The organism is Thermodesulfovibrio sp. Kuro-1 (assembly GCF_006538445.1).
In the GTDB taxonomy this organism is placed as follows: domain Bacteria; phylum Nitrospirota; class Thermodesulfovibrionia; order Thermodesulfovibrionales; family Thermodesulfovibrionaceae; genus Thermodesulfovibrio; species Thermodesulfovibrio yellowstonii.
This window is the reverse complement of record NZ_BJKS01000003.1, coordinates 1-363159: the sequence shown is the minus strand read 5'-3', so window position 1 is coordinate 363159 and position 363159 is coordinate 1. Positions and strand designations below refer to the sequence as shown.

General features: G+C 33.4%; 345 protein-coding genes, 18 tRNA genes, 3 other RNA genes, 1 pseudogene and 1 riboswitch. Of the genes and pseudogenes, 219 read left to right on the top strand and 148 right to left on the bottom strand.

Annotated features, from left to right (window positions below; genetic code table 11):
- From FLY87_RS05875 to FLY87_RS05820, 12 genes are all read left to right on the top strand, one after another.
- Positions 1 to 590 (top strand): EF-Tu/IF-2/RF-3 family GTPase (locus tag FLY87_RS05875; RefSeq protein ID WP_255446971.1); only part of this gene is annotated, 590 nt, incomplete at its 5' end.
- Between the two features lie 3 nt (positions 591 to 593).
- Positions 594 to 746 (top strand): 50S ribosomal protein L33, encoded by a 153-nt coding sequence (gene rpmG, locus FLY87_RS05870; protein ID WP_084205613.1) that lies wholly within the window; start codon positions 594 to 596, stop codon positions 744 to 746.
- A 4-nt stretch (positions 747 to 750) separates the two neighbouring features.
- A tRNA-Trp gene (locus tag FLY87_RS05865) sits at positions 751 to 824 on the top strand.
- Positions 825 to 850: 26 nt separating this feature from the next.
- On the top strand, positions 851 to 1036 hold the full coding sequence (secE, locus tag FLY87_RS05860; protein ID WP_141266567.1) for a preprotein translocase subunit SecE: 186 nt from the start codon (positions 851 to 853) through the stop codon (positions 1034 to 1036).
- Positions 1037 to 1041: 5 nt separating this feature from the next.
- Complete coding sequence (gene nusG, locus FLY87_RS05855) at positions 1042 to 1566, top strand: transcription termination/antitermination protein NusG (RefSeq protein WP_012546677.1); 525 nt, start codon at positions 1042 to 1044, stop codon at positions 1564 to 1566.
- Between the two features lie 14 nt (positions 1567 to 1580).
- The gene (gene rplK, locus FLY87_RS05850) at positions 1581 to 2009 is read left to right on the top strand and encodes a 50S ribosomal protein L11 (protein WP_012546433.1); all 429 of its coding nucleotides are present in this window, start codon (positions 1581 to 1583) and stop codon (positions 2007 to 2009) included.
- 5 nt (positions 2010 to 2014) lie between these two features.
- Positions 2015 to 2701 carry a 50S ribosomal protein L1 gene (gene rplA, locus FLY87_RS05845; protein ID WP_141266565.1) on the top strand — a complete coding sequence of 229 codons (687 nt, stop codon included), beginning with the start codon at positions 2015 to 2017 and terminating at the stop codon, positions 2699 to 2701.
- Between the two features lie 73 nt (positions 2702 to 2774).
- Positions 2775 to 3362 carry a 50S ribosomal protein L10 gene (gene rplJ, locus FLY87_RS05840; protein ID WP_181406000.1) on the top strand — a complete coding sequence of 196 codons (588 nt, stop codon included), beginning with the start codon at positions 2775 to 2777 and terminating at the stop codon, positions 3360 to 3362.
- Between the two features lie 17 nt (positions 3363 to 3379).
- On the top strand, positions 3380 to 3766 hold the full coding sequence (gene rplL, locus FLY87_RS05835; RefSeq protein WP_012546672.1) for a 50S ribosomal protein L7/L12: 387 nt from the start codon (positions 3380 to 3382) through the stop codon (positions 3764 to 3766).
- A gap of 32 nt (positions 3767 to 3798) precedes the next feature.
- Positions 3799 to 7737, top strand: a complete 3939-nt coding sequence (gene rpoB, locus FLY87_RS05830) for a DNA-directed RNA polymerase subunit beta (RefSeq protein WP_141266561.1) — start codon at positions 3799 to 3801, stop codon at positions 7735 to 7737.
- Between the two features lie 31 nt (positions 7738 to 7768).
- On the top strand, positions 7769 to 11884 hold the full coding sequence (gene rpoC / locus FLY87_RS05825; RefSeq protein ID WP_141266559.1) for a DNA-directed RNA polymerase subunit beta': 4116 nt from the start codon (positions 7769 to 7771) through the stop codon (positions 11882 to 11884).
- Complete coding sequence (locus FLY87_RS05820) at positions 11871 to 12356, top strand: Mut7-C RNAse domain-containing protein (RefSeq protein WP_181405996.1); 486 nt, start codon at positions 11871 to 11873, stop codon at positions 12354 to 12356. Before rpoC ends, FLY87_RS05820 begins: the two co-directional genes overlap by 14 nt.
- Here FLY87_RS05820 and FLY87_RS05815 read toward each other — a convergent pair.
- On the bottom strand, positions 12348 to 14687 hold the full coding sequence (locus FLY87_RS05815) for a DNA-directed DNA polymerase (RefSeq protein ID WP_028842407.1): 2340 nt from the start codon (positions 14685 to 14687) through the stop codon (positions 12348 to 12350). The two genes, FLY87_RS05820 and FLY87_RS05815, sit on opposite strands and share 9 nt — an antisense overlap.
- A gap of 85 nt (positions 14688 to 14772) precedes the next feature.
- On the opposite strand from FLY87_RS05815, the gene ssrS reads away from it, so the two are divergent.
- From ssrS to FLY87_RS05775, 8 genes are all read left to right on the top strand, one after another.
- A non-coding RNA gene (ssrS, locus tag FLY87_RS05810) (6S RNA) lies at positions 14773 to 14949 on the top strand.
- Between the two features lie 146 nt (positions 14950 to 15095).
- Entirely contained in the window at positions 15096 to 16655 is a 1560-nt protein-coding gene (rny, locus tag FLY87_RS05805; protein ID WP_012546866.1) for a ribonuclease Y, read from the top strand.
- Positions 16645 to 17445 (top strand): TIGR00282 family metallophosphoesterase, encoded by an 801-nt coding sequence (locus FLY87_RS05800; RefSeq protein ID WP_141266557.1) that lies wholly within the window; start codon positions 16645 to 16647, stop codon positions 17443 to 17445. The genes rny and FLY87_RS05800 overlap by 11 nt, the downstream gene beginning before the upstream one ends.
- An 83-nt stretch (positions 17446 to 17528) precedes the next feature.
- The gene (locus FLY87_RS05795; protein WP_012545087.1) at positions 17529 to 17966 is read left to right on the top strand and encodes a cytochrome c family protein; all 438 of its coding nucleotides are present in this window, start codon (positions 17529 to 17531) and stop codon (positions 17964 to 17966) included.
- The gene (locus FLY87_RS05790) at positions 17966 to 20638 is read left to right on the top strand and encodes a response regulator (RefSeq protein WP_141266555.1); all 2673 of its coding nucleotides are present in this window, start codon (positions 17966 to 17968) and stop codon (positions 20636 to 20638) included. Before FLY87_RS05795 ends, FLY87_RS05790 begins: the two co-directional genes overlap by 1 nt.
- Positions 20639 to 20640: 2 nt before the next feature.
- Positions 20641 to 21009, top strand: coding sequence for a response regulator (locus tag FLY87_RS05785; RefSeq protein WP_012544974.1), 369 nt, complete (start codon positions 20641 to 20643; stop codon positions 21007 to 21009).
- Positions 21006 to 22076, top strand: coding sequence for a response regulator (locus tag FLY87_RS05780; RefSeq protein ID WP_141266553.1), 1071 nt, complete (start codon positions 21006 to 21008; stop codon positions 22074 to 22076). Before FLY87_RS05785 ends, FLY87_RS05780 begins: the two co-directional genes overlap by 4 nt.
- A gap of 307 nt (positions 22077 to 22383) precedes the next feature.
- Entirely contained in the window at positions 22384 to 23196 is an 813-nt protein-coding gene (locus FLY87_RS05775) for a C-GCAxxG-C-C family (seleno)protein (protein WP_141266551.1), read from the top strand.
- 100 nt (positions 23197 to 23296) lie between these two features.
- Here FLY87_RS05775 and FLY87_RS05770 read toward each other — a convergent pair whose 3' ends face one another.
- The 3 genes from FLY87_RS05770 to bioF form a co-directional block, all read right to left on the bottom strand.
- The gene (locus FLY87_RS05770; RefSeq protein ID WP_141266549.1) at positions 23297 to 24508 is read right to left on the bottom strand and encodes an MFS transporter; all 1212 of its coding nucleotides are present in this window, start codon (positions 24506 to 24508) and stop codon (positions 23297 to 23299) included.
- Entirely contained in the window at positions 24501 to 25922 is a 1422-nt protein-coding gene (locus FLY87_RS05765) for a glycoside hydrolase family 3 protein (RefSeq protein ID WP_181405995.1), read from the bottom strand. The genes FLY87_RS05770 and FLY87_RS05765 overlap by 8 nt, the downstream gene beginning before the upstream one ends.
- 145 nt (positions 25923 to 26067) lie before the next feature.
- Positions 26068 to 27234, bottom strand: a complete 1167-nt coding sequence (bioF, locus tag FLY87_RS05760) for an 8-amino-7-oxononanoate synthase (RefSeq protein ID WP_141266545.1) — start codon at positions 27232 to 27234, stop codon at positions 26068 to 26070.
- Between the two features lie 70 nt (positions 27235 to 27304).
- On the opposite strand from bioF, the gene mraZ reads away from it, so the two are divergent.
- Genes mraZ through FLY87_RS05670 form a run of 18 tightly spaced genes read left to right on the top strand, consistent with a single transcriptional unit; the run spans position 27305 to position 47506 of the window.
- On the top strand, positions 27305 to 27760 hold the full coding sequence (gene mraZ / locus FLY87_RS05755; RefSeq protein ID WP_141266543.1) for a division/cell wall cluster transcriptional repressor MraZ: 456 nt from the start codon (positions 27305 to 27307) through the stop codon (positions 27758 to 27760).
- The gene (gene rsmH / locus FLY87_RS05750; RefSeq protein ID WP_141266541.1) at positions 27750 to 28628 is read left to right on the top strand and encodes a 16S rRNA (cytosine(1402)-N(4))-methyltransferase RsmH; all 879 of its coding nucleotides are present in this window, start codon (positions 27750 to 27752) and stop codon (positions 28626 to 28628) included. Before mraZ ends, rsmH begins: the two co-directional genes overlap by 11 nt.
- Positions 28625 to 28918: a hypothetical protein gene (locus FLY87_RS05745; RefSeq protein WP_141266539.1), complete on the top strand. Its 294-nt coding sequence runs from the start codon at positions 28625 to 28627 to the stop codon at positions 28916 to 28918. Before rsmH ends, FLY87_RS05745 begins: the two co-directional genes overlap by 4 nt.
- A 1-nt stretch (position 28919) precedes the next feature.
- On the top strand, positions 28920 to 30650 hold the full coding sequence (locus tag FLY87_RS05740) for a penicillin-binding protein 2 (protein WP_141266537.1): 1731 nt from the start codon (positions 28920 to 28922) through the stop codon (positions 30648 to 30650).
- Entirely contained in the window at positions 30647 to 32125 is a 1479-nt protein-coding gene (locus FLY87_RS05735) for a UDP-N-acetylmuramoyl-L-alanyl-D-glutamate--2,6-diaminopimelate ligase (protein WP_141266535.1), read from the top strand. Before FLY87_RS05740 ends, FLY87_RS05735 begins: the two co-directional genes overlap by 4 nt.
- 6 nt (positions 32126 to 32131) lie before the next feature.
- Positions 32132 to 33466, top strand: coding sequence for a UDP-N-acetylmuramoyl-tripeptide--D-alanyl-D-alanine ligase (gene murF / locus FLY87_RS05730; protein WP_012545266.1), 1335 nt, complete (start codon positions 32132 to 32134; stop codon positions 33464 to 33466).
- A 2-nt stretch (positions 33467 to 33468) separates the two neighbouring features.
- On the top strand, positions 33469 to 34554 hold the full coding sequence (gene mraY, locus FLY87_RS05725; RefSeq protein WP_028842415.1) for a phospho-N-acetylmuramoyl-pentapeptide-transferase: 1086 nt from the start codon (positions 33469 to 33471) through the stop codon (positions 34552 to 34554).
- 4 nt (positions 34555 to 34558) lie between these two features.
- Entirely contained in the window at positions 34559 to 35587 is a 1029-nt protein-coding gene (locus FLY87_RS05720) for a D-alanyl-D-alanine carboxypeptidase family protein (protein ID WP_012546749.1), read from the top strand.
- Positions 35559 to 37007 (top strand): UDP-N-acetylmuramoyl-L-alanine--D-glutamate ligase, encoded by a 1449-nt coding sequence (murD, locus tag FLY87_RS05715; protein WP_038059087.1) that lies wholly within the window; start codon positions 35559 to 35561, stop codon positions 37005 to 37007. Before FLY87_RS05720 ends, murD begins: the two co-directional genes overlap by 29 nt.
- Positions 37004 to 38182: a putative lipid II flippase FtsW gene (gene ftsW / locus FLY87_RS05710; RefSeq protein WP_038059089.1), complete on the top strand. Its 1179-nt coding sequence runs from the start codon at positions 37004 to 37006 to the stop codon at positions 38180 to 38182. Before murD ends, ftsW begins: the two co-directional genes overlap by 4 nt.
- The gene (gene murG / locus FLY87_RS05705) at positions 38179 to 39279 is read left to right on the top strand and encodes an undecaprenyldiphospho-muramoylpentapeptide beta-N-acetylglucosaminyltransferase (RefSeq protein ID WP_038059091.1); all 1101 of its coding nucleotides are present in this window, start codon (positions 38179 to 38181) and stop codon (positions 39277 to 39279) included. Before ftsW ends, murG begins: the two co-directional genes overlap by 4 nt.
- Positions 39280 to 40650 (top strand): UDP-N-acetylmuramate--L-alanine ligase, encoded by a 1371-nt coding sequence (murC, locus tag FLY87_RS05700; RefSeq protein WP_012546590.1) that lies wholly within the window; start codon positions 39280 to 39282, stop codon positions 40648 to 40650.
- On the top strand, positions 40647 to 41534 hold the full coding sequence (gene murB, locus FLY87_RS05695; protein ID WP_141266533.1) for a UDP-N-acetylmuramate dehydrogenase: 888 nt from the start codon (positions 40647 to 40649) through the stop codon (positions 41532 to 41534). The genes murC and murB overlap by 4 nt, the downstream gene beginning before the upstream one ends.
- Position 41535: 1 nt before the next feature.
- Positions 41536 to 42450, top strand: coding sequence for a D-alanine--D-alanine ligase (locus tag FLY87_RS05690; RefSeq protein WP_028842419.1), 915 nt, complete (start codon positions 41536 to 41538; stop codon positions 42448 to 42450).
- Positions 42440 to 43174 (top strand): cell division protein FtsQ/DivIB, encoded by a 735-nt coding sequence (locus FLY87_RS05685; RefSeq protein WP_012545598.1) that lies wholly within the window; start codon positions 42440 to 42442, stop codon positions 43172 to 43174. The genes FLY87_RS05690 and FLY87_RS05685 overlap by 11 nt, the downstream gene beginning before the upstream one ends.
- 12 nt (positions 43175 to 43186) lie before the next feature.
- Positions 43187 to 44473 (top strand): cell division protein FtsA, encoded by a 1287-nt coding sequence (ftsA, locus tag FLY87_RS05680; RefSeq protein WP_141266531.1) that lies wholly within the window; start codon positions 43187 to 43189, stop codon positions 44471 to 44473.
- Positions 44474 to 44496: 23 nt separating this feature from the next.
- Positions 44497 to 45879 (top strand): cell division protein FtsZ, encoded by a 1383-nt coding sequence (gene ftsZ / locus FLY87_RS05675; RefSeq protein ID WP_141266529.1) that lies wholly within the window; start codon positions 44497 to 44499, stop codon positions 45877 to 45879.
- Complete coding sequence (locus FLY87_RS05670; RefSeq protein WP_141266528.1) at positions 45863 to 47506, top strand: radical SAM protein; 1644 nt, start codon at positions 45863 to 45865, stop codon at positions 47504 to 47506. The genes ftsZ and FLY87_RS05670 overlap by 17 nt, the downstream gene beginning before the upstream one ends.
- On the opposite strand, the gene FLY87_RS05665 is transcribed toward FLY87_RS05670, so the two are convergent.
- Both FLY87_RS05665 and FLY87_RS05660 read right to left on the bottom strand, forming a co-directional pair.
- Positions 47478 to 48695 carry a radical SAM/SPASM domain-containing protein gene (locus FLY87_RS05665; protein WP_012546061.1) on the bottom strand — a complete coding sequence of 406 codons (1218 nt, stop codon included), beginning with the start codon at positions 48693 to 48695 and terminating at the stop codon, positions 47478 to 47480. The genes FLY87_RS05670 and FLY87_RS05665 overlap by 29 nt on opposite strands.
- Complete coding sequence (locus FLY87_RS05660) at positions 48682 to 50010, bottom strand: MBL fold metallo-hydrolase RNA specificity domain-containing protein (protein ID WP_028842422.1); 1329 nt, start codon at positions 50008 to 50010, stop codon at positions 48682 to 48684. Before FLY87_RS05660 ends, FLY87_RS05665 begins: the two co-directional genes overlap by 14 nt.
- A gap of 49 nt (positions 50011 to 50059) precedes the next feature.
- On the opposite strand from FLY87_RS05660, the gene FLY87_RS05655 reads away from it, so the two are divergent.
- The 3 genes from FLY87_RS05655 to FLY87_RS05645 all read left to right on the top strand — a co-directional run bounded on the left by FLY87_RS05655 (position 50060) and on the right by FLY87_RS05645 (position 53015).
- Complete coding sequence (locus FLY87_RS05655; RefSeq protein ID WP_028842423.1) at positions 50060 to 51166, top strand: cysteine desulfurase family protein; 1107 nt, start codon at positions 50060 to 50062, stop codon at positions 51164 to 51166.
- 100 nt (positions 51167 to 51266) lie between these two features.
- The gene (locus FLY87_RS05650) at positions 51267 to 52457 is read left to right on the top strand and encodes an MFS transporter (protein ID WP_181405994.1); all 1191 of its coding nucleotides are present in this window, start codon (positions 51267 to 51269) and stop codon (positions 52455 to 52457) included.
- 12 nt (positions 52458 to 52469) lie between these two features.
- Positions 52470 to 53015: an HD domain-containing protein gene (locus FLY87_RS05645; protein WP_028842425.1), complete on the top strand. Its 546-nt coding sequence runs from the start codon at positions 52470 to 52472 to the stop codon at positions 53013 to 53015.
- On the opposite strand, the gene FLY87_RS05640 is transcribed toward FLY87_RS05645, so the two are convergent.
- The 3 genes from FLY87_RS05640 to FLY87_RS05630 are packed head-to-tail and all read right to left on the bottom strand — an operon-like array spanning position 53010 to position 55751.
- Positions 53010 to 53504, bottom strand: a complete 495-nt coding sequence (locus FLY87_RS05640) for an Rrf2 family transcriptional regulator (protein WP_012544996.1) — start codon at positions 53502 to 53504, stop codon at positions 53010 to 53012. The genes FLY87_RS05645 and FLY87_RS05640 overlap by 6 nt on opposite strands.
- Complete coding sequence (cydB, locus tag FLY87_RS05635; RefSeq protein WP_028842426.1) at positions 53422 to 54444, bottom strand: cytochrome d ubiquinol oxidase subunit II; 1023 nt, start codon at positions 54442 to 54444, stop codon at positions 53422 to 53424. The genes FLY87_RS05640 and cydB overlap by 83 nt, the downstream gene beginning before the upstream one ends.
- Positions 54445 to 54446: 2 nt before the next feature.
- Positions 54447 to 55751: a cytochrome ubiquinol oxidase subunit I gene (locus FLY87_RS05630; RefSeq protein WP_012545853.1), complete on the bottom strand. Its 1305-nt coding sequence runs from the start codon at positions 55749 to 55751 to the stop codon at positions 54447 to 54449.
- Between the two features lie 121 nt (positions 55752 to 55872).
- Between FLY87_RS05630 and FLY87_RS05625 the strand changes: the two genes are divergently transcribed.
- From FLY87_RS05625 to FLY87_RS05605, 6 genes are all read left to right on the top strand, one after another.
- A tRNA-Arg gene (locus tag FLY87_RS05625) sits at positions 55873 to 55946 on the top strand.
- A gap of 90 nt (positions 55947 to 56036) precedes the next feature.
- Positions 56037 to 56198: a hypothetical protein gene (locus FLY87_RS10150; RefSeq protein ID WP_169720705.1), complete on the top strand. Its 162-nt coding sequence runs from the start codon at positions 56037 to 56039 to the stop codon at positions 56196 to 56198.
- 9 nt (positions 56199 to 56207) lie between these two features.
- The gene (locus tag FLY87_RS05620; RefSeq protein WP_169720706.1) at positions 56208 to 56639 is read left to right on the top strand and encodes a thioredoxin domain-containing protein; all 432 of its coding nucleotides are present in this window, start codon (positions 56208 to 56210) and stop codon (positions 56637 to 56639) included.
- Positions 56623 to 57702 (top strand): cytochrome-c peroxidase, encoded by a 1080-nt coding sequence (locus FLY87_RS05615; RefSeq protein WP_141266524.1) that lies wholly within the window; start codon positions 56623 to 56625, stop codon positions 57700 to 57702. The genes FLY87_RS05620 and FLY87_RS05615 overlap by 17 nt, the downstream gene beginning before the upstream one ends.
- A gap of 22 nt (positions 57703 to 57724) precedes the next feature.
- Positions 57725 to 58462 carry a formate dehydrogenase accessory protein FdhE gene (fdhE, locus tag FLY87_RS05610; protein WP_012544950.1) on the top strand — a complete coding sequence of 246 codons (738 nt, stop codon included), beginning with the start codon at positions 57725 to 57727 and terminating at the stop codon, positions 58460 to 58462.
- Positions 58462 to 60393 carry a molybdopterin biosynthesis protein gene (locus FLY87_RS05605; RefSeq protein ID WP_141266522.1) on the top strand — a complete coding sequence of 644 codons (1932 nt, stop codon included), beginning with the start codon at positions 58462 to 58464 and terminating at the stop codon, positions 60391 to 60393. Before fdhE ends, FLY87_RS05605 begins: the two co-directional genes overlap by 1 nt.
- On the opposite strand, the gene FLY87_RS05600 is transcribed toward FLY87_RS05605, so the two are convergent.
- Together FLY87_RS05600 and scpB are read right to left on the bottom strand one after the other, a co-directional pair.
- On the bottom strand, positions 60390 to 61328 hold the full coding sequence (locus FLY87_RS05600; RefSeq protein ID WP_012546752.1) for a C40 family peptidase: 939 nt from the start codon (positions 61326 to 61328) through the stop codon (positions 60390 to 60392). The genes FLY87_RS05605 and FLY87_RS05600 overlap by 4 nt on opposite strands.
- A gap of 13 nt (positions 61329 to 61341) precedes the next feature.
- Positions 61342 to 61884: an SMC-Scp complex subunit ScpB gene (gene scpB / locus FLY87_RS05595; protein WP_200855655.1), complete on the bottom strand. Its 543-nt coding sequence runs from the start codon at positions 61882 to 61884 to the stop codon at positions 61342 to 61344.
- 136 nt (positions 61885 to 62020) lie between these two features.
- Between scpB and ribD the strand changes: the two genes are divergently transcribed.
- Positions 62021 to 63100 carry a bifunctional diaminohydroxyphosphoribosylaminopyrimidine deaminase/5-amino-6-(5-phosphoribosylamino)uracil reductase RibD gene (gene ribD, locus FLY87_RS05590; protein WP_038059103.1) on the top strand — a complete coding sequence of 360 codons (1080 nt, stop codon included), beginning with the start codon at positions 62021 to 62023 and terminating at the stop codon, positions 63098 to 63100.
- A gap of 55 nt (positions 63101 to 63155) precedes the next feature.
- Positions 63156 to 63464, top strand: coding sequence for an Lpp/OprI family alanine-zipper lipoprotein (locus tag FLY87_RS05585; protein ID WP_012545357.1), 309 nt, complete (start codon positions 63156 to 63158; stop codon positions 63462 to 63464).
- A gap of 11 nt (positions 63465 to 63475) precedes the next feature.
- On the opposite strand, the gene FLY87_RS05580 is transcribed toward FLY87_RS05585, so the two are convergent.
- The 3 genes from FLY87_RS05580 to FLY87_RS05570 all read right to left on the bottom strand — a co-directional run bounded on the left by FLY87_RS05580 (position 63476) and on the right by FLY87_RS05570 (position 64588).
- Positions 63476 to 64366, bottom strand: a complete 891-nt coding sequence (locus FLY87_RS05580; RefSeq protein ID WP_164924847.1) for a L,D-transpeptidase family protein — start codon at positions 64364 to 64366, stop codon at positions 63476 to 63478.
- Positions 64367 to 64432: 66 nt separating this feature from the next.
- A tRNA-Glu gene (locus FLY87_RS05575) sits at positions 64433 to 64507 on the bottom strand.
- A gap of 10 nt (positions 64508 to 64517) precedes the next feature.
- Positions 64518 to 64588 (bottom strand) — tRNA-Gln (locus FLY87_RS05570).
- Positions 64589 to 64682: 94 nt separating this feature from the next.
- On the opposite strand from FLY87_RS05570, the gene amrA reads away from it, so the two are divergent.
- Complete coding sequence (gene amrA, locus FLY87_RS05565) at positions 64683 to 65192, top strand: AmmeMemoRadiSam system protein A (protein ID WP_012546745.1); 510 nt, start codon at positions 64683 to 64685, stop codon at positions 65190 to 65192.
- Here the strand turns inward: amrA and hflX are convergent.
- The 3 genes from hflX to FLY87_RS05550 all read right to left on the bottom strand — a co-directional run bounded on the left by hflX (position 65170) and on the right by FLY87_RS05550 (position 68993).
- Positions 65170 to 66699, bottom strand: a complete 1530-nt coding sequence (hflX, locus tag FLY87_RS05560; protein ID WP_012545622.1) for a GTPase HflX — start codon at positions 66697 to 66699, stop codon at positions 65170 to 65172. The genes amrA and hflX overlap by 23 nt on opposite strands.
- A gap of 156 nt (positions 66700 to 66855) precedes the next feature.
- Complete coding sequence (feoB, locus tag FLY87_RS05555; protein ID WP_141266520.1) at positions 66856 to 68766, bottom strand: ferrous iron transport protein B; 1911 nt, start codon at positions 68764 to 68766, stop codon at positions 66856 to 66858.
- Entirely contained in the window at positions 68763 to 68993 is a 231-nt protein-coding gene (locus FLY87_RS05550; protein WP_012546008.1) for a FeoA domain-containing protein, read from the bottom strand. Before FLY87_RS05550 ends, feoB (FLY87_RS05555) begins: the two co-directional genes overlap by 4 nt.
- A 163-nt stretch (positions 68994 to 69156) precedes the next feature.
- Between FLY87_RS05550 and tmcD the strand changes: the two genes are divergently transcribed.
- The 6 genes from tmcD (at position 69157) to nrfD (FLY87_RS05515) (ending at position 76245) form a co-directional block, all read left to right on the top strand.
- On the top strand, positions 69157 to 70410 hold the full coding sequence (gene tmcD / locus FLY87_RS05545; RefSeq protein ID WP_038059110.1) for an electron transfer complex subunit TmcD: 1254 nt from the start codon (positions 69157 to 69159) through the stop codon (positions 70408 to 70410).
- Complete coding sequence (gene tmcC, locus FLY87_RS05540) at positions 70410 to 71087, top strand: TmcC family electron transfer complex membrane anchor subunit (protein ID WP_012546704.1); 678 nt, start codon at positions 70410 to 70412, stop codon at positions 71085 to 71087. The genes tmcD and tmcC overlap by 1 nt, the downstream gene beginning before the upstream one ends.
- 1 nt (position 71088) lies before the next feature.
- Positions 71089 to 72429 (top strand): (Fe-S)-binding protein, encoded by a 1341-nt coding sequence (locus FLY87_RS05535; RefSeq protein ID WP_141266518.1) that lies wholly within the window; start codon positions 71089 to 71091, stop codon positions 72427 to 72429.
- Positions 72426 to 73997 carry a sulfate respiration complex hexadecaheme cytochrome HmcA gene (gene hmcA / locus FLY87_RS05530; RefSeq protein WP_141266516.1) on the top strand — a complete coding sequence of 524 codons (1572 nt, stop codon included), beginning with the start codon at positions 72426 to 72428 and terminating at the stop codon, positions 73995 to 73997. Before FLY87_RS05535 ends, hmcA begins: the two co-directional genes overlap by 4 nt.
- Positions 73998 to 74108: 111 nt before the next feature.
- A complete protein-coding gene (locus tag FLY87_RS05520) occupies positions 74109 to 75077 on the top strand; it encodes a 4Fe-4S dicluster domain-containing protein (RefSeq protein ID WP_141266514.1) in 969 nt (322 codons plus the stop codon).
- Positions 75064 to 76245 (top strand): NrfD/PsrC family molybdoenzyme membrane anchor subunit, encoded by a 1182-nt coding sequence (gene nrfD, locus FLY87_RS05515; RefSeq protein ID WP_141266512.1) that lies wholly within the window; start codon positions 75064 to 75066, stop codon positions 76243 to 76245. Before FLY87_RS05520 ends, nrfD (FLY87_RS05515) begins: the two co-directional genes overlap by 14 nt.
- Here the strand turns inward: nrfD (FLY87_RS05515) and FLY87_RS05510 are convergent.
- From FLY87_RS05510 to FLY87_RS05480, 7 genes are all read right to left on the bottom strand, one after another.
- The gene (locus FLY87_RS05510) at positions 76232 to 77530 is read right to left on the bottom strand and encodes a hemolysin family protein (protein ID WP_141266510.1); all 1299 of its coding nucleotides are present in this window, start codon (positions 77528 to 77530) and stop codon (positions 76232 to 76234) included. The genes nrfD (FLY87_RS05515) and FLY87_RS05510 overlap by 14 nt on opposite strands.
- Before the next feature lie 126 nt (positions 77531 to 77656).
- The gene (locus tag FLY87_RS05505) at positions 77657 to 78739 is read right to left on the bottom strand and encodes an isocitrate/isopropylmalate dehydrogenase family protein (RefSeq protein WP_012546683.1); all 1083 of its coding nucleotides are present in this window, start codon (positions 78737 to 78739) and stop codon (positions 77657 to 77659) included.
- 14 nt (positions 78740 to 78753) lie between these two features.
- A complete protein-coding gene (locus tag FLY87_RS05500; protein WP_012545541.1) occupies positions 78754 to 79995 on the bottom strand; it encodes a LeuA family protein in 1242 nt (413 codons plus the stop codon).
- 23 nt (positions 79996 to 80018) lie between these two features.
- Entirely contained in the window at positions 80019 to 80510 is a 492-nt protein-coding gene (ilvN, locus tag FLY87_RS05495; RefSeq protein WP_012545180.1) for an acetolactate synthase small subunit, read from the bottom strand.
- A gap of 9 nt (positions 80511 to 80519) precedes the next feature.
- Entirely contained in the window at positions 80520 to 82250 is a 1731-nt protein-coding gene (gene ilvB, locus FLY87_RS05490) for a biosynthetic-type acetolactate synthase large subunit (protein WP_012545836.1), read from the bottom strand.
- 51 nt (positions 82251 to 82301) lie between these two features.
- On the bottom strand, positions 82302 to 83060 hold the full coding sequence (locus tag FLY87_RS05485) for a sugar phosphate isomerase/epimerase (protein WP_012546451.1): 759 nt from the start codon (positions 83058 to 83060) through the stop codon (positions 82302 to 82304).
- Positions 83061 to 83309, bottom strand: a complete 249-nt coding sequence (locus FLY87_RS05480) for an FmdB family zinc ribbon protein (protein WP_012545694.1) — start codon at positions 83307 to 83309, stop codon at positions 83061 to 83063. It lies immediately after the preceding gene.
- A 106-nt stretch (positions 83310 to 83415) separates the two neighbouring features.
- Here FLY87_RS05480 and FLY87_RS05475 point away from each other — a divergent pair, with 106 nt between their 5' ends.
- Both FLY87_RS05475 and FLY87_RS05470 read left to right on the top strand, forming a co-directional pair.
- Positions 83416 to 84408 carry a dTDP-glucose 4,6-dehydratase gene (locus FLY87_RS05475; RefSeq protein ID WP_012546066.1) on the top strand — a complete coding sequence of 331 codons (993 nt, stop codon included), beginning with the start codon at positions 83416 to 83418 and terminating at the stop codon, positions 84406 to 84408.
- The gene (locus FLY87_RS05470; protein WP_028842441.1) at positions 84381 to 85139 is read left to right on the top strand and encodes a DUF72 domain-containing protein; all 759 of its coding nucleotides are present in this window, start codon (positions 84381 to 84383) and stop codon (positions 85137 to 85139) included. The genes FLY87_RS05475 and FLY87_RS05470 overlap by 28 nt, the downstream gene beginning before the upstream one ends.
- Here FLY87_RS05470 and FLY87_RS05465 read toward each other — a convergent pair.
- A complete protein-coding gene (locus FLY87_RS05465; protein ID WP_012545025.1) occupies positions 85111 to 85884 on the bottom strand; it encodes a vitamin K epoxide reductase family protein in 774 nt (257 codons plus the stop codon). The genes FLY87_RS05470 and FLY87_RS05465 overlap by 29 nt on opposite strands.
- Positions 85885 to 85987: 103 nt before the next feature.
- Between FLY87_RS05465 and FLY87_RS05460 the strand changes: the two genes are divergently transcribed.
- The 4 genes from FLY87_RS05460 to FLY87_RS05445 all read left to right on the top strand — a co-directional run bounded on the left by FLY87_RS05460 (position 85988) and on the right by FLY87_RS05445 (position 87414).
- Positions 85988 to 86251 carry a hypothetical protein gene (locus FLY87_RS05460; protein WP_028842443.1) on the top strand — a complete coding sequence of 88 codons (264 nt, stop codon included), beginning with the start codon at positions 85988 to 85990 and terminating at the stop codon, positions 86249 to 86251.
- Position 86252: 1 nt separating this feature from the next.
- Positions 86253 to 86325, top strand: a tRNA-Gly gene (locus FLY87_RS05455).
- Between the two features lie 8 nt (positions 86326 to 86333).
- Positions 86334 to 86406, top strand: a tRNA-Cys gene (locus FLY87_RS05450).
- Between the two features lie 165 nt (positions 86407 to 86571).
- Positions 86572 to 87414, top strand: coding sequence for a deoxyribonuclease IV (locus FLY87_RS05445; RefSeq protein WP_141266508.1), 843 nt, complete (start codon positions 86572 to 86574; stop codon positions 87412 to 87414).
- On the opposite strand, the gene FLY87_RS05440 is transcribed toward FLY87_RS05445, so the two are convergent.
- Genes FLY87_RS05440 through FLY87_RS05425 form a run of 4 tightly spaced genes read right to left on the bottom strand, consistent with a single transcriptional unit; the run spans position 87395 to position 90629 of the window.
- Positions 87395 to 88273, bottom strand: a complete 879-nt coding sequence (locus FLY87_RS05440; protein WP_012545457.1) for a phosphoribosylaminoimidazolesuccinocarboxamide synthase — start codon at positions 88271 to 88273, stop codon at positions 87395 to 87397. The genes FLY87_RS05445 and FLY87_RS05440 overlap by 20 nt on opposite strands.
- A 12-nt stretch (positions 88274 to 88285) precedes the next feature.
- Positions 88286 to 89050, bottom strand: a complete 765-nt coding sequence (thiD, locus tag FLY87_RS05435; RefSeq protein WP_012546315.1) for a bifunctional hydroxymethylpyrimidine kinase/phosphomethylpyrimidine kinase — start codon at positions 89048 to 89050, stop codon at positions 88286 to 88288.
- Entirely contained in the window at positions 89047 to 89844 is a 798-nt protein-coding gene (locus FLY87_RS05430) for a YihY/virulence factor BrkB family protein (protein WP_012546621.1), read from the bottom strand. The genes thiD and FLY87_RS05430 overlap by 4 nt, the downstream gene beginning before the upstream one ends.
- Entirely contained in the window at positions 89835 to 90629 is a 795-nt protein-coding gene (locus FLY87_RS05425; RefSeq protein WP_012545351.1) for an amidohydrolase family protein, read from the bottom strand. The genes FLY87_RS05430 and FLY87_RS05425 overlap by 10 nt, the downstream gene beginning before the upstream one ends.
- A 118-nt stretch (positions 90630 to 90747) precedes the next feature.
- Between FLY87_RS05425 and FLY87_RS05420 the strand changes: the two genes are divergently transcribed.
- The 4 genes from FLY87_RS05420 to FLY87_RS05405 are packed head-to-tail and all read left to right on the top strand — an operon-like array spanning position 90748 to position 94348.
- Entirely contained in the window at positions 90748 to 91950 is a 1203-nt protein-coding gene (locus FLY87_RS05420; RefSeq protein WP_141266506.1) for a 2,3-bisphosphoglycerate-independent phosphoglycerate mutase, read from the top strand.
- Positions 91947 to 93296, top strand: a complete 1350-nt coding sequence (locus FLY87_RS05415; RefSeq protein WP_141266504.1) for a TatD family hydrolase — start codon at positions 91947 to 91949, stop codon at positions 93294 to 93296. Before FLY87_RS05420 ends, FLY87_RS05415 begins: the two co-directional genes overlap by 4 nt.
- Entirely contained in the window at positions 93297 to 93617 is a 321-nt protein-coding gene (locus FLY87_RS05410; RefSeq protein WP_141266502.1) for a hypothetical protein, read from the top strand.
- On the top strand, positions 93605 to 94348 hold the full coding sequence (locus tag FLY87_RS05405) for an A24 family peptidase (protein WP_141266500.1): 744 nt from the start codon (positions 93605 to 93607) through the stop codon (positions 94346 to 94348). Before FLY87_RS05410 ends, FLY87_RS05405 begins: the two co-directional genes overlap by 13 nt.
- Before the next feature lie 3 nt (positions 94349 to 94351).
- On the opposite strand, the gene glgP is transcribed toward FLY87_RS05405, so the two are convergent.
- Positions 94352 to 96046, bottom strand: a complete 1695-nt coding sequence (gene glgP, locus FLY87_RS05400) for an alpha-glucan family phosphorylase (protein WP_141266498.1) — start codon at positions 96044 to 96046, stop codon at positions 94352 to 94354.
- The gene (locus FLY87_RS05395) at positions 96037 to 96843 is read right to left on the bottom strand and encodes a 1,4-dihydroxy-6-naphthoate synthase (RefSeq protein WP_012546231.1); all 807 of its coding nucleotides are present in this window, start codon (positions 96841 to 96843) and stop codon (positions 96037 to 96039) included. Before FLY87_RS05395 ends, glgP begins: the two co-directional genes overlap by 10 nt.
- 182 nt (positions 96844 to 97025) lie before the next feature.
- On the opposite strand from FLY87_RS05395, the gene rpsT reads away from it, so the two are divergent.
- The 4 genes from rpsT (at position 97026) to moaC (ending at position 100210) form a co-directional block, all read left to right on the top strand.
- Entirely contained in the window at positions 97026 to 97334 is a 309-nt protein-coding gene (gene rpsT, locus FLY87_RS05390; protein ID WP_012545489.1) for a 30S ribosomal protein S20, read from the top strand.
- A 128-nt stretch (positions 97335 to 97462) separates the two neighbouring features.
- Entirely contained in the window at positions 97463 to 98989 is a 1527-nt protein-coding gene (locus tag FLY87_RS05385) for a DHA2 family efflux MFS transporter permease subunit (RefSeq protein ID WP_012546639.1), read from the top strand.
- Positions 98970 to 99710, top strand: coding sequence for an SDR family oxidoreductase (locus FLY87_RS05380; RefSeq protein ID WP_164924846.1), 741 nt, complete (start codon positions 98970 to 98972; stop codon positions 99708 to 99710). Before FLY87_RS05385 ends, FLY87_RS05380 begins: the two co-directional genes overlap by 20 nt.
- Positions 99711 to 99739: 29 nt before the next feature.
- On the top strand, positions 99740 to 100210 hold the full coding sequence (moaC, locus tag FLY87_RS05375; RefSeq protein WP_012545678.1) for a cyclic pyranopterin monophosphate synthase MoaC: 471 nt from the start codon (positions 99740 to 99742) through the stop codon (positions 100208 to 100210).
- Here the strand turns inward: moaC and FLY87_RS05370 are convergent.
- Positions 100207 to 100713: a hypothetical protein gene (locus FLY87_RS05370; protein WP_164924845.1), complete on the bottom strand. Its 507-nt coding sequence runs from the start codon at positions 100711 to 100713 to the stop codon at positions 100207 to 100209. The two genes, moaC and FLY87_RS05370, sit on opposite strands and share 4 nt — an antisense overlap.
- A gap of 22 nt (positions 100714 to 100735) precedes the next feature.
- Between FLY87_RS05370 and FLY87_RS05365 the strand changes: the two genes are divergently transcribed.
- The 3 genes from FLY87_RS05365 to FLY87_RS10145 all read left to right on the top strand — a co-directional run bounded on the left by FLY87_RS05365 (position 100736) and on the right by FLY87_RS10145 (position 103633).
- The gene (locus FLY87_RS05365; protein ID WP_012546224.1) at positions 100736 to 101458 is read left to right on the top strand and encodes an ABC transporter ATP-binding protein; all 723 of its coding nucleotides are present in this window, start codon (positions 100736 to 100738) and stop codon (positions 101456 to 101458) included.
- Position 101459: 1 nt separating this feature from the next.
- Positions 101460 to 102218, top strand: a complete 759-nt coding sequence (locus tag FLY87_RS05360) for an ABC transporter permease (RefSeq protein ID WP_012545091.1) — start codon at positions 101460 to 101462, stop codon at positions 102216 to 102218.
- Between the two features lie 74 nt (positions 102219 to 102292).
- On the top strand, positions 102293 to 103633 hold the full coding sequence (locus tag FLY87_RS10145) for a nitrogen regulation protein NR(II) (RefSeq protein ID WP_181405993.1): 1341 nt from the start codon (positions 102293 to 102295) through the stop codon (positions 103631 to 103633).
- On the opposite strand, the gene FLY87_RS05350 is transcribed toward FLY87_RS10145, so the two are convergent.
- The 10 genes from FLY87_RS05350 to pyrR form a co-directional block, all read right to left on the bottom strand.
- Positions 103615 to 103695, bottom strand: a tRNA-Leu gene (locus tag FLY87_RS05350). The two genes, FLY87_RS10145 and FLY87_RS05350, sit on opposite strands and share 19 nt — an antisense overlap.
- 22 nt (positions 103696 to 103717) lie before the next feature.
- A complete protein-coding gene (gene purD / locus FLY87_RS05345) occupies positions 103718 to 104983 on the bottom strand; it encodes a phosphoribosylamine--glycine ligase (RefSeq protein WP_141266496.1) in 1266 nt (421 codons plus the stop codon).
- Entirely contained in the window at positions 104980 to 105870 is an 891-nt protein-coding gene (locus FLY87_RS05340; protein WP_012546656.1) for a protoglobin domain-containing protein, read from the bottom strand. The genes purD and FLY87_RS05340 overlap by 4 nt, the downstream gene beginning before the upstream one ends.
- A 1-nt stretch (position 105871) precedes the next feature.
- Positions 105872 to 107440 (bottom strand): bifunctional phosphoribosylaminoimidazolecarboxamide formyltransferase/IMP cyclohydrolase, encoded by a 1569-nt coding sequence (gene purH, locus FLY87_RS05335; protein WP_012545749.1) that lies wholly within the window; start codon positions 107438 to 107440, stop codon positions 105872 to 105874.
- Positions 107437 to 110754 carry a carbamoyl-phosphate synthase large subunit gene (gene carB / locus FLY87_RS05330; protein WP_141266494.1) on the bottom strand — a complete coding sequence of 1106 codons (3318 nt, stop codon included), beginning with the start codon at positions 110752 to 110754 and terminating at the stop codon, positions 107437 to 107439. The genes purH and carB overlap by 4 nt, the downstream gene beginning before the upstream one ends.
- Before the next feature lies 1 nt (position 110755).
- Entirely contained in the window at positions 110756 to 110995 is a 240-nt protein-coding gene (locus FLY87_RS05325) for a hypothetical protein (protein WP_012544959.1), read from the bottom strand.
- Between the two features lie 52 nt (positions 110996 to 111047).
- Positions 111048 to 112139 carry a glutamine-hydrolyzing carbamoyl-phosphate synthase small subunit gene (gene carA / locus FLY87_RS05320; RefSeq protein WP_012545700.1) on the bottom strand — a complete coding sequence of 364 codons (1092 nt, stop codon included), beginning with the start codon at positions 112137 to 112139 and terminating at the stop codon, positions 111048 to 111050.
- A complete protein-coding gene (locus FLY87_RS05315; protein WP_012545202.1) occupies positions 112139 to 113446 on the bottom strand; it encodes a dihydroorotase in 1308 nt (435 codons plus the stop codon). Before FLY87_RS05315 ends, carA begins: the two co-directional genes overlap by 1 nt.
- Positions 113447 to 114355 carry an aspartate carbamoyltransferase catalytic subunit gene (locus FLY87_RS05310; protein WP_012545982.1) on the bottom strand — a complete coding sequence of 303 codons (909 nt, stop codon included), beginning with the start codon at positions 114353 to 114355 and terminating at the stop codon, positions 113447 to 113449. It lies immediately after the preceding gene.
- Positions 114352 to 114882, bottom strand: a complete 531-nt coding sequence (pyrR, locus tag FLY87_RS05305) for a bifunctional pyr operon transcriptional regulator/uracil phosphoribosyltransferase PyrR (protein WP_012546581.1) — start codon at positions 114880 to 114882, stop codon at positions 114352 to 114354. Before pyrR ends, FLY87_RS05310 begins: the two co-directional genes overlap by 4 nt.
- 221 nt (positions 114883 to 115103) lie before the next feature.
- Between pyrR and FLY87_RS05300 the strand changes: the two genes are divergently transcribed.
- The 14 genes from FLY87_RS05300 (at position 115104) to mnmE (ending at position 125474) form a co-directional block, all read left to right on the top strand.
- On the top strand, positions 115104 to 115388 hold the full coding sequence (locus FLY87_RS05300) for an integration host factor subunit alpha (RefSeq protein ID WP_012545173.1): 285 nt from the start codon (positions 115104 to 115106) through the stop codon (positions 115386 to 115388).
- A gap of 1 nt (position 115389) precedes the next feature.
- Positions 115390 to 115731: a MerR family transcriptional regulator gene (locus FLY87_RS05295; RefSeq protein ID WP_012546816.1), complete on the top strand. Its 342-nt coding sequence runs from the start codon at positions 115390 to 115392 to the stop codon at positions 115729 to 115731.
- Positions 115732 to 115733: 2 nt separating this feature from the next.
- Positions 115734 to 115808 (top strand) — tRNA-Pro (locus tag FLY87_RS05290).
- A 43-nt stretch (positions 115809 to 115851) separates the two neighbouring features.
- Entirely contained in the window at positions 115852 to 117336 is a 1485-nt protein-coding gene (lysS, locus tag FLY87_RS05285) for a lysine--tRNA ligase (protein WP_012545717.1), read from the top strand.
- Positions 117333 to 118538, top strand: coding sequence for a lipoprotein-releasing ABC transporter permease subunit (locus FLY87_RS05280; protein ID WP_141266492.1), 1206 nt, complete (start codon positions 117333 to 117335; stop codon positions 118536 to 118538). Before lysS ends, FLY87_RS05280 begins: the two co-directional genes overlap by 4 nt.
- Positions 118539 to 118790, top strand: coding sequence for a hypothetical protein (locus FLY87_RS05275; RefSeq protein WP_012545980.1), 252 nt, complete (start codon positions 118539 to 118541; stop codon positions 118788 to 118790).
- Complete coding sequence (locus tag FLY87_RS05270; protein ID WP_012546122.1) at positions 118756 to 119457, top strand: ABC transporter ATP-binding protein; 702 nt, start codon at positions 118756 to 118758, stop codon at positions 119455 to 119457. Before FLY87_RS05275 ends, FLY87_RS05270 begins: the two co-directional genes overlap by 35 nt.
- A 97-nt stretch (positions 119458 to 119554) precedes the next feature.
- Positions 119555 to 121408 carry a threonine--tRNA ligase gene (gene thrS / locus FLY87_RS05265; RefSeq protein WP_012545243.1) on the top strand — a complete coding sequence of 618 codons (1854 nt, stop codon included), beginning with the start codon at positions 119555 to 119557 and terminating at the stop codon, positions 121406 to 121408.
- Positions 121405 to 121932 (top strand): translation initiation factor IF-3, encoded by a 528-nt coding sequence (gene infC / locus FLY87_RS05260; protein WP_200855693.1) that lies wholly within the window; start codon positions 121405 to 121407, stop codon positions 121930 to 121932. The genes thrS and infC overlap by 4 nt, the downstream gene beginning before the upstream one ends.
- Positions 121933 to 121988: 56 nt before the next feature.
- A complete protein-coding gene (gene rpmI, locus FLY87_RS05255) occupies positions 121989 to 122189 on the top strand; it encodes a 50S ribosomal protein L35 (protein WP_012545453.1) in 201 nt (66 codons plus the stop codon).
- Positions 122190 to 122202: 13 nt separating this feature from the next.
- Positions 122203 to 122343 carry a 50S ribosomal protein L34 gene (gene rpmH, locus FLY87_RS05250; RefSeq protein WP_012545609.1) on the top strand — a complete coding sequence of 47 codons (141 nt, stop codon included), beginning with the start codon at positions 122203 to 122205 and terminating at the stop codon, positions 122341 to 122343.
- Positions 122325 to 122549 (top strand): membrane protein insertion efficiency factor YidD, encoded by a 225-nt coding sequence (gene yidD, locus FLY87_RS05245; protein ID WP_012546583.1) that lies wholly within the window; start codon positions 122325 to 122327, stop codon positions 122547 to 122549. The genes rpmH and yidD overlap by 19 nt, the downstream gene beginning before the upstream one ends.
- 4 nt (positions 122550 to 122553) lie before the next feature.
- On the top strand, positions 122554 to 124095 hold the full coding sequence (gene yidC / locus FLY87_RS05240) for a membrane protein insertase YidC (RefSeq protein WP_012545913.1): 1542 nt from the start codon (positions 122554 to 122556) through the stop codon (positions 124093 to 124095).
- Positions 124092 to 125474: a tRNA uridine-5-carboxymethylaminomethyl(34) synthesis GTPase MnmE gene (gene mnmE / locus FLY87_RS05235; protein WP_012546495.1), complete on the top strand. Its 1383-nt coding sequence runs from the start codon at positions 124092 to 124094 to the stop codon at positions 125472 to 125474. Before yidC ends, mnmE begins: the two co-directional genes overlap by 4 nt.
- Here the strand turns inward: mnmE and FLY87_RS05230 are convergent, their stop codons facing one another.
- Together FLY87_RS05230 and FLY87_RS05225 are read right to left on the bottom strand one after the other, a co-directional pair.
- Positions 125475 to 126353: a peptidyl-prolyl cis-trans isomerase gene (locus tag FLY87_RS05230; protein WP_012545595.1), complete on the bottom strand. Its 879-nt coding sequence runs from the start codon at positions 126351 to 126353 to the stop codon at positions 125475 to 125477. It abuts the gene before it with no gap.
- Positions 126354 to 126731: 378 nt separating this feature from the next.
- Positions 126732 to 126803: transfer RNA gene (locus FLY87_RS05225), tRNA-Val, on the bottom strand.
- A gap of 160 nt (positions 126804 to 126963) precedes the next feature.
- Between FLY87_RS05225 and FLY87_RS10140 the strand changes: the two genes are divergently transcribed.
- Entirely contained in the window at positions 126964 to 127254 is a 291-nt protein-coding gene (locus FLY87_RS10140; protein WP_181405992.1) for a helix-turn-helix domain-containing protein, read from the top strand.
- A 234-nt stretch (positions 127255 to 127488) separates the two neighbouring features.
- Here the strand turns inward: FLY87_RS10140 and FLY87_RS05215 are convergent, their stop codons facing one another.
- Positions 127489 to 128988: an alginate export family protein gene (locus tag FLY87_RS05215; protein WP_141266490.1), complete on the bottom strand. Its 1500-nt coding sequence runs from the start codon at positions 128986 to 128988 to the stop codon at positions 127489 to 127491.
- An 852-nt stretch (positions 128989 to 129840) separates the two neighbouring features.
- Between FLY87_RS05215 and FLY87_RS05205 the strand changes: the two genes are divergently transcribed.
- Positions 129841 to 130704, top strand: a complete 864-nt coding sequence (locus FLY87_RS05205) for a UbiA-like polyprenyltransferase (RefSeq protein WP_255446969.1) — start codon at positions 129841 to 129843, stop codon at positions 130702 to 130704.
- 9 nt (positions 130705 to 130713) lie between these two features.
- Positions 130714 to 132033: an amidohydrolase family protein gene (locus FLY87_RS05200; protein ID WP_141266486.1), complete on the top strand. Its 1320-nt coding sequence runs from the start codon at positions 130714 to 130716 to the stop codon at positions 132031 to 132033.
- 368 nt (positions 132034 to 132401) lie between these two features.
- On the opposite strand, the gene FLY87_RS05190 is transcribed toward FLY87_RS05200, so the two are convergent.
- The 15 genes from FLY87_RS05190 to FLY87_RS05120 are packed head-to-tail and all read right to left on the bottom strand — an operon-like array spanning position 132402 to position 146343.
- Positions 132402 to 132794 carry a nucleotidyltransferase domain-containing protein gene (locus tag FLY87_RS05190; RefSeq protein ID WP_141266484.1) on the bottom strand — a complete coding sequence of 131 codons (393 nt, stop codon included), beginning with the start codon at positions 132792 to 132794 and terminating at the stop codon, positions 132402 to 132404.
- Positions 132795 to 132814: 20 nt separating this feature from the next.
- The gene (gene holA / locus FLY87_RS05185) at positions 132815 to 133666 is read right to left on the bottom strand and encodes a DNA polymerase III subunit delta (RefSeq protein ID WP_012545757.1); all 852 of its coding nucleotides are present in this window, start codon (positions 133664 to 133666) and stop codon (positions 132815 to 132817) included.
- Between the two features lie 5 nt (positions 133667 to 133671).
- Positions 133672 to 134202 carry an LPS assembly lipoprotein LptE gene (lptE, locus tag FLY87_RS05180; RefSeq protein ID WP_012545934.1) on the bottom strand — a complete coding sequence of 177 codons (531 nt, stop codon included), beginning with the start codon at positions 134200 to 134202 and terminating at the stop codon, positions 133672 to 133674.
- Positions 134199 to 134651, bottom strand: coding sequence for a DUF86 domain-containing protein (locus FLY87_RS05175; protein ID WP_012545150.1), 453 nt, complete (start codon positions 134649 to 134651; stop codon positions 134199 to 134201). Before FLY87_RS05175 ends, lptE begins: the two co-directional genes overlap by 4 nt.
- Positions 134614 to 135060 carry a nucleotidyltransferase domain-containing protein gene (locus FLY87_RS05170; RefSeq protein WP_012546607.1) on the bottom strand — a complete coding sequence of 149 codons (447 nt, stop codon included), beginning with the start codon at positions 135058 to 135060 and terminating at the stop codon, positions 134614 to 134616. Before FLY87_RS05170 ends, FLY87_RS05175 begins: the two co-directional genes overlap by 38 nt.
- 4 nt (positions 135061 to 135064) lie before the next feature.
- Entirely contained in the window at positions 135065 to 135298 is a 234-nt protein-coding gene (locus FLY87_RS05165) for a DUF2283 domain-containing protein (RefSeq protein WP_012545314.1), read from the bottom strand.
- Positions 135283 to 135567 (bottom strand): DUF4258 domain-containing protein, encoded by a 285-nt coding sequence (locus FLY87_RS05160; protein ID WP_012545735.1) that lies wholly within the window; start codon positions 135565 to 135567, stop codon positions 135283 to 135285. The genes FLY87_RS05165 and FLY87_RS05160 overlap by 16 nt, the downstream gene beginning before the upstream one ends.
- Positions 135564 to 138170 (bottom strand): leucine--tRNA ligase, encoded by a 2607-nt coding sequence (gene leuS, locus FLY87_RS05155; RefSeq protein WP_141266482.1) that lies wholly within the window; start codon positions 138168 to 138170, stop codon positions 135564 to 135566. The genes FLY87_RS05160 and leuS overlap by 4 nt, the downstream gene beginning before the upstream one ends.
- A 55-nt stretch (positions 138171 to 138225) precedes the next feature.
- Positions 138226 to 138903, bottom strand: a complete 678-nt coding sequence (locus FLY87_RS05150; protein WP_012546387.1) for a cytochrome c biogenesis CcdA family protein — start codon at positions 138901 to 138903, stop codon at positions 138226 to 138228.
- Positions 138900 to 139382: a molybdenum cofactor biosynthesis protein B gene (locus tag FLY87_RS05145; RefSeq protein WP_012545311.1), complete on the bottom strand. Its 483-nt coding sequence runs from the start codon at positions 139380 to 139382 to the stop codon at positions 138900 to 138902. The genes FLY87_RS05150 and FLY87_RS05145 overlap by 4 nt, the downstream gene beginning before the upstream one ends.
- Positions 139379 to 139813 carry an MOSC domain-containing protein gene (locus FLY87_RS05140; protein WP_012545911.1) on the bottom strand — a complete coding sequence of 145 codons (435 nt, stop codon included), beginning with the start codon at positions 139811 to 139813 and terminating at the stop codon, positions 139379 to 139381. Before FLY87_RS05140 ends, FLY87_RS05145 begins: the two co-directional genes overlap by 4 nt.
- 21 nt (positions 139814 to 139834) lie before the next feature.
- Positions 139835 to 140671, bottom strand: coding sequence for a universal stress protein (locus tag FLY87_RS05135; RefSeq protein WP_012545028.1), 837 nt, complete (start codon positions 140669 to 140671; stop codon positions 139835 to 139837).
- Positions 140668 to 140973 (bottom strand): MTH1187 family thiamine-binding protein, encoded by a 306-nt coding sequence (locus FLY87_RS05130; protein WP_012545454.1) that lies wholly within the window; start codon positions 140971 to 140973, stop codon positions 140668 to 140670. Before FLY87_RS05130 ends, FLY87_RS05135 begins: the two co-directional genes overlap by 4 nt.
- A 31-nt stretch (positions 140974 to 141004) precedes the next feature.
- Positions 141005 to 142231: a type I glyceraldehyde-3-phosphate dehydrogenase gene (locus tag FLY87_RS05125; protein WP_141266480.1), complete on the bottom strand. Its 1227-nt coding sequence runs from the start codon at positions 142229 to 142231 to the stop codon at positions 141005 to 141007.
- A gap of 20 nt (positions 142232 to 142251) precedes the next feature.
- A complete protein-coding gene (locus FLY87_RS05120; protein WP_141266478.1) occupies positions 142252 to 146343 on the bottom strand; it encodes a PEP/pyruvate-binding domain-containing protein in 4092 nt (1363 codons plus the stop codon).
- 72 nt (positions 146344 to 146415) lie between these two features.
- Here FLY87_RS05120 and purF point away from each other — a divergent pair, with 72 nt between their 5' ends.
- The 5 genes from purF to ssrA all read left to right on the top strand — a co-directional run bounded on the left by purF (position 146416) and on the right by ssrA (position 149995).
- Positions 146416 to 147828: an amidophosphoribosyltransferase gene (purF, locus tag FLY87_RS05115; protein WP_012546301.1), complete on the top strand. Its 1413-nt coding sequence runs from the start codon at positions 146416 to 146418 to the stop codon at positions 147826 to 147828.
- A complete protein-coding gene (locus tag FLY87_RS05110) occupies positions 147825 to 148952 on the top strand; it encodes an aminopeptidase (RefSeq protein ID WP_141266476.1) in 1128 nt (375 codons plus the stop codon). Before purF ends, FLY87_RS05110 begins: the two co-directional genes overlap by 4 nt.
- 8 nt (positions 148953 to 148960) lie before the next feature.
- Positions 148961 to 149146: a hypothetical protein gene (locus FLY87_RS05105; RefSeq protein ID WP_012546234.1), complete on the top strand. Its 186-nt coding sequence runs from the start codon at positions 148961 to 148963 to the stop codon at positions 149144 to 149146.
- A 7-nt stretch (positions 149147 to 149153) separates the two neighbouring features.
- Complete coding sequence (gene smpB / locus FLY87_RS05100; protein ID WP_255446974.1) at positions 149154 to 149633, top strand: SsrA-binding protein SmpB; 480 nt, start codon at positions 149154 to 149156, stop codon at positions 149631 to 149633.
- 10 nt (positions 149634 to 149643) lie between these two features.
- Positions 149644 to 149995, top strand: a transfer-messenger RNA (tmRNA) gene (ssrA, locus tag FLY87_RS05095).
- Positions 149996 to 150001: 6 nt separating this feature from the next.
- Here the strand turns inward: ssrA and FLY87_RS05090 are convergent.
- The 9 genes from FLY87_RS05090 to FLY87_RS05055 form a co-directional block, all read right to left on the bottom strand.
- Positions 150002 to 152581: a DEAD/DEAH box helicase gene (locus FLY87_RS05090; RefSeq protein WP_141266472.1), complete on the bottom strand. Its 2580-nt coding sequence runs from the start codon at positions 152579 to 152581 to the stop codon at positions 150002 to 150004.
- A 2-nt stretch (positions 152582 to 152583) separates the two neighbouring features.
- Positions 152584 to 154473, bottom strand: coding sequence for a DNA methyltransferase (locus FLY87_RS05085; RefSeq protein WP_255446973.1), 1890 nt, complete (start codon positions 154471 to 154473; stop codon positions 152584 to 152586).
- A gap of 28 nt (positions 154474 to 154501) precedes the next feature.
- Positions 154502 to 154825: a hypothetical protein gene (locus FLY87_RS10135; RefSeq protein ID WP_181405991.1), complete on the bottom strand. Its 324-nt coding sequence runs from the start codon at positions 154823 to 154825 to the stop codon at positions 154502 to 154504.
- A 42-nt stretch (positions 154826 to 154867) separates the two neighbouring features.
- Complete coding sequence (locus FLY87_RS05080) at positions 154868 to 155074, bottom strand: hypothetical protein (protein ID WP_012546436.1); 207 nt, start codon at positions 155072 to 155074, stop codon at positions 154868 to 154870.
- Position 155075: 1 nt separating this feature from the next.
- Positions 155076 to 155519, bottom strand: coding sequence for a PIN domain-containing protein (locus FLY87_RS05075; RefSeq protein ID WP_021013196.1), 444 nt, complete (start codon positions 155517 to 155519; stop codon positions 155076 to 155078).
- Between the two features lie 41 nt (positions 155520 to 155560).
- Complete coding sequence (gene radC / locus FLY87_RS05070; RefSeq protein ID WP_012546157.1) at positions 155561 to 156229, bottom strand: DNA repair protein RadC; 669 nt, start codon at positions 156227 to 156229, stop codon at positions 155561 to 155563.
- 362 nt (positions 156230 to 156591) lie between these two features.
- Positions 156592 to 156804, bottom strand: coding sequence for a DUF2283 domain-containing protein (locus FLY87_RS05065; RefSeq protein WP_141266470.1), 213 nt, complete (start codon positions 156802 to 156804; stop codon positions 156592 to 156594).
- A 203-nt stretch (positions 156805 to 157007) separates the two neighbouring features.
- Positions 157008 to 157358: a DUF86 domain-containing protein gene (locus FLY87_RS05060; protein ID WP_141266468.1), complete on the bottom strand. Its 351-nt coding sequence runs from the start codon at positions 157356 to 157358 to the stop codon at positions 157008 to 157010.
- Positions 157355 to 157666: a nucleotidyltransferase family protein gene (locus FLY87_RS05055; protein ID WP_141266466.1), complete on the bottom strand. Its 312-nt coding sequence runs from the start codon at positions 157664 to 157666 to the stop codon at positions 157355 to 157357. Before FLY87_RS05055 ends, FLY87_RS05060 begins: the two co-directional genes overlap by 4 nt.
- A gap of 453 nt (positions 157667 to 158119) precedes the next feature.
- A riboswitch (cobalamin riboswitch) is annotated at positions 158120 to 158365 on the top strand.
- A gap of 27 nt (positions 158366 to 158392) precedes the next feature.
- Here FLY87_RS05055 and FLY87_RS05050 point away from each other — a divergent pair.
- The 10 genes from FLY87_RS05050 to FLY87_RS05005 all read left to right on the top strand — a co-directional run bounded on the left by FLY87_RS05050 (position 158393) and on the right by FLY87_RS05005 (position 168368).
- Positions 158393 to 160357 (top strand): TonB-dependent receptor, encoded by a 1965-nt coding sequence (locus FLY87_RS05050; RefSeq protein WP_141266464.1) that lies wholly within the window; start codon positions 158393 to 158395, stop codon positions 160355 to 160357.
- Complete coding sequence (locus FLY87_RS05045; protein ID WP_012546873.1) at positions 160345 to 161004, top strand: diphthine--ammonia ligase; 660 nt, start codon at positions 160345 to 160347, stop codon at positions 161002 to 161004. Before FLY87_RS05050 ends, FLY87_RS05045 begins: the two co-directional genes overlap by 13 nt.
- A 376-nt stretch (positions 161005 to 161380) precedes the next feature.
- On the top strand, positions 161381 to 162424 hold the full coding sequence (cobT, locus tag FLY87_RS05040; RefSeq protein WP_141266462.1) for a nicotinate-nucleotide--dimethylbenzimidazole phosphoribosyltransferase: 1044 nt from the start codon (positions 161381 to 161383) through the stop codon (positions 162422 to 162424).
- The gene (gene cobS / locus FLY87_RS05035; protein WP_141266460.1) at positions 162414 to 163196 is read left to right on the top strand and encodes an adenosylcobinamide-GDP ribazoletransferase; all 783 of its coding nucleotides are present in this window, start codon (positions 162414 to 162416) and stop codon (positions 163194 to 163196) included. The genes cobT and cobS overlap by 11 nt, the downstream gene beginning before the upstream one ends.
- Positions 163181 to 164662 (top strand): cobyric acid synthase, encoded by a 1482-nt coding sequence (locus FLY87_RS05030; RefSeq protein ID WP_141266458.1) that lies wholly within the window; start codon positions 163181 to 163183, stop codon positions 164660 to 164662. The genes cobS and FLY87_RS05030 overlap by 16 nt, the downstream gene beginning before the upstream one ends.
- Complete coding sequence (cbiB, locus tag FLY87_RS05025; RefSeq protein ID WP_141266456.1) at positions 164659 to 165636, top strand: adenosylcobinamide-phosphate synthase CbiB; 978 nt, start codon at positions 164659 to 164661, stop codon at positions 165634 to 165636. Before FLY87_RS05030 ends, cbiB begins: the two co-directional genes overlap by 4 nt.
- A 27-nt stretch (positions 165637 to 165663) precedes the next feature.
- Positions 165664 to 166704: a threonine-phosphate decarboxylase CobD gene (gene cobD / locus FLY87_RS05020; protein ID WP_141266454.1), complete on the top strand. Its 1041-nt coding sequence runs from the start codon at positions 165664 to 165666 to the stop codon at positions 166702 to 166704.
- Position 166705: 1 nt separating this feature from the next.
- Positions 166706 to 167215: a bifunctional adenosylcobinamide kinase/adenosylcobinamide-phosphate guanylyltransferase gene (gene cobU / locus FLY87_RS05015; RefSeq protein ID WP_141266452.1), complete on the top strand. Its 510-nt coding sequence runs from the start codon at positions 166706 to 166708 to the stop codon at positions 167213 to 167215.
- Positions 167212 to 168003, top strand: a complete 792-nt coding sequence (locus FLY87_RS05010; RefSeq protein ID WP_141266450.1) for an ABC transporter substrate-binding protein — start codon at positions 167212 to 167214, stop codon at positions 168001 to 168003. The genes cobU and FLY87_RS05010 overlap by 4 nt, the downstream gene beginning before the upstream one ends.
- Positions 167991 to 168368, top strand: coding sequence for a sirohydrochlorin chelatase (locus FLY87_RS05005; RefSeq protein WP_012546612.1), 378 nt, complete (start codon positions 167991 to 167993; stop codon positions 168366 to 168368). The genes FLY87_RS05010 and FLY87_RS05005 overlap by 13 nt, the downstream gene beginning before the upstream one ends.
- Positions 168369 to 168393: 25 nt before the next feature.
- On the opposite strand, the gene FLY87_RS05000 is transcribed toward FLY87_RS05005, so the two are convergent.
- The 4 genes from FLY87_RS05000 to FLY87_RS04985 form a co-directional block, all read right to left on the bottom strand.
- Positions 168394 to 168466: transfer RNA gene (locus tag FLY87_RS05000), tRNA-Ala, on the bottom strand.
- Positions 168467 to 168476: 10 nt separating this feature from the next.
- A tRNA-Ile gene (locus FLY87_RS04995) sits at positions 168477 to 168551 on the bottom strand.
- Positions 168552 to 168672: 121 nt separating this feature from the next.
- On the bottom strand, positions 168673 to 169143 hold the full coding sequence (locus FLY87_RS04990; protein WP_012545460.1) for a rhodanese-like domain-containing protein: 471 nt from the start codon (positions 169141 to 169143) through the stop codon (positions 168673 to 168675).
- Between the two features lie 12 nt (positions 169144 to 169155).
- Positions 169156 to 169620 (bottom strand): rhodanese-like domain-containing protein, encoded by a 465-nt coding sequence (locus FLY87_RS04985; protein ID WP_012546528.1) that lies wholly within the window; start codon positions 169618 to 169620, stop codon positions 169156 to 169158.
- A 175-nt stretch (positions 169621 to 169795) separates the two neighbouring features.
- On the opposite strand from FLY87_RS04985, the gene FLY87_RS10130 reads away from it, so the two are divergent.
- The 4 genes from FLY87_RS10130 (at position 169796) to wrbA (ending at position 173743) form a co-directional block, all read left to right on the top strand.
- The gene (locus tag FLY87_RS10130) at positions 169796 to 170377 is read left to right on the top strand and encodes a rhodanese-like domain-containing protein (RefSeq protein ID WP_181405990.1); all 582 of its coding nucleotides are present in this window, start codon (positions 169796 to 169798) and stop codon (positions 170375 to 170377) included.
- 159 nt (positions 170378 to 170536) lie between these two features.
- The gene (locus FLY87_RS10420; RefSeq protein WP_164924842.1) at positions 170537 to 171148 is read left to right on the top strand and encodes a rhodanese-like domain-containing protein; all 612 of its coding nucleotides are present in this window, start codon (positions 170537 to 170539) and stop codon (positions 171146 to 171148) included.
- Positions 171149 to 171199: 51 nt separating this feature from the next.
- Entirely contained in the window at positions 171200 to 173086 is a 1887-nt protein-coding gene (locus tag FLY87_RS04975) for a cytochrome c3 family protein (protein ID WP_012546624.1), read from the top strand.
- A 48-nt stretch (positions 173087 to 173134) separates the two neighbouring features.
- On the top strand, positions 173135 to 173743 hold the full coding sequence (gene wrbA / locus FLY87_RS04970) for an NAD(P)H:quinone oxidoreductase (RefSeq protein WP_012545384.1): 609 nt from the start codon (positions 173135 to 173137) through the stop codon (positions 173741 to 173743).
- Here wrbA and FLY87_RS04965 read toward each other — a convergent pair whose 3' ends face one another.
- The gene (locus tag FLY87_RS04965; RefSeq protein WP_012546694.1) at positions 173744 to 174559 is read right to left on the bottom strand and encodes a ZIP family metal transporter; all 816 of its coding nucleotides are present in this window, start codon (positions 174557 to 174559) and stop codon (positions 173744 to 173746) included.
- Positions 174560 to 174582: 23 nt separating this feature from the next.
- Between FLY87_RS04965 and FLY87_RS04960 the strand changes: the two genes are divergently transcribed.
- On the top strand, positions 174583 to 175497 hold the full coding sequence (locus FLY87_RS04960) for a DUF523 and DUF1722 domain-containing protein (protein WP_012545560.1): 915 nt from the start codon (positions 174583 to 174585) through the stop codon (positions 175495 to 175497).
- The gene (locus tag FLY87_RS04955; protein ID WP_012546848.1) at positions 175490 to 176803 is read left to right on the top strand and encodes a deoxyribodipyrimidine photo-lyase; all 1314 of its coding nucleotides are present in this window, start codon (positions 175490 to 175492) and stop codon (positions 176801 to 176803) included. The genes FLY87_RS04960 and FLY87_RS04955 overlap by 8 nt, the downstream gene beginning before the upstream one ends.
- Positions 176804 to 176908: 105 nt before the next feature.
- Here the strand turns inward: FLY87_RS04955 and FLY87_RS10415 are convergent, their stop codons facing one another.
- From FLY87_RS10415 to FLY87_RS04935, 4 genes are all read right to left on the bottom strand, one after another.
- Entirely contained in the window at positions 176909 to 177154 is a 246-nt protein-coding gene (locus tag FLY87_RS10415) for a hypothetical protein (protein WP_373920410.1), read from the bottom strand.
- A gap of 110 nt (positions 177155 to 177264) precedes the next feature.
- Complete coding sequence (locus tag FLY87_RS04945) at positions 177265 to 177624, bottom strand: hypothetical protein (protein WP_012545895.1); 360 nt, start codon at positions 177622 to 177624, stop codon at positions 177265 to 177267.
- Entirely contained in the window at positions 177621 to 178265 is a 645-nt protein-coding gene (locus tag FLY87_RS04940) for a cytochrome b N-terminal domain-containing protein (protein WP_012546179.1), read from the bottom strand. The genes FLY87_RS04945 and FLY87_RS04940 overlap by 4 nt, the downstream gene beginning before the upstream one ends.
- Positions 178262 to 178726: a ubiquinol-cytochrome c reductase iron-sulfur subunit gene (locus tag FLY87_RS04935; protein ID WP_051345883.1), complete on the bottom strand. Its 465-nt coding sequence runs from the start codon at positions 178724 to 178726 to the stop codon at positions 178262 to 178264. The genes FLY87_RS04940 and FLY87_RS04935 overlap by 4 nt, the downstream gene beginning before the upstream one ends.
- 103 nt (positions 178727 to 178829) lie before the next feature.
- On the opposite strand from FLY87_RS04935, the gene FLY87_RS04930 reads away from it, so the two are divergent.
- From FLY87_RS04930 to FLY87_RS04910, 5 genes are all read left to right on the top strand, one after another.
- Positions 178830 to 181022: a molybdopterin-dependent oxidoreductase gene (locus FLY87_RS04930; protein WP_012546592.1), complete on the top strand. Its 2193-nt coding sequence runs from the start codon at positions 178830 to 178832 to the stop codon at positions 181020 to 181022.
- A gap of 1 nt (position 181023) precedes the next feature.
- Positions 181024 to 181581, top strand: a complete 558-nt coding sequence (locus FLY87_RS04925; RefSeq protein ID WP_012545481.1) for a 4Fe-4S dicluster domain-containing protein — start codon at positions 181024 to 181026, stop codon at positions 181579 to 181581.
- Positions 181581 to 182567: an NrfD/PsrC family molybdoenzyme membrane anchor subunit gene (nrfD, locus tag FLY87_RS04920; protein WP_012544981.1), complete on the top strand. Its 987-nt coding sequence runs from the start codon at positions 181581 to 181583 to the stop codon at positions 182565 to 182567. Before FLY87_RS04925 ends, nrfD (FLY87_RS04920) begins: the two co-directional genes overlap by 1 nt.
- A gap of 254 nt (positions 182568 to 182821) precedes the next feature.
- A complete protein-coding gene (extJ, locus tag FLY87_RS04915) occupies positions 182822 to 183118 on the top strand; it encodes a selenite/tellurite reduction operon protein ExtJ (RefSeq protein WP_028842722.1) in 297 nt (98 codons plus the stop codon).
- A 145-nt stretch (positions 183119 to 183263) separates the two neighbouring features.
- Entirely contained in the window at positions 183264 to 184178 is a 915-nt protein-coding gene (locus FLY87_RS04910) for a branched-chain amino acid transaminase (RefSeq protein ID WP_141266446.1), read from the top strand.
- Between the two features lie 4 nt (positions 184179 to 184182).
- Here FLY87_RS04910 and FLY87_RS04905 read toward each other — a convergent pair whose 3' ends face one another.
- The 12 genes from FLY87_RS04905 to FLY87_RS04850 form a co-directional block, all read right to left on the bottom strand.
- A complete protein-coding gene (locus FLY87_RS04905) occupies positions 184183 to 184422 on the bottom strand; it encodes a hypothetical protein (RefSeq protein WP_012546051.1) in 240 nt (79 codons plus the stop codon).
- A gap of 4 nt (positions 184423 to 184426) precedes the next feature.
- Positions 184427 to 185854 carry an Asp-tRNA(Asn)/Glu-tRNA(Gln) amidotransferase subunit GatB gene (gene gatB / locus FLY87_RS04900; RefSeq protein WP_012545415.1) on the bottom strand — a complete coding sequence of 476 codons (1428 nt, stop codon included), beginning with the start codon at positions 185852 to 185854 and terminating at the stop codon, positions 184427 to 184429.
- A 10-nt stretch (positions 185855 to 185864) separates the two neighbouring features.
- Positions 185865 to 187319, bottom strand: coding sequence for an Asp-tRNA(Asn)/Glu-tRNA(Gln) amidotransferase subunit GatA (gatA, locus tag FLY87_RS04895; RefSeq protein WP_141266444.1), 1455 nt, complete (start codon positions 187317 to 187319; stop codon positions 185865 to 185867).
- A gap of 519 nt (positions 187320 to 187838) precedes the next feature.
- Positions 187839 to 188939, bottom strand: coding sequence for a tRNA-dihydrouridine synthase (locus FLY87_RS04890; protein ID WP_141266442.1), 1101 nt, complete (start codon positions 188937 to 188939; stop codon positions 187839 to 187841).
- The gene (gene pdxA, locus FLY87_RS04885; RefSeq protein ID WP_012545509.1) at positions 188939 to 189889 is read right to left on the bottom strand and encodes a 4-hydroxythreonine-4-phosphate dehydrogenase PdxA; all 951 of its coding nucleotides are present in this window, start codon (positions 189887 to 189889) and stop codon (positions 188939 to 188941) included. Before pdxA ends, FLY87_RS04890 begins: the two co-directional genes overlap by 1 nt.
- 28 nt (positions 189890 to 189917) lie before the next feature.
- Positions 189918 to 190529, bottom strand: a complete 612-nt coding sequence (locus FLY87_RS04880; RefSeq protein ID WP_012546180.1) for an outer membrane lipoprotein carrier protein LolA — start codon at positions 190527 to 190529, stop codon at positions 189918 to 189920.
- A 4-nt stretch (positions 190530 to 190533) separates the two neighbouring features.
- The gene (locus tag FLY87_RS04875) at positions 190534 to 192120 is read right to left on the bottom strand and encodes a peptide-binding protein (protein ID WP_141266439.1); all 1587 of its coding nucleotides are present in this window, start codon (positions 192118 to 192120) and stop codon (positions 190534 to 190536) included.
- The gene (secG, locus tag FLY87_RS04870) at positions 192121 to 192444 is read right to left on the bottom strand and encodes a preprotein translocase subunit SecG (protein WP_012546661.1); all 324 of its coding nucleotides are present in this window, start codon (positions 192442 to 192444) and stop codon (positions 192121 to 192123) included.
- Between the two features lie 21 nt (positions 192445 to 192465).
- On the bottom strand, positions 192466 to 193206 hold the full coding sequence (tpiA, locus tag FLY87_RS04865) for a triose-phosphate isomerase (RefSeq protein ID WP_141266437.1): 741 nt from the start codon (positions 193204 to 193206) through the stop codon (positions 192466 to 192468).
- 108 nt (positions 193207 to 193314) lie between these two features.
- Positions 193315 to 194079, bottom strand: a complete 765-nt coding sequence (locus FLY87_RS04860) for an acyl-CoA dehydratase activase (protein WP_141266435.1) — start codon at positions 194077 to 194079, stop codon at positions 193315 to 193317.
- Positions 194076 to 195344, bottom strand: coding sequence for a double-cubane-cluster-containing anaerobic reductase (locus FLY87_RS04855; RefSeq protein ID WP_141266433.1), 1269 nt, complete (start codon positions 195342 to 195344; stop codon positions 194076 to 194078). Before FLY87_RS04855 ends, FLY87_RS04860 begins: the two co-directional genes overlap by 4 nt.
- Before the next feature lie 164 nt (positions 195345 to 195508).
- On the bottom strand, positions 195509 to 196669 hold the full coding sequence (locus FLY87_RS04850) for a class I SAM-dependent rRNA methyltransferase (RefSeq protein ID WP_141266421.1): 1161 nt from the start codon (positions 196667 to 196669) through the stop codon (positions 195509 to 195511).
- Positions 196670 to 196851: 182 nt separating this feature from the next.
- Between FLY87_RS04850 and ppdK the strand changes: the two genes are divergently transcribed.
- The 3 genes from ppdK to FLY87_RS04835 are packed head-to-tail and all read left to right on the top strand — an operon-like array spanning position 196852 to position 205373.
- Positions 196852 to 199506 carry a pyruvate, phosphate dikinase gene (gene ppdK, locus FLY87_RS04845; RefSeq protein ID WP_028842726.1) on the top strand — a complete coding sequence of 885 codons (2655 nt, stop codon included), beginning with the start codon at positions 196852 to 196854 and terminating at the stop codon, positions 199504 to 199506.
- Positions 199507 to 199549: 43 nt separating this feature from the next.
- Positions 199550 to 202597 carry an exodeoxyribonuclease V subunit beta gene (locus FLY87_RS04840; protein ID WP_141266419.1) on the top strand — a complete coding sequence of 1016 codons (3048 nt, stop codon included), beginning with the start codon at positions 199550 to 199552 and terminating at the stop codon, positions 202595 to 202597.
- The gene (locus FLY87_RS04835; protein ID WP_181405989.1) at positions 202590 to 205373 is read left to right on the top strand and encodes a PD-(D/E)XK nuclease family protein; all 2784 of its coding nucleotides are present in this window, start codon (positions 202590 to 202592) and stop codon (positions 205371 to 205373) included. Before FLY87_RS04840 ends, FLY87_RS04835 begins: the two co-directional genes overlap by 8 nt.
- Here FLY87_RS04835 and dapF read toward each other — a convergent pair.
- The gene (gene dapF, locus FLY87_RS04830; RefSeq protein ID WP_028842728.1) at positions 205328 to 206158 is read right to left on the bottom strand and encodes a diaminopimelate epimerase; all 831 of its coding nucleotides are present in this window, start codon (positions 206156 to 206158) and stop codon (positions 205328 to 205330) included. The genes FLY87_RS04835 and dapF overlap by 46 nt on opposite strands.
- An 8-nt stretch (positions 206159 to 206166) precedes the next feature.
- Positions 206167 to 207423 (bottom strand): diaminopimelate decarboxylase, encoded by a 1257-nt coding sequence (lysA, locus tag FLY87_RS04825; protein WP_141266418.1) that lies wholly within the window; start codon positions 207421 to 207423, stop codon positions 206167 to 206169.
- A 198-nt stretch (positions 207424 to 207621) separates the two neighbouring features.
- On the opposite strand from lysA, the gene FLY87_RS04820 reads away from it, so the two are divergent.
- From FLY87_RS04820 to FLY87_RS04725, 20 genes are all read left to right on the top strand, one after another.
- Positions 207622 to 209565: an aconitate hydratase gene (locus FLY87_RS04820; RefSeq protein ID WP_141266416.1), complete on the top strand. Its 1944-nt coding sequence runs from the start codon at positions 207622 to 207624 to the stop codon at positions 209563 to 209565.
- A gap of 153 nt (positions 209566 to 209718) precedes the next feature.
- Positions 209719 to 210132 carry a universal stress protein gene (locus tag FLY87_RS04815; protein WP_141266414.1) on the top strand — a complete coding sequence of 138 codons (414 nt, stop codon included), beginning with the start codon at positions 209719 to 209721 and terminating at the stop codon, positions 210130 to 210132.
- Between the two features lie 15 nt (positions 210133 to 210147).
- Positions 210148 to 211407 (top strand): sulfite exporter TauE/SafE family protein, encoded by a 1260-nt coding sequence (locus FLY87_RS04810; RefSeq protein WP_141266412.1) that lies wholly within the window; start codon positions 210148 to 210150, stop codon positions 211405 to 211407.
- A gap of 2 nt (positions 211408 to 211409) precedes the next feature.
- On the top strand, positions 211410 to 211799 hold the full coding sequence (locus tag FLY87_RS04805; RefSeq protein ID WP_141266410.1) for a sulfite exporter TauE/SafE family protein: 390 nt from the start codon (positions 211410 to 211412) through the stop codon (positions 211797 to 211799).
- A gap of 12 nt (positions 211800 to 211811) precedes the next feature.
- Positions 211812 to 213899, top strand: a complete 2088-nt coding sequence (locus FLY87_RS04800) for a molybdopterin-dependent oxidoreductase (protein ID WP_141266408.1) — start codon at positions 211812 to 211814, stop codon at positions 213897 to 213899.
- Between the two features lie 12 nt (positions 213900 to 213911).
- Positions 213912 to 214418 (top strand): 4Fe-4S dicluster domain-containing protein, encoded by a 507-nt coding sequence (locus tag FLY87_RS04795; protein WP_012545501.1) that lies wholly within the window; start codon positions 213912 to 213914, stop codon positions 214416 to 214418.
- Positions 214402 to 214926, top strand: coding sequence for an NADH-quinone oxidoreductase subunit B (locus tag FLY87_RS04790; RefSeq protein WP_141266405.1), 525 nt, complete (start codon positions 214402 to 214404; stop codon positions 214924 to 214926). Before FLY87_RS04795 ends, FLY87_RS04790 begins: the two co-directional genes overlap by 17 nt.
- Positions 214908 to 216113 carry an NADH-quinone oxidoreductase subunit D gene (locus FLY87_RS04785; protein WP_141266403.1) on the top strand — a complete coding sequence of 402 codons (1206 nt, stop codon included), beginning with the start codon at positions 214908 to 214910 and terminating at the stop codon, positions 216111 to 216113. The genes FLY87_RS04790 and FLY87_RS04785 overlap by 19 nt, the downstream gene beginning before the upstream one ends.
- Positions 216110 to 216673: an NADH-quinone oxidoreductase subunit NuoI gene (nuoI, locus tag FLY87_RS04780; protein ID WP_141266401.1), complete on the top strand. Its 564-nt coding sequence runs from the start codon at positions 216110 to 216112 to the stop codon at positions 216671 to 216673. Before FLY87_RS04785 ends, nuoI begins: the two co-directional genes overlap by 4 nt.
- Entirely contained in the window at positions 216673 to 217053 is a 381-nt protein-coding gene (locus FLY87_RS04775) for an NADH-quinone oxidoreductase subunit A (protein WP_141266399.1), read from the top strand. The genes nuoI and FLY87_RS04775 overlap by 1 nt, the downstream gene beginning before the upstream one ends.
- On the top strand, positions 217038 to 217643 hold the full coding sequence (locus FLY87_RS04770; RefSeq protein WP_141266397.1) for an NADH-quinone oxidoreductase subunit C: 606 nt from the start codon (positions 217038 to 217040) through the stop codon (positions 217641 to 217643). Before FLY87_RS04775 ends, FLY87_RS04770 begins: the two co-directional genes overlap by 16 nt.
- A complete protein-coding gene (gene nuoH, locus FLY87_RS04765; RefSeq protein WP_012545198.1) occupies positions 217640 to 218635 on the top strand; it encodes an NADH-quinone oxidoreductase subunit NuoH in 996 nt (331 codons plus the stop codon). The genes FLY87_RS04770 and nuoH overlap by 4 nt, the downstream gene beginning before the upstream one ends.
- A complete protein-coding gene (locus FLY87_RS04760; RefSeq protein ID WP_012546215.1) occupies positions 218632 to 219147 on the top strand; it encodes an NADH-quinone oxidoreductase subunit J in 516 nt (171 codons plus the stop codon). The genes nuoH and FLY87_RS04760 overlap by 4 nt, the downstream gene beginning before the upstream one ends.
- A complete protein-coding gene (gene nuoK, locus FLY87_RS04755; RefSeq protein ID WP_012545269.1) occupies positions 219134 to 219439 on the top strand; it encodes an NADH-quinone oxidoreductase subunit NuoK in 306 nt (101 codons plus the stop codon). Before FLY87_RS04760 ends, nuoK begins: the two co-directional genes overlap by 14 nt.
- Before the next feature lie 3 nt (positions 219440 to 219442).
- The gene (locus tag FLY87_RS04750; RefSeq protein ID WP_012545971.1) at positions 219443 to 220909 is read left to right on the top strand and encodes a monovalent cation/H+ antiporter subunit D family protein; all 1467 of its coding nucleotides are present in this window, start codon (positions 219443 to 219445) and stop codon (positions 220907 to 220909) included.
- Positions 220906 to 221121 (top strand): hypothetical protein, encoded by a 216-nt coding sequence (locus FLY87_RS04745; RefSeq protein ID WP_141266395.1) that lies wholly within the window; start codon positions 220906 to 220908, stop codon positions 221119 to 221121. Before FLY87_RS04750 ends, FLY87_RS04745 begins: the two co-directional genes overlap by 4 nt.
- A complete protein-coding gene (locus tag FLY87_RS04740) occupies positions 221114 to 222883 on the top strand; it encodes a Na(+)/H(+) antiporter subunit D (protein ID WP_141266393.1) in 1770 nt (589 codons plus the stop codon). Before FLY87_RS04745 ends, FLY87_RS04740 begins: the two co-directional genes overlap by 8 nt.
- Positions 222884 to 222892: 9 nt before the next feature.
- The gene (locus tag FLY87_RS04735; RefSeq protein ID WP_012545513.1) at positions 222893 to 224332 is read left to right on the top strand and encodes a NuoM family protein; all 1440 of its coding nucleotides are present in this window, start codon (positions 222893 to 222895) and stop codon (positions 224330 to 224332) included.
- Positions 224329 to 225687 carry an NADH-quinone oxidoreductase subunit N gene (locus FLY87_RS04730; protein ID WP_141266391.1) on the top strand — a complete coding sequence of 453 codons (1359 nt, stop codon included), beginning with the start codon at positions 224329 to 224331 and terminating at the stop codon, positions 225685 to 225687. Before FLY87_RS04735 ends, FLY87_RS04730 begins: the two co-directional genes overlap by 4 nt.
- A 27-nt stretch (positions 225688 to 225714) precedes the next feature.
- Positions 225715 to 227298, top strand: a complete 1584-nt coding sequence (locus FLY87_RS04725; protein ID WP_141266389.1) for a methyl-accepting chemotaxis protein — start codon at positions 225715 to 225717, stop codon at positions 227296 to 227298.
- Positions 227299 to 227373: 75 nt separating this feature from the next.
- On the opposite strand, the gene FLY87_RS04720 is transcribed toward FLY87_RS04725, so the two are convergent.
- From FLY87_RS04720 to mfd, 7 genes are read right to left on the bottom strand one after another with little or no spacing between them, the layout of a single operon-like run.
- On the bottom strand, positions 227374 to 228714 hold the full coding sequence (locus FLY87_RS04720; protein WP_141266387.1) for a sigma-54 dependent transcriptional regulator: 1341 nt from the start codon (positions 228712 to 228714) through the stop codon (positions 227374 to 227376).
- Between the two features lie 2 nt (positions 228715 to 228716).
- On the bottom strand, positions 228717 to 230327 hold the full coding sequence (locus FLY87_RS04715) for an ATP-binding protein (protein ID WP_141266385.1): 1611 nt from the start codon (positions 230325 to 230327) through the stop codon (positions 228717 to 228719).
- A complete protein-coding gene (locus tag FLY87_RS04710) occupies positions 230290 to 231936 on the bottom strand; it encodes a phosphate/phosphite/phosphonate ABC transporter substrate-binding protein (RefSeq protein ID WP_141266383.1) in 1647 nt (548 codons plus the stop codon). Before FLY87_RS04710 ends, FLY87_RS04715 begins: the two co-directional genes overlap by 38 nt.
- The gene (locus tag FLY87_RS04705) at positions 231923 to 232552 is read right to left on the bottom strand and encodes an MBL fold metallo-hydrolase (protein ID WP_141266382.1); all 630 of its coding nucleotides are present in this window, start codon (positions 232550 to 232552) and stop codon (positions 231923 to 231925) included. Before FLY87_RS04705 ends, FLY87_RS04710 begins: the two co-directional genes overlap by 14 nt.
- A complete protein-coding gene (gene murJ / locus FLY87_RS04700) occupies positions 232549 to 234105 on the bottom strand; it encodes a murein biosynthesis integral membrane protein MurJ (protein WP_141266381.1) in 1557 nt (518 codons plus the stop codon). Before murJ ends, FLY87_RS04705 begins: the two co-directional genes overlap by 4 nt.
- Position 234106: 1 nt before the next feature.
- Complete coding sequence (locus FLY87_RS04695; RefSeq protein ID WP_181405988.1) at positions 234107 to 234817, bottom strand: tetratricopeptide repeat protein; 711 nt, start codon at positions 234815 to 234817, stop codon at positions 234107 to 234109.
- Positions 234818 to 234831: 14 nt separating this feature from the next.
- A complete protein-coding gene (mfd, locus tag FLY87_RS04690) occupies positions 234832 to 237960 on the bottom strand; it encodes a transcription-repair coupling factor (RefSeq protein ID WP_141266379.1) in 3129 nt (1042 codons plus the stop codon).
- Between the two features lie 339 nt (positions 237961 to 238299).
- Here mfd and tsaA point away from each other — a divergent pair, with 339 nt between their 5' ends.
- The 7 genes from tsaA (at position 238300) to FLY87_RS04655 (ending at position 244982) form a co-directional block, all read left to right on the top strand.
- Positions 238300 to 238686 carry a tRNA (N6-threonylcarbamoyladenosine(37)-N6)-methyltransferase TrmO gene (tsaA, locus tag FLY87_RS04685; RefSeq protein WP_181405997.1) on the top strand — a complete coding sequence of 129 codons (387 nt, stop codon included), beginning with the start codon at positions 238300 to 238302 and terminating at the stop codon, positions 238684 to 238686.
- 129 nt (positions 238687 to 238815) lie between these two features.
- Entirely contained in the window at positions 238816 to 239220 is a 405-nt protein-coding gene (locus FLY87_RS04680; RefSeq protein WP_012544930.1) for a nucleotidyltransferase domain-containing protein, read from the top strand.
- The gene (locus FLY87_RS04675) at positions 239213 to 239671 is read left to right on the top strand and encodes a DUF86 domain-containing protein (protein WP_012546056.1); all 459 of its coding nucleotides are present in this window, start codon (positions 239213 to 239215) and stop codon (positions 239669 to 239671) included. The genes FLY87_RS04680 and FLY87_RS04675 overlap by 8 nt, the downstream gene beginning before the upstream one ends.
- 278 nt (positions 239672 to 239949) lie before the next feature.
- Entirely contained in the window at positions 239950 to 242166 is a 2217-nt protein-coding gene (locus FLY87_RS04670) for a TonB-dependent siderophore receptor (protein WP_141266378.1), read from the top strand.
- Entirely contained in the window at positions 242136 to 243131 is a 996-nt protein-coding gene (locus FLY87_RS04665; protein WP_255446966.1) for an ABC transporter substrate-binding protein, read from the top strand. Before FLY87_RS04670 ends, FLY87_RS04665 begins: the two co-directional genes overlap by 31 nt.
- Complete coding sequence (locus FLY87_RS04660; RefSeq protein ID WP_028842735.1) at positions 243118 to 244119, top strand: iron ABC transporter permease; 1002 nt, start codon at positions 243118 to 243120, stop codon at positions 244117 to 244119. The genes FLY87_RS04665 and FLY87_RS04660 overlap by 14 nt, the downstream gene beginning before the upstream one ends.
- A 92-nt stretch (positions 244120 to 244211) precedes the next feature.
- Positions 244212 to 244982 (top strand): ABC transporter ATP-binding protein, encoded by a 771-nt coding sequence (locus FLY87_RS04655; RefSeq protein ID WP_028842736.1) that lies wholly within the window; start codon positions 244212 to 244214, stop codon positions 244980 to 244982.
- Positions 244983 to 244987: 5 nt separating this feature from the next.
- On the opposite strand, the gene FLY87_RS04650 is transcribed toward FLY87_RS04655, so the two are convergent.
- On the bottom strand, positions 244988 to 245230 hold the full coding sequence (locus FLY87_RS04650; RefSeq protein ID WP_028842737.1) for a type II toxin-antitoxin system HicA family toxin: 243 nt from the start codon (positions 245228 to 245230) through the stop codon (positions 244988 to 244990).
- Positions 245223 to 245444 (bottom strand): type II toxin-antitoxin system HicB family antitoxin, encoded by a 222-nt coding sequence (locus FLY87_RS04645; RefSeq protein WP_012546765.1) that lies wholly within the window; start codon positions 245442 to 245444, stop codon positions 245223 to 245225. The genes FLY87_RS04650 and FLY87_RS04645 overlap by 8 nt, the downstream gene beginning before the upstream one ends.
- 73 nt (positions 245445 to 245517) lie before the next feature.
- On the opposite strand from FLY87_RS04645, the gene FLY87_RS10230 reads away from it, so the two are divergent.
- The 7 genes from FLY87_RS10230 to FLY87_RS04615 are packed head-to-tail and all read left to right on the top strand — an operon-like array spanning position 245518 to position 253593.
- Positions 245518 to 247986 (top strand): cobaltochelatase subunit CobN, encoded by a 2469-nt coding sequence (locus FLY87_RS10230; protein WP_219995000.1) that lies wholly within the window; start codon positions 245518 to 245520, stop codon positions 247984 to 247986.
- Complete coding sequence (locus tag FLY87_RS10225) at positions 247983 to 249452, top strand: cobaltochelatase subunit CobN (RefSeq protein WP_219994999.1); 1470 nt, start codon at positions 247983 to 247985, stop codon at positions 249450 to 249452. Before FLY87_RS10230 ends, FLY87_RS10225 begins: the two co-directional genes overlap by 4 nt.
- Entirely contained in the window at positions 249449 to 249760 is a 312-nt protein-coding gene (locus FLY87_RS04635; protein ID WP_141266377.1) for a DUF4258 domain-containing protein, read from the top strand. The genes FLY87_RS10225 and FLY87_RS04635 overlap by 4 nt, the downstream gene beginning before the upstream one ends.
- On the top strand, positions 249745 to 249957 hold the full coding sequence (locus tag FLY87_RS04630; RefSeq protein ID WP_028842738.1) for a DUF2283 domain-containing protein: 213 nt from the start codon (positions 249745 to 249747) through the stop codon (positions 249955 to 249957). Before FLY87_RS04635 ends, FLY87_RS04630 begins: the two co-directional genes overlap by 16 nt.
- Positions 249958 to 249971: 14 nt before the next feature.
- A complete protein-coding gene (locus tag FLY87_RS04625; protein ID WP_141266376.1) occupies positions 249972 to 250982 on the top strand; it encodes an ATP-binding protein in 1011 nt (336 codons plus the stop codon).
- Complete coding sequence (locus FLY87_RS04620) at positions 250960 to 252804, top strand: VWA domain-containing protein (protein ID WP_141266375.1); 1845 nt, start codon at positions 250960 to 250962, stop codon at positions 252802 to 252804. The genes FLY87_RS04625 and FLY87_RS04620 overlap by 23 nt, the downstream gene beginning before the upstream one ends.
- Positions 252805 to 252822: 18 nt before the next feature.
- Positions 252823 to 253593, top strand: a complete 771-nt coding sequence (locus FLY87_RS04615) for a methyltransferase domain-containing protein (RefSeq protein WP_084205641.1) — start codon at positions 252823 to 252825, stop codon at positions 253591 to 253593.
- Here the strand turns inward: FLY87_RS04615 and rnr are convergent.
- The 13 genes and pseudogenes from rnr to FLY87_RS04550 form a co-directional block, all read right to left on the bottom strand.
- Positions 253553 to 255640 carry a ribonuclease R gene (gene rnr / locus FLY87_RS04610; RefSeq protein WP_012545022.1) on the bottom strand — a complete coding sequence of 696 codons (2088 nt, stop codon included), beginning with the start codon at positions 255638 to 255640 and terminating at the stop codon, positions 253553 to 253555. The genes FLY87_RS04615 and rnr overlap by 41 nt on opposite strands.
- On the bottom strand, positions 255637 to 256410 hold the full coding sequence (locus FLY87_RS04605) for a helix-turn-helix domain-containing protein (RefSeq protein WP_012545129.1): 774 nt from the start codon (positions 256408 to 256410) through the stop codon (positions 255637 to 255639). The genes rnr and FLY87_RS04605 overlap by 4 nt, the downstream gene beginning before the upstream one ends.
- Positions 256403 to 256996: a recombination mediator RecR gene (recR, locus tag FLY87_RS04600; protein WP_012545737.1), complete on the bottom strand. Its 594-nt coding sequence runs from the start codon at positions 256994 to 256996 to the stop codon at positions 256403 to 256405. Before recR ends, FLY87_RS04605 begins: the two co-directional genes overlap by 8 nt.
- Entirely contained in the window at positions 256993 to 257337 is a 345-nt protein-coding gene (locus FLY87_RS04595) for a YbaB/EbfC family nucleoid-associated protein (RefSeq protein WP_012546807.1), read from the bottom strand. Before FLY87_RS04595 ends, recR begins: the two co-directional genes overlap by 4 nt.
- Positions 257330 to 258868 carry a DNA polymerase III subunit gamma/tau gene (gene dnaX, locus FLY87_RS04590; protein WP_012546399.1) on the bottom strand — a complete coding sequence of 513 codons (1539 nt, stop codon included), beginning with the start codon at positions 258866 to 258868 and terminating at the stop codon, positions 257330 to 257332. The genes FLY87_RS04595 and dnaX overlap by 8 nt, the downstream gene beginning before the upstream one ends.
- 16 nt (positions 258869 to 258884) lie before the next feature.
- An RNA gene (gene ffs / locus FLY87_RS04585) (signal recognition particle sRNA small type) lies at positions 258885 to 258983 on the bottom strand.
- Between the two features lie 52 nt (positions 258984 to 259035).
- A pseudogene (gene topA, locus FLY87_RS10410) lies at positions 259036 to 261255 on the bottom strand (type I DNA topoisomerase); the annotation flags it as partial.
- Positions 261246 to 261521, bottom strand: a complete 276-nt coding sequence (locus tag FLY87_RS04575; RefSeq protein ID WP_012545446.1) for a serine/threonine protein kinase — start codon at positions 261519 to 261521, stop codon at positions 261246 to 261248. The gene FLY87_RS04575 and the pseudogene topA, both read right to left, overlap by 10 nt.
- Complete coding sequence (dprA, locus tag FLY87_RS04570) at positions 261522 to 262628, bottom strand: DNA-processing protein DprA (RefSeq protein WP_028842742.1); 1107 nt, start codon at positions 262626 to 262628, stop codon at positions 261522 to 261524.
- A complete protein-coding gene (locus tag FLY87_RS04565; RefSeq protein WP_141266374.1) occupies positions 262621 to 263808 on the bottom strand; it encodes an argininosuccinate synthase in 1188 nt (395 codons plus the stop codon). Before FLY87_RS04565 ends, dprA begins: the two co-directional genes overlap by 8 nt.
- A 260-nt stretch (positions 263809 to 264068) precedes the next feature.
- Complete coding sequence (gene tsaD / locus FLY87_RS04560) at positions 264069 to 265070, bottom strand: tRNA (adenosine(37)-N6)-threonylcarbamoyltransferase complex transferase subunit TsaD (protein WP_012546527.1); 1002 nt, start codon at positions 265068 to 265070, stop codon at positions 264069 to 264071.
- 4 nt (positions 265071 to 265074) lie between these two features.
- Complete coding sequence (ccsB, locus tag FLY87_RS04555) at positions 265075 to 266133, bottom strand: c-type cytochrome biogenesis protein CcsB (protein WP_012544936.1); 1059 nt, start codon at positions 266131 to 266133, stop codon at positions 265075 to 265077.
- The gene (locus FLY87_RS04550; RefSeq protein WP_012546737.1) at positions 266130 to 267536 is read right to left on the bottom strand and encodes a cytochrome c biogenesis protein ResB; all 1407 of its coding nucleotides are present in this window, start codon (positions 267534 to 267536) and stop codon (positions 266130 to 266132) included. Before FLY87_RS04550 ends, ccsB begins: the two co-directional genes overlap by 4 nt.
- 230 nt (positions 267537 to 267766) lie before the next feature.
- On the opposite strand from FLY87_RS04550, the gene FLY87_RS04545 reads away from it, so the two are divergent.
- The 6 genes from FLY87_RS04545 to FLY87_RS04520 all read left to right on the top strand — a co-directional run bounded on the left by FLY87_RS04545 (position 267767) and on the right by FLY87_RS04520 (position 271671).
- A complete protein-coding gene (locus FLY87_RS04545; protein WP_164924840.1) occupies positions 267767 to 268021 on the top strand; it encodes a hypothetical protein in 255 nt (84 codons plus the stop codon).
- A gap of 229 nt (positions 268022 to 268250) precedes the next feature.
- Entirely contained in the window at positions 268251 to 270137 is a 1887-nt protein-coding gene (locus tag FLY87_RS04540) for a multiheme c-type cytochrome (RefSeq protein WP_164924839.1), read from the top strand.
- Positions 270137 to 270769, top strand: coding sequence for a cytochrome b/b6 domain-containing protein (locus FLY87_RS04535; protein WP_012545712.1), 633 nt, complete (start codon positions 270137 to 270139; stop codon positions 270767 to 270769). Before FLY87_RS04540 ends, FLY87_RS04535 begins: the two co-directional genes overlap by 1 nt.
- Positions 270770 to 270801: 32 nt before the next feature.
- On the top strand, positions 270802 to 271173 hold the full coding sequence (locus tag FLY87_RS04530) for a class III cytochrome C family protein (protein WP_012546815.1): 372 nt from the start codon (positions 270802 to 270804) through the stop codon (positions 271171 to 271173).
- 67 nt (positions 271174 to 271240) lie between these two features.
- A complete protein-coding gene (locus FLY87_RS04525) occupies positions 271241 to 271558 on the top strand; it encodes a hypothetical protein (RefSeq protein WP_012545928.1) in 318 nt (105 codons plus the stop codon).
- A 22-nt stretch (positions 271559 to 271580) separates the two neighbouring features.
- Positions 271581 to 271671 (top strand) — tRNA-Ser (locus FLY87_RS04520).
- A gap of 91 nt (positions 271672 to 271762) precedes the next feature.
- Here FLY87_RS04520 and FLY87_RS04515 read toward each other — a convergent pair.
- Positions 271763 to 272404: a peroxiredoxin gene (locus FLY87_RS04515; protein WP_012545081.1), complete on the bottom strand. Its 642-nt coding sequence runs from the start codon at positions 272402 to 272404 to the stop codon at positions 271763 to 271765.
- Between the two features lie 154 nt (positions 272405 to 272558).
- On the opposite strand from FLY87_RS04515, the gene FLY87_RS04510 reads away from it, so the two are divergent.
- Positions 272559 to 273692 (top strand): metallophosphoesterase, encoded by a 1134-nt coding sequence (locus FLY87_RS04510; RefSeq protein WP_141266373.1) that lies wholly within the window; start codon positions 272559 to 272561, stop codon positions 273690 to 273692.
- A gap of 101 nt (positions 273693 to 273793) precedes the next feature.
- The gene (locus FLY87_RS04505) at positions 273794 to 274426 is read left to right on the top strand and encodes a flavodoxin family protein (protein ID WP_028842751.1); all 633 of its coding nucleotides are present in this window, start codon (positions 273794 to 273796) and stop codon (positions 274424 to 274426) included.
- A 15-nt stretch (positions 274427 to 274441) separates the two neighbouring features.
- Here FLY87_RS04505 and FLY87_RS04500 read toward each other — a convergent pair whose 3' ends face one another.
- A complete protein-coding gene (locus FLY87_RS04500) occupies positions 274442 to 276427 on the bottom strand; it encodes a monovalent cation:proton antiporter-2 (CPA2) family protein (RefSeq protein ID WP_028842752.1) in 1986 nt (661 codons plus the stop codon).
- An 83-nt stretch (positions 276428 to 276510) separates the two neighbouring features.
- On the opposite strand from FLY87_RS04500, the gene miaB reads away from it, so the two are divergent.
- The 7 genes from miaB (at position 276511) to FLY87_RS04465 (ending at position 283623) form a co-directional block, all read left to right on the top strand.
- Positions 276511 to 277806: a tRNA (N6-isopentenyl adenosine(37)-C2)-methylthiotransferase MiaB gene (miaB, locus tag FLY87_RS04495; protein WP_012545886.1), complete on the top strand. Its 1296-nt coding sequence runs from the start codon at positions 276511 to 276513 to the stop codon at positions 277804 to 277806.
- On the top strand, positions 277803 to 279026 hold the full coding sequence (mtaB, locus tag FLY87_RS04490) for a tRNA (N(6)-L-threonylcarbamoyladenosine(37)-C(2))-methylthiotransferase MtaB (protein WP_012545970.1): 1224 nt from the start codon (positions 277803 to 277805) through the stop codon (positions 279024 to 279026). The genes miaB and mtaB overlap by 4 nt, the downstream gene beginning before the upstream one ends.
- 244 nt (positions 279027 to 279270) lie before the next feature.
- Positions 279271 to 280986, top strand: a complete 1716-nt coding sequence (locus FLY87_RS04485) for a proline--tRNA ligase (protein ID WP_012545094.1) — start codon at positions 279271 to 279273, stop codon at positions 280984 to 280986.
- A complete protein-coding gene (locus FLY87_RS04480) occupies positions 280973 to 281908 on the top strand; it encodes a bifunctional 3-dehydroquinate synthase/phosphatase (protein WP_012545527.1) in 936 nt (311 codons plus the stop codon). The genes FLY87_RS04485 and FLY87_RS04480 overlap by 14 nt, the downstream gene beginning before the upstream one ends.
- Complete coding sequence (locus FLY87_RS04475; RefSeq protein WP_012546413.1) at positions 281905 to 282651, top strand: thiamine pyrophosphate-dependent enzyme; 747 nt, start codon at positions 281905 to 281907, stop codon at positions 282649 to 282651. Before FLY87_RS04480 ends, FLY87_RS04475 begins: the two co-directional genes overlap by 4 nt.
- Positions 282636 to 283175: a 2-oxoacid:acceptor oxidoreductase family protein gene (locus tag FLY87_RS04470; RefSeq protein ID WP_028842753.1), complete on the top strand. Its 540-nt coding sequence runs from the start codon at positions 282636 to 282638 to the stop codon at positions 283173 to 283175. The genes FLY87_RS04475 and FLY87_RS04470 overlap by 16 nt, the downstream gene beginning before the upstream one ends.
- Positions 283165 to 283623: an N-acetyltransferase gene (locus FLY87_RS04465; protein ID WP_012546022.1), complete on the top strand. Its 459-nt coding sequence runs from the start codon at positions 283165 to 283167 to the stop codon at positions 283621 to 283623. The genes FLY87_RS04470 and FLY87_RS04465 overlap by 11 nt, the downstream gene beginning before the upstream one ends.
- Here the strand turns inward: FLY87_RS04465 and FLY87_RS04460 are convergent.
- The 3 genes from FLY87_RS04460 to FLY87_RS04450 are packed head-to-tail and all read right to left on the bottom strand — an operon-like array spanning position 283613 to position 290601.
- A complete protein-coding gene (locus FLY87_RS04460) occupies positions 283613 to 284101 on the bottom strand; it encodes a hypothetical protein (RefSeq protein ID WP_012546023.1) in 489 nt (162 codons plus the stop codon). The genes FLY87_RS04465 and FLY87_RS04460 overlap by 11 nt on opposite strands.
- Positions 284064 to 286700 (bottom strand): outer membrane protein assembly factor, encoded by a 2637-nt coding sequence (locus FLY87_RS04455; protein WP_012546673.1) that lies wholly within the window; start codon positions 286698 to 286700, stop codon positions 284064 to 284066. Before FLY87_RS04455 ends, FLY87_RS04460 begins: the two co-directional genes overlap by 38 nt.
- Positions 286669 to 290601 carry a translocation/assembly module TamB domain-containing protein gene (locus tag FLY87_RS04450; protein ID WP_012545562.1) on the bottom strand — a complete coding sequence of 1311 codons (3933 nt, stop codon included), beginning with the start codon at positions 290599 to 290601 and terminating at the stop codon, positions 286669 to 286671. Before FLY87_RS04450 ends, FLY87_RS04455 begins: the two co-directional genes overlap by 32 nt.
- 76 nt (positions 290602 to 290677) lie before the next feature.
- Here FLY87_RS04450 and FLY87_RS04445 point away from each other — a divergent pair, with 76 nt between their 5' ends.
- Genes FLY87_RS04445 through FLY87_RS04430 form a run of 4 tightly spaced genes read left to right on the top strand, consistent with a single transcriptional unit; the run spans position 290678 to position 295461 of the window.
- Entirely contained in the window at positions 290678 to 291664 is a 987-nt protein-coding gene (locus FLY87_RS04445; RefSeq protein WP_012546441.1) for a DUF3108 domain-containing protein, read from the top strand.
- A gap of 2 nt (positions 291665 to 291666) precedes the next feature.
- On the top strand, positions 291667 to 294168 hold the full coding sequence (gene uvrA / locus FLY87_RS04440; RefSeq protein ID WP_012546498.1) for an excinuclease ABC subunit UvrA: 2502 nt from the start codon (positions 291667 to 291669) through the stop codon (positions 294166 to 294168).
- Positions 294165 to 295112, top strand: a complete 948-nt coding sequence (locus tag FLY87_RS04435; protein ID WP_012545382.1) for an RluA family pseudouridine synthase — start codon at positions 294165 to 294167, stop codon at positions 295110 to 295112. Before uvrA ends, FLY87_RS04435 begins: the two co-directional genes overlap by 4 nt.
- Entirely contained in the window at positions 295099 to 295461 is a 363-nt protein-coding gene (locus FLY87_RS04430) for a YkgJ family cysteine cluster protein (RefSeq protein WP_028842761.1), read from the top strand. The genes FLY87_RS04435 and FLY87_RS04430 overlap by 14 nt, the downstream gene beginning before the upstream one ends.
- Here the strand turns inward: FLY87_RS04430 and FLY87_RS04425 are convergent.
- The 10 genes from FLY87_RS04425 to rpsU all read right to left on the bottom strand — a co-directional run bounded on the left by FLY87_RS04425 (position 295454) and on the right by rpsU (position 303149).
- Positions 295454 to 296245, bottom strand: a complete 792-nt coding sequence (locus FLY87_RS04425) for an inositol monophosphatase family protein (protein ID WP_012546263.1) — start codon at positions 296243 to 296245, stop codon at positions 295454 to 295456. The genes FLY87_RS04430 and FLY87_RS04425 overlap by 8 nt on opposite strands.
- Positions 296242 to 296763 carry a nitroreductase family protein gene (locus tag FLY87_RS04420; protein ID WP_012545049.1) on the bottom strand — a complete coding sequence of 174 codons (522 nt, stop codon included), beginning with the start codon at positions 296761 to 296763 and terminating at the stop codon, positions 296242 to 296244. Before FLY87_RS04420 ends, FLY87_RS04425 begins: the two co-directional genes overlap by 4 nt.
- Positions 296756 to 297670, bottom strand: a complete 915-nt coding sequence (locus tag FLY87_RS04415; protein WP_051345888.1) for an ATP-binding protein — start codon at positions 297668 to 297670, stop codon at positions 296756 to 296758. Before FLY87_RS04415 ends, FLY87_RS04420 begins: the two co-directional genes overlap by 8 nt.
- Complete coding sequence (locus FLY87_RS04410; protein ID WP_012546858.1) at positions 297652 to 298050, bottom strand: ribonuclease HI family protein; 399 nt, start codon at positions 298048 to 298050, stop codon at positions 297652 to 297654. The genes FLY87_RS04415 and FLY87_RS04410 overlap by 19 nt, the downstream gene beginning before the upstream one ends.
- Entirely contained in the window at positions 298051 to 298788 is a 738-nt protein-coding gene (locus tag FLY87_RS04405) for a zinc ribbon domain-containing protein (RefSeq protein ID WP_012545753.1), read from the bottom strand.
- 23 nt (positions 298789 to 298811) lie between these two features.
- A tRNA-Ile gene (locus tag FLY87_RS04400) sits at positions 298812 to 298885 on the bottom strand.
- Positions 298886 to 298933: 48 nt separating this feature from the next.
- Entirely contained in the window at positions 298934 to 300217 is a 1284-nt protein-coding gene (locus FLY87_RS04395; RefSeq protein ID WP_012545571.1) for an RNA polymerase sigma factor RpoD/SigA, read from the bottom strand.
- Complete coding sequence (gene dnaG / locus FLY87_RS04390; RefSeq protein WP_051345889.1) at positions 300210 to 301910, bottom strand: DNA primase; 1701 nt, start codon at positions 301908 to 301910, stop codon at positions 300210 to 300212. The genes FLY87_RS04395 and dnaG overlap by 8 nt, the downstream gene beginning before the upstream one ends.
- Before the next feature lie 9 nt (positions 301911 to 301919).
- Entirely contained in the window at positions 301920 to 302876 is a 957-nt protein-coding gene (locus tag FLY87_RS04385; protein WP_028842764.1) for an NGG1p interacting factor 3 protein, NIF3, read from the bottom strand.
- Between the two features lie 75 nt (positions 302877 to 302951).
- A complete protein-coding gene (rpsU, locus tag FLY87_RS04380; RefSeq protein WP_012546110.1) occupies positions 302952 to 303149 on the bottom strand; it encodes a 30S ribosomal protein S21 in 198 nt (65 codons plus the stop codon).
- A gap of 105 nt (positions 303150 to 303254) precedes the next feature.
- Between rpsU and FLY87_RS04375 the strand changes: the two genes are divergently transcribed.
- Complete coding sequence (locus FLY87_RS04375) at positions 303255 to 304457, top strand: putative DNA modification/repair radical SAM protein (RefSeq protein WP_141266372.1); 1203 nt, start codon at positions 303255 to 303257, stop codon at positions 304455 to 304457.
- Positions 304458 to 304480: 23 nt separating this feature from the next.
- Here FLY87_RS04375 and FLY87_RS04370 read toward each other — a convergent pair whose 3' ends face one another.
- Together FLY87_RS04370 and FLY87_RS04365 are read right to left on the bottom strand one after the other, a co-directional pair.
- Positions 304481 to 305512 carry a zinc-dependent dehydrogenase gene (locus FLY87_RS04370; protein WP_141266371.1) on the bottom strand — a complete coding sequence of 344 codons (1032 nt, stop codon included), beginning with the start codon at positions 305510 to 305512 and terminating at the stop codon, positions 304481 to 304483.
- Positions 305513 to 307495 carry a methyl-accepting chemotaxis protein gene (locus FLY87_RS04365; RefSeq protein ID WP_141266370.1) on the bottom strand — a complete coding sequence of 661 codons (1983 nt, stop codon included), beginning with the start codon at positions 307493 to 307495 and terminating at the stop codon, positions 305513 to 305515.
- Positions 307496 to 307557: 62 nt separating this feature from the next.
- On the opposite strand from FLY87_RS04365, the gene FLY87_RS04360 reads away from it, so the two are divergent.
- Positions 307558 to 308001: a cupin domain-containing protein gene (locus FLY87_RS04360; protein WP_012546757.1), complete on the top strand. Its 444-nt coding sequence runs from the start codon at positions 307558 to 307560 to the stop codon at positions 307999 to 308001.
- On the opposite strand, the gene secA is transcribed toward FLY87_RS04360, so the two are convergent.
- The gene (secA, locus tag FLY87_RS04355; RefSeq protein ID WP_141266369.1) at positions 307998 to 310640 is read right to left on the bottom strand and encodes a preprotein translocase subunit SecA; all 2643 of its coding nucleotides are present in this window, start codon (positions 310638 to 310640) and stop codon (positions 307998 to 308000) included. The two genes, FLY87_RS04360 and secA, sit on opposite strands and share 4 nt — an antisense overlap.
- A 67-nt stretch (positions 310641 to 310707) precedes the next feature.
- Between secA and FLY87_RS04350 the strand changes: the two genes are divergently transcribed.
- Together FLY87_RS04350 and hypD are read left to right on the top strand one after the other, a co-directional pair.
- Positions 310708 to 311754 carry an Sfum_1244 family protein gene (locus FLY87_RS04350; RefSeq protein ID WP_028842769.1) on the top strand — a complete coding sequence of 349 codons (1047 nt, stop codon included), beginning with the start codon at positions 310708 to 310710 and terminating at the stop codon, positions 311752 to 311754.
- Entirely contained in the window at positions 311751 to 312809 is a 1059-nt protein-coding gene (hypD, locus tag FLY87_RS04345) for a hydrogenase formation protein HypD (RefSeq protein WP_012545661.1), read from the top strand. Before FLY87_RS04350 ends, hypD begins: the two co-directional genes overlap by 4 nt.
- Here hypD and FLY87_RS04340 read toward each other — a convergent pair.
- The 3 genes from FLY87_RS04340 to FLY87_RS04330 form a co-directional block, all read right to left on the bottom strand.
- Positions 312806 to 313228, bottom strand: a complete 423-nt coding sequence (locus FLY87_RS04340) for an OsmC family protein (RefSeq protein WP_012546540.1) — start codon at positions 313226 to 313228, stop codon at positions 312806 to 312808. The genes hypD and FLY87_RS04340 overlap by 4 nt on opposite strands.
- A 203-nt stretch (positions 313229 to 313431) precedes the next feature.
- The gene (locus tag FLY87_RS04335; protein ID WP_012546452.1) at positions 313432 to 313641 is read right to left on the bottom strand and encodes a DUF2283 domain-containing protein; all 210 of its coding nucleotides are present in this window, start codon (positions 313639 to 313641) and stop codon (positions 313432 to 313434) included.
- Entirely contained in the window at positions 313628 to 313891 is a 264-nt protein-coding gene (locus tag FLY87_RS04330) for a DUF4258 domain-containing protein (protein ID WP_012545476.1), read from the bottom strand. Before FLY87_RS04330 ends, FLY87_RS04335 begins: the two co-directional genes overlap by 14 nt.
- Positions 313892 to 313985: 94 nt before the next feature.
- Between FLY87_RS04330 and folK the strand changes: the two genes are divergently transcribed.
- From folK to FLY87_RS04300, 6 genes are all read left to right on the top strand, one after another.
- Positions 313986 to 314438 carry a 2-amino-4-hydroxy-6-hydroxymethyldihydropteridine diphosphokinase gene (gene folK / locus FLY87_RS04325; protein ID WP_012545434.1) on the top strand — a complete coding sequence of 151 codons (453 nt, stop codon included), beginning with the start codon at positions 313986 to 313988 and terminating at the stop codon, positions 314436 to 314438.
- Between the two features lie 99 nt (positions 314439 to 314537).
- On the top strand, positions 314538 to 315437 hold the full coding sequence (locus FLY87_RS04320) for a manganese-dependent inorganic pyrophosphatase (RefSeq protein WP_012546629.1): 900 nt from the start codon (positions 314538 to 314540) through the stop codon (positions 315435 to 315437).
- Positions 315438 to 315467: 30 nt separating this feature from the next.
- Positions 315468 to 316397 carry a MoxR family ATPase gene (locus tag FLY87_RS04315; protein WP_141266368.1) on the top strand — a complete coding sequence of 310 codons (930 nt, stop codon included), beginning with the start codon at positions 315468 to 315470 and terminating at the stop codon, positions 316395 to 316397.
- Between the two features lie 170 nt (positions 316398 to 316567).
- The gene (locus FLY87_RS04310; RefSeq protein ID WP_164924838.1) at positions 316568 to 317251 is read left to right on the top strand and encodes a DUF58 domain-containing protein; all 684 of its coding nucleotides are present in this window, start codon (positions 316568 to 316570) and stop codon (positions 317249 to 317251) included.
- Positions 317223 to 319076 carry a DUF3488 and transglutaminase-like domain-containing protein gene (locus FLY87_RS04305; RefSeq protein WP_141266367.1) on the top strand — a complete coding sequence of 618 codons (1854 nt, stop codon included), beginning with the start codon at positions 317223 to 317225 and terminating at the stop codon, positions 319074 to 319076. The genes FLY87_RS04310 and FLY87_RS04305 overlap by 29 nt, the downstream gene beginning before the upstream one ends.
- Entirely contained in the window at positions 319057 to 319656 is a 600-nt protein-coding gene (locus FLY87_RS04300; protein WP_051345890.1) for an L-threonylcarbamoyladenylate synthase, read from the top strand. Before FLY87_RS04305 ends, FLY87_RS04300 begins: the two co-directional genes overlap by 20 nt.
- On the opposite strand, the gene FLY87_RS04295 is transcribed toward FLY87_RS04300, so the two are convergent.
- Complete coding sequence (locus tag FLY87_RS04295) at positions 319642 to 321750, bottom strand: bifunctional (p)ppGpp synthetase/guanosine-3',5'-bis(diphosphate) 3'-pyrophosphohydrolase (RefSeq protein ID WP_141266366.1); 2109 nt, start codon at positions 321748 to 321750, stop codon at positions 319642 to 319644. The two genes, FLY87_RS04300 and FLY87_RS04295, sit on opposite strands and share 15 nt — an antisense overlap.
- A 38-nt stretch (positions 321751 to 321788) precedes the next feature.
- Here FLY87_RS04295 and murA point away from each other — a divergent pair, with 38 nt between their 5' ends.
- The 11 genes from murA (at position 321789) to FLY87_RS04245 (ending at position 330391) form a co-directional block, all read left to right on the top strand.
- Positions 321789 to 323039: a UDP-N-acetylglucosamine 1-carboxyvinyltransferase gene (gene murA, locus FLY87_RS04290; RefSeq protein WP_012546097.1), complete on the top strand. Its 1251-nt coding sequence runs from the start codon at positions 321789 to 321791 to the stop codon at positions 323037 to 323039.
- 119 nt (positions 323040 to 323158) lie between these two features.
- Positions 323159 to 323551 (top strand): glycine cleavage system protein GcvH, encoded by a 393-nt coding sequence (gcvH, locus tag FLY87_RS04285; protein ID WP_141266365.1) that lies wholly within the window; start codon positions 323159 to 323161, stop codon positions 323549 to 323551.
- The gene (gene lpdA, locus FLY87_RS04280) at positions 323548 to 324915 is read left to right on the top strand and encodes a dihydrolipoyl dehydrogenase (protein WP_012545965.1); all 1368 of its coding nucleotides are present in this window, start codon (positions 323548 to 323550) and stop codon (positions 324913 to 324915) included. The genes gcvH and lpdA overlap by 4 nt, the downstream gene beginning before the upstream one ends.
- Positions 324912 to 326111: a DUF401 family protein gene (locus FLY87_RS04275; RefSeq protein WP_141266364.1), complete on the top strand. Its 1200-nt coding sequence runs from the start codon at positions 324912 to 324914 to the stop codon at positions 326109 to 326111. The genes lpdA and FLY87_RS04275 overlap by 4 nt, the downstream gene beginning before the upstream one ends.
- A gap of 25 nt (positions 326112 to 326136) precedes the next feature.
- Positions 326137 to 327417 carry a phosphopyruvate hydratase gene (gene eno / locus FLY87_RS04270; RefSeq protein WP_141266363.1) on the top strand — a complete coding sequence of 427 codons (1281 nt, stop codon included), beginning with the start codon at positions 326137 to 326139 and terminating at the stop codon, positions 327415 to 327417.
- 1 nt (position 327418) lies between these two features.
- Positions 327419 to 327748 carry a septum formation initiator family protein gene (locus FLY87_RS04265; RefSeq protein WP_012546062.1) on the top strand — a complete coding sequence of 110 codons (330 nt, stop codon included), beginning with the start codon at positions 327419 to 327421 and terminating at the stop codon, positions 327746 to 327748.
- A complete protein-coding gene (locus tag FLY87_RS04260) occupies positions 327745 to 329877 on the top strand; it encodes a glycoside hydrolase family 57 protein (protein ID WP_012545008.1) in 2133 nt (710 codons plus the stop codon). Before FLY87_RS04265 ends, FLY87_RS04260 begins: the two co-directional genes overlap by 4 nt.
- Before the next feature lie 50 nt (positions 329878 to 329927).
- Positions 329928 to 330020 (top strand) — tRNA-OTHER (locus FLY87_RS10120).
- A 72-nt stretch (positions 330021 to 330092) separates the two neighbouring features.
- A tRNA-Phe gene (locus tag FLY87_RS04255) sits at positions 330093 to 330165 on the top strand.
- Positions 330166 to 330236: 71 nt separating this feature from the next.
- Positions 330237 to 330309, top strand: a tRNA-Lys gene (locus FLY87_RS04250).
- 7 nt (positions 330310 to 330316) lie between these two features.
- Positions 330317 to 330391: transfer RNA gene (locus FLY87_RS04245), tRNA-Glu, on the top strand.
- Between the two features lie 96 nt (positions 330392 to 330487).
- Here FLY87_RS04245 and FLY87_RS10405 read toward each other — a convergent pair.
- Positions 330488 to 330592, bottom strand: coding sequence for an RCKP-type rubredoxin-like domain-containing protein (locus FLY87_RS10405; protein ID WP_028842779.1), 105 nt, complete (start codon positions 330590 to 330592; stop codon positions 330488 to 330490).
- 236 nt (positions 330593 to 330828) lie between these two features.
- Here FLY87_RS10405 and FLY87_RS04235 point away from each other — a divergent pair, with 236 nt between their 5' ends.
- Positions 330829 to 332133, top strand: a complete 1305-nt coding sequence (locus FLY87_RS04235) for a UDP-glucose/GDP-mannose dehydrogenase family protein (protein WP_141266362.1) — start codon at positions 330829 to 330831, stop codon at positions 332131 to 332133.
- Here FLY87_RS04235 and FLY87_RS04230 read toward each other — a convergent pair.
- The gene (locus FLY87_RS04230) at positions 332130 to 332723 is read right to left on the bottom strand and encodes a tetratricopeptide repeat protein (protein ID WP_012546473.1); all 594 of its coding nucleotides are present in this window, start codon (positions 332721 to 332723) and stop codon (positions 332130 to 332132) included. The two genes, FLY87_RS04235 and FLY87_RS04230, sit on opposite strands and share 4 nt — an antisense overlap.
- A gap of 42 nt (positions 332724 to 332765) precedes the next feature.
- On the bottom strand, positions 332766 to 333350 hold the full coding sequence (gene yedF, locus FLY87_RS04225) for a sulfurtransferase-like selenium metabolism protein YedF (protein WP_012546665.1): 585 nt from the start codon (positions 333348 to 333350) through the stop codon (positions 332766 to 332768).
- A 375-nt stretch (positions 333351 to 333725) separates the two neighbouring features.
- Between yedF and FLY87_RS04220 the strand changes: the two genes are divergently transcribed.
- The 13 genes from FLY87_RS04220 to FLY87_RS04160 all read left to right on the top strand — a co-directional run bounded on the left by FLY87_RS04220 (position 333726) and on the right by FLY87_RS04160 (position 347374).
- The gene (locus FLY87_RS04220; RefSeq protein ID WP_012545774.1) at positions 333726 to 335351 is read left to right on the top strand and encodes an NADH-quinone oxidoreductase subunit C; all 1626 of its coding nucleotides are present in this window, start codon (positions 333726 to 333728) and stop codon (positions 335349 to 335351) included.
- Positions 335344 to 335832, top strand: coding sequence for a 4Fe-4S binding protein (locus tag FLY87_RS04215; protein ID WP_012546832.1), 489 nt, complete (start codon positions 335344 to 335346; stop codon positions 335830 to 335832). The genes FLY87_RS04220 and FLY87_RS04215 overlap by 8 nt, the downstream gene beginning before the upstream one ends.
- Positions 335833 to 335841: 9 nt before the next feature.
- Positions 335842 to 337293 carry a hydrogenase 4 subunit D gene (locus FLY87_RS04210; protein ID WP_012545947.1) on the top strand — a complete coding sequence of 484 codons (1452 nt, stop codon included), beginning with the start codon at positions 335842 to 335844 and terminating at the stop codon, positions 337291 to 337293.
- On the top strand, positions 337294 to 339354 hold the full coding sequence (locus FLY87_RS04205) for a complex I subunit 5 family protein (protein ID WP_012545958.1): 2061 nt from the start codon (positions 337294 to 337296) through the stop codon (positions 339352 to 339354).
- The gene (locus tag FLY87_RS04200; RefSeq protein WP_012545098.1) at positions 339354 to 340268 is read left to right on the top strand and encodes a respiratory chain complex I subunit 1 family protein; all 915 of its coding nucleotides are present in this window, start codon (positions 339354 to 339356) and stop codon (positions 340266 to 340268) included. Before FLY87_RS04205 ends, FLY87_RS04200 begins: the two co-directional genes overlap by 1 nt.
- Before the next feature lies 1 nt (position 340269).
- The gene (locus tag FLY87_RS04195; protein ID WP_141266361.1) at positions 340270 to 340914 is read left to right on the top strand and encodes a hypothetical protein; all 645 of its coding nucleotides are present in this window, start codon (positions 340270 to 340272) and stop codon (positions 340912 to 340914) included.
- Positions 340911 to 342368: a complex I subunit 5 family protein gene (locus tag FLY87_RS04190; protein ID WP_141266360.1), complete on the top strand. Its 1458-nt coding sequence runs from the start codon at positions 340911 to 340913 to the stop codon at positions 342366 to 342368. The genes FLY87_RS04195 and FLY87_RS04190 overlap by 4 nt, the downstream gene beginning before the upstream one ends.
- Before the next feature lie 10 nt (positions 342369 to 342378).
- Positions 342379 to 342849: an NADH-quinone oxidoreductase subunit B family protein gene (locus tag FLY87_RS04185; RefSeq protein WP_012546559.1), complete on the top strand. Its 471-nt coding sequence runs from the start codon at positions 342379 to 342381 to the stop codon at positions 342847 to 342849.
- Positions 342836 to 343303, top strand: coding sequence for a hydrogenase 3 maturation endopeptidase HyCI (locus FLY87_RS04180; RefSeq protein WP_141266359.1), 468 nt, complete (start codon positions 342836 to 342838; stop codon positions 343301 to 343303). The genes FLY87_RS04185 and FLY87_RS04180 overlap by 14 nt, the downstream gene beginning before the upstream one ends.
- Before the next feature lie 315 nt (positions 343304 to 343618).
- Positions 343619 to 344197 carry a superoxide dismutase gene (locus tag FLY87_RS04175; RefSeq protein WP_012545523.1) on the top strand — a complete coding sequence of 193 codons (579 nt, stop codon included), beginning with the start codon at positions 343619 to 343621 and terminating at the stop codon, positions 344195 to 344197.
- Positions 344198 to 344206: 9 nt separating this feature from the next.
- Complete coding sequence (locus tag FLY87_RS04170) at positions 344207 to 344830, top strand: TusE/DsrC/DsvC family sulfur relay protein (RefSeq protein ID WP_051345892.1); 624 nt, start codon at positions 344207 to 344209, stop codon at positions 344828 to 344830.
- Positions 344830 to 346545 carry a 2-oxoacid:acceptor oxidoreductase subunit alpha gene (locus FLY87_RS04165; protein ID WP_141266358.1) on the top strand — a complete coding sequence of 572 codons (1716 nt, stop codon included), beginning with the start codon at positions 344830 to 344832 and terminating at the stop codon, positions 346543 to 346545. Before FLY87_RS04170 ends, FLY87_RS04165 begins: the two co-directional genes overlap by 1 nt.
- Entirely contained in the window at positions 346523 to 347374 is an 852-nt protein-coding gene (locus tag FLY87_RS04160; protein ID WP_141266357.1) for a 2-oxoacid:ferredoxin oxidoreductase subunit beta, read from the top strand. The genes FLY87_RS04165 and FLY87_RS04160 overlap by 23 nt, the downstream gene beginning before the upstream one ends.
- A 12-nt stretch (positions 347375 to 347386) precedes the next feature.
- On the opposite strand, the gene FLY87_RS04155 is transcribed toward FLY87_RS04160, so the two are convergent.
- Positions 347387 to 348241, bottom strand: a complete 855-nt coding sequence (locus FLY87_RS04155) for an NAD(P)-dependent oxidoreductase (protein WP_181405987.1) — start codon at positions 348239 to 348241, stop codon at positions 347387 to 347389.
- Positions 348242 to 348320: 79 nt separating this feature from the next.
- Here FLY87_RS04155 and FLY87_RS04150 point away from each other — a divergent pair, with 79 nt between their 5' ends.
- The 7 genes from FLY87_RS04150 (at position 348321) to FLY87_RS04120 (ending at position 353105) form a co-directional block, all read left to right on the top strand.
- The gene (locus tag FLY87_RS04150) at positions 348321 to 348890 is read left to right on the top strand and encodes a UbiX family flavin prenyltransferase (protein WP_012545244.1); all 570 of its coding nucleotides are present in this window, start codon (positions 348321 to 348323) and stop codon (positions 348888 to 348890) included.
- Positions 348883 to 349806: a ferrochelatase gene (gene hemH, locus FLY87_RS04145; RefSeq protein ID WP_028842786.1), complete on the top strand. Its 924-nt coding sequence runs from the start codon at positions 348883 to 348885 to the stop codon at positions 349804 to 349806. The genes FLY87_RS04150 and hemH overlap by 8 nt, the downstream gene beginning before the upstream one ends.
- Before the next feature lie 12 nt (positions 349807 to 349818).
- On the top strand, positions 349819 to 350187 hold the full coding sequence (gene queF, locus FLY87_RS04140) for a preQ(1) synthase (protein WP_012546535.1): 369 nt from the start codon (positions 349819 to 349821) through the stop codon (positions 350185 to 350187).
- Between the two features lie 20 nt (positions 350188 to 350207).
- Positions 350208 to 350281: transfer RNA gene (locus tag FLY87_RS04135), tRNA-Arg, on the top strand.
- Positions 350282 to 350291: 10 nt separating this feature from the next.
- On the top strand, positions 350292 to 351089 hold the full coding sequence (gene mtnP / locus FLY87_RS04130; RefSeq protein WP_038059414.1) for an S-methyl-5'-thioadenosine phosphorylase: 798 nt from the start codon (positions 350292 to 350294) through the stop codon (positions 351087 to 351089).
- Complete coding sequence (locus FLY87_RS04125) at positions 351076 to 351558, top strand: murein L,D-transpeptidase family protein (protein WP_012545184.1); 483 nt, start codon at positions 351076 to 351078, stop codon at positions 351556 to 351558. Before mtnP ends, FLY87_RS04125 begins: the two co-directional genes overlap by 14 nt.
- Positions 351555 to 353105: an AAA family ATPase gene (locus FLY87_RS04120; RefSeq protein WP_012546127.1), complete on the top strand. Its 1551-nt coding sequence runs from the start codon at positions 351555 to 351557 to the stop codon at positions 353103 to 353105. The genes FLY87_RS04125 and FLY87_RS04120 overlap by 4 nt, the downstream gene beginning before the upstream one ends.
- 1 nt (position 353106) lies before the next feature.
- Here the strand turns inward: FLY87_RS04120 and FLY87_RS04115 are convergent, their stop codons facing one another.
- Positions 353107 to 353973, bottom strand: coding sequence for a lipopolysaccharide assembly protein LapB (locus FLY87_RS04115; protein WP_012546087.1), 867 nt, complete (start codon positions 353971 to 353973; stop codon positions 353107 to 353109).
- 56 nt (positions 353974 to 354029) lie between these two features.
- On the opposite strand from FLY87_RS04115, the gene FLY87_RS04110 reads away from it, so the two are divergent.
- Positions 354030 to 354551, top strand: a complete 522-nt coding sequence (locus FLY87_RS04110) for a hypothetical protein (protein ID WP_028842791.1) — start codon at positions 354030 to 354032, stop codon at positions 354549 to 354551.
- On the opposite strand, the gene FLY87_RS04105 is transcribed toward FLY87_RS04110, so the two are convergent.
- The gene (locus tag FLY87_RS04105) at positions 354487 to 355386 is read right to left on the bottom strand and encodes a cation diffusion facilitator family transporter (protein WP_012544946.1); all 900 of its coding nucleotides are present in this window, start codon (positions 355384 to 355386) and stop codon (positions 354487 to 354489) included. The genes FLY87_RS04110 and FLY87_RS04105 overlap by 65 nt on opposite strands.
- Positions 355387 to 355389: 3 nt before the next feature.
- Positions 355390 to 356178, bottom strand: coding sequence for an inositol monophosphatase family protein (locus tag FLY87_RS04100; protein WP_012546481.1), 789 nt, complete (start codon positions 356176 to 356178; stop codon positions 355390 to 355392).
- A gap of 68 nt (positions 356179 to 356246) precedes the next feature.
- Between FLY87_RS04100 and hisC the strand changes: the two genes are divergently transcribed.
- The 4 genes from hisC to FLY87_RS04080 are packed head-to-tail and all read left to right on the top strand — an operon-like array spanning position 356247 to position 359530.
- On the top strand, positions 356247 to 357305 hold the full coding sequence (gene hisC, locus FLY87_RS04095; RefSeq protein WP_012545615.1) for a histidinol-phosphate transaminase: 1059 nt from the start codon (positions 356247 to 356249) through the stop codon (positions 357303 to 357305).
- Positions 357306 to 357307: 2 nt separating this feature from the next.
- Positions 357308 to 357883: an imidazoleglycerol-phosphate dehydratase HisB gene (gene hisB, locus FLY87_RS04090; protein ID WP_012546516.1), complete on the top strand. Its 576-nt coding sequence runs from the start codon at positions 357308 to 357310 to the stop codon at positions 357881 to 357883.
- Entirely contained in the window at positions 357880 to 358608 is a 729-nt protein-coding gene (thyX, locus tag FLY87_RS04085; RefSeq protein WP_012546288.1) for an FAD-dependent thymidylate synthase, read from the top strand. Before hisB ends, thyX begins: the two co-directional genes overlap by 4 nt.
- 13 nt (positions 358609 to 358621) lie before the next feature.
- A complete protein-coding gene (locus FLY87_RS04080; protein WP_012546059.1) occupies positions 358622 to 359530 on the top strand; it encodes a PLP-dependent cysteine synthase family protein in 909 nt (302 codons plus the stop codon).
- A 28-nt stretch (positions 359531 to 359558) separates the two neighbouring features.
- Here FLY87_RS04080 and FLY87_RS04075 read toward each other — a convergent pair whose 3' ends face one another.
- The 5 genes from FLY87_RS04075 to FLY87_RS04055 form a co-directional block, all read right to left on the bottom strand.
- Complete coding sequence (locus tag FLY87_RS04075; RefSeq protein WP_012545915.1) at positions 359559 to 359957, bottom strand: metal-dependent transcriptional regulator; 399 nt, start codon at positions 359955 to 359957, stop codon at positions 359559 to 359561.
- Positions 359958 to 359963: 6 nt separating this feature from the next.
- The gene (locus tag FLY87_RS10400; RefSeq protein WP_141266355.1) at positions 359964 to 360107 is read right to left on the bottom strand and encodes a FeoB-associated Cys-rich membrane protein; all 144 of its coding nucleotides are present in this window, start codon (positions 360105 to 360107) and stop codon (positions 359964 to 359966) included.
- Between the two features lie 276 nt (positions 360108 to 360383).
- Complete coding sequence (gene feoB, locus FLY87_RS04065; protein WP_012546775.1) at positions 360384 to 362582, bottom strand: ferrous iron transport protein B; 2199 nt, start codon at positions 362580 to 362582, stop codon at positions 360384 to 360386.
- The gene (locus FLY87_RS04060) at positions 362579 to 362806 is read right to left on the bottom strand and encodes a ferrous iron transport protein A (protein WP_012545730.1); all 228 of its coding nucleotides are present in this window, start codon (positions 362804 to 362806) and stop codon (positions 362579 to 362581) included. The genes feoB (FLY87_RS04065) and FLY87_RS04060 overlap by 4 nt, the downstream gene beginning before the upstream one ends.
- Complete coding sequence (locus FLY87_RS04055; protein WP_164924837.1) at positions 362803 to 363033, bottom strand: FeoA family protein; 231 nt, start codon at positions 363031 to 363033, stop codon at positions 362803 to 362805. Before FLY87_RS04055 ends, FLY87_RS04060 begins: the two co-directional genes overlap by 4 nt.
- Between the last annotated feature and the right edge of the window lie 126 nt (positions 363034 to 363159).

The window sequence follows — 363159 nt, the reverse complement described above, 5'->3', positions numbered from 1 at the left end:
ACATACCAGAGCCTGAAAGGCCAATAGACAAGCCATTTTTAATGCCTATAGAAGATGTATTTACAATATCAGGTAGAGGAACAGTAGTAACAGGGAGAGTAGAAAGAGGAATAATCAAAGTAGGAGACGAAGTAGAGATAGTGGGATTAAGGGAGACCCGTAAGACAGTAGCGACAGGAGTAGAGATGTTTCGTAAGATACTGGATGAAGGAAGAGCAGGAGACAACATAGGAGTGTTATTAAGGGGAATAGGCAAAGATGAAGTAGAAAGAGGGATGGTATTAGCGAAGCCAGGGAGCATAACCCCGCATACGAAGTTTAAGGCAGAAGTTTACGTATTGACAAAGGAAGAGGGAGGTAGGCACACGCCCTTTTTCAATGGATACAGGCCTCAGTTTTATTTTAGGACAACGGATGTGACAGGAGTGATAAAGTTACCAGATGGAGTAGAGATGGTAATGCCAGGTGATAATGTGAATTTAAGTGTAGAGTTGATAGCACCGATAGCGATGGAAGAAGGATTAAGATTTGCGATAAGAGAAGGTGGAAGAACAGTAGGTGCAGGTGTTGTTACAGAGGTGCTGGAGTAAAAGATGAGAGATATAATACTGCTTCAGTGCACTGAGTGTAAAAGTAAGAATTATTCAACAACTAAGAATAAGAAAACTACGCCTGATAAATTACAGTTAAAAAAATATTGCAGGCACTGTAGAAGACATACATTACACAAAGAAACAAAGGCATAAGAATAGGCCAGTAGCTCTAACGGATAGAGCACCGGACTCCAAATCCGGGGGATGGGGGTTCAAATCCCTCCTGGCCTGTTCATTATGTTTTTTTGAGGTGAACAATGATAGCAAGGCTTAAAAATTTTTTTAATGAAGTAAAAATAGAAGCAAAAAAAGTTAACTATCCTAAAAAAGATGAAGTGATAGCTTCTACATGGGTGGTTATTGTTACAGTAGTTTTAATTTCATTCTTTCTCGGTTTAATAGATCTTATACTATCAAGAATTATAAGTGCATTTATTGGGTGAAAAATATGGCAAAACAATGGTATGTTGTGCATACGATGTCAGGTTTTGAAGAAAAAGTAAAGGCTTCAATTGAAGAAAGAGTTAAGACAAAAGGACTTGAAGATAAAATTTCAAGAATTTTAATTCCAACTGAAAAGATAATTGAAGTCAAAGGTAAAAAGAAAAAAGAACAGGAAAAGAAATTTTATCCTGGATATATTCTTGTAGAAATGGAACTTAATGACGATACATGGCATTTAATAAGCACGACTCAACGGGTGACAGGGTTTGTTGGCGGTAAAAAACCTGCACCTATCCCTCAAGAAGAGGTTGAGATGATCCTTCAGCAACTGGAAAAAGGAAGAGCTCCTCAAATAAAAGCTCATTTTGAAAAAGGAGAGACTGTTAGAATTACTGATGGTCCATTTACTAATTTTACAGGATATATTGACGAAGTAGACTCTGAACATGAAAGAGTTAAAGTTATGGTAAGTATCTTTGGTAGACAAACACCTGTAGAACTGGCTTTTTCACAGGTTGAAAAGGTTTAAAGGAGGAATAAAATATGGCAAAAAAAGAAGTAACAGCACAGGTAAAACTTGTTATACCAGCAGGTAAAGCAAATCCTGCACCACCTGTAGGTCCTGCACTTGGTCCGCACGGCATTAATATTATGGAATTTTGTAAGCAATTTAATGCCCAGACACAAAATATGGGCGATACTCTTATTCCTGTCGTATTAACTATCTATAAGGATAGGTCATTCACTTTTATACTTAAAACTCCTCCAGCATCTGAACTTATTAAAAAAGCTGCTGGAATAATAAAAGGTTCTGGTGCAACAGGCAAGGAAAAAGTAGGCTCTCTTACAATGAAACAGGTTGAAGAGATAGCAAAAACAAAATTGCCTGATTTAAATACAAAATCGCTGGAAGCTGCTATGAAAATGATAATTGGCACAGCAAAAAGTATGGGTGTGGAGATAAGGGGGTAAAACAAATGGGAAAGAAATTGGTTGCAGTAAAAGAAAAAATTGATCTTCAAAAAGAATATACCTTTGATGAGGCGATAGATATTTTAAAAGAAAATAGTTTCACAAAGTTTGATGAAACAGTAGAAATGGCAATAAATTTAGGAATTGATCCCAGAAAATCTGATCAGGTTGTGAGAAACACAGTTGTTCTGCCTCATGGAACAGGTAAAGAAGTGAGGGTTTTAGTTTTTGCTAAGGGTGAAAAAGAAAAAGAGGCAAGAGAGGCAGGAGCCGACTATGTTGGAGCTGAAGATCTGATTGAAAAAATTCAACAGGGTTGGCTTGAATTTGATAGAGCTATTGCAACTCCTGACATGATGGGACAAGTTGGTAAGCTTGGTAAAATCCTCGGTCCGAGAGGTTTAATGCCTAATCCCAAGCTTGGTACAGTGACTTTTGAAATAGGTAAAGCAGTTAAAGAAGCAAAAGCAGGGAAAATTGAATATAGAAACGATAAAGGTGGAGTTGTTCATGTTCCGATAGGTAAACTTTCTTTTGACAGAGAAAAGCTCATTGAAAATGCTATAGCAGTTCTTAAATCAGTTATAAAGGCAAAACCACCGACATCAAAAGGAAAATATATTAAGAAAGTATCTATATCTTCTACAATGGGACCTGGTTTGAAAATAGATATATCAAAGTTGAAGTTTTAAAACAGGCTTTGCCTGTTATTAATAATCTGAGACAGCAGGTGCCAGATGGCTTAATGATTGTTCGCCTGCCGAGATTGAATGGATTGAACAATATAAACTATCATATTGCACTGCTGTCCAAGAAAGGAGGTATAATCTGAGCACTACAAAAGAAACAAAGAAAAAAAGGGTTGAAGAACTTATTGAAAGGCTCTCTAAGTCCAAATCTTTTATTTTGACTAATTTTCAGGGGCTTACGGTAGCTGAAATTTCAGAGTTAAGACAAACAATGAAAGACTCTGGAGCAGAGTATAAGGTTTGTAAAAATACTCTTTTCAGGATAGCATTGGGAGATGCTGCTTTTAAAGAACAACTGGAAAGCTCTTTAAAAGGATGTACTGGTGTGGTTTTTGGTTATGATGACCCTGTTGTGACAGTTAAAAGGGCAATTGAGTATTCTGAAAAAAATGAAAAATTTAAATTAAAACAAGGTGTTGTTGAAGGCAAGGTTTATTCACCAGCAGAACTTAAAGAGATTTCAAAACTACCTTCAAAGCATGTTTTACTTGGAATGCTTGTTGGTGGCATGAGTTCTCCATTGTCAAAGATGGCATGTGCACTTCAGGCAGTAAATCTTAAACTTCTTTACGCATTAGAAGCATTAAAAAATAAAAAAGCTTAATAAAAGGAGGAAAAGTTATGGCAATTACAAAAGAAGAGGTTTTTCAGTTTTTTGATAATCTTACAATCTTAGAACTGAGTCAATTTATTAAAGAATTTGAAGAAAGATATGGTGTAACAGCAGCCGCTCCTGTAGCAGTTGCAGCAGCACCAGGAGCACCAGCAGCTCAGGCAGCACCAGCAGCAGAAGAGAAAACAAGTTTTGATGTAATCTTAAAGGCAGCAGGAGATAAGAAGATTCAGGTCATTAAAGTAGTAAGAGAACTCACAGGACTTGGACTTAAAGAGGCTAAAGACTTAGTTGATGGTGCGCCAAAACCAGTGAAGACAGGCGTGTCTAAAGAGGAAGCTGATACAATTAAGTCAAAACTTGAAGCAGAAGGTGCTACAGTAGAAATACAGTAAAAATAAAATAATTTTAATAGAGAAGGAGAACTATGATAAAGCCTTTAAGAGAGAGAATAAACTTTGGAAAGGTGCCTCCACTTGTGGAGGTGCCTTATCTTTTAGAGTTTCAGAGAAAATCTTTTGATAAGTTTCTTCAAAAAGATATTCCACCAGAGGAAAGAGCCGATGAGGGTCTTCAGTCTGCTTTAAACAGTGTTTTTCCTATAAGTGATTACAACGGAACAACTACAATAGAATTTATTTCATACTCAGTTGGAGAACCAAAATTAACTCCCTATGAATGCATGGTTAAGGGTCTTACTTATTCAGTCCCAATAAAAATGAAAGTTCGGTTAAATATATGGGACAAAGATGAAGAAGGGAGAAAGTTTCTTAAAGAATCCAGAGAACAAGAAGTTTTTCTTGGCGACCTTCCCATGATGACTGAGACAGGGAGCTTTATAATAAATGGAGTTGAAAGAGTTATTGTAAGTCAGTTGCACAGATCCCCTGGTGTTTATTTTGCACCTGATAGAAGTAAAAGCAGAATAAGTGGAAGATTTCTTTATTCAGCAAGGATTATACCTGTTAGAGGCTCATGGCTTGATTTTGAGTTTGATTCAAAAGACCTTCTTTATGTAAGAATTGATAAAAGGAAAAAACTTCCAGCCACAATTGTTCTTAAGGCACTTGGATATACAAATGAAGATTTATTAAGAATTTTCTATCCCATAGAAGAAATAAGAATTAAAGATGAAACCACCTATACAAGAGTTGTGAGTGATATATTGACAGGAGTTAGAACAAAAGTTGACATCTGCAGTGCTGATGGGAAAGATATCATAGTAAAAGAAGGAAGTAAGATTACAAGATACTCACTAAAGAAAATGAAAGAACTTGGAATTCAGGAAATACCAATTTCTAAAAGTGAAATAATAGGCAGGATAACTCTTTCAGATATTGTTGACCCTGAAACAGGTGAAGTAATAGTTGATAGTAATAAAGAGATTACAGAAGAATCCTTTCATAGAATTATATCTGCCAGAATTCAAAAATTAGAACTGCTTTTCATAGATAATATTAACTATCTTCCATCTTTACGTGAAACATTGCTAACTGACAAAGTTGAGAATAAAAAGCATGCCTTAAGAGAAATATATAAGAAATTGAGGCCTGGAGAACCAGCTACTGAAGAAGCAGCTGAAGAACTTTTTTATGGTTTGTTTTTTGATCCTAAAAGATATGACCTTTCTTCTGTAGGAAGACTTAAATTAAATCAAAAATTAGGACTTGATATTCCTCTTGATGTTAGGGTTCTTACTGACAAAGATATTATTGAAATTGTTAAATATTTACTCAATCTCAGAACAGGCAAGGGAGAGGTTGATGATATTGATCATCTTGGGAACAGAAGAGTAAGAGGAGTTGGTGAACTCTTAGAAAACCAGTTCCGCATCGGATTAGTAAGAATGGAAAGGGCAATCAGAGAGAAAATGACCATAACAGATGTTGAGACAGCAATGCCCCATGATGTAATAAATACAAAACCTGTAATGGCAGCTGTCAAAGAGTTTTTCAGCACCAGCCAGTTAAGTCAATTTATGGATCAGACTAATCCACTAAGCGAAATTACACACAAAAGAAGATTGAGTGCTCTTGGACCAGGAGGACTTACCCGCGAAAGAGCAGGATTTGAGGTCAGAGACGTTCATCCAACTCATTATGGAAGAATATGTCCTATTGAGACTCCAGAAGGACCCAATATCGGTCTAATAACTTCTCTTGCAACTTATGCAAGAATCAATGATTTTGGTTTTATAGAATCTCCTTACAGAAAAGTTGTTAATGGAAAAGTGACAAATGATGTGCATTTTTTAAGCGCTCTTGAAAGTGAAAACTATGTTATTGCAGAAGCAACAACTCCTGTTGATGAAGAGGGAAATATTATCGGAGAGACTGTTTCAGCACGGGTTAAGGGTGATTTTAAAATGGTATCCCGCGAGGAAGTAGAATACATGGATGTATCTCCGAAACAGATAGTTAGCTTATCTGCTTCTTTAATTCCATTTCTTGAAAACGATGATGCAAACAGAGCTTTAATGGGATCAAATATGCAGAGACAGGCTGTCCCTTTAATTCATACAGAAGCTCCTATAGTTGGAACAGGAATGGAATTGTATGCAGCAAGAGACTCAGGTTGGCTTGTGGTTGCAAAGAGAGCAGGAATAGTAGAAAATGTTGATTCAAGAAGAATTGTTATAAGAGTTACTGAAGAAGGTGGAGGAGTTGATATATACAATCTTGTGAAGTTTCATAAATCCAATCAAAGCACATGCATGACTCAAAAGCCTATTGTTAAAGTTGGACAGACAGTAGAAAGAGGAACAATCCTTGCTGATGGTCCTTGCATGGACAATGGTGAATTGGCTCTTGGCAGAAATGTTCTTGTTGCTTTTATGCCATGGGGTGGATATAACTTTGAGGATGCTATACTGGTCAGTGAGAGACTTGTCAAAGAGGATGTTTATACTTCCATTCACATAGACGAATTTGAGATTGAATGCAGAGATACAAAACTCGGTCCTGAGGAGATTACAAGAGAAATTCCAAATGTTAATGAAGAACTGTTAAAAAATCTTGATGAAGATGGAATTATAAGAATAGGTGCAAAGGTAAAAGCTGGAGATATTCTTGTTGGAAAAGTAACACCTAAAGGAGAAAGGGTTCTTACTCCTGAAGAAAAACTTTTATATGCAATATTTGGTGAGAAGGCAGAAGATGTTAAGGAAAGCTGTCTTTATGTTCCACCAGGTATTGAGGGAGTTGTTATTGATGTAAAAATTCTAACAAGAAAGGGTAAAGAAAAATCCAGAAGAGCAAATGCTATAGAAGAAGAAGAAATAAAAAGAATAGAAAGAGATAGAGAAGATGAAATCAGGATTCTTAAAGAGACAAAGGCAAGTAGAATCAGAAAAATTCTTAAAGGTAAGATTATACTTGAAGATGTAAAAAAAGGTGAAAAGATAATATGTCCTAAAGGAAAAGCACTTACAGAAAAAGTTGTTAATCTCCTTGATGTAAATCAACTGCTCAAACTTAAAGTAGAAGACCCTGATGTTAAAGCGGAAGTAAGCAGAGTTAACAAGGAGGTGGAACAGAATATAAAACAGATTTATGCAAAATACAATGAAAAAATTGAAAGAATTAAAAAAGGCGATGAACTTCCACCAGGTGTTAATCAAATAGTTAAAGTTTACATTGCTATGAAAAGAAAAATACAAGTTGGAGACAAAATGGCAGGCAGACACGGAAATAAGGGAGTTGTTTCCATGATTCTACCTGAAGAGGACATGCCGTATCTTGAAGATGGAACACCTGTTGATATAGTACTTAATCCTCTTGGAGTTCCTTCAAGAATGAATGTGGGACAGATTCTTGAGACTCATTTAGGTCTTGCTGCAAAGGCTCTTGGTCTTTATGTTGCAAGCCCTGTTTTTGAAGGTGCAAAAGAGGATGAAATAAAGGAAATGTTCAAAAAAGTTGGCTACCCAACAACAGGACAGGTAACGCTTTATGATGGAAAAACAGGAGAACCCTTTGAAAGACCTGTTACAGTCGGATATATGTATATGCTTAAGTTACATCATCTTGTGGCAGACAAAATTCATGCTCGTTCCATAGGTCCTTATTCCTTGGTAACCCAGCAACCTCTTGGAGGAAAGGCACAGTTTGGAGGACAGAGGCTTGGTGAGATGGAAGTATGGGCATTGGAAGCATATGGAGCAGCATATACGCTTCAGGAATTTTTAACTGTAAAAAGTGATGATATAACAGGTAGAACACGTATGTATGAAGCTATTGTTAAAGGACATCCTGTATTGGAGCCAGGAGTTCCTGAATCATTTAATGTTTTAATAAAAGAGCTCCAGAGTTTATGTCTTGATGTAGATCTTCTGGAGAAAAAGAAAAAAGTTGAACGGTTTCAATGATTTTAATATTTTAAAATAGGGGGTATAAGCCTTGACAGAAGATATTTATTCACTTTTTCAAAAACCTAAAAATCCGAGAGATTTTGATGCTATAAGAATAAAGCTTGCTTCGCCTGAAAAGATAAGGGAATGGTCATATGGAGAAGTAAAGAAGCCTGAAACAATCAATTATAGAACATTTAAGCCAGAACCAGAAGGGCTTTTTTGTGCTAAAATTTTTGGTCCTATAAAAGATTGGGAATGTTTGTGTGGTAAATATAAACGAATGAAGCATAAAGGTGTTATATGTGACAAATGCGGAGTTGAGGTAATTCAGAGTAAAGTAAGAAGAGAAAGAATGGGGCATATTGAACTTGCTGCACCGGTAGCACATATATGGTTTGTCAGAGGAGTCCCAAGTAAAATGGGATTACTGCTTGACCTTTCTGTTAGACAGCTTGAGAGAGTTATTTACTATGAAGACTATATTGTTATAGACCCAGGAGATACACCTTTAAAGGAAAAAGATATTCTCACAGAAGATGAATACAAGAAATGTATTTCTCAGTACGGAAACAAATTCAAAGCAGGCATGGGAGCAGAAGCTGTAAGAGAACTTCTTAAAAAAATTGATCTTGATATAGTTGCACAAGAACTTAAAGAAAAAATAGAAGCTGCAACTTCCACAGGTATTAAAAGAAAGCTTACAAAAAGACTTAAAGTTATTGAAGCATTTAAAAATTCAGGAAATCGTCCTGAATGGATGATTCTTGATATTGTTCCAGTTCTTCCACCAGAACTAAGACCTCTTGTTCCCCTTGATGGCGGAAGATTTGCTTCTTCGGATTTAAATGACCTTTACAGAAGAGTTATAAACAGAAATAACAGACTTAAAAGACTCATGGAACTTAAAGCTCCAAGTGTAATTATCAGAAATGAAAAAAGAATGCTTCAGGAATCAGTTGACACGCTTTTTGATAATACAAAACGTTCCAAAGCTTTAAAAGCAGGAACTCGCAGACCCCTTAAATCTTTAAGCGACATGATAAAGGGTAAGCAGGGAAGGTTCAGACAGAATCTTCTTGGTAAAAGGGTTGATTATTCTGGTAGGTCAGTTATTGTAGTTGGTCCTGAACTTGATATGCATCAATGTGGATTGCCTAAGTCTATGGCACTGGAACTATTTAAACCATTTGTTTTTAATAAGCTTGAAGAAAAAGGATATGCAACAACAATAAAACAGGCAAAAAGACTTGTTGAACAAGAACGTTCAGAAGTCTGGGATGCCCTTGAAGAAGTAATTCAGGAACATCCTGTTTTGCTTAACCGTGCACCAACTCTTCATAGGCTTGGAATTCAAGCTTTTGACCCTGTTCTTGTAGAAGGAAAAGCAATAAAACTTCATCCTCTTGTATGCACAGCCTTTAATGCAGATTTTGATGGTGATCAGATGGCGGTTCATGTTCCTCTTTCATATGAAGCTCAAGTTGAAGCAAGAGTATTGATGATGTCTGTTGGAAATCTTCTCTCTCCTGCTAATGGAAAACCGATAGTTGTTCCAACACAGGATATGGTTCTTGGAATTTACTATCTTACAAAAGAAAAGCAAGATGCAAAGGGAGCGGGCAAAGTTTTTTCAGACCCTGAAGAAGTTATTCTTGCCTATCAGTGCAAAGCTGTAGAAAAACATGCTCCTATAAAGGTCAAGCTGAACGGAGAGTTTGTAAATACTACAGTAGGAAGAATTTTATTCAGAGAAATTGTTCCAGAAGGTGTTCCATTTCAGATGATTAATAAAGAACTGACAAAAAAAGAACTTGGCAAACTGATTGAATATATTCATTATAATTTTGGAAAAAGAGATACAGTTTTATTTTTGAATAAACTTGAAAAGTTAGGTTTTGAAGTTGCTACCCAGTCAGGTATTTCCATATGTATTGATGATATGCATATACCTTCAAAGAAGACTGAATTGATTAAAGAAGCAGAAGCTCAAGTAATGGAAGTCCAGAGACAGTATGCTGAAGGATTGATTACACAGGGTGAAAGATACAATAAAGTCATAGATATCTGGGCAAATGTGACAGAAAGAGTTGCTGATGAGATGATGAAAGAACTTGGAGCAGAAAGAGGTAAAGAGTTTACTCCAGAAGAACTTGCAGAGAGAAGGTCTTTTAATAGCATATTTATGATGGCTGACTCTGGTGCTCGTGGTAGTATTGCACAGATTAGACAGCTTGCTGGTATGAGAGGACTTATGGCAAAGCCATCTGGCGAAATTATAGAAACCCCAATTACAGCTAATTTTAGAGAAGGACTTACTCCACTGCAATACTTTATATCCACACATGGTGCCCGAAAAGGTCTGGCAGATACAGCTTTAAAAACAGCAAATGCTGGATATCTAACAAGAAGACTTGTTGATGTTGCACAGGACATATTTCTTATAGAACATGATTGTGGAACAAAAGACGGGATATATATTACAGCCCTTATAGAAGGTGGAGAAATAGTAATGCCTCTTGAAGAAAGGATATATGGAAGAACACTGGCAGAAGACATAAAAGATCCACTTACAGGCGAAATAATCGCAAAAAGGGATACTGTAATAGACCAGGCACTTGCTAAGAAGATTGTAGATTCAGGAATTGATAGATTAAAAATTCGTTCAGTGCTTACATGTAGAACAAAATTTGGTGTTTGCTCAAAATGTTATGGAATGGATCTTGCCAGAAGTGAACCTGTTGAAATAGGAGAAGCAATTGGAGTTATTGCTGCGCAGTCTATTGGAGAACCAGGTACACAGCTCACAATGAGAACATTTCATATCGGAGGAGCAGCTACAAAGATAGTTGAACAGGCTGTGCTTGAGGCTAAGGGTTCAGGAACAGTAAGATTTAAAAATATCCATTATGTAGAAAGAAAAGATGGTTCTCTTGTTGTTCTTAATAGAAATGCTATGATTGTTATCACAGATTCTTCTGGAAGGGAGAGGGAAAAATATAATCTCGTATACGGAGCTAAAATTATTGTTAAAGAAGGACAGATTGTTGAATCAGGTCAGAGACTGGCTGAGTGGGATGCTTATACAACACCGATTATTACTGAAATAGGTGGTAAAATAGCTCTTGGTGATATGGTAGAAGGAGTAACATTTAAGGAAGAAACTGATCCAACAACGGGTCTTTCACACAAAATAATAATTGATTATCCAGCAACTTATAGACCCCGTGTTACGATAAAAGATAAGGATGGTAAAACAGCAAAACTTCCTTCAGGAACAGCTGCAAGATATCTTCTGCCAGCAGGTGCAATTTTGGTAATTGATAAAGGAGATATTGTAGAACCAGGAGATATTTTAGCAAAAATCCCAAGAGAAACAATTAAAACAAAGGATATAACAGGTGGACTTCCAAGAGTAGCAGAACTTTTTGAAGCAAGAAGACCCAGAGAAGCAGCTATTGTCAGTGAAATAGATGGAATAGTTGAGTTTAAAGGAAGCCAGAAGGGCTCAAGAGTTATAGTTGTTAGAGGAGCTGATGAAACAAGAGAGTATCTTATTCCAAAAGGTAAACATGTCATAGTTCATGATGGAGATTGGGTGAAAGCAGGCGAACCTTTGATAGATGGTTCTATTAATCCGCACAGTATACTTGAGATATTAGGTCCGACAGAACTACAAAGATATCTTGTGGATGAAATTCAGAAAGTTTACAGACTTCAGGGAGTTTCAATACATGATAAACATATTGAGGTTATTGTCAGACAAATGATGAAAAAAGTAAGAATAGAAGACCCTGGTGATACATCTTTTCTGATAGGTGATGAGGTTGATAGATTTATATTTATTGAGGAAAATGAGAAAGTTATAGCTCGTGGAGGTAGACCTGCTCAGGCAAGACCTCTTTTACTTGGAATTACTAAGGCAGCTCTTTCAACTGAATCTTGGGTATCGGCAGCTTCATTCCAGGAAACTACAAGGGTTCTTACTGATGCAGCAATTGAGGCAAGGATTGATGAATTGAGAGGATTAAAAGAAAATGTGATAATGGGAAGAATTATTCCTGCTGGAACAGGTTCTCCAGTATATAAAGATACATTGATAAAGGGTGAATTCTACAACATGCAGATAGAACATAGTAGTGAAGAGAGTATTGAAGAAAATTGAGAGTTTTCCACGTTTTGTAGCAGATGTAATGCTTGGAAGCCTGAGCCGATGGCTCAGGCTTTTTGGTTTTGATACCCTCTACAGGAATGATTTTACAGACAGGGAATTGATAAAAATCTCTCTACAGGAAGATAGAATAGTATTGACCAGAGATAATGCTCTTGCTATGTCAAGATTATTAAAAAAAGTTTTACTAATTCAATCCGAAACTATTAAGGAACAGATTAAAGAAGTGCTATCTACAATTCCGATTTCATTTGATTTATTGAGTCTTAGACCAAGATGTCCTGTTTGTAATGGAGAAACAGAAAGTATTATGAAAGAAAAACTTAAAGGAGAAATACCTGATTATGTTGCGTTTTCCAATCAGGAGTTTATGATTTGTAAAGCCTGTGGCAAAATTTACTGGCACGGAACTCATAAGGACAGAATAGACAAAATAAAAAAGGAAATTTTAAAAAAGCTAAAATAACGTATGTTCCTTTTTGAAAATTCTTAAAATTCTCATTGCAGTTGGAATTACCTGATTTTCAATATAATAATTAATATCAATTTTTGATGCATCAGCAAGTTCTACAGGATATGCTCTTTCACTTATAGAGCCAGAACCTTTTTGAATTATATAACCTATAACACTTCCTTCACCTACAGGAATTCCTTTTTCAATAAGTTTTTTAGCAGCTATCACATGGGGTGAGATTAATTTATACTCTGAAATAGGCTTTGAAAGCTGTTCATACACAACAAGGTCTTTAAAGTCGTAGTTGTTTTCCTGTAAAGCTTTAATTCTTTCATTAAGATGTTTAAAAGCTCCTTCAATGTTTTCATCAATTAGACAGAACTTCAGTATTTCTTGTTGTGTCTGTCTTGCATATCTGCATAAATCTCTTCTTACAATTTCAAGCCCTCTTATTTTAAGCCTTCCATTTTCATCAAGTAGAGCATATCTTTTTTTGGCAACTCCACCTGCTTCTCTTGGAACAAAAAGTCCTTTAACATAAAAATCTTCAAGGTCAAGCCTCATAAGACCTGGTAAACTCTGATTTATTTCTTTAATAAACTGTTTAATTTCTTCTTTCTTGTCTCCAATTTTCAAAAAGGCTGAATCTGTATCTCCATATATTGCATGAAATCCTTTTTGTTCAGCTTTTTTTAAGACTTCTTTAATCCAGTATCTTCCGAGTGCTGTAATTGACTCAGCACATTCCTTTGAATACCATCTGCTTGCAGGATATGCATAATAACCATAGGAAGCATTTATAATTGTTTTCAGAGCTCTTTGTTTTGTATCAAGAAGGATATATTCATGAGATAGTGGATCAAGTTTTTTTAACTCCTTTTTAAGTTTAAGTCTTTCAATTAAAAGTTCTTCAATTGCTTGAGATTCAAAACCTTTTTTATTTTTACAAAACCAGTAAGGAAATTCTGGAATTTTATATCCATTATCTTTACAGCAACTACAGTTGAGAGTCTCAATTGAGATGTTGTATGTTGCAATTATTGATGGATAAAGAGATGCGAAGTCAACAACAACAATTCCTTTATGAAGTCCTACCTCTGGTTCTTTTACAAATCCTCCTTCATATGTAGCTTTTTGCCGTTCTTTTATCTCATCAAACTTTGGTTGATTTGGAATCACCCTGTTTTGCTGTTTGGACTTTTTAATGTAATACCATTCAACAAGCTGACTGTAAGGCATCCTTGATGTATCAAAAAGTGATTGTCCTGTAATTTTTGTCAGTTCTTCAATATCTGGCAAAAGCATCTTCGTAAGTTCATAGACAAGTTCACTGTCTTTTAGACAGTATCTTGCAAGTTTGTCAAGTTCATGACCTTTATCCCATGCTTGAAGTATGTCTTCATATTCCATGTCAAGTTTTGTATCTCCAAGAAGTTCATGTGATACATTTTTCAATGTCAGTTGTTCACTCTGAAGCATAGGTGAAAGAATATTGAAGACAAAGTTAAATATATCAATATGAACTCTACCAATGAGTCTTGCAGTTGTAAATCTTGCTCTTTTTGAGAGAGTTATTCCAGAGTTATCCCTTGAAAGAATACTGATGTCAACTTTAAGTTGTTTTGCTCTTTCTCTCAAAATAGGCATATCATAGAGATCTGTGTTATAACCAGCAATTATATCAGGGTCATAGTCTTGAACAATCTCAAGAAAGCTTTTTATAAGTTCTTTTTCGTCATTGACAACATTAGAGTCAACAGTATATTTTGCTTCCTGATAAGTGATTACTTTTGATAATCCTTCTCCAAACACTGAAATCATGACAATTGAAGGAGTTCCTCTCTGAACCTCAAGAACTTCCATATCAAAGGCGAGAATTTTAAGTTTTGGTGGAGGTATTTCAACTTTTTTAATTGATTTAATTTGATTCCCTTTGGTTTCTATTTCAAACCAATTAAGACAGGACAGTCCCTTTTCTGCAAGATAGGTTCTATATGCAGAAATTTGATACTCAAACTCATCAATTATAGAACCAGAGCCTCCTCTTTTTTCTTCAAGAACTTTTATTGCATCTCTTATTTTCTGCATATCCTGATGTCTTTTTGCATAAATTTTTATAAACTCTTTCTCTTCGCCATGAAGTATGCGCCTGTCTTCTGTTATTTCAGTAACTGGAAGGGAATTTTTCTTTACAATTTCCTCAATTTCTTTGATAGCCTTTTTTTTATCTATGGGAAGCACCAAAAAATAAGGTCTATATGAAGAATCTATAAATTTTTCACATTTTCCATTTTCTAATATTCCGAAAAGAAGAATGCCTTCTTGAGAATCATCTATGTCCAATAGATAAAATAACATCTTTATATAATTATACATAAAAATAAAGATTGCATATCCATTCCTATTTTTGTTATAAAATAATTAGACAGGCTTCCTGCCCTGTCCGTGATGGAAGGGAAAGGGGATCCGGCAGTTAGGTCCGTTAGGGAGCCAGCGTAGGTAGCGGTGTGCATGCCTCTTCGGAGGAAGCCTAACCTGCCTACAAGGCACCCACCTGTCCGAGGGGGATCTAACTTTCCTTATCACACGGCAGGGCGGGGTTATGATGATGTTGTAGATTTTTGAGATAGATGTAAAAATAGTTTAATTTTTAAAATAGCACTTTCATAAACTTTTTTATAAAAAACTGTCTCTATCCACATCATCATAACCCCAGCAAGCCTTTTAAATAAATTTCTTGGAGGTATCTTAATGGAGTTTTTATATATTTTTATTGCAATTATCTTCGGTGCTGTTGCTGGATATGGAGTTTATCTTTTCCATAGGAGCAGGCTTAAAGAGGAAAAGATAAAAATTCATGAAGAAGCTCAAAAAATTCTTGAAGATGCAAAAAAGGAAGCAGAGACAGTAAAAAAAGAAGCACATCTTTCAGCAAAAGAAGTCATATACCAATTAAAATTTGAAGCAGAAAAAGAAATAAAGGAAAAAACAAAGGAGATTAATTATCAGGAAAAAAGGCTAAGACAGAAAGAAGAGCTTTTAGACCGTAAAATTGAGCAGGTAGAAAAAAGGGAGATTGAACTAAATAAAAGAGAAAAAGAGATAGTTTCAAAAGAAAGAATTTTACAGGAAAAAGAAAATCATTATAATAAGCTTATTTCGGAACAACAACAGCTTCTTGAAAAAATAGCAGGAATGAAAGAAGAAGAAGCAAAACAGGAACTTTTCAAAAAAGTAGAGCAGGAAACTCGTTTTGAGGCGGCCAGACTTATTAAAAGGATAGAAGATGAGGTTAAACAGGAAGCAGACAAAAAAGCGAAAGAAATACTAAGTTTGGCAGTACAGAGATATGCAAGTGATTATGTTGTTGATGCTACTGTTACAGCGGTAAGTCTTCCAAATGATGAAATGAAAGGAAGAATAATAGGCAGAGAGGGCAGAAACATAAGAGCTTTTGAATCACTAACAGGTGTTGACCTTGTTGTTGATGATACACCAGAACTTGTTATTCTTTCCTCTTTTGATCCAATAAAGAGAGAGATTGCAAGAATGGCACTGGAAAGATTAATTGTTGATGGAAGAATTCATCCAGCAAGAATAGAAGAAGTTGTGGAAAAGGCTCGTAGAGATGTAGATATTGCCATAAGGGATGAAGGAGAAAAAGCAGTATTTGAACTTGGACTGAGTGGAATTCACCCAGAGATTATAAAACTTATAGGCAGGTTAAAATATAGAACCTCTTACGGACAGAATGTTTTACAACACTCAAAAGAAGTAGCATGGCTTAGTGGAATTATGGCAGGTGAACTCAGAGTTAATGTAAAGCTTGCCAAGAGAGCAGGACTTCTGCATGATATAGGAAAAGCAGTTGACCATGAAATGGAAGGCTCTCATCAGGAAATAGGTGCTATGCTTGCAAAAAAATATGGTGAAGGCGAAGAAGTTATAAATGCAATTCTCAGTCATCATGAAGATGTGGAGTTTAGTTGTGTTGAGTCCGCATTGGTTGCGGCAGCAGATGCTCTTTCTGCAGCTCGTCCTGGGGTAAGAAGAGAAACCATAGAAAGTTATATTAAGAGACTTACAAAACTTGAAGAACTTGCCATGTCTTTTCAGGGAGTTCAAAACTGTTATGCAATTCAGGCAGGAAGAGAAGTTAGACTTATTGTAAGACCTGATATTGTAACTGATGAAGAATGTGCTTTTATTGCAAGAGAATTAAGTAGAAGGATAGAAAAGGAGTTAAGTTATCCTGGACAGATTAAAGTAACTGTAATAAGAGAGTCAAGATTCATAGAATATGCAAAGTAATGATACAGTTAATTTTCTCTTTATAGGAGATATTGTTGGTAAAGCAGGAAGACAGATTGTCAAATCACTTCTTCCAAAATTAATTGATCAATATAAAGTTGAGTTAGTCATAGCAAATGGAGAAAACGCAGCAGGAGGATTTGGAATAACAGAAAGAGTTGCAGAGGAACTTTTTTCTTATGGTATAGATATAATTACAACAGGTAATCATGTATGGGATAAAAAGGAAGCCATTCCTTATATTGCAAAAGAATCAAGAATACTGAGACCTGTAAATTATCCTGAGGGTGTTCCTGGAACAGGAAGTCTTTTAATGAAAACAAGAAAAAATAATCTTGTTGGTATAATCAATGTTTCTGGTAGAATTTTTATGAATATTCTTGATTGTCCCTTTAGAATCACAAAAAAAGAGGTTGAAAGAATCAAAAAGGAGACTAATGTAATTTTAATAGATTTTCACGCAGAGGCTACATCAGAAAAAATAGCATTTGCCATTTATTTAGATGGTCAGGTAAGTGCAATAATAGGAACTCATACCCATGTTCAGACAGCAGATGAAAAAATTTTACCAAAAGGCACTGCCTATATAACTGATGTAGGGATGACTGGTCCTGAACATTCTATTATTGGATTTAGAGAAGATGAAGTTATAGAAAAATTTCTTTATCAATTGCCCAAGAAATTTGATGTTCCTGCAAGACCTTCTATCCTATCAGCAGTTTATATTGAAGTGGAGTCTTCCACAGGACTGGCAAAAAAAATAGAAAGATTAATGCTTAGCCAAAGTTAGATTTAGAATTTTTTATAGTTTCCAAAAAATTTTTTATTCTTGTATCAGTTTACAAATATTCTTTTTTCTGATAATCTTTTAATATGAAATCTTTTTTTATAATTCTCCTGATATTATTTTATCCTTTCGTAGTTTTTTCTGAATATGTCGGAACAGAAACCTGTAAAAAATGCCATCCTAAACAATATGAGAATTTTATTAAATATTCAAGAATGTCTCGCTCTTTTGAGGCAGTGGAAAAGATGAAAAATAAAATAACTCCCGAGGAATTAAAAAGCTGTTACTACTGCCATACAACAGGGTATGGTAAAGCAGGTGGTTTTGTTTCTATAGAAAAAACACCATATTTGAAAAATACAGGATGCGAAGTTTGCCATGGTCCCGGGAAAAAACATGTAGAAACCATAGACAAAAAATATATCAAAAGAAAATTCACACTTCAAGTGTGTGAACCATGTCATACAGAAGAAAGAATAAAAGCATTCAGATTTAAACCTCTGCTTTACGGAGGTGCTCATTAATGTTTAAATTCATAACCAATAAAATTGGAAACAAGTTGATGCTTACATTTATTGGAATTATTTTGGTTGTGATGATTATTGAAATGACATTTAGAATTTATTTTGGAGTGCAGGACAGACTTAGAATTGCAGAAATGGGCAACAAAGAGGTAATGGATACTATCTATGCAACAATGAAACATCCTTTGACAGTTGGAGATAGTGATACAATTCATAGAGATTTAGACGAAATTGGGCAGAAATATAAAAATATAAGTGTTTATCTCTGCGATTTCAATAGAGATATCTCTTTTTCTACAGATAAAAAAGTGATAAATACAAAGATAGACCAGATAATAAATAATAAAGATTTTATTGATAATCTTAATGAAAGCTTTAAGGGGAATGGAGATGAGTATAAATCATTAGTTTTTAATATTAAAGAAAGGCGAAATCTTATCTCAGTTCTTCCTATAAAAAATGCACCTGAGTGTTTTCATTGTCATGGTTCATCAAGAAAAATTCTTGGTGCTTTGATTATGAAAACAGATGTTGAGGACGTTTATAAAACAGTGATTGCTCAAAGAAATAGGTCCCTTGCTTTGACAGCTTTTGCTTCATTACTCGCAATTTTTATAACAAATCTTGTTGTAAGCAGATTTATAAGAAAACCTTTAAGTAATCTTGTTGATGCTACACATAGATTTGCAAAAGGCGAGATGAGTACAATAATAAAATATCCTTCTGATGAGATAGGTACTCTTACAGAAACATTTAACTATATGGTTAATGAAGTTGCTAAGTCAAAAATGGAACTTGAAAAAGAACTTACCCGTAGAGCAAAACTTCTTGAAGAAAGAGACGAGCTTGTGGCATTGCTTCAGAAGGCAAATAAACAGTTAAAGGAACTTGATACTCTTAAATCTGCATTTATAGCAAATATGTCTCACGAATTAAGAACACCAATGAATGCAATAATTGGTTATACTGATTTATTACTTGATGAAGTTGATGGTCCTTTAAATGATGATCAGAAGACTTCATTAAAAAAAGTGGCTGCAAATGCAAGACATCTATTGCAATTAATAAATGATGTTCTTGATATATCTAAGATTGAATCAGGAAAGATTGAACTTCATCCAAGAGAAATAGATTTAAAAGAACTAATAGACGGAATAATGGTTACATTTGAGCCATTAATTGCTAAAAAGGGTTTAAGTTTTACTCTAAATATTGCAGCAGGCGCTGAAAAACTTTATGTTGATGAGGATAAAACAAAACAGATTTTAATAAATTTAATATCCAATGCTGTAAAATTTACACATCAGGGTGGAATAACAATAAAGGCAAAAGTTTCAGAAAGAGGTAAAGCCAAAGACGGAAGTCCTCAATTTATAGAAATTTCAGTAAGTGATACTGGAATAGGAATAAAGAGGGAAGACCTTGATAAGATTTTTGATAAATTTGCCCAAGCTGATGTATCTACCACAAGACAGTATGAAGGAACAGGTCTTGGTTTAAGCATTGTAAGAGGGCTTGTAGCTTTACACAAAGGCATGGTATGGGCTGAAAGTGAGGTAGGAAAAGGAAGCACTTTCTATGTTTTGTTACCTTTTAAAAAGGAAGTTTTTGAGCAGACAGGTCCTGTTATAGAAGAAGAGATGGCTGAAGCACTTGGAGAATATTTTGAAGTACCGAAGGAAGTTTTTTTACAAGACCCATCTTATGAAGGTAAATTGGTAAGATGCTGGGATTATACTCAGTGTGGTCATGTAAACTGCCCTGAGTATGGTTCTCCAGAGAAAAGATGCTGGCTTGTTGTAGGAACACATTGTAAAGGCATGAAAATAGGGTCTTATCCAGAAAAAGCAGATGCATGTAAACTATGCGAAGTTGTAAGAGACCTTGTTTTACATAAAGAACCTTTATCTCCAGATATATCAAAGATTTCTGAAAAGGAGAAAGTTGTTTTAGCAATTGATGATAATCCTGATGCTATTGATTTAATAAAAAAATATCTTGAAAAAGATTACAAGGTTATAGGAATACTTAGCAGTGAGGAGGCTGTTAAAAAAGCTAAGGAAATAAAACCGGTTGCAATAACACTTGATATAATGATGCCTAAGAAAGATGGTTGGCAGGTATTAAAAGAGCTTAAAGAAGATGAAGAAACCAAGAATATTCCTGTTATTATTGTTTCTATTATTGAAAATAAGACTTTAGCTTTTAGTCTTGGTGCAGCTGACTATTTTGTAAAGCCGCTTGATGGATCTTCTTTATTAAGAAGAATTAAAAATATAGGCATTCATCGTCCAATAAAAAAAGTGTTTTTGCTTGAAAGAGATGAAAGAACTAATTATGATATTTCAAAAATACTTAAAGAAAGCGGTTACGAAGTTTATGCAACTAATAGTAGTAAACAGGCAATGGAATTGGTCAAGAGTGAAAAACCAGATTTGCTAATTGTTAATATTACAGACCCAGACAGCAGCGCTTTTGATTTTATAGATTTTATTAAAACATCTGCTGAATTAAGGGATATTCCAATTATTGCTCTTACAAATAAAGAATTGAGTGAGCAAGAAAAGGAAGCATTAAATGGTAGAATAAAAGATATAATAAACAAGGCTCTCTTTTCAGAAGAAGAACTTATAACAGAACTTAAAAATAGTTTGAAGAAAATAGGAGGTTAAGTGTGAAAACAATCCTTGTTGTTGATGATAATGAAGATTCAAGAGAGCTTGTGAAAAAGATATTAAAAAAACACGGATATGAAGTAATAGAAGCAGTTGATGGAGAAGATGCTATAGCAAAGGCTTTAGCATATAGACCAGACTTAATTCTTATGGACATTTCAATCCCAAAGATTGATGGCTATGAAGCTACACGAAGATTAAAAGAGAGACCTGATTTCAAAGATACTCCTATAATAGCTTTTACTGCCCATGCTATGAGAGGAGATCAGGAAAAAGCTCTTCAGGCTGGATGCAATGGTTATATATCAAAACCAATTAATGTCAGAGAGTTCCCAGAACAGATAAAGATTTATTTAAAGGAAAAATGAATAACTCAAATCAGACAATTTTAATTGTTGATGATAACATAGATACAGTGGAACTTTTGAGAAAAAGACTGAAAGCTGAAGGCTACAATACAGAAGAAGCCTATGATGGTGAAGAAGCTTTAAAGAAAGTATATGAACTTTACCCAGACCTAATAATTCTTGATGTAATGATGCCTAAAATGGACGGCTATGAAGTTTGTCAAAGACTCAAAACAGATGATAGAACAAAATTTATTCCTATAATTATGCTTACAGCTAAATCTGATGTGGAAAGTAAAGTTAAAGGACTTGACATTGGCGCTGATGATTATGTCCCGAAACCTTTTGATTATAGAGAACTTTCAGCAAGAGTTCGTTCTCTGATTACAAGAAAAGAAACAGCAGAGAAAGTAATAGAAGAAGAGAAAACTGAGTCAGTAAGAAAACTTATTGACAGTCTTTCTCATGAAATAAGAAATCCCATTGTGAGTATCGCAGGATTTACAAAAAAAGTATATGACAATTTACCACCTGGTGATCCAAATAAACCATATCTAATGACCATACTTCAGGAGGCAGAAAGACTTGAGAGACTTTTAAAAGAAATTTTAAATCTTAAAATGATTGCCATAGGTTTTTTGGAAAATGTTAATCCTAAAATTGCCATAGAAGAGATTTTAGAAGAACTTGAAAAGGAGATAGAAGAAAAAGCAATAGAGGTGGAAACAGACTTTAAAGATGTGCCATCTTTTTATATAGATAAGGAACATTTTAAAATTGTTCTTCGCAATATTATTAAGAATGCAATAGAAGCAATGGAAAAATCCGAAAAACGTCTGTTAAAAATTTCTCTTGAACAAGTGAAAAATGAGATAGAGATAAGAATTTCTGATACAGGTAAAGGAATTCCAAAAGAACTGATTAAGAAAATATTTGATCCATTTTTTACCTCAAAGGTATACGGACCAGGGCTTGGGTTATCTGTAGCTCTTACAATTGTTCAGTATTATAAAGGTTTTATTTCAGTTGAAAGTGAACCCGGAAAAGGTAGCACATTTATAATAAGAATTCCTGTGAAAGGAAGATAAAATAAGACAAATAATCAGATTTTTCATATGAATTTTTAGTTGTTACGATTGGGTAACATATTTTTCAAAAATGTGAATGCCAAGTAACATTTTAAAATTCCTGATATAAAATTAAGTTGTTTTTCGTCTCCGATGTATTTTTTGAGCCTCTTTAAAAACTTCCTGCCATTCCTTGGCTGCATAAACAGTTGAGTGATCTCCTCTTTTTATAAATACTCAATTTCTCTGGCATAAACTTTGCTTTTTATTGATTTTAATTCTTAATAAGACAAGGTTTAAAAAAATTTTTTAAAGGAGGAAGAGATTTATGAAAAGAAGAGATGCATTAAAAATTTTTGGAGGAATCTTAGGTGGAGGTTTACTTTTGACGAGTAGTAGCTGGATAGCTGATAACTTAAATGCTTCTCAGCCCAATAAGCTTCCTCAACTTCCATGGACTTACAAATCTATTGATCCTAAAAAAGCTGCTGAAAGAGCTTACTTTGGTTTTTACAAAGGTAGGTGCTGTTACGGAGCATTTGATGCCATTATAGGAACTCTTCAAGATGAAGTTGGATTTCCTTTTACTGGAATTCCAACAGAACTTTTTGTTTTTGGTAGAAGCGGAATCGCTGAAACTGGTTCTACTTGTGGAACTCTAATAGGAGTTGCTGGTGCTATTTTTCTTCTTACAGGTGGGATAGACAAAGAAAAGCAGGATAGAGCCTATAAAATTATACAGGATGTGTTTCGTTTCTATGAACAAGAAGCACTCCCTAAGTATATTCCTGAAAAACCAAAATTAAACATGCAGATGAAAGCTACTGTTGCCAATTCACCAATTTGTCATATCTCTGTTTCAAAATGGTGTGCAGTAACTAAATTTAAAGCTGCTTCAAAGGAACGAGATGAGAGATGTGCAAGAATTACCGCTGATTGTGTTCTTTATGCTCTTAAGTTATTAGAAGCTGAATATAAGGGAAGTTTTAAAGGAGCTTATCCTATTAAGGCAAAAACTAAAACATGTATGGACTGTCATGATAAAAAGGATGCTCTCAATAATACCAAAGGGAATATGGAATGTGGAACTTGTCATTTTGATGGGAAAATTAATAAAACTACAAAACATCCACCATTTTAATTCAGAGGGGGACTATTCCCCCTCTTTTATTCTCAGATTTTTCAAAAACTTTGAATTTTTAAAAATTTAAGCAACACACTTACTTGAATAGCTTCAGATGTTACTTTTCAGAAACATCAAATATGATTTTCTTTAAACTAATGATTAAAAAAAGCCCTGGAATTGCTACAAGGAAAGTGAGAAAATAAAAAGCTGCCCAGCCAATGCTTTCAACAATAAAACCTGCTGTTGGACTTATAATTACTCTTCCAAGAGATGCTAATGATGAAAGCAGCGCATACTGAGTTGCAGCAAAACTACGGTTGCATAATCCCATTAAAAGAGCTAAAAATGCTGTGGTTCCCATTCCACCTGTTAGATTTTCAATGACTACGGTGGATACAAACAATGAAAAGTTTTTTCCTTCTATTGCTAAAACCATAAACATAATATTTGATACTGCCTGAAGTATGCCAAATGAAATTAATGCTTTATAAAGGCTTATTTTTCTGAGTAAAAATCCTCCTAATATTGAACCCGCAATTGCTGAAATAAGCCCGCCAATTTTATTAACTGTACCCACCTCAGTAAGGGAAAATCCTATGCCTCTAATAAAAAAGGCTGTACTGAGAGAGCTTGCATAGGCGTCGCCAATTTTATATAAAACAATAAATAATAGCAGAATAATGCTTTTTTCTCTTTTAAGTAAATCTCTAAAGGGTTCAATAAATGACTCTTTAAATGTAGTCGGTTTTTTTATTCCCTTTGGTTCATCTGCCCAGAAAGTGGTAATTATTCCTAAAACTAAAAGTGAAGTTATTATTGTTAAAGCAATTTGCCATCCAAGATAGTCTGCAAGCAAAAGACAAAGACCGCCTGCAACAATCAATGCAATTCTGTATGCAGTTACTGAAAATGCTGCTCCGATTCCTCTGTCTTCTGGTCTGAGTATTTCTGTTCTATAAGCATCAATTGAGATGTCCTGAGATGCTGAAAAAAAAGCAATCATTGCTGCTAATATACTGAAAATTAAAAGATGCTCAGGAGTAAATGTTATCATTAAAAAGGTGCCAAATAGAATTAAAATTTGACAAATGATAATCCAACCACGTCTTCTTCCAAGTCCTACAATATTGAATCTGTCAAATATAGCAGACCAGAGAAATTTAAAACTGTATGGAAAGGTAAGAACTGTGAAAATGCCTATTGTTTTTATATCAATTCCTTCAGTTGTAAGCCATGCCTGTAGTGTCCCACCTATAAGTGGAAAAGGCAATCCAGAAGCAAAACCAAGAACTGTTACAACTGCTATATCCTTTGTTCTTTTAGTCATCAAACCATTCTATTTTGATAGGGAGTCTGCCCGTATTTTTGAACCCTTCATTGAATGCATCCAGAAAAGCAAGCACAGCCTGTTCATGGGAATCATAAAGTGAAATTATAGCCTTTGCTTTCTTAAAAGGTTTTAAAACATAGGGATTACCGAAAGATACAACAATTGCATCTGTATTTGATATGATTTCTTTCATTATCATGTTTTGTTGCGATTTTAATACATATTCCTTTCCAGCAGCCTTAATATTTGTGAATGCTGCAATTAAAGGTATTGCATTTGATTTTCTATAATCCTGTAAATCATAGGCAGAACCAAAATAGTTCTGAAATACTTTTTTTATTTCCTCAGTATAGACTCCTGTAAGATAAGGGACGATTTTCTTGGAATTCAAATCATTTATTTCATTTTTTATAACAGTAACTGTTTTTTTAAATGCTTTATGGATTAAGGAAATATCTTCATTATTAATAATTGTTTTTTTTCTTTTGAACTTCTTTAACCTCTTAATTCTTCTGTAGGCTTCTTTTATTCTTCTGTCACTAATTAACCCCTGCATATAAGCTTTTTTTATCTCTTCTAAAGCAGTATAAGGTTGTTCTGGATGTAGAATTATATCTGCTCCTGCTATAAGAGCTAAAGCATGAGAATTTTCATAATCTATTAAAGCTCTCATATTCATCGCATCTGTAAGAACTGCTCCATTAAAACACATGTCCTGTTTTAGTAATTTATTGATTACGTTTTCCGAAAGAGACGCAGGTTCCATATCATTAGAAACTATATGACCGACCATAATTGAAGAAACCTTAGCTTTAATTGCTTCCTTAAATGGTTTTAGATGTATTTCAATTTCATATATAAGATAAGGAAGTTCCAGATGAGAGTCTATTTGTGTTCCACCATGACCTGGAAAATGTTTCCCGCATGTTGATAATCCGTAAGATTCAAAGAGTTTTATAACAAATTTGCCATATTCTGAAACAATTTCAGGATTATCTGAAAAAGCTCTTGTGCATATTATCGGATTTCGGGGTTCTGTATTGACATCAAGAACAGGAATAAGTGCAAGATTTATTCCCACATCCAATGCTTCTTTTATTACAATTGAATACAGAGATTCAAGTTCTTGTCTGTTTTTCTTCAAATCAAATCCTGCGGCAATTCCCATCTGTGAGGGGATTAAACTTCCGCCTTTTATCTGCTGTCCAACACCTCTTTCAATGTCTGAAGCAATTATTAATGGTTCTGATGCTATGCTTTGAAGATAGTCAATGAAATTCTTTATTTCATCATAGTCTCCACCAAAAACTATGAAACCTGCAATTCCTTCTCTGACAAGTTTTTCAATATAGTGTCTGTATAGGGAATCATGAATTTTTTCACCATCAAGCCTTGCTATGATTAAATTCATTAAATTTTCCATACAACTGCATATTATGAATTAAAGAGATTCAAAGATTCAACTTTTATGAGATTGTTCAAAGAATGCCTAATGATGGGTCTGACTTTGTAGGAGCATTTTGAGAGACAAAGTCTTAAAGAAATTCCCTTATAGTTCAAAAAATTGAATTCAATAAGGTTAATGCTACAGATAGTTTTTCAATATCATTATCAGAATGCCCTGCAGTTATTGTTATTCTGATTCTTGGAGTTTTTACAGTAGGAGGTCTGATAACAGGTGCATAAATACCTGAATCATATAGAATCCTTGAAGCCTTTATTGCTTGTTCAATGTTTTCAAAAAGAATGGGAATAATCGGAGTTTGTGTTTTTGTTGTTTTAAGTTCAAGATTTTTTATTATCTCCATAACTTTTTCAATATTCTCCCAGAGCCTTTTAATCAATTCTTTGTCTTCCATAATAATTTTTAAAGAAGCATAAGCAGAAGCAACAGTGCTTGGAGGTAAAGAGGTTGAAAAAATAAAACCTCTTGCAGAGTTTATAAACCAGTCAATAATGGATGAATCGCCGCAGACAAATGCTCCAAAAACTCCGATTGCTTTAGAAAGTGTTCCCATCTGAATTACAAAAGCCTCTGTCTGTAGCCCCAGATGTTTCAATATGCCGTAACCATTACCCAATACTCCAGTTCCATGAGCATCATCAATATAAAGTAAAGCCCCTTCAGCTTTGCATAATTCATAAAGTTCTCTGATTGGCGCTATGTCTCCATCCATACTGAAAACTGTGTCTGTTATGATTACTTTTTTGCCTTTGCAAGATATATTTCTAATTAATTTTTTTAAATCCTCAATATCGGCATGTTTGTAGATAATTTTTTCTGCTCTGCTTAGTCGGCAACCGTCTATTATGCTTGCATGATTAAGTTCATCGCTGAAAATAATATCATTATCTCCTGCTAATACAGGAATTAAAGAAGTATTAGCTGTATAGCCAGAATTAAGAACAAGGCAGCTTTCTGTGTTTTTAAATTCGGATAAAAGTTCTTCAAGTTTTCTATGTAAAATAGTGCCTCCACTTAAAAGTCTTGAAGCTCCTCCCCCAGCACCAAATATTTTGATTGCATCTATACCAGCTTCTTTGACCAGTGGATGTTGACTTAGCCCCAGATAGTCATTTGATGCAAAATTTATGTATTTTTTACCTTGAATTGTAATTTCCATTCCGTGCCTTGATTCCATATCTTTTACTGAACGGTAAAGATTTTGTTCTTTAAGTTTTTCAAGCTTTTTTTCAAAAATTTCAAAAAATTTTTCAGACATTCAAAATACCCCTTGACAAAATTTTCGTATTCGTATAATATTGGTGGTAAATAGTGGTAGAAAGTGGAATATGATATCTTTCATAGGAAAATATTACCATAATCTTGATCAAAAGGGAAGAGTTATAATGCCAGCCTCCCTGAGGGAGGTTCTGACAAATAAATATTCTTCGGGCAAACTCTATCTTACCAATGCTCCCTTTGATAAGGCATTGCATCTTTATCCTCTTGAGGAATGGTTGAAACTTGAAGAAAAAATAAGACAACTACCTAAATCTGATGAATCTGTAATGTATTTTTTAAGGAGAGTTATTGCTTCTGCAATACCATGTGAACTTGATAAACAAGGAAGGATATTGATTCCTTATGAACATAGACAAGATGCTGGTATTAACTCTGCAGTTGTTATTGTTGGTCAGATTGAAAGAATTGAAATATGGGATAAGGCTACTTGGGATAGCATTACTGATCCCACAAAAGTAGATATAAAGAGGATACAAGATGCTCTTGCTAAGTATGGATTATAAAAAAATACACATTCCTGTAATGGTTAAGGAAGTTATTCAACTTCTGAATCCTTACGGAGGTATATATGTTGATGCCACCTTAGGCTGTGGTGGGCATTCTTTAGCGATACTTAAAAGGCTTAGCCCAGATGGCAGATTAATCGGCATTGACAGGGATGAGTCTGCTATTTTTTATGCTAATAGAATTCTGGATGATTCAAGGGTGATTTTAAGAAAAGCAAGTTTTTCTCATCTTAAAGAAGTTTTGTCAGAGTTAAATATTGAAAAAATTGACGGAGTAATTTTCGATCTTGGTGTTTCAATGCTTCAACTTAAGGATTTTGAAAGAGGATTTAGTTTTCATTCTGAGGAAAGACTTGATATGAGAATGGATCAGACAGAACCATTGACAGCATGGGATGTTGTAAACAAATATCCTGAGCAAAAGTTAACTCAAATTTTTAGAGATTATGGTGATGAGCCTTTTGCAAGGAGAATATCAAGAGAAATTATAAGACAGAGAGGCAAAAAAACTATTGATACATGTAAAGAGCTTGCAGATTTAGTAAAAAAAACTGTTCCAAGACATGGAAGACTTCATCCAGCCACTCAGATTTTTCAAGCAATAAGAATTGAAGTAAACAGGGAATTTGAAGAACTTAGACAAGGATTGTTGCAGGCAGTTGAATTATTAAACTCTGGTGGAAGAATTTGTGTAATCTCTTATCATTCAGGTGAAGATAGAGTTGTAAAAAATTTTTTCAGAGAGGAAGAACAAAAAGGAAATCTGCGTATTCTTACTAAAAAACCTCTTTTACCATCTCTTGAAGAAGTTGCCAAAAATCCATCAGCAAGAAGCGCAAGGTTAAGAGGGGGTGAAAAAATATGAAGCAGATTATTTTAATAGTTTTCAGTTTATTTGCAATTTTTGCAATTTTATGGGTCAGGTCAAATGTAATTTCTGTAGAGTACAGATTAAGTAGTCTTGAAGAGAAAAAAAAGGAGATGCTTAATGAAAGAAGGCTTTTACTTGCTGAAAAGGCATCTTTAACTTCATTCGTAAGAATTAATAATGCTGATGGACATTTTCTCGTATTTCCTGATAGAAGAAAAATTGTTTATATATCTGGAAACCCTGAGAATTTAGTAAAAGCAGTAAGTTTCAATAAAAAGAATTAAAATGCAAAAGAGAGTTATTTTACTGAAAATAATGCTCTTAGTCTGCTTTGCTTCTATTATTTTTCGTCTTGGTTTAATTATGTTTGTTGAACACCAGGTTTATTTCTCAAGAGCAAAAATTCAACAAATAAAAAAGGAAGAAATCATTCCAAAAAGAGGGAATATATACGATAGAATGGGACGGGAATTAGCGGTTTCTTTAGAAAAAGAATCTTTATTCATTGACCCTTCATCTTTAAAGTCAGATGAAACAATAAATATTTTAAAAAGTTATATAAAAGTTAATGCTGAACAGATAAAAAGTCAATCAGAAAAAAATATAAGATTTCTATGGCTGGAAAGAAAAGTTGATCATGCTGTGGCAGAGAAAATTAAAGCTTTAAAGATTGAAGGAGTTGGTTCTGTTCCTGAAGGAGCAAGATTTTATCCTAATGGATTTTTAGCTTCTCATGTTATCGGTTTTGTCAATATTGATGAACAAGGCATGGAAGGATTAGAAAGGCAGTATGACAAATATCTCAAAGCAGAAAAATCCTCAAAAGTCGTTTCAGTAGATGCCAGAGGAAAGAAACTTTCTGATGGAAGCTTGAAAGATATAAAAGGAAATGACATTTTTGTAACTATTGATGAAGGATTGCAATACATTGTTGAAAAATATCTTGAAGAAGCAGTAAAAAAATGGCAAGCTTCTTCAGGAATTGCTATAATGATGGATCCGTTCACAGGAGAAATTCTTGCCTTAGCAAATAGACCAACATATGATCCGAATAATTTAAAATTCATAAAAAATATTGGTATAATAAGAAATCGGGCCTTAACAGATTTATATGAACCAGGTTCAACTTTTAAGATAGTTACAGCAACTGCAGCATTAGAAGAAGGTATTGTAAAGCCATACACTAAGTTTGATTGCTCTCAGGGATATATAGAAGTATGGGGTAAAAAAATAAAAGATGCCCACAGACATGGAGTTCTTACTTTTGAAGAAGTTATTCAAAAATCTTCAAATGTTGGTACAATAAAAATTGCGATGATGCTTGGTAAGGAAAAGCTTTATCAATATATAAAGAAATTCGGTTTTGGTGAAAAGACAGGGATAGACCTTCCCGGAGAAATGGCAGGTTATATAAGACCTACTCAGAAATGGTCAGGCACATCAATAGGAGCTATTCCAATTGGGCAGGAAGTGGCAGTTACAGCCATTCAGGTTTTGAGAGCTTACTCCGTTATTGCAAATGGTGGTTATCTTGTAAAGCCATTTGTAGTTTCTGAAATTCGTTCGTCAGAAGGAAATATTCTGTATAAGGCTGTTATACAGAGAGAAAAAATAGTATCTGAAAAAACAGCAAAGATAATGAGAGATATATTGAAAAAAGTTACAGAAGAAGGCGGAACAGCAACTCAAGCAAAGCTTGATGGTAATAATGTTGCAGGGAAAACAGGAACAGCTCAGAAGTATGACCCTAAAACAGGTAGATATTCAAAAGATAGATTTGTAAGCTCTTTTGTCGGATTTATTCCAGCAGATAATCCCCGTATAGCAATGATAGTTGTTATTCATGACCCTAAGGGAGCTCATTATGGAGGAGTTGTTGCTGCACCAGTATTTAAAGCAATTTCTGATGAAGCTATGGCTTATCTTAATATTCCAAGAGATGATGCTAAAGAAAAAGGACTTGTTGTTACATTTGAAAATGAAACCAATAGAAAGGTTGTGGTAGCAAAAGAATGATTTTAAAAGAACTTTTAAGGAGCGATTTTAATGTTAATGGAGATATAAACAAAAATATAGAGTATATAACCTATAATTCAAAGGATGTAAAAGAAGCAAGTCTTTTTTTTGCAGTCTCAGGACAGAAATCAGATGGGCATTTTTTTATTGAGGAAGCAATAAAAAAGGGAGCAAGAGCTGTTGTTTATGAGATAGGACACTTTATACCTTCCGAGTATACAGATGTTACATGGATAGGTGTTAATGCTTCAAGGGATGCCCTCGCCTGGATTAGTTCAAAATTTTATGGAAATCCATCTGAAAGACTTAAAATTATTGGAATAACAGGCACAAATGGAAAAACAACGACATCTTATCTTATAAGAGAAATACTCAAAAGATATGACAAAAAAACAGGAGTTATTGGAACAATAAAATATTTGATTGACAATGAGGAAAAAGTTGCTGTTCACACAACTCCAGAAGCTCCTGAGTTTCAAGAGCTTCTCCATGAAATGCTGGTCAAAGGCGTAGAATATGTCATTACAGAGGTTTCTTCTCATGCTCTTGCTTTAAAGAGAGTTGATTACACAAACTTTGATATTGCAGTATTTACCAATCTTTCAAGAGACCATCTTGATTTTCATAAAAATATGGAAGATTACTTTAATGCTAAAAAAAGGCTATTTACTGAGTTACTTAAAAACGAAGGAGTTGCAGTTATCAATTTTGATGATATCTATGGAAGAAGGCTGGCAGAACAGTTGAACACTAAAAAAATTACTTACTCAATAGAAAATCCTCAGGCAGATATTTATGTTAAAAACTACAGACTAAACTTTAAAGAGACAGAGATTAATCTTCATATTAAGAAGGAAAAGGAGTTAGTTGTAAAAACTCATCTTTTAGGTATTCCTAATATTTATAATGTTATTTCCGCAGTATCAGTTGCTGTAGCTTTGAATATTCCCTTTGATATTATTGAATCTGCGATTTCAGATACTCATTCTCCAGATGGAAGATTTGAGAGAGTTGATGAAGGACAGGATTTTCTTGTTTTTGTTGATTATGCTCATTCACCAGATGCTCTTGAAAGATTGCTTATAAGTGTAAGAAAACTTAAAGAAGAGATATCAAAAAACGGAAAGATAGTAACAGTTTTCGGTTGTGGTGGAAATCGGGATAGAGGAAAAAGACCCCAGATGGGTAAAATTGCTACTGAATTAAGTGATTATGTAATTCTTACCTCAGACAATCCGAGATGGGAAGAACCAAGAGAAATAATCAAAGAAATTGAAGAAGGTATTTTAAAAGACAACTACATTGTTGTTCCTGACAGAACCATGAGTTTATATATAGGAACAAAGATATGTAAAAAGGGAGACATTCTAATTGTTGCTGGCAAAGGACATGAAGATTATCAGGAAATAAAAGGGAAAAGATATCCTTTCAGCGATAGAGAAATTCTTGTAAAAGCCTTAAGAGAGTTGAGGTAATTCATTATGTTTACCCTTGACGATTTATTGATAGCTACAGGAGGAAAATTAGTTTCAAAAGGAAATGAGATATTTAAAGAAGCATCAATTGATACAAGAACAATTGGCAAGAATGATCTTTTTTTTGCATTGAAAGGTTCAAAAAAAGATGGACATGAATTTGTAGATGAAGCTTTGATTAAGGCTTCTGGTGCAGTAGTTTCAAAAAATGAAGGCATGGATTTTAAAAATAAAACAGTAGTTATAGTGGATGACACTCTTAAGTCTTTACAAAATTTAGCAGGATATTTAAGAAAAAAATTTAAGGGAAAGATTATCGCAGTTGTAGGAAGCAATGGTAAGACAACAACAAAGGAATTGATTGCCAGTTTTTTATCAAAAAAATACAAAATTCTTAAAACTGAGGGAAATTTTAATAATAACATCGGAGTTCCGCTCTGCATCAGCAGGATTGAAAACAATACTGAAATTATGGTTCTTGAGCTTGGAACAAATAGACCTGGTGATATAAAAGAGCTTTGCGATATAGTATATCCAGATTATGCATTGATTACAAATATTGGATATGAACATATTGAAGGCTTTGGTTCAATTCAAGGAGTAAGAGAGGGAGAATTAGAAATACTTCCTTATGTTAAAACAGTTTTTGCCAATGGAGATGATAAATTCCTAATGGATGGGCTTAAAAGATACAGCGGACAAATTTTGACATTCGGAATGAGCAAAGAATGTGATTTTAGAGCTGAAAACATTAATTTTTATAATGATCATGTTGAATTTGATTTTTATAGTGATATTGCAGCCTTTGCAGTTAAAACTCCTTTAGTGGGGATTTATAATATTTACAATCTTACAGGAGCGATTGCTGTTGCTACTTTTTTAGGTATATCTAAATGTTCTATACAACAGATTACAGAAAGTTTCACTTCTGTGAAGATGCGCGGAGAAATAATCAAAATTAATGGAGTTGAAATATTTTTTGATGCTTACAATGCCAATCCTTCTTCAATGAAAGTCGCGTTGCAGGAGCTTACAAGAAGGAAAAAAGGTAGACGGACAGTTGCTGTTTTAGGAGATATGCTGGAACTTGGAGAATTTACAGATTTAGCTCATGAAGAAGTTGGTAAATGGGTAAATGAGATGGGGATAGATATTTTTATTGGAGTGGGAAAGTTTATAAAAAATGCATTAAGATATGTTAATGGATATGTTTTTAACGATCCTATACAGGCGGCAGAGTTTTTAAAAAAAGAACTCAAGGGTTCTGAAATTGTTTTAATCAAAGGTTCAAGGGCTATGAAGCTGGAGAAGATTCTTGAGATTTTGAAAGAAGGGAGATAGTAATGCTTTATGAGATTCTTTACAGTTTAAGTGACTATATTTCTGGATTAAATGTTTTCAAATATATTACTTTCAGAACAATGCTTGCTATCCTTACATCTTTCTTTTTTACATTTATCATTGCTCCACCATGCATAAGATGGCTTAAAAAATTAAGTCTTACACAGCATATAAGAGATGATGGTCCTAAAACACATCTTAAAAAAGAAGGCACACCTACAATGGGCGGTATAATAATAACTGCTTCAGTCTTAGTTGCCGTGCTTATGTGGGGAAATTTAAAGAATCACTATATGTGGATTATGATAATTAGTTTCTTAGGTTTTGGCTTAATAGGATTTATAGATGATTATCTAAAAATTACAAGAAAAAATTACAAAGGATTACCAGGTAGATATAAATTGTTTGCTCAGTTCTTACTTGCTTCTTCTGTAACTCTTTTTCTTTATTTCAACCCAAAGGACCCTTATACAACTGTTTTAAGTATTCCATTTTTCAAACAGTGGCTTATTGATTTAGGAATATTTTATCTGCCTTTTGCTATTTTTGTGATTGTAGGTAGTTCAAATGCTGTAAATCTTACAGATGGAATGGATGGACTTGCAGCAGGTCTTGTAGGTATTGCATCTATTGTAAATGCTGTTCTTCTCTATATATCAGGGCATGCTGTATTTGCTAAATATCTTTATGTTCTTTATATCCCTGGAACAGGAGAATTAGCTGTTTTTTGCGGTGCAATGCTTGGTGCATGTCTTGGCTTTTTATGGTATAATTCCTATCCTGCTGAGGTTTTTATGGGAGATGTTGGTTCTTTAAGTCTTGGTGGAGCACTCGGTAGTCTTGCGGTTATTACAAAGCATGAAATAGTTTTAGCTCTTGTTGGAGGCATATTTGTTGTAGAGGCTCTTTCTGTTATCCTTCAAGTAGGATATTTCAAATTAACAAATGGAAAAAGAATTTTTAGAATGGCACCGCTTCACCATCATTTTGAATTAAAAAAATGGCCCGAACCTAAGGTTATTGTTAGATTTTGGATAATAGGAATTATACTTGCCCTTTTGAGTCTTTTAACATTAAAACTGAGGTGATATTATGACAGGATATTTTAACAGTTTCACTCGTTTTACATGTAAAGGAATGCGTTTTATGTGTTTTATTTTGTTTATTTATGTCTTAGTTTACTCTCCTGAAGCTTTAGCTCAGGAAACTAAAAAACAAGTTGATATTGATGCTCCAAGTGCTGTTGCAGTTGATGCTCAGACAGGGAAGGTTTTATACGGCAAGAATCCGCATATAAAACTTCCTCCAGCAAGCACAACAAAACTTGTAACAGTGATGGTTGCTCTTGAGAAACTTGATCCTGAACATAAAGTAACCATATCAAGAAAAGCAGCAAGAACTCCGAGTGTTTCACCAAAGTTGGTGGAAGGAGAAGTTTATAAAGTCCGTGACCTTGTTTATCTTGCATTAATGCGATCTGTAAATTCCGCAGCAGTTGCTCTTGCAGAAGCTACTGCAGGAAGGGAGGAGAATTTTGTAAAGCTTATGAACGATAAAGTGCAGAAAATTGGAGCAAAAGATACAAGATTTATAAATGCATCAGGTTTACCTGGAGCAGGTCAATATACAACAGTCTACGATTTAACAAAAATAATGTCTCATGCTCTTGCTTATCCATTAATAAAAGAGGCTGTGCATACTCGTGTTTATTTAATCAGGTCTGAAAATGGAAAAGAGCATTTTATTCAGAATACAAATCAGCTTTTATGGGCAGAAGATAATATGATAGGAGGCAAAACAGGATATACAAGGCGAGCAAGACATTGTTTTGTAAGTGCCTATAAAGTTAATGGAAGACTTGTTTATACAGCAATCTTAGGAGATACAAATAGAGAGCAACTTTGGAAAGATACTCAACAATTAGTAGAAAAGGCAGAATATGTTCTTACAGGCAAAGATGAACCTGTTGTTAAGCTTTCAGAAGAAAAATCAGTAATGCCTGTTTCCTATAAGAAAAATCAGAAATTGAATAAAAAAGTTAAAACAGATAAAAAGAAAGTAAAGAAAATCTCAAAAACAAAGAGGGCAGCGAATGCAAAAAATAATAAAAGAACTATTTGAACTGGAGAATAAAACAGTAGCAGTTGTTGGTCTTGGTAAAAGTGGTATAGCAGCATCTAAGTTACTTTGCAGTCTTGGCGCAAAATTGATAATAAATGATAAAAAAAGCAAAGAGGAAATTTTAAAGGATTTAATAACAGTAAACGGGAAAATAGAACGAATCATAGGAGAGGGGCATCCACCAGAAGCCCTTGAAAATGCTGATATTGTTGTTGTAAGTCCAGGAGTTCCATTAAGCACACCTTCAATTGTTTCAGCAGTTTATAAAGGCATACCAGTTATTGGTGAGATAGAACTTAGTTGGCAGATTCTGAGTTTAATAAAAGAGAATGTAAAAATAATAGGTATTACAGGTGCAAATGGAAAGTCTACTACTTCAACGCTTACATATGAATTTTTAAAAAGAGATGGTAAAAAGGTTCAACTTGCAGGAAATATTGGATATCCTATGGCAGAAGTTGTTTTAAAACTTTTAAATAAAGAAATTGATATGGAATATCTTGTGCTGGAACTTTCCAGCTTTCAACTTGAAGGAATCAAAACTTTTAAACCTGATTTTGCAGCAATTCTGAATATTACTCCAGACCATATGGATAGATATTCAGACATGAAAGAATATATTGAGGCAAAGGCAAAAATTTTTCAGAATCAAAACGGAGATGATTATTTAATTCTTAACATGGATGATGAAAATACTATATCAGCTATTGAATATTTAAGAAATGTATATTTAAAAAAAGGTAAACTTCCTCATGTTTTTTATTTTAGCAGGGTTCAAAATGTCTATGGCGCCTATTTAAAGAATGATTCTATTTATTTTAATGCCAGAGAAGAAGTCTCTGATGACATAAAGAAAGAGATGGAAAACACGGTTCTTTCTGTTTCCACATTTAAAATAAAGGGTATTCATAATGTTGAAAATATAATGGCAGCATCTTTACTTGCTTTATGTTCTGGATGCAAGGGGCAAAGTATAAAAGACGTTGTTCAGCAATTTCCAGGTCTTCCACATAGAATGGAGCCTGTCAGAGAAATAGATGGAGTAATCTATATAAATGACTCAAAGGGCACTAATGTTGACGCAGTTAAGAAATCTCTTGAAAGTTTTCCCGGTAATGTGATATTGATTGCTGGTGGAAGAGATAAAGATGGAGATTTTTCTGCTTTGAAAAGTATTGTAAAAGAAAAAGTAAAGGCTTTACTACTTATCGGTGAGGCAAAGCATAAGATAGCAGATGCTCTTGGAGATTTGGTTCCATGCTATTTAGAAAGTGATATGAAGTCTGCTGTGATTAAAGCAAAGGAAATTGCTCGTGCTGGTGATGTTGTGCTTCTTTCTCCTGGATGCGCAAGTTTTGATATGTTCAAAAACTTTGAACATAGAGGAGAAGTATTTAAAGATATTGTGAACTCTTTATGAAAAAAGGTTCTATTGATAAAACTCTTATAATAGCTGTAACTATTCTTGTAATAATTGGATTAATTGCAGTTTATAGTTCTACTTCTGTTTTAGCTTCTGTTAAGGCAAAATATGCTGATAAAGGTGGAATGATTTACTTACAGAAGCAACTATTTACATTGATTATAGGCTTTTTTTTCATAGTTGTATTTATATTTTTACCTGTTACAAAATTAAAAAAACTTGTTTTTCCTCTGCTTATTATTTCTTTTATAATGCTTATTGCTGTTTTTAGTCCATTAGGAGTAAGTGCAGGAGGTGCAAGAAGATGGCTCAGACTGTGGCCCAGTGTTTTTCAACCTTCTGAACTTGTAAAGCTTGCAATGGTTTTTTTCCTTGCATGGTATATGAGCAGAGAAAGTTATAATAAAGAAAGTATCAAGGATTTTGTAATTCCGATAAGTTTAATGGGAGTATTTCAGATAATTTTTCTTAAACAACCAGATTTTGGTGCAGTTATGACACTTGGAATAATCACCTTTGTGATGCTTTTTATCGGAGGTGTAAGTTTAAGATTTTTGGGACTTACTATTTTGCTTGCAATTCCTGTTTTATTTTATCTTGCAAAAGAACCTTATAGATGGAAAAGAATAACTTCATTTCTTGACCCTTGGTCAGATCCTCAGGGAAGCGGTTTTCAGCTTGTTCAGTCACTTATTGCACTTGGAAGCGGAGGACTTACAGGACAAGGTCTTGGCGAAGGAAAGCAGAAACTTGCTTTTTTACCTGAGATACACACAGATTTTATATTTGCTCACATTGGTGAAGAAATGGGATTTATTGGTGTCTGCGTAGTTGTTATTCTTTTCTTTTTCATATGTATGAGAGGACTAAATATTGCAGCAAAGCAGATTGACCCTTTTTGTTATTTTCTTGCTTCGGGAATTACAATTATGATTTCAATTCAGGCATTAATAAACTTTGCAGTTGTAACAGGTCTGGCTCCGACAAAAGGACTTCCCTTGCCTTTTATTAGCTACGGTGGTTCTTCCCTTGTTGTCAATCTTATAGCAGTAGGAGTTTTGCTTAATCTTTCAAGATTTGATTATAAGACAGATTTTACAGAATTAACATTACAGAAAAAAAATAAATTAAGAACATATAGATATTACTACAAAGGAAGAAAATTTTCATGAGAGTTATTATTGCAGGTGGAGGAACAGGGGGACATCTTTTCCCTGGCATTGCTCTTGCAGAGAGTTTGATAGGTAAATATCCAGAGGCTCAAATTATCTTTGTGGGAACTCCAAAAGGACTGGAGGCAAAGGTAATACCTAAAACAGGCTATGAGTTAAATTTTATTTCAATTCAGGGATTTGTTGGAAAGTCTTTTAGTGAAAAGGCAAAATCGCTGAAGAGTCTTTTAAAATCCATGTTTGAATCAAAAAATATTATAAATTCATTTGCTCCAGATATTGTTTTCGGAGTTGGAGGATATGCATCGTTTCCAGTTGTTTTAGCAGCTTTTTTGAAAAAAATTCCTACGATTATTCTTGAACAAAATACTGTTCCAGGGCTTGCGAATAAATTACTTGGCAAAATTGCTTCTGCTGTTGCGATAACATATCCAGAGACAATAGAGTATTTCTCAAGGGAGAAGACATATTTAACAGGAACTCCAATTAGAAGGAAAATTTTAGAAGGAAATAAGGAAAAGGCAAAAAAACTTTTTGATATTGAAGAAGGAAGAATTACAATACTGATTTTGGGAGGTAGTCTTGGAGCAAGAAAAATAAACAAGGCTATGACAGAAGGACTCTCATATTTGCTTCCTTTAAAAAACAGGATACAGATAATTCATCAAACAGGTGAGGCTGACTATAACTGGGTTTCCAATGAGTATAAAAACTTATCATTTAGAGCAACTGTATTGCCATTTATATATGATATGGTAGAAGCTTACTCAGTAGCAGATTTAGTTATTTCAAGGGCGGGTGCATCCACTGTTGCAGAGCTCACAGCTATTGGTAAGGCATCAATTCTTATTCCATATCCATATGCTGCATATAATCATCAGGAAATGAATGCAAGAAGACTTCTTAGCAGAGGTGCATGTGAACTTATTCTTGACAGGGAATTAAATGGGGAGGTTCTTGCAAAAAAGATTAATAAAATTTTAAATAAACCAGAAATTATGAAAGAGATGGAAATGGCATCACTTGCTTTTGGAAAACCTTATGCAGGAGAGAAAATTATAGAAATTGCAGAAAGTTTGCTCAGGAGGAAAAGATAAATGTATCAATACAAAAGAATTCATTTTGTTGGAATTGGCGGAATTGGAATGAGCGGTATAGCGGAAGTTCTTCATAACATGGGTTATACAGTTTCAGGCTCTGATATAAAAGAGTCTGACACTGTAAGAAGATTAAAAAAACTTGGGATAAAAGTATTCATAGGACATAGCAGTGATAATATTGATAACACAGAAGTGGTGGTTTTTTCTTCTGCGGTAAAGCCTGATAATCCTGAAATTATTAAAGCAAGATCACTTGGAATTCCGGTCATTCCAAGAGCTGAGATGCTTGCTGAACTTTGTAGACTTAAATATTCCATTTTAGTTGCAGGTGCACATGGTAAGACAACAACCACTTCATTTATTGCCACTATTTTAAGTGATGCTGGATTTGATCCTACAATTGTTATTGGAGGGAAACTTAAATCTATAGGAACAAATGCAAAATTAGGTCAGGGTGAATTTCTTGTGGCAGAGGCTGATGAAAGTGATGGAAGTTTTCTTAAACTTTCACCTGCTGTTTCTGTTATTACAAACATTGACAGAGAACATCTTGATTATTTCAAAAATCTTAAAAGAATTAAAAAAGCTTTTCTTGAGTTTGCAAATAAAGTTCCTTTTTATGGTGTTTCAGTTCTTTGCAGAGAGTGCAGACATATAAGAGATTTAATTCCTCATCTAACAAGAAGATATGTAACCTATGGTTTTGATGAGGCATCTGATTTTTGCGCGAAAAATATTGAATATTCATCCTCAAAAGTCTTATTTGACGCTTTTTTTAGAAATAAGTTTCTTGGAAGATTTGCAATTACTGTTCCGGGAAATCACAATGTATTAAATGCTCTTGCAACTATAGCTGTGGCAAAGGAGCTTTCCATACCTATTGAAAAAGTAAGAGAATCCCTTGAGAATTTTACAGGCATTAGCAGAAGATTTGAGTTTAAAGGTGAGAAAAATGGTGTAAAATTTTATGATGACTATGGACATCATCCAACAGAGATAAAGGCTGTAATAAAAACTGCTTTATGGCTAAAACCACAAAGGCTCTGCGTAATTTTTCAGCCTCACAGATATACAAGAACAAGAGATTTGATGGAACAGTTTATTCAGGTTTTTAAGACAACATTAAGAAAAAATGATGTTTTATTTCTCATGGATATATATGCCGCAAGTGAACCTCCTATTGAAGGAGTAAGTGCAGAGATTTTATATGAAAAATTGAAAAATGTAGGAGTTAATGTGATATTCAATCCTGACAAAGAAGATATAAAAATTGATATTTTAAGAGAATTAAAAGAAGGAGACCTTGTTTTTACGATTGGAGCAGGAGATGTATACAAAGTTGGGGAAAGCATTAAAGAGAAGTTATGAAAAATATTGAAATTTTCTTAAAAGAAAATAGGATACCTTATAAAAAATATGAGTCTTTGGCTAAATATACAACTCTTAGAATTGGAGGATATGCAGACTTTGTTGTATTTCCAGATGAAGACTCTGTTTTAAAATTGCTTGAAATTATAAGAAATGAAGGAACAGCATACTATGTTATAGGAGGAGGCAGTAATTTAGTTGTGCATGATGAAGGATTTAAGGGAGTGATAATCAATACAAAGCAAATGAAGAGAATAAATCTTGAAGGATTTACCATAAGGACTTCAGCTGGCGTAATGTTGCCAAGACTTCTTGCTTTTGTTTTAAAAAGAAAGCTTTCAGGAATAGAAGGTCTTATTGGTATACCAGGAACAGTTGGAGGTGCAATAAAAGGCAATGCAGGCTCTTTTGGATATGAAATTAGTGATTGCCTTGCAGAAGTTGAAATTATAACCGATAAACTGGAAACTAAAATTCTAAAAAAACAAGATATTACTTTTCAATATCGTAGCTCAAATTTGGTTGAAACATGGCTTATAAAATCTGCAACCTTTAGTTTAAAGGAAGATGATGGAGAGGCTTTTAACAGGATGAAACAGTTTCTCCAAAGAAAAAAACAGACTCAACCTTTAAGAGAGTATTCTGCAGGATGCGTATTTAAAAATCCAGAAGGACAATCAGCAGGTTATTTAATAGAAAAAGCAGGACTAAAAGGATTCAGAGTTGGAGATATACTTATAAGTCATCTCCATGCTAACTATTTCATTAATGTTGGTAAAGGTAAGGCAAATGATTTTTTAAAGTTAATGGATATTGTTAAGGAAAAGGTATTCAAGCTTTTTTCAATAGAATTGGTGCCTGAGATAAAAATTTTGGAGGCTTAATATGAAAGTTGGAGTAATCGCGGGAGGAATTTCCTCAGAGAGAGAAGTCTCTCTTAGGAGTGGACAGGCAGTCTTCAATGCCTTAAAAGAACTTGGATATAATGTGGTATTTATAGATGCAGGAATAGACCTTTGTGAGAAGATAAAAATAGAAAAAATTGATATAGCTTTTCTTGTTCTTCATGGTGGATGGGGAGAAAATGGAGCAGTTCAGGGGATGCTTGAAGTTATGGGTATTCCATATACTGGTTCAGGAGTTCTTGCTTCTGCTCTGGCAATGGATAAGGAAGCATCAAAGAAGATATTTCTTTATCACGGTATTCCTGTTCCTCCTTTTAAAGTGCTTAATAAAAAAGATTATATAAGTTCAGCCGTTAGTCTATCATCTTTTAGTTTTCCCTGTGTTGTAAAACCTGCAGAGGAAGGATCATCTATAGGAGTAAACATTGTTAAAAATGAGAGAGAGTTTAAGAATGCAATTAATGAAGCATTCCAATTTGGGAAACGAGTAATTATAGAGAAATTTATTGAAGGCAGAGAAATACATATTGGAGTATTAGGAGATAAAGCTCTTGGAGGAGTTGAAGTAAGACCTAAAAAAGGTTTTTACAGCTATGAAGCAAAGTATACAAAAGGTTTGACTGAATATATACTGCCTCCTGAGATAGATAATGCTCTTTATGAGAAACTCAAAGAACTTGGACTCAAAGCTCATAAGTCGCTAAATTGTAAAGGGGGTACAAGGGTTGATATGATAGTTGATCAACAAGGTAATCCTTATGTTCTTGAAGTAAATACAATTCCTGGCATGACAGAAACATCTCTTTTACCTAAAATAGCTTCACTTGCTGGTTATGATTTTAAAGGTTTAGTTAAAGAGATTCTGGAACTTTCACTTAAAAATAATGAAAAGTAAGAAATGGATAATTTTAATATGCGTTTTTTTTGTTGTATTAGTTGGTTTTTTGGCTTTTGAGGAATTTACTGTAAGGAATGTTGTTATTATTGGTAATAAACATCTAACTGATAAAGAAATCAGAGCAATCCTGTCAATAAAAGAAGGGAATTCTATCATTTATCCGTCATCAAAGACTTTATATGAAAGACTAAAAAAAACGCCATGGATAAAAGATGCAATTATAAGAAAAGATTTAAACGGAACAATGACAATTTATATAAAGGAATCCACTCCGGTTGCTATTGCTATGTTTAATGAAAATTATTATTTGGTTGATTACGAAGCTCAGGTTCTTGAGAATTTCACTGAAAAGATTCAAAAGGATAAGCATGTTTCTGAAGTAGACACCAAAGAAACAAACCCAACCATTTTTTTACCTATCATAAAAAATATTGATCCATTCAAAAACAAAGAAACTCTTAATGAAGCCGTCAAACTACTCAATTTCATTAATCATAAAGGTTTTGTAAAAGCTGATGATAAAATAATAATAACAGGCAATAATCCAGATGACCTGACTCTTTATATAAATAATTTCCCAATTATTGTAGGCAAAGGAGAGCTTGAAGCAAAATTTGCGAAATATCTTGTAGTTAATGGCGAGATTCAAAAAAGAGGTTTAAATGTTCAATACATTGACCTAAGAGTTCCCGATAGAGTGATAGTAAAACCTGTTGAATAGAGGATTTTAAAAATGAGTGAAATGATTAAAGTAATTGATATTGGAACAACAAAAATATCATTTGCAGGAGCAAAAATTGAAAGTGGAAAATTAGTAATTGATTTTTTAAAGAGTTATCCATCTGCTGGTTTAAAAAGAGGCAAAATAGTTGACATGGAAGCAATGATTTCATCTATTAAGAAATCTTTACAGGATATAGAGAGCACCTTAGGAATAAGATTGAAAAAAGCTTTTGTTTGTTCCTCTGGAAGTGATATTGAAGGTATATGTAGTAATGCAGCAGTAAAAGTAAAGAAGAGAGAAGTAACAGAACAGGATGTTGATTTAGCAATTGAAGCAGCAACTGCTATGCAGATTCCTTATGATAGACAGGCAGTTCATATTCTACCTGTTGAATTTGTTGTGGATGGAGTAAACGGGATAAAAGATCCTGTTGGAATGAAGGCATTAAGGCTTGAGTCTAAGGTTTATATTATAACTGCTTCATCGTCACATATTCAGAATCTTATTACATGTTGTAATAAAGCGGGCATTGAAGTTGAAGACATTGTGCTTCAGAGTGTGGCTTCTTCGGAGGCTACACTTTCAGAACATGATAAAGAAATGGGAACACTGGTTGTTGATATAGGTGGAGGAAGCATAGACATGGCAGTATTTTATGATGGTTATTTAAGACATGTTGCAACATATGGTATCGGAGGTAATCACATTACAAATGATTTAGCAATAGGATTAAAAATTCCATTCCATGAAGCAGAGAGAATAAAAACGCAATTCGGAGTTGCATTGCCTGATATCAGATTTGGTAGTTTGAAGTTCAAAGAAAATGAAAAAGATATAGAAATTGTTGGACTGGATAAGCATTCTATTAAAATTCCTCTTAATGTGATAAAAGAGATAATTTATGCAAGATGTGAAGAAATACTGGAAGTCTTAAAAAAGGAATTTACCTCTATCCCTCAGGATATTTCTATATCTTCAGTAGTTTTTACAGGTGGGACATCATTGATGCAGGGTTTTATCTCCTTAGCTGAAGGATTTTTATCAATACCTGCAAGAATAGGAAAACCAGATACAGGACTCATGACAGTTTGTTCCGAGTTTGGTTTAGATGAAAGTATAATGGAGCAGAAAGAGGAATTTGAAGAAATTTTTACTCCCGAATTTGCTTCAACCATAGGAACAATAATTTATGCAATTAAAACAAGAGGTTTTAGCGAGTCATATTCTGGTTTAGCAAAATTATTTAATAAAATTGGAACATGGATAATGGAAAAGACTTTAAGAAAGTTTAAATAAAAATAGAAGGGAGGAGGAGCAAAATGTTTGAAATTGAAGAAGTAGAGAGACCTGTAGCAAAGATAAAGGTGATAGGAGTTGGAGGAGCAGGCACAAATGCTGTAAATACAATGATTTCTTCTGGTATTTATGGAGTTGAATTTATAGCAGTAAATACAGATATACAACATCTTGAAATTTCCTTAGCTCCTGTTAAAGTGCAGATTGGAAAAGAGCTTACAAAAGGTCTTGGTGCAGGTTCTGATCCAGAACTTGGTAAAAAATCAGCATTTGAAGACAAGGATACACTTCTTTCTTGCATAGAAGGTTCTGATTTGATTTTTATAACTGCTGGAATGGGTGGAGGAACAGGAACTGGTGCTGCACCTGTGATTGCTTCTTTAGCAAAAGAACTTGGAATATTGACAGTAGCGGTTGTTACTAAGCCCTTTTATTTTGAGGGTAAAAAAAGGCTTCATAATGCAGTTGTTGGAATAAAAGAGCTTAAAAAATATGTAGACACTATAATTGTTATTCCTAATGATAGAATTTACATGGTAGTTGAAAAAGGAACTCCCCTTGTGAAATCTTTCGCAATTGCTAATGATATTTTAAGACAGGCTGTTCAGGGAATTTCAGATCTTATTTTAAGTCCAGGTTTTATAAATAGAGATTTTGCAGATGTAAGGACTATTATTGAAAATTCTGGTAAGGCTGTGATAGGACTTGGAACATGCACAAAACAGGAAGGAGCAACTGAGGCAGCTCGCCGGGCAATTAATAATCCACTGCTTGAAGAAACATCCATAGAAGGTGCTAAAAGAATTCTCATAAATATCACTGGAGGGTTTGATCTTACTCTTGATGAGGTTCAAGAAATTGCTGGGACTGTATATGATATTGCCCATGAAGACGCAAATATAATATTTGGGACTGTAATAAAATCGGAAATAGAAAATGAGATATTTGTCACAGTCATTGCAACAGGTTTTGAGGATAAATCTGAAGAGATAACTTTAAGCTCCACTGAGAAATGGATGCCTAAAAGTAGTAGTGTTTCTTTGAAAGAAACAAAAAGAATTATTTCAAAAGATATTCAATCTCTTTCTTCATTAAGCCTTGATTCAGTTTCAAATTCTTCCAGTAAACAATCAGATTTAGATATGACTGTATCAGAAACTTCTTTGAAAAAAGAAACAGATGAGCATTTATTATCTTCAGTCCCTTCTCAAGAAAATACTAAACATTCTGAAACAAAATTAGAGCCTGCTGATGAAAAACAAAAAACAGAGCCTGTAGAACATGAAAATTCAGTTATCTTTCTTAAAGAACCTTCCAAAGATATTCCTCCAGAGATTGAAGATGAAATTGATATTCCAGCTTATTTAAGAAAGAAACATAAAATACTGAATGAGAAAAATATTTGAAAAGATTAATGCTCTATTAGAGAAAGAAAAGGGCACAATTTTTAAAGAACATGGTGGCAGAATAAGAATATGTCTTATATATCCAAATTTATATCCTATTGGAATATCAAATTTAGGATTTCAAACTGTTTACAGGCTTTTTAATCAAAGAAAAGATATTGTCTGTGAGAGAGTTTTTCTTCCAAAAGATATAGAGGATTATAAAAAATATCCCCTTGTTTCATTTGAATCAAAAACTCCTATTTATGCATTTGATATATTGGCTTTCAGTCTTTGTTTTGAAAATGATTATCCATCTATTTTAAAAATCCTTGAACTCGGTAAGGTTCCTTACTATAGTTTCCAAAGGAATTTTAATCATCCTTTGGTAATAGCAGGTGGAGTTTTATGTTTTACTAATCCCGAACCTGTAGCTCAAATTTTTGATATTATTTTCATTGGTGAGGCTGAAGGACTTATTGATAAATTTATTGAAGTTTATAAGTTTGTTAAGAATAATTCCTATGAAGAGGATTTTAAAGAAAATCTTAAACGAGAAGTTTTAAAACTTGATGGATTTTATGTTCCAGAGGCTTATGAGGAAATACATGATGCACATGGAAAATTAATTGGAAGACAATCCATCTGGAATAATGCTTCTGAAAAGATAAAAAGAGTTTACTGTAAAGAATTTACAAAAAAATTTAGTTTTTCTCAAATAATAACACAAGAAGCTGTATTTTCTAATATGTTTCTTGTTGAAACCATGCGTGGATGTCCTTTTAGTTGCAGATTTTGTCTCGTAGGACATGTATATAAACCTGTCAGAAAGGCTAACATTGAAGATTTAAAATCAAAAATTGAGGAACTTAAACCTTTTCAGGCAGGTTTAATAGCTCCCTCAATTACAGCTTATAAGGAACTAAAAGAATTATTGAAAATTTCTGATGTTGAATTGTCTTTTACTTCCTTAAGGGCGGATAAATCTACTATTGAAATTTTAAAAACTCTCGCATTACGTAAAACCGTCACTTTAGCTCCTGAAGCAGGGACTGACAGACTCAGAAGGATAATAAAAAAGGAAATAAGTGAAAATGATTTATTGCTTATTGCTCAAGAGCTTAATGAAACAGAACTTGAAATTCTCAAGCTTTATTTCATGATAGGTCTTCCTTTTGAAAAGGACGAAGAGATTGATGAAATAGTTAATCTTATTAAAAAAATTCGGAGTGTTTTTCAACGCAAGATAACAGCAAGTGTCAGTATATTTGTTCCAAAGCCTTTTACTCCGTTTCAATGGCATAGAATGGAGAAATATGAAATAGTTAAAGAGAAACTGAAAAAACTAAAAAAAGACACATTGCAGATTAAAGGATTTAAACTTGTTCATGAAGTCCCGAAGTATTCTTACATGGAAGGTTATTTTGCAAAGGCTCCAAGAAAAGCAATTTCAGTGATTGAGAGACTTTCAAAGGGAGAAAATTTTTGGCATTTTTTTGATGAAATACAGGATAGCCTTTATGAAATAAAATCATTTAATGATTATCTCCCATGGGATTTTATTGAACATGAAGGATTAAGCAAAGAGGCTTTGTGGAAGGAGTACGAAAAAGCAATAGCTATAGCCTGCCAAACTGATAACATTTAAATAGGTCAGGAGATTTTTCATTTCCACTTAAAGTTCTGGCTCTAAATCTGCAACCGCCTCTACATTCCTGAAGAAATGCGCAGTTTATTTCAGAACATTCAAGTTCTTTTAAAATAATCTGTTTTTTCTTTTTCCATAGATTTTCTAACCCTTCATCAATTTGTCCAATAGGTTCATTTTCATAGAAAGAACAAAAAGCAACTGAACCTGTTGCAAGGATTGCCATAAGATGGGCACCACATCCATATCCTTCTGCTCTTGGATGGTCTTCTACGGAAAACCCATATTTCTGCATGATTGTGTAGGTTTTTTCTGGAGAAACCCAGAGTTCTTTATTTAATTTCAAATTTCCTGTAATTGTAAGGGCATCAATGGTCCATTCCCTTATTTTTAAAGTTTTGATAAGGTTTTCAAGTTCATCAAACTCTTCTATGTTTTCTTTATGAATAACTGTTGCGATACTTACTTGAAATCCGTAATCAATGGATTTTTTAATTGCTTTTAAAGTTTTATCAAATGTTCCCTGTCCTCTTAATATTTCGTGTCCTCTTTTCATTCCGTCAAGGCTTATCTGGATTTCTTCAAAATTTAGATTTTTTAATATGTTATCATTGAGTAATAGTCCATTTGTAAAAAGAATTTTCCTTATAGCGAGGTCTTTTATAAAATTATTAATTTTTTTAAATTCTGAATGTAATAAAGGTTCTCCACCTGTAATCAGAACTCTTAATCCTTGCATTTTTTCAAACTCTTTGAGAGTTTTTTTTATTTTTTCAAAAGAAAGTTCCTGAGACTTGTCTATATCTACAAAATGCGAAAATTTTTTCTTCTGACATGTACCTGAATTTACAAAGCAATGTTTGCATCTTAGATTGCAACGGTTTGTAATCTGAAGCTCAAGATATCTTAGAGATGGAATTGGTGATTGCTCTATTGCAGTTTTAATTCTTTTTTGAGGGATTTTAGTTAAAATTCCTTCATTTAAGCAGTATTCAATGAATTTTTTGTCATCTTTTTCCCCTTTATTGAGTGTATTGGGTAGAGCATTACTTTCTGATATGTCACTGAGTATTTTTAATGCCCTTTTATCAATACAGTAAATTTCATCTGTTTTTATATTATAAAGTGCAGGAAACTCAATTAGTTTTATAAAGATTTTTTCATTGAGATAATACTTACCCAATTTCATAAGTGGAAAGCCTTTCTGGACAATGACATCTAAAGTTGAATCTTTCTTCTATTGATTTTTTAAAAATATCAATGACTTCTGGTTCACCATGAACGATAAAAATTTCAGGCTTTGTTTTGATAGCTTTAAGCCATTCAAGAAGTTCATCTCTGTCAGCATGTGCTGAAAAACCTCCAATAGTGTAAATTTTAGCTTTTACTGGAAGCATTTTACCAAGTATCAAAACCTCTTTTTCTCCATCAACAATTTTTCTTCCAAGTGTGCCTTTAGCCTGAAATCCTGCGAAGATAATGCTACATTGTTCTCTGTAAATATTATGATAAAGGTGATATATTATTCTTCCACCCTGACACATTCCGCTTCCAGCAATAATAACAGCCTTTGAGTTAATTGTATTAAGTTTTTTTGATTCTTCAACACTTTTTATAAAATGAAGCTTTATGGATGAGCGATTCGGGTGTCTCATTTCTCTTAAGGCTTCATCATCAAAAAGTTCTGGATGTGAAAGATATATTCTTGTGGCTTCTTCTGCAAGAGGACTGTCAAGATAGACATCTATTGGTTCTAAAATTCCCTGCCTTACAGATTTATTGAGAATATAAAGCAAATCTTGGGTTCTTCCAACAGCAAAAGCTGGTATTATAACATTCCCTTCTTTTTTAAATGTATCTTTTATCGCTTGAATAAGCTCCTTAATACTTTCTTCAAGATTTTTATGAAGTCTGTTTCCATAGGTTGACTCTAAAACAAGGTAGTCTGCTTCAGTTGGAGGGATAGGATCCTTTAAAATCGGATTCCCTGTTCTTCCAATATCTCCTGAGAATACAATCGTTTTATTATTAATTTTTATTTCAACAGTTGCTGAGCCAAGAATATGTCCGGCATCAAGGAATCTTATGCTTATTCCATTAAAATTTAATGTTTTTTGATAGGATAAAGTTTCTATCTGTTTCAAAGCTTTGTATATATTTTCTTCATCATAAAGAAGTTGTTTATGATTCTCATTTTTTTGTACTTTTAATGCATCAAAGAGCATTATTTCAAGAAGGTCTTTTGTGGCAGGAGTTGTGATAATTCTGCATCTTAGTCCTTCTTTGACAAGCTTTGGAATAAGAGCAGAGTGATCGAGATGAGCATGAGTAAGAATAACGAGGTCTATTTTTCTTGGATTGAATGGGAAAGGTTCATAATTTAGGAATTCTTTATCATTTTCCTGAAAAAGTCCACACTCAATGAGAATATTTTGTTTTTCTATTTCAAGGAGGAAACATGAACCTGTGACAGTTTTTGTTGCTCCGAAAAACTGAATTTTCATGAAATAAATAATAGCATAAAAAATATATTTTTTGATAAATTTATATAACATGATTTACCTTGATTACAATGCAACAACTCCTTTAGAACCAAGAGTAAAAGAAGAAATAATAAGAACTTTTGAGGAGTTCGGAAATCCTTCAAGCTCTCATAGCTATGGTAAAAACGCAAGAAAAATCATTGAAACTGCAAGAAAGAAAGTAGCAGAACTTATTGAAGCAGAACCTGAAGAGATAATTTTTACTTCAGGAGGCACAGAGTCAAACAATCTTGCAATATTTGGAAGAGCTTTATGTTTTAGCAAAGGGCATATAATAACATCTTCAATTGAACATCCTTCAGTGCTTAATCCATGCAGACAACTTCTTCGCATGGGATATGATGTAACTTTTCTTCCTGTAAGTCCTGGAGGCATTGTTGATCCAGAAGATGTAAAGAAAGCAATAAAAAAGGATACGATTCTTGTAACTATAATGCACTCAAATAATGAAACAGGTATAATTCAGCCAATTAAAGAAATTGGAGAGATTCTTCTTGAAAAAGAAATACCTTTTCATACAGATTGCGCTCAGAGTATTGGAAAAGTTCCTGTTTCTGTAAATGAACTTCCTGTTACAATGCTTAGTTTAGCAGGGCATAAATTTTATGCACCTAAAGGAATTGGAGCGCTTTATATAAGAAAAAATTTTATTATAAAGCCTGTGCTTTTGGGCGCATCTCATGAAAAAGGCTTAAGACCAGGGACTGAAAATACTGCTTATATTGCAGGATTAGGAAAAGCAAGTGAAATAATCTCTCAAGAGTTTTCTCAAATAACCGAACATCTTCATCATGTTACAGAGCCATTACTTAACGGACTTTTTGAGATTCATAATGTTAAGTTTAACGGAAAGAAAGCTCCAAGACTTCCAAACACAATAAATATTTCAATCAAAGGTATATTGGCAGATGAATTCGTTGAGAGGTTATCTGGCAAAGTCGCAATTTCATCAGGTTCTGCTTGCCATGCAGGAACAAGGAAACCAAGCCATGTTTTGCTTGCAATGGGTGTTTCTCCTGAAGATGCTCTCTCCTCAATAAGAATAAGCACAGGAAAATTTACAACGGTTGATGAAGTCATGGAAACTATTGAAATAATTAAACAAGAACTTGAATAAAGCTCTCATAAATGTTTTTTAACTCAAAAATAAAAAGTTCTTCATACTATAAGGCAAGTCAAAAGAACATAAAATGATATAATAAAAGATGTCCCATCCATTGAAAATTAAGGAATTCAGAGCTTACTGGATAGGTCAGATAATTTCTTTAAGTGGCACATGGATGCAGCAAATAGCACAGAGTTGGCTTGTTTATGTTCTTACTAAATCCGCTTTTTATCTCGGATTGATTTCTTTTCTTGCTTCATTCCCTGCGCTTCTTTTCACATTATTTGGAGGTGTAATAGCTGACAGATATCCAAGGAGAAATATTTTAATTGTAACTCAGTGTTTATCATGTTTACCTGCTGTAATTCTTGGCATCCTTATTCACTTAAATGTTATAAATATCTGGCATATTGCCGCAGCATCTTTCATTCTTGGAGTAGCTACTGCTTTTGATATGCCGGCTCGGCAGGCTTTTATAACTGAAATAGTATCTCATGAGATGATTACTACTGCTGTAGCAATGCAATCAATATCTTTTAATATCGCAAGAATTGCAGGACCTGTTTTTGCAGGATTTATTGTGACTCATTTGAGTTTTTATATGTGTTTTTACCTTAATGCATTGAGTTTTATACCTCTTATTTTAATTCTTCTGAGCATTAAACCAGACTTTCCTTTAAGTGCTTCAGAAAATAGTTCTTTCAGAAAAAGTTTGAAAGAAGGATTTAGGTTTCTTCTTAAAAATGAACAAATTTTGTATACAATTTGTGCAGTGGGAATTTTTACATTATTTGGCCTTTCCTTTATGACAATACTGCCTATAATAGCTGGAGAGGTTTTAAATGTTGGAGCTAAGGGTTTTGGTATAATTGTCTCATCTATAGGAGCAGGTTCACTTTTAGCTGGCATTCTCATAGCATTAAAAAAAGATATTAAAGAAAAGCTAAATCACATTTTTAGAGCATCACTTTTATTTCCTGTTGCTATTTTCGGAATTGCATTTTTCAATGAATTTTACATTACAATTTCATTTGCTTTTATAATAGGTTTTGCCTTAGTTAATTTTTTTATTGTGAGTAACAGCTTTATTCAGCATCAGACAGAACAAAGACTCAGAGGAAGAATAATGAGTTTTTTTGCGTTTGTTTTTTTAGGATTTACTCCAATTGGGAATTTACTTGCGGGAATTCTTGTTGACAGATTTGGTGTTAAACCAGTGCTTGAACTTTATTCTTTAATATGTTTAGCTGGAGGAATTATTTTTCTTAAAATTTTACCTGCAACTCGTATTAGAATTTCATGATATAATGAAAAAATGGATCCATTAGAAGTCATAAAAAAATACTATAGTCCTCAAAGTTTGGCATTTATTATTCTTGTTAATCATTCACAGAAAGTTGCGGAAAAAGCAGTAAAAATAGCGGAAAATTTAAATGCAGATAAACAGTTTATCTATGAGGCAGCAATGTTGCATGACATAGGAATTTTTATGACAAATACTCCGAGATTTGATTGTCATGGCAAATATCCCTATTTAGCTCATGGTTATCTTGGAAAAGAAATACTTGAAAAGGAGGGATATCCTAATCATGCTCTTGTTTGCGAGAGACACACTGGCGTAGGAATAACAAAGGAAGAAATAGTTAAAAAAAATCTTCCTTTACCTCAAAGAGACATGATCCCCATTACATTAGAGGAAAAAATAATTGCCTATGCAGATAAATTTTTCTCAAAAGAATCTGATGGTTCAGTAAGAGTAAGAACAGTTGATGAGATTATCAAAGACCTTTCAAGATACGGTGAAGAAAAGGTCAGAATTTTTAAGGAATGGATTAATATGTTTGAAGGGACTGCCTTATGAAGCAGCCCCCTTAGCTAATTCTTGAAATTTAATTTCCTGTAAAGCCTGAATAAGCCTTTCTCTAACTTTAAACCAGACAGGATGTACAGGACAGTGAGAGATTAGTCCACAGATTTTGTCATTTATTACACATCTGTTTAAAGCTACTGCTTTTTCCATTGCAACTATTACATCAAACAGTGTTATCTCTACAGGCTCTCTTAAAAGTTTTATGCCACCGCTTACCCCTCTTTTAAGTTGAACTAATCCTACTTTTTCAAGCTGTTTCAGTATTTTCCTTAAAAAGCTTTTTGGAATTTGCATCTGTTGTGATATCTCCTCTGCCCGTGCAGAGTAATCTTTTTTACCTGAAAGATAAAGCACAGTTCTAATTGCATAATCTGTTTCCCTTGTAATCTGTAGTCCTTTAATAGCCTTCCTCCTTAAGCTCTTTTTCTGTAATTTTATACATAAATGTTTTATATGTCCATGCCTGATAAAAAAGAACAATCGGAACAGAAATTATAATAACAATTGTCATTATTTTCAAAGTGTAAGGGCTTGAGGAAGAGTTAAATAGCGTAAGACTGTATTTAGAGTCAATTGAAGAAGGAATAAGATTTGGATAAAGCCCTATGATACCGCTAAATACAAGAGATATAATGAACAAGGCTGATGAAATGAAAGCTCTACCTCTTTTGTTTTTCATTATATAAAAGCCTGTTACAAGTAGACATGTTACAGCCAATGCAGGCACAGCAAACCAAAAGGGAAGTTTGAGGAAGTTATCGTAAAGATTTGTAAATACTGCTGTAAGAATAAGAAATAAGACAGCGCATATAGCCTGTAGATACCAGAATTTTTTGGCTCTTGCCATTGCTTTTTCTGCTAAGGTATCTTGAACTTTGAGAGATATCCATAATCCTCCATGAACTATGAATGTGAAAAGAAATAACAAACCTACAAGTAATCCATAGGGATTAAGAAGGCTAAATAGTGTTCCATAGTAACCAGAATCATCAAATTTTAGCCCCATAAATATATTTCCAAAGGCAACACCGAAAAGTAAAGAGGGAATGAGACTTCCTAAGAAAATACCAATATCCCACAGTTTTTTTTGTGTGTCTGTTACGGCTTTTGGTCTGAACTCTACAGCAACACCCCGTAAAATTAAGGCAAAAAGGATTATAAGGAGCGGCGTATAAAGATAACTAAACATATAGGCATAGGTAGTAGGGAATGCAGCAAAAGTTGCACCTCCAGCAGTTATAAGCCATACTTCATTACCATTCCATACAGGTCCTATTGCATGAATTACTGCTTTTTTATCCATCTCATCTTTTGCAATAAATGGATAAAGAATACCTGCTCCAAAGTCAAATCCATCAAGAGCAAAATATACCGCCCAGAGCAATCCCCATAAAATAAACCATATAATTTGAAACTCCATGATTACACCTCCTTTGGTTCAGGACCTTTTCTTGCATATTTTGCAAGAAGGTATATATCAATTATGCCTAATGCACCATAAAAGACTGTAAAGCCAATTAAGGATGCTAAAACCTGTGAGGGCTCAACAGCTTTTGATACAGCATCAGTTGTTTTTAGAAGTCCATAAACAATCCATGGCTGTCTCCCTACTTCTGCCACAATCCAGCCAAGCTGACCTGCAATATAGGGAAGAGGAATTGACCAAAGAAGTAATTTTAAAAAAATTGTACTGTTTTCAATATATCTAAACTTTATCAAAACCAAAAGAGTAAGCAGAATAAAGAGAAAACCTAATCCAACCATTAGTCTAAAGCTCACAAAAGTAAGAGTAACAGGAGGTCTTTCAGAGGGTGAAAACTCTTTTAAGCCTTTGATTTCCTTTTTTCCAGCAAGTATACTTAACATTGAAGGTATTCCTATTGCCTCAACTGAGTTTTTTTCATTTTCAGGGTCTGGGATAAGGAGTAAATACATAGGTGCGTTCGTAGTGGTGTTCCAAAGAGATTCCATTGCTGCAAGCTTTGTTGGCTGAGTATGTGCTACTTCCTTTGCATGAAAATCACCAACTGCAGCAACCAATATGGAGCTTACAAGAGCGAATATAGCACCAATTTTTAGACACTTTTTGAAAAATTCGGTTTCATTTTTATTGAGCAGATGGTAGGCTGAGATTCCAAGCACAAAAAATCCTGCTACTACCCAGCCTGAAAGAACAGTGTGGGCAAATTTAAGAAGCCCGTAGGCATTTGTTACAACTGCCCAGAAATCAACCATCTCAGCACGGTTATTATTTATTACATATCCCACAGGATGCTGCATCCAGCCATTGGCAATCAAAATCCATAAAGCAGACAGATTGGTAGCTAAAGCCACAAGCCAGATGGAAAGGGCATGAAGTTTTGGAGATATTTTATTCCAGCCAAAAATCCAGACACCAAGGAAAGTGGACTCAAGAAAGAAGGCAACAGTTGCTTCAATCGCAAGTGGTGAACCAAAAATATCGCCTACATAGCGGGAGTATTCTGCCCAGTTCATTCCAAACTGAAACTCCATAGTAATTCCCGTAACAACCCCTAAGGCAAAATTAATAACAAAAAGCCTCCCCCAGAACTTTGCCATTCTTAAGTAGTCTTTGTCTCCAGTTCTTACATACTTTGTTTCCATGTAGGCTACAAGAATGGATAGTCCGAGAGTAAGAGGAACAAAGATAAAATGAAAGGCTGCAGTTGCAGCAAACTGTAGCCTGCTTAATAAAACTGTGTCCATACTTCCCTCCTAAATTTTATTGTTGACTAATTTTATCCACTTTTAAAAATTTTGTCAAGTGCTTATAAATACAAAGTATAGACTTGGCATTTTGATTTAATTTTTTGCTATAATTTTTTAAGCCCCCTTAGCTCAGTAGGATAGAGCACAGGTTTCCTAAACCTGGTGTCGCAGGTTCGATCCCTGCAGGGGGCATTTATTTTTAAATTTTTTTATTCTGTTCCTTTTTTATTTCATCTTAATTCTGTTATAATTGTTTCAAAATAACTTTAAAGGGAATAGATTATGAAAAAATTTAGAATTTTTGTGATGCTTTTTTTTATTTTCTATTTTTATTCTTTTGCTATAGCTGCTGACCAGAGATATAATCTATCTATTGAAAACTCTCCTGTCATTGGTAATGAGGATGCACCTGTTACAATTATAGAATTTATTGATTATCAGTGACCACACTGCGTGGAGGTCGGTCCGACCATAGATAGATTGGTAAAAGAACTGGAAGGCAAGGTTAAGCTTGTTATAAAATTTTTCCCTTATCGGTATAGAGATTATTCAAGAATTGCAGCTGAAGCAGCAGTAGAGGCTTGGAAACAGAGAAAGTTTACTGAAATGCATGAGTTATTAATAAAAAACTCTCCAAGACTTGACAGAGAATCACTCATAAATTACGCAAAGAAGCTGAATATGGATGTAGAAAAATTTATAAAAGCAATAGATAATCAGGAAGGTGCATCAATAATTGAGAAAGATTTAAAGCTTGCAAAAGAACTTGATCTTTATGTAACACCAGCCTTTTATATTAATGGTATAAAAGTGCTTGGTGTTAGAGACAGCGAATACTTTAAAGAGATAATTTTCAGGGAACTTGAAAATGTTAAGAAGAAATAGTATTTTAATTTTTTTATGCTTGATTGCCTTGTTTTTTAATATTGAAGGCTTTGCTTCTGAAAAAAAGAAAAAGAAAATTGAGCCTTTACCAGCGGTGTCTGTTCCTGAGAATAACCCAATGACTCAGGAAAAAATAGAACTTGGTAAAAAGCTGTTTTTTGATAGAAGACTTTCAGGTGATGGAACAACAAGTTGTGCAAGCTGTCATGATCCTGAAAAGGCATTTACAGATGCCTCTGAGATATCTCTAAGTTATCCCACCACAAGAAACTTCAGGAATGCTCCGACTCTTATGAATTCTGCTTATGCTAAACATCTTTTCTGGGATGGACGAGCTAAAACATTAGAAGAACAGGCAGAGTTTCCCATTATGTCACCTTTTGAAATGAATCAAAATCTTGATTTTGTAGAGGAAGAAATTAGAATAGTGCCTGAATACAGAGAAGCATTTAAGAGGATTTTTGGACAGGATGTAAATATTAAATTGATTGCAAAGGCTATTGCTGCTTTTGAAAGAACTTTAATTTCAAAAAATGCGCCTATTGACAGATATCTCAAAGGAGATAAAAACGCATTATCTTCTGAAGCTAAAAGGGGACTTGAGATATTTACAGGTAAAGGAAAATGCATAGATTGTCATTATGGTTATTACTTAAGTGATCAGGAATTTCATGCGCTTATGGTTCCTGAAAATCCAAAATATGCTAATGAAGACAAATTTATTGTTACAAGAAGATATGTAGCAAAGATAAATAAATATCCAGACTACATGAATATCAAGGAAGACCTCGGGAGATATTTCAAAACCAAAAAACAAAAAGATTATAAAGCGTTTAAAACACCTACATTGAGAGAGGTTGCAAAAACTGCTCCATATATGCATAATGGTATATTCAAGAGTCTTGATGAAGTTATAGACTTTTTTAATAAGGGTGGAGGAGAAGGTAATAAAGTTTTGAAACCTCTTAACTTGACTGAAGAAGAGAAAAAAGTTTTAAAAACATTTCTTGTTGAAGCCCTGAGTGGCGAAGATTTAAAAATAAAACCACCTGATATTCCATAAGTATTTCTATTGAGGAGGATTTATGAAAATTGAAGAAATAATAAAAGAGAAGCCTCATTTACAGAGCCCACTTGAGCTTTATGAAAAAATAAAAAATTTAACAGAGCAATGTAAACAAGAAAAAGAAAGAGTGAAACTTGACAATGATATTGCCTTGATTGATATTGTTCTTAAAAATTTTTCCTCTATTTTTAATATTCCTTTTGAATCCATATCTTTTCTAAAGGATGAAATTATAAAATCTGGCAAAGACATAATAAAAGAGCCTGATAGTCTCTGGTTTCTTCCCATACAAAGTGAGGAACTTTCAAAAGAAGAACTGGAAAGGATGCTTTTTATATTGAGTAAACCTTTTTTTGTATTTCTGAGGAAGGAAGGACAACAGGCATCATTTATGGATACAGGTAAATGTCCTGTTTGTGGAACAGATTCATCTCTTGCTATGATTACAGAGAATAATGAAAAAATAATGATTTGTCCACTTTGTGAACATGGTGGAAGCTTTTTCAGAATAGGATGTCCTTATTGCTTTAATAAGGATTCAAGTAAAATTGAAATACTTCTTGATGATGAAGAAATAAGAGCAGAAGTTTGTCTTGAATGTAACACTTATATAAAAAGTTTCAGAGAAAATCACTATATTAAATACAGAGATCCATTTTTGATTGACCTGATTAGTTTACCTCTTGACATAGTAGCTCAAAAAAAAGGATATATAAGAAGATCTCCTAATTTTATTGGGTTAAGAGTAATAAAGTAATGGGGAAAAAGGTTTTTCACGAGCTTATATCACTTGATGAAGCAAAGGAAAAACTTTTTAACAACTTAAAAAAAATAATACCTGTTCCTACTGAATCTGAAACTATTTTAGTTAAAAACGCATTAGGAAGAATTACAGCAGAGCCTGTTTTAGCAAAATTTTCTTCTCCTTATTTCCATTCAGCTGCAATGGATGGATATGCAGTTAAATCCCAAAAAACATTCTTAGCAACAGAACGAGAGCCTGTAAGACTTCAAATAGGTGTTGATGCTCAATGGATTGAAACAGGAGACCCTCTCCCTGAAGGCTTTGATGCTGTTATCCCTATTGAAGATGTAACGCTTAGAGATGGATTTATAGAGATTTATTCCTCTGTACCTCCCTATAATGATGTAAGACCAATTGGAGAAGATATTGTTGCAACAGAACTTATAATTCCAGAAAGCCATGTAGTCAGAGCTGTTGATATTGGAGCTATTTTAGCAAGTGGAATTACTGAAATAAAGGTGAGAAAGAAGCCTATTATAGGGATTATTCCTACAGGTTCAGAATTAATTCCCCCAGAAAAACTTAAAGAAAGAATGCCGCAACCACCAGAACTGATTGAATATAACTCAGCTGTTTTAGAAAATTTGATTAAAGAGGCTGTAGCAGAGCCGAAGGTTTATCCAATAGTTCCAGATGAAGAAAAGGAAATAAAGAATGCTATTTTAAATGCTATCAAAGAATGTGATATGGTGCTTTTAAATGCAGGTTCTGGATACGGAAAGGAAGATTTTACATATAAAGTCATTAATGAGCTTGGCAATGTCATTATAAATGGTGTAGCAATAAAACCTGGTAAACCTTTTATTGCAGGATTTATCAAAAATAAACCCATATTAGGAATTCCTGGATATCCCGTATCAGCATTTCTATGTTTTGACCTTTTTGTTAAACCCTTAATTGAACTTTTTTTGGGTATATCTGTAAAAAAGGAAGAAAAACTTAAAGCAATACTGTCAAGACAAATTTCTTCAAATATGGGAGTTGATGAGTTTGTTAGAGTAAAAGTAGGTAGGGTAGGGGGAAAATATATAGTAACGCCTATGGGAAGAGGAGCTGGACTTTTAATGTCTGTTGTAAGAGCTGATGGATATATTGTTATTCCCAAAGGTTCTGAGGGGTTTTCACAAGGGTCTGAAGTAACAGTTAACTTATGGCGAAATAAAGAGGAAATTAACAATACCGTGGTATGCATCGGCAGTCATGATAATACGCTTGATGTTTTATATAATTTTTTAAGAAAAAGTTATCCTGACGTTACTCTTTCCTCTGCTCATGTTGGTTCAATGGGTGGTCTTGTTGCAATTAAAAAAGGAGAAGCTCATATGGCAGGCACTCATCTTCTTGATGAAGTAACTGGTGAGTATAATATCCCATTTATAAAAAAACTTATGCCTGATAAAAAAGTTGTTCTTATAAATCTTGTTTATAGAATACAGGGATTTATTGTGAAAAAAGGAAATCCTAAAAACATTAGAGGATTTAATGACCTTACAAATGAAAATGTAGTTTTCATAAACAGGCAGGCAGGTTCAGGAACACGGCTATTACTTGATAAACATTTAAAAGAACTGGGAATATCACCATCTCAGATAAAAGGCTATGATACAGATGAATATACTCACATGGGAGTTGCTTCAGCGGTACTTACAGGTAGAGCTGATGTAGGACTGGGTATTCTTGCTGCTGCACAGGCACTTGATCTTGATTTTATACCAGTAGCTAAGGAAAGATACGATATTTTGATTCCCTATGAATTTCTTGAGCTTAAAATAATTCAAGCAGTTTTAAGGGTAATACAGGAAGACAAAGAATTTAGAAAAGCAGTTGAAAAACTTGGTGGTTATGATACTACAGATATGGGGAAAATATTTTATTCTAATTAGCTTTGATTATTTTTAAGCTCTTCAATAGCTTTTTCAATGGTTTCTTTATCAATACCCAGAATCCTTTTTGCACCAATAAATCTGCTCAGATAATAGGGAGCTTCTAAACTATCAATTGTTACTTTTTTTGATCTTGTTGATGCATGAATAAATAGATTGTCTCCAAGATAAATTCCTACATGCGATGGAAATTTTGCATAGGTTCTGAAAAATACAAGGTCACCTGGCTGAAGTTCGTCTTTCTTAACTGGAATTCCCATTGTAAACTGTTCTCTTGCACTTCTTGGCAGTTCTATACCAACCATTGAATATACTTTTTTGACAAAAAAGGAACAATCAAGTCCGTTAAAACTGTTTCCACCAAATCTATATGGGAGATGAAGCATTTTTTTTGCAAATAAAAGCAGCCTTTCTGTGAGACTCATTTGGGAAAGATCTTCTGATGCTTTAATCTCTTCTATTTCTTCTGCTTTTTCATCTATATCTAATTTTGCCGAAGCTAAAACAGGAACTTTTTCATTCTCTCTTATGGAGATATTTTCTTTAGGTTTCTCAGGAGCTTTTACAATAAGTTTTTGTCCTTTGCTAAGTTTATTACTATTTAAACCGTTAAGATTTTTCAGTTCTTCTACTGATATATTGTATTTCTTTGCAATTCTGAATAGTGTATCGCCTTTTTTGACAATGTGATATTCTGCTTCATTTGATTTTGATTGTTTTGTAATTTTTTCATTTTTTTGAGGGATTTCTAATTTCATACCTACTTGCAATTTATTATTTTTCAAATTATTTGCTTTTTTAATATCACTAATTGAAACATTAAATTTTTTTGAAATCTGCCAGATATTGTCACCTTTTTTTACTGTATATGTCTGAGCAAATACAAGACAGGGAAAAATCATTAAACTAATTAAAAAAATAAATATTTTACCCATATAAATCACCTCCTTATGCAGCATTTATCTTTTGAAAATCAGTCAACCCCGGTAATTCGTTTAAGCTTGAAATACCAAAAAGTTTTAAAAATTCCTTTGTTGTTCCATAAAGAAAAGGCCTACCAGGTAATTCTTTTTTACCTACAATTTTTATAAGTTTTTTTTCTATTAAGCTTTTTATTGCATAATCTGAGTTTATACCTCTTATTTTTTCTATTTCTGCCTTGGTAATAGGTTGTCTATAAGCTATGATAGCGAGTGTTTCAAGTGCCTGTTCAGAAAGTTTATTATGTGTATGTATTTTTTGAAATATTTTTATCCATTCAGCATATTCAGGATTTGTAACCATTTGATAAGAATCTTCAATTTTAATAATGATAATCCCTGAATTCCTTAATTTATATTCTTCCATAAGTTCAAAGATAATTTCTTTAAGATGCGATTCAGATATATTTAGTATTGTAAGCAGGATTTTTGTAGAAATAGGTTTTTCAGCAATGAACAATAAAGATTCTATAATTCCCTTTATTTGTTCTTTTTTATTGAAGAGATTCATAGCTTCCATATTATACAGAATCAGATTAAAAAAATCAATTTTTATTTATTAATTACCATACCTCTAATGCTTACAAATGGTTTAAATATGTTACAATTAAACAATGCAAAGCAATATATTAGACGATAAATTTTTTATGAAAAAAGCATTGCTTTTGGCAAAAAAGGCAAACTGGAGAACGTCTCCAAATCCAATGGTTGGTGCTGTGATTGTCAAAAATGGAAAAATTATTTCAGAAGGCTATCATAAAAAAGCAGGTTTACCCCATGCTGAAGCTGAAGCTATAAGGAATGCAAATGAATCTTTAAAAGGTGCAACTCTTTATGTGACTCTTGAGCCATGCTGTCATAAAGATAAAAAAACACCTCCATGCACAGACGCTATAATAAACTCAGGAATTAATAGAGTTGTTATTGGTATGAGGGACCCTAATCCGAAGGTATCAGGAAAGGGTGTAGAAATTTTAAATAATCATGGAATTAAAGTTATAGAAGGAGTGCTGGAAGAAGAAGTCAAGAAACTAAATGAGTTTTATATAAAATACATAACAACCAGCCGTCCTTTTGTAATTCTTAAAATAGCAATGACTCTTGATGGCAAAATTGCCACTCCCTTAGGTGAGTCTAAGTGGATTACATCAGAAAAATCAAGAAAATTTGTGCATTTGATACGTTCAAGAGTTGATGCTTTGCTTTCTGCTTACGGAACCGTGTTGAAAGACAATCCGATGTTTACATCAAGAATAAAAGGTGGAAAAAATCCTTTGAGAGTTATAATAGACCCAGAACTCAAGATTCCTCTCAATTATCATGTCTATAATCCTCCTCCAAATACCATAGCTGTAGTGCATGAGAAAAAATTAAATGATAAAAATATAAAACATCTTATACATAGAGGGATAGAAATTGTATCTTTTTCTTCAGAAAAAGTAGACCTTCAATGGCTTATGGAAGAATTAGGAAAAAGACAGATAACTTCTTTAATGATAGAAGGAGGTTCATCACTAAATAGTTATGCTTTATGGAGCGGGATAGTTGATAAACTGATGATTTTTATTGCACCAAAGATAATAGGCGGTGCACAATCTTATCCAAGCATTGGAGGTAATATTTATAAAAATCTTGATGAAGCTTTTGAAATCAAAGATTTAAAAATAAGAATGTTTGGAGGAGATATTTTTATAGAAGGATATTTAAAAGGGTTGAAAAAATTTTAATTTTGAGCTAAAGTTGTATTAATTGGAATTTTTTCAAGAAAGGAGGTGAGAAAGGATGAAGAAGTTTTTATTAGTTGTAGTATCTGCTATGTTTATTTTTGCTTTTGGTTGCGCAACAAAGGACTATGTTAAACAGGAAATTGACCCTCTGGTTGACAGAATAGGAAAACTTGAAAGCAAAGTAAATAATCTTGAATCAAAAGTTAACGCTATTGATAAGAAGGTTGATGACTGCTGCACAAAGGCTGATGAAGCAGCAAAGAAAGCAGAAGCTGCTGCTCAGAGAGCAGAGGATGCAGCAAAGAGAGCAGAAGCTGCTTCACAAAAAGCAGGAAAAGCATTTGAGCTTCAGCAGAAGAAGTAGTTTAGATTTTTTTAGAGCCACGAATCCGAAGGCAGGATTTGTGGCTCTTTATTTTTGATGCTTACAGAGGTGGGAATTCCACTTTTTTGTTTTATTACATAGTAAAGTTTGAAAGTATCCACATGTTTTAAAAGTCCTTTCTTAGCAAGCTGTTCTATTGCGTTTTTAAGATAATCATAGTCTTTTAATTGGTCATCTCTGTGGACTTCAATGTAAACCTCATTGCCGACTCTACCAACCTTTACAGGTTGTCTTACAATTATTACTTCTGTGCCAACAGGAACTATATCAAATAATTTTGGAATGTCTTCTGGATAAAGTCTTATACAACCATGAGTAACCTTTCTGCCAACAGCCCATGGTCTGTTTGTCCCATGAATCAGATAGCTTAAACCAGAAAGTCTCATTGCATGTGTTCCCAGTGGATTTTCCGGACCTGGTGGAACAACTGCTGGAAGTTCAGGTCTTTCCTGTTTTATTGACTCTGGAACATACCATGGAGGATTAACAATTTTATGAGATATTTTAAATTTACCCATTGGAGTTTCAACTCCATCATCACCTATACCAATTGGAAATGTTGTAACTAATTGTTCCTTGGATTTTTTATGAAAATAATAAAGTCTCATTTCAGAAAGATTTATGATAATTCCCTGAAAGTTGTTCACTCTATCAGGTAGAATCCAGAAAGTGGGAATTATTGCTTTGTTTCCATCTCCGGGCACAAAAGGATCCAAATTAGGATTGGCATCTACGATTTCATTATAACCTAAATCGTAATGTCTTGCGATTTCTATAAGTGATTCTTTGTTTTTTAATATATGAGTTTGGAGTTTTCCAATAATTGTTGTATCCTGCGAGACTGAAAATGTCTCACCAGAAGAGATATTAAAATTCAGCAATATGAAACATATAATTGTTAAATAAAAACATTTTTTCATATGTCAAATTTATTGTCTAAATTAAAACGGTCCCAACGGGATTCGAACCCGTGTTTTAGCCTTGAGAGGGCTACGTCCTAGACCTGGCTAGACGATGGGACCTTTAAAAATACTGGGGAGAGAGGATTCGAACCCCTACAAGCAGATCCAGAGTCTGCCGTCCTGCCGTTAGACGACTCCCCAATCTTTTAAAGATATATCACAAAAATGTTTAAATTGTCAAACTTTTCCAGATGTTTTATTGGATTTGTATGAATAATTTAGTGTATACTTTACTATGCATCCATTTGTAGAACTTGCTAAGAAGACTGTGGAAGAATATGTAAAAACCGGAAAAATACCCACAATCCCTGATAAGATTCCCCCTGAGATGAATAAAAAAGCAGGGGTATTTGTTTCAATTAAGAAAAAAGGTCAACTTCGTGGCTGTATAGGAACATTTGTTCCTACCACTGAAAATATATACACAGAAATAGTTAGAAATGCTATAGCTTCAGCAACAGAAGATCCTCGCTTTCCTCCTGTTCATCCTCAGGAACTTCAAGAATTGGAATATTCAGTTGATATACTCAGCCCACCTGAACCTGTTAAAAGTCTTGATGAACTTGACCCTAAAAAATACGGAGTAATTGTTGTAAAGGGATGGCAAAGGGGATTATTGCTTCCAGATATAGAAGGTGTTAATACAGTAGATGAACAACTAAGAATTGCTAAACTAAAAGCAGGTATTGACCCGTATGATTCTGATGTGGAAATTTACAGATTCAAAGTGGAGCGTTACAAGTAACTTTTTCTTCCCAGAGTCTATTTTTTATTTCATCTATTAGTGGGATAAGAGTTTTTTTATCTATTGCAGAGATTCCGATTGCATTGTATCTATTACAAATTTGCTTTGTTTCCAATGATGAGAGTTTATCAATTTTGTTAAATACCAGAATAACAGGTTTTATATCAAGCCCTAATTGACTTAAAATTCTATTTACAGACTCAATATGATTTTCAAATTGAGGATTAGAAATATCAACAAGATGAATAAGCAAAGATGCGTCTTGTAGTTCCTCCAATGTGGCTTTAAATGCTGCTACAAGGTCATCGGGGAGGTCTCTGATAAAACCTACTGTATCAGTAATTATAAGCTCTTTTTCTTCAGGAAATTTCAGTCTTCTTGAGGATGTATCAAGGGTTGCAAACATTTTATCCTCAACAAAGACTGAACTTTTTGTAAGAGCATTAAGAAGTGTGGATTTACCAGCATTTGTATATCCTATAATTGAGACAATAGGGATTGAAAGTTCTTTTCTGCGTTTTTTTCTTTCAATTCTTGCCAGCGTGAGTTTTTCAAGTTCGTTTTCAAGATGATGGATTCTTTTATTTATTCTTCTGCGATCTAATTCAAGCTTTGTTTCTCCAGGTCCTCTTCCTCCAATGCCTCCTGCAAGTCTTGACATAGCAGTTCCTTTACCTGTAAGTCTTGGAAGCATGTAACGGAGTTGAGCAAGTTCTACCTGAACTTTTCCATCCATTGTATGAGCTCTTTTAGCAAAAATATCAAGTATAAGCTGGCTACGGTCTATTACTTTTAACTCTGTCATATCAGTTATTGCTCTTATCTGAGATGGAGTTAAATTCTGGTCAAATACCAAAAGTGTTGCTCCCATATCCATTGCTTTAATAATTAATTCTCTGAGTTTTCCTTCACCAAGAAGATATTTTGGATTTATCTGTTTTACTCTTTGAATAATTTTATCTATTACAATCAGGTCTGCTGATTCTGCAAGGTCTTTTAATTCTTCCATATGTTCCTCAAGAATATATTTTGGAGCAGTAGATACACTGATAAGAATAGCTTTTTCTCGAGGGTCTTGCATATCAATAACTCTTGCTCTATCCATTTCTGCTTCAAGATTATCTATGAATTCTTTAAAATTGTGTTTAAGAGAATAAAGATTTGATGAAATGATTTCAAATTGGTTTTGTTTTCCATAAGGTAAAAGATGAACAATATGAACAGTTTCAGGTATTCCTTTCTCATGTGTTAAAACAGCAACAAGATCAAATCTGAGAAGTCTTAGGTCAGTTATATCTTCTCTGTCAGGCATCTCTTTGTTTAAGTGAGTATGGATGTATCTTAAACCTCTTAATTGCTTTTTTCCGATAGGAAAATCTTCCAGTGGAGGAATAAAAATTGAGTGAGCAGTTCCTATTATGACATGAGTTATATTGCCTGACCTATCAATTAATACTCCAATTTGCCTGTTGAGTTCGTAGGATATAGAGCATAAAGATTTTGCCAATTCTGGAGTTATAAAGAATTCAGAGGATTGTCTTTTTCTATAAAGTCTTTCTAATGTATTAATTATACTTTTTTTTAATCCTGTTGTATTACCGTAAACTTTAGCTATTTTGATTTGCCTCCTTAATTTAAGGATATCAAAATTTTAAACTTTTTCTCAAATGATAATAGACAGAGCTATTCTTGAAGTCAAAGCCAGTATTAATGCCAAAGCAATGGTTAAAATAGTTATTAAAATCATTCTTTTAAAGCCTAATTCTTTGAGCAATGCTCCCATTGTTCCAATGCAGGGTATATAAAATATCGTGAATATTGTATAAACAATCAATTGCAAATTTGACATAACAGTATTTAACTGAGTTGTGTGCATTGCCTGAAAAAGCATTATCATTGAGAGTTCTTTTCTGAGAATACCAAAAAGAAGCGTTATACCAGTTTGTTCTGGTAACCCAAGTAGCCAACTAACTACTGGAGAAAAAATTTTATTCAGAATTAGATCAAGCTCTAAATACTCAAGAAAACTTAGAATAATGCTGCTTATAATGAGCAGAGGCCAGGCAACAACCATAAAATCTTTTAATCTAAGCCATGTTTTCATAAAAACATTTTTTATTGCTGGAATTCTCAATGGTGGAATTTCCATTATTAATCCTGCTGTTTCTGGAATAAATTTTGTTAATATTGCACCTAAAATCATGATTACAAACATATTAAAAAGATAAAGCCCTGCTGCAGCAAATCCTCCGATATATGCTCCAATCAATCCGAATATTACTGTTGTTCGTGCTGCACATGGAATTAAAACAGAAAGTGTTGCAGTAATAAAACGGTCTCTTGGAGACTCAAGTATTCTTGTTGCCATAACTCCTGGAACATTGCATCCATAGGAAATAACAAAAGGAAGGATGCTTTTACCATGCAAACCAATTCTATGCATTACTGTATCCATTAAAAAAGCCATTCTTGGTAGATATCCTATGTCTTCAAGAATAGTTAGCCCTATAAAAAATGGGATTAAATAGGGAATAGCAACTCCTAAGCCTCCTGAGAAGCCTTCAAGCAATCCTTTAAAAATAAAAAATAGTAGAGAGTTTTCCTGAACAAATTCTGGAAGTCTTTTAATTAAAGAATTGAAGATTTCTGTGAGAGGTTCTTCTATAATTTTTCCAACTTCAAATACTATAAAAAATATTCCAAATAGAATTAAAAACAATAGAGGATAACCGAGATATTTATTTGTAAGAAGATCGTCAACCTTTTCTCTAAATGATTTCAAGGGCTCTCCAACCTTTGCTACATCTTCAAATAAATTCATTGCAAGGGCATGCCTTTCAGATGATATAACAGTATCAGCGTGTCTTCCATGTGTTGTTTTAATTTCTTCTCTCAAATCATTAATTTTTTTTAAGATTTCAGGATATTTTCCAATTATCTCAAAAAGTTCTTTATCTCCTTCTAATAATTTTATAGCTATATATCTTCTGGGAATGTTTTTTAAGAATTCATAAGGAATAATTTTTTCAATTTCTTCAATTTTTTCTTCTATATCTTTGTGAAAAAATTGAATTTTTGGAATAAGTTTTTCATAATATGCCTGTTTTGCAGAACTAAAAATTTTATCAAGACCAATTCCTTTATTTGCAACAGTTTCAATAACAGGCACTCCAAAAATTTGAGAAAGTTTTTCTTGGCTTATTTCAACGCCTTTTCTACGAGCCTCATCTATCATATTCAAACAGATAACCATTGGAACCTGTAGTTCCGCAAGTTGAAGCGTTAGTTCCAAACTTCTTGAAAGAGTAGAAGCATCAATTACATTTATAACAACATCTGCCTGTCCAGATAAAATGTATTTTCTTGATTCCAGTTCAGCCATGTCAATGGCTGTAAGGGAATAAATACCTGGTAAATCAACTATTTCAAAAGTTTCGTTTCCGACTTTTACTTTGCTTACTGTATAGTGGACTGTTTGTCCAGGAAAGTTGGCTGTTACTGTTTTGTATCCTGCAAGACCATTGAATATTGTGCTTTTACCAGCATTTGGTTGTCCTATAAAAGCAATTTTCATTCTACTTCTTCAACCTCTATCTTTGAAGCCACTCCTTTACCAATTGCTACATCATAGCCATTAACCTCTAAAAGCACAGGCCCGCCTAAAAAGGAGCTTTTTTTTAAAGTTACAATATCACCAACATGTAATCCAAGACATTGAAGATGTTGGCGAACACCTCTGCCTCCTGAAATTTTTAAAATTCTGACTTTTTTCCCATTATCTATATTAACTAATGTTTTCACTGCTACCTCCAAAATTAATTAAAAATCATTGTTAATAATAAAACATTTTAAGAATACCTTTCAACAACAGAGTTTGTTTGTATCTTCATAATGGTCTTTTTCAAGGAGGTATTAAAATACTTGACTTTTTTTTTAGTCTGTTATTTAATAGATAACGATTAACATGTTCAACTGGGATTGGGAAACTAAAGAAAAATTTATCTGTGATGTTAATGAATATAAAAAGAAGTTCTCTTTTGTTCATGAGTTGCTTGCAAGCCCAGATGGAGAAAAATTAGCTGCAACAGTTGAGATAGAAGATAAAAAGGTTACACCATGTATAAATGGAAAAACATGGAATAGTTCATATGAAAGGATTTGCTTTCTAAATTTTCTTCCTGACAATTCTATTGCTTGTCTTGTTTTACAAAACTATGAATGGACTTTGGCAGTAGAGGAAAACCTTTTAGAAGAAACTTTTGATTATGCATGGAATCTTCAGTTTAGTAAAGATGCTTCGACAATAGCATTCAACATAAAAAAAGGAGACTCTTACGGAGTTTGTATAAATGGTAAAGTATGGGAGAACTTATTTTTTGATACAAGAGATTTATTTATTTCTCCTGATGGTAAAAAAACCGCATCTTATGTCAGAACAAAGAATCCTCAGGTTCTTGATATATTCACTTTTAAAGAAGGTGTATGGACTGTAGCAGTTGATGGCGTTGCATGGGATAAAAATTTTATTTCAGTTTACGGATGCAATTTTAGTCCGGATAGTGAAAAAGTTTCAGCAACAGTAAGGCTTTCACAGCAGGAATTTTCTGTTGCTGTTAATGGTGAAATATGGAATGAAATTTTTCCTTATGCTTGGGAACCGTTGTTTGTAGATGAAAATCATATTTGTGTGCCAGTGAAAACTCAAAAAGGTTTTACACTTGCAATGAATGGTAAAACAATTTGGGATAAATACTTTGTTCAACTTTGGAATCAAAGAGTAAGTACAGATAAGAAAAAAATTGCTGCGGTAGTTGCCACGGATTTTGGAAAATGGACTATTGCAGTTGATGGGATACCGTGGAATAGGACATTTTCTCAGGCTGTTTTACCTCCTCAATTCAGTCCTGACGGGAAAAAAGTGGCTGCGGTTGTAAGGGAAAATAATCAGTGGACTGTAGCTGTTGATGGGATACCATGGAAACGAGGATTTGAGAGAGTCTGGTCACCTCAATTTAGTCCTGACAGTTCTCATATTATAACAAAGGCAGAGAAAGAAGGAGTCTATTTTATAGTTTTAGATGGAGAAATAGGAAAAGATACCTTTGATATACTGTGGGAACCTCAATTTAGCCCTGATGGTGAAAAAATTCTTGTAAGATGTATTAAAAATGGCAGGTATTACAGAAAAATTTTAACAATTGGAGAGATTTTAAGGTAATGGAACAGTTTTTTAAAGATCCTTCAATTTATACATTGGCAAGAGGACCTCTTGTATGGTTTGCTTTTGCAGTGTTTTTTATTGGAATGTTTTATCGGATATGGAAATTTCTCCAGCTTGCAAAAAAAGAAAGAGTTATTTATCCCTATCTAAGCTTAAAATACACCCTTCGTTCTGTTATTCACTGGCTTATGCCTTATGGAAGTATAAGCATGAAAAAACATCCATGGTTTACAATGATTACATTTATTTTTCATATATGCCTTATTATTACTCCGATTTTTTTAATAGGACATATTGAATTATGGTATGAGTCATGGAAAATTAGTTGGTGGAGTCTACCTCAAGGTTTAGCGGATGCGATGACAATCATTGTTATAGTTTGTGTGCTCTTACTCCTGATACGCAGAATGCTACAGCCAGATGTAAAATTTCTGTCAGGCAAAGCCGATTATCTATCTCTATTCATTGTTTCCTTGCCTTTTATAACAGGATTTCTTGCCCATTATGAGCTTTTATTTGAATATAAAGTTATGCTTGTAATTCATTTTATTGCTGGAGAGATTATGCTCATTTCAATTCCTTTCACAAGGTTAAGCCATATGTTTTTATTCTGGTTAACAAGAGCTCATACGGGCTCTGAATTTGGTGCTGTAAGACATTCAAAGGATTACTAATATGGCTGAAAAGATTTTTCCCTTTAATAGAAAGCCAGTTACAGATATAGGCATAGATAAAACATTAGAAAATATCTCTGAAGCAGAAATAAAGAAAGCTATTGATAAAGTTTTAAAAAATGAAGCATCTGCAAGACTTAAGATTTTTGTTGAAACCTGCATGAGATGCGGAATGTGCACAAATTCTTGTCATCACTATCTTGCTCATAATAATGATCCTACCTATGCTCCTGCAGCTAAAGTAAAACAGACAGTCTGGGATATGCTTAATAAAAATGGAAATGTTAGCAAGGATGATATTAAAAAGTATGCCAGAATTGCTTTTTCCGAATGTAATCTTTGTCGGAGATGTGTACAGTTTTGTCCTTTTGGCATAGACATTGCTTATTTAATCTCTCTTGTAAGAAGGATATGCTGCCTTATTGGAGCAGTGCCGCAGTATATACAGGATCAGGCATTGAGCCATATGCAAACAACAAACATGCTCTGGTTTAGACAGGATGAGTGGCTTGATACAGTCCAGTGGCTTGAAGATGAATTAAGAGCAGAGATTAAAAATGCGAGAATTCCTCTTGGTAAGAAAAATGCTGAAATTCTTTATCTTGCTCACGGACTTGAAGCAAAATATATGACAGGACTTCTTACAAACATGGCAAAAATAATGAATGTTGCAGGAGTTGACTGGACTATGCCGGATACTGATGGATGGGACTATACAAATAAAGCTTTTTATGCTCAGGATTCAGAAACAATGGGTATGGTTGTAAGAAGACATTATGAGCTTGCCTTTAAATTAAATGTGAAAAAGATTGTAATGGGTGAGTGTGGACATGCATTTAGAACTGGAGTTTATGAGGGAGTAAGATTTCTTGGCTGGAAAGATTCTCCCATTCCTTACATTCACGGTGTTGAGTTTTTCTATGAACTAATCAGATATGGAAAAATTAAAATCGCAAAAAAAATTGAAGAACCGGTTACAGTTCAGGATCCTTGTAATATCGTAAGATATAGAGGATTGGGAGATATGATTAGATATATAGTAAAAGCCACATGTGAAAACTTTATTGATATAAATCCTGGATATGAATATAACTACTGCTGTTCCGCAGGTGGAGGGATGATAGATGCAGGACCTCCATGGAAGATGGCAAGGATTGAAGGGGGAAAAATAAAAGCAGAACAGATAAAAGATACAGGTGCAAAAATAGTGATAGCTCCCTGTCATACCTGTCACAAAGGAATTGAAGATTTAAATGACTATTATAAACTTGGAGTGCATGTTAAATTTTTAACTGATATTATCACTGAAGTAATAGAGATTCCAGAAGAGATGAAACCATGAAAAAAATGTTTTTTATAGTTTTATCAGGGTTTATTTTTCTGGCTATGACAATTTATTCTAAAAGTCAAGTAGTGTTAAAAGAGCCTGAAAATCGTGTAGAAATAGCCCATAAAGAGGTGTTTGGCATTCTTCAGTATGGTAAAGTAATATTTGAACATCAAAAACATGTTGATTCTATAGCAAAGATAGTTAATAAACCTCAAGAATTAGTCTGTCAGGAATGTCACTTAAAGGATAAATATAATGATTTTGTTTTTTCTTTTCAAGAAAACATAAAAAATCCTGAAAAGCTTAAAAATGCCTATCATAGTAAGTGCCTTATCTGTCATCAAAAAATAAGTGCTCAAGGTAAAAAAACAGGTCCTGAAATTCTTTCCTGCAGGGATTGTCATAAAAAGGTAAATGAGAAATTTGAAGTAAAATATCCTATATTTGAGTTTGATTTTTACCTTCATGACAAGCATGTTAAAAAACATGAAAAAGACTGTAGCCTCTGTCATCATATCTATGACATGGAAGAAAAAAATAAGGAACTTGCACTTGTATATGAGAAAGGAACTGAGCAGTCATGTTATTACTGTCATGATTTTACTAAAAAAAGAGGACCTGAATTGTCAAAAATAGTCAAAGTAGCAAAAGAAAAGAATTTAAATATGGAAAATTCTTGCCATAAACTTTGTTTAAACTGTCATATGCAAAATAAACTACAGGGATTAGACGCAGGTCCTTTAGAGTGCTCAAAGTGTCATACAGGAAAATATAAAACAACTGAGGAACTTAAAGAAGTTTCAAGACCTGAAAGAGATCAACCAGATAAAGTATTCCTTAATGTTGAAGAAGGGAAAATGAAAGGTGTTGCTTTTAAACATAACTTTCATGAGAAAAATAATAAAACATGTAGAGTCTGTCACCATGAGACATTAAAGGCTTGTAGAGATTGCCATAGTTTACAAGGTAAAGAAGAAGGTGGATTTGTAAATACTCTTACAGCTTTCCATTCACTTAATTCAGAAATAAGTTGTCAGGGATGTCATAAACAGATGACTTCAAAAAAAGAGTGTTCAGGTTGCCATTACTTTATTGCACCAATTAAAACAGAAGTGGGTAACAGAGAAATTTGTAATCGTTGTCATACAGGGAAAAAAGAACCTGAAGAAATAAAATCATTTACTGTTTCATCAGATAAAGTAAAAGAAGAGGTAATAATCAAACATATTGAAAAGGAGTTTGAACCTGCAAAAATCCCTCATTATAAAATGGTTAAAAAGCTTACTGATATATCAAACAAAAGTTCTATGGCAACATACTTTCATAAAGATATACAGACTATGTGTAAGGGATGCCATCATAAAAGCAAAGAAGATGCTGAAGCTCAAAAAAACAAGCCTCCTCTATGTGCAAGTTGTCATAGCATTTCTTTTGATTCAAAGGCTTTGGGAAGACCGAGACTTCAATCAGCATATCACAGTATGTGCATAAAATGTCATGAAAATATGGGACTTGAAAAACCAAGAAAATGTCATGAATGTCATGAAAGAAAAGGGAGCAAAGGAAATGCCCATAATTGAGCAACTTTTTTCACATCATGGATATGAATATTTAGTTGCTATAATTTCAATATTTGCTTTTATAGTAATTTGTAACATGATTAGAGAAAAGAAAAAGTATTAGAGGATATTATGAATAGGAGAGAGTTCATAAAAAAAGCTTTTACGATTACAGGATTAACTCTTATAGGCAAAAATGCTTTTGGTACAGATTCTTCTACTTACTCTACAGGAAATCTGGCAAACAGAAAAAACTGGGAAAAGTATGAGGAAGTAAAAAAAGCAGGTGTATTACAAAAAGAACCCTATGCTGTTTTAGTTGACCTAACAAAATGTATTGGTTGTCGTAGATGCGAATGGGCATGCAACGAATGGAATAAAAATCCTAATAGCCCTATTAAAGAGTTTGAGGAATCAAAAGATAAAAAGCCTTCAGTTTTTGATAAAGTTCGGAGACCTACTGCTGGTTCATTTACAGTAGTTAATAGATTTTATGAAAACAATGCTCCTGTATACGTTAAAAAACAATGCATGCATTGTATTGATGCTGCCTGTCAGTCTGCCTGTTTTGTTGACGCATTTAAGAAAACTGAACAAGGTGCTGTTCTTTATAATCCATCACTTTGTGTAGGCTGTCGTTACTGCATGATTGCATGTCCCTTTGATATTCCAGCCTATGAATATTATGATCCTATTACTCCACAGATTACAAAATGCACAATGTGTTTTGATAGAATCACAGTGGGCAAACTCCCTGCCTGTATTGAAATATGTTCAGCTGATGTTATGAAATTCGGATTAAGGAGTGAAATGCTTAAACTTGCTTATGAAACAATAAATAATAATCCTCAGAGATACATTCCTCATGTTTATGGAGAACATGAAGCTGGAGGAACAAGCTGGCTTTATATTTCAGGAACATCCTTTGAAAAGCTTGGATTTCCAAAACTTGATAAAACTCCGATTCCAAAGGTTAGTAAAAGTTTTCTTTTCACTGTCAAAGTTTTTGAAATAGTTGCTGCTGCTCCACTTGTCTGGGGAGCTTACTATATGATTTCAAAAAGCAAAAAAAGTAAAGATAAAAGCCATGACAAAGAATAGCTGGTTCAGAAAAAAAATTCTTTTAGGTATGACATTTAAAGAATATATACTAAGCAGAACAACTTTCTGGAATATTATTGCTTTAATTGTGCTCATTGCATCTTTTTACTCAATGATATACAGGCTTATTTACGGACTCGGACCTGCAACAAATCTCTCAGATACCTATCCATGGGGATTATGGATTAGTTTTGACATCCTTGCAGGAATTGCTCTTGCTGCACCAGGACTTGCAGTAGGAACTGCGGTTTACCTTTTTGGAATAAAGGATTACAAACACTTTGCTAAACCAGCAATTCTTTCAAGCCTTCTTGGCTATGTATTTGCAGTCTTTGCTTTAATGTTTGACCTCGGTAGATACTATCGTGTTGTCTATGTAATTGGCTGGTCTTGGGGCTTAAATTCAATACTTTTTCTAATCGCATGGCATTTCTTTTTATATATTATTATTTGCTTTATTGAGATGTTTCCTTCATTTTTTGAATGGCTTGGTAGAGAAAAGTTAAGAGAATTTTTTTCAAAACTTGGTATATGGGCAACAGTTTTTGGAGTTATTATAGCTGGTGGACACCAATCGGCACTTGGAGGGCTTTTCCTTGTCGCTCCTACCAAAGTGCATCCACTTTGGTATTCAGCATTACTTCCACTGTTTTTCCTTATTTCTGCAATTTTTGCTGGTATATCAATGGTAATAATAGAAAGCACGATATCACATAAAGTTTTCAGAGACAGAATCAAAAACTTTGATCAAGAAGATTTTGATAGTAAAACTATAGGACTTGCTAAAGTGCTTGTTTTAGCCCTTTTTATATACTTAATTCTTAAAATTTTTGATCTTACTCATTATGACAACTGGCATTATTTAACTACTGATTATGGATTATGGTATCTTTTTGAAAATATTGGTTTTGTTTTTGCTCCTGCAATTATTTTAATTTATGCAATAAAAATAAAATTTGCTAAATTGGTGCGGATTATGGCTTTCTTTATAGCATTGGGAGTTATAATTAATAGATTCAATGTAAGTTTAATTGCATACAACTGGTATATTCCATTTTCAGAAAAGTATTATCCTACATGGATGGAAATTGCTCTCTCATTAGGAGTTGTAGTTTTGATAATACTATTTTACAGATTTATTGTAAGAAGAATGCCTATTCTTTCTTAACATCTATAGCTTCATACTTTATTTTTGATATCCTTTGTCCCACCATTTCTATTACTTTGAAAATTTTTCCATCCATATTTACAGTATCACCGACATGCGGTATTCTCTGAAGTGATGTAAGAATAAATCCTCCTAAAGTATCGTACTCTTCTGATTCTTCAATTTCTATTCCGTAGTCTTCCTTTAAATCTCTTATGGAGATTGTAGCATCAATTATCATTGAACCATCAGGAAGTGTAATTACAGGCATTTCAATGTCATACTCATCTCTGATTTCGCCTACAAGTTCCTCAAGAATATCTTCAAGGGTTACAAGTCCTGTTACAACACCATATTCATCAACAACTATTGCCATATGGACTCTTTTTTTCTGCATCTCTTTAAGAAGTATATTTATTTTCATTGTTTCAGGAACAAACATTGGAGGCTTAAGAAGTCTTTTTATATCCAATAAGTCAGGATTTTTAATGAGTGCATTATAGAAGTCTTTTGCATGAAGTATTCCTCTAATATCATTCAGGTCCTTGCCTAAGGCAGGATATCTTGAAAATTTTTCATCCATTATAATTTCTTTAATTTCATTAACACTCATATAAATGCTAACAGTAACCATTTGAGGTGCGGGCACCATTATTTCTTTAACGGTTATTTCAGCGAAACTGAATGCACTATGAATAAGTTGTCTTTCATCGGGTTCAAATATTCCTTTTTCTTCTCCCTCTTCAATTAAAAGTTTTAATTCCTCCTGAGAAATGAAACCTCTCTGTGAAAATGCTCTGAGTCCAAAAGGTTTAAGAAGAAAGTTTGTGCTAATAGTAAGAATTTTTACAAAAATGAAGGTTAATTTTGAAAATCTATCAATAAATTTTGCTGTTTTTAAGCTTATCCAGTCAGGATGAGACAGTGCAATGGATTTGGGAATTAGTTCACCAGCTACAACTGAAAAGTACGTTACCAATATTACAACTATTGCTATAGATATTACTTCCGCAGAAATTTTTAAAAAACTAAATGGCAAAATCTCAATCAAGGGTTTTATATTTTTTACTGCATATGCACCTGCTAATGCTGAAGCAAGACTTCCTATGAGAGTGATCCCAACCTGGATTGTTGCAAGAAATTTATCTGGGTTTTCCTTAAATTTCTGAACTATTTCAGCATTCGGTCTTTTTTCTTCTATTAGCTGTTTAAGTCTTGTTTTTCTTAATGTAACTACTCCAATTTCAGCTGCAGCAAAAAAACCATTTAAAATGATGAGAAAAATTATTAAAAAAATTTCATTCATATTAATAAAAAGAGGATAAAATTATAATCCCTCATCTCAGATGTTGTCATAGAATACCTAAAAATACTTTTCTTGTCAATTTGACATAGGAGATTTTGCAGAGGCTTATTTTGCACACTAAACATTTTAATAACTTTTTATCTTTTTTACCAATGCCTCTGCCACCTCTTGTGTTCCAACAGGAGGAACCGGGTTATCAGGTGATTTCATATCATAGGTAACAAATTTACCTTCTTCTATTATTTCAGCTACTGCCTTTTCTATTTTATTTGCAGCTTTTTCTTCTCCTACATGTTTTAGCATCATTACTGCACTTAATATTATTGCAAAAGGATTTACTTTATTCAATCCCTTATATTTTGGAGCGCTTCCATGAGTTGGTTCAAAAACTGCATATTCATCTCCTATATTTGCACCCGGTGCCAATCCGAGTCCACCAATAAGTCCTGCTGCAAGGTCACTGATGATATCTCCATAAAGATTTGGCAAAACTAAAACATCATATAATTCAGGCTTCTGAACAAGCTGCATACACATATTGTCAACAATTTTGTCTTCAAACTCAATATCAGGATAATGTGTGGCAACTTGTCTTGCAACTTCAAGGAAAAGTCCATCACTGTGTTTCATAATGTTTGCCTTATGAACTGCTGTAACTTTTTTTCTGCCATTTTTTCTTGCATACTCAAAAGCGAATCTGACAATCCTTTCGCTTCCAAAAACTGAAATTGGCTTAATACTTATTCCTGAATCCTCTCTAATTTTTTTGCCTGATTTTTCTTCAATAAATCTAATTAAATCAAGTGTTTCAGGCTCGTTCTTTTTGAACTCTATGCCTGCATATAGATCTTCTGTGTTTTCCCTTACAATGACTAAATCAATATTATCATATAATGTTCTTGCACCTTTAAAGCTCTTACATGGTCTGACACATGCATAAAGATCCAGAGCCTGTCTTAATGATACATTAACACTTCTGAACCCTGTTCCAACAGGAGTTGTTACAGGTCCTTTTATAGCAATTTTATTTTTCTTTATTGATTCAATAACTCTTTCAGGGAGAGGATTACCTTCTTTTAAATATACCTCTTCACCTGCGTTTTGAATTTCCCATTGAATTTGAACTCCTGTGGCTTCAACAACTTTTTTCATTGCTTCTGAAATTTCAGGACCTATTCCGTCTCCAGGAATTAGGGTAATATTATACATTAGTTATGTCCTCCTTAGGGTGTTACTGTTAGAATCTGCCTGACAATGTCAGGATAGGTTGCAATGAATTTTAATTCGTCATCGGTAAGAGGCTTCTGAGTGTGAAGGTTAGCATACTGAACAAGCTCAAGTATATTTCTTGCTTCATTATCATCGTGAAATTCTATTCCAAGTTTGCTGTATACATATCTGAAGCCTTTAATTCCACCATATTCTCCTGTTGTTATAATTCTGCCTGTCTCAAGAAGTTCAGGCTCACCACGTCCTACATCTTCAGGAGAATAAAGCTCATAGTTAGCTCTGTCTTTAAGAACCCCATCAGCATGAATTCCCGATTCATGAGCAAAAGCATTTGCACCAACACCTGGTTGATTTATAGGAATAGGAATATTGAAAGCATATGATGCATATTTTGCTATTTTCCATGCCATTTTTAGATTAACATGTTCGTCAAGAGGGCATTTTTCTTTTAAACCATGAGAAAATTTTAATGCCAGAATTGTTGAAACCAAATCAGCATTTCCTGCTCTTTCACCATATCCATTAACTGTTGTATTTATATAACTGTCAACTCCTGCTTCTATTGTTCCCTGTGCTCCTGCAACAGAAACTGCTTCTGCCATTCCAAGGTCATTATGGCAATGCATTTCAATCGGAAATCTTGTTGCCAGCGCAAGAGTATGGATTCTTTCATAAATGGTGATCGGGTCCTCACAGCCAAGTGTATCACAGTAACGGAATCTATCTCCCCCTGCTTCTTTTCCTGCTAAAATAAATTCAATTAATCTGCTTAATTCTGTGCGAGAAGCATCTTCTGCATTAAATCCAACTGTTTCCGCTCCCAGTTCTTTGGCAAGTTTTACAGCATTATACATTCCTTTTACAATATCATCCCAGGTTTTTCTTCCCTGAAATTTCCCCTGTATCATTATCTCAGAAGTAGAAACTGAAAGATTAAGATGTTTTATTTTTGGGCAATTTTTAAAAGCCAGTTCAACATCCTCAGGAATTGCTCTTGCCCATCCTTCAAGATGAATTCTTTTGAATGCACCAAGTTCAACAAGTTCTAAATTAGCATTGATGTAATTAACTTCATGCTTTAATGTTGGGAAACCAATTTCACTTTGATACACTCCCATTTCATCAAGGTATAGATTGAGTAGAGTTTTTGAAAGCTTTGGAAGTAATATTCTTGAAGTCTGAACGCCATCTCTATTTGTTACATCAATAAGATATACTTTACCTTTAGTTATCATTTATTCCTCCTACGAATAATTTTTTATTGTTTTTTTTGAGATATTTCTCGTGGAATAGCTACTTTGCCTGTTCTAACGAACTCTTTTATTCCCAAAGGCTTCATTAGTTCAATAAAAGCCTGAATTTTTTTCTCATCTCCTGTAACTTCTATTGTATAAGTTGTTGGACCTGAATCAACTACTCTACCTCTGAATATTTCTACTGTTTTCAATAGCTCCAATCTATTTTCTTTTCTTGGTGCAACCTTAATTAATACCATTTCTCTTTCCACATGGTCTATTTCAGTTAAATCAACAACTTTAATTACATCAACCAATCTATTGAGTTGCTTTGTAATTTGTTCAATAACCCTGTCATCGCCTGTTGTAACAATTGTCATTATTGAAATATTAGGGTCTATGGTTTCACCAACTGATAGACTTTCTATGTTATAGCCTCTACCACTGAATAAACCTGCTATTCTTGCTAAAACACCGAATTTATTTTCTACAAGCACAGAGATTGTATGTCTCACAGTTGCCTCCTATTTCACTGCTTTGAGTTTACGCTCTTTTTTCTTCTCTTCAAAAATCATCTGGTCAATAGGAGCTCCTGGTGGAACCATGGGATAGACTTTTTCTTTCCAGTCAACAACGAAATCCATAAATACTGGTTTTCTTATTGATAGAGCCTCCTTTATAACTGGTTCAACTTCACTCGGTTTTGTAGCTCTTAACCCAACTGCTCCGTAAGATTCTGCAACTTTTACAAAATCAGGAGCAGTGCTTAAGTAAGTATGTGAATATCTTTCCCCATAAAAGATTTCCTGCCACTGCCTTACCATTCCAAGATAACTGTTGTTAATTATAGCAACCTTTACTGGTAGGTTATAAATCACAGCAGTAGCGAGTTCTTGTATGTTCATTTGAATACTTCCATCTCCTGCAATATCAATAACAGTCATGTCAGGAAAAGCAAGCTGAGCACCAATTGCAGCAGGAAATCCATAACCCATTGTCCCAAGCCCTCCTGATGTTACTAATCTGCGGGGTTTGTCAAATTTATAAAACTGTGCTGCCCACATTTGATTTTGCCCAACTTCTGTTGTAATAATAGCATCACCTTTTGTAACTTCATATATTTTTTCAATAACATATTGCGGCTTGATTACCGCTTCGTCAAATTCATAAGTTAAAGGTCTTTCTTTTTTCCACTGATTTATCTGTTTTAGCCATGCTTGTCTTATTTCTTTCCATTGAGGTTTAACTTCTTCTTTTAAGATTTTATTTAAGACCTGTAAAACTCTACTTACATCACCAACTATAGGGATATCTACTCTCACATTTTTACGAATAGACGTAGGGTCAATATCAATATGAATAATTTTAGCATTAGGTGCAAAAGCATCTGTTTTGCCTGTAACTCTGTCATCAAATCTCATTCCAATTGCAACTATCAAATCTGAATTTTGAACTGCCATATTTGCATAGTATGTTCCATGCATACCGAGCATTCCAAGTGAAAGTTCATGTGTGCCTGGAAAACTTCCCAATCCCATGAGAGTATTTGCAACAGGAATCTGTGTAAACTCTGCAAGTTCTTTTAAATATTCATGAGCATTGGAGATAATGCAACCACCACCAGCAATAATAACAGGTTTTTTTGCTTTTGCTATTTCCTGTGCTGCTTTTTTTATCATATAAACATTGCCTTCATAAGTAGGATTATAGCTTCTTATATGAATTTTTTCAGGCCAAATGAACTCTGTTTTTCCCTGTGTAACATCCTTTGGAAGGTCTATAAGAACAGGTCCTGGTCTACCAGTAGTTGCAATATAAAAAGCTTCTCTTACTTGTTTTGCTAAGTCTTTAACATCTTTAACAAGAATATTATATTTAGTGCATGGTCTTGTAATTCCTACTATATCTGCCTCTTGGAAAGCATCATTTCCAATAAGAAATGTTGGAACCTGTCCTGTAAAGACAACCAGTGGAACAGAATCCATATATGCATTTGCGATTCCTGTTACAGTATTTGTTGCACCAGGTCCGCTTGTTACAAGAACAACACCTGGTTTGCCACTGACTCTTGCATATCCATCAGCTGCATGTGTTGCTCCTTGTTCATGTCTGGTGAGAATTAGTTTTATATCGGGGTCATCATAAAGAAGGTCAAAAATGTCAAGAATTACTCCACCGGGGTATCCGAAAATATGTTTTACCCCCTCCCTTTTTAAACACTCAATCAAAATTTCCGCACCTTTCATCTTTGCCATGGCTATACCCTTATATTATAAATTTTAAACAATAAAATACCATAATAATTTTTATTTAATCAATTTGTCCAACATTTTTAGGCTTTTAAATACGTTTTCAGGTGAATGAGCCTCAATTGTATAGATACAATTTTTATTTTTAAATAATTCAAAAAATTTTTCAAAATCAAAACAACCGCTTCCTATAGCAAGATGTTCATCAAAGTTTTTATTATTGTCATGTAGGTGAATTTCAACAATATAATCATTCAGACAGAACATCCATTCTTCAATGCTCTTTTTTGAGAAAAGATTAAAATGCCCTGTATCAAAACATATTCCAAAATATGGAGAGGAAATTTTTTCTACAAGCATTCTTAAACTTTCAGGTTCTTCCTCAAAAATATTTTCTATTGCGATTTTAATTTTCAACTGCTCAGCTCTTGGCAAAATTCTTTCCCATGTTTTAAGACTTGCTTCAAGCCATATATCTACTTTAAAAGCATATTTCCATTTTTCATAGCCTGAATGAAAAACTATTGATTTGGGATTTAATAAAGTAGCAATATCAAAAATTTGATTAAATCTTTCAATTGTTACTTCTCTTACTCTTGAATCAATTGCACCGGGGGATAAATCCATAAATGGTGCATGAAAAGATAAGGAAGTTTCATTGAAAAAAGCCTTCTTAAGTTTTTCTATGTCTTTTTTTGAGATATTATCAAGAGTTTGAGAGTTAAAATATATTTCAAGATTGAATCTCTCCCTTGTAATAATATCTATATAGTCATAGATTTTATCATATGGCACATGGATATGAGACTTTACCATCTATGTTGATTTTCCTTCTACTTTTTTAGATGTTTTGTTTGAGTTAGATGAACTATTGCCTGAGTTATTTTTTCTTGCATAGTCAGTTACATACCAACCACTGCCTTTTAAAATAAAGGAAGACTGAGAGATAAGTTTTTTAACCTCTCCCCCACAAACAGGGCAGTTTTTTAGGGGTTCTTCAGTGAATCTCTGAATAACTTCGTGAATTTTGTGACATTGCATACATTCATACTCATAAATTGGCATTTCTAATGCACCCCCTTAACCTAAATATATTAATAAATTTTATTTTAAAACATCATTCTTTATTTTTGGTATAATTAAGTAAAAAATTTTTTAGGAGGCTTCAAAAATGAAAGTTCTTGTTACAGGTGGAGCCGGTTTTATAGGAAGTGATTTTGTGAGATTAGCTGCAAGAAAAGGCTGGAAGGTTACAGTTGTTGATAAATTGACATATGCAGGCGATATGGAAAGACTTAAACCAATTCAAGACAGACTGGATTTTTATAATGTTGATATCCTTGATAAAGAAGAATTAAGAAAAATATTTGAAAAACAAAAACCAGAGGCTGTGTTACATTTCGCAGCTGAAACAAACATAGATAGGTCAGTTATAGAACCAAGCGTTTTTATGGAAACAAATATTATAGGAACAATATATCTTCTTGAACTTGCTAAGGAGCTTGGGGTGGAAAAGTTTATAAATATCACATCTTATGAAGAATATGGAGATATTAAAGAGGGAGAAAGAGACGAAGACTGTCCTTTAAATCCTCGCTCACCCTATGCTGTGAGCAAGGCTTCTGCTGATATGCTTGGGCAGGTTTATTGGAGAGCCCTAAAGCTTCCTGTTATTACTGTCAGGCTATGCAGTATTTATGGACCTTGGCAGAATCCTGAGAGACTTATTCCAATGACAATCCTGAAAGCTTTACGAAATGAAATGATTCCAATTCATGGAACAGGCGACATAATAAGAGAATGGCTTTATTTGTGCGACTGTATTAGAGCAGTTTTTGCTCTTCTTGAAAAAGGAAAACCAGGTGAGGTATACAATGTAGGTAGTGGAGAAAGATTTAAAGTAATTGATATTGTAAAACAAATATTGAAAATTCTTGATAAGCCTGAAAATCTGATAAAATTTGTTTCTGACCGTCCGGGGCATGAAAAAAGGTTTGCTATTAGTAGTGAAAAAATAAAAAGTACTACAGGCTGGTCACCTACAACAAAATTTGAATCAGGTTTAAAATCTACAATAGAGTGGAATTTGAATAATAGAACGTGGCTTTTTAAGAAGTTGTTTTATTATGAAGACTTATGGAGCAGGCTATACAAAGAGGATTAGATTATCATATTGGCACATCTGGATGGCAGTATGGGCATTGGAAAGGTATTTTTTATCCTGAAAAATTAAAATATTCAGAGTGGCTTTCTTATTACTGTAAACATTTTTCTACAGTTGAAATAAATGTAACTTTTTACAGAGATGTAAAACTTTCAACATTTCAAAAATGGTATAATCTAACACCAGAAGATTTTTTATTTTCAGTAAAACTTTCAAGACAGATAACACATTTTAAGAAACTCAAAATTGATAAAGCTACAATTGATTATTTTATTAATAAGTATTCAACTTTGAAAGGAAAACTCGGAGTTATACTAATTCAACTTCCACCAGGACTAAAATTTGACAAGGTGGTGGTTGATAATTTTATTTCCATGTTAGATAAAACATATAGATATACAGTTGAAGCGAGGAATAAAACATTCATTAATGATATTTTCTTTGAGATTCTGAAATTGAATAATATTGCTTTTTGCATAGCAGACTCTGCTGGAAGATTTCCTTATTACGAGGTAATTACAGCAGATTTTGTTTATGTGAGACTTCACGGTTCACAGAGGCTTTATGCTTCAGAGTATACAGATAAAGAACTCAGTGAATGGGTTCAAAAACTTAAAATATGGAATAAACCTGCATATATTTACTTTGACAACGACTATATGGGATATGCTGTAAAAAATGCATTAAAACTTAAAGAACTGCTCACTGACATTTCTCCTTCTCAAAAATAGGGCAAACCCCTTGTTCGGTATTTGTTGTTGAAGCTTTTGTGAGCAAATATTCTTTTATATTATCCTGACCGATAATAAATTTTTTTGTTTCACCTTCATCACAGACTAAAATTGGAACATGTTCTATTTTCAAAGACTTAAGAATACCTGCAAGTTTTTTTGCTTCAACAGTCTGAATTGAAATTGAATGACTTTTGCAAAATTGAATTACTTCCTCACAGTGAGGACATCCTTTAGAGTAAACAAGGACATACTGGTTAGAAGGTATTTGATTAATTTCAGGATTTATAATATAAGTCATGAAAAATACAGAGATAAAACCAGCAAATGCAAGAATTATTTCAAATCGCCTCTCAAAAATTCTAAATAAACTACTTAGAAAGAGGATTCCAAATACAGTAAAGCAAAAAACACAAAATTCTTTTATTATGAAAGTCTGGAATCCTAATAAATAACCTTCTATTGATAAAGCTATAATAAGAATGCCTGAATGAACTTTTTCAACAAAACTAATTAATGATTCAGAAAATTTATGAAATGAAATAAAAAACAGTGTTCCGAATAAAATTAAGCCTGCAATAAGAAGGACAAGATTTCCACCTTTGACGAAGCTTTCTACAACTTTGCATCCTTCGGTTGAGCAAACACTTTTCCCATAAATATGAAGAATGGTTTCAGCTAATATAAATAAGAAACCAGATAGATAAAACAAAGAGCTTATCTTTATTTTCTTAATTTTAGACATGTATTTAATATAACATCACTTCAATTGTTTTCTGAAGAGTTGAAAATTCCAAATCTCTAATGTAGCTCAATCTGTCTTGAATAGAAAAGGTCTAAAGATTGACATGTATAAAGCTTTTATGATAATTTTTTACATGTTGTCATTTTTAAGAAAATGGAGAAAGAAAAGACAATTAAAAAAATTTAATAAACTAATAAAAGATTTTGAAGAAATGCGTGAAAATTTATTAAAAAGGGCAGAGGTACTTGAGGAATTTGCAAATAGAAGGATAAAAGAGTTAGAATTAAAAATAAATTATATGGAAGAGCAATTGGCGGTCTTTGAGAAAGTTGTAGATTCACTTGATCCTAAGAAAAGAATCAATTAATGCGGGTGTAGCTCAGCTGGTAGAGCACAACCTTGCCAAGGTTGGGGTCGCGGGTTCAAATCCCGTCGCCCGCTTTTTTATTGGCGACGTACCCAAGTGGCTAAGGGAGCGGTCTGCAAAACCGCCATTCGCCGGTTCGAATCCGGCCGTCGCCTTTTGTAATAGGTTTATAGATATTTTCTCCCTTAACTTTTATCAAAATTCAAAGATTCTTTCTGTTAATTGAGTATCTTAGAACGATATATTCATAATAAAAATGAACAAATTTTTCGCATCGCTTTTCAGAATAATAAAAAAATCAAACTCAATCCGAGAGGAAAATGAGGCCATTAGGTGTTCATACTTCAATAAAAGAAAGTATTCTTAATGCAATTGAAGAGGCAAAAAATCTTCAATGTGAAACATTCCAAATTTTTCTTCATAGTCCAAGAATATGGAAGATTCCTGAATTTGAAGAAGAGATTATTGAAAAATTTAAAAAAAAGATTCAGGAAAACAACCTCAGTCCTTTTGTTGTTCATGCGTCTTATCTAATAAATCTTATTTCATCTAATCCAAAAACTATAAACTCCTCAAAATATCTTCTTAAAAGAGAAGTTTTGATGTCAGATTTGCTTGGTGCTGATTATTATGTAATCCACTTAAAGGATAATCAGGCAATGCAAAATGAGGAAATTTTTGACAAAGTCAGAGAAGCTTTCAGTAAAATTGGAAAACTTCAAAAATGTAAAATTCTTATTGAAAATACAGCAAAAAGCAAAATAACTGCCAGAATTTCAGATCTTTTTGACACATTTAAAAATATTAATACAGAAAATGTTAGTGGAGTTTGTATTGATACCTGTCACTTGTTTGCCGCGGGTTACGATATCTCTAATGAAAAGGTAATTTCAGAATTTATTGAAGAAGTTAAAAATTTTGGGGATTTTAATCTCATAAAACTCATTCATTTAAATGATTCAAAAGCATCTGTTGGTTCAGGAATAGACAGACATGAGCATATAGGGAGAGGAAGTATTGGCATTAAAGGATTTGAAAATTTTTTTAAAATAAAAGAGATATCCCATGTCCCATTAATTCTTGAGACTCCCAAAAAATCTCCTCAAGATGATATAAAAAATCTTACTGCTGTAAGAGAAATTCTTAAGAAGTTAGAATCCTGAAGATTTCTTTATATCTTTCAGCAGTTTTATTAACTATATCTTCAGGTAGTTGTGGTGCTGGTGGTTTTTTATCCCATTTTATTGAAAGGAGATAATCTCTTACAATCTGCTTATCATAGCTGTCTTGAGGATAGCCTATCCTATAATTTTCTAATGACCAGAAACGAGAAGAATCCGGCGTTAATAACTCATCAATAAGAATAAGTTTTCCATTGTAAAATCCAAATTCCATTTTTGTGTCAGCAATTATAATACCTTTTTTTTCAGCAATCTGAGCAGCTTTTTTGTAAATAGATAATGAAAGCTCTTTAACTTTTTGAGCAGTTTCTTCTCCGAGAATTTGAATAGTTTCTTCAAAACTTATATTTATGTCATGTCCTTGTTCTGCTTTTGTGCTTGGGGTGAAGACAGGTTCTGGCAGTTTGGCAGATTCAACAAGTCCTTCAGGAAGTTTTATTCCGCAAATCATCCCTGTTTTTTGATAATCTTTCCATCCTGAGCCACTTAGATATCCACGAACAATGCATTCAACAGGAAGAGGTTTAGCTTTTTTTACAAGCATACTTCTTCCTTCAAGAATTTCTTTATAAGCAGGTAAAGGCTCAGGAAATTCGTCTGCATTTGCTGAAACAAGATGGTTTTCAACAATATCTTTTACTTTATCAAACCAGAATAAAGATATCTGAGTTAGTATTTTTCCTTTTTCAGGAATTCCTGTTGGCAATACAACATCAAAAGCAGAAACTCTATCTGTTGCAACAATGAGTAAATAGTCTTCAATTTCATAGATATCTCTGACCTTACCTCTTCTGAGGAGTTTTACTCCTTTAAGATTTGTTTCAAGAACCACATTTTTCACGTGTCTCCTCCCTTAAATTATTAATAGATTTATTCCTTGCCCTAATTTTAAAGAATTTTCAATTGCTTTTCTTACAAAGTCCTTAGATGCCTTAAATGCCTCCAATGGATTATATCCTTTACATAAAAAACAAACAAAAGCTGATGAAAAAGCGCATCCTGTTCCATGAAATTGTCCAGGAATTTTTTTCCCATCTATTTTGTAAAAATTTTTCCCATCATAAAGTATATCAATTGCTTTTTTTTCAAAATGTCCACCTTTAATTATAGCAAACTTTGTTCCCATCTGATAGAGTTGCTTTGAAGCTTCATATAAGTCTTCAATTCTTTCAATCTTTAGTTCTGTGAGTGCTTCTGCTTCAGGAATATTTGCTGTAACAGCCATTGAAAGAGGAATAAGTTCTTCTTTTAGAGTTTTTAGGGCATTATTTTCTAATAATTTAGCTCCTAATGTAGAAGTCATTACAGGGTCAATCACAAGGTTTTTTATATTTAAGTTTTTAATATTGCTGATTACACACTGAAAAGCCTCTTTACTGTAAATCATACCTATTTTTGTTCCATGAGGTTTTAAATCTTTTAAGAGAGTTTCAAACTGACTATTTATAATTTCTTCTGGTAGAGGGAAAACAGAGGAAAATTCTATTGTACTTTGAGCAGTAACAGCAGTTAGAATACTTAATCCATAGACTTCTAAAGAATGAAAAACTTTTAAATCCATCTGGATTCCTGCTCCAGATGTTGGGTCTGAGGCTCCTATAGTTAAAGCTATTTTCATTTTTTTTCAATATTTTTTATTAATTCTGCTCCGTAAATAAAAACTGCCCAACCATAAAAAAGCCACATAAGAAGCGCAAGAAAGGTTGATAAAGAACCATAAAGAGTATTTATTTTGATTATTTTGACAACATAAAAAGCAAAAACATATTTGGCAATCTCAATTAGTACTGTTGTAATTAAAGCTCCTATTAAAATTGAACTAAGTTTAATTTTTTTGTTTGGTAAAATTTTATAAAGCAAGGTTGTAATAACAAACATCAATACAAAAGGCAGAAGATACTTCAGAAAAAAGCCTAATAGAATACTTAGTTCAGAAAATATCATGGGTTGAAAAATTCTTATAAGATAGGTAAAAGCAAATGAGGCTGCTACTGTAAATGTTATAAGAAGAATTATAAAAAATGACATCAGAAGTGACATTATAAAATGTCTCTTTTTTGCAGTTTTAAAAATTTTGTTAAGTGAAAATTCAATTGCTGTAAAAAGTTGTAAAGAAAAGACACCATAAAGAATTAATGAAATACTGCTTATTTCTTTTGATGCCAAAATTTTTCGGAGTTCTTTAATCATATGTAGTTCTATTGCAGGAAAAAATGTGATTAATTTTGAATATACAAATTTTACAACTCTTTCTTCTTGTAGTATATTCATCAGAATGTTAACAATAAACATGCTCAGGGGAATAATTGATAAAATTGAAAAAAAGGCAAGTGAAGAGCTTAAAAAAACTCCTTCATCATTATAAAAATCTTTTAAACTTATAATAAAAGCCTTCGGAAGCTTTATGAGCATCGGAGCAACTTTTCTGCATTACGATGAAATATTTTTTCCATAAAATCTCCTGAAAGACCAAGTTTTTTAAGGTTTTCTATTTCCTTGCCTTGGTCTGCCCATGGAGAGTCAGTTCCAAAAAGAATATAGTCTGATGGATGTTTAAGAATTAGTTCTTTAATTTTTTCATCGGGCATCCATCCAAATGAAAAAGATATTTCCATAAAAATATTTTTACCGATCATTAATTGTTCTACCTTATCCCACTCTTTCCATGCCCCAAGATGAGTTGCAATAAACTTGAGCTCTGGAAACCTATTTATGACATTTATTATTCTTTTGGGGGAAGCAATATCCCACTCAGGGAAGGCTATATCATAGCCACAGTGCATAACAATCAGCATATCATTTTCAATAAGTGCTTCATATATTGGGTAAATCTTTTCATCATCAATTGAAAAATCTTGATAGAATGGATGCATTTTTATCCCATAAAAACCTGATTTTTTAATCAATTTAATATGTTCTTTGGCCTCTTTATCATCAGGATGGACTGATGGTAAAGGAATAATTCTTTCAGAGCGGATTTTATCACTCCATTTAATAATTGAGTTAAACTGTTCTGGTTTTGTCGCAATATTGCATAATACAGACTTTGCAATCTGACTTTTGTCCATTGAACGAAGGAGATTATCAAGTGTTCCATTAAGACAAGCTTTGACCTGACTTTTTTCTTCCAGTTTCTTTATTGCTCTTTCTGCAATTTCATCTGGGAAAGCATGAGTATGAAAATCAATTATTTGCATAAATTATATTTTATCCATAAAAATTTCAATTTATCAATTATTGTTCTATTTTTAAATGTTTTTTTGTTATTATTTAATTGTTTATTATTCACTTATTCTGATTTTAAGAGGTGCATTTATGGATTTGTCTTCTTTGATTCAAAAAAATAATACAAAAATAATTTTTGTAATTCTTGATGGACTTGGTGGGCTTCCTATTAATGGAAAAACAGAGCTTGAGATGGCAAATAAACCAAATCTTGACAGTCTTGCAAGAGTATCAGCATGTGGATTGCATATTCCTGTAGATTATGGGATTACGCCAGGAAGCGGACCTGGTCATTTTGGAGTCTTTGGATATGATCCTCTTCAGTATGAGATTGGTAGAGGTGTTCTTGAGGCATTAGGGCTTGATATAGAACTTCAAAAAACTGATGTAGCTTTAAGGTGTAACTATGCCACTATTAAAAATGGTTTGATAGTTGATAGAAGAGCAGGAAGAATACCTACAGAAAAAAATATAGAGCTTACCAATATGCTTTCAGAAAATATAAAGGAGATTGACGGAGTAAAAATTATTCTAAAACCAGGGAAAGAACACAGGTTTTGTCTTGTAATGAGATTTTCAAAAAATATTACAGAAAAACAGGCGATGGTTACAGATACAGACCCTCAAAAAGAAGGAAAACCACCTGCTGAGCCCATTGCTTTAAATGATGACTCTATTGAGGTTGCAAAAATAGCTAAAAAATTTATTAAAAAAGCACAAGAAATTTTAAAAAGCGAAGAAAAGGCAAATTATGTCCTTTTAAGAGGTTTTTCTGCATTACCTGATATACCTTCTTTTGAGCAGAAATACGGTCTTAAAGCATGTTCCATAGCAGTATATCCAATGTATCGTGGTATTACAAAATTACTTGGTATGGATATATTGCCTGTAGAGGGTGATATTAAAGAAGAAGTGGAATTACTTAAAAAAGTTTACGGAAAGTATGATTTTGTTTTTATTCATATAAAAAAGATTGATTCTTTTGGTGAAGATGGGAATTTTGAAGGTAAAGTAAGAAAAATTGAAGAATTTGATAGTTTTATCCCAGAGATTCTTTCATTAAATCCTGATACATTGGTTATTACAGGAGATCACAGCACTCCATGTCTTCTTAAAACACATAGCTGGCATCCTGTTCCATTGCTTATTAAATCACCCTATGTTTTTGGTGCTACGGTTAATTCCTTCACAGAAAGGGAGTGTCTTAAGGGAGAACTTGGAATAATTCATGCTACATCAATTATGTCACTTGTTCTGGCAAATACTTTGAGATTAAGGAAGTTTGGAGCATGATTGATAGCCACTGTCATCTTGAAATGTTTGAAGAAGAAATTTCAGAAGTATTAAAACGTGCCTATGATGCAGGAATAAGTACTATTATCACAATCAGTTCAGATGTTGCAAGTATTGATGAAATCATAAAAATAACTGAGCAATATCCGATGGTTTATGCAACTGTTGGTATCCATCCGCATGATGCAAAGGAAATGAACAGCGAGGTATTAAAAAAAATTTTTGAACTAAGTAGACATCCAAAAGTAGTTGGTATAGGGGAGATAGGACTTGATTATCATTATGAACATTCACCGAAGGAAGTTCAGCGTGAAGTTTTTGCCTTACAACTTAAACTTGCCCGTGATATAAGACTGCCTGTGGTTATTCATTCAAGAGAAGCCTTTGATGATACAATAAAAATTTTAAAAGAACAAAATGTTGATAAAGGAGTTATGCATTGTTTCAGTGGAAACTTATCTCAGGCAAAGAAAGCTATAGAACTTGGATTTTTTATATCAATATCAGGCGTTGTTACATTTAAAAATGCAAAAACTATTAAAGAAGTTGCTCGGTTTGTTCCAGATGAATATTTGATGATTGAGACAGATGCTCCATATCTTGCACCTGAACCAATGCGGGGTAAAAGAAATGAGCCTTCTTTTTTAATTTACACAGCTAAGGCTTTAGCAGACTTAAGGGGGGTAACTATTGAAGACATTGATAGAATAACTACTGTAAATGTAAATAGGCTTTTTCGTATTGGGGACCTTCCAAAAGGTGAGATTGCTTATAAAATCAGGGATACTCTTTATTTAAATGTAACAAATAGATGCACAAATGTATGCAGATTCTGTGTTAGATTTCATACTGATTATGTTAAAGGACATAATTTAAGGCTTGAAAAAGAACCTTCGGCAGAGGATTTAATACAAACAATAGGCGATCCTAAAAATTATAAAGAGATTGTTTTTTGTGGTTATGGAGAACCCTTTCTAAGACTTAATTTAATTAAAGAAGTTGCAAAATGGATAAAAGAACAAGGTGGCAGAGTGAGAGTCAATACAAATGGACAGGGAAATTTAATTCATGGAAGGAAGATACTTCCAGAACTTGCTGGACTCATTGATTCAATCTCCATAAGTCTTAATGCACATAATAGCGAAATCTATAACAAAATTTGTAATCCTGTTAAACCAAATGCCTTTGAGGCAGTTATAGAATTTATCAAGGATGCTAAAAAATATGTTCCCTTCGTACAGATAACAGTTGTAGATCTTAAAGAAGTTGATATTAAAAAGTGTGAGGAGATTGCAAATTCGCTGGGTATAAGATTCAAAGTAAGACATCTTGATGAGGTTGGTTAAATGCTTGAAATAATTAAAAAAGATTTTTTGCAAGGGGTTAAAACTTTTAAATTCTGGGCAACGGTTATTTCTGAAAGAATCAAGATTGAGTTAAATGTTTTAAACCTTATCAGAGAAATGAATAAACTTAATCTAAAAAAAGATGAACTTCTTAAATACATTGGTAAAGAAATATATGATTCATGGGACAGGGATTTAGAAGTTAAAGAAAATGAAAAAATATCAAGTTTAGTAAGGCAGATAAGAGAGATTGAAGTAGAAATAGAAGACAAAAGAAAGAAATTTAGAGAACTTGAGGATATGAGCCAGTGGAAGTTTTGATATTTCTTGTTTTTGGTCTAATTGTTGGTTCATTTCTTAATGTATGTATTTATAGGATCCCAAGAAAAATCTCTATAATTAAACCTACATCATTTTGTCCTTCCTGTGAGAATTCAATTAAAATATGGCATAATATTCCAGTTTTAAGTTTTATATTGCTTAAAGGTAAATGCGATTACTGTGGCTCAAGAATTTCATTTAGATATCCATTGGTTGAGCTATTAAATGGTATTTTTTACGTTTTAGCATATTTAAGTTTTGGTTTAACAACTTATCTTGTATTCATTCTGATTTTTATTTCAGCTTTAATTGTGATTACATTTATTGATTTTGATTTTCAAATTATTCCTGATCAAATTTCAATTCCTTTAATTTTTCTTGGTTTTATTTTTTCTCTGTTTTCACATGATTATACAGGTTTGGTGTCAGATTTTAAAGAATCTCTGACTGGGATAGTTGTTGGTGGAGGGAGTCTTTTAATTGTTTCAATAATAAGCAAAGGAGGCATGGGAGGAGGAGATATAAAATTGAATGCAGCGGTTGGGGCATTTCTTGGATGGAAAGCAGCTTTGCTCACAATTTTTATAGGAAGTCTAATAGGCTCAATAGTTGGGATTATAATTTTTAAAAAAACAGGAAACAGAAAGATTCCATTTGGACCATTTCTTTCAATTGGTGCCTTAATATGTTTGTTTTTAGGCGAAAAAATATTGAATTGGTATTTTGGGTAGAAATTATCTTATATAAGCTTCAGTTACATAAAATCTGACCATTCTATGAGTATTGAAATAATAGGCATTCATTGCGATGGCATTTTTCATTATTTTTATCCATATATGACGGTTTTCATAAAATAAAGGTAAGATTTCACTTGAAAGTTTATAATAGAGGTCTTCCGCATCTTTCTTGGGATCTGAAGTTTCTTCAAGAGTGCCGATAGCCCAGCCTGTATAACCTTCAATCCATCCTTCAATCCACCACCCATCAAGAACACTTAGGTTAGGGACACCATTGTGAGCAGCTTTCATTCCAGATGTTCCTGATGCCTCATATGGTTTTAGAGGATTATTAAGCCATATATCAACTCCTGCAACAAGTTTCATTGCCATTGCCATGTCATAATTTGGTAAATAAACTATTTTTACCTTGTTTTTTAATTTTTCTTTGACTTCAAAAATTTTCTGAATAAGTTTTTTTCCACCTTCATCTCTTGGATGAGCCTTACCAGCATATATTATTTGAATTCTTCCTTCTCCAATCATTGCGAGTCTTTCAGGATCCGAAATCAACAAATCTGCTCTTTTATAAGGAGTTGCTCTCCTTGCAAAACCCATTGTGAAAGTGTCATAATTTAAATTAGCACCTGTTATTCTATTTACAAAGTCAATTAAATGTTTCTTTGCCTGAATATGAGCATCCCAGAGTTCATCTTCAGGGATCCTCCATGCTCTTACAAATATCTCAGGCTCATTTGCCCATCCTGGTAGATATTTGTTATAAAGATTTTTGAAAGGCTCTGATACCCATGTATAGGAGTGTATTCCATTTGTTATAGCATGTATTTCATAACCAGGAAACATTTTTTCAGAGACTTCCTCATGTTTTTTAGAGACTCCATTGATAAATTCGCTCAAATTAAATCCCAACAAAGTCATATTTAGCATCCCATCTCCTGCGAGCTTTTTTAAAAGCCATAGAGGAACTATTTCTCCAGCTATTTTTTGAATAAGTTCATATGGAAATCTGTCATGTCCTGCAGCAACTGGAGTATGAGTTGTGAAAACACATAAATTTTTTACCTTTTCAATATCCCATACAAGTTCTTCTGACCATACTTCTTCAATTGGTCTTTTGAATCTCTGAAGAAGTTCCAGGGTTAAAAAACTTGAATGTCCTTCATTCATATGATATTTTTTGATCTCAAAACCAAGTTCATTGAGAATTCTTATCCCTCCTATACCAAGAACAATCTCTTGTTTAATACGATACTCTAAGTCTCCACCATAAAGATAGTGTGTGATAGTTCTATCTTGAGGATCATTTTCCGGAATATCTGTATCAAGAAATAAAATAGGAAGTTTTCCACCAGTTGTGCTTTGTATAACATAAAGCCAGGCAGTTACATAAACAGGCTTATTTTCTATTTTTACTTCAACCATTACATCAAGTTTATTTAAATATTTTTCAATGTCCCATGGATCTGGATGTTCAATCTGTCTTCCAAATGGATCAAGTTCCTGTCTAAAGTATCCCATTCTATGAATTAGTGTAATACCAATCATTGGAATTCTTAAATCAGCTGCTGATTTTAAAGTATCTCCAGCTAAAATACCAAGTCCACCACTGTATGTGTGCATTTCTGGTATTATTCCTATTTCCATTGAAAAGTAAGCAATTCTTGGCTCTTTAATAAATTCATCTATGACCATATGGCATGCCTCTCTATCCTCTTGATTAATTCATCTATTGCCTGTATACCTTTTTCACCCATATCAAAAGTAAATTTATTTACATAGCATTGAATATGGGATTTTATAACATCTTCATCAAGTTCCTGAGAATATTTTTTAATAAACTTCATGGCTTCATCAAAGTGAGAATAGGCATAATTGAGACTTTCTTGGATAATTTTTTCAAGAGCTTTTTTTATATTCAATGATTTTTGGGATATGATTAAACCGAGAGGAATTGGCAATGAAGTTTCTTGTATCCAAAATTTCCCAAGATCTTCAACTAATTCAAGTCCTTTTAAGGAATATATAAACCTTCCCTCGTGAATAACGACTCCTATATCTGCCTCTTCTTTAATAATCTTATCAATAATTTTATAAAAAGGCATAAACTCAACTATATATTTTTTATTGGGGAAATTTTTTTGCCAGTAAAACCACATGAGAGCAGAAGCGGTTGTTAATCTGCCAGGTAGAGCAATTTTAATATTTGAAAGATTTTTAAGTTTTTCTAAGTTTTTTGTTATCACCACAGGTCCATATTCTGATAAAGCTCCACCTGAGGACAGCATAATATAATCATTTTGAAGATAATAAAAGGCATGAGCTGAAATTTTTGAGATATCAAGAGCCTTTTCCATGCACAGATTATTTAGAGTTTCTACATCTTCAATGACAAAATCAAAGTCCAATCCTTCAGTTTTTATCTTTTTTTCTATTATTCCAAAAAATATGAATATATCATTGGGACATGGAGATATTCCAAACTTTAACATAGAAATAATTTTACCAGATATTGAAACATTTATGGAAACTATGCTAATTTAAAAAACTAAGGTTTTGAGATATATTTGTAGTGATTGAAAATTAAATTAATTTGTAATTCATTGATTTTCAATAAATTGTAAGTTTTTGAGTAGGCTTAAAAATGAATACTTTTATATAGGAGGGAATAAAGTTGGCAACTAAAAGATCAACAGTAAAAAAAAGAAGTAAATCAGTATTAAAAAGAATAAGGCAGGATGCAAAAAGAAGATTAAGAAATCAGGCATGGAAAACAAAAATAAAGACATGTATAAAAAAAGTTGAAGAAACTATTGCCCAAAATAATAAAGATTCAATTCAAGCAGTATTAAATGAGGCAATAAAAGTGATCAGCAAAGCTGCATCAAAAGGGATTATTCATAAAAATACAGCATCCAGAAAAATATCAAGATTGACCAAAAAAGCTAATACTGTTTTAATTTCTTCAAGTTCTATGAACTAATTTAATCTGTTATCTGCTTCTTTTTAGCTAAAAAGAGTTCAGGACAATACCTGAACTCTTTTTTATTTTTAAGGCTCTATTAATAAAGTTATTGCTAACTTACACTTTATTTTTTATATAATATTTGAATGAAACGGTTCTGGATTGTTTTAACTGTAATGCTTCCTACTTTTATTGAGATTCTTGATACAACCATAAATAATGTTGCATTGAGACATATTCAGGGAAGTCTTTCAGCAGGAGTTGATGAATCAACATGGATTATTACTTCTTATCTTGTTTCAAATGCCATAGTAATTCCAATGGCTGGATGGTTGAGCAAGATTTTTGGGAGAAAAAATTATTTAATTTTTTCTATAACAGTTTTTACAATTTCTTCCTTTTTATGTGGTATGGCTTGGAGTCTTACATCTTTGATATTTTTCAGAGTTCTTCAAGGAATTGGGGGAGGAGGGTTACAGCCTTTAAGTCAGAGTATACTTCTTGAGACATTTCCAAAAGAAAAGTATGGCACAGCAATGGCAATTTATGGAATGGGTATAATTATGGCACCAATACTTGGTCCGATAGTTGGAGGATGGATTGCTGATAATTTCTCGTGGAGATGGATATACTACATAAATATCCCAGTTGGAATCATATCTATTTTAATGACTTATCTTATTATAGAGGACCCTCACTATTTAAAGAGAGAAAAACTACGCATTGATTATCCGGGAATAATTTTTTTAGCCTTAGGTATCGGATGTCTTCAAATAATGCTGGATAAGGGCGAGAGGGAAGATTGGTTTGAATCAAAGTTTATAATAACTCTTTTTGTCATAAGCATTTTAAGCCTTGCAACTCTTTTATGGTGGGAACTAAAGCGAGCAGAACATCCAATTGTTAATTTCAGGCTTTTTAAAGATAGAAATTTCTTTTTTGGTAATCTTGTGATGTTTTTTACTTTTGTTAATCTTTTTGGAAGTATTATTCTCTTACCAATCTATGTTCAGAATTTAATGGGATACACAGCATTTTTGGCAGGATTAGTTCTTGGTCCTGCTGGAATTGTTCAGTTTATAGCTTTTCCCATAAGTGGTAAAATAGTTGATAGGATAAATCCTAAAATACCTCTTGCATTCGGTATCATAATGTGTGCATATTCAACTCATCTTATGAGTTTATTTAATCTTCAAGCAGGATTCTGGGATTTTGTTTATCCGAGAGCAGTTTTAGCTCTTGGTATGGCTTTTGTTATAACTCCTTTAGCGGCAATGACAGTAGCGTATATTCCAAAAGAAAAAATGCAGGACGCTACTCCATTAAATGGTGTTATAAGAAACATTGGAGGCTCTGTTGGCACAGCGATAGTTACAACGATTGTATCGCAGAGAACACAGTTTCATCAGGCAAGACTTGTAGAAAATCTTACTCCCTATGACATTCCTTATCAGATTATAATTGAAAAATTAAATGAATATTTATCTATAAGGACATTTCTTCCACCAGAAAACCCGATATACAGAGAACTTATAAGGCAGGCTCAGACAATAGCTTTTAATGAAGCATTCTGGATTTTAAGTATTGCAATGATTTCAATGATTGTGACCATCATGTTTTTCCGTAAGCCGATTTATAAAAAGAAAGGAGGAAATGCTGGTGCAGTCCATTAAAGGAAAGATTGCACTTATAACAGGTGCATCAAAAGGTATAGGATTAGCAACTGCTCAGAAATTCGCAAATCAAGGAGCTCAACTTGCTCTTGTATCAAGGTCTGAAGAATTATTAAACAGCATTGCGGAGAAAATTAAAAAGCAGTTTGGCGTGAATGTTTTAAGTATACCTGCTGACATTTCCAAAACTGACGAAGTTGAAAGAGTATTTGAAACATTGAAATCTCATTTTGGTAAACTTGATATTTTAGTTAATAATGCAGGAAGAGGAATTTTTAACTATATTGAGAACGGTTCATCAAAAGAGTGGAAAGAGGTTATTGATTTAAATCTTACAGGACTTATTCACTGTACCCATTTAGCTGCAAAAATGATGATTTTGCAAAGAAGTGGTCATATTGTTAATATTTCTTCAGTAGCTGGAAGGGTTGGAATTCCAGGATGGTCAGTTTACTGTGCTACAAAATGGGCAGTTGTAGGATTTTCTGAATCAATTCGCAAAGAATTGATAAAATACAATATCCGTGTTACAGTAATAGAGCCAGGAGTCGTGGCAACACAGTGGGGCGAAAATATGCCTGAAGAATGGATAAAAAGTAGGGGTGCAATGAAAGCTTTAAAGGCTGAAGATGTTGCAGAGGCAATATACTATGTTGTAACTCAACCTGAGCATGTTTCTATAAATGAATTGCTTATAAGACCAACAGAACAGGAAAGATAATTTTGATGTCTAAGGAGGTTTTCAAGAAAATGTTTACTCATTTTGATGAAAAAGGACAGGCAAGGATGGTTGATGTTACAGGCAAACCTGTAACAGAAAGGATTGCTATTGCTGAAGGTATTGTAAAAATGAAACCAGAAACTTTGAAAATGATTTTAAACAAAAAAATTGTAAAGGGCGATGTTTTTCAGGTTGCCCGCCTTGCTGGAATTATGGCTGCAAAAATGACACCTCATCTTATTCCACTTTGCCATCCTCTTCCAATTACGTCTATTGAAATTGATTTTGAACCAGATGAAGATAACTCTCAGGTAAAAATAAAAACTACTGTAAAGACAACTGCTCAAACAGGAGTTGAAATGGAAGCAATGGTTGCAACATCTTTGGCATCTCTTACAGTATATGACATGTGCAAGGCTGTTGATAAAGAAATGATAATTGGAGATATAAAGCTTGTTTATAAAGCAGGAGGTAAAAGCGGTGAGTTTGTTAGAACCTAATCCTCTTTATTTGAATCTCCTCCAGAATTAAGCTGCCTTTCCACCATAGGATTAAGTCTTATAAAAATAATAATGGAATTGCCCTCTTTTTTATAAACAGTTTCAACAGGCTCTAAAATTCCAAATATCCATGGAAAATATAATGGTTTTAGCTCGTAACCCAGAATATTTTCTCCCTCATCTATCACAGAACATTTTATAGAACTAACAAATGAAGGGTTCCTTAAAATCTCATTTACAATTTTTAGTGCTTCTTTTTCATTCAAATTTTCAATTATTCTGTATTTAAAAGCTGGTGCATAGGGAACTATTTTGATTTTATCATCAACTTTATCAAGAATGATGAATGTTTCAGGATCATTTATAAATGAATTTGAGTAAATAATTAAGTTAAAGACTCCCTTTATATCTGCCTCATTGCATTGCTTAAGAGATACCTCTGCTTGCAGATTTATCGGCATAATAAGCAGTGTTAAAAATATTAATATTTTAGTCAACTTCATAAAAAATATTATACTAAAAATTGTGGATGTAGTTGTAGGAAAAAATTTAACAAAATATTACAAAAAATTTAAAGCCCTTGATTCAGCCAATTTTGAGATAAAAGAAGGTGAATGCTTCGGATTTCTTGGTCCAAATGGTGCTGGAAAAACAACAATAATGGGAATGATTTACGGGTTTATTACTCTGTCTGAAGGGGAGATAAAAATATTTGGTATAAAAATAGACGAAAAAACCCTTCCAAAACTTAAAAGAAGAATTGGAGTTATTCCTCAGGACAACAATCTTGACCCTGATCTCAATGTCCTTGAAAATCTGATCGTTTATGCAAGATACTTTGATATATCTAAGAACGAAGCTATTAGAAGAGCCAAGGAACTTCTTAAATTTGTAAAACTTGAGGAATGGAGCAAAATCAATGTTAGGAAACTTTCAGGAGGGATGCAAAGAAAGCTTATATTTGCAAGAGGTTTAATAAATGACCCAGACATAATAATTCTTGATGAACCCACAACAGGTCTTGACCCTCGTAGCAGAAGACAGATATGGGATAAAATTGAAGTTTTAAAGCATTCTGGTAAAACACTTATCCTTACAACTCATTACATGGAAGAAGCTGAAAAACTCTGTGACAGGCTTGCAATTATGGACAAAGGTAAAATATTGATTATTGATACTCCCCAGAACCTTTCAATTAAATTTGGTGGAAATCTTGAGCATGTTTATTTAAATATGACTGAGGGATAAAATGGACTTTAAAAGAGCATTTAGGGTATGGCAAAGGAATGCAACAGTTTATAAAAAACTTTATCGTTCAAGTCTTACACTTAATTTTTTTGAACCTATGCTTTATTTAATCGCTCTTGGTTACGGGCTTGGAGGATTTATAAAAGAGATAAATGGAATGACATATATTGAGTTTATTGCTCCTGGAATTATAATGTCTTCAGCCATGTTTGCTGCTTGTTATGAATGCACTTACGGAACTTATGTTAGAATGGTTTATCAAAAAACATTTGACGCAATCTTAGCAACTCCAATAACTTTTAATGAACTTATACTTGGAGAACTCCTATGGGGAGCAACAAAAAGCCTGATTTATGGTACTGTTATAATTCTTGTTATTTCATTGTTTGGACTGGTCAAATCTTCTTATGTAGTTTTTCTTATTCCATTAATTCTTATGTGTGGCTTAATATTTGCCAGTTTATCTTTAATTGCAACAGCTATAGTTCCAGGAATTGATTCGTTTAATTACTTTTATACTCTTATTCTGACTCCTCTTTTTTTATTTTCAGGAATTTTTTTCCCTCTTGAAGACATGCCTGAGATTGTAATTAAACTATCTCAGGCAAATCCCTTGATGCATCTTGTAAATATTTCAAGGGCATTTTGCTATGGGAAGATTCCATATAGTTTTATTTATGATTTAATAGTGATTGTTATTTATCTATTTGTTCTCGCTCCATTTCCGTTTATTTTGTTAAAGAAACGTTATGTTTTGTAAATTTTACTTAAAGTTTTCTGAAATTATAAAAAAATTTGAATGAGCGTGAATTTTTTTTGCTATAATTTATCAGCGTGATAATTAAAGGAATTTCAGGCATAGTTTTGATTTATCTGTTTATTGGAAGTATGTGGATACTATTTTCCGATACGATACTTTCATATTTTATCAAAGATGTTTCTGAATTGACCAAATTTCAGACCTATAAAGGATGGTTTTATGTTTCTATCACAGGATTATTACTTTATTTCTTGATAAAGGGATACACGTGGAAGTTAATAAACTCTCAGAGAAGAATAAAAGAACTTTATAGTGAGCTCAATTCCTTTATTCAATTAATACCAGATGGTATTGTTATTATTTCACAGGATTTTAAAATTTTATGGATGAATACAGTAGTTGAAAAACTGTTGGATAAAAAAATTCATGAAGGAATTAATATGCACTGTTATGAGATTTTTTATAAAAAAAATGTTATCTGCGAAGTATGTCCTGTAAAGAAAGCCTTTGAAAATGTTTGTCTTGTAGAGGAAACTATAACTTATCTTTCAGGATCAATTTTCAACATAAGAGTTGTGCCCATATTTGATGAATATCATAAGGTTTCAAAGGTTATGGTTTTAATCAGAGATGTTACAAAACAGAAAAAAACAGAGGAACAATTAATTCAAGCGCAGAAGATAGAAGCAGCAGCTTTGTTAGCCAATGGAATTGCTCATGACTTTAATAATTTATTGACTCCAATCTTAGGTTTTTCAGGATTAGTTGAATCTAAGCTTGGCGCAAATCATCCTTTGTATCCTTATGTTGAACATATCCATTCATCCGCAGAGAAAGCAAAAGAGCTTATAAAAAGACTTCTTTCTTTCAGTAGAAAAGATACTACTGAATTTAAACCTTTGTATTTGGATGATTTACTGAAAGATTTTTTAGAATTTATTCATCCTATTCTGCGAAAGGATATTAAAATAATAACAGATTTAAATGTTGGCACTATTCAAATTTTTGCTGATAAAAACTTGATTGAACAGGTAATAATGAATCTTGTAACTAATGCGAAAGACGCTATGCCAGAAGGTGGGATTTTAAAGATATCAACATCATTAATAGAAATTGATGAAACATTCGTTAATACACATGGCTATGGTAAACCAGGTAGGTATGTGCTACTTTCAATTAGTGATACAGGTCATGGTATGGATGAAGAGGTCAAACAGAGAATATTTGAACCATTTTTTACAACAAAGGGAGATAAAGGAACAGGACTTGGTTTATCGGTTGTATACAATATAGTCCAACAACATAATGGCTATATAAATGTCTATAGTGAACTGCAAAAAGGCACAACTTTTGAAATATATTTCCCTGTTTTTGAAATCCTGAAAGAAAACTCAAATGCGAGAGGAGGGATTTGAACCCTCACGGGTCTCCCCACTGGATTCTAAGTCCAGCGCGTCTGCCATTCCGCCACTCTCGCAATATTTTATTTTAAAAGAATTTTAAAGATTCAATCCAATGTCTTTTCTATATTGCATTCCTTCAAATTTTATAAACTCAACAGCAGAGTATGCTTTTTGCCTTGCTTCTTTTATATCTTTGCCCAAAGCCGTTATTCCTAAAACTCTTCCGCCGTTAGTTACAATTTTTCCATCATCATCAAATTTAGTGCCTGCATGAAATACTGTAATATCCTTTAATCCTTTGAACATTTCGAGTCCATAAATAGGTATCCCTTTTTTATACTTTCCTGGATATCCCTCTGATGCCAGAATAACACATAAAGAGGCTTCATTTTTCCATTTCACATCTACTTTATTTAATTTTTGTTCTGCTATTGCCATAAAGATGTCCATAATATCAGTTTCAAGTCTTGGAAGAATTACCTGAGTTTCAGGATCTCCAAATCTACAGTTAAATTCAAGCACATAGGGCTTGTTGTTAATAATCATAAGCCCTGCATAGAGAATTCCTTTGTAAACTATTCCTTCTTGCTTTAATCCTTTAATAGTTGGCTTTATTACAGTTTCAAGAATTTCATATTCAAGTTCTGGAGTAATTATTGGGTTAGGGCTGAATGTTCCCATGCCGCCAGTATTTGGACCTTCATCGTTATCTAAAAGTCTTTTATGATCCTTAGATGTAACCATTGGTATAATGGTTTTGCCATCAGTAAAAACAAGATAGGAAACTTCTTTACCTTGAAGACACTCTTCAATTACAACTCTGTCTCCAGCAGAGCCAAAAGCTTTTTCTTTCATAATTAGTTTTAGAGCATCAACCGCTTCGTCATAACTTTGGCACACAAAAACTCCTTTGCCTGCAGCAAGTCCATCTGCTTTGATTACAATGGGTGTTCCTTTTAACCTGATATATTCTTCTGCATGTGTATAAGATGTGAAAACTTTATATTCTGATGTCGGAATTTTATGTCTTTTCATGAAATCCTTTGCAAATACTTTACTGCTTTCAATTTGTGCCCCAGCTTTTGTAGGACCTATTATTTTTCTTCCCTCTTTCTGAAATATATCAGCAATTCCTTTAGCAAGAGGCTCTTCCGGTCCTACAACTGTGAGATCAATCCATTCGTATTTTACAAAGTCTAAAAGAGCAGAGAAATTCTTGCTTTCAACTTCTACACATTCAGCAATTTCAGAAATTCCTGCATTTCCAGGAGCACAATAAATTTTGTCTACCACTTTTGATTGAGCAAGTTTCCATACAATAGCATGTTCTCTTCCTCCTGAACCTATAACAAGAACTTTCATCTTTTTTCCTCCTCTGTTCTTTTAACCAACCAGTATACTATACCAATTATGAGAATGGCAGCTATAAGTGAGATTATAAAATCAATTGTTTCATGTTTTAGTGTTGCTATCATAGTCTCTCTTATTACAGTAACAAGAGCAACTCCAACAAAAACGCTTATTCTGAATTTTCCTCCCTTAAGATGGGCAATCTCAGTATTTAAAAGTTCAAGCATAACCCACAGAATAAGTACTGAACCAAGGGCAGTTACAATTGTCTGTTCAAGTTTACCTGATAATATTTCATATATATCTTTTCCGCAAAGATAAATTACAGCAAAAGTAAGAATGCTTAATCCAACTATAAGGACAAGGCTTACAAGCTGAGAAAATATTTCACCGTATCTTACAAGTTGGATTTTTATTCTATAGGCTGGGGAATAACCTTTTATTTCTTCCTCAAGATAGGAGGAGGTTATAATATCAAGATTTATATCAAGTATTTTATTTATGGAAATTATATATTTTTCTCTGTCTTTTTCTATTTCCTCGCAAAGTATGTCAACACAAGCATTTCTTATAATATTTATTGCTCTTGTCATAAAATGAGGGTCAACTCCGACTCTTTCATGTCTTTGCCCAATTCTAATAAGAAAATCATAAAAGTAGTTATCATATTTACCTGAAAAAAGAGCTATAAACCATGTTCTTACAAGTCTCATTACATGCTTTATTAATGATTCGTTCTTAAAAACTCTTTTTGCCGACTCTGTTTGAATGATCCATTGATAAAGAGCTCCTACTACTTTCTCAGCTCTTTTTTCCATAAGAGGTTTAAGCTCTATAAGTCTTGCTTCATCTTCTTTTGTAAAATAATAATTTGCCTTTATTTCTTTAAATGGTCTCATTTTAATGTCTGAAATGCCTTATTCCTGTAAATACCATAGCTATATTATACTGATTTGCCGCATCTATTACTTCCTGGTCCCTAACAGAACCACCTGGCTGAATAATAGAAGTCACTCCATTTTGAGCAAGAACATCAATGTTATCTCTGAATGGGAAAAATCCATCAGATGCTACAACAGTGCCCTTTAGCGAACTTAATGCATGCATTGCACCTATTTTTGCTGAAAATACTCTGCTTGTTTGACCAATGCCAAGTCCTACTGTTCTGTCTTCTTTAGCATAAACTACGGCATTTGATTTTATATGTTTGCAAACCTTCCATGCAAACTTCAAAGCCTTCCATTCCTCATCTGTTGGTTGTCTTTTGGTTACCACTTTTGCTTGAGAAAATTCATTATCAACCTTATCCCACTCCTGCACTATAAACCCTCCAAGAATTCTTTTCAGATCAAATCCTGACGGTTGAATTTTATCAGATAGAGAGGGGAATCTCAACAGTCTGAGATTTTTCTTTGTTTCAAAAACCTCAAGTGCATCTTTGTCAAAATCTGGTGCGACAATTACTTCATAAAAAGTATTGATAATCTCCGAAGCTGTTTCTTTATCAACAACTCTGTTAAATGCAATTATTCCACCGAATGCGCTTACAGGATCACATTCAAAGGCTTTTTTATAGGCAGTATGAATATTTTCTCCTATGGCAACCCCGCATGGATTATTGTGTTTTACAATTACGCATACAGGCTCGCTGAATTCAGTTGCCAGAAGAACAGCAGAGTGGGTATCAAGATAGTTGTTGAAGGACATCTCTTTTCCTTGAAGCACATCTGCATCTATTAAAGAAGGGCTTTCATTGAGAGCATAAAGTGCTGCTTTCTGATGAGGATTTTCTCCATATCTCAGTGTTCTTGTCATCTTTAAAGGCAATGTCCAATCTTTTTTAAAGCCTGAAGGACTGATTTTTTCAAAATAATCTGCAATTAATGCATCATATCTTGCGGTATGAGAAAAAACTTTTTTTGCGAGTTCAAATTTTTTTTCAATGGATACGCTACCTTTCTTAATATCTTCAATTATAGAAGAATAATCATCAGGATCAACAATTACAATTACATCTTTATAGTTTTTTGCCGAGGCTCTTAAAAGTGTAGGTCCACCAATATCAATGTTTTCAATAGCTTCTTCTAAGAAAGCCTGAAGGTTGAGGTCTGAAGGTTGAAGAATTTGAGATAAATGTTTTTTTGCAACAGACTCAAAGGGATAGAGATTAACTACCACCATGTCAATAGGTTTTATTCCAAGTCTTTCCATTGCCTCAATATCCTCTTTATTATCCCTTCTTGCAAGAATTCCTCCATGTATTAGAGGATGAAGAGTTTTTACTCTACCATCCATAATTTCAGGGAAACCCGTATACTGGGATACATCTATTACCTTAATTCCTGAATCTCTTAATGTTTTTGCAGTTCCACCTGTTGAAAGAATCTCAACACCCAATTTATCAAGCTCTTTTGCAAAATCCACCAAACCTCTTTTATCCGATACACTTATTAATGCTCTTTTTATCACCCTGACACCTCCCTATGGTATTCTTGAATAGATTTAATTTTTAAAGGTATTTCTTTTAGTCTTCTTATAGCCTTAACAATAGCATTTGCTCCTGAAATAGTTGTTGTGTAAGGAATTTTGTAATGCAATGCTCCTCTTCTTATGTACATGGAGTCTCTTTGCGCTCTTTTGCCAAATACTGTATTTATTATAAAGCTAACCTGTTTATTTTTGATTAAATCAAGGACATTTGGTCTTCCTTCCTGAAGTTTGTTAACTATTTCTACATTTAAGCCATGTTCTATTAAATATTTTGCAGTTCCACGTGTAGCTATAATCGTAAATCCAAGGTCTATAAACTCTTTTGCAATTGGAAACACATGGGCTTTGTCTTTATCTTTCACACTTATAAAAACCTTTCCACTTAATGGAATTTTACCCATTGCACTCATTTGTGCTTTAGCATAGGCAAGCCCAAAATCTTCATCTATGCCCATTACTTCACCTGTTGATTTCATTTCTGGACCAAGTATCACATCTACTTCAGGAAATTTATCAAACGGGAAGATGGCTTCTTTAACTGTAACATATGGTAGTTTTATGTTATTTGTTAATCCAAGTTCTTTTAAAGTTTTTCCTACCATAATCTTTGATGCCATCTGAGCTAAAGGTACTCCTATGCTTTTACTAACATAGGGAATGGTTCTTGATGCACGAGGATTTACCTCAAGAACATAAATCTCAGAGTCTTTTACAGCATATTGAACATTCATCAGTCCTTTAACTTTAAGCTCTTTCGCAATTGATATTGTTTCTTCCTTAATTTTTTGAATTATTTCCTGTGAAAGGGAATAGGGTGGTAAAGAACAAGCGGAGTCTCCTGAATGAATTCCTGCTTCCTCAATATGCTGCATGATACCCGCAACAACTACATCTGCACCATCAGAGATTGCATCAACATCAACTTCTATCGCATCCTCAAGATATCTGTCAATTAGCACAGGATGGTCTTCAGAGGCTTTGACTGCCTCTCTCATATATCTACGCAAAGATTCTTCATCGTAAACAATCTCCATAGCCCTTCCACCAAGAACATAGGAAGGTCTTACAAGAATTGGATAGCCAAGAGTATCAGCTATTTTCAATGCTTCTTCAAGTGATGTGGCTGTTTCGCTTGGAGGCTGTTTCAGGTTTAGCTTGTCTACTAATTCTTTGAATCGTTTTCTGTCTTCTGCTCTGTCAATAGCATCTGCACTGGTCCCAAGAATGTTTACTCCATGAGACTCCAAAGCTTTTGCAAGTTTTAGAGGTGTTTGTCCTCCAAACTGCAGTATCACTCCAAGAGGCTTTTCTCTTTCTACAATGTGTAAGACATCTTCAAGGGTAAGTGGTTCAAAATATAGTCTGTCTGATGTGTCATAATCTGTACTTACTGTTTCAGGATTACAGTTTATCATGATTGTTTCATAGCCAAGTTCTCTCAAACCAAAGACTGAATGCACACAACAATAATCAAACTCAATTCCTTGACCTATTCTGTTTGGTCCAGAGCCAAGAATAATAACCTTATTTTTATTTTCAGTAGGTGGAGCATCAGAGTCCCAACAGGGTTTAGGCTGAAGGCTTAAGGCTGAAGTTTTAATATCTGATTTTTCATTCTGAAACAAAGAAGAACCTTCCAACACATAGAATTCCCTTTCATAGCAAGAATACATATAAGGAGTGTAGGCAATAAATTCAGCTGCACATGTATCAACAAGTTTATAGACAGGCTTAATATTTAACTTGTTCCTTAGACTTCTTATTTCTTCCTCTTTTTTCTTAAGAAGAATACCAATTCTTCTGTCTGAAAAGCCATTCTGTTTTGCATTGAAAATAATTTCTTTAAGTTCTTTGTCTTTTAGTTTTAAGTTTTGTGCAAATCTGAGATTTTCCTCAATTTCAATAATTTCTTTTATATTATTTAAAAACCATGGGTCTATCCCGCTTAATTCATATATTTCTTCTATAGTGAAACCTTTACGGAACGCTTCCGCAATATACCAAAGTCTTTCAGCAGTTGGATTTTTAATATGCCATCTTATGTCATCTTCGCTTGCATTGATTTCTTCAAGTCCGTAAGAACCTATCTCAAGAGAACGAATTGCCTTACCAAGAGCTTCTTTGAAAGTTCTTCCTATAGCCATAACCTCTCCCACAGACTTCATTTGAGTGGTAAGAATTGGATTAGCTTCAGGAAATTTCTCAAAAGTGAAACGAGGAATTTTAATCACAACATAATCAAGAGTGGGTTCAAAACTTGCAGGTGTTACCTTTGTTATGTCATTAGGAATCTCTTCAAGGGTGTATCCAACAGCAAGTTTTGCAGCTATCTTTGCTATAGGAAATCCTGTAGCTTTACTTGCTAAAGCTGAACTTCTGGATACTCTTGGATTCATTTCTATTATAACCATACGTCCATTTTTAGGATTTACAGCAAACTGAATGTTACTTCCACCTGTATCAACACCAATTTCTCTGATTGCTTTGATTGCGTTATCACGCATAATTTGATATTCTCTGTCTGTAAGAGTTTGAACTGGTGCAACTGTAATAGAGTCTCCTGTATGAACACCCATAGGATCAAAATTTTCAATTGAACAAACAATAACAACATTGTCTGATTTATCTCTCATTACTTCAAGCTCAAACTCTTTCCATCCAAGAAGACTTTCTTCTATAAGAACTTGACTTACAGGGCTTAGTTTAAGTCCTCTTTCAAGAAGTTCTTTAAATTCTTCAATGTTATATGCTACACCCCCTCCTGTTCCTCCTAAGGTAAAGGCAGGTCTCAGAATCGCAGGAAAGCCAATATAATCAATTGCTTCAAGTCCTTCTTTTAGACTATGAACTGCAGCTGAACGAGGGACTTCAAGTCCTATTTTTGTCATTGCCTGTTTAAAAAGCTCTCTATCTTCCGCTTTTTTTATAGCGTGGAGGTTCGCTCCAATAAGTTCAACGGAGTACCTATCAAGAATACCTGCCTCACCGAGCTGGACAGCAAGATTTAAAGCAGTCTGTCCACCAAGTGTAGGAAGTAGCGCATCTGGTCTTTCTTTTTTTATGATAAGTTCAAGAATCTCTGCAGTTAGAGGTTCAATATAAGTACTATCTGCCATTGATGGATCTGTCATGATAGTGGCGGGATTAGAATTGACTAAAACAACCTGGTAACCTTCCTGTTTTAAAGCTTTACAAGCCTGTGCTCCTGAATAGTCAAACTCACAAGCCTGACCAATAATTATGGGTCCTGAGCCTATAATGAGTATTTTTTTAATATCAGTTCTCTTTGGCATACTATTTTAAAAGTTCCTCCAATCCTTTAAGTCTTTCTTGTTCTCTTTCAAGGGCAAGTTTAGTCTCATAAAGTTTTCTTATTTTTTTATCTTTCAACATATCCTCATTCAATTGAGAAGCCTTGATTCCAAGCTCCTTCTCAAGAGACAGAATCTTTTTTTCATAATTCCTAATGTAATCCTTGCAGATATTTATCTCTCTCATTGTAGATATCCATACTTCATCGTAAGTTATAGCCATTCAACTACCTCCAACCTTTTCGTTATTTCAGCGCTTTAAGTTAATAGAAAGATCAAACATTTTCATATTCCCTAACAATTTCTCTAAATCTCTCAAAAACATCTAAAGCATCATTAGGACCTGGTCCTGCCTCTGGATGATGTTGAACTGAAAAAATTGGATACTCTACATGTTCCATTCCTTCTTCTGTTCCATCATAAAGGTTTTTATGGGTAAGCCTTACTTGTCCTTTAAGAGATGAAATATCAACACAATAGTTATGGTTCTGTGCTGTAATTGAAATCCTTCCTGTTTTTAAGTCCTTAACAGGATGATTACCTCCGTGATGTCCAAATTTAAGTTTATATGTTTTTCCTCCTAAGGCAAGTCCTAAGAGTTGATGCCCAAGACATATTCCAAAAAGAGGTTTTTTACCAATAAGCTTTTTAATGTTTTTCACTGCATAATTTAAAATCTGAGGGTCACCAGGACCATTACTAAGCATTATACACGAAGGATTCATCTCAAGCAAACTCTCAGCGGGTGTTTTGCCAGGAACAACATAGACTGAAAATCCGACTCTTTTAAGATTTCTTAAAATGTTTAATTTAACACCATAGTCATAGACTATGCATAGTGGTAAATCTTTTCCATTGTGATACCAATAAGGCTCCTTACACATCATATCGCTCACATGATCTATCTCTGAAATATCTGGATGGGCAAGAACTTTTTTATGTAAACTTACAGGGTCATGGTTTAAGGTAGAAATAATTCCCATCTGAGCTCCCTTATCTCTTAAATGTTTTGTAAGTGCACGGGTGTCAATACCATGTATGCCAACAATTCCATAATTTTTTAGATAATCTCCGAGACTTCCTTTTGATCGCCAATTGCTTGGATAGTTTTTATATTCCTTTACAATGAATCCTTCTACCTTGGGTCCGCCGAAAGATTCAACATCTTCTTCATTTACTCCATAGTTTCCCATCTGTGTATAGGTCATAACAACAATTTGTCCCTTATATGAAGGGTCTGTCAATATTTCCTGATATCCAGTAATTGAGGTATTAAATACTACTTCTCCTATGGACTCTCCTTCTGCTCCAAAGGAAAAACCTTCAAAGACAGTTCCGTCTTTAAGAACTAAAATAGCTTTTTTCATTACTGATCCCTCATATCAAAAATTTTCTTACCTTTAACTGTAAATAAGACTTTTCCTTTTAGTTTCCAGCCATCAAAAGGTGTATTTTTACCAAGTGATACAAATTTATCTTTTTTTACTGTCCAATTTTTATTTATATCCACAAGAATTAAGTCACCCTGAGCACCTTCTTTTATTCCCTCTTTTTTGAGGTTTAGTATTTTTGAAGGATTAAGTGTTAATTTTTCAATGAGTTTCCTTAAATTTAAGATTTTATCATGCACAAGTTTAAGACTAATGGCAAAGGCTGTTTCAAGTCCTGAAATTCCATTTAGAGCTTCCTGAAACGGAACTTTTTTCTCATCAATGTGGTGGGGCGCGTGATCTGTCGCAATAACATCAATTATTCCATCGCTCAAAGCATTTTTGATAGCTTCACGGTCTTCTTCAGATCGCAAAGGAGGATTTACCTTCGCATTTGTGTTATAGCCTGAAACCGCTTCTTCTGTAAGTGTAAAATAGTGTGGACAAGTTTCAGCTGTGACAGATACTCCTTCTTCCTTTGCTTTTTTTATTATTTCTACTGAACCTTTTGTTGATACATGGGCAATATGAACGGATGTTTTAAAATGTTTACTCAGTATCACATCTCTTGAAACCATTACTTCTTCTGATGCTTTAGGAATTCCTTTTAAGCCAAGATAGAAAGAGAGCTTCCCTTCATTCATTACTCCATCTTCGCTTAATGAGAGATCTTCACAATGGGATATAATCGGTGCACCAACTGCTTTTGAATACTCAAGGGCTCTTCTCATAATTAGAGAATTCATAACTGGCATTCCATCATCTGAAAAGGCAACACATCCTGCTTCCCTTAACATTGCCATTTCTGAAAGTTCCTCACCTTTAAGCCCTTTTGTAATAGCTCCTATTGGATATACATCGCAACTACCTTCTTCTTTGGCTTTTGCAAGAATGTAATATGTGACCTCAGGGTTGTCATTTACAGGATTTGTATTTGCCATGCAACAAACTGAAGTAAATCCGCCTCTTACTGCAGCGAGTGTTCCTGTGCGAATAGTTTCTTTATATTCATATCCAGGTTCTCTCAAATGAGTATGCATATCTATAAGACCTGGGAACACATAGAGTCCAGACGCATCTATCTCTAAAATAGAGACTGAAGGTTGAAGACTTAAGGCAATAGGTGTGATTTTCCTTTTGAACTTAACTTTTGAAATAATGCCGTCATCAATAAATATGTCAGCAATGCCTTCTTTATTTGTAAAAGGGTCAATTATATATGCATTGTAAATTTTTATAAACAACTAAGCCTCCTTTGGTGTTAAAAGATAAATTACAGCCATTCTTGTAGCAATGCCATTTGTTACCTGTCTGAGGATTATTGAACGAGAACTATCTGCAACCTCTGTTGAAATTTCCACCCCTCTATTCATAGGTCCTGGATGCATTATAATTACATCATTTTTTAAATAGGAGAATGCTTCTTTCTTCAACCCCCAAACATGAAAATACTCTTTTAAGGAGGGAATAAAAGCACCTTTTTGCCTTTCAAGTTGAATTCTAAGAAGCATTACTACATCAGCATCTTTAATACCTTTTTTTAGGTCATAAAAAATTTTCACATTATCAGGTGCATCTTCTGGTAGAAGAGTAGGTGGACCTACAAATCTTATATCAGTATCAAATTTGCTTAAAAGATAGAGATTTGAACGAGCAACTCTACTATGAATTATATCTCCTACAATAGCTATTTTAAGCCCATCAAGTCTGCCCTTTACTTCAAGAATACTGAAAGCATCAAGCAAAGCTTGAGTTGGATGTTCATTTGTGCCATCTCCAGCATTTATGACAGAAGCAGGCGTATGTTCTGCAACAAACTTGGCTGCTCCTGAAGAGGAATGTCTAATTACAATATAGTCAACATTATATGCCTCAATGGTTTTCAGGGTATCATAAAGAGTTTCTCCTTTTACAACACTGCTTGTACTTATTGAGAAATTAAGCACATCAAGGCTAAGACGTTTTTCAGCAAGTTCAAAGGATGTTCTTGTTCTTGTTGATGGTTCAAAGAAAAGATTAATGGCTGTTTTTCCACGTAGTGTAGGAACTTTTTTGATATCTCTGCTAAGAACTTCTTTAAAAGCTTTAGCTGTATTGAGAATTTCCTCAATATTCTGCCTTGAAAGCTCTTTTATTCCAATAAGGTCTTTCATTGTGTAATCAAAACTACTGAATCCTTCCCCTTAATTTCTTTGAGATATACTTTAATTTTCTCATTTCTTGAGGTAGGTATGTATTTACCTGTATAGTTAGCCATTATTGGTAATTCTCTGTGCCCTCTGTCAATTAAAACAGCAAGTTGAATTTCGGCTGGTCTTCCAAAATCCATCAATGCATCCATTGCAGCTCTGGTTGACCTCCCTGTATAGAGAACATCATCTACAAGTATGACCTTCTTTTCATCAATACTAAAAGGAATATGAGTAGGTTTTATTGCCTTACGCTTTTTTGAAAGATTTATATCATCTCTGTAAAAAGATATATCAAGGCTTCCTAATGGAACATTCATACTTTCTATTTGTTCTATCTTTTTTTTGATTCTTTCAGCAAGATATACACCACCTGTTACAATACCTATCAAACATATATTTTCAGCTCCCTTGTTCCTTTCTAATATTTCGTGGGTAATCCTGTTAAGGATTCTTTCTATTTCCTGTTCATTGAGAAGTTCTTTTTCCATAGTGAGAGATTATAAACCTAAAATCATTAAATTATACACGATTTTGAAAAATTTTTCTATAAAACTTTTAAGCTCTTTTAAATAAATATAGCATTTCACTTTTGTTGGTTAATATAACAACTCTTTAGTTTTTTGATTTTCAGAAGAACCTATAATAACTTGACAATATTGCAATATAATAGGATAAAATTCAATGAATTACAAGTAGACAGGAGGCAGTAATGACCAAAGCAGACCTTGTTAATTTTATTTTTGAAAGAGTGGGATTGCCGAGAACAGAGATACACAAGATTGTGGAAACAGTGTTTGAGACAATGAAGGAGGCTTTACAGGAAGAAGAGGTAGTAAAAATATCAGGTTTTGGGGTTTTTACAGTAAGAAGGAAAGGAAGTAGGATAGGTAGAAATCCAAAAACTATGCAGATTGTTGAGATCAAGCCCAGAAAGGTAGTGACTTTTAGACCAAGTGAACAGTTGAAGCAGTCCATTCAGAAAAACATAAGCTGAAATGGGGGAAGCATTACAAAAAGAATTACCTTTTAAAATTTTTTATAAAATTGGCGAGACAAGTAGAATTGTTGGTGTAGAGCCTTATGTTTTAAGATATTGGGAAACAGAATTTCCTTTTTTAAAGCCTAAGAAGACAAAGACTGGACAAAGATTGTATACTAAAAAAGATATTGAAATTATTTTGTTAATAAAAAAGATGCTTTATGAAGATAGATACACAGTAGAAGGTGTAAGACAGAAATTGGGAAATAGATTAATTCCCTGTGAAAGATTTTCAAGGGAAGATATAATAGAAAAAATAAGATATAAGCTTAAAGAGATTTTGAGGATGCTTTCCTGAATCGGGGCGTAGCGCAGCCTGGTTAGCGCACTCGCTTGGGGTGCGAGTGGTCGGCCGTTCAAATCGGCTCGCCCCGATTTTTTAATGAAATAAAAATTGAAGGGGGTATAACTTATAACTATGCAGGAAACGCCGCTTTCAGAGTTGATTCAACAGAGGATTAAAAAACTTACCGCATTAAGAAGTCTTGGTATAGAGCCTTATAATGGAACATTTGAACCTTCAGATAGCACTGAAGATATTTTTAAAAAATTTGGAGAATTTGAGAAAGAACATTTAGAAAATGAAAATATAACCATATCAGTTGCTGGAAGAGTAATTCTGTTAAGAGATTTTGGTAAAGCAGCTTTTGCTCATGTTCAGGATTCAAAGGGGAAAATTCAGATTTATTTAAGAAAAGATATATTAGGAGAAAAGTTTTCATTAATTAAAAATCTTGATATTGGAGATATTGTAGGAGTTGAAGGAAGGCTTTTTAGAACAAAAACTAATGAATTAACCATAGAAGTTCATAATTTTGTATTTTTAAGCAAGTCTTTGAGACCTCTTCCAGAAAAATGGCATGGTCTTAAAGATATTGAGGCACGGTACAGGCAAAGATATGTTGACCTTATTGTAAATCCATCAGTAAAAGAAACATTTGTAAAGAGACAGCTAATTATAAAGTATTTAAGAGAGTTCCTTGAAAATGAGGGTTTTCTTGAGGTTGAAACTCCTATGATGCATACAATAGCTGGTGGAGCAAGAGCAAAGCCTTTTAAAACATATCATGAAGCTCTTGATATGGAGCTTTATTTAAGAATCGCTCCTGAACTTTATTTGAAGAGACTCTTGGTTGGAGGCTTTGAAAGAGTTTTTGAAATAGGAAAAAACTTTCGTAATGAGGGAATCTCAACAAAACATAATCCTGAATTCACAATGATAGAGTTTTATGTAGCCTATAAAGATTACAACTGGCTTATGGATTTTACAGAAAAACTTTTAAGTTACATTACTCAGAAAGTTTGTGGAAGTCTTCAGGTAAAATATGGAGATTATATAATTGATTTTACTCCGCCCTTTAAAAGAATTACCATGTTTGATGCATTGAAAAATAAAGGTGTACCTGAAGAAGTGATGAAAGATTGCAATCTTGCTTTTAAATGGGCTAAGGCAAAAGGTATAGAGATTCCTGAAGGAAGTAGTCTTAGTAAGGTGCTTGATGAGATATTTAAGGAAGTCGTTGAACCAGAGTTGATTCAACCAACATTTATTATTGATTATCCTGTTGAGCTTTCGCCATTGGCAAAGAGGAAAAAGGATAATCCAGAACTTGTTGAAAGATTTGAACTTTTTATCGCAGGCAGAGAAATGGCTAATGCCTTCTCAGAGTTGAATGATCCTCTTGACCAAAAAGAGAGATTTCTACGCCAACTTGAAGAAAGACTTAAGGGTGATGAAGAAGTTCCAGAAATGGATGAAGATTTTGTAAGAGCACTTGAAATTGGTATGCCTCCAGCAGCAGGTGAAGGCATTGGAATAGATAGACTTGTCATGATTTTGACTAACAATCAATCAATAAGAGATGTTATTCTCTTTCCTCTTTTAAGACCAGAGACAAAATGAGACTTCCCTTTTTTATTGCTTTAAGATATTTGAAAAGTAGAAAAAAAGGGCTTTCATTCGGGACAGTAATTTCTATAAGCGGGATTGCGCTTGGTGTTATGGCTCTGATAGTTGTTATATCTGTAGTAAGTGGATTCCATGAGGATTTACAGAAAAAAATTCTTGGCACCCAATCGCATGCTGTGCTTTTGAGTTACTCTGGAGGTATCAGTGATTATAAAACTATGATGGATTTTTTATCAAAAAAAAATGAAATTCAAGCATGCTCTCCCTTTATAATGGGACAGGTATTGATTTCATCAGGTAAAAGGGCTCATGGAGTTTATCTTAGGGGTATTATTCCAGAATATGATAGAAAGACTACAGAAATATTCAAATATATCAAATATAAATACGAAAATTATACAGAGTTACCATGGATAATAATAGGCAAAGAGCTTGCTAACATGCTCGGAGTATTGCCTGGCGATACAATTACAGTTATATCTCCAATGGGAACAATGGGTCCGCTTGGCATAATTCCTAAGGTTAAAAAATTTATTGTTACTGGGATTTTTGAGATAGGAATGTTTGAATATGATATGAATCTTGTTATAACAGACCTGAAGATAGCCCAAGATTTTTTTGAATATGGAAACAAAGTAACAGGTATTCAGCTTAGACTTAAAGATGTTTACAAAGCAAACTTTATCAGTCAGGCTATTACTAAGGAGCTTGATGGAGAGTTTTATGTTAAAGATTGGATGCAGATGAATAAAAATCTTTTTTCTGCTCTTAAACTTGAAAAGTTCGCAATGTTCATTATTCTAATATTGATTGTTCTTGTTGCTTCATTTAATATAATAAGCATGTTAATGGTAAATGTAACTGAAAAACAGAGAGATATTGCTATACTTAAATCAATGGGTGCAACCGACAGGTTGATAAAACTAATTTTCATGTGTCAGGGACTTATTATTGGGTTAATTGGAATTTTGGTGGGTTTAACAGGAGGTCTTATTTTATGCGAAATTGTTAGGTCTTATGATATTGTTAAACTTCCAGCAGATGTTTACTATCTGAGTAAATTACCTGTTAAGGTTAAGGTTCTTGATATTGTTTTGATATGTGCAAGTGCTTTATTTATCAGCCTTGTCTCCACTATATATCCTGCTCACAGAGCTTCAAAAATAAATCCTGTTGAGATTTTGAGGTATGAATAGGTGTTTAAATTCATAAGAAATATCGGATGTCTGAGTATAATTGTTTTTATTATTTTTTTTGTTGTAGCATTGTTTTTTGGTGGAGAAAAAATTAGACAAGCTGGAGATAAAACAACAGGAATTGTTAAAAAAGGATTTCACTATGCTGCAGATAAAGCAGACAGTATTCATCAATTTATATTGAAGAAAATAGAAGAGTTTGGAAAACCTTTTCGTGATGAAAAAAGAGATACTAATAACAAAAAACCTTAAAAAAACTTACTGGACAAAGGCTGGCTCAATAGAAGTATTAAAGGGAATTGATTTTATAGCCTATCATGGTGAAATTGTTGCAATTACAGGAGCAAGTGGAGTTGGCAAAAGCACATTTCTTCATGTAATTGGCACTCTTGATATTCCAACATCAGGTGAAATTTTGTATAAATTTGATGGTGAAATAAATCCTTTCAATCTTTCAAGAGATGCCCTTTCAGAGTTTCGTAATAGAAATATTGGTTTTGTATTTCAGTTTCACTATCTTTTACCTGAATTTAATGTTATTGAAAATATTGTAATGCCTGAATTAATTGCAAATGAACATAAAAGGGCGAGACAAACTTATGAATCACTCAAGGAAAAGGCTCTTGAAATACTAAAAAAATTAGGGATAGCAGAAAGAGCTTTTCATCGTCCAGGTGAACTCTCAGGAGGAGAGCAGCAAAGAGTTGCAATTGCAAGAGCTTTATTTAAAAATCCTCCTCTTATACTTACTGATGAGCCCACAGGAAATCTTGATTCAAGCTCTGCCAAGGAACTTTTTGAGCTTTTTAAAAAAATTAATTCAGAAATTGGCACAACTTTTATAATTGTTACTCATAATGAATCTCTTGCACAGCAATGCACAAGAAAACTGAGAATGATTGATGGAGTTTTAGTATAAGATATTGATTATTGTATTGCTTTTAGATTAATATAGATTTAAAATTTTAAGGAGGTTAGGCATAAAAGTAAAAATTAAAGACAATATTGTTGAGTTGATGCCTGAAGAACTAAAGAAACTATTGAAAGAAAATCAGGCAATAGCCCTCAAAATAAATAGAGAAATAAAAGATCTATCATTCATATCTTCTCTTAATGAAGATGAAGAAATTGAAATAATTACTCCTCAAAGCAAAGAAGGGCTTGAAATACTTAGACATTCGGTAGCTCACATAATGGCTCATGCTGTAAAAGATTTATTCCCAGATGTGAAAGTTACCATAGGACCAGCAATTGAAGATGGATTTTATTATGATTTTGATAGAGATACTCCTTTTACAGAAGAAGACCTTCAAAAAATAGAAAAAAGAATGCATGAAATAATTAAATCAAGGCAGCCATTTATAAGAAAAGAAATATCAAAAGATGAAGCAATAAAGCTTTTTGAAAGTCTTGGTGAATCTTATAAAATTGAAATAATAAATGAAATAGAGGATGAGAAAGTTTCCATATATGAAGAAGGTGGATTCATAGATTTATGTAGAGGTCCTCATATCCCTCATACAGGTATTGTTAAGGCATTCAAGCTTTTAAGTGTTGCTGGAGCTTACTGGAGAGGGGATGAAAGAAACAAGATGCTTCAGAGGATATATGGCACTGCTTTTCCCACTAAAGAAGAGTTACAGGACTATCTTAATTTTCTTGAGGAAGTTAAAAAGAGAGACCATAGAAGACTTGGTAAACAACTCAGACTTTTTGAAATAAGTGAAGAAGTTGGTCCTGGTCTTATAATCTGGCTTCCTAATGGAGCAATCGTTAGAAAGATAATAGAGGATTTCTGGAAGGACGAACATTTAAAAGCAGGATATCAACTTCTTTATACCCCACATATTGCAAGGCTTGATTTATGGAGAAAAAGTGGACATTTAGATTTTTATAGAGAAAACATGTATTCACCTATGGAAATTGACGAAATTGCGTATCAGCTTAAGCCTATGAATTGCCCATTTCATATTCAGGTTTATAAATCCGAACTTCGGAGTTATAGAGAACTTCCATTAAGATTTGCAGAACTTGGAACAGTTTACAGATATGAAAGGTCAGGAGTTCTTCATGGACTTTTAAGAGTGAGAGGTTTTACACAAGACGATGCTCATATATTCTGTACAGAAGAACAGCTGGAAGAAGAGATTCAAAAAGTTCTTGATTTTACTGTGTTCATTCTTTCAACATTTGGTTTCACTGCTTATGATATATATATTTCCACAAGACCTGAAAAATATGTTGGAAGCATTGAGAATTGGGAAAAAGCAACATTTGCTTTAGAAGAAGCACTTAAAACAAGAAATCTTCCATATCAGATTGACCCAGGTGAAGGAGTTTTTTATGGACCCAAAATTGATATAAAAATAAAAGATGTTCTTAATAGGTCATGGCAATGTAGCACAATTCAAGTTGATTTTAATATTCCAGAAAGATTTGACATCACATATAGAGGAAAAGATGGCAAAGAACACAGGCCAATTATGATACATAGAGCTCTGATGGGCTCACTTGAAAGATTTATGGGAGTGTTGATTGAGCACTATGCGGGTGCTTTCCCCCTATGGCTTGCTCCTGTGCAGATTGAAGTGATGTCTATTTCTGAAAAACATGCTGATTATGCAGCCAGAGTTTATAGACAACTGATAAATAATGATTTCAGAGTTAAGTTAAATATTGACAATGAAAAAATAGGATACAAGATAAGAAATGCAACCTTGAACAAAGTTCCTTATATGGTAATAATTGGCGATAAAGAAATTGAAAATAATGCTATAACTGTTCGTAAAAGAGATGGAGAAAATTTTGAACTTATAAAATTTGAAAAATTTATAGAGTTTCTTGTTAACGATATAAAAGATAAAAAATAATTCAAGGAGGTGGGAAAATAGCAACAAAGGATATCAGAGTAAATGAAGCAATTAAGGCAAAGGAAGTAAGACTTGTTGATGAAAATGGTAAGCAAATAGGAGTAGTAAATACAAAAGAAGCTATTCAAATAGCTCGTGAAAGAGGTTATGATCTTGTAGAAGTAGCACCAAATGTAAGTCCTCCAGTTTGCAGAATAATGGATTATGGAAAATATAAGTATCAACTTGAAAAAAAAGGTTCTTCTAAAAAGCCTTCTACTGTAAAGGAAATAAAAATAAGACCTCAGATTTCAGACCATGATCTTCAGCTTAAAGTCAAACATATTAAAAGATTTCTTGAAGATGGGGATAAAGCAAGGATAACTCTTTTTTTCAGAGGCAGAGAAATTGTTCACTCTGAAATGGGAATGAAAGTTTTTGATAAAATAAAAGCCCTTCTTGTAGGATTTGCACATAAAATTGAACAAGAGCCCCGTCTTGAAGGCAACAGTATGAGTATGATTATAGCTCCCGGTAAAGATTGATAATTTTGGATAAAATTTATTAAAATAGTTGTCTAAACTTGTGAAGGGGGTTATTTATGCCAAAACTTAAAACTCACAGAGGAGCAGCGAAAAGATTTAAAGTTACAGGAACAGGAAAAATTATGCGAAGAAGAGCCAATAAAAGTCACTTGCTTACAGGGAAGCCTTCAAAAAGAACAAGACATTTAAGACAGATTGCTCAAGTTGATGAGACTCAATATAAGGCAATAAGAATGCTTATTCCATATAAGTTTTAACAGGAGGTAAAAATTGGGAGCGTATACAACTTATCATCCACATAAGCTTAAAAAGAAAAGAACACATGGTTTTCTTAAAAGAATGAGCACTCCGGGTGGAAGAAGAGTTATAAAAAGAAGAAGAGCAAAGGGTAGATGGAGATTAACTCCATAATCTCTAAAATTTTATTAATTCTGATAAAAATATACAGGAGGTTTGTCTCTCCATTTATGCCTCCTACATGTAGATTTATTCCAACATGTTCAGATTATGCTGAACAAGCTATAAAAAAATATGGGATAAAGGGTATTTTTCTTGCAATAAAACGAATACTTAAATGTCATCCTTTTCATCCAGGAGGATATGATCCATTAAGGTGAGGTTATGGAAAAAACAGGATTAAGAGCATTTTTAGCAGTTATTTTAAGTATGGCTATTTTATTTGGTAGTCAGTATTTATATACAAAGTACTACAAACCTTCAGAAGTTCAACAACAACCTGTGGAAGTAAAAAAAGAAGATAAGAAACAAATTCCTCAATCAGTCCAACCTGAGCCTTTAAAAAAAGAAGAACCAAAGCAGATTTCTAAGGATATAAAATATAGAGAAGTTTCTATTGAAAATGATGTTTTTAAAGTAATTCTTTCAAATGAGGGCGCAACCATCAAATCTGTAGAACTTAAGAAATATAAAGACAACAGTGGTAAACCTATTATTTTAACTTCATCTGATATTCTTCCACTTTCAATTTCAAAAGATGGTAAGTTCAATTATTCAAAAGTCATGTTTAATATAGATGATTCAAATGTCTCTTTTAAAAACTCTAATCAGGCGGTTGTTGTATTCACCTATAATGACAGCAATATTTTTTTAAAAAGAACGTTCTTTTTTAACAAAACTGATTATGTAATAGACATAAAGGAGGAAGTTAAAGGCTTTGGCAGTTACTATGTGACACTTGGGAAAGATTTTGGAATTTTTGAAAAAGAAGACTCACCTCACTGGGGACCTGTAATTTTGAAAGAAGCTGACAGGATTGAGTTGAATCCTTCAAAAATAAAAGAAACTAACACATACAAAGAAGGTGTAAAATGGATTGCCCAAGAAGATAAATACTTCTTTTCAGCTATTGTGCCTGTAACCAAGGCAAATCAATTTGTTGTTTTGCCTTATAATGGCGATGCTCTTACAGGAGTAGAATTTAATGATGGTATTAATAGCTATAGAGTATTTGCCGCTCCAAAGGAGTACGATTATCTCAAAAAATTTAATGTAGGGCTTGAACATATAGTTGATTTTGGATTTTTTTCAATTATTGCTCGTCCTCTTTTCTGGTTTCTAAAACTTTTATATAGCTTGATAGGGAATTATGGTATAGCAATAATAATACTTACAATTCTTGTAAGAATTCCTTTTATACCTATAGTGAATCGTGGGCAGAAGTCAATGCAAAAACTTAGCGAACTTCAACCAAAATTAATGCAGTTAAAAGAACAATACAAGAATGACCCTCAGCGACTTCAAAAAGAGATGATGGAGCTTTATAAAAAATACAAAATTAATCCAATGAGCGGATGTCTCCCAATGCTTCTTCAGATTCCTGTATTTTTTGCTTTATATAAGATTCTCACAATAGCTATAGAATTAAGGCAAGCACCTTTTATGTTCTGGATACATGACCTTTCAGCAAAAGACCCTTATTATGTGCTTCCTATTATTATGGGTGCTACAATGTTGATTCAACAAAAAATGACTCCATCAACTGCAGATCCTACGCAGCAAAAGATAATGTTACTTTTGCCAGTAGTATTTACATTTTTATTCCTGAGCTTTCCTTCAGGACTTGTTCTTTACTGGCTTATAAATAACTTGTTTGGAATTGCTCAACAGTTTTACATTAATAAAAAAATCAAAAAATCCGTGTGATCTCATCTGAATTTGACACAATTGCTGCTATAAGCACTCCTTTAGGAGAAGGAGGTATTGGAATAATTCGCATAAGTGGCAGACAGGCTATTTCAATTGCAAGCAAAATTTTTCATTCTCCTAAAGGAATCAATTTGCAAAATGTAAAAACACATACAATTCATTACGGTTTCATAATTGATCCTTCTACCCAAGAAAGAGTTGATGAAGTACTGGTTACTGTTATGCGAGCCCCAAATACTTACACAAGAGAAGATATTGTAGAGATAAACTGTCATGCAGGATATATTACATTAAAAAGAATTCTTGACATAGTTTTATATGAAGGTGCAAGACTTGCTGAACCAGGTGAATTTACAAAACGAGCTTTTTTAAGAGGCAGAATAGATTTAAGTCAGGCTGAATCTGTGATTGACCTCATTAGAGCTAAAACTGAACAGGCACAAAAGATTGCACTGGAACATCTTAGTGGAAGACTTTCAATAAAAATAAATGAGTTGAGAGATGCTCTCATGAGAGTTTGTGCGCATATTGAAGCATACATTGATTTTCCGGAAGAAGATATTGATGGATTCACAGAAGAAGAAATTATAAAGGAAATAACCCATATAAAAGATGAGATAAAAAAACTTATTGAAGGATATGAAGAAGGTAAGATTTATAGAGAAGGACTTACAACTGCAATTGTTGGGAAACCCAATGTTGGTAAATCATCGCTTTTAAATGCTCTTTTAATGAAAGACAGAGCAATTGTGACAGAGGTTCCTGGAACAACGAGGGATATTATTGAAGAATATGTGAATATTAAAGGAATGCCGCTCAAGATTGTTGATACAGCAGGTATAAGGCAAGCTCATGACCTTGTAGAGGCTGAAGGAATTAAAAGAACATTAAGAGCCGTTGAGTTAGCTGAGCTTGTTTTGCTTGTTCTTGATGCAAGTAGACCTATTGATAGTCTTGATGAAGAGATAATAAGCAGGATTACTCAAAAAAGATTAATTGTTGTAATAAACAAAAAAGACATAAAAAACAAAGAGTTTCAATTGCCTGATTTTCTTAAAAATAAGCCAACTGTGGAAATTTCTGCTTTAAAAGGAGAAGGAATAGAAGAATTAAAAGAGCTTATTTTTAAGACAACCATTTCAGGCAAGTATGAGCAAGAGGGATTAGTGGTAACAAAACTAAGGCACAAATTAGCCCTTGATAGTGCATTGAATGCTTTAGAAAACGCATTTCAAAGTTTTAAAAATAAAGAGCCTCTTGAGATTACTGCTATGTTTCTCAGAGAGGCTCTTGGCTTTCTGGGTCAGATTATTGGAGTTGTTACTACTGAAGAAATTCTAAATTTAATTTTTAGTGAGTTTTGCATTGGAAAATAATTATTTATTTTGCTGTGGTTGTATAGATTTCCCTCCAATTAAGGACTGATTAAGTATTTCTTGTAAAGCTTTTTCATTAATCTCTACTTTATGTTTCTTTTTCAAATCATCAATATAAGTGTTAAACCAATCCTGCTGTTTTTTTGCTTTAAGTTGTTCAATGAGTTGTCCTTTTATTTGTTCAAAATCAATTGGATTACCCTTGACATCTGTAATTTTAAAAATATAAAGCTCTCCCTTGAAAGTAAGAGGCATGCTGACCTGTCCTTTTCTTAGGCTGAATGCAACATTTTCAATCTGGGGATTAAGTTGACCTTTTTTAAAAAATCCAATATCTCCACCAGATGCTTTTGTTTTCTCATCTCTTGAAAGTTCTTTTGCTATTTTGCTAAATTCTTCACCTTTATCTATTCTTTCATAAACTTTCTTAGCTTCATCTTCATTTTTTACTACAATTTGACTTAATCTGACTTCAACCGGCTTAATAAACATGTCTTTATTTTTTTCATAGTATTCCTTAGCATCCTGTTCAGTGACCTGCTGGAGTGTTTTAATTTCCTGCTCAAGTAACATATTGATTAATGTAATCTTTTTGAATTCTTCCATTCTTCTTTTAAATTCTTCTGATTTGGCCAGATTTTTTTTCTTTGCTTCTTCATATAAAACTTCTCTTTTAATCAGTTCGTCTTTCAGACGATTAACGCCTTCAGGTGAGGCAAGAAATGCTTTTGTCTGTGGTGGAAGACTTTTAATATCTTCCTGAAGTTCTTTTTTTGTAAGTTTTGATGAGCCTGCTTTTACAACTACTTCATCACTTTTACTGCATGCAAAAAAAAGTGAAAAAATTGTAAAGATAACAAAAATTTTTAAATACTTCATGCTTCTTCTCCTTTCAAAAATTTCTTTAATTTAACATTAAACAAAAATTTTAAGCAAATTCTTTTGTGGTTCAATATGCTAAAGGTGTGTTTAAAATTTTCAGGGGTGAATAGTTCAGAGAGCAGTGATATTGCTATGTAATACGGGGCGACGCCTTTCTTCTCATTCCAATATGCAGCGAGGAATTTACTCCTTTTAGTAGTCCCCCTTGCTATTGTTTTGGGTTACAGAAAGGGGGTGTCATTCCGAACAAAGTGAGGAATCTCATCCGATATACCATTGAAATTTCTCAATTTGTAAACTTGGAGAGGATTTCAATTTTTGCACATAAAAGCTGTTAAATTCTGAGAGAACAGAGAAAGCTTTTATTTTATTGAGTAGGCGCGGAGGGGATCGAACCCACGACCTCTTCCGCGTCAAGGAAGCGCTCTCCCACTGAGCTACGCGCCTAAAACTTTTGCAATATAACTGTTTTCTCTTTATTTTGTCAACCTTTTTCTCTGTCATTGTGGTTACAATAATAAAATGTCACACGTTATTACTAAATTAAAATGTCACATTAGTGTTATTCTTCCTCTTTTAGGATTTGACACTAAAGGAGGAAGAAAAAGTGAAAAAGTATTATTTAATCTCGGAGGAAGAGTTGAAAAGATATGAAGTTTTAACTCAAGCTCTAAGAGGCTGTATCACTCTTAGGCAAGCATCAGAGATTCTTGGACTTAGTTACAGACAATGTTTGAGATTGAAGGAGAGATTTCAGAATAAAGGATTTGAAGGACTATTTCGTAAGAGTACTCTTTTTTGTTACAACAGGCTTTATGTGCACAGTGCTTTAGGATATTTATCACCAGAGGAGTATGAGTTAAAATACTACAGGGAGCAGCAGAGAAATGTTGCATGAGGCTCTACAAATTGGAAGATTTAAAAGTGTCCTCAAAAATGGGGTGCAGTACAGGGCATTGAGCCCCTCGGAATGACAAAAAAATAAGTGACTGGAATGAAAAAGGAAAAAGAGCAAATAAAAAAGGCGGGGTGAATTCCCCGCCTTTATGATTGGCAAACACGGTGCAGTGTTTGAGATCCCTCGGCTTACGCCTCGGGATGACTTAAAGAGGGAAGCCCCTCTTTAAGTCAATTAGAAGTTGAGCTGGATGCCGTGTCTTACTGCCCAGGCATCATCAGCGTCTTTATCACCGCTGAGTTTATAAGCATCGCCTGGCCAGAAGTATCCACCTTCTACCCAGTATTTGAGACCTTTGTCAATCTGATAGGTTACCTTTGCATCAACTTCCCAGCCAAGGTCTTTGTCTGGAGAAGGTGCGGTTCCTGTTCCTACATTCTTATTGATTGCTACATCTTCAACTGCTCTTAACCAGTAACCATAAAGCTCTGCCTTGAGGTCCTTTGTAATGTCATAGGCACCGCCGAATTTTACGTACTGGGTGTTGCAGAGACCTGTTCTTGAGTTAGCACCAAAGTTACATGCAGAAGGTGCTAAGTATTCATACACAAATGTATAGTGCTGTTCCTGACCAAGTGCTGTGATGAATGCTTTAATATCCTCTGAATCGTCATTGCCACTACCGATTGCATACTCTGCGGTAAGTGTTAATGGTATTGTCTTGAATTTGTAGTCAAGTCCTGCAAGAGCTGCCCAGCCTTTGAACTTTGGATCATGTCCTGTTGGTGCATCTAATTTACCTGTCTGAAACTCTACATCAGCTCTAAAGTTCAAGCCTGTTCCAGCAATGTCATCAACATTTCCTCTTAAACCAAAGTTCCAGAGGTGGATAGAATAATCTGCAAGTCCAGGAGTAGAAGAAATGAAAAAGTTGTTTGAGTTTAAATCATATCCTCTCAAATTCTGATCATCAACATATGTTACATCTGCGCTTAAGCCAAAGCCTTTGCCTGCATAGGCTGCAAGAATTCCGTATGCTGTTGAGTCATCGTTAAGAGTTTCATTACCCTCTCTGAATTTGATTGTGTGAGCTGCAATGGTAAGCTCTTTCATTGGCTGAACAAATACAAGGATTGCATCATCACCAAAGTATGTGTGGTCAAAGAAGAGACCATACCCGAACTTAATGAGCTGGCGGCCTACTTTAAATCCTGCTGGAACACCGAGAAGTCCTGAACCCTGATACTGAATCCATGCTTGACGAATTGTTACATTGGACTCTTTTGTGTTACCAAAAGGATAATTACCTCTTGCACCACCTGTCTGAGAACCCCAAGTAACATTGTCTGTAGTAAATGTTCCACTTTGTAGTTCAACATATCCAGTTGTATTAGGAGATACCTTAGCTTCCATATTGAGTATTACACGATAGTCATAGTATGCTTTATTTCTGCTTCCATCTCCATCAAGAACTGTTCTGTTCTTTACAACTCCATCTTTAGGATCTAAATAATATTCAGTTTTAGTTTTTCCGTAAGAATCCTTATCCATCACGCCTAAGTTACTTCCATACATTCCTCTGAATCTCAGCTCACCGCCGAGGGTTATCTGGGTTTTTCCTTTTGCGATGACTGCTGTTGTGTCAGAGGGGATTTCTGCTGGTGCTGCATAGCTTAGTGCAGCAAGACCCAAGAGAAGAACCAATACTGCTAAAATACTTGCATATTTTTTCACTTCCTAACCTCCATCGGTTAGTTCAGTTACACCGTCAAAGACGGTGGTAAGACAAGAGATTCCTCGGGCTAAAGCCCTCGGAATGACAAACTGTCTAGCGTCTCACAAGGACGCTTAGGAGTTCCCTCGCTACCGCTCGGGATGACTCCTGCAGGAGATTCCTCGTCGCTATCGCTCCTCGGAATGACAGGATAGGTAACTCATTTCGGAATTACTCTATTTTCTGTCACTCTGAGGGACATCGTCCCGAAGAGTCTCCCTACTGTTTGCACCGTGTTTGCCTCTCACCTCCTTTTTGAGTAAGTTTTTGGATAGTTTACCACACTTCTCCTTCCCTGTCAAGGGGGTAAGAAGGAGATTCCTCGGCACTGTGTGCCTCGGAATGACAGTTAAAACTGTCGGATGACAGAAAAAACTATTAAAGAACAACATTAATTTTATTATGCAATTTTTTTGCCAGAAGTTAAGGGTTGAATTATAAGGATTTTTGTTCTGGTTGAATGTATCCTTTTGAATACACTTTGTTGAATTATAGAGACATAGAGGAGGAGATTCCTCACTCCGTTCGGAATGACAAGAAAAAACAATCCTTGGAATGACAGAAAAGGGAACGCTCTTTGCAATGACAGAAAAAGGCGTTCCTCTGAATAACAGGAACAGACGGAATGAGAGGAAAGTGGATGCACTCAGAATAACTCGCAGGAGGGGCACTAACAGGATGACAAAAGAAGACGGAAGGATTCTCTTTTTGTCATTCTGAGGGGTCTCAATGACCCCGAAGAATCTTTGAGTTGTTCCATTACTGGAAAAAGTGGGTGAGTGGTAAAAAATAAATCATGTTATAATTTATTTATGTCAATTCTAAATAAGGCTGTTTTATATCTAAGAATGATAAAAATTGAGCACAGTGTTTTTGCCCTTCCATTTGCTTTTGCAGGTGCGTTGCTTGCTGCAGGAGGAATTCCAGAACTTGAAAAAGTTCTCTGGATTACTGTGGCAATGGTTACAGCAAGGGCATCTGCCTTTGGATTTAACAGGATAATTGACAGAAAAATTGATGCCCTCAATCCAAGAACTGCTCAGAGAGAAATTCCAGCAGGAAAAATTAAACTCTGGGAGGCTTTTTTATTCACTGTTGTCAGTCTTGCAGTTTTTATATATTCTGCATGGATGCTTAATCCCCTGTGTTTTAAACTTTCACCTGTAGCAATCTTCATACTTTTCATTTATTCTTACACAAAAAGATTTACATGGGCATGCCATTTTGTTTTAGGCTTGGCTCTTGCACTTGCTCCTCTTGGAGCATGGATTGCCATAAAGGGAAGTTTTGACTGGGAAATTATTCCAATGGTGCTTACAGTAATATTCTGGCTTGCAGGATTTGATACTCTTTATGCACTCTGGGATGTGGAGTTTGATAAAAAATACGGGATATATTCAATTCCCCGAATTTTTGGTGTTAAAAAGGCGATATACTTTGCAAGGCTATTTCATTTTATTGCGTGGGGTTTTCTCGCTATAACAGGTTTAATTTTTAAGCTTAACATATTTTACTGGATTGGAATGGCTTTAGTTGCCCTTTTGTTTATTCGTGAGCATTCTCTTGTAAAGCCGCATGATATTTCAAAACTTGACATAGCCTTTTTTAACATGAATGGCTATATAAGCATAACTGTATTCATCTTTACTGCAATGGCTATTCTGATAAAAATTTAGGAGGTTGGTGTGGGAAAAACCTTTATAGTCAGAGCACAGTATCTGCTTACTATGAATAAGAAAGATGAAGTAATTGAAAATGGTGCTGTGGTTGTTGAAGATGGAAGAATTAAGGATGTTGGTGAGTTTATAGAAATTTTAAAGAAATATAAAGACCCTTCAATTCCTGTTTATGGCAATTCCTATTCAGCACTGATGCCAGGATTTATAAACACCCACACCCATGCTGCTATGGTTTTATTCAGAGGGATTGCTGATGACCTGCCTCTTAAGCAGTGGCTTACAGAGCATATATGGCCCAAGGAGGCAAAATTTCTAAGTCCTGAGTTTGTCTATGATGGAACATCGCTTGCCTGCCTTGAGATGCTAAAAAGTGGAACAACAACTTTCAATGATATGTATTTCTTCACTGAGGCAATTGCTCAGGCAGCAAAAAAGCTTGGAATAAGAGCTGTTGTAGGGCAGGGGGTTCTTGATTTTCCCACAGCCTCAGGCAAAGGTGCTGATGATTATCTTGCCAAGGCAAAGGAATTCATTGAAAAATACAAAAGTGATGAACTCATACTGCCAGCAGTTGCACCTCATGCCATTTATACGTGTAGCAGGGAAACACTTCTTAAATCAAAAGAACTTGCATTGAAAAATAATGTGCCCATTCATATTCATTTAAGTGAAACATTTCATGAAGTTGAAGAATGCCTTAAAAATAATGGTAAAAGACCTGTCAAATATCTGAAGAATATAGGATTTCTTGAAGGCAGAATAACCGCAGCCCATTCAGTGTGGCTTGATGATGAGGAGATTGACATTATGGCAGAGAGAAATATAGGAGTTTCCCACTGCATAGAAAGCAATCTTAAGCTTTCAAGTGGGATAGCACCTGTGGCAAAAATGATTAAAAAAGGTGTGAAAGTTAGCATGGGGACAGATGGTGCAGCAAGCAATAACAACCTTGACCTCCTTGAAGAAATCTCAATAGCTGCAAAGGTGCAAAAGGGAATAACAGCAGACCCGACTGTGCTTGATGTAAAAACCTGCATGAAAATGCTCACAATATGGGCAGCAGAATCACTGGGAGTTGAAAAAGAAATTGGAAGCATAGAAACTGGTAAAAGGGCGGATTTGGTGCTTATGAATCTTAGAAAACCTCATTTGCAGCCAGTTTATGATATATATTCCACAATAATTTACTCTGCAAAAGCTTCAGACATTGAAGATGTCTTTGTTAATGGTATTCCAGTAATCCTTAACGGAAGGCATCAGTTTATTGATGAGGATGAACTGATTGACAAAGCTATCTGGTGGGCTGAGAGAATCAGAAATTCATAAAGTCTTTAATATAAGTTAAATATTTATTTACATCAGGAAGCTTTTTAAGAATTTCTTCACAAATTCTTATTCCGAACGGAGCGCAAAATCCACATCGTTTCCAATGAGGAGACCCCTCTCTATCGCTGGGGGTGACAAGAGGGGGCATTCCTAATAGAGTGACCGCGGAAAGAGGAATCTCTCCTTTTTCCTAATCATTATGTTTTTTGGTCATTCCGAGGCACATCAGTGCCGAGGAATCTTTTCTTTTTTCTATAACGGAGTAAATCAGAGATTCTTCGGAGGCGTTGAGCCCCCTCAGAATGACAAAATGAAGTGTCATTTTGAAGAACGTTCTATTCTTTCAATCTTGACTCTGATTGATTCTCTCATCTTCCTGCAAAAACTTTTCTCTGGATTTTAAAATCAATTGAATTGTGAATAACTTTACATTCAAACATTTTTCGTAATTCTGAATTTCTGTCATAAATAACTTTACCCTTTCTTATAATTTCTTCAAGAAGAATCAAATTTTTTGTCCGATTTAATACTAAAAGGTCAATTTTGTCAGTTTTAAGCTGCTTTGTTAAAAAAACATGTAAGGAAAGCTCTTCATCCAAGGAAGGATTTGAAACAAAATAAACTGCCAGATCAATATCACTTGTTGGAGCATAATTACCTTCAGCGTAAGAGCCAAATAAATAGGCGAATTCTATTTGAAGTTTATCATGGTAGTTTTCTAAATTTATAAACGCTTTTTTTAGTTTTGCTTCTATTTCCATGTGTTAAAGTAGCATAAATCTTAATCTTTAAGCAACTCATATAAAAGCATCTCAAGGCTGCAAGAGCGAGCCTGCCTTAATGAAAGATTTGTTCTGTAAAGCAGATTATAAACACTTGGGTCTGCATTAACTCTGTTTGTATAATACCAGTTTAATGCACCCAAAATCATATCTGGCTCTGTATTTTGGAGTTTATCAATCAACCTGTATGCTCTTTCTTTGTCTTTTTTCTTTATTGCATCAATAAGATCAAAGGCTGTGAATTCACCAAGTTCTGTCAAAATATCTTTAATATCAAAAAGCCCAATGTGAGATTTATCTGTCAAAAGCGATATTTTTTCTATCTCAGACGAAATTAAACCCGGCTGCCCTCCTGTTATGTCTATCAAATAGTAAATTGCATCCTGCTTTAGCGTGATGCCATTCTGACTTGCCTTATACGCTATCCATGTTGGTAAATCTTCTTTCTTTAGATCAAGATTATAAAGGAGAGAGTTTTTATCTTTTTTTAAATAGGCTATCTCATCAGATATTTCTTTATATGAAGCATTACAAAGAAGAATAAGACTGATAGAGCTATGCACCTGTGATGTAATTTTTTTGAGCCATTCAATTCTTTTTTCAGTCTTTTTTATTTTTTCAAAGTTGTAAATTAGCAGAACTGTTTTTGAAGAAAATAAAGATGGTGAGGCGAAAGATGTGATATCAAGTTCTTCAGGAGATTCATAGGTCTCAATTACTACTGGGTCAAAGTTTTTACGGACAAGCCTTGTAACCTCAAACAGAAGAAAAGTATCCTGAGCATAGCAAAAATACATTCTTTTTGGGAGTTTTTCTTTTATTTCCTGTTCAAGTTTTTCTATTTCAAGCATAATTTTTATTGAATTTCTTGAAGATTTTCTTCTTTTTTGTTTTCCTCTGTCTCAAAAATAAGTTTTCTTACCATATCATCGCATATATCCCTTATTAAAGACTCAATTGCAAGGTCTCTGTCTGCAATGATGCTTTGTAAGTCTCTTGTTGTTCTGAAGAATGTTGTAAATGGTGAAGCCGGTGCAAATTCTTTCTTTATCTCCTTTCCTTCGTAAAGAATTGCTTTAACATCAATTATAATCTGATATTCAACTGTATTAAGCCCTATCTCTGAAAGAGTAACCAGACGATAATTTTTTATCTGGATGTCAAGCACTCTGTCAGCGGAAGAAGTGATTGTAAAACCATTGTCAACAAGTGCCTGATAAGCAATCTTTCTCATTTTATCCTGTAACCCTGGCTCAAGGGTGAGATTGTCAACTTTTCTCAGATATATTTCCTGAAAAGGCAGGTCAGCTTTTGTGTGAATGGTATATCCGCAACTTAGTGTTAAAAGATTTAAAAATAGTAATGCCGTGATAAAAATTTTTTTCATAATTTAATCTCCTTGCTGTATGACTCTATAAAATGTTTTATCTGTCTTATAAATTCTTCCACATCAGTTAAATTATTCCTTACAATATTAAACAGTTCAGATGGAGTAATCTCTCTATAAAAATGTACCATTCTATTACGATAACCTGCCATCAAGAAAAGTTTTTCTGACAGTTCCTGATTAACTACTCCTTTGTTGCCTAATTCTTTGGCGATTTTTTTGTATTCAAGCTCTTTATATCCATAAGTTTTAGCAAGGATATGTCTGCTAATGTCAAACATAGCCTCAAGGGTTCGCCTTAAATAGCTCTCTACATAAGCCGGGTTTCTTTTATCAGAGAGAAATTCCTCTTCTGAAATGCTTTGAAAAATTTTCAATTCATTAAGACATTCCTCTATAAAGCCAATTAAATCAACTATTCGCTTTATATTCAAACTGGAAATAACCATCTTCAATTGCCTCTAATACATCTTTTATGAATTCTTTTTGTTTAAAACTTAAATCAGAAGCCTTTTTCATTACAAGCTCCTCATACTCATCGGCAAAATCTTCATCTTTTGCATAGATGCGTACGCCCTTTATAATTTCATACTGAAAAAGTGAATCCTGTTCATGCATAAAAACAAGGTCTATCTCAAAGGGTTCAAAGACAAAGCAAAGGTCACGATAGAGTTCACCGTAGGTTTTTATAATGTTTTCAGGAATTTCTTCAAAAAGCACTGCTATGTCAAGGTCAGAATAAGGCTCAGGTTTTATATCTTCACCATGAAGATATCTCTCACCTAATTCAGCCTGTGAACCGAAAAGATAAATCAAGGAAATTTTATATTTTTCTGCGATTTCATTAATGAGCTTCATAAAATCAAACAGGATTTTCAGCTTTAATTATTATAATGTCTTTGAGATGTTTCGCAATAGAAGTTGCTAACATTCGTGAAATATTTAAAATTTCAATACCTATCATACTACCTTTCTCATCATACTCAATTCTGATATTTTCGGCTACTTCTTCAGAATCTATTGCAATTCCCTCTTTCAGGGATAAATAAAGAATATCCTCTTGTTCATCAAACCATATTTTTATATTCTTATCCATCTGTTTTTCTCCTTAGCTTTTATCTCTTTCTCTATGTTTTTACAAGGATAAACAGTAACTATTTTAAAATTCTCTTCACTTTTAGTATAAACTACTACAAGATTAGTTTCAAATTCCTGAATTTTAACCTTTGAGATGCCTACGAAAGTACGATTTACAATATCATAAAAGGTTAGCTCTGCATTAATCAAAACTCTCTCAATTAAAGTTTTATCAATTTTTCTCTCCTCTATTTTGGCAAGAGCGTGTTTGGAATATTGAATTTTCAATTTGCTACCACTATGTTTACAAGTTTGCCTTTAACAGGGATGACTTTGAGGATTTCTTTCCCATTTACCCACTGTTTTACCTTTTCGTCATCAAGGGCTATTTTCACTATTTCCTCATCGCTCATACCTTGAGGAATCATTATTTTTGAACGAACTTTGCCGTTTATCTGAACCACAAGCTCTATCATCTGTTCACGGGCAAGTGCTTCATCATATGTGGGCCAGGGTTCATTTAAAATAAAACCCTCCTCACCAATTTCTCTCCAGAGTTCCTCTGCAATATGAGGAGCGAAGGGACTTAAAAGTATAAGAAAGTTTCTTATGGCGAACTTGAATACTTTGCGTTCTTCCTCAGTTTTTGGTTCATATCCATAAACTTCATTTACAAATTCCATCAGACGAGCGATTGCTGTGTTGAATTGGTATTCCTTTTCTATGTCAAGAGTAACACGCTTAATTGTTCGGTGGATTAGGCTGATAATAGGTGAGGTAGGGGATTCCTCGCCCTCACTACGTTCGGGCTCGGAATGACAATAAAAAGCAGGTTCAGCATGACCTTCCTCTGTCATTCCGATGGAGCTTGCCTCTGACTCACTTATATGTATCTCTCTTATCCATTTATTGTGCTTGTAAATAAGAGCATACACTCTTTTTAAAAATCTGTGAGCACCTTCAACTCCCTGAGAAGACCATTCAAGGTCTTTTTCAGGAGGTGCTGCAAAGAGGGTAAAGACCCTTACTGTATCTGTTCCATACTGCTCAATCATTTCATCAGGGTCAATAATGTTTTTCTTTGATTTGGACATTTTCTCAACTCTTCCAACTGTGACAGAACTTCCACAATGAATGCATTTTCCATCTTTTACCTCTTTTGGAAAGAGATAATCATGCTCAGGACAACGGTAACTTTCCATGCAAACCATTCCCTGTGTAAGAAGTCTTTCAAATGGTTCATCAAAAGGAACAATACCAATGTCTCTGAGCACCTTTGTAAAAAATCTTGCATAAAGTAGATGAAGCACTGCATGCTCAATTCCACCAATGTATTGGTCAACAGGCATCCAGTATTTTATTTTTTCTTTGTGAAATGCATCTTCATTTTGCAGAGAGCAGTATCTTACAAAATACCATGAGGAATCAACAAATGTATCCATAGTGTCAGTTTCTCTTCTTGCCTCTTTACCACAACGGGGGCATTTAGTTTTATAAAACTCCTCAACATACTTAAGAGGAGACTCACCTTTACCTGTTAAGCTTATATTCTCTGGTAAAATCACTGGCAGGTCTTTTTCAGGCACTGGAACTATTCCGCATTTTTCGCAATAAATTATGGGGATAGGGGTACCCCAATATCGCTGTCTTGAAATTCCCCAGTCACGAAGTCTGTAATTAATAGTTTTTTTACCAAGCCCTTTTTTCTCAATGTAATCTGCAACTGCTTTTTTGCCTTCAGAAGATGTAAGCCCTGAAAACTCTCCTGAGTTAACCATTATGCCTTCATCTTCATAGGCTTCCTTAAGAGGCTCGGAAAGTTCAGAATCTTTAGGTTTTATGACAACTTTTATTGGAATTCCATATCTTACAGCAAACTCAAAGTCTCTCTGATCATGGGCTGGAACACTCATTATTGCTCCTGTTCCGTATTCCATAAGAACAAAATTGGCAATCCAGATGGGGACTCTCTCTCCATTTAGAGGATTTATAGCGTATTTACCTGTAAAAATTCCTTCTTTTATCTCTGGCTCGCGTTGAAGTTGTCTTATTCTTCTTAATGCCTCTTTATCCTCGCAAAGTCTTTCAGACATAGGATGCTCGGGAGAGATACACATAAAAGTAACACCAAAGATTGTGTCTGGTCTTGTTGTAAAGATTCTTAAAGCCTCATTCATGCCTTCAATTGGAAAATCAACTTCAACTCCCTCACTTTTCCCAATCCAGTTACGCTGCATGGTAAGCACCTTTTCGGGCCAACCAGTAAGTCTATCACAGTCTTTAAGAAGTTCTTCAGCATAGGCCGTGATTTTCAGAAACCACTGCTCAAGTTCCTTTTGCTCAACCTGAGTTTCACATCTCCAGCAAGCGCCATCAATCACTTGCTCATTAGCAAGCACAGTTGCACAAGAAGGACACCAGTTAACAAAGGATGATTTTCTATATGCAAGACCTCGTTCATAAAGTTTAAGGAATATCCATTGATTCCACTTATAGTATTCAGGACTGCAAGTAGTAACCTCACGCCTCCAGTCATAGCTTAAGCCAAGTTTTATGAGCTGGTTTTTCATATAATCTATGTTTTCATATGTCCACTTCGCAGGATGCACTCCATGTTTTATTGCAGCATTTTCTGCAGGAAGTCCGAAAGCATCCCATCCCATCGGATGAAGCACTTTTAAGCCTTTCATTCTCTTGTATCTTGCAATAACATCACCAATTGCATAGTTACGAACGTGTCCCATGTGAATTCTTCCTGATGGATAAGGAAACATCTCAAGGCAGTAGAATTTTTGTTTTGAGCTATCTTCATTTACTTCAAAAAGTTTATTTTTTAGCCATTCATTCTGCCATTTAGTCTCTATATTTTTGAAATCGTAATTCTGGTTCATCATACCTCCATAAATGTATTATTTGCAGTATTATATAGAGAAAAATCACAAAAATTCAAACAGTGAAGATACCTGAAATCATTAATAATCCAAGAATTATCAGAGAGACTCCTATGAGATAATTAATCCACCTAAAAATTTTCATGAATTTTCTTAGATATCGCATGACTGTATCAATTAATAATGAAGAAATCAGGAAAGGTATGGCTATTCCCATAGAGTAAGCTCCCAGCATTTTTATTCCTGACACAATACTGCCACTCATGCTTGAATAAATAAGAATGCTGCCAAGCACAGGACCAATGCAGGGAGACCAACCAGCGGCAAATCCTACTCCTATAAGAAATGCTCCTACGGGAGTACCAAATTTCTGCGCTTTAACATTTAATCTGAATTCTCTCACAAAAAAACCTGACTTTATTAGACCTATGAGAACTAATCCAAATAAAATAAGAAAAACTCCACCTATTATTCTTAAGTAATCCTGATAATCAAAAAAAAGTGTTCCAATGAAAGAACTTCCGACTCCAAGAGCAAGATAAACTGTAGAAAAACCAGCAATGAATATTAGAGTATAAATAAAAATACGCAAACGAGAATTGCCCACTGACAATTCAGCTGTAGAAAGTCCTGAAAAAAGTGAAATGTAAACAGGAAGTAATGGGAGAATACAGGGAGAAAAAAAGCTTATAATGCCACCTAAGAAAGCAGCTGTAAAAGTTACTTCATTCATCTACTACACTCAGATGGGTCTCCCTTAAGTTTGTCAATGGCATGGGGAAGGGCATCTATGATAACTTCAAGGCATTCTCTAACAGCCTTTGGACTACCCGGAAGATTTATTACCAAAGTTTTTCCTTTAATTCCTGCTACTGCTCTTGAAAGCATGGCAGTTTTTGTTTTAGCAAGCCCCACCAATCTCATTGCCTCAGCAATACCTGGAACTTCTTTCTCAATAATCTCAAGAGTTGCATCAGGTGTAACATCTCGTGGATGTAACCCTGTTCCACCATTAGTTAATATGAGGTCTACTTTATCAAGCTCATCAATTATTGCCTTTTTTATTAAATCTTTCTCATCAGGAACAATTTTGTAGGAAATAACTTCTGCCCATGATGAAACCATGTCTTCAATAACTTTCCCGCTTAAGTCTTCTCTTTGTCCTTTTGAACTTTTGTCAGAAACAGTTATAATTGCAACTTTGTATTTCATAGTTTTATTATTTCATCTCCCACTTTAATTTTCCCACCTTTTATTACTTTGGCAAATACTCCTTCTCTTGGCATAATGCAATCTCCCACTATTTTAAAAATCTCACATTTGCTGTGGCATTTTTTGCCATGCTGAGTTATCTCTAAAATTATCTCACCAATCTTGAGTTTTGTTCCCACTGGAAGAGTTGATAAATCAATACCTTCGGTGGTAATGTTTTCGGCAAAGTCTCCATAATTAAGATTTAAGCCCTTATCCTTCATTTTTTGGATACTTTCCTGAGATAAAAGGCTTATCTGTCTATGCCAGTGAGAGCCTGCATGGGCATCTTCCTTTATTCCATAGTTTTCAACAACTATGGCTTCTCCAATAGGCTTTTTTGTTGTGCCTTTTGTTTGGCTGATGTTTATTGAGACTACTTTTGCAGACATATCACAATTATAAAATATCAACTAATGAATAAGCAAAACAGGTTTTAGTGAATTCTTTATAACTGACTCAGCTACACTTCCGATTATAATTGCTTCAGTATAAGACCTTCCCTTTGAACCTATTACAACAAGGTCTACATCTTTGGATTTCTTGATTATTTCATCTGCAGGAATTCCTGAAAGAATTTCATAATTTAAAGTTTTGTTTACTTTTTTAAATTGTTCCTGAGCGTTTTCTTTTAAGTAATCAATATATTTTTCTATTTCTTCAGGTTCTTCAATAATGCCTTTAACTTTTTGTTCAGGCACAACATGTAAAACTCTCAATTCACTATGCCATTTTTTCGCTATAGTTTGAGCGATAGTTAAGGCTCTTAAAGAATGTTCAGAAAAATCAATAGGACATAGAATCTTTTTTATTTTGATATATTCTGGATTTATTTCTTTAAAATCTTCTCCTTTTACAATAAGAACAGGCACTTTAAGTCCTTTAAGAATTCTTTCAGAAGTAGAAGGTCTTGTAATATGTGTTTTAAACCCTATTACAGCAAAACTGTTTTCATTCTTTATGACTTCCTTAATGCTTTCAATTAGTCTGCCAAAAACAACTTTGACGTCAATATTAGTTATATATGGAACAAGTTGTTCTGCCAGTTTTTTTAATTTTTCTTCTATTTTTTTCTTTTCTTTATTAATGTAAGGTGTTAAATATGCTGGTGGAGTCAGTGTATATTCCATAATATGAAAAAGGCAGAGATTCCTGCAATCAAAAGTTTGAGAAAGCCATACTGCATGCGAAAGCACCAGAGGTGTAGCTGATTTAAAATCTATGGCAACATAAATTCTTTCTATATTCATGTTTTCAAAGGCTTCCCAAGCTTTTCTTCAACTGACTTAATTTTTGCTTCAATTCTTCCTTTAGCACCTTTTCTATCATCAATCTTTATATCAATAACCACTCTTTCCACTTCATTCATTAATATATCCCGACATTTTTTTATCAGTCCTATTACTTCATCCCATTCTCCCTCAATAATTGTTCCCATTGCATGAAGTCTGTAGGGAAGTCCGCTTTCATCAACTACTTTTATAACTTTTGCTACATATTGACTGACACTTACCCCAACTCCTAAAGGAATTATACTAAATTGTGCAATCATTTTTTACCTCCTTTAGAACTTTAACATATTCCTAATAAACATCTCCAGAAACTTTTACTGTTAAGTCCCCAAGCATGTTTGTATAACTACCAAGTTCATTGTCATACCAGCCATATATCACTGCCTGGGTTACAGGAATTTGTAATTTATCAGTAACAGGTGAGCCAATGTTACACATTTTTGATATATCAAGTGTAATCATGGCGGTTCTTGTGTGTGTTTCGCTACCTTCAATTATTGCTGCTGGTCCGAAAAATCCAATTATGTCCGTGGATACTTTCTGATCATCAGTGAAAAGCAGATATCCTCTTTTTTCTCTTTCAGCAGCCTCCTGATAGATTTTATTTATCAGGTCTCCATCAATAATATTGCTTTCTTCATCTCTAAAAGCTACAACGAGTATTATCAATGAACCTGTCACAACAGGAACTCTCACTGATTGAGCTATAAAACCAATATTTTTCATCTCAGGTAAAACAAGTGCAAGCGTTTTTGCTGCACCAGTGCTTGTAAGTATTATGTTGTTCATAGCAGAACGTATTTTTCTTAAATCCTTTGCATCAGTTTTAGGTACCCTATCAAGCACCTGCTGAGATGCTGTTACTGCATGAACTGTTGCCATTGAAACACTGAGAATTCTTTCTGCACCGAAATAGTCAAGAAGTGGTTTCATCATATGGGCAAGGCATGTTGTTGTACAAGAAGCACCTGAGATGATTAAATGTTTTTTACTTTCATACATTTCTTCATTTATTCCCATTATTACTGTTACTGCATCATCTGGAATTTCCTTAGCTTTATCTTTTATTTTAAAAGGTGCGCTAACCAATACTTTATATGCTCCTGACTCAAGATGTCCTCTTACAGAACCTTCCTTTAAATCCGATGGCAGCGTAGGATCAAGAAATTTTCCTGTTGTATCAACCACAAGTCTTACGCCGTATTTCCCCCATCCTATATCCTTTGGATTTCTATTCTCTGTAAGAATCTTTACTGGAACTCCATCAATAACAATTATGGAATTTGCTTCATCTACTTTTTCTATAACTGATTTTGAATGATAGCCATAAAGATAGTTATGAAGCCTGCCATATGTAGAGTCATGTTCAATATAGAAAGCAACATCCTGCAATGATTTCCCAACCTTTCTGCCAAGATTAACAACAATCTGAGAGAAATACTTTCTACCAATATGATGCCATAGGGTAAGTTTACCAATTCGTCCCAATCCATTAATGCCCAGAATAGATTCAGTCATTTTAAACCTCCTTGTTTAATTTAAAAATACTCAGATGAAAGATAAATGGTTTGTGTTAAATGTTTACCAAGATAAACCATACCATTTCTACCGTCAATACTTATAAAATCTCCCTTTTTAAGTATTCTCTTGCCAATTCTACACTTTTTATCACTCTGATATACTGTCATTTTTGAAAAACCAACCACACATGTTTTGCCAAGTTTTGTAGCTATTATAGACGCATGGGATGTAGAACCTCCTCTGGCTGTAAGTATTCCATCAGCAGAAGCAATATGCACTATATCATCAGGAACAGTATCTGCTCTTACAAGAATAACAGGAGTTTGCGCATCCTGTTGTTTAAACTCTTTTATATCATCCACATCAAAAACAATTCTTCCAGATGTTGCTCCACCACTTACGCCTATCCCTGTTCCAAGTCTGTTTTCATTCAGCGATTCTGTCGGAATAAACACTGTCATAAGCTCTCTTTTAGCATAACTCATCTCTCTTGTTTGAAGAATATATAAATCATTTTTACCTCTTCCCTCAAAGGTAAACTCTATTTCCTGATGATCCCATCTTTCTTTATAAATCAGTCTTTCCGCAATCTCTATTAAAGATTCATAAATTTCAGGGAAAGCTTCTTCAAGGGATTTTTCATTTATTCTTCCTTCAATTATTTTTTGTTCTATTGAAATCGGATAAGTTTTCACCAGTCCTGAAACAATATCTTCACCCTGAGCTCCTGTAGTATAATCTCCCCATAATACAAGTCTATCCATAGATTCTTTTGGATTTCTTGTAAACAAAACACCCGAACCTGCGTTTATATCAAGATTACCAAATACCATCTTTTGAACTACAACAGCTGTTCCCCAGTCTTCAGAAATCCCAAGAATCTCTCTATAAGCTTTAGCCTTATTTGAATACCATGAGTTAAAAACCTGAGAAATTGCTATTTCAAGCTGCATCCACGGGTCCTCCTCTATGTAGATGCCCTTAGATAAAATAAAGTCCCTATATGCCATGGCAACTTCTTTCATCTGTAAAGGAGCAAATTGAATTTTAAGTTCTGCTTTATATTTTTTCTTGAACTCATTGATTATACTGTCAAATTCATCTCTATCCAATCCAAAAGACATTCCCCAGCACTGCAAAAATCTTCTATAACTATCCCAGGCAAACCACGGTTTACCTGTTTGTTTTACAAGTCCTTCTATGATTTTTTCATTAATTCCAACATTTAAGAAAGAGTTCATCATTCCAGGCATTGATATTGCTCCACCACTTCTTACAGAGACCAATAATGGATTTGATGCTTCACCAAAAGTTTTTTTCGTAAATGCCTCCAGTCTTTTAATTGCTGAGTGAATTTCTTTATTTAAATGTTCTTTAACGGGTTCAAAATTATTTATTGCTTCCTTGCATCTGAAAACTTCTGTTGTTAGAATAAATCCTGGTGGCACAGAGATTCCCTTAGATGCAAGTTTAATTAAGTTATGTCCTTTGTTGCCGAGATGAATTCTATCATTAATTTCTTCTCTCGGATGATAAATGTCACACAGAATTTTTTTAGGGTCATAAGTCATTAAAAGGTCAAGGTCTTTGTATTCAAGTTTTTCTGCCTGATTGTATGAAGCTTTTATAATTCTACTGATAAGTCTGTCAAGCTGGCTTAAACCAGGATACTGGACCACCATTTCTCTTAAAAATTTTTCTGAAAGAGCATTTATTAGCTCAAACTCTTCAAGTTCAGTTTTTTTAATATTTTTTGAAATTTTTATCACTATTTTTTTAAGCCATTTTTTATAGGGCGCGGTGCAGTAAGTATTGACTATGTCGCTTACTGATTCTGTAAAATTTCTAAAAATGTCCATATATTGCGAAAATGTGAATCTCCTTATCTCCAGAGCTACGGAAAGCATTGAAAGAGTATTAATGTATTTTTGAGAAGAAATCCCATTAAGTTCAAGAATTTTTCCGAAAAGTTTAAGATATTTTTCTATTCTGAAAAGAGTCGCTCTTGTAATGAAGCTAAGGTCTATAGACTGTTCAAGCTCATCAAGGAGTGTATTAAGCAAGCTTTCAAGTCGTAAATAAACAGATAGAGCATTAAATTTTCTTTCGCTATATCTTCCTGATACAGAAGGGATTCCTGCAACTATATGTCTTTTGTGGGTTATGTCTTCAAAGGCTTCATATTTTTCAGGTGAAACTATAATATTTTTCAGGATTTCAAGATATGTTACAGTAGATTCCACTTTTTTGAATAAAGAATGTTCTGATAAAACTTCAATTAAAAAACTCGCATCAGGTAATCCATGATAAAAAGCTTCTTTTAAGAAACTTTCAACTTCTTTGCAGTCTGTTTTATATTTTGCATAAAGTAGCTGATATAGCCTTATCGCTAAAACTGCTTTAGTTTTAATGATATCTGTGACAGGATAAGATTCTATTTTATTGACTATTACATCTATTGAAGTTGAAAGAATTTTCTCTATAGACCCAAATTCTTTTGAATTCAAAAGCCTTTCAAATAAATGCTGAAGTTCCTTGAAATGCTCATCTATAAAATCAAGCTCTCTTAAAACTTCTTCTGGAATATAGTCTACCAAAATTTTTCTTTCACCTGTAATCCAGAATTCTATTATTTTTTCCATTACATCAACCAGCAAAGGACTGCTTTCTACATGAATTTGTTTTCTTATAAAATGCATAAGAGGATCTTTTCTTTTAAAAATTTCATCAACCTGTGTAGAAACTGTTCTTAAGTGTCCTTCTGCATTTATTTCATTAAAATAAACAGGAATTTTTTTTAAAAGTGGTTTGACTAAATAAAATATCTGAGAGATATCTGAATTAAGAAATTTTGTTATTTCTCTTTGGAAAAGATCTGTATCCTTTACATGAATACCTCCAAAAAATAAATAAATACACAGGGCTGATATGAGGTCTTTTGAGTCTACAGGATTTTTTGAAATTAAATTAAACCATAATTTTAAATTAATTAAATGATAACGATTAACATTTATCGTGTAATTGTTATAAAAGCCTTTAAATTGAGGAGCATGAAATCCGAGTAATATCAGATGTTCTATATAAGAATTTAGAATTTCTTTATTGTTTGATTTATAAACAGCATCGCCTATATCTTCAAGTGAAAACATTACAGCATCGGGAAATATATAGAAAAATTTATCAAATTGAGAAAAAACAACATCAAAAAAAGTAAGAAATTTTTTAATATCAAGTTTTTGTGACTGTAGTAAGAAATTTTTTATAATTCTTCCAAGTTCTCTAAGAGAAAACTCGTGAATTTCTCTTAACTGTTGATTTTCCATTATCCATAGTAAGTAATAGGCTGTAACTTTCAGATTAAGCCAAGAATTACCAGAATCTGAAAGTTTTTTAGGAATTTCTCTGAATTTGTTGAAAATTTCTTTATCAGAAGGAAGACTAAGAAGTCTATTAATGTCAGTAATTTTTGAAATTTCTTCAACTGTTGTTTTAATTTCCTTAAATAAAGACTCACAGAATGGCTTTATTAAATCTATTCCTTCAATAGAGAATTTTTTAAAATACTCATCAGGTGAAGGAATTGACAGACACAATGAATAAAATGTCTGAATATACTTTTGATAAAGTTTTATAAAGGAATTCATTAATTGAGAATCTTTGATTTCTTTTTTTATGATTTCTTTGCCTATATTTTTCAAAACTCCAAGTTGAGGGATATAATGGTAGAGTTCAATGGTGTTTAAATATTCAAAAATATCTGAAATAATTTTTCTGTAAGAGCAGTTTTTAACCACCTCTTCTTCTTCAAGAAGTTTCATGATAATTTTCAAAATAGCCTTTAAAAATGCTTGTTTTTCATCACTTTGTTGAAAACCCTGAATTAAATAATTAATTAATGTGCAAGTTGCCTCATATCCATGAGAATTTTTTAAATAAAAGCCTGCGTATTTTATATAATGATTTTCTATTTCCTGTGCTATTGTAAGAGAATAAGTTGAATGCTTTAATTTTTCAATTAAATTTACGGCATTTTTCAGAACTCCAGGATAGGAAGAAAAAATACTGCTTATTTTTTCAAGCTCTCTCCAGATGACTTGTTTCATTTCCATTTAATTATATCAAAAATTTATAGGAATCAAAAGTTCTTGTATGTTAAAATTTAATAAAAGGTTTTTTATAAAATGAATAACGATAACCTTTTTCACAATATCCATGAAGAATGTGGTGTATTTGGCATCTTTGGACATCCTGAAGCTGCCAATTTAACTTATCTTGGACTCTATGCGCTTCAGCACAGAGGACAAGAAGGAGCTGGCATATGCTCTTCTGATGGAACGAAGCTTTTTCTTGAAAAATCCTTAGGACTTGTTGCGGATATTTTTAATGAGAAGGTTATAAAAAAACTACCTGGACACATTGCAATAGGTCACAATAGATACTCTACAACAGGTTCAAGCACTATAGAAAATGTTCAGCCGCTAATGGCTACATATAGTCTTGGAAGTATTGCAATTGCCCATAATGGAAATTTGATTGATATTGACCCTCTGAAACAAAGGCTTGAACGAGACGGAGCTATATTCCAGAGCACATCTGATAGCGAGATAATTCTTCATCTTATTGCACGAGCTAAAAGCGGTGAGCCAAGAGAAAGGATTGCAAATGCAGTAAGACAAATATCAGGAGCTTTTTCCCTTTTGCTCATGACTGAAACAGAATTAATTGCTATTAGAGATCCTTATGGAATTAGACCTTTAGCCTTAGGGCAAATTAAAGATTCTTATGTGGTTGCTTCTGAAACTTGTGCTTTTGATTTAATTGGAGCAAATTATATAAGAGACATTAATCCAGGGGAGATGCTGATAATCAATGAAAATGGATTAAACTCAATCAAGATATTTAATTCTGTTAAACCAGCTCACTGTGTTTTTGAATTTATATATTTTGCCAGACCAGATAGTTATATTTTTGATCATATATGTGTAAACACAGTAAGAAAAGAACTTGGTAGGCAGCTTGCAAGAGAACATGCGGTTGAAGCTGATCTGGTTATTCCTGTTCCTGATTCAGGTGTACCGGCAGCTTTGGGATATGCTGAGGAAAGCGGAATTCCCTTTGAGTTTGGATTAATAAGAAATCACTATGTTGGAAGAACATTCATAGAGCCAAAACAAAGCATTAGACATTTTGGAGTTAAAGTAAAACTTAATCCAGTGAGAGATGCTTTGAGGGGTAAGAGAGTTATAGTTATAGATGACTCAATTGTTAGAGGAACAACTTCAAAAAAAATAGTAAAAATGCTTAGAGAACTCGGAGGTGCGAAAGAAGTTCATATGAGAATTAGCTCTCCTCCTACAATAGGTCCTTGTTTTTACGGAATAGATACTCCAACAAGACAGGAACTGATAGCTTCATCTCATAAAATTGAAGAAATAAGAAAATACACAACAGCGGACTCTCTTGGTTATCTAAGTATTGAAGGATTAAGAAAGGTAATTCCTAATTCTGATATTTACTGCATGGCCTGTTTTAACTGCAAATATCCAATTGAGTTCCAATCTAAAAAAGTCAGTCAACTGGAGCTTTTTGAATGAATCTTGAACCTCTTGAAAATATATTCAGGATAAATTTAAAAGTGAAATCCCATGAAAAAGTTCTTCTGTTTACAGACCTGATAAGATGCGATGAAACTCTTTCCGGATATGAAAAAGATAGAAGAAAAGCTCTCAGGGATATTGCTCTAAAGTTGAAAGATATAGGAAACAATTTCTGCAAAAAAATAGTTTATTTTGAGTATCCAGCCACAGGCTCTCATGGAATTGAACCACCTAAAGAGTTGTGGAGTCTTGCTTTTGGAAAGAAAATTATAGATAAACTTAATGATAAAGGGCTTTTTAATAAACTGATTTTAAAGAAGATATCAAAAAGGGAACTTTTTGAAGTTAAAAGAGTTATAAGGCAACATAAAGCCGATGCTGTAAATGCTGTAATCGCACTTTCTAATTTTTCCACAAGCCATACAAACTTTAGAGACCTTTTAACAAAATGTTGCGGAACAAGATATGCAAGCATGCCTCTTTTTGACCCTTCAATGCTTGATGGTGCTATGAAAGCAGACTGGAAAGAAGTTCATAAAAGATCTGAAGAAATAAAGAAATTTCTTGACAGAGTAAAAAAAATAAGGATACAAACTCCGAATGGAACGAATATAACCTTTAAAAAAGGAAATAGAAAAGTTCATGTGGATTCAGGAATTTTAACCCGTAAAGGCTCTTTTGGTAACCTCCCAGCAGGAGAGGTATTTCTTGCACCTATACAAAATACAGCTGAAGGGACACTTGTAGTAGAGTGGGCACCAACAAGAAAACTTGAAAGCCCTTTAATTATGAGGGTGAAAAAGGGAAAAGTTACCTCCATTGAAGGAACAGAGCCTTATAAAGAAGAGCTTGAAAAGAAACTTAATGAGAGAGAAGAAAATAAAAATATTGCCGAACTGGGAATAGGTACAAATGATAAAGCAAGCAAGCCAGACAACATACTTGAATCAGAAAAAATACTCGGCACAGTTCATATCGCTTTGGGAGATAATTCTTCTTTTGGAGGAAAGGTGAGAACTCCATTTCATCAGGATTTTATTTTCTTTGAACCAACAGTTTTTGGGCTCAATGACAAAAATGAAGAGATAAAAATTCTTGAAAAAGGTATTCTTCTGATATAATATTTTTTATGAAAGCAAAATTAGAAATAGAATTTAAAGAAATACCTGTAGAGAAAATACAGCAAACATTATTGGAAATACTTCATGCTCTAAAAGTCGTTGATATGATTGAGGATGGGAAGTTTGAGATATTTACTCCCAATGGTGTTGTAACTGAAAAGTGTATATTACAGCAAAGCAGAGTAATCGCCTGAAGAAGAAATCCTCTGCTGTAAGCAGAGTCAATCAAAAATGTCCATAAAAATAGTCTGTCAGAATAAAAAAGCTTATGCTGATTACTTCATTGATGAAACAATTGAAGCAGGAATAGTTCTTACAGGAACAGAGGTAAAATCTCTAAGACAGGGCAAAGCAAATCTTAAAGACAGTTATGTCATAATCAAAGACAATGAAGCGTGGTTACTTAACTGTCATATAAGTCCTTACAGTCATGGAAATATTTTCAATCATGACCCTTTAAGAACAAGAAAACTGCTTTTACATAAAAAAGAAATAGAAAGATTGAGAGGCAAAATTCAGCAGCAGGGCTATACTCTTATTCCGCTTAAGATATATTTCAAAGGACCATATGTTAAAGTTGAAGTAGCTCTTGCAAGGGGTAGAAAGAAATACGAAAAAAGAGATATAATTAAAAAGAAAGAAGCTCAAAGAGAAATTGAGCGTGCCCTAAAAAACAAATGATCTTTAACAAGGGGGCGAAAGGACTCGACGGAGGTAGTGAGGGCTAAGCTGCATGCCGTGGTTCCTGCCACCACGTAAAACAGGTAGGGAAAACACAACTGCCAACAACGAATTGGCACTCGCTGCTTAATTAAAAGCAGCCGTCTTCCCAAGTTCTGCTCTGAGGCTTGGGCAAGGCGTCATAAATCAGAGCTACTCTTAAGCATTTAACCCTGTGCTTAAGAGAAATCCTAAGGGTTGTAGGAGCTTAGAGAGCCTGTGGAAGGGCGAGCTAACTTCCGAATCCTAAAACTTCCACTAAGCATGTAGATGCTTAGAAGTAGCACCTTCGGACGCGGGTTCGATTCCCGCCGCCTCCACCAAAAAGGCTATTCATTCTGTCCATTCCTTTCAAATTTATCTTCAATATCACTCCTGAACATTCCTGCAATCAGTCTTCCATCTCTTAAATACTGGAAAAATTCTTCATAACTAATGGGACTTAAAAAATGAAATATATACTTTTGCCTAATATCTGCATTCTCTAACTCTTTGTTCAAATCTGAGAAGTGCTGTTTTGCCCATCTAAGTTTTGCCTTATTTTCAATGGAATCATCACCATCTGTTTTAACTTCAACAACAATAATATGTTCTGTGTCTTCCTTTTTAATTTTTATAAAAAAGTCTGGATTAAAAAACTGATTCTTCTGAGGATGTTCTCCTTTACGCCATGAGTATTCAATACTGTAAAAACCCTGGTCTCGCGATTTTATCCAAGCATCAATCTTTTCAGCATTTTCTCGTTTGACCAATTGTTCAACAAACTTTCTCTCAGGCTCCCCTTTGGTTAATACAAGATCAAGAGGCGTCTTGAACAAGAATTGATTAATCTCTTTTTCAGCACTCTTAGGAAGACTCTCATCTTTCTTAACTTCTATAAGAATATCTTTTACCTCACCACTAATTTCATTTTCAAAATTATCTGTGTAAAAAACTGTTGCTCCGTGTCTTAAATTACCTACAGCAAGAGACTCTCTGTCCATACTATCTGTATTAATTGGTATCGGCTCACTAACCTTTCTAACATTAACTACGGTTTTCCCTTTTTTCCTTAGTAATGTTCCAAATGCCTGAAGTATCCTTTGTCTATTCTTTTCAACAAGCCTATCGCCTTTAATCCCCCTTCTATCCATAGATTTTCTTATGATGCTTTTTATAATATCCTTAGGTGGAAGATTATTTTTGGTATATTCACCATCAGGTAGCTGGAGGATTCTGCCTTCCCAATCCCTTGTTTTGAATTCTTCATAAATCTTGTTTACAATTTCATCTACTGTATAAGTGTTATATTCAATTAGAGTGTTTTTAGAATAAACCTCACCGGCAAGACTTGCATATTCAGTGCCTTTTTCAATATCTTCTACCTGGGATATGAGTTCAATATATCCCTTTGTATAATCAAAAACTTCGGTCTCCTTTTTAGCTTCCTTTTCCTGAGGCTCTTTATCATAATTAATGTTATAAAGGGTAAAGTTATATTTTGCCCTCTCTCCTTCTTTTAAAACAGAGCTTACAAGCTTCATCTCTATTTCAAGAATCTCATCCACAAGCCCCTTTATACTTCTACTCCATGCATCATGGTTAAAAACCTTTACCCTCGGTTGAGGTGATTGATATTCAGGAGGTATTCTAAGTCCTCTTCCTAAAACCTGTGCAATAAGAAGCTTTGAATTAAAAGCTCTGTCTTCCCATGGAACAATCTGGAAGACATTTTTTACATCCCAGCCCTCTGTAAGCATTGATACAGATACAATCCATTCAGTAGGGTCTTCTTTGTCATCTACATCTTTAAGTCTTGCTACATTTGCCTTATGTTCCTGTGCAGAGGTTACTATTAAAACCTTTTTTTCTATTTCTTCTATAGGAAGACCTTCTTTTGTAGATAAGAACTCTTTAAGATTCTCTGTGAGCCTTTTTGCATTAGTTATATCCTTTGTAATGAGGATGGTAAGAGGTTTAATTCTTCTATATTTATTCTGATTTTCTACATGATTGTCATATATCTTCTGGAATTTTTCATACTGATCAATACTTTCGTCCTTACTTACATAATCAACCATCTTTACTACCTTATCATCAACTGCCTGTCTTAGAGAGTATCTATAGATAACATCATTAAAATACTCATCTTCAATGTAGGCTGTTCCAGTAAAACCAAGCATATATTTAAAGTTATAATCAGAACTTAAGAGAAAATCTTTCCACTTTTTTATTGATTGACTCTCTTTATCCCTTCCTGAGACTTTGTTATATGCATGATGGACTTCATCGTTTAAAACGAGCACTCTCTCACCATTACCCATCAAACTGTCTTTTATTGATGAACCTGTTTTTTCATAAACAGCATGGATATTTTCAATACAGATGTCACCATCTTTGATTGTGCTGTTTGCATCAATTATGCGAGGATTTTTAAAAACTGCATCAAGTGGCAGTGTCTGTTTGAGTTTGCTATCACCACTTAATGAGATAAATTTTTCCATTAAGCCCTTTTCAATAGTAAGTGATGGGCAAAGAACAAGCACCTTATCAACAAGTCCTAATCCAAGCATCATCTGGGCAATACCATAGATTACATAACTTTTTCCTGTGCCTGTGGCAAGGTCTATAGTTGCTGAAAGTTTGTGAGGCAATTGAATATGATGAAAATATTCATCAAGGCTTCTATATCTCGTATGTAGCTCAGGATTTTTTTCCCAGTTTTCTTCCACTAAGTCCTCAATTGATTTATACCTACCCGATGCAAGAAATACAATTGCATTCTCAATAGCCTCTTTTTGATACTGCCTATCACCGCAAAGCACATCAATAAACCTATCCCATATTGAAAGGTCAAGTTTTGTTGGGTCATAGGATTTGCTTACTTCTAATACAAGGTCTTTAGTCTTGTATGTCTTTATCTCAATCATGATTATTCCCTAAGCTGAAATACTTCTTTAAATTCATTACCGTAAATGTCAATGTAAATGACCATAACCTTGTCACCACACTCATCTTCCTTTATTGGAATAACTATTTTTTCCTGATGTGATAAATCCTCTTTTATTTCATCCTCTGTCTCGTTTTCTTTTTTATCTGGAATGAGATCTTCAGCAAAATAAAACTCATCCATTACAAATTCTTTGTCATTATAATCTTTATCAATAAGCACCATAGCAAGAGATTCAAAGTTTTTCAACTCATTTCCTGTTTCTTCTTCAAGATAGTTTGATAAGAATTTGGTTATGTGGATTTCAAGTTTGCCATTTTTCTTTATTACTTTTGATTCAACGTCTGGCTGTCTAATAAAATGAAACCCAATAGCATCATCAAGGTCATTGACATTTCTTTTACTCTGAGGTTGTCTGAATTTCTTAAACTGCACCTTGTGAAGTTCCTTTATAATTTGATAAGGCACCTTAAGAAAGTAATATCTTGTATTTTCTATCTCATGATAATCACTTATAAAGTCCACGTAATTTGCAGGTGCTATGATATAAAGCCTTCCACCAACCCTTTTACCAATATGTGAGTGAAGATCTTCAAGATACTCTTCATCTACTGCTGCATCCTTGAACTGCCAGTAGGGATATATTAGAACATAATAACCATCCTTTTTTTGACCATCTATCTTAATACCAGCAATTTTTTTCTCTATGGGTTCAACCTCAAAGAGATTCATAACAAATTTAATATAATCATCTTTTTTAAGTTCAAAGACTTTTTTGAGATCATAAAGTCCTGTGTTGACAGTTATAAAACTCCTTGCTTTCTTGCCGTACTTCTTCTTTGGATTCTCTAAATCTTTGCTATCCTGAATAGTAAGAATCCTTTTCTGCATAGTGTAAAATGCGAGCTTCCCAATATCACAGACAATCCACCGCCTGCCGAGTTTTTCTGCCACTGCAGCAGTTGTGCCAGAACCAGCAAAGAAATCAAGGACAAGATCGTTGGGTTGGGTTTGTGTTCTTATGATAAACGATAGTAACTCCTCGTGTTTTGCCGTAGGATATAGGGATTGATCTCCATATGCTTCAATATTAAAAGAAGCCCAATTATTTCCTACTACAGTAACTTCACTTTCATGTTTCCAATAGCAAGGCTTTCCAGTTGAAGGGTTAACCCACAAAAATTTTTTGTCTTGATGTTGTTTAGCATATTCTTCAAATAACTTATCCATCTCTTTAATTATTGGTTGATATTCCTTAAGCTCTTTCTTTGAGATGGGCTTTGGTAATCTTTCAATTATAAGATTATAAAATTCTTGGATTTGTTGATTTTGGCTATCAATAATAAATTTCTTAAAATTATCAACTGCCTTATAAGCATCTTCTTTGTTCCACATCCAATGACGGTTTTTCTTTATGTCTTTACAAAAAGAGCCGTATAACTCATAGTCATTAACATTTGCACCTTTACCTGTAAAATCATTTTTCCAATATCCTTTAGATCCACCACTAATCAAAAAATTTCCCATTTTCGAATTGACACTTTTAGAATAAACAAGTATAAAATTAGTAGATACTGGTATTCGCCATACAAATTCAGAATCGTCATTCTTTTCGTTTCTTTTAGATATAATTTCACCTCTAAAATTTTCTTTCCCAAATACTTCGTCCATCACAATCTTGATATAATGATTCATTTTTTGATCTAAATGAACAAAGATTAATCCATCTAATGAAAGTATTTCCTTTGCCAAAATCAATCTTCTTCTTAAAAATTCTATAAATTCAGATCCTTTTATTCTGTCAGTGTATGCTTTTTGTCCTTTTTGGAGTTGAAGATCACTTTCAGATGAAAAGGGTGGGTCAATGTAAATAAGCTTTACCTTACCTTTTACTTTATCCTTAATCAGAAATCAGAGGATCTTTATTTTCGTAGACGGTTTTCAAGAATTGAAGATTATCACCAAATACAATCATATTCCGCCATTCTTTATCACCTGCTGGATGCTCATCACTATTGAAGACCTTTTCAACCTGCAATGGAACTGGGAAAACACCATCCTCATTAGCAAGAACATCTTCCTTCCGCATCTTGCCAGCATATACAAGCTCATATTCCTTTTGCTTTATAGGAAAAAGCTTATACTTATAATCTTCAGGTATCGGTTCACCTTTTTGGAGTTTTTCTATGAGAAATTGAATGTCATAATCTGTCAAATTTGGCATGATTTTATCCTATAGTTTTTCTTCATTTACACTTGAGAAATTTTACTTTTTCTCAAAATGCTCTTTTGCTTTTTTATATATTTCTTCCACTGTCATTCCTGCAAACAATTCATCCTGAATTTTCAAATAATCTCTCTTTTCATAGGTAATCAGAGAAAGAAATCTCAAAGCATCTACCTCTCCAAGAGTCTTGAATAAAATACTCAATCCTTTCTTTCTTATTTCCAAATCACTTGCCATTTCAGCCATTTTATTTCACCTCCATCTCTTCAATAAATTTTAAAGGGTTTATTACCCTAAGATTTATTTTGAGTTCAGATGTCTTCTTTATTAGTTTATCATCACAAGTCAAAAAATAGTTAGCTCCACCTTTCAATGCACAGGCAAGATGAATAGCATCTCTTGGTTTTATACCAGTAGCTTCAAATTCCTTTGCCTTATTAAAAATAAAATCATCTGGTGAAATAAATTCTTCAGCAAGAAAAAAAAGCATTTCTATTTCTTCTCTAATATCATTATGAGGATTCAAACTATTTTCATAGTCAATCATAAAAGACCACAAAAGAGAATATTCTCTATTTTTGATACTCTGTAATATAGAAAAGATAGCTATCGTTTCCAGTCTAATTCTTACTTGTGCTTGATCATCAAAAGGACGATTATAAACGTTGGTATCAAGATAAATTTTGTGCATAGCTTACTCATGCCTTATTAATTATCTAATTTCCCTTTAAATCATTCCTTTTTTAACATCCCCTCAGCCTGAAAACTGTAGTAACCGTTCTTACTAATTATAATATGGTCAATTACTTCTATTCCTAACATTTTACCGATTTCAACCAATCTCTTTGTTATTTCAATATCCTGTTTGCTTGGCTCAGAGTCACCAGAGGGATGATTATGAACAAATATAATCCCTGCAGCCCTGTCGCTTATAGCATCAGCAAATATCTCTCTTGGGTGAACAATACTATGGTTTAATGTGCCTATAAAAACAGTCCTTTTCTGTATTAGATTAGATGCACCATCTAAAGTAAGACTGAGGAAATACTCCTGCTTTTTATCCTTTAATTCTTCAGTTATTTTAAGGACATCATCAACATTTTTAATCTTTATTCCCTCTTTTAGCAGAAATCTCTTTGAAAATTCTATGGCTGCCATAATCTGACATGCCTTTGCAAGTCCAACACCTTCTATATTTTTCAGATTATCTAAATTCAAGTTATTGAAGTCTTCCTGAGTCAACTTTAAAATATCCCTTGCTACTTCAAAGACATCCTTGCCTTTTATTCCACTCCCAAGCAAGACAGCCAGTAATTCAAGATCAGATAATGCCTTCGCACCTTTCTTTTCCATCTTTTCACGCGGTCTATCAAAATTTGGTATAGATTTAATCTTTTTCATAAAAATATTCTAAAATATCTCACACTCCAAAGAAAATAAAAATAATCTCGTAGAGAGAAAAAGATAATCAAAAAAATGGGAAAGAGTGCATAAAGTTTTCATTGATAGCAACACTCTTATTGCTAAGAAATTTTTGTTTCTTTTCGTAAGTTAAACACCATAACCCAACAGATTTACTTTGATTTCCATTGAAGCCAGAGCAACGATATCAGGCGCTAATTGCATTTTAAAAAGTGTTATTATATTTTATGAGAAAATTACTTTTTGCACTGGGGCTTTTAGGATTGGCTTTCAGATTCACTAAATCATTGGTAGATATCGTTAGATGGATTGCCAAGAAAAGATAAGATAAATCTAAATTTTTAGGCTACCACTACCTCAACAGGAATTGATTTACTGATGCCTAAAGTTTTACTTACATAGAGTTTTTCAATTCCGATTACTTTTCCTTCTTTATCTTTCTTAAAAATTATTTTTTCTCCTGCTTCTTCGCAGATTACCTCATCTTCATGATTTCCAAACCAGATGTCAAGTGTATCTGAATCTTTGTTGTAGTACACTACTACTTTACCCATATTACATCATCTTCCTTTACTTTATCTGTGGGGTAAGCTGTTATTAAAAATCCTTCATTTTTAAAATGCTTAGCCACTACGCAATATAGTCTATCAAATTTTTTGTTAATTCGAATAGATAATTGAATTTCAGAAAAATGTTGAAATTATCTTTATCAAACTAATCTACAAATGTGGTGGTTATTAAGTCCTATGCCCTTTTCCTATTTATTTTTCTTCATAACATCTAAAATTTCTTCAATTAAAGGTTTTACTTGAGGAATGTCTCTTTTAACTGTTTCCCACACTCTTTCATATATTACACCAAAATATTCATGAATTAGCTTATCTCTCATCCCAGCCATTTTTTGCCATGGAATTTGAGAATATTTTTTTCTTATATTTCCAGGGATTTTTTTAACAGCCTCCCCTATTATCTCAAGAGCCCTAATAACCGCATAAACAGTTCTTGTATCTTTGACAAAATCCTCATAATTCATTTCAGATGTGAAGGTTATTGACTTGTCCATTGCGTCCACAATGTCATTCAAATAATCTTTTATCTCTCTTTTCATAAATAGATTACTTCCCTTAATATATTCTTACCTATATAAGGTTTTAATGCTTTTTTTTCAACCAAATCCACTTTTATGCCCACTTTTTTTCTTAAATAATCCTCTATTTCAATAAAGTCAAAAAGGCTAATTCCTGCATTTTCCTCAAACTCAACAAGAATATCAATATCGCTATTTTTCTTTTGTTCTCCGCGAACCCAAGAGCCAAAAACTCCAATCTCTTTAATCTTGTATTTTTTAGCCAATTCAGGTTTAAGGTTTTCTAAGATAACCTTAATCTCTTTTAATGTTTTAACTTTTTTGCTCATTTTATCTAATATTTAGCTTTAAAGTATGAAATTTATCTTTTTTTATTTTATCTAATCGGAAAAACTTCTTCAATTTATTTTTTCTGTCATGTTTTTTCCCTTTCGCATTTTTAAGATTGAATTTATGCAATATTTTAGAAATTAAATTCTTGCAACTCTATCCGAACTCTATCCGACGCAAAAATAAAATCCAATAAATTCAATAAGTTATCCCCTCTTTCAGCGGGTTCGATTCCCGCTGCCTCCCAAAAAAACCTTGAAAATCAATTATTTTTCTTTCAAAAACTCTATCCTTAATTTTACAAAGTTCTAAAAAATACTGAATCTCTGATATAAACAGAAGCAAACTATAGGGAGATAAGAATCAAAATAGACAATATTAAAGCAGTTATATACCTGAGTTTTTTCTAAAAAATATTCACTACGGACAATTTCCTTGAAATCAAAGCAATAGTCATTTTGAAACCTCTGGATATAATTTGTTATACTTTAACCTAACTGGATTAAGGGAAGAGGGGTGAGAATCCCCCGCTGCCCCGCAGCCGTGTAGGGAACGAAAGCCCGAGCTTCAGATGTCTCAAAGCATTCGGAGAATTTGAAGCATAAGCCACTGTTATGGGTAAGATCATGATGGGAAGGCGGGCAAGTAGGTAAAGGAAGCCCAAAGCCGGAAGACCTATCCAGTTGGAAGTCTTAGACTTCCAGAAAACCTCGCGGGAGGGGAAAATGGTTTTCTTTATTCTATTTTTCTGTTTTATATTTCTTGTCAATTCAGCCTTAGCAGAAGAATCCCAACTTGAAGAAATCATTGTAACAGCAACAAGAGTTGAAGAACCGAAAAAAGATGTACCTTATTCTATTCAGGTTATAACCCAGGAAGATATTAAAAATTCCACCGCTAAAAATGCAGGGGATTTAATTGTGGAATCATCAATTGGTCATGTTCACAAATATCCCGGATTATCTACAAGCAGTATTGGATTGAGAGGATTTAGAACGGACCTTTTTGATGACCTTAAAAGCAGAGTTCTAATACTTATAAATGGGAACAGAGCTGGAACAGTAAATCTTGCAACAATTCCTGTGGATGATATTGAGCGAATTGAAATTGTCAAAGGACCAGCTTCAGTGCTTTATGGTTCTTCAGCAATGGGTGGTGTAATAAACATAATTACAAAGCAGGGGAAACAAGAGGGTATATATGGTTCAATTGGAAGTGAAGCAGGTTCATGGAAATACTGGAAAACAAAAGGTGACTTGAATGGTAAAAAAGGTGTGTTTGATTTTTATGTTTCAGCCAACAGGTCTTCAATGGATGAATATTCTACCAGAGATTATGGAAAAATAAAAAACACAGGATATAGTGATGAAACTGTGTCAGCTCGTTTTGGATACAGTTTTTTTAATAAGCAATATATATCTTTCGGATTTCAACACTGGAGAGGATGGGATATTGGTTCTCCCGGAGCAAGATACTCACCAGATCCTGATGATTACAAAGATATTGAAAGAAATAGATTTGATCTGGAGTATAAAACAGAGACTTTTAAAGGAGGATATTATTTCACGAAAATAAGTGATGAAGACCATGAAGGAAGTACAGGGAATTCGGAACTTACATTGAAAAAAACAACTACACAGGGTTTAAGCCTTCAGAAAATATTTTCAATGAATGAACAAAGAATTATTATTGGAGCGCAATGGGATAGAATAGAGGTTAAAAGCTCAAGAAGCACAGGTGCTCCTTATAATCCAAACTCGGAGTATGATAGTTATGGTTTGTTTTCTGAAGGAAGATTAAGTTTATTCAATAAAAAACTTTTAGTAAATGCGGGGGTTCGCTATGACTATTTTGAAGATAAAATACTGCCTACAGAGGGTATCACAAGCTTAAAGCCAAGAAAGGAGAATCTTGACCATGTCACTGTAAGAGGAGGCATTATATACAAACTTACAGATAATCTTTCCATAAAGAGCAATGCTGGAACTGCATTCAGAGCTCCTGCTCCTGATGAGCTTGCAACTGATTATGTTTCTTCATGGGGAACCCGTTACATAGGAAATTCAGATTTAAAACCGGAAAAAAGTAAATCATATGATGTAGGAGTTGCATATACAAAGGATTTATTCAAGAGTGAACTTACATTTTTTCACTCAATATTCAAAGATAAAATCTTGAGTTATTACGATAGCACCCTTAAAGCTCAGACTTTTAAAAATGTTGAAGGAGCTATAATTCAGGGTATAGAAGGAAATTTTTCATATGATATTGGGTTATTTGTTGGTTTAAATTTTTCTCTTGAACCTTTTTTAAACTTTACCTATCATACAAGATATTCAAGTAAAGATGAAAGTGAGATACAAAAGTATGGAAAAACTCTTCAATATATTCCAAAGTCCACTGCTGCTTTTGGAATAAAAGCAGGAAAAGATAAATGGGATTTAAGATTGATTGCAAATTATGCTGGAGATGAAAAAGTTGTTGACTGGAATCCTTCGTCTTCAAACTATGGGAAGGTGATTACTAAAAATGATTTTACTGTTGTAAACCTCAAAGGTTCATACAGACCATTAAAAAATTTTGAACTGACAATATCCATAGAAAATTTATTTGATAAAGGGTATGAGTATGTTCTGTATTATCCAATGCCAAGAAGAACAATCATAGGAGGACTTAAATGGATATTTTAAAGGCTTTTATCTCATGGAGTGGAGGGAAGGAAAGCTCGTTAGCCTGTTATAGAGCAATGACAAAGGGTGGGCAAGTTGTTTGTCTTGTCAATATGCTTTCAGAAGATGGGATTTATTCACGATCTCACGGAATAGGTTCAGAATTACTGAGATTACAGGCTGAAGCAATTGGAATCCCTATTATTCAAAGAAAAACCACATGGGAAAGCTATGAAAAAGAGTTTAAGAATACTATCTTGCAACTGAAAAAAGAAGATATTAAGGCAGGCGTATTTGGAGATATTGATCTTCAGGAGCACAGAGACTGGGTTGAGAGGGTATGCAGAGAGACAGGAATAAAAGCAATATTGCCATTATGGAATGAAGCAAGAGAAAAACTTCTCAAAGAATTTATTGATTTAGGTTTTAAAGCTATAGTCTGTTCAACAAATTCTGAATTTTTGGGTAAGGAATGGTTGGGCAGGCAGATAGATGATGATTTCATTAAAGATTTAAAAAACTTAGGTAACATAGATATCTGTGGTGAAAAAGGTGAGTATCATACCTTTGTCTATGATGGTCCTATTTTTAAGAAAGCAGTTAAGTTTCGTATAGTTGATAGGGTTATTAAGGATGGAAAATGGTTTCTCAAGATTGAAAGGGAGTAAAGAGATGAGATTCCTCGTCGCTAATGCTCCTCGGAATGACAGGGATGGGAGAAAGCGAATGGTATTGCTCGCAGACCTTTCGTCTACAGCTCAGGGCTCACTTCGCTTGATTTGGAATGATAGAATGGAGTGGAATTATAGAAAGGGATGGAATTACATCTTTTTCTGTCACCCTGAGGGCTTTGCCCGAAGGGTCTCCTCCTTTATTGTTATCCCAAGTGGCTTATCAAGCCCTCTGAGAAATCTCTATGATTTGAAAACGAGAAGATTTTTCAGTGCTAATGCTCCTCGGAATGACAGAATAGAGAAATCCTAGATGACTTATAAGGATAACTAAAGGAGTGCCAATAAATTTATAGAAGGAGGAATGTAGACTATGTTAAATCTTAAAATAGAGCCATTAAAAAAAGAATTTATTGATATTGCGTGGAAAAGGTTAAATAATCTAACAAAACCTCAGGGAAGTCTTGGAAGGCTTGAGGAAATTGCAGCGCGGGTTGTTGCTATCTATGAAGATGCTATGCCTGAAATAAAGAAAAAAGCTGTGCTTGTTTTTGCTTCTGACCATGGAGTTACAGAAGAGAATGTATCCGCCTATCCTAAGGAAGTTACTGCTCAGATGGTCTTTAATTTTTTAAGAGGTGGAGCAGGAATAAATGTTTTAGCAAGGCATGCAGGAGCAGATGTTTTAGTTGTTGATGTTGGTGTTGATTATGATTTTAGTGAGATTAATGGATTAATCAAAAAAAAAGTTGTAAAAGGTTCAGGAAATATTGCAAAAGGCTATGCACTTAGTCGTGATGATGCAATAAAATCTGTAGACATCGGAATTGAATTAGTCAAAGAATGCTACTCCAGAGGCTATAATCTCTTTGCTACAGGAGAGATGGGAATTGGAAATACAACTGTTTCATCTGCTGTTGTAAGCGTTCTTACAAATTCAGATGTTGAAGAAGTCACAGGTAGAGGAACAGGGATAGATGAAACGACTTTTAAAAGAAAAGTTGAAGTAATCAAAAGAGCAATTGAAATAAATAAACCTGATGCATCAGATCCCATTGATGTTTTAGCAAAGGTTGGAGGTCCTGAGATAGGTGCGATAGCAGGGGTTGTTTTAGGTTGTGCATCGTTGAGAGTTCCAGTTATAGTTGATGGTTTTATTTCTACTGCAGGAGCTCTGATTGCTTATTGCATAAATCCACTTGTTAAAGATTATATTTTTGCTTCCCATAATTCTGTTGAAAAAGGACATAAAAAAGCTCTTGATTTTATGGGACTTAAGCCTTTGCTTGATCTAAATCTCAGGCTCGGGGAGGGAACTGGCGCAACTCTTGCAATGACAGTTATTGAAGCAAGCCTTAAAATTTATCGTGAAATGTCAACTTTTGAGGAAGCGGGTGTATCTAAAAATGATAAATAGATTTTTGATAGCTCTTTCGTTTTTGACAGTTTTACCTCTGAAATTCAAAGAAATAAACGAAAAAGAGCTTATTCGCTCTATTATTTTTTTCCCTTTTATAGGTTTTTTAGAAGGAGTTTTTTGTATTTTTTTAGTGAACATCTTCAAACAAATTTTTTCATCTTCAGTTATTTCAATTATTTTACTGGTATTTTTATTTTCAGTGAGAGGAATATTTCACATTGACGGGCTTTCAGATACTTTTGATGCTCTTTTTTATAAAGGAACGGGACAGAAGGAAAAAGACCTCCAGCAAAGACTACAAATAATGAAAGACAGCACAGTAGGAGTTGCTGGAGCAGTTGTCTTAGTTTTAGATGTACTTTGTAGATTTGCTTTTGTAAAAGAACTTATTGATATTAATCAATTTTTGATATTTTTATTTATGTTTTGCTTTTCAAGATGGATAGTAATTCCATTAATGTATTCCGGAAAACCGGCAAGAACTACAGGACTTGGAGTTTTGTTTATAGGGAAAATTAGTTCATGGCAGGTTATTATTTCTACTGTTTTACCTGCTTTTTTGCTGGTTTATTTTACTATTGAAAAAAATTTTATTTTTTTGCCTTTAATTGCGCTTTTTCTCTTTTTTATTTCTTATATTTTGAAAAAATTTTTTGAAAGAAAGTTTAACGGAATAACAGGAGATCATCTTGGAGCAACCGTTGAAATAACAGAGATAGTTTTTCTCATTTGTTTTTTATTAGGTGAAAAATTATGGCTAAGTTATTAATGATACAAGGGACATCTTCAAACTGTGGGAAAAGTTTAATTGTTACTGCTTTGTGTAGAATCACTAAAAACAGGGGTATAAAAGTTGCGCCTTTTAAGGCTCAAAATATGAGCCTTCAGAGTTTTATTACAGAAGATGGAGGAGAAATAGGTCTGGCTCAGGCAATTCAGGCAGAGGCAGCGGGTGTAGTTCCTAATGTTCATATGAATCCTGTTTTGCTTAAACCTTCAGGGCAACAGGGTATTCAGATAGTTGTTCATGGGAAGATTTATAAGACCTTGAACTCAATGGATTTTTACTCTGAAAAAAAGAAACTCTGGGAAAATGTCACAGATTCATTGAATTATTTACTTAAAGAACATGATTTTTTAATAATTGAAGGAGCTGGAAGTCCTGCTGAGATAAATCTTCTTGAAAAAGACATAGTGAATATGGCTGTAGCAGAGTATCTGAAAGCACCAGTTATTCTTGTAGGTGATATTGACAGGGGAGGGGTTTTTGCCTCTCTTTATGGAACTGTGAAGCTTCTTGAAAAATATGACAGTCTTTTTAAAGGTTTCATAATTAATAAATTCAGAGGCTATGTGGATGTTCTTTCGCCTGGAATTAAAAAACTTGAAGAATTGATAAACAAGCCCTGTTTAGGAGTTGTTCCATATTTAGATGAAACAGGAATTTCTGATGAAGATGGAGTTTCTATGAGACTAATCAACTTTTTTGCCCAAAAAGTCAATGCACCAGTTAAGATTGTTGTTCTCAGACTAAGATATATTTCAAATTTCAATGATTTTGAGCCCTTAAGATTTGAGCCTGATACTGAGTTGATGTATTCATTAAAAAAAGAAGATCTGCTGAGTGCTGATATAATAATAATTCCTGGTTCAAAGAAAACATTTGAAGACTTAAAACTTTTGAGAGAGCTTAAGATTGATCAAACATTAAGAGAGCTTGCTAAGAACGGAGTTGAAATCATTGGAATATGTGGTGGATTTCAGATGCTTGGTGAAAAGTTAATAGATCCCTATATGGTTGAAAGTTCACTCAGAGAGTTTGATGGAATAGGTTTACTTCCTGTTGAAACATTATTTTATCCTGAAAAAATAACAACTCAGGTTGAAGGCTGCTTATGTTCAGAACCTTCAATAAAAATTACAGGTTATGAAATTCATAAAGGAATAACTTACGGACATCTCGGGCTTTTTAAAATAACAAGGACTTCAATGAATCAGACTTTATTTGATGGAATAGTCTGTGGGAATGTTTGGGGAACATATATTCATGGAATATTTGAGAGTGACAGTCTTAGAAGATGGCTTATAAATAGACACAGAGTTAAAAAGGGATTAAATCCAATTGATTATAGTTTTTCATGGAAGAAACTCAAAGAATCATTTATAGATACTCTTGCAAACACTATTGAAAAAAATCTGGATATAAATAGAGTATGGGAAATAGCTGGACTATGAAGATATTATTTGTTGACAGTTGGATAATAGTTTCAGCATTTTTAATTGATTTTTTGATTGGAGATCCCAAAAAATATCATCCTGTCAAGACAATAGGCAAACTTATTGAAAAAACTGAAAATTTTTTAAGAAAAAGAAAACTCAATGGTAGATTTGGTGGTTTTTTGCTCTTTTTATTCGTTGCAGTCTCTGTTTTTTTATTTTCCGTTATATTCGTATATTTTCTAAATAAGCTGAGCAGTCTATCAGAGATAACATGGTTATTTTCATGTATTCTTTTAGCAGTAGCTGGAAGCCTATTTATTGCCTTACGAGGACTAATTGAGGAGGCTAAAAGGATAAATAGGCTTTTAGATGAAGGAAGTTTGGAGCAAGCAAGAATTTCATTGAAAGCCCTTGTTGGAAGGGATACGGATAATCTTTCAGCAGACAAAATAAGAATCGCAATTATTGAAAGTCTTGCTGAGAATCTATCTGATGGAGTTATTGCACCGTTGTTTTATTTTTTAATAGGAGGCTTTCCATTTCTACTTCTCTATAAAACTGTAAATACTCTTGATTCAATGGTTGGTTATAAAAATGAAATATATAGGAAGTTTGGGTGGTTTTCAGCTAAAATGGATGATATTTTTAACTATATTCCGGCAAGAATAACAGGACTCCTGATTGTTTTAATCGCCTTTATAATGCTTGGTTTTTCATCTGGGAAGAGGGCATTGAAAATTATGCTGAGAGATGGAAAAAATCACAGCAGTCCAAACAGTGGAATACCTGAAGCAGCAATGTCAGGAGCTGTTGGAGTAAGAATAGGAGGTCCTAATTATTATGGAGGCGTACTTTTTAAAAAGCCCTATATTGGAGATGATTTAGAAATTGTGAAATCAAATCATGTTCATCTTTGCATTAAATTTGTGATTTTAAGTAGTTTTATCTTTGTTTTGTTATCAATCATAATTAGAGAGGCTATTATATGAGGTTATTTCGGTGGAGGAGGTAAATAGGTGAGACACGGAGGTGATATTTATACTGCTTCAGAAATTACAGGCAAAGCCATTGGCGAAATTATAGACATGAGTTCCTCTGTTAATCCTCTACCTTTACCAGAAAAAATAAAAAGAAAAGCCCTTGAAAGATTTCCACTTCTGCATAAATATCCTGATAGTGAAACAAGAGCTTTCATAAAAACTTTTTCAGAACTTTATAAAGTTCCACCTGAAAATATAGTTTGTGGAAATGGCTCAACAGAACTGATTTATCTAATAGTAAAGGCATTAAAACCAAACTCTGTATTGATTTTAGAACCCACATTTATTGAATATGAGAAAGCTTGCAGAGTAAATGATATAGATGATATAGAAAGGGTTTTTACTTTGAATAAAGAAGAAATTTTTGAAATGATTAATAAAAAAATTCAAGAAAGAAAATATGAGATGATTTTCATCTGCAATCCCAATAATCCAACAGGATGGTTAATAGATAAAAAAGAAATTATGGAACTGGCTAATCATCATGAAGATTCAACTTTTGTATTAGATGAAGCTTTTATAGATTTTGCTCCAAATGAAACTTTGCTCAGAGATTCAATATCATCAAATATTATTGTTTTACGCTCTCTCACAAAGTTTTACGGACTTGCAGGACTTAGATTCGGCTATGCTGTTGCTTCTTTTGAAACTATTGAAAGAATAAAGAGATATAGACAGCCATGGAGTATAAATAGTTTATCGCAGTGTATAGCAGAAGAAATAATCAAAGATGAAGAGTTTAAAAAGCAGAGCCATGATTTTTTCCTTATGGAAAAGGATTTTTTTGAATATTCATTGAATAAACTTAAACTCAGATATTTTCCATCTGTGGCGAATTTTTATCTTATAGAAATTCACAAAAAAGGTATTTTCCAATATATGTTAGCAAGAGGAATTCTTATTAGAGATTGTTCAAATTTCTATGGACTCAATGAAAATTTTATAAGGGTTTCAGTAAAAACCAGATTTGAAAATGAAATATTTTTCAAAGAACTAAAAAAGTTTTTGGAGAGTTGACATGATTACATTTATAATCGGTGGAATAAAAAGCGGAAAAAGCAATTTTGCACTCAAAGAGGGAGAAAAAACAGGAAACAGAAATTTTTATTATATTGCAACGGCAAGAGCTATTGATGAGGAGATGAAGGAACGCATAGAAAGGCATAAGAAAGAAAGAGGCAGTCACTGGATTACTGTAGAAGAGCCAATAAACTTAAATGAAGCTATTATGAAAATTACTCAGAACTCATCTGTGGTAATTGACTGCTTAACTACATGGCTTACAAATCTTATTGTTGAAGGCTATGATTTTTGTGAATTTGTAGAAGCATTTTTTGATTTATTGAGGAAATATAGAGATGAAATTCATTTATTTATTGTGGCAAATGAAGTTGGTTTGGGCATAATTCCCGAAAATCAGCTTGGAAGAAAATTTGTTGACCTTGCAGGGACTGTCAATCATAAAGTAATGGATATATGCGATAGAGCTTATTTAATGGTTGCTGGAGTGCCTTTGAGAATAAAGTGAAGATTCTGGTATTTTTTCTAATATTTTTATTCTTTTCCACATCATCTTTTGCTGAGGTTCAAAGAATTATTTCCCTTGCACCGTCAGTTACAGAAGCAATTTATTATCTAAATGCCACTGACAGATTGGTTGCTGTATCAAACTATTGTAAATGGCCCGAAGAAATTAAAAACAAAACGAAAGTAGGAGGTATGATCAATCCATCATATGAGAAAATACTATCTTTAAAACCAGATCTTGTAGTAATTTCAAAAGATGTTACTCCTAAGGAAGTTTACAACAGACTAATAGAACTCGGCATCAAGGTACATGTCTATGCTCCTAAAAGTCTTGAAGATATATCTAATGAATTAATAAGACTTGGAATTGTCATTGGCAAAGAAAAGGAAGCAAAAAGTATCGCCTATGAATTTCAAAAAAAACTAAGAAAAATAAGGAAGGTTTTTAAAGGGCAAAAGGCGTTATTTATAATATGGGCTGATCCACTCACTGTTGCAGGCAAGACATCTCATATAAATGAAGTCATGAATCTATTAGGGCTGACAAACATTGCCGAGTTTTCATCAATTAACATAGAAAGAATAATTAAAATGAATCCAGATATTATTTTTTTTGGTGTCGGACACAAATCCTCTGTATCAGAGAATTTGATTTTAAAACTAAAAGACACTAATGCAGTAAAAAATGGTAAAGTTTACTATATAAGTGATAAAATTTATCATTTAAGTCCAAGAATCATAGAAGGAATTGAAGAAATGACAAATAAGGCAAAAACATGGATAAAATAATTATCATAGCTCATGGAAGCCCTAAAAAAGAGATAAATAATTTAGACTCTATGGTTGAAGACTTAGCAATTGTTCTCGGCAAAAAGGTTGAAGATATCAAATATGCTTATCTTAAATATGGTAGCCCCTCAGTGGATGAGGCTATAACTAAATGCGTAGAAGAAGGCGCAAAAAGAATAATAATACATCCATTTTTTTTATCTTCAGGAAGTCATGTTTCTTTTGATATTCCTAAGATTATTGAAAATATAAAAAAACTTTATCCACAACTTGAAGTTTTATGCACAAACCCATTGGGAAAAAGTAAAAAATTAGTTTATGTAATTAAAGATTTAATTGAAGAGAATCTTGAAAGAATATCATAATTTTTAACAAATCTGAAAAATAAAGTGGAGGTGAAGGGATTCGAACCCACGACCTCCTGCGTGCAAAGCAGGCGCTCTCCCAACTGAGCTACACCCCCACATTTTACATGGGCCTAGTTGGAATCGAACCAACCACCTCACCCTTATCAGGGGTGCGCTCTAACCGAGCTGAGCTATAGGCCCATCAACAATTTAAATTAACTTAAAACATTATATTTTGTCAAGGAAAGATAAAAAAACTTAATGGTTTTTTATTAATCATATTGCGTGAGAGACAAAAGAGGGGACAGTGCCCCTCTTTTCTTTATTCTTTCACATATTCTGTTGCAAGCCTGCCTACTTCTTTAGCAAATTCAGCTATTCCACCTTTGAATTGGAAGGCATTGGAAAATCCAACTGCTCTTAAGGCAATTGTGGCAGCAGCAGCTCTATCCCCTGTGTGACATAGCACTGCAATTTTTTTGTTCTTTGGAAGTTTTGCAAGGTTTTCAGGTTTAAAAAGTTCATGCATTGGGATTAGAAGAGAGTCTTTCCATACAGGAGCTATAAGTTTTTGTTCTGCAGGTGTTCTTATGTCAAGAATTACAAAATCTTCTTTCTTTTTGATCATTTCAAGTATATCTTTTGTTGTTATCTGACAAGGTCTCATTGCGAGAACTTCTGGGGTCATCTGAGAAAACATGACATCAAATTTTTTTGCCATCTCTACATCATAAGCAAAAGCCGATAAGGTAAACAATAAGACAGTTACTAAAGTTGCTAATAAGACTTTCATTTTAACACCTTCCTATTTTTTTATACCTTTACCCATTCCTTGAGGCTCTCCTTTTTCTACAGGCTCTCCAGAATTTGACCAGGCATTAAATCCCCCTTTTAAATTGTAGACATTTTTATATCCAAGTTTTTTAAGATCACAACTTGAAACCGCTCCTCTTCCTCCTGTCTTACAATAAACTAAATATGTTTTTTCTTTATCTGGCAACCAATCATAAGCCTGAAAATCTAATAATCCTCTTGGAGCCCAAATTGCACCTGGAATATGACCTGCAACATACTCAGTATATTCCCTAACATCTAAAATCACTGCACCTTTTTTAATCAACTCTTTAGCGGAATTTACATCAACTTCCTGAATTCCACATTGTTTAGCTTCTTTAACTCTCTCATCGCTTAATGGGGTAGCTGCAAAAGTAAAGTTACTTAACATTAATACAAGGCTGATTACAATTAGAATCTTGCTCCATCTTTTCATGGGAACCCCCCCCATCTTACAGAATTATTTCCTGCAAAGCAGGATACTCTAAGGGAGTATAAACAATAAAGTGATTTAATGTCAAGTTAAATATAGTATAGCTTTAAGGGCTTATGGGTATATATTGACAAAATCTATAAATAAAGTTACACTTATAGAAAAAAGGAGGTGTTTTATGAGTAAAAAAGGGCGAACTTTGATTTTGGCTTGTTTGATTTTTGCTTTATGTTTAGCTTTTTTAGCCTCTCAGGGTATATCTCAACAAAAGCCTATCATAGCTAAGGGATGTTCTTTGCCTGGTTGTCACACTGCAAAGCAAGGAGAACTTTGGGGTAATTTGAAGACTGTCTCTGGAAAAGCTGCGATGATTCAAATTGATACAGGTGCTTTATGGACTGTCAAATTTGACGAAAATACCAAACTAAAGAATTGGAATCAACCCCTTAATAAATTACCAAAAGAAAAAGAGATTGCTATTACTTATGTAGAGAAAAATGGCGAATTCTACGCCACTTTAATTAATGTAAAACCGCCAGTTGCCGTGGATCCTTCAAAGGTTATAAAAGTTAATGAAATGAAAAAAATTTATGATGCAAAAAGTGCACTCATAATTGATTGTAGACCTGCTGGTAGATATAATGAGGGACATATACCTGGTTCAATTAACATCTGGTTTGCAGAGTTTGATAAACATATTGATAAATTACCGAAGGATAAAAATAGTTCAATTGTATACTACTGTCAAGGTCCTACTTGAGCTCTTACGCCTTCATCTGCTCGGAGAGCAGAAGCATTAGGTTACACCAATGTAAAGCAATTTGTAGATGGACTTCCTGAGTGGAAAAAACAAGGTTATCCTGTTGCCTCAACAGTCAAGTATTTACAAGAACTTATCAGTAAAGACATTCCTCATGTATTGGTTGATGTAAGACCAAGAGAGCAAGCAGAAAAGGAACATATAAAGGGTGCTATTAATATATCTCTCGCGGAACTTGACAAGGCAAAAAAATTATTCCCTAAACAGAAAAATGCACCGATTATAATTTATTGCACACAGGATAAACTTTCACTTAAAGCTTTTGACATTATAAGAAAATGGGGATATGTAAATACCTCTTATCTTGAAGGTGGGATAGAAGCATGGAAGAAAGCTGGTGGAGAGGTTTTATCTGGACAGTTAAAGAAAGAGATTGTATATATTCCAAAGCCAAAACACGGGACAATTGGCATAGAGGAATTCAAGAAGATTATAGGAAAAATTCCAGCCAATGTGATTATACTTGATGTAAGAGATCCTGAGGAAACACAGATGGGTATTATAAAAGGGGCTAAAAACATACCAGTAAACGAGCTTAAGGATAGGCTTAATGAACTACCAAAGGATAAAGAAATAGTTGTTCACTGTGCAACTGGAATGAGAGCAGAAATGGCTTACAACATACTTAAAGAAGCAGGATACAATGTAAAATTCCTTGATGCAACCATTCAGATTAAAAAAGGCGGCAAATATAAAATAACAGAAAACTAAAAATTACAAGAGGAGGGAGCAACCTGCTCCCTTTCTCTGCTATAATTTTAAATGTCCTTCAAACTTGGTAAAATAAGTGATCTCGCTACTCCTTTTACTGTAACAGTTTTTTTTCTTCAGTTTCTACTTATAGTTGGCTTTTTAGGCTATGGATACTACATGGATTCATCTGAAAGTTGTATAAATTGCCACAGTTCAAAGGAAAAAATGGCTGAGCTTGGATATCCTCAATTTTATGTTACACTTGGAGAAGTAAGAAAACAGACAGGACATAAAACAGTTCAATGTAGGGACTGTCACTTAGGTAACGGAAGAGCTCACGATAAAGATGAAGCACATAAGGGAATGTTAAAAGCAATCTTTGTCAATGAAAGTGCGGAACCAGTGGAGAGAAGCAAAGTTTACAGCAAGGAAGAGATAGAGCTAAACAAAATATTTCCAATGGGGGGAAATGCTCTTTTTGAGCTTCTTCCAAAAAAGAGAGAAAATGATGGAGTATCTCTTCATCCTGAGGTGCGAAATATTCTCTGGCATGATAGAAATCCTTATACTTTTAATTTTGATCCTAAAATAGCTGAAAAAACATGTGGAAAGAGAGGTTGTCACCAAGAAGAGTTAAAACAATTCAGAAGCACAACAATGGCGACAAACTATCGTCAAAGAACTATGCAGACATGGCTTGAACCCTATGGACCACACAACTGTGGTCCATCCTTTGCAGATTTACCTCCAGAGGAAATACTTAAAATCGCAGAGTTTGATTTCACAAATACTGAAAAGATAAGAAAGGAAATAAATGTTTCATTTACTACCGAACAAGCAATTGCAAAACAGAGACTTTGCAATGTATGCCATGCTGGATGTGTTGACTGCCACTATGCACCAAGCAGAGAAAGAGGCACTCATGCCTTCATAAAAGTTCCAGATTCATTGAGTTGCATGGGAAGAGGAAGAGGAAATTCAGTCTGCCATACCGGCTCAGGGCACTCAAGAAGAGGAGAAACCTATATAGGGAAGTTTTATTCAATTCCTCAAGGAAGAAAGCCAGATATTCATTTTACAAAGGGAATTCACTGTGTAGACTGTCACCAAACAGGTAAAAAAGGAATGGGTGATATGCAACGTAAGGCAACCTGTGGAGACTGTCATATTGAGATAGAGAAAGCCCTTACAAACTCAGTTCATAGGAATCTCACCTGTACAGCCTGTCATGTAACAGAGGCAGGTGGATATCAGATAACAGTCTGGGGTAAGGGATACATAGGTGAAAAGCCTAATCCGTTTAAAAAATACTCTCTCTATTACGGAATTCAAAAGCCTCTTATATTAATGAAAGACCAAAAAGGCATATGGTTTCCCGTTAAGATTTTTCCCCATAGTGTAAGTAATATTAAGAAAGATGTAGCACCAACAGAGATAAAATTTAGATGGTCCAATGGTGAAACAAGGGATATGTATGCAATTATCGGTACCTTTGATGGACTTCCTTCAGGAGATAAACATCTGCTTTGGTTACAAATTGAGGAAGTAGCACATCCATTTGGAAAAGCAAGGGACTGTAAAAGTTGCCACAGTAGCATTCAAACTTCTGTTTCAACATGGCAGTATGAAGACATTCAGGGAGCAGAACCATTTAAAGGAGGATATAAAATAGTTGCCGATGAAAAAGGGTTAAGATTAAAGGATTTCTGGCACAGTAAGATAAAGGTATTGAAGGGCTTTGAGCTATCTCAGTTTGCCTCATGGCTCTATCTAACTGATAAATGGTTTATCCCCGGAGATTTTAGTATTAGATTTGATAAGAAAAAGTATAAAGAGTATGAGAGGCTTTACAAAAAAAATCTTGTAAAACTTGAAAGACTTAAAGGCAGATTTAGTGATAAGGAATTGAAAACACTGAGACAGATTCTTTTGCATAATCCTGAGCATAAGTTTTAGCTTGATTTTGATATAATTTAGATAACTACTTTTAAACGAGGTGCAAAGATGAAAATTCTTATAGTTTATTACAGCACTTTTGGGAATACTTACAAGATGGCACAACTGATAGCAGATGGTGTTAAAGAAGCTGGTGGAGAGCCTATAATAAGAAGATGCCCAGAATTAATTCCTGAAAATATTATAGAGTCAAGGCCAGACATGAAAGCAGGGGCAGAGATGCAGAAAGATGTTCCTTTGGTAACTCTTGAAGATTTTAAACAAGCGGATGGATACGCCTTTGGAACGCCCACGAGGTTTGGAAATGTGTCTGCGCAACTTAAGAATGTTATTGATCAACTCGGTCCTTTATGGATACAGAGAGTTTTTGAAGGGAAGCCAGCAGGAGTTTTTGTTTCAACAGGTACACTTCATGGAGGTCAAGAAACTACAATTCTTACTTTTATGACTGTTTTGCTTCATCTTGGTTGTATCATTGTTGGAGTTCCTTATTCAGTTTCTGATTTATATCTAACAAAGGGAGGAGGATCTCCTTATGGACCAGGACATATTGCAGAGGCTGAAAATAAAAGAGAGATTGATCAGAATGAGGCAAATATTTGTAAAGCTTTTGGAAGAAGACTTACAGAGATAGCAAAAAGGCTTAAAAGCACCTAATCACTTAAAGGCAACATCAAGAATCATCATAAGTGTAAATCCTATAATGAGTCCTGCTGTTGCAATATCGGAATTTCCCTTTTTCTGTGATTCTGGAATCAACTCCTCTGCTGTGATAAAAATCATTGCTCCAGCAGCAAATCCCAAGGCATAGGGTAGGAGATTTTGCATGACTTCAACCATCAGAACTCCTACTACTGCAAATATTGGTTCAACTATTCCTGAGATTTGACCAACAGAGAAGCTTTTTAGTCTTGAAAAACCTTCAGCTCTTAATGGAATTGAAATGGCAAATCCCTCAGGAATATTTTGAATACCTATTCCAAAGGCAAGTACAACAGATGAGATTAAACTTACATCCTCTGGTTTTAATGCATGAGCTCCAAATGAAACACCGATAGCCAATCCTTCAGGAATATTATGTAGGGTAACTGCTAAAACCAAAAGAGTGCTTCTTCTTAAAGATACTTTTAGTCCCTCTGCTTCATGAATTGGTGATTGGAGATGAAGATGAGGAATAATCATATCAAATAATCTAAGGAAAATAGCACCCAGAATAAATCCTACAGCAGGTGGTAACCAAGAAACTATGTTTAATTTCTCAGACATTTCAATTGCAGGCTGAAGGAGTGACCAGAAACTTGCAGCAATCATAACTCCTGCTGCAAAACCCAGTGCTAAATCAAAAATCTTTTGATTCACTCTCTTTATCATCAGAACCATTGAAGCACCCAGAGCAGTCATAAACCAAGTAAAAATACCTGCAATTAGAGCAAGTATAATTGGAGATATTGCTTGAATTTTTTGTTCAAACATTTCCAATCATTATAATATAAATTATGCTAAAGCCAAAAATTCTATTCAGCAGATGTTTTTTTGAGCCTGTAAGATACAATAGTGGACTGGTTGTTGATGAGTTTGTTGAAAATTTAAAGAGATATGTTGACTGTGTATATTTATGTCCTGAGGTTGAGATAGGACTTGGTGTGCCAAGAGTTCCTGTAATCATTATACAAAATAACAATGAAAAGAGATTAATCCAACAGGAAACTGGATTAGATTTAACCGATAAAATGATTAGTTATGTTGAAAATGTAATTAAACAATTAAACAAAATAGATGGCGCTGTCCTGAAGGCAAAGTCTCCTTCCTGTGGAGTCTCATCAACAAAACTTTACAGAGATGGTGTAGTTATAGGTAAAACAGACGGATTTCTTGCTGAAAGCCTAAAAAAAGCCTTTCCATTACTTCCAATAGAGGATGAGGGAAGACTAAGAGATGAAAACATAAGAAATCATTTCTTAACAAGAATTTTTGCTCTCTGTGAATTTAAAGCTCTTAGTAAAAATCTTAAAGAGTCAGATTTGGTGAGATTTCATACGAAATACAAATATCTTCTTATGACATATAGCCAACAACATCTGAAAATTCTTGGAAGAATTGTTGCGGATGGAAAAATCAATATAACTGAAAAAATTTCTAAGTATGGTGAAGTATTTATTGAGGTTTTTAGAAAAAAGCCAACAAAAGCAAGACATATAAACACACTTACCCATATTTTTGGGCATATATCAAGATATCTAAGTCAGAGAGAACGTGCACACTTTTTAGAGCTTATGGAAAAATATAGAAAAAACATGATTAAACGAAGAGTTCTTATTGAGCTTCTCAGAAACTTTGCCTACAGATTTGAAAATGATTACATTCTACTTCAGAAATACCTTGAGCCTTTTCCAGAGGATTTAAGTGTATAGGAGAGTCATCTTCTGGTTTAAAAGAGACTTACGGATTGATGACAACAGAGCCCTCTTTGAAGCATGTCAGAACTCATTTGAGGTAATACCTGTATTTATTTTTATCCCGAGCATACTTGAAAGATTTAAAAGTTATGATAGAAGAACTGGATTTCTAATAGAATCCCTCAAACACTTAAGCAAAGAGATAGAGAAGAAGGGTGGAAGATTGTACTGCTTTCATGATGAACCACAAAGGGTTTTTCTTACTTTAATAAGAAAATATGGAATTCAGGCTATTTTTACAAATAGGGCTTTCTCCTGGAGTGGGGAAGAAGTAGAGGAAACAGTAAAAAAACTCTGTTTAAATGAAGGTGTTGATTTTGTAACCTTTAATGATAACTTTCTTGCTGAAATAGATAAGATTCCTTACAGGAAAATATATTCAAAATTTTACAGATACTGGGAACAGAATCTTAGGCTCACAGAGGTATCCTCTCCAGAAAGAATTAATACACCTAAGCTTAATGAACCAGAGATTGATATAGTAGCCTCTGAGATAAGCCATGAAAAAAACATAGTGTGGAAGCCAGATTTTGGGATAAGAAGACTTAAGGAATTTGATTTTAACAGATATGAAGAGTTGCGCGATAGATTGGATATTGATGGAACATCAAAGCTTTCACCCTATATAAGATTTGGATTAATCTCCTTAAGAAAAATCTACAGAGTAGCCTCAGAGGCTGCTGGGCAGGATTGTCAATTCATAAAGGAGCTGGCTTGGAGAGAGTTTTGGTATCATATAAAGCTAAATTTCCCTCAATTTAAAAACTTAGAGTTTCAGGAAAAAAGAAGAAAGATAAGATGGCAAAACGATGAAAAACTTTACAAAGCCTTTATTGAGGCAAAAACAGGTTATCCCTTGATTGATGCAGCAATTATTCAGCTAAAGCAGGAAAACTGGATGCATAACAGAGCAAGAATGATAGTCGCATCCTTCTTAACTAAGGATTTAATGATTGATTGGAGATGGGGAGAAAGCTTTTTTATGGAGCATCTCATTGATTATGATGAAGTGGTAAATGTAGGAAATTGGCAGTGGAATGCCTCTGTAGGTCCAGATCCTAAACCTTTAAGAATCTTTAATCCTATAATTCAAGCTAAAAAATTTGATCCTGACTGCAAATTTATAAAGAAGTATTTACCCTCACTAAAGAAACTACCAAGTTTTATGCTACATGATCCTTTAACCCACAGACTGCCTTACCATAAACCCATAGTGAATCACTTTGAAAGATTGATTCTCATTAAAAAACTTTACAGCTAAGACTCCTCTACACAAATCTCTCTCTTTGATATAGCATAAATTGTCCTAATGCTTACAACTCCAATTACTAAAGTTGTCAGTATCAAAGCTAAAGATGTTAAAAATTTATAGAAAAATAACCCTGTAAGTTAGAATTCTTATAAGAAAAACAAAGTATAAAATCACACCGACAATCCACATAGAGTATGCCACGCTTTGATTTATTGAAGCATATGCAATGGACAACAACAGAAGAGAGATAGATATTGTTGGAAAGAAGTTTGATTTAACGGGATGGTGGAATTCTGCTTTTACTTGATTCCAATATTTTACTGTTTTCGTAAGATAGATAACCAGAAAAAGGCCAAATATAAGAGTTGACAGATAGGTAAAACCTACTCCAACTAACTTTATTGTTTCTCCTAAAAAGGATGAGAGTCCTGTTAAATCCTTTACTAAATTTTTTATACCCCTTAGGGCTATTAGGAAATAGCTTCAATAATGGTGGTTATTAAAAATATCAACAAAAAAGCAAAAGCTATCAAAGCTGTCAATTTCCAGCCTATCTTTTTATCAATCCAGGGAATCAAGATTAAAAATGATAGTATGCCTAATGGTAATAAAACGCCACCTATAAAAACTGTATCAGTAGAGAAGAATCTTAATAGCCAGAAAAGCCATAGATAATACCATTCTGGTCTTGGCTGATAGGCAGCAATAAAATCAATCTCTCTACCTATTAGGGGTGTAAAAAGAAAAGTGAGAATCAGTATTAACTCAAAAGTCAGAATGGCAACAAACAAAATCTCAATCAAGTAATCGGGATAAAATTTCTTTTTCATAGAGGCTTTGATATTCCGAGTTTTTTAATCATATGAAAATGTGCCCAAAGCAGAAGAATGATGAGACCTGGAAACCACAGCACATGAAGACTATAAAATCTTGAAAGAGTAGCACCTGATACCTCATAATCTCCTCTTACAATCAGTAGCAAAGCTTGACCAACAAAAGGAATACTACCTACTATGTTTGTTCCAACCACTGTAGCCCAATATGCCTTTTGATCCCATGGTAGTAGATATCCTGTAAAGCCCTCAAGCATTACAATAACAAAGGTAATTAAACCCACAATCCAATTAAGCTCTCTTGGTGGACGATAGCTTTTAGTTACAAAAACCCTAATTGAATGAATAATTATGCTTACAATCAAGACATTGGCAGACCACTTGTGAATTCCTCTGAGAAGTTTTCCTAAGAAAACCTCTTCATGAATTCTTAAAATGCTTTGATAGGCTTCTTTTTCAGAAGGAATATAATGAAAGGAAAGGAATAACCCTGATACGAGACATATAAGAAAGGCAGTAAAGGCAATACCACCGAAACAGTAAAAATAATTGATTCCTTCAGGGATGTCTCTATCAAAAATGCCTCTATGAGTAGATTTAAGTCTGAATCTATCAAGAAACCAATCAATGAGGTTCATATTTTTATTCCCACAAAAATCTTTTTATTTTCTATTTTAACAGGAAGTCTTTGAAGAGGCTCTTTGGGTGGACCTTTCAAGACTTTCCCTTCACTGTCATATTTTCCACCATGGCATGGACATATAAATTCATTGGAATTTTTATCAAAATTTACAAAACAGCCGAGATGGGTGCATACAGGAGAAAGAGCAATTATTGAATCTCCGTCATTTACAAGATAGATTTTTAAGGATTTTTGCAAGTTTCCAATTTCTATATTAATTTTTTTTACTCCTTCTTTCGGAATCTTATCCTCTGGTATTTCATAGTAACTGTATTCCTTTTTTTTAGGATTTGCAGGTTTTAAGAGTGATAGCCCTAAAAAAGAAAATATTAATGCTACAAAAGTAAAAAATAGTTTTAGCATTTTCTTTAGAAAGAACCTTCTTTTTATATCCATTTTTTCTTTATCAATTATCACACTTATATTATACCCCCATAGCCTATTTGAAAAACTATTGACAAAATAAAAATTTTTATGTAGTATTTAACTATTAGTATAACAAATATAAGGGGGTGAGGGTATGAGTATTACCAGGAGAGATTTTCTCAAAATTGCAGCTGTAACAGGCGGTGTCGCGGCAGCAAGCACCCCAGTTGTAAAATCTGTATTAGCTCTTGGCAAAAAACCTGTTTCTTTGCCCCAGTATGTTCCTACTACCTGTGAAATGTGTTTTTGGCGCTGTGGCGTGATAGCCAAGGTTGTGGATGGCAAAGTTGTTAAACTTGATGGCAATCCTCTACATCCAAACTCTCGTGGAAAGCTTTGCGCAAGAGGACATGGCGGTATAGGACTTCTTTATGATTCTGACAGGCTAAAAACTCCGCTAATTAATACAGGCTCAAGAGGTGAGGCTAAATTTAAAAAAGCATCATGGGATGAAGCCTTAGGATATGTGGCTGACAGGATGCAGAAAATTAAAGAAAAATACGGAGCAGAATCAGTAGGATTACTAACTCATGGAACTGTATCAACATATTTTATGCATTTACTTCAGGCTTTTGGCTCACCAAATTTTGCCATGCCTTCATTTGCTCTCTGTAGAGGTGCAAGAGGTGTTGCTTTTGAACTTACCTTTGGAGAGGATGTAGGAAATCCGGAAAGACTTGACCTACAAAATAGCAAAGCAATTGTTCTCATAGGAAGTCATCTTGGTGAAAATGCCCACAATTCTCAATGTCAAGAATTTGCTGAAGCTGTAGGAAAAGGTGCTACAGTTATTGTTCTTGACCCAAGATTTTCAACTGCAGCAGGTAAGGCAAAATACTGGTTACCAATAAAACCTACAACTGATTTAGCAATTTTACTTGCATGGATTAATATAATCATAAATGAAGGACTCTATGATAAAGATTATGTAGCAAAATACACCACAGGCTTTAATGAAGTCTCGCAAGCAGTAAAGGAATATACTCCAGAATGGGCAGAAAAAGAGACAGAAATTCCTGCGGGACGTATTGTTGAGACCGCGAGAGTATTAGGTAAAAATAAACCCAATGTTTTAATACATCCGGGTAGACACACTGCTTGGTATTCTGATAATGTTCAGAGACAACGTGCTGTTGCTATTTTGACAGCAATTCTTGGAGCCTATGGAAGACCTGGAGGCATATATCTAAATCCAAAGAAAAAACTTGAACCTGTATTTCTTTCAGACAAAGATTATCCTGAGCCACAAAAACCAGCGATAAATAAGGGAAACTATCCTTTTGCAGGAGAAGAGGGAGTAACACATGCTATTGTAAAGGCAACTCTTACAGAGGATCCCTATCCAATAAAAGCATGGTTTATAACGGGAACAAACATAATGAAGGCTATGCCAAATCAAAGGGATACTCTGAATGCTGTCCAAAGGCTTGACTTGCTTGTGGCAGTTGACATGATGCCTTATGACGGAGTCATGCTTGCTGATGTGGTCCTTCCTGAGTGCACCTATCTGGAAAGACATGATGACTTTTTTACAGTGAAAGAAAGAAGTTTTGGAATATCTTTCCGTCAGCCTGTGGTTCAGCCAATGTATGATACAAAACCTGGCTGGTGGATAGCAAAAGAGCTTGGTAAAAGGCTTGGTCTTGAAGAATACTTTCCATGGAATACCTTTGATGACTTTTTGAAAGCAAAAGCTGAAGCTTGGGGAATTGATTACGCTGAACTTGGCCAAAAGGGATATATTGACTTCCCAGAGAGTGCTAAACCCTATCTTTCTCAAGGAGAGGATTATAAATTTAAAACGCCTTCAGGCAAAATTGAACTTTACAGTAATGAATTGAAAAAACATGGCTTTGATCCTATTCCAAAATATACAAAACATGAACAACCTTCTGAAGGGTGGTTTAGGCTCATATATGGAAGAGCACCAGTTCATACATTTTCACGAACAACAAATAATCCTTCACTTTGGGAACTTATGGAAGAAAATGTAGCTTGGATAAATGCAAAAGTTGCAAAAAGAATGGGACTGAAGCATGGAGATTACATTGTTTTGGTAAATCAGGATGGAGTAAAAAGTAACAAAGTTAGAGCAAAGGTGACAGAAAGAATTAGACCAGACTGCATTTATCTTGTTCATGGATTTTGTTCAACATCAAAACTTCTTCACAGAGCATATTTAAGAGGTGCTGATGATCAGCAGTTGATAACAAAATATGCAATTGACCCAATTTCTGGAAGTGTAGGTATGAGGGTGAACTTTGTGAAGATTACTAAGGAGGTCTAATATGCCAAGGTATGTCATGGTAATAGACGTGGAAAAATGTATTGGATGCATGGCTTGTGTAATTGCCTGTAAAAAAGAAAACAATGTGCCTGAAGAGCATTTCAGAACCCGCGTTGTAGAAGAAGTAAGAGGAGAATTCCCGAGTCTTAGAATGGAATTAAGAAGTGAACTCTGTAATCATTGTGAAGAAGCTCCATGCATAGATGCTTGTCCAACGAGAGCATCTCACAGGGCAAAGGATGGAACAGTTCAGATAGACAGAAAAAAATGTATAGGCTGTAAAGCCTGTATTTTAGCGTGTCCTTATGATGCAAGATATTCTCATCCTAAGGGATATGCAGATAAATGCTCCTTCTGTGAACATAGACTTAAGGAAGGCAAAAAACCTGCCTGTGTTGAAACATGTCTTGGAAAGTCAAGAATATTTGGAGATCTTGAAGACTCAAACAGTGAAGTAGCGGAATTGTTAAGAAAATATGATTCATCTGTGAGACTTGAGTTTGCTGGAACGCGCCCCAGAGTTTTTTACATTAAAAAGAAATTTGCAGGAGGTCTATGATGATAGAACTAAGTATAACTGGAACAAATGCAATAACCTTTCCCCATTTAGAGGTTTGGGATTGGAGAATAGTAATATATTTATTTCTTGGTGGACTTTCTGCAGGAATGCTTGTTATGTGTTCAATTGCTAACTTAAGAATTCCAAAACAACCTGTGGAAGAGCTTGCCCAGTGTGTGAGAGCTCCTCTTATTGCTTTTATAACTCTTGCTATTGGTGCTCAGTTCATAATGATAGACCTCGGTAAACCTCAAAGTCTTATCTGGGGTTTTTTAACGTTTCAACCTCTTTCTCTCATGTCTTGGGGTACATGGGGAGTTCCGGCTGTTTTATTAGGAAATGCACTTTATATCTTAGCTGTAATTCCTAAGGAACAAAGGCATCGCTTAAAATTACCATTTTTAATAAAACTTGCAGAAAAGTTTGCTCCAAAAATGAGGACAATTGCAAAATTGAATTTTGCTCTTGGAATATTTCTTGGAATTTATACAGGTGTGCTTTTAAGCTCTTTTGCAGCGATCCCTCTTTGGAATAATGCAACACTACCAATTCTCTTTTTAGTCTCTGCTCTTTCTTCTGGTGCAGCTATGATAGTTATTATTGCAAAAAAGCCAGAAATAAAGTTTCTTTTTACAAAGATTGATATATGGTTAATCGTTGCAGAGCTTGTGGTTATACTTCTTTTCTTTTATGGACTTTATACATCAACAGCACCATACAAGAAAGCAATTGAGCCTTTCTTTTCACTAACAAGTGAACATTTTATTTTTAGCATAGCGCTGATAGCTATATTTCTACTATTACCTCTTGCATTAAGAATCAAACTTGGTGAACTAAAAGAGTTTGAAGACGGATTTCATGGAGAGTTTACTAAGGCTCAGATTTTTAGAATGAATTTTGCAGCAGTGCTTGTTCTTGCCGGAACACTGATTTTAAGAGCAGCAATAGTTTATGCAGGACAGTTAACAAAACTGTCACCATATTGATATAATTGTAAACAATTGACTAACTATCATTCCGAAGGGTCTCAATGAGCCTGAGGAATCTGACTCAAAGAGTCATTGCCCGAGGGTTCTCTTAAAAACAGAGGAGATTCCTCACTTCGTTCGGAATGACAATTTTTGCTGTAACCCTTCGGGACAGTTAGGGGTATAGAAAAATAGCAGGCCTTGTAGTTTATTGATTTTCAATAAACTACAAGTTTTTGAACAGTCTCTCATAAGAGAAAGGAGGTGATATGATGAAGAAGGCTATTGCATTAATTGTTGTATTGACATTTCTTTTAGGAGTTGCTTTTGTTTCCTTTGCTGCTGAGGCTAAAAAAGCATCTGAAGTAAAAGGAACGGTTACAAAGATTGAAGGTAAAAAACTTACCATCAAACAGGCTGATGGTAAAGAAGTTACAGTTGAGGTAAAAGATGTAAAAGGGATTAAGGTTGGAGACAAAGTTACAGTTAAGGATGGTGTTGTAACAAAAGATAAGGGCAAAGAAGGAACTTCTGGCTCAAAGAAAAAGAAAGCTGTTGAAGGTTGTTAATGAATAAAAAGGGAGGGAAATTTGCCCTCCCTTTAAAATTTTCTATTTACAAAATACTTTAATTTCTTGATATTTCTAAAATCGTTTAAGCTTAACTTAATTTAAAACTTGACTTATAAATTTAAAATGAGGTTTAATATAACCTATGTTTCCTAAGACAGAAAAAATATGGATGGATGGCAAGTTTGTAAATTGGGATGATGCAAAGGTTCATGTTCTAACCCATTCACTTCATTACGGCTTAGCAGTGTTTGAAGGAATAAGGTGTTACAATACTGAACAGGGACCTGCAGTTTTTAGATTAAAAGATCATATTGAAAGACTTTTTAAGTCTGCCCATATTTTTACTCTTAAGATTCCATTTACAGAAGAAGAAATTTTTGAAGCTGTTAAGGAAACTATTAGAGTTAACAAAATTAACTCTTGTTATATCAGACCAATAGTTTTTGTTGGTTACGGTAATATGGGGGTTTATCCTAAAAATAATCCTATTCAGGTTGCGATAGCTGTTTGGAGTTGGGGCGCTTATCTTGGTGAAGAAGGACTTCAAAAGGGGATCAGAGTAAAAACCTCATCTTTTATCAGAAACCATGTTAATTCCAATCTGTCAAGAGGTAAGGTGGCAGGTTACTATGTTAACAGTCAACTTGCAAAAATTGAAGCAATTTCATGTGGATATGATGAGGCTGTATTGCTTGATACAGAAGGATATGTATCTGAAGGAAGTGGTGAAAACATTTTCATTGTTAGAAAAGGGATTTTAAAAACAACACCTTTGACTTCAATTCTTGAAGGAATAACAAGAGATACAGTTCTAACTATTGCTAAAGATTTAAGTATAGAGACAAAAGAGGAAAGATTTACAAGAGATGAACTTTATATTTCAGATGAGGCATTTTTTACAGGGACTGCTGCTGAAATTACTCCAATCAGAGAGGTTGATGATAGAACAATAGGAATTGGAAGTCGGGGACCAATAACTGAAAAAATTCAAAATTTATTTTTTGATATCGTTAAAGGTAAAAATTCTAAATATCAACGCTGGCTGGATTTTGTTTAAAAATCTATTTTAGATTTAACTGTTTTCCTGCTTCTTCAATATCTTCATTTGTTAAGTTTTTATGGAGTTTTGCTTTGGGACCATTACGTAATGTGTTTATTAATTCCTGTTTTGTTTTGATACCACGTTGATTCAACATATTTTCAATAGATTTGTCATCCTTATGACATTTATCACACTTTAATGCAAAGGCATTATTTGATAAAATCAAGGTTGTAATTAAAATCGCTATAATAGTTTTCATTATTTTATTCTTTTAAAATTTTAAAAATAAGTTCATTAACAAGTTTCGGGTTTGCTTTCCCCTTGGTAATTTTCATCACTTGTCCTACAAAAAATCCTATCAATTTTTCCTCTCCATTTCTGAATCTTTCAACTTCTTTAGGATTTTTATTCATAACTTCTTTTATAGCCTCAATTATAACACTATCATCTGATATTTGAGTAAGTCCTTTTTCCCTGACAATGGCTTCAGCTGTTTTACCTGTTTTATACATTTCTTCAAAAACTTCTTTAGCAGTATTTCTGTTTATTGTGCCTTTATTAATTAACTCAATTAATTCAACAAGTTGTATAGGTTTTAATGAACATTCGTTTATATCTTTTCCTTCTTCATTGAGTAATCTTAACAGTTCAACCATTATCCAGTTAGCTACTTCCTTAGGCTTTCCACCAAGTTTTACTGCTTCTTCAAACCATTCGGAAAGTGCTTTTTCCTCGGTTAATATCTCTGAATCATATTGAGGTAATCCGTATTCCTTAATGAATCTTTCAATTTTTTGGTCTGGAAGTTCAGGCATATCTTTTTTTATTTTTTCAATCCAATCTTCTGAAACTACAACAGGAACAAGGTCTGGTTCAGGGAAATATCTATAATCATGTGCTTCCTCTTTTGAACGCATAGACTGAGTTGTGCCTGTTTGAGAATCCCAAAGTCTTGTTTCCTGTATGATTTTTTCACCATTTTCTATAAGCTTTATCTGCCTTTTAATCTCATACTCAAGCGCTTTTTCAACAAATCTAAAGGAATTAATGTTTTTAATCTCTGTTTTTACTCCAAACTCAGTTGAGCCAACGGGTCTGACAGAGACATTTGCATCGCAACGAAGAGAGCCCTGTTCAAGATTTCCATCACAGACTCCGAGATATCTAAGTATTGCTCTTAATTTTTTCATATACAAAGCAGCTTCCTTAGGTGAACGAATATCTGGCTCAGAAACTATTTCCATCAAAGGCACTCCTGTTCTATTGAAATCAACAAAACTGTACCCAGATGGGTCATGTATATTTTTACCAGCATCTTCTTCAAGATGGATTCTTTTTATGCGAATTTTTCTTTTTGTACCATTAAGCATTATTTCAAGATATCCATCTTCGCAAAGAGGTAACTCATACTGACTTATCTGATAACCTTTTGGAAGGTCAGGATAAAAGTAGTTTTTTCTTGCAAATCTGCTGTAAGGAGCAATTTTGCAGTTCATAGCCAGTCCTGTTTTCACCGTGTATTCTACAGCTTTTTTATTAAGCACAGGAAGCACCCCTGGCATTCCCAGACATACAGGGCATACCTGTGTATTTGGTTCTGCTCCAAACTGGGTGGAGCAACCACAGAATATTTTACTTTCAGTTAAAAGTTGAGCATGGACTTCTAATCCAATCACTGCTTCGTATTGCATTTTCTCTCCTTTATAAAAGAGGTTTCATTTTATGCCATGGTGTTGATTGTTCATAGGCATAGGCTAATTGTAAAATTCCTGCTTCATCAAATGGTTTTCCTATTATTTGTAGTCCTACCGGTAATCCCTTTTCACTAAATCCACAGGGTATGGATATTGCAGGCACTCCTGCAAGATTTACAGAAATTGTAAAAATATCAGAAAGATACATCTGAAGTGGATCATCTATTTTTTCACCAATTTTAAATGCAGGAGATGGTGCTGTTGGAGTTACAATAAAATCAACTTTTTCAAAGGCTTTCTCAAAATCATTTTTGATTAGAGTCCTTACTTGCTGGGCTTTTTTATAGTATGCTTCATAATATCCAGCTGAAAGAGAATAAGTTCCAAGCATAATTCTTCTTTTAACCTCTGCTCCAAAACCTCTACTACGAGTTTTCATATACATTTCAAGTAAATCTTTACCCTGTACTCTTAGCCCATATTTTACACCATCATATCTGGCGAGATTAGAGGAAGCTTCAGATGTAGCTATAATGTAATAGGTTGCTACAGCATATTCTGTATGAGGCAATGAAATCTCAACAGGTATGCAACCAAGAGATTCAAGTTCCTTAATTGCATCTTTTATCCTTTCTTCAACCTCTTTATCCATCCCTTCTATAAAATATTCCTTAGGAATTCCTATTTTGATTCCTTTTACTTCTTTGCCAAGATATTCTGTAAAATCAGATGATTCAATAGGAACAGATGTTGAATCCATAGGGTCATGTCCTGATATCACATTCATTAACAAAGCAGCATCAGCTACACATTTTGTAATTGGTCCTATTTGGTCAAGTGATGATGCAAACGCAACAAGTCCAAATCTGGAAACTCTTCCGTATGTTGGTTTTAATCCCACAACTCCGCAGAATGAAGCAGGTTGCCTTATTGAGCCACCTGTATCCGAGCCAAGTGCAGCAATACATTCATCAGCTGCTACTGCAGCAGCACTACCACCAGAACTTCCACCAGGGACCCTTTCTAAATCCCAGGGATTTTTTGTAACATGAAATCCTGAATTTTCGGTGGAAGAACCCATGGCAAATTCATCCATGTTAGTTTTGCCTATAAGGATATATTTATTATTCAAAAGTTTTGAGGTTACAGTGCTTTCATAGGGAGGATAGAAATTGTAAAGTATTTTTGAGGCACAGGTAGTAAGGATACCTTTTGTGCAGATATTGTCTTTAACTGCTATGGGAATTCCTGTTAGTAAACTTTTTTTTCCAGAAAAAATTGCATTTTCAGCCTCTCTTGCCATATCATAGGCTTTTTCAACATTAAGAGTGATATAAGCTTTAACTTTACCTTCAACTTCCTGAACTCTTTTGAAAACATCTATTATTATTTCGTGTGGTCTCACTTCTCCCTTGGAGATTAACGGGACAAGCTCTGTCAATTTCAATTTGTTCAGTTCCAAAATTTACCTCCTTCTTCTTTTATGAGATACCATCCAAAAACTTAAAATTTATTGAAAATCAATAAACTACAAGTCCTCTTATTTTTCAATTACCTTTATCTGCCACTTTGCCTTACGTGGTGTCATTTCTTGCTTTTCCTGTTATCATTCAAAACCTTTCTTTGTCTTTCAATGCTCTTCTATTGTTCCGAGAAGCGTTTCTCTTCTGTCATTCTACTTTCTTTCTGTCATTCCGAACGAAGTGAGGAATCCCCTCCTTTTTTACAGGAGACCCCTCGCTAAAGCTCGGGGTGACAGTAAAAGTGTCATTCCGAGGCTGCATAATCAGCCGAAGAATCCCATCTATTTTTTTCTGTTGAACAAAAGCGAAATTCCTTGCACATATTGAGGGTGCTTGGAATGACAAAAAAATAAGGAAACCCTTCGCTTTTGCTCAATATATCCCTTTTAGCACAGATTTCTCTGGACTTCCTCCCTCAAAATGACAATTGCTAAATTTAACAACTAAATTAAAGCATTTTATCTCTTTTTTTCAAGTTGGGTGCATTTTACATAGTCTAATTTTATAAATCGCATGCATTCATTACAAGAAATACAATCAGATTTTTCTTTACCCTTCATCCATTTATTTGGCAAATCAGGTTCACGGATTAATGGTCTTGAAAGAGATATTAAATCCGCGTCATTTTTCTGCAAAATATCTTCTGCTACTTGACGAGAGCGTATCCCTCCTACAAGCATTATAGGAACCTTTAGATTTTTTTTGAATTCTTTTGAGAACTCTCTGAAGTAAGCTTCTTTTTCAGGTGAGTCAATCTTCATTCTCACAGGTCTTTCTTCTATTTTTGATTCTACAATTCCTCCACTTACTTCAATTGCGTCAATTCCCATATTTTCAAGACGTTTTGCTATTCTTAGGCTTTCTTCGAGAGTGAGTCCATTTTTTACAAAATCACAGGCATTGAGTTTTATCATGACAGGATAGTCATATCCAACGTTGTCTCTTATGCTATTGTATACTTCTTCAAGAAAGTGAAATCTCCTTTCTTCATCTCCTCCCCAGTAGTCATTTCTTCTGTTTGTGTATGGAGAAAGAAACTGATTAATAAGATATCCATGAGCTCCATGAATTTGAACTCCGTCAAATCCTGCCTCTTTTGCTCTTCTTGCAGCTTTACCAAAAGATTCAATTATTTCCCATATTTCTTCTTGAGTAAGCTCTCTCGGCATCACTTTATACACAGGTTCATAGACTGCTGATGGTGCTACAGGAGGATTTCCATAGAGAAAAATAGATGCACACTGTCTTCCACCGTGACTTAACTGAATTATAATTTTGCCACCTGCTTCATGAACTGAGGAAGTGAGTTTTTTTAAGCCATCAATATAAAAATCATTATGAATGCAGAGCATTTTAGGAGCACTTCTGCCAGATACATGTACAAGAGCATTCCCTGTAATTATGAGTCCAGCACCGCCTTTAGCAAGATTCACATAAAAATTTATCAACTGTTCAGTTACAAAACCATCTTCATCAGCCATTTTTTCATAGGTTGCTGAACGAACAATTCTGTTTTTCATTTTAATTGTTTTAATCTCAAAAGGAGAAAAAAGTTTCATTAAACCTCCATCCTTACTGCAAGTTTAATAGCCTCAAGGAGGCTTGTTGGCTCAGCCTTTCCCTGCCATGCTATATCATAAGCTGTTCCATGATCAGGAGATGTTCTGATAAATGGAAGACCTACTGTGAAATTTACTCCTTTGTCAAAGGCAACAAGTTTAAAAGGTGCAAGTGCTTGGTCATGATACATAGCAACAACCATATCAAACTCTCCTTTGTAAGCTCGCCAGAAAAGAGAGTCAGATGGATAAGGTCCTGAAACATTTATGCCTAAAGCTTTTGTTTCTTTTATTGCTGGAGTGATTTCTTCAATTTCTTCTCTTCCAATAATCCCTTCTTCTCCTGCATGGGGATTAAGTCCACATACTGCAATACGAGGATTTTCTATACGAAGCATATCGCAGGCTTTTTTTGCAAAACAGATTGATTTTATTACATTTTCTTTTTTTATTAAATAGGGAACTTCTTTCAGAGGCACATGAATTGTTACAAGAATTACTTTTAGATGTTCACTATAAAAAGCCATTGCATAATCTTCTGTATCTGTTAGTTCTGCAAGCATATCTGTATGCCCAAGCCATGGAAGTCCTGCCATTTTTAAAGCTACTTTTGTAATTGGACATGTTACAATTGCCTGTACTACTCCGAGTCTGTATAGTTCTACAGCTTTTCTTATATAAGAAAAACAAGCTCTTCCTGATTCTTCAGAAGGAGTCCCTTTTAATAATTTTGATGGATTTTTGATTTCATTTAGATTTAACATCTCAATGTTATCTAAATCAAAATCCATTCCAATTACCTTTATCAATTCTTTAATAACGGCTTTATCTCCTATTACAATAGGATTACAAATTTTATATATATCTTCCTGTGCAAATGCCTTAACAATTATTTCAGGTCCAACTCCTGCAGGGTCTCCCATTGTAATAGCAATTCTTTTTTTAGCCATTTTTACCTCCAAGAAATTGATAGAATTGTTAATATTTTAGAACTGTGTCATCTTTTTTGGGAACGAATTTAAAAATAGAATCTTTAAGATTGATATTTATTTTTACTGAATAAAAGTCTATCTTCACTGTATTTGATGCATTATCAGTAATTTTGAGAGATTTTATTGGAAAGTCTTCTTCATGAATGATAAGTTCAATTTTTTTGATATTCCCCATTTTAGTTTTAGGGATGAGGATTAAAGTGTTTTCTGATTTTTCTGTAATTTCAAAATCTTTTTCAATGTCAGCCATTCGTGATAAAAGAGCAAGAGGAAGTTGTCCATATTTTTCTTCTGAAAAACTGCTCTGTATTGCCTGTTTTCTTATTTTGTCGTATACAATGAGAGTTTCTTTATTAAGATAAATAATCTGAGGAAATTGTCCTTCATACTGCCATCTGATTCTATCAGCTTTTATAAAAAATTTCCCTTTAAATTTTTGAGTTTTATCTAAGTCTTTGATGTAGCTTGTTTGAATAAAAGTTCCACTTGCATCGTTTATATTTTTGTAAGCATTATTGAGCTTTGTAATTGCGTTATCCTGAGCAAAGACAAGATTAGCAAATAGAAAAATAAATAAATTTATCAATAGAATTTTCATATTTTTAATTATACCAGTCCAGACGATTTTTTGGCACATACCAGTGGATATAGTTATACCAGATTCCCGCAGGAGCTAATTCAATACCTTTTATTCTTTTATTAACAGCAATTATTGTATCTGGAACATAAAGGAATGTATAAGGCTGGTCTTCAGTAATAAGTTCATGAACTTTTCTGTAAAGTTTTTTTCTTTCTTCTCTACTAAGAATCTCTCTTGCTCTTTCAATAAGTCTATCCACCTGAGGATTACTATAACCTACAAAATTAAACTCTCCTGGCTTAGTTTTAGATGAATGGAAAATATCATATAAATCAGGATCACGAGAAAGTGACCATCCAAGCAAGACTGCCTGAAACTGCCTTTTTGTAACAAGTTCAAGAAAGCTTTGCCATTCAAGAACTCTTATATTAAGTTCAATTCCTATTTTTTTAAGCTGTTCCTTGATAATCTGGGCTGTTTTCAGCCTTGCCTCATTTCCCTGATTAACAAGCAAAATAAACGAAAATTTTCTGCCATCTTTTGTTAATATTCCATCTGTATCCTGTTTCCAGCCAAGTTCAAAAAGAATTTTTTTTGCTTTTTCAGGATTGTATTCAAAATCTCTTACATCAGGATTAAATGCCCATGAAGTTGGAGGAAAAGGACCTGTGCATGGAGTTCCATAACCAAGTAAAACTCCTTCAATTATTTCTTTTTTATTTATTGCATGAGCAATTGCCTGACGGATTTTTTTTTCAGAAAATAGAGGATTTTTCAGATTGTATCCAATATATGTATATCCAAAAGAAGGATATCTATAAACATTAAAATATTTTTTAAAATATGACTTTTCACCGTAATATTTATATTGAGCAGGATTAAGTCCCATAAAATCTATTCCACCAAATCTTAATTCAAGAAACATTGTGGAAGGATCCGGGATAATTCGTGAGATAAATTTTTCAAAAAAAGGCGCACCTTCATAATAATCCTCATTTTTTTGAAGAATAATCCTTTGTCCTGTAATCCATTCTTTCATTTTATATGGACCTGTTCCAATCGGATTTCTATTAAGAGGAGACGAGAATAACTCCCTGCCTTCAAGTAAATGTTTGGGTAGTATACCCATTCCCCATGACTCAAGAGCAGGAGCAAAAGGCTTATCATAAACTACCTTTATCGTATATTTATCAATTGTTTTTACTTCTTTTACAGGACCGTAATTGCTGCTGTAAGGTGTTGGATTTTTAGGGTCTGTGACTGCTTTATATGTGAAAACAACATCATCTGAGGTGAAATCAACACCATCATGCCATTTTATTCCTTTTCGTAAATGAAAAATTATTTCTTTACCATTCTTTGATATTGTCCAGCTTTCAGCAAGGTCACCAACTATGTTTAAATCTTTGTCATACTTTGTAAGTCCATTAAAAATTCTTCCACTAATATCAGCACTTGCGCTATCAGAAGCAAATAGTGGAAGAAGCCTTTTGGCATCAGCTGAGGAAGCTCCTGTCAGACAAAAGGGTTCTTTTACATCAGGAGCTTTTTCACATGAAACTGTAAATAATGTTAGAAGCAGAAAAAAGCCAACATATTTTCTTAACATTTATTTTTGTTGAGGCTGTTCTCCTACTGGTTGCTGTGCTGGTTGAACTGGCTGAGTTTGAACAGGAACATTTACATCGGATACGACTGATTTACTTCTTGTAGTGATGTAGGTCAGAAAGAATGATGAAAGCATAAATAAAACAGCCACTATGGTTGCAACCTTGTTAAGAAATGTGGCAGCACCTCTTGGTCCAAACAGTGTCTGTGAAGACCCTCCACCAAATGCAGGACCAAGTTCAGCTCCTTTACCTCTGTGAAGTAACACTACTGCAATCATTACAAAACAAAGTATTATGTGAAATATTAAAAGTAAGGTTTTCATCACATCCTCCTTAATTTATAATTAATACTTTACAATTTTTGCAAACTTTAAAGGATCTAAACTTGCACCACCAACCAGAACTCCTTCAACATTATCAATTGCCATAATAGACTTGATGTTTTCTGGAGTCACACTCCCCCCGTAAAGAATCCTAACCTCATTAGCTCTTTCACCATAGATTTCCTTAAGCTGATTCCTTATGAACAAGTGTGATTGTTTTATTTGCTCTTCAGTGGCTACAATGCCTGTTCCAATTGCCCATACAGGCTCATAGGCAATTGTAAGGGCTTCTGGAGAATTTATTTCCAACAGTCCATTTCTGATTTGAGTTTTTAAAATTTCCATTGTTTTATTGTTCTGTCTATCTTCAAGGGTTTCACCAATACAGAAAATCACTTTTAATCCTTCTTTAATACAAGCATGAATCTTTTTATTAATAATGTCATCATTTTCATAAAAATACTTTCTTCTTTCCGAATGTCCGATTATTACATATTCAACACCACAATCCTTTAGCATTGCCGGAGATACTTCACCTGTGTAGGCTCCTTTGTTTTCATAGAAAGCATTTTGTGCACAGAGTTTTATGCTGGTATTTATCAAAGCCTTGCCAACGCTCTCAATACAAATAAAAGTTGGTGCGATACCTATCTCTCTGCCGTTTAACCCCTTAGTAATTGGAATAAATTCGTCCAGAAATGCAAGAGCTTCTCTCACTGTTTTATGCATCTTCCAGTTGGCAACAATAAATTTCTTAGGCATAATTAAACAGTTTAATTAAAAAAAGAAGTTTTAGTCAAATTTTAGTATTTTTATTTCTTAAACTGTTCAAAAATCTGAAATTTACTGAAAATTAATAAATCACAGGTCTCATTTTCCTTGTTCTATAGAGCTTTTTTCTGCATAAATTGCAGCGCCTAAAGCACCGGCAAAATGATGTTTTTCATGAATTAGTATTCTCTTTCCGATATCAATTTCAATAAGTTTTTTAAGAAGTCTATTTCCTGCACATCCTCCCGCAAAGACAATATCTTCCTCTAAGGATATCTTTTTAAGCATTGATATGACCCTTTTTGCTATGGCTCTATGAATTGCTATGGCAATTTCTTCACGGGATATCCCCTTTGATATAAGAGAAATAACCTCTGATTCAGCAAAAACAGTGCACATACTGCTAATTTGTAAGGGACTTTCAATTTTTCCTTCTATTTTCCCAAATTCGTCAATTGAGTATGCCAATGCCGATGCCATTATCTCAAGAAATCTTCCTGTTCCCGCCGCACATCTATCGTTCATCTCAAATTTCTTTATATTTCCCCTTTCATCAAGACTTATTATTTTTGTATCCTGTCCTCCTATGTCAATAATGGTTCTGCAAGAAGGCATTAAAGCCCTTGCACCAATTGCAAAGGCTTTAATTTCTGTAATTGTTGGAATATTTCCATTGAAACTCAAAAGATGTCTCCCATAACCTGTGGCAACAGCTTTAATTGGACTGTATTTTTTTAAAATTTCTAAACTTCTGTTTAGAGGTTCATATGATGTTTCAATTTTAAACCAATCTATAACCGTCCCTTTTTCAATTAAAACAGCTTTTATGTATCTTGAACCAATGTCTATACCAAGAAAGCTCATCTGAGCGTCTCAATAAAAGCTTCAACTCTTGTTTTAAGTTGTCCAAAATCTTCCATGCTGTAATCTGTTTCAATACGCATGTAGGGAAAATCAATCTTTTTCTCAATTTTGAATGCTTCCATCATATAGGGAGTGCAGAACTGAAGGGCACAGTGAATCACACCATCTGCCTTGAGTTCTTTGAAGATACTTTTAACATTGTCAATTCTCTCTTTGTTTGGAGTAAAACAGGCACAATCAATTCCCATATATCTCATTGCAATTTTTCCTAATCCTTCATCAAGGGAGTTAAAGTTTTCATCGGTCAACTCTCTAAAATTTCTACTTCCCACACAGGACTCCTCACCGACAACAACAGCACCGCTGTTTTCAACTATTGCATGAAGTTTCCAGTTAGGTATTGCAAATGGACTACCTGATATAAGAATTCGCGGCGTTCCTTTTGGCGCGATACCATTACCTTTCCTGACCCTCTCTTCAAGTTCGTCGCAGAGTTCATTTACTTTCATAGTAAATCTTACAGGGTCATCGTAAAAGGCAATCTGATTTACAAGCAATGCATCAAGTCCTGAAATTGTAGAAGGGTCATATGCCCTTAGTTTGCTAAGCCTTTGCAGTGCAAGTCTTTTTTGGTTAACAATTTCTGTCGCTTTTTTAAGAAGGTTAAGCGTTATCTCTTTGCCTGAGATTTCTTCAATTTTATCTTTAAATTTTCTTACTTCCTCAAGCCAAAGTTTTCTATCAGAGTCATTTTTCATATTAGGGATTTCCATAACGTACATCTTTCTTGTAATTTCATCAAATATTTCATAGGCTTTCTTTTTTCCATCGCAGGTTGTCTCTCCCACAATTAAATCAGTTAGCTCCACATAGGGACAGAGTCCTGAAAGCTTAAATCCCATAAATGCCTTGATTAAAGCGCAGGTGTTTCTCGGAACATATTTTTCCGCCTCCTCAAATCCAACTTCTGCACCTGCACAAAGCCCTACAAAAACTCCATCTACTGCGAGCACAAGTTCTTCAGGGACATATACGCAAAATGTGCCGATTACTTTTCTTTTTTCTTTCTTTGCTTCATAGAGTTCTTCAATTCTTAATCCATGAACTTCAGATATGACAAAATCAAAATACTTCATTCCCTCAGGTCTGTTTTTCTGGGAGAGATAAATGTTTTTATAGGCATCGGAAAGAACTGAGAGAAGCCCGTCATGTTTACCTAAATTCAATCCTATTTCTTTCCATAATGTCGTGTAGTCTTTGGACATGGTTATTCCTCCAGTTTTTCGGAAATTTTAAAAAAGGAAAATTTAATATGTCCAATAGTTTTAATCTATATAAAATTTTTCAATTATAATTTTTTACTATTTCTAATGGGATACTGTTCAGAAATTGGTTTTCAGCGTTATAAATAAATGGTTCTGAGCCCCTTCTAAAATACTCTAAGCATTAAACACTTTAGGTAGGATGTCTCGGGCATTGTAAGAAGAATCGGGTGGTCTTTGCTTTGTGTTCCTTTATACAGAAGTATTCCTGTTTTTTTAGAAGCTTTAAACGTCTTTTTAATTATTTCTAAGAAATCAGTCTCAGAAATATGTTGAGAACAAGAAGAAGTCGCTAAAATACCGTTTTTTCTCAACAGCTTTAAAGCCATCCTGTTTAGATTAACATAACTTTCAATAGCATCTTTCTTTTCCTGTCTTGATTTAACAAAGGCAGGTGGGTCTACCACGATGAAATCATATTTTTTACCCTTTTTTGCTTCCCATCTGAGATAATCAAAGACATCAGCTTTTATGAATCTGCATTTATCTTGCACATTGTTCAGCATTGCATTCTGTTTTGCAATTTCAATTGCTTTTTCAGAACTGTCAATGCCTGTTATGTTTGCTCCCCTTTTAGCTAAATGTATACTCCATGCACCTACATAACAGAATAAATCAAGTCCTTCGCCTGAGCTTATGAGGCTTTTAAGATAGAGTCTATTTTCTCGCTGGTCAAGAAAAAAACCTGTTTTTTGCCCATGCAAAGGGTCAAAATAAAATTTTAAATCGTCTTCTTTGGTCATTATTAGGTTATCAACACAACCCTTTATAACCATTTTTTCAACCTTTAATCCTTCTTTGACTCTTGGTTGAGCGTCATTCCTTAAGATAATTACTTCAGGAACAAGCAATTTATCAAGTATTTCTACAATTAAATCCTTCAATCTTTCCATTCCTGCAGTTAATATCTGAATGACAAGGCATTTACCGTATTTATCAACTATTAATCCTGGTAAGAAGTCGGATTCACTAAAGATTAATCTATAGCTTTCCTTTAAACCCAAAAAGTCTTCTCTGTATTTATGGCTCTTTTGAATTCTTTCACGTAGAAAATTCTTATTAATTTGTTCATCTCCGAAGCTGAGAAGCCGTACTGCTATAACTGATTGAGGATTTATGTAACCTGTGCCTATGATTTTATTTGTTTTTTCTTCAAATACTTTTACCAAACTACCAGCATTGATATGTGTAATATCTGACAAAATTTCATTTTGATAGATCCATAAACTACCGTGTCTTTTTAAAGGCTTAACAAATATTTTTTCCATGAAGCTTAGTTTGAAAATAGTTTTTTAAAAAAGTCAAGATTTTCTTGAAAAAAATTTCTTTATCATTGTAATATGAATAGCTACATAAATAATTTTCACTTAGGAGGACTTTACAAATGGCATCAAAGACTAAAAAACAAACAAAGCCTCTAAAAAAAGTTTCAAAAACCAAACAATCAAAGATTAACAAAAAATATGTTTACTACTTCGGAGATGGGAAAGCAGAAGGAACAGCTCAGATGAAAGATTTATTAGGAGGTAAAGGAGCTGGACTTGCAGAGATGACCAATTTAGGCATTCCTGTTCCTTCAGGATTTACTATCACTACCGAAGCTTGTCGCGAATATTTCAAGCAGGGAAAAAGATTTCCCAATGGAATGTGGGAGGAGGTTTTAACTCATCTTAAAAGAGTTGAAAAATCTATGGGATGTAAATTTGGCGATCCCAAAAATCCTCTGCTTGTATCAGTAAGATCAGGTGCAAAATTTTCAATGCCTGGAATGATGGATACTGTCCTCAATCTTGGACTTAATGATGATACTTTAAAGGGGCTTATAGATAAAACCAATAATGAAAGATTTGCTTATGATACCTATAGACGATTTATAACAATGTTTGGAAGTATTGTTACTGATATAGATAGGAAGAAATTTGAAGATTTACTTGATAAAGTTAAAGAGAAAAAAGGTGTCAAATTAGATACAGAGCTTGATGCAAAAGATTTTAAAGCAATTGTAAAAAAATATAAAGAGTTGTATAAAAAGGAAACAGGCAAAGAATTTCCATCAGACCCCTATGAACAGCTTAAAATGGCAATTAAAGCAGTTTTTGATTCATGGTATGGTGACAGAGCTGTTACATATAGAAAACTTCATGGAATACCAGATGATCTTGGCACAGCCTGTAATATAGTTGCAATGGTTTATGGTAATATGGGTGAAAATTCTGGAACAGGTGTAGGTTTCACAAGAAATCCATCTACAGGTGAAAAGAGATTTTTTGCAGAGTTTCTACCTAATGCACAGGGTGAGGATGTTGTAGCAGGAATCAGAACGCCTCTTAAAATTGAAGAACTTAAGAAAAGAATGCCTAAAATTTATGCACAACTTGAAAAAATATGCGAGAAGCTTGAAAAACATTATAGGGATATGCTTGATATAGAGTTTACTATTCAAGAAGGAAAACTCTACATGCTTCAGACAAGAGTTGGAAAAAGAACAGCAGCAGCAGCTATAAAAATTGCTGTAGATATGGTTAATGAGAAACTTATTGATAAAAAAACAGCTCTTTTAAGAATTGAACCTGAACAGTTGAATCAACTTCTTCATCCTACAATTGATTCAACAGCAAATGTTAAAGTAATTGCTAAAGGTTTACCAGCAAGCCCTGGAGCAGCAGTTGGTAGGGTTGTTTTCTCTGCGCAGGATGCTGAAGAGTGGGCAGAAAAAGGAGAGAGAGTTATTCTTGTTAGAAATGAGACTTCCCCAGAAGATATTGGAGGAATGGCTGCAGCTCAAGGGATTTTAACAGCACGGGGAGGTATGACATCTCATGCAGCAGTTGTAGGAAGAGGAATGGGGAAATGCTGTGTTGTTGGTTGTGGAGCGATCAATATTAATGAAGAAGAAAAATATTTTACAGTTTCAGATATTAAAGTTAAAGAAGGTGATTATATAACATTAAACGGAACAACAGGAGAGGTTATTCTTGGTGAAGCACCTCTTGTAATGCCTAAACTTCCACAGGAGTTTTATACAATCATGAAATGGTCTGAAGAAATTAGCAGACTTCAGGTAAGGGCAAATGCTGATACTCCAAAGGATGCTCGTGTTGCAAGAGATTTTGGTGCTACAGGAATAGGGCTTTGTAGAACTGAACATATGTTTTTTGATGCAGAAAGAATTAAAGCATTCAGAGAGATGATTGTTTCAGATACTGTTGAACAGAGAAGAAAAGCTCTTGATAAAATCAAACCTTATCAGAAAGAAGATTTCATTGGTATTTTCAAGGAGATGAAGGGATTGCCTGTAACAATAAGACTTCTTGATCCACCACTTCATGAATTTTTACCAAAAACAGAAGAAGAAATAGAAGGGCTTTCAAATGATATGGGAGTTTCTGTAAGAAGAATAAAAGCAAAGATTAAATCTCTTGAAGAATTCAATCCTATGCTTGGACATAGAGGCTGTCGTCTTGGAATAACTTATCCAGAAGTTTATGAAATGCAGGTAAGAGCAATAATGGAGGCAGCCTGCGAATTGGCAAAGAAAAAGATAAAAGTAATTCCAGAAATAATGATTCCTCTTGTTGCCCATGTCAATGAACTCAAAATAATGAAAGATTTAACAGTAAGAACAGCTGAAGAAGTTATGAAAGCTTATAATGTCAAAATCAAATATTCTGTAGGTACCATGATAGAACTTGCCCGTGCTGCTATAACAGCTGACCAGATTGCTCAGGAAGCGGAGTTTTTCTCTTTCGGAACGAATGACTTAACTCAGTCTGTTTATGGACTATCAAGAGATGATGCAGGTAAGTTTTTGCCTTTTTATATTGACCATAAAATAATTGATGAAGACCCATTTATATCAATAGATACTGAGGGTGTTGGTCAGATTATGGAAATTGCGGTTAAAAGGGGAAGGAAAACGAATAAAAATCTCAAGCTTGGTATTTGTGGAGAACATGGAGGAGACCCTGCATCAATTGAATTTTGTCATAAAATCGGTCTTAATTATGTGAGTTGCTCCCCTTATAGAGTTCCAATAGCTAAACTTGCAGCAGCACATGCAAAATTAAAAGAAAAAGGGAGGGAAGTTATAAGAGCTTCAGTTTAGTTCTTAATAGATTAAGGGATTTGTAATGTATTAAACTAAATTAATGACAAAGAGCTTAGAGCTCCAATTTCCACATTATATTATTCTGAAAGCATCTGCTGGTTCGGGAAAAACCACAGCCCTGACCGAAAGATTTGTATATTTTTTGCTTTCAGATGATATTCCAAATAATTCATTAAAAAATATTCTTGCCATAACTTTTTCTAACAATGCTTCCTATGAAATGAAAGATAGAATAATAGAATGGCTCAAGAATTTATATTGCAAAGAAGAAAATTCTTTAAATAGATTGTCAGAACTTCTAAGGCTATCTCCTGAAGAACTTTCCCTTAAAGCTGGACAAATACTTGATGAAATACTCAACAATTATTCAGATTTTCAAGTAAAAACTATTGATAGTTTTATGACTTCAGTTTTTAAAGCTTCAGCAATTGATTTTGATTATAATCCAGATTTTGAAATTCTTATGAATAATCAATCTCTCATGCAATACAGTTATGATTTGTTTTTAAAGGATATTGAAGAAAATTCTATTAAAGCCGATTTTTTTGAAAAGGTTATAAAAATTATAAGTTTAAACAGTAAAACATACCTCTGGAACCCAGCGGATGCAATTTTTAATGAAATTAAAGGATTACATTCCAAAATTTATAGTACTGACAAGGAGTTTATAGTTGCCGGGGAATATATAGAAATGAAAAATAATATTGAGGTTGAACTTACAAAAATGATGCAACTTCTGAAGAAAGAAATTAATGATTCAGGGCTTGAACTAACCCGTTCAACTAAGATTCTGGATGATTTTGATAGAATAATTGAAAATAAAAATTTTAGAGAACTTTTAGAAAGGGGGATTAAGAAAGCACCTGTAAATAAACCTAAAAATTCAACTCTATTACCGAAATATGAAAAAATCGTTAACTTGTGGAGCGATTTTATTGATATTCTAAATAAATATGCTTTTTATTATGCATTAACTTTTTATTTACCATATCTTGAAGTTTACAAAGGATTTGAAAATTTACTGAGTCAAATAAAACAAAAAGAGTTTAAGATTTTTATTGAAGATATCAATAAAATGCTTTCTAAATATCTTAATAACTTAATTGTTCCTGATATATATTTTAGACTCGGAGAAAAAATACATCATTTTTTTATAGATGAATATCAGGATACATCTCCATTGCAGTGGAATAACATAAAATTTTTAATTGAAAATGCACTTGCTGAAAATGGAAGTCTTTTTGTTGTTGGTGATACAAAGCAGGCTATATATAATTTTCGGGGTGCAGATTATAAAATAATGAAAACATTGGAGCAAAATGAAGTGTTCCCATCAGCAAACAAGATAGTTAAAACACTTGATAAAAATTATAGAAGCAAGAAAGTAATTATTGATTTTATAATGAAAATTTTTAAAGATAAAATTTCAAACCATCCTATTTATAGTGAACCTGCCAGATATACAGGACTTCATGAGTGTGAGCAGATTGCAGAAGAGAAATTTTTTGAAAAAGGCTATGTTGAGCTTAAAACATTCAGTGAAGATGAAGAGGAAGAAACCAATATAAAAAAATATCTTGTTGAAACCATATATGATGTCACTAATAGGGGTTATCTTTTCAAAGATATAGCAATTCTTGCTTTTAAAAATGAACAGGTTGTTAACATAACACAATGGTTAAATGATTTACAATTACCATTTATATCTTACAGCAGTCTTGATGTTAGAAAAAGAAAAGTTACTTCAGAGATTTTAAGCTTTCTTCAATTTCTTGATTCTCCGATAGATGATTTTTCTTTTTCAGCTTTTTTGTTGAGTGATATATTCAAAAATTTAATTAACAATGAAGGAATAGATTTCTGCCCTGATGAATTTCTCTTAAAATATAGGGATAAATCTCCACTTTATAAATTTTTTGAAAAAGATTTTCCTCATATTTGGGGCAGATATTTTAAAGACCTCTTTCGTTTTTCAGGATATTTGCCAGTTTATGATTTACTTTCTGTTGCGTTAAGTACTTTTAAAGTGTTTGAGACTATGCCAGATGAAGAGGCAACGTTTCTTAAATTACTTGAGCTTATCAAAAATTTTGAAGAAAAAGGATACAGCAATATTAAAGCATTGATAGACTTTTTTGAAAGTCCCGGGGATGACGAAACTATATGGAACATAAATCTTGGAACAGATATAAATGCTATACAGGTTATGACTATCCATAAAGCCAAAGGATTAGGCTTCCCCATTGTTTTTGTCTATTTAAAGAATGAACATACTCCAAAAAATAGATATGTTCTCCATGACGTAGAAGAGGGCATACATATTTTAAAAGTTACTGATAAGATGGCAGAGAAAAATGAATTTCTTTTACAGATAAAAGAGGATTTGAAAAAATCAGAACTTGCAGAGATGTTGAATACTCTTTATGTTGCATTTACAAGAGCAGAAGATGAATTATATATTTTATGCAGGACTGATAATGAAGATAAATTTCCATTTGATATTCTTTCAGAATACCTTAATAATAACATCGGTAATAAATTATTTAAAGATGAATCAGTAATACTACCTAAATCTTTAGAAATTCGGGCTAGTCATTATCCAGTATTATTTGATTTTTCCGTGTCAAATGAGATAGTTCATTTCGCTGAAAAGAATAGAGGCGAGTTTATACACAAAATTCTTGAACAAATAGAATATGCTAACGAAGAAGTTTTGGAAAAACTAAATAGTCAGATAGAAATATTGAATAAAGAGTTTTATGGTAATTTTTCAGCTTCAGAGATAAAGGAATTGATAATTGATATGATAAATCATCCTGATATAAAAAAATTTTTCAGTTTAATGCATGAAAAAGTCTTGAATGAATTTGAAATTATAGACAAAAACGGTGTCATTCACAGAGTTGACAGAGTTGTTGAGGATAAAGAAAGTGTTACTGTAATTGATTACAAAACAGGTCATCCTCAGAAGGAGCATTTTTTACAGGTAAAACTTTATATGAATATACTATCAGAAATTTTCAAAGATAAAAAAATCAATGGATATCTTTACTATCTTGATTTAAGAGAGGTTAAACAGATTGAGTAATACATTGAAACTAAGTTTCCTGAAAGATGAACAAATTGTTGTAGTTGGTCATTCTGATGATTTAATTCAAAAAGTTATAGAAATGCTTGAATTTCAAAACTATGACTATTCTAAAAATCTCGTTGTTTTCCCTGGTAAGAGACCTTCATATTATTTAAAAAAAGCCCTTGCTCAGAGACTAAACCACTCTTTTATTCCACCTTTGATTTTTTCAGCAGATGAATTTGTAAACTTTTTATTTAAGAAAATAAGCAATGCCTGTTTTATTGAAGCAGTTGAAGCTGTTGGAATTATTTACGAAATTTGTTTAAGACATGATTTATTGACAACATTTTTTAGAAAATTTGACAATTTTATTTCCTTTGGATTTAAGCTTTTTAATCTTTTTGAAGAACTATATATAGAGGGAATCTCTATACATCAACTTAAAGAAGTAGAAACGCTTATTGATATTCCAGCTAAATCTCAGGAAAAATTACGATTTCTATCTATTGTTTATGAAGACTTTTATAAGGAATTAATAGATAGAAATCTATGCACAAGAGCATTGAGATATAGAAAATTAGCAGATAGTGATGATTTAGAAAGTTATTTAAAATTTAACAATTTAATTTATGCTGGTTTTTTTGCTTTTACAGCTTCTGAAAAAAAAATATTACAAAAATTAGCGACTTTAAAAAATTTCTATTTTCTTTTCCAAGAAGAAGTGAAATTTGATAAAAAACTTTTTGATAAGATCAATTTATATAGCTGTCCTGATACTCATGCAGAAGTCAAAGTAGTTGGACACCTTATAGAAAACTTTCCAATTGATGAAAAAACAGTGATAGTTTTACCAAAATCTGATACACTTTTCCCCTTATTAAGACAGGGTATTACATTTTTAAAAGATGAGGATTATAACATATCAATGGGATATCCTTTATCAAGAACTCCAATTTATGGTTTTTTTAATAATCTTTTTGAAGCAGTAAACTCAATGGAAAATAATCAAATTTACGTTCCAGCTTATTTTAAGTTTGTACTCCATCCATATACAAAAAATGTTCTTGTGAAAAACAGCGCTGAACTAAGTAGAATAATTTTTCATCAAATAGAAGATTTATTCAGATCTGAAGAAATTCCTCCATTTGTTGAGCTTGAATGGTTAGAAAAAGAAGTGCCTGAAATAATATCAGCAAATTTGAAAGATTTTAATCTTACAGTTGATGATATAAAAGAGCATATCAAGCTAATTCATAACAATACAATAAAGAAATTTATAATAATTAGAAACATTGAAGAATTTATAAATAACTGCAAGGATGTTTTGCTTTTTATTTATGAGAAAACTACAGCAAGATTTCATTATTTATTTTATCCTTATGTTGAATTTTTTATTGCTCAATTTGAAAAAATAGCTAACTCTACAATAAAATCTTTTCAATTTGAACATATAGAGTCTTATTTCAATTTTTTTAAAAATCTTGTAATATTTGAAAATGTCCCTTTCCATGGAACACCATTAAAAGGGTTGCAAATATTAGGATTTCTTGAGACGAGGAATATCAAATTTAAAAAAGTTATTTTTCTTGATTTAAATGAAGGTGTTTTCCCAGATCTTTCTGAAGATTATCTACTACCTTATAGCGTAAGAAAAATTATTGACTTACCTGTCTATCAAGATAGAGAAAAGCTTATTTATTACTACTTTTCCCTTTTAGTTAATAATGCAGAAGAGGTGCATCTTTGTTACATAAAGAATGATAAAAATGAAAGGTCAAGATTTATTGAAAAAATTATATGGGAAATAGAAAAAAGTGTTTCCGAGAAACTTAATATACCAATAAAATCAATTTCATGGTCAGTAAATCTGGCAGCAAAAAGACCTTCAGAAATTTATAAAACAGAACAAATAATGACAATTATAAACAGTCTTTGTCTCTCACCATCAGCCATTGATGTCTATCTTGATTGCGGGTTAAAGTTTTACTATTTTTACATACTTAAGTTAATAAAGAAAAAAGATATTTCTACAGAGATTGAACATTCTGATATCGGCATAATTGTCCATGAATCACTTAAACAATATTTTAAATTAAGAAAAGGAAAAAAACTTCATCCAGGAGATTTTGGAAATGATATTGAACTAATTGTCAACGATATATTTTTGAAAAAGTATGGTAGTAAAATAACAGGCAATCTCTATTTAATAAAATTTCAGATACTTCAAAGACTATCTGAATTAATAGAATACTACAGAAAAATGGCTAAAGAACATCAATTGAAAATTCTTGAAGTGGAAGAACTTATAGAAGAAAGCCTATTTGACACAAGCTTTAAATACAGGATAGACTTGGTTGAAAACATTGATAGCTCTATTATAATTGTTGATTATAAAACATCAGGAAATGAAAATAACTATAAAATAAAATTTGATAAACTTGATATATCAGATAGACAAAGTTGGTCAAAATATATTGGCAGTCTTCAAATTCCTATATACATGCTTCTATATTCAAGAAAATATAGCATTAATCCTCTTAATTTGAAGGGGCATTATTTTTTACTTGGAAAATCTTTAATAAATGATGAAAAAGTTAGATTTGATCCGTTTACTCAGATAGATCAAGAAGAAGGTATAAAAATTGTTTCAATTATTTTGCAAACCTTGCTTAATGAGATTAAAGATAAAAATACACCTTTTGAACCAACCTCTGATTTTAAAAATAAATGTAAATTTTGTGATTTTCAGCCAATTTGTGGAACTTTTACAACTCCTTCAAAAACCTCCTGAGCTGGTCCTGTCATATAAACATGTCCATCAGCAGCCCATTCAATTAAAAGGTCTCCACCAAGCAGATGTACAGTGACTTTTTTGTTTGTAAATTCCTTAACCATAGCGGCTACTGCAGTAGCACAGGCTCCTGTCCCGCAGGCAAGAGTTTCTCCTGCTCCTCTTTCCCAGACACGCATCACAATCTCAGAAGAGTTTTTTACATAAGCAAATTCAACATTTGTTCTTTTGGGAAAAATTGGATGGTTTTCAATCAGTGGTCCGTATTTTGTAACAGCAAAGTTTTTAGGCTCTTCATCAAGGAATATCACAGCATGGGGGTTTCCCATACTTACACAGTTTATTCTTGCATGCCATCCAGATACTTCAAGCATTAAATCAAAGGCAGAGTCTCCTTCTACATCAACTGGAATTTTATTAGGATGAAACTCTGGCTTTCCCATATCAACCTGAACAAGTTCTCCAACTTTCTTTGGCTTAATAATTCCGGCAAGAGTTTCCACCTCAAGAACATCTTTATTTGATAATCCTCTGTCCCATATGTACTTTGCAAAACATCTTATACCATTTCCGCACATTTCAACTTCAGAGCCGTCGGCATTAAAAATTTTCATCTTAAAATCTGCTATCTGAGATGGATACAAAAGCAGGAGTTGATCTGCACCAATGCCAAAACGACGATTACAGTAATGAATTGCGAATTCTTGAGGTTTTGGCAAATCATTTTTAAGACAATCAATCAATATAAAGTCATTACCAAGTCCATGCATTTTTACAAAATTGATCTTTTCCATTAGAGTAACTCCTCCGGTACAATTTCATTCCTTATTAAATCTTTATAGGTTTCACGTTTTCTTATAAGTGCATATTGGTCACCTTTAACAAGAACTTCTGCAACTCTTGGACGACTATTATAGTTAGAGGACATACTGAATCCATAGGCACCTGCGCTCATAACTGCCAGATACTCTCCAGCAGATACTTTCTCAATTTCTCTGTCTTTTGCAAGAAAATCACCTGATTCACATATAGGTCCAACAATATCTGCTACTATTTTCTCTTTTTTCCCGGGAGTTACAGGTTGAATTTCATGATAAGAGCCATAAAGAGTTGGTCTTATGAGGTCATTCATACCTGCATCTACTATGATAAAGTTTTTCTGCTCTGTCTCTTTGGTATAAAGAACCTTTGTAACAAGGATTCCTGCATTTCCTACAATTGATCTTCCAGGCTCAATTATTAGTTTGCCTTTTTTATTTTTTACCAGAGGTATTAATACATCTGCCAGTTCCTTTGGATGAGGAGGTTCTTCGTCTCTGTAGGTTATTCCCAGTCCGCCTCCAATATCAATGTATTCAATTTCCATGTCATAGTTTGCGAGCTGGTCATAGAGAGAAAGAATTTTGTTCAAAGCCTCCACATATGCAGAAGTTTCTGTAATTTGAGAACCGATGTGTTTGTGAATTCCTATAACTTTTATATTTTTCATTGATTTAGCGAGTTTATAATAATCAAGAGCTTTTTCAATAGGGATTCCAAATTTGCTGCTTTTTAGTCCTGTAGCAATGTATTTGTGAGTTTTTGGGTCTATGTCAGGATTCACTCTTAAGGCAACTGAAGCTACTTTTTTAAGGTTTTTAGCTTTCTCATTAATTTTATGAAGTTCTGCTTCAGATTCTACATTGAACATAAGTATGTTATTTTTCAAAGCATATTCTATCTCTTCATCTGTTTTACCAACACCTGCAAAAACAATCTTGTATGGTTTTATTCCTGCTTTCAATGCTCTGAAAAGTTCTCCCCCCGATACAATATCTGCACCAATACCAAGTTCAGCAAAAATTCTCAAGATGGCAAGGTTAGAATTTGCCTTAACAGCATAGCATATAATATGCGGAACTTCACAGAAAGCTTCCTCATAGGCTCTTATGTGTCTTATTAAAGTGCCATAACTGTAAATATAAAGAGGAGTTCCAAATTTATTGATTAACTCCTTTACTGGCACATCTTCTGCATAAAGTTCTCCTTTTTTGTGGCTGAAAAAGTGCACAGTATCCTCCTTTTGAATTTTTATAAGATATAATATTATACTAATTTTTAATAAAGTAAGGAACAATCCTTTTTTGAGTTATCCTGAGGCATGGCTGAAGGCGATTCTTTATATTGGAAAGAGGCTGTTCTGTAGTTTATTGATTTTCAATAAATTACAAGTTTTTAAACAGTTTCTATTTATTACAAGGAGGAGTCAATGGGTAAGAATATTGTAGAGAAAATACTGGAAGCTCATATTGTATCTGGAAAAGTAAAAGAAGGAGAACTGATTGGCGTAAGAGTTGACCAAGTTTACACACAAGATGCAACTGGCACAATGGCATGGCTTGAATTCGAGGCTATTGGTTTGGATAAGGTAAGAGTGCCTCTTGCTGTCTCATATGTTGACCATAACATGCTTCAGAGCAATTTTATGAACGCCGATGACCATCTCTTTCTGAGAACCGCTGCAGCCCGCTTTGGAGCTTATTTTTCAAGGCCAGGCAATGGAATATGTCATCAAGTTCATCTTGAGAGATTTGCTGCACCTGGACTAATTGCCCTCGGAACAGACAGCCATACTCCTACGGGCGGAGGCATGGGAATGATTGCAATCGGAGTTGGTGGACTTGAAGCAGCCTCTGTTATGGCAGGAATGCCCTTTGAGTTTACCATGCCGAAAGTGGTAAGGATAAATCTCTCTGGAAAACTCAGAAGACCTTATGTTACAGCGATGGATGTTATACTTACTCTCCTTAAAATGCTCACTGTTAAGGGAGGTGTTGGAAAGATATTTGAATATGGTGGTGAGGGGGTGAAAGACCTCTCTGTCACTGACAGGGCAACAATTACAAACATGGGAGCAGAGCTTGGTGCAACAACATCAATTTTCCCAAGCGACGAAAACACACTAAAATTTCTCAAAGCTCAGGGAAGAGGACATCAATGGATTCCCCTTGAGGCCGATGGGGATGCTGAATATGCTGAGATAATCGAGCTTGACCTTTCAGAGATTGAACCAATGATAGCCCAACCTCATAGCCCTGACAATGTGGTTGCTGTAAGAGAACTTAAAGGTATGAAGGTTAATCAGGTCTGCATTGGTTCATGCACAAACTCTTCCTACAATATGATGAAAACAGTTGCATCTATTCTTAAAGGAAAGACTGTAAATGAGGAGGTTACTCTTTTTATAAATCCCGGCTCAAAGCAGGTATATCAGATGCTTGCTCGGGAAGGCGATATTGAGGCAATGATTGCAGCCGGCGCAAGAATACTTGAATCTGCCTGTGGTCCCTGTATTGGAATGGGCGGTGCTCCTGGAAGCGGTCAAGTTTCAATTCGCTCCTACAATCGTAATTTTAAGGGTCGTTCAGGAACAAAGGATGCCTTTGTATGTCTTGCATCACCGGTAGTATGTGCTCTTGCAGCCATAAATGGAGAGATAGTAAATCCCTTAGAGACAGACTTAGAAATAAATGAAGTTAACGACCCGGAGACATTTTTAATAAATGATAATATGCTTATTCCGCCCCGCAAAGAAAAGGAGGCAAAAATAATTAAGGGACCGAACATAAAAGAAGTCCCCGTAAAAGCCCCCCTTGAGGAGAGCATTGAAGCAGAAGTTTTGCTAAAACTTGGTGACAATATAACAACCGATGATATTTTGCCAGCAGGAACGCAGGTGCTGCCTTACAGGTCTAATATCCCTGAGATTTCCAAGTTTACATTCAAAAATCTCGACGAAACTTTTTATGAGAGAGCGATGAATGCGAAAAATAAAGGCGGTGGTATCATTGTAGGTGGTGAAAACTACGGACAGGGCTCATCCCGTGAACATGCAGCAATCGCACCAATGTATCTTGGAATAAAAGCTGTCATAGCAAAGTCTTTTGCGAGAATTCATCGAGCCAATCTAATCAACTTTGGAATCATGCCTCTAATTTTTACAAATCCAGAGGATTATGAAAAAGTAGAGCAGGGAGATATTTTAAAACTCAATGGCTTGATTGAATCAATTAAAGGTGAACAGCAATATGAAGTTATAAACTTATCGAAAAAGAACTCTTTTAAGGTTTATTCGAACTTAAATGAAAGAGAAAGAGACCTTCTCCTAAGTGGCGGACTTCTTCCTTATGTAAGAAAAAAAGTAACTCAATAAGCTGTCGCTACTGTCCCATTTGGGACAGTAGCTCTTCTTGCCTGTCCCTAATGGGACATCTCAAATCGGGCGTTTCCTAATATTTTCAATAACTTATCTTCTGGCAAGTCTTTTGCATTTTCTCTTTTTTGAGAAATTCTCAGGAGGTTTACCATGCAAAAAATTTTAGTATGTTTTGATGGCTCAGAATGGTCAAAAAAAGCTTTGAACGAAGCTATCAAGCTGGCACAAAAATTTGGCTCTCAGATAACAGTTATCTCAGTTATTCCGAAAGTTTGTTTTTTAGAGATTGGCGTAGACTGTGCAACAGTTGAGGGAATTTTTAAGGCCGAATTTGAGGGCAACCTCAAAAGAGCACAGGAAATTTTAAATGAAAAGGGGGTGAAAGGAGAGACAATAATTCTTGAAGGTTCGCCGGCTGATGTAATCATTGATTATGCCAGAAATGGCTATGACTTAATTGTTATTGGTTCAAAAGGTAAGGATGCAACAGAAAGAACACTCTTTGGAAGTGTCACACAAAAAGTGGCATCAAATGCTACTCAATCCGTTTTGATAATCAGATAATAGGAGGAGGAATTTATGAAGCGATTTTTAAATTTCTTTGTTGTATTTTTTGTTTTAACGGTTTTTGTCTCTACCGGAATGGCTCAGAAGCCTGCTGAACAGAAAGCCCAAGAACAGAAGCCTGTAGAAGCTCCGAAGGAAGCACAATCAGCAGAGACTGTTACAGTAAGCGTAGATAAAACAAATCTCTCAGGTGGAGGTAAACTTACAATCACCGGTAAAGCACCAGCTGGCAAAGATGTATACATTGAAGTCTGGGCTGAAAAAACTGTAAGAGCTGCAAGGTTTGACGCAGACCCAGATCCCAAAACTGGTAAGAGGCCATACATATTTTATATGACTGATGATATGCCCGCCTTTTACAGATTAATTGTTCCTGAAAAATATAAGCCCGTTTTAGAGGATGCTAAGGCAAAGGGTGGAAAGTGGAGTGTTTCTGAAGTTATAAAAAATGCCGGTGCCGATGCTGTTTACGGTTATCCTGCAAAGTTGAAAATTGATAGGTATCAGACGTCTTTGTGGGCAAGCATAATTGGTTCAAGAGGAACAAAGCTTGAACCAATGGATGAAAAAGAGAATAAGCGCAGGTCTATGCAGCTACTTAAAGCAAGATTTCGTAGCGTTGGTAACGTATTTTCTTCAAACTTAAAAATAGCAGAAGATGGCACATTTAAGGCTACAATTGAACTTCCAGCAAACACTGCTCCTGGAAAATATTTTGTCGTTGCAAAGGTTGACAAGGATATAAAGAGTGAACCGGTTGTAGTTGAAAACTCAGTTACATTTCCCAGTGTATATTTACCAAATGCTGGTAGGACTGTTAATGTAATATGGCCATTCCTTCTTACTGCGGCAATTACAACTTTTGGAGTTTTGATGGGTGCTGGTGGTGGATTTATTCTTAACCCGATACTTGTAATGTTTGGACTTCCTCATACAGTTGTAGCAGGAACAGTCATGCCAACAGTTCTTTTCTCCCAAGGCACAGGAATTTACAACTACTCAAAAATTAAATTTATCAACTGGAAGCTTGGAGTTACTCTCGGGCTTGCCATGCTTGCCGGAGGATTTATTGGTCCAAAACTGACGGAGCTTATAACCCTTGACCAGTATAAATTCCTTTTTGGATGGGTTCTTATAATTCTTGCTGCTCTAATGTTTTGGCAGACAACTCCAAGATACTTAGAGAAAAACAAGAAAGAACAGGCAATTCTTAAAGAGTTTAGAAAGAGAGCAGAAGAAGAAGCAAAGAAAAAGGCAGAAGGAGGTAAATAACTATGAAAATAGAATTTTGGGGACAGGAATTTAAAGTAAATCTTGCAATAGGTATTCCAGGTGCATTTCTTATAGCAATTGCATCATCTATGTTTGGCTTTGGTGGCGGGCCATTTATGGTTCCTCTCATGGCAGTTGGTTTAAGACTTCCCATGTATGTTATCGTGGGTAGCTCTTTGCTTGCCATATTCTTCAATACCCTTATGGGAACGTTTAGACATTATGGCTTTGGAAACTTTGACTTAATATTCTTCTTAATAATGTTTCCTGCGGCAATTCTTGGTGGTTATATAGGACCTAAGATTGCAAAGAAACTCAATCCTGTAATGGTAAAAAGGGTTGCTTGCGTCGGTCTCTTAATATTAGCCTTACAATTGCTTGGCATATTTTAAAAGGGGTTTAACATGAAGAACTCAGTATTCAGCAACTGTGGAATGTGCTCCGTAAGATGCCCCATTCGGGTTGAAGTAGAAGACGGTAGAGTTAAATGGATAGAGGGGAATCCTTACGTTCCTGGCATGGAGGGAAGCCTCTGTGCCAGGGGCTCTGCTGGAATTGCCCTTCTTTATGACTCCGAAAGGCTTCAGTATCCAATGATTAGAACTGGCGAAAGAGGCTCGGGCCAGTTTAAAAGGGTAAGCTGGGAAGAGGCCTTCAAATACGTGGCAGACAAAGTCAAGGATATACAGGCAAAGTATGGTAAAAGAACCGTAGCCCTTTTAGACAGAGGAGCTGGTCTTTTCGGAGAAATGCAGAGACTTATTGTAAGAGGAATGGGCTCTCCCAATTACTTTAGCCACGATGATTTCTGCAGAAAAAATGTTGACCTTGCCTATCAAACTCTGCTTGGCTACGGTAGACCCGAGGTAGGATATGACTTTGCCAATACTAAACACATGGTATTCTATGGCAGAAATGCCATTGAAGCCTTAGGTGTTAGAGAGGTTAACAATATTGTTAAGGCTCTTGAAAACGGAGCAGATCTCACATATTTAGATGTGAGAGTATCAAAGACTGCAACAAAGGCAACAAGGTTCTATCAGATAAGACCAGGCACTGACTATGCCTTCAATCTTGCTTTAATTCATGTAATTTTAAAAGAAAATCTTTACGACAAAGACTTTGTTGATAAATTCTTTGATGGAACTGTAGAACTTGAAAACTTTGTAAAAAACTGCACTCCTGAGTGGGCTGAAAAGGAAACAGGAATTCCTGCCTATGAAATAGTTAACTTAGCAAAGGCTTTGAGTGCTGCAAAACCAAGAGTAATACTCTATCCCGGTTGGTTTTCTGCAAGGTATATGGATGCCTTCTATTTTGCCCGTTCTGTAATTATTCTTAATGCACTACTTGGTAGCATAGAGCAGAAGGGTGGTTTGATTCTTGCAAAGACACCAAAGGAAGTGGGAGCAAAAGGATTAAATAGTCTCCTTGAGAAAATTCCTGCACCTGAGGAAAAAAGAGTTGAGGCTGAGGCAGGTAAAGGATTTCTCTACGATGGAGCAGGACACATTCTCCATCTTTACAGAGCAATTAAAAAGGGTGAGCCCTATCCTGTGAAGGCTCTCTTTGTAGTTCGTTACGATCCCTTTGCAGGAATTACCTTAAAAGATATTAAAGAAGTCCTTGATGGACTTGACCTTTTAGTGGCAATAGACACTAACTATTCAGCCACTGCCTGGTATGCCGATGTCATATTGCCAGAGTCAACCTATCTTGAAAGAGATGACATGATAGGGCTTCAGAGAGGAGCAAAGCCTGCATTCATAATGAGAAGACAGGCAATTAAGCCAATCTATGATACAAAGGGCAAGTGGGAGATAACAAAGGGACTTCTTCATGCCTATGGAGTTGGACAGTATATGCCCTTTGAGACAATAGAGGAACTCTGGAATTATCAGCTTGAAGGAACAGGAGTTAAGATTGAGGACTTCGATAAATCTGGACAGGTTGCTCTCTGTAAAGATGCTAAAATGTATTCAAGAGATGAGCTCAAATTCAAAACTCCTTCAGGTAAAGTAGAAATTCTCTCAAGCAAGATGGCTGAAAGAGAAGTTCCATTCTTCTATGAACATCAAACACCTGCAAAGCCTAACATTGAAGAGGGCGAGTTCAGACTTGTCTTTGGAAGAATGGCAGTGCACACCCATGTGCAGACCCATAACAACAGATATCTCAATGAGATTGTTCCTGAAAACGAACTCTGGATAAACGATAAAGCTGCAGCAAAACTTGGAATAAAGAATGGTGACTGGGTAGAGGTATCTTCTGGAGATTTTTCTGGGAAAATTAGAGCTAAAGTTACTCCGTTTATTCACCCAGAGGCTGTGTTTATGTATAGAGGATTTGAGAATGAAGTGCCCTGGAAGACCCGTTCCTTCGGTAAAGGACTAAATGAAGGTAGACTTCTTAGCGGAGCTTTTGACAAAATGGCACATGGAAGCCACACAGGTGCGCTTTTTGAAAACTTTGTAAGAGTGAAGAAGGCTTAAGGGAGGACAGATATGAGCATCTACTATATATATCAAGACCATGACCGTTGCATAGGTTGTTATGCCTGTGAGGTGCACTGTAAAACAAAAAATGAACTTCCCGTAGGACCGAGACTTTGTAGAATAATTGAAACAGATATAAAACTAATCGGAGGACTTCCAAGACAAAGATTTGTCTTTATGCCCTGTTTTCACTGTGAAGACCCCTGGTGTGTAAAAGCCTGTCCCACAGGTGCAATGCAGAAGCGTTCAAAGGATGGAATAGTTTTTGTTGAGCAGTCTCTTTGCGTTGGCTGTAAATCTTGCATTACGGCTTGCCCATGGGGAGTACCTCAGTGGAATCCTGAGACTGGTAAAGTTGTAAAGTGTGATTACTGTAAGGACAGGGTAGACCAGGGTTTAAAGCCTGCTTGTGTTACAAAGTGCACAACAAAGGCATTGAAGTTTGTCTCTGCTGATGAGGCTTCAAAACTCAAGAGAGAGAGGTTTGTGAAGGATACCTATGCTTCCCTCTACTAATGATAAACAGCTTATTGAGGTAGAAGAAGGAACAAAGATAATCAAGGGTAGCAATGTCATAATTACTACTCTTGACAAAGTCGTAAACTGGGGTAGGTCAAACTCTCTTTGGCCCCTCACTTTTGGTCTTGCCTGCTGCGCCATCGAGATGATGGCAGCAGGCGCATCCCATTTAGACCTTGACCGTTTTGGAATACTCTTTAGAGCCTCACCACGTCAGGCAGATGTAATAATCATAGCTGGAACAGTTACATACAAAATGGCACCTATTGTTAAAAGGGTTTATGACCAGATGCCAGAACCAAAGTATGTCATAGCTATGGGAAGCTGTGCTTGCACAGGAGGAATATTTAATACCTACAGCACTGTTCAAGGTGCTGACCAGTTTTTACCTGTAGATGTCTATGTTCCTGGTTGTCCACCAAGACCTGAAGCATTGATGTATGGTGTGCTTAAATTGAAAGAAAAAATTATGAGGGAAGAAGGAAGATGGGGCAGCTGGAAATAGAAAAAGTAAGTGACACAACCTTTGTTCTTCAGATGGGACCACATCATCCTGCTACTCATGGGGTGCTGAAACTTCTCTGTGAGTTTGAGGGTGAAAGGGTAATCAATATAAAGCCAGATGTTGGTTATTTACATAGAGGTGTGGAAAAACTCTCTGAAAGTAAGACCTATCCAGGTGCAATGACTCTTACAGACAGGCTTGATTACATCTCAAGTATGACCAACAATATTGGTTACTGTCTTGCCGTTGAGAGACTTATGGGAATAGAACCACCACCACGGGCAAAATTTATAAGAACAATGGTATCTGAAATGACCAGATTAAGTAGTCATCTTCTCTGGCTTGCTACCCATGCCTTAGACATTGGTGCAATGACAGTGTTTCTTTATGCATTCAGAGAGAGAGAGCAGATATTGCAGTTTTTTGAAAAAATATGTGGTGCCCGACTTACGGTTAGCTATCCAAGAATTGGAGGGGTAAGGGTTGATATAAAAGAGCATGTTCTTGATGAGATTTATAAGTTTATGGATTTAATGCTCATCAGAGTTGATGAATATGAAACACTTCTTACAGAAAACCGTATCTGGATTGCGAGAACTCGAGGGGTTGGAGTCATCGCACCAGAGGATGCAGTTCTATTAGGACTTACAGGTCCTGCTTTGAGAGGTTCTGGAGTTTACTACGATATAAGAAAACAAATACCATATGATGCATACAGCGAAATTGATTTTGAAGTACCTCTTGGAGAAAAAGGGGATACTTATGATAGGTATTTATGCAGAATAAGGGAAATGAGACAGTCTGTACTGATTGTAAAACAATGTATTGAAAAGATGCCAGAAGGAAAAATTTTATCAGATAAATCTCCTGATATTGATTTGCCCCATCAGGCAAAAAGAAAGATTGAATCAGGGGATTCTCTCTGGAATGGATTTATTGCATTTTCAGAGGAAAAACAGGAAATAATGCCCAAAGGAGAAATCTATTCAGCCATAGAAGCGCCAAAAGGTGAGCTTGGCTTTTATATAGTGAGTGACGGTTCAGGAAGACCTTACAGAATGAGAGTTAGAGCGCCTTCATTTATTCACATATCTGCAATTCCAAAGCTTTGTGAGGGACATCTTCTTGCAGATGTAATAGCAATAATTGGAACTCTGGACATAGTTATGGGAGAGGCTGACCGATGAACAATTTACTGAAAAAGATACTCTTCATTGACCTAATTAAGGGATTATTAATTACTTTCAAGACAATTTTCACAACACCTGTAACAATAAGATATCCAAAACAGAAAAGACCTCTTGAAGATGGTTTCAGGGGAAGGCATGCCTTTGTTCGTGATCCCGAAACAGGAAAGGAGCGCTGTGTTGCCTGTACAAAGTGTGCTCAGGTATGCCCAAGCCAGTGCATATACATTGACTATTCAATAAACCCTGAAACAGGAGCAAGAGTTTTAACGAAGTATGAAATAGATGCATTAAGATGTATCTTCTGCGGATACTGCGAAGAAGTCTGTCCTGTAAATGCAATAGTTCTTACTGAGTATTTTGAGTATGCCTCTTACACAAGAGAGGAAAACTACTTTAATAGAGATAGACTTCTCAATAACTGGGATGAATTTATTGGACAGTACGAAAGGAAGGAATATTTGAATAAATTCTGGTATTTGCCTGGAATTGGTAGAGATAGACTTTCCGTTGGAAAAAGACAGCCCAATCCAATCATTGGAAGGGAGGAAAGTCAATAATGGAGCCAGGTTCATATATACCTTACAAATATCTACCTGTTCTAATTGCCATGATATTTGTCACGGTCTTTGGCTTGGGAGGACTTATTGTTAATAAGATTGTAGCTCCAAGGAAATTTAATCCTATCAAGTTTATTGCCTACGAATCTGGAAACCTTCCAAGTGGAGAGCCAAAGGAGAGGTTTTATATTGGCTTTTTCCTTCTTGCCATTCTCTTTGTGGTCTTTGATGTGGAAGTCATTTTTCTCTATCCTTGGGCAGTTGCCTTTGACGCCATATCCCTTGAGGGATTTTGGATGATGATTATATTTATCTTGCTGATTTTTATTGGATATATCTATGAAATCTTTATGGGAGCACTCACATGGCACAGGAAATAGAGAGAGTCTTAGAAGAAGAGCCATTAATATCTGAGCCAACCACTTTTTCTTCACGTCATTCCGAGGAAGCGAAAGCGACCGAGGAATCTCTTAAGATTGCATATAAGTTGAAAGAGCAATTTCCAGAGGAAGTAATCGAAATAAAAGAGTTCAGGGGACAGGTTTCAGTAATTGTAAGACCCAGCAGAATTAAAGAGATTTTAAGATGGCTTAAAGAACAACAGGGATTCAATCATCTTCAAGACCTATGCGGTGTTGATTATTCTCCTGAAAAACCAAGGTTTGAAGTAGTCTACAATCTTTACAGCATCTGGAGAAGGCTTCATATAAGAGTTAGAGCAAAGGTTAACGAAGAGACTCCAGAATTAGATTCAGTTACAGATTTATGGGAAGGTGCAAACTGGCATGAAAGAGAATGCTTTGACATGTTCGGAACAAGATTTATTGGGCATCCAGACCTTAGAAGAATACTTATGCCTGAGGATTGGAATGGATATCCACTAAGGAAAGATTATCCCCTTAAGGGTAAAGAGCTTTGGAGAGGCTTTAGAGAGATTATTGAAAGTTCTTCAGTGGAGGAGAATAAATGATTGAGCTTCTCATAATGGTAATTAAAACAACAGTGGTCTTTGGAATAGTTCTTACCCATGTTGCTTACACAACCTATGCAGAAAGAAAGATAATCGGCAGAGCACAGGCAAGAATGGGACCTATGGAAGTAGGACCTCATGGACTGCTTCAGCCAATTGCCGACTTCATAAAAATATTCTTTAAAGAGGACATAGTTCCTATAAATGCTGAAAAGTTTATATTCCAAATTGCACCCCTTATTGTTTTAATCTTCACAATGATTAATCTTACAGTTATCCCTTTTACTTCTAACTTTATCCTTGCCGATTTAAATGTGGGCTTACTTTTTATATTAGCCTCTGCTTCAGTCTCTGTTTACGGAATAATACTTGCTGGATGGTCATCAAACAGCAAGTACTCCTTCCTTGGTGGACTTCGTTCGGCAAGTCAGGTTCTTTCTTATGAGATAGCTCTTGGACTAAGCCTTGCTGGAGTTGTTCTTGCCGCAGGCTCCCTCAATTTAAGAGATATAGTTATAGCCCAACACAATACAGCCTTAGGAGTCTATGCAATTCCGCAGATAATCGGCTTTGTTGTCTTCGTCATTGCTGCCTTTGCAGAAACAAACCGTGCACCTTTTGACCTACCTGAGGCAGAGACAGAGCTTGTAGCAGGATATCTTACGGAATACAGTGCCTTTAGATATGCTCTATTCTTCCTTGCTGAGTATGTTGCCATGTACATTATGGCTTCTCTATGTGCCCTCTGTTTCCTTGGTGGATGGACAATTCCAAAATTCATTACTGATATACTTCCATTCTTAGATAAAGTTCCAGGAATAATCTGGTTTGCTATAAAGGTGTATGCCTTCATATTCCTATACATCTGGGTTAGAGCAACATTTCCAAGATACAGGTTTGACCAGCTGTTAAATATTGGCTGGAAAGTGCTAATTCCAGCGGGAATTTTGAATATTATAATAATCGCTATATTCAAGAGGTTTGCATTATGATATATTTTATATTTGCATATTTTTGTCTTGCTACTTTAGGCATTTCCATAATGTCACTTACAAGAAAAAATCCTGTCCATGCAGTGCTCTGGCTTTTGCTTCTTTTTCTTCATGTGGCAGTTATATACTTGTTTCTTAATGCAGAATTTTTAGCTATGGTTCAGGTTATTGTTTATGCAGGTGCTATACTGGTTATGTTTCTTTTTACCTTGTTTTTACTTGGAGCGAGGCAACTTCCAAAGCATAAAAGATATACATCAATACTTGAAGGAAGATTACTTATTGGACTTTCTATAACTGCTACGCTATTAGCTGTTTTTTCATCTATTAAAGCTGAATACAGTGGAAAATATACAATAAAATACGTTCATGATGTGGGTAACACAAAAGCCATCGGTGCAATGCTTTTTAATGAATATTCTCTGGCTGTGCTCATTCTTGGAGTTATTTTACTCATTCCGATGATTGCGGTCTCGGTATTAGCATGGAGGAGAAAAGATGATACCTCTTGAAGCTTATCTCATACTTGCTGGATTAATTTTTAGTATGGGATTGATCAATCTCCTTATAAACAGAAATCTAATAATTGTTTTCGTATCGCTTGAAGTGATGCTTGCAGGAGTTAATCTTGCCTTGGTTGCACTCTCTCACTACATGAATGACATTAGAGGACAAGTGCTGGCAATATTTACAATAGCTGTTGCTGCAGGTTCTGTTGCTGTAGGACTTTCTCTCCTTATCGCTCACTTTAATCTGAAAAAAAGTGTGGACACAGAAGAAATAAGAGAACTTAAAGAGGAGTAAAGAATGATAGAGCTACTACCGCTTTTAGCTATATTAGTATCTGCTATAGGAGCTGTAATAATTGTTCTAATTGGAGAGAGGAATCCAAACCTGAGAGAAGCCACATCTGTAATAGCAGGAGTTTTAAAGTTTTCCTTTGTCTGTATGCTTATTCCTCCTTTTTTAAGAGGGGAAACTATAGGATTAAAAATTGCTACAATTTTACCTGGAATAGAGCTTTCCTTCAGGGTTGATGGATTGGGTTTACTTTTTGCCTTCGGCGCTTCATTCCTATGGATTTTAACAACTTTTTACTCAATCGGCTATATGCGAACTCTTAGAGAGCATGCTCAGACAAGATATTTTACCTGTTTTGCCCTTTCTCTAAGTTCTGCAATAGGTATTGCCTTTGCTGCAAATCTATTTACAATGTTTATCTTTTATGAAGCATTAACTATTGTAACCTATCCTCTTGTAGCCCATCACGAAGACAGAGAAGGACTTGAGGGTGGTAGACAGTATATTGTGTATCTCTTAGGTACAGCGAAAATTTTCCTATTTGCTGCCATAGTTATCACTTATATTCTTACAGGAACACTTGATTTTAGAAAAGGTGGAATCTTTGCGCCTGAAATCGTTGAAGAAAATAAACTTATTCTACAAATATTGCTTATACTTTTCATCTATGGGTTTAATAAATCTGCTGTGATGCCTCTTCATAGTTGGCTGCCTGCAGCAATGGTAGCTCCTACTCCTGTTAGTGCATTGCTTCACGCTGTTGCTGTTGTTAAAGCAGGTGTATTCACTGTTTCAAGAGTTTTGCTTAATATCTATGGAGAAGCAACGATAAAGGCAATCGGAATGCAGGATTTAATATTTTTCCTCACAGGCTTTACTATAATAATGGGCTCACTTATTGCTCTTACAAGAGATGATTTCAAAGCAAGACTTGCTTTTTCAACAGTGGCAAATCTTTCATACATAATTATCGGAGTTGCCATGTTTTCGCCTTTAGGAATAATGGGAGGACTTATTCATATAAGTATGCATGCTTTCTCTAAAATAACCATGTTCTTTGTGGCAGGCTCTGTTTATGTATCAACTCATGTAAAGAGAATAAGCGAACTTGATGGAATAGGTAAGGTTATGCCAATTACCATGTTTTCCTTTTTTCTTGCTACTTTGAGCATGATAGGAATACCTCTTTTTGCAGGCTTTATAAGCAAATATAATCTTGCGATGGGAGCTTTGCAGATAGGCAGACCCGAACTTCTTGGAATTTTTATTGCCAGTTCATTTCTTAATGCAGTCTATTTTCTTCCGATTTCCTATAAAGCTTTCTTTAGAAAACCATTACAGGAAAACAGATGGCAAAATGTTAAGGAAAACTACTTCTGTGCCATACCTTTGCTCATTACTGCTTTATTTACGATTATTCTTGGAGTATATCCAGATTTTCTCATGGAAATTATAAGGAGAGTGATGCAATGAATTATAAAAAAGCTCTCTATGTTGCATGTCTTGTTGTGGTTATTTTAGAGGTATTATTTCTAAAGGTGATGCATCTTGGACACGGCTATTTTGAATTTGAAGAACTTCCTGCCTTTGGTGCATTGGTAGGTCTTTTAGGGACTCTCTTTATCATCATTGTTGCTAAGTCATTAAGTAAAGTAGTAACAAAGAAGGAGGACTACTATGACTGATTTTATTCATCCGGGAGTGGTTCTGATCTTCGGAGCTCTTTTGTTGCCAGCATTACCCAAGAATATGAGAGGACCCTACAGTGTTCTCATCGCTACAGTAGGCTTTTTCCTTACATTAATAGCCGAGCAGGGATTTTATGGTTATATGAGTTTGTTTGGTATGGATATATCTCCTCTTGTTAGGGTGGACAAACTGAGCCTTCTTTTTGCCTATATATTTAGTTTTATTGGTTTGATTGGGATAATCTATTGCTATCATATAGATGATTGGATTCAACAGTTGGCTGGACTTCTCTATACAGGTGCATCAGTAGGCGTTAGCTTTGCAGCAGATATTTTAAGCTTCTATCTTTTCTGGGAGATGTTGTCTTTTTGCGCGGTTTTACTTATCTGGTCTCAGAGAACAAAAGAGGCAACAGAGGCAGGCTACAGATACATTCTTGTTCATGTAGCGGGTGGTCTTTCCCTTTTTGCAGGCATAATGATCTATATCTCTCAAACAGGAAGTTTTCAGTTTGACTCCTTTATGAGCTACTCTGGAGAGCTTTTCTGGTGGCTTACTCTTATTGGCTTTATACTTTGCGCTGCGGTACCACCCTTGCATGCGTGGCTACCAGATGCCTATCCATCTGCAACAATTTATGGAAGTGTTTTCCTTAATCCATTTACTACCAAAGCAGCAGTTTACGCTTTAATAAGAGGATTTCCTGGAGCAGAGATACTGATATACCTTGGCTCTGTTATGGCAGTTTATGGTGTCATATATGCGTTACTTGAGAATAATCTAAGAAGACTACTTTCATACCACATAGTAAGTCAGGTTGGCTATATGGTTGCTGGAGTAGGACTCGGTACCATTACTTTGGGGCTTAATGGTTCAGCTTCACATGCATTCAACCACATACTTTATAAATGCCTTCTTTTCATGTCTGCAGGAGCAGTAATTTATGCCACAGGAAAGGAAAAGATGACAGAACTTGGTGATTTTGGAAAATATGCACCACTTACTGCCATAAGCTTTTTTGTAGGTGCTTTTTCAATTGCTGGATTTCCGCTTACTAACGGATTTATTGGAAAATCACCAATCATCTCTGCTGCAGGTGAACTCAAAAATGCCTTTGCCTACATTATGCTCAATGTGGCAACATGCGGAACTATTATAAGCATTATCTGTAAAATGGGATACTATACTTTCTTTTCAGAGAAAAAGGCAGACTATCAGGTCAAAGAGATTCCTTTAAATATGAAGATTGCTATACTCACAACATCAGCACTATGTATATTAATTGGAATTTTCCCACAGTTCTTCTACAATTTCTTGCCATATCCAATAGATTATGAGCCTTATACAGTCCAGCATATTCTTGACACATTGGGAATATTCAGTTTTACAGGGCTTGTTTTTGCCATGTTTCTTAAGACACTTAAGCCAAAATCATATATCAATCTTGACATAGATTGGTTCTATAGGGTGGGGGCAAAATACTCATTAAAATCTCTAAATAAAACTGTTGTCCCTGCAGAGTATGGATTTATAAACAAAATATGGAGATGGTTAATAGACCGAATAATTTTACCTCTTTCATCCAAAATTATGGCTTATGAAGACAGAAAAATGAATGGGATACCTACTTTTATGTCCAATTTAGCAAAGACTATGAGTGATGGATTAGCAATTTTTCATACTGGTAAGATTCAGGACTATGCTTTTTATATGTTAAGTTTTATAGGGCTTGTGCTTTTGATATATCTTTTGTTTTAGGAGAGTAATATGGTAGGAATTGAATTAATACTAATATTTCCTTTGCTTGGTGCCTTTTTAATTTGGAAAATAGGTATCAGAAAAATTGTTAACTTAATTGCCCTAATGTCATCCTCGCTGTCGTTCATAATGGCTCTAATTTATTACCTTAATTTTGACAGAACAAAGAAAGGTTTTCAATTTTTAACTTCCTACGAATGGATATCTGCATGGCAACTTAATTTTACTCTTGGTTTTGACCATATAAATTCTCCCTTTGTTTTGCTTACTACCTTTATAACTTTGGCGATTATACTTTTAGCAACTAAGACAATAAAAGATAAAATTTCATCTTTTATGAGTCTTTTATTATTACTCTCTGTCTCAGTTAATGCTTTTTTCATGTCAACCAATTTCTTGCAGTTCTTTTTTTTCTATGAAGCTATGTTAATCCCGGCAGTTTTACTTATTCAGCGATGGGGTGGTGAGAATTCCTTTCAGGCTTCTATTAAATTTTTGATATATACTTTCGGTTTTAGTATATTTCTATTTCTTGCAATCATAGCTACTTACTATTACGGAGGAAGCTTCTCTTTTACATCTCTTGAAAATTTAAAAATAAGCGAGACTGCAAAACTATTGCTCCTTTTTGGTTTTATACTTGCCTTCTTTGTTAAAATTCCCATAGTTCCCCTTCATGGATGGCTAAAGGATGCCTACTATGAGGCAGCTATGCCAGTTACAATATTCTTGTCCGCAGTGCTTGGGAAAATGGGAATTTATGGAATCCTGAGGGTAATACCTTATTTTAATGATATTTTATCAGTCGTGAATCAGTGGATAATTCTTACTTGCCTTATTTCTTTTGTATACTCTGCTTTTCTTGCCTTAAACTCTAAAAACATTAAAGTTCTTTTTGCATATATGAGCCTCAGTCATGTGGGAATAATTACAGCAGGAGCTTTTACGGGTAATCTACAGGGATACCAGGGAGTTCTTCTTCAGAGTATAAATCATGGCATTCTTGCAGCAGCCCTTTTTTATGTAGCTGAACTTTTAAATAGAGAGACAAAAAGTTTTGATTTGGAAAAATTCGGAGCTCTTTCAAAAAGGGTTCCGGCTTTAACTTTTTTCACTTTTTCATTAATCATGGCAATGGGTGGATTTCCCGGACTTAATTACTTTAATGGAGAGTTATTACTCCTTAGTGGTATATTTAGGGAAAATTTATTTCTTGGTTTTATTGGTGTATTCGGTGTTGCTCTGGGAGTAGTTTATCTATCCTGGTTCTTTTATAGAGTATATCTTAGAAAGCCAGGAGCAGAGCTTTCTACCTATGTAAGGGATGTAATCTCCTGGGAATTATTTTTTTTGGCAATACTTCTACTTATATCCATCTACCTCGGATTAAATCCAGATTATGTGCTTTCTGGAGTAAATGAAATCGTAAGCTTTGGAGGTAAGGGATGATTCAGTACAAGGTTTTGATACCAGAAATAAGCCTGCTAATCTTAGCAATAATTTCCTTTTTTTATGGATTTATCAGTAGAAATTATAGAACAACCTATATTTTGAGTTTTTTAAGCATACTTACAGCTATAATATTATCAGTATTTAATTTTGGACAAAAGGAATTTACTTCGGAATTAATAAAAATTGACTTGTACAGACAGACCTTAAGGATTTTAGTCTTGTTTATAGGAGTTTTTATCCTTGGATTATCCTACAGTGACCTTAAATTAAAAAGTAGTAAATCGGTAGAATATGTTTTTCTGCTTCTTTTATCACTATTTGGAATGAATCTAATGATAGTTGCTAATGATCTTCTTATTCTTTATCTTGCTCTTGAGACTTTTTCCCTATCTCTTTATATTCTTGCAGGCTTTTACAGAAAGGAAAGTCTAAGTATTGAGGCTGGTATGAAATATTTTATTCTTGGAACTCTGTCTTCAATTATTCTTCTTGGTTCAATTGTTTTCTTTTATGCTCAAACAGGAAGCACATCTTATGAAACTTTTAAATTATTGAAGACAGAGAATTTAAATATCCTATTGGGTGTTGTTTTTTTAATCTCTGCATTTGCCTTTAAACTGTCTCTTGCACCTTTCCATGCATGGGCACCAGATGTATATCAAGGAGCACCCACTGCTGTAACAGCATTTTTATCAACAGCACCTAAAGTAGCAGTTTTTGGAGCTTTAATTAATATTTTTCTTTCAATTAATTTAAAACTTAACATTCAAGATTTGATAGTTATCATATCAGCTCTTTCAATGTTAGTTGGTAATGTTCTTGCTTTAAGGCAGAATAATTTAAAAAGAATGCTTGCGTATTCCTCAATTGCTCATGCTGGTTATATGTTTATGGCATTTTTACTTCCAGAGAAAGAACTTCTAATATCACTGATCCCCTATTTGATTGTATATGTTTTTATGAATCTCAGCGCTTTTGCTTTTATTATGAACATAAAAAATGGTGAAAGTATTCAGAATTATTTAGGAGTGGGAAGAAAAAATCCTCTTCTTTCTTTCTGCATTATAGTGATAATGTTTTCTCTTACAGGAGTACCTCCTACCGCAGGTTTTATTGTAAAATTTAATCTTTTTAAAAATCTTCTTTCTTATGGATACGGTTCATTAGTTTTTTTTGCATTACTAATGAGCATATTTTCCGCTTTTTACTATTTAAGACCAGTTTTTTATCTTTATAAAGATTCTTTAGTTATAGATATTTATAATCATCCTCTGAATAACAGCATGGCATTATCAGGAGCTTTATTGTTAATTTTTTTGGGACTTTTCCCAAATCTGTTATTAATTTTTTAAATAGTATAAAGAAATGGAGGGGATAAAATGAATGTAAAAAGATTGCTTCAATTTATTAATATTATGATTTTGCTTGTTCTTGCTGGACTTTTTATTCTGTCTTATTTTAATGAGAAGGGATTTCAGGAAAGAGTTGAAAAATTAACAAAAAAGGACATAATGCTCCTTGTTGCTTTAAATGATATGTATGCCCAGGGACTTCAGACAGGTCAGGCAACAAGAAATGTTTTTATTAATCCAAAGGATGAGCAGGCAAAGAAAAACTATCAAAAGGCGCATCAGGAATTTATGAAATCAAATGAAGCAGCTATAAAATTAACAAAAGGAGAAATGCAGGAACAATTGAAAACAATCCAACAAATGTGGCAGAAAGATCACTCTATGAAAATGGAAATTCAACAATTAGCAGAACAAGGTAAAAAGGATGAGGCAGTTAAGAAGATAGTTGAAGAGACAAAGGTATGGAGAGAAATAAAGGATATGATTTTCAAAATAACAGATACTCATCAGAAAGAATTTGAAAAAACTAACAAAGAAATTTCAGAGGTAAGAAAAAGAAATGCGATAATTTATTCAATTGTTCTTTTTATTTCTCTTGCAGGCTTGAGTGGAATGCTTTATTATTCATATAAATCCTATGAAAAAAATATGTCCTCAGCTTTAGGATGTTTTAATAGACTTGAACAGGGAGACCTTAGGGAGGAAAAAACACAAGCCTGTGATTTAATTGGAGATATATATCAGAGAATTACAAAAAGTTTAAGGGCAACAATAGGTAAAATCAGAGAAGTGGTAAAAAATACCAATACCATGGTTGCCTCTCTTTCAAAAGAGACAGATGATTTAGAGAAAAACTCTCGGGAACAGTTATCGCGTATAGACCAGATGGCATCTGCCTCTACAGAGATATCGCAGACAATAATTGATGTAGCTAAAAATGCAGCTCATGCTTCTGATTCAGCAAAACAGGCAAATGAAACTGCTGAAAAAGGCAAGACTGCAGTGGATAAAGCAGTAAAGGCTATGATAGATATAGCTAACTCAATCAAAGCAGCTGCTGGCACAATTGAAGAACTTGGACAAAGTTCACAGGAAATTGGCGAGATTGTGCTTACCATAAAGGACATTGCTGACCAGACAAATCTTCTTGCTTTAAATGCAGCAATTGAAGCAGCAAGAGCAGGTGAGCAGGGAAGGGGCTTTGCGGTTGTTGCCGATGAAGTTCGTAAACTTGCAGAGCGAACTGCAAAAGCAACAGAGGAGATTGCTGACAAGATTAGAAATATTCAGTCAAAGTCAGACGCTTCTGTAAATGCAATGAATACAAGCAGTTCTCAGGCAGAAGGAGGAGTCGCTTTAGCAAATGATGCAATGCGCGCTCTTGATGAGATTGTATCTGCTACAGAAAAGGCAATGGATATGATACAGAGAATTGCAGTTGCTACAGAAGAGTTGTCTGCAACAAGTGAGGAAATTGCACAAAATATGGATACTATAAGGGAAAACATTAATAATACAGTAAAAATGATTGAATTTGTAAGAGATATTACTACTAAATTGTCTGCTGAGACAAAAGCTCTTGATGAGAGCGTTGAATATTTTAAAGTTTGAGTAAACCTCTCATCCCACACCCCACCCTCCTTTAATAAGGGCTTGGATATAGGATTTCCAAGCCCTTATTAATTTTTATTCTTCTTCAGATTGTGTGAGAAATCCGTGATGTTTCATCTTAGTGCGAAGTTGTTTTCTTGAAATACCAAGTATTTCAGCAGCTTTTGTTTGATTCCATCCTGTGGAATTTAACGCTTTAAGAATCAAAGCCTTCTCAACTTCAAGAAGATTGAAGGTATTTTCTTTAATAATAGTCCACCCAGTATTTTCCTGTATTCTTCTTGGTAGATGTTTTATAGAAATTAATCCTGAAGGTGAGAGCACAACAGCTCTCTCTATGACATTTGCCAGTTCTCTTATGTTTCCAGGCCAATGATAGTTTATAAGAGCATCCATAACTTCTGGCTCAAGTTGAGGGATAGGTTTATTGTTTTCTTTTGAAAATTTATTTAAAAAATGATTCACAAGCAGAGGAATATCTTCCTTTCTTTCTCTTAGTGGAGGTAGATTTATTCTCACAACATTCAATCTCCAGTAAAGGTCTTCTCTGAATGAATCTTCCTTAATAGCTTTTTCAAGGTCTTTGTTTGTAGCTGAGATTACTCTTACATCCACTTTGATTCTTTGTGTGCTTCCAATTCTCTGTATCTCTTTTTCCTGAAGAAATCTTAAAAGTTTTTTTTGTAAAAGCATTGGTAATTCCCCGATCTCATCAAGAAAAACAGTGCCTTCATTGGCAAGTTCAATAAGTCCTGTTTTTCTCTCAGTAGCTCCTGTAAAAGCTCCCTTTTCGTGTCCAAAAAGCTCACTCTCAAGTAGATTTTCAGGTATTGTGGTACAGTCAACTATAATAAAGGGTTTAGATTTTCTAAGAGAATTTTTGTGTATTGCCCTTGCTACAAGTTCTTTACCTGTGCCTGATTCGCCTGTAATAAGTACATTGGCGTTACTTTCTGCAACCATCTGCATTATATAAAATATTTCCTGTATTGTTTTACTTTTACCAATTATTTCTGGAAAGGGGGTTTCTATTTTTTCTAATTTTTGAATTCCCTTTGATTTTTCAATGGCTTCTTTTATCACATTTAAAAGCAACTCTGTGTCTACTGGTTTTATCAAATAATGATAAGCACCAAGTTTCATTGCTTCTACTGCTTTTTCAATTGTTCCATAGGCTGTAAGCATTACAGTTGGAATTGACATTTCACAGTGTTTGAGCCATCTTAATAAATCTATTCCATCCATTCCGGGCAATCTGTAGTCAAGAAGAATACACTCAATAGTGGTAGTTTTAAGAACTTCCATTCCCTCTTCAGCAGTAGTTGAGGTGAAAACAGTATATCCTTCTTTCCTAAGAATTGCTGAAATAGCTTTCAAGGCACTTATCTCATCATCTATGTATAGAATATTTGCCATATTTAACCCTCTTTAATTGGCAACTCTATTGTAAATTCGGTTCCTTCATTAAGTTTACTCGTAACCTTTATATTGCCTTCATGGTCCTTTATTATTCTTTCAACACAGGCAAGTCCAAGACCTGAACCTGTAGTCTTTGTGGTAAAAAAGGGCTCAAATATTTTACCCATAAGTTCTTCAGGGATTCCAGTTCCTGAATCCTTTATTGTAATTTTTATCTTTCCATCAATTCTCTCTGTTTTGATCATTATTGTGTCTCCCTTTTCAGTGGCGTCTGTAGCATTTACTAAAAGATTCAGCACAGCTTGTTTTATTTGATGATGGTCAAAATAAAATTCAGGTATTGAGGGGTCAAAGTCAGTTTGAAGAATTTTATTCTCCTCTTTGATTTCTGTTTCTACGAGTTTTATCACATCTTTTAGTGCATTGTTGATGTTTCCCTTTTCATATTTAAGGGGTACAGGTCTTGCATAAGATAGAAAACTTGTTATCAATTCATTTAATCTCTCTGTTTCTTTATCAATAATTGAAAGAAACTCTTTTAAAACCTCTCCCTGAAAATTTGCCTTTAAATAAGAGGTAGAAGCCTTTATTGCATTAAGAGGATTTTTTATCTCATGGGCAACGGTCATTGCCATCTCTGCCATCGCAGAGGATTTTTCAAGTCTTAGTTTTTCTTTTGTTGTTCTATCAAGTTCTTCAAGGGAATGCTTAAGTTTTAATATCATCTCATTGAATGTTTCAATTAGATATCCGATTTCATCACCACAAGAAATTTTATAAACATAACAATCCTTGCAATCAATGTTATGGCATTTTTTACAGTTTTCCTTTGCTTCAGTTATAAACCAGCATCTTTCTTTGCCATAGGCAGGGCAGTCACTTTTTTCACAGTTAAAGATATCTTTACAAAAAACAGTTGATGGATTTTCACATATTTCAAGTTTATCTGCCTGAATACTTGACATTTTATTTTTAAGTCTTTGCAAAGGTTTTATAAGTGTTTTTGAAAGCATAAATGCCATAATAACAGTTAAAAGAAAAAATATTAAACTTAAAATATAAATATAATTTTTCAAATTTCTGGTGGACTGTTCAATGTAAGCATTTATTTTGTCTTCAGATATACCAGCCCTTAAGATTCCAAAATAGCTATCGCCAACAATAACTGGTAAATTTATATGATTGATTCCATCTGTGTCTGATTTTTGCCATCTTTTATAAATTGACGGTTCCATTTTTATGTAACTGCCAAGCTGACTTTTATCACTATGTCCAACAATTTTGCCATTTTTATCAGCAAGCATTATGTAATCAATTCCTGGATTGTTCATAACAATAGAGATTTTTTCATCAATAGCTAAGGGATCAAAAAAGACAAGATGGTCTATAACATCCTTTGAAACATTCTCAAGCAGGACCGTAATATTTGTGTTAATCTGATTTTTTAGAGAGCTTTTCTGATAGTTAAGAATTAACAGATTAATTGAAATCATAATGATTAAAAATAGAAGTAAAAATGATAGAAATATTTTTATTCCGATGCTTGTTCTTTGAAGTTTTTTGATAATTCTTTCAGTTACTAAGTATTTTAAGTATTTTAAAATCTTCATCTGTTGCCTCTTTGAATGCTTTAATCTTAGCTTTTTTAAGTATTAAAGGGTTATCTATGTTAGTAATTAATTTCTTGACCTTTTCTGTTAATTCTTTATTTTGATTATTCACAACAGCAAATGGCCAGTTTGGTAGATAGTCTCCGTAATCAAGAATTTTTATTTTTGAGATATCTACTTCATCGGACCAAACACTTAAAGCAGCTTCTCTTATGAATCCTACATCTGCTTCGCCTTTATAAACCCCTATAATAACTTTTTCCTGCCTTTTTGCATCTATAAGTTTAAAATCTCTTTGTAAATTAAAACCTTTTTTCTCAAGATAAAGCTTCTGAGACAAATATCCTCCTGCTGATGTAGGAGATACAATCATTATTTTTTTCCCTTTGAGGTCAGTGAGTTTATGTATATTGCTGTCTTTTCTTGTTATTATTAGACCTCTGAATTTTTCATTACCGCAAATACCTTCGTCTGTGGTGCAATCTTCGCCAACTGTGATTGCAAGAGGTCTTATTGAATACCTTTTAGAAACGATGGAAAATACATAGGGATTTTGATATGAAAAATGAACTTTACCTTGACTAACAATGTTTATAAATTCTTCAAAATTTTTAGGTATTACAAGTTTAAACTCATAACCCGTTTTTTCAGAAAGATATCTCATTAGAGGGTCATATCTTTTATAGATTGTAAGAGGACTGTATAAGGGTAATATGGCTACTTTTATTGTTTTTGATCCGTAATCAATATAATCTTTACCCGTGAGATTTTTAATTAGTACCCTGATATAATCAAAATCTCTATCTTCAGCCAGACTGAATTTTTCAACGCCTATGGCTTCAAGAAGTTCTCTATCTGCTCTGGTTAAGATGCTATTTTTAATAGTTTCCACTTCATCTTTTTTTAAATTATTAATGTATGCTATTAAAAATCTTGGAGTGGGTTCAGAATATCTTATTATTTTAAGTCCGTCTTTAAGATATTTGTTTGCAGTTATTTCGCTCATAGCTCCTATGTCATGGTTTCCGATTAATATGGAAAGGGCGATCCTTTGTTCCTTTTGTAACATATCAACGGATTTGAAATCTTTTATTGAAATATCAACATCTCTAAGCATTGACAGAGGAATAAGATAGCTAAATGAAGATTTTTCTTCACCAAGCGCAAGTTTTTTCCCAAGAGAATCAAAAATTTTTTCAATATTATTACCTTGCTTTGTTACAAAAACACTTCTTGTTTCAGCTATACCGCCTTCTGGTTTAATCAAAGGAAATATTTTATTTTTCATATTCCATTTAAGTTCACAGTAAGTAGCAGGGTCAACAATGATTAAATTAATTTTGTCTTCTTTTATTTTCTTTTCTAAATCTTTAAAATCTCTTGCAATATCAATTAAGACAGGTCTTTTAAAATTTTCACTTAGGAATTTTTTCAAAGGATAAAGTTTTTCATATATTACTTTTGGAGATTCTTCAGGTAAAACACCAATGATAATAGATGTCCCTTCTGAATATTGAGATGAAGTTTTTGGATTTTCATTTTTTGAACTTTTGCTACAAGATAAGGAGATTAAAAGAAATACAATTAATAAGAATTTAAATAACTTCATGATAAAAGGGATTTGTTTTCTTTTCAATTCCTATTTTAGTTTTAGGTCCGTGACCTGGAAAAACTATTGTTTCATCAGGTAAAGAAGCTATCTTTTTGAGTGAATTAAGCAGTTCATTCATACTGCCTCCAATAATGTCTGTCCTTCCAACAGAGCCCGCAAAAAGTGTATCTCCTGTGAATATATATCCGTCAGTATAAAAGCATACACTTCCAGGAGAATGTCCAGAGGTATGTATTACTGTTAGCTGGACATTTCCGGTATTTAATATTTCGCCATTTTTGATAAGAATATCTGGTTCAGGTTGAGGTTCTATTTCTATGCCAAAAAATTGCATGGCTATTTGAGGAGAATTCCTATATATTTCAATGTCTTTCTCATGTAAAACAACTTTTGCGCCTGTTTCATCCTTTAATTCTTTGACTGAGCCTATGTGGTCAAAATGTCCATGTGTGCAAAGTATATATTTAAGATTGAGATTTTCTTCTTTTATGAAATCAAGAATTAAATCAGGTTCATCGCCAGGGTCAATTACAACTGCTTCCTTTGTCCTTTCGTCATATATAATGTAACAGTTTACAAATAGTGGTCCAACTTCAAATTTTTTTATTTTCATCCTTGCCTCCGTATCTTTTTTAAAATATAACCCAGTTCTTCATGTTTGAGCAAATAGCATAGAACTAAATAGAAAAATGCAGCGACAGAAATTGCACAGGCAAGCCATATAAATTTTAGAAACATTTTTTCACTATGTAACCACAAGGAAGGGTTAATCTCACAAATAAGTTTAGCTATGCTTACACTAATAAACGCAGCTACAAAGCTTTTTAAAAAAGATGAAATTATTGAATTGAAGGAAATCTGAGGAATTTTTCTTTTTATAAAATATCCTAACATAAAAAACTGGACAGTAGCAGCCACTGAATAAGCAAGTGCCAGTCCCTTGTGCTGCATTGAATTCATAAGAGCAATAGAAACTATCACATTTGTCAACATTGCTGTAGCAGCGCATATTACAGGTGTTTTTGTATCTTGAATAGAATAAAAAGTAGCAGTGATTGTTCTTGACCCAACTGTACCAATGATTCCTATGCTATAAAATAGTAAAGCTTGAGCAGTATTTATTGTAGCTGTTATATCAAAAACACCTCTTTGAAAAAGAGTGTTTATTATTGGTTCTTTTAACATCATCAATCCTAATGTAGAAGGAATAGTTAAAAAGAATAAGAATTTAAGGGAAAATGTAAAGTCTTTTGTAAAGATATCTTTTTTACCTTCAGCTACATGTTGAGAAAGGGTTGGAAGTACAGCCATTCCAACAGCTACACCGAAAATACCAATTGGAAGTTGAATAAGTCTCATTGAATAATAAAGATATGTAACACTTCCTTCGGGAAGGAAACTCGCAATAATTGTGCTTACAAATATATTTATCTGGTTTACTGCCATTGCTATTGTTGTCGGAATTACAAGAATAGCAATTTTTTTCAAAGCAGAATGAAATGGCGCTATTCCAAATTTGAAGCCATTTTTATAAAAAGTAGGTGTTTGAACAAGCCATTGAAGAGCACCTCCTACAGTTACACCTACTGCAACAGATATTATTGGATTGAAAAATAATGAGCTAAATCCAACTATAAAAATAATTATTGCAATGTTTAAAAAACATGGAGCAAGAGATGGTATAAAAAAAATATTATTTGTATTGAGAGTACCCATTGTAAGTGCTGCAAGACTGATAAAGAGTAGAAATGGAAACATTATTCTTGTCAGTAACACTGTTAAGTCAAATTTTTGAGGATTTTCAACAAATCCTGGGGCAATTAGTTTTACAATAAGAGGGCTAAAAATTATTCCTAAAATAGTAATAATTCCTACAACTATCATTATGAATGTAAATAAACTCTTTACAATTTTTTGGGTTTCTTCTTGACCATTTTTTATCTGGGATTCTTTCAACACAGGAATAACAGCCGAAGACATTGAGCCTTCTGCAAAAAGTTCTCTTAACAGATTAGGAATACGAAAGGCAACGAAAAATACATCACTTATGCCAGTTGCACCAAAATATTTGGCAAGAATCATGTCTTTTATATATCCAAGAATTCTACTAAATGTAGTAGCTAATGAGATAGCTCCAGCAGCTTTAACTATTTTACTTTTTGCCATTTTAGTATTTTAGAATTTCAAGAAGGTCAAGAATGTCTTCCTTAGGCATGTTAGTCTGTCCTTTTTTCAAATCATCTACAAGATTTTTTATAAATTTATCTATATCTCCTTTAAAGGACTGATCAAGTTTAATGGAATTTTTCAATGTTTTTACTGCTTCTGAATATTGATTAAGCTTTTGATATGTGAGAGCAAGATAAAGATGGGCTGGAATAAGTAATACGTTTCTTTTTATTGCCTTGTCAAAGGCATTTTTAGCTTCTTCATATTGCCCAACTCTGTATAAAGAAAGTCCCTGCCCAAAATAAGCTTTATCTTGAGTAACAAATAAAGGATTATTCAATGCTTTTTGGAAAGCATCAATGGCTTCTTTATGCATATTGAGTTTTTGATAGCATACTCCGAGATTAAACCATGCATCAGCATAGTTGTTATCAAGAGAAAGTGTTCTTAAAAACAAATCTTTTGCCATCTCATATTCTTGAAATTCCATATGAACAAGAGCCAACCCATGAAGTGCGTCTTTATTATCAGGGTCAATTTGAAGAGCCTTATGAAACTCTGAGTATGCGAGCTGGTAGTTTTTTTCAATATAGTAAGCAAATCCAATTTCTTTATGAAAATCAGATTCGTTCATCTGTCTGATTCTTTCTTCAGATGTGCATGCAATAACAATAAAAGCAATCAAAACTCCCAGAAATTTGGTCCTCATAGTTTTATAGTATATCATTTTTTATCTTCAAGCTTTGCAATAAGTCTTTTAAGAAATAAAATTAAACCGTCAAGTTCTTCAATATTAACTTCAAAGCCATCTTGATAAAATTTCAGATTTTTTATTATGCCCCTGTTTTTAAATCCTGTTAATATATGTAATAAGCGGTTTACAAAACCTGTATCAAGATTTTCCTCCATTTTAAATTTAAATGTATTCTTTTTTTGTTTAACCTCTGAGGCTTTAATTTTTGAAACAAGGAGTCTTATGCGAGCGATTTTGAAGATATTTTCAACCTCCTTTGGAGGCATTCCAAATCTATCAATAATTTCATCATAAAGTTTTTCTATCTCAGAGTCTTCTGAAATTTGATTCAATTTTCTATAAATTCTTATTCTCATAGGAGTCTCTTTTATGTATTCTTCGGGGATAAAAGCTGGTATAGAAAATTTAATTTCTGGTAGTTTCAGTGCTGGCAAAACTTCGCCTTTTATTTCTTTGACAGCTTCATTTAACATTTCTATATAAAGATCAAAACCTAATCTGTTTACTCCTGATTGTTCAACACCAAGAAGCTCTCCTGCACCTCTTATTTCAAGGTCTTTTAAAGCAATATGAAAACCTGCTCCGAGATAGCTCATTTCCTGAATAGCTTTTATTCTTTTTTTTGCATCTTCACTAAGAATTTCTTCAGGAGGAATGACTAAATAAGCATTTGCCTGCCTGTATGACCTGCCAACTCTTCCTCTTATTTGATAAAGATCGCTTAATCCAAAAGTTTGAGCCTGATCAATAATAATTGTATTTACATTTGGAATATCAAGTCCTGAGGCTATAATAGATGTACATAGTAAGATATCAATTTTCCCATAAATAAAATCAAGCATTATTTTGTCAAGCATTTTTTCTTTCATTCTACCATGCGCAACTCCAATTCGTGCCATAGGAACAAGTTTTTGAATTTTTGATTTTACTAATTCTATATCGTGGATTCTATTATGAAGAAAATAAATCTGTCCTCCTCTTTGAATTTCTTTTTCAATTGCCTCTTTAATTATTAATTCATTTTCCTGAATGACAAATGTTTTAACAGCAAGTCTTTCCTTAGGTGGAGTCTGTATTACGAATATATCCCACAGTCCGCTTAATCCTATTTGAAGAGTTCTTGGTATAGGAGTAGCAGTTATTGTAATGAGATCAACTTTTGGATATTTTTCTTTTATTTTCTCTTTATGAATTACCCCGAACTTCTGTTCTTCATCAATAATCAAAAGCCCGAGGTCAAAAAAATCAACTTCTTTCAAAATAATTATATGAGTGCCAATGAGAATATCAACTTTCCCCAATTTTGTATCTTCAATAACTTTTTTAATTTCCTTTTCTGAACGAAATCGGCTTAAATATTCAATTTTTACAGGAAATGCTTCAAATCTTTTTTTAAATGTCCTGTAATGTTGTTCACATAAAAGAGTTGTTGGCACCAAAACTGCAACTTGTTTCCCATCATAAACCGCTCTGAATGAAGCTCTCATAGCAACTTCTGTCTTCCCATATCCAGCATCCCCACAAAGAAGCACCTCCATAGGGAAAGGTTCCCTCATTTTTTTTAGTATTGCATCAATAGCCTTTTGCTGGTCTTCAGTTTCTTCATAGGGGAAAAAGTCATCAAAATTTTTATGAATTTCAGTATCTTCTGAATAAATAAATCCTCGCTCAGTTTTTCTCTGAGCATAAAGCTTAATAAGTTTATCAGCTATATCATGTATTCTTTTTCTTTCTCTTTCTTTTGCTTTCTGCCACCTATTACTTCCCAGTTTATCAATCGGTGGAATAAAACCTTCTTTTGCAGAATATCTATAGATTTTTCCAATATTCCAAGTAGGGACGTAAAGAATATCTCCATCTTTATATTCCAAAACAAGCACATCTTCTTCAGTCCCTTCGTATTTCTGTCTTTTTATACCACGAAAAATCCCTATTCCATGCTCTTTATGAACTATATAATCACCTTCATTTATTTCAAGTCCATCAATAGGTAATTTCTGGATGGCAAGTTTTTTCTTCTTAAGGGTTTTCTCGCCAAATAGTTCAAAATCTGTAATTATCATAAGATTTTCTCTATAAAATCCCTCCTGAAGATCTGATATCGTTATTGCATATTTGCCTGAATATGTTCCAATCTCGTTTTTATGAATTAATGGAGCGATGATATCGTGGTTAAAAAGAACTTCTTTTATTGTTTCAGCTTTTCCCCGAGAACTTATAGAAAAGATTATAGGAATTCCCAGTTTTTTTAAATTTCTGGGAAAATCTAAAATAGAGCTTCTTTCATTTGGCAATATTCCCAATCCATAAAATGTTTTATCTCCTGCATCAACTGATTTGGTGGAAAATTTAACAGGTAAATGTGATATTTTCACTATATTGAACTTTTTGTTGGTGAAATTTTTGTCAACCGTAAAAATATTATCAAATTCAAATAATTCAAGTAACTCTATGTTGTTTATTTCTTTTTCTTCTGCCTGTATTATCCATATCTCATTTTTATCTTTAAATGAGCGTTGCGTATCTGGATAAAATAACTTTATCTCTTCTATTTCATCTCCAAAGAATTCAATTCTCGCAGGATATTCCTCTCCAATTCCCCATATATCAAATACCCATCCATGTTCAGAAAATTCTCCTTCCTGTGTGACTAATTCAACTTTACTGTATCCTAAGTTAATAAGATTTTTTGCCAGAAATTCTCTTTCAATAGTCCCTCCCTTTTTTATATTAATGGTTTCAATATGGGGAGGAATTTTAGCAGAATCAACTGTTGTTATTATTTTTTTATTTCTCTCATTCAGAATTTTAAATATTGCAATCATTCTTTCTGTGCCCTTAGATGGTAAGAAAACTATTTCATCAGTAGTATTGAAAAAAGATGAAAAAGTTTTAAAAGCCGCGTAAAGTTTAGCTGCTTGGTCTTCATTTTCTTCAAATACTATAAAGTTGTTTTTATAAAAACAAATAAATAATGAAAAGGAGGTTATAGAAAGGTTATAAATTTCATTGTTAGTTTTGATGAGGAAGGTGATTTTTTTTACTTCTTCTAATAAAGCAGTATTAATATTAAGTTTTTGATTTACAATAGAATTCATTAATTATTTTATCATACATTTAAAGCTGGTCAATTTATAATACTCATTACAAGGACTCTCAATGGGTCAAAGAATTTCTCTTTTAGTTTGAGGTGGAATTTCCTTCTTTGGAGAGGAGGATAATAGGTCATTTTTTCTTGCTCACATGGAGGATAAAGATGTATATTCATATTAAATAAAATGTCTGACAAGCTTGAAAATAAATTGAAAGAAATTGTTCAAAAACTTACAAAAATAGAATACTGCTCATTGAGTTTATCGGTTTTCTATAAAAGTTGGAATATCAAAAAACAATGCTTTTGTTTTTTAAAAAATTGAAGGAGTTTTGTGAAAAAAATTATGCAGTATAGATTTAAGCCAATTGGATATGTAAAAACCCCTGCTACCGAATTGCCCAGACACTGGAGCGTTTCTGATGTGGAAGGCGAGATTGTAATTAAGCCTGAATACAAGCTTGGAATAAGAGATATTAAGACAGGAGATAAAATTGTAGTGCTTTTTGTGTTTCATAAGTCTCCTCCTTTTACTTCTGATAAACTCATCCAGAAACCACCTCACTTAAATGAAACAAAAGGAGTCTTCAGCACCTGCTCACCTCATAGACCCAATCCTATCGGGCTATCAGTTCTTGAGGTATTGGATGTTATAGACAATGTAATTAAAGTTAAAAGGCTTGATATGTATGATGGAACACCTGTTCTTGATATAAAACCTTTCTGCTTTTAGTAAAAAGGAATAAATCCATAAGTTAAAGCTTTATATCAAGAAACATGATTTATCCTCTTAATATTTAATCTCAATTTGCTATCATAGAAGCATAAAAAAATAAAATCAGGCTATTTGTTATAATATGTTATGCATTTGAAGAAAAAACCAAAGTTTGATGAAGAAAAGCTCGAATCTCTTGGAGTGGTTGCCATACTAATTTTTGGCTCTGTAATAGATGGCACATTTCATAAAGGAAGTGATATTGATTTTGCTGTGTTATTTAAAGACAAAACTGTAATATTAAAAGATCCAGTCAAAATATATGGAGAAATTTATGATGAACTTTCGGAAAATTTTAAAGGCAAGATTGATATAGTCTATTTACATGAATCGCCTCTGAGTCTTCAATTTAATGCAGTTACAGAAGGAAAATTGCTTTTTTGTTCTGATATAGAATTTTTCTACGAATACAAAGACAAAATTGTAATGCAATATCTTGATTTCAAATACTTTGAAAACATATTTAATGAGGCTTTAATTGCAAATGATTAAAAAAAAGCCGATAAATATTTCTAAGATAAGAAGCATACTTTTCCAGATTGAAGAGGCATTAAAAGAAATGGAATCTTTTAAAACTATGGATATAGATGAATTTGTCAAGAATAAAAAAAATTACATTATTGCAGAATACTATCTAAGAAGAGCACTTGAAGGTATACTGACAGTAGGGAGTCACTTTCTTTCAAGATTGGGAGCAAGAACAAAAGATTATCAGGATATAATAGTAAGTCTTGGCAAACATGGACTTATTCCAGTAGATTTTGCTGAAAAAAATAAAAATCTTGCTGGATATCGTAACAGGCTTGTTCATATTTACTGGGAAGTAACTCCTGAAGAATTATACACAGTTATAAATCAACATTTTGAGGATATTTTAAAATTCTACATTTATTATCAGGAATTATTAAAGAATGCTGATAAGTACGGATTTGAAAGAGAATAGTTGACATAACCTACCATTTTTTGTTTTAATTTTTCTACCCACGAAGGGTAAAACTGGTCATGAAGGCCGTGGAAGGCGGAAGCCTTACCACGGCTTTTTTTATGAATTAGGCTCATGAAGGGTCTCAAACCTCTCTGAAGGGAGCAAAAACTGTCATCCTGAGGGATGTAGCCCCGAAGGGTCTCTTCCGAAGTTTAATAATAGGAAGGAGATTCCTCGCCTTCGGGCTCGGAATGACAGGATGAAATTCATGAAAACTGAATTGTGGAGGGGTTGAGATGATTTATTTAATGGTATTTATGTTATTTTGTGTTCTATATTTTTTTAGTCCTGCTAAGGCAGAGCAAAAGGAGGAAGTAAAGCTTGAGGAAATTGTTGTGACAGCAACGAGAACTGAGACGCCTATTGAGTCAGCACCTGCAAGTGTAAGTGTTATTACAAAAGAAAAAATTGAACTTAAAGCACCTAAAACAATTGATCAGGCATTGAATGATGTTTCAGGTGTATTTGTAAGAAGAGGCAAGGGATTAATGGATACGCTCTCAGCAATAACCTTAAGAGGGATACCAGATCAAAAAAGAACACTAATTCTTATGGATGGAATTGTTTTAAATAATCCATATACTGGAAATGTAAGAATGGGGGGATACTATCCAGAAGACCTTGAAAGAGTGGAAGTTGTAAAAGGTCCCTTTTCCTCTCTTTATGGTGGTTATGCAATGGGTGGAGTTGTGAACTTTATCACGAAAATGCCCGAAAAAAGAGAGTTCACTTTTAAAACGGGCTATGGCTCAAGCTGGAACAGAGGTGAGGCAATGGATGACTTGCGGAGAATTTATTCATCCTATGGAGACAAATTCTGGGATAAACTGAGCATTTTCTTAAGCTATGGCTGGCAGGGAACTAATGGTTATCCAAATGATTTGAATATAAGATCTTCAAAACCTTCAGGTACATATACTGGTGGAGAATATGTTACTTATTATAGTTCCACCTATGGAGTAAGTACTGGCTACCTTGTGGGTGATAAAGGAGACAATCGCTGGTGGGATGATGGAATAACATTTAAAGCACAGTATGAGTTTACAAAAGATACAAAAATAAATCTTTCATTCATGAGAAATCGTTATGAATATAATTATGATGACCCACATACTTACTTAAAAGATGCCTCTGGAAACCCTTATTATTTAGGCACAAGTGAGTATACTTTTCTCAATGGTGCAGGTGGTAGAACCCAGAATACCTATGCCTTAGGGTTTGAGACAAATCTTTACAAAGACATGAAAATGAAACTTAATCTTTCATATCTTGATATAGAAAAAGACTGGTATGTAACTCCTTCTACTTCTGCTAAAATCTGGGGATGTACAACTCCGGGTTCAACATGTGGCTATGTAACAAATACACCTGCAGAGTCATATATGGGAGATATACAATTTACGATTCCGATTTTTAATAACCAAATTCTCACATTTGGTGGCTCCTTCAAACACGATTATGCCAATACAAAAGACGAATATCTCAGTAACTGGAAAGATGAAGACTCAAAAACAGGCACTCTAAGAAGTGAATCAAAAGGTAAAGGCAGAATTTACTCTGTTTTTATTCAGGATGAAATAATGTTTCTTAACAATTTAACAGTCTATGTAGGTTTTAGAGAGGACTGGTGGAAGACCTATGAAGGATATTCTTATGATACAACCCAGACTCCAACAAAAATAGAATCCTATCCTTCAAAATCCAAGTCTTCTTTCAGCCCAAAGTTTGCAATAGTTTATAAGCCTTTTGACACGACAACTCTTCGTGGTTCTATTGGAAAAGCTTTCAGACCACCCACAGTTTATGAATTATATAGAACATGGAGATCTTCTACAGGAACCATATATCTTCCCAATCCTTATTTAGATCCTGAAACTGCTGTGTCATGGGACTTGGGGATTGAGCAAAAGTTATGGAAAGATGCAAAAGCTTCATTAACCTATTTTGAAAACCATATGAATGATTTAATATACAGAAAATCTACAGGCACAAACAGGGATTATATCAATGTTGGAAAAGCAGAATCCAGAGGAGTTGAGTTTGAAATTGAGCAGAGATTAGAAAAATGGTTGAGGCTTTTTTCTAATTTTACTTATACAGATTCTGAAATCAAAGAAAATACAGCAGAACCTCTTTCTGTGGGGAAAAGACTTACTTATAATCCTCTCTGGAAAGCAAATATTGGTGCAGAATTTGAAAAATCAGGTTTTTCAGCCTATATAGTAGGAAGATATGTTGGTAAAATGTATGCTGATGATAGGAACAGAGATTATGCAAACAATGTCTATGGTTCCTACGATCCTTATTTTGTTGTAGATGGAAAAATTGGCTATCAATTTACAAAGTTTGCAAAGCTTAGCTTTTCTGTAGATAACATCTTTGATAGAAAATACTATCAATACTACAAAGCACCGGGTAGGTCATGGTTTACAGAGCTTACATTAAAGTTTTAATAATTTTAATCACTTTAGTGATGGTAGGGATAGCCTCTGCCTCTACCATCACTATAACTGACAAACTTGGAAGAAAAGTGTCTCTCAATGTGCCTGTTAAAAGAGCTGTTGTTGTTATTTCATACGAGTTAATACCTGCATTAAATTTATGGAGTCAGGTTTCAGGAGTTTCTCGCTGGGCAGAGGAAAACTGTGGACTTTACAAGGCAATCGTGACTGATAATAAAAATTTAAGAAAACCATTGGTAGGCACAGGAAGCGATGTTAATGTAGAAGCTGTAATGAAGCTAAATCCTGATTTAGTAATTACTTGGACATACAACCCAGATACGATAAAATTCCTTGAAGAAAAGGGAATAAAAGTAATCGGAATATATCCTGAAAGTCTTGCTGAGTTATACAAAGACATGAGAATGCATGGGAAGCTTTTCGGAAAAGAAAAAAGAGTGGAAGAAGTAATCAGGGAGATGGAGAAAATATTTAAGCTCATCAGTGAGAAAGTTAGTAAAATACCTCCACAAAAAAGAAAAAAGGTTATTCATCTTGGAGGAGCACCAACAAGAGTCTCGGGAGCATTGGGTGTTACTAATGATATAATAAAAATCGCTGGAGGGGTAAACCCAGCGGAGACCTTTATTCAAAGACACATTGATGTTTCTTTGGAGAAAATAGTTCAATGGAATCCAGACCTTATTTTTATCTGGGGTTCTGCTGGATATGATGAGTCTTGGTTATACAATAACAGTCAATGGAGGTTTATCAAGGCTGTGCAGAACAGGCAAGTATATAAGCTTCCAAAGTGGTCTACATGGTCACCCCGTCTTGCACCAATTGCTCTTTATATGGCAATGAAGATTTATCCTGAAGTATTTAGGGATATTAATTTTGAAAAGGTAATAGATGATTTTTATAAAAAAGTATTCGGAATATCTTATTATAAAGTGAGACAGTATGAAGGGTTTTAGGAGTATATTAATTTTTATCTCGCCGGTATTTATCGCATGGGCATCTCTTTTTCTTGGTGCATATGGAGTAACACCCACTATGGTGATAAAAATACTCTTGAACGAAACTCTTCACATCTTTGATATCGGAGATATACCTGAGAAAGCGATAATCATTGACATAAGGCTTCCAAGAGTTATTCTTGCAGGACTTGTTGGTGCAGCATTGTCTTCGGCTGGAGTTACGCTTCAGGGAATTTTCCGAAACCCTCTTGTTGACCCATTCATACTTGGTATTTCAGCAGGTGCAGCATTCGGATGTGCTATAACAATAGGTTTTTTGAGCTTTTTACCCCTTCAGATTACAGCTTTTGTTTTTGCTACAGTTGCTGTAATGGTTGCCTATGGTGTTGCAAGAACTCAGGGAGAAGTCTCCCGTCTTCCCTTGATTTTATCAGGAGTGATTGTATCTGCCTTTTTCACAGCAATGGTTTCAATAGTAAAGTTTCTTGTTGACCCCCACAAACTTCAAAGCATTGTTTACTGGCTCATGGGAAGCTTTAGCCTTGCAGACTGGAGAGCAGTAAAAATAGCTGGAGCTGGAGTTTTAGCTGGAGTTGTACCCATTTTTCTTATGCGATGGAGGCTTAATGTAATGAGCATGGGAGAGGAGGAAGCAAAGGCATTGGGGGTGAATATAAGACGGGAGAGATTGCTTTTCATAGGCTTTTCAACTTTTGCGGTAGCAGTGGCTACCTCCCTTTGTGGAATAATTGGATGGGTGGGGCTTATGGTTCCCCATCTTGTAAGGATGCTTACAGGACCGGACCATAAAAGCCTTGTTCCTTTAAGTATTGCAGCAGGAGCAGCCTTTATGATTGCTGCAGATACGGTTTCAAGGACACTTACAACTTTTGATATACCCGTAGGAATAATCACCGCACTTACAGGTGCACCCTTTTTTATATATCTCATGAAGCGTGGCGGTAAAGAGGCATGGGGGAAGTAGATATTTTCTTCTATCACTCGGAGCGAGGGAGGAGATTCCTCGCTTTGCTCGGAATGACAGAAAAAGGGAAGAGGGTATAAAAGGAATAAATTATGGTTAGTGTAAGAAATATATATTTTAGGCATAAAGATAAAAAAGACGATGTTCTTAAAGGTATTAGCTTTAATGCGGAAAGGGGCTCTATTACCACAATTCTCGGACCTAATGGTTCAGGGAAAACAACGCTTTTTAAATGTATTGCGGGGTTATGGAAATATTATAAGGGAGAGATTTATTTTGATGGAAACCCGATTGATAAACTCTCATTCAGAAAAAGAGCAAAAGTATTTTCCATGGTTCCACAGGAACACGAACCTCCATTTCCATACTCAGTATTTGATGTTGTATTAATGGGAAGGGCAAGCTATGTGGGAGTTTTTTCATCTCCTGGAAAGAGGGATTATGAAAAAGTTAAAGAGGCTTTGACAATAGTTGGAATTGAACATTTGCAGGATATCCCCTATACAAAAATTAGTGGTGGAGAGCGTCAACTCACTTTGATTGCAAGAGCCCTTGCACAGGATACACCTGTGATGTTACTTGATGAACCAACAAGTCACCTTGATTTTAGAAATCAGATAAATGTGCTTAAGAAGATTAAAGAGATTGCGAAAAATCGGGCTTTAGTAGTTGTAATGACCCTTCATGACCCAAATCTTGCAGGGCTTTTTTCTGATAAGGTGGTGGTTATAAATTCTGGAACAAAGATAGCAGAAGGTAACCCCGATGAGATTATTTCAGAGGAGCTCATACGAAAGGTCTATGATATAGAAGTAATAAAAAGCAACATTAATGGACAGAGCATAGTATGCCCATTGCTTTAGGAGGGTTAACTTTTGAAGTTATTGAATAAGATAAGGAATTCTTCAAGTGACATTTCTAAATCTTCTCTTATTATTTTTCTTAAAAGTCCTTTAGGTAAAGTTTCACTGCCATGCAAAGGCACTGTGGTGGCTTTACCTTCCTCATTTTTTAGCCTTACATGTGAACCTTTTATACGAATAACCTTAAATCCAATTGATTCAAGAAATTTTATTAAATCTTTGCCTGTAATAGCTGGAAGTTTATGCATTAACAGGTATTTCTATGGTTTCTGTGCCTATGTATCTTTTAAGGTCTTCTTCTTTTGCCTCTTCCAAACAAAGCTCTATAGCTTCTCTTATGTTTTTAAGCGCTTCATCAATTGTTTTTCCGTAAGAATGACAACCTTTAAACAAAGGACAGCTTACTATAAAAAAACCATCTTCATCTGTTTCAATGATTACAGGGAAAGAATATTTCTTCATCAAAACACCTCCCTTTTTGAAAATATTATAACGAAATTAAGCCATTTTTCAAAATATTCAATGGAGGTAACAGATGCTTAAAATTTTAGCAGTTATATGGCAGAGTTATTACAATATTGTACTTCAGGTATCAAAAAATATAAAAGATTTATCTCTGAAAGTATACTCAGCAAGAGTTCTGGATGCTGAACCTGAAAGGCTTGAAGAAGTTTTCAAAGATATGGAAGAGGCTGAGATTATCTTTCTTTATCGCTCAAATGAGGCAGTATGGGAAGAGATTGAGAAAAGAATAAAGAGCGAACAGACAAAGGCAAAAGTTGTCTGTCTCGGACATGACCCATCATACTGGATGCTCTCAAATGTAGAGCCTGAACTTCTGAGTAAGGCATACAGCTATCTTGTTATAAATGGTGAAAAAAATGTTACCAACATGTTTAGATTTATTGTAAATAAGTTGTTAGATAATGATATTTCCTACGAAGAGCCTGAACAAATTTCCTGGGAAGGACTTTATCATCCTGATGCAGATAGAATTTTTACCAATGTTGATGAATACTTAGAATGGTATGGAAGTAGGAGATTTCTCGGCACTAAAGTGTCTCGGAATGACATTCTTTCGTCTTATCCTAAGGGTCAAGATGCTGACTCACTACTAACTGAGAGACCTACAATTGGCATTCTCTTTTCCAGACATTACTGGATAAATGGAAACACAGAGGTTGAAGATTTATTGATTAAAGAGCTTGAGGAAAGGGGATTCAATGTAATTGCTGCATTTGCTTACTCTGTAAAAGATAATGCTCTTGGCACAAAGGGAAGCGGAGAAGTTGTGCTTGAGTGGTTTATTGACAGAAAAGGAAAACCAAGAATAGATGGATTTATTAAGTTAATCTCATTCTTTCTTGGAACAAGCAGAGAGAAAAGAATGGACAACACCGATGTAGCCTCTGACGGAGTTGAGATACTCAAGAGGCTTAATGTGCCTGTTTTTTGTCCTGTAAGTTCCTATTACAAAACTATTGATGAGTGGGAAAAAGAAGAACTCAATCTTGACATAGGCTGGAGTATTGCTTTGCCAGAGTTTGAGGGAGTTATTGAGCCAGTAATAGTATCAGCACAGGTTGAAGGAGAAGAGTCTGAAAGAAGAAAAATGCCTATTAGAGAAAGAGTAAACAAATTTGTTGATAGAATCTGCCGATGGATTGAACTTAAAAGAACCCCGGTTAATGAAAGAAAGGTTGCTTTCGTCCTCCATAACAATCCCTGTGCTTCTGTGGAGGCAACAGTTGGCTCTGCAGCCCATCTTGACAGCCTTGAAAGCGTTGCTGAAATTATGAAGAGAATGAAAGAGGTTGGATACAGTGTAGAGCCTCCAGAAAGTGGAAAAGCACTTATTGATGAGATAATGAACAAAAAGGCAATATCAGAGTTCAGATGGACAACAGTGGAAGAAATCGTTGAAAAAGGTGGTGCCATAGCTTTTATTGATAAAGAAAAATACATGGAGTGGTTTAACGAAATTCCTGAAAAAACCCGTTTGCGTATGATTGATTCATGGGGTGAACCACCCGGGGAGCATAAAAACGGAATACCTCCTGCAATGGTTTATAATGGCAAGATTGTAATAACTGGGTTAAGATTCGGAAATGTGCTCATAATGGTTCAGCCAAAACGGGGATGCGCAGGAGCAAGATGTGACGGTCAGGTATGTAGAATTCTTCATGATCCTGATACTCCACCACCGCATCAGTATGTTGCAACATATAAGTGGCTTTCTCGTGAGTTTAAAGCTCACGCAGTTGTGCACGTGGGAACTCATGGAAACTTAGAGTTTTTGCCGGGGAAAGGTGTTGGTTTAAGTTCAGCCTGCTTCCCTGATATTGGAATTGATACATTGCCTCATCTTTATATTTACAATGCCGACAATCCTCCAGAAGGAACTATCGCAAAGAGACGTAGCTATGCAGTGCTTGTTGACCACATGCAGACAGTGCTCACTGAGGGTGGACTCTATGATGAGCTAATGGAGCTTGACAGACTTCTCGGTGAATATGAGGAGGCAAAAAGAAAAGAACCTGCAAGACTTCATACGCTTGAGCATATGATAATAGGTGCAATAGCTAAAGCAAAGCTTGACAAGGAGATAAAAATCCTCTGGCATGATAAAAAAGTGTGTCTTTCTGAGCTAAGTCATGAGGAGCTACATCAAATTCCCTTTGAAAAAATCATTGAAGAAGCCCATGCAAAGCTTTCTCTTATAAGAAATACTCAGATTCAGGATGGAATGCATATTTTTGGAAAACTGCCTGAAGGTGACAGAAGAGTAGATTTTATATACTCAATAATGCGATATGATGCTGGACAGGAGCTTTCCCTTAGAAAGGAGATAGCAAAACTGCTTGGATATGATTGGGAAGAAATTTTGGCAAATTCTCAAAAAATTGACCCTCTCACTGGTAAAGCCTTTGGAGCCATTTCTGAAGAGATAGATAAAATCGGTAAAGAAATTGTAAAGAAAGTATTAATGGAGGTCTCAGTATGAAAATTCTGGACAGAATAAACTGGCAGGACCCAAAATGGAAAGCAATAAAAGAGAAAATTCTTGAGCTTAACAGAAAGATTGAGCAATCAAAAGAGATTGAGTCACTTCTTAGTGGGTTTAACAGTAGTTACATCCCTCCTGGTCCATCAGGGCTTATAACAAGAGGAAGAGACGATGTTTTGCCTACAGGAAGAAATTTTTATAGCCTTGACCCTAACAGAGTTCCCACACGAACTGCTTTTGAGATAGGGAAAATGCTTGCTGAAAAGCTAATTGAAAAACATCTTTCTGAAGAGGGTAGATATCCTGAAAATGTGGCGATTTACTGGCAGTGCACAGACATTATGTGGGCAGATGGTGAAGGTATGGGACAGATTATGTATCTAATTGGTGTTAAGCCGATTTGGCTTTCAAATGGAAGGGTGAAAGGATTTGAGATAATCCCAATTAGTGAACTTGGAAGACCTCGTATTGATGTAACCATAAGGGTCTCTGGTATTACAAGAGATAATTTCCCAATGTGCATTGAGCTAATTGATGAAGCTATTCAGCAAGTAGCAACCCTTGATGAGCCAGAGGAGATGAACTTTGTGCGAAAACATGCCTTAGAGCAAATGGCTCAGAACGGTGTGGATATTCGTTCTGCCACATTGAGAATTTTTTGCTCTATGCCAGGAACATATCAGGCTGGAACACAGCTTGCAGTTTATGCTTCTGCTTGGAAAGAAGAAAAAGACCTTGCAGAGGTTTTTCTTTACTGGAACGGCTATGCTTACGGAAAAGGCATATGGGGTGAAAGTAAACATAAAGAATTCGCAAGCATACTTAAAAGTGTTGATATAACCTATAACAAAGTTGTCTCAGATGAGTATGACCTTTTTGGATGTTGCTGCTATTTTGGCACACATGGAGGAATGACTGCTGCTGCAAGACATCTAAGTGGGAAAGAAGTTAAGACCTATTATGGAGATACTCGTAATCCTGACCATGTTGAAGTGAGAGACCTTGCAGATGAAATAAGAAGAGTTGTAAGGACCAAGCTTTTAAATCCAAAATGGATTGAGGGAATGAAAAGACATGGCTACAAAGGTGCTGGAGATATATCAAAAAGAATAGGCAGAGTTTACGGTTGGGAGGCAACAACAAAAGAGGTTGATGACTGGATTTTTGATGACATAGCAAGAACATTCATGATGAATGAGGAAAACAGAAAATTCTTTGAAGAGCATAATCCTTGGGCAATGGAGGAGATTGCACGAAGACTAATTGAAGCATTGGAAAGAGGACTCTGGAACCCTGCAGAGGATGTAAAAGAAGCATTGAAAGCAATATATCTTGAGATTGAGGGATGGATTGAGGAGAAAATGGGTGATACAAAGGGAAGCTTTCAGGGTGGCTCAATTGATATTGTAACAGCAGAAGAGGTTCAATTCTGGAAGGAGAAGATGAAGGAGGTAATTGGTTGATATTAGATGATTTGTTTAAAAGAAATATTCGCCTTACAGATGAAAGAAAGAACCATTTTGAGACCAATCATCCAGAGATGGAAAACCAAATGGAAAAAGTAAAAGAAACTTTGCTAAATCCAGATATAATTGTGAGGTCAAGAACAGACTATCAGGTAGAACTTTTCTATAAGCACTATCCAGTAACTCCAGTAACGGAAAAATACCTGTGTGTTGTGGTTAAAGTTTCCAATGATGATATATTTATAATAACAGCATATTTTACAGATAGCGTTAAAAAAGGAGAATTAATATGGCAAAAGAGATAGTTGTTTGGTATGACAAAGAAGGGGATTATATTGAGGTGCTTTTTGAGAGAAAAAAAGGTTATTTTAGAGAAACGGAAAATGATGCGGTTATGGAAAAAGTGGACGAAGAAGGTAATTTAATAGGTTTTTCAATCTTAAAAGTAAGTGCATTAAAAGAAAAACCACTATCATTTCTTCTTAAGTCTCAAGTAGCGTAGTGGAGGCAATTAAAATGATATTCCCTTTTACTGCTATTGTTGACCAGGAGGAGATGAAGCTTGCTCTTATTTTGAATGTTATTGACCCAGGTATTGGTGGTGTTTTAATAATGGGAGAGAAAGGTACAGCTAAATCAACAACTGTTCGTGCTCTGGCTGATTTACTTCCAGAGATAGAAGTTGTTAAAGGATGTAGATTCTGTTGCTCACCTCAAGGACCTTTTTGTAGTGATTGTTTGGATAAGATTGAAAAAAATCAAGCCTTAGAGACCGAAAAGAAGAAAATGCGAGTTGTGGAGCTTCCTTTGGGTGTTACAGAAGACAGACTCGTAGGAAGTCTTGATATTGAGTATGCAATAAAAAGAGGCGAGAAACGCTTTGAACCAGGAATTCTTGCAGATGCAAACAGAAATTTTCTCTATGTTGATGAGGTAAATTTACTTGAAGACCATATTGTTGACCTTTTGCTTGACTCTGCTGCTATGGGAATTAATACAGTTGAAAGAGAAGGTGTTTCCTTTGTTCATCCTGCAAGATTCATTCTTGTAGGCACTATGAATCCTGAGGAAGGAGAGCTGAGACCTCAGCTTCTTGACAGATTTGGTCTCTGTGTTCAGGTTAATTCAATAAGGGATAAAGCTTTGAGGGTTGAAATTTTAAAAAGAAAGGCAGAGTTTGATGACGACCCTGAGGGTTTCCATAAAAAGTGGCAGAATGCTCAGGAAGAGCTTGCCGAAAAGATAATCAATGCAAAAGAAAGACTTAAAGATATAGCAATTACTGAAGAATCAGTTTCAACGGTTGTGGATGTCACAGCAGAACTAAACCTTGATGGTCACAGGGCAGACATAGTCATGCTTAAAGCAGCAAGAGCTTTTGCTGCATTCAGTGGAAGAACAGAAATAACCCATGAAGATATAAAAAAGATTGCTCCGCTTGCTCTGAGACACAGACTTAAAAGGCTTCCCTTTGAGGATATCTCGCAAGAGGCAGAGAAACTTCATGCAATCCTTGAAAGAATATAAAATAAACTTTTTCAACTTCGTAAATCAGGAAAATGCCAAACTTGCTCTCTTGCTTAATTTAATTGAGCCAAGATGTGGCGGTGTTTTATTGGCTGGGAAAAGAGGCACAGGGAAATCAACTCTTCTTAGAGCATTTTGCGATATTTTAAAACAGTTAAAAATTCCTTCTGTTCAACTTCCAATAAATGCAACTGAAGAGGCGGTTTTGGGTGGAATTGATATTGAAGAAACCATAAGAACTGGGAAAAGAGTTTTTCAGAGAGGGCTTCTTTCAAGGGCAAACAGAGGTTTTCTTATTATTGAAGATATTAATCTTTTTCCCCATGATATTCTCTCAATTGTTTTTGAAGTTCAGGCAAGAGAAGAAAATATCATTGAAAGAGAAGGAATTACTTTGAGAGAGCCTACTCAGTTTCAGATTATTGCAACCATGAATCCTGAAGAGGCTGATTTTTCATCTCACTTTCTTGACAGATTCGGCATGTGCGTGATTATGGATGAAGTAAGGGATAAAGACAAAAAAACCGAAATATTAAAATTAAATGCTTTAGATGAATTCCGCTTTAGAGAGCAAAATCAATTATTTAAAAAAGTCCTAAGCTGCAAAGAGTTTATAAAAAAAGTTAAAGTTTCAGATGAGATAAAAGAATTTATTGCAGATTTGATTTTAAATGAAGCTGTTTCAGGACATAGAGGAGATATTTATCTTTACTATGCCTCTAAAGCCTTTGCTGCATATAAGGAAGAGGAGACTGTGACCGAAGAGCATGTTAAAGCAGTGGCACATCTTGTTTTAAATCACAGAAAAAGGCTTCTTGAACCAGAGCCAGAGGAAAAGGAACAAGAGCAAGAAAATGAAACAGAAAGTTCCAATAATTTAGAAAAAAGAAAAGAACAAAAAGAAAGAGAGCAAAAAACTCCTCTTTCCCAAAGCCAAGAATCCCATGATGGCACATCTCAGAGTATTCCTTCCTCTGAAAAAGAAGAAATTTTCCCAATTGGTGAAAGTTTCAAAGTAAAGAGATTTATTTTCAAGAAAGATAGAATCGTAAGGCAAACAACGGGAAGAAGAACAAAGACTAAAACAAAGGGTAGGGGAGGCAGATACATAAGAAGTCTTCTACAAAAAAGAGCCGAAATAGCAATTGATGCAACTTTAAGAGCCGCTGCACCTTTTCAAAAACTTAGAGGCATGAAGGATAATGTAGTAATTTTTGATGATGACCTTAGATACAAAGAAAAAGAGAGAAGAATGAGTCATAATGTAATTTTTGTTGTTGATGGTTCAGGTTCTATGGGTGTAGAGCAGAGAATGAAGGCAACAAAAGGAGCAGTGCTTTCGTTGCTTATGGATTGCTATAAAAAGCGTGATAAAGTGGCTATGATTGTTTTCAGAAAAGATAAAGCTGAGATATTACTTCCGCTTACATCTTCAGTGGAACTCGCATTAAAACGTCTGAGAGAGATTCCAACTGGAGGTAAAACTCCTCTTTCAGCTGGACTTATGGAGGCTTATAAATTAATGAAAATAACACATTTTAAGTATCCTGAAAATAGATTATTAATTTTGATTATTACAGATGGAAAACCAAATGTATCCTTGAGTGATAAACCTGTTTTGGAAGAACTTAAAAGTGTTTGTTTTATGTTAAAAGATTTTCCGTTAACAGATTTCATTGTTATTGATACAGAAAAAAAGGACAAATTTATGAAAATGGATTTAGCAATTAAGATTGCAGAATGGCTTCAAGCAACATATCATTCAATAGATTCACTCAAAAGTGAAAGTCTTTTAAACATTGTTAAAACTCATAAAGGTTAGGCTGTGTTAAAATTAAAAATGAAACCTCTTAAATATTACTTTGACAGAGCAGTAGAAACTTATGAGAAAGCAGGCAAAATACAAAAAAAAGTAGCTGAGGAAGTTTTAAAAAAAATTGAGAAAAAACATTATTCAACTATTATTGAAATTGGAAGTGGAAGAGGATTTTTAACTATCCCTCTCTCAGAGACTCTCTCATTTGAAAAATTTATACATGTTGATATATCTTTTGAATTCCTTAAAAGACTGAAAACAAATTCAATAAACAAACATTTTTTTATAAATGCCTGTGCTGAGGCTATGCCAATTAAAGATAGTTTGGCAGATTTATTGATAAGTTCATCAACACTTCACTGGATTAAAAATCCTGAAAAAAATTTTCTCAAACTTTTTGATGTTCTTAAAAAAAATGGAAAATTTCATTTTTCAATTTTTACTTCAGGTACTTTGAAAGAACTTAAAGAAGTTTCAGAAATTACACGATTTGGTTCAGTATATCCTTTAAAAGAAGCAGATTTTTATTTGAAAATAATTCAAAAAACAGGATTTCATTTTGATTATAAAATAAAAACTTACAGAGAAGTTTATGATTCTCCTACAGATTTGCTTCTTACACATAAGCTCACGGGCACAAATTATACGAAAAATAGTAAATTTTCAGGAAAAAATTCATTTAAAAATTTTTGCGATACATATAAAAGACTTTTTGGTAATCATGAGGGAATTTATGCTACCTATGAAGTTTTATTTATAGAAGGTCAAAAATTATCTCTCTTTCCTCAAGGCTAACCTTTGAAACTCTTACATTAAGCTTGGTTCCTATTGTAAATTTTCTTTTCTTTTTTAGTCCTATTAAACAGTATCTCTTCTCATCAAATTGATAAAAATCATCAATCATGTGAGAAAGATGTAGAAATCCTTCAATATAATATTCTTCAAGTCTTACTCGCAAGCCTTCAGGAGTAACCATTGTAACCCTACCTTCAAATTCTTCACCAACTTTATCTTTCATAAACCAAACTCTCATTATCTGAATAGCGTCCCTTTCAACCTCATCAGCTCTTCTTTCCATTCTTGAACTGTGTATTGCGATATGAGGCAAAATTTCTTTAAGCTCTTTTTGTCTTTCCTTTGTTATTTTTCCTTTTTGTAAAAACTCTTTTAAAATTCTGTGAACAACAAGATCAGGATATCTTCTTATTGGAGAGGTAAAATGAGTATAACATTCAGAAGCCAGTCCAAAGTGTCCAACATTTTCTGAACTGTAACGTGCCTGTTTTAGACTTCTTAAAATTAGATAGTTTACTATTTCTTCATAAGGTGTTCCTTTAATTATTTCAATAAATTCATGAAAATCAGATGGTTTTAAATCTTGCTTCAAAATTCCGAGATTCTTTACAATTCGTGTGATATACTGAATTTTATTAGTTTCCGGTTCTTCATGGACGCGATAAAGAGATGGGATGTTATTTGAGTATAAAAACTCTGCTACTGCTTCATTAGCTGCTATCATGAATTCTTCTATTATAAAATGGGCAAGATTTCTTTCAGCTTTGATGATTGCATGAGGATCTCCTTTTATATCAAGTAAAACTTCAGGTTCAGGTAAATCAAAGTCAAGGCTACCTCTTTTTTTTCTTTTGTTTTTAAGAATTTCACAGAGTTCAGCCATTTTTTCAAAGTAAGGTACAAGTGGTTTGTATCTTTTAATTTCCTCTTTGTCTTTATCTATTAATATTTTTTTTACTGAAGTATAGGTCATTCTTTCAGCTGTTTGAATGATACTCGGATAAAAAAGAGATTCTTTTCTTTCTCCTGAATTACTAAAATGCATTTCAACTGTAAAGGTAAGTCTTGGGATTTTTGGAAGTAAACTACAAAGATTTTCACTTAATTCAGGAGGAAGCATTGGTATCACTCTGTCTGGAAGATAAACACTTGTTCCTCTATGTCTTGCTTCGCCATCTATTGTAGAATTCCATTTTATATAGTGACTTACATCTGCAATATGAACCCAAAGAATGAACCCATTTCGTATTTTTTTAATTGATACAGCATCGTCAAAATCTTTTGCATTTTCTCCATCTATGGTTACAGTTGGCAGTTCTCTCAAGTCAACTCTATTTTTAAACTGTTTTTTGGAAATGCCTTTAAGAGAAAGTTCTTCAGAAAAATTTGAAACTTCCTTAGAGAATTTTTTGGGTAATTCGTATTCATATGTTAATATTTCAATGTCCTCTTTAGGAGTTTTAGGTTTTTCAAAAACTTTCAATATCTTTGCAACAAGAGGTTTATTTACTGCTTGATATGTAACTATTTCAGCAAGTACCAGACTTCCTGGATTTACTTTAATATCTCCTGAAGCAATAACTATTTGCTGATTTATATTTTTTTTCCGGGGTTGAATGTAAAAAATAGGACCTGATTTTTCAACTATCCCAACAACTCTTCTTGTAGCTCTTTCAAGAATTCTTACTATTCTCCCTTCTCTTTTTTTTCTCTGTTCTACCCTCGCTACTACTCTGTCTCCATGCATTGCTCCCATAGTTGCATGAGGAGGGATAAATATGTCCGTTTCTTTGGGAGAATCAGGAATGACAAAACCAAATCCATTTTTGTGAGCCTCAAAAAATCCTGTTATTAATTTTGCTTCTTTAATGGTTAGATAGAGTCCTTTTCTATTTCTTAAAATTTTTCCCTGCGAGAGAAGTTCTTTAAGCATACGTTTCAGTTTTTTTCTTTCCGAGGCTTTAAGACCAAAGGACTCTGATATTTCTCTAAAACTCAAAGGTCTTCCAGATTTTTTTATGAAATCTAAAACTTCTTCGGGTTTCAATTTTTGTCCTGTGGAAGATTAAGGTATACTACCTGTCCTGTTTCTCCAAGTTTTCCCAAATCTTTGTCATTAAATAAGATTTTGACGCCTCCAGCATTTCCTATATGGAGTTTAAAAGATTTATCCGCTTGAAGTTCTATTTTTTGTCCTGGATTGAGGAGAAACTCCTTTTTTTCTTTATCATCTATTGTAATTCTCATCCATACCTTATCAATAGCTTCAATTTTAAGACTTTGTTGATGTACAGATATTTCTTGTTTTTGTTCATTTTTATCTATTTTTTCTTGAACTTTCGTATTTTCTGATATTACTTCTTGTTTTATAGAGGGAGGTGGAGGTATTTCATATTCTTTTTTGTCAAATTGAATAAGAAAAATTATAACAAAAATAACAGCAAAAATAATCCCCGCAGTCATTGCCCAAGCAGGAAATTTTTTAAGAGAAAAAATTTTTTTATCTGAGGATTTTTTTAAAATTTCAGGTTTAGGTTCAGGTTCAGATTCAAATTTAGGTTTAAGTTCAATTTGTTGCACATTTTGTTTTTTTGTTTTAAGGTATTCTTCATAGTCTTTTAAGATAATAGATGGATCAATTCCGATGCTTTCAGCATATGTTTTAATATATGCTCTTGTGTAAACTTCAATTGGTAATTCATCAAATTTACCTTCTTCTATTAACTGTAGACAATGTTTTTTTATTTTTGTTTTTTCAGCAATTTCTTCTAATGTTTTTTTAAGCTCTAATCTTCTTTTTTTTAATTCTTCATACATTAACTGGCTTCCTTCCTTCCAAAGCCTTTGACAATGTTACTTCATCTGCAAATTCAATGTCAATACCTATTGGAAGTCCATAAGCAATTCTTGAAATTTTTACATTGTATTTTTTTAATAAATCAGCAATCCATTGAGCTGTAAGTTCTCCTTTGGTGTTTGGACTTGTTGAAATAATTACTTCACGGATTTGTCCTGTTTTAACTCTTTCTTCCAGTTCTTTTATTTTTAGTTTATCAGGAGTTAATCCATCAACAGGTGATATATTTCCACCAAGAACATGATATACACCTTTATAACCTGTTTTTTCAAATAAAATTATATTGCTCGGTTCTTCTACCACGCAGATAATTGAATGGTCTCTTATAGAATTACTGCATATGTTACATTTTTCATTTTCAGTTATATTAAAACAAACAGAGCAAAATTTGGCTTTCTTTTTCAAATTTATAATTGCCTCAGCAATTTCAAGAGCTTCGTTTTCAGGCATATTCATTATAAAAAATGCCAGTCTTTGAGCAGTTTTTCTGCCAATGCCTGGCAATTTACACAGGTTTTCAATAAGATTTTCTAAGGGATTGCTCATAGTTTGCCAAAAAGACTGCTTAAATCAGGCATGCCAGGAAGATTAAATGGCATGGAAACCTTAGCCATTTCACTTTGGGCGAGTTCATGAGCTCTTTTTATTGCTTCATTTACAGCAGCAAGAACTAAATCTTCAAGCATTTCAATATCATCAGGGTTTACAACTTCTCTATCAATTTTTATTGAAACTATCTCTCCAGCACCATTTGCTTGAACAGTAACCATGCCACCACCTGATGTTGCTTCAACAGTCATTTTTTTTACTTCTTCTTGTTTTTTCTGAATTTCTTCTTGAATTTTCTGAGCCTGTCTCATTATTTCACCAAACATTTTTTTAGACATTATTGCCTCCTTTTTTAGGTATTATATTGAAAATTCTTCCTTCAAAAAGTTGTAATGTTTTTTTTACAATTGGATGGTTAATTGCCTCCTGTTTTAAATTTTCTGTCTGTTTTGAATCCTTTGAGCTCATATCCTCATAAGAATGTATAGTTATCTTAACATCAGAAATAAATTCTTTCAATATGTTTTGAATTTCTGATAAATTTTCCTTTATTGATTCAGCATAAAATGACGCTCCTCCATTATAAATAAGTTGGATTTCTTTGTCTGCAAAGTTAACTTTAGCATGTTTGATTTTCATAGCAAGTAAATGATTTTGAGCTTCAAGTTTTTCAAGAAATTTAAACCAATTTTGAGATAAAGATATATCATCATTATTATTTAAAGGGAGAGAAGGAGGCTGTAATGGTGATTTTTTTTTCGCTTCCTCTATAATATCATCTATATTTTTAAAATGAGCAAGAAAACTGAGTTTGAGTAGAGTTATTTCAAAAATAACTCTGGGAAAAAATGAACTCCTGATTGCAAATTCTGAATTAATCAATTCTTTTAAAAGAACAACTAAATGCTCCTCAGATGTTTTTTTATTCAACTTTTCTATCAAAGATGCCTCTGATTCGCTTATGTAAAGTTTAAAACTTTTTGTAATTTTACTAATAAGAGTATTTCTTATAAAGTTGATTAGGTCACCTACAAGTCGTTTGAAATCTGTTCCAAAATTATTAAGTTCTTCTACTTTTAGAATAATTTTTTCTCTATTACCATCAATTAAACATTCTGTAAGTTCATAAAGCACATTCACATCTGTGCCACCAATTAATAAATTTACATTATCCTGTGTTACATTTTCTGTAAATGATGTAACTTGATCAAGCATTGTCAATGCATCTCTCATACTTCCTTCAGAATTTGAAGCTATAGTATAAAGTGCTTCTTCTGTAGCATTTATATTTTCCTGATTGCAGATAAATTGAAGTCTTTGTTTTATTAAATTAATCGGAATTCTTTTAAATTGTAAATGTTGACAACGACTTAACACAGTAAGGGGAATTTTTCTTGGTTCAGTTGTTGCTAAAACAAATACTACATGTGGAGGAGGCTCTTCAAGGGTTTTAAGAAAGGCATTAAAAGCTGATTGGCTGAGCATATGAGCTTCATCAATTATATAAACTTTATAAAATCCTTCCGCAGAAGCATAACGAATATTTTCTCTTAAATCTCTTATGTTTTCTACAGAAGTATGGGATGCGGCATCTATTTCTATAACACTCATTGCTCTACCTTCTTTTATTGCAACACATGAAGGACATTTATCACATGGCTTATTTTGGGAGTCTATGCAGTTTAAAGCTTTTGCAAGAATTCTTGCTGTTGATGTTTTACCAACACCTTTTGGTCCTGAAAAAACATAGGCATGAGAAATTTTACCAGTTTGCAATGAGTTTTGAAGAATTTTTATAACAACATCTTGTCCTGTAAGGTCTGAAAATTTTTGTGGTCTATATTTTCTTGCAAGTCCAAGATATTCCATATTGTTTCCTTTAATAAAGGGACCGACTTACTGCGGCACACAGAATTAAATGCTTACCGTTGCTTCCTTCCGGACCTGGCGGGGTTTGCATCCTTCTGTTGCGCAGGGTCGGTCCCAGTTGAATGTTCTTTTATTTCTATTTTACCTTTACATGCTTTATTATGGCAAATTAAAAATTCAGTTCCATTTCTATCTTTCTTTTTTAACATATATGAAGACTTACATTTAGGACATTCTGCAGGAACTGGTTCATTTGAAAGTGTAAATTTACATTTTGGATAATTTGCACATGCCCAGAAAGTTCTACCTTTTTTAGTTTGTTTTTTTAAAATATCACCTCCACATTGGGGACATTTTACTTGTGCAGTTATTGATTGGGTGAATTTACATTTAGGATAGTTTGAACATGCGATAAATTCTCCTCTTTTACCATTTCTAACTACAAGTTGAGCTCCGCATTGAGGACACTTTTTATCTAAGGTTTTCTTTGTAGATCCATTTTCATTATTATTTAAAGATCTGGTATTTTTACATTCAGGATATCCAGAACATGCTAAAAATGGCACTCCCTTACTCCATCTTATAACCATGTCTTTGCCGCATTTTTCACATTTAAAAGAGGTTTTTATTTCCTTTGGTTTTATTACTTTTGATATTTTGGATGCTTGGTCAAGGTCATTTTCAAATTCTTTATAAAATTCCTCTATTACTTTATTCCACTTTGCTTCATTTAATGAAATTTTATCAAGATCTTCTTCCATCTTTGCAGTGAAGCTATAATCCATCAGTTCTGGAAATTTTTCTTCAAGAAGGTCATTAACAACAAAGCCTAAGTAGGTGGGCTGAAGCTTTTGTTTAACTTTTTTTACATATCCTCTTTCCTGAATAGTGCTTAATATAGTCGCGTAAGTGGATGGTCTTCCGATTCCCTTTTCTTCAAGTGCTTTAACAAGAGTTGCTTCTGTATATCTTGGAGGTGGCTCTGTTGTATGTTTTTGAGCTTCAAGTTCTGAAATTTTGAGTGAAGTTTTTTCATTCAATTGAGGTAAAACAGTATCTTCTTCGGATTCTTCGTCTTTATAGATAATTAGAAAACCTGGAAATGTAATTACAGAGCCAGTTACTCTAAATTGAGCAATACTATCCAAATCTTCAATTATATATGTAGTTTGCTCTACTTCAGCTGGCGACATCTGGCTTGCCAGAAACCTATCCCATATAAGCTTATAAAGACTATACTGCTCCTTTGTAAGATATTTTTTAATGCTTTCAGGCGATTTATCAGGATAAGTAGGTCTTATACATTCGTGAGCATCTTGTATTGGAGTTTTCTGTTTTTTTGTTTCGTGGATTTTATGATTACCAACAAACTCTTTGCCGAAATTTTTTTCTATGATATTTTTTGCCCATTTTTTTGCTTCTTCAGCAACTCTTGTTGAGTCAGTTCTCATGTACGTGATAAGACCGATCCTTGTACCTTCTATATCTATGCCTTCATAAAGCTGTTGTGCAAGCATCATGGTTTTTTTAGGAGAAAAACCCAAAGTTGAAGAAGCCTGTGCTTGCAGTGTTGCTGTTCTGAAAGGTTCTGGTGGATTTTTCTTTTTCTTCTTTTTTTCTACTTTTGTAAGTATATAATTTAATTTTTTAAGTTCTTCAATAATTTTTTGAGCAGTTTCTTCATCAGTAATTAAAAATTTTGCTTTTTCTTCTTTACGGTCAATAATCAGTTTACCTTTATATTTATAAAGATTTGCACGAAGTTCTTTTAGATTTTCATCATTTTTAAAATTACCAACAATGGTCCAGTAATTTTCTGGCTGAAATATAAGAATCTCTTTTTCTCTCTCAACAACCATTCTTAAGGCAACAGACTGAACTCTTCCAGCAGAAAGTCCTTTTTTTACCTTTTTCCATAGAAATGGGCTTAGATTATAACCTACAAGTCTGTCCAGAATTCTTCTTGCTTGCTGTGAATATACTTTGTTTATATCTATTTTTGAGGGATTTGCTATCGCTGCTTTCACAGCATTTGGAGTTATTTCATGAAAAATGGCTCTATAAACTTTATTTTCTGGCACTTTTATTTCTTCTGCAATATGATAGGCTATTGCTTCGCCTTCTCTATCAGGGTCAGTAGCAATAAAAATTTTTTGAGCATTCTTTGCTGAATCTTTGAGTTCTTTTACAATTTTTTCTTTACCTGGAATTATGATATAGTCAGGCTGAAATCCTTTTTCTATATCAACACCAAGTCTGTCTTCTGGGAGGTCTTTTATATGTCCAATAGATGCTTTCACCTGAAAATCTTTCCCAACGATTTTATTAATTGTTTTTGCTTTTGCAGGTGATTCAACAATTATGAGATTTTTTCCTTTCAATTCCATACTATCTGTTTCCCTTTACTAAAAATGAAACTATATATGTCATCATCATGAAGTTCTGTTTCCCTCATAAGTAAATAAACAAGCAGTGCTCTAATCATATCAATTTCTTCACGGTCAAGAAGTTCGCTTCCTTCAATGAAATTCAGTTCTTCTTTAATCTGATGTAAATCAATGTCCAGAAGAGAGAAATCTTTTAATGTTTCATCGTTATAATCGTTATCAATAAGCTCTCTTGCAAGAACTCTCAGAAAATCAAGAAGCTTCATTCATATCCTCCTTACATATTTGCCTTCTATTTTATTGATTAATCCATCTATTTCAAGGCTGAGAAGTATTTCAAGAACCTTAGCTGTATTCATGCCTGTTTTTAATATTATTTCATCCAGATACAAAGGCTCATTCAATATATTAAATACTATTTTTTCATCATTATCAAGCCTGTCAGTTTTAGTTGTTTCGTTTGATAACTCAGTTGTTATTTTTTTTAATAATGGAATAAATTGTTCAATCTCCTCAAGTATATCTTCTACTTTTGTTACAAGTTTTGCTCCTTTTTGTATTAAATAATTTGTTCCTTCAGAGTTTTTTGAAGTAATGTTTCCAGGAACTGCAAAAACTTCTCTACCCTGTTCCAAAGCAAAAGATGCTGTTATTAATGCACCAGAATTTATCGTAGCTTCTGTAACAAGAGTTCCGAATGATAATCCACTTATTATTCTATTTCTTCTTGGAAAATTCTCTTTTCTTGGTCCTTCATCTGGATAAAATTCACTTATAATGGCACCATTTTTTATAATTTTTTCTGCAAGCATTTTATTTTCAGGAGGATATATACATGAAACTCCGCTTCCAAGAATAGCGATAGTTCTTCCTCCTGCTGAAAGAGTGGAGTTATGAGCAACTGAGTCAATTCCTCTTGCAAGCCCGCTTACTATGGTTATCCCAAGACATGCAAGGTCATATGCTAATCTTTCTGTTATTCTTCTGCCATATTCGCTTAGTCTTCTTGAACCAACAATGGATAGGGCAGCGTTATCTTCTGATAACAATTCCCCTCTACAGAATAAAACTACAGGTGGGTCATGGATTTCTTTTAAAAGCTTGGGATATTTCTCATCACTAAATGAATAAATTGCTATATCTCTATTTTCGCAGAGTTTTATTAATTTTTCTATAACATTCCATTTGTCAAAATTTTTTATTCTTTTTGCTTTTTCTATACCTATTCCTTCAACATAAGCAAGTTCATCAATGGTTGCATTAAAAATCTGTTTTGCTAAACCAAACCTTGAAAAAAGCCTTTTTAGAAGAACAGGACCTATGTCTTTTATCTCATTTAAAGCAAGACAATATCTTATTTCTTCACTAATCATTACTCTTTTTTAACATCCTTAATCTTAATGCATTAATTTTTATAAATCCTTCAGCGTCTTTCTGATTATAAACCCTGTCTTTTTCAAAGGTCGCATGCTCTATACTATAAAGAGAGTAGGGGGATTTTCTTCCGACAACAATACAATTACCTTTGTAAAGTTTGAGCCTTACAGTTCCTGTTACATTTTTTTGAGTTTCGTCAATTAACTTCTGCAAAGCTTCTCTTTCAGGCGAAAACCAGTATCCATAATAGATTAGTTCAGAATATCGTGGAATAAGGCTATCTCTTAAATGCATTAATTCTCTATCCATTGTTATTGATTCAATTGCTTTATGAGCAATATGAAGAACCGTCCCGGCAGGAGTTTCATATACTCCTCTTGATTTTATTCCAACATAACGATTTTCCACAATATCTACTCTTCCAATCCCATTTTCTCCTGCAATTTTATTTAATTTATTAAACAATTCTACACTTGAAAGTTTTTCACCATTTAATGCTACAGGATTACCGCTTTCATATGTTATTTCAATATAAACAGGTTTATCTGGAGCTTTCTCAGGTGGTATTACCATTGTATACATGTCCTGGGGTGGTTCATTCCATGGGTCTTCAAGAATTCCACCTTCATAGCTTATATGAAAAAGATTTCTGTCTATACTATAAGGTTTTTCCTTTGTTGCCTGCACGGGTATATTATGTTTTTGAGCATATTCAATAAGAGAGCTTCGTGAGTCAAACTCCCACTCACGCCATGGTGCAATTACTTTTATGTCAGGTTTCAGAGCATAATAAGTTAATTCAAATCTTACCTGATCATTCCCTTTTCCCGTAGCTCCATGAGCAACTGCTTCAGCTTTTTCTTTTATAGCTATATCAATCTGTTTTTTTGCAATAAGAGGTCTGGCAATAGAGGTCCCCATAAGATATCCTGTTTCATATACTGCATTTGCTCTCAACATTGGAAACACAAAATTCCGGATAAATTCTTCTTTAAGATCCTCTATATATACATTAGAAGCACCTGTTTTAATAGCCTTTTCAGCAATTTCTTGAAAGTTTTCTTCCTGTCCAATATCTGCACAGAAAGCAATAACATCTGCACCATATTTTTCTTTTAACCATTTAATTGCAACAGAGGTATCAAGACCTCCTGAATATGCAAGAATAATTTTCATATTTTACCCTCCTAATTTTTTATATGAGCCTGTTCAAAAATTTACAACTTCTTATAAATCAATGAATTACAACGTATTTAATATTTTAACTCATAATGTTTGTTATTTACCTCCATTTGTCATTCCGAGCGAAAGCGAGAAATCTCCTTCATTTTTCAACAAAGGAGATCCTTCGGGCAATGCCCTTGGGATAACCCTTTAGGGTCAGATTCCTCGGGGCATCATCCCTTCGGAATGATAGTTAGTAATTGAACAGCTTCTTATAAAGGTAAATAAGCTCTGGCATTAAGAAAAAGATCAGAAATTTCACCCTTTAAAAATTTATTATATCCAGTAATAGCTATCATGGCAGCATTGTCTGTACACAAAGATTTAGAAGGAAGATAAACATTTATTCCTTTGTCTTTTAACATTTCAGCACGTCTTCGTAATTCACTATTTGCAGCAACTCCTCCTGTGATAACAACTCTATTTAACTTTTCTGAAGATATCGCCCATTTTATTTTTTCAATCAATACATCAACAACTGAAGTTTGAAATGATGCTGCAATATCTTTTTTTATTTCATCTGGGACATTACCTTCTTTATATCCAAGATTTTTTAAAAGAACTTTAATAGCTGTTTTTAAACCACTAAAGCTAAAATCCAAACTTCCATGAAGATACGGTCTTGGAAGATTAAATTTTTCATTACAACCTTCCTTTGCTAATGCATCAATTACAGGTCCTCCTGGATATCCAAGTCCAAGCATTTTTGCTACTTTGTCATAGGCTTCACCAGCAGCATCATCACGGGTTCTTCCAAGTTCTTTATAAGCACCGAAATCATTCACTCTGTACAGACTTGTATGTCCACCTGAAACAATCAGGCAAAGGAATGGATATTCTGGATAAGATTTTTCAAGAAAGATTGCCTGAATATGCCCTTCAATGTGATTTACTCCAACTAATGGTTTTCCTGAAGCATAACTTAAAGATTTTGCAAAACAAAGCCCTACTAAAAGCGAACCAATAAGTCCAGGACCATAACAAACTGCAATCAAATCAATATCTTTTAAATCAGTCTTTGCCTCTGATAGAGCTTTTTCTGTCACATCCCATATCCATTCAATATGCTTTCGTGAGGCAATCTCTGGGACAATTCCTCCGTATTTGCTATGAAATTTTATCTGTGATGAAACAATATTACTCAAGATATTTCTATTTTCAAGTACTGCGACAGAAGTATCATCACAAGATGTGTCAATTCCAAGTATAAGCATGGGTCTACATGCTTCCGTAAGAGTGGAGTCCGCTTAAAAATAAATTTACTCCAAGATATGTGAATATTGTAACAATAAATCCGACTACAGCAATCATTGAAGTTTTTGTTCCCCGCCATCCTCTGATAAATTTTGCATGAAAATAAAAGGCGTAGACAAACCATGTAATCAAAGACCATGTTTCCTTTGGGTCCCATCCCCAGTATCTTCCCCATGCCTGATCAGCCCATATTGCTCCAAAAACAAGTCCACCAATAGTAAATATAGGAAAGCCGAAAGCTATTCCTTTATAGGTTATATCTTCAAGAAAATTTGAATCTATTTTGAAACTATTGAGAATTTTATTTAATATATGACCAAATTTCCATGTAATAAAAATCAAAAATATTAATATCATCCAGCTTATTATTGATATGAAAACTGACGGATTGCCAATTGTAGAATGAAAAATTTTAACAGTTTTTGGATTTGATGCAGTAATGATATCAATTATCACAGATATAAACATAAACAGCATAAATCCAAGCAAAGTTGTTGAGAAGATATATTTAAAGGATTTTTTATCCTGCGATTCCATAATAACATGAAGCAGTCCTGTTATAAAACTTATTCCAAAGGCAGCATAGGATATAAAACTGAGCGTTACATGTGCAAGAAGCCAATTACTTTTTAATGCAGGCACTAAAGGTTGAACTTCTTTTGAAATTCCAAGAAGGTCTGTAAGTCCAATTGTAATTCCTGCTACTATAGAGATAAAAACTCCAAAACTTTTCTTTTTATATTTCCACTCAATAAATAAATATCCCACTATTAAACACAAAACAAAGAAAATCAAACTTTCGTAGAGATTTGTAATAGGAATGCTTCTCATAATTGAATGATTTATTGCATACATTTCCTTAAATCTTTGAATAAATCCATAAATATGAATTAAAGCGCCAAAAGACAATGTAGCAGTTGCAATGTATCCAACTTTATTATTTTTAGTTAGAACGTAAACAATATAAATAGGCATTGCAAGTATGTAAAGTAATCCCGCAATTGAGATTGTTTGATAGCTCATATATTTTCTCCTTTCAGTTTGTTGATAATTTCATTAATCTGTTTTTCAATTATTAAAGAAGTTTTTGAAGATGGACAATAAAATATTAAATTATCTTTACTTATGGTTACAAATAATGTAATAGGTCGTAAAAAAAGAGAAATAAAAAGACCTATACACAGAAAGATTGAACCTATATAAATTAAAGGAATTCCAGGGTCTTTTCTTATCTGAAGTCCTGTAAATTGTGCTCCCCATAGTTCATTAAACTTTAGTTTTCCATAAGGGGTTACCCATGTTTCAGGAATTCTTGTTAGTATCCATTGTTCAGTTTTCTTGCCTTTGTCATCAAATTGCACTAAAACAGCAGGATTTATCATATTTGTATCCATATTGAAAAGTTTTCCCTGTTCATCAATCCCTAATGCAGGTGAAAAATCAATAACAGAAGCGATAGCAGATGTACCAGGAATATTAAATTTCTCTTCAAAGCGGGCATTTATTTTATGTTCTTTACCTGTTTTATCAAAATAGGTGAATCTAAATTCAGCATGTTCTGAAGGTTGAAAACCATAACTTGCCTGATAAAAAGTGATTCCTTTATATGAAAATGGTTGATTAACTTCAATTATAACATTTTCTTTATTATCAAATTTTATAACTTGTCCATTTTCTAAAATTCTTATGTAACTTCTATAAGCCTTTGGTATAGAAGAATTTTCATAGTATTCAGCTTCAAATTTATCGCATCTAACTTCAAAATCTAAAGGAATTGCTTTGCCACTATCAGAAATTGCAAAGTTTAATCCTGTTCCCTCTACTATATTCATAGAGCCTCTAAAACCCCAAAAAGTTCCCATGAGAGTTCCGACAAGTATAATAAGGATGCTCAAATGAGTTAAATATACAGCTAATCTTGTTTTACTCCATTTTTGAGCTTGAATTTGTATCCCTTCTTGGGTTTCAAAAACATGTATTGAAAAACCTTTATTTTTTAATATTCCATTAATTTTATCCAAAATATTAGGTTGAATATTATCTATTTTTTTCTTTATTGGCATTTTCTCTAAAACTTGAGCCGGCAGAGGATGGGAAGAGGTTTTAAATGATTTTAAAAGTGAAGGCAGTCTGTCCGTAGAGCAAACAATTAAGTTTAAAGCAAACATAAAAAGTAAAAAAGTAAACCACCAACTGTGATAAAGATTATTCAAATCTAAAAGGTTTACTATCTCATAAGCTTTCATAGCACTTACAGGAGGAAGAAATTTAGAAAAAAACCTTACTATTGCTTCAGGGTCTGTTTGTTGTGGGATGATTGTTCCGATTGCTGCACCAATTGAGATAATAATAAACAAAGCTATGGCAAGATCAACTGATGCGAAGAAATTCCAAATCTTTTCATTCCATCTATCAATTTTTGACATTAAAGCCTCCTAAATACAATAGTTGTGAAAGACTATGAATTGATTAATTTATCATATATATGCTATATTTTTCTATGATTAAGGTCAAAAGTTGGTATGTTTTAATATTAACATTCGTATTTTTATTGACTTTTTCCTCTAATCTCTCTTTTGCTGAAAACAAAAAATCTGTAATTCTTTATTTTTTCTGGGGTGAGGGTTGCCCTTACTGTGCGAAGGAAAAAATTTTTTTGACTACCCTAAAAAAGAAATATCCAAGACTTGAAATAAAAGATTATGAGGTTATACATAATCAAGCTCCCAGAGAACTTTTAATGACAATGTCAAGGTCTTATGGTATAAGTCCAACAGGAGTACCTGTTACTTTCATAGGCGACAAAAGTTTTGTTGGGTTTAATGAGGAAATTGCTTCAAAAATTGAACTAATTTTAAAATCATGCCTTAAAAAGACCTGCGAAGACCCTCTTTTTTATAAAAAGTATTAATTAATTCTTTAAAAAATTTTTATAGCTCTTCTCATTAAAATACATTGATATTCTTTCACTCATTTGTGTTATAATTTTGCAATTTAATTTAAAATCTATACATAAGGAGTGAGGGATGAGGGCAATTGTTATTAGTGGGGTAGTAATATTGTGTTTCTTAATCTCCTACTTAGTTCCTTTAAATGATGCAATTTCGGATGATACTAAAGCTTGTTTACGATGTCATGGAATGAAAACATTACAGAAAGCGTTAGATAGTGGTGGATCCCTTTCCCTTTATATTGATGGTAACAAATTTGAAAAATCTGTTCATGGCGCGATGGATTGTTCATCCTGTCATCCAGATATCACATTAAAAAATCATCCAAAACCCAAAAAAATAACTGACAGGAAGGTATATATTAAAGAATTTTCTAAAAACTGTTTGAACTGTCACCCTCAAGATTCATTAATGAAACCTAAAGTTCATGGAGAAGTAGTGAAAAAAGGTGAAGTTTTCTGTTCTGAATGTCATGGTTCACATTACATAACTTCAATGAAGGATTGGAAAAAGAAAGCAAGTTTTTCTGAATATTGTCTAACATGTCATCAGTCTAACATTACTAAAACTTTGCCAAGCAAAGAAAAGATTTCTCTTAAAGTTAATGAGTCCGAAATTAAAAAATCAGTCCATGCCAAGTTTCAATGTCTTGTCTGCCACGATGATTTTTCAAAGGTAAACCATCCTATATATAATTATAAAGATAAAAATCAATACAGAAAAGAAATGACAAGAATATGCACAAAATGTCATACAGACAAAGAATTACAGAAAAATCCAGCTCATTATGCTCTTACTAAGACAACATCCTGTATTGAATGTCATGGCTATCACGGTGTAAAGCCAACTAAGGTTGCCAAGACACTTCCAGAAAATCAATATTGCTTAAACTGCCATAGCAGACCTATTTCAATGAAAATGAAAAATGGAGAAACATTATCAGTTCAGGTAAAAGAGACAGATATTTTAAATTCGGTTCATAAGAAACTTAAATGTACGGAATGTCATAAAGAATTTTCTACAACGCAACATCCGGTGAGAAGCTTTGAGTCTGTGGCGAATTACAGAGCAAAGGCAAAAGATGTTTGCAACAACTGCCATCAAGATGCAGTTAAAAAATACGATATTAGCATTCATGCTGAAGCTCTTAAGAAAGGAAATCAACAATCACCAGATTGCCTAAAATGTCATGATTATCATAAAGTTGTATTAATCACTAAAGATAAATCTGCAAGCTCAGAGCTTTGTGTAAAATGTCACAATGAGTCAGGACGGGCATTTAAAGAAAGCGTTCATCAGAAAGCCATAAATGATGGTAAGCAGAATGCTCCAACCTGTGCATCCTGCCATAATTCTCACGATGTTCTTGCAGCAAATATTGCTCAACTTGGTAATTCATGTGTTAAATGCCATAAAGATGTCAAAACAAGCCATAACAAATGGCTCTGGAATCCTCCTGTAAAACTCACTACATTTGTAGATGCTCACTTTAATTCAGCATCCTGTGCTGCATGTCATACCACAGTTAATAAAGCTATTTATCTTACACTTTTTGATAGAGCTAAGAAAAAACCATTAACAGAATCTGAAGTTGCTAAAATTTTTGGTGTTGATCCAAAAGAGGTTAAAGGTAAAATTGATTACAATAATGACGGGAAAATTCAAGAACAAGAACTCTGGCAGTTTATGTCTTCAGTTAAGGCAAAAGCAAAGGCAAATCTTTCTGGAAGAATTGATGTTATAAATTCTAATGATGCTCATAAAATTGAACCAAAATCTAAAGCTATTAAAGACTGTGCAGCCTGTCACGATCCTTCAGCTTCTTTTGCAGCAAAGATTGAAATTAATAGGGAAGGGGGAAAGGCTGTTAAATTTGATTTGGAAAGAAGTGCAATAAACTCAGCCTATGCAATTCCAAATATTAAAGATTTTTATGTATTAGGACTGACAAAAATAAAAATACTTGATATTTTATTCTTCATAGCTTTATTAGGCGGTGTGGCAGTTCCTGTGGGACATTTAACGCTCAGAATTTTAACAGCTCCAATTAGAAGAAAGAGAAGGGAGGGCAAATAATGAAAAAGATTTATCTTCATCCGTTGCCAGTTAGAATATGGCACTGGATAAATGCATTAGGATTTATAATTTTAATAATAACAGGAGCACAAATTAGATTTGCTGAGAACATGGGAATTATGAGTTTTGAAACAGCGGTAGATGTTCATAGTTGGCTTGGATTTATTCTTCTTGCTAACTATTTTATATGGCTTCTTTACTATCTTTTTACAGGTAAACTTTTCAAAATATATATTCCACCATTTTGGAGGCCTGTAGAATTTATTAAGAATTCAATCAGACAGGCAAAATATTACGGATATGGAATAATGGTTGGCGATAAGAATCCTCATCATCCAACGCCAGAGCATAAATTTAATCCAATGCAGCAGATATCTTATTTAATGATTATGGTTCTTCTTATTCCTCTACAAATTATTACTGGATTAATGCTTTGGGATCCTCAATTATTTAGCTCAATAATCAGTTTAATTGGAGGAATTCAGATTGCTACTCTTATTCATACAGGATTGTGGATATTTTTCAGTGCTTTTATAATAGTGCATTTCTATCTTGCTACATTAGGACATACCCCTATGGCTCATATTAAAGCCATGTTTACAGGTTATGAAGAGGAACATGAAGAGCATTGATATATAAAAATAAATGAAAGGAGGTGAAAAAAGTGAAATCTAAAAAAGGTTTGATAGTTCTTATTGCTGTCACTTTTCTGTTTGCAATTTCTTTTGTATATGCTCAACCTCAGGATGTATACGATTTAAAGCTTGAAGGTGCAAAATTTCCACCTGTAAAATTTTCACATGCTAAACATTCCACAGATTATAAAGTAGACTGTAAAGTATGCCATCACAAAGAAGCTGACCCTAAGGTAAAAGTCCAAAAATGCACTGATTGTCATGATCCTGCAGAAGCTAAAAATGGAGCATCAAAAGCTATGGACGCTTATCACAAAAATTGTATAGACTGCCATAAAAAAGCGGTTGAGGAAGGTAAAGCTGCTCCAACAAAATGTAATGAATGTCATAAGAAAGGATAATATTGTCTTAATATGCTTAAAAAAGCCGGGAAATGAAATTCCCGGCTTTTTTATGGAGAATGAATGAATGGAAAAATTCAAAAAGTTTATTGGTAAACCTTTTAAATTAGAATATATTCAAAATCCTGAATTCTTAAAAAGTCTTTCAATCTGTTGTCAAAACATTCCTGAGAAAATAGAAGAGTTTGAAGAAATTGAATTTTTAATAGATGATATTGTTATGTGTGTTGCTGTACTTAATGGAAAAATTAAAAGAATAATGTTAGTTAAACTAAACAAAGAAAATCCAGATGAGTGTTCTCCTCTTACAAAGGAAGAACTTGAACAGTTCTTAAAGAAAAATGAAGAAAAACTCTTAAAATTCTTTGAAAATATAACCCTCTAAATGCTAAAATAAAAAAATCTGTGGAGAGGTGCCGGAGTGGCCGAACGGGCGCGACTGGAAATCGCGTGTGGGGTCTAAAAGCTCCACCGAGGGTTCAAATCCCTCCCTCTCCGTTTTTTATCTGGAAGATTTACGGTGTCTCTCCGAAGAATTCTTATTCATGAAAAATAAGAGAGCCCGATAAACGAGCTCTCTTAAAAAATATTATAGTTTTTTATAACAAAACCACCAATCAAAGCATTCAAATTGCTTCGGTCTTTCCTGTGCTGTCTTTACATCTGATGCAGGAGGAACTATAACTTTGTCTCCGATTAGTTCATTATTAGGCCAACCAGCTGGAATAGCTACCTTATTTGCATCCGAAATCTGCAATGCTTTTACAGTTCTTACGATTTCATCAATATTTCTTCCAATTTCCTGTGGATAATAGAGAATAACTCTCAATATTCCATTTGGATCAATAACAAATACTGCTCTTATTGTATTAGTTCCCTTAGCTGGACTTATCATCCCAAATGATTTTGCAATCTCTCCCATATCATCAGAAATAATTGGAAAAGTAATCTCTACTCCAAGTTTTTCCTTAATCCACTCAACCCATTTGATGTGAGAAAAAACTTGATCAATAGATAGTCCAATTAACTCACAATTTAACGATTTAAATTCATCAATTCTTTTCTGAAAAGCTACAAATTCAGTTGTGCAAACAGGAGTAAAATCTGCAGGGTGACTGAAAAGAATTACCCATTTCCCCTTATAATCAGAAGGGAAATTGATGATACCGTGAGTAGTTTTAATTTTTCTGTCATCCACTTTTTCTCCTAATAAAGGCATTTTTGTTTCCATAAATCCACCTCCAAAATTTATTTTATAATTATTATAATTTAATAAAAGATAAAAGTCAATAGAAAATTAAAAATTTATCTCCAACTAAATAATTGTTATAATGAAAAATAAAAGTTTTGAACTAACATTTTTTTAACAGAGGAGTTAAAGAAGGATGTTTTTCATAATATTTTTTACTATTTATGGAATAATTAATTTCTATTTTTTTGTTAAACTGAAATCAATTTTAAATTTTGGATGGCAATTTCAGCTAATTATAAGCGTTTTTTTATTACTGATGATATTTTCTCCATTAATTATTAGAGTATCTGAAAAAAATGGTTATGAGACTTTTGCAATAGGGCTTTCATGGATTGGGTATCTATGGATGGCTTTTGTTGTTCTATTTTTATTTTTTGGAATTCTAACTGATTTTGGAAGATTATCAATGCTTGTAATATCAAAAATATCAGGAAAGAATTTATTTATTATATTACAAAAAATTCCTAAAACAGTGTACTTTTTATTCCCCTTAGGTTTATCAGTTATTTTTCTAATCTATGGTTATTTGGAAGCAATGAATATACGAGTTGAGAGATTTTATATCAAATCTGACAAAATAACAAAAAATGTAAGAATTGTTCAGATATCAGATGTGCATATTGGTTTAATCGTGAGAGAAGGAAGAATTAAAAAGATTATTGAAAAAATTAAAGAAGTTAATCCTGATATTCTTGTTTCAACTGGCGATCTTGTTGATGCGCAGATAGATAGAATGAATCATATAGCGGAACTATTAAAAGAAATAAAAACTTCATATGGAAAGTTTGCAATTACAGGAAATCATGAGTTTTACGCTGGCTTAAATAAAGCTCTTTTTTTTACTGAAAAAGCTGGATTCAAGGTCTTAAGGAATGCTGGAGTGACAATAGAGGAGTTAAACATTAATATAGCAGGATTAGATGATACAGAATCTGCGAGATATGGTTTAAAGGTAAATCAAGATAAGGTCTCTCTTTTAAACTATTTCAAAAATAAAGGTTTTACTATACTTCTTAAACATAGACCATTGATTGATAAAGAATTAATAGGATATTTTGATTTGCAACTTTCAGGGCATACTCATAAAGGGCAGTTTTTTCCTTTTAGTATAGCAACAAAGCTACACTACAATAATAATGATTCTGGATTAACAAAAATTAACAAAGATGTTTATCTTTATATAAGTAGAGGCACAGGCACATGGGGACCACCAGTAAGAATATTTGCTCCACCAGAGATTACTGTTATTGATTTGTTTAAAAAATAAATTAAAAAGACTGTATTAAAATAAATTCCCTGCAAAAGTGCTGAGTGACAAAAGTAGGATAAATTTAATATATTAATAAAAAAATGAAGTAGGAGGGCAAAATGAAAGTAGTAGCTTTTAATGGAAGTCCAAGAAAAAATGGCAATACCTATCATGCTATTAAAGTTGTAGCTGAAGAACTTAAAAAAGAAAATATAAAAGTAGAAATAATTCAAGTGGGAAATAAAAGAATAAGAGGATGCATAGCTTGTTATAAATGTGCTAAAAATAAAAATGAGAAATGTAGTATTAATGATGAAGTTAATGAATGGATTCAAAAAATAAAAGAATCTGATGGCATAATATTAGGTTCTCCAGTTTACTTTTCAGGAATCGCAGGTACATTTAAATGCTTTTTAGATAGAGCTTTTTTGGTTGCATCTGTTAATGATGGACTATTCAGACACAAAGTTGGAGCAGCGGTTGTAGCTGATAGACGTTCTGGAGGTGTAACAACCTTTGATCAACTTTTACATTATCTACATTATGCAGAAATGATTGTTCCATCTTCTAATTACTGGAACGTCATATACGGAATGAATCCAGGAGAGGTTTTAAAGGATGAGGAAGGAATGCAGATAATGAGAATACTTGGAAAAAATATGGCATGGACATTAAAACTTGTTGAAAATGGAAAAGACAAAATAATAAATCCTGAAAGAGAGGCTAAAATATTCACTAATTTTATACGATAACTTTTGGGAGAGGATTTAATCTTTTTTCTGGAAAAAATTAAATGCATCAATTAATTGTTTCTTGCTACCCACATAAATTATTATATCTCCCTCTTTTAGAACAAAATCAGCAGAAGGGTTTAGAATCGTCTCTTCCCCCCTTTGAATAGCAATTACTGTAACTTTGGCTTTGTGTCTTATATCCAGAGATTTAAGAGAATGTCCAATTAGCCACGAGCCTTTTTTTACTAAAAAACTATCCATATCAAGACCTTCAAATATTACGCATTCAACCCCAGCCCTGGTTTTTGGTATATCAGTAATTCTTAAAATTTCATAGCCTTCAGCTCTAATTTTTTCTATCATTTGTAATATTTGATTTCTGGGTATCCCAAAATGATGTAATACTCTTGCAAAAATCTCCAGTGATGTTTCAAACTCTTCTGGTATAACTTCATCTGCACCTAATTTTTTCAATTCTTCAATTTCAGCAATAAAACGAGTTCTGACAATTATATGTATTTTAGGATTTTCAGTCTTTGCAAGTTGAACTATCTTTCTTGTTGCAGAAGGATCGGATATGGCAATAACAAGGACATTTGCTCTTTTAATACCAAGTTTATGTAATATTTCCTGACTTGTTCCGTCTCCATAATATATTGGCTCACCTTTCTTTTTCATTTTTCTTACTGTATCAGGATTAAGCTCTAAAATTATGTAAGGTATATTAGTTTCTTTAAGAACTCTTGCGAGATTCCTTCCATTTAATCCGAAACCAATAATAATAACATGATTTGATTTTTTTACAATTATATCTGATTCTTTTATTTTCCTCGTCTTTTCAAGAGTTTTAAATGGTTTCATCTGAACTAAATAATCAATTAATTTTGGAGAATACTTAATTATCAAAGGAGTAAATAGCATGGTAACTACAGAAGCAGAAATAAAGCTTTGGTAAGCATTTTCATTTAAAAGACCTAAGGATTTTCCTGTGAATGCCAGTATAAATGAAAATTCACCTATTTGAGATAATGATAGAGCAGATTTTAACGATACTCTTAATGAGTGAATAAAAATGTAAGCAATAACAATAATGACCAAGGCTTTAAAAAAGAAAATGCTACCGACAAGAATAACTTCTTCTAATAGATGAGCTTTTATATAATCAATATTCAAAAGCATTCCAACAGAGATAAAAAATATCCCTGAAAAAGTTTCTTTAAAGGGCAATATGTCTGATACAGCCTGAGCTGAGTATTCAGACTCTGATATGACTATTCCAGCTAAGAAAGCTCCAAGAGCAAGGGAAAGCCCTAATTTAGAGGTAAAATAAGCAGTTCCAAGACATATAAAAATGGTTGTGATTATAAAAAGTTCTCTGCTTTTTGTTTTAACAATTTCATGAAGAATATAAGGCACAGCTAACCTGGAAAATATAAAAACTATTGAAAGTATTATAGATGCTTTTAAAATGACCGTAAAAAAGTTATAATAGCTTTCTCCTTGTCCAGCAAGCAATTGAGTAAAAAGCATAAGTGGGACAACACAAATGTCTTGAAAAAGAAGGATTCCAAGACAGATTTTACCATGAGGAGAATTTAATTCTCCTTTGTCAGAGAGAAGTTTCATAACAATGGCAGTACTGCTCAAAGCAATTATAAACCCATAAAAAATTGAGTTATTTAAAGAAACATTCAATACCAATTCACTTATAATGCTTATAACAATTATGGTTAATGCAACTTGAAGACTTCCTAATAAAAAGACTTCTTTTTTTAATGCCATAAGTCTTGGGATAGAGAATTCAATGCCTATAGTAAACATAAGTAGAATTACACCTATTTCTGCGATTATTTCTACTTCATTAGGATCTTTTATTAATCCCATACCATAAGGACCTATAACTGTTCCTGCTATTAAAAATCCTACAATGGAAGGTATTTTAAGTTGTCTAAGAATATAAATAATTACACCAGAAATACCGAAGATAATAAGTATGGCTTGTAAGAATTCATAAATCATTTTTATATTATGCTTTAAGTATGAAAAATCATTCAAATATTCAGAGTTTGAAAACGTAGTATTCTTGCCTGTTATAATAAAACATGAAGGGTAGGGCAGTTTATATAAAAACATTTGGCTGTCAAATGAATGAACATGATAGTGAGAGAATGCTTGGTATTCTTGGGACTAAAGGATTTATTGAAGTTGATGAACCTAAAAAAGCAGATATTGTTATTTTTAATACCTGTGCAATAAGACATAAAGCTGAACAAAAATTTTTTAGCAGTCTTGGAAGAGTAAAACATCTTAAAAAGAAAAATCCTCAATTAAAGATTATAGTAGCAGGATGTTCAGCTCAACTTCAAGGTGAAAAACTTTTAAATAAATTACCATATATTGATTATATTATAGGACCTGACAATCTTCATGTTATTGAAAATATTATTGAAAATCAAGTTTCGCATAGAATATTTACTGATGAAAATCCTGAAGTAGCTAACATTAATCTACCGGTGAAAAGAAAAGACTGTGTAAAAGCATGGGTGAATATAATTTATGGATGCAATAACTACTGTACCTACTGTGTTGTTCCATATACCAGAGGAAAAGAAAGAAGCAGACCTGTAGATGATATTATTAAAGAGATCAGTCTTCTTGCAGAACAAGGATACAAGGAAGTCACACTTCTTGGACAAAATGTAAATTCTTATAAAGATGGAAATACTAATTTCCCTTTATTACTTGAAAAAGTTGAAAAAATTGAAGGTATTAAAAGAATTCGTTTTATAACCTCACATCCTAAGGATTTATCAAAAGAACTTGTTGATGTAATGAAAGATTATAAAAAGATATGCGAACATATTCATCTTCCACTTCAAGCAGGTTCAAACAAAATTCTTAAACTTATGAACAGAAAATATACATATGAAGAATATTTTGAAAAAATCTGCTGGCTTCGTGAGGCAATTCCAGATATTGCAATTACTTCAGATATTATCGTCGGATTTCCTCAAGAACAGCATGAAGATTTTGAAAAAACAATTAATGCTTTAAAAGAAATTAGATTTGATGGCATTTTTGCTTTCAAATTTTCACCAAGACTTGGAACTGCTGCTGCAAAACTTGATGGGCATATTTCAGAAGAAGTTAAAGCCGCAAGACTTATAGAGGTTTTAAAGCTTCAGGATGAAATAACTGAAAGAAAAAACAAAAGATTAGAAGGAAAAATCCAAGAAGTTCTGGTTGAAGGGAAAGATGAAGAAGGATTTACAACAGGTAAAACAAGAACAAATAAAGTTGTAAAAATTTATTCAGATATTAAAGCTGGTGAAATTGTTAATGTTAAAATTGCAAAAACTCACAGACACTCCTTAGAGGGAGACATTATCAGCACATGAAAGTATGTTTTATCACTTATGGATGCAGAGTTAATCAGGCAGAGGCTCAGAGATTGGAAAAACTTTTGACAACTAAGGGATATGTTGTTACCAGCAATCCAGAAGAAGCAAGTCTTTGGATTATAAATACCTGTGCTGTTACGCACAAAGCAGAAGTTCAGTCAAGACATATAATAAATAAAGCGAAAAAACTTGGTAAAAAAGCTTTTGTTACGGGTTGCTATGTAGAGCTTTGTAGAATTGAAAATTCAGAAAATTTAAAAGTTTTTTCAAATTTTGAAAAAGACAGTATAATCAATAACTTTGAAAATTTAAATAAAAGTGACACCTTAAAAATATCAAGGCATAGAGCTATTATTAAGGTTCAAGATGGATGTAATCAGTATTGTAGTTATTGCATTGTTCCATATTTGAGAAGAAAACCAAGAAGTTATAAAATTGAACAAATTATGAAAGAAATAAAAGATTATCAATCAATTGGAATTAAAGAAGTTGTGTTAAGCGGAATTAACATAGGATTATATGGAATAGATTATGAGAATAAAATAAGTTTAAATAAACTTCTTAAAGCAATACTTAAAGAAACCTCTGGGTTTAGAATAAGATTAAGTTCTATTGAAATTAATCATATTGATCAGGAATTTCTTGAAATAATATCTGATAATAGAATTTGTAAGCATCTTCATATTCCGCTTCAGCATGGTAGTGATAGAATTTTGGGGTTAATGAATAGACGATATGATGCTTTTCAATTTAGTCAAATAATAGAAAAAATTTTTAAACTTTATCCTGATATTTCAATTGGAACTGATGTTATGGTAGGTTTTCCTTCAGAGACTGAAGATGATTTTAAAAGAACATTGCAACTAATTGAAAAGATAGGCTTTTCATATTTACATGTCTTTCCATATTCAAAACGACCTTTTACAAAAGCATCCGAAATGACTGAACAAATTCCTGAGAATATAAAAAGACAAAGAGCTGACTGCTTGATAGAAGTGGGGAAAAGAAAAAAATTAGAATATATTAAAAAATTTATAGGTTCTGAGCTTGAAGTTATTATTGAAAATAAGAAAAATGGGTTTTTCTCAGGAACTTCTGATAATTACATAAAATGTTTTGTTGATAATAAGAAACTTGTCGCTGGAAATATTTTTAAAGTCATTGTAAATAATATTAAAGGAGAATATGCTTTAACAAGTTTAATTAAGAATAGATAACATCTAAAAAATCAATTTGCCTAACTAATACTCAATTTAAGATTTTTCCAAAAAATTTATTAACTTTTGAATTTTTCACACAAAAATACTGACAACTTTTCAACAATTTTTATTATTGAAATTATGTCTGATAATGTATATTATGTTAAATTTTATAATTTTGTAGATAAATTCTGGTTTATGCTGTTGTTGTTTTTAAAAATGTGCTATACTTATTTATTACTTTAATGTATGGGAGGATTTGATGAGATATTCTAAGTTGTTTATTCCTACAATGAGAGAAATTCCTTCTGGAATCAATGCAATATCTCATATTTTAATGCTTAAGGCTGGATATGTAAGGCAGCTTGCTGCAGGATTGTTCATTTTTTTGCCACTTGGTTGGCGTGTTTTAAATAAAATAAACATGATATTGAAAGAAGAAATGGAACGAATTGGTGCACAAGAAATTTCAATGCCCATTCTCCATCCAGCAGAGATATGGCAAGAAACAGGTAGATGGTATACCATAAAAGAGGAAATGTTCAGACTCAAAGATAGAACTGGTAGAGATATGTGTCTTGGAATGACTCATGAAGAAATTATGACATGGATAGCTTCTAAAGAAATAAAGTCCTATAGACAACTACCTCAAATATGGTATCAAATTCAAACAAAATTAAGAGATGAAGCAAGACCGCGCGGGGGTGTTTTAAGGACAAGAGAATTTATCATGAAGGACAGTTACAGTTTTGATATTGACTGGGAAGGACTGGATAAAAGTTATAATCTTCATGCAGAAGCATATCATAGAATTTTTACAAAATGTGGGTTAAAATACTATCAAGTTGAATCAGATCCTGGAATAATGGGTGACATGGAATCTCATGAGTTTATGGCTCCAACTCCAGCTGGTGAAGATGAAATTGTTTTATGTGATAGCTGCGGATATTCTGCCAATATAGAAGTAGCTAAATCTGAATTACCTACCCTACCTTCTTTAAATTTTGAATACAAAGAAATATACACTCCAGAGAAAAAGTCAGTAAAAGAAGTATCGGATTTTTTAGGATTAAGTGAAAAATATTTTATAAAAACTCTTATAGTTATATCTGAAAAAAACGGTCCTGTATTGGTTATGCTTAGAGGAGACCAAGAGTTAAATGAAAAAAAGCTTGCAAGAATTATTGGAGAATTCAGCTTTGCCACATCAGAACAGGCATTAGAAATACTTGGTGTAGAACTTGGATTTGTCGGACCTGTAGGACATAAAATCAAAAAAATAGCAGATTTTTCAATTCAAAAGGAAATTTCCTATATTTCAGGAGCAAATAAAAAGAATTATCATCTACAGGGAATTATTCCAGGGATTCACTTTGATGCTCAATGGGCGGATATAAGAAGAGTTAAAGAAGAAGACAGATGTCCTAAATGTGGCAACTCTTTAAAAATTGAGAAAGCAATTGAAGTTGGAAATATCTTTAAACTTGGCACAAAATATACTGAGCCTTTGCATGCTTATTTTTTAGATAAAGATGGAAAGGAAAAACCAATTATCATGGGAAGTTACGGAATCGGACCAGCAAGGGTAGCTGCAGCTGCAATAGAACAGAATCATGACAGTGATGGAATAATATGGCCCAAAAGTATATCTCCTTTTGACATTGAGATTATTCCTCTCAATATGGATGATGAAAAAACCGTTAGTATAGCAGAAGAATTATATGAAAAAGTTACTGAAATATATAATAGTTTTGCAGACAGACATATGGAAGTTTTAATTGATGATAGAGATGAACGACCAGGAGTTAAATTTAAAGATGCTGATTTAATCGGAATACCGATTCAAATTGTAATAGGAAAAAAGGGATTGAAAGAAAATAAAGTGGAAATCAAAAAAAGAAGGACAAAAGAAACTAAAAAAGTTTCTGTGAATAAAGCAGTTGTTGAAATAGTCAACAGCTATTATGAAACATATTGAAAATATTGCAGTTATAGATATTGGAAGTAATACTTTAAGACTGTTAATAGGAAATTTAAAAGAAAATAAAATTAATAAGCTTTATTCTGATAGAGTAGTAACTCGTCTGGGCAAGAATATTATTAAAAGTGGACTTCTTTCAGCTGAATCATCAAAAAAATCAATTAATACTTTAAAAAAATTCAAAAAAATATCTGAAAAATTCAATGTTTCGTGCATTATTGCCATTGGAACAAGCGCTTTAAGAGAAGCAAAAAATAGTAAAGATTTTTGTGAAACTATAAAAAAACTCATGGGAATTAATATCCATATAATTTCCGGAAAAGAAGAGGCATATTATACTCTATGTGGAGTTATGGATGAAAAATTTAACAAAGAAGATTCTATTTTTCTACTTGATATAGGAGGAGGAAGTACAGAATGGGTTTACTGGAAAAAGCAAAGTGTTAATAGTGGCTCTTTACTTTTAGGCGCATTAAAAATCAAAGAGAAATTTTTAAATATAGACCCCTATTCTCACGAATCTATATCTAAAGCGGAAGAATTCATAAAAAAAGAAATAGAAAAATCTTTACCCAAAATAAAAAGTGACAAGTTTATAGCAATAGGTGGAACAGCTTCAACTCTTGGTATGATTAATATGGAATTATCTAACTATTGCCCTGAAAAAACTCATATGAGCGAAATTGGTACTGATAAAATTAAAGAAATACTTAAAAAATTACTATCTATTTCTCTGGAAGAACGAAAAAAAATTAAAGGAATACCATCTAATAGAGCAGACATAATATGTTCTGGATTGCTTATTTTAAGACAAATTATAGAATATTTGAATATAGATAAAGTGATCATAAGTGAAAATGGAATTCTTGAGGGAATAATGAAAAAATATAAGAATTTCTGCTATAATGATTTGTTATGAAAAAAATCTTTTCAAGACCTGAATCACTAAAAAATGTTCCTTTTAGATACTGCCCTGGTTGCGGACATAGTATTGCTCACAGACTTATTGCAGAAGTTATTGATAAACTCAGAATAAAAGAGATAACAATTGGAATAGCACCAGTTGGATGTGCTGTCTTTGCCTATGACTATTTTGATATAGATATACTTGAAATTCCTCATGGAAGACCGCCAGCAGCAGCAACTGGCATGAAAAGAGCATGTCCTGATAAAGTGATATTTGCCTACCAAGGAGACGGCGATCTTGCTGCAATTGGAACTGCTGAAATAATTCATGCTGCTAATCGTGGAGAGAATATAACAATATTTTTTATAAATAATGCAAACTATGGAATGACAGGCGGACAAATGGCTCCTACAACTCTTAAAGGACAAAAAACTACAACCACTCCATTGGGTAGAGATCCTAAGGTTGCAGGATATCCAATTCATGTATCAGAACTTCTTGCTGTCCTTGAAGGCACAGCTTTTGTCGCGAGAGGAGCTCTTGACAGTTATAAAAATATTGTTATGGCTAAAAAATATATTGAAAAAGCTTTTAAATATCAGATTGAAGGAAAAGGATTTAGCCTTGTTGAGATGCTTTCACCCTGCCCTACTGATTGGGGTATGTCACCTGAAGAAGCTTTAAAATGGCTTAGAGAAAATATGATGAATGAATTTAAATTAGGAATATTTAAGGATAAATGGAGCAACGCATAATAATAGCAGGTTCTGGTGGACAAGGGATTCTTTTTTTAGGCAAGGTCATTGCCCATGCTGCTATGAAGGAAAATAAAGAAGTAACATGGTTTCCTTCATATGGTGCAGAAATGCGCGGAGGAACAGCTAATTGTATAGTTGTTATTTCTGATGAGCTTATAGGTTCACCAATAGTCAAAACTGCTGATTATCTTATAGTTTTGAATGAAGCTTCTTATAATAAATTTATTAATAGAGTGGCAAAAAATGGTTGTCTTATTTATGATGCGTCAATAATAAAAGATTCTAAATATCAGAATAATATTAATGTGTATCCGATTGAAGCTTCTAAGGAAGCCTCTTTAATTGCAAATCCAAAACTTGCTAATATGATTCTTCTTGGAGCTTTTATAAAAATATCTAAAATACTAAACATTGAAAAAATCATTGAAACCATTGAAGAAATAATTCCTGCCAAAAGAAAAACAATGATTGAAATAAATAAAAATCTTATATTAAGAGGTTTTTCCATTATTGAAGATTAGAAAAGCAACAGTATCTGATATAAAATTGATCCACAAACTAATCAATGAATTTGCCAAAAAAGGTGAAATGCTTCCTCGTTCTTTGAATGAACTCTATGAAAATATTAGAGATTTTTTAATTGCTGAACAGGACAATGAAATAAAAGGAGTATGTGCTTTACATATATTATGGGAGGACCTTGCTGAAATAAGATCTCTTGCTGTAAAAAAAGAGTCACAGAAAAAGGGAATCGGAAGTCTTCTTGTTAAAAAATGTCTTAATGAAGCTAAAAAACTTGGTGTTAATAAAGTTTTTGTTTTGACATACATTCCAGAATTTTTTAAAAAAACAGGATTTATGGAATTGGATAAATCAAAGCTTCCACAAAAAATTTGGGGTGATTGCATAAGATGTCCAAAATTCCCAGAATGTGACGAAGTAGCTCTTATTTATGAATTTAAGGTATAAAAATTATTTTAATCTCTGTATTCTGTCTTAATTCTTCAATATATTCTTTAAGTTTTTGATTAAACTCTTTTTCAAACAAATATTTTTCTATCTCATCTCTTATGTATATATAGGGTGTATCTTTAAATTTAATTTTATTTTCTTCGTAATATTCTCTTATTTTGTTTTCTGGAATTATAATGCCTGATTTTATTTTTAAATCAACATAGTTATTAATCAATTCCTCATCTTTCCCTTCAATAAAAAGTTCCTTAGCTTTCCTAAGAAGAAGAACCCTGTTAATCATCGTTTCTAATATTTCTTCATTTTTAATTTGTGGGATTTTTTCTTTCATCTTAGAAGCTACTTTTTCAAAATCCCTGAGTGTTATTGCATTGGAATCTACATAAGCAATTACTCTATCTATAGTTTCAGGAAAAACTGATGAAACAACAACTATATTAAAAAGCATGACCAATACTAAAATGAATTTCACCATGTGATTCACCTGCCTGTCTATTTAATTTGTATCCATAATCTATTCTTATTGGACCAACAGGGGTTTTATATCTTAACCCAGCTCCTGTGGTATATTTAAGGTTTGAAATATCTATATCTCCTACCCTTTTCCATACATTACCAAAATCAAGAAAATTAACTATAAAAAAGTTTTTGCCTAAGTAAGTTCTAAACTCAAAGTTTCCCATAAAAAAAGCATTTCCACCAGTCGGTTGATTATTCTGTTTTGGACCGAGTGTATTTTGAGCATAACCCCTGACAGTATCTCTTCCACCAAGAAAATATCTTTCAGATATTGGTAAATTGTCTGTACCTCCATAAAGCCATGCCCACCCTCCTCTCAAAGATGTTGCTAAAACCAGTCCTTTTGTTATTTCTGTATATTTATTAATGTAGAATGATGATTTTATAAAATTAATATCAGAACCTAAGAACTCATTGCTAAGTTTTGATGTAACTCCAGCAAGCCATCCTTTTGTTGGATCAAAAGGGTTGTCCCTGTTATCATAAATTAATGAGGCTTTTATTCCACTTATGAATAATTCTCCAATATCTTGATCAGAAATAACGACTTCAGGCATAACATCCCATGTTTTTGAATAAGTTGCTTCATAAAGAAGTTCAGCCTTAAAAGATTCAAAAAACTTTTTTTCAAAACCTGCAGAAGCATTATATCTCCTTATTTTATAAATAATATCTTTAGTATCAATGTTTTTAACATCCATTTTCTCAAAAAGCAAAGATGATTTAAATGTCAGATCTTTCCATAACCAAGGGTCAACATAGGTTATGTAAGCTCTATTTTCAAGAGTACTTAATTCAATTCTTGAAAATATTTGTTTATTCATACCGAAGAGATTTATATAAGATAAGTCTATAAAACCTTTTGCTTTCTCATATTCTCCATATCCAAGTCCAAACTCAAACGCTCCTGCTGGCATTTCTTCAAAGTTATAAATTAAATCTATTGATTCATCCTTAGATTCAGGTTGAAGTTCTATTCGTGAAAAAAGTCCTGTTTTATAAAGCATCTGTCTTTCTTCTTCTAAGGTATATGGATTATAAGGTTTGCCTTCTTTTGGTAGGAGTCTTTTATAAATAAATTTAGTTTTTGTTTTTTCGTTACCAAGAATAATTGATTTACCAAAATATTTTTTATTACCTGCGTCAATTTTAAAATTTATATATGCATCAGCTTCTTTAATTTCATACTTCCCTTCAATATACACATCAGAATATCCATTTTTGATATATATTTCTCTGATTTTTCTTTTTATTTCAAGAAAAATTGTCTCGCTAAATGGATAATCTTTATATGTTTTTAATACTTCTGATACTTCTGATTTTAATAAATTATCTTTTACTTCAATATTTATTAGTTTTATTTTAACTTGCTTACCTTCTTGAATTTTAAATAAAATGTTTATTTTGTTATCTTCATCTTTTAGTTGAGGAGGAAACACTTTAGCATAAAAATATCCTTTTGTTTTAAGATATTCTTCTATTCTCTGTCTATCATTATCTAACTCTTCTGGATTAAATGGTAACCCTTCTTTGTTTACAAGAATATTTTTCAATTCTTCTTTAGGAAATTCTGTGTCTATTCCAATTTTTTCAATAAACTTCCTGTCACCTTCATTTATAAAGTATGTTATTTTCCATTCCTTTTCTGATTCTTCTATAAGAGGAATGACTTTTATTTCAAGAAAGCCGTTTATTTTATAAAAAGTGATTAAACTATTTATACTATCTTTTATAATGTTCTCATTTATTTTATCCTGAAAATGAGCTATTGTTATATCTTTTAAGTCTTTTTCATTTAAAGAATTAACTCCTTTAAATTCTATATTTAGTTTTTTACCTTCTTTAATTTTTAAAATGAGTTCTCCATCTTTAAAGGAATATGTAATGTCTGAGCCAATTAACCCTTGTTTAGTAAAGTATTTTTTTACTTTATTAATAAAATCTTCAAGTAACACTTCATCAAAAGGTTCTCCAACATTCAAAGAGAGAAAATTTGTAATGTAATCTTCAAAATATCCTTCCCATTTTATATTTTTTATTTTCAAAGGTTCCCCTTCATGTATATAAATTACTATATTGACATGGTTTTCATTAAAGTTTTTATTTATCTGGACACTGGAGTTTGTAAATCCATGTTTTTTGAGTTCTTTTTCTATGTTATCCTTTGTTTTTTTAATCTCCAGTTCTTTTAATCTATCACCTTTTTTGAAAGTAAGTAGTTTTCTAAAAAAGCTCTCTGAAAAATGTTCATTACCTTGTATTTCTATTTTATTGATCACGATTTTTTCTTTAATTAAAATTTTTATTATTTGCTCTTTATGCTCAACAATGATATCATCAAATAAATTTTTTAAAAAAACTCTTTTGATTCCCTGAGTTATTTGATCCTGAGTAAAGGGTTCATTTTCTTTTATTCCGAAAAGATAAAGGAACTCTTCTTTTGATATAGATTTTAAACCTTCAATTTCAATTTTTTTTATAATCTCTTCTGCGTAAGCAACATTAAATAAGATTAAAAAAATACTAATGAAACTCAAAACGAAACTTAATTGCACCTGAAAGCCCTCCAATTTCATCCTTTGTTCCTACAAGAGAAATACCCTTTTTCACTAAATATTCTATTTTTATAATTTGTTCAGCTGTGGTTCCTGTTGTGGTTGAATAAGTAACTGTCATTCTCCCATCCATAAGTTTCTTACCAACTGTTACCCTTGGACCGATAGAACCTGTTGTTTTTGATATCCCTGGTTCAACTGTCATAACATCAAGCCCTGTTAGTCCTCTAACTCTTTCTTCTATGACTTCTTGCATTTGTCCTGTAATAAATGAAGCAGCTTCGGAAGCTCCTGGAATTCCTTTGCCTGTTACGCCATTTTGTCCCAATACCAACATATTAAGTAGTTCTGATTCTGAAAGAGGTGGATTTGAGCTGAGTATAAGATTAAATTGGTCAATATATCCATTAATATTCAAATTTATATTGTATTGAGATATGCTTGTTCTTGCGGAAATATTGAGATATGGTTTTATTGAAGTAGGATCATTGAACTGGATAAAAAGCTTTGAAATCTCAAATTTATTCCCTCTAAAATAAATCCATCCATCTTTGGCATTTATCCAACCAATTAAAGAAGGTTCAGGAATGCTTCCTTTTAAAACCATATCGCTATTAAGGTTTACCGTAGCAAGATTATTATTAACAAAAAAATTGTTGGTCTGGACACGCAAATTAAATCTTAAATTGTTAAACCAGCTGTCTTTTGTTACAACTGTTTTTGAAGAACTTGATTTAAGAGCCAGTTTTGTCCAATCAAATCTTTCTGTATAGACACCATTTTGAATATTTACCTGACCTGATAAAAAAGGTTGATTATAAGAGCCTGAAAGATAAATCTGTCCATTAAGATATGCCCAACATCTGGGAGCAAAAATCCATCTAACTTGAGAAATTTTTCCTGAAAGAGCAAGCTGTTTTATAGCAAACTTTTCAAGATATACAGTTCCGTCCATCTGAATATTACCTTCTGAAAATGTGCCATAAGCTTTTTCTATCACAACTTTATTCTCATTGAAAGATACAATAGCATTCAAATTATTTAAACTGGGAATATCCTTCCTTAAAGTGATTGATGCATTGTCTATATCAACTTCTCCTGCTATTTCAGGATTTTTTCTGCTCTCATAAATATAAACTTGCATTGATGCTCTGCCTTTTATGTCATCAACTTTAAATAAAGCTTTAAGGGGTCTCAAATCAGTAGAGCCCTCAATGAGGATGTCAAAGTAATCAACTATTTTACCTTTTATTGTTAGTTCTGTAGATTGTCCTAAAAGAGTTATAGGATTAAAATATACATTTCCCTTTTCTATATTTATGTTTACAGGATTTTTATTATTAAGTCCTATTCCATAGAGTCTTGTAAATATTTGTTTTAAATCAATCTGAGCATTTAGATTTTGATTGACCAATGAAGCTTTTATTTTTCCATCAATTAAGATTACTAAATCCTCTGGAAGATTATTAATGAAAAGTCCAACTAATGGGTCTACTCTTGCTGAACTAAAATTACCTGCTATATTCCATTCTTTTTTATCTGTAAAACCTTCAAGGCTAAACAAAATACCCTTTGTAATATTAGCCTTAGCAATCAAATGATTTTTTTCATAATTAAGACTAATTAATCCATCTATTTTTTTACCATTTTTAAGTTTTGTTATTAGTCCTGTATTTACAGTGACTGTTGGTTTTTTTATTGAACCCAAAATATTAAAATGCAAATTAGTTAGATTCATTTTTTCCATGTAGTGTATACCTAATTTTTTGACATAATCTTTTGTTATATTTGTTATATCAAAAGCTTTTGATTTGCCTGAAATATTTAGTTCCCCGCGTAAATCTACATACCCTGATGCATTTAATATATTTCCATTATTATTAATATCCAGATTTTTTATAAAAATAAAATTTCTATCAAATACAATCAATGCAGTAAGTTTATCAATAATTTTATTATCTCTAAAAAATATCGGACTAAAAATAATTTTTCCTGTAATATTCCCTTTATCTTTTATGGAACCATCCACGGATATGTAAGTATTAACTTCTTTATCAATACCTTCTATATATAAATTTCGGATAGGTATGTTTTTTGCTGAAAATAAAATATCATATATAGGATTTGTTATCTCAAACATATTTTTTGCCTGAGGAAATAAAATTTTTCCTTTTATGGAAATATCCTTTCCCGCAATGTTATTTATTAGTAAAAGATTCTTTTTATAGACAATGTCGCCTTTAAGATGGTCAAATGTAACTGGATGTTCTGGAATAGATTTTTCAATTTCATGTGCCAGGATATGAATTTTTTCTGATGAAAAGTTAATAGCTATTTCTGGATTTTCAGTATTTCCATACAGCCTACCTTTAATATTCATATCTCCATAGATACCCTTTTGATATGGGATTAAAAGTTCATTTATATCTTTACTGAATGCAATAAACTCAATGTTAAGATGATTATTATGCACATCTATATATCCACTTGCTTTTGCCATAGTTTTAGATAAAGCAATCTCTAATGAACTAAATTTATAAATTTCATTTATTGAGCTAAAATCACCCTTTATCCATTCAATTTTCCCTCTTAAATCATCAGGTTTTTGAGATTTTCTTAAATAAACAAATGAACCTTTGGGAGAAAAATTTTCTCCCTCGGATATCAACCATCCTTTTACTGTTCCTTCTGCAATGTTAGGGTTCCAATGAATAACTTCAAAAATTCCATTACTTGATACATTATCCATGTCTATAAAAACATAGTGTTTTATTACTTTAGGAAGAGTTATCCAGACATACGCCTGTGCAACTCCTCCGTAAAGCCTTACTTTCCCATTTTTAAACTCTAATATTCCATCTTTGTAAAAAGCTTGAGTATTTATCTCATCTACTTTCACTCCAAGAATGTTTCCTTTTTTTAGACTTGCTTTGGCAGAAATTTGAGGCGAAGAAATTGTGCCTTCTACTTTTCCTTCAGATTCAGTGAATCCACTTAGTTTTTCAGAAACTTTCAAAATCTGCATTAATTCTTCAAGAAAAAATGAACTATTGAATGTTAAATTTAACCTTATTCTATCTTGCCATTTTTTACCTTTATCAAATATTAACTTCCCATCAATGTTAACTTCTCCATAACCTTCTCTATCTATACCAAAAATTTTCATGAGAGATTTAAAAAATATCTTACTTGAAACAACAAACTCTCCTAAGAAATTGCTGTAGTTTATTCTTCCAGAAGCTTTTAACAAAGAGTTAATATCAAAAAATTTAAGTTCTTCAAGAATTACTTCTTGATTTTTAATTTTAAAAGATGCTTTTAGATTAGTATCAATATTAGGATATTTAAATGAGATAAGTTTTATGTTGGAAAGGACTGAGATGTCAGGTTCTCCCTTTAGAATTACTCTTCCATAAAGATCTTTCAGATTTAATTTTAAATCACTGTCATAAATTGAACCAGAAAAGTTTTCTATTTCAAGAGAATTAATCTTCACTTTTAATGGAAACTTTGAAGGCTTTTTCAAGTATTCAGAAATATTTTCTATATATCTGTTTAATGTTGAGTATTTTACTGAAAAATCAGCTGAATACAGAACTGCTTTTCTTATTTCTATTTCTTTATTGAAAATTTTGGTTAAACCTATATAAAGTTTTACTTTTTTAAACTTAAAATTATCTTTTTCATCTGTTACCGAATTAAATGTAGTGACATTTTTAAATTCAAAATAAAGAGGTATAAAATGTATATAAACTTTATCAATTGATACTTCCATTCCAAGTATATCTTTAAGCTCATTAATAGCTGGTTTAAGAAAAATAGAGGAAACATCAGCTTTGCCGATAATAAAAAAAATTATAAGAGCTGAAATTATCAGCAATATTAAAATCTTTTTTTTCAAAACATAGCCTCCTTTATAATCTTTTCATTCTATATATGTTTTAATCTATTGGTCAACTAAGTGTTATACTATTTTTATGAAACCCAAATGGATTATAGCAGGAATATTAATTTCAATAATTGTTCATATAAGTATAATGATGGCTCTTGGTAAAATTCAGTTGAATCTATCTTTTACAGATTTTATAGATACATATATCTTTGAAAGCAAAAAAGAAAGCGAGAAGCATAAAATTATTCCCAATACAGAACAATTAAAAAACTTAGATAAAAAAGAAAATAATAATGAAAAAGTTTCTGAAAATGTTAAACCTGAAAATTTTACAAAAAATACAGAAGAATCTTCTCAGACCGAATTTAGTCAAGAAAATGAAAAAATACAATCTGAAATAAAAAATAATCCTTTTAATCGGTTTATTAATGAGTCAATGAAATTTGATATATACTGGATGGGAATTTATGTCGGTTCAGCAATTGTTTCTGTTAAGGGAGATTCAAGTGAGGTTACGATAACTTCTATGGTTAAATCAGCGAGCTTTATTTCAAATTTTTACTATGTAAATGACCATGCGGAAAGTAAAATAGAATATGGTAAACCGAAACACTTTAAATTAGTTCAAGTAGAAGGTAAATATAGAGGCAATAAAGAAACCATATTTGATTATAATCAGAAGGAAATAATCTTTATTAATCACCTTAAAAATAATACAACATATCACAAGGGAATAGATAAAGTATTCATGGATGTTCTTTCAGGATTTTTTTATCTTAGAACATTACCAATAAGCCTGAAAGAACCTGTATCAGTAGATATTTTTGATAGTAATAAGTTTACGACTGTCCAGGTTCAACCAATTAAAGAAGAAAAGATAGAATTATCAAATAAAAAAGAAATTGATGCAATTGTTATAAAACCTTTGCTTGATACAGAAGGACTTTTCAAAAGAAAAGGAGACATTATTATCTGGCTCAGCAAAGATGACAGTAAAATTCCACTAAAAATTGAGACAAAAGTTCCTGTTGGAAGAGTGACTGCTGAGTTAAAAGAATACAAAAAAGAATAACTATGCAGCAAAACATTGTAATAAAAAAAGCAAGACAACACAATCTTAAAAATATTGATTTAATACTTCCAAGAAATAAGATTATTGTCATTACAGGACCTTCTGGCTCTGGAAAATCATCTCTTGCTATGGATACGATTTTTGCAGAAGCCCATAGAAGATACCTTCAAAGTCTTCCAATAGAATTAAGAACAATTTTTGATCAGTTACAAAAACCAGATGTTGACTTTATTGAGGGACTTTCACCAGGAATCTCTGTTGACCAAAAAACAATATCAAAAAGTCCTCGTTCAACAGTGGGAACAATTACCGAAATTTACGATTATTTGAGACTTCTTTACGCTAAAATTGGAATACCTTACTGTCCAAGATGCGGCAGAAGACTTATTTCTCAGGATATAAATAAAATGCTTGATTTTATATTAAGTTTGACTGAAGGAACTAAAATTCAGATTCTTGCACCTGTGGTTATTGAAAAAAAAGGAGAACATAAGGAAATTTTTGATAGAGCAAAAGCTGAAGGATTTATAAGGGCAAGAATTGATGGAAATATTGTTGAACTTACACAGGAATTTTCTCTAAAAAAACATGTAAGGCATACGATTGAACTCATTGTTGATAGAATTATTGTTAAAGAAAAATACAAAAATCAAATAAAAAGAGCATTAGAACTTGCAATGAAATATACACAGACAGTTGTTGTAAATATTGTTAATGAAAATAGAGATATTATTTTTAGCAGTGTGCTTGCCTGTCCCAATTGTGGAATAAGTTTACCGGACATTGACCCACGACTTTTCTCTTTTAATAGCAAATACGGTGCTTGCCCGAGATGTAAAGGATTGGGTTATGAAAATATTGAAGAAGAGGAGGAAATAGATGTTTTAAGTTTAATTCCTTGTAAACTTTGCGAAGGCACAAGACTCAGGGAAGAAAGTCTTGCAATAAAAATTAATGGAAAAAACATAGCAGAGCTATCAACCTTTTCAATTGATGAATTAAAAAATTTTTTATATGGATTAAAATTTTCTTCTTATAACGCTCCAATCGCGGAAAGAATACTAAAAGAAATTTTTATAAAAATTGATTTTCTCCAAAAAATTGGAGTTGGGTATTTAAGCTTAAATAGGCCTTCATTTAGTCTTTCAGGTGGGGAGGCCCAAAGAATAAGACTTGCAACCCAGCTCGGATCACATTTAAGTGGAGTTCTTTATGTTCTTGATGAGCCAAGCATAGGACTTCATCCAAGAGATTGCTTAAAACTCATAGAAAGCATGAAAGAACTTTCAATAAGAGGAAATACTCTTATTGTTGTTGAGCATGATGAAAGTACAATAATGAATGCTGATTTAGTAGTTGAACTTGGTCCAGGAGGAGGAAGAGATGGAGGATATCTAACTGGAGTATACCCTCCTGATAAGCTCTTAAAAAGTAGAAATTCAATTACTGCTCAGTATTTAACAGGTTCAAGCAAGATTTCAATACCCGAAGAAAGAAGAAAATCTCAGAAATTTATAAAAATTATCGGAGCACAAGCCTACAATCTTAAAAATATAAATGTTGAAATTCCTCTTGGAGTATTTGTATGTGTTACAGGTGTTGCAGGTTCTGGTAAAAGCACATTAATATTTGAAATTTTATATAAGGCTTTAGTAAAAAAACTTTATAATGCAAATGTTTATCCTGGTAACTATAAAGCAATTGAGGGGATTGAACAGATAGACAAAGTTGTATGCGTTGATCAATCTCCAATTGGAAGAACATCTCGTTCAACACCTGCTACATATACTCAAGTTATGACTGAAATTAGAGAACTTTTTTCACTTCTTCCAGACGCAAGAGTTCGTGGATATTCAAAATCTCGCTTTAGCTTCAATCTTCTGGGTGGAAGATGTGAGTCCTGTCAAGGTGATGGAATAAAAAAAATAAAGATGCATCTGCTACCAGATGTTTATGTTGTTTGTGACAACTGTAAAGGAAAAAGATACAATGAAGAAACACTTCAAATTAAGTATAAAGGGAAAAATATAAGTGAAGTGCTTCAAATGACAGTAAGTGAAGCTCTTGAATTTTTCTCTGCTGTACCAAAGCTTAATCAAAAACTCCAAATAATGGAAGATATAGGACTTGGATATATAACACTTGGACAGCCAGCAACAACACTTTCAGGAGGAGAAGCCCAAAGAGTTAAGCTTGCTAAAGAACTGAGTAAAAAGCCAACAGGAAAGACTCTTTACATACTTGATGAACCTACAACTGGACTACACATGGTTGATATAGAAAGACTGCTTAATATACTTCAAAGGCTTGTTGATATGGGAAACACTGTTATAGTTATTGAACATGACCTTGAAATAATAAAATGTGCAGATTATATAATAGACCTCGGACCTGAGGGTGGTTCATCAGGAGGCTATCTAATAGCAAAAGGAACTCCTGAAGAGGTGGCTTTGAATCCAAATTCATATACTGGAAAATTTTTAAAAGAAAAATTAGGGTTATGAGCATTTTGTTACAGACTGAAAAAGCTGATGAAGGTAAAAGACTTGATATTTTTATTTCTGACAAATTAAATATAAGTAGAGCAAAAGCTCAAGAAGCAATTGAAAAGAAGTTTGTAAAAGTTAATAATTATGTTAAAACAAAGAGTTATAAGATAAAATTTAATGATTTAATTGAAGTTTCAGATGAATTTTCTCTGAAATTAGAAAACTCTGAAAAACTAATTCCACAAAATATACCAATTCAAGTTATTTATAAAGATGATTACTTAATTGTCTTATCAAAACCTGCTGGAATGGTTGTTTATCCTTGCGCAGGGCATCCTGATGGAACACTTATGAACGCATTAGCTTATCATGTAAAGAAGCTTGCAAATGTTGGTGCTCCTTTTAGACCTGGAATTGTTCATAGACTTGATAAGGATACATCAGGCGTAATGGTTGTTGCATTGGATGATGAAACTTATTATAAATTAGTGGAAGCCTTTAAAAAAAGAGAAATAAAAAAAGAATATCTTGCTCTTGTATATGGACAACTAAGAGGTTCAGGTAAAATAACAACTCCAGTAGGAAGAGCAATTTATGATAGAAAAAAAATGTCTATAAAATCAAAAAAAGCTAAAGAAGCAATAACTGAGTGGGAAGTGATAAAAAATTTTAAAAACTATACTTTTTTGAAAGTAAAAATTCTTACAGGTAGAACTCATCAGATAAGAGTTCACTTTTCATCAATCGGACATCCTGTTATAGGAGATAAAACTTATGGAAGAAAAACATATATTGAAATAGGAAATAAAAAAATACCTGTGTCAAGACAGATGCTTCATGCTCATAAAATTGAACTAATACATCCAATAACTGAAAAACTTCTTCAGTTTGAGGCTTCCTTGCCTGATGACATTCAATATATTTTAAACATTTTGGAGGACAGATATGAGTCTGAATGATAAATTACTGAATGAAATTCTTGGGACAGTTGAACAAAATTTTATATGTCTTAGATGCGCTGAGTGTTGTTATCAATGGGCTGTACCTCTTCTTGATGGAAAAAAGAAAGCAGAAAATCAAGAATGTCCATATTTGGTTAACATATCAAAAAATGGAAATCAATGGACAGAAGCATTTTGCAAAATTTATGAAAGCCGTCCTGATGTGTGCCGGAATTTCAAAATAAGCTTTGCTACAATCTGCCCTATTGGATTATGGAAATGGCTCAAAATAAAAGAAAAAAATCCAGATATTGATATTCCTGAAAGAGTTAGAAAAGTTTTAGAATTTATTAAAAATTTTACTTAAAATCTAAAACTTTTTTTATTTTTTCAACCAAAAATAAATGAATTTCTCTATTACCAGCAATTATATGCCCTGTTTTTAAATAATCATTTTCTCCTTTAAAATCTGAAACCACTCCACCAGCTTCTTTTATTAAGATTACACCTGCTGCAATATCCCAAGGACTCAGTGCAAATTCAAAAAATCCATCAACTCTTCCGCATGCAACATAGGCAAGGTCAATTGCCGCAGCACCAGCTCTTCTAAGATCGCTGACCGAGTAAAGTAGTTCGCGAAATATTTTTATATAGGTATCAATGTATTGTTTATGTCTGAAAGGAAACCCTGTGGCAATAAGACTCAGAGCAGGCTCTTTCATTGATGATACTTTAATTTTTTGTTCATTTAAAAATGCACCACTGCCTTTTTCAGCATAAAAAGTCTCATTTTTTATCGGGTCATGAACAACTCCTAAAACAAGTTCTCCTTTATACATTAGAGCAATAGATATTGCAAAGACAGGAAATCCATGAATAAAATTTGTTGTTCCATCAAGAGGATCAACTATCCATAGGTATTCTGCTTTTTTATAGTCATTTGATGATTCTTCAGACATTATCTGATGTGTTGGAAACTGTTTTTTTATGCACTCAACTATTATTTTTTCTGATTGAACATCAACTTTTGTGACATAGTCTGAAATGCTCTTTTGTGTTATTTCTTCCTTTGAAATTGTGCCAATTCTATTTTTAATAACACTTTCTGCTTGCTTTGCAGCTTCTATAGCAACTAAAAGAAAATTTTTCATTCAATAAACTCTATAGCCTCATGAATTGAAACTCTTGGAGGAACTGAAGGTACATAACCTGGATAACCAACAGGCATAATTACGACAGGTCTTAAATGTTTTGGTAATTCTAAAATTTTTGAAACTTCTTCTTCTCTGAAAGCTCCTACCCATACAGTACCAAGACCATTTTCATGTGCTACAAGCATAGCATTTGTAATACTACAGGCAACATCTTGAATTGCATAAAGATTTACACCTCTTTCTCCATATCTTGGATAGATTTTTTCTTTGTCTATGCATCCAACAATAACAAGAGGAGCATCTGCAATGAACATCTGACTTAATGCTGCCTGAGCGAGCTTAATTTTCATTTCTTTATTCTTTACAAAATAGAACTTCCTTGCCTGAAGATTACCAGCAGAAGGTGCCCATATTAAGGCTTCAATGAGCTTTTTGACTAAATCTTCGGAGATATCTTTTTTAAGAAAAGATCTGACGCTTCTTCTCTCTTTTACTGCCTTTAAAACTTCATCCATGTTTATATTGTAACAACTTTTCTTTAAGTCTGCAAATGCTACACAGTTCAGAAATTGTCATATATCCACAATTTTTACATGACTGAAGAGATATATTGTTTATATTCTCTGGATAGAATCTTTTTGCTCTTTTTAAATAGCCTTTATAAAATCCTATAATTGAACCTGGAAAGTCATAATTTATTTCATAAACAACTTTTTTAAATAATTCATAAACTTCTGATTTATATGGACATGGTTCGTCAATATATTTTATAGATAAAGTTTCACAAAAAAATCTGGTTTCTTCTTCTGTAATAAGGCAAAGGGGTTTAACTTTTCTACTAAAACCTTCTTTTTCATGCAAAACAGGATAGATTCTTGCAAGAAGTTCATCGTTCCAAAAAATCATGTTTTTCAAAATAAAAGCGACTTCGTCATTAAGAGTATGACCTGTTACAATTGTTTGACCTGAGGATTCCCTGTTTAAAATATATCTTCTGAGCATTCCGCATACTGCACAAATAGGCCTTTTTGATATTTTTGATAGTTCTTTAAGTGGTAACTGAATTTCTTCCTGTAATTTTATAGTTTTTAATGGAATATCTTCTTTTTCACAGAATTCTTGAACAAACTCTTTTGATTTTTTTGAAACTTCTCCTATTCCAACATCTATGTGCAATGCCTTTATATTATATTCCATATCTTTTAGTGCTTTAAGAATGCTCATACTATCTTTTCCACCTGAAACAGCAATTAAAATACTATCTTTTTTACTAAACATTTTGAATTTTTCTATTGTTTCTTGAACTCTTTTTTTAAAAAAAGCAGGAAAACATTCTAAGCAGACTTTTAAATTATAGTGTTTTAAAACAAGTCCTTTCTTTAAAAATCCGCAGAAATTACATCTTATTTTTTTGATTTCCATGAAGCTTCTTTAGCGAGTTTGTCTGCTATAAAATTATTTTCTCTATAGATATGAAATATCTGATATTTTTTAAAGTTACTCAGAAGTTTTTTAGCTTTTTCATAAAGTGGAACCAAATTTTTGTTTCTAACTTTATAAATTCCATTTATTTGATGGACAAGAAGTTCGCTATCTGAAAAAATCTCTATTTCCTGTGCCTTTTGTCTTAATGCTTCTTCCAGTCCTTTAATTAATGCTGTGTATTCTGCTACATTATTGGTAGTTTTACCAATATATTCTGAGATTTCTACTTTTTTGTTATCAAAAATAATTACACACCCGATACCAGCATCTCCAGGATTTCCTCGCGAGGCACCGTCGCAGTAAATCTTTGCTTTCATTTAAGACTGAACCTGAGCTTCCTCTAATTTTTCTTCAGGTTTGTAGTAAAGAAATCGTCCACATTGAGGACAGTGATAAATGGATTGATTTATTTTTATTTCTACATAAAGCTGGGGAGGTATATGAAGAAAACAACCTTGACAGATGAAGTTTTTTACCTCAACAACTGCCAGTCCTTTATGTTTTTTCATCAATTCTCTATATTCTTCATAAAATTCTGGGGGCAATTCATTTATTAATTTTTTTCTATCTTCTTTAAGGGCTTCAATTTTTTGATTAATAATATTTCTTTCTTTTTCCAATTCTTTTTTCTGTTCATCTATCTCTTTTTTCTTTAATTCAAGATTTGATTTAACTTCATTAAGATTTTTCTGGGTTTCATCAAGATTATAAAGAATTAAAAGAAGGTTTTCCTCTTCTTTTTTTAAATTTTCCTCAATCAATTCAATTTCTTTTAATAGTGCTTGGTATTCTTTATTTGTTTTTATTTGTGATGTTTTTTCTTTTAGTTTCTTTATTTTTTCATTTATATCCTCTATTTCTCTTTCCTTTTCTTTTTTATTTTTTTCTAAATTTATAATTTTTTTCTTTTCATTTTCAAACTGTTTATCAATTTCTTGTATTTTTTCTTCAAGTTTTTTAATTTCCAGAGGAATTATTTCAAGTTTTTGTTTTAAAGAAATGATAAGAGAATCAATTTTTTGTAACTTTATAAGAGTGTTTAATTCCTCACTCACGTTGCATTTCTCCTTATAAAATATGGGCCCACCAGGATTCGAACCTGGGACCAACCGGTTATGAGCCGGTAGCTCTGGCCAGCTGAGCTATGGGCCCTTTAAATACTTGCTACAAAATTACTATAACCTTACAAAGGCAGATTAGTCAAGATTCTCTAATAAACTCCCGCAACCATTTGAGCCTGCATAACCGTTTTAATTTTCTCATTGCTCTTAATTCAATCTGTCTTATACGTTCCCTTGATACTGAGAATTCCTTACCAACTTCATCAAGACTTTTTGGTTTTTCTTCATTTATTCCGTATCTTCTCATCAATATTTCTTTTTCTCTTTTACTCAATAAAGAAAAAACTTTTTCAATTAAATGTTTTAGATCATCATGTAATGCTTCTTCATAGGGATTCGGAGAATTCATATCTTCTATAAACTCTTTTAGCAAAGAATCATCATCTCTGAGTGACATGTCTATTGATACAGGTTCTTTACTTATTGCAAGAAAATCTGCAATTTTATCGCTCGGTATATTTAAATTTAATGAGATTTCTTCAATATCGGGTTCATTTTCAGAATTTTGATATAACTCACGATATATTTTATTTATTTTGCATATGTTATCTATGACATGCACAGGAATTCTAATTGTTTTTGAATGTTCTGCAATTGCTCTATTGATTGATTGTCTTATCCACCATGTTGAGTATGTGCTGAATTTAAATCCTTTTTTATATTCAAATTTTTCAACTGCTTTCATAAGTCCTATATTCCCTTCCTGAATTAAATCCTCAAGATTTAATCCTCTTCCTGTATACTTTTTAGCAATGCTTACAACAAGTTTAAGATTTGATTCTATCATCTTATTTTTAGCCTCAGTAAATTCATTGAATATCTTTTTTATAGTCATAAAATGATCAAGAAATTCTTCATTTGTCATCCCTGTAATAGGCTGTAAATTCTCACCTTTTATAATTTCTCTTCTGAATTTATCAAGTTCTTCTACAAACATATTTGTTAACTCATCTCTTAAGGGAATATCAAAAATTTTTTTCAAAAATTCTTTTGTAGTTTTTTTCCTTCTCATAATTTTTTTTATGTTTTCTGAAACTTTAATAAATCTTTCCTTAATTTGTTCAATATCAATCTCTTCTTCATCATCCAGCATTTCTTTAGCTTTTTCAGGATTTTTTGAAAAGACATTACTTAATTCATAAATTTTTTTCTGAACAAAAGGTATATGAAGCAGTTCTTTTATGAGCTCCATTTTTTTATCAGTTATAGTTTTGGCAAGATTTTTTTCTTCCTGTTTTGACAAAACCGGAAATGAACTAATACACTTAAAATAAAGGTTTAAAGAATCATAGGTTGGTGAAGTTTTATTCACTATTTGATCTTTTTCTGCAAGTTCCTCTGAAAAATTCTTACTTTTATCCATTGTGATTTTTTATAATATTTTTTTTCATTCTAATTAGTTCCTGAAGAGTTTTTTCATCTCCTGATTTTGCAATTTTTTTGATTTTTTTATCAATAGATTTAATAGCAAGACTTTTAAGACAATCATTCATATTTTGCATTATTAACTCTTCATCAATTTCAGAAGTCATAATCAATTTTGAAATAAATGTCTTTTCTTCTTCATCAATTATATTTAAAAGTTTATTCAATGAAAATTGACCATATTTTTGTAACTCTTCTATTTTAGAAAAAATATTCCTTATTATCGTCACTTCAAAATCTTCAATATTAATTTTTTGCAATATATAATTGATTTTTTCAGGATAAGATAATGCTATACGAAGAAGAATTTCTTCTTCTTTAGAGACTAAATAATTTTTAATATTAATTTTTTCTTTTTTAAAGTTTTTATTATGAACAATTTGCTTAAGTTCATCTCTGAGGGTCTTTTCATTAATGCCCGTTTTTTCTGAAAGTTCTTTTAAAAGCTCATCCCTATAAATTAGGTCTTTGAGATAGCTTAAACTATTAAGAAAACTATGAATTCCTTCATTTAATTTATTTTTTGGATAGGTTTTTATAATTAAATCAATAGGAGACAGAGCTTTTGAAATATAATTTTTGAATGCTTTATCTCCATATTTTTGTAAAAAACTGGCTGGGTCTTCTTTTTCAGGTAATAAAACTATCTTGGCTATAAAACCACCATAAAAAAGTGGTAATAATGATCTTTGTGCGGCATGAATTCCGGCTTCGTCTCCATCAAATATTAATAATATTTTATTGGTGAATTTTTTTAAATTATTCAAAATTCTTTTTGTTTTTTCTAACTGTTCTTGGGTAAGAGCAGTTCCCAAAGGAGCAACTACATTTTTAAATCCATATTGATGACAGAGGATTACATCCATATATCCTTCCACTACAATTACATATCCTTTTTCTCTAATGTGTTGTTTTGAATGCCATAATCCAAAAAGATTTTCTCCTTTTTTAAATATCGGCGTATCTGGAGAATTAATATACTTTGGGAGTTCAGATGATGAATCTATCAGTCTTCCTCCGAATCCTATAACTCTACCTGTTAAATCATGAATTGGGATAATAATTCTGTTTCTGAAAAAATCATAAGAGTTGCTAACCAGTCTGGATGAGTTAATTAAGATATCATCAAAATTTTTCTCTTTTAAAAAATTATATAAAGAATTTTTTTCTGCAGGAGCATATCCAATTTGAAAAATTTCTATAGTTTTTTGATTAATTCCTCTTTTTATAAGATATTGCTTGGCGTTTTCAGAATTGTTCAACTGTTTCATATAATAACGTGTAGCACTCTCGTATATTGCATAAAGCCTTTCTTTGGAAATATGAGATACACTTTTTTTTACAGATTCAAATTCTAAACCTGTTTTTTGGGCAAGAATTGAGATAGCTTCAAGAAAGCTTACTTTTTCATATTCCATCACAAAAGTGACAATATCGCCGCCTTTTCCGCATCCGAAACAATGGAAAATTTGTTTTGAAGGGTTTACAAAAAATGAAGGAGTTTTTTCTGAATGAAAAGGACAAAGAGACTTATAATTTTGACCTGTTTTTTTTAAATCTATGTATTCAGAAATAAGTTCTACTATATCTAATCTGTGTTTTATCTCTTCTAAAACTTTCTGATAATCCATTCCAAAGGCTTAATGCCTTTTAATACGTTTAAATCCAGAACATTCTAAAATTTTGATATCTTCCCCTTCAGTTATTTTATCAAGAAGTAAATTTAGTCCAACAGTGTCACTGGCTATATGTCCAGCAATAACTACATTTATATGATTTTTTTCTGCTTCTTTACGATGGTCTTCACTTAAATGCATAGCAACTACTGTATTTATACCACTTAAAGCCATGCTCTGGAAGATATCTTTTGAGCCCTCTGTTCCACCTGTCATATCTACAAATATTTTTCCTGCTTTTCTTTCTTTACTTCCAATGAGAATTTTAGGTCCTGCATTATTTTTTTCTGCATCTCTGTATTCAGGAATCTCTAAAAGTAATTCTATAACATCGTCCAATGTATAAGGTTTCTTTTCATCAAAAAGTTTTTGTAAATATGTAGCAACCATATTATCTGCTGGTGTATGCAGACACATAAAAGGTATATTGAGTAATCTTGCTGCATCCACAGCTCTTGTATGATTAACAGGCATTAATCTTCTTTCTACTTCCTTTATTCTACCTTCCATTAGGCTTTCAGCTATATTTATTGGGACACCAAATCTTCCAAGAATATCTGCCTGCATATACATTACAGAAAAAAGTCGTGCATAAGCTCCGCCTTCGGGATGATGTGAGAGAACTAAATCTACCTGAGTGCCATTTTTTCTTAAAGAATCCGCTAAAACCAATTCCCCTACTTCCATATCTATTCCAGCAATTATTGTCTTTATCTCTTCATCACCTGTACCAAAGAGAATTCTTGAATCGCTATAAGGATTTTCAAGAGATTCTGTATCAAAAAATTCTTTTTTCTTATCAGGAATTCCCTCATAATCCTTTTTTCTTTTTTCAAGTTCTTTTAAAACTACTTCTTTACCTCTTGGATCATTTTCAATTCCTGTTTGAATGGCTTTTTTATATAGCTCTATCAGTTTCATGAATCCTCCTGGTTATCAAATAAAATTGAGGAGATTCTGCTTTCACAGAATCTCCCGCATATTAGTAGACAGAAATTACCTTGATAACATTTTCATTTTTTTTGCTAATTTTTTTCTGGCAGCAAGAACTTTTTTCTTTCTTTTAACACTTGGCTTTTCATAATGTTCTCTTTTTTTAATTTCAGAAAGTATTCCTTCTCTTTCGCACTGCTTTTTAAACATTTTCAGCGCTGCCTCAAATGAATCCATATCCCTAACATTTACAGAGGGCATCCAGTTTCTCCCCTCCTCTCTTTTTAGAATTTTAATAAATACTTTACCAGCAAAAGATTATTTTAGTCAATAAAAAACCTAAAAAATGTTAATATATAAATTGAAATGATTGTAAAAAAAACCCCTGATATCTACGAAAGACTATCCCTTCTTGCAAATGGTGCAAAATTTGATGTTTCTTGTTCACCATCATTTGATAGAAAAAATTTTTCAAAAAAAGAAAGTTTTTCTAAATTTGGAATACATAACACATGGACATCTGATGGAAGATGTGTCGCTCTTCTTAAAGTATTACTTACAAATTTTTGTGTAAATGATTGTGCTTATTGCATAAATAGAAAAAGAAACGATATTCCAAGAACAGTTCTAAAACCTGAAGAATTTGCAAAAATTGCTTATGAATTTTATAAGAAAAAACAGATTGAAGGAGTTTTTTTAAGTTCTGGAATAATTGGTAATCCCAATAAAACAATGGAAATGATGGTAGATACGGTTAAAATTTTAAGAACAAAATATCAATTTAAGGGTTATATTCATTTAAAAATTATTCCAGATTCTGATGAAACAGCCATCACTGAAGCAATCACATTAGCAGATAGAGTAAGCATAAATTTAGAATTACCAACTGAAAAATCTCTTTCATTAATTGCTCCAGAAAAAAGATTGCTTTCTATTGTTAATGCAATTGAAAAGATTAATAAAATTATTGAAAGTAAGCCAAAAGGTGCAAAAAGTCAGACAACTCAATTAATTGTTGGAGCCACCCCGGATACAGATTATCAAATTCTTAAACTATCTGAAAATCTTTATAGAAATAACAGTAGACTTAAAAGAGTTTACTACTCAGCATATATTCCAGTAAATGATGATCCGAGACTTCCTCAGATTTCAAAGCCGCCACTTCTTAAAGAACATAGACTCTATCAAGCTGACTGGCTCATAAGATATTATGGATTTCATACAGAAGAAATAGTTTCAGATGAAAAGCCTTATTTAGATGAAAAAATAGACCCCAAACTTGATTGGGCGTTAAAAAATATTAATTTATTTCCTGTTGAAATTCAAAAAGCTTCTTTTGAAACACTTCTTAGAGTTCCAGGAATAGGACCTACTTCTGCAAAAAGGATTTTAAAAGAAAGAAAAAATACAATGTTAACACTTGATGGATTGATTAATCTTGGAGTTGTAATAAAAAGAGCAAAGCATTTTATAACAATTAATGGTAAATATTACGGAAATAAAAATATAATTCAAAATTACAGGCAAAACTATTTAAAAGACATTCAGCAATACAGTTTAGCAATCTAATTAACAGACAAAAATTCAATTAATTAAAATAATATCATGCATTTTAGGGAATCTTTGGCAAGTGCTGTAATATCATATGCTTTTTTAGTTTCGTTAAGCTTGAATCTGTGAGTAATAAGCAAATTAGAACGCACTATACCAGTTTCTATAAAATTTAATGCTCTTTTCATATCATCAGAGCCACATGAATAACTTGTGGTAATAGTTATATCATTAAAGTAAATATCATTTACAGAGAAACTTAATTTTTCTTCAGGTGGTGTTGGAGTAAATATTAAAAGCGTACCACCCCGTGAAACAAGTTTCAAAGAATCCGTAATTAAATTTACATTTCCTGGACCAACAATTACTTCTTGAGCCATTAGTCCATCTGTTATTTTTTTTATTTCTTCATAAATATTTTTCTGTGAAACATCAATTACATAATCAGCACCAGCTTGTAAAGCTTTTTTAAGCCTAAAACTTACCATATCTGCCCCAATAACTCTCTCAGCACCAAATTCTTTAGCAAGCATTATATGTATTTGACCCATTACGCCAAGTCCGATTACAACTATAGTATCACCTTTTTTTATGTTTGCTCTTTTTAAAGACTTAACAACACATGCAACTGGTTCAACAAGTGCTCCTTCTTCAAAGGATACTGAATCAGGAAGCCTTAAAGTGTCATTTTTTAAATTAACTTCTGGAACAACTATGTATTCAGCGAGTCCTCCAGGAATAATCTTTGATTTTTTCCATGTTTCGCACTGAACAAAGTCACCTCTTTTGCAGAAAAAACAGCTCATACATGGCGCATGATGATGAACCGCCACTCTGTCTCCTTCTTTCAAAGATATTTCTGATTTAATTTTATCTCCAATTTTTATAATCTCTCCTGAAATCTCATGTCCTAAAACTAAAGGTGCTTTCTTTTCAATATACCAAGGCATTACATCACCAGAGCATATTCCGCATGCTTTTACCCTTACCAGAGCCTCTTTTGGTGAAGGTTCTGGTAAGGGTATTTCTTCTATTCTTATATCTCCAAACTTATAAAGTTTTGCTACTCGCAATTATATTTTCACACCTTTTATTGAATCTGTAAGTTTCCGTATCACATCATTGAGATTCTCAACTTCCTGAACTACCATTTCTGTTGTTCCTTTAACTTCCTGTGCAAGTGCACTTGAACGTTCTGCATAACGCGCTACCTCTTCACTGGCTGAGGATTGTTCTTCAGTTGCCGTTGCAATCTGTGTAATAGAGTCTTTAACTTTTTGGGAAAAATCAGCAATTTTGTTGAGAGATTTTTTCACTTCATTTAAAGACTTTAAAGCCTCTGCAACTTCCTTTGCAGTAATATCCATGCTTTTAAGGGATTCACGGGATTCGTTCTGAACAGCTGTAATTTTTTCTGTTATTTCATCTGTTGCTTTGATTGTTCTTTCAGCAAGTTTTCTTACCTCATCAGCAACAACTGCAAAGCCCCTACCCTGCTCGCCTGCTCTTGCTGCTTCAATTGCTGCATTTAAGGCGAGAAGATTTGTCTGGTCTGCTATGTCTTTAATAACTGTTACGATATCACCAATCTCTTCAACTCTGCTATTTAAAGCATCCATTGTCTTTTTTAACTGTACTGTTGATTTATTTGCAGATTGAACTGTTTTCATGGCACTATCAGAAAGGGCAACACCCTCATTTGAAACATTTCTTGACTCATTTGCAAGGTCAGAAGCACTGGCTGCATTTTTAGCAATATCAGTAATTGTCTGACTCATCTCCTCAGCAGCGGTAGCAATCTGATGTGCCTGAGCTGTCTGCTCATCTGTCTTAGTCTTTACATTATCAATGTTTTGCTCTAAGGATCCTATAACACTATTGACCATTGTAGCTGAACTTTTTATTTCTTTAACCAATGCCTGAGTAAATTCTTCAACTTTAATTATGCTTCTTGCAATAAGTCCTATCTCGTCTTTTCTGTTTCTGTAGCCTTTTCCAAAACCTATTTTACTAAAGTCTCCTCTTGCTACATCCTCAAGCTTATATGCCATATCAGGTAATGGTTTTAAAGACCTCTGCGTGACAAATAATATAAGTAAGGATACTAAAATAGCACCAAGAATATTTACTATCCACATTACATTTCTTATAGTTGCGACTTCGCTTGCTATTTCATCCACATATGTCCCTGAACCAATTAACCAGTTCCATGCAGGATAATGAGTATAAGCAACAACTTTTTCCTTTGCAAATATTTCATTTGGATTTTTCCATGGGTAATAAATTAAACCTTCTTTCTTTTGTACCATTTCTTTTATAAACTCTTTTCCCTTGGCATCTTTGCTATCAAGAATATTCTTTCCTTCTAAAGCAGGATGAACAATTAGTGTACCTTTATTTTTTTCAGATGTATCAAGAACATACATATATCCTGTTTTACCAACTTTGATAGAGCGAATAAAATCTTTTAGATGCTTCATTGTCTTTGATATATCAAATCCTATAAAATATACACCCACTACATTACCTGAAGAATCTTTAACAGGAACATACTTGGTCATGTAATCTTTACCAAAAAGAGTTGCTTTCCCAACATAAGTTTCACCTTTAAGAAGCAAAGGATAAGCAGGATGATTTCTATCAAGTGTTGTTCCTACCGCTCTTGTTCCATCTTCTTTTTTAAGAGATGTAGCAATTCTTAAAAAGTCATCTCCTTTTTTCTCAAAAATTGTTGCTACTGAACCACCTGTCAATGAAGTGAATTTATCACATACATCATTATTAGGTTTAATGCCTGGAGCCATGCTTTGGAAAATCTTCATAAATTTTTCTGCTGAATCCTTTGCAGTCTCATCAAAACAACTAATCTGCTCTTTGATAAGTCCTACTTCTCTCTTCAGTGATTCAATATTATAATACTCAATTTTGGATTTTGTTTGAAGATAAATAACCAATGCCACAATAGAATAAACAATAAGGATTGAGATAACAGCAAGAATAAAGACTTTTTTACTCAACGAGAAAGAATTAAAAAAATTCACCAGCTTTTCAAACATAATCCCCTCCTTTTTATTTTAGAATTTTTATTATTTTCAATTTTGGATTATAATTATATAACATGGAAAAGATAAAAAAGCAAAACAATTTTTGTGATATTCAAAATAAAAAAAATTTATCAAAAAATAAAATTATACGATTTAAAAACAATCAATGGAATACGATAAAAAGCATTCCTTATAAAGATAAATCTGGAAACTGGGCTTTAATTGAAAGATTTCCCCTTATAGCAAGCAATGCAATTAAGTTTGAGGTGAGATATTTTGAAATAGCTCAAGGAGGATGCTCTTCTTTGGAGTATCATAAGCATGCTCATGTTGTTATATGCCTTAAGGGTAAGGGTAAGATTAGATTAGGAAATAAATATAAAGTTTTAAAATATCTTGATATAGCCTATATTGCACCAAATGAAATTCATCAACTTTTAAATCCCTATAAAGAACCTTTTGGATTTTTATGTATTGTTGATAAAGAAAGAGATAAACCAGTGGAAATTAAAGATTAACTATTTTTACCGCAGCATTTTTTATATTTTTTCCCGCTTCCACAAGGACATGGGTCATTGCGTCCAATTTTTTTAGGTTTTTCTACAGGACGGCGTGCACCATCTCCGTCACTTCTCTGAATTTTTTGAGCCCTTGCTACTTTGACCTGAGATTCCTCTTTTATCTGAATCTTAAACAGCCTTGTAAGGATGTCTGATATAATATTTCTTGACATTTCCTCAAAAAGTTCAAATGCCTCTTTTTTATATTCTACAAGAGGATCCCTTTGAGCATATCCTCTTAAACCTATTCCTTCTTTTATATGGTCTATTCCTAAGAGATGGTCCTTCCATTTTGTATCTATTACATGAAGGAAAATCATCTTTTCCACATCACGCATAAGTTCTTGTCCAATTTTTTGCTCTTTCTTTTCATAAGCTTCTCTAAGTTTTTCAAGTAAATATTCCTTTATCTCATCCTTTGATTTGTTGCTTAAATCAACTTCTATATCAAATCTTGCACTTAGCTGTTCTTTTAATTTTTCAACTCCTTCACTTTCTTGAGCTAAATAAAAATCAACCATTTCATCAATTTCTATCTCAAGAAGTTCAAAAACTTTATCTTTTAAAGAATCACTTTCTAATACTTCTTTACGAAAAGAATAAATCTCCTTCCTTTGACTATTCATTACATCATCATATTTAAGTAAATGTTTTCTTATATCAAAGTTGTGAGCCTCAACTCTTTTTTGAGCGTTCTCAATGGCTTTTGAAACCATTTTATTTTCAATGGGAGTATCATCTTCAATCTTTAAAAAATGCATAAGACTCTGAAGTCTTTCTCCTCCAAAAAGCCTTAATAGTTCATCTTCAAGAGAAAGATAAAACCTTGATGACCCAGGGTCACCCTGTCTACCTGCCCTACCCCTTAGCTGATTGTCAATTCTACGGGATTCATGTCTTTCTGTTCCAATAATATGCAATCCTCCAAGGGATACAACTTTGTCATGTTCTTCTTTACAGATTTCTTTCGCTTTTTCTAAAGCTTTTTTGTATTCCTCTTCTGTATAGTCCTTTCCCGCAAGCATTTCTCTTGCAAGAAATTCCGGGTTTCCACCAAGAAGTATATCTGTTCCTCTACCTGCCATGTTTGTAGCAATTGTCACAGCGCCAATTCTTCCTGCCTGACCTACTATTTCGGCTTCTTTATCATGGTATTTGGCATTGAGAACATTATGAGGAACTCCTTTTTTCTTGAGCATTTTACTTATTAATTCAGATTTCTCAATTGACGTTGTTCCAACAAGTACAGGTCTCCCAACTTTATAACATTCTTCAATCTCTTTTACAACAGCCTCATATTTTGCTTTTTCTGTTTTATATACTGCATCTGGATAATCCTCTCTTATCATTGGTTTATGCGTTGGAATAACAACAACTTCAAGATTATATATCTCTGCAAACTCTGATGCTTCAGTATCAGCAGTTCCTGTCATTCCTGCAAGTTTTTTATACATTCTGAAATAATTCTGAAATGTTATTGTTGCAAGGGTTTGATTCTCTGCTTCTATTTTTAAGCCTTCTTTTGCTTCTATTGCCTGATGCAGTCCATCAGACCAGCGTCTTCCCTCTAAAAGTCTTCCTGTGAATTCATCAACTATGACGATCTTTCCATCCTTAACAACGTAATCAACCTCTTTTTTAAAGAAATAGTGAGCTCTAATTGCCTGATTTATATGATGAACAACCTGTATATTTGAAGGATTATATAAATTATCTATTCCGAGAAGTTTTTCAGCCTTTTGAGAGCCTTGCTCAGTCAATACAACTGTTTTAAGTTTTTCGTCAATCTTGAAGTCATTTTCAGGCTTTAAATATTTAATAATTCTGTTTACAGCATAATAAATATCTGTTGATTCTTCTGATGGACCTGAGATAATAAGGGGTGTCCTTGCTTCATCTATAAGAATGCTGTCAACCTCATCAACAATTGCATAATTAAGTTCTCTCTGACATAGTTCACCTATGCTGTATCGCATATTATCTCTGAGATAGTCAAATCCAAATTCATTATTCGTTCCATAAGTTATATCTGCAAGATAAGCTTCTTTTTTACTGCAAGGACGAAGTCTATCAAAACGTCTATCAGGTAATCTGTAATTAGGATCATAAAGAAATGAAGCATCCGGCTGAATTACACCAACACTTAATCCAAGAAAATTGTATATTGCTCCCATCCATTGAACATCTCTTCTGGCAAGATAATCATTTACAGTTACAATATGTACACCCTTGCCTTCTAAGGCATTTAAATAGGCAGCAAGAGTTGCAACGAGGGTTTTACCTTCACCTGTTTTCATCTCAGCAATTTTGCCTTCATGCAAAACCAGTCCACCAACAAGTTGAACATCAAAATGTCGCATTCCAAGAGTTCTCTTTGCAACTTCACGAACAACTGCAAAAGCTTCTTTTAAAATGTCATCAAGGCTTTCACCTTTGGCAAGTCTTTCTCTGAATTCATCTGTTTTTTGCTTTAGTTTTTCATCTGAAAGAGAGGATATCTGACTCTCCAATCTGTTTATGTCTTCAACAATTGTAAAGTACCTCTTAAGCTCCCTCTCATTTTTTGTGCCAAAAATTTTCTCTAAAATTTTAACCATATTTGTATGTTAAACCACAGTAACCTATTTGTTCAAGAAAAACCTGCTAATATGATATGATAAAACTATGTTAAATCCTGAATTTTTTAATACTGTTAAATATAATTGTGATGTTTCAGATGCTAATTATTGGGGATACTTTTCAATCTGTACGTTACTTTTGCGTCTTAGAGAACTCTTTAAAATTGAAAGAGAGCTTGAACCATGGGAAAATATAAAAAATGAGGAAATATTCCCCTGGATTGAAAAAAAAGAAAAAAGATGGAAAGAGCTTGAGAATGCTAAATTAATCCCAATTAAAATTAATGGCAATTTTTACTCTCCCTTTGATATTGATGATATAAATAGTATTACTGTAAAAAATGGTTTTGTTTATGGCGCAGGATATGCTTTATTTATGAAACCGAGCTTTTTTATTGGTTCAATACATAGATTTGAAAAGATTGATGGTTATAATGTCTATTTTATTGATAAGGAAGTTGTAAGAGATATCTTCTCATCACCCGGAATGAGTATTGGGGAAAATATTTTTATAAGATTAACTGATATAAAATACAGGTTATGGGAAAATTTACAGAGTTGGGTTAGTAAAAAAGGAGCGATATACGAAATTATTTTATCAGAATTTGGTAATCCCAATGAATGGAAATATCCCTTTGAAAAGTTTAAAAATATTGTTGATAAATATTCTAAAATCGTGCTTTATCATGAGATTGCAGAACAAAAAGAAAATACTCTTCAGTGGAATGAAATTATAAAATATTGTGACACCTCTAAAACCGAACATATTCTGAGAGGAATTAAAGATTTTGTTGCTGATTTATCTGAAAATGGACCTGTTCATAGAGCATTTATTGAAAAGGATAGAAAGCTTCTTGGATTATATATTCTGTCACAGGGAGTATATCAGAAAAAAATTTTGAAAATTACTATGCATCAAATTGAAAAAGCATTGATATTAAATGATTGGCAAAAGATAGAAGAAATAAGAGTCAATGAATTTAATAAATGGAAAAACAATCTTGAAAAGATATTAAATACTTTTAATATATACGGATTTAAAGAAGTTAAAAATTTAACAGATAAAATATTTGAAGAGGGAGGAATGAATTGAAAGAGTTTATAGGAGTCATTGAAAAACTTTCAAAAAAAATCCAAAGACAGATAAATTTAATGGAAGTATGTGGGACTCATACTGTCTCAATTTTTAGGCATGGCATTAGAAGCCTGATACCTTCAAATATAAAACTACTAAGTGGACCAGGATGTCCTGTATGCGTAACTCCGATTGAAGATGTTGATAGAATGCTCTATATATCAAAACAACCTGATGTTATTCTTACAACTTTTGGAGATATGATGAGAGTCCCTGGAAGTAATGGTTCTCTGTATAAAGCCAAAGCTGAAGGAGCTGATATAAGAATGGTTTATTCCCCTCTTGATGCTTTAAAAATAGCTGAAAACAATAAAAATAAAAGAATTGTTTTTTTTGCTGTAGGATTTGAAACTACTTCTCCACTTATTGCTGGTACTCTTTTTGAGGCAGACAGGAAAAACATTGAAAATTTCTATATTTATTCTGTGCATAAGTTAGTTCCTCCAGCATTAGAAGTCCTTGTAAATACAGAGGAGCTTAAACTTGATGGTTTTATTCTTCCAGGGCATGTAAGCACAATAATCGGTAGCAAAGTTTATGAGTTCATTCCTTTACAGTATAAAAAAGCATGCGTAATTACAGGATTTGATGCTGACGATATTCTTCATGCAATCGCAATGCTATTAAAACAAATCTCGGATAATGAACCAAAGGTTGAGATACAATACAAGGATGCGGTGAAACCAGATGGAAATCCTAAAGCAATTGAATTTATAAACAGATACTTTGAACCTGCTGACAGTAACTGGCGTGGCATTGGAATAATCCCAAAAAGCGGGCTTAAGCTAAAAGAAAAATATGCTTATAGAGATGCTCAAAAAATATTCAGTATTTCAGGGATTAAAGTAAGAGAACCACAGGGATGTAAATGTGGGCTTGTTTTAAGAGGTGTTAAACTACCAACCGAATGCCCCTTATTTGCGAAAATATGCACTCCGGAAAATCCTGTTGGCGCCTGTATGGTAAGTTCTGAAGGAAGCTGCGCAGCCTATTACAAATACGGACGCAGTTAATCCACCTCAACTATCTTGTATGAATGAATAATTTTTGCTGAATGTTCAAGCGTTGCCTTAACAGAACAGTATTTTTCCATTGAAAGCTGAATAGCCCTTTTTACTGCCTCTTCTGATAAATTTTTCCCCTTCACAATAAACTCTATTTCTATTTCTGTAAATCTTTTTGGATATTCATCAGGCTGCTTGCCATTTACATTTATCTCTATGCCTCTTACATCCTGCTTTTTCTTTGCAAGAATTGAAGCAATATCCATACCACTGCAACCACCCAAACCCACAAGCAAAAGCTCCATTGGACGCATTCCAGAGTTTTCACCACCATAATCAGGACTTCCATCCATAACAATTGCATGACCTGTTCCAGACTGTCCCACAAACTGTAAACCACCAGTCCATTTTACCTTTGCCTTAAGCATGAAAACCTCCTTTTTGGTTATGAGACTTCCTCAAAAACTTGTAACCTATTGAAATTCAATAAATTACAAGCCCTAAAATTTTTCAATTACCTCTATATGTCATTCCAAGCCGAAGGCGAGGAATCTGACCGTTATTAATTGAGCAGCATCAGTGATCTTTTCATTTTGTATATACCACAACAAATTCTTAATGGTCTATTTTCTTATGGAATAGCTATTACTTTTTCTTTTACAACGCTTGAAAGAGAATTCAGAATAAAATCTTTTGCATCAAGTATTTCCAAAAGAACTGGTTCTCCATCTTTTGAAAAATGAATAATTATTTGTCCTTCTTCTTCTGCATAGTCTATAGGTTTATCAGAAAGTTCTATCAAAAGAGCGTCAACATCTTTACTGTACCTAATCTTTCTCATACCTTAACCTCCTTCCCGGATAAACTGTTACTACATAAATCTTTTCTGAACTGGATTCATAAACAACTCTGAGAACATGGATTTCATCAATAACCTTCTGAGCTATTAGTCTTTCCTTATATCCTAATTCTATTTTATCAGGAGTTTTGATAATTTCTTCAATTTTTTCTTTAGTTATCTCAATCCCATGAGATTTCAGTATATCTATTTTTAATAATGAATGTTTGCTAAATTCAATTTCAAGTGGCATAAATTATTAATTAATATTTAAAGTTTTTTTGTCCCTTTAATTATCAATTAAATTACTATAGAATTTTTCTAATTATACCATTAAAATATCTTTTATGCATAAGGTTTATCTTTTGCTTGGTTCAAATTTAGGGAACAGGGGAAAAAATATTGATAATGCTATAAATGAACTGAAAGCCTGCGGGTTAATGATTTCAAAAAAGTCTTCTCTGTATAATACTTCGCCCTGGGGATATACTGAACAGCCTGAGTTTTTAAATCAGGCACTTGAATGCCTGACTTCTTTGGAGCCTCTTGAATTGTTAAAAGAGATAAAAAAAATAGAGAAGAAGATTGGGAGAAAGAAAACTGTGAGATATGGACCCAGAATTATAGATATTGACATAATATTCTATGATGACTTGATTTTCAAAAGTGATGAACTAACCATACCCCATCCACTGATGCATGAAAGAGATTTTGTATTAAAACCTCTTTGCGAAATTGCACCTGATTTTGTTCATCCAGAACTAAAAATATCAGTAAGAAAATTACTTGAAAAGCTTTAATAACTCTATTTTAAATTTTAATGGCTCTTTCCTTGACATTTTAAGTATGAAATTGTCAAAATTTTACAATTTTAAAAAAATTTTTTTAGGAGGGAAAAGATGAGCGATATTTATGTAATCGGCCATAAGGCACCAGACACAGACACAGTCTGTTCAGCAATTGTTTATGCTGGCATTAAGGGGTACAAAGCAGCAACAGCAGGTCCAATTAATGAGGAAACAGAATTCGCACTTAAACAGTTCGGTGTTCCAGCCCCTGAAATTTTAGAGAACGCTGCAGGGAAAACACTTGTTCTTGTTGACCACAACGAAGAAAAACAAAGAGTTGACGGAGCAGAGAAAATACTCGCAATTATTGACCACCACAAAATGAACTTTAACTATCCTGACCCTATTTTCATTCATGTTGAACCAGTAGGAAGCACAGCAACAATTCTTGCAAAAATGTTCTCTAATGAAGTAAAAGCAAATAAAGCATATGCTGGTTTGCTTCTTTCTGCAATTCTTTCTGATACAGTAATATTTAAATCTCCTACCACAACAGAAGAAGACAAAAAAATTGCTGCAGAGCTTGCCCAAGTTGCTGGGATTTCTGATATAACAAAATTCGGCGTTGACCTCAAAAAAGCTAAAGCAAGCATCAAAGGAAAACCAATTGCCGATGTTGTTCATGTTGACTTCAAAGACTATGACTTCAAAGGACTAAAAGTTGGTATTGGACAGACAGAAGTTGTTGATATTGAAGAAGTCTATGAAAGAAAAGATGAATTTGTTAAATATCTCAATGATTTAAAGAGTAGCAAAGGCTATGACATGGTTATTTTTATGGCAACAGACATAGTAAAGGAAGGCACCGAACTTTTCTATTCAGGAGATGCTTCAAAAATTGAAAAAGCCTTTAATGTAAAAGTATCAGGTCCTTCTGTTTGGTTACCTGGAGTATTGTCCCGTAAGAAACAAGTAGCACCACCTGTTGAAAAGGTTTATTTAGAAGGTTAAAATAAAAGAGGGGGCATTGTCCCCCTCTTTATGATTGAAAAGATAAACAATCAAAAAATACTTCAGATTATCAACTGTCTTGGAGAGTATCTTCAGGGTAAAGAAACAGCAATAATTCTTTCTCTTATTTCCATATTTTCAAAGGGGCATCTCCTAATTGAAGACTTTCCAGGACTTGGTAAAACATCTCTTGCAATTTCTTTATCAAAAGCACTTAATTTAAGCTTTGGAAGAATCCAATGCACAAATGATTTGCTGCCAACCGATATTACAGGACTTTCAATATACAATAAAAATACAGGTGAATTTGAGTTCAAAGCAGGTCCTCTCTTAAACAATATAGTGCTTGTTGATGAAATAAACAGAGCAACTCCTAAGACACAGTCTGCTCTTCTGGAAGCAATGGCAGAAGAACAGGTTACAGTAGATGGAAAAACATATAAACTTCCAAAGCCTTTTTTTGTGATAGCAACCCAGAATCCGATTGAAATTTATGGAACATTTCCGTTACCAGAAAGTCAGCTTGATAGATTTATGATGAAAATAAGTATAGGATATCCTGAAAAAGAAGCTGAGAAAAAGATACTTCAAGAAGGAAGTTCAAGAGAAAAACTGTATAAACTCACCGCTGTAATGGATAAAGAGGAAATAATCAGGCTTCAAGATGAAATAAAACAGGTTTATTTATCGGATAAAATTATTAACTGGATACTTGATTTTATAAATATTACAAGGCAAGACAGCCGTATTTTATTGGGTCTTTCTACAAGAGGAGGACTTGCAATTACATACACTGCTAAAGCTTATGCAAAATTTCGTGGAAGAGATTACGTAATTCCAGAGGATGTTAAAGAAATGATTCCTTTTGTTGTTCCCCATCGCATAATACTTAAAGAAGAAATTGTATCAAAAGAAGAGGTGATATCATCAATCCTTCAAACTATTTCCACTCCTCCGTAAAAATTACAAATACTGGGTGGATATATATAGCAATTACTCTTTTAATAGGCTTCGGAGCAGTAAATACAGGAAACAATTTATTGTTTCTGATGGTGTCTTTCCTTTTAAGTATTATGACTTTAAGTGGCATTGTTTCATTTTTTAATCTAAAAAATATTGAAATTTCAATTATGAAATCACAAGATATTTTTGCATTAAAACCTGCGAAGTTAAAAATTAAAGCAAAAAATAAATATTTTTTTGGACTTTTTCTTTTAAGAATTAAAGCACTTCAGAATGAAATAGTCATACCCTACCTGAAAGGTGAAGGCATCTTTTATATAAATCTAATATTTCCTAAGAGAGGCAAATATATTCTTGAAGAAATAATAATTTCATCTTTCTTTCCTTTTTATTTTTTTAAAAGATCAACCACTATCCCAATAAATTTTGAAATAATAGTGCTTCCACATCCCTTAAAGTGTGATTTATCATTTTTAACATTAGAAGGTAAAACTCTTAAAGAATCAAGTATTTCAAGAGGAAAATCTTATGATGGTGAAGTTACAGGAGTAAGAACCTATGTCCAGGGGGACCCTTTAAAATATGTCCACTGGAAAGCAACAGCAAAAACATCTTCTCTCAAAACAAAAGAGTTTTCACCTCCACAGGGAAGTCCTATTATTATCAGCTTGAATGACTTCCACGGAAACATTGAAGAAAAGATTAGCAAAACAGTTTATGCACTGATTGAATTTTCAAAAATGGGAAATCCTATAGGATTAAAACTTGGTAAAGACTTTTATCCTCCAGATACAGGACAACCTCATCTAAGGAGAATGCTTTATGCTCTTGCAATTTATAACCCTGAGTAAAGTTCAGAATAGTATCTTTGCCTTGAGTATTTTGATTGCAGTAATACCTTTTACTGCAATTTTCCCTTATATTTCTTATTATGTAAATTTTATATTTGTTTTAATAATTATCAGTTCTATATTTCTACATATCAGAAAAATTTTTTTACCAGTATGGATTCTAAATATTATTTCTGTTGTTCTGATTATTATGCCATTTATGATTTCCTCTCCAGAAGATATTCTTTTGCCATCAATAGAATCTTTAACATTAATTCTTTCTGTAAGATTTCTGAGTAAAAAAAGTTCAAGAGAATATTTTCAAATTTATCTCCTTTCATTGCTTTTGCTTGGGAGTTCTTCACTTTTTAATTTTTCATGGATATTTCTTTTAAGACTTCTTTTAATGCTTATTGTTACGATTTTTGCAATATTATTGCTTACATACATCAAAGAAATAAAAGAGGAATCTATAAATTTTGAAAGACTCTTAAATCTTATGAAGATTGCAATTTTTATTTCAATTGCAGCAATCCCCTTAAGTGCGTTCTTTTTTATTATTTTACCGAGAACTCCTGTTCCCTTAATGGACGTAGGTTTTACTAAAACTAAAACTGGTTTTTCATCAACTGTAAATCTTGGTTCTATCAGGGATATAGAAGAAGACAGAACAATAGTAATGAGAATAAAAATGAATAAATTACCAGAAAAAGAACTTTACTGGAGAGTTATTACATTTGATACATTTAATGGCAAGGTATGGCAAAAAAAAGTTTCTGGAGCAGATAAATCAAATATTTATGGAGAAAAAATAAATTATACTATAACCCTTGAGCCTTTAACAGAACAGTATCTGCCAACTCTTGATTATCCCTTGAATGTTTCTTTAAAAAATGTTTTATATGAATATCCTGGAACTTACAGGATAGGTTTTCCATTAGAAAAAAACATAAAATATTCTGCCACTTCTTTTATAAACTACCAACTTAAGGAAGATAACCCTTCATCTATTTATATTACAGTTCCTCCTGATACTTCAAAAAAAATTGAAATGCTTACAAAAGAAATTACCTTTCAAGCATCAGATAAAAAAGAAATTATAGACAGAATATTAAAATTTTTAAGTAACTATCAGTATTCTCTTAGAGATCTGCCCACAGGTGAAAATTCAATTGAAGATTTTCTATTCAAAAAAAAGAAAGGAAACTGTGAATATTTTGCAACCGCTATGGCTTTGATGTTGAGAATTAAGGGTATACCGTCAAGAGTTGTTGGCGGATTTAAAGGAGGAACATATAATTCTTTTGGGGGCTATTACATTGTAAGGGCTTCTGATGCTCATTTATGGGTTGAAGCATGGATTGATGGAAAATGGCTTAGATTTGATCCGTCAGGTAAAATATCTCGTGATATAGAGCCTGTTATTTTTCACCTTATTGATTATCTATGGAATAGTATTGTGCTTGATTATGATATAAAAGCCCAGCTTAAATTAGCAAAATCTATAAAAATCCCAGCGATTAAATTTGATATAAAAACTTTTTTTATTCCATTATTTTTAATTATTTTGTATGTATCTTTTAAAATTTATTGTTATGTTAAAGAAAAGAGAAGCCCTTTAAACAGATTTTTTAGTATAATGAAAAAATACGGATTTGAAAGAAAAAAATATCAAGGATTGGAAGAGTTTATTTCAATAATAAATGATTCAACCTTAAAACAAAAAGCAGAAAGCTTTATTAAAGAATATCAAGAAATTTATTTTAAAGATAAAGAAATTGGAAAACAAGAGTTAAAAAAACTTCATGCATTACTTGAAGAATTAGATGAAAATCGTAAAAGCTGAAGAAATAGATATAATAGAAGTGTTAAAAATACTTGAAAATGATGGAATAATAATTTATCCTACTGAAACTCTTTATGGAATAGGTGTAAAATATAACAGTAAAAAACTTCTTAGAAAACTATTTGAAATAAAAAAACGTCCTGAAGAAAAAAGCTTTCCACTGATTGTAAATTTACAACATCTTGACTTAATTACTGAATTTATACCTTCTATAGCAAAAAAGTTTATAGAAAAATACTGGCCTGGACCTTTAACTTTACTTCTTCCTGCAAAAAAAAATCTGCCTAAAAGAATAACAAAAGACAATAAAATAGCAGTGAGAATGCCTGGAGAATCATTTGCTTTGAAGCTGATTCAACTATCTCAGTTTCCGATTACCGCAACTTCTGCAAATATATCAGGCTATCCTGCTGCAGATTGTGTTGAAACTGTAATGAAATACTTCAAAGATTCATTTATTGATTTATTAATTGATGGAGGAAAGCTTCCTGGAATACCTTCAACAATAGTTGATGCTACTGTTGATCCTCCTCAATTAATAAGAAAAGGTGCTATAGAGGTTGATTTATCTTTTTACTGATATAACTTCACCAATTTGGGAAATTTTATTGATGATATCTGAAAGATGCGTTCTGTCCTTTACTTCAATAGTGAAATCAATTAATGCCCTTTTATCTGATGTTGAATTAGCCTTTACTGCAGTAATGTTAACCTGATTTGCTGACAAAAGACCTGTGATAGTTGCAAGAATCCCTGGTGCATCAATACATTCTATGCTTATCTTTGTTTGAACTTTTGAGTTATCATCGGCTGTCCAGAAAACCTCTATTAATCTATCATGTTCCAAATGTTGAATGTTTAAACAATCCTTTCTGTGTACTGATATGCCCTTTCCTCTTGTGATAAAGCCTATGATTTCATCTCCTGGCACAGGCATGCAGCATTTTGCTATATGATATAGAACCTCATCAACTCCTTTAAGAGAAATAAACTGCTTATGCTCTTTTCTGGGAATGACTTTTTTGGGGACAACTATTTCATCCTGCGGAATTTCAGGAGAAAGTCTATTCACAACCTGATGAACAGATATTTTCCCATGTCCGATAAGAAGATATAAATCCTCAATAGATTGAACAGAAAAAGCTTGTAAAATTTCTTCCATTTTTTCAGTTTTAAGAATAGATGATTGAATGCCCTGTTTACGTAATTCTGCTTCAAGCAATTGTTTTCCTATATCAATTCCCTGCTGTCTTTCTTCCTGCCTGAGAAAATGTTTTATTCTATTTCTTGCTCTCTGAGTAACAACAAACTGTAACCAGTCTTTTCTGGGTTTCTGATGAGGGCTTGTTATTATTTCAACTACATCACCACTTTGGAGTTGATAATTAAGAGGAACTATTCTACCATTAACTTTTGCACCAGCACATCTTGCTCCTACTTCAGAGTGTATAGCATATGCGAAATCTACTGGAGTAGAATTTACTGGAAGTTCTTTTACATCTCCCTTAGGAGTAAAAATATAAATTGTATCAGGCACAACTTCTGCTTTTACAGCATCAAGTAATTCTTTAGGATCAGATATTTCTTTAATAAGGTCTCTAAGCCATGAAACAATTTTTGCTTCTCTTTCAGTTAAATCTTTTCTTTCTTTATATCTCCAATGTGCAGCAATACCCTCTTCTGCAATTATATCCATTTCTTCTGTTCTAATCTGGAATTCTACCCTTTCACCACCAGGTCCTATAACAGTTGTATGAAGTGATTGATAATAATTTGATTTTGGAAGACTTATAAAATCTTTAAATCTACCCGGTATCAGTGTCCATAATGAATGAATAATCCCAAGAATATCGTAACAATGTGGAACTGTGTCTGTAATAATTCTTATTCCTATAACATCGTAAACCTGTTCAAAAGGAATTTTTTGTTTAATAAGTTTCTGATATATTCCATAATAGTGTTTCACTCTCCCATATATCTTGAATGGAATATTCATTGCTGAAATTTTTTCAGAAAGGATATTTATTACATTATCAATATATGCCTGCTGGTCTTCTTTTCTTTTTGCCACTTTTTTGACAAGGTCATCATATTCATCAGGGTAAAGTACTTTAAATGAGAGGTCTTCAAACTCTGAACGCATCCATCCAATTCCAAGTCTATTTGCAAGTGGAGCATATATTTCAAGAGTCTCTTTTGCTATTCTTTTTTGTTTATCCGGAGGAAGAAACTCAATTGTTCTCATATTATGAAGCCTATCAGCGAATTTTATTAAAATAACTCTTATATCTTTTGACATAGCGAGAAACATTTTTCTGAAACTCTCTGCCTGTGCTTCTTCAACAGTTGAAAACTGAAGTTTGCTTAATTTAGTCACAGCATCTACAAGAAAGGCAACATCTGGAGTAAATATTTCACCAATGTCATCAATTGTCATTTCAGCATCTTCTACTGTGTCATGAAGAAGCCCTGCTGCTATGGTAGTGGAATCAAGTTTCATATCTGCAAGTATTGCTGCAACAGCTAAAGGATGATATATGTATGGAATACCTTCTTTTCTTTTTTGTGCACAATGAGCTTCTCTTGAAAAAATATAAGCCTTTCTTATCAGCTCAACATTGGCATTGGGTCTATATTGCAAAACCTTTTCTATTACATTTTCTATTGTAAGCATATTTCCTTATCCTCTTATTTTAGTTTAATATATTTAACATGGATAAGCTACTTATTTTTGGAGGATTACCCTTAAAAGGTGAAGTTACAATAAGCGGAGCTAAAAATGCAGCCCTTCCAATTATGGCATCTACTCTCCTGGCTCAAGGGGTGCATATCTTTAAAAGAATTCCAAAATTAAGAGATGTTTTTACAATGACTGAACTTATAAAAAGAATGGGAGGCATAGTTGAATTTAATGAATTATGCAAAATCAATACTATAAAGATAAATAAATTTGAAGCATCATATGACCTTGTTAAAACAATGCGAGCATCAATTTTAGTGCTTGGTCCACTTGTAGCAAGATTTGGTAGAGCAAAAGTATCTTTGCCAGGTGGGTGTGCTATTGGTGCAAGACCTGTAAATCTTCATATTAACGGACTTCAAAAAATGGGCGCTAAAATATCTCTTCAGGAAGGTTATATAATTGCAAAAGCTTCACGACTTATGGGAACTAAAATATATTTTGATATTCCAACTGTAACAGGAACGGAAAATTTAATGATGGCTGCAACCTTAGCAAAGGGAACTACAATTATTGAAAATGCTGCAAAAGAACCTGAAATTGTTGACCTTGCAAATTATTTAATATTGATGGGCGCAAAAATTGAAGGTGCTGGAACAAGTATTATTAAAGTAGAAGGAGTAGATGAACTTAAGCCTCCTCAAGAATATGAAATTATACCTGATAGGATAGAAACAGGGACATTTATAGCAATTGCTGGTGCATGTGGGGGTGATATAAGTTTAAAAGGGTGCAGAATTGACCATATTGATGCTATAATTTTAAAAATGAAGGATGCAGGAATAAGTTTTAAAGAAATAGAAAACGGAATAAGGGTTATCGGTCCTAAGAGACTTCAAGCAGTTGATATAAAAACAATGCCCTATCCTGGATTTCCAACAGATATGCAGGCACAATTTATGGCAATGATGACTGTAGCAAATGGAACAAGTGTAATAAAAGAAACAATTTTTGAAAACAGATTTATGCATGTAGCTGAACTTAGAAGAATGGGAGCAGATATAACAGTAGAAGGAAATACTGCTACTATTAGAGGAGTAAAAAAATTAAAAGGCGCACCAGTTATGGCAACTGATTTAAGAGCATCAGCATCCCTTGTAATTGCTGGATTAATTGCTGAAGAAGAAACACTGATTGATAGAATTTACCATCTTGACCGCGGATATGAAGAACTTGATAAAAAACTTATTCAACTTGGTGCAAGGATACAAAGAATAAAATAAATCCTCAAAAAATAAAAATTTATTTGAGAAAAAACAATAATTTTTGTTTTTTACTTGACAAATTGTTTTCTATCAAATTAAATAATCAAAATGAAAAACTTTTTAAAAATGGAGGAAAAATGAGTTTAGAAAATTACAAATTTCACAAAGAGCATACCTGGGTAAAAATCTCAGGTAAAACTAAAAAAGTAAAAGTTGGAATCTCTGATTACGCCCAGGAATCTCTTGGAGATATTATTTATATTGAACTGCCTGAGATTGATAACCATGTTGAAGCAGATACAGAAATGGCAGAAATTGAGTCAACAAAAACTTCCTCACCTGTAATAGCTCCTGTTAGTGGCACAATTGTTGAAATCAACGAAGAATTAATTGACCACCCAGAGATTATTAATGAAGACCCCTATGGAAAAGGCTGGATTGCTGTGATTGAGATGGATAATCCTCGTGAATTAGAAGACTTAATGGATTATGAGGATTATGAAATTTACCTTGAAGAAGAAAGAGAATGAAAGCAGTTGTAATTGGTGGGGGTCCTGCGGGTTACGTTGCTGCTCTTTCCTTGAAAAGATTAGGTGCAGAGGTATTATTAATTGAACGAGAAGAACTTGGTGGCACCTGTCTTAATAAAGGATGCATTCCTACAAAAACAATAATTCATTCTCTTGGATTACTGGAAAAGATTAAAAATCAAAAAATCATTAATGAGATAAATTATCCCAACATTTCAGTTGATTTACAAACTTTGATGCAAAAAAAAGACAATGTAGTAGATACTCAAAAAAAGGGACTACTAATGCTTTTAAAACATTCGGGGGTAAAAATTATTAAATCAGAAGCAGAATTGATTAATCCACAAACAGTATTTTTAAAAGAAACTTCAGAAAAAATTCAGGCTGATAGAATAATCATTGCTACAGGTTCAAAACCTGCTAAACTTCCAATGCTTAGTTTTGATGGTAAAAAAATTCTTTCAAGCGATGACTTATGGAATCTAAAAAAAATACCTGAATCAATTACAATTATTGGAGCAGGAGCTATTGGATGTGAGTTCGCATGGATATTCCATCTTTTAGGAAGTAAAGTAACTTTAATAGAATTAATGCCCAAAATTTTACCAATGGAAGAGGAAGATATCTCAAAAGAAGTAGAAAAACTTTTCAAAAAAAGAAAAATACAGTTTTATACCGGAGTCAGAATACAGGACTTAAAAATTTTTGATAATTCAGTTCAGATAACTCTTTCAAATGAAAAAATATTAACATCTGAGATTGTTCTTGTATCTGTTGGCAGAGCTTTCAATACTGACTGTATTAAAACTTCTGAAATCAAGCTTGGCAATAAAAAAGAAATTATTGTAAATGAAAGAATGCAAACAAATATTGAAAATATCTTTGCAGCAGGTGATGTTATAGGAAATTGGTTACTTGCTCATGTTGCCTACAAAGAAGGAGAAATAGCAGCAAAAAATGCCATGGGAGATAACAAAAAGATGGATTATACTGTTATCCCTTCAACAATTTTTACAGTAACTGAAGTTGCCTCAGTTGGATTAAAAGAAGCTGATGCTATACAGAAAGGATTTAACGTTAAAAAAGGAATTTTTCCTTTTAGAGCGATTGGCAAAGCTCACGTAGTTGGAGAGATTGAAGGCTTTATAAAAGTAATTGCAGATAAAGACTCTGACATTATAGTTGGTGCTCATGTAGTTGGTGCAGATGCTTCTGAACTTATCCATGAACTTGCAATGGCTGTAAAATTTAAGATAAAGATAAATGACTTAAAAGAATTAATTCATTCCCATCCTACTCTTTCTGAGTGTATAGGAGAAGCAATTAAAGACATATCTGGTGAAGCAATTCACAAAATAAAATGATTGATATTGTCAAAGTTTGTTTTATCTTTATTTTTATCCTATTTTTACTTCGTAAAAAAGTAAATGTGGGATATGCTCTTTTTGCAGGTTCTTTAATATTCTTGATTTTTTATCGGTTTGATTTTCAAAATTTATCATTAACGCTTTTAAAAAGTATTAGTTCACATACCTCAATAAATCTTTTTTTATCTCTTACTCTAATTAAATCTTTTGAGTATGCTCTAAGAAAAACAGAATTAATGCAGAAAATGACAGAAACCTCTCAGTCAATGCTTAATAATAAAAAGCTTTCAATAGTATCAATGCCTTTGATAATTGGCATGTTACCTTCTCTTGGTGGAGCATATCTTTCAGCACCAATGGTTGATTCAGCTACGCGAAATCTAAATATATCAAAAGAGGAAAAAGCATTTATAAACTACTGGTATAGACATCCATGGGAACTTATTTTACCACTTTATCCTGGGATAATTCTTGCATCAGCAATCTGTGGTGTTTCTTTAAGAAAACTAATATTATTAAATCTTCCTATTGCCTTAATACTCTTCATTACAGGTTTTATTTTAAGTATGCATAATTTAAAAAATGATAAAAAATTTGATAAAACCAAAAATCATATGAAAAATTTATTCAGCTTTACACCAATATTGCTTGTTCTTTTGACTGTAATAATCTTTAAAATTGAACTTTACATCGCTCTTATTATAAATATTCTAATAGTATGCTTATATCATAAAAAGAACCTTAGAGAAATTTTATCAATCATAAGATATGGTTTTACATCAGATGTTTTTATCCTTGTAGCTGGAGTAATTATTTTTAAAGAAATGCTTCAAATTTCAGGTGCTGTAGATGGGATAGCTAAAACAATTACACAATCGGGGATTCCTTACTTAGTTATTTTTATAACACTCCCTTTATTTATTGGACTTATTACAGGAATAAGTGTAGGATTTGTAGGAAGCACTTTCCCTCTGCTTTTACATTTAAAAGAAACATTGGCTTATGAAATCTCTATTGCCTTTGTTTCAGGATATGTAGGTGTTCTTATTTCTCCACTTCATCTTTGTTTAATCCTTACAAGAGAGTATTTCAAAGCAGATATGTTGGGAATTTATAAAAAAATTATTCCAGGGTGTGTAATTCTATTCTTTACTGCGTTGATTGAATTTGCCATTTTGAGATATTATAGTTAAACTTTATCTAAAAGGAGGTTTTATTATGGGAGAAATTATTGATATAATCGCAAGAGAGGTACTTGACTCAAGAGGAAATCCAACAGTTCAGGTAGATATTTACCTTGATAGCGGAGTTATGGGGAGAGCTACCGTACCCTCTGGAGCTTCTACAGGAACAAGAGAGGTTCTTGAGCTAAGAGATGGTGATAAAAAGAGATATTTTGGTAAGGGAGTGCAAAAAGCTATTGACAACATAATAAATGAAATTGCACCAAACATCATTGGTATGGAATCTCTTGATCAAGAAGGCATTGACAGATTTCTTATAGAACTTGACGGAACAGAAAATAAAAGTAAACTCGGTGCAAATGCGATTTTAGCAGTATCAATGGCTGTTTGCAAAGCTTCTGCAGAAGAAGTCGGACTTCCACTTTATAGATATCTCGGTGGTACTAATGCAAAGGTTTTACCTGTTCCAATGATGAATATAATAAATGGCGGAATTCATGCAGATAACAATCTTGATATTCAGGAGTTCATGATTGTTCCTGCTGGTTTTGTAAAGTTTTCTCAAGCCCTAAGAGCAGGGGTTGAAGTTTTCCATAGTTTAAAGGGAATTCTCAAAAAGAAAAGACTAAATACAGCAGTTGGTGACGAAGGCGGATTTTCTCCAATGCTTGAAAAAAATGAAGATGCAATTAAACTAATTATTGATGCAATAAAAGAGGCTGGATATGAACCTGGAAAAGATATTTATATAGCTTTAGATCCTGCTGCATCAGAATTTTTTGCTGAAGGATTTTATACTGTTGAAGGTAAAAAGATTGATTCAAAAGACATGGTTGATTATTATGAAGCTCTGGTTGATAAATATCCAATAATTTCAATAGAAGATGGAATGAGTGAGGCAGACTGGGAAGGATGGGAATTAATAAGTCAGAGACTTAAAAATAAAATTCAAATTGTGGCAGATGATCTTGTTGTTACAAATCCCAAAATAATTAAAGAAGCAATGAAAAGAGGAATTGCAAATTCAATCCTTATTAAACTTAATCAGATTGGAACAGTTTCTGAAACTCTGGAAGCCATTGAACTTACAAAGAATAATAAATACACCGCGGTTGTGTCCCACCGTTCTGGTGAAACAGAAGATACAATAATAGCGGACCTTTCAGTGTCATGTAATACAGGCTTCATAAAAACAGGTTCTCTTTCAAGGGGTGAGAGAATTGCTAAATATAATAGGCTTCTACAGATAGAAGAAGAGCTAAATGATGTAGCTCAGTTCAAGGGGCTTTCAGCTTTTTATAATCTTGGCTTTTAAGATGAAAAAATATTCTCTTAAGGAACAACTTTTAAGAGAGAGAAAGAAAAAAGATAAAATATTCTTTTTCCTGTTTTTATTGATTATTCTCTTTCTTGGTTATAGTTTTTTCTTTGGAGATATGGGCTATTTAAAATACAGACAATTAAAAAAGAATGAACAGAAAATTCTGAAAGAAATTAATGAAATTTCAACAGAAAATAAGCTTCTTAAAAATGAAATAGAACTTTTAAAAAATGATCGTTCTTATTTAGAAAAATATGCCAGAGAAAATTTTGGGCTTGTAAAGCCGGGAGAAATGGTTTTTCAATTCCAAAAAGAAGAAAAATGAGCATTAATTTAGCAATTCTCTGGCATATGCATCAACCATACTATTATGACCCATTGAAGAATAAATTTATGCTTCCATGGGTAAGGCTTCATGCAACAAAAGATTATCTTGATATGCTTCTTATTTTAAAAAAATTTCCTGAATTAAAGATTACCTTTAATTTAGTGCCTTCTTTATTAAAACAACTTAAAGAGTATGAAAATGGAGCAACTGACATATTCTTTGAACACACTATTATTCCTGCAGAAGAACTCAATGAAGAGCAAAAAGTTTTTATTCTTGAAAATTTCTTCCTTGCAAACTGGAAAAACATGATATATCCATTTAAAAGATACAGAGAATTACTTGAAAAAAGGGGGAAAATTTATGGTGATCCTTTAAAAATATCAAAGAAATTTACACCTCAGGAATTTAGAGATATTCAAGTTCTTTTTAATCTTGTATGGATAGACCCTTTACATAGAGAAAAAGATTTTTTTCTAAAAGAATTACAGAACAAAGAAGCCAATTTCACAGAAGAAGAAAAAAAACTCCTTCTTGACAAACATATTGAAATTATCAAACAGATAATTCCATCTTATAAAGAAATGGCTAAATCAGGACAGATTGAACTTTCAGTATCTCCATTTTATCATCCTATACTTCCTTTAATTTATGATAACTATAAAGCAAAAGAATGTATGCCTTATGCATTATTACCTCAGTATAATTTCAAAGCACCTGAAGATGCTCAGACTCAAATAAATAAAGCCATTTCCTATTTTGAGGAAATATTTGGCTTTAAACCTTATGGAATGTGGCCATCTGAAGGCTCAGTAAGTGAAGAAATAATAAAATTGATTGCACAAGCAGGAATTAAATGGATAGCAACAGATGAAGAAATCTTGAGCAAATCAATAAATGAGAAATTTAGAGTTGGTGAAAATTTAATTAATCCCTCAATGCTTTATCAGATGTATGAATTTGAAGGAGTAAAAATTTTTTTTAGAGATAGAATTCTTTCAGATTTAATAGGATTTGTTTATTCAAGCTGGGATGCTCAGAAAGCAGTAGATGATTTTTTAAAAAGAGTTCGTTCCTCAACGACCTCTGGAATAGTTTCTGTAATTCTGGATGGAGAAAATGCCTGGGAATATTATGAAAATGATGGAAATATTTTTCTTGAAAAACTATACGGAAGTCTACAAAAAAGTAAAGATATAAAAACTATTACATTTTCAGATTATCTTAGACAAAATCCTTATGCAACAACATTAAAAAAAATTTTCCCTGGCTCTTGGATTAATGCAAATTTTTCAATATGGATAGGACATGAAGAAGACAATCTCTCATGGGATTATCTTTATAAAGTGAGGCAGGAACTACTTTCTTATCAAAAAGAAAATCCTAATAAAAATACATCTCAGGCATGGGAAGAAATATACATTTCAGAAGGAAGTGATTGGAACTGGTGGTATGGTGATGAACATTATACAGAAACAAAAGATGTTTTTGATGATATTTATAGACATCATCTAATGAGTGTATATTTAAAAATTGGCAAAGAACCTCCATCTTTTCTCTATATTCCTATAAGTAAAAAAATGAGAGAGATTAAGCCAGAAATAGAGCCGAAGGGATTTATATATCCAAAAATTGATGGAAAAATAACAGGTTATTTTGAATGGCTTGAGGCAGGAAGGTTTAACTTACAAAGAATGGGCGGAAGCATGCATAGGGCAGAAAGCCTGTTTTCATATCTTTATTACGGATTTAATAGACAGAGTCTTTTTCTTAGGCTTGACCCTTTTTCTTCGCTTAAAGATTTTGAAGATTTAAAATTACACATACAAATTATTGAACCCAAGAGAATAAAGATAGTTTGTGATAATATAAAAGCTCAATTAGCAGAAGTATTTTTTCAAGAAAATGAAATATGGATAAAAAAGAAAGAAATTGAAAGTGTTGTTTTTAATGAAATATTTGAAATAGAACTGCCTTTTGAAATTATAGACATAAAACAGGAAGAAAATATATATCTTTTTATAGAGATTTTTAAAAATTGTTATTTAATTGATCGCGCTCCAATTATTGGTTTTATAAAAATTCACATTCCCCCATATGATTTTGATAAACTAATGTGGTTTTAATAGGAAAAATCTATTTTACTTTTCGGAAATATTTATTTTAAAGTTATCAGGAGGGATGCGAGACTGGTGTCTCTCCTGGTCTGCAAAACCAGTGATGCACGAAGATTTCGTGCAGTGGGTTCAATTCCCACCATCCCTCTCCACGAGAAAGAGGAATTTATTTGACTTTTTAGGGCAAAATGTATTATTTTTAAATAATCTTCGTTGCTTTAAATGGGCAGGTAGCTCAGTCGGTAGAGCAGGGGCCTGAAAAGCCCCGTGTCGGCGGTTCAATTCCGTCCCTGCCCATTTAAAATGTAAAACTCTAATGATATTTGACAAAAATTTCTTTAAAAGTTTAGATTATTAAAGTATTTAATGGGCCGCTAGCTCAGCAGGCAGAGCACCGCCCTTTTAAGGCGGGTGTCGTTGGTTCGAATCCAACGCGGCTCATTTTAATGTCCCCATCGTCTAGCCAGGACTAGGACATCGCCCTTTCAAGGCGGTAACAGGGGTTCAAATCCCCTTGGGGACGTATAAAAAAGCCGTGGTTTATGCCACGGCTTTTTTATTTTACAGCGTAGAAGCCAGGTTTTTTAAATTTACAAATAGGGCATGCATTTTTAATTTTTTAAACTTTTTCCATTGTGCCTGTTTTACCACATTTTGGACATTTTTTCGGTTTACATTTCCCCTCTTTCGTTGTTCCGCAGTTACTACATTTAAAAGTTGCCATTTTTACATCCCTCCTTTATTGTTTAATAATCATTCTAAATTAGAATTATTTTAAATTAAAATTTTTATAAAGTCAATTTCAAATTAAAACTAATTTTGAAGAAGTCATTCAAAGACATGCTTTATTTAGAAAGGAACAACAATTCTGGGAAATAATATTTTTTAGTAATTTCAGACAGAATATATAGATAAGGTATAATATTAAATACAAAATTTATATAACAAGGGGGATTATTCATGCATATAGCTATAATTGGGACAGGGTATGTTGGACTTGTTACAGGTGCATGTTTTGCTGAATTCGGAGTTTTTGTAACTTGCGTAGATAAAGATCATGAAAAAATTAAGAAACTTAAAAAAGGAATTATCCCATTTTTTGAGCCAGGACTTGAAGATATTGTAAAAAGAAATTTAAAGGAAAATAGATTAAAATTTACAACTCGTATTGATGAAGCTATTAATGAATCTCTTGTAGTATTTATTGCTGTAGGAACACCACCTCGTGGAGATGGCTCTGCAAATCTTGAATATGTTGAAGAAGTTGCAAAAGAAATCGCAAAAAATATGAAAAGTTATAAAGTTATTGTTACAAAAAGCACAGTTCCTGTTGGAACAGGATTAATGATAAAAGAAATTATCAAAAAAAATCTTGAAAAACCTGTTGAATTTGATATTGTTTCAAATCCTGAGTTTTTGAGAGAAGGCTCGGCTGTTGAAGACTTTATGCGTCCCAATAGAGTTGTAATCGGAGCAGAAAGTGAACAGGCAATTGCAATAATGAAAGATCTGTATAGACCCCTATATTTAATTGAAACTCCCTTTGTAATTACAGACATAGCAACATCTGAATTAATAAAATATGCTACTAACAGTTTTCTCGCCACTAAGATATCTTTTATCAATGAAATATCAGCATTATGTGAAGCAGTTGGAGCAAATGTAAATACTGTTGCTAAGGCAATGGGACTTGATGGAAGAATTGGTTCTAAATTTCTTCATGCAGGTATAGGTTTTGGAGGTTCATGCTTACCAAAGGATACAATGGCACTTGTTAAAATTGCTGAGGAAAAAGGAGTTGAACTCAGTATTGTTAAGGCTGCAATTGAGGCTAATCAGAGACAAAGAGAAAGATTGACTGCAAAAATAATAAATGCATTTGATAACAATATGCAAGGGAAAACAGTAGGTATACTTGGTTTATCATTCAAACCAAATACTGATGATATTAGAGAATCTCCAGCACTATACATAATTCACACTCTTTTAAACAAAAAAGCATTACTAAAAGTTTATGATCCTGCAGCAATGGAAAATACTAAAAATATTTTTCCTGATATAATCTACTGTTCCGATCCCTACTCCGTTGCAAAAAATGCTGATGCATTAGTAATTGTTACAGAGTGGAATCAATTTAGGAACCTGGATATTGAAAAAATAAAAAATCTTATGAATGGTAATCTCTTTTTTGATTTCAGAAATATCTATGATCCGCAGAAAATAAAACAGTTAGGGTTTAAATATTTCTGTGTGGGAAGATATTAAAAACTTTTTTCAAGAATAGCTTGAAAGCATGGATGGTTTCTTATAGAATCATATGTTTTTGATGTTTTAAGATATTTCCAATTATTATAGCCTTTTGTGATTGCTTTTTTTAACCACTTACACGCTTCCTCAGGCATTCCTTTTATAGCAAAAAGCTCTGCCATGCTATTTAATGCATATATATTATTAGGATTAAGCTCCACTGATTTCTTTATATCTTTTTCAGCTTCTTCAATCTTACCCATTAATAAATAAGTAAATCCTCTATTGTTATACGGCATACCATTATGGGGTTTTAATTCAATAGCTTTATTATAATCAGCAATAGCTAATTCATAAAGTCCAAGAACAGAATAAACTATTCCGCGATTATTGTATGCAAGAAAATATTCAGGATTTAACTCTATAGCTTTGGTATAGTCTGCTATTGCAAGATGATAAAGTTTTTTTCTGTAGTATGCATTTCCTCTTTCTTTATATGCTTGATAATTATCAGGTTCTTTTTCTATGATTTTTGTATATTTGGAAATAGCAATATCATGCTTTTTTCTTCTTATAAATTTTAAATTTTTATTTAATTGTTGGGGCATATTTAAATTTTATTTTGTTTTATATTTTTATTTCAACAATGGTTAACCAATCCACACAGTTTTGTGAAAATCAAACATTCCTTCAACAAAATGATTTGTTGTACCTCTATATCCAACTTTTAAACTATCCTCAAGATTGTAATATTTAAGACATGTTCCACATGTAAATATTTCCGTTCCCATTTGTTCAACTTTTTTAAGAATGGATATAAATTCTTCATCTATGGTTGATAACTTGACAGCTGTATTCATTAAAAAAATCATTTGAGGTAACTGCCCAGTTACTATCATTGTATCAAAAAAGGCTTTCATAAGAATCCTTCCGAGATTTTCGTCTTTTCCTATCACATCTGATGAAATAATAACAAGTAAATTTTTTTTAATTGCTTTTTCAGATATGTTATTGAGCTGGCATGTATAACCTTTAACTATTTTTAGCTTCCAGTAATTTTCATTTTTTTCAACTTCATAGTAATATCCGAATCTTGTAGCATATTTTTTTAAGTTTTCTAAAGACCCTTCATTGTCAACAATTATAGTTAATACCCCTTCTTCAATTTTTGATAATGCATTCTCAGCAAGTATAATGGGTTTAGGACATTCAAGACCTCTTGCATCTATTTCCATAATACCTCCTCCTACGAATAATTTTGAGACTGTTCAAAAACTTGTAACCTATTGAAATTAAATAAATTACAAGTCCTAAATTTTTCAATTACCTCCCTCTGTCATTCCGAGCCGAGCGAAGCGAGCCCTGAGCTGCAGGCGAAGGGTCTGCGAGGAATCCTCAGATTCCGATTTAAGGAGGAGATCCTTAGGCTTCGCTTCAGGATGACCCTTTGGGTCAGATTCCTCGCACCCATTGAGGGTGCTTGGAATGACCTTCAGTAATTGAACAGCCTCATAATTTTTCCACATATTCAAATTATAGCAAAAAAATATTATTTGAGTATTAGTAATTATTATTTGAATCTAATTTACTTTTTTATATAATCTTTTATTATGAGTGAAATCAGGGAAACTATAGTAAATATAACCGATAAGGTTGAAACGACAGATGAGAACCTTATTGTATACTCAAAGCCTTCCCAAATAAAAGAAGTTGCAAAACTGCTTGTAATGCAAGGAGCAAGATTTGCTCATCTTACAGCAATTGATTTCATTAATCAAAAAAATCAAATTGAACTTAACTACTTTTTTTCACTTATTGATGACAGCATGAATGTTATTGTAAAAATTCCTCTGGAAGCCTCAGAACTTTCAATATCCTCAATCTCCGAAATAATTCCTGCAGTTATATGGTCTGAGAGAGAATGTAATGATTTATTTGGTATAAATTTTGAAGGTCATCCTGATCCAAGAAGACTTGTTCTACCAGATAATTGGCCCCAAGAAGTTCATCCATTAAGAAAAAATTTTTCTTACAACAGTAAACCACCTGAATCAAAACAACCTGCTCCACTTAAAAAACCTGAAGAAGGTAAAACAGTTATTCCAATTGGACCATTTTATCCATCACTTGAAGAACCCGCTTACTTTAGATTGATTGTGGATGGAGAAGAAATTGCTGATTTTGACTACAGAGGTTTTTATGTGCATAGAGGTATTGAAAAACTTGCTGAGAGTGTTTTGAATTATCAACAGATTCCGTTTCTTGCAGAAAGAATCTGTGGTATCTGCGGATTCGTTCATTCATGTGCTTACTGTCAAGCAGTTGAAAAAGCTGCTGGTATTGAGATTCCTTTAAGAGCGAAATTTATTCGTAGCCTTTTTCTCGAACTTGAGAGACTCCATAGTCATCTTTTATGGGTAGGTTTAGCAGCTCATATTGTTGGTTTTGATACGCTTTTTATGCAGGCTTGGAGAATTCGTGAACCAGTAATGTATATCTGTGAAATTATTACAGGAAATAGAAAAACTTATGGCATAAATATTGTTGGAGGAGTGACAATAGATGTTCATAACCAGCACTTAAAAGATATAGACAAGGTAATCTCTCAAATTGAAAAGGAAGTAAGAGAACTCAGAGAAATTATTCTTGATGATGAGGTAATACAATTAAGATTTAAAAATGTAGGGGTCTTAAAATACGATGATGCTAAAAAGTACTGTGTATGCGGTCCTGTTGCAAGAGGTTCAGGAATAAATATTGATATGAGAACTAATTTCCCATATGCTGCTTATCCGATGTTAAATATTAGAATTCCTTTGAACAAATCAGGAGATGTATGGGCAAGAACCATCGTAAGGTTAGAGGAAATTTTAATTTCAATAAATATTATCAGACAGATTCTTGAGAATATTCCAGAGGGACCAACTTCAATAAAAATCTCAAAAATTGAGCCATGGAAAGAGGCAGTCTCATATATTGAAGCACCAAGAGGACAACTTTTTCATTATGTCATGACAGGACCAGAGGGAAGACCTTACCGATGGAGCGTAAGAGCTCCATCATATCAAAATTATCAGGCTCTCTCAGTTATGCTTAAAGGGGCTTCAATAGCTGATGCTCCTTTAATTATTGGAAGCATTGACCCGTGTTTTTCCTGCACTGAAAGATATGAAATTGTTGATCTAAAAACAAATTCTATAAAGGTCTATACAGCAGAGGAATTAAAAAATGTTTAAAAGCAAGATAAAAGCACTTTTACTATCATCAAGACATAAAAAAATCACAAGACCCTATCCATTTGTTCCGGTTACTCCACCGGAAAATCTAAGAGGAAGGCTTGAGGTTGACCCTAATAAATGCATAGGATGTGGCAATTGCGTGAGAACATGTCCTTCAAGATTAATAACTATTGAAAATTACAAAGATGAAAGAATAGTAATGTTTTCGTCAGGAAGATGTATATATTGCGGAAGATGCGCTGCTGCCTGTCCTGAAAAAGCAATTTGTATTACCCATGAGTATGAACTTGCAACTGATAATAAAAAAGATCTTGAGATTACTATAAAAATAAAAATGGTTAAATGCATTGTTTGTGGCAAGCCGTTTACTTCATTGAATATGTTGAATAAACAAATAGAAAGACTTCAAGATAAAAGTGAAGAGCAGATTAACAAACTTAAAATATGTGCTGAATGTAAAAGAAAAGGAAATGTTTAAGGATTATCTATGGATTTTCTTATATTAACACTAATTACACCATTTATAGGAGCATTTTTTGCTTACATATGCAAAAATAAAGCTGGATTTATGGCTTCTATTTTTTCTTTAATTACGCTTTTATTTGGACTGTTCAATTTTTTTGAGATTTCTATTTCAAAAATTAAGATTTATTACAATTTTTCACTCTTTAAATGGTTAAATAGTGAAATAAATTTCGGACTTATTTGTGACCCTTTAACATCAATTTTGCTTATTCTTATAATTGTAATTGGCTTTTTAGTAATTTTATATTCCGCTGGATATATGTCTCCTTTAAATGCTGATCATCAATTTTATAAACCCCTCGGAAATTATTATTTCTTCATGCTTCTTTTTATAGGTGCAATGGTTGGAATTGTTACAGCAGTTAATTTTTTACAGCTATTTTTCTTTTGGGAAATAACAACTCTTTGTTCGTGGGCATTAATTTCATATACAAAAGAACAAAAAGCTCTCTTTTCTGGATTAAAAGCCTTTATAATGACTCATATTGGAGGACTTAGTTTCTTGATTGCTCTTGCTTTAATGTATTCTGAAGCAAAATCATTTGATTTTTCTGTAATCGGGTCATTATCTACTAAGTCTCTTGTTTTTATCCTTTTATTTTTTGCAGCATCAGCAAAATCTGCTCAAATACCTCTTTTTACATGGCTACCAGATGCAATGGTTGCACCAACACCTGTAAGTGCTTATCTTCATGCAGCAGCAATGGTTAAGGCAGGAGTTTATTTAATGGCAAGAATTTATCTTTCAAATGCTTCTTTGGCAGAAAGTGAAGCTTTTGTCATAGGAATAATTGCTATTTCAACAATGATGGTTTCAGTGATTTTATATTATTTCCAGGATGACTTAAAAAAACTGCTTGCTTATTCAACAATCGGTCATCTTGGATATATTCTTTTTGGTATATCTCTCGGAATTTATGGTTCAAAAACAGGGGGAATAGGAGGAATTTTTCATATAATAAATCATGGGTTTGCTAAAGGATTACTTTTTCTCTCAGTTGGTGCAATTGCCTATGCCACTGGCTCAAAAAGTATTAGAGAACTTCAAGGAGTCTCAAAAAGATTTCCTCTTTTTACGGCATGTTTTCTTACAGGAATGTTTGCGATAATTGGGATTCCACCTTTTTCAGGATTCTGGAGTAAATTTATGATTTTTACGGGAGCTTTTGAGCTTAAAAATGTGACTACAAATCTCTTTGGTTTAATTGCTATTTTTGAAAGCATTCTTGCTTTTTGCTGGTATATTTTTGTCGGACACAAAGTCTTTTTCGGTGAAGCATCACAAAAGGTATTGAACGCTGCTGATAAAATCCCTTTATCTATGAAACTTAGCTTAATATGTCTTTTAGTTCTGAACATTGTATCTCCTATAATTGGCTATCCTTTTATTAAAGCATTATTAGGAGGATATTAAATGCAATATATTGATGTTTCCTTTTTAGCTCTAATCTCAGGGATGGTTTTAACATCTTTTATTAAAAATAAAAATTTTTCTGGATTTATAACATTAATTATGATGATTTTTTCTTCATTTTGTATTTTTTATTTTTCCTTAGATGTAATAATTGAAAACAAATTTATTGAACAGGAAATCTTTTCACTTAAACCACTACTGAACTCTTCTTTTACTATAAGTATTGATTCTCTCTCTGCTTTATTTCTGTTGATAATATCTCTGGTTTCTTTTTGTGTATCTTTATTTTCATGGAAATATCTTGATGTATATAAAACGAACTCGCCAAAAAGATTTTATCCATTTTTAATACTACTTTTTATTGCCTCTATTGGAGTAGTCTCTGTAAAAGATTTTCTCTTTTTCATAGTGTTCTGGGAGTTGATGACACTAAGTTCATGGTTTCTTGTTATTTTTGAAAGAGAAAAGAAATCAGCACTTAAAGGAGGACTTCAATACTTTATTGCAACACATGTGACAACAGCTTTTTTAATTCTTGCTTCTGTAATACTTTATTCATATAGCAATGATTTTTCTTTTAAAGAAATCAATAAAAGTTTTTCATTAATAATAAAAAATCAACCTTATCTATCTCATTTTATTTTATTCTGTATTTTCATAGCTTTTGTGACAAAAGCTGGTGTTCTTCCTTTTGGATTCTGGTTACCAAATACATATCCTCAACCTCCATCATCAGCTTCTTCTTTTTTTGGTGGAGTAATGTCAAAGCTTGCAGTTTATGCACTTTTTAGATTTTTCTGCTCAGTAATACCTTTTTCATTTCATACTCAAATATGGGGATTTATAATCGCATCTTTCGGAGTTTTTTCAATCTTTGTGGGAACAATTGCTGCTCTAACACAGGATGAAGCTAAGAGACTTATGTCATTTCATGCCATTGGACAGGTTGGATATATGTTCCTTGGGATAGGAGTAGGACTTTATTTTATAAGAATTAATCCTTTTCTTGCTTCTATTGCATTAGTTGGAGGATTATTTCATGTTTTTAATAATTCTATCTATAAAAGTCTCTTGTTTCTCAATGCTGGCTCTATTTTTTATAAAACAGGAACTACTGACCTGAATAAGGTCTCAGGATTGATGAAAGTAATGCCTCTTACAGCAATCACCGCGCTGATTGGTTCTTTATCAATAGCGGGAGTTCCACCTTTTAATGGTTTTATATCAAAACTGCTGATTTTTGAATCATCAATCTGGTCAGCAAAACAGTCAGAAGTATTCTTCTTGATAAGGGGAGCATTTATAGTTTTTGGAATTATCTCTGTTTTTATCTCTGCCGTAACCTTAGCATCTTTTCTTAAATTTGTAAACTCAGCTTTTATGGGAAAGCTTCAAGGTACAATTGATGAAAAAAGGAATCTACCATGGAGTATGGTTTTATCTCAAATAATACTTGCATTTATTTGCCTTTTAGCAGGGCTATTTCCTTTTATTCCTTTAAAAATTATTTATAACGCGGTAATTGCTTCATCTGGTTCATTACCAAAATTTTCCTCAGTATTTGTTGGTAATATGTTAGGAGTTGGTATCAATTTTGTTGAAAATTATTCCCAAGGTGCCTGGTTTCCTATTTTTATCATGATTCCTTTAATAATTCTGACTATTTTAATTTTTTCTTTTGAACGATATGCTAAAGCACCAAAGAGAGATGTAGAAACATGGTATGGCGGTAAAGAACATGCTCCTGAAGAAGTGGTATACAAGGGGCATAGTTTTTATCAGCCATTTAAAGATCTCGTGAGCTTCAAAATAGGAAAGATTCAATTTAAAGGATTTTATCCAGTTGGAATTCCAGCAATTAAATTTTCGGTACCAGAAAGCTTTTTAAAAATTCTTCGAGTTGATGAATGGCTTTACTATCCCATTGTAGATAAACTGACAAAATTTTTTGAATTTTTAGCTCAGATTTATAATTCAATAACAGAAAAATATATTATATGGCTAATATTTGGTAGCATCTTCATTTTTATTTTACTTTTTTATTTTTCAGGAGGAAGGTAATGAATCCTGAATTTGTAATTTTTTCATCCATTGTGAATATATTAATTGTTTTAATTTTATCCCCATTTTTTGATGGATTTACAAGAAAAGTAAGAGCATTAATACAAAGCAGAATCGGACCTCCTCCCCTTCAATCTTACTACGATATTATCAAATTAATGGGCAAAGAAGATTTAAAGTCAACAATAAATCCGCTTTTCAGACTTTCACCATATCTTTCAATTATAAGTATCGGTATGGCATCTCTTTTAATCCCCATAACAGAATTAACTCCACCATTAAACTTCTGGGGCGATATATTTCTTTTTATTTATATAATCACAGTTGTTGGAATTGCAATAATTATTACAGCCTCTGCCTCAGAAAATCCCTTTGCTTATATCGGAGCTTCAAGAAAAATGATGCTTCATCTTTCAGTTGAACCAATTCTCGCAATTGCTCTTATAACAGGTGCTATAAACGCTGGTTCTTTTAAAATTGGAGATATAGTCTTATGGTATTATTCAAATGGTCCAAATGTTTCAATGCTTTTGTCAACAGTATGCGTATTTCTTTCACTTCAGGCACTGATTGGTAAAATTCCTTTTGATATATCTGAAGCTGAACAGGAAATCGCAGAAGGTGTTTTAATTGAATTAAGTGGTCCTAAGTATGCGTGCGTTAAATGGGCAAACATGTCAAGACAGGTTCTTTTCTGCCTTGTATTTACACAAATTTTTGTTCCTTGGCCCTTTTTAGAAAACGATTTACTGAATATATTAATTGCATTAGTAAAAGTCACAGCAATTATTTTTATAAGTACACTTATTGAGGCTTTAAATCCAAGACTCAGGATTGACCAAGCATTGAAATATAATTTAACTCTTGCTCTTTTTTCATTAACATCTATACTTTTAGCTCTATTAGGAGTGTAATATGGAAATAATCTACATCGCAATTTTATTTTTTACTTTTCTTACAGGCGAAGCTAAAAATTTAAAATTTTCAGTTTTAAGTCTTGTCCCTCATTCTCTGTTTATTGTTATTGCAGTTTTTACTATCGGATACATCAATGAAATATCATCTCTTTATCTCATAGGAATATTAGATTTAGTTGTAAGAGCCATTTTAATGCCAATTCTTTTACTTAAATGTCTAAAAAATAGACTTGAAATAGAAACAAAACCATCAATATCTCATCCTCTTTCTATAGCTTTATCAATAGTTGTGCTTTCTGTTGGTTATCATTTTGTTGAAATATTTAAATCATTCTATCTCCCTTATGTAATTTCAAGCTTTTCATGTGGATTGACTCTTTTTATTTATGGTTTTTGTCTCTTTATGTCTAAAAGAGACATTGTAAAAATGATAATAAGCTTTTTTATTATTGAAAACGGCATCCATTTTTTAATAATAAGCATGATTCCACATATGCCAAAATTTATTGAGATTTCTCTAACTTTTAATTTCATCATGGCTATACTATTTTTTGTTTATCTTATTATCAGACTAAATGAAGTATTTGTTAAAGAAGAGATTAAAAAATTTAAAGAATCAAACTCTCAAAGGAGTCAATTATGAGCTTTGAATGGTTGATATATTTCTTTAGCTTCATTGCTCCTTCTTTGGGAGCCTTAATAGTTTTTCTTTTCGGCAAAAAAAGATTTATAAAAGAAACAATTTCAACTTTATCAATAAGTTTAGCTATATTCTCTACAATTTTATGCTGGAATGCTTTAAATATATCAGATAAAAAGGCGTTGTTGCTTGTTCAAATATTTTATATAGATGGATTCAGTATAATCATGCAATTAATGGTTGAGTTTGTTGCTTTAATGGTAATTTTATATTCATTAGCTTATATTCCCAAAGTGTACAGCCATAGAAAAGAAAATTTTCATATTTACTATAGTGTTATCCTTCTTTCAACAGGATTTATGAATCTCACATTCAGTCTGAATAATCTTTTCTGGCTGTACATTACACTTGAACTTAGCAGCATTCTTTCAGTTTATCTTATTGTCTTTAATTTAAATAAAGAATCACTGAAAGCAGGATTTAAATATCTTATTTTAATTAATGTGGGAATTCTTTTTAGCTTGTTGGGAATTATTTTACTTTTCCATATGGCTGGAAATCCTGTAATGATAACCAATATTGGAGAAGTTATTAAAAGCTTGCCCAGAAATATTGCTTTGTTATCAGCATTTTTATTTATTATAGGATTTTTTACAAAAGCAGGCTTAATACCATTCCATCTATGGCTACCTGACTCATATGCAGAATCTCCTACAGCAGTTACAGTATTTTTAACCGGAGCTGTAACAAAACTCGGATTTTATGGATTGGTTCGTACAGTAACAATATTCTCTTTTAACTATGAAGAGATAAAGGTTTTGGTGATCACTCTTTCATCATTGAGTATGTTATTTGGAGCTATTCTTGCATTTAATCAAAAAGATATCAAAAAACTTATAGCCTATGTAAGTATCAGTGAAATGGGATTTATTGCATCAGCTTTAGTTTTAAAAACATATGAAGGAATATTCGGAGGGGTGTTCCATCTAATCAATCACACTCTTATGAAAGGAGCTTTATTTTTTGCTACGGGTGCAATAATTTATACATGTGGAAGTAGAAAGCTTGAAGAAATAAAAACATTAATAATCAAAATGCCTGCGATTAAAATATCATTTTTTATAGGAACCTTAGCAGTAGGAGGGATGCCTCTCTTTGCAAGCTTTTTAAGTTCAATTACAATATTTTTTGCGATTACAAATGAGGGATTTTTATTGGCATCTATAGTATTAATTGTTTCAGAGTTTTTAAGTGTTGTCATTCTTTTAAAAACTGCTATATCAATATTCTGGCAGAGAAATGACAAAAGTAAAGTTTCTAATAGTTCAGTACCATTTCTGATGATATTTTGTACTGGATTATTTGTTGTATTGCTAATAATTTTTGGAATATATCCAGAAATTATTTATCCTATAATTGACAGTGCAACAATAGGGATTATTAAAATTATAGACTGAGGGGGCTAAAATGTCCTTGCTTAAAAAATTAGCTGAAAAAGCACTCAAAAAATCAGTATGGATATTTCATGTGAATACTGGAGCATGTAATGGCTGCGATATAGAACTTCTTGATGTACTTACACCTTATTATGACATTGAAAGGTTCGGGATGAAAGCGGTCAGTTCACCAAGACATGCGGATGCTCTGGTTATTTCAGGTCCTGTAACAAGACCTACTGTAGAATTTGTTAAATCAGTCTATGAGGCAACTCCTGAACCAAAAATTGTTATTGCTCTTGGCTCATGTGCCACAGCAGGCGGAATATGGTTTGACAGTTACAATGTGGTTGGCGGAGTTGATAAAATAATACCTGTTCATTTATACATACCAGGATGTCCTCCACGTCCTGAAGCAATTCTTTTTGGAATTGCCCAAGCACTTGGTATATCAAAAAAGAAAATAAAGCCTCTCGTAGCTGAACAAATTGGAATTAAATGAATTTTTAAATAACATTAGGGGAAAAGTTTTAATTGCAGGAATAGGTAATCCTCTTAGAGGAGATGACGCTGTTGGCTCATATATTGTTAAAGAACTTAGCAATAGGAAAACAAATGCAATTTTAATTGATTGCGAAGAACAACCTGAAAGATTCATTGAAAAAATAATCCAGGATCAGCCTGACACTATTATTTTTATTGATGCTTTCCATATGCAACAAGAACCAGGCTCTGTAGCTTTTCTGAAAGAAGAAGATTTACAAAACATTAAAATTTCAAATCATCAGACGAATCTTAAAATGTGTATTAAATATATAAAATCAAGAATCAAAAGTAAAGTTCTTATAATCGGTATTCAACCTGAAAATACAGACTTTGGTAAATCAATGAGTGAAAAAGTTTTAAATACAGCTGAGATTCTAAAGAATTTTTTAATCCATCATATTATTCAATAAAAAAATTTTTCATCTCCGGATACTGTCTCTTAACCTTAGAGAGAAGAGATATTGACAATTAAAATTTTATTTGTTAATATTGATTATAAAATTTACAGAGGCTGTTTAATTTATAAGTGTGATTCTGGAATGACACCTCTATTGTCACTCTGAGGGACAAAGTCCCGAAGAGTCTCCTCTGTAAAAAAGAGGATTCCTCACTTCGTTCGGAATGACAGTGGAGGTAATTGAAAAATTTTAGAACTTGTAATTTGTTGATTTTCAATAAATTACAAGTTTTTGAACAGTCTCAAATCTATAATTTAGGAGGTAATTATGCCATATGAGGCAAAGGATTATTCAAAACTGATTGGCATGCCAGGTTTTAGTGAGACACTTCTTAAAAATCACTTCACACTATACCAGGGATATGTTACAAACACAAATAAAGTTCTTGAGATTCTTGAAACAATGTTAAAGGAAGGCAAAACAACCATACCCGAGTATGCAGAACTTAAAAGAAGGCTTGGCTGGGAATGGAATGGTGTTAGACTTCATGAGTACTACTTTGAAAATCTTGGTGGAGATGGAGTATTTCCAAAGGATGGGAAATTAGCAAAACTTATCAATGAAAACTTCGGAAGTTTTGAAAACTGGCTTAAGGATTTTAAAGCCACAGGCACAATGCGTGGTATAGGCTGGATAATTCTATATCAGGATATCCTCTCAGGAAAATTAATTAATTTCTGGATTAATGAACATGATGTAGGGCATCCAGCTGGCTGCAATCCCCTTCTAATAATGGACGTTTTTGAACATGCATTCATGATTGATTATGGACTAAAAAGAGCAGATTACATTGAAGCCTTCTTTAAAAACATAAACTGGAAAGAAGTAGAAAAAAGAATTAGATAGGAGCTAAAAATGGCTTACACAATTGAAGATTTAAAAAATAAAATATTTGAGATGTACCCGGAAGTAAAACAACAGAGTTTCAACGTTAACATTTATTACAGTGAAGAAAAACAATCCTACATAATTAGATTTCAAAAGGGAACATCTGAACTAATAACCCATCTTGATAAGCAAGATGCAGACGATTGCATGAATAATGTAAAATGTGTTTATCTTGGAGTGCAGATTGGACAGTTCATTAAAAACTTCACCGAAAAGGAACGATTTGAAAGGGAAAAACCTGAAGAAGTGGCTCAGTACAAAGCAATTGAGAAGACAGTCGCCCTTGATGAAGGAGGATACCTAAAAAACATCAATGATTGGAATGAAAAAGTAGCTCAGATGATTGCAATAAAAGAAGGCGTGGGAATTCTCACAAAAGAGCAACTTGATATAGTTAAATTCATTCATGAGTACTATAAAATTTACAATTATTTCCCTGTTTTAAGCCATGTCTGTAAAAACATTAATCAACCAAAGGATTGCATTGCAGAAAAACTAATAGACCCGATTGTTGCATGGAAAATTGCAGGTCTTCCAAAGCCTGATGACAATTTAATTAACATCGTCAAATATGGCGTAACTCCTACATAATGGATTATTCAATAAAAATAGGTGGTGAAGCGGGACAGGGAATCCAGACAATAGGTGAGACCCTGTCCCGCATATTTGCTCGGGCAGGTTACTATGTTTTCACCCATCAGGACTATGAATCCCGCATAAGAGGTGGACACAATTTTTATCAGATTAGAATATCCAATAATCCCGTAACTGCCTCAAAAAGTGTCATTGACATTCTCGTTGCCCTTGACAATGAAAGCATAACCCAGCATGAAAGAGAATTAAAACCAAATGGACATGTCCTTTATGATTCCTCATTTTTAAGACAAAAATTTGAGAAATCTAATTTTCTTGATATTCCACTATCTGAATTAGCAGTAACTTATGGTGGAAGCAAAATAATGGCAAATACCGTTGCAGTTGGTGCAGTAATTGGAATGCTTGGAATGTCTCCTGAGATTATGTATGAACTTATAAAGAAAACTTTCAAGAAAAAGGGTGATGATGTTATATCAGCAAATTTAAAGACAGCAGAGGCAGGTTATAAATTTGCAAAGGAGCGATGCCTTACCTGTTCATTCGTGATATCAGGGTTGGAGACTTCCAAAATGCTGATTACAGGCAATGAAGCAATTGGCGCCGGTGCAATTGCGTCAGGATTAAATTTTTATTCAGCCTATCCAATGACTCCATCAACGGGAATTTTTAATTTTATTGCAGAAAACGTAAAAGATTTCAGCATAGTGGTTGAGCAGGCTGAGGATGAAATTGCTGCCATAAATATGGCAATAGGTGCATCCTTTGCTGGAGTAAGGGCAATGACTGGAACTTCAGGGGGTGGCTTCGCTTTGATGGTTGAGGGAGTATCTCTTGCAGCGATGACTGAGACTCCTCTTGTAATAGCCCTCGCTCAGAGACCTGGTCCTGCAACTGGATTGCCTACAAGAACTGAACAGGCTGATTTACTGTATGCTCTCTTTGCAGGACATGGAGAGTTTCCAAAAGTCATATTTGCGCCGGGAAGTCCTGAAGAAGCGTTTTATCTTACTAATAAAGCTTTTGACTTGGCTGAAAAGTATCAGATTACTGTCATAATTCTCACAGATCAATATCTTGCAGACAGTCAATGGAGCTATAAAGACTTTGACCTTACAAGTTTGAAATATACTGATTATAGAATTAGAGAAGAATTTCAAAAGCTAAAAGAATACAAGCGTCATACCTTTACAGAAACAGGGATTTCACCCTTAGGGATTCCTGGACGTTCCTCTCATCTTGTGGTAACAGACAGTGATGAGCATGATGAGGAAGGACATATTATTGAGGATGCAGAGACAAGAATAAAGATGGTTGAAAAGAGGCTTTTTAGAAAAATGCCTCTTATCAGGAAAGAAATTGCTCCACCCCAACTTTATGGAATTCAATCTCCAGATATTGTAATTGTTTGTTGGGGGTCAATGTATGGAATTGTAAAAGAAGTTGTTGATGAACTTTCTGATAGTTTTAAAATTGCTATGCTTCATTTCAGTGAGATATATCCTTTTCCTGAACAACAAAACTGGATAAATGTGCTAAAAAATGCAAAGTTATCAATAGGTATTGAGCAAAATGCTACGAGTCAATTTGCAAGACTCGTAAGAATGGAAACAGGATTTAGCATTCAAAATCACATAAATCGTTTTGATGGAAGACCTTTTACTGTTGATGAACTAAAGGAGAAAGTGCATGCCTACCTTAGAAGACTATAAAGGAAGAAAACCTGCTTGGTGTCCAGGCTGTGGTAATTTTTCAATACTTAAAGCCTTCAATGAGGCAATGGCAGAACTTGGACTGAACCCTCATGAATTTGTAATAGTCTCAGGCATTGGACAGGCTGGAAAATTTCCCCATTATACGAGATGTAATACCTTCAATGGACTTCATGGAAGAACACTACCTGTTGCAACAGGAATTAAGCTTGCCAATCATAAATTGAAGGTATTTGCTGTGACAGGTGATGGTGACTGCTATGGGGAAGGAGGAAATCATCTCATTCATGCAATAAGGCGAAATATAGATGTAAAGCTCTTTGTTCATGATAATCAAATTTATGGACTTACAAAAGGACAGGCATCGCCTACATCTATGAAAGGCACAATAACAAAAATCCAGCCTTTTGGGGTTTTTTCAGAGCAGTTTAATCCATTGGCAATGGCAGTTGCGCTTAATTGTAGTTTTGTTGCAAGAGGTTTTGCCGGTGATATGGAGCATTTAAAAGCACTAATCAAAGAAGCAGTAACTCACAGGGGATTTAGTCTAATTGACATTCTTCAGCCATGTGTTAGCTTTAATAAAATAAACACCTTTGAATGGTACAGACAGAGAGTATACAGGCTTTCTGAAAATTATGATCCTTTTGACAGAGCTAAAGCCTTTGAAAAATCCCTTGAATGGGGTGATAGTATCCCTATAGGAGTTGTTTATAAAACATCAAGACCTGTATTTGAAGAACAAATTCCTGTGATTAAGGAAAAGCCTCTTGTTGAGCAAAAACTTGCGTTTGAAAAGATTAAAAGCCTTATCGGAAAGTTTTATTAGTTTCAGTTACTTTTAGAAGTTTTTAAAAATTTTATAAATGCTGGAGAAGTCTTCATTTTCAACTCCTTTTAATAGAGCTGTAGCATAAATCTCCTTGACAATGCTTCCAGTGAATAATGGTCTTTTCAGGAGTTTTGCTAAATCATGAATATAGTCTAAATCTTTGTAAATCAAAGCGTTTGTAAAATGTGGTGTAAAATCTTCATCAATAATCTTTTGTTTCTTTACATTGAGAACCATAGAATTTCCCGCACCTGAAAGTAATATTTCAATTGCCCTCTCTTTATCTATACCCGATTGTTCAGCAAATACAATAGCTTCTGCCAGAGTTGCCATAAAACTGCCAAGAACAAGGTTATTTATCAGCTTCATTTTTGTTGCAACTCCCTCTTTTTCAAGATAAAATATACTTTTACCAATTTTCTCCAGTATGAACTTTGCTCTTTCAAAAGCAGTTTTATCACCACTGACAAGTACTGTTAAAAGTCCTTGAGAAGCTGGAATTACACTTCCCAATACAGGAGATTCAAGATAATAAGCACGTTTCTCCTTTAGAAGACTATAAAATTCTAAAACTTCCTCAAAATGATTTGTTGTGGTATCAATAACTATTTTATTTTCACAATTACCATAAATAAGCCCATTTTGATTGATTAGCACATCCTTTACAGCAATACTGTCTTTTAGATTAAGAATAAGCATATCTACTTGAGATATAAGCTCCGACGGAGTATTAGCTATAAGACATCCTAATTCCTTTGCTTTGTCAATAGTTCTATTCCAGACAATCAATTCAACACCTTCTGAAATTAACCTTTTTGCCATAGCCTTTCCAAGATTTCCAAGTCCTATAAAACCTATTTTCATCATTTATCCTCCTACAAAAATTTTTTCCTATTTTAATCCATCTTTATGACATTACATCAATATGTTACTATATAAAATAATGGAGAAATTTATTTTAGCAATAACAGGAGCTTCAGGTATAATTTACGGAATCAGACTTCTTGAAGAACTTATTAAAAATTTTGAAATATCTTTAATTTTATCTAATTCAGCCTTATATGTGATGAAACTGGAAACAGAAATTAAAAATTTTCATGAGTTTAAAGAAAGGTTCAATAATCCTAAAATAAAATTTTATTCTGAAAACCAAATTGATGCTCCTATAGCAAGCGGCTCTTACAAAACTCGTGGCATGTTTATCGTTCCGTGCTCTATGAAGACTGTCTCAGCAATTGCTCACGGTTACGCAGATAATCTAATTACAAGGGCTGCTGATGTAACAATTAAAGAAGGTAGAAAACTTATTATTTCACCAAGAGAAATGCCTCTTGGTATAATTCATCTTGAAAATCTACTTAAACTTGCAAGAATTGGTGTTATTGTAGCACCCCCAATTCCTGCATTTTATAATAATCCAGAAAGTATTGATGATATAGTCAACTTTGTTGTTGGTAAACTTCTTGATTGCATAGAAATTGAGAATAATCTTTACAGGAGATGGAATGGATAAAATTGGGGTATTATTACTCAACATGGGAGGACCTGATAGTCTTACAGCAGTAAAGCCTTTTCTTTATAATCTTTTCAGTGATCCATACATAGCAAACTTTGGTTTTATGCAGAAACCACTGGCATGGTTCATTTCTTTCTTCAGAGCCGAGAAAGTAAAAAAAGCATATCAAAAAATTAAAGGAAAATCTCCATTAAAAGAAATCACAACTGCCCAAGCAATAGCAGTTGAAAAAGCTCTGGGTAACAATTTTAAAGTTCTTCCTGGAATGCGTTATTGGCACCCGTTTATTGAAGAATCTCTAAATGAATTTAAAAAATCAGATATAAAAAAGATTATTGCACTTTCGCTTTATCCACAATTTTGCAGTGCCACAACATCATCTGTAGTTGAAAAATTTAAACAATGTGCAAATGGATATTTTGAGTTCAAAATTATTAGTTCATGGTGTGATTATCCTTTATTTATTGATGCATGGATTGAGCAGATTGAAAAATCCTTTGAAAAATTTGGAAACGACTGCTTTGTTCTCTTTAGTGCTCATGGTATTCCCCTTTCACTTTATAAAAAAGGAGACCCTTATATTTTGGAAGTTGAAAGAAGCGTCAAAGCTATTGCCAATAAAATGAAGTTACAACAATTTAAAATAGGTTATCAAAGTAGAACAGGACCTGTTAAATGGGTTAAACCATCAACTGAAGAAATAATTGAAGAACTGGCTAAAAATGGAAATAAAAAAGTATTAGTTGTTCCAGTGAGTTTTGTTTCTGACCATATAGAAACTTTATATGAAATTGATATTGTTTATAAAAAAAAGGCAAATGATTTTGGAATACAACTCCATAGAGTTGATTCATTGAATACTTCACCGAAATTTATTGAAGCTCTAAAAAATCTTGTATTAGAATCTGTATAAGGGGGAAAATTAATGTTATATGGGGAAAAAGCCATAAAAGAAGCATTACTTGAAGCATGGGACAATCCATACCCTGATAGAGATTATAAGATTGAAATAAGTTTTCCTGAGTTTACCTGTTTATGTCCAAGGTCTGGATATCCTGATTTCGCAACAATAAAAATAAGCTATATTCCTGATAAAAAAATTGTTGAACTTAAATCTTTAAAGCTTTATCTTAATTCTTATAGGGACAAATATATTTCTCATGAAGCTGTTACAAATAAAATTTATGAGGATCTACATAATCTTCTTAAGCCAAGAAATTTAGAAGTAATAGGTGATTTTAATCCAAGAGGGAATGTGAAAACTATAATAAAAGTTTCCTCTGAGTGTAAATAAACTATGTTATAATATTTTTAGCGCCCATAGCTCAGTAGGATAGAGCGGCGGACTACGAATCCGTAGGTCGGGGGTTCAAATCCTCCTGGGCGCATTTGGGAAAAATGCATAACAAACAACAGGTGAAAATAGGAATAATTGGCGGCAGCGGACTCAGTGAATCAGAGGCAAAAAAAGAAATTATTACCATAAAAACACCTTATGGTGAACCTTCCTGCCCTTATGAAATAGAAAAAATTGATGATATAGAAGTTTTATTTCTCAGACGACATGGACAAAAACACAGCATACCACCCCATAAAGTTAATTATAGAGCCAATATTTACGGATTTAAAAATTTTGGAATAGAAAGAATATTTGGAGTTTTTGCTACAGGCTCACTAACTGAAAACATACCACCTGGCAGCATTGTAATACCCAATCAAATTATAGATTTTACTCAAGGAATGAGAGCTAATACTTTCTATGAAGAGAAAAAGGTTGTTCACATAGATTTTACAGAACCATTCTGCAGTGAAATAAGACATTATTTATTAGAAACAGCCAGGAAAATCGGCATTAATGTAGTCTCTCATGCTACATATATATGTGTCAATGGACCAAGACTTGAGACCGCTGCTGAAATAAAATTCTTTAAAAATATTGGTGCTGATATTATTGGTATGACAATTATGCCCGAGGCTTCCTTAGCACGAGAAGTTGAAATTTGTTATGCAGCAGTGGCTGTTGTTGCCAATTATGCTGCAGGAATATCAAAATTTCCTCTTACAGTTAAAGAAGTTATTGAAACGATGGAGGATTCACTTGATGCAGTTGGTTTCCTTATAAAAGAAACCATAAAAAAATTACCTGAAGAAAGGAAATGTCTCTGCAAACATGCTCTCAAGAATGCTTCTTTTTAGCATTTTAATTTTTATTTTTTCTGTTAATACCTCTTTAGCGTATGAAACTGTTGATTTAGTAGTTGTTATTAAATCAAAAAGAGCTATGTTTCTAATGAAAGAAGGGAAAATAGTTAAAGCTTATAAAGTTGCGCTTGGCAAAACTCCTGTAGGGAAAAAGGTTTCGCAAGGAGATGGCAAAACACCTGAAGGAAGATATTACATAATAGGAAGAAATCCAAACAGTAATTTTTATAAAGCCCTAAAAATATCATATCCAAATGAACAAGATATTGAACAAGCAATAAAGTTACATGTAAATCCTGGTGGTGGAATTATGATACATGGACTTTCAAAACATGTTGAATATCTTGGTAAATATCACATAATTGATGACTGGACAGAAGGCTGTATTGCTGTAACAAATGAAGAGATGGATGAAATATGGAAGCTTGTACCTGATGGAACCCCAATAGAAATTCTACCATGATAGAGCTTGATTTAAATGAAGAATTCGTTAAAGCTTTCCATTTAGCTGAAAATACAGAGAAGAACTTATTTATAACTGGAAAAGCAGGGACAGGAAAATCAACATTTTTAAATTACTTCAGAGAAAATACAACAAAGAATATTGCAGTAATTGCACCAACAGGCGTAGCAGCAGTAAATGTTAAGGGACAGACAATTCATTCTTTTTTTAATTTTAAACCTGATATTACTTTGTATAAAGTAAAAGAAATTAAACCCAAAAATCCAAATCTTTATAAAAAACTTGACTGCATTGTTATTGATGAAATATCAATGGTAAGGGCTGATATTCTTGACTGTATTGATAGTTTTTTAAAAATTCATGGACCAAATAAAAAGAAATCCTTTGGTGGTATTCAGATGATATTTATCGGTGATTTATATCAACTTCCTCCTGTTGTTACATCCAAAGAAAAGGGGGTATTCAAAGAACTCTATAAAACTCCATATTTTTTTAGCTCTAATGTTTTTCAAAAATGCGATTTTGAATTTATTGAACTTGAAAAGGTTTACAGACAGTCAGATAGTGCTTTCCTTGAAATTCTTAATTCAATAAGGAATAATACTGTTACAGATGAGATTATTGAAAAATTGAATCAAAAAGTCAACCCTGATTTTAATCCTCCGGAAGATGACTTTTATATTTATCTTACAACAACCAATAAAATGGCAGAAGAAGTAAACTTTGATAAACTTTCAAGAATTAAAAATAAAGAATTTAAATATTACGGATTTGTTGATGGAGAATTTAGTGAACAAGACCTTCCAACTTCTCAGGAACTTATACTCAAGGTTGACGCGCAGGTAATGCTTCTTAATAATGATTCAAAAGGAAGGTGGATAAATGGAGATATTGGTAAAATTGTTGAGATAAACACAAAAAAAGCTGAACCTGATGTAATACTGGTTGAACTTACAAATGGAGAAATTGTTGAAGTCACTCCATTTACATGGGAGATGTATGAATTTTACTATGACAAAAATAGAAAAAAAATTTTAACTGACGTCATTGGTCGGTTCACGCAGTATCCTTTAAAACTTGCATGGGCTATCACAATCCACAAAAGTCAGGGACTTACATTTGATAAAGTATTACTTGACATTGGAAGAGGGACATTTTCTCATGGACAGCTATATGTAGCTCTTTCAAGATGTCGTTCACTTGAAGGATTGATATTAAAAAAGCCTGTCTATCCGAAAAATGTCCTTCTTGACAGAAGAATAGTAAAATTTCTTACAGAATTTCAATATAACCATTCAGAAAAAAATCTCCCACTCCAAGAAAAAATTTCAATAATTGAAACGGCAATAAATGAGGGGAAAGAAATTGAAATAGTTTACCTGAAATCAACTGATATAAAGACAAAAAGATTAATTAAGCCTGTTTACATTGGAGATATGGAATATGCAAATAAAACATTTCTTGGTTTAAAGGCATTCTGCATGTTAAGAAACCAGGAAAGACATTTTAATGTTGAAAAAATCATAGATGTAAGGATTATTGATTAGACTATCTCAAAAGATCTCTCAAATTTTGAGCAAGATTATTGTCCATATAAAATAATATTGAGACTTGTTTATAAGCTTCTTCTTTTCTATTTGTTAAATAGTAAACTACACCTTTAAGATAATGCAAATATGGAGAATTCAATCCTGAGTTATTAATAACTCTCAATGCTCCTTCAAAATTCTTTTCAATGATATAAATTCCAACAAGCTTTATGATTGTCTGTTCTTCGTCTTTTGGTAGCATCTCAAAATATTCCTTTGCTTTCTTAAAATCACTGAGATAGTAGTAAATAAGTCCAATTTTGTTTATAATTTTTTTGTTTTTTGGTTCCTGTTTGAGCAATTCTTCATAAATTGATAACGCCTTACTCCACTGCGCATTTTTTTCATATTGCTCAGCTAATGCAACATAATCAGATAAAAGGATTTTTTCTTGTTTAATCTCTATTTTTTTAAATTCAGATGGAAAAAGTTCTTTAACCTTTGGAAGAATTCTTTTCTTATTTTCAATAAGCAATTTTATATCTTTATCTATCAATATTTCTTCTGGATTAAAATAAAGAGATTTTCTCTGAGAAAAATCAATTAATAACAACGCAATCCCTTTTAGTTTATCAATAATTATAGAATCCTTTACAGGATAAACATATCCATCCTGCACAACAATTAACTGAGAACGTGGAACAGTAATCCACTTTTTTATAGGCTGTATTTTTGTCATATAAATATCATCCCTTTGAGTTTCAAGAAGTCTATAACCCTGAAAAGGATTTGAATTTTCATCAATAACAAAAACATAGGCTGATTCACTAGCGGAAAGCAGAGTGGGAATAAGGAGAAACAAAATAATTAAAATTAAATTTCTCATTTAAATATTTTATCACAACTTTTTAACCACAAGGTTTAAAATTAATTATGCATTTAATGAATGAAAAAATAGATATCCTTAAAGATAGAGTTAAAGAATTAGAAAAAAAAGGCATCTTATCCAGGATAGAAGAATTACTTAAACAACTAAAAGAGTTTATAATTCAAGAAGATAAAGAAAGATTACTCTCTGGAATGACTGAAATATGCGCTAAATGTGGCAAAGAGGGTAAAGCCTGTTGTGGCAGTGCAATAGAATTTAAATATACGGATGAACTTCTTCTGATAAATATTTTATTAGGAACAAAGTTCCCTGATGAACCAGAATTTCCTGATATGTGTTTTTTCCTTACAACTTCAGGATGCGTTCTTTTTGCAAGAGATGCTTTTTGTATTAATTTTATATGCGATAAAATAAAAGAAAAAATACCCTTAGAAAAATTGAAAAGACTGAGAGAACTTGAAGGGCTACATCTCCAATTACAGTTCAGACTTGAACAGATACTTAAACAAATTAGTGGTGACCGTGATTCATTGATTTTTTATGATCACAGTAAATTGAACTATTTTCACATCTAATACATTCTATCTGAATAACACTGTGCTTAATTCCGATATTTGTAAGTTTATTCTCAATCTGTTTTCTTATTATATCAGCTTCACTTAGGAGGCAGTTATCCACCACTACATGAGCTGAAAATGCAGTAACTCCATATCCAATTGACCATATATGAACATCATGGATATCAATAATCCCTTTGATTTTTCTAATTTCATCTGATATGGTTTCTATATCAAAACCCTTTGGAACAAAGTCAAGAAAAATCCAGAGTGAATCTTTAACAACTCTTATTCCACCCAAAATGATAATAAAACCTACAAACCAGCTTATTAAAGGGTCAACTATAAGCCATCCTGTAAATTTTATTATTAAACCAGCTATAATTACTCCTGCAGAGGAAACTGTATCTCCAAGAACATGAAGCCAAGCGCTTTTAATATTTAAATCTTCATGTTTATGTCCTAAAATCCAAGCCATTACAAGATTGCCAATAAAACCAAAAAAAGCCACAGGAAGCATTATATTAAAATCAATATGAGGAGGATTTATCAGTCTTCTATATCCTTCAAAAAATATTAGTCCCGCAATCACAATGAGGCTTACTCCATTTATAAAAGCTGCAAGAATCCCAATTTTATGATACCCATAAGTAGCTTTTTTACCTGAAGGTTTTCTTACAATAATTGATGCAAGCAAGCTTAAAATTATTGCGAAAGAATCTGTAAAAACATGTCCTGCATCACTTAGTAAGGCAAGACTATTGCTGATGATGCCACCTATAAGCTCAGCTATAAATATAAAAAAAGTTATACCGAGTGTGAGAGTCAGTTTTTTTGTAGATGAATACTCCATTACTTATTCTCTATCAATTAATTCCAATACTTTTTTATGAAGCAGTTCACTTGCAGATACCACAAGGGTTGTCTTTGTATCAAAAGCAATTGGTAGCTCCTCAATTGAATTACCTTTAATGTCAGTTATAGTTGCTTCTGATTCTTTTGCAATTAAAATTCCTGCTGAAAAATCAAAAATTCTTGAAGGAGTAGGAGTAACAAAAATACTCAAAGCTCCTATGGAAAGATATGCAAGGTCTAAAGCCGTGCTTCCAAAACATCTTACCCTATTTGCCATTTTAAACAAAGGTAGAATATTTTTTATAGCTATATATGGATTTGATGCTTCAAAACCAATTATTAAGGGTTTACTTTTTTTATCAGTTTTGATTTTCTTTCCATTAAAAAAAGCACCCTCACCTCTTTTTGTCCAGAACTCATCTCCATTCACAAGATTAATGATGTAACCAAGTTGAAGACTCTTTAATGTTTTACCATCAGCTATTGCAATTGACGTAGAAAAAAATGGAATACCTGAAATAGCATTTTTACTCCCATCAATTGGATCAATTATGAGAGTAAGAAGGTTAGCATCTATTGTTTTTACGCCTTTTTCTTCTGTTATGATGTTTACATTAATGCCTTCTTTTTCAAAAAAATCAATTATCATATCTTCTACTAATCTATCAACTGGATAAGTTATATCTCCTGAAGCCCCTTGCCCTAAAGATGTTTTATTTAATTGAGGTCTTACAGTGGAAATCTTTTTAAACAACTCATGTCCAATATTTCTTATAAATTCTATATCCATAAGGCATTATTATACCCTTAAAATATCAGAGTTGACAATCTTTTAATAACCAATTATGATAAAAATCTATGAATAAGTTTAATCCTGCATTTATTGTGAGAGAAAACATAAAAAAACTAAGTCCATATCAGGCTAAAGAAATTCCCTGCAAAATTAAACTTGATGCTAATGAATCACCGTTTCCTGTAAAATTATCTGATTTTATTTCAGAAGTTAATATTCCTCTTAACAGATATCCTGACCCTGAGGCTTTAAAATTAAGAAAAGCTTTAGCAAAAAAAATGAAAATTTCCTATACAAACATAATGATAGGCAATGGCTCAGATGAATTAATATACTACTTAATACTTACTTTTGGAGGTCCTGTTCTTTATCCTATACCTACTTTTGCAATGTATGGAATAATAGCTCAATCAGTCGGAGTCAAAAAATTTGAATCTAAGCTTGACAGCGATTTTGACATAAACGAGGAAGAAATGATAAATCTAATAAAAACAGAAAAACCTCGTTTAATTTTTATTAGTTCTCCAAATAACCCTACAGGCAATACTTTTTCTACTGATAAAATTTTAAAAATCATTGATACAGCAAGAAAAAATCCTTCAATTGTAGTTATTGATGAAGCTTATCAGCCTTTCTGTAGTGATAGAGGCTTTTTACCATTTTTAAAAGATTTTGATAATTTAGCTATACTTAGAACTTTGAGTAAAATCGGACTTGCTGGATTAAGAGTAGGATATCTTATCGGGAATGAAAATTTACTAAGTGAAGCCAACAAAGTAAGACTTCCTTATAATGTTGATGTTCTTACTCAATATATTGCAACAGCAGCCCTCAGTAAGTTCTATGCTCAGATAAAAAATTTTATAACTGAAATAGTTAAAGAGAGAATTAGGCTACAAAAAGAACTTTCAAAAATAAAAGGTGTGACAGTTTTTCCTTCAGAAGCTAATTTTATTCTTTTTAAAGTAAAAAACAGTCAAAATGTCTATACCAAATTGATAAAATCGGGGATCTTGATAAGAGATATGTCTTCAACTATCAAAAATGCACTGAGGGTTACTGTAGGCACCAAGGAAGAAAATAAAGAGTTTTTAAAAGTATTAAATAACATATTGGGAGGATAGTTTTGAGAAAAGCCTCAGTAAGCCGAAAAACAAAAGAAACAGATATTAAGTTGGAGTTTAATTTAGATGGCACTGGTAACAGTGATATTAATACCTCAGTAGGCTTTTTAGATCACATGTTTGAACTTTTAGCATTTCATGGAAACTTTGATATAAAGCTTAAAGCAAAAGGAGATATACATGTAGATTATCATCATCTAATTGAAGATTTAGGAATTGTTTTGGGTAAAGCAATTGATAAAACTTTATTAGATAGAAATGGAATAAAAAGATATGGGTTTGCGTCCATTCCAATGGACGAAGCTCTTGCACAGGTTTCAATAGACATCGGAGGAAGAGAATTTCTTATTTATAATGTTAAATTTGATGGATATATTAAAGATATTGATATTTCTCTGTTTGAAGAATTTTTTAGAGCAGTCTCTAATCATGGAAAAATCGCCCTTCATATCAATGTCCTCTATGGGAAAGACTTACATCACATAATAGAAGCAGTTTTTAAGGCTTTTGCAAAAGCACTAAGTGATGCATCTCGGATTTATGGACAACAACTTCCTTCTACAAAGGGAGTGATATGAAAGAGGCTTCTTTAAAAGTCTCAATTCTTACCCATACTCCAGAACCTGAAAATGTGGTTGCTCTTTCTGCAAGACTATGTTACAGTCCTGTCGGGATAGAAGAATTGAAAGAGAAGCTATCTGACAATGATAAAGATAATCTAATAAACCTTCTTATTAACAGCGGACATTTGAGTCCCTTTGAACATGCATCCTTTACATTTGCAGTAGAAGGAATTTCACGTGCATGCTCTCACCAACTTGTAAGGCACAGAATAGCTTCTTATAGTCAGCAGTCTCAAAGATATGTAAGTGAAGAAAAAGGATTTGATTATATAATCCCTGATACAATTAAAAAAGATAGTGAAATACAATCTTTATTTATTGAAGCGATGAAAAAGTCCCATGAATATTATTGTAAAATCCTTCACGCACTGGAAAAGCAAGGACTTAAAGGAGAACTTGCAAGACAGGATGCAAGATTTGTTCTTCCAAATGCCGCAGAGACAAAAATAGTGATAACAATGAATGCAAGAGAGTTACTGCATTTTTTTAAAGTAAGATGTTGCAATCGTGCCCAGTGGGAAATAAGAGAACTTGCAACAGAGATGTTAAAGCTTGTAAAAAAAATTGCACCAAGACTTTTTAAAAATGCTGGACCAGCCTGTATAACAGGAAAATGTCCTGAGGGAAAATTCAGTTGCGGAGAAATTGAGAAAGTAAGGAAAAAATTTAAAAGCCTGTGATATAATTAAATTTATGAGTGTTATAGATATTATAGGTAATACGCCTTTAATCAGACTTGACAGAATTAATCCTAATCCAAAAGTTATACTCTATGGAAAGTTTGAAGGAGCAAATCCTGGAGGGTCAATCAAAGACAGAACAGCTCTTTACTTAATAAAAGAAGCTGAAGAAAAAGGATTTCTTACTAAAGATAAAATAATACTTGAACCTACATCTGGAAACACTGGAATCGGACTTGCAATGATTGCTGCAGCTAAGGGATACAGAATAAAACTTGTTATGCCCAAATGTGTCAGTGTTGAACGTAGAAGAGTTCTTGAAGCTTTAAGTGCAGAACTTATTCTTACTCCTGCGGAAGAAAGCACAGATGGAGCAATAAGGCTTGCACACCAAATTTATGAGGATGCGCCTGAACTTTATTTTATGCCAAATCAGTTTGATAATGAAGCAAATGTGATAGCTCATTATGAAACAACAGCTAAAGAAATTATAGAACAAACAAAAGGTGAAGTAACACACTTTGTAGCAGGAATGGGAACAACAGGAACAGTTATGGGAGTTAGCAAGCGTCTTAAAGAATTTAATAGTAACATTCAAATAATCGGAGTTGAGCCTGTTCCCGGGCACAGAATTCAGGGATTAAAAAATATGTCTGAGTCAATAGTGCCTAAAATTTTTGACCCTTCAAAGCTGGATGAAAGAATTTATGTAAATGATGAAGAAGCATTTGATACAACAAGAAAATTAGCATTTAAAGAAGGTGTCTTTGTTGGAATGTCATCAGGTGCTGCAATGCATATAGCACTTAAAAAAGCAAGTGAAATAAGAAGTGGCGTTATTGTTGTAATATTGCCTGACAGAGGAGATAGATACCTTTCAACTTCTCTTTTTGCATCAATATGCAGTAAATGCCCACCGTAATATGATTTTTAATTTTTAGACTTCTAAATTAAGCAGATTTACCAAAGGATTGAGTAAATTCAATTACTTTTTTTATTGTTTCTTCTGAAAGATCATGTTCCATTTTATGGACATCTTTTTGAGCTGATTCATGACTTACCCTCAGGATTTCAGTTAAAAATTTATATAGTATATTTTTCTTTACCTCTATATTTTTTGCTGTTTCAAGTCCTTTTTCAGTTAAGGTTATATAGCCATATTTTTGATAATTTATAAGACCCTTATCTGCAAGACTTTTAGCAGCAACAACTACGCTTGAAAGCTTAACATTTCTTCTCTTTGCAATATCCTTTATACGGACAATAGGAGCAGTTTTTAAAATCTCAAAAATATCATATAAATAATCTTCCAGATTTTCAGTCAACTCTAACTTTATTTCATCAGTCACATTAAATTATAACAAAATTTTTCCCTTTATTTTACAATATGTACTCCTGCAGCCAGAGCAGTGCCCTTTCTTCTTCCAGATGGAACGGTAAAGAAGATATACTGCTCCTCCGAAAATAATGACAGCCAGTAAGATATCAGTTAAAGGCATTTCTTCCCTCCTCCTATTTTTTATTAAGACTATTCTTCCTTTTTTACTGTCATTCCGAACAGAGCGTAAGCAGAGTAAGGAATTTCCATAAATCTCAATAGGAGGAGACTTGAGTTTTTTAGGTTGGAAGGGTTGCTTGCTCTCGTAAACAAAAAAGACCTCTGTTCCATACCATTTTGCTCTCTTTGAGTCTCCTCCACGTTCAACAGGGAAAGACCCCTTGCTTTAGCCTCATAGTAACCTTTAGAAATCAAATTCCTTTTTTCATTAAAAAACCTAAAAACCAAGAATTTTTCCTCCATGATAGATAATGAAAGCAACAAACCAAGCCATCACTGAATGAATAAGTAATGCTTGTCCATATAGCTTCCAACTTCCAAACTCATGCTTCATGGCAATTCCCACAACCACGCAGGGCCAGTAAAGAAGAACAAACACCAGAAAAGCATAGGCAGTAAGAGGGGTAAAAATTCCTTGCAGCTTTGACTGAAGCGGTCTTTGTTCCTCACCTTCTACAGTTGACAAACTCTGTATACCAAATCCTGAAAACAAACTCAAAAAAGCATCTTTAATTGAAACTGCAAAGGACATCACAGTATCTTTCAAATCTTCAAAAAATCCTTTTGCCTCTTCCTTTTGAGGAGTCTCAGAAGTGCCTTCTTCTAAAGCTTTTTTCTTTTCTCCCTCATTTTCTCCCACATATATCTGTGCCATTGTGCTTACCACGACCTCTTTTGCAATCAAGCCTGCAACAAGGCTTGATGAAGCTTCCCAAGTACCAAATCCGAGAGGTGCAAAGACAGGACTTATTGTTTTTCCAACTCTACCAAGCACAGAGTTTTCTTTTTCAACTCCATAGGGAGTGTTTAGCATAAACCACATTATAACTGATGCAGCAAAAATATAGGTTCCAGCCTTTATTACAAAATGTTTGAGTTTTTGCCATGTATGAACCATCAGGTCTCGGAAAACTGGAACTCTGTAGGGAGGAAGTTCCATTATGAAAACAGGTGCAAAACCTTTAAAGAAAGTTTTCTTTAGGACAAATCCAAGTAACACCGCCATGAATATTCCGAGCACATAGAGGGACCACAACACCGTAGGAGCATTCTGAGTAAAGAAAGCACCAATAAATATCACATAAACGGGAAGTCTCGCACCGCATGACATAAGTGGCACAAGCATGGCTGTAAGCTTTCTGTCTCTTTCTGTTTCAAGAACACGGGTAGCATAAATAGAGGGCACATTGCATCCAAAGCCTAAAAGCATGGGTATGAATGATTTACCATGAAGCCCTATAGAGTGCATCAGCCTATCCATCACAAAGGCAACCCTTGCCATGTAACCACTTCCTTCAAGAAGAGTGATAATTAACATTATCATTGCAATTACAGGCACGAATACCAAAACTGCGCCAACACCTGCAATGACCCCCTCTGTAAATAGGGATACAAGCCACTCTGGACTTCCAACACTCTTAAGGACAAAATTACTCCACTTTGTAACGGGACCGCTTACTGTTGAATCAATCCAGTCACTTAGAGGCGTTGAAAAATCAAAGGCGATCTTAAAGACAAGCCACATGGCAAGAAGAAAAATCGGTATTCCCAGATATCTGTTAAGCACCACGCTATCAATTTTCTCAGTGAGGTCAAGCCTCCTGACCTCCCTTTTTCTGAAAACATCTCTCGTAACTCCACTCGCTATTCCGTATCTTATGTCAGCAAGGATGGATTCAATATCTTTATTATGAGCACTGACAAAATGCTGTTTTGCCTTTTTTAAAAAAGACTCATCTTTTTTTATTCCTGTCTCTTTGAGAACAAGCTCGTCTTCTTCAAGGAGCTTTATAGCAAGCCATCTTGAAGGATATTCATTGAGCAATGCTGGATTTTTTACCCTCAATTCATCCTCTATTATTTTTATTGAATTCTCTATGTCCTCTCCGTAATTAATTTTTTGCTGTACCACAGCATAGTTTCCATTGGCAAACTCCTTTATGTAATTGAGAATCTCTTTTACGCCTTCTTTCTTGGTTGCTACTGTAGGAATAACCTTCACTCCAAGAAGTTGCTCGAGTTTTTCAATATCAAATTCATAACCTTTTTTCTTTGCCTCATCAAAAATATTAAGTGTAACAACAATAGGTATCCCAAGCTCAAGAAGTTGGACCGTAAGATAGAGGTTTCTTTCAAGATTTGTGGAGTCAACAACATCAATTATCAGGTCAGGCTTTTCCTGTACAAGAAAATCCCTTGCAATAACCTCTTCCTGTGTGTAGGGGCTTAAACTGTATGTTCCAGGAAGGTCAACAAGGTTTACCATAAGTTCATCAATTTTAAGAGTGGCTGTCTTTTTCTCTACAGTCACTCCAGGCCAGTTACCAATCTGAAGGCTTATGCCTGCAATGGCATTTATTAAAGTTGACTTTCCTGAATTTGGATTTCCTGTAACTGCTACTGTTACTTTTCTCAATCTAACACCTCCACCTCAATTCCTTCTGATTCGTTTTTTCTCAATGATAGATGATAATTTTTGATCACTATATCAATCGGGTCACCAAGGGGAGCAATCTTTTCAACCCTCAGAATTTCTCCACTGAGAACACCCATATCCATAAGTCTTCTTCTGATAACACCTTTCGTGTTTATGGATAATATTCTGGCTTTCTGACCTACCTTTAACTCACTTAGTTTCACTTTATCCTCCTTACCATGATTTTCATAGCTACTCCTCTGCCAATGGCTAATCTTGATTCATCAATCCTTAAAAGTATAGGACCGTGTTTTTGATTTTTTACTACTTCAACAACCTTTCCAGTAATTAGTCCTATGTCTCTTAGATGACAAAATAAAGATTTCCCCTTTTTTATAAAATCAACAATTTCCACCTTTTCACCATCAGCTACTAAAGCAAGTGGCATCATTTTTTTACCTCCTCCATTAAAAGTTAAAGTTTAATCTAACACCGTATACATTGCCTGCTTTTGTGTTTTCGGAGTCTCTATCTTTGTCACGGATATATTGATAATCAAAGGTTATGTCTGAACTAA

Coding starts and splice junctions, on each gene's coding strand:
- rpmG (WP_084205613.1), top strand. CDS start 594: ATGAGAGATATAATACTGCTTCAGTGCACTGAGTGTAAAAGTAAGAAT.
- secE (WP_141266567.1), top strand. CDS start 851: ATGATAGCAAGGCTTAAAAATTTTTTTAATGAAGTAAAAATAGAAGCA.
- nusG (WP_012546677.1), top strand. CDS start 1,042: ATGGCAAAACAATGGTATGTTGTGCATACGATGTCAGGTTTTGAAGAA.
- rplK (WP_012546433.1), top strand. CDS start 1,581: ATGGCAAAAAAAGAAGTAACAGCACAGGTAAAACTTGTTATACCAGCA.
- rplA (WP_141266565.1), top strand. CDS start 2,015: ATGGGAAAGAAATTGGTTGCAGTAAAAGAAAAAATTGATCTTCAAAAA.
- rplL (WP_012546672.1), top strand. CDS start 3,380: ATGGCAATTACAAAAGAAGAGGTTTTTCAGTTTTTTGATAATCTTACA.
- rpoB (WP_141266561.1), top strand. CDS start 3,799: ATGATAAAGCCTTTAAGAGAGAGAATAAACTTTGGAAAGGTGCCTCCA.
- rny (WP_012546866.1), top strand. CDS start 15,096: ATGGAGTTTTTATATATTTTTATTGCAATTATCTTCGGTGCTGTTGCT.
- FLY87_RS05800 (WP_141266557.1), top strand. CDS start 16,645: ATGCAAAGTAATGATACAGTTAATTTTCTCTTTATAGGAGATATTGTT.
- FLY87_RS05795 (WP_012545087.1), top strand. CDS start 17,529: ATGAAATCTTTTTTTATAATTCTCCTGATATTATTTTATCCTTTCGTA.
- FLY87_RS05790 (WP_141266555.1), top strand. CDS start 17,966: ATGTTTAAATTCATAACCAATAAAATTGGAAACAAGTTGATGCTTACA.
- FLY87_RS05780 (WP_141266553.1), top strand. CDS start 21,006: ATGAATAACTCAAATCAGACAATTTTAATTGTTGATGATAACATAGAT.
- FLY87_RS05775 (WP_141266551.1), top strand. CDS start 22,384: ATGAAAAGAAGAGATGCATTAAAAATTTTTGGAGGAATCTTAGGTGGA.
- FLY87_RS05770 (WP_141266549.1), bottom strand. CDS start 24,508: ATGACTAAAAGAACAAAGGATATAGCAGTTGTAACAGTTCTTGGTTTT.
- FLY87_RS05765 (WP_181405995.1), bottom strand. CDS start 25,922: ATGAATTTAATCATAGCAAGGCTTGATGGTGAAAAAATTCATGATTCC.
- bioF (WP_141266545.1), bottom strand. CDS start 27,234: ATGTCTGAAAAATTTTTTGAAATTTTTGAAAAAAAGCTTGAAAAACTT.
- mraZ (WP_141266543.1), top strand. CDS start 27,305: ATGATATCTTTCATAGGAAAATATTACCATAATCTTGATCAAAAGGGA.
- rsmH (WP_141266541.1), top strand. CDS start 27,750: ATGGATTATAAAAAAATACACATTCCTGTAATGGTTAAGGAAGTTATT.
- FLY87_RS05745 (WP_141266539.1), top strand. CDS start 28,625: ATGAAGCAGATTATTTTAATAGTTTTCAGTTTATTTGCAATTTTTGCA.
- FLY87_RS05740 (WP_141266537.1), top strand. CDS start 28,920: ATGCAAAAGAGAGTTATTTTACTGAAAATAATGCTCTTAGTCTGCTTT.
- FLY87_RS05735 (WP_141266535.1), top strand. CDS start 30,647: ATGATTTTAAAAGAACTTTTAAGGAGCGATTTTAATGTTAATGGAGAT.
- murF (WP_012545266.1), top strand. CDS start 32,132: ATGTTTACCCTTGACGATTTATTGATAGCTACAGGAGGAAAATTAGTT.
- mraY (WP_028842415.1), top strand. CDS start 33,469: ATGCTTTATGAGATTCTTTACAGTTTAAGTGACTATATTTCTGGATTA.
- FLY87_RS05720 (WP_012546749.1), top strand. CDS start 34,559: ATGACAGGATATTTTAACAGTTTCACTCGTTTTACATGTAAAGGAATG.
- murD (WP_038059087.1), top strand. CDS start 35,559: ATGCAAAAAATAATAAAAGAACTATTTGAACTGGAGAATAAAACAGTA.
- ftsW (WP_038059089.1), top strand. CDS start 37,004: ATGAAAAAAGGTTCTATTGATAAAACTCTTATAATAGCTGTAACTATT.
- murG (WP_038059091.1), top strand. CDS start 38,179: ATGAGAGTTATTATTGCAGGTGGAGGAACAGGGGGACATCTTTTCCCT.
- murC (WP_012546590.1), top strand. CDS start 39,280: ATGTATCAATACAAAAGAATTCATTTTGTTGGAATTGGCGGAATTGGA.
- murB (WP_141266533.1), top strand. CDS start 40,647: ATGAAAAATATTGAAATTTTCTTAAAAGAAAATAGGATACCTTATAAA.
- FLY87_RS05690 (WP_028842419.1), top strand. CDS start 41,536: ATGAAAGTTGGAGTAATCGCGGGAGGAATTTCCTCAGAGAGAGAAGTC.
- FLY87_RS05685 (WP_012545598.1), top strand. CDS start 42,440: ATGAAAAGTAAGAAATGGATAATTTTAATATGCGTTTTTTTTGTTGTA.
- ftsA (WP_141266531.1), top strand. CDS start 43,187: ATGAGTGAAATGATTAAAGTAATTGATATTGGAACAACAAAAATATCA.
- ftsZ (WP_141266529.1), top strand. CDS start 44,497: ATGTTTGAAATTGAAGAAGTAGAGAGACCTGTAGCAAAGATAAAGGTG.
- FLY87_RS05670 (WP_141266528.1), top strand. CDS start 45,863: ATGAGAAAAATATTTGAAAAGATTAATGCTCTATTAGAGAAAGAAAAG.
- FLY87_RS05665 (WP_012546061.1), bottom strand. CDS start 48,695: ATGAAATTGGGTAAGTATTATCTCAATGAAAAAATCTTTATAAAACTA.
- FLY87_RS05660 (WP_028842422.1), bottom strand. CDS start 50,010: ATGAAAATTCAGTTTTTCGGAGCAACAAAAACTGTCACAGGTTCATGT.
- FLY87_RS05655 (WP_028842423.1), top strand. CDS start 50,060: ATGATTTACCTTGATTACAATGCAACAACTCCTTTAGAACCAAGAGTA.
- FLY87_RS05645 (WP_028842425.1), top strand. CDS start 52,470: ATGGATCCATTAGAAGTCATAAAAAAATACTATAGTCCTCAAAGTTTG.
- cydB (WP_028842426.1), bottom strand. CDS start 54,444: ATGGAGTTTCAAATTATATGGTTTATTTTATGGGGATTGCTCTGGGCG.
- FLY87_RS05630 (WP_012545853.1), bottom strand. CDS start 55,751: ATGGACACAGTTTTATTAAGCAGGCTACAGTTTGCTGCAACTGCAGCC.
- FLY87_RS10150 (WP_169720705.1), top strand. CDS start 56,037: ATGAAAAAATTTAGAATTTTTGTGATGCTTTTTTTTATTTTCTATTTT.
- FLY87_RS05615 (WP_141266524.1), top strand. CDS start 56,623: ATGTTAAGAAGAAATAGTATTTTAATTTTTTTATGCTTGATTGCCTTG.
- fdhE (WP_012544950.1), top strand. CDS start 57,725: ATGAAAATTGAAGAAATAATAAAAGAGAAGCCTCATTTACAGAGCCCA.
- FLY87_RS05605 (WP_141266522.1), top strand. CDS start 58,462: ATGGGGAAAAAGGTTTTTCACGAGCTTATATCACTTGATGAAGCAAAG.
- FLY87_RS05600 (WP_012546752.1), bottom strand. CDS start 61,328: ATGGGTAAAATATTTATTTTTTTAATTAGTTTAATGATTTTTCCCTGT.
- scpB (WP_200855655.1), bottom strand. CDS start 61,884: ATGAATCTCTTCAATAAAAAAGAACAAATAAAGGGAATTATAGAATCT.
- ribD (WP_038059103.1), top strand. CDS start 62,021: ATGAAAAAAGCATTGCTTTTGGCAAAAAAGGCAAACTGGAGAACGTCT.
- FLY87_RS05585 (WP_012545357.1), top strand. CDS start 63,156: ATGAAGAAGTTTTTATTAGTTGTAGTATCTGCTATGTTTATTTTTGCT.
- amrA (WP_012546745.1), top strand. CDS start 64,683: ATGCATCCATTTGTAGAACTTGCTAAGAAGACTGTGGAAGAATATGTA.
- feoB (WP_141266520.1), bottom strand. CDS start 68,766: ATGAAAATTGCTTTTATAGGACAACCAAATGCTGGTAAAAGCACAATA.
- tmcD (WP_038059110.1), top strand. CDS start 69,157: ATGTTCAACTGGGATTGGGAAACTAAAGAAAAATTTATCTGTGATGTT.
- tmcC (WP_012546704.1), top strand. CDS start 70,410: ATGGAACAGTTTTTTAAAGATCCTTCAATTTATACATTGGCAAGAGGA.
- FLY87_RS05535 (WP_141266518.1), top strand. CDS start 71,089: ATGGCTGAAAAGATTTTTCCCTTTAATAGAAAGCCAGTTACAGATATA.
- hmcA (WP_141266516.1), top strand. CDS start 72,426: ATGAAAAAAATGTTTTTTATAGTTTTATCAGGGTTTATTTTTCTGGCT.
- FLY87_RS05520 (WP_141266514.1), top strand. CDS start 74,109: ATGAATAGGAGAGAGTTCATAAAAAAAGCTTTTACGATTACAGGATTA.
- nrfD (WP_141266512.1), top strand. CDS start 75,064: ATGACAAAGAATAGCTGGTTCAGAAAAAAAATTCTTTTAGGTATGACA.
- FLY87_RS05510 (WP_141266510.1), bottom strand. CDS start 77,530: ATGAATGAAATTTTTTTAATAATTTTTCTCATCATTTTAAATGGTTTT.
- FLY87_RS05505 (WP_012546683.1), bottom strand. CDS start 78,739: ATGTATAATATTACCCTAATTCCTGGAGACGGAATAGGTCCTGAAATT.
- FLY87_RS05500 (WP_012545541.1), bottom strand. CDS start 79,995: ATGATAACTAAAGGTAAAGTATATCTTATTGATGTAACAAATAGAGAT.
- ilvB (WP_012545836.1), bottom strand. CDS start 82,250: ATGGCAAAGATGAAAGGTGCGGAAATTTTGATTGAGTGTTTAAAAAGG.
- FLY87_RS05485 (WP_012546451.1), bottom strand. CDS start 83,060: ATGGTAAAGTCTCATATCCATGTGCCATATGATAAAATCTATGACTAT.
- FLY87_RS05480 (WP_012545694.1), bottom strand. CDS start 83,309: ATGCCAATTTATGAGTATGAATGTATGCAATGTCACAAAATTCACGAA.
- FLY87_RS05475 (WP_012546066.1), top strand. CDS start 83,416: ATGAAAGTTCTTGTTACAGGTGGAGCCGGTTTTATAGGAAGTGATTTT.
- FLY87_RS05470 (WP_028842441.1), top strand. CDS start 84,381: ATGGAGCAGGCTATACAAAGAGGATTAGATTATCATATTGGCACATCT.
- FLY87_RS05465 (WP_012545025.1), bottom strand. CDS start 85,884: ATGTCTAAAATTAAGAAAATAAAGATAAGCTCTTTGTTTTATCTATCT.
- FLY87_RS05460 (WP_028842443.1), top strand. CDS start 85,988: ATGTATAAAGCTTTTATGATAATTTTTTACATGTTGTCATTTTTAAGA.
- FLY87_RS05445 (WP_141266508.1), top strand. CDS start 86,572: ATGAGGCCATTAGGTGTTCATACTTCAATAAAAGAAAGTATTCTTAAT.
- thiD (WP_012546315.1), bottom strand. CDS start 89,050: ATGAAAATAGCTTTAACTATAGGAGCCTCAGACCCAACATCTGGAGCA.
- FLY87_RS05430 (WP_012546621.1), bottom strand. CDS start 89,844: ATGCTCATAAAGCTTCCGAAGGCTTTTATTATAAGTTTAAAAGATTTT.
- FLY87_RS05425 (WP_012545351.1), bottom strand. CDS start 90,629: ATGCAAATAATTGATTTTCATACTCATGCTTTCCCAGATGAAATTGCA.
- FLY87_RS05420 (WP_141266506.1), top strand. CDS start 90,748: ATGGATTTGTCTTCTTTGATTCAAAAAAATAATACAAAAATAATTTTT.
- FLY87_RS05415 (WP_141266504.1), top strand. CDS start 91,947: ATGATTGATAGCCACTGTCATCTTGAAATGTTTGAAGAAGAAATTTCA.
- FLY87_RS05410 (WP_141266502.1), top strand. CDS start 93,297: ATGCTTGAAATAATTAAAAAAGATTTTTTGCAAGGGGTTAAAACTTTT.
- glgP (WP_141266498.1), bottom strand. CDS start 96,046: ATGGTCATAGATGAATTTATTAAAGAGCCAAGAATTGCTTACTTTTCA.
- FLY87_RS05395 (WP_012546231.1), bottom strand. CDS start 96,843: ATGTTAAAGTTTGGAATATCTCCATGTCCCAATGATATATTCATATTT.
- FLY87_RS05385 (WP_012546639.1), top strand. CDS start 97,463: ATGAAACGGTTCTGGATTGTTTTAACTGTAATGCTTCCTACTTTTATT.
- FLY87_RS05380 (WP_164924846.1), top strand. CDS start 98,970: ATGCTGGTGCAGTCCATTAAAGGAAAGATTGCACTTATAACAGGTGCA.
- moaC (WP_012545678.1), top strand. CDS start 99,740: ATGTTTACTCATTTTGATGAAAAAGGACAGGCAAGGATGGTTGATGTT.
- FLY87_RS05370 (WP_164924845.1), bottom strand. CDS start 100,713: ATGAAGTTGACTAAAATATTAATATTTTTAACACTGCTTATTATGCCG.
- FLY87_RS05360 (WP_012545091.1), top strand. CDS start 101,460: ATGGACTTTAAAAGAGCATTTAGGGTATGGCAAAGGAATGCAACAGTT.
- purD (WP_141266496.1), bottom strand. CDS start 104,983: ATGAAAGTTCTTGTTATAGGTTCAGGAGGAAGAGAACATGCTATTGTA.
- FLY87_RS05340 (WP_012546656.1), bottom strand. CDS start 105,870: ATGAGACCATTTAAAGAAATAAAGGCAAATTATTATTTTACAAAAGAA.
- carB (WP_141266494.1), bottom strand. CDS start 110,754: ATGCCAAAGAGAACTGATATTAAAAAAATACTCATTATAGGCTCAGGA.
- FLY87_RS05325 (WP_012544959.1), bottom strand. CDS start 110,995: ATGGCTATAACTTACGATGAAGTATGGATATCTACAATGAGAGAGATA.
- carA (WP_012545700.1), bottom strand. CDS start 112,139: ATGAAAAAAGCTATTTTAGTTCTTAAAGACGGAACTGTCTTTGAAGGT.
- FLY87_RS05310 (WP_012545982.1), bottom strand. CDS start 114,355: ATGAAAGACCTTATTGGAATAAAAGAGCTTTCAAGGCAGAATATTGAG.
- pyrR (WP_012546581.1), bottom strand. CDS start 114,882: ATGGAAAAAGAACTTCTCAATGAACAGGAAATAGAAAGAATCCTTAAC.
- FLY87_RS05300 (WP_012545173.1), top strand. CDS start 115,104: ATGACCAAAGCAGACCTTGTTAATTTTATTTTTGAAAGAGTGGGATTG.
- FLY87_RS05295 (WP_012546816.1), top strand. CDS start 115,390: ATGGGGGAAGCATTACAAAAAGAATTACCTTTTAAAATTTTTTATAAA.
- lysS (WP_012545717.1), top strand. CDS start 115,852: ATGCAGGAAACGCCGCTTTCAGAGTTGATTCAACAGAGGATTAAAAAA.
- FLY87_RS05280 (WP_141266492.1), top strand. CDS start 117,333: ATGAGACTTCCCTTTTTTATTGCTTTAAGATATTTGAAAAGTAGAAAA.
- FLY87_RS05270 (WP_012546122.1), top strand. CDS start 118,756: ATGAAAAAAGAGATACTAATAACAAAAAACCTTAAAAAAACTTACTGG.
- thrS (WP_012545243.1), top strand. CDS start 119,555: ATGCCTGAAGAACTAAAGAAACTATTGAAAGAAAATCAGGCAATAGCC.
- rpmI (WP_012545453.1), top strand. CDS start 121,989: ATGCCAAAACTTAAAACTCACAGAGGAGCAGCGAAAAGATTTAAAGTT.
- yidD (WP_012546583.1), top strand. CDS start 122,325: ATGGAGATTAACTCCATAATCTCTAAAATTTTATTAATTCTGATAAAA.
- yidC (WP_012545913.1), top strand. CDS start 122,554: ATGGAAAAAACAGGATTAAGAGCATTTTTAGCAGTTATTTTAAGTATG.
- FLY87_RS05230 (WP_012545595.1), bottom strand. CDS start 126,353: ATGAAGTATTTAAAAATTTTTGTTATCTTTACAATTTTTTCACTTTTT.
- FLY87_RS05205 (WP_255446969.1), top strand. CDS start 129,841: ATGTCAATTCTAAATAAGGCTGTTTTATATCTAAGAATGATAAAAATT.
- FLY87_RS05190 (WP_141266484.1), bottom strand. CDS start 132,794: ATGGAAATAGAAGCAAAACTAAAAAAAGCGTTTATAAATTTAGAAAAC.
- holA (WP_012545757.1), bottom strand. CDS start 133,666: ATGCTTGAAATAGAAAAACTTGAACAGGAAATAAAAGAAAAACTCCCA.
- lptE (WP_012545934.1), bottom strand. CDS start 134,202: ATGAAAAAAATTTTTATCACGGCATTACTATTTTTAAATCTTTTAACA.
- FLY87_RS05175 (WP_012545150.1), bottom strand. CDS start 134,651: ATGGTTATTTCCAGTTTGAATATAAAGCGAATAGTTGATTTAATTGGC.
- FLY87_RS05170 (WP_012546607.1), bottom strand. CDS start 135,060: ATGAAGCTCATTAATGAAATCGCAGAAAAATATAAAATTTCCTTGATT.
- FLY87_RS05165 (WP_012545314.1), bottom strand. CDS start 135,298: ATGGATAAGAATATAAAAATATGGTTTGATGAACAAGAGGATATTCTT.
- leuS (WP_141266482.1), bottom strand. CDS start 138,170: ATGAACCAGAATTACGATTTCAAAAATATAGAGACTAAATGGCAGAAT.
- FLY87_RS05150 (WP_012546387.1), bottom strand. CDS start 138,903: ATGAATGAAGTAACTTTTACAGCTGCTTTCTTAGGTGGCATTATAAGC.
- FLY87_RS05145 (WP_012545311.1), bottom strand. CDS start 139,382: ATGAAATACAAAGTTGCAATTATAACTGTTTCTGACAAAAGTTCAAAA.
- FLY87_RS05140 (WP_012545911.1), bottom strand. CDS start 139,813: ATGTCTGCAAAAGTAGTCTCAATAAACATCAGCCAAACAAAAGGCACA.
- FLY87_RS05135 (WP_012545028.1), bottom strand. CDS start 140,671: ATGAATATAGAAAGAATTTATGTTGCCATAGATTTTAAATCAGCTACA.
- FLY87_RS05130 (WP_012545454.1), bottom strand. CDS start 140,973: ATGATTGCACAATTTAGTATAATTCCTTTAGGAGTTGGGGTAAGTGTC.
- FLY87_RS05125 (WP_141266480.1), bottom strand. CDS start 142,231: ATGACTGAATCTATTCTGGGCATTAATGGATTGGGACGAATTGGTAAA.
- FLY87_RS05120 (WP_141266478.1), bottom strand. CDS start 146,343: ATGGAAATGAAACAAGTCATCTGGAGAGAGCTTGAAAAAATAAGCAGT.
- purF (WP_012546301.1), top strand. CDS start 146,416: ATGAATAACGATAACCTTTTTCACAATATCCATGAAGAATGTGGTGTA.
- FLY87_RS05110 (WP_141266476.1), top strand. CDS start 147,825: ATGAATCTTGAACCTCTTGAAAATATATTCAGGATAAATTTAAAAGTG.
- FLY87_RS05105 (WP_012546234.1), top strand. CDS start 148,961: ATGAAAGCAAAATTAGAAATAGAATTTAAAGAAATACCTGTAGAGAAA.
- FLY87_RS05090 (WP_141266472.1), bottom strand. CDS start 152,581: ATGATTGAGATAAAGACATACAAGACTAAAGACCTTGTATTAGAAGTA.
- FLY87_RS10135 (WP_181405991.1), bottom strand. CDS start 154,825: ATGCCAAATTTGACAGATTATGACATTCAATTTCTCATAGAAAAACTC.
- FLY87_RS05080 (WP_012546436.1), bottom strand. CDS start 155,074: ATGGCTGAAATGGCAAGTGATTTGGAAATAAGAAAGAAAGGATTGAGT.
- FLY87_RS05075 (WP_021013196.1), bottom strand. CDS start 155,519: ATGCACAAAATTTATCTTGATACCAACGTTTATAATCGTCCTTTTGAT.
- radC (WP_012546157.1), bottom strand. CDS start 156,229: ATGAAAAAGATTAAATCTATACCAAATTTTGATAGACCGCGTGAAAAG.
- FLY87_RS05065 (WP_141266470.1), bottom strand. CDS start 156,804: ATGGGTAAAGTAGTAGTGTACTACAACAAAGATTCAGATACACTTGAC.
- FLY87_RS05060 (WP_141266468.1), bottom strand. CDS start 157,358: ATGAAAAGAGAGATAAAAGATTATTTGAATGACATTGTGGACGCAATG.
- FLY87_RS05055 (WP_141266466.1), bottom strand. CDS start 157,666: ATGAGCAAAAAAGTTAAAACATTAAAAGAGATTAAGGTTATCTTAGAA.
- FLY87_RS05050 (WP_141266464.1), top strand. CDS start 158,393: ATGGTTTTCTTTATTCTATTTTTCTGTTTTATATTTCTTGTCAATTCA.
- FLY87_RS05045 (WP_012546873.1), top strand. CDS start 160,345: ATGGATATTTTAAAGGCTTTTATCTCATGGAGTGGAGGGAAGGAAAGC.
- cobT (WP_141266462.1), top strand. CDS start 161,381: ATGTTAAATCTTAAAATAGAGCCATTAAAAAAAGAATTTATTGATATT.
- cobS (WP_141266460.1), top strand. CDS start 162,414: ATGATAAATAGATTTTTGATAGCTCTTTCGTTTTTGACAGTTTTACCT.
- FLY87_RS05030 (WP_141266458.1), top strand. CDS start 163,181: ATGGCTAAGTTATTAATGATACAAGGGACATCTTCAAACTGTGGGAAA.
- cbiB (WP_141266456.1), top strand. CDS start 164,659: ATGAAGATATTATTTGTTGACAGTTGGATAATAGTTTCAGCATTTTTA.
- cobU (WP_141266452.1), top strand. CDS start 166,706: ATGATTACATTTATAATCGGTGGAATAAAAAGCGGAAAAAGCAATTTT.
- FLY87_RS05005 (WP_012546612.1), top strand. CDS start 167,991: ATGGATAAAATAATTATCATAGCTCATGGAAGCCCTAAAAAAGAGATA.
- FLY87_RS04990 (WP_012545460.1), bottom strand. CDS start 169,143: ATGAAAGTCTTATTAGCAACTTTAGTAACTGTCTTATTGTTTACCTTA.
- FLY87_RS04985 (WP_012546528.1), bottom strand. CDS start 169,620: ATGAAAAGATGGAGCAAGATTCTAATTGTAATCAGCCTTGTATTAATG.
- FLY87_RS10130 (WP_181405990.1), top strand. CDS start 169,796: ATGAGTAAAAAAGGGCGAACTTTGATTTTGGCTTGTTTGATTTTTGCT.
- FLY87_RS04975 (WP_012546624.1), top strand. CDS start 171,200: ATGTCCTTCAAACTTGGTAAAATAAGTGATCTCGCTACTCCTTTTACT.
- wrbA (WP_012545384.1), top strand. CDS start 173,135: ATGAAAATTCTTATAGTTTATTACAGCACTTTTGGGAATACTTACAAG.
- FLY87_RS04965 (WP_012546694.1), bottom strand. CDS start 174,559: ATGTTTGAACAAAAAATTCAAGCAATATCTCCAATTATACTTGCTCTA.
- FLY87_RS04960 (WP_012545560.1), top strand. CDS start 174,583: ATGCTAAAGCCAAAAATTCTATTCAGCAGATGTTTTTTTGAGCCTGTA.
- FLY87_RS04945 (WP_012545895.1), bottom strand. CDS start 177,624: ATGAAAAAGAAATTTTATCCCGATTACTTGATTGAGATTTTGTTTGTT.
- FLY87_RS04940 (WP_012546179.1), bottom strand. CDS start 178,265: ATGAACCTCATTGATTGGTTTCTTGATAGATTCAGACTTAAATCTACT.
- FLY87_RS04930 (WP_012546592.1), top strand. CDS start 178,830: ATGAGTATTACCAGGAGAGATTTTCTCAAAATTGCAGCTGTAACAGGC.
- FLY87_RS04925 (WP_012545481.1), top strand. CDS start 181,024: ATGCCAAGGTATGTCATGGTAATAGACGTGGAAAAATGTATTGGATGC.
- nrfD (WP_012544981.1), top strand. CDS start 181,581: ATGATAGAACTAAGTATAACTGGAACAAATGCAATAACCTTTCCCCAT.
- extJ (WP_028842722.1), top strand. CDS start 182,822: ATGAAGAAGGCTATTGCATTAATTGTTGTATTGACATTTCTTTTAGGA.
- FLY87_RS04910 (WP_141266446.1), top strand. CDS start 183,264: ATGTTTCCTAAGACAGAAAAAATATGGATGGATGGCAAGTTTGTAAAT.
- FLY87_RS04905 (WP_012546051.1), bottom strand. CDS start 184,422: ATGAAAACTATTATAGCGATTTTAATTACAACCTTGATTTTATCAAAT.
- gatB (WP_012545415.1), bottom strand. CDS start 185,854: ATGCAATACGAAGCAGTGATTGGATTAGAAGTCCATGCTCAACTTTTA.
- FLY87_RS04890 (WP_141266442.1), bottom strand. CDS start 188,939: ATGAAACTTTTTTCTCCTTTTGAGATTAAAACAATTAAAATGAAAAAC.
- pdxA (WP_012545509.1), bottom strand. CDS start 189,889: ATGGCTAAAAAAAGAATTGCTATTACAATGGGAGACCCTGCAGGAGTT.
- FLY87_RS04880 (WP_012546180.1), bottom strand. CDS start 190,529: ATGAAAATTCTATTGATAAATTTATTTATTTTTCTATTTGCTAATCTT.
- FLY87_RS04875 (WP_141266439.1), bottom strand. CDS start 192,120: ATGTTAAGAAAATATGTTGGCTTTTTTCTGCTTCTAACATTATTTACA.
- secG (WP_012546661.1), bottom strand. CDS start 192,444: ATGAAAACCTTACTTTTAATATTTCACATAATACTTTGTTTTGTAATG.
- tpiA (WP_141266437.1), bottom strand. CDS start 193,206: ATGCCTAAGAAATTTATTGTTGCCAACTGGAAGATGCATAAAACAGTG.
- FLY87_RS04860 (WP_141266435.1), bottom strand. CDS start 194,079: ATGAGCTTTCTTGGTATAGACATTGGTTCAAGATACATAAAAGCTGTT.
- FLY87_RS04855 (WP_141266433.1), bottom strand. CDS start 195,344: ATGTCCAAAGACTACACGACATTATGGAAAGAAATAGGATTGAATTTA.
- FLY87_RS04850 (WP_141266421.1), bottom strand. CDS start 196,669: ATGGAAAAAATATTTGTTAAGCCTTTAAAAAGACACGGTAGTTTATGG.
- FLY87_RS04840 (WP_141266419.1), top strand. CDS start 199,550: ATGACAAAGAGCTTAGAGCTCCAATTTCCACATTATATTATTCTGAAA.
- FLY87_RS04820 (WP_141266416.1), top strand. CDS start 207,622: ATGGGTAAGAATATTGTAGAGAAAATACTGGAAGCTCATATTGTATCT.
- FLY87_RS04815 (WP_141266414.1), top strand. CDS start 209,719: ATGCAAAAAATTTTAGTATGTTTTGATGGCTCAGAATGGTCAAAAAAA.
- FLY87_RS04810 (WP_141266412.1), top strand. CDS start 210,148: ATGAAGCGATTTTTAAATTTCTTTGTTGTATTTTTTGTTTTAACGGTT.
- FLY87_RS04805 (WP_141266410.1), top strand. CDS start 211,410: ATGAAAATAGAATTTTGGGGACAGGAATTTAAAGTAAATCTTGCAATA.
- FLY87_RS04800 (WP_141266408.1), top strand. CDS start 211,812: ATGAAGAACTCAGTATTCAGCAACTGTGGAATGTGCTCCGTAAGATGC.
- FLY87_RS04795 (WP_012545501.1), top strand. CDS start 213,912: ATGAGCATCTACTATATATATCAAGACCATGACCGTTGCATAGGTTGT.
- FLY87_RS04790 (WP_141266405.1), top strand. CDS start 214,402: ATGCTTCCCTCTACTAATGATAAACAGCTTATTGAGGTAGAAGAAGGA.
- FLY87_RS04785 (WP_141266403.1), top strand. CDS start 214,908: ATGGGGCAGCTGGAAATAGAAAAAGTAAGTGACACAACCTTTGTTCTT.
- nuoI (WP_141266401.1), top strand. CDS start 216,110: ATGAACAATTTACTGAAAAAGATACTCTTCATTGACCTAATTAAGGGA.
- FLY87_RS04775 (WP_141266399.1), top strand. CDS start 216,673: ATGGAGCCAGGTTCATATATACCTTACAAATATCTACCTGTTCTAATT.
- FLY87_RS04770 (WP_141266397.1), top strand. CDS start 217,038: ATGGCACAGGAAATAGAGAGAGTCTTAGAAGAAGAGCCATTAATATCT.
- nuoH (WP_012545198.1), top strand. CDS start 217,640: ATGATTGAGCTTCTCATAATGGTAATTAAAACAACAGTGGTCTTTGGA.
- FLY87_RS04760 (WP_012546215.1), top strand. CDS start 218,632: ATGATATATTTTATATTTGCATATTTTTGTCTTGCTACTTTAGGCATT.
- nuoK (WP_012545269.1), top strand. CDS start 219,134: ATGATACCTCTTGAAGCTTATCTCATACTTGCTGGATTAATTTTTAGT.
- FLY87_RS04750 (WP_012545971.1), top strand. CDS start 219,443: ATGATAGAGCTACTACCGCTTTTAGCTATATTAGTATCTGCTATAGGA.
- FLY87_RS04745 (WP_141266395.1), top strand. CDS start 220,906: ATGAATTATAAAAAAGCTCTCTATGTTGCATGTCTTGTTGTGGTTATT.
- FLY87_RS04740 (WP_141266393.1), top strand. CDS start 221,114: ATGACTGATTTTATTCATCCGGGAGTGGTTCTGATCTTCGGAGCTCTT.
- FLY87_RS04735 (WP_012545513.1), top strand. CDS start 222,893: ATGGTAGGAATTGAATTAATACTAATATTTCCTTTGCTTGGTGCCTTT.
- FLY87_RS04730 (WP_141266391.1), top strand. CDS start 224,329: ATGATTCAGTACAAGGTTTTGATACCAGAAATAAGCCTGCTAATCTTA.
- FLY87_RS04725 (WP_141266389.1), top strand. CDS start 225,715: ATGAATGTAAAAAGATTGCTTCAATTTATTAATATTATGATTTTGCTT.
- FLY87_RS04720 (WP_141266387.1), bottom strand. CDS start 228,714: ATGGCAAATATTCTATACATAGATGATGAGATAAGTGCCTTGAAAGCT.
- FLY87_RS04715 (WP_141266385.1), bottom strand. CDS start 230,327: ATGAAGATTTTAAAATACTTAAAATACTTAGTAACTGAAAGAATTATC.
- FLY87_RS04710 (WP_141266383.1), bottom strand. CDS start 231,936: ATGAAGTTATTTAAATTCTTATTAATTGTATTTCTTTTAATCTCCTTA.
- FLY87_RS04705 (WP_141266382.1), bottom strand. CDS start 232,552: ATGAAAATAAAAAAATTTGAAGTTGGACCACTATTTGTAAACTGTTAC.
- murJ (WP_141266381.1), bottom strand. CDS start 234,105: ATGGCAAAAAGTAAAATAGTTAAAGCTGCTGGAGCTATCTCATTAGCT.
- FLY87_RS04695 (WP_181405988.1), bottom strand. CDS start 234,817: ATGAGGACCAAATTTCTGGGAGTTTTGATTGCTTTTATTGTTATTGCA.
- mfd (WP_141266379.1), bottom strand. CDS start 237,960: ATGAATTCTATTGTAAATCAAAAACTTAATATTAATACTGCTTTATTA.
- tsaA (WP_181405997.1), top strand. CDS start 238,300: ATGCAGTATAGATTTAAGCCAATTGGATATGTAAAAACCCCTGCTACC.
- FLY87_RS04680 (WP_012544930.1), top strand. CDS start 238,816: ATGCATTTGAAGAAAAAACCAAAGTTTGATGAAGAAAAGCTCGAATCT.
- FLY87_RS04675 (WP_012546056.1), top strand. CDS start 239,213: ATGATTAAAAAAAAGCCGATAAATATTTCTAAGATAAGAAGCATACTT.
- FLY87_RS04670 (WP_141266378.1), top strand. CDS start 239,950: ATGATTTATTTAATGGTATTTATGTTATTTTGTGTTCTATATTTTTTT.
- FLY87_RS04665 (WP_255446966.1), top strand. CDS start 242,136: ATGGTTTACAGAGCTTACATTAAAGTTTTAATAATTTTAATCACTTTA.
- FLY87_RS04660 (WP_028842735.1), top strand. CDS start 243,118: ATGAAGGGTTTTAGGAGTATATTAATTTTTATCTCGCCGGTATTTATC.
- FLY87_RS04655 (WP_028842736.1), top strand. CDS start 244,212: ATGGTTAGTGTAAGAAATATATATTTTAGGCATAAAGATAAAAAAGAC.
- FLY87_RS04650 (WP_028842737.1), bottom strand. CDS start 245,230: ATGCATAAACTTCCAGCTATTACAGGCAAAGATTTAATAAAATTTCTT.
- FLY87_RS04645 (WP_012546765.1), bottom strand. CDS start 245,444: ATGAAGAAATATTCTTTCCCTGTAATCATTGAAACAGATGAAGATGGT.
- FLY87_RS10230 (WP_219995000.1), top strand. CDS start 245,518: ATGCTTAAAATTTTAGCAGTTATATGGCAGAGTTATTACAATATTGTA.
- FLY87_RS10225 (WP_219994999.1), top strand. CDS start 247,983: ATGAAAATTCTGGACAGAATAAACTGGCAGGACCCAAAATGGAAAGCA.
- FLY87_RS04630 (WP_028842738.1), top strand. CDS start 249,745: ATGGCAAAAGAGATAGTTGTTTGGTATGACAAAGAAGGGGATTATATT.
- FLY87_RS04625 (WP_141266376.1), top strand. CDS start 249,972: ATGATATTCCCTTTTACTGCTATTGTTGACCAGGAGGAGATGAAGCTT.
- FLY87_RS04620 (WP_141266375.1), top strand. CDS start 250,960: ATGCAATCCTTGAAAGAATATAAAATAAACTTTTTCAACTTCGTAAAT.
- FLY87_RS04615 (WP_084205641.1), top strand. CDS start 252,823: ATGAAACCTCTTAAATATTACTTTGACAGAGCAGTAGAAACTTATGAG.
- FLY87_RS04605 (WP_012545129.1), bottom strand. CDS start 256,410: ATGTATGAAGAATTAAAAAAAAGAAGATTAGAGCTTAAAAAAACATTA.
- recR (WP_012545737.1), bottom strand. CDS start 256,996: ATGAGCAATCCCTTAGAAAATCTTATTGAAAACCTGTGTAAATTGCCA.
- FLY87_RS04595 (WP_012546807.1), bottom strand. CDS start 257,337: ATGTCTAAAAAAATGTTTGGTGAAATAATGAGACAGGCTCAGAAAATT.
- dnaX (WP_012546399.1), bottom strand. CDS start 258,868: ATGGAATATCTTGGACTTGCAAGAAAATATAGACCACAAAAATTTTCA.
- FLY87_RS04575 (WP_012545446.1), bottom strand. CDS start 261,521: ATGAAGCTTCTTGATTTTCTGAGAGTTCTTGCAAGAGAGCTTATTGAT.
- dprA (WP_028842742.1), bottom strand. CDS start 262,628: ATGATTAGTGAAGAAATAAGATATTGTCTTGCTTTAAATGAGATAAAA.
- FLY87_RS04565 (WP_141266374.1), bottom strand. CDS start 263,808: ATGAAAATTATTCTTGCATATTCAGGAGGTCTTGATACCTCTGTTGCA.
- tsaD (WP_012546527.1), bottom strand. CDS start 265,070: ATGCTTATACTTGGAATTGACACATCTTGTGATGATACTTCTGTCGCA.
- ccsB (WP_012544936.1), bottom strand. CDS start 266,133: ATGAGCTATCAAACAATCTCAATTGCGGGATTACTTTACATACTTGCA.
- FLY87_RS04550 (WP_012546737.1), bottom strand. CDS start 267,536: ATGTCAAAAATTGATAGATGGAATGAAAAGATTTGGAATTTCTTCGCA.
- FLY87_RS04540 (WP_164924839.1), top strand. CDS start 268,251: ATGAAAACATTACAGAAAGCGTTAGATAGTGGTGGATCCCTTTCCCTT.
- FLY87_RS04535 (WP_012545712.1), top strand. CDS start 270,137: ATGAAAAAGATTTATCTTCATCCGTTGCCAGTTAGAATATGGCACTGG.
- FLY87_RS04525 (WP_012545928.1), top strand. CDS start 271,241: ATGGAAAAATTCAAAAAGTTTATTGGTAAACCTTTTAAATTAGAATAT.
- FLY87_RS04515 (WP_012545081.1), bottom strand. CDS start 272,404: ATGGAAACAAAAATGCCTTTATTAGGAGAAAAAGTGGATGACAGAAAA.
- FLY87_RS04510 (WP_141266373.1), top strand. CDS start 272,559: ATGTTTTTCATAATATTTTTTACTATTTATGGAATAATTAATTTCTAT.
- FLY87_RS04505 (WP_028842751.1), top strand. CDS start 273,794: ATGAAAGTAGTAGCTTTTAATGGAAGTCCAAGAAAAAATGGCAATACC.
- FLY87_RS04500 (WP_028842752.1), bottom strand. CDS start 276,427: ATGATTTATGAATTCTTACAAGCCATACTTATTATCTTCGGTATTTCT.
- miaB (WP_012545886.1), top strand. CDS start 276,511: ATGAAGGGTAGGGCAGTTTATATAAAAACATTTGGCTGTCAAATGAAT.
- mtaB (WP_012545970.1), top strand. CDS start 277,803: ATGAAAGTATGTTTTATCACTTATGGATGCAGAGTTAATCAGGCAGAG.
- FLY87_RS04485 (WP_012545094.1), top strand. CDS start 279,271: ATGAGATATTCTAAGTTGTTTATTCCTACAATGAGAGAAATTCCTTCT.
- FLY87_RS04480 (WP_012545527.1), top strand. CDS start 280,973: ATGAAACATATTGAAAATATTGCAGTTATAGATATTGGAAGTAATACT.
- FLY87_RS04475 (WP_012546413.1), top strand. CDS start 281,905: ATGAAAAAAATCTTTTCAAGACCTGAATCACTAAAAAATGTTCCTTTT.
- FLY87_RS04470 (WP_028842753.1), top strand. CDS start 282,636: ATGGAGCAACGCATAATAATAGCAGGTTCTGGTGGACAAGGGATTCTT.
- FLY87_RS04460 (WP_012546023.1), bottom strand. CDS start 284,101: ATGGTGAAATTCATTTTAGTATTGGTCATGCTTTTTAATATAGTTGTT.
- FLY87_RS04445 (WP_012546441.1), top strand. CDS start 290,678: ATGAAACCCAAATGGATTATAGCAGGAATATTAATTTCAATAATTGTT.
- uvrA (WP_012546498.1), top strand. CDS start 291,667: ATGCAGCAAAACATTGTAATAAAAAAAGCAAGACAACACAATCTTAAA.
- FLY87_RS04435 (WP_012545382.1), top strand. CDS start 294,165: ATGAGCATTTTGTTACAGACTGAAAAAGCTGATGAAGGTAAAAGACTT.
- FLY87_RS04430 (WP_028842761.1), top strand. CDS start 295,099: ATGAGTCTGAATGATAAATTACTGAATGAAATTCTTGGGACAGTTGAA.
- FLY87_RS04425 (WP_012546263.1), bottom strand. CDS start 296,245: ATGAAAAATTTTCTTTTAGTTGCTATAGAAGCTGCAAAGCAAGCAGAA.
- FLY87_RS04420 (WP_012545049.1), bottom strand. CDS start 296,763: ATGGATGAAGTTTTAAAGGCAGTAAAAGAGAGAAGAAGCGTCAGATCT.
- FLY87_RS04415 (WP_051345888.1), bottom strand. CDS start 297,670: ATGGAAATCAAAAAAATAAGATGTAATTTCTGCGGATTTTTAAAGAAA.
- FLY87_RS04410 (WP_012546858.1), bottom strand. CDS start 298,050: ATGAAAGCAAAGATTTACTGCGACGGTGCCTCGCGAGGAAATCCTGGA.
- FLY87_RS04395 (WP_012545571.1), bottom strand. CDS start 300,217: ATGGATAAAAGTAAGAATTTTTCAGAGGAACTTGCAGAAAAAGATCAA.
- dnaG (WP_051345889.1), bottom strand. CDS start 301,910: ATGGATTATCAGAAAGTTTTAGAAGAGATAAAACACAGATTAGATATA.
- FLY87_RS04385 (WP_028842764.1), bottom strand. CDS start 302,876: ATGAAACTGATAGAGCTATATAAAAAAGCCATTCAAACAGGAATTGAA.
- rpsU (WP_012546110.1), bottom strand. CDS start 303,149: ATGCCCTCTGTAAATGTTAGGGATATGGATTCATTTGAGGCAGCGCTG.
- FLY87_RS04375 (WP_141266372.1), top strand. CDS start 303,255: ATGATTGTAAAAAAAACCCCTGATATCTACGAAAGACTATCCCTTCTT.
- FLY87_RS04365 (WP_141266370.1), bottom strand. CDS start 307,495: ATGTTTGAAAAGCTGGTGAATTTTTTTAATTCTTTCTCGTTGAGTAAA.
- FLY87_RS04360 (WP_012546757.1), top strand. CDS start 307,558: ATGGAAAAGATAAAAAAGCAAAACAATTTTTGTGATATTCAAAATAAA.
- secA (WP_141266369.1), bottom strand. CDS start 310,640: ATGGTTAAAATTTTAGAGAAAATTTTTGGCACAAAAAATGAGAGGGAG.
- FLY87_RS04350 (WP_028842769.1), top strand. CDS start 310,708: ATGTTAAATCCTGAATTTTTTAATACTGTTAAATATAATTGTGATGTT.
- FLY87_RS04340 (WP_012546540.1), bottom strand. CDS start 313,228: ATGCTTAAGGCAAAGGTAAAATGGACTGGTGGTTTACAGTTTGTGGGA.
- FLY87_RS04335 (WP_012546452.1), bottom strand. CDS start 313,641: ATGAGAAAGATTAGGTACAGTAAAGATGTTGACGCTCTTTTGATAGAA.
- FLY87_RS04330 (WP_012545476.1), bottom strand. CDS start 313,891: ATGCCACTTGAAATTGAATTTAGCAAACATTCATTATTAAAAATAGAT.
- folK (WP_012545434.1), top strand. CDS start 313,986: ATGCATAAGGTTTATCTTTTGCTTGGTTCAAATTTAGGGAACAGGGGA.
- FLY87_RS04320 (WP_012546629.1), top strand. CDS start 314,538: ATGAGCGATATTTATGTAATCGGCCATAAGGCACCAGACACAGACACA.
- FLY87_RS04315 (WP_141266368.1), top strand. CDS start 315,468: ATGATTGAAAAGATAAACAATCAAAAAATACTTCAGATTATCAACTGT.
- FLY87_RS04310 (WP_164924838.1), top strand. CDS start 316,568: ATGAAATCACAAGATATTTTTGCATTAAAACCTGCGAAGTTAAAAATT.
- FLY87_RS04305 (WP_141266367.1), top strand. CDS start 317,223: ATGCTCTTGCAATTTATAACCCTGAGTAAAGTTCAGAATAGTATCTTT.
- FLY87_RS04300 (WP_051345890.1), top strand. CDS start 319,057: ATGAAAATCGTAAAAGCTGAAGAAATAGATATAATAGAAGTGTTAAAA.
- FLY87_RS04295 (WP_141266366.1), bottom strand. CDS start 321,750: ATGCTTACAATAGAAAATGTAATAGAAAAGGTTTTGCAATATAGACCC.
- murA (WP_012546097.1), top strand. CDS start 321,789: ATGGATAAGCTACTTATTTTTGGAGGATTACCCTTAAAAGGTGAAGTT.
- gcvH (WP_141266365.1), top strand. CDS start 323,159: ATGAGTTTAGAAAATTACAAATTTCACAAAGAGCATACCTGGGTAAAA.
- lpdA (WP_012545965.1), top strand. CDS start 323,548: ATGAAAGCAGTTGTAATTGGTGGGGGTCCTGCGGGTTACGTTGCTGCT.
- FLY87_RS04275 (WP_141266364.1), top strand. CDS start 324,912: ATGATTGATATTGTCAAAGTTTGTTTTATCTTTATTTTTATCCTATTT.
- eno (WP_141266363.1), top strand. CDS start 326,137: ATGGGAGAAATTATTGATATAATCGCAAGAGAGGTACTTGACTCAAGA.
- FLY87_RS04265 (WP_012546062.1), top strand. CDS start 327,419: ATGAAAAAATATTCTCTTAAGGAACAACTTTTAAGAGAGAGAAAGAAA.
- FLY87_RS04260 (WP_012545008.1), top strand. CDS start 327,745: ATGAGCATTAATTTAGCAATTCTCTGGCATATGCATCAACCATACTAT.
- FLY87_RS10405 (WP_028842779.1), bottom strand. CDS start 330,592: ATGGCAACTTTTAAATGTAGTAACTGCGGAACAACGAAAGAGGGGAAA.
- FLY87_RS04235 (WP_141266362.1), top strand. CDS start 330,829: ATGCATATAGCTATAATTGGGACAGGGTATGTTGGACTTGTTACAGGT.
- FLY87_RS04230 (WP_012546473.1), bottom strand. CDS start 332,723: ATGCCCCAACAATTAAATAAAAATTTAAAATTTATAAGAAGAAAAAAG.
- yedF (WP_012546665.1), bottom strand. CDS start 333,350: ATGGAAATAGATGCAAGAGGTCTTGAATGTCCTAAACCCATTATACTT.
- FLY87_RS04220 (WP_012545774.1), top strand. CDS start 333,726: ATGAGTGAAATCAGGGAAACTATAGTAAATATAACCGATAAGGTTGAA.
- FLY87_RS04215 (WP_012546832.1), top strand. CDS start 335,344: ATGTTTAAAAGCAAGATAAAAGCACTTTTACTATCATCAAGACATAAA.
- FLY87_RS04210 (WP_012545947.1), top strand. CDS start 335,842: ATGGATTTTCTTATATTAACACTAATTACACCATTTATAGGAGCATTT.
- FLY87_RS04205 (WP_012545958.1), top strand. CDS start 337,294: ATGCAATATATTGATGTTTCCTTTTTAGCTCTAATCTCAGGGATGGTT.
- FLY87_RS04200 (WP_012545098.1), top strand. CDS start 339,354: ATGAATCCTGAATTTGTAATTTTTTCATCCATTGTGAATATATTAATT.
- FLY87_RS04195 (WP_141266361.1), top strand. CDS start 340,270: ATGGAAATAATCTACATCGCAATTTTATTTTTTACTTTTCTTACAGGC.
- FLY87_RS04190 (WP_141266360.1), top strand. CDS start 340,911: ATGAGCTTTGAATGGTTGATATATTTCTTTAGCTTCATTGCTCCTTCT.
- FLY87_RS04185 (WP_012546559.1), top strand. CDS start 342,379: ATGTCCTTGCTTAAAAAATTAGCTGAAAAAGCACTCAAAAAATCAGTA.
- FLY87_RS04175 (WP_012545523.1), top strand. CDS start 343,619: ATGCCATATGAGGCAAAGGATTATTCAAAACTGATTGGCATGCCAGGT.
- FLY87_RS04170 (WP_051345892.1), top strand. CDS start 344,207: ATGGCTTACACAATTGAAGATTTAAAAAATAAAATATTTGAGATGTAC.
- FLY87_RS04165 (WP_141266358.1), top strand. CDS start 344,830: ATGGATTATTCAATAAAAATAGGTGGTGAAGCGGGACAGGGAATCCAG.
- FLY87_RS04160 (WP_141266357.1), top strand. CDS start 346,523: ATGCCTACCTTAGAAGACTATAAAGGAAGAAAACCTGCTTGGTGTCCA.
- FLY87_RS04155 (WP_181405987.1), bottom strand. CDS start 348,241: ATGAAAATAGGTTTTATAGGACTTGGAAATCTTGGAAAGGCTATGGCA.
- FLY87_RS04150 (WP_012545244.1), top strand. CDS start 348,321: ATGGAGAAATTTATTTTAGCAATAACAGGAGCTTCAGGTATAATTTAC.
- hemH (WP_028842786.1), top strand. CDS start 348,883: ATGGATAAAATTGGGGTATTATTACTCAACATGGGAGGACCTGATAGT.
- queF (WP_012546535.1), top strand. CDS start 349,819: ATGTTATATGGGGAAAAAGCCATAAAAGAAGCATTACTTGAAGCATGG.
- mtnP (WP_038059414.1), top strand. CDS start 350,292: ATGCATAACAAACAACAGGTGAAAATAGGAATAATTGGCGGCAGCGGA.
- FLY87_RS04125 (WP_012545184.1), top strand. CDS start 351,076: ATGCTTCTTTTTAGCATTTTAATTTTTATTTTTTCTGTTAATACCTCT.
- FLY87_RS04120 (WP_012546127.1), top strand. CDS start 351,555: ATGATAGAGCTTGATTTAAATGAAGAATTCGTTAAAGCTTTCCATTTA.
- FLY87_RS04115 (WP_012546087.1), bottom strand. CDS start 353,973: ATGAGAAATTTAATTTTAATTATTTTGTTTCTCCTTATTCCCACTCTG.
- FLY87_RS04110 (WP_028842791.1), top strand. CDS start 354,030: ATGAATGAAAAAATAGATATCCTTAAAGATAGAGTTAAAGAATTAGAA.
- FLY87_RS04105 (WP_012544946.1), bottom strand. CDS start 355,386: ATGGAGTATTCATCTACAAAAAAACTGACTCTCACACTCGGTATAACT.
- FLY87_RS04100 (WP_012546481.1), bottom strand. CDS start 356,178: ATGGATATAGAATTTATAAGAAATATTGGACATGAGTTGTTTAAAAAG.
- hisC (WP_012545615.1), top strand. CDS start 356,247: ATGAATAAGTTTAATCCTGCATTTATTGTGAGAGAAAACATAAAAAAA.
- thyX (WP_012546288.1), top strand. CDS start 357,880: ATGAAAGAGGCTTCTTTAAAAGTCTCAATTCTTACCCATACTCCAGAA.
- FLY87_RS04080 (WP_012546059.1), top strand. CDS start 358,622: ATGAGTGTTATAGATATTATAGGTAATACGCCTTTAATCAGACTTGAC.
- FLY87_RS10400 (WP_141266355.1), bottom strand. CDS start 360,107: ATGCCTTTAACTGATATCTTACTGGCTGTCATTATTTTCGGAGGAGCA.
- FLY87_RS04055 (WP_164924837.1), bottom strand. CDS start 363,033: ATGATGCCACTTGCTTTAGTAGCTGATGGTGAAAAGGTGGAAATTGTT.